General features: G+C 59.9%; 387 protein-coding genes, 12 tRNA genes, 1 pseudogene and 1 riboswitch (1 of these 401 only partly in view). Of the genes and pseudogenes, 129 read left to right on the top strand and 271 right to left on the bottom strand.

What is annotated here, in order from left to right:
• On the bottom strand, nt 1-1,090 hold the 5' portion of the coding sequence (locus JX292_RS01995) for an alpha-glucoside-specific PTS transporter subunit IIBC (protein WP_204860757.1). It extends 551 nt beyond the left edge of the window; only the first 1,090 of its 1,641 coding nucleotides appear in the window; it begins with the start codon at nt 1,088-1,090; its stop codon lies off the left edge, out of view.
• A gap of 422 nt (nt 1,091-1,512) precedes the next feature.
• Here JX292_RS01995 and JX292_RS01990 point away from each other — a divergent pair, with 422 nt between their 5' ends.
• The 3 genes from JX292_RS01990 (at nt 1,513) to JX292_RS01980 (ending at nt 6,205) form a co-directional block, all read left to right on the top strand.
• A complete protein-coding gene (locus JX292_RS01990) occupies nt 1,513-2,391 on the top strand; it encodes an endonuclease/exonuclease/phosphatase family protein (RefSeq protein WP_204860755.1) in 879 nt (292 codons plus the stop codon).
• 78 nt (nt 2,392-2,469) lie between these two features.
• On the top strand, nt 2,470-4,284 hold the full coding sequence (locus tag JX292_RS01985) for a glycoside hydrolase family 13 protein (protein WP_204860753.1): 1,815 nt from the start codon (nt 2,470-2,472) through the stop codon (nt 4,282-4,284).
• A gap of 124 nt (nt 4,285-4,408) precedes the next feature.
• A complete protein-coding gene (locus JX292_RS01980) occupies nt 4,409-6,205 on the top strand; it encodes a glycoside hydrolase family 13 protein (RefSeq protein WP_204860752.1) in 1,797 nt (598 codons plus the stop codon).
• Nucleotides 6,206-6,348: 143 nt separating this feature from the next.
• Here JX292_RS01980 and JX292_RS01975 read toward each other — a convergent pair whose 3' ends face one another.
• Nucleotides 6,349-7,335: an AEC family transporter gene (locus JX292_RS01975; protein WP_204860751.1), complete on the bottom strand. Its 987-nt coding sequence runs from the start codon at nt 7,333-7,335 to the stop codon at nt 6,349-6,351.
• A gap of 307 nt (nt 7,336-7,642) precedes the next feature.
• Between JX292_RS01975 and JX292_RS01970 the strand changes: the two genes are divergently transcribed.
• Nucleotides 7,643-8,128 carry a hypothetical protein gene (locus tag JX292_RS01970; protein ID WP_204860750.1) on the top strand — a complete coding sequence of 162 codons (486 nt, stop codon included), beginning with the start codon at nt 7,643-7,645 and terminating at the stop codon, nt 8,126-8,128.
• A 192-nt stretch (nt 8,129-8,320) separates the two neighbouring features.
• Here JX292_RS01970 and JX292_RS01965 read toward each other — a convergent pair whose 3' ends face one another.
• The 6 genes from JX292_RS01965 to groES all read right to left on the bottom strand — a co-directional run bounded on the left by JX292_RS01965 (nt 8,321) and on the right by groES (nt 15,619).
• The gene (locus JX292_RS01965) at nt 8,321-8,482 is read right to left on the bottom strand and encodes a hypothetical protein (protein ID WP_204860749.1); all 162 of its coding nucleotides are present in this window, start codon (nt 8,480-8,482) and stop codon (nt 8,321-8,323) included.
• Between the two features lie 200 nt (nt 8,483-8,682).
• Complete coding sequence (gene guaA / locus JX292_RS01960; protein ID WP_204860748.1) at nt 8,683-10,275, bottom strand: glutamine-hydrolyzing GMP synthase; 1,593 nt, start codon at nt 10,273-10,275, stop codon at nt 8,683-8,685.
• A 219-nt stretch (nt 10,276-10,494) separates the two neighbouring features.
• Nucleotides 10,495-11,625, bottom strand: coding sequence for a GuaB3 family IMP dehydrogenase-related protein (locus JX292_RS01955; protein WP_204860745.1), 1,131 nt, complete (start codon nt 11,623-11,625; stop codon nt 10,495-10,497).
• Nucleotides 11,626-11,768: 143 nt separating this feature from the next.
• Complete coding sequence (gene guaB / locus JX292_RS01950) at nt 11,769-13,286, bottom strand: IMP dehydrogenase (protein WP_204860743.1); 1,518 nt, start codon at nt 13,284-13,286, stop codon at nt 11,769-11,771.
• Between the two features lie 356 nt (nt 13,287-13,642).
• Entirely contained in the window at nt 13,643-15,229 is a 1,587-nt protein-coding gene (gene groL, locus JX292_RS01945) for a chaperonin GroEL (RefSeq protein ID WP_204860739.1), read from the bottom strand.
• A 102-nt stretch (nt 15,230-15,331) separates the two neighbouring features.
• Nucleotides 15,332-15,619: a co-chaperone GroES gene (gene groES / locus JX292_RS01940; RefSeq protein ID WP_005505066.1), complete on the bottom strand. Its 288-nt coding sequence runs from the start codon at nt 15,617-15,619 to the stop codon at nt 15,332-15,334.
• 245 nt (nt 15,620-15,864) lie between these two features.
• Here groES and JX292_RS01935 point away from each other — a divergent pair, with 245 nt between their 5' ends.
• The gene (locus tag JX292_RS01935; protein ID WP_204860738.1) at nt 15,865-17,373 is read left to right on the top strand and encodes a class I SAM-dependent methyltransferase; all 1,509 of its coding nucleotides are present in this window, start codon (nt 15,865-15,867) and stop codon (nt 17,371-17,373) included.
• Nucleotides 17,374-17,655: 282 nt separating this feature from the next.
• Nucleotides 17,656-18,804, top strand: a complete 1,149-nt coding sequence (locus tag JX292_RS01930) for a glutamate--cysteine ligase (RefSeq protein ID WP_204860735.1) — start codon at nt 17,656-17,658, stop codon at nt 18,802-18,804.
• Between the two features lie 177 nt (nt 18,805-18,981).
• Here the strand turns inward: JX292_RS01930 and tsaD are convergent, their stop codons facing one another.
• From tsaD to alr, 5 genes are all read right to left on the bottom strand, one after another.
• Entirely contained in the window at nt 18,982-20,082 is a 1,101-nt protein-coding gene (tsaD, locus tag JX292_RS01925) for a tRNA (adenosine(37)-N6)-threonylcarbamoyltransferase complex transferase subunit TsaD (RefSeq protein ID WP_204860732.1), read from the bottom strand.
• 103 nt (nt 20,083-20,185) lie between these two features.
• Complete coding sequence (rimI, locus tag JX292_RS01920) at nt 20,186-20,695, bottom strand: ribosomal protein S18-alanine N-acetyltransferase (protein ID WP_204860727.1); 510 nt, start codon at nt 20,693-20,695, stop codon at nt 20,186-20,188.
• Nucleotides 20,696-21,481 (bottom strand): tRNA (adenosine(37)-N6)-threonylcarbamoyltransferase complex dimerization subunit type 1 TsaB, encoded by a 786-nt coding sequence (tsaB, locus tag JX292_RS01915; RefSeq protein WP_204860726.1) that lies wholly within the window; start codon nt 21,479-21,481, stop codon nt 20,696-20,698.
• A 23-nt stretch (nt 21,482-21,504) separates the two neighbouring features.
• Nucleotides 21,505-22,137 carry a tRNA (adenosine(37)-N6)-threonylcarbamoyltransferase complex ATPase subunit type 1 TsaE gene (gene tsaE, locus JX292_RS01910; protein WP_430538696.1) on the bottom strand — a complete coding sequence of 211 codons (633 nt, stop codon included), beginning with the start codon at nt 22,135-22,137 and terminating at the stop codon, nt 21,505-21,507.
• A gap of 3 nt (nt 22,138-22,140) precedes the next feature.
• Complete coding sequence (alr, locus tag JX292_RS01905) at nt 22,141-23,475, bottom strand: alanine racemase (RefSeq protein ID WP_204860950.1); 1,335 nt, start codon at nt 23,473-23,475, stop codon at nt 22,141-22,143.
• A gap of 153 nt (nt 23,476-23,628) precedes the next feature.
• On the opposite strand from alr, the gene JX292_RS01900 reads away from it, so the two are divergent.
• The 3 genes from JX292_RS01900 (at nt 23,629) to JX292_RS01890 (ending at nt 27,794) form a co-directional block, all read left to right on the top strand.
• Nucleotides 23,629-24,891 carry a glycosyltransferase gene (locus tag JX292_RS01900; RefSeq protein ID WP_204860716.1) on the top strand — a complete coding sequence of 421 codons (1,263 nt, stop codon included), beginning with the start codon at nt 23,629-23,631 and terminating at the stop codon, nt 24,889-24,891.
• 29 nt (nt 24,892-24,920) lie between these two features.
• Nucleotides 24,921-25,703, top strand: a complete 783-nt coding sequence (locus tag JX292_RS01895) for a phosphatase (protein WP_204860713.1) — start codon at nt 24,921-24,923, stop codon at nt 25,701-25,703.
• 609 nt (nt 25,704-26,312) lie between these two features.
• Nucleotides 26,313-27,794 carry a sugar transferase gene (locus JX292_RS01890; protein WP_204860949.1) on the top strand — a complete coding sequence of 494 codons (1,482 nt, stop codon included), beginning with the start codon at nt 26,313-26,315 and terminating at the stop codon, nt 27,792-27,794.
• A gap of 230 nt (nt 27,795-28,024) precedes the next feature.
• Here JX292_RS01890 and JX292_RS01885 read toward each other — a convergent pair whose 3' ends face one another.
• The 3 genes from JX292_RS01885 to glmS form a co-directional block, all read right to left on the bottom strand.
• Nucleotides 28,025-29,611: a bifunctional ADP-dependent NAD(P)H-hydrate dehydratase/NAD(P)H-hydrate epimerase gene (locus JX292_RS01885; protein WP_204860710.1), complete on the bottom strand. Its 1,587-nt coding sequence runs from the start codon at nt 29,609-29,611 to the stop codon at nt 28,025-28,027.
• Nucleotides 29,612-29,702: 91 nt separating this feature from the next.
• Nucleotides 29,703-30,143, bottom strand: a complete 441-nt coding sequence (locus tag JX292_RS01880; RefSeq protein ID WP_204860707.1) for a holo-ACP synthase — start codon at nt 30,141-30,143, stop codon at nt 29,703-29,705.
• Nucleotides 30,144-30,392: 249 nt separating this feature from the next.
• Complete coding sequence (gene glmS / locus JX292_RS01875; RefSeq protein WP_204860705.1) at nt 30,393-32,276, bottom strand: glutamine--fructose-6-phosphate transaminase (isomerizing); 1,884 nt, start codon at nt 32,274-32,276, stop codon at nt 30,393-30,395.
• 194 nt (nt 32,277-32,470) lie between these two features.
• Between glmS and coaA the strand changes: the two genes are divergently transcribed.
• The 3 genes from coaA (at nt 32,471) to mscL (ending at nt 34,997) form a co-directional block, all read left to right on the top strand.
• On the top strand, nt 32,471-33,427 hold the full coding sequence (coaA, locus tag JX292_RS01870) for a type I pantothenate kinase (RefSeq protein WP_204860703.1): 957 nt from the start codon (nt 32,471-32,473) through the stop codon (nt 33,425-33,427).
• Nucleotides 33,428-33,819: 392 nt separating this feature from the next.
• Complete coding sequence (locus JX292_RS08985; protein WP_239653574.1) at nt 33,820-34,350, top strand: M15 family metallopeptidase; 531 nt, start codon at nt 33,820-33,822, stop codon at nt 34,348-34,350.
• Nucleotides 34,351-34,622: 272 nt separating this feature from the next.
• Nucleotides 34,623-34,997: a large conductance mechanosensitive channel protein MscL gene (gene mscL / locus JX292_RS01860; protein ID WP_204860698.1), complete on the top strand. Its 375-nt coding sequence runs from the start codon at nt 34,623-34,625 to the stop codon at nt 34,995-34,997.
• Nucleotides 34,998-35,160: 163 nt separating this feature from the next.
• Here mscL and glmM read toward each other — a convergent pair whose 3' ends face one another.
• From glmM to rpsJ, 37 genes are all read right to left on the bottom strand, one after another.
• A complete protein-coding gene (glmM, locus tag JX292_RS01855) occupies nt 35,161-36,519 on the bottom strand; it encodes a phosphoglucosamine mutase (protein WP_204860696.1) in 1,359 nt (452 codons plus the stop codon).
• A 302-nt stretch (nt 36,520-36,821) separates the two neighbouring features.
• The gene (ppk2, locus tag JX292_RS01850; RefSeq protein WP_204860693.1) at nt 36,822-37,883 is read right to left on the bottom strand and encodes a polyphosphate kinase 2; all 1,062 of its coding nucleotides are present in this window, start codon (nt 37,881-37,883) and stop codon (nt 36,822-36,824) included.
• Nucleotides 37,884-38,108: 225 nt separating this feature from the next.
• Nucleotides 38,109-38,600: a 30S ribosomal protein S9 gene (gene rpsI, locus JX292_RS01845; protein ID WP_070634861.1), complete on the bottom strand. Its 492-nt coding sequence runs from the start codon at nt 38,598-38,600 to the stop codon at nt 38,109-38,111.
• Nucleotides 38,601-38,632: 32 nt separating this feature from the next.
• The gene (gene rplM, locus JX292_RS01840) at nt 38,633-39,076 is read right to left on the bottom strand and encodes a 50S ribosomal protein L13 (RefSeq protein WP_005505035.1); all 444 of its coding nucleotides are present in this window, start codon (nt 39,074-39,076) and stop codon (nt 38,633-38,635) included.
• A 347-nt stretch (nt 39,077-39,423) separates the two neighbouring features.
• Nucleotides 39,424-40,392 (bottom strand): tRNA pseudouridine(38-40) synthase TruA, encoded by a 969-nt coding sequence (gene truA / locus JX292_RS01835; RefSeq protein WP_204860948.1) that lies wholly within the window; start codon nt 40,390-40,392, stop codon nt 39,424-39,426.
• A 141-nt stretch (nt 40,393-40,533) separates the two neighbouring features.
• Complete coding sequence (gene rplQ / locus JX292_RS01830) at nt 40,534-41,217, bottom strand: 50S ribosomal protein L17 (RefSeq protein ID WP_204860691.1); 684 nt, start codon at nt 41,215-41,217, stop codon at nt 40,534-40,536.
• Between the two features lie 105 nt (nt 41,218-41,322).
• The gene (locus JX292_RS01825; protein WP_204860689.1) at nt 41,323-42,315 is read right to left on the bottom strand and encodes a DNA-directed RNA polymerase subunit alpha; all 993 of its coding nucleotides are present in this window, start codon (nt 42,313-42,315) and stop codon (nt 41,323-41,325) included.
• Nucleotides 42,316-42,454: 139 nt separating this feature from the next.
• The gene (gene rpsK / locus JX292_RS01820; protein ID WP_005505028.1) at nt 42,455-42,862 is read right to left on the bottom strand and encodes a 30S ribosomal protein S11; all 408 of its coding nucleotides are present in this window, start codon (nt 42,860-42,862) and stop codon (nt 42,455-42,457) included.
• A 68-nt stretch (nt 42,863-42,930) separates the two neighbouring features.
• Nucleotides 42,931-43,299, bottom strand: coding sequence for a 30S ribosomal protein S13 (gene rpsM / locus JX292_RS01815; protein ID WP_005505026.1), 369 nt, complete (start codon nt 43,297-43,299; stop codon nt 42,931-42,933).
• 175 nt (nt 43,300-43,474) lie between these two features.
• Nucleotides 43,475-43,588, bottom strand: coding sequence for a 50S ribosomal protein L36 (gene rpmJ, locus JX292_RS01810; protein WP_004005257.1), 114 nt, complete (start codon nt 43,586-43,588; stop codon nt 43,475-43,477).
• Nucleotides 43,589-43,712: 124 nt separating this feature from the next.
• Nucleotides 43,713-43,934, bottom strand: a complete 222-nt coding sequence (infA, locus tag JX292_RS01805) for a translation initiation factor IF-1 (RefSeq protein ID WP_005505018.1) — start codon at nt 43,932-43,934, stop codon at nt 43,713-43,715.
• Between the two features lie 342 nt (nt 43,935-44,276).
• Nucleotides 44,277-45,494: a 23S rRNA (adenine(2503)-C(2))-methyltransferase RlmN gene (rlmN, locus tag JX292_RS01800; protein WP_204860688.1), complete on the bottom strand. Its 1,218-nt coding sequence runs from the start codon at nt 45,492-45,494 to the stop codon at nt 44,277-44,279.
• A gap of 68 nt (nt 45,495-45,562) precedes the next feature.
• Entirely contained in the window at nt 45,563-46,399 is an 837-nt protein-coding gene (map, locus tag JX292_RS01795; RefSeq protein ID WP_204860687.1) for a type I methionyl aminopeptidase, read from the bottom strand.
• A gap of 121 nt (nt 46,400-46,520) precedes the next feature.
• Complete coding sequence (locus JX292_RS01790) at nt 46,521-47,084, bottom strand: adenylate kinase (RefSeq protein ID WP_204860686.1); 564 nt, start codon at nt 47,082-47,084, stop codon at nt 46,521-46,523.
• Nucleotides 47,081-48,388, bottom strand: coding sequence for a preprotein translocase subunit SecY (gene secY, locus JX292_RS01785; protein ID WP_204860685.1), 1,308 nt, complete (start codon nt 48,386-48,388; stop codon nt 47,081-47,083). The genes JX292_RS01790 and secY overlap by 4 nt, the downstream gene beginning before the upstream one ends.
• 284 nt (nt 48,389-48,672) lie before the next feature.
• On the bottom strand, nt 48,673-49,119 hold the full coding sequence (rplO, locus tag JX292_RS01780; protein ID WP_204860684.1) for a 50S ribosomal protein L15: 447 nt from the start codon (nt 49,117-49,119) through the stop codon (nt 48,673-48,675).
• Nucleotides 49,120-49,121: 2 nt separating this feature from the next.
• Nucleotides 49,122-49,328, bottom strand: a complete 207-nt coding sequence (gene rpmD, locus JX292_RS01775; protein WP_004005265.1) for a 50S ribosomal protein L30 — start codon at nt 49,326-49,328, stop codon at nt 49,122-49,124.
• Between the two features lie 2 nt (nt 49,329-49,330).
• Complete coding sequence (gene rpsE / locus JX292_RS01770; RefSeq protein WP_204860947.1) at nt 49,331-49,975, bottom strand: 30S ribosomal protein S5; 645 nt, start codon at nt 49,973-49,975, stop codon at nt 49,331-49,333.
• 29 nt (nt 49,976-50,004) lie between these two features.
• Nucleotides 50,005-50,364 carry a 50S ribosomal protein L18 gene (gene rplR, locus JX292_RS01765; protein ID WP_005505006.1) on the bottom strand — a complete coding sequence of 120 codons (360 nt, stop codon included), beginning with the start codon at nt 50,362-50,364 and terminating at the stop codon, nt 50,005-50,007.
• Nucleotides 50,365-50,366: 2 nt separating this feature from the next.
• The gene (rplF, locus tag JX292_RS01760) at nt 50,367-50,903 is read right to left on the bottom strand and encodes a 50S ribosomal protein L6 (RefSeq protein WP_204860681.1); all 537 of its coding nucleotides are present in this window, start codon (nt 50,901-50,903) and stop codon (nt 50,367-50,369) included.
• A gap of 27 nt (nt 50,904-50,930) precedes the next feature.
• On the bottom strand, nt 50,931-51,329 hold the full coding sequence (rpsH, locus tag JX292_RS01755; protein WP_049331925.1) for a 30S ribosomal protein S8: 399 nt from the start codon (nt 51,327-51,329) through the stop codon (nt 50,931-50,933).
• A gap of 73 nt (nt 51,330-51,402) precedes the next feature.
• Entirely contained in the window at nt 51,403-51,963 is a 561-nt protein-coding gene (gene rplE / locus JX292_RS01750) for a 50S ribosomal protein L5 (RefSeq protein ID WP_049331923.1), read from the bottom strand.
• Nucleotides 51,963-52,298 carry a 50S ribosomal protein L24 gene (gene rplX, locus JX292_RS01745; RefSeq protein ID WP_005504988.1) on the bottom strand — a complete coding sequence of 112 codons (336 nt, stop codon included), beginning with the start codon at nt 52,296-52,298 and terminating at the stop codon, nt 51,963-51,965. Before rplX ends, rplE begins: the two co-directional genes overlap by 1 nt.
• A gap of 3 nt (nt 52,299-52,301) precedes the next feature.
• Entirely contained in the window at nt 52,302-52,673 is a 372-nt protein-coding gene (gene rplN, locus JX292_RS01740) for a 50S ribosomal protein L14 (RefSeq protein ID WP_005504986.1), read from the bottom strand.
• A gap of 698 nt (nt 52,674-53,371) precedes the next feature.
• Nucleotides 53,372-54,361: a YncE family protein gene (locus JX292_RS01735; protein ID WP_239653572.1), complete on the bottom strand. Its 990-nt coding sequence runs from the start codon at nt 54,359-54,361 to the stop codon at nt 53,372-53,374.
• 932 nt (nt 54,362-55,293) lie between these two features.
• A complete protein-coding gene (locus JX292_RS01730) occupies nt 55,294-57,375 on the bottom strand; it encodes an LPXTG cell wall anchor domain-containing protein (RefSeq protein ID WP_204860677.1) in 2,082 nt (693 codons plus the stop codon).
• A gap of 424 nt (nt 57,376-57,799) precedes the next feature.
• Nucleotides 57,800-58,072 carry a 30S ribosomal protein S17 gene (gene rpsQ / locus JX292_RS01725; RefSeq protein WP_204860674.1) on the bottom strand — a complete coding sequence of 91 codons (273 nt, stop codon included), beginning with the start codon at nt 58,070-58,072 and terminating at the stop codon, nt 57,800-57,802.
• Entirely contained in the window at nt 58,069-58,308 is a 240-nt protein-coding gene (gene rpmC / locus JX292_RS01720) for a 50S ribosomal protein L29 (RefSeq protein ID WP_204860672.1), read from the bottom strand. Before rpmC ends, rpsQ begins: the two co-directional genes overlap by 4 nt.
• 5 nt (nt 58,309-58,313) lie before the next feature.
• Nucleotides 58,314-58,733, bottom strand: a complete 420-nt coding sequence (rplP, locus tag JX292_RS01715) for a 50S ribosomal protein L16 (RefSeq protein WP_204860670.1) — start codon at nt 58,731-58,733, stop codon at nt 58,314-58,316.
• Nucleotides 58,734-59,531, bottom strand: a complete 798-nt coding sequence (gene rpsC, locus JX292_RS01710; RefSeq protein WP_049331911.1) for a 30S ribosomal protein S3 — start codon at nt 59,529-59,531, stop codon at nt 58,734-58,736.
• Nucleotides 59,532-59,897 carry a 50S ribosomal protein L22 gene (gene rplV, locus JX292_RS01705; RefSeq protein WP_005504964.1) on the bottom strand — a complete coding sequence of 122 codons (366 nt, stop codon included), beginning with the start codon at nt 59,895-59,897 and terminating at the stop codon, nt 59,532-59,534.
• A 60-nt stretch (nt 59,898-59,957) separates the two neighbouring features.
• On the bottom strand, nt 59,958-60,239 hold the full coding sequence (gene rpsS / locus JX292_RS01700; protein ID WP_004005282.1) for a 30S ribosomal protein S19: 282 nt from the start codon (nt 60,237-60,239) through the stop codon (nt 59,958-59,960).
• A 12-nt stretch (nt 60,240-60,251) separates the two neighbouring features.
• Nucleotides 60,252-61,088: a 50S ribosomal protein L2 gene (gene rplB / locus JX292_RS01695; protein ID WP_204860667.1), complete on the bottom strand. Its 837-nt coding sequence runs from the start codon at nt 61,086-61,088 to the stop codon at nt 60,252-60,254.
• A 40-nt stretch (nt 61,089-61,128) separates the two neighbouring features.
• Nucleotides 61,129-61,431 carry a 50S ribosomal protein L23 gene (rplW, locus tag JX292_RS01690; protein WP_005504959.1) on the bottom strand — a complete coding sequence of 101 codons (303 nt, stop codon included), beginning with the start codon at nt 61,429-61,431 and terminating at the stop codon, nt 61,129-61,131.
• Nucleotides 61,431-62,048 carry a 50S ribosomal protein L4 gene (gene rplD / locus JX292_RS01685; protein ID WP_049331907.1) on the bottom strand — a complete coding sequence of 206 codons (618 nt, stop codon included), beginning with the start codon at nt 62,046-62,048 and terminating at the stop codon, nt 61,431-61,433. Before rplD ends, rplW begins: the two co-directional genes overlap by 1 nt.
• Before the next feature lie 6 nt (nt 62,049-62,054).
• Nucleotides 62,055-62,711 (bottom strand): 50S ribosomal protein L3, encoded by a 657-nt coding sequence (rplC, locus tag JX292_RS01680; RefSeq protein WP_005504955.1) that lies wholly within the window; start codon nt 62,709-62,711, stop codon nt 62,055-62,057.
• Nucleotides 62,712-62,724: 13 nt separating this feature from the next.
• Nucleotides 62,725-63,033 (bottom strand): 30S ribosomal protein S10, encoded by a 309-nt coding sequence (gene rpsJ / locus JX292_RS01675; RefSeq protein ID WP_004005287.1) that lies wholly within the window; start codon nt 63,031-63,033, stop codon nt 62,725-62,727.
• 652 nt (nt 63,034-63,685) lie between these two features.
• On the opposite strand from rpsJ, the gene JX292_RS01670 reads away from it, so the two are divergent.
• A complete protein-coding gene (locus JX292_RS01670; protein WP_204860666.1) occupies nt 63,686-67,027 on the top strand; it encodes a Fe2+/Zn2+ uptake regulation protein in 3,342 nt (1,113 codons plus the stop codon).
• Nucleotides 67,028-67,517: 490 nt separating this feature from the next.
• Here JX292_RS01670 and tuf read toward each other — a convergent pair whose 3' ends face one another.
• The 22 genes from tuf to modA all read right to left on the bottom strand — a co-directional run bounded on the left by tuf (nt 67,518) and on the right by modA (nt 103,898).
• Entirely contained in the window at nt 67,518-68,708 is a 1,191-nt protein-coding gene (gene tuf, locus JX292_RS01665; RefSeq protein WP_204860665.1) for an elongation factor Tu, read from the bottom strand.
• A 201-nt stretch (nt 68,709-68,909) separates the two neighbouring features.
• Nucleotides 68,910-71,024 (bottom strand): elongation factor G, encoded by a 2,115-nt coding sequence (gene fusA, locus JX292_RS01660; protein ID WP_204860664.1) that lies wholly within the window; start codon nt 71,022-71,024, stop codon nt 68,910-68,912.
• A gap of 72 nt (nt 71,025-71,096) precedes the next feature.
• Nucleotides 71,097-71,567, bottom strand: a complete 471-nt coding sequence (gene rpsG, locus JX292_RS01655; protein ID WP_005504941.1) for a 30S ribosomal protein S7 — start codon at nt 71,565-71,567, stop codon at nt 71,097-71,099.
• Complete coding sequence (gene rpsL, locus JX292_RS01650) at nt 71,567-71,941, bottom strand: 30S ribosomal protein S12 (RefSeq protein WP_005504939.1); 375 nt, start codon at nt 71,939-71,941, stop codon at nt 71,567-71,569. The genes rpsG and rpsL overlap by 1 nt, the downstream gene beginning before the upstream one ends.
• A gap of 597 nt (nt 71,942-72,538) precedes the next feature.
• Nucleotides 72,539-74,494 (bottom strand): neutral/alkaline non-lysosomal ceramidase N-terminal domain-containing protein, encoded by a 1,956-nt coding sequence (locus tag JX292_RS01645; protein ID WP_239653571.1) that lies wholly within the window; start codon nt 74,492-74,494, stop codon nt 72,539-72,541.
• A 694-nt stretch (nt 74,495-75,188) separates the two neighbouring features.
• Nucleotides 75,189-79,100 carry a DNA-directed RNA polymerase subunit beta' gene (locus JX292_RS01640; RefSeq protein WP_204860659.1) on the bottom strand — a complete coding sequence of 1,304 codons (3,912 nt, stop codon included), beginning with the start codon at nt 79,098-79,100 and terminating at the stop codon, nt 75,189-75,191.
• Between the two features lie 110 nt (nt 79,101-79,210).
• Nucleotides 79,211-82,717, bottom strand: coding sequence for a DNA-directed RNA polymerase subunit beta (gene rpoB / locus JX292_RS01635; protein ID WP_204860658.1), 3,507 nt, complete (start codon nt 82,715-82,717; stop codon nt 79,211-79,213).
• Nucleotides 82,718-83,069: 352 nt separating this feature from the next.
• Entirely contained in the window at nt 83,070-84,566 is a 1,497-nt protein-coding gene (locus tag JX292_RS01630) for an L-serine ammonia-lyase (RefSeq protein WP_275586141.1), read from the bottom strand.
• Between the two features lie 310 nt (nt 84,567-84,876).
• The gene (gene gcvT / locus JX292_RS01625; RefSeq protein ID WP_204860657.1) at nt 84,877-85,995 is read right to left on the bottom strand and encodes a glycine cleavage system aminomethyltransferase GcvT; all 1,119 of its coding nucleotides are present in this window, start codon (nt 85,993-85,995) and stop codon (nt 84,877-84,879) included.
• A 163-nt stretch (nt 85,996-86,158) separates the two neighbouring features.
• A complete protein-coding gene (gene gcvP, locus JX292_RS01620; protein ID WP_204860656.1) occupies nt 86,159-88,999 on the bottom strand; it encodes an aminomethyl-transferring glycine dehydrogenase in 2,841 nt (946 codons plus the stop codon).
• 319 nt (nt 89,000-89,318) lie between these two features.
• On the bottom strand, nt 89,319-90,542 hold the full coding sequence (locus tag JX292_RS01615; RefSeq protein WP_204860655.1) for an MFS transporter: 1,224 nt from the start codon (nt 90,540-90,542) through the stop codon (nt 89,319-89,321).
• Between the two features lie 30 nt (nt 90,543-90,572).
• Nucleotides 90,573-91,406 (bottom strand): respiratory nitrate reductase subunit gamma, encoded by an 834-nt coding sequence (narI, locus tag JX292_RS01610; RefSeq protein WP_204860654.1) that lies wholly within the window; start codon nt 91,404-91,406, stop codon nt 90,573-90,575.
• Nucleotides 91,407-91,432: 26 nt separating this feature from the next.
• On the bottom strand, nt 91,433-92,173 hold the full coding sequence (gene narJ / locus JX292_RS01605) for a nitrate reductase molybdenum cofactor assembly chaperone (RefSeq protein ID WP_204860652.1): 741 nt from the start codon (nt 92,171-92,173) through the stop codon (nt 91,433-91,435).
• Nucleotides 92,174-92,177: 4 nt separating this feature from the next.
• Nucleotides 92,178-93,791, bottom strand: coding sequence for a nitrate reductase subunit beta (gene narH, locus JX292_RS01600; protein ID WP_204860651.1), 1,614 nt, complete (start codon nt 93,789-93,791; stop codon nt 92,178-92,180).
• The gene (locus JX292_RS01595) at nt 93,791-97,510 is read right to left on the bottom strand and encodes a nitrate reductase subunit alpha (protein WP_204860650.1); all 3,720 of its coding nucleotides are present in this window, start codon (nt 97,508-97,510) and stop codon (nt 93,791-93,793) included. Before JX292_RS01595 ends, narH begins: the two co-directional genes overlap by 1 nt.
• A 77-nt stretch (nt 97,511-97,587) precedes the next feature.
• Nucleotides 97,588-98,781, bottom strand: coding sequence for a ThiF family adenylyltransferase (locus tag JX292_RS01590; RefSeq protein ID WP_204860649.1), 1,194 nt, complete (start codon nt 98,779-98,781; stop codon nt 97,588-97,590).
• A gap of 120 nt (nt 98,782-98,901) precedes the next feature.
• Nucleotides 98,902-99,426, bottom strand: a complete 525-nt coding sequence (locus JX292_RS01585) for a molybdenum cofactor biosynthesis protein MoaE (RefSeq protein WP_204860644.1) — start codon at nt 99,424-99,426, stop codon at nt 98,902-98,904.
• On the bottom strand, nt 99,416-99,934 hold the full coding sequence (locus JX292_RS01580; RefSeq protein WP_204860642.1) for a MogA/MoaB family molybdenum cofactor biosynthesis protein: 519 nt from the start codon (nt 99,932-99,934) through the stop codon (nt 99,416-99,418). Before JX292_RS01580 ends, JX292_RS01585 begins: the two co-directional genes overlap by 11 nt.
• A gap of 56 nt (nt 99,935-99,990) precedes the next feature.
• Nucleotides 99,991-100,485, bottom strand: a complete 495-nt coding sequence (gene moaC / locus JX292_RS01575) for a cyclic pyranopterin monophosphate synthase MoaC (RefSeq protein ID WP_204860944.1) — start codon at nt 100,483-100,485, stop codon at nt 99,991-99,993.
• 88 nt (nt 100,486-100,573) lie between these two features.
• Complete coding sequence (locus JX292_RS01570) at nt 100,574-101,953, bottom strand: molybdopterin molybdotransferase MoeA (protein ID WP_204860640.1); 1,380 nt, start codon at nt 101,951-101,953, stop codon at nt 100,574-100,576.
• Between the two features lie 99 nt (nt 101,954-102,052).
• The gene (locus JX292_RS01565; protein WP_239653570.1) at nt 102,053-102,733 is read right to left on the bottom strand and encodes a molybdate ABC transporter permease subunit; all 681 of its coding nucleotides are present in this window, start codon (nt 102,731-102,733) and stop codon (nt 102,053-102,055) included.
• 352 nt (nt 102,734-103,085) lie between these two features.
• The gene (gene modA / locus JX292_RS01560; protein WP_204860635.1) at nt 103,086-103,898 is read right to left on the bottom strand and encodes a molybdate ABC transporter substrate-binding protein; all 813 of its coding nucleotides are present in this window, start codon (nt 103,896-103,898) and stop codon (nt 103,086-103,088) included.
• A 236-nt stretch (nt 103,899-104,134) separates the two neighbouring features.
• Between modA and moaA the strand changes: the two genes are divergently transcribed.
• The 5 genes from moaA (at nt 104,135) to JX292_RS01535 (ending at nt 108,979) form a co-directional block, all read left to right on the top strand.
• Nucleotides 104,135-105,346, top strand: coding sequence for a GTP 3',8-cyclase MoaA (gene moaA / locus JX292_RS01555; RefSeq protein WP_204860633.1), 1,212 nt, complete (start codon nt 104,135-104,137; stop codon nt 105,344-105,346).
• 60 nt (nt 105,347-105,406) lie between these two features.
• Nucleotides 105,407-105,676 (top strand): MoaD/ThiS family protein, encoded by a 270-nt coding sequence (locus JX292_RS01550; protein WP_239653569.1) that lies wholly within the window; start codon nt 105,407-105,409, stop codon nt 105,674-105,676.
• A gap of 1 nt (nt 105,677) precedes the next feature.
• Nucleotides 105,678-106,382 (top strand): molybdenum cofactor guanylyltransferase, encoded by a 705-nt coding sequence (gene mobA, locus JX292_RS01545; protein ID WP_239653568.1) that lies wholly within the window; start codon nt 105,678-105,680, stop codon nt 106,380-106,382.
• Between the two features lie 69 nt (nt 106,383-106,451).
• Nucleotides 106,452-107,747 carry a molybdopterin molybdotransferase MoeA gene (locus JX292_RS01540; RefSeq protein ID WP_204860631.1) on the top strand — a complete coding sequence of 432 codons (1,296 nt, stop codon included), beginning with the start codon at nt 106,452-106,454 and terminating at the stop codon, nt 107,745-107,747.
• A 140-nt stretch (nt 107,748-107,887) separates the two neighbouring features.
• On the top strand, nt 107,888-108,979 hold the full coding sequence (locus JX292_RS01535) for a LacI family DNA-binding transcriptional regulator (RefSeq protein WP_204860628.1): 1,092 nt from the start codon (nt 107,888-107,890) through the stop codon (nt 108,977-108,979).
• Between the two features lie 105 nt (nt 108,980-109,084).
• Here the strand turns inward: JX292_RS01535 and JX292_RS01530 are convergent, their stop codons facing one another.
• The 12 genes from JX292_RS01530 to JX292_RS01475 form a co-directional block, all read right to left on the bottom strand.
• Complete coding sequence (locus tag JX292_RS01530) at nt 109,085-109,747, bottom strand: GNAT family N-acetyltransferase (protein ID WP_204860626.1); 663 nt, start codon at nt 109,745-109,747, stop codon at nt 109,085-109,087.
• Nucleotides 109,748-110,017: 270 nt separating this feature from the next.
• On the bottom strand, nt 110,018-112,009 hold the full coding sequence (locus tag JX292_RS01525; protein ID WP_204860623.1) for a PTS beta-glucoside transporter subunit IIBCA: 1,992 nt from the start codon (nt 112,007-112,009) through the stop codon (nt 110,018-110,020).
• A gap of 243 nt (nt 112,010-112,252) precedes the next feature.
• A complete protein-coding gene (locus JX292_RS01520; protein ID WP_204860621.1) occupies nt 112,253-113,794 on the bottom strand; it encodes a glycoside hydrolase family 32 protein in 1,542 nt (513 codons plus the stop codon).
• Between the two features lie 170 nt (nt 113,795-113,964).
• A complete protein-coding gene (gene rplL / locus JX292_RS01515; RefSeq protein WP_049331852.1) occupies nt 113,965-114,339 on the bottom strand; it encodes a 50S ribosomal protein L7/L12 in 375 nt (124 codons plus the stop codon).
• 153 nt (nt 114,340-114,492) lie between these two features.
• Nucleotides 114,493-115,023, bottom strand: a complete 531-nt coding sequence (gene rplJ / locus JX292_RS01510; protein WP_204860619.1) for a 50S ribosomal protein L10 — start codon at nt 115,021-115,023, stop codon at nt 114,493-114,495.
• Between the two features lie 395 nt (nt 115,024-115,418).
• Nucleotides 115,419-116,609, bottom strand: a complete 1,191-nt coding sequence (locus JX292_RS01505) for an ABC transporter ATP-binding protein (protein WP_204860617.1) — start codon at nt 116,607-116,609, stop codon at nt 115,419-115,421.
• 89 nt (nt 116,610-116,698) lie between these two features.
• Complete coding sequence (locus JX292_RS01500; RefSeq protein WP_204860615.1) at nt 116,699-117,673, bottom strand: TDT family transporter; 975 nt, start codon at nt 117,671-117,673, stop codon at nt 116,699-116,701.
• Nucleotides 117,674-117,998: 325 nt separating this feature from the next.
• Nucleotides 117,999-118,694 carry a 50S ribosomal protein L1 gene (gene rplA / locus JX292_RS01495; RefSeq protein ID WP_070643089.1) on the bottom strand — a complete coding sequence of 232 codons (696 nt, stop codon included), beginning with the start codon at nt 118,692-118,694 and terminating at the stop codon, nt 117,999-118,001.
• Nucleotides 118,695-118,830: 136 nt separating this feature from the next.
• Nucleotides 118,831-119,259, bottom strand: a complete 429-nt coding sequence (gene rplK / locus JX292_RS01490) for a 50S ribosomal protein L11 (RefSeq protein WP_049331838.1) — start codon at nt 119,257-119,259, stop codon at nt 118,831-118,833.
• Between the two features lie 301 nt (nt 119,260-119,560).
• Complete coding sequence (gene nusG / locus JX292_RS01485) at nt 119,561-120,286, bottom strand: transcription termination/antitermination protein NusG (RefSeq protein ID WP_204860614.1); 726 nt, start codon at nt 120,284-120,286, stop codon at nt 119,561-119,563.
• A 122-nt stretch (nt 120,287-120,408) separates the two neighbouring features.
• Entirely contained in the window at nt 120,409-120,687 is a 279-nt protein-coding gene (gene secE / locus JX292_RS01480) for a preprotein translocase subunit SecE (protein ID WP_204860611.1), read from the bottom strand.
• Between the two features lie 76 nt (nt 120,688-120,763).
• Nucleotides 120,764-120,836 (bottom strand) — tRNA-Trp (locus tag JX292_RS01475).
• 362 nt (nt 120,837-121,198) lie between these two features.
• Between JX292_RS01475 and JX292_RS01470 the strand changes: the two genes are divergently transcribed.
• Nucleotides 121,199-122,401 carry a pyridoxal phosphate-dependent aminotransferase gene (locus JX292_RS01470; RefSeq protein ID WP_204860609.1) on the top strand — a complete coding sequence of 401 codons (1,203 nt, stop codon included), beginning with the start codon at nt 121,199-121,201 and terminating at the stop codon, nt 122,399-122,401.
• 357 nt (nt 122,402-122,758) lie between these two features.
• Entirely contained in the window at nt 122,759-123,790 is a 1,032-nt protein-coding gene (locus JX292_RS01465) for a 6-phosphofructokinase (protein ID WP_204860607.1), read from the top strand.
• Nucleotides 123,791-123,886: 96 nt separating this feature from the next.
• Here JX292_RS01465 and JX292_RS01460 read toward each other — a convergent pair whose 3' ends face one another.
• Nucleotides 123,887-125,143: a YgfZ/GcvT domain-containing protein gene (locus JX292_RS01460; RefSeq protein ID WP_239653567.1), complete on the bottom strand. Its 1,257-nt coding sequence runs from the start codon at nt 125,141-125,143 to the stop codon at nt 123,887-123,889.
• A 72-nt stretch (nt 125,144-125,215) separates the two neighbouring features.
• A complete protein-coding gene (locus JX292_RS01455) occupies nt 125,216-125,908 on the bottom strand; it encodes an FABP family protein (protein WP_049331824.1) in 693 nt (230 codons plus the stop codon).
• Nucleotides 125,909-126,414: 506 nt separating this feature from the next.
• Here JX292_RS01455 and JX292_RS01450 point away from each other — a divergent pair.
• The 7 genes from JX292_RS01450 (at nt 126,415) to asd (ending at nt 134,912) form a co-directional block, all read left to right on the top strand.
• Nucleotides 126,415-127,092: a winged helix-turn-helix transcriptional regulator gene (locus JX292_RS01450; RefSeq protein ID WP_204860604.1), complete on the top strand. Its 678-nt coding sequence runs from the start codon at nt 126,415-126,417 to the stop codon at nt 127,090-127,092.
• 123 nt (nt 127,093-127,215) lie between these two features.
• Nucleotides 127,216-128,250 carry a mycothiol synthase gene (mshD, locus tag JX292_RS01445; protein ID WP_430538697.1) on the top strand — a complete coding sequence of 345 codons (1,035 nt, stop codon included), beginning with the start codon at nt 127,216-127,218 and terminating at the stop codon, nt 128,248-128,250.
• Between the two features lie 114 nt (nt 128,251-128,364).
• Nucleotides 128,365-130,635, top strand: coding sequence for an RNA degradosome polyphosphate kinase (locus JX292_RS01440; RefSeq protein ID WP_204860602.1), 2,271 nt, complete (start codon nt 128,365-128,367; stop codon nt 130,633-130,635).
• Nucleotides 130,636-130,873: 238 nt separating this feature from the next.
• Entirely contained in the window at nt 130,874-131,884 is a 1,011-nt protein-coding gene (locus JX292_RS01435) for an NUDIX hydrolase (RefSeq protein WP_204860601.1), read from the top strand.
• 133 nt (nt 131,885-132,017) lie between these two features.
• Nucleotides 132,018-132,902 (top strand): thymidylate synthase, encoded by an 885-nt coding sequence (locus JX292_RS01430; protein WP_204860599.1) that lies wholly within the window; start codon nt 132,018-132,020, stop codon nt 132,900-132,902.
• Nucleotides 132,903-132,924: 22 nt separating this feature from the next.
• On the top strand, nt 132,925-133,593 hold the full coding sequence (locus JX292_RS01425; RefSeq protein WP_204860936.1) for a dihydrofolate reductase: 669 nt from the start codon (nt 132,925-132,927) through the stop codon (nt 133,591-133,593).
• Nucleotides 133,594-133,772: 179 nt separating this feature from the next.
• Entirely contained in the window at nt 133,773-134,912 is a 1,140-nt protein-coding gene (gene asd / locus JX292_RS01420; RefSeq protein WP_204860590.1) for an aspartate-semialdehyde dehydrogenase, read from the top strand.
• A gap of 126 nt (nt 134,913-135,038) precedes the next feature.
• Here the strand turns inward: asd and JX292_RS01415 are convergent, their stop codons facing one another.
• Nucleotides 135,039-135,299, bottom strand: a complete 261-nt coding sequence (locus tag JX292_RS01415; protein WP_239653565.1) for a PGPGW domain-containing protein — start codon at nt 135,297-135,299, stop codon at nt 135,039-135,041.
• A 311-nt stretch (nt 135,300-135,610) separates the two neighbouring features.
• Between JX292_RS01415 and JX292_RS01410 the strand changes: the two genes are divergently transcribed.
• Nucleotides 135,611-137,017: an MFS transporter gene (locus tag JX292_RS01410; protein ID WP_204860588.1), complete on the top strand. Its 1,407-nt coding sequence runs from the start codon at nt 135,611-135,613 to the stop codon at nt 137,015-137,017.
• 114 nt (nt 137,018-137,131) lie between these two features.
• Nucleotides 137,132-138,121: a histidine kinase gene (locus JX292_RS01405; RefSeq protein ID WP_204860586.1), complete on the top strand. Its 990-nt coding sequence runs from the start codon at nt 137,132-137,134 to the stop codon at nt 138,119-138,121.
• 129 nt (nt 138,122-138,250) lie between these two features.
• On the opposite strand, the gene JX292_RS01400 is transcribed toward JX292_RS01405, so the two are convergent.
• From JX292_RS01400 to JX292_RS01390, 3 genes are all read right to left on the bottom strand, one after another.
• On the bottom strand, nt 138,251-139,357 hold the full coding sequence (locus tag JX292_RS01400) for a UDP-N-acetylmuramate dehydrogenase (RefSeq protein ID WP_204860584.1): 1,107 nt from the start codon (nt 139,355-139,357) through the stop codon (nt 138,251-138,253).
• A 208-nt stretch (nt 139,358-139,565) separates the two neighbouring features.
• Complete coding sequence (locus JX292_RS01395; protein ID WP_204860582.1) at nt 139,566-140,027, bottom strand: MaoC family dehydratase; 462 nt, start codon at nt 140,025-140,027, stop codon at nt 139,566-139,568.
• Nucleotides 140,027-140,479, bottom strand: a complete 453-nt coding sequence (locus tag JX292_RS01390) for a MaoC family dehydratase N-terminal domain-containing protein (protein WP_204860580.1) — start codon at nt 140,477-140,479, stop codon at nt 140,027-140,029. Before JX292_RS01390 ends, JX292_RS01395 begins: the two co-directional genes overlap by 1 nt.
• A 216-nt stretch (nt 140,480-140,695) precedes the next feature.
• Here JX292_RS01390 and JX292_RS01385 point away from each other — a divergent pair, with 216 nt between their 5' ends.
• Entirely contained in the window at nt 140,696-141,697 is a 1,002-nt protein-coding gene (locus tag JX292_RS01385; RefSeq protein WP_204860578.1) for an LLM class flavin-dependent oxidoreductase, read from the top strand.
• A gap of 200 nt (nt 141,698-141,897) precedes the next feature.
• Here JX292_RS01385 and JX292_RS01380 read toward each other — a convergent pair.
• The 5 genes from JX292_RS01380 to JX292_RS01360 all read right to left on the bottom strand — a co-directional run bounded on the left by JX292_RS01380 (nt 141,898) and on the right by JX292_RS01360 (nt 146,929).
• A tRNA-Thr gene (locus JX292_RS01380) sits at nt 141,898-141,969 on the bottom strand.
• A gap of 1 nt (nt 141,970) precedes the next feature.
• Nucleotides 141,971-142,044, bottom strand: a tRNA-Met gene (locus tag JX292_RS01375).
• A gap of 34 nt (nt 142,045-142,078) precedes the next feature.
• Nucleotides 142,079-142,150 (bottom strand) — tRNA-Thr (locus JX292_RS01370).
• A gap of 260 nt (nt 142,151-142,410) precedes the next feature.
• The gene (locus JX292_RS01365) at nt 142,411-144,510 is read right to left on the bottom strand and encodes a DEAD/DEAH box helicase (protein WP_275586140.1); all 2,100 of its coding nucleotides are present in this window, start codon (nt 144,508-144,510) and stop codon (nt 142,411-142,413) included.
• Nucleotides 144,511-145,141: 631 nt separating this feature from the next.
• Nucleotides 145,142-146,929 carry a DUF2079 domain-containing protein gene (locus tag JX292_RS01360; RefSeq protein WP_204860576.1) on the bottom strand — a complete coding sequence of 596 codons (1,788 nt, stop codon included), beginning with the start codon at nt 146,927-146,929 and terminating at the stop codon, nt 145,142-145,144.
• A 168-nt stretch (nt 146,930-147,097) separates the two neighbouring features.
• On the opposite strand from JX292_RS01360, the gene JX292_RS01355 reads away from it, so the two are divergent.
• A complete protein-coding gene (locus JX292_RS01355; RefSeq protein ID WP_239653564.1) occupies nt 147,098-148,336 on the top strand; it encodes a DNA-3-methyladenine glycosylase family protein in 1,239 nt (412 codons plus the stop codon).
• Between the two features lie 86 nt (nt 148,337-148,422).
• On the opposite strand, the gene JX292_RS01350 is transcribed toward JX292_RS01355, so the two are convergent.
• From JX292_RS01350 to JX292_RS01340, 3 genes are all read right to left on the bottom strand, one after another.
• Nucleotides 148,423-148,800 carry a thioredoxin family protein gene (locus JX292_RS01350; RefSeq protein WP_204860574.1) on the bottom strand — a complete coding sequence of 126 codons (378 nt, stop codon included), beginning with the start codon at nt 148,798-148,800 and terminating at the stop codon, nt 148,423-148,425.
• 324 nt (nt 148,801-149,124) lie between these two features.
• Nucleotides 149,125-149,206: transfer RNA gene (locus JX292_RS01345), tRNA-Tyr, on the bottom strand.
• Nucleotides 149,207-149,391: 185 nt separating this feature from the next.
• Complete coding sequence (locus JX292_RS01340) at nt 149,392-149,778, bottom strand: hypothetical protein (RefSeq protein WP_204860573.1); 387 nt, start codon at nt 149,776-149,778, stop codon at nt 149,392-149,394.
• A gap of 142 nt (nt 149,779-149,920) precedes the next feature.
• Between JX292_RS01340 and JX292_RS01335 the strand changes: the two genes are divergently transcribed.
• Complete coding sequence (locus tag JX292_RS01335; RefSeq protein WP_204860572.1) at nt 149,921-150,412, top strand: YajQ family cyclic di-GMP-binding protein; 492 nt, start codon at nt 149,921-149,923, stop codon at nt 150,410-150,412.
• Between the two features lie 108 nt (nt 150,413-150,520).
• Here the strand turns inward: JX292_RS01335 and JX292_RS01330 are convergent.
• Nucleotides 150,521-151,003: pseudogene (locus JX292_RS01330) on the bottom strand (M48 family metalloprotease); the annotation flags it as partial.
• A 74-nt stretch (nt 151,004-151,077) separates the two neighbouring features.
• Here JX292_RS01330 and JX292_RS01325 point away from each other — a divergent pair.
• The 3 genes from JX292_RS01325 to JX292_RS01315 all read left to right on the top strand — a co-directional run bounded on the left by JX292_RS01325 (nt 151,078) and on the right by JX292_RS01315 (nt 153,996).
• Complete coding sequence (locus JX292_RS01325) at nt 151,078-151,656, top strand: Fur family transcriptional regulator (RefSeq protein ID WP_275586139.1); 579 nt, start codon at nt 151,078-151,080, stop codon at nt 151,654-151,656.
• Nucleotides 151,657-151,772: 116 nt separating this feature from the next.
• Nucleotides 151,773-153,263: a catalase gene (locus JX292_RS01320; RefSeq protein WP_204860570.1), complete on the top strand. Its 1,491-nt coding sequence runs from the start codon at nt 151,773-151,775 to the stop codon at nt 153,261-153,263.
• 241 nt (nt 153,264-153,504) lie between these two features.
• On the top strand, nt 153,505-153,996 hold the full coding sequence (locus JX292_RS01315) for a YajQ family cyclic di-GMP-binding protein (RefSeq protein WP_204860568.1): 492 nt from the start codon (nt 153,505-153,507) through the stop codon (nt 153,994-153,996).
• A 216-nt stretch (nt 153,997-154,212) separates the two neighbouring features.
• Here the strand turns inward: JX292_RS01315 and htpX are convergent, their stop codons facing one another.
• Together htpX and JX292_RS01305 are read right to left on the bottom strand one after the other, a co-directional pair.
• Complete coding sequence (gene htpX / locus JX292_RS01310; RefSeq protein WP_204860567.1) at nt 154,213-155,097, bottom strand: zinc metalloprotease HtpX; 885 nt, start codon at nt 155,095-155,097, stop codon at nt 154,213-154,215.
• Between the two features lie 138 nt (nt 155,098-155,235).
• Nucleotides 155,236-155,550 (bottom strand): hypothetical protein, encoded by a 315-nt coding sequence (locus JX292_RS01305; RefSeq protein ID WP_239653563.1) that lies wholly within the window; start codon nt 155,548-155,550, stop codon nt 155,236-155,238.
• A gap of 185 nt (nt 155,551-155,735) precedes the next feature.
• Here JX292_RS01305 and JX292_RS01300 point away from each other — a divergent pair, with 185 nt between their 5' ends.
• Nucleotides 155,736-156,332, top strand: a complete 597-nt coding sequence (locus tag JX292_RS01300; RefSeq protein WP_204860566.1) for a Fur family transcriptional regulator — start codon at nt 155,736-155,738, stop codon at nt 156,330-156,332.
• Between the two features lie 133 nt (nt 156,333-156,465).
• Here the strand turns inward: JX292_RS01300 and JX292_RS01295 are convergent, their stop codons facing one another.
• On the bottom strand, nt 156,466-157,800 hold the full coding sequence (locus tag JX292_RS01295; protein WP_204860565.1) for an SseB family protein: 1,335 nt from the start codon (nt 157,798-157,800) through the stop codon (nt 156,466-156,468).
• A 345-nt stretch (nt 157,801-158,145) separates the two neighbouring features.
• Here JX292_RS01295 and JX292_RS01290 point away from each other — a divergent pair, with 345 nt between their 5' ends.
• Together JX292_RS01290 and rarD are read left to right on the top strand one after the other, a co-directional pair.
• On the top strand, nt 158,146-159,456 hold the full coding sequence (locus tag JX292_RS01290; RefSeq protein ID WP_204860564.1) for a DUF6882 domain-containing protein: 1,311 nt from the start codon (nt 158,146-158,148) through the stop codon (nt 159,454-159,456).
• Between the two features lie 156 nt (nt 159,457-159,612).
• Complete coding sequence (gene rarD, locus JX292_RS01285) at nt 159,613-160,638, top strand: EamA family transporter RarD (protein WP_204860563.1); 1,026 nt, start codon at nt 159,613-159,615, stop codon at nt 160,636-160,638.
• Nucleotides 160,639-160,740: 102 nt separating this feature from the next.
• Here the strand turns inward: rarD and JX292_RS01280 are convergent, their stop codons facing one another.
• The 4 genes from JX292_RS01280 to JX292_RS01265 form a co-directional block, all read right to left on the bottom strand.
• The gene (locus JX292_RS01280) at nt 160,741-160,884 is read right to left on the bottom strand and encodes a methionine/alanine import family NSS transporter small subunit (RefSeq protein ID WP_204860562.1); all 144 of its coding nucleotides are present in this window, start codon (nt 160,882-160,884) and stop codon (nt 160,741-160,743) included.
• An 8-nt stretch (nt 160,885-160,892) separates the two neighbouring features.
• Nucleotides 160,893-162,476: a sodium-dependent transporter gene (locus tag JX292_RS01275; RefSeq protein WP_204860561.1), complete on the bottom strand. Its 1,584-nt coding sequence runs from the start codon at nt 162,474-162,476 to the stop codon at nt 160,893-160,895.
• A 354-nt stretch (nt 162,477-162,830) separates the two neighbouring features.
• On the bottom strand, nt 162,831-163,892 hold the full coding sequence (locus JX292_RS01270; RefSeq protein WP_204860560.1) for a polyprenyl synthetase family protein: 1,062 nt from the start codon (nt 163,890-163,892) through the stop codon (nt 162,831-162,833).
• Nucleotides 163,893-164,009: 117 nt separating this feature from the next.
• Nucleotides 164,010-164,741 (bottom strand): demethylmenaquinone methyltransferase, encoded by a 732-nt coding sequence (locus tag JX292_RS01265; protein ID WP_204860559.1) that lies wholly within the window; start codon nt 164,739-164,741, stop codon nt 164,010-164,012.
• Between the two features lie 256 nt (nt 164,742-164,997).
• On the opposite strand from JX292_RS01265, the gene JX292_RS01260 reads away from it, so the two are divergent.
• The 3 genes from JX292_RS01260 (at nt 164,998) to JX292_RS01250 (ending at nt 167,586) form a co-directional block, all read left to right on the top strand.
• Nucleotides 164,998-165,837: an ABC transporter substrate-binding protein gene (locus tag JX292_RS01260; RefSeq protein WP_204860558.1), complete on the top strand. Its 840-nt coding sequence runs from the start codon at nt 164,998-165,000 to the stop codon at nt 165,835-165,837.
• A 132-nt stretch (nt 165,838-165,969) separates the two neighbouring features.
• A complete protein-coding gene (locus JX292_RS01255) occupies nt 165,970-166,773 on the top strand; it encodes an amino acid ABC transporter permease (protein ID WP_204860557.1) in 804 nt (267 codons plus the stop codon).
• 33 nt (nt 166,774-166,806) lie between these two features.
• Nucleotides 166,807-167,586 (top strand): amino acid ABC transporter ATP-binding protein, encoded by a 780-nt coding sequence (locus JX292_RS01250; RefSeq protein WP_204860556.1) that lies wholly within the window; start codon nt 166,807-166,809, stop codon nt 167,584-167,586.
• A gap of 101 nt (nt 167,587-167,687) precedes the next feature.
• Here the strand turns inward: JX292_RS01250 and JX292_RS01245 are convergent, their stop codons facing one another.
• The 3 genes from JX292_RS01245 to JX292_RS01235 form a co-directional block, all read right to left on the bottom strand.
• Nucleotides 167,688-168,521 carry an oxidoreductase gene (locus JX292_RS01245; RefSeq protein ID WP_204860555.1) on the bottom strand — a complete coding sequence of 278 codons (834 nt, stop codon included), beginning with the start codon at nt 168,519-168,521 and terminating at the stop codon, nt 167,688-167,690.
• Between the two features lie 204 nt (nt 168,522-168,725).
• Nucleotides 168,726-169,103, bottom strand: coding sequence for a cupin domain-containing protein (locus tag JX292_RS01240; RefSeq protein ID WP_204860554.1), 378 nt, complete (start codon nt 169,101-169,103; stop codon nt 168,726-168,728).
• A 191-nt stretch (nt 169,104-169,294) separates the two neighbouring features.
• A complete protein-coding gene (locus tag JX292_RS01235; RefSeq protein WP_204860553.1) occupies nt 169,295-170,725 on the bottom strand; it encodes a phosphatase PAP2 family protein in 1,431 nt (476 codons plus the stop codon).
• 391 nt (nt 170,726-171,116) lie between these two features.
• On the opposite strand from JX292_RS01235, the gene JX292_RS01230 reads away from it, so the two are divergent.
• From JX292_RS01230 to JX292_RS01220, 3 genes are all read left to right on the top strand, one after another.
• Nucleotides 171,117-172,166, top strand: coding sequence for an o-succinylbenzoate synthase (locus tag JX292_RS01230; RefSeq protein ID WP_204860922.1), 1,050 nt, complete (start codon nt 171,117-171,119; stop codon nt 172,164-172,166).
• 119 nt (nt 172,167-172,285) lie between these two features.
• The gene (menD, locus tag JX292_RS01225; RefSeq protein ID WP_204860551.1) at nt 172,286-174,178 is read left to right on the top strand and encodes a 2-succinyl-5-enolpyruvyl-6-hydroxy-3-cyclohexene-1-carboxylic-acid synthase; all 1,893 of its coding nucleotides are present in this window, start codon (nt 172,286-172,288) and stop codon (nt 174,176-174,178) included.
• 225 nt (nt 174,179-174,403) lie between these two features.
• Nucleotides 174,404-175,423, top strand: a complete 1,020-nt coding sequence (locus JX292_RS01220) for a glycosyltransferase (protein ID WP_204860549.1) — start codon at nt 174,404-174,406, stop codon at nt 175,421-175,423.
• 152 nt (nt 175,424-175,575) lie between these two features.
• Here the strand turns inward: JX292_RS01220 and JX292_RS01215 are convergent, their stop codons facing one another.
• Nucleotides 175,576-176,484 carry an MBL fold metallo-hydrolase gene (locus JX292_RS01215; RefSeq protein ID WP_204860547.1) on the bottom strand — a complete coding sequence of 303 codons (909 nt, stop codon included), beginning with the start codon at nt 176,482-176,484 and terminating at the stop codon, nt 175,576-175,578.
• Between the two features lie 180 nt (nt 176,485-176,664).
• Between JX292_RS01215 and gluQRS the strand changes: the two genes are divergently transcribed.
• The 6 genes from gluQRS to JX292_RS01185 all read left to right on the top strand — a co-directional run bounded on the left by gluQRS (nt 176,665) and on the right by JX292_RS01185 (nt 183,666).
• Nucleotides 176,665-177,675 (top strand): tRNA glutamyl-Q(34) synthetase GluQRS, encoded by a 1,011-nt coding sequence (gene gluQRS / locus JX292_RS01210; protein ID WP_204860546.1) that lies wholly within the window; start codon nt 176,665-176,667, stop codon nt 177,673-177,675.
• A gap of 419 nt (nt 177,676-178,094) precedes the next feature.
• Nucleotides 178,095-179,582: a sodium/proline symporter PutP gene (gene putP, locus JX292_RS01205; RefSeq protein ID WP_204860545.1), complete on the top strand. Its 1,488-nt coding sequence runs from the start codon at nt 178,095-178,097 to the stop codon at nt 179,580-179,582.
• Nucleotides 179,583-179,700: 118 nt separating this feature from the next.
• On the top strand, nt 179,701-180,654 hold the full coding sequence (locus tag JX292_RS01200; RefSeq protein ID WP_204860544.1) for a 1,4-dihydroxy-2-naphthoyl-CoA synthase: 954 nt from the start codon (nt 179,701-179,703) through the stop codon (nt 180,652-180,654).
• Between the two features lie 148 nt (nt 180,655-180,802).
• The gene (locus JX292_RS01195) at nt 180,803-182,113 is read left to right on the top strand and encodes an AMP-binding protein (protein ID WP_204860543.1); all 1,311 of its coding nucleotides are present in this window, start codon (nt 180,803-180,805) and stop codon (nt 182,111-182,113) included.
• 91 nt (nt 182,114-182,204) lie between these two features.
• On the top strand, nt 182,205-183,119 hold the full coding sequence (locus JX292_RS01190; RefSeq protein ID WP_204860542.1) for a 1,4-dihydroxy-2-naphthoate polyprenyltransferase: 915 nt from the start codon (nt 182,205-182,207) through the stop codon (nt 183,117-183,119).
• Nucleotides 183,120-183,243: 124 nt separating this feature from the next.
• On the top strand, nt 183,244-183,666 hold the full coding sequence (locus JX292_RS01185; RefSeq protein WP_204860541.1) for a PLD nuclease N-terminal domain-containing protein: 423 nt from the start codon (nt 183,244-183,246) through the stop codon (nt 183,664-183,666).
• A gap of 96 nt (nt 183,667-183,762) precedes the next feature.
• On the opposite strand, the gene JX292_RS01180 is transcribed toward JX292_RS01185, so the two are convergent.
• The 4 genes from JX292_RS01180 to JX292_RS01165 all read right to left on the bottom strand — a co-directional run bounded on the left by JX292_RS01180 (nt 183,763) and on the right by JX292_RS01165 (nt 188,387).
• The gene (locus JX292_RS01180) at nt 183,763-184,452 is read right to left on the bottom strand and encodes a histidine phosphatase family protein (RefSeq protein ID WP_204860540.1); all 690 of its coding nucleotides are present in this window, start codon (nt 184,450-184,452) and stop codon (nt 183,763-183,765) included.
• A gap of 130 nt (nt 184,453-184,582) precedes the next feature.
• Entirely contained in the window at nt 184,583-184,681 is a 99-nt protein-coding gene (locus tag JX292_RS01175; RefSeq protein ID WP_005504750.1) for a 30S ribosomal protein bS22, read from the bottom strand.
• 251 nt (nt 184,682-184,932) lie between these two features.
• Nucleotides 184,933-187,059 (bottom strand): FadR/GntR family transcriptional regulator, encoded by a 2,127-nt coding sequence (locus tag JX292_RS01170; protein ID WP_204860539.1) that lies wholly within the window; start codon nt 187,057-187,059, stop codon nt 184,933-184,935.
• Between the two features lie 86 nt (nt 187,060-187,145).
• A complete protein-coding gene (locus JX292_RS01165; protein WP_204860538.1) occupies nt 187,146-188,387 on the bottom strand; it encodes a metalloregulator ArsR/SmtB family transcription factor in 1,242 nt (413 codons plus the stop codon).
• 488 nt (nt 188,388-188,875) lie between these two features.
• Between JX292_RS01165 and JX292_RS01160 the strand changes: the two genes are divergently transcribed.
• Both JX292_RS01160 and JX292_RS01155 read left to right on the top strand, forming a co-directional pair.
• On the top strand, nt 188,876-190,516 hold the full coding sequence (locus tag JX292_RS01160; protein WP_204860536.1) for a TrkH family potassium uptake protein: 1,641 nt from the start codon (nt 188,876-188,878) through the stop codon (nt 190,514-190,516).
• On the top strand, nt 190,509-191,171 hold the full coding sequence (locus tag JX292_RS01155) for a potassium channel family protein (RefSeq protein ID WP_049331713.1): 663 nt from the start codon (nt 190,509-190,511) through the stop codon (nt 191,169-191,171). The genes JX292_RS01160 and JX292_RS01155 overlap by 8 nt, the downstream gene beginning before the upstream one ends.
• A 176-nt stretch (nt 191,172-191,347) precedes the next feature.
• Here the strand turns inward: JX292_RS01155 and proC are convergent, their stop codons facing one another.
• The gene (gene proC, locus JX292_RS01150; protein ID WP_204860534.1) at nt 191,348-192,193 is read right to left on the bottom strand and encodes a pyrroline-5-carboxylate reductase; all 846 of its coding nucleotides are present in this window, start codon (nt 192,191-192,193) and stop codon (nt 191,348-191,350) included.
• 379 nt (nt 192,194-192,572) lie between these two features.
• On the opposite strand from proC, the gene JX292_RS01145 reads away from it, so the two are divergent.
• From JX292_RS01145 to JX292_RS01135, 3 genes are all read left to right on the top strand, one after another.
• Nucleotides 192,573-193,967, top strand: a complete 1,395-nt coding sequence (locus tag JX292_RS01145; RefSeq protein ID WP_204860532.1) for a chloride channel protein — start codon at nt 192,573-192,575, stop codon at nt 193,965-193,967.
• A 424-nt stretch (nt 193,968-194,391) separates the two neighbouring features.
• Nucleotides 194,392-195,102 carry a DUF6318 family protein gene (locus tag JX292_RS01140; protein WP_204860524.1) on the top strand — a complete coding sequence of 237 codons (711 nt, stop codon included), beginning with the start codon at nt 194,392-194,394 and terminating at the stop codon, nt 195,100-195,102.
• A 365-nt stretch (nt 195,103-195,467) separates the two neighbouring features.
• On the top strand, nt 195,468-196,271 hold the full coding sequence (locus tag JX292_RS01135; RefSeq protein WP_239653562.1) for a hypothetical protein: 804 nt from the start codon (nt 195,468-195,470) through the stop codon (nt 196,269-196,271).
• A gap of 431 nt (nt 196,272-196,702) precedes the next feature.
• Here JX292_RS01135 and JX292_RS01130 read toward each other — a convergent pair whose 3' ends face one another.
• The 6 genes from JX292_RS01130 to JX292_RS01105 form a co-directional block, all read right to left on the bottom strand.
• Entirely contained in the window at nt 196,703-197,737 is a 1,035-nt protein-coding gene (locus JX292_RS01130) for a hypothetical protein (RefSeq protein WP_204860521.1), read from the bottom strand.
• Nucleotides 197,738-197,818: 81 nt separating this feature from the next.
• A complete protein-coding gene (locus tag JX292_RS08980; RefSeq protein WP_239653561.1) occupies nt 197,819-198,367 on the bottom strand; it encodes a DUF6609 family protein in 549 nt (182 codons plus the stop codon).
• Between the two features lie 570 nt (nt 198,368-198,937).
• A complete protein-coding gene (locus tag JX292_RS01120; RefSeq protein ID WP_204860518.1) occupies nt 198,938-200,470 on the bottom strand; it encodes a hypothetical protein in 1,533 nt (510 codons plus the stop codon).
• A 165-nt stretch (nt 200,471-200,635) separates the two neighbouring features.
• A complete protein-coding gene (locus JX292_RS01115) occupies nt 200,636-201,607 on the bottom strand; it encodes a Ppx/GppA phosphatase family protein (RefSeq protein WP_204860516.1) in 972 nt (323 codons plus the stop codon).
• A gap of 286 nt (nt 201,608-201,893) precedes the next feature.
• Nucleotides 201,894-204,695: a type I DNA topoisomerase gene (gene topA, locus JX292_RS01110; protein ID WP_204860514.1), complete on the bottom strand. Its 2,802-nt coding sequence runs from the start codon at nt 204,693-204,695 to the stop codon at nt 201,894-201,896.
• A gap of 316 nt (nt 204,696-205,011) precedes the next feature.
• Complete coding sequence (locus JX292_RS01105; protein WP_204860513.1) at nt 205,012-205,458, bottom strand: pyridoxamine 5'-phosphate oxidase family protein; 447 nt, start codon at nt 205,456-205,458, stop codon at nt 205,012-205,014.
• A gap of 101 nt (nt 205,459-205,559) precedes the next feature.
• Between JX292_RS01105 and JX292_RS01100 the strand changes: the two genes are divergently transcribed.
• Both JX292_RS01100 and JX292_RS01095 read left to right on the top strand, forming a co-directional pair.
• A complete protein-coding gene (locus tag JX292_RS01100) occupies nt 205,560-207,305 on the top strand; it encodes a DUF7059 domain-containing protein (protein ID WP_239653560.1) in 1,746 nt (581 codons plus the stop codon).
• Nucleotides 207,306-207,307: 2 nt separating this feature from the next.
• Nucleotides 207,308-207,856 (top strand): pyrimidine dimer DNA glycosylase/endonuclease V, encoded by a 549-nt coding sequence (locus JX292_RS01095; RefSeq protein WP_204860512.1) that lies wholly within the window; start codon nt 207,308-207,310, stop codon nt 207,854-207,856.
• 371 nt (nt 207,857-208,227) lie between these two features.
• Here the strand turns inward: JX292_RS01095 and JX292_RS01085 are convergent, their stop codons facing one another.
• From JX292_RS01085 to JX292_RS01065, 5 genes are all read right to left on the bottom strand, one after another.
• The gene (locus JX292_RS01085) at nt 208,228-208,878 is read right to left on the bottom strand and encodes a cation diffusion facilitator family transporter (protein WP_204860511.1); all 651 of its coding nucleotides are present in this window, start codon (nt 208,876-208,878) and stop codon (nt 208,228-208,230) included.
• Nucleotides 208,875-209,234 (bottom strand): Cd(II)/Pb(II)-sensing metalloregulatory transcriptional regulator CmtR, encoded by a 360-nt coding sequence (cmtR, locus tag JX292_RS01080; RefSeq protein ID WP_204860510.1) that lies wholly within the window; start codon nt 209,232-209,234, stop codon nt 208,875-208,877. Before cmtR ends, JX292_RS01085 begins: the two co-directional genes overlap by 4 nt.
• Before the next feature lie 195 nt (nt 209,235-209,429).
• Nucleotides 209,430-210,521 (bottom strand): LLM class flavin-dependent oxidoreductase, encoded by a 1,092-nt coding sequence (locus JX292_RS01075; protein ID WP_204860508.1) that lies wholly within the window; start codon nt 210,519-210,521, stop codon nt 209,430-209,432.
• A 262-nt stretch (nt 210,522-210,783) separates the two neighbouring features.
• Nucleotides 210,784-211,281, bottom strand: a complete 498-nt coding sequence (locus JX292_RS01070; protein WP_204860498.1) for a GyrI-like domain-containing protein — start codon at nt 211,279-211,281, stop codon at nt 210,784-210,786.
• Nucleotides 211,281-212,192, bottom strand: coding sequence for a rhodanese-related sulfurtransferase (locus JX292_RS01065; protein WP_204860496.1), 912 nt, complete (start codon nt 212,190-212,192; stop codon nt 211,281-211,283). The genes JX292_RS01070 and JX292_RS01065 overlap by 1 nt, the downstream gene beginning before the upstream one ends.
• A 167-nt stretch (nt 212,193-212,359) precedes the next feature.
• Here JX292_RS01065 and JX292_RS01060 point away from each other — a divergent pair, with 167 nt between their 5' ends.
• The gene (locus JX292_RS01060) at nt 212,360-215,092 is read left to right on the top strand and encodes a DEAD/DEAH box helicase (protein WP_204860494.1); all 2,733 of its coding nucleotides are present in this window, start codon (nt 212,360-212,362) and stop codon (nt 215,090-215,092) included.
• A gap of 42 nt (nt 215,093-215,134) precedes the next feature.
• Here JX292_RS01060 and JX292_RS01055 read toward each other — a convergent pair whose 3' ends face one another.
• From JX292_RS01055 to JX292_RS01035, 5 genes are all read right to left on the bottom strand, one after another.
• Nucleotides 215,135-215,647 (bottom strand): Rv3654c family TadE-like protein, encoded by a 513-nt coding sequence (locus tag JX292_RS01055; protein ID WP_204860491.1) that lies wholly within the window; start codon nt 215,645-215,647, stop codon nt 215,135-215,137.
• Nucleotides 215,595-216,062 carry a TadE family type IV pilus minor pilin gene (locus JX292_RS01050; protein WP_204860489.1) on the bottom strand — a complete coding sequence of 156 codons (468 nt, stop codon included), beginning with the start codon at nt 216,060-216,062 and terminating at the stop codon, nt 215,595-215,597. The genes JX292_RS01055 and JX292_RS01050 overlap by 53 nt, the downstream gene beginning before the upstream one ends.
• Nucleotides 216,063-216,141: 79 nt before the next feature.
• Nucleotides 216,142-216,855: a DUF4244 domain-containing protein gene (locus tag JX292_RS01045; RefSeq protein ID WP_204860487.1), complete on the bottom strand. Its 714-nt coding sequence runs from the start codon at nt 216,853-216,855 to the stop codon at nt 216,142-216,144.
• Nucleotides 216,856-216,947: 92 nt separating this feature from the next.
• Nucleotides 216,948-218,147 (bottom strand): type II secretion system F family protein, encoded by a 1,200-nt coding sequence (locus tag JX292_RS01040; protein WP_204860485.1) that lies wholly within the window; start codon nt 218,145-218,147, stop codon nt 216,948-216,950.
• A complete protein-coding gene (locus JX292_RS01035; RefSeq protein ID WP_204860484.1) occupies nt 218,144-219,697 on the bottom strand; it encodes a CpaF family protein in 1,554 nt (517 codons plus the stop codon). Before JX292_RS01035 ends, JX292_RS01040 begins: the two co-directional genes overlap by 4 nt.
• Nucleotides 219,698-220,039: 342 nt before the next feature.
• On the opposite strand from JX292_RS01035, the gene JX292_RS01030 reads away from it, so the two are divergent.
• Complete coding sequence (locus tag JX292_RS01030; protein WP_204860483.1) at nt 220,040-222,070, top strand: bifunctional 3'-5' exonuclease/DNA polymerase; 2,031 nt, start codon at nt 220,040-220,042, stop codon at nt 222,068-222,070.
• A gap of 100 nt (nt 222,071-222,170) precedes the next feature.
• On the opposite strand, the gene JX292_RS01025 is transcribed toward JX292_RS01030, so the two are convergent.
• Both JX292_RS01025 and nth read right to left on the bottom strand, forming a co-directional pair.
• Nucleotides 222,171-222,935, bottom strand: a complete 765-nt coding sequence (locus JX292_RS01025) for an NUDIX hydrolase (RefSeq protein WP_204860482.1) — start codon at nt 222,933-222,935, stop codon at nt 222,171-222,173.
• Between the two features lie 92 nt (nt 222,936-223,027).
• Entirely contained in the window at nt 223,028-223,969 is a 942-nt protein-coding gene (nth, locus tag JX292_RS01020) for an endonuclease III (RefSeq protein ID WP_204860479.1), read from the bottom strand.
• A 170-nt stretch (nt 223,970-224,139) separates the two neighbouring features.
• On the opposite strand from nth, the gene aroQ reads away from it, so the two are divergent.
• Complete coding sequence (aroQ, locus tag JX292_RS01015) at nt 224,140-224,580, top strand: type II 3-dehydroquinate dehydratase (protein ID WP_204860476.1); 441 nt, start codon at nt 224,140-224,142, stop codon at nt 224,578-224,580.
• Between the two features lie 139 nt (nt 224,581-224,719).
• Here aroQ and JX292_RS01010 read toward each other — a convergent pair whose 3' ends face one another.
• A complete protein-coding gene (locus tag JX292_RS01010) occupies nt 224,720-225,898 on the bottom strand; it encodes a MarP family serine protease (RefSeq protein WP_204860473.1) in 1,179 nt (392 codons plus the stop codon).
• 327 nt (nt 225,899-226,225) lie between these two features.
• On the opposite strand from JX292_RS01010, the gene JX292_RS01005 reads away from it, so the two are divergent.
• Complete coding sequence (locus JX292_RS01005) at nt 226,226-226,903, top strand: Crp/Fnr family transcriptional regulator (RefSeq protein ID WP_005504653.1); 678 nt, start codon at nt 226,226-226,228, stop codon at nt 226,901-226,903.
• Between the two features lie 154 nt (nt 226,904-227,057).
• Here the strand turns inward: JX292_RS01005 and JX292_RS01000 are convergent, their stop codons facing one another.
• From JX292_RS01000 to JX292_RS00990, 3 genes are all read right to left on the bottom strand, one after another.
• Nucleotides 227,058-228,266: an NUDIX hydrolase gene (locus JX292_RS01000; RefSeq protein WP_204860467.1), complete on the bottom strand. Its 1,209-nt coding sequence runs from the start codon at nt 228,264-228,266 to the stop codon at nt 227,058-227,060.
• A complete protein-coding gene (locus JX292_RS00995; RefSeq protein ID WP_204860466.1) occupies nt 228,259-228,741 on the bottom strand; it encodes a RidA family protein in 483 nt (160 codons plus the stop codon). Before JX292_RS00995 ends, JX292_RS01000 begins: the two co-directional genes overlap by 8 nt.
• Before the next feature lie 246 nt (nt 228,742-228,987).
• Entirely contained in the window at nt 228,988-229,191 is a 204-nt protein-coding gene (locus JX292_RS00990; protein ID WP_049331637.1) for a hypothetical protein, read from the bottom strand.
• A 188-nt stretch (nt 229,192-229,379) separates the two neighbouring features.
• Here JX292_RS00990 and JX292_RS00985 point away from each other — a divergent pair, with 188 nt between their 5' ends.
• The 5 genes from JX292_RS00985 to JX292_RS00965 all read left to right on the top strand — a co-directional run bounded on the left by JX292_RS00985 (nt 229,380) and on the right by JX292_RS00965 (nt 236,660).
• Nucleotides 229,380-231,536: a transglycosylase domain-containing protein gene (locus JX292_RS00985; protein WP_204860463.1), complete on the top strand. Its 2,157-nt coding sequence runs from the start codon at nt 229,380-229,382 to the stop codon at nt 231,534-231,536.
• 26 nt (nt 231,537-231,562) lie between these two features.
• Entirely contained in the window at nt 231,563-232,582 is a 1,020-nt protein-coding gene (locus JX292_RS00980) for a metallophosphoesterase (RefSeq protein WP_204860918.1), read from the top strand.
• On the top strand, nt 232,582-234,609 hold the full coding sequence (locus tag JX292_RS00975) for an ABC transporter ATP-binding protein (protein WP_204860461.1): 2,028 nt from the start codon (nt 232,582-232,584) through the stop codon (nt 234,607-234,609). Before JX292_RS00980 ends, JX292_RS00975 begins: the two co-directional genes overlap by 1 nt.
• A complete protein-coding gene (locus JX292_RS00970) occupies nt 234,609-236,477 on the top strand; it encodes an ABC transporter ATP-binding protein (RefSeq protein ID WP_204860460.1) in 1,869 nt (622 codons plus the stop codon). The genes JX292_RS00975 and JX292_RS00970 overlap by 1 nt, the downstream gene beginning before the upstream one ends.
• Before the next feature lie 109 nt (nt 236,478-236,586).
• A tRNA-Pro gene (locus JX292_RS00965) sits at nt 236,587-236,660 on the top strand.
• Between the two features lie 133 nt (nt 236,661-236,793).
• On the opposite strand, the gene JX292_RS00960 is transcribed toward JX292_RS00965, so the two are convergent.
• Nucleotides 236,794-237,927: a hypothetical protein gene (locus JX292_RS00960; RefSeq protein WP_204860459.1), complete on the bottom strand. Its 1,134-nt coding sequence runs from the start codon at nt 237,925-237,927 to the stop codon at nt 236,794-236,796.
• Nucleotides 237,928-238,216: 289 nt separating this feature from the next.
• Here JX292_RS00960 and JX292_RS00955 point away from each other — a divergent pair, with 289 nt between their 5' ends.
• Nucleotides 238,217-239,719, top strand: a complete 1,503-nt coding sequence (locus JX292_RS00955; protein ID WP_204860458.1) for a cation:proton antiporter — start codon at nt 238,217-238,219, stop codon at nt 239,717-239,719.
• Nucleotides 239,720-240,309: 590 nt separating this feature from the next.
• Nucleotides 240,310-241,869, top strand: a complete 1,560-nt coding sequence (locus JX292_RS00950; RefSeq protein WP_204860457.1) for a molybdopterin-dependent oxidoreductase — start codon at nt 240,310-240,312, stop codon at nt 241,867-241,869.
• 397 nt (nt 241,870-242,266) lie between these two features.
• On the opposite strand, the gene JX292_RS00945 is transcribed toward JX292_RS00950, so the two are convergent.
• The 3 genes from JX292_RS00945 to JX292_RS00935 are packed head-to-tail and all read right to left on the bottom strand — an operon-like array spanning nt 242,267 to nt 245,365.
• Nucleotides 242,267-242,914: a LutC/YkgG family protein gene (locus JX292_RS00945; protein ID WP_204860456.1), complete on the bottom strand. Its 648-nt coding sequence runs from the start codon at nt 242,912-242,914 to the stop codon at nt 242,267-242,269.
• Entirely contained in the window at nt 242,914-244,554 is a 1,641-nt protein-coding gene (locus tag JX292_RS00940) for a lactate utilization protein B (protein ID WP_204860454.1), read from the bottom strand. The genes JX292_RS00945 and JX292_RS00940 overlap by 1 nt, the downstream gene beginning before the upstream one ends.
• 16 nt (nt 244,555-244,570) lie before the next feature.
• Nucleotides 244,571-245,365, bottom strand: coding sequence for a (Fe-S)-binding protein (locus JX292_RS00935; protein WP_204860452.1), 795 nt, complete (start codon nt 245,363-245,365; stop codon nt 244,571-244,573).
• 802 nt (nt 245,366-246,167) lie between these two features.
• Between JX292_RS00935 and JX292_RS00930 the strand changes: the two genes are divergently transcribed.
• Nucleotides 246,168-247,841 (top strand): L-lactate permease, encoded by a 1,674-nt coding sequence (locus tag JX292_RS00930; RefSeq protein ID WP_204860451.1) that lies wholly within the window; start codon nt 246,168-246,170, stop codon nt 247,839-247,841.
• A 233-nt stretch (nt 247,842-248,074) separates the two neighbouring features.
• Nucleotides 248,075-248,962, top strand: coding sequence for a FadR/GntR family transcriptional regulator (locus tag JX292_RS00925; protein WP_204860450.1), 888 nt, complete (start codon nt 248,075-248,077; stop codon nt 248,960-248,962).
• A gap of 109 nt (nt 248,963-249,071) precedes the next feature.
• On the opposite strand, the gene JX292_RS00920 is transcribed toward JX292_RS00925, so the two are convergent.
• The 7 genes from JX292_RS00920 to JX292_RS08975 form a co-directional block, all read right to left on the bottom strand.
• Nucleotides 249,072-250,229, bottom strand: a complete 1,158-nt coding sequence (locus JX292_RS00920; RefSeq protein WP_204860447.1) for an ABC transporter permease — start codon at nt 250,227-250,229, stop codon at nt 249,072-249,074.
• Entirely contained in the window at nt 250,230-251,006 is a 777-nt protein-coding gene (locus JX292_RS00915) for an ABC transporter ATP-binding protein (RefSeq protein WP_204860437.1), read from the bottom strand.
• Nucleotide 251,007: 1 nt separating this feature from the next.
• Nucleotides 251,008-252,222, bottom strand: coding sequence for a peptidoglycan-binding domain-containing protein (locus JX292_RS00910; protein ID WP_204860435.1), 1,215 nt, complete (start codon nt 252,220-252,222; stop codon nt 251,008-251,010).
• Nucleotides 252,223-252,365: 143 nt separating this feature from the next.
• The gene (locus tag JX292_RS00905; protein ID WP_204860433.1) at nt 252,366-253,268 is read right to left on the bottom strand and encodes an adenylate cyclase; all 903 of its coding nucleotides are present in this window, start codon (nt 253,266-253,268) and stop codon (nt 252,366-252,368) included.
• A 319-nt stretch (nt 253,269-253,587) separates the two neighbouring features.
• Nucleotides 253,588-254,514: a phosphoribosylaminoimidazolesuccinocarboxamide synthase gene (locus tag JX292_RS00900; protein WP_204860431.1), complete on the bottom strand. Its 927-nt coding sequence runs from the start codon at nt 254,512-254,514 to the stop codon at nt 253,588-253,590.
• A gap of 162 nt (nt 254,515-254,676) precedes the next feature.
• Nucleotides 254,677-255,960 carry a phosphoribosylamine--glycine ligase gene (gene purD / locus JX292_RS00895; protein ID WP_204860429.1) on the bottom strand — a complete coding sequence of 428 codons (1,284 nt, stop codon included), beginning with the start codon at nt 255,958-255,960 and terminating at the stop codon, nt 254,677-254,679.
• A gap of 154 nt (nt 255,961-256,114) precedes the next feature.
• The gene (locus tag JX292_RS08975) at nt 256,115-256,453 is read right to left on the bottom strand and encodes a hypothetical protein (protein WP_239653559.1); all 339 of its coding nucleotides are present in this window, start codon (nt 256,451-256,453) and stop codon (nt 256,115-256,117) included.
• A 428-nt stretch (nt 256,454-256,881) separates the two neighbouring features.
• Here JX292_RS08975 and JX292_RS00885 point away from each other — a divergent pair, with 428 nt between their 5' ends.
• The 5 genes from JX292_RS00885 (at nt 256,882) to JX292_RS00865 (ending at nt 264,136) form a co-directional block, all read left to right on the top strand.
• Complete coding sequence (locus JX292_RS00885) at nt 256,882-257,994, top strand: asparaginase (RefSeq protein WP_204860427.1); 1,113 nt, start codon at nt 256,882-256,884, stop codon at nt 257,992-257,994.
• Nucleotides 257,995-257,996: 2 nt separating this feature from the next.
• Nucleotides 257,997-258,422 (top strand): sterol carrier family protein, encoded by a 426-nt coding sequence (locus JX292_RS00880; RefSeq protein WP_239653558.1) that lies wholly within the window; start codon nt 257,997-257,999, stop codon nt 258,420-258,422.
• 224 nt (nt 258,423-258,646) lie between these two features.
• Nucleotides 258,647-260,398 (top strand): amidophosphoribosyltransferase, encoded by a 1,752-nt coding sequence (gene purF / locus JX292_RS00875; protein WP_204860425.1) that lies wholly within the window; start codon nt 258,647-258,649, stop codon nt 260,396-260,398.
• Nucleotides 260,398-261,543, top strand: a complete 1,146-nt coding sequence (gene purM, locus JX292_RS00870; RefSeq protein ID WP_204860422.1) for a phosphoribosylformylglycinamidine cyclo-ligase — start codon at nt 260,398-260,400, stop codon at nt 261,541-261,543. Before purF ends, purM begins: the two co-directional genes overlap by 1 nt.
• 625 nt (nt 261,544-262,168) lie before the next feature.
• Nucleotides 262,169-264,136 carry a S8 family serine peptidase gene (locus JX292_RS00865; RefSeq protein ID WP_204860419.1) on the top strand — a complete coding sequence of 656 codons (1,968 nt, stop codon included), beginning with the start codon at nt 262,169-262,171 and terminating at the stop codon, nt 264,134-264,136.
• Nucleotides 264,137-264,241: 105 nt separating this feature from the next.
• On the opposite strand, the gene JX292_RS00860 is transcribed toward JX292_RS00865, so the two are convergent.
• Both JX292_RS00860 and JX292_RS08970 read right to left on the bottom strand, forming a co-directional pair.
• Nucleotides 264,242-265,552 carry a S8 family peptidase gene (locus JX292_RS00860; RefSeq protein ID WP_239653582.1) on the bottom strand — a complete coding sequence of 437 codons (1,311 nt, stop codon included), beginning with the start codon at nt 265,550-265,552 and terminating at the stop codon, nt 264,242-264,244.
• 43 nt (nt 265,553-265,595) lie between these two features.
• Nucleotides 265,596-266,150: a hypothetical protein gene (locus tag JX292_RS08970; RefSeq protein ID WP_239653557.1), complete on the bottom strand. Its 555-nt coding sequence runs from the start codon at nt 266,148-266,150 to the stop codon at nt 265,596-265,598.
• A 701-nt stretch (nt 266,151-266,851) separates the two neighbouring features.
• Between JX292_RS08970 and JX292_RS00855 the strand changes: the two genes are divergently transcribed.
• Nucleotides 266,852-268,564, top strand: a complete 1,713-nt coding sequence (locus tag JX292_RS00855) for a S8 family peptidase (protein WP_204860417.1) — start codon at nt 266,852-266,854, stop codon at nt 268,562-268,564.
• Between the two features lie 247 nt (nt 268,565-268,811).
• Here JX292_RS00855 and JX292_RS00850 read toward each other — a convergent pair whose 3' ends face one another.
• The 10 genes from JX292_RS00850 to clpB all read right to left on the bottom strand — a co-directional run bounded on the left by JX292_RS00850 (nt 268,812) and on the right by clpB (nt 282,494).
• Nucleotides 268,812-270,092 (bottom strand): glycosyltransferase, encoded by a 1,281-nt coding sequence (locus JX292_RS00850; RefSeq protein ID WP_204860415.1) that lies wholly within the window; start codon nt 270,090-270,092, stop codon nt 268,812-268,814.
• Nucleotides 270,089-271,147, bottom strand: coding sequence for a phosphodiester glycosidase family protein (locus JX292_RS00845; protein WP_204860414.1), 1,059 nt, complete (start codon nt 271,145-271,147; stop codon nt 270,089-270,091). Before JX292_RS00845 ends, JX292_RS00850 begins: the two co-directional genes overlap by 4 nt.
• 317 nt (nt 271,148-271,464) lie before the next feature.
• Nucleotides 271,465-271,674: a DUF3073 domain-containing protein gene (locus JX292_RS00840; protein ID WP_049331591.1), complete on the bottom strand. Its 210-nt coding sequence runs from the start codon at nt 271,672-271,674 to the stop codon at nt 271,465-271,467.
• 363 nt (nt 271,675-272,037) lie between these two features.
• The gene (locus tag JX292_RS00835; RefSeq protein WP_204860413.1) at nt 272,038-273,738 is read right to left on the bottom strand and encodes a carbohydrate-binding domain-containing protein; all 1,701 of its coding nucleotides are present in this window, start codon (nt 273,736-273,738) and stop codon (nt 272,038-272,040) included.
• A 211-nt stretch (nt 273,739-273,949) separates the two neighbouring features.
• On the bottom strand, nt 273,950-274,870 hold the full coding sequence (locus JX292_RS00830; RefSeq protein ID WP_204860412.1) for a polyphosphate polymerase domain-containing protein: 921 nt from the start codon (nt 274,868-274,870) through the stop codon (nt 273,950-273,952).
• Between the two features lie 118 nt (nt 274,871-274,988).
• Entirely contained in the window at nt 274,989-275,687 is a 699-nt protein-coding gene (locus JX292_RS00825) for a DUF4956 domain-containing protein (RefSeq protein WP_204860411.1), read from the bottom strand.
• A gap of 321 nt (nt 275,688-276,008) precedes the next feature.
• Nucleotides 276,009-277,049: an excalibur calcium-binding domain-containing protein gene (locus tag JX292_RS00820; RefSeq protein WP_204860410.1), complete on the bottom strand. Its 1,041-nt coding sequence runs from the start codon at nt 277,047-277,049 to the stop codon at nt 276,009-276,011.
• A gap of 338 nt (nt 277,050-277,387) precedes the next feature.
• Nucleotides 277,388-278,635: an excalibur calcium-binding domain-containing protein gene (locus tag JX292_RS00815; RefSeq protein WP_204860408.1), complete on the bottom strand. Its 1,248-nt coding sequence runs from the start codon at nt 278,633-278,635 to the stop codon at nt 277,388-277,390.
• A gap of 112 nt (nt 278,636-278,747) precedes the next feature.
• On the bottom strand, nt 278,748-279,716 hold the full coding sequence (locus JX292_RS00810) for a Sir2 family NAD-dependent protein deacetylase (RefSeq protein WP_204860406.1): 969 nt from the start codon (nt 279,714-279,716) through the stop codon (nt 278,748-278,750).
• A 168-nt stretch (nt 279,717-279,884) separates the two neighbouring features.
• Nucleotides 279,885-282,494, bottom strand: coding sequence for an ATP-dependent chaperone ClpB (gene clpB, locus JX292_RS00805; RefSeq protein ID WP_204860403.1), 2,610 nt, complete (start codon nt 282,492-282,494; stop codon nt 279,885-279,887).
• Nucleotides 282,495-282,766: 272 nt separating this feature from the next.
• Here clpB and JX292_RS00800 point away from each other — a divergent pair, with 272 nt between their 5' ends.
• From JX292_RS00800 to JX292_RS00770, 7 genes are all read left to right on the top strand, one after another.
• Nucleotides 282,767-283,630 (top strand): aldo/keto reductase, encoded by an 864-nt coding sequence (locus tag JX292_RS00800; protein ID WP_204860400.1) that lies wholly within the window; start codon nt 282,767-282,769, stop codon nt 283,628-283,630.
• A gap of 7 nt (nt 283,631-283,637) precedes the next feature.
• Nucleotides 283,638-284,090: a MerR family transcriptional regulator gene (locus tag JX292_RS00795; protein ID WP_204860398.1), complete on the top strand. Its 453-nt coding sequence runs from the start codon at nt 283,638-283,640 to the stop codon at nt 284,088-284,090.
• A gap of 78 nt (nt 284,091-284,168) precedes the next feature.
• A complete protein-coding gene (locus JX292_RS00790) occupies nt 284,169-285,497 on the top strand; it encodes an MFS transporter (protein ID WP_204860396.1) in 1,329 nt (442 codons plus the stop codon).
• A 255-nt stretch (nt 285,498-285,752) separates the two neighbouring features.
• Nucleotides 285,753-286,424, top strand: a complete 672-nt coding sequence (locus tag JX292_RS00785; RefSeq protein ID WP_204860393.1) for an NAD(P)-dependent oxidoreductase — start codon at nt 285,753-285,755, stop codon at nt 286,422-286,424.
• Nucleotides 286,425-286,442: 18 nt separating this feature from the next.
• On the top strand, nt 286,443-287,105 hold the full coding sequence (locus JX292_RS00780) for an HAD family hydrolase (RefSeq protein WP_204860392.1): 663 nt from the start codon (nt 286,443-286,445) through the stop codon (nt 287,103-287,105).
• Nucleotides 287,106-287,294: 189 nt separating this feature from the next.
• Complete coding sequence (locus tag JX292_RS00775) at nt 287,295-287,798, top strand: Dps family protein (RefSeq protein ID WP_070824507.1); 504 nt, start codon at nt 287,295-287,297, stop codon at nt 287,796-287,798.
• Nucleotides 287,799-288,203: 405 nt separating this feature from the next.
• Entirely contained in the window at nt 288,204-289,358 is a 1,155-nt protein-coding gene (locus JX292_RS00770; protein WP_204860391.1) for a VIT1/CCC1 transporter family protein, read from the top strand.
• Nucleotides 289,359-289,587: 229 nt separating this feature from the next.
• Here the strand turns inward: JX292_RS00770 and JX292_RS00765 are convergent, their stop codons facing one another.
• The 5 genes from JX292_RS00765 to JX292_RS00745 all read right to left on the bottom strand — a co-directional run bounded on the left by JX292_RS00765 (nt 289,588) and on the right by JX292_RS00745 (nt 296,468).
• Nucleotides 289,588-290,511 (bottom strand): amino acid oxidase, encoded by a 924-nt coding sequence (locus tag JX292_RS00765; protein WP_204860390.1) that lies wholly within the window; start codon nt 290,509-290,511, stop codon nt 289,588-289,590.
• Nucleotides 290,512-290,789: 278 nt separating this feature from the next.
• Nucleotides 290,790-291,707 (bottom strand): succinate--CoA ligase subunit alpha, encoded by a 918-nt coding sequence (gene sucD, locus JX292_RS00760; protein ID WP_204860389.1) that lies wholly within the window; start codon nt 291,705-291,707, stop codon nt 290,790-290,792.
• Between the two features lie 29 nt (nt 291,708-291,736).
• Nucleotides 291,737-292,903 carry an ADP-forming succinate--CoA ligase subunit beta gene (gene sucC, locus JX292_RS00755; RefSeq protein ID WP_204860387.1) on the bottom strand — a complete coding sequence of 389 codons (1,167 nt, stop codon included), beginning with the start codon at nt 292,901-292,903 and terminating at the stop codon, nt 291,737-291,739.
• A gap of 350 nt (nt 292,904-293,253) precedes the next feature.
• Nucleotides 293,254-296,217 (bottom strand): UvrD-helicase domain-containing protein, encoded by a 2,964-nt coding sequence (locus tag JX292_RS00750; protein ID WP_204860385.1) that lies wholly within the window; start codon nt 296,215-296,217, stop codon nt 293,254-293,256.
• Between the two features lie 178 nt (nt 296,218-296,395).
• Nucleotides 296,396-296,468: transfer RNA gene (locus JX292_RS00745), tRNA-Arg, on the bottom strand.
• A 151-nt stretch (nt 296,469-296,619) separates the two neighbouring features.
• Here JX292_RS00745 and JX292_RS00740 point away from each other — a divergent pair.
• Complete coding sequence (locus tag JX292_RS00740; protein WP_204860383.1) at nt 296,620-297,615, top strand: DUF4031 domain-containing protein; 996 nt, start codon at nt 296,620-296,622, stop codon at nt 297,613-297,615.
• 140 nt (nt 297,616-297,755) lie between these two features.
• Here JX292_RS00740 and JX292_RS00735 read toward each other — a convergent pair whose 3' ends face one another.
• The 3 genes from JX292_RS00735 to JX292_RS00725 all read right to left on the bottom strand — a co-directional run bounded on the left by JX292_RS00735 (nt 297,756) and on the right by JX292_RS00725 (nt 300,828).
• The gene (locus JX292_RS00735; RefSeq protein ID WP_204860382.1) at nt 297,756-298,391 is read right to left on the bottom strand and encodes a C40 family peptidase; all 636 of its coding nucleotides are present in this window, start codon (nt 298,389-298,391) and stop codon (nt 297,756-297,758) included.
• Nucleotides 298,391-298,552, bottom strand: a riboswitch (cyclic di-AMP (ydaO/yuaA leader). Its footprint overlaps the gene before it by 1 nt.
• Before the next feature lie 567 nt (nt 298,553-299,119).
• A complete protein-coding gene (locus tag JX292_RS00730) occupies nt 299,120-299,824 on the bottom strand; it encodes a metal-dependent transcriptional regulator (RefSeq protein ID WP_204860377.1) in 705 nt (234 codons plus the stop codon).
• Nucleotides 299,825-300,000: 176 nt separating this feature from the next.
• Nucleotides 300,001-300,828, bottom strand: coding sequence for a DUF3027 domain-containing protein (locus JX292_RS00725; RefSeq protein WP_204860375.1), 828 nt, complete (start codon nt 300,826-300,828; stop codon nt 300,001-300,003).
• Between the two features lie 154 nt (nt 300,829-300,982).
• On the opposite strand from JX292_RS00725, the gene JX292_RS00720 reads away from it, so the two are divergent.
• The 4 genes from JX292_RS00720 to JX292_RS00705 all read left to right on the top strand — a co-directional run bounded on the left by JX292_RS00720 (nt 300,983) and on the right by JX292_RS00705 (nt 304,206).
• The gene (locus JX292_RS00720; RefSeq protein WP_204860372.1) at nt 300,983-301,255 is read left to right on the top strand and encodes a hypothetical protein; all 273 of its coding nucleotides are present in this window, start codon (nt 300,983-300,985) and stop codon (nt 301,253-301,255) included.
• 77 nt (nt 301,256-301,332) lie between these two features.
• A complete protein-coding gene (locus JX292_RS00715; RefSeq protein WP_070824499.1) occupies nt 301,333-302,037 on the top strand; it encodes a response regulator transcription factor in 705 nt (234 codons plus the stop codon).
• Between the two features lies 1 nt (nt 302,038).
• A complete protein-coding gene (locus JX292_RS00710; protein ID WP_204860370.1) occupies nt 302,039-303,538 on the top strand; it encodes a sensor histidine kinase in 1,500 nt (499 codons plus the stop codon).
• Nucleotides 303,539-303,915: 377 nt separating this feature from the next.
• Nucleotides 303,916-304,206 carry a WXG100 family type VII secretion target gene (locus JX292_RS00705; protein WP_049331538.1) on the top strand — a complete coding sequence of 97 codons (291 nt, stop codon included), beginning with the start codon at nt 303,916-303,918 and terminating at the stop codon, nt 304,204-304,206.
• 216 nt (nt 304,207-304,422) lie between these two features.
• Here the strand turns inward: JX292_RS00705 and JX292_RS09115 are convergent, their stop codons facing one another.
• A complete protein-coding gene (locus JX292_RS09115) occupies nt 304,423-305,850 on the bottom strand; it encodes a ribonuclease HI family protein (protein ID WP_204860368.1) in 1,428 nt (475 codons plus the stop codon).
• A 154-nt stretch (nt 305,851-306,004) separates the two neighbouring features.
• On the opposite strand from JX292_RS09115, the gene JX292_RS00695 reads away from it, so the two are divergent.
• Nucleotides 306,005-307,045 (top strand): 4'-phosphopantetheinyl transferase family protein, encoded by a 1,041-nt coding sequence (locus JX292_RS00695; protein WP_204860365.1) that lies wholly within the window; start codon nt 306,005-306,007, stop codon nt 307,043-307,045.
• Nucleotides 307,046-307,161: 116 nt separating this feature from the next.
• On the opposite strand, the gene JX292_RS00690 is transcribed toward JX292_RS00695, so the two are convergent.
• From JX292_RS00690 to JX292_RS00675, 4 genes are all read right to left on the bottom strand, one after another.
• The gene (locus JX292_RS00690; RefSeq protein WP_204860363.1) at nt 307,162-308,265 is read right to left on the bottom strand and encodes an isochorismate synthase; all 1,104 of its coding nucleotides are present in this window, start codon (nt 308,263-308,265) and stop codon (nt 307,162-307,164) included.
• Between the two features lie 64 nt (nt 308,266-308,329).
• On the bottom strand, nt 308,330-309,097 hold the full coding sequence (locus JX292_RS00685; RefSeq protein ID WP_204860361.1) for an SDR family oxidoreductase: 768 nt from the start codon (nt 309,095-309,097) through the stop codon (nt 308,330-308,332).
• The gene (locus JX292_RS00680; RefSeq protein WP_204860359.1) at nt 309,094-309,795 is read right to left on the bottom strand and encodes an isochorismatase family protein; all 702 of its coding nucleotides are present in this window, start codon (nt 309,793-309,795) and stop codon (nt 309,094-309,096) included. The genes JX292_RS00685 and JX292_RS00680 overlap by 4 nt, the downstream gene beginning before the upstream one ends.
• A 297-nt stretch (nt 309,796-310,092) precedes the next feature.
• The gene (locus JX292_RS00675; protein ID WP_204860356.1) at nt 310,093-311,502 is read right to left on the bottom strand and encodes an FAD-dependent oxidoreductase; all 1,410 of its coding nucleotides are present in this window, start codon (nt 311,500-311,502) and stop codon (nt 310,093-310,095) included.
• 243 nt (nt 311,503-311,745) lie between these two features.
• On the opposite strand from JX292_RS00675, the gene JX292_RS00670 reads away from it, so the two are divergent.
• A complete protein-coding gene (locus tag JX292_RS00670; protein ID WP_204860353.1) occupies nt 311,746-312,252 on the top strand; it encodes a mycothiol transferase in 507 nt (168 codons plus the stop codon).
• Nucleotides 312,253-312,377: 125 nt separating this feature from the next.
• Here JX292_RS00670 and rlmC read toward each other — a convergent pair whose 3' ends face one another.
• The 4 genes from rlmC to JX292_RS00650 all read right to left on the bottom strand — a co-directional run bounded on the left by rlmC (nt 312,378) and on the right by JX292_RS00650 (nt 316,809).
• A complete protein-coding gene (gene rlmC, locus JX292_RS00665; RefSeq protein WP_204860350.1) occupies nt 312,378-313,511 on the bottom strand; it encodes a 23S rRNA (uracil(747)-C(5))-methyltransferase RlmC in 1,134 nt (377 codons plus the stop codon).
• Between the two features lie 208 nt (nt 313,512-313,719).
• Nucleotides 313,720-315,342 (bottom strand): chaperonin GroEL, encoded by a 1,623-nt coding sequence (groL, locus tag JX292_RS00660; RefSeq protein WP_204860348.1) that lies wholly within the window; start codon nt 315,340-315,342, stop codon nt 313,720-313,722.
• 356 nt (nt 315,343-315,698) lie between these two features.
• Nucleotides 315,699-316,289 (bottom strand): LytR C-terminal domain-containing protein, encoded by a 591-nt coding sequence (locus tag JX292_RS00655; RefSeq protein ID WP_204860346.1) that lies wholly within the window; start codon nt 316,287-316,289, stop codon nt 315,699-315,701.
• Between the two features lie 157 nt (nt 316,290-316,446).
• Nucleotides 316,447-316,809, bottom strand: a complete 363-nt coding sequence (locus JX292_RS00650) for a DUF3263 domain-containing protein (protein ID WP_204860343.1) — start codon at nt 316,807-316,809, stop codon at nt 316,447-316,449.
• Between the two features lie 165 nt (nt 316,810-316,974).
• Here JX292_RS00650 and JX292_RS00645 point away from each other — a divergent pair, with 165 nt between their 5' ends.
• Nucleotides 316,975-317,646: a uracil-DNA glycosylase gene (locus JX292_RS00645; protein WP_204860340.1), complete on the top strand. Its 672-nt coding sequence runs from the start codon at nt 316,975-316,977 to the stop codon at nt 317,644-317,646.
• Nucleotides 317,647-317,736: 90 nt separating this feature from the next.
• On the opposite strand, the gene JX292_RS00640 is transcribed toward JX292_RS00645, so the two are convergent.
• The 8 genes from JX292_RS00640 to JX292_RS00605 all read right to left on the bottom strand — a co-directional run bounded on the left by JX292_RS00640 (nt 317,737) and on the right by JX292_RS00605 (nt 328,613).
• Entirely contained in the window at nt 317,737-319,758 is a 2,022-nt protein-coding gene (locus JX292_RS00640; RefSeq protein ID WP_239653556.1) for a threonine/serine ThrE exporter family protein, read from the bottom strand.
• A gap of 487 nt (nt 319,759-320,245) precedes the next feature.
• On the bottom strand, nt 320,246-320,524 hold the full coding sequence (locus JX292_RS00635) for an HPr family phosphocarrier protein (protein ID WP_005504506.1): 279 nt from the start codon (nt 320,522-320,524) through the stop codon (nt 320,246-320,248).
• Between the two features lie 245 nt (nt 320,525-320,769).
• Nucleotides 320,770-322,464, bottom strand: a complete 1,695-nt coding sequence (ptsP, locus tag JX292_RS00630) for a phosphoenolpyruvate--protein phosphotransferase (RefSeq protein ID WP_204860336.1) — start codon at nt 322,462-322,464, stop codon at nt 320,770-320,772.
• A 99-nt stretch (nt 322,465-322,563) separates the two neighbouring features.
• Nucleotides 322,564-324,576: a PTS fructose transporter subunit IIABC gene (locus JX292_RS00625; protein WP_204860334.1), complete on the bottom strand. Its 2,013-nt coding sequence runs from the start codon at nt 324,574-324,576 to the stop codon at nt 322,564-322,566.
• Nucleotides 324,577-324,709: 133 nt separating this feature from the next.
• Nucleotides 324,710-325,660: a 1-phosphofructokinase family hexose kinase gene (locus tag JX292_RS00620; RefSeq protein WP_204860331.1), complete on the bottom strand. Its 951-nt coding sequence runs from the start codon at nt 325,658-325,660 to the stop codon at nt 324,710-324,712.
• Complete coding sequence (locus JX292_RS00615) at nt 325,660-326,451, bottom strand: DeoR/GlpR family DNA-binding transcription regulator (RefSeq protein WP_070649967.1); 792 nt, start codon at nt 326,449-326,451, stop codon at nt 325,660-325,662. The genes JX292_RS00620 and JX292_RS00615 overlap by 1 nt, the downstream gene beginning before the upstream one ends.
• Before the next feature lie 307 nt (nt 326,452-326,758).
• Nucleotides 326,759-327,292 (bottom strand): VanZ family protein, encoded by a 534-nt coding sequence (locus tag JX292_RS00610; RefSeq protein WP_239653555.1) that lies wholly within the window; start codon nt 327,290-327,292, stop codon nt 326,759-326,761.
• A gap of 34 nt (nt 327,293-327,326) precedes the next feature.
• Nucleotides 327,327-328,613: a histidine phosphatase family protein gene (locus JX292_RS00605; protein ID WP_204860329.1), complete on the bottom strand. Its 1,287-nt coding sequence runs from the start codon at nt 328,611-328,613 to the stop codon at nt 327,327-327,329.
• 239 nt (nt 328,614-328,852) lie between these two features.
• Between JX292_RS00605 and JX292_RS00600 the strand changes: the two genes are divergently transcribed.
• The 4 genes from JX292_RS00600 to JX292_RS00590 all read left to right on the top strand — a co-directional run bounded on the left by JX292_RS00600 (nt 328,853) and on the right by JX292_RS00590 (nt 332,175).
• Nucleotides 328,853-329,815 carry an ABC transporter ATP-binding protein gene (locus JX292_RS00600; RefSeq protein WP_204860327.1) on the top strand — a complete coding sequence of 321 codons (963 nt, stop codon included), beginning with the start codon at nt 328,853-328,855 and terminating at the stop codon, nt 329,813-329,815.
• Complete coding sequence (locus JX292_RS00595; RefSeq protein WP_239653554.1) at nt 329,815-330,783, top strand: FtsX-like permease family protein; 969 nt, start codon at nt 329,815-329,817, stop codon at nt 330,781-330,783. The genes JX292_RS00600 and JX292_RS00595 overlap by 1 nt, the downstream gene beginning before the upstream one ends.
• On the top strand, nt 330,725-331,234 hold the full coding sequence (locus JX292_RS08960) for a hypothetical protein (RefSeq protein ID WP_239653553.1): 510 nt from the start codon (nt 330,725-330,727) through the stop codon (nt 331,232-331,234). Before JX292_RS00595 ends, JX292_RS08960 begins: the two co-directional genes overlap by 59 nt.
• Nucleotides 331,235-331,410: 176 nt before the next feature.
• Nucleotides 331,411-332,175 (top strand): HAD family hydrolase, encoded by a 765-nt coding sequence (locus JX292_RS00590; protein WP_204860326.1) that lies wholly within the window; start codon nt 331,411-331,413, stop codon nt 332,173-332,175.
• 103 nt (nt 332,176-332,278) lie between these two features.
• Here the strand turns inward: JX292_RS00590 and JX292_RS00585 are convergent, their stop codons facing one another.
• From JX292_RS00585 to JX292_RS00570, 4 genes are all read right to left on the bottom strand, one after another.
• The gene (locus JX292_RS00585) at nt 332,279-332,974 is read right to left on the bottom strand and encodes a methionine ABC transporter permease (RefSeq protein ID WP_204860325.1); all 696 of its coding nucleotides are present in this window, start codon (nt 332,972-332,974) and stop codon (nt 332,279-332,281) included.
• Nucleotides 332,975-334,033, bottom strand: a complete 1,059-nt coding sequence (locus JX292_RS00580; RefSeq protein ID WP_204860324.1) for a methionine ABC transporter ATP-binding protein — start codon at nt 334,031-334,033, stop codon at nt 332,975-332,977. It abuts the gene before it with no gap.
• Between the two features lie 143 nt (nt 334,034-334,176).
• Nucleotides 334,177-335,058: a MetQ/NlpA family ABC transporter substrate-binding protein gene (locus JX292_RS00575; RefSeq protein ID WP_204860323.1), complete on the bottom strand. Its 882-nt coding sequence runs from the start codon at nt 335,056-335,058 to the stop codon at nt 334,177-334,179.
• Nucleotides 335,059-335,373: 315 nt separating this feature from the next.
• Nucleotides 335,374-337,152, bottom strand: coding sequence for a long-chain-fatty-acid--CoA ligase (locus JX292_RS00570; protein WP_239653552.1), 1,779 nt, complete (start codon nt 337,150-337,152; stop codon nt 335,374-335,376).
• 153 nt (nt 337,153-337,305) lie between these two features.
• Between JX292_RS00570 and JX292_RS00565 the strand changes: the two genes are divergently transcribed.
• The 3 genes from JX292_RS00565 (at nt 337,306) to JX292_RS00555 (ending at nt 339,309) form a co-directional block, all read left to right on the top strand.
• Entirely contained in the window at nt 337,306-337,455 is a 150-nt protein-coding gene (locus tag JX292_RS00565; RefSeq protein WP_204860322.1) for a hypothetical protein, read from the top strand.
• The gene (locus tag JX292_RS00560) at nt 337,455-338,117 is read left to right on the top strand and encodes a sugar O-acetyltransferase (RefSeq protein ID WP_204860320.1); all 663 of its coding nucleotides are present in this window, start codon (nt 337,455-337,457) and stop codon (nt 338,115-338,117) included. Before JX292_RS00565 ends, JX292_RS00560 begins: the two co-directional genes overlap by 1 nt.
• A 76-nt stretch (nt 338,118-338,193) precedes the next feature.
• Nucleotides 338,194-339,309 carry a hypothetical protein gene (locus JX292_RS00555; RefSeq protein WP_204860318.1) on the top strand — a complete coding sequence of 372 codons (1,116 nt, stop codon included), beginning with the start codon at nt 338,194-338,196 and terminating at the stop codon, nt 339,307-339,309.
• A gap of 118 nt (nt 339,310-339,427) precedes the next feature.
• Here JX292_RS00555 and JX292_RS00550 read toward each other — a convergent pair whose 3' ends face one another.
• The 6 genes from JX292_RS00550 to JX292_RS00525 form a co-directional block, all read right to left on the bottom strand.
• On the bottom strand, nt 339,428-340,927 hold the full coding sequence (locus JX292_RS00550; RefSeq protein WP_204860316.1) for a dihydrolipoamide acetyltransferase family protein: 1,500 nt from the start codon (nt 340,925-340,927) through the stop codon (nt 339,428-339,430).
• Nucleotides 340,928-341,072: 145 nt separating this feature from the next.
• Nucleotides 341,073-342,059: an alpha-ketoacid dehydrogenase subunit beta gene (locus tag JX292_RS00545; RefSeq protein WP_204860314.1), complete on the bottom strand. Its 987-nt coding sequence runs from the start codon at nt 342,057-342,059 to the stop codon at nt 341,073-341,075.
• A gap of 2 nt (nt 342,060-342,061) precedes the next feature.
• Nucleotides 342,062-343,228: a thiamine pyrophosphate-dependent enzyme gene (locus tag JX292_RS00540; RefSeq protein ID WP_204860312.1), complete on the bottom strand. Its 1,167-nt coding sequence runs from the start codon at nt 343,226-343,228 to the stop codon at nt 342,062-342,064.
• Nucleotides 343,229-343,601: 373 nt separating this feature from the next.
• Entirely contained in the window at nt 343,602-344,729 is a 1,128-nt protein-coding gene (locus JX292_RS00535; RefSeq protein WP_204860311.1) for a histidinol-phosphate transaminase, read from the bottom strand.
• 118 nt (nt 344,730-344,847) lie between these two features.
• Nucleotides 344,848-347,289: an extensin gene (locus tag JX292_RS00530; protein WP_204860309.1), complete on the bottom strand. Its 2,442-nt coding sequence runs from the start codon at nt 347,287-347,289 to the stop codon at nt 344,848-344,850.
• 39 nt (nt 347,290-347,328) lie between these two features.
• Nucleotides 347,329-347,934, bottom strand: coding sequence for an ABC transporter substrate-binding protein (locus tag JX292_RS00525; RefSeq protein ID WP_204860307.1), 606 nt, complete (start codon nt 347,932-347,934; stop codon nt 347,329-347,331).
• A gap of 406 nt (nt 347,935-348,340) precedes the next feature.
• Between JX292_RS00525 and purB the strand changes: the two genes are divergently transcribed.
• Nucleotides 348,341-349,774, top strand: coding sequence for an adenylosuccinate lyase (gene purB / locus JX292_RS00520; RefSeq protein ID WP_204860306.1), 1,434 nt, complete (start codon nt 348,341-348,343; stop codon nt 349,772-349,774).
• 110 nt (nt 349,775-349,884) lie between these two features.
• Here the strand turns inward: purB and JX292_RS00515 are convergent, their stop codons facing one another.
• Nucleotides 349,885-350,763 (bottom strand): di- and tripeptidase, encoded by an 879-nt coding sequence (locus JX292_RS00515; protein ID WP_204860305.1) that lies wholly within the window; start codon nt 350,761-350,763, stop codon nt 349,885-349,887.
• A 271-nt stretch (nt 350,764-351,034) separates the two neighbouring features.
• On the opposite strand from JX292_RS00515, the gene JX292_RS00510 reads away from it, so the two are divergent.
• Together JX292_RS00510 and JX292_RS00505 are read left to right on the top strand one after the other, a co-directional pair.
• Nucleotides 351,035-352,096, top strand: a complete 1,062-nt coding sequence (locus tag JX292_RS00510; protein ID WP_204860304.1) for an EamA family transporter — start codon at nt 351,035-351,037, stop codon at nt 352,094-352,096.
• 163 nt (nt 352,097-352,259) lie between these two features.
• On the top strand, nt 352,260-353,234 hold the full coding sequence (locus JX292_RS00505) for an EamA family transporter (protein ID WP_204860303.1): 975 nt from the start codon (nt 352,260-352,262) through the stop codon (nt 353,232-353,234).
• Between the two features lie 121 nt (nt 353,235-353,355).
• Here JX292_RS00505 and JX292_RS00500 read toward each other — a convergent pair whose 3' ends face one another.
• Nucleotides 353,356-354,144 carry a spermidine synthase gene (locus JX292_RS00500; protein WP_204860302.1) on the bottom strand — a complete coding sequence of 263 codons (789 nt, stop codon included), beginning with the start codon at nt 354,142-354,144 and terminating at the stop codon, nt 353,356-353,358.
• Nucleotides 354,144-354,914: a DsbA family protein gene (locus JX292_RS00495; RefSeq protein WP_204860301.1), complete on the bottom strand. Its 771-nt coding sequence runs from the start codon at nt 354,912-354,914 to the stop codon at nt 354,144-354,146. The genes JX292_RS00500 and JX292_RS00495 overlap by 1 nt, the downstream gene beginning before the upstream one ends.
• 290 nt (nt 354,915-355,204) lie before the next feature.
• On the opposite strand from JX292_RS00495, the gene JX292_RS00490 reads away from it, so the two are divergent.
• Together JX292_RS00490 and JX292_RS00485 are read left to right on the top strand one after the other, a co-directional pair.
• A tRNA-Thr gene (locus JX292_RS00490) sits at nt 355,205-355,279 on the top strand.
• A 121-nt stretch (nt 355,280-355,400) separates the two neighbouring features.
• Entirely contained in the window at nt 355,401-355,637 is a 237-nt protein-coding gene (locus JX292_RS00485) for a hypothetical protein (protein WP_204860300.1), read from the top strand.
• A 107-nt stretch (nt 355,638-355,744) separates the two neighbouring features.
• Here JX292_RS00485 and JX292_RS00480 read toward each other — a convergent pair whose 3' ends face one another.
• The 3 genes from JX292_RS00480 to JX292_RS00470 form a co-directional block, all read right to left on the bottom strand.
• Complete coding sequence (locus JX292_RS00480) at nt 355,745-356,620, bottom strand: HpcH/HpaI aldolase/citrate lyase family protein (RefSeq protein ID WP_204860299.1); 876 nt, start codon at nt 356,618-356,620, stop codon at nt 355,745-355,747.
• Nucleotides 356,621-356,801: 181 nt separating this feature from the next.
• Nucleotides 356,802-357,341, bottom strand: a complete 540-nt coding sequence (locus JX292_RS00475) for a dehydrogenase (RefSeq protein ID WP_204860297.1) — start codon at nt 357,339-357,341, stop codon at nt 356,802-356,804.
• Nucleotides 357,342-357,558: 217 nt separating this feature from the next.
• The gene (locus JX292_RS00470) at nt 357,559-358,569 is read right to left on the bottom strand and encodes an NAD(P)H-quinone oxidoreductase (protein WP_204860295.1); all 1,011 of its coding nucleotides are present in this window, start codon (nt 358,567-358,569) and stop codon (nt 357,559-357,561) included.
• A 125-nt stretch (nt 358,570-358,694) separates the two neighbouring features.
• On the opposite strand from JX292_RS00470, the gene JX292_RS00465 reads away from it, so the two are divergent.
• Nucleotides 358,695-358,782 (top strand) — tRNA-Ser (locus tag JX292_RS00465).
• Between the two features lie 100 nt (nt 358,783-358,882).
• Here the strand turns inward: JX292_RS00465 and JX292_RS00460 are convergent.
• The 6 genes from JX292_RS00460 to JX292_RS00435 form a co-directional block, all read right to left on the bottom strand.
• Entirely contained in the window at nt 358,883-359,371 is a 489-nt protein-coding gene (locus tag JX292_RS00460; RefSeq protein WP_204860292.1) for a hypothetical protein, read from the bottom strand.
• Between the two features lie 655 nt (nt 359,372-360,026).
• Nucleotides 360,027-360,437, bottom strand: coding sequence for a DUF4190 domain-containing protein (locus JX292_RS00455; protein WP_239653551.1), 411 nt, complete (start codon nt 360,435-360,437; stop codon nt 360,027-360,029).
• 416 nt (nt 360,438-360,853) lie between these two features.
• Complete coding sequence (locus tag JX292_RS00450; RefSeq protein ID WP_204860290.1) at nt 360,854-361,342, bottom strand: hypothetical protein; 489 nt, start codon at nt 361,340-361,342, stop codon at nt 360,854-360,856.
• Nucleotides 361,343-361,686: 344 nt separating this feature from the next.
• A complete protein-coding gene (locus tag JX292_RS00445) occupies nt 361,687-362,187 on the bottom strand; it encodes a DUF4190 domain-containing protein (RefSeq protein ID WP_204860288.1) in 501 nt (166 codons plus the stop codon).
• 206 nt (nt 362,188-362,393) lie between these two features.
• On the bottom strand, nt 362,394-362,723 hold the full coding sequence (locus tag JX292_RS00440; protein WP_204860286.1) for a DUF4190 domain-containing protein: 330 nt from the start codon (nt 362,721-362,723) through the stop codon (nt 362,394-362,396).
• Between the two features lie 272 nt (nt 362,724-362,995).
• A complete protein-coding gene (locus JX292_RS00435; protein WP_204860283.1) occupies nt 362,996-363,385 on the bottom strand; it encodes a hypothetical protein in 390 nt (129 codons plus the stop codon).
• Between the two features lie 257 nt (nt 363,386-363,642).
• Here JX292_RS00435 and JX292_RS00430 point away from each other — a divergent pair.
• Nucleotides 363,643-363,734: transfer RNA gene (locus tag JX292_RS00430), tRNA-Ser, on the top strand.
• A 63-nt stretch (nt 363,735-363,797) separates the two neighbouring features.
• Here the strand turns inward: JX292_RS00430 and JX292_RS00425 are convergent.
• The 9 genes from JX292_RS00425 to JX292_RS00385 all read right to left on the bottom strand — a co-directional run bounded on the left by JX292_RS00425 (nt 363,798) and on the right by JX292_RS00385 (nt 374,145).
• Nucleotides 363,798-364,343: a SixA phosphatase family protein gene (locus JX292_RS00425; protein WP_204860281.1), complete on the bottom strand. Its 546-nt coding sequence runs from the start codon at nt 364,341-364,343 to the stop codon at nt 363,798-363,800.
• A gap of 108 nt (nt 364,344-364,451) precedes the next feature.
• The gene (locus tag JX292_RS00420) at nt 364,452-365,207 is read right to left on the bottom strand and encodes a winged helix-turn-helix domain-containing protein (RefSeq protein ID WP_204860278.1); all 756 of its coding nucleotides are present in this window, start codon (nt 365,205-365,207) and stop codon (nt 364,452-364,454) included.
• Nucleotides 365,208-365,785: 578 nt separating this feature from the next.
• Complete coding sequence (upp, locus tag JX292_RS00415) at nt 365,786-366,424, bottom strand: uracil phosphoribosyltransferase (RefSeq protein WP_204860276.1); 639 nt, start codon at nt 366,422-366,424, stop codon at nt 365,786-365,788.
• Between the two features lie 102 nt (nt 366,425-366,526).
• Nucleotides 366,527-366,613, bottom strand: a tRNA-Ser gene (locus JX292_RS00410).
• Between the two features lie 190 nt (nt 366,614-366,803).
• Entirely contained in the window at nt 366,804-367,424 is a 621-nt protein-coding gene (locus JX292_RS00405; protein WP_204860274.1) for a TetR/AcrR family transcriptional regulator, read from the bottom strand.
• A 79-nt stretch (nt 367,425-367,503) separates the two neighbouring features.
• The gene (locus JX292_RS00400; protein ID WP_204860271.1) at nt 367,504-370,110 is read right to left on the bottom strand and encodes a YhgE/Pip domain-containing protein; all 2,607 of its coding nucleotides are present in this window, start codon (nt 370,108-370,110) and stop codon (nt 367,504-367,506) included.
• 2 nt (nt 370,111-370,112) lie between these two features.
• The gene (locus JX292_RS00395) at nt 370,113-370,976 is read right to left on the bottom strand and encodes a multidrug ABC transporter ATPase (protein WP_204860269.1); all 864 of its coding nucleotides are present in this window, start codon (nt 370,974-370,976) and stop codon (nt 370,113-370,115) included.
• A 452-nt stretch (nt 370,977-371,428) separates the two neighbouring features.
• Entirely contained in the window at nt 371,429-371,956 is a 528-nt protein-coding gene (locus JX292_RS00390) for a nucleoside deaminase (protein ID WP_204860266.1), read from the bottom strand.
• A 35-nt stretch (nt 371,957-371,991) separates the two neighbouring features.
• Entirely contained in the window at nt 371,992-374,145 is a 2,154-nt protein-coding gene (locus tag JX292_RS00385; protein WP_204860264.1) for a RecQ family ATP-dependent DNA helicase, read from the bottom strand.
• A 297-nt stretch (nt 374,146-374,442) separates the two neighbouring features.
• Here JX292_RS00385 and JX292_RS00380 point away from each other — a divergent pair, with 297 nt between their 5' ends.
• Nucleotides 374,443-375,099 (top strand): DedA family protein, encoded by a 657-nt coding sequence (locus JX292_RS00380; protein WP_204860262.1) that lies wholly within the window; start codon nt 374,443-374,445, stop codon nt 375,097-375,099.
• 91 nt (nt 375,100-375,190) lie between these two features.
• On the opposite strand, the gene JX292_RS00375 is transcribed toward JX292_RS00380, so the two are convergent.
• From JX292_RS00375 to JX292_RS00345, 7 genes are all read right to left on the bottom strand, one after another.
• On the bottom strand, nt 375,191-375,709 hold the full coding sequence (locus JX292_RS00375) for a hypothetical protein (RefSeq protein WP_204860259.1): 519 nt from the start codon (nt 375,707-375,709) through the stop codon (nt 375,191-375,193).
• A 90-nt stretch (nt 375,710-375,799) separates the two neighbouring features.
• On the bottom strand, nt 375,800-376,915 hold the full coding sequence (locus JX292_RS00370; protein WP_204860257.1) for a hypothetical protein: 1,116 nt from the start codon (nt 376,913-376,915) through the stop codon (nt 375,800-375,802).
• A gap of 62 nt (nt 376,916-376,977) precedes the next feature.
• Complete coding sequence (locus JX292_RS00365; protein WP_239653550.1) at nt 376,978-377,592, bottom strand: multidrug DMT transporter permease; 615 nt, start codon at nt 377,590-377,592, stop codon at nt 376,978-376,980.
• 159 nt (nt 377,593-377,751) lie between these two features.
• Nucleotides 377,752-378,558 carry an organic solvent tolerance protein OstA gene (locus tag JX292_RS00360; RefSeq protein WP_204860255.1) on the bottom strand — a complete coding sequence of 269 codons (807 nt, stop codon included), beginning with the start codon at nt 378,556-378,558 and terminating at the stop codon, nt 377,752-377,754.
• Between the two features lie 137 nt (nt 378,559-378,695).
• Complete coding sequence (locus JX292_RS00355; RefSeq protein ID WP_204860252.1) at nt 378,696-379,184, bottom strand: peptidase; 489 nt, start codon at nt 379,182-379,184, stop codon at nt 378,696-378,698.
• Between the two features lie 118 nt (nt 379,185-379,302).
• Nucleotides 379,303-379,812 carry an asparaginase domain-containing protein gene (locus JX292_RS00350; RefSeq protein ID WP_204860249.1) on the bottom strand — a complete coding sequence of 170 codons (510 nt, stop codon included), beginning with the start codon at nt 379,810-379,812 and terminating at the stop codon, nt 379,303-379,305.
• Between the two features lie 96 nt (nt 379,813-379,908).
• Nucleotides 379,909-379,981, bottom strand: a tRNA-Lys gene (locus JX292_RS00345).
• A 133-nt stretch (nt 379,982-380,114) separates the two neighbouring features.
• On the opposite strand from JX292_RS00345, the gene JX292_RS00340 reads away from it, so the two are divergent.
• The 6 genes from JX292_RS00340 (at nt 380,115) to JX292_RS00315 (ending at nt 387,761) form a co-directional block, all read left to right on the top strand.
• Nucleotides 380,115-380,843, top strand: coding sequence for a histone acetyltransferase (locus JX292_RS00340; RefSeq protein WP_204860247.1), 729 nt, complete (start codon nt 380,115-380,117; stop codon nt 380,841-380,843).
• Nucleotides 380,844-381,572: 729 nt separating this feature from the next.
• The gene (locus JX292_RS00335) at nt 381,573-382,190 is read left to right on the top strand and encodes a phosphate transport regulator (RefSeq protein ID WP_204860245.1); all 618 of its coding nucleotides are present in this window, start codon (nt 381,573-381,575) and stop codon (nt 382,188-382,190) included.
• The gene (locus JX292_RS00330) at nt 382,190-383,230 is read left to right on the top strand and encodes an inorganic phosphate transporter (RefSeq protein WP_204860242.1); all 1,041 of its coding nucleotides are present in this window, start codon (nt 382,190-382,192) and stop codon (nt 383,228-383,230) included. Before JX292_RS00335 ends, JX292_RS00330 begins: the two co-directional genes overlap by 1 nt.
• Nucleotides 383,231-383,369: 139 nt before the next feature.
• Nucleotides 383,370-384,428 (top strand): glycosyltransferase family 2 protein, encoded by a 1,059-nt coding sequence (locus tag JX292_RS00325; protein WP_204860240.1) that lies wholly within the window; start codon nt 383,370-383,372, stop codon nt 384,426-384,428.
• A 3-nt stretch (nt 384,429-384,431) separates the two neighbouring features.
• Nucleotides 384,432-386,231 carry a polysaccharide pyruvyl transferase family protein gene (locus tag JX292_RS00320; protein WP_204860237.1) on the top strand — a complete coding sequence of 600 codons (1,800 nt, stop codon included), beginning with the start codon at nt 384,432-384,434 and terminating at the stop codon, nt 386,229-386,231.
• Between the two features lie 135 nt (nt 386,232-386,366).
• The gene (locus JX292_RS00315) at nt 386,367-387,761 is read left to right on the top strand and encodes an FUSC family protein (RefSeq protein WP_239653549.1); all 1,395 of its coding nucleotides are present in this window, start codon (nt 386,367-386,369) and stop codon (nt 387,759-387,761) included.
• Nucleotides 387,762-387,867: 106 nt separating this feature from the next.
• Here the strand turns inward: JX292_RS00315 and radA are convergent, their stop codons facing one another.
• On the bottom strand, nt 387,868-389,319 hold the full coding sequence (radA, locus tag JX292_RS00310) for a DNA repair protein RadA (RefSeq protein ID WP_204860235.1): 1,452 nt from the start codon (nt 389,317-389,319) through the stop codon (nt 387,868-387,870).
• 208 nt (nt 389,320-389,527) lie between these two features.
• On the opposite strand from radA, the gene disA reads away from it, so the two are divergent.
• The 4 genes from disA to JX292_RS00290 all read left to right on the top strand — a co-directional run bounded on the left by disA (nt 389,528) and on the right by JX292_RS00290 (nt 391,983).
• Nucleotides 389,528-390,604: a DNA integrity scanning diadenylate cyclase DisA gene (gene disA, locus JX292_RS00305; RefSeq protein WP_204860905.1), complete on the top strand. Its 1,077-nt coding sequence runs from the start codon at nt 389,528-389,530 to the stop codon at nt 390,602-390,604.
• 101 nt (nt 390,605-390,705) lie between these two features.
• Nucleotides 390,706-390,930: a phosphoglycerol transferase gene (locus tag JX292_RS00300; RefSeq protein ID WP_204860233.1), complete on the top strand. Its 225-nt coding sequence runs from the start codon at nt 390,706-390,708 to the stop codon at nt 390,928-390,930.
• 235 nt (nt 390,931-391,165) lie between these two features.
• The gene (locus tag JX292_RS00295; RefSeq protein ID WP_204860231.1) at nt 391,166-391,750 is read left to right on the top strand and encodes a hypothetical protein; all 585 of its coding nucleotides are present in this window, start codon (nt 391,166-391,168) and stop codon (nt 391,748-391,750) included.
• Nucleotides 391,732-391,983, top strand: coding sequence for a phosphoglycerol transferase (locus JX292_RS00290; protein ID WP_204860230.1), 252 nt, complete (start codon nt 391,732-391,734; stop codon nt 391,981-391,983). Before JX292_RS00295 ends, JX292_RS00290 begins: the two co-directional genes overlap by 19 nt.
• A 108-nt stretch (nt 391,984-392,091) precedes the next feature.
• Here the strand turns inward: JX292_RS00290 and JX292_RS00285 are convergent, their stop codons facing one another.
• A complete protein-coding gene (locus JX292_RS00285; RefSeq protein ID WP_204860229.1) occupies nt 392,092-392,868 on the bottom strand; it encodes a hypothetical protein in 777 nt (258 codons plus the stop codon).
• A 179-nt stretch (nt 392,869-393,047) separates the two neighbouring features.
• Between JX292_RS00285 and JX292_RS00280 the strand changes: the two genes are divergently transcribed.
• Nucleotides 393,048-393,983: an A/G-specific adenine glycosylase gene (locus JX292_RS00280; protein WP_204860228.1), complete on the top strand. Its 936-nt coding sequence runs from the start codon at nt 393,048-393,050 to the stop codon at nt 393,981-393,983.
• 121 nt (nt 393,984-394,104) lie between these two features.
• Here JX292_RS00280 and JX292_RS00275 read toward each other — a convergent pair whose 3' ends face one another.
• From JX292_RS00275 to folP, 11 genes are all read right to left on the bottom strand, one after another.
• Nucleotides 394,105-396,675: an ATP-dependent Clp protease ATP-binding subunit gene (locus tag JX292_RS00275; RefSeq protein WP_204860227.1), complete on the bottom strand. Its 2,571-nt coding sequence runs from the start codon at nt 396,673-396,675 to the stop codon at nt 394,105-394,107.
• Nucleotides 396,676-397,561: 886 nt separating this feature from the next.
• A complete protein-coding gene (locus JX292_RS00270; RefSeq protein WP_204860226.1) occupies nt 397,562-397,912 on the bottom strand; it encodes a histone-like nucleoid-structuring protein Lsr2 in 351 nt (116 codons plus the stop codon).
• An 837-nt stretch (nt 397,913-398,749) separates the two neighbouring features.
• Nucleotides 398,750-400,333 (bottom strand): lysine--tRNA ligase, encoded by a 1,584-nt coding sequence (gene lysS / locus JX292_RS00265; protein WP_397545768.1) that lies wholly within the window; start codon nt 400,331-400,333, stop codon nt 398,750-398,752.
• Nucleotides 400,334-400,385: 52 nt separating this feature from the next.
• Nucleotides 400,386-401,333, bottom strand: coding sequence for a pantoate--beta-alanine ligase (gene panC / locus JX292_RS00260; protein WP_204860225.1), 948 nt, complete (start codon nt 401,331-401,333; stop codon nt 400,386-400,388).
• The gene (locus tag JX292_RS00255) at nt 401,330-402,292 is read right to left on the bottom strand and encodes a Rossmann-like and DUF2520 domain-containing protein (RefSeq protein ID WP_204860224.1); all 963 of its coding nucleotides are present in this window, start codon (nt 402,290-402,292) and stop codon (nt 401,330-401,332) included. The genes panC and JX292_RS00255 overlap by 4 nt, the downstream gene beginning before the upstream one ends.
• Nucleotides 402,293-402,455: 163 nt before the next feature.
• Entirely contained in the window at nt 402,456-404,225 is a 1,770-nt protein-coding gene (locus tag JX292_RS00250; protein ID WP_204860222.1) for a PH domain-containing protein, read from the bottom strand.
• On the bottom strand, nt 404,225-404,872 hold the full coding sequence (locus JX292_RS00245; RefSeq protein ID WP_204860220.1) for a PH domain-containing protein: 648 nt from the start codon (nt 404,870-404,872) through the stop codon (nt 404,225-404,227). Before JX292_RS00245 ends, JX292_RS00250 begins: the two co-directional genes overlap by 1 nt.
• The gene (locus JX292_RS00240; RefSeq protein WP_204860217.1) at nt 404,859-405,374 is read right to left on the bottom strand and encodes a DUF3180 domain-containing protein; all 516 of its coding nucleotides are present in this window, start codon (nt 405,372-405,374) and stop codon (nt 404,859-404,861) included. Before JX292_RS00240 ends, JX292_RS00245 begins: the two co-directional genes overlap by 14 nt.
• A gap of 45 nt (nt 405,375-405,419) precedes the next feature.
• A complete protein-coding gene (gene folK, locus JX292_RS00235; protein WP_204860215.1) occupies nt 405,420-406,004 on the bottom strand; it encodes a 2-amino-4-hydroxy-6-hydroxymethyldihydropteridine diphosphokinase in 585 nt (194 codons plus the stop codon).
• A 2-nt stretch (nt 406,005-406,006) separates the two neighbouring features.
• Nucleotides 406,007-406,438, bottom strand: coding sequence for a dihydroneopterin aldolase (gene folB / locus JX292_RS00230; RefSeq protein ID WP_204860214.1), 432 nt, complete (start codon nt 406,436-406,438; stop codon nt 406,007-406,009).
• A gap of 78 nt (nt 406,439-406,516) precedes the next feature.
• Nucleotides 406,517-407,485, bottom strand: a complete 969-nt coding sequence (gene folP, locus JX292_RS00225) for a dihydropteroate synthase (RefSeq protein WP_204860213.1) — start codon at nt 407,483-407,485, stop codon at nt 406,517-406,519.
• 157 nt (nt 407,486-407,642) lie between these two features.
• On the opposite strand from folP, the gene JX292_RS00220 reads away from it, so the two are divergent.
• On the top strand, nt 407,643-407,834 hold the full coding sequence (locus JX292_RS00220; protein ID WP_204860212.1) for a hypothetical protein: 192 nt from the start codon (nt 407,643-407,645) through the stop codon (nt 407,832-407,834).
• 121 nt (nt 407,835-407,955) lie between these two features.
• Here JX292_RS00220 and folE read toward each other — a convergent pair whose 3' ends face one another.
• From folE to JX292_RS00185, 7 genes are all read right to left on the bottom strand, one after another.
• Nucleotides 407,956-408,540, bottom strand: coding sequence for a GTP cyclohydrolase I FolE (gene folE, locus JX292_RS00215; protein WP_049333477.1), 585 nt, complete (start codon nt 408,538-408,540; stop codon nt 407,956-407,958).
• A complete protein-coding gene (ftsH, locus tag JX292_RS00210) occupies nt 408,527-410,740 on the bottom strand; it encodes an ATP-dependent zinc metalloprotease FtsH (protein WP_430538689.1) in 2,214 nt (737 codons plus the stop codon). Before ftsH ends, folE begins: the two co-directional genes overlap by 14 nt.
• 248 nt (nt 410,741-410,988) lie before the next feature.
• Nucleotides 410,989-411,540 carry a hypoxanthine phosphoribosyltransferase gene (gene hpt / locus JX292_RS00205; protein WP_204860211.1) on the bottom strand — a complete coding sequence of 184 codons (552 nt, stop codon included), beginning with the start codon at nt 411,538-411,540 and terminating at the stop codon, nt 410,989-410,991.
• 272 nt (nt 411,541-411,812) lie between these two features.
• On the bottom strand, nt 411,813-412,955 hold the full coding sequence (gene tilS, locus JX292_RS00200; protein WP_204860209.1) for a tRNA lysidine(34) synthetase TilS: 1,143 nt from the start codon (nt 412,953-412,955) through the stop codon (nt 411,813-411,815).
• Between the two features lie 94 nt (nt 412,956-413,049).
• The gene (locus JX292_RS00195; protein WP_204860204.1) at nt 413,050-414,291 is read right to left on the bottom strand and encodes a type II toxin-antitoxin system HipA family toxin; all 1,242 of its coding nucleotides are present in this window, start codon (nt 414,289-414,291) and stop codon (nt 413,050-413,052) included.
• Nucleotides 414,292-414,336: 45 nt separating this feature from the next.
• On the bottom strand, nt 414,337-414,561 hold the full coding sequence (locus JX292_RS00190; protein ID WP_070691310.1) for a helix-turn-helix domain-containing protein: 225 nt from the start codon (nt 414,559-414,561) through the stop codon (nt 414,337-414,339).
• A 267-nt stretch (nt 414,562-414,828) separates the two neighbouring features.
• Complete coding sequence (locus JX292_RS00185; RefSeq protein ID WP_204860203.1) at nt 414,829-415,314, bottom strand: inorganic diphosphatase; 486 nt, start codon at nt 415,312-415,314, stop codon at nt 414,829-414,831.
• A gap of 193 nt (nt 415,315-415,507) precedes the next feature.
• Here JX292_RS00185 and dacB point away from each other — a divergent pair, with 193 nt between their 5' ends.
• From dacB to JX292_RS00160, 5 genes are all read left to right on the top strand, one after another.
• Nucleotides 415,508-417,082 carry a D-alanyl-D-alanine carboxypeptidase/D-alanyl-D-alanine endopeptidase gene (dacB, locus tag JX292_RS00180; protein WP_204860201.1) on the top strand — a complete coding sequence of 525 codons (1,575 nt, stop codon included), beginning with the start codon at nt 415,508-415,510 and terminating at the stop codon, nt 417,080-417,082.
• 208 nt (nt 417,083-417,290) lie between these two features.
• A complete protein-coding gene (locus tag JX292_RS00175) occupies nt 417,291-420,365 on the top strand; it encodes a DEAD/DEAH box helicase (RefSeq protein ID WP_204860199.1) in 3,075 nt (1,024 codons plus the stop codon).
• A 454-nt stretch (nt 420,366-420,819) separates the two neighbouring features.
• Nucleotides 420,820-422,061, top strand: a complete 1,242-nt coding sequence (locus JX292_RS00170; protein ID WP_204860197.1) for an MFS transporter — start codon at nt 420,820-420,822, stop codon at nt 422,059-422,061.
• Nucleotides 422,062-422,302: 241 nt separating this feature from the next.
• Nucleotides 422,303-422,923 carry a recombinase RecJ gene (locus tag JX292_RS00165; protein ID WP_239653548.1) on the top strand — a complete coding sequence of 207 codons (621 nt, stop codon included), beginning with the start codon at nt 422,303-422,305 and terminating at the stop codon, nt 422,921-422,923.
• A gap of 185 nt (nt 422,924-423,108) precedes the next feature.
• Nucleotides 423,109-423,840, top strand: coding sequence for a metal-dependent transcriptional regulator (locus JX292_RS00160; RefSeq protein ID WP_204860192.1), 732 nt, complete (start codon nt 423,109-423,111; stop codon nt 423,838-423,840).
• 128 nt (nt 423,841-423,968) lie between these two features.
• Here JX292_RS00160 and JX292_RS00155 read toward each other — a convergent pair whose 3' ends face one another.
• The 19 genes from JX292_RS00155 to JX292_RS00065 all read right to left on the bottom strand — a co-directional run bounded on the left by JX292_RS00155 (nt 423,969) and on the right by JX292_RS00065 (nt 446,308).
• Nucleotides 423,969-424,868: a metal ABC transporter permease gene (locus JX292_RS00155; protein WP_204860189.1), complete on the bottom strand. Its 900-nt coding sequence runs from the start codon at nt 424,866-424,868 to the stop codon at nt 423,969-423,971.
• Between the two features lie 2 nt (nt 424,869-424,870).
• On the bottom strand, nt 424,871-425,677 hold the full coding sequence (locus tag JX292_RS00150; protein WP_204860186.1) for a metal ABC transporter ATP-binding protein: 807 nt from the start codon (nt 425,675-425,677) through the stop codon (nt 424,871-424,873).
• A gap of 71 nt (nt 425,678-425,748) precedes the next feature.
• Nucleotides 425,749-426,717 (bottom strand): metal ABC transporter substrate-binding protein, encoded by a 969-nt coding sequence (locus JX292_RS00145; protein WP_204860184.1) that lies wholly within the window; start codon nt 426,715-426,717, stop codon nt 425,749-425,751.
• 206 nt (nt 426,718-426,923) lie between these two features.
• Complete coding sequence (locus JX292_RS00140; protein ID WP_204860181.1) at nt 426,924-427,724, bottom strand: exodeoxyribonuclease III; 801 nt, start codon at nt 427,722-427,724, stop codon at nt 426,924-426,926.
• A gap of 196 nt (nt 427,725-427,920) precedes the next feature.
• On the bottom strand, nt 427,921-428,700 hold the full coding sequence (locus JX292_RS00135; RefSeq protein ID WP_204860179.1) for an S-layer homology domain-containing protein: 780 nt from the start codon (nt 428,698-428,700) through the stop codon (nt 427,921-427,923).
• Between the two features lie 304 nt (nt 428,701-429,004).
• On the bottom strand, nt 429,005-430,333 hold the full coding sequence (locus tag JX292_RS00130; protein WP_204860178.1) for a glycosyl hydrolase family 28-related protein: 1,329 nt from the start codon (nt 430,331-430,333) through the stop codon (nt 429,005-429,007).
• A 375-nt stretch (nt 430,334-430,708) separates the two neighbouring features.
• Nucleotides 430,709-431,128, bottom strand: coding sequence for a hypothetical protein (locus JX292_RS00125; protein WP_204860177.1), 420 nt, complete (start codon nt 431,126-431,128; stop codon nt 430,709-430,711).
• A 129-nt stretch (nt 431,129-431,257) separates the two neighbouring features.
• Nucleotides 431,258-431,572, bottom strand: a complete 315-nt coding sequence (locus tag JX292_RS00120) for a hypothetical protein (protein ID WP_070686096.1) — start codon at nt 431,570-431,572, stop codon at nt 431,258-431,260.
• Nucleotides 431,553-432,998, bottom strand: a complete 1,446-nt coding sequence (locus JX292_RS00115) for a hypothetical protein (RefSeq protein WP_204860174.1) — start codon at nt 432,996-432,998, stop codon at nt 431,553-431,555. Before JX292_RS00115 ends, JX292_RS00120 begins: the two co-directional genes overlap by 20 nt.
• Nucleotides 432,995-433,714 (bottom strand): ATP-binding cassette domain-containing protein, encoded by a 720-nt coding sequence (locus tag JX292_RS00110; protein ID WP_204860172.1) that lies wholly within the window; start codon nt 433,712-433,714, stop codon nt 432,995-432,997. Before JX292_RS00110 ends, JX292_RS00115 begins: the two co-directional genes overlap by 4 nt.
• A gap of 137 nt (nt 433,715-433,851) precedes the next feature.
• Entirely contained in the window at nt 433,852-434,133 is a 282-nt protein-coding gene (locus JX292_RS00105) for a hypothetical protein (RefSeq protein WP_204860170.1), read from the bottom strand.
• A gap of 607 nt (nt 434,134-434,740) precedes the next feature.
• Nucleotides 434,741-436,087 carry a glycosyl hydrolase family 28-related protein gene (locus JX292_RS00100; RefSeq protein WP_204860168.1) on the bottom strand — a complete coding sequence of 449 codons (1,347 nt, stop codon included), beginning with the start codon at nt 436,085-436,087 and terminating at the stop codon, nt 434,741-434,743.
• Nucleotides 436,088-436,624: 537 nt separating this feature from the next.
• Entirely contained in the window at nt 436,625-437,620 is a 996-nt protein-coding gene (locus JX292_RS00095) for a bile acid:sodium symporter family protein (protein WP_204860166.1), read from the bottom strand.
• Between the two features lie 120 nt (nt 437,621-437,740).
• Nucleotides 437,741-439,312, bottom strand: coding sequence for a M48 family metallopeptidase (locus JX292_RS00090; RefSeq protein WP_204860165.1), 1,572 nt, complete (start codon nt 439,310-439,312; stop codon nt 437,741-437,743).
• A 232-nt stretch (nt 439,313-439,544) separates the two neighbouring features.
• On the bottom strand, nt 439,545-440,681 hold the full coding sequence (locus JX292_RS00085) for an acetate/propionate family kinase (protein ID WP_204860164.1): 1,137 nt from the start codon (nt 440,679-440,681) through the stop codon (nt 439,545-439,547).
• Nucleotides 440,682-441,019: 338 nt separating this feature from the next.
• Entirely contained in the window at nt 441,020-443,872 is a 2,853-nt protein-coding gene (locus JX292_RS00080) for a hypothetical protein (protein ID WP_239653547.1), read from the bottom strand.
• A gap of 77 nt (nt 443,873-443,949) precedes the next feature.
• Complete coding sequence (locus tag JX292_RS00075) at nt 443,950-444,189, bottom strand: hypothetical protein (RefSeq protein ID WP_204860159.1); 240 nt, start codon at nt 444,187-444,189, stop codon at nt 443,950-443,952.
• Nucleotides 444,190-444,288: 99 nt separating this feature from the next.
• Nucleotides 444,289-444,564: a tetratricopeptide repeat protein gene (locus JX292_RS09120; protein WP_430538688.1), complete on the bottom strand. Its 276-nt coding sequence runs from the start codon at nt 444,562-444,564 to the stop codon at nt 444,289-444,291.
• A 463-nt stretch (nt 444,565-445,027) separates the two neighbouring features.
• Nucleotides 445,028-446,308 carry a Fic family protein gene (locus tag JX292_RS00065; protein ID WP_204860154.1) on the bottom strand — a complete coding sequence of 427 codons (1,281 nt, stop codon included), beginning with the start codon at nt 446,306-446,308 and terminating at the stop codon, nt 445,028-445,030.
• 354 nt (nt 446,309-446,662) lie between these two features.
• Between JX292_RS00065 and JX292_RS00060 the strand changes: the two genes are divergently transcribed.
• Complete coding sequence (locus tag JX292_RS00060; RefSeq protein WP_204860152.1) at nt 446,663-447,481, top strand: hypothetical protein; 819 nt, start codon at nt 446,663-446,665, stop codon at nt 447,479-447,481.
• 144 nt (nt 447,482-447,625) lie between these two features.
• Here the strand turns inward: JX292_RS00060 and JX292_RS00055 are convergent, their stop codons facing one another.
• From JX292_RS00055 to JX292_RS00035, 5 genes are all read right to left on the bottom strand, one after another.
• Complete coding sequence (locus JX292_RS00055; protein WP_204860149.1) at nt 447,626-448,051, bottom strand: hypothetical protein; 426 nt, start codon at nt 448,049-448,051, stop codon at nt 447,626-447,628.
• A gap of 107 nt (nt 448,052-448,158) precedes the next feature.
• A complete protein-coding gene (locus tag JX292_RS00050; RefSeq protein WP_204860147.1) occupies nt 448,159-449,247 on the bottom strand; it encodes a diacylglycerol/lipid kinase family protein in 1,089 nt (362 codons plus the stop codon).
• Nucleotides 449,248-449,323: 76 nt separating this feature from the next.
• Nucleotides 449,324-450,634: a serine--tRNA ligase gene (serS, locus tag JX292_RS00045; protein WP_204860144.1), complete on the bottom strand. Its 1,311-nt coding sequence runs from the start codon at nt 450,632-450,634 to the stop codon at nt 449,324-449,326.
• Nucleotides 450,635-450,718: 84 nt separating this feature from the next.
• Nucleotides 450,719-451,666 (bottom strand): prephenate dehydratase, encoded by a 948-nt coding sequence (gene pheA, locus JX292_RS00040; RefSeq protein WP_204860142.1) that lies wholly within the window; start codon nt 451,664-451,666, stop codon nt 450,719-450,721.
• A 170-nt stretch (nt 451,667-451,836) separates the two neighbouring features.
• A complete protein-coding gene (locus JX292_RS00035) occupies nt 451,837-452,742 on the bottom strand; it encodes a spermidine synthase (RefSeq protein ID WP_239653546.1) in 906 nt (301 codons plus the stop codon).
• 92 nt (nt 452,743-452,834) lie between these two features.
• Here JX292_RS00035 and JX292_RS00030 point away from each other — a divergent pair, with 92 nt between their 5' ends.
• Together JX292_RS00030 and pta are read left to right on the top strand one after the other, a co-directional pair.
• Nucleotides 452,835-453,458 carry a GNAT family N-acetyltransferase gene (locus tag JX292_RS00030; RefSeq protein ID WP_204860137.1) on the top strand — a complete coding sequence of 208 codons (624 nt, stop codon included), beginning with the start codon at nt 452,835-452,837 and terminating at the stop codon, nt 453,456-453,458.
• A gap of 239 nt (nt 453,459-453,697) precedes the next feature.
• Nucleotides 453,698-455,788 (top strand): phosphate acetyltransferase, encoded by a 2,091-nt coding sequence (pta, locus tag JX292_RS00025; RefSeq protein ID WP_204860135.1) that lies wholly within the window; start codon nt 453,698-453,700, stop codon nt 455,786-455,788.
• A gap of 149 nt (nt 455,789-455,937) precedes the next feature.
• Here pta and JX292_RS00020 read toward each other — a convergent pair whose 3' ends face one another.
• Nucleotides 455,938-456,378, bottom strand: coding sequence for a hypothetical protein (locus JX292_RS00020; RefSeq protein WP_204860132.1), 441 nt, complete (start codon nt 456,376-456,378; stop codon nt 455,938-455,940).
• 327 nt (nt 456,379-456,705) lie between these two features.
• Here JX292_RS00020 and JX292_RS00015 point away from each other — a divergent pair, with 327 nt between their 5' ends.
• From JX292_RS00015 to JX292_RS00005, 3 genes are all read left to right on the top strand, one after another.
• Complete coding sequence (locus tag JX292_RS00015) at nt 456,706-459,936, top strand: DEAD/DEAH box helicase (RefSeq protein WP_204860130.1); 3,231 nt, start codon at nt 456,706-456,708, stop codon at nt 459,934-459,936.
• A gap of 355 nt (nt 459,937-460,291) precedes the next feature.
• The gene (locus JX292_RS00010) at nt 460,292-461,017 is read left to right on the top strand and encodes a DUF6318 family protein (protein WP_204860128.1); all 726 of its coding nucleotides are present in this window, start codon (nt 460,292-460,294) and stop codon (nt 461,015-461,017) included.
• 3 nt (nt 461,018-461,020) lie between these two features.
• Nucleotides 461,021-461,373, top strand: a 353-nt coding sequence (locus tag JX292_RS00005) for a hypothetical protein (RefSeq protein ID WP_204860125.1), incomplete at its 3' end; no start/stop codon positions are given.

The following is a 461,373-nucleotide window of genomic DNA, read 5'->3' as shown; positions in this document are numbered from 1 at the left end:
GACCCAGCTGGTACATGATTGCTGCCATGGATGCTGCCAGGAAAGCGTGGACCAGGAACAGCGGGGGTGCCAGGAACAGGAAGGTGAACTCGAGAGGCTCCGTGATACCGATCAGAATCGCGGTGAGGCAGACGGGAATCATCAGAGCGAGAACTTCCTTGCGCTTCTCGGGACGAGCAGTGGTGTAGAACGCTGCTGCAATACCGATGGGTGCGAAGACCTTGGAGTTACCGTGCAGTGCGAAGCCACCACCGGGGAACAGTTCCTTCAGGGGCTTGTTGCTCTTAGCAAACTCGGTCAGGTGAGTCGGCCAGTCCTTAGCAATACCGTTCGGGGTGACAACGTTACCGAAGACGAACGGGGAGTAGATGAAGTGGTGCAGACCGGTCGGAATCAGGAAGCGCTCGAGGAAGGTGTAAACCCACACACCGATAGCGCCGGATGCGATGAAGAAGCCCTGCAGGGAGGAGATGCCGTGCTGAGCGTAGGGCCACAGCCAGGAGAACAGGAATGCCACGGGCATCATCAAGAAGAAGCATGCACCGTACACGAACTGGGAACCCTGGAAAATGCCGAGGAAGTCGGGTAGCTTCTTGTCGAACCAGCGGTTGTGAGCCCACACCACGATTGCGGAGATGATGATGGCACCGAAGATACCGGTGTCCATGGTCTTGATACCGGCAATCATCTTCAGACCGGTACCTGCCGCGCTCTTAGAGATGTCGGTGGTGTAGTCCAGGTCGAAGAAACCGGTGCCGCCCTTGCCCCATACCTTGAGCATGGTGCCAACGAAGTAGTTGAAGGTCAGGTAGACCATGGCAGCTTCCATCACTGCACGTGCGTTAGCGGTCTTTGCCAGTGCAATAGGCAGACCAATTACGAAGAGCAGTTCCATCTGGTTGAAGACGGTCCATGCGCCGGACTCCCAAACAGACCAGAAGTGGTTCCAGGGGCTGTTCTTATCTGCGGCGAGGGGAATCAATTCGCCGTTCTGTGCAATGATCGCAATACCAACCGCGAGGCCAGCAAATGCGAAGAGAAGCACGGGTGCCAGCATGGCAGAGCCGAACCTCTGTACTTTTTCCATCATGAGGCTATATGCCCTTTCGGGTTGTCGAGTGAGCGGGCGCATGGGGCGGGCGGTCTTTGCCCGCCAGGGCTATCGCATCTTTATAAACACCATTGAAAGTGTATGAGATACACACCACACGACTGCGCGCGCTAAATGCCGAATGTGTTTTGGACAGAAATAATAATGCCACTTCACTCCGAGTGGTAGGCACCCGAAGAGCAGTTCTGAAAGAGTTTTTCACAACCTGAAACATATCCCGGCACCGGGTAAAAATACTGGGGAATAATCGGAATTTTCGCCTATCTGCCAAGGCACAGAGTCGATAGCATAAACATACTCGCGCAATCGGAGACCGTCCTCCACCATTCAGAGTATCCACCGAGAGAATCATCCGGCGCGCCCCCGTATCCCTACCCGAAACTCAATCGAAACTTATATATATGCGTTTCCTCACCCTCAACACCCACAGCTGGTGCGAAATCCATCAGATTGACAAGATTCGCACCCTCGCGCAGTTCATCGTTGATCAGCAGGTGGACGTTATCGCCCTGCAGGAAGTCAACCAGCTCACCTCGACCCCCGTGGTGAAGGAGCCCCTCAACTTCCGCGGCGGTGCGGGCATCCCAGTCCGCGAAGATAACTACGCTCTACTCCTCGTACGCGCACTGGAGGCACTCGGCGCCCGCTACGAGTGGACCCTCACCGAAACTCACCTCGGTTGGGAGCGCTACGACGAGTGCGTGGCCATCCTCTCGCGCCTACCGATTCGCGGCATCAGGCCCATCGAGATGTCTCCCGACTACACCTACTTCCAGGTGCAGCGTCGAGCCGCACAGGCCGCCCTCATCGAGACCCCCTCCGGTCCTTTCTGGTGCGCCACCACCCACATGTCCTGGTGGGACTTCGACGGCGAGCCCCTCTTCGCTCAGGAGTTCATCCGACTCTCGCACGCTCTGGCAGAATGCGCCCTCACCGCGCCCGTATTGCTCGGCGGCGACTTCAACTCCGCCGCCCACCTGCCTGACGAGGGCTACGCTTTCGTAACCTCCACCGGCCTGATCGACACCCGCACCATCGCTAAGCACGCCGAAGGCGAGAACACCGTCCACCGCGAAATTGCCGGTTGGGAAGGCTCTTCGGACGCCAAGCGCATCGACTTCGTCTTCGCTGATCGCATGGTCGACGTGGCATCCCACGCGGTTGTCTTCCGAGATAACTCCCCCGAGGCGATCTCCGACCACAGCGGTCTGCTCCTGGAGATTGACCCCGCAAGCTGGGCACCGGAGAGCGTCCTGAAGCCCCTCGACCAGCTGTCTTAAAGACCCCAAGCCTTAACAGCCCTCACCCCAGCAGGGCAAACCACACAACACTCATCTACCCCAAAGGAGGGAACCCCCATGACGACCCAGACCCAGTGGTGGCAGGAACCGGTGGTCTACCAGATTTACCCCCGCTCTTTCAACGACTCCAACGGCGACGGCATCGGTGACCTGCCCGGCATCACCGAGAAGATCCCGTACCTGGCAGACCTCGGCATCGAGGTGCTGTGGCTCTCCCCCATCTACGCCTCCCCGAACGACGACAACGGCTACGACATCTCCGACTACCGCGCCATCATGACGGAGTTCGGCACCATGGAAGACTTCGACGAGCTGCTCGCCACCGCGCACGAGCATGGCATCAAGCTCATGATGGACCTGGTCGTCAACCACAGCTCCGACGAGCACGAATGGTTCAAGCAGGCGCGTTCTTCCAAGGACAACCCCTACCGCGACTACTACATCTGGCGCGACCCCAAAGGTTTCGATGAGGACGGCAACCCGATTCCGCCGAACAACTGGATTTCCTGCTTCAGCCCCTCCGTATGGGAATGGGACGAGGCGACCGGCCAGTTTTACCTGCACTACTTCTCTATCAAGCAGCCCGACTTGAACTGGGAGAACCCGAAGGTCCGCGAAGAGGTCTACGACATCATGCGCTTCTGGCTCGACAAGGGTGTGGACGGCTTCCGCATGGACGTCATCAACCTGATTTCCAAGGACCTTTCTTTCCCCGAGGACCCGGCAGTACTGGCCGGTGGCCTCGACAACTCCCTGGCTGTCGCAGCTAACGGCCCGCGCGTGCACGAATTCCTGCAGGAAATGAACCGCGAGGTCCTCAGCAAGTACCCGGTCATGACCGTGGGTGAAACTCCCTGCGTAACCGTGGACGACGCCGCACTCTACACCGGTTTCGACCGCAACGAGCTGCAGATGGTCTTCCAGTTCGAGCACATGGATGTGGACGCCTCCGAGGGCGGCGTGACCGGCAAGTGGTCCGACCGCCGCTTCAACCTGGTTGACCTCAAGAAGGTCCTCACCCACTGGCAGGAGGGCCTGCACGGCCGCGGCTGGAACTCCCTGTACTGGAACAACCACGACCAGCCGCGCACCGTCTCCCGTTTCGGTAACGACTCCCCCGAGTACCGCACCGTCAGCGCCAAGATGCTGGGCACCGTGCTGCACCTGATGCAGGGCACCCCCTACATCTACCAGGGTGAAGAGCTGGGCATGACCAACGTCTTCTTCGACGATGTGAAGGACTACAACGACCTGGAGATTCACGACTCCTGGCGCAAGTATGTTGAAGAGTCAGGCCGAGTCTCCGCTGAGGACATGCTACGCTACATCAGCGCCTCCGGCCGCGACAACGCACGCACCCCCATGCAGTGGACCGCCGGCGAGAACGCGGGCTTCACCTCCGGCACCCCGTGGCTGAAGCTGAACCCGCGGTACACCGAGATCAACGCAGAGGCAGAGCTGGCAGACCAGGATTCGGTGTTCTACCACTACCGCGACCTGATTAAGCTACGTCATGAGCACCCGATTGTTCTGACCGGCGAGTACCGCCTGCTGGATGAGGAAGATGATCAGGTCTACGCCTACCTGCGCGTGAACTCCGACGAGGATGCTGCCGCATCCGGCGAGCGCGCCCTGCTGGTCGTCGCGAACTTCACCGATGACACCGTTCAGCTGAACTACGCGGGCGGCAACCTGGATTCGGTGGTGCTGACCAACTCGCAGGCGCTCTCCCCGACTGAGCTGAAGGCTATCGAGAACGCTCCGAAGCTGATTAGCTCGAACTACCGCGACGAGAACCGCGAGTTCACTGACGAGGGCACCCTGCTGCGTCCCTACGAAGCGAAGGTCTACCTCTTCGGTAACGCTGAGTAAGCACGCCCCATATCCTGCGCGGAGGGGGACCAGAAACGGACATTCCGGTCCCCCTTCGCCCTATACTTCAATCACAGACACCTTTTTCCTCTTCGGCGTAACCCGCCGGTACAGAAAGGCAATTATGAGCAACTCCGAGGCATACGAGGTTCCCTCCTACGAAGGTCGCCAGTGGTGGAAGGAAGCCGTGGTGTACCAGGTGTACCCCCGCTCCTTCAACGACGCGAACGGCGACGGCATCGGTGACCTGAAGGGCATCACCGAGAAGCTGCCGTACCTGGCTAAGCTGGGCATCAACGTCATCTGGCTCTCCCCCGTGTTCGACTCGCCGAACGTGGACAACGGCTACGACATCTCCGACTACTTCGCCATCATGAGTGACTTCGGCACCATGGAAGACTTCGACGAGATGCTTGAGACCGCTCACAAGCACGGCATCAAAATCCTCATGGACCTGGTCGCAAACCACACCTCCGATGAGCACCCCTGGTTCAAGGAATCCCGCTCCTCTAAGGACAACCCCTACCGCGACTACTACATTTGGAAGGACCCGAAGGGCTTCGACGAGGACGGCAACCCGATTCCTCCGAACAACTGGGCGTCCGAGTTCGGCGGCCCGGCATGGGAGTGGGACGAGGCAACCGGCCAGTTCTACCTGCACATCTTCTTCAAGGAACAGCCCGACCTGAACTGGGAGAACGAGAAGGTTCGCGAGGACCTGTACTCCATGGTCCGCTGGTGGCTGGACAAGGGCGTTGACGGCTTCCGCCTGGACGCTATCAACATCATCTCTAAGCCCGAGGGCTACCCGGATGACCCCTCCACCGACTACGAGAAGCACACTTCCTCGATTCCGTTCGTCATTACGAACGGCACCATGGTGCACCCGTGGATGAAGGAGCTCACCCGCGAGACCTTCAGCCGCTACGACGTGATGACCGTGGGTGAGACCAGCGCAACCAGCCCCGAGGACGCTAAGCTGTGGGCCGGCTACCACACCGGTGAGCTGAACATGATCTTCCACTTCGATCACATGGGCGTGGATAACGACCCGAACGGCAAGCTGGGCGGCAAGTGGTCCTACGCGCCGTACAAGCTGACCGAGCTTAAGCGCATCCTGAACGACTGGCAGACCACCCTGGAGGGTAACGCTTGGGGTTCGCTGTACTGGAACAACCACGACCAGCCGCGCGTGGTTTCCCGTTTCGGTAACGATTCGGATGAGTTCCGAACCCTGTCCGCTAAGCAGCTGGCAACCACCCTGCACTTCATGCAGGGCACTCCGTACATTTACCAGGGTGAAGAGCTGGGCATGACCAACGTGAAGTTCGATTCGATTGAGGATTACCGCGATGGTGACTCGATCCGCTTCTACGAGGACATGCACGTGGACCACAAGCGTCTGAGCCACGAAGAGGCGATGCAGGCTATCTACATTAAGGGCCGCGACAACGCTCGTACCCCGGTTCAGTGGGATGCTTCGGCAAACGCCGGCTTCAGCCCCGAGGGTGTGACCACCTGGATTAACGTGAACCCGAACTACCCCGAAATCAACGCCGAGGCAGTTCTGGCCGATCCCGATTCGGTGTTCTACCACTACCAGCACTTGGTCAACCTGCGCCGCGGCGAGCTGAAGGACCTGATGGTGTACGCGTCCTTCGCTCCGGTGGATTCGGTTCAGGTTCCCCACGATGAGGACGAGGCTGTGTATGCGTACACCCGTACCGGTGGTGCCGACGGTAGCCCCGCGAACGAGTCTCTGCTGGTTGTTTCGAACTTCACCGCCGAGGAGCAGGAGCGTGACTTCGCTGTGCTTGCTGAGGCTGGTGCTCGTGTTGAGCTGGTGAGCTCCAACTACAAGGACGACGCGGGTTCGACCCTGCGCCCCTACGAGGCGAAGGTGTACCACATCGTACGCTAAACGCGGTGTCTGTGGGTGTCTGTGTGGGAGTTGCTTTGAGTGTTCCCGCTCGTCGATAGTGTTATAGACAGCAAGGAGGGTGAGGCGTATGCCCCGCCCTCCTTGCTGTACCCGTGTATTTTTTGGTGCTGTCAGCTCAAAAGTTAGCTGGCGAAGACGAGCTGCAGGATCGGCACGGCGAGCGCTATCATTCCTAGGCTGACGACTGCCCCGGCAGCAATAACCGGGGCGGCAGTACCCTCATGCCGGTAGTGGGTCTCCAGAATCACGATATTGGCGGCTGGCGGCAGAGCCCCTAAAAGAAAGATGACCTGAGGGTGGGCGAGCAGCTGGTCAAAGTGTACGCCCGCCGTATCGTGCGCCCAGCGGGCAAGTGCGAGCACACCAGCGCTGTAGAGGCTCACGAGTACGACGCGCAGGAGTGCCCATCCGGTAGCGCGGGTCAGGTCTGCACGGTGTAGTTTGGCGGCGGCGAGCCACATGCCCAACACGATCAGCCCGATAAAGCTGAACACCCAGGTCAGCACCCGGTAGAAACCGGCCCCGTGCTGGCTCAGGAACGGCCCTGCAGGTAGGCAGAGTAGTCCGAGCACCACGGCGATGACGGGTGGGCTGGTGCGCAGTCCTTGCAGTACTGTGCGGAGGGTTCCGTTGTGGCTTCTAGAGGCTTGAGCATCCGGTGCAGGGTGGTCGCCTGCCCCGGGGGCGCCGTTGGAGCCGCCCTTGGAGTCGCCTCGCAGCAGTGAGGTTCCCAGAATATTGCCCATAATGGAGTTGCCGATATACGCGCCAATGTACACGCGCACGGCTTCCTCACCCCAGAATCCGGCAACCACGGGGATGCCGAAGAGTCCCGCATTTAGGTAGACGAAGGCGAGCTTCTGCACGGGGTCACCGGTGATGCGTCCGGCACCGAGCACGCCAAGGGCCATCAACACCATGGTGGATGCGGCAACGAAGAAAAGCTCAGGGCGACTGGTGGCGACGGTGTAGATGATGACGGTGGGGATAATCCAGCGCGTTATGAGGGTTGATGCGTCTTCTTTGAGGCGGGTTCCCCAGCGTTCGGGTAGCAGTAGCGCGAGTCCAATACCTAGGCTCAAGTAAAGGAGTGGGAGGAGGATTCCCATGCTCGTTCCTTTCGCTATTGCTAGAAGTTCTGCCGCCCATTTCGCGACCGGGTGTTATGTAATAACCCTACCTCGAACTTTTAGGGTAGAATCTATGATTTCTGCTCTATGGATTCCTGGTTTTTGTGTCATATTGCATCATATTCTCTTGTGGCTTCGTTTTTTATACGATTCGCCCCTAATCTTGAGTGTAGGAAGAATATGTTCCCTCATGCTCTTTCGATCTATCGCTGATACTCATTTTTTCGCGTCATAAGATACTCTGCTGTTTCTTCTTTTCGCGAGGTCGTACATCCAGGAGCCCACAATGCAGCAGCCGCATCGTTCCTCTTTGTCTGAGTCTGGTGGGTCTCCCCACCGCTCTGCTAAGTCTTCTGTGAAGGCTCACGGTCAGCACGCTGGTGTGCATGTTCCGTGGCGTTCTTCATTGGAATCTTCGGTGGCAAGTTCTTCACCTATGGTTGCTGAGCCTGCCACAGCTTCTACTGCACTTGTAACGCCGGTGAGTGGCCCTAAGCGGACGTTTATGGTTCCTCACCCGGTGCTCAGTGTTATCTCGTGGGTGATTGCGGCTGCGAGCGCTGCATGGCTGGTGATTCTGGGTGTCTCGTTGGCGTTGAATGTTGCTTCTGGCGTGAGCCATGATTCTGAGCTCATGATGCTGACCTATGGCGTGTACATGGCGTGCGCTTTTGGTTTCTGTTGCTTTGGCACGTTCTTCGCATTGCACTTTGGGTTGGGGTCGAACGCTCATTGGCGTGATTCGATTCGTCACCCGAATCATCCGCACTAACGTGTTGTATTTCTTCGTATAGTGTTTAGGGCGTTTTGGAATATGTTTTCTTGAGATTCTCAACTTATGTGGGTAGTCGATTTTCGTTATATCGACACAAAAATATCTGCCCTGTTTGCCTCTATGACGCTTGTATATAAGGAGCCGCCCGGCGCATCCACGTTCGGATGCACCGGGCGGCTTACTTATAAGCTAAAAGTCCGGGACAGAGCGCTGCGAGGCAGAACGTTCCGCCACGGGGATTTCTTCAGAACAGTTTGCGTCATCTGCAAGGGCAGGAAAACTGACGAAAAACTCATAGATGGAGGATTCATGCTCTTGCTTTTGAATGTGCTCGTTATCAGCTTTTAACATCTTTAGCCCTCCTTATGACATTAGGTTAGTGCTCTGCGCATGTCAGACGAAGCATGCATAAGCACATTATATTTCGTTCATCCCTGGCATCTGCAACGTACATACTCACAAAGAAGCCGCCCGGCGCATCCACGTTCGGATGCACCGGGCGGCTTTCTTTATGGGCTCCCCGCTACAAAGCTAGGTAGCCCAAAGCGGGATTACTCCCACTCAATGGTTCCCGGGGGCTTGGAGGTAACGTCCAGCACCACTCGGTTAATGTCCTTGACCTCGTTGGTAATACGGTTCGAGATCTTAGCCAGCAGGTCGTACGGCAGGCGCGACCAGCCAGCGGTCATTGCGTCTTCCGAAGAGACCGGGCGCAGAACAATCGGGTGGCCGTAAGTACGGCCGTCACCCTGAACGCCCACGGAGCGAACGCCAGCCAGCAGAACCACGGGGCACTGCCAGATGTGCTCGTCCTGACCTGCTGCGGTCAGCTCTTCACGCACGATAGCGTCAGCGGCACGCAGAGTCTCCAGGTTTTCGCGGTTAACCTCGCCGACAATGCGGATGCCCAGGCCGGGGCCGGGGAACGGCTGACGTGCCACAATCTTCTCGGGAACGCCGAGCTCACGACCGATAGCGCGGACCTCGTCCTTGAACAGGGTGCGCAGCGGCTCAACCAGTTCGAAGGTCAGGTCGTCGGGGAGGCCGCCTACGTTGTGGTGGCTCTTAATGTTTGCGGTACCGTCGCCGCCGCCGGACTCGACAACGTCCGGGTACAGGGTGCCCTGGACCAGGAACTTGATGTCTGCACCCTCTTCGCCCGCTTCAGCAATCAGCTTGCGCTGTGCCTCTTCGAAGGAGCGGATGAACTCGCGGCCGATAGCCTTACGCTTCGCCTCGGGCTCGGTGACACCCTCGAGCGCGGAGAGGAAACGCTCCGACTCGTCGATGGTGATGACCTTGATACCCATGGAGGCTGCGTAGTCCTGCTCGACCTGTTCACGCTCGCCTTCACGGAGCAGACCGTGGTCGATGAAGAAGCAGGTGAGCTGGTCGCCCACAGCCTTGTGCACCAGTGCTGCTGCCACGGAGGAGTCAACACCGCCGGAGAGTGCGCAGATGACGCGGTCGCTACCGACCTGCTCGCGAATCTTTGCGACCTGCTCTTCGATAATGTTGTTGGTGGACCAGGTGGGCTTCAGGCCTGCCACATTGTAGAGGAAGTTCTCCAGAGCGGCCTGGCCGTAGTCGGAGTGCTTCACCTCGGGGTGCCACTGCACGCCGCCGAGCTTGCGGGACTCGTCCACGAATGCTGCCACGGATGCGCCGGGGGTCTTTGCCAGTACCTCGAAGCCTTCGGGGGCTTCGGTCACGGAGTCACCGTGAGACATCCACACGTTCTGGGTAGTGGGGGTGCCGGTGAGGAAGGAAGAGTTCTCAGCGCAGACCACAGCGTCGGTTGCGCCGTATTCGCGCAGACCGGTCTGGGCGACGGTGCCGCCGAGGGTCTGGGCCATGACCTGGAAGCCGTAGCAGATACCGAAGATCGGCACGCCAGCTTCGAAAAGGGCCTTGTCGCCCTTGGGTGCGCCATCGGCGTAGACCGAGGAGGGGCCACCGGAGAGCACAATGGCTGCCGGGTTCTTGGCGAGTATCTTCTCGGTGCTCATGGAGTGGGGGACGATTTCGGAGTAGATGCCGGCTTCACGCACGCGACGAGCGATGAGCTGCGCGTACTGTGCACCGTAATCTACCACCAGGACGGGACGCTCTTCGAGCTGGTCCAGGTTCACAGAATTGGTCACGAAAATTACCTCAACGTGTTGGTGCTAATCCGCGCACTTGCGCGGGGTTATATCTATTTTACGCTATCGCGGTGTGAGCTTGAACGCCCGTGGCGCGGGAACTATTCCTCGCTTCGCCGGTCATTCCACCTCATAAAGACAGCCAGTATAAGAAAGCACCGCCCGGCGACCGGCAGACCAAAACCTGCCAACCACCGGGCGGTGATTCATGAAGCTACATTAGCCGCGGTACGAGGGAACCACTGTCAGTTCTGCCTTCTGGAACTTCTTCAGGTCCAGGTAACCGCAGTTAGCCATTGCGCGCTTGAGCGCACCGACAATGTTGCTGGTGCCGTTCACGTGGTGCGAAGGACCGTACAGGACCTCCTCCAGGGAGCCGACAACACCCAGCGGGGTGCGCACGCCGCGCGGGAAGTCCAGCGAGTGCGCCTCGTTACCCCAGTACCAGCCCTGGCCGGGAGCCTCAGATGCGCGAGCCAGCGGAGCGCCCAGCATGACAGCGTCAGCGCCCAGTGCGAGAGCCTTCACCATGTCGCCGGAGCGGCCCAGGGAACCGTCAGCGATCACGTGTACGTAACGGCCGCCAGACTCATCCAGGTAGTCCGAACGTGCCGCTGCCACGTCGGCGATAGCGGTTGCCATCGGTGCGGAGATGCCCAGACCCTGGCGGGTAGTCTGTGCAGAACCGCCGCCGAAGCCCACAAGCACGCCAGCCGCACCGGTACGCATCAGGTGCTTAGCCTGCGAGTAGCCGGCCACACCACCAACGATGACCGGAACGTCGAGCTCGTAGATGAACTTCTTCAGGTTCAGCGGCTCATGCGAGGTCGAAATGTGCTCAGCAGAGACGGAGGCACCACGGATGACGAACAGCTCAACACCCGCCTTCACCACAGTCTCGTAGTGCTCCTGGGTGTTCTGCGGGCTCAGGGAACCAGCAACAACCACGCCGGAGTCACGAATCTCTTCCAGGCGTGCAGTGATCAGTTCCGGCTTAATCGGCTCGGAGTAGATCTGCTGCATGCGGGTGGTTGCGGAGGCGGGGTCCGCCTCGGGCAGCTCAACAATCTCGTCGAGTAGCGGCTGCGGGTCCTCGTAGCGGGTCCACAGGCCCTCGAGGTTCAGCACGCCCAGGCCACCCAGCTTACCCAGTGCAATGGCGGTCGCCGGGGACATGACCGAGTCCATGGGCGCACCAATAATCGGGGTGTCGAACTTGAAGGCGTCAATCTGCCAGGAGGTATCGACGTCGCGGCGGTCACGGGTACGGCGGGTGGGTACCAGCGCCACATCGTCCAGGGAGTAGGTGGGTCGGGCGCTCTTGGAGAGGCCAATCTGAATTTCAGACATGGGGTGAATCCTTTCGAATTCGGTTTGAGGGGTGCCGCCGGGCGTCATTCGCACCGATGCCCGCCCTGCACCCGGGAGGGCACGGGACGGGCTCAACGGCGCACGGTGTACGCCGTGCGGCGAATCATCGTTGGTGATGCGTCTTAGCGGCGGTAGTTCGGCGCCTCAACGGTCATCGTGATGTCGTGCGGGTGCGATTCCTTCAAGCCCGCGGGGGTGATGCGCACGAACTGGCCCTTGTTCTTGAGCTCTTCGATGGTGCGCGAACCAACGTAGAACATGGTCTGACGCAGGCCGCCTTCGAGCTGGTGAATCACGGCGGACAGCGGGCCGCGGAAGGGAACCTGACCCTCGATACCCTCGGGAATCAGCTTCTCCTCGCTGGAAACATCGGCCTGGAAGTAACGGTCCTTCGAGAAGGACTTGTGGCGGCCGCGAGTCTGCATAGCGCCCAGCGAACCCATACCGCGGTACGCCTTGAACTGCTTGCCGTTCACAAGAATCAGATCGCCGGGGGACTCGGTGGTGCCTGCCAGCAGGGAGCCGAGCATCACGGAGTCGGCGCCAGCCACCAAGGCCTTGCCAATCTCACCGGAGTACTGCATACCGCCGTCAGCAATCACCGGGATGCCGGCGGGAATAGCTGCCTTAGCGGCCTCGTTAACCGCGGTCACCTGGGGCACGCCCACACCCGCAATGATGCGGGTGGTGCAGATGGAGCCCGGGCCCACGCCAACCTTCACGGCGTCGGCACCGGCATCGATGATGGCCTGGGCACCCTGGCGGGTTGCGGCCTGGCCACCGATAACGTCCACGTGTGCGGCGGCGGGGTCCTTCTTCAGGCGAGCAATCATGTCCAGCACGCCCTGGGAGTGGCCGTTTGCGGTATCCACGAAGAGGGCGTCCACACCGGCCTCAACCAGGGTCATGGCGCGCTCGTAGCCGTCACCGAAGAAGCCAATAGCGGCACCTGCGCGCAGGCGGCCGTCCTCGTCCTTGGTGGCGCGGGGGTACTGCTCAGTCTTCACGAAGTCCTTGAGGGTGATCAGACCGGCCAGCTTGCCGGCCTCGTCCACGAGGGGCAGACGCTCAATCTTGTTGTGCGAGAGCAGGGCAAAAGCCTCATCCTTGGAAACGCCGGGGCGTGCGGTCACCAGCGGCATGGGAGTCATGATGTCGCGAACGCGAATGTTCTCATAGTCGCCGCGAGACATGTAGCGAATATCGCGGTTGGTGATGATACCTTCCAACACACCCTCTTCGCTGACGACGGGCAGACCGGACACCTTGTAGTAGCCACAAATCTGGTCATATTCAGCGATGGTTGCGTCAGCGCCGATAGTGACGGGGTTAATGATCATGCCGGACTCGGAACGCTTCACACGGTCAACGTGTGCGGCCTGGTCCTCGATGGAAAGGTTACGGTGAATCACGCCGAGGCCGCCCAGGCGCGCCATAGCAATGGCCATAGCGGAATCGGTCACGGTATCCATAGCCGCAGAAATGATGGGAATGTTCAGGTTAATGCGCTTGGACAGGCGAGTGGAGGTGTCAGCCTCGGAAGGAATGACGTCGGTGTTGCCGGGCAGCAGCAGCACATCGTCGTAGGTCAGGCCGGTGAAGCCGAAGGGATCCTCGGACAGAGCGGTGGGGATGGTCATTGTCTACCTTTCGGATGGTGTGCTTCGCCGGTGCGATTTTGCCGTGGGGAAGCGCTTTATACGGTGTCACGGTGTGTACCCCACTCCCCCGGCGCGGGTACCGGGCGGCGGCCCGCACGGGTTCGGCGCGGGACGCATCCGCCGGATGCTCCGGAGGGTGTGGAAACGGACAGTCTACCTTCTATGATAAGCCGCTTAGGGTTTCTTCGCTCGGAAGATACCGAGCCGCCCGAAGATTGGTGACAGGCGCAGGGTTCTTGCACGCGAAGGCCCCGATGCTACGGCATTGAACGGATAGCGAGTGCCCGGTACCACCACCTCACGGAGAGGTCGGTAGCACCGGGCACACTCGTTATTTAGTCTTCTTCAGTTTCTTCGGGCTTCTCAACCACCAGGGTCTCGGTGGTCAGCACCAGAGCCGCGATGGAGGAAGCGTTCTGCAGGGCCGAACGGGTCACCTTCACCGGGTCAATCACACCGGCTTCGATGAGGTCCACGTACTCGCCGGTCTTGGCGTTGAAGCCGTGACCCACGGGCAGCTCGGATACCTTGGAGACGATGACGTAGCCGTCCTCGCCGGCGTTCTCCGCAATCCAGCGTAGCGGCTGAACCAGGGCGCGGCGAACAATCTGCACGCCCACGTTTGCGTCGTGGTTATCCAGCTCCAGGCCGTCCAGCGCCTTCAGGGCGTGGACCAGCGCGGAACCGCCACCGGAAACGATGCCCTCTTCCAGGGCGGCACGGGTGGAGGAGACAGCGTCCTCAATGCGGTGCTTGCGTTCCTTCGCCTCAACCTCGGTTGCGGCACCGACCTTAATGACGCCCACGCCGCCGGCCAGCTTAGCCAGGCGCTCCTTGAGTTTCTCGCGGTCCCATTCGGAGTCCACGCGCTCAATTTCGCGGCGCAGCTGCTGCACGCGGTCCTCGATGGCCTCAGGGTCGCCGCCGCCGTCCACGATGGTGGTGTGGGACTTGGTCACGGTCACGCGGCGTGCCGAGCCCAGGTGCTCCAGGGTGACCTGCGGCAGGTCGATGCCGAGCTCGCCGGTCACGACGGTACCGCCGGTCAGAATCGCAAGGTCCTGCATGATGGCCTTGCGGCGGTCACCGAAACCGGGGGCCTTCAGAGCCACCACGTTGATGGTGCCGCGCAGCTTGTTCACGACCAGTGCGGAGAGCGCCTCACCGTCAACGTCTTCTGCGATGATGGTCAGCGGCTTCTTCGCCTGAACAATCTTCTCAAGCACGGGCATGATCTCTGCGATGGTGGAAATCTTGCCCTGGTAGAGCAGCACGAGGCTGTTCTCCAGCACTGCTTCGCCGCGCTCAGCATCGGTGACGAAGGAGGGCGAGAGGTAGCCCTTGTCGAACTGCATGCCCTCGGTAATCTCCAGCTCAATCTCGGTGGAGGAGCCGTCCTCGATGGTGATGACGCCGTCCTGGCCGACCTTCTCGAAGGCGCGAGCCAGCAGCTCACCAATCTGCTCGGACTGGGCGGAGATAGCGGCAACGTGCGCTACCTCGGGGCCCTGCACGGGGCGTGCGTTCTCAAGCAGGCGTGCGGAGACAGCCTCCACAGCCGCCTCGATGCCGCGCTTGACGTCCGCGGGAGCCGCGCCACTGGTCACGTTGCGCAGGCCCTCGTTCACCAGCGCCTGTGCGAGCACAGTTGCGGTGGTGGTGCCGTCACCGGCAACATCGTTGGTCTTGGTGGCGACTTCCTTCGCCAGCTGGGCGCCCAGGTTCTCGTACGGGTCATCCAGTTCAATTTCGCGGGCAATGGACACGCCGTCGTTGGTGATGACGGGCGCGCCCCACTGCTTGTCGAGCACAACATTGCGCCCGCGCGGGCCAAGGGTTACCTTGACCGCGTTTGCCAGCTTATCGACGCCAGCCTGCAGGGACTTGCGGGCTGCATCGTTGAATTCAAGCTGCTTAGCCATGTGTTCGCTACTCCTAGTGCGTCACAGAAAGGAAATGAGGGGCAGATGATAGCTCATGCGCCGTACCGGATGAGCGGTACGGCGCATGAGCATCTGAAAGTATTAGTCGACGATTGCCAGGACGTCGCGTGCGGAGAGAATCAGGTACTCTTCGCCCTGGTACTTGACCTCGGTGCCACCGTAGCGGGAGAACACGACAACGTCGCCTTCCTTGATGTCTACGGGAATGCGGTTGCCCTTCTCATCCACGCGGCCCGGACCAACGGCGACAACGCGTGCTTCCTGCGGCTTTTCCTTCGCAGTCTCGGGGATGACCAGACCGGATGCGGTGGTCTGCTCAGCCTGTTCGATCTTGATAACGACGCGGTCTTCCAGCGGCTTGATGGCCATAATCGGTTCCTCCGGATTGTGGATTAACGTTTGATGCGAGACGGCGGCGCGGTGATGCGCCCGAAGGCCGTCTCGAGTGCTACCTCAACTCTAGTTTCACCGGTGCTTTCGGTCAAGAAAACCCGCCCTCCTCCGGAGCGTTTCACCGCAAGGCGAACAGGGGCCGGCACCGGGTTTGAACGGCCCGGCGTGCGGGCTCCTGCAGGGGGCATAATTCCCCGGACAAAGGCCCGTAAAATGGGGACATGCCCCACACCCCTAACGCATCCCCCGAAGCTCTTCCGACAGGAGAATCCCCGCTCGGTTTTTCTCCCGCCCCTCCGCTACCCCTCAACGATCGTGCGCTCGCGGCGGCCGACGAACTCTATCCGTTGGGTTCCGATACCCTCGGGGCCGTCACCTCCCTGCGTTCGCACGGATTTAGCCCCGAGGAGTCCTCCGCCATCATCTCCCTCGCGCAGGCTCGCGCCCGTGCACGCGCCAAGTTCGGCGAGCGCGCCCGCACGCTCATGCTCACACAGGAGGCCTCCGAGCAAGCCACCCGCCCGGTGATTGCGCATTACCGCGCCGACCGCCTCGCGCGGGTTCCGGGCCTCGTGGCCGATCTGGGGTGCGGCATCGGCTCTGATACCGCCGTCTACGCCGCGGCCCGCGGTTCCGCCGTGGCGGTGGAGCTCGATCCGCTGACCGCCTCGTTCGCCGCGGCAAACCTGGCGTTCTGCCCGCGGGCACGCGTGTACTCGGGCGATATTACCGCCTATGCCCCCGCCAGCGGTACGGGTGCGGAGGCCCTCCTCACCGATGGTGCGGGCGCCTCCCCCGCCATCCTGTGGCTGGACCCGGCCCGCCGCGAGCTGCGCGGCGCGAAGAAGGCGCAGACGGAGCGACTGTTTGACCCGGAGGCGTTCTCGCCACCGTTTTCGTTCGTGCTGGGCCTGGCGCGCACCGGCGTGCCGATGGGCGTGAAGCTGGGGCCGGGTTTTCCGCACGAGGGCATCCCCTCCCCCGAGGACATTGCCTCGGAGGCGAACCCCACCCCGCGCGTTGAGGCGGAATGGATTCAGTCGGAGAGTTCCCTCGCCGAGCTCGTCCTCTGGTTTAATGCGCTGGCGCAGGAGGGCGTGGCCCGCACCGCGACCTCGGTGCACGAACTGCCCGCTGACCCCGCTGACAAGGTATCGTCCGCAGCCGAGGCAACCGACGAGGTTGCCGACCTGCTACCGTCCTACGAGGCGGTGAGCTTCCGCAGCGCCCTCACAGCTGCCGAGGCCGCGCAGAGCGTGGAGGTTCCCGTGTCCCTGCCGCAGCCGGGCGAGTACCTGCTGGAACCCGCCCCCGCGATCGTGCGCTCGCACCTGGTGGCGGAGTTTGCGCAGAGCATCGGCGCACAGCTGCTGGATGAGCACCTGGCGTACCTGCGTTCCGCCGAGCCGGTGGATCATCCGCTAGTCGCCTGCTACGAGGTGCTGGAGGAGATTCCCCTGCAGGAGAAGCAGCTGAAGCGTTGGGTACGCGAACAGGGTTTTACCGCGCTGACGATTAAGAAGCGTGGCGTGGATATTGTTCCCGAGCAGATGCGTGCGCACCTGCTGGGTTCGGCGGGTTCTAAGCCCTCCAAGAAGAAACAGAAAAAGAACGCTAATTCTTCTACTGGTGCACAGGAGTCCTCATACCACCCGGCAACGCTGGTCTTCACGCGCATCGGTTCAGGCAGGGACTCCCGCCGCGTTGGCTGGCACGTGCAACCCCTCTAGCCTCACCCGGCCTTGGGCACCCGGCCCCGTGATCCCAGCCCTCGAGTCTCCCAGCCTCCGGGCGGCGAGGGTTACACTTCGTGACGATTCGTGACGATTCCCGTTCGGATTCTGCACTCGACAGGGCGTTGAGCACCGTCAGACCGTACACTAGATAGGGTGCCCGACAACGGCGCTCCCCGCCCCCGCCAAGCCGGACCTCACCGGCCGGGCAGAGCTCACCGATATCGCTTCCGCAGTCGGCATTTGCACGACTCTAATTCCAAACGCAGGAAAGGTCCTATGATCGACTTTGCTTCCTCCCCTCAGTCCACCCTCGGCGTGGAATGGGAGATTGCACTCATCGACCGTGAAAGCGGCGAACTGACCCAGCGCGCCGCAGAGGTGCTCGGCATCCTGCGCGAGCGCCGCCCCGAGCTGCTGGAGCCTGCCTCCGACCGGGCGCACGTGACCGGGGAATTCCTGGAGAATACCATCGAGGTCATCACCGGCATCTGCACGACCGTGGCGCAGGCCTGCCGCCAGTTGCAGGAGCTGACCGACACCATTCGCGAGATTACCGATGGGCTGGGCATCGAGTTCTACCCGGCCGGTACCCACCCGTTCTCCCGCTGGGCCGAACAGCCCGTCGTGGCCAAAGAACGCTATCGGCGCGTCGTGGAGCGCGCCCAATATTGGGGCCGCCACATGGTCATTTTCGGTGTACACGTGCACGTCGGCGTGGATTCTCGCGACAAGGTCCTACCGCTTATTGACGCGCTCACGAACTACGGGCCGCACCTGCTGGCGCTCTCCTGCTCCTCCCCGTACTGGGAGAGCATCGACACCGGGTACGCCTCGCACCGCACCCAGCTCTACCAGCAGCTGCCGACCAACGGCTTACCCTTCCACTTCGACACTTGGGAGCAGTACTGCGAATACCTGAACTCGCTCGTGGCGACCGACGTTATTAACGACCCGAGCGAGGACCGCTGGGATGTACGCCCGGTTCCGCGCTACGGCACAGTCGAGATGCGCTACTGCGACGGTATGGCCTCGCTACCGGATATTGCCGCAATCGTGGCCTTCACCCAGTGTCTGGTGGAGTACTTCTCCCGCCGCATCGAGGCTGGCAACAAGCCCGAGGTGCTGGCCCCCTGGCACGCGCAGGAGAATAAGTGGCGCGTGGCTCGCTACGGCCTGGAGGCCAAAATCGTGGTCTCTAACGAGCCGGTACAGCGCACCCTGCGTGAGGACTTCGAGCTGCTGCTACCCGAGCTAGAGCCGGTGGCCCGCGACCTTGACTGCGAGGTGGAGCTGGCGCAGGTGCGCCGCATCCTCGCCGAGGGTACGGGCGCGGATCGTCAGCGTGCGGTCTTTGAGAGAACCAGCTCTCTGCGTGAGGTGGCGCTGGATGTTGCTGCCCAGTCCCGTGCGCGAGCGCTACGTTAGACCCGCTCCCCCGCATCTAAAGCTTGAAACAACTAAAGCTTGAAATACAGAAATGCCTCGGCGCAGTCCTTAGCGAGACTGTGCTGAGGCATTTCTGTAGGTATTTTCGAGGTGAGCCGCATGAACACGCTCGCGCTAATAATCCCTGCGGAAGTAGCTATTTCAGAGGTAGCCCGCTTAGAAACAGACCGTGGTCACCGGAAGAGAAGAATCCGTCGTAAAGTCCACGCCCGAGGGCTTACGGCCAGCGGCCACCAGGCGGGCGCCCAGGGCCGCCACCATCGCGCCGTTATCGGTGCACAGGGTGAACTTCGGAATAATCAGGCGTACCCCCTCGGAGGCGCATCGGGCCGCAAGCAGCTCACGCAGACGCGAATTAGCCGCCACGCCACCGCCAAGCAGCAGGGTCTTCATGCCCTGCTCGCGGCAGGCCAGCATGGCCTTCTTTGTGATGACATCCACGACCGCTTCCTGGAAGGAGGCTGCGATATCGGCAACCGGGACCTCTTCACCGGCCGCTTCAAAACTTTCAATCACGCGCGCCACGGCGGTCTTCAGGCCCGAGAAGGAGAAGTCGTAGCGGTGTTCACCGGGGTTCTCGGCGGTGCCCATGAACTTGCGGTTCGACAGTCCGCGCGGGAACACGAAGGCGTTGCGGTTGCCTTCGGCTGCCGCGCGGTCAATGGCGGGACCGCCCGGGTAGTTGAGGCCGAGCAGGCGGGCCACTTTGTCGTAGGCTTCACCTGCGGCATCGTCGAGGGTTGCACCGAGCAGACGCACATCGGAGGTAATATCTCGCACCTGCAGGATTTCGGTATGACCGCCAGAAACCAGCAGCGCACCCAGACCACCGGAGCCTGCATTCGCCAGCAGGTCGGAGCCGTCTTCGGTGCCGTTATCCTCGAGCAGACCCACGCCAACGTGGGCGACCAGGTGGTTAATGCCGTAGAGGGGCTTGCCGGTGGCAATAGCGAGCGCCTTCGCCGCGGAGACACCAACCATGAGTGCGCCAGCCAGGCCGGGGCCCGCAGTCACGGCGATAGCATCTACCTCGTCGAGGGTAATGTCTGCTTCGGTGAGGGCCGCTTTGAGAGCGGGAATCATGGCGTCCAGGTGGGCGCGGGAGGCAATTTCAGGGATTACTCCACCAAAGCGCACATGCTCCTCCATGGAGGAAGAAATCGTGTTGCTGAGCAACTGTGCACCGCGCACAATGCCGATACCGGTCTCATCGCAGGAGGATTCGATACCCAGAACAAGGGGTTCGCGAGTGCTCATAGCCTATCTTTCTGTTGCGCGGTCCGCGCCTAGTATTGTGTAGATGTTGTGGTGTAGAGGTTACCGGAATACGGCCCACTACTGCCGGAAAATACCGTGATATTTAGAACGCACATTCCATAATGATGGCGTCAGTTCCATCCTCGTAGTAACGGCGGCGCACATGAATCGCACGGTAGCCATTGCGCTCGTAGAGGTGCTGGGCGCGCGGGTTGTCGGCACGCACCTCCAGCAGGATGCGCTCAGCACCCTGCTCGCGGGCACGCTCGTGCATCTGCTCAAGCATGGCACGACCGAAACCGTGGCCCTCATACTCGGGGAGTACGCCGATGGTTTGGACATCGGCGGTGTCGGCAACGACCATGGTTCCGCAGTAGCCGATGGCACGCCAGCCGCCCTCGTCACTTTCCGGGTCCTCCACCGGCAGCTCAAGCATGTAGTAGGTGCGGGTCGGGTGGGTTAGCTCTTCAAGGAACATGTCGATGTTCCAGGCGTCGGCGGGGAATAAGGTGGTCTCCATGCGGTGCATGGCCTGCACGTCAGGTAGTTCGGCAACGCGCAGGCGAGCACCTAGAGCTAAATCATCCCGCACGATATGTTCAGGAGCGCTCATCTAGCTCTCCTTCTGCGCGGCAGCCTGTGCGGTTTGCTTCTGCTGGCGGGCGAGCATCGCCGCGGGGACCTTTGCATCCGAGTCGCGCAGGTACAGGGCGGAGGTGTCCTCGCTCAGGTTCTCTACGCCCAAGCGCGCCGCGGCGGCAACCAGGTATTCGGCGTGCGGGTGAACCTCGCGGGCAGAGCCCACAATAGTCCAGCCGTGCTCTTCGAGGGTCTCGGCGTACAGGCCGGCACCGTAGCCGTACGCATAGGAGGGGCCTTCACCGGGCAGGATCTCGGAGGCGGGGCTCACGGTCGGCCCGTCCACCAGGCTGTAGCCCTCGGCGTTGACGCGGTAGCGTGCGGAGTACACTTCGCGGCGGCGTGCGTCGGAAGCGACCAGCAGCTCAGCGTCTTCTGCCCCGCCGGTTCCCTCGGTTGCCCCGTCCTGAACGGATACCCATTCTCGGTGGGCGCGCTCAGCCAGGGCGGTCAGACTCATCATGCCGTACACGGGCACGGACCAGGCAAAACCCAGGGCGCGCGCGGTAACTATACCGGCGCGCAGGCCGGTAAAGGGGCCGGGCCCGGTACCGGTCAGAATCGCGTCCAGATCCTCGCCGCGCACCCCGGCCTCCTGCAGGGCGGCGCGAGCGAAGGGGGCCATGACTTCGGCATGGGAGCGAGTGTCTTCGCTCTCGAAGCGGGCCAGAATGTCAAAGGACGCACCGGCTTCGGAGCCGTGCACGCGGGCAAGCACCACGGATGCGGTGGCGGATGAATCAAGGGCAAGTACTAGCACCCTATCATTCTAGCGCGCGGGCTCTAGGCGCTCTGCAGGGCCTCTTTCAGAGCGTCGAAAGCATGCTCCCAGCGAGGACCGAAGGCTCGTACGCGCAGCAGGCGAGGCTCGGGCACATCCGCTTCGAGGTCCTCGAGAACCTCACCGGCTGCGCCCTCCTCGGTCGCGCCCTCAGCTTCATCATCCCAGCTGAACTCTTCAGCACCGGAGTAGGCGAAGCGCGCATCCGCACCGGTCAGGCGAGTAAAGTCCAGCTCCAGACGAGAATCGCTCAGGTGCTCAGCCTTGTCACGGCCCCACTCAATGACGGTCACCGATCGCGGCAGGGAAAACTCCAAGTCCAGGTCGTCAAGCTCCTCGGCACTGGAGAGACGGTAGGCGTCCACGTGCACCAGGTCGGGGCCACCGGGGCGGGGGCCCTCCGGCAGGTTCGGATGCACGCGCGAGAGCACAAAAGTCGGGGAGATAACACCCTCGCGCACCCCCAGCCCCTCCCCCAGGGAACGAGTAAACGTGGTCTTGCCCGCGCCAAGCTCACCGGAGAGCAGGAGCACGTCCCCGGCTTTGAGGCAATCGGCCAGGGCGAGCGCCAGGCGGCGGGTATGTTCGGGCCCGGTCACGTCCAGGTCGAGGGCGGCGGAGACATACTCAGACATAATCTAGCCCTCGTGTTCCTCGTTCACAGTTTCGGCGGTCCCGGTGCCCAAGAGCTCGGCCAGGTCGGCCTCTACCCAGGAACCACCCACGTACACGCGCGGCACACGGTACGAAATGCGAGTCACAATCTCGTAGTTAATGGTCTGTGCCGCCTCAGCCCACTCCTCGACAGGAGGGTTCTCGCCGGCGCCGAAGAGGACCACCGGGGCGCCCAGGTACCCGTACTCGGGGTTGCTCAGGCCCGCCTCGCCCAGGTCGACCACCATCTGGTCCATGGCAATACGGCCCACCACTCGGTAGGTCTTACCCTCCGGGCCCTCGGGGATGCGCCCACCCTCCGCGGACTGTGCTCCGGGGTAGATACGCACCGGCGCATTCTCAGCGATACGGGGCACGCCGTCGGCGTAGCCGAGGGGCACCAGAGCCAGGGTCGTGGGCTTCTCGGTGTGGTAACGCAGGCCGTAGGAAACGCCCTGGCCTGCCGGAACTTCCTTCACGTTGGCGATGTAGCTACCCACAGTCATGACGGGCTTCAAACCCAGGTCCTCAGAAGTGACTCCCGGCAGCGGGGAGAGGCCGTAGAGGGCCAGGCCGCAGCGCACGCCGTCGACGAGCAGGCCCTCGTCGGCCTGCCAGCCGTCCAGGGCGGCGGTCAGGGTTGCGGGAGAGTTGGCCAGGTGCACGAGCTCGGGGGTCAGGCCTGCCCCCTTAGCCTGGGCAACGAAGCCTTCCAGAACTTTCAGCTGCTCCGCGGTTTCGGAGCGGAGGGGCTCGTCAGCTACGGCCAGGTGGCTAAAGATTCCCTCCACGCGAACCAGACCTTCTCGTTCCAGCTGGGCGGCACGGGCTACGAGGGCCGGCCACTCTTCAACCGTGGCGCCGTTGCGGCCCAGGCCGGTGTCAGCCTTCAGGTGTACGATAGCGCGCTCGCCGGTACGTTCGGCGGCGGCGGCAACCGCCTCCAGGTCCCAGCCGGAGACACCCAGGCGCACACCCTCACGCAAGGCCGCGTCAAAGTCGGTGGAGGGGGTGTGCAACCAGGCGATTAGGGGTGCGTCGATGCCGTCGGCACGCAGTTCCAGAGCCTCGTTGACGTGCACGAGGCCGAGCATGTCAGCCCCGGCAGCCAGGGCGGAACGAGCCACCGGGTAGGCGCCGTGGCCGTAGGCGTCTGCCTTGACGATGGCGATAAGCACGCGGGGGCCAATCAGCTCCTTGAGGCGGCGCACGTTGTGTTCGATGGCGTCGAGGTCAATGTACGCGGTGCGTTCCTCGTGTTCGGGGGTGCAGGGCGGGCAGTACAGCGGTGCGACATGCTGCTCGGAGGGGTGGGTCATATCCGTCGAGGTCTTTCTCATGGGGGATCTTTCGTGGGCCGCCGAGGGGCGGCTGGTCTGTACTAAATTCTAGACCTCCCGGCGTGCGAAAGTCCTGTCGCGATACACTAGGCGGGTAGGTCTTTGAACTGTGCTATAGAGAGGAAAGCGTCGATGAGTAACCCCGAGGCAATCCGAACGGTTCACGTGTACTCGATGCACACCGACCCCTTCGCGCAACCCGGTAGCGGGGATGCCGGCGGCATGAACGTCTATATTGCTCGTTCGGTGCATGCCATGCTGGAGCTGGATCCTGAGCTGCGGGTTGAGGTTTTCACTCTGGATCGCGGTGAGGCGCTTCCGGCTGACTCGCCCTACCGTCAGCCTCCCAAGCGCGGTACGCGTATTGTTCGCCACAGTATTGACCTTCCCACAGCTCGTGGCCTTTCCAAGAATGAATTGGCTAAGGTTACGGATGAGTTCGCGCAAGCTTGTGTGGAGCAGGCGTTACACGCCCCCGATATTATTCATGCCCATTATTGGTTGTCTGGCCAGGCTGCTGCTCGCGCTTCTGAGCTCTGGTCTGTTCAGGGCATCGGGTTTCCTACTCCTGTTCTCTTTACGCCCCATACGACAGCTGCCGCTAAAGATGCACGCCGCGGCGAAGGCGAGGCACCTGAACCGGAGGAACGCTACCGCGCTGAGCAACTCATGAGTAGCTATGCGAGCCGAGTGGTTGTGAATACTCCCCTGGAGGCTCAGCAGATGGGTGAGTACTACGGTACGGATGCGCAGAAGCTTGCCATTATCCCGCCGGGTGTTGATACGTCAATCTTCCATACAATTCCTGGTGTGCATCCGCTCAATGACACCTCGGAGACTCGCTGCCGCATTGTTTTTGCCGGCCGGCCTCAGCCGCTGAAGGGCCCACATCTGCTGGTAGAGGCGCTCGCGCTACTCCCCGATGATTTGCAGGTGGATGTGGATATTATTGGTCGCTCCGATTCGGATTATGAGCGTCGACTGCTGGCGCGCGCAGTTGAGCTGGGCGTGGGAAATCGGGTGCATTTGAAGGACCCGGTTCCTGCGTCTGAGTTGGCGAATATTTTCCGTGCTGCCGATATTGTGGCGTCCCCATCGTCATCTGAGACCTTTGGTCTGGTCGCTCTGGAGGCGCAGGCGTGCGGTGCCGCAGTGCTCGCTACGGATGCTGATGGCTTGCGCTTTGCGGTAGAGAACCACCGCACGGGCCTGCTGGTGACGCCTCGTACTCCGCAACGTTGGGCGGTGGCTATTGAGCGTCTGGTGCGTGCACCATATCTGCGTCACTCTTTGGGTGCGAATGCCGCGGCGCGTGCTCGCACGATGGGTTGGGATCAGACGGCACGTAAGACCCTTGAAGCTTATGCTGAAGTACATCAGGATATTTCACAGTAATTTTTGTCTTTCATTTGTGAGGAGTTTTAATGTCTTTCTCCATGAGCCGCGATGAATTCGCCGCCTACCTCAATTCCGCGCGTATCACCGGTGAGGTGGCGACCCCGCGCGAAAACAATCTGGACCACATTCAGGGTTTCCTCGATGGCAACGAGCACCTTGAGTTTGGTGTGCAGTGGACCCGCGATTGGGATTACGACTCCGTGTTTGAGGTAATGGTTCGCCGTGCCGGCCTGAACCCCGACCGCTCCCGCACGCACGGCCAGGACACGATTGGGGCCGAGCAATGCATCAGTGCCTTGGAGGAGTACGCCCGCATTTTTGGTGAGGCGGTGCGCGCAGGTTCCCGCATCCTGTTTGCGACCGGTCACCCCGCGGGCCTGTTCCCCATTTATGCGGTGCTGGCCGCAGCGGCTCGTGCCGCGGGTGCTGAGGTCCTTCAGATTGAGGAGGGTGAGCACTTCTTGGACGGCGATGTCCGTCAGATTATGGACGTCGTGATGTTCGAGCAGTACGGCAACCTGCAGCACACGCATTTCCCCGGTCCGATGCGCATCGCCCTAGACCAGTTGCAGGCCCGCGGCGTGGTTCCCGATCTTGTGGTTTCTGATCACGGCATGGCCGGCTACGCTTCGTCGACTCGCAAGCTGCTGACGATTGGTATCGCCGATTGCAACGATCCGGGTCTGTTTGTGGCCGCCGAACAGGGTGATTTGCCGGTGTGCGTGCCGATGGACGATAACGTCCCGCCGCGCCGTTATGAGCCGATGATTGACTTCATCCTGGACCGTGCTGGTCTTGAGCGCCCCTGAGTAGAGCGTCCCTAGTATGTTCTCGCCGCTGTCATCGCGTCCCGCCCCTCCGGTCGGGCTACCGTGTGCGGCTCGATGCCCCGGATCTGCAGGCTTCTGTCTGACGAGGTTCGGGGCATCGTATATCGTCGCTGTTTCTCACGTTTTAAGTGCTACGAGAGGGCTTGTAAGGCGACTTTAAAATTCCTCCGCACAAAGATCAACACGGATGTTATATGTAGCGTCTGCCTTGCGTCGACCTCATATCGAGAAAGCTTATACATCTGCCGCGCTTTGTGATTGATTTCATTACTGTGGGCAACAGATATCGCCTTTGTTCCTAGAGACGGAAGACCCATAAACCCGTAGAATAGTTTACGGAACACGTTGTTGCGCTTTTTGCTCGATACAACGCTCCAATAGGCGCCTCACCAGCGCCTTTACCGTAATCCCTGCCAACATTTACTCAGCACGGTTACTGTTCACTCATTCAACAGACAAAGACAAGAATACGGCTCCTTGCACCGATATTTAGGGGTAAACGTGCCTATTCGCCGCTCTCTGTCCGCAGCACAGGACAAATTTCCGGGGAAGATTACACCGTTGAAAGTACAAGATCGTCTCAAAAAAATGTGGGGCGCAGACTTCGTCGTTCGGCGAAGTTGGCACCCGAAGGTTCAGCGCGCCCTCTACCTGGGTGACCTTGCGTCTATCACCCTAGCGGTTCTCGCTGCCCACCTCATTCGTTTTGGCTTAGAAAACGCAGACCTGCCCTATGTCAACGTCTGGCCCATTAATATTCTGGACGGCCGAGTGCCCGCTCTGGATTACATTTTCCTGGGCGTCGGCATGGTTATCGGCTGGTGGATTATCCTTCAGCTCAATGGCTCTCGTAGCCTGCGCATCATGGGCCTTGGCACTGAGGAATACCGTCTCATTACACGCGGCACCACCTATTTCTTCTGCGGGCTTATTATTCTGGCGTTCTTCCTCAAGATTGACGTCACCCGCATGTACCTGTTGATTGCTTACCCGCTGGGTCTTCTCTTTCTGCTCATTGAGCGTTGGATGATTCGTCAGGGCCTGGTGCGTTCCCGTATCCATGGTCGTGCATTGACTCGCGTCATGATTATTTCTGATGTGACGACCGGCCAGCACCTGTACAAGAATCTGGAGGGTGTGGTTGCTTCCGGCCTCTCCCCCGCCGCGTTCTATCTGCCTGGTTTCACTCCCGGTACTACCGTGGCCGGTGCGCCGATTCCGGTGCTTGGCTACAGCACCTCTCCGACCGACATTATGGATGCCATTCGTGATAACGACATTCACATGGTCGCCGTGACGAACGGTCATCACCTGAGCCCGGATCAGGTGCGTCTGCTGGGTTGGAAGCTCGCGGATGCCCATATCTCGCTGATTATGGCTCCCGCTACGACCGACATTGCTGGCCCCCGTATGCATATGCAGCCGTTGAACGGCCTGCCGCTGGTGCACGTGTCGACCCCGCGTATCACCGGTCTGTCGGCGTTCTTCAAACGTGTCGTGGACGTTGTTGCTTCGGGCCTGGGTCTGATTCTGTTGTCCCCGTTGTTCGTGGTGGTTGCGCTCATGGTTAAGCGTGATGGCGGGCCGGTATTCTTCTTGCAGAGCCGTGTGGGTCTGAACGGTGAGCTTTTCAAGATGGTGAAGTTCCGTTCCATGCGCACCGATGCTGAAGAGGTCAAGAAGCGCCTCATGGAGCAGAACGAAGGTAATGGCGTGCTCTTTAAGATGAAGGATGACCCGCGCATCACCCCCGTCGGCAAGTTCATTCGCAAGTACTCGATTGACGAGCTACCCCAGTTGTGGAATGTGTTCATCGGCGATATGTCACTGGTGGGACCCCGTCCCCCGCTGGTGGAAGAGGTTGAGCAGTACGAGGACATCGCGTACCGTCGTCTGCTGGTGAAGCCCGGTATTACGGGTCTGTGGCAGGTGTCGGGCCGTAGCGATCTCTCGTGGGAGGAGTCGGTTCGCTTGGATCTCTACTACGTTGAGAACTGGTCTCTGACTGGCGACTTCATCATTCTCCTTCGTACCGTCCGTGCGGTCTTTGCGAAGGAAGGCGCATACTAAGATACGCTGTGGGTTTTCTTCCACTGAGTGTATGTCGCTCTAGAGAGGTTGTCCCGGCACAGGCAACTTCGGCATTATGCGCTGAACAATAAAGCATGTTGAAGGGGCGTGAATCCATTGTTAATGGGTTCACGCCCCTTTTGTGCTCATCTGCCACATTCAAACCGGATTTGAGAGCCCAACCTCTTTGGGTGGAGGGCTTCTTGAGAGCTTCTTCTGGGTTGCGAGGGCTAGTCGGCGAGGAGTCGCGCGATTACCTCGGGCAGCATCTGGGCCACGCGGGTAGCGGGTGCGGGCCCATCCAGGGGGCCCGTAGCGTTTCCGGTGACGCTGGCTCGGGCGGCCTGCCCGTGCAGGTAGACGGCCAGGGCGCCTACTGCGGAGTAGGTGCACACTTCGACGGGCTCGTCGCTGGTGTTAAGCACGGCGATGGTCTGGGCCAGCAGAGCGCCGTAGATACCGGTGAGGGTGTCTCCGCTACCGGCGGTGGCCAGCCAGGGGGTTCCACCCGCCACACTGTAGGTGGCACCGTTGGGAGCCGCGATAATCGTGTATCCACCTTTGAGCATGACGGTTGCACCGGAAAGCTCGGAGGCGGCACGCGCCCAGCGGAAGGGCTCGGCGTCGATATCGCGGCGGCTGGGTACGATGGCATCCCCCAGATGTGTAGCCCAATCACCGGGGGCAACCTGATGCACAATACGCAGGAACCGTTCAAGCTCGCCAGCGTGCGGGGTCAGGATCTTGTGCGGGCCGAGGCGCTTGCCGGTGGCCAGGTATTCAGCGGCCAGGTCGCAGGCACCGGCGTCCAGAATAGCGGGCTCCGGTGCGTGTAGCAGGTGGCGGTTCTTATCCAGCGAATCGTGACCGGCCCCGGAGCCACCAGCCCATACGGTCACCCTCTGTACGGCGGGGGTTCCTGAGAAGTAGACCGCTTCGGGGTTGTGGGCAATCATGAGCTGGCGTAGCTCATGGGAGTTCGTGCCAAAACGCACCATGCCCACGCCGCAGTTGAGCGCAGCGCGCACACTCATCAGAGCTGCGCCAGGGTATTCGAGGCTGCCGGTGAGCATACCGAGCACCCCGCGAGTGTACTTATGGGAGTGGGCGTTGGGAACCTCGAGGGTATCGCGGAAGTCCTGCCGTTCCATGACGCGCATAGCGGGCTTGAAGCGATTGAGGGCTTCCGGCACGCCCAGGGTGTAGAGCTTTACGTCGCCGGCGTACTCACTGTGGATGGTTCCGAGCGGTAGCTTACGGCCGATGAAGGTGACGGTGCGGTCAGCGCGCAGGACGGGTTCGTGCACGGTACCTCGGTTATTGTCGATGCCGGAGGGGGTATCGACGGCAAGCACCCGGCCGAGGCGCCCCTTCTTCTGGGTTGCGCACAGGGTACGTAGGAACTCCCCTGCTTCTCCTCGAACGGCCCCGCTCGAGCCGGTTCCGAGGATACCGTCGATGATGAGGTCGTAATCTTTTACATGCTCCAGGGCCTTAGCAGGGTCGAGCACGCACGTTCCTTCACCGCCTTCGCGAGCGATGAGCTCAAGGTTCTTTTCGTTGGATTCAAAGACCACGGCGTCCACCTTGTACCCGCTAGTACTCAGTCGAGCACCCGCGTAAACGGTGTCGGACCCGTTGTTGCCCGGGCCAACGAGCAGTAGCACAGAAGCACCCTGTCGGCCGTCCAACAGGTCGATGGCTTCGGTGGCGACCGCATCGGCGGCACGTTGCATGAGGTAGCCATCGTAGTCGGGCGCCTCGATGTAGGGCTTTTCCGCATCGCGAATCTGGGATGCGGTGTAGATGAGCTTCATTGCTGTCTCCTTAGTGGCGACGGATGGACCAGGGTGCCGCGGGGCGCGGCGAGTGGATTCTGGGATTGACGAGGGTGCAAAGAATCTTCTTCTATGCTTCGTCGGCGGAGGTTTCGGTGATGACGCTGAGCCGGTAGCTTTCGGGGTTGAACTTCCGCAGGTGCTCCAGCTCGGCGTCACTCAGATACTCTGCGGTAGCGATGGCGATAGCCATGGGCTCGTCGTGAGTGAGCGAAAGGTGGATGCGGTTGATTCCGAGCTCTCGGGCGCGGCGGGCGATGGTGCCGCGAATAATGAGGTAGGGCTGCCCGCTTTCGGCGGTGGCGACTTCGCAGTCCTGCCAGTTGAGTCCGGCGGGCGCTCCGAGGACCTTGGCAACGGCTTCCTTAGCGGCGAATCGTACGGCTTGGGAACGCACGTTGCGGCTTCGCTCGTTGGGGGTGAAAATGCGGCGTACGAAGGCCGGTGTTTCGGTAATAATCCGCTCGAAACGCTCAATATTGACGGTATCTACGCCGATTCCCATAATCATGAGGTGCCTCTTCCCTTGGCAGGTACTACGGCCGCGGTCGTTGCGGCTTCTCTTGTTTTAAGTCTAGCGAGCTTCCACGCTTCTGCGCGGCTAAGCGTCAAATATGACGCGTTTCAAGTCTTCTGATGTTCCTGCTCGGTTCCTCCGCGCGTTTCCTGTGCTCATCGTTGGGATAAACGCAAAGGGTGGTGGTTGGGTTCCCGAGGGAACTCAACCACCACCCAAGCGAGCATCGTTCGAACCGTGCGGTTACTCCACGGTCACGGACTTTGCGAGGTTACGCGGCTGGTCAACGTCCAGGCCCTTAGCCTCAGCCAGTGCACAGGCGAAAATCTGCAGGGGCACGGTGGCCAGCAGCGGCTGCAGCAGCGAGGGGCATGCCGGGACGGTGATGAGGCGGTCTGCATAGGGCTTGACTGCTTCGTCGCCTTCCTCGGCGATGACGATGGTGAAGGCGCCGCGAGCGCGCACTTCCTGGATGTTGGAGACGACCTTGCCGTGCAGGGAGTCGCGGCCGGTTGCGGAGGGAACCACAATAATTACGGGCTGACCCTCGTCGATCAGAGCGATCGGGCCGTGCTTGAGCTCGCCTGCGGCGAAGCCCTCTGCGTGGATGTAGGTGATCTCCTTAAGCTTGAGAGCGCCTTCCATTGCGACGGGGAAGCCCACGTGGCGGCCGAGGAAGATAACGGAGGAGGCATCCTTCATCTCGACGCCCAGTTCCTTGACCGGTGCATCGTTGCCGATGACCTTCTGAATCTTCTCAGGCATCTGCTGCAGCTCGGAGAGAATCGAGGCGATTTCATCCTTGTACTTATTACCACGCAGCTGTGCCAGGTATAGGCCGAGCAGGTATGCGGCGGTAATCTGTGCCAGGAATGCCTTGGTCGAAGCCACTGCGATTTCGGGGCCGGCGTGGGTGTACAGCGCGGCGTCGGATTCGCGGGGCAGGGTCGAACCGTGGGTGTTGCAGATGGAAATAACCTTTGCGCCCTGTTCGCGTGCGTGACGCACAGCCATCAGGGTGTCCATGGTTTCGCCGGACTGCGAGAGAGCCACAATCAGGGTCTTCTCGTTCACAATCGGGTCGCGGTAGCGGAACTCGTGGGCGAGCTCAACCTCGGTGGGGATACGGCACCAGTGCTCGATGGCGTAGCGTGCCACCTGGCCCGCGTATGCGGCGGTACCGCAGGCAACCACGATAATCTTGTCGATCGAGCGCAACACCGAGTCGTCGATGTTCAGCTCGTCAAGAGTCAGGTTACCGTTCTCGTCAAGGCGGCCCATGAGGGTCTGTTCAACGGCGGTGGGCTGCTCGTGGATTTCCTTTTCCATGAAGGAGTTGTAGCCGCCCTTTTCAGCTGCGGCGGCGTCCCACTCGATGTGGAAGGGCTTGCCCTCGGCGGGGTTGCCTTCGAAATCGATAATCGAGTAGTCGGTTGCGGTGATGGTCACAATCTGGTCCTGACCCATCTCCACGGCTTCCTTGGTGTAGTCAATGAACGCGGAGACGTCCGAACCGAGGAAGTTCTCATTACGACCCAGACCAATCACCAGCGGGGAGTTGCGGCGGGTTGCCACGACACGGTCCGGGTGGTCGGCGTGGATAGCCAGGATGGTGAAGGCACCCTCGAGGCGGTTGGAGGCAATGCGCATGGCCTCGGTGAGGTCACCGGTACCGAGCTTGTTGTAGATGCTTGCGATAGTTGCAGCAGCTACCTCAGTGTCAGTCTGAGAAGTGAACTCCACGCCTTCGGCGAGCAGCTCGGCGCGCAGTTCTGCAAAGTTTTCGATAATACCGTTGTGGACGACGGCAAGACGGCCGTTATCAACAACGTGGGGGTGAGCGTTGACGTCGGTGGGTCCACCGTGGGTTGCCCAACGGGTGTGACCGATACCAATCTGGGATTCCGGCAGGGGGTGTTCCTTAACCTCGTTCTCGAGGTTCAGGAGCTTACCTGCCTTTTTACGGAATTCGATACCGTCGGGGCACACCAGTGCCACGCCGGCAGAGTCATAGCCGCGGTATTCCTGACGGCGCAGACCTTCGAGGACCACATCGTATGCGTTGTGATCAAACTTGTTACCGTCCGGAGCAGTGTCCAGACCTACATATCCTACGATTCCACACATGCTATAAGTTTATCTCATGCTTCAGGCCATCCGCGCAGGATGAAAATCTGTTATTCATCACGTTGAGACTTATTTTTCCGCACTTCTTTTTATTCTCTTTTATCCTATAGTCGCCTTTTCCTTTGGGGCTTTCTTCCCAGGATTTTAGGCAACTGCATTTTCCAGAAGAGCTCAAAGTTCGTACACTTATATAAATGAGCTCTGCATCGTATTTTTCCGGTGATGATCGTTTCATGTGCCTCGATCGTTCTCGCTGGTCGCACCTAGCCGATGAGATTTCCGTTCCCCTCAGCGCAGAGGAGATTGAATCCCTGCGCGGCCTGGGCGAGACGGTTGATCTCGAAGAGGTTCAGCGTATCTACCTGCCGATTTCACGCCTTCTGAACCTTTACGTCACCGCGGCATCTTCTCTAAACCATATGACGAATGATTTTCTGCATCTGTCGCAGCGTCGGGTGCCATTCATTATCGGCGTAGCAGGCTCGGTCGCGGTCGGAAAATCAACCACGGCACGTATTCTCCAGGCGCTTTTGAGCCGCTGGCCTTCCACCCCGAACGTTCAGTTAGTGACGACAGACGGTTTTCTCTACCCCAAGGCGGAGCTACAGCGACGCGGCATTATGCACCGCAAAGGTTTCCCTGAGTCTTACGACCGCCGGGCCCTACTGGAATTTGTGTCGCGTGTGAAGGCGGGTGCAGAACGCGTCACAGCGCCGAAATACTCGCATCTGTACTATGACATCATCCCCGACGAACGCATTGAGGTGACGACCCCGGACGTCCTCATTCTCGAGGGTTTGAACGTCCTTGCGCCTTCACACGCAGAAGGCCCGGAAACTTCCGATCTGACGCTCAGCGATTTCTTTGATTTTTCCATCTATGTGGATGCGCATACCGAGGATATTGAACGCTGGTATGTCGACCGTTTTCTGGCTCTACGTTCTTCCGCTTTTACGAATCCCGAATCCTATTTCAAGCGGTATGCCGAACTTAGTGATGAGCAGGCAGCAGAAGTGGCAACCGGCATTTGGAAAAGCGTGAACGAGCCAAACCTCGTACAAAACATCTTGCCTACCCGTGCTCGCGCCCACCTTATTCTTCAGAAGGGTCCCAAGCACACGGTGGATCAGGTGCTTCTACGCAAGAATTAGCCCATTCCGCATAGCACGATACGTACGAATAATTGTCTTCAGGAGCCCCCGTGGAATCTCACCCGCATCATCACTATTCTTCGTCTCTTCACAGGGTCATAACTCGCCGTGCAGTTCTGAGCGCGGCAGTGGGTTCTGCCGGTGCGGCTTTACTGGCAGCCTGCGGCGCCCAAGGTGCTAAGGGCCATTCTGCGTCTTCTACGGGCTCATCTCCTACCTCGTCGCCGAGCGTTTCTCCCTTCACCTCACCCTCTGAAAGCCCCGCCACCCAGACCGCGAGCGCGACGCCGACCGGCTCCCCATCGGCATCGAAGGCCGCTTCTGCCTCTCCGGCGGCCGCTCGTCCAAGTGTGGAGTCATCGCCCGAGTCTTTGCAGTGTCTGGTGAATAAGATGCGTCCCTTCGCCCGGAAGGATTGGGCACCGAGTGATCTGGTGGATTTTGAGGGTCAGCAATTGCGAGCCGAAGCAGCGCAGGCCGCACGAACCATGATGGACGCGGCTAAGGCTGAGGGTGTCACCCTCACGGTCTCAAGCGCATACCGATCCTACGCGGTGCAGCAACAGACCTATCAGCACTGGGTCTCGGTCAATGGCCAAAAGGTGGCGGATCAGCTCTCGGCTCGCCCCGGTTATTCGGAGCATCAGACCGGACTTGCCATTGATTTTTCTTCTCCCGAGGGATGCCGTCTGGAGGAGTGCTACGAAGACACTCGGGCTGGACGCTGGCTGGCAAAGAACGCTCAAAACTACGGGTTTATCCTCCGTTTCCCCAAGGGCCAGCAGGCCGTAACGGGGTATCTCTTTGAGCCTTGGCATTATCGCTATTTAGGGAAGGACCTCACCGCCCGGTACGTTGCTTCCGGAGCCAACACCTTGGAGGAGTTCTTGGGAACCGGCGCTGCCCCCGATTATGCTTCATAGGATGTTTTCTATTTTCGGCCCCATGGGAATATTCATTTTTCCGATGAGGGCCAAGGAGGCATCCGGTCTTTTCTCGCTGTTTCTAAGATGCTCTTGAGCTCTTTAAAGGCTCGTTTACTGCCGCGAGTGACTTCTTCTTCCCATTTAGTGTGCCCCAAACCTTAAGTTGAACCTCAACAACCGTATTATGTGAAGAAAAACACATACTTTACGGTGAAAATTTTCCCATAAATTGTTATTTTGAACATTGATTAGCCGCTATTCTATATCTCATGCTTAAGGGTTTTAAAGATTTTCTAATCCGCGGTAACGTCATCGACCTCGCAGTTGGTCTGATTATGGGTACCGCCTTCACCGCTGTGGTGAACGCACTCGTCCAGTCCGTCCTGATGCCCGCCATCTCGATGCTGGTGAAGTCCCCCAACTTCGACGAGTTCCTGGTCTTTGACCAGGTCAAGGTTGGCGTGTTCCTGACCGCTGTTGTTAACTTCATCCTGATCGCAGCTGCTGTGTACTTCGCAGTTGTTGTGCCCGTCCAGAAGCTGACCGAGCTGGCAGCAAAGAACAAGGTCGAGAAAGAGGAAGAAGAGGAAGAGACCGAGCTCGAGCTCCTCAAGGAGATTCGCGACGCTCTGGCTAAGAAGTAGCCTCCACACCACCTCCACTAATTTAGGCCCCCGTATCCATCAGGATGCGGGGGCCTTTTCGTGTCTGCTACACGCAATTTCAGATCTCAGTAGGCAAGGTAAAAGCCCGTGGACCGAAACAGAAAGTCGTTTCAGCCCACGGGCCCAATAAGCTATGTAAGGCTCAGAGCGCCAGTTCCTTAGCCACAACGTCTGCCAGCTGCTGAGCAACCTCATCAGCCTGCTCCTGAGTTGCAGCTTCAACCATCACGCGGACCAGGGGCTCGGTGCCAGATGCACGCAACAGCACGCGACCGCTCTCGCCCAGTACGCCTTCAGCTTCGGTCACAGCGGAAGCAAGCGCCTCATTGGTCTTGACAGCGGCACGGTCCACACCCTTGACGTTGATAAGACGCTGCGGGGTGGGCTGCATACGGGACGCCAGCTCGGAAAGAGTCTGGCCGCTATGGGCCACCTCTGCGGCCAGCTGGACACCGGTCAGCACGCCGTCACCGGTGGTAGCGTAATCGCTCATGATAACGTGGCCGGACTGCTCACCGCCCAGGTTGTAACCGTGCTCGCGCATCGACTCGAGGACGTAACGGTCACCCACCGCAGTACGCTCAAGGTTAATGCCGTGCTCACGCAGGTACAGTTCCAAGCCCAGGCTGCTCATCACGGTTGCGACGAGGGTGTCCTTGGCGAGCTTACCTTCGCGCTTAGCTGCTACGGCGAGGATTGCCATAATCTGGTCGCCATCTACCAGGCTGCCCTTCTCGTCCACCGCCTGGCAACGATCTGAGTCGCCATCGTGGGCAATACCGAGGTTTGCACCGTGCTCAACCACAGCAGCCTGCAGCTTCTCGGGGTGGGTCGATCCCACACCATCGTTGATGTTGGTGCCGTTGGGATCTACGGCCAGAGCAATCACCTCAGCGCCCAGAGCTTCAAAGGCTGCGGGAGAAGCCGCGTATGCCGCACCATTTGCGCAGTCCAGAACAATCTTCATACCGGCCAGAGGCTTATCCTCGGAGAGGGTAGAGACCAGGTGCTTCACGTAAGCTTCGGTGCCATTCTCCAAGGGCTTGACGGCACCCACGGCACCACCAGTCGGGTAACGGAAGGCCTTCTCACGGTAGACGCGCTCGATAGCGTCCTCAACGGAGTCCTCCAGCTTCTGGCCACCACGAGCCAGGAACTTAATACCGTTGTCTGCAGCGGGGTTGTGCGATGCAGAAATCATCACGCCAAAGTCAGCACCGGTGTGTGCCACCAGGTACGCTGCTGCGGGAGTGGGAACAATACCCGCGTCCAGCACGTCAACACCTGCGCTAGCGAAGCCTGCCTTCATTGCCGACACAATAAAGTCAGCCGATGAGCGGGAGTCGTTAGCAATCACGGCTCGGGGACGTACCCCTTCTTCCACCGTATCAAAGCCCAGCACAATGGAGGCCGCCTGCGCGAGCTCCAGGGCCAGGGAGGGAGTAATTACATCGTTTGCCAGACCGCGTACGCCGTCGGTTCCAAAAAGTCGTTCAGTCACCCTTTTATTTTACGATGCGCGTAAGTTTCTCTGCGGGTATACACCGCAATTTTCCGAGATGCGACAGTGATTTTCAGTGCGCTAATAGTTATTCCTCAGGTAGGCGCGAAGTTAGAGGCTTCCCCCACGCCGCTGATGATTGAAGGTTTCTCTCTCCCCCTACATAACAGAATGTCCGTTCCCGACCTACAAGGAACGGAAACGGACATTCTATATGCTGCATGGTGCGAATGGATGCCTCAGGCTCGGCCAAAAGCTCACCCTTCGAAAAGGAAAGTCCCAGCCTTTACGCCGGCCCCCGGTTACTTGACGACGGGGAAACCGTCGGGAGAATCTCCCGACTCATCTTCGAAAACATCCGATGCGGAACGAACAATCAGCGGATCCAAATCGCCCACGACTGCTTCATCCTTGGAGGTGTAGTCGAACTGGGTCAGGACGTAACGCATCGCTTCGAGGCGGGCACGCTTCTTGTCGTTAGACTTGATAACGGTCCAGGGGGCGTCACCGGTGTGGGTGTAGAAGAACATTGCTTCCTTCGCCGCGGTGTAATCGTCCCACTTGTCCAGGGAAGCCAGATCGGTGGGGGAAAGCTTCCACTGGCGCACCGGGTCGGTACGGCGGGAGGTGAAGCGTGCCAGCTGTTCCTCGCGGGTGACGGAGAACCAGAACTTGATGATGCGGATACCGGAGTTCACCAGCATACGCTCCAGGTCGGGAACTTCGCGCATGAATTCGAAATACTGTGCCTGAGTGCAGTAGCCCATGACGCGCTCAACGCCAGCACGGTTGTACCAGGAGCGGTCCATCAGAACGATTTCACCGCCGGAGGGCAGGTGCTTGATGTAACGCTGGAAGTACCACTGGGTCTGCTCGATGTCGGTCGGCTTTTCCAGCGCGACAACGCGGGCACCGCGCGGGTTCAGGTGTTCAGTGAAACGCTTAATGGAGCCGCCCTTACCGGCGGCATCGCGGCCCTCGAAGATAATCAGAATCTTCTGGCCAGTAGACTTAGCCCAGAGCTGCAGCTTCAGCAGCTCAATCTGCAGAGCTCGCTTTTCCTTCTCGTATGCCTTGCGGCTGAGCTTGGTGTCGTAGGGGTAGCCCTTCTTCCATGCCTGCGAAGTTTCGTCGTCCTTCTTATTCAGCGCACGGGTTAGCGAGGCCATCTCGTCCAGTTCTGCTGCATAGTCCTCAACAACCGAAGTGCGACGTGCCTGCGGCTTCAGGGCCTCCTTGATGGCGTGCTTCTTTTCGGCGGTGGTATGAGTGGCGGATGCGCCGTCAGTGTGGTGGGGAGCCTCAACCTGGGGAGCCGACGCAGTCTGCTCTGCGGGCTCGGTGGAGGGATTCAGCTCTGCCATGGGTTCTCTTTTCTTCCTGTCTGCTTTGACGTTTTAACTCTACCGGCAGGCGCACAATGTACCAAACGTAACAGTTAGGAGCACCCTATAGCCCTTATAGATGAAGCCGGACAAGAGCTAGCGGCAAAACACGTCATCATTCAGCCCGCAGATTTTCACTCCAGGTACGCAAAACGCCCCGCTCTCCAGAGAGAGACGGGGCGTACGCTTCGTAAAAACCAGCGATTAACGCTTGGAGAACTGCGAAGCCTTGCGTGCCTTCTTAAGACCAGCCTTCTTACGCTCAATGACGCGTGCGTCACGGGTCAGGTAGCCAGCCTTCTTCAGTGCGGGGCGGTTGTTCTCGCGGTCAATCTCGTTCAGTGCACGAGCAATACCCAGGCGCAGAGCACCTGCCTGGCCGGAGGGGCCACCACCGTTGATGCGTGCGATGACGTCGTATGCACCCTCAAGCTCCAGGAGCTTGAAGGGCTGGTTGACGTCCTGCTGGTGCAGCTTGTTGGGGAAGTAGTCGTCCAGGCTACGGCCGTTGATGGTCCAGTTGCCGGAACCGGGCACAACGCGAACGCGTGCCACTGCTTCCTTGCGGCGACCAACTGCTGCGCCTGCAACAGTCAGGGCCGGGCGTGCTGCCTTAGCCGCTGCGGGGGCAGCGGACTCCGAGGTGTAGCTGGTCAGCTCTTCCTCGACTACGATCTGCTCTTCGTTCTGAGCCACGATTTCTCCTATTGTTTCTTCGTAGGCCCGAATTACTGGGCGACCTGGTTGAATTCGTAGGTCTTGGGCTGCTGTGCCGCGTGCGGGTGCTCGGGGCCAGCGTAGACCTTCAGCTTCTTGAGCTGCTGTGCAGCAAGCTTGTTCTTGGGCAGCATGCCCTTGACAGCCTTCTCAACCGCACGAACGGGGTTGGTCTCAAGCAGCTCTGCGTAGTTCACGGACTTCAGACCGCCGGGGTAACCCGAGTGACGGTACGCACGCTTCTGCTCAAGCTTTGCACCGGTCAGGGCGACCTTCTCAGCGTTCACGATGATCACGAAGTCACCGGTGTCAACGTGGGGAGCAAAAGTCGGCTTGTGCTTACCGCGCAGCAGGATAGCGGTCTGGCTTGCGAGGCGGCCGAGAACAACGTCGGTGGCGTCAATGACGTGCCACTGGCGCTCGACTTCGCCGGGCTTAGGAGTATAAGTGCGCAAAATATTGGCCTTTGTCTCGAAATGTACATACGGCGCTTAGTTGGGTATCGCGCCTTTTACTTACGTGCATGACGAACACCCGGGTGAGGACCGAGCTGCCGCCCGTTCCACCCGTACTCTAGACCGCCTTAACGTCCTGCAACTAGACAGCGGTTAGAGCGCGCTCGGGTAGAACACGCACAACATATCAAGACTATACAGGACACGAAGTGCTTAATCCACCGCCTCCGCCTTAAAAATCAGGGTTTTTAGCTTTAAACACGTTTTAAATCTCACTCGTGTAATTCAGACGGGGATTTTAAGGCCCGACAGCCTCATTAAGGGGTACTCCCCCACGCTACATACCGTCAGCCCAGCTCACTTTCCTCACGTCGAGAGCGAGCCCTCTCAGCCTGCGTTCCGTATAGCTCAGGATGCGGGTAGTAAATCTCAGCCAGAGCCAAAGCGTGCGGAGGCGCCAACGTTAAGGAAGCCTCACGCCCAGGGTTCTCAATCCGCTCACGCAGCCAAACCCCATCGCGTTTGCCCGTACCATACAGAACCAGGGCACCAACGAGGGAACGCACCATATGGTGGCAAAAAGCGTCAGCAACCACTCGCACCTCGATAATCCCGTTGTCGTTGCGAGTAAAGCTCAGCTCCCGTAGCTCACGGATCGTGGTCGCGCCCTCGCGCGGTTTGCAGAAAGAAAGGAAGTCACGCAGACCTAATAGTTGAGTTGCGGCCTCATTAAGCTGCTTACAATCCAACGGCTCTGCAACAGCCCAGGTATAGGTGCGGTGCAGAGGGTTTACGCCGTTGGCGCTCCCGTCAGCAATGCGGTACACGTAGCGGCGACCCGTGGCTGAAAAACGCGCATCAAAGTCAAAAGGCACCTCAGTTACCGAATGCACCTGAACCGCCCCCTGCAAAATACCTGTAAGAGTTTTCGGGAGTCCGAGACGCTCCTCCGCGTCATAAAGACAACGCCGCAGAGCACCCTGCAAGCGACGGACCAGCGCAGGAGCCGGATCATCGTCCCCAGTACGTCCCTTTAATCGATCCCAGTCGACTTCAGTCAAGTCGCAGTGCACAGTCTGGGCCTCGGCGTGAACTCCGGCGTCGGTCCGACCGGCGACCACCACTCGATGCGGGCTACGCAAAATAAGCTCCAATGCACTCTCGAGCACCCCTTGCACAGTAACCAAGTGCGGCTGAGCGGCCCAGCCACTGAAAAGAGAACCGTCGTAGGCACAATCGATGCGTACACGGTGCGCAGCCACTTGAGGCCTTTCGGCAGAGCTGTTTTCGAGTATGCCCTCTGATATGTTGAGCATGGGTGCCTTTCGATGGTCGGTGCGTTCGTGGGAGGAGTTCCAGGATGCGTTGGTCAGGTGCAGATACGCCAATCCGCCGCCCGCAGAAGCGGACGGCGGATCAACAATATTTAGGCTAGGCCTACGTCAGAGGAATCCTGATTACTTGGAAACCTTCTGAGCTGCTGCGCCACCTGCGGGGGCGTAACCTGCAGCCTCTGCCGACTCTGCAGAGTCGAACCAGATCTCAGCCTTGGTGCTGGAGTACCAGCGGGAACCGGGCACGTGGTACTTCATGGAGTCGGAGTTACCCTTAACCTCGAAGCCCTCGGGAGCCTCGCCGGATTCCAGGGGTGCGTGGGAACCGGCGGGCAGACCCTCAGCAACCTCAGCCTTGGGGGCCTCAGCCTTGGGGGCCTCAGCCTTAGGAGCCTCTGCTGCCTTCTCAGCAACCTTGGTTGCCTCAGCAACGGCGCCCTTGGATGCTACGGGCTCCATCACGAGCTCGATAACAGCCATGGGAGCGTTGTCACCCTTGCGGTTACCAATCTTGATGATGCGGGTGTAACCACCGGGGCGCTCTGCCATTGCGGGAGCAATGACGGTGAAGAGCTCATGCACGACGGACTTGTCGGCGATGGAACGCAGCACGCGACGGCGAGCAGCCAGGTCGCCCTTCTTACCGAAGGTGATGAAACGCTCAGCCACCGGACGCAGGCGCTTTGCCTTGGTCAGGGTGGTGGTGATGCGCTTGTGCTGGAACAGCTGCGCCGACAGGTTGTTGAGCATGTGGCGCTCGTGGGTCGGGGAACCGCCGAGGCGGGGACCCTTAGTGGGAGTAGGCATATTTATTTCTCCATAGTTGCGTTCCCTAACGCCCCAACAGCGGAGCCTCTTAGGGAATCAAGTTTGACTGATCCCGGGGGAACCGGGTGAACTATTCGGCCGAAATTATTCGCCGGAACCGTCTTCGTCATCAAGCGGGCGTGCGGCAGGCTCAAAACCGGGAGGGGAATCCTTCAGAGCCAGGCCGAGCTCGATGAGCTTTGCCTTGACTTCATCAATGGACTTAGCACCAAAGTTACGAATGTCCATCAGGTCAGCTTCACTGCGGGTCACGAGCTCACCCACGGTGTGGATACCCTCGCGCTTAAGGCAGTTGTAGGAGCGGACGGACATGTTCAGGTCCTCGATCGGCTGAGCCAGATCAGCGGCCATAGACTCGTCGGCGGGCGACGGGCCAACTTCGATACCCTCAGCAGCAATGTTCAGCTCGCGGGCCAGGCCGAAGAGCTCGACCAGGGTGCTGCCGGCAGAGGCAACAGCGTCACGCGGTGCGATGGCTTCCTTGGTCTCGACGTCCAGGGTCAGGCTGTCGAAGTCGGTGCGCTGCTCAACACGGGTTGCGTTCACGCTGAAGGTAACCTTCAGAACCGGAGAGTAGATGGAGTCAACCGGGATACGGCCAATCTCGCCGTCGCCGACCTTGTTCTGTGCAGCGGTCACGTAACCGCGACCACGCTCAATAACCAGCTCAGCGTTGAAGTTTGCCGAGGCGTTCAGGGTTGCCAGGTGCAGATCCGGGTTGTGAATCTCCACACCGGCGGGAACCTCGATGTCGCCTGCGGTCAGTTCACCTTCGCCCTGCTTGCGCAGGTAGGCTACGACGGGCTCGTCGTTCTCAGAAGAGATGGAGAGCTTCTTGATGTTCAAGATGATCTCGGTGACGTCCTCGGTCACGCCGGGAACAGTGCTGAACTCGTGCAGTACACCATCGATGCGGACGCTGGTAACAGCGGCGCCGGGAATGGAGGACAGCAGAGTACGGCGGAGGGAGTTACCCATGGTGTAGCCGAAACCGGGCTCCAGAGGCTCGATGGTGAAGCGCGAGCGGTTGGGCGCTACGACCTCTTCAGTCAGAGTGGGGCGCTGTGCAATGAGCACTTTGTTTCCTTTCGGTGAGCTCCGCTATATGAGCCCACAGGTTGGGGAAAACATATCTTAGGAAGCAGACGGGTGTCTGTGCTCTCCGGGTGCATCTCCAAACGGAGCACACCCGTCGAGAGATTAGGTCGAAACCTAATTAGACGCGGCGACGCTTCGGAGGACGGCAACCGTTGTGTGCAACGGGGGTAACGTCCTGAATCGAACCGACCTCGAGGCCTGCAGCCTGCAGGGAACGGATTGCGGTTTCGCGGCCGGAACCGGGGCCCTTAACGAAGACGTCGACCTTGCGGACGCCGTGCTCCTTGGCGCGGTTTGCAGCGGCCTCAGCAGCCAGCTGAGCGGCGTAGGGGGTGGACTTACGGGAGCCCTTGAAGCCCATGTCGCCAGCGGAGGACCAGGAAATCACTGCACCGGTGGGATCGGTGATGGAGACGATGGTGTTGTTGAAGGTCGACTTGATGTGAGCCTGACCAGCAACGATGTTCTTGCTAACCTTGCGGCGGTTGGTCTTACGAGCTGCCGCAGCGCGAGTCTTGGGAGGCATTTTTGATTCTCCTACAAAGGTTTACTAATACGTTGGCCGGGTAAGAATACCCAACAAAGCAACGTGTCTTACTTCTTCTTACCTGCGACGGTACGCTTCGGGCCCTTACGGGTACGTGCGTTGGTCTTGGTGCGCTGACCGTGAACCGGCAGGCCGCGGCGGTGACGCAGACCCTGGTAGGAGCCGATTTCGACCTTGCGGCGGATGTCAGCTGCAACCTCGCGGCGAAGATCACCTTCAACCTTGTAGTTGCCTTCGATGAAGTCACGAAGTGCCACGAGCTCCTGGTCGGTCAGGTCCTTGACGCGGGTGTCAGGGTTGACGCCGGTAGCAGCGAGGGTTTCGTGTGCACGGGTCTTACCCACGCCGTAGATGTAAGTGAGAGCAACTTCCACGCGCTTTTCGCGGGGAATATCAACTCCAGCGAGACGTGCCATACTGGCTTCTCCTTGTTGTTTTCCAGAGGTCTATAGCATCACTGCCCGGATTGTTCTAACCCGGTCCCCGGCCTCTGAGTCCGGAGGTATCCGAAGTCACCCATTGAGGTGTCGCTTCGGAGCGGTGCCTATGACAATTCCGCCCGTGGGCGGCTATGAAGTCAGCTACTAGGGATTAGCCCTGGCGCTGCTTGTGGCGCGGGTTTTCGCAGATCACCATGACCACACCGTGACGGCGGATCACCTTGCACTTATCGCAGATCGGCTTAACGCTCGGCTTGACCTTCATCGCATTCCTTTTGATTGCAACTTGATTACTGGCGAGATAAGAGGTTCCCTCACTTACGTTGGGGAACTATTTATCCCTTTGAACACGATTTAAACGCCGCCAGAGGGCGACGTTTATCTCGGGTTTACTTGTAACGGTAGACGATACGACCTCGGGAAAGGTCGTAGGGGCTCAGTTCCACTACCACTCGGTCCTCAGGCAGGATTCGAATATAGTGCTGACGCATCTTGCCCGAGATGTGTGCGAGAACCTTGTGGCCATTATCCAGCTCAACACGGAACATCGCGTTGGGCAGAGCTTCAACCACAGAGCCTTCGATCTCGATGACGCCGTCTTTCTTAGCCATATCCTCCGCTAACGTCGGTGCCCGAAACAGATGCTCCGGACAAATGTATCTTCTGTTTATGAGCTCACCTAGGTGAGATGCAGGCGTTTTAAGACGCACTTCACATCGGCATAAACAACCAACTCTTAACTCTACGGCAAATCATCTTTAAAAACAACCGTGATATTTATGGCATCTAGCACTTAACCCACAGCCCAAAGAAGCCAGGCATCCCGCGCATCACAAATCCATAGAAGACAAAAGGGCGGCGCCCCTCCCCCACTCGGCTTTATCCCGAGTAGTTCTCAGAAAACGCCTTGACACCTTCCAAGGGTGAAGGGTACCGCCCTGTACACACAGCTGCTACTCTTCTTCCTTAGCGGCAAGCTGGCCACAAGCACCATCAATATCAGAGCCACGAGTATCACGAATCGTAGTCGGAATACCATGAGCTCGCAGGCGCTCCACGAAGTTCTGCTCCACACCCTTACGAGAAGCCGTCCACTTCGAACCGGGAGTCGGGTTCAACGGAATCGGGTTCACATGCACCCAACCACGGCCGCGCTGCGCCAGCTTCTTACCCAGCAAATCGGCGCGCCAACCCTGGTCATTAATATCGCGAATCAGCGCGTACTCAATCGAGATACGACGACCGGTCGTGCGGTAGTAGTCGTAGGCGGCATCCAGAGTCTCATCGACCTTCCACCGCTGGTTAATCGGAATCAGTTCGTCGCGCAGTTCATCATCCGGTGCATGCAGGGACAGAGCCAGAGTGATGGGTAGCTTCTCCATCTCGAACTTACGGATACCCGGAACCAGGCCCACGGTCGACATCGTCAAACCGCGCGCCGAGATACCCAACCCCTCCGGAGCCGGATCAATCAGACGGTGGATAGCACCCATCGTCGACTTGTAGTTAGCGAGCGCCTCACCCATACCCATAAACACAATATTGGAAACGCGCAGAGGACGGGTATCTTCGCTACCTCCCTCGGCTTCCTCAAGGCCCTTCATCTGCTTCAGGTAGCGGGCACCGGCCACCACCTGCTCCACAATTTCAGCGGTGGAAAGGTTGCGCGTCAGGCCTTGCTGTCCGGTGGCGCAGAAGGGGCAGTTCATGCCGCATCCTGCCTGTGATGAAATACACATGGTCACGCGGTTGTCGTAACGCATAATGACCGACTCGATCAAAGCGCCGTCAAAGAGGCGGTGCACCACCTTGATGGTATCCCCACCGTCAGCCTCCAGCGTGCGCACCGGAGTCAGCAACCGGGGCATGGCCTGTGCAACCATCTGTTCGCGTTCCTTGGCGGGCAAATCAGTCATCTCTGCGGGGTCGGTCACCAGACGCTCAAAATAGTGCTTCGACAGCTGGGAGGCGCGGAAAGGTTGGTAACCCAGTTCCTTCAGAAACTCGCGGCGACCGGCCATATCGAAATCCGCAATATGCTTCGGCGGCTTCGTACGGCGCGGAGCTTTGAGAGTAATCTGCCCAGGCTTGGGGCGGGTGGTGGAGATTTCTACCGGCACCTTCGTCGAGGTGGACTCGGTCTTCTCGCACCCGGTAAGAGTTTCGCTCATGGAGCTTCTTCCTGTGTGGTTGATGCTTGAGATGCGTCGCGCGGGCTTGCTGCCCGCCGGCGACTATATTAGGCGGGGATAGGCACGGGGGTGATGCCGAAACGAGCCAGCTCGCTTGCGCCACCATCTTCTGCAGTCAGGACCCAGATTCCGTCACTGTGTACGGCCACAGAGTGCTCCCACTGGCAGGCGTCGGAACCGTCCACCGTCACGACCGTCCAGTCGTCCGAGAGAACCTTAGTCTCGATGGACCCGGTGACGAGCATCGGTTCGATAGCAAGGGCCATACCGGGTTTGATTCGGGGCCCCAAGTCACGCACCGCATAGTTCAGAACATCGGGTGCCATGTGCATCTGCGAACCGATGCCGTGGCCCACGTAGTCTTCAATGATGCCGTACTTATCGCCGTACTCCTCGGTGACATACGCCTCGATAGCCAGGCCGATTTCACCGACCTTCTTTGCCGTAGCCAATGCGGCAATACCGTGCCACATAGCTTCACGAGTTACGGCGGACAGCTCAGCGCGGGCTTCGCTCGCATTGCCAATCAGGACGGTACGCGCCGAATCACCATGCCACTGACGGTTGGTGGCGGGGTCAATCACGTACGCACCACCATCAATCGAAAGGATATCGCCGTCCTTCAGAACGTAGTCGCCGGGGATACCATGCACAACCTCGTGGTTGACGGAGGTGCACACAGTAGCCGGGTAATCGTAGTACCCGTAGAAGTTAGAGGTGCCTCCCAGCTCCACCATGGTGCGCTCGAAGGCGGCGTCCACCTCGGCTGTGGTTACGCCGGGGCGTGCGGCGACGACAGCCGCATCAAGAGCGCGGCTGGTGATGACCCCAGCACGGGCCATCTGCTGAAGCTGTGCGTTGGTTTTGATTTCGACTCGTGCCACGATGCGGCTCCTTCTGGGTTGAGGGCTACATGCCCAAGCTTAGAACTCTACAGACAGCACTGTACCCCCGCAAGTCTCTGTGATGCATCAAGCACCACAATCGCGGGGGTACAGCAAAGGGTTACTTCAGTGCGTCGAGGATACGCTCGGTCACCTCGGCGATTTCGCCCAGGCCGTTCACTTCCTTGACGATACCGCGCTCACGGTAAACCGCAATCAGCGGTGCGGTCTCTTCTTCATAGACCTTCAGACGGTGACGAATGACCTCTTCGTTGTCATCGGTGCGGCCCTGCTCAGCGGCGCGGTTGAGCAGACGCTCAACCAGCTCGTCATTGTCGGCAACCAGCAGCAGGACGCGGTCAATCTTCTCGCCTTTGGCTTCCAGGATGGAGTCAAGCTCGTGCACCTGCGCGGTGTTGCGGGGGTAGCCATCCAGCAGGAAGCCGTTGGAGACGTCACCCTCGTCCAGGCGGGCACGCACCATGTTGTTGGTGACGGAGTCGGGGACCAGGTTGCCGGAGTCGATGTACGACTTCGCTTCCTTACCGAGCTCGGTCTCTTCCTTAATATTCTTGCGGAAGATGTCGCCGGTGGAGATGGCGGGAATCTTCAGTGCTTCAGCAATCTTGACGGCCTGGGTACCCTTACCGGCACCGGGAGGGCCAACGATGAGCAGACGGTTCATCGGAGCAATCCTTCGTAGTTTCGTTGTTGGAGCTGGGCGTTAATCTGCTTGAGAGTATCAAGACCAACACCCACCACGATCAGCAGCGACGCGCCACCGAACGGGAAATTCTGGTTTGCGTTGAAGAGAATCAGCGCAACAAGAGGAATCATGGAGATGACACCCAGATAAAGCGCACCGGGCAGGGTGATGCGGTTAAGCACATAGCTGAGGTAACGCTCGGTCGGCTTGCCCGCACGGATACCGGGGATAAAGCCACCGTACTTCTTCATGTTATCTGCGACCTCAACCGGGTCAAAGGTGACCGCCACGTAGAAGTAGGCGAAACCAATAATCATGAAGAAGTAGAGAACGATGTACAGCGGGTGGTCGCCACGCACCAGGTACGCATTAATCCAGTTCACCCAGTCCGGCGGGGTTGAGCCGTTGGTGGGGGTGTTGAACTGGGCCAGCAGTCCGGGCAAGGTCAACAGGGAGGAGGCAAAAATCAGCGGAATCACGCCAGCCATGTTGACCTTCAACGGGATGTACGTGCTGGTTCCGCCGATAGTGCGGCGACCAATCATACGCTTGGCGTACTGCACTGGGATACGGCGGACCGACTGTTCCACGTACACCACGGCAAGCATCACGACGAGGCCGATACCGCAGACGGCTGCAAAGATTCCCCAACCGTGGGTTCGCTGAATGGAACCCAGAGCGTTCGGGAATGAGGAGGCGATAGAGGTGAAAATCAGCAGAGACATACCATTACCCACGCCGTGCTCGGTAATCTGCTCACCCATCCACATGATGACGGTGGTACCAGCACACAGGGTGACGATGATGAGCAGAATGTGCATCACGTCGTCCTGCGGAATGATACCGGGGCAGTTGCCCAGCAGAACGCCGGAGCGCGCCATCGAGACGATGGTGGTAGCGTTCAGCAATGCGAGGGCGATGGTGAGGTAACGGGTGTACTGCGTTAGCTTTGCCTGACCTTGAGCGCCCTCTTCATGTAGCTCCTGGAACCGCGGGATGACCACACGCAGCAACTGAATGATAATGGACGCAGTAATATACGGCATCACGCCGAGGGCAAAGATTGACAGCTGCAGCAGTGCACCACCGCTGAAAAGGTTCACAATATCGTAGACACCGCCACTGGTAGTGTTGGATTCAAGACACTGTTGCACGTTTCCATAGGAAACACCCGGTGCGGGGATAAAGGTACCCAAACGGTACAGCACAATCATTGCCAGGGTAAACAGCAGCTTACGCCGCAAATCGGCAGTCTTAAAGACTCGCCCCACTGCGCTCAGCACATGTCCTCCTGTAAATCTCTGGGCGCCCTTCCCCCTCAAAGAGTTTTAGGGCGCAGTAAACACATCTTCCAGTCTATCGTGTTTAGGCGGGCGAAAGATAACTTCTCACCAGAATATGCACGTTTTATATTCTTCTAGCGTGATTTTTACCTCCTAGGCCCTGTTAAAGCACCCCATCTAACCTATATATACATGCTAAATCAGCTATATATAACTATTGGAATGATTTTTCATGCGAAAGCCCCCGCTCGAAGTATTCGAGCGGGGGCTTTCAGTAGCTAAGACTACTTAACGGTTACAGAACCGCCAGCGGCCTCGATCTTCTCAATAGCGGAAGCCGATGCCTTGTCGACAACAACGTTCACCTTGACGGAGATTTCGCCGCTGCCCAGAACCTTCACGAGCTCGTTCTTACGAACGGCACCCTTAGCAACCAGTGCCTCGACGGTGACGTCGCCACCGTTGGGGAACAGTTCCTGGATGCGGTCCAGGTTAACAACCTGGTACTCGGTGCGGAAGGGGTTCTTGAAGCCGCGCAGCTTCGGCAGGCGCATGTGCAGCGGCAACTGGCCGCCTTCAAAGCCTGCACGAACCTGGTAACGTGCCTTGGTACCCTTGGTACCGCGACCTGCGGTCTTACCCTTGGAGCCTTCACCGCGGCCAACGCGGGTCTTTGCCTTGCGGGCACCCGGTGCCGGGCGCAGATCGTGAATCTTGATAGCTTCTGCCATCTTTACTTGACCTCCTCAACCTTCACCAGGTGAGCAACGGTGTTAACCATGCCAACGGTGACGGGGTCAGCAGTGCGAACAACCTTGTTACCGGGGCGCTTGAGGCCCAGGGAACGCAGGGTGTCGCGCATGTTCTGCTTCTGACCAACATAGGACTTGACCTGGGTGATTTCCAGCTTTGCGTCGCTGGGCTGAATACGCTTGGCCATTACTACGCACCTGCCTTCTCAGACTTGGTGTTGCGCAGGTAGCTGGGGATAACCTCGTCGGTGGGCAGGCCACGGCGGGCTGCCACTGCCAGAGGCTCCTCAAGCTGCTTGAGTGCTGCAACGGTTGCGTGAACGATGTTGATCTGGTTCGAGGAACCGAGCGACTTGGACAGCACGTCGTGAATGCCTGCACACTCGAGTACTGCACGCACGGGGCCACCTGCGATAACACCGGTACCAGCGGTTGCCGGGCGGAGCATCACAACACCTGCAGCTGCCTCACCCTGCACGCGGTGCGGGATGGTGCGACCCTCGATGCGGGGAACGCGGAAGAAGTTCTTCTTTGCTTCCTCGACACCCTTGGAGATTGCTGCGGGAACTTCCTTAGCCTTACCGTAGCCAACGCCGACCAGGCCGTTACCGTCACCAACGACGACCAGTGCGGTGAAGCTGAAGCGACGACCACCCTTGACGACCTTGGAAACGCGGTTGATAGTCACAACGCGCTCGATGTACTTGTCCTTCTCCTCCTCGCGAGCGCGGTTGTTACGGCGCTCACCACGGCCACGACGCTCGCCGCGGTTGTTGCGGCGCTCCTCGCGCTGGTTGGAGGTCTCAGCGGTTTCAGCTACTACTGCTTCGCTCACCTGAGTTTCCTTTACGTTCTGCTCGCTCATTAGAGTGCAAGACCCCCTTCGCGTGCACCGTCAGCAACGGCTGCAACACGGCCGTGGTACTTGTTACCACCGCGGTCGAACACGACTGCCTCAACGCCTGCCGCCTTGGCGCGCTCTGCAACGAGCTCACCAACGCGCTTTGCCTTAGCGGTCTTGTCCAGGTCAGCTGCACGCAGCTCTGCTTCCATGGTGGAAGCGGATGCCAGGGTCACGCCCTTGACATCGTCGATAACCTGAACGAACATGTGACGGGTCGAACGGGTGACGCACAGGCGCGGACGCGCAGCGGTACCCGAAACGTACTTGCGGATGCGAGCGTGACGACGTGCACGCTGCGCTGCCTTCGACTTGATAGCCATGTTTACTTACCAGCCTTTCCGACCTTGCGGCGGATGTGCTCACCTGCGTAGCGGATACCCTTGCCCTTGTAGGGGTCGGGCTTACGCAGACCACGAATGTTTGCTGCAACCTGACCAACGAGCTGCTTGTCGATACCCGACACGGTCAGCTTGTTAGCACCCTCCACTGCAAAGGTAATACCTTCGGGAGCGGTGATGTTGATCGGGTGGGAGTAACCCAGAGCGAACTCCAGGTCGTTGCCCTTCGGGGTCACACGGTAACCGGTACCGACGATTTCCAGCTTCTTCTCGTAGCCGGAGGTCACGCCAATAATCAGGTTCTGAATCAGGGTACGAGTCAGACCGTGCAGCGAGCGAGACAGGCGCTCATCGTTGGGACGAGACACGACGATCTCGTTGTCGTTCAGAGCGACAGTGATGGGGGAAGCAACCTTGTGGGAAAGCTCACCCTTTGCGCCCTTAACGGTGACCAGGTTGCCATCGACCTTAACCTCAACGCCGGCGGGAACCGAGATGGGGAGACGTCCAATACGTGACATTATTCTCTTCCTTTCTCTTCTAACCGACTACCAGATGTAAGCGATGACTTCGCCGCCCACACCCTTCTTCGCAGCCTGCTTGTCAGTCAGCAGACCCGAAGAGGTGGACAGGATTGCGATGCCGAGGCCACCCAGAACCTGGGGCAGGTTGGTGGACTTTGCGTAAGTACGCAGGCCCGGCTTGGAAATACGACGTACGCCAGCGATAGAACGCTCGCGGGACGGACCGTACTTGAGGACGAGGGTCAGGGTCTTGCCGACCTTTGCATCCTCAACCTTAACGTCGGCGATGTAACCCTCAGCCTTCAGAATCTCGGCGATGCGAGACTTCAGCTTGGAGTAGGGCATGGATACGGTGTCGTGGTATGCGGAGTTTGCGTTGCGCAAACGGGTCAGCATATCTGCGACCGGATCAGTCATAGTCATTGTGGGCTTGTGCCCTTCCTCGTTGTGGTTTCCCTACCCCGCGGTAACGGGGTCTGGACCTACAACGTAGTCGTTACTTGGTCTTGAACGGGAAGCCCAGTGCCTTCAGAATGGCACGGCCCTCGTCGTCGGTCTTCGCGGAGGTCACCACGGTGATGTCCATACCACGCACGCGGTCGATCGAGTCCTGATCGATTTCGTGGAACATGGACTGCTCGGTCAGACCAAAGGTGTAGTTACCGTTACCGTCAAACTGGCGGTCCGAGAGGCCGCGGAAGTCGCGGATTCGGGGCAACGCCAGGGTGACGAGGCGGTCCAGGAATTCCCACATGCGGTCGCCACGCAGGGTGACGTGTGCACCGATGGGCATACCCTCGCGCAGCTTGAACTGTGCGATGGACTTCTTAGCGCGGGTAACAATCGGCTTCTGACCGGTGATTGCGGTGAGATCGCGGATAGCACCATCCATGAGCTTTGCGTCGCGAGCTGCCTCGCCAACACCCATGTTTACGACGACCTTAACGATCTTCGGGGTCTGCATGACGTTCTCGTACTTGAACTCTTCCTGCAGAGCGGGAACGACGACCTCAGCGTACTTGGTCTTGAAGCGGGGGGTGATCTTGGTTTCGGTCATTAGATGTCCTTACCCGAACGCTTAGCAACGCGCACGCGAACGGTGCGCTCCTTGCCGTCACGCTCTACAGTCTCGAGGCGGAAACCAACACGGGTCGGCTTCTTGGTCTCGGGGTCAACAATCGCAACGTTAGAAACGTGGATCGGTGCCTCAACCTTCTGAATGCCGCCTGCTGCGCCGGTCAGGGGGTTAGCCTTGGTGTGCTTGGTGACGACCTTAACGCCCTCAACAATCACGCGGTTTTCCTTGGGGAGAACCTTCAGAACCTTGCCCTGCTTGCCCTTATCTGCACCGGAAATAACCTGAACCAGGTCGCCGGACTTGATCTTAGCCATGAATTAGAGCACCTCCGGAGCCAGCGAAACGATCTTCATGAACTTCTTGTCGCGAAGCTCACGACCCACAGGGCCGAAGATACGGGTACCACGGGGATCACCATCAGTGTTCTTCAGGATCACTGCGGAGTTCTCGTCGAACTTGATGTAGGAGCCGTCGGGACGACGGGTTTCCTTCTTGGTGCGGACGACGACTGCCTTGACAACGTCACCCTTCTTTACGGTACCGCCGGGAATTGCATCCTTGACGGTTGCGACAATGATGTCGCCAATGCCTGCGTAGCGACGCGAGGAACCACCGAGAACACGGATGGTCAGGATTTCCTTCGCACCAGTGTTATCGGCGACCTTCAGTCGCGACTCCTGCTGAATCATATTTCTCCTGTCGTCTCGCCGGTTCCGACTCGCTTTAGGCGCGAGCCAGCCTTGCGGAACATTTTTACGGGATTGGTTGACGCCCCGGGCCCCATCTCTGTGGAAGGGGTTAGCGGAAACGCCTGGGGCAAACCCATGCCAGAAGCATTTGGACCCGCGTGAAGCGGGCGTATCCACCCGTAAGTAGCGGCATTATGCACTGGCACGAGAAGCCCGTGGTTGCGCGGCTATTTGGATACAGCCGCACAGTCTTAATACTCTACAGGAACCAGCGATGCATTGCAAGGGTTTTATAAACATGAATAGCATCTCTTTTACCTCTGTCTTGCTGCACCCGACTTGCTGTGCCGTTGCGAGCAAGTCCCGTGGGAACACCAGGCCCAGAAAAGAGAATCTTATTTGACGCTTAAAGCAGGAGGCCCCTTCGTGTAGTTCCTGACGCATAAGAAACTGAAGGGGCCTCGAGAAATCTACCGCTCGATGTGTCAAACAAAGGTGGTAGATACTCATATCTTACTACGTTTTAATGCGTTCCGTGACAGGCTTGCCGAGGATACTTTAAAGACATTGGGCTTTCAGCCCATTTTCTTTGCCCCACGAGCGTGTTTCACACAGGTGCCTCCGTCTCTCCATGGATGCAAAAACGCGGGCCCTCAATCAAATTTTCTTCGGTGGGCCAGAACTTCGAGACATTCTACCTATTCCTCTGCACCACGCACACGAGCCAACCCGTCACGCATGATAGGATTCGGAGCCTCTCCAGGTCGCACTTCGTTCTTCGCCTCGTAATATCGACCACTACGAGCGTCTAGCACGTAGGGTACGGCAGCTGCCGGATAGTCTCCAGCCTTGTCAATAGCAATTACCGAGCCATCTGAGAGTAGAACCTGATGATTGATACGGGTAGGAGCCACCTGAATCGTCTCGACAACTTCGCGAGTCAGAGGAGCAACCACAGTGATGGTGCCGCCCCCAGCGATGGAAGGTTCTCCCTTACCGCCAAAATCCGCAACGTAAAGCAAGTGACGCTTCGAATTGAAGAGGATGTCGGTGGGCATGCGACCAAAGGGTATATATGCCAGCTGCTCACCTTCCAGGCTCAGAATATATAGGCCCGAATTCTTACCTCCAGCTCCCTGCGCCGAAATATAAAGCTCACCGCGAACTGGGTCGATCTCTGCACCGTGCACCATGACGACTGCTTCAGCATCCTGACCACCGTGCACAGGGAAAACGTCGATCCGTTTCCAAGTCTTTAGATCAATCACCCAGATTTCGTCCTTGATGATATTCGGGACATACAGTAGGCCCCGTTCCTCATCAGCGATGGGACCGAGCAGCATTGCGGGACCAAAATCCTGCAGAGGGCTGACGACGCGCTCTCCCCTATCATCAACAGAAATAACCTGGTAACCACCGGCGCCGGTTACGAGCACAGACCCATCGGGAGCCACATATAGCTCACGCGGGGTAAGCATCTCGATGCCTTCGGAGCGTGAATCCCACACGAGCGAGAAGTCGTCCTGCGAATACGCAGTGACTGACTGAGTTCGGGTGCCTCCGGTCCATACGAGGCCACGCGGGTTATCGAGGGCTAACCCGTAGGCGGCCTGAATTTGGTAGAGGCCTTCCTGGCCGGGGTTATGGTCCTCAATCACAGGCAGAAAGGCGGTAAGCTCGGTCTCCAAGGTACAGGCATTCAAGCGTGCAAGAGTGGCGCACAGCGTACCGTGAGTCTTTGTATGGTTGAAGCTACCGGTCACAAAGAGCGTATTCCGCTCAGGGTTATAGGCAATCTGATAATGTCCCGCTAGACCGGGACGTCGTTCCACAGTATGGCGAACGCATGAGGCGCTCTGTTGCGGCTCGTTATTTGGCTGAGACATTTCTCCTCCGGAGGTCTTGCAGGTAGGTCAGGTATCCAAAGACCCGTTGCACCGCGCCTGCATAGTGATGGGTTACGAGTCTTATACCGTTCTATATTGTTCTACATCATACGCTGGAGGGTTGGTGCCCGGGAGATATCCCCCATTATCTAGCTCGTACGTTTTAGAGACATCTGAAAGATACGACCGCGCCGAAAGCCCCGACTATGATGGCGTCGTTGTCCTCCTGCACCGCTACGACAGCAGGAGGAAGGAAGTTTTCCGATAGAGATTTCGTAATATTTCTTCAGATAACGGCTCGCAATACCCCCATTTTCTGCAAAAATCAGCCAAAAAGTTTAGAAATTTGGGGTGATTTTTTTAAAAACCAAGTTTTTTGCCAAAAATCCTCTCTGAAGATGCGAAATTCAGCGAGATGTACCATAATAGAAGAGACGCATGCGTCAAACAAGAGGTTCGGTCCTTATCGGACAGATTTCTTGGGTCCCTTTTTCCTCGCTAATCCGTTTGTCTAGGGACCGAACCTCGCTTTGACCATTAAGCCCGCACCTCGGTGCGGGTTTTCTTTTTTTACCCGGAACATGTCAATCCCTCCGGACATACGTTAGGGGCGGTTCCCTTCACGTAGAAGGGAACCGCCCCTAACGTATTTAGGGCTTACGCACACCAGCAATAGGAGCCTGCACCTCTACTCCGTAAGAAAAGCACCGAGTAGAGAATACCCCCATAGACGTTTATGCTTTGCGACGACGCGCCACCAGAACGCTGGCACCTGCAATCAGAGCCAGAATGCCCAGGCCGGATGCAATCAATACCCCGGAGGCACCGGTGTTAGCTAGCGAAGGCTTAGCAGACTTCGAAGAATCGGAACCGTTTGAAGAAGAGATGTTCTGCGACGAAGAGGTAGCAACCTTCGAGGCGCCATTGTCATTCTTCGGGGTCTCAGGCTTCAGGGAATCTGCAGGAGCCTTGGACTGGTCATTACCGTCCTGGTCTTTAGCCTGGTCCTTCGAATCTGCCGGTGCGGGGGGCTGGGGAACCGAGGGAGTCACAGGAGCGTTCTTAGCTTCTTCCTTCTTCGGCTGGTTCTCAGTCGTGAAGGTGTACTCGACTGCCACGCCGCCACGTGCGTTATCGTTCTCGGTCAGCGAGCCGGAGAGCAGATAAATAGCTACCTTATCGCCGGTCTTGAGCTCTTCCTGCAGGTTGGAGTTGGCAACAGTCGGGCGGTCAATAGTCGCAGTGAAGTTACCGTTCTCATCAGCCTTGATGTAGGCCCATACGCCCGAGCTGTTCGCTTCGGCGCCTTCCAGCTTCGGCTCTGCCTTGGCAGAGATGGTGCCCTTGTTCAGCTTAACTGCGAGTACGGAGCCCTTTGAACCGTCCTGAGTCTTGAAGCCTTCACCACGCAACTTCAGGGTTTCACCGGTGGTCCAGTCCTTCACGGCGTAGAGCTTAGCACCGTCGGCATAGGTCTTCACCAATTCTTCAGAAGAAGTCTGTGCAGCAGGCTTCGCGGTGGTTTCAACGGTGGTGTTGAGCTTTACCATGACACCGGGAGTAATCGGGCTGTCAGCGTTATCCTTGCCCTTGGGTTCGGTGCTGGAGGTTCGGTATTCGCCGGTAGCAGGGTCGATGGTGTAGTTGGTCTCGATCGGGGAGGCAGCCTCGGCGCTTCGAGCCACGGCATAAGCCGACCCATCGGGAGTAACCAACACGTCATTTGCGCCGCTGGTCGCACCGGTAGACACCTGAGAAACAACGGTGCCGGTTCGTGCATCAACAACACCGACGTTGCCGGTGCCGTAATCGGTCACGTACAGCAGGTCACGGGCTTCGTCGGAGGCAAGGGCAAGGGCCTGGCTACCAAAAGGAATGGTCTTCTTGTAGGCACCAGTTTCCAGGTCGTAGACAGTGATAGCGGAGTTAGTGCCCTTACGGTCGCCCTGGGAGCTGACGTAGATTTCCTTCAAGGACTTGTCAATAGTGACGTCCGAGGCATTCAGAGCAGCTTCAGCATTTTCCTTGTGCAGCTGAATGGTCTTCTCGACCTCGTAGCTCTTGGTGTCAATCACCTTCAGGGTGCCGGCACTCAGGGAAGGCACATAGAGTTTGCCGTCGGTGGAGTCCACGTGCATGTTCATTGCGATATCAGATTCGCCCTTGGCGTCGGTGAATTCAATCTTCTTGACCAGGGCGTGCAGGGTGGTGTCGAAGACGCTAATGCCACCGGAGCCAGATACAAAGACCTTGCCGCTGGAGGGGTCGACGCGTACCTCGCGGGGGTGGTTAACGTCACCTTCTGCGCTGCTCCAGATAATCTTATTGGTCGCGGGATCGAAGACAGATACCTTGTTGACGCGGGTCTGGGTCACCCATACGTATCCGGTTGCTTCGTCGTAGGCAATACCGTAGGGAGATTCAATCTGCTTACCGGTCGGTGCGGTAGCGCCACGTGCAATAAAGTCCGTGGTCGGAAACTGGTAGACAGTGGTGAGGGCCGGGGCGGATGCAACGTTCCAGGTGCCGACGCCACCGGTCAATACCGGCGGGCGTCCGGAGGAGAAGGAAGTGTAGAGGGAGGAGGTTGCTGCCGAGTATGCCAGCTGGTACTGGCCGGGCAGGCCCTGGTACTGGGTAGCGCTCACTGCAATGTGGCGGCATTCCTCAGTGGAGTTCTGGGAATTCCCGCCGGGAACGGATACGGAGACGTTTACCGCAAAGGTAGCGGGAACGGTAGCAAAAGAGCCTGCGATGACGGAAAGGGCGCTGGCGACAGCGAGCAGCTTGTGCGAGGGCTTAGGGGAAGAAGTCATGGTAATCCTCAATGATGTGTTGATGATACTTCTCCAAAGGTCGTGCAACCTCCGGATTAGGTGCTCTGTTATCCCTACTATATAAGCAAGGTATAACTAACCACTCATAGAGTCGATGATAAGTATCCTTGCTGAGGCTTTTCAACTTATTTTCAGTTTTATCTAAGCCATCCCTACTATCTGCTACCCACTTACAATCCGCGTTAGAAGGCTTTTCCCGTATTTGCCCAGGTCAAATCGCTATTTAACCACTACATAAACTAGGCTCTGTAAAAGTACAGTTTCTATATATGACGGCGATTCTCCAATTATGACGTCTCATAACCAGCAATGTTTCACCTTCAAAAGGCATAGCAATGGCCCCTCCCCCACAGATGTGGGAGAGGGGCCATCATTGCTCTAGCAGATAATTCTGCAGAAAGGCTTACTTAGCCTTCTCCAGAATCTCCACGATGCGCCAACGCTTGGAAGCGGACAGCGGACGGGTCTCTGCAATCAGAACGAGGTCACCGATGCCTGCAGCGTTCTGCTCATCGTGTGCCTTGATCTTGGAGCTACGGCGAACAACCTTGCCGTACAGAGCGTGCTTCACGTGGTCCTCGACCTCGACGACAACGGTCTTGTCCATCTTGTCGGAGACAACGTAGCCGCGGCGGGTCTTACGGTAGCCGCGCTCTTCGTTCTTTACTTCACTCACTTGGACTCACCTTCAGTTGCGGGACGAATACCGAGCTCGCGCTCACGCAGCACGGTGTAGATACGTGCAATGTCGCGCTTAATAGTGCGACGACGACCTGCATTAGCCTGACCGGTGACTTCCTGGAAGCGGATGTTGAAGAGTTCCTTCTTCGCTTCGCTCAGCTTTGCAACCAGATCCTCGTTAGAGAGTGCTGCGAGCTTCTCGATGCTCAGGTCCTTGGAGCCTACTGCCATCTCGCTTATTCACCACCTTCACGGCGACGCACAATACGTGCCTTCATCGGGAGCTTGTGGATTGCCAGGCGCATTGCCTCGCGAGCCACCTCTTCGGACACACCGGCGAGTTCAAACATGACTCGACCCGGCTTGACATTTGCGACCCACCACTCGGGCGAGCCCTTACCGGAACCCATACGGGTTTCAGCGGGCTTCTTGGTCAGGGGGCGGTCCGGGTAAATGTTAATCCAGACCTTACCGCCACGCTTGATGTAACGGGTCATTGCAATACGTGCAGCCTCAATCTGGCGGTTGGTCACGTATGCGGGGGTCAGGGCCTGGATGCCCCACTCACCGAAGCTAACTTCGGTGCCGCCCTTTGCGAGACCACTACGCTTGGGGTGGTGCTGCTTACGGTACTTTACTCGACGGGGAATAAGCATTTATGCCTCACCGTTCTCTGCAGTCTTGGCCTCGACCTTTGCCGAAGCGTTCTCGTTGCGGCGCTCGCGACGAGGACCACGGTTGCCCTGGCGGCGGCGGTCACCATCGCGGCGGTTGCCACGGCGGTTGTTTGCTGCCTGCTGAGCTGCCAGCTCCTTGTCGGTCAGGTCGCCCTTGTAGATCCAGACCTTCACGCCGATACGGCCGAAGGTGGTCTTGGCCTCGAAGAAGCCGTAGTCGATGTTTGCACGCAGGGTGTGCAGGGGCACACGGCCTTCGCGATAGAACTCGGAACGGGACATTTCAGCACCACCCAGACGGCCGGAGCACTGGATACGAATACCCTTTGCGCCTGCACGCTGTGCGGACTGGATTGCCTTCTTCATTGCACGGCGGAATGCAACACGCGATGCGAGCTGCTCTGCGATGCTCTGTGCAACCAGCTGAGCAGAGAGGTCGGGGTTAGCAACCTCGAGGATGTTCAGCTGAATCTGCTTGCCGGTGAGCTTCTCGAGCTCACCGCGGATGCGGTCCGCTTCTGCGCCACGACGGCCAATCACGATACCGGGACGAGCGGTGTGGATGTCCACACGTACACGGTCACGGGTACGCTCAATCTCGACCTTTGCAACGCCTGCGCGATCCAGGTTCTTTGCCAGCAGCTCGCGGATCTTCACGTCCTCACGGACGAAGTCTGCGTAACGCTCGCCAGGCTTGTTGGAATCAGCGAACCACTTGGAGACGTGGTCCGTGGTGATGCCCAGTCGGAAACCGTTCGGGTGAATTTTCTGACCCATTTAGCGGTCCTCCTCCTTCTCCGGGGTAGCAACTACCACGGTGATGTGGCTGGTGCGCTTGTTGATTCGGTATGCACGACCCTGAGCGCGGGGCTGAATGCGCTTCATGGTCGGGCCTTCGTTCACGAATGCTTCGCTAATGAACAGCTCTTCCTCGCGGAAGGGCAGACCCTGCTGGGTTGCCTTCTGACGAGCGTTAGCTACTGCCGAAGCAACGATCTTGTATACCGGTTCCGAAGCTGCCTGGGGGGCGAACTTCAGAATCGCCAGAGCCTCTTCCGCCTGCTTACCACGGATCAGGTTGACGACACGGCGGGCCTTCATAGGCGTAACGCGAACGAAACGCGCTGATGCCTTGGCTTCCATTGCCTATCTCTCTTTCGTCTATTGCCGAAAGGGAAACGTTAGCTTATCGGTGTGAACCGATTAGCGACGCTTGCCCTTACGGTCGTCCTTCACATGGCTGCGGAAAGTGCGGGTCGGAGCAAACTCGCCGAGCTTGTGACCAACCATCGACTCGGTGATGAACACCGGCACGTGCTTGCGACCGTCGTACACTGCGATGGTGTGACCGAGCATGTCGGGGATAATCATCGAGCGACGCGACCAAGTCTTAATTACGTTCTTGGTGCCCTTCTCGTTCTGAGCTGCAACCTTCAGGTAGAGGTGCTGATCAACGAAAGGGCCCTTCTTCAAACTACGAGGCATGTTTCAGGCTCCTTAGCGCTTCTTGCCAGTACGACGGCGACGAACGATGAGCTTGTCGCTTTCCTTGTTGGGACGACGGGTACGACCCTCGGGCTTACCATTGGGGTTAACCGGGTGACGACCACCGGAGGTCTTACCTTCACCACCACCGTGCGGGTGGTCAACCGGGTTCATGACCACACCACGGACGGTCGGGCGGATGCCCTTCCAGCGGTTACGGCCAGCCTTACCCCAGTTGATGTTGGACTGCTCGGCGTTGCCGACCTCGCCCACGGTTGCGCGGCAGCGAACATCCACGTTGCGGATTTCGCCGGAGGGCAGACGGAGCTGGCCGTACTTGCCTTCCTTAGCAACCAGCTGGACAGAAGCACCAGCGGAACGTGCCAGCTTTGCGCCGCCACCGGGGCGGAGCTCGACGCAGTGAATCACGGTACCAACCGGGATGTTGCGCAGGGGCAGGTTGTTGCCGGGCTTGATGTCGGCTGCGGGACCGGACTCGACGATGTCGCCCTGAGCGAGCTTGTTCGGAGCGATGATGTAACGCTTGGAACCATCGACGTAGTGCAGCAGTGCGATGCGTGCGGTACGGTTAGGATCGTACTCGATGTGTGCAACGCGTGCGTCAACGCCGTCCTTGTCGTGACGACGGAAGTCGATCAGACGGTACTGGCGCTTGTGGCCGCCACCCTTGTGACGGGTGGTGATGCGGCCAGTGTTGTTACGGCCGCCGGTCTTGTGAAGCGGACGAAGCAGGGACTTTTCCGGGGTGGAGCGGGTGATCTCTGCGAAATCAGCAACGCTCGAACCGCGGCGACCCGGGGTCGTCGGCTTGTACTTACGAATACCCATTTAGATATTTCTTCCTTCGTTAAAGTGGTCTCCGCGGGGCTTATGCCTGCGGACCGCCGAAGATGTCGATGGTGCCTTCCTTAAGGGTCACAATCGCACGCTTGGTGTTCTTGCGAGCGCCCCAACCGAAACGGGTGCGCTTGCGCTTGCCCTGACGGTTGATGGTGTTGACGGAAGCAACCTTGACGTCAAAGATCTTCTCGATGGCCTGCTTGATTTCCAGCTTGTTGGAATCGGTAGCGACCTCGAAGGTGTACTTACCTTCGTCGAGCTGACCGTAGCTCTTCTCGGAGACGACGGGAGCAATAATCACGTCGTATACAGACTTGGTGGAAACGCTCATTACTTAGCGCCCTCCTTCTTCTGAGCTGCAGCAACGAACGCGTCGAATGCTGCCTTGGTGAAGACCACGTCGTCCGAAACCAGCACATCGTAGGTGTTGAGCTGGTCAACGTACAGAACGTGGACATTCTCCAGGTTACGTGCGGACAGAGCCACAACGTCCTCTGCACGAGCAATCACAAGAAGGATGTTCTTGCGCTCGGTGATAGCTGCGAATGCAGCCTTTGCAGCCTTAGTCGAGGGGGTCTCACCGGAGATGAAGTTCTCGACAACGTGGACGCGGTCGTGACGAGCGCGGTCAGAGAGAGCACCGCGCAGTGCAGCGGCAATCATCTTCTTGGGGGTGCGCTGTGCGTAGTTACGCGGAGTCGGACCGTGAACAACGCCACCGCCGGTCATGTGCGGTGCACGGATGGAGCCCTGACGTGCGTTACCGGTACCCTTCTGCTTGAAGGGCTTACGGCCTGCACCGGAAACCTCGCCGCGGTTCTTGGCCTTGTGGGTGCCCTGACGTGCTGCTGCGAGCTGTGCAACGACAACCTGGTGCAGCAGGGGCACGGATGCCTGCGCGTCGAAAATCTCTGCGGGCAGGTCTACCTTAAGGGTCTTAACAGCCATGATGTATTAGGCTCCCTTCACAGCGGTACGAACCAGAACAACGCCGCCCTTGGGACCGGGGATTGCGCCCTTGATCAGCAGGACATTGTTCTCTGCGTCCACACCCTGGATAGTCAGGTTCAAGGTAGTGTGACGTGCTGCGCCCATACGGCCAGCCATGCGCATACCCTTGAACACGCGTGCGGGGTAGGATGCGCCACCGATGGAACCGGGCTTACGGTGGTTCTTGTGCTGACCGTGAGATGCGCCAACACCCTTGAAGCCGTGACGCTTCATAACACCTGCGAAGCCCTTACCCTTGGTCTTGCCAACGACGTCGACCTTCTGGCCTGCTTCGAAGAGCTCAACGGTCAGTTCCTGACCGAGGGAATACTCAGAAGCATCTGCGGTACGCAGTTCGACGATGTGGCGTCGGGGGGTAACACCGGCCTTCTCGAAGTGACCAGCCAGGGGCTTGGTGACCTTGCGAGAGTCGATTGCACCGAAACCAATCTGAACAGCCTCGTAGCCGTCAGTCTCCTGGTTACGGATCTGGGTAACAACGTTAGAATCAGCCTTGACGACGGTGACGGGCACAAACTTGCCGTCCTCGTCCCAGACCTGGGTCATACCGAGCTTGGTGCCCAGCAGGCCCTTCACCTGGCGCTCGAATTTGTTAGTCATTAGATGCGATCCTCTACAGCTTGATCTCGATGTTTACGTCTGCCGGCAGGTCGAGACGCATGAGGGCATCAACAGCCTTGGGGGTCGGATCAACAACGTCGATCAGACGCTTGTGCGTACGCATCTCGAAGTGCTCGCGGCTGTCCTTGTACTTGTGGGGAGAACGAATAACACAGTAGACGTTCTTCTCGGTCGGCAGCGGCACGGGGCCAACTACAGTTGCGCCTGCGCCCTTGACCGTTTCGACGATTTTCCGTGCCGAAGAATCGATGACCTCGTGGTCATAGGACTTCAGACGGATGCGGATTTTCTGTCCCGCCATCTGTCGGACTCTCTTTCTTGATGTATTCCCTGTATCGGAGCTTTTGCTCCTTTGTTATAGCGCTTAAGGAACGCGATATATTCATCACGTGCGCCACTCAGAACGGACTGAATCCGGCTTTGCCGGGTTCCTCACCCCGCCCGAGTACCGACCCCCGAACTCGGGCGTGTCGTCTATATTCTAGACAAACTCGTCCCGTCATCCTTCGGACCGGGTCATACGTGGGCCTATCTGATACAGATAGACACTTTGACAACGTCGTCAATTCTCTCAAATATTCAGGGGTTCTCGCAATACCAGCAATCATTAAGTGGTTAAGAACACTTAAAAGATCTGATGGTCCCTACCGGCCATCAGCCCCCATCGTTCATCTATCCTTCACAGGGACCTCTAAACCTATTTTCAGTATTTTCCATGCAGTTTATACCTCGAAATATAACTTTCAGACCCAGTAGTACTCGTATGGTAGAAATACCACTTAGCCTAAGGAGAAATCATGTCTCAGCCGACACAACCTCACCGGGCACCCACTCACACGCACTCCCCCATCGACCAACCCTATAACGGGCAGGCACCATTTCCTCCCTCCCCTGCATCGTTGCAGGTCGCCCGAGGAGAAATATACTCTCAGCAGACATCGCGTCCTCAGCGGATGAGCGAGGATCTCTTCCTCAATATTGTTCTGTATATCGGTTCGCTTCTGCTCATTGGAGCAGCAGCTCTTTTCATCACCTCGGTTACTTCCTCAACCGACGAGACGGCGCTAATTCGCGTCCTCGCATTGGCCTTGGGGGCCGTTGTCTTTTACAGCGCGGGCCTGCTGACCTACCGCTTCGTGAAGCGTCTGCGCATCGCTTCCTATTCCTTTACCGCGACTGGCTTGGCTTTCATCCCCCTCACGGGTATTGCCACATATATCCTCGGTATCTGGGATCAGGGCCGTTTTATCTGGCTTACCACTTCTCTGGTTGGTACCGCCGCAATTATTGGAGCATGTACCCTGATGCGTAACCGCGTCATGGGCTATCTCCTAATTTCTTTCTTTATTTCAGATTCGTTAGCCGCCACGAGGGTGGCTGAGCTCCCCTTCGTCTGGTACTTCGTTGTCCTCACGGTCGTAGCGGCTGTCTTGGGACTTGTGCTTCACTTCGTTCCCGAAGCCGTTCCGCGGGGTATCCGCGAAGGTCTCGTTGATTCATCACGAATTTTTGTTCCGGTCACCGCGGCGTCCATTTTCTTCTTTACCTATGAGATGTCCTCTCTGGACATGGGTATCGCCTTCACGGTGATGTCTGTCCACGCTATCCTCTTCCTGTGCATGGAGGGGAAGATTGACTACTTTGTTCAGGCACGAATCTACCCGCTTATTGCTGTCCTGGCATTTGCTGATGAGCTGAACCAAATCGTCTGGACTCCCTCAATCTTTGCAATTACCGTACTCGTCATCAGCCTTATTTCTGTGTACGTCTTTGTCCCCCGCGTGCGTACTATGGCTAATGCACAACGCATCATCCAGCCTCAGGAGACTATGGTATCCAGAATTCCCTGGAGCTCTTCTGCCGATCAGCTACCCCGCGAGAAGTTCGGGTGGCTTCCCACCTACGATGCAGGCTTCAGCCTCTTCTTCCTTTTCTGTGCATTCGTAGCCGCCCTCGCCACAGCTTCCCCCTATGTTGAAAGCGGCTGGGCCGAGCTTCTACCGTACGTTCAGACCCGTCACACGATCTTCCCCGCCTCCTGGGTTATCGGTATCCTCTATCTGATTAGCTGCCTCACCTACCGTAAGGCTCTGCAACCGATGGCACTGCTAATCCTCTCAGCTCTTCTCCCCTGCATCGCCCTCTTGGTTAATATCGCGGACGGGAACACTCAGGGCGATTTCTACCTCTTCTTTGGTGCATCTACCATCATCTATATTTTGAGCCGCGGCGACGTCAAGCTACGCTTCGCGGGATCCATGATGAGTACCCTAGGATATGCGCTAGGTTTCTTCCTGCTTGCGACGACTCTCTTCCCGGACATGCAGCCCATTGAGATGCGTCTGGTCTTCGCACTTGTATTTGCGCTTGCGGGTCTACTCATCTTCGCTCTTCCCTCCGCCGAGAGTCGGGGAGTCCCGAGTCTACGGAGGACCCCTGAGGGACTGGCTTACCTGTTCCTGGGTTCTCTATCGTTGCTTGCCTCGATGTTCGTAGATATTACCGTCAAGATGATTGCCCAGCACTTCTGGGCCTACTTCGGTATGTTCTCCGTAGCGATTCTTCTGCTCAGCCTTTTGGCTATTCTGCTCTTGGGACGTATCTTCGGCATTTCGGACCGAACCGATATGCGCTACACCCTGTTGGTTCTGACTCGTATTGGCCTCTACGGGCTTCTTTTGATTGGCTTGGCTGGGACCCTGTACTACCGCGGTGCCCTTGCCACTGTCATAACGGGTGCCTTGGATATTGCCGGGTATATGCTGTGGGTCGCTGTTCTCCCGACCTTGGTTACGGTGCTATACGCGGTGCTCGGTCTTACGGTGCTTCCTCATTCGGCAATCCGCACCGAAATCCTGACTATTTCCCGTCTGCCTATCTGCTGGTCGCTACTGCTTCTGTCCATGAACAACGATGTGAAGACGACAGTTGTCCATTTCTTCTTTGTTGCTCTAATGGCTGCGCAAACCCTCTACAGCATTCTCCTTTATGCCCGCTCTCACCGTATTGCCGAACTATACATCGCAACTGGAGTCTTTACGGTGGCAGCCGGCTACAGCGCTTTCATCGGCGGTCTGCTGTATCTTGAGGATCCTCTTCTCTCTGTCGGTGCTCCGGCTCTGCTAATTGCTGTTTGGGGTGTTGGCGTTACCTTGAAGGTTCCGTACCTGCAACTTGGTACTTCTCTGAACGTATGCACATTCTGTATTACTGCTCTCTGGAATGTCTCCGGGGTCCCGGCGCCCTCGGACCGCGCTGTGTTCTTCGGCTACTCCGCACTTCTGGCTGTCGTTATTCTGTGGATGTTGAAGATTCTCCTCCCCCGAGAGATTTTCGCCCTACACTCTAACGTACGTCCTTCCATAGTTGTCCAGGTGGGCTCTAGGAACGTTGTTCTTCCGATGCACGGGCCCCTGCCTTCACCCTCCCCGCAGTTTGCACCTCGGCTCCCCCTGGCTCAGGGTATTTTTGGTCCGAGCAACTATCTGCTGATGGTTCCCGCACTGGTCGTACTCTACTTTGCCACGCTAATGGGTCTGCTGAGCCCGACTCATCCGGAACTCAACGCCCTCCTATGGGGCCTAAGCACGCTGGGCCTGATTTCCGTATGCCGAGTACAGCAGGTACCCACTATCGCAACGACGGCCTTCTGCCTCTCCATCTCCCGTCTGATGCTGCATTATTCTGATGCACCTCGCGTCGTCCTAGTGCTGGAGATTGCCCTCCTGATTGTTCTCGCTATCGCTGCGGTGGGCGTTTTCAAGAACCTGGCGGCGCGTCGTCCCGCCAATGAACAGGTATCGTCTACGCTCCTGTACTGTGCTCTGGGTCTTCAGGCACTCCTGACACTGGTGCTTTGGAGAATTCCAACTGGGGGCCCCGACGTTATCCTCCTCGTACTGGGTATCGGGCTGACTCTCCTAGCCGGTCTTGTACTCCCCAAGGCGTGGGCATATGTATCGGCAGTACTGGTGACGGTGGATCTTGCCATTTCGCTCAACGGCCTCAACCCGCTCTTCCTGCTCATCATCTCGGTGATTCTTATCGCCGGTGTCATTTGGAGGCTCCTGGCCCGTCAAGGTGGCCGTGAGGATGACAGCGGCATCCCGCCGGCTCCAGTGCAACAGGCTCCGGTTTCTCAGGCTACTGCTTTTCCCCTGACTGAGGGACATGTTGGGCAGTCTCCCAGTGGACAGGTACCGCGATTGGTGAATAACCAGTCCATGCCATCGGCGCAGACCCCACCTCCCGGTGGCGGTTACTCCGCTCCTGAAGGGAACGGGCGCTCGGCGTAGAGACGTCGCCTGACTAACACCCTGAGAAGTACACGGTAAGCCGTGCTCTCCGGGGCGGCCTGGCCTTCCAGCGGTCCTCAGCTTCATACGGCTGAGGACCGCTTTTTTCGCCCCCCTCTTCCAATGCTTCTCGTTCTTGAAGAGACTAAACCGGTAGGGTCTGCAGTCCCAGCGTAGATTCGCCTCCTAAGCCCGCATATATCCGTGATTTGCCCCAGCCTGGTTATGCACCTTCTAGCTTTTCCTCCCCCGGTATTTTTCTGCGCGATTTCTCTAAGTGCTCAGGCCGCATCGAGGGACTGCTAGTCCCAATCGTGCTTCTTGACCGACTGCAATTTCATCTAATGCTACGACAGAGCTACTACGAAGCTGGTTTTGGGCATAACGAAAGGACCCCCGCAAAACTGCGGAGGTCCTTAAGTATCGCTACCTGGTGGAGGAGAAAACCCTCCGACAGGTCATCAGCGAATTGTCGTAAAACTTACGGCAATTACTTGATGATCTTGGTAACTCGACCCGAACCAACGGTACGGCCACCCTCACGGATAGCGAAGCCGAGGCCCTCTTCCATTGCGATGGGCTGAATCAGGTCAACGGTCATCTCGGTGTTGTCACCGGGCATAACCATCTCGGTACCCTCGGGGAGGGTGATAACGCCGGTCACGTCAGTGGTACGGAAGTAGAACTGAGGACGGTAGTTGGAGTAGAAGGGGTTGTGACGGCCACCCTCATCCTTGGAGAGGATGTAGACGTTTGCCTCGAACTCGGTGTGGGGGGTGATGGAGCCCGGCTCCACGACAACCTGGCCACGCTCAACGTCGTCACGCTTCAGACCACGCAGCAGCAGACCACAGTTCTCGCCTGCCCATGCCTCGTCGAGCTGCTTGTGGAACATTTCGATACCGGTAACGGTGGTCTTCTGAATCGGGCGGATACCGACAATCTCGACCTCGGAGTTCACCTTCAGGGTACCGCGCTCTGCACGGCCGGTCACCACAGTACCACGACCGGTGATGGTGAAGACGTCCTCGATGGGCATGAGGAAGGGCTTGTCCTTCTCACGCACGGGGTCCGGAATGTAGGTGTCGACTGCGTCCATGAGCTCCTCGATCTTAGCAACCCACTCGGGATCGCCTTCGAGAGCCTTCAGAGCGGAAACACGGATAACGGGAGCGTTGTCGCCGTCGAACTCCTGCGAGGAGAGGAGGTCACGGACCTCCATCTCGACGAGGTCGAGGAGCTCTTCGTCGTCAACCATGTCTGCCTTGTTCAGTGCAACCAGCAGGGTGGGGACGCCAACCTGGCGAGCGAGCAGAACGTGCTCGCGGGTCTGTGCCATGGGGCCGTCGGTAGCAGCAACCACGAGGATTGCGCCGTCCATCTGAGCCGCACCGGTAATCATGTTCTTGACGTAGTCAGCGTGGCCGGGAGCGTCAACGTGTGCGTAGTGGCGCTTCTCGGTCTGGTACTCGATGTGAGCAATGTTAATGGTAATACCGCGCTGGCGCTCCTCGGGAGCGGAGTCGATCATACCGAAGTCGCGCTTCTCGTTCAGGTCCGGGTACTTGTCAGCCAGAACCTTGGAGATTGCTGCGGTCAGGGTGGTCTTACCGTGGTCAACGTGACCAATGGTACCGACGTTAACGTGAGGCTTGGAGCGCTCGAACTTAGCCTTAGCCAAGAGTGTTCCTCCTAGAACGATTGAAAACATGCACGCGGATCTTCGCTCCGGCGCATCCCGTTATAAAACGGTCTAGCGTCTACAATAGCGGATTACACCGCAGAGATGAAACTGTCCATGCTCTCAATGATGGATTTAATGGAAAAATTTTGGTGTGGGCCACGGGTTTTTACCCCGTGGCCCACGGGTGAGTTGCGAAAATTACTCGCCGCGGCTCTTCTGAATGATCTCGTCAGCGACGTTCTTGGGAACCTCGCCGTAGCTGTCGAATGCCATCGAGAACACTGCACGACCCTGGGTCTTACCACGCAGGTCGCCAATGTAACCGAACATCTCGGTCAGCGGTACGAGAGCCTTAATGATCTTCACGCCGGAAGCGTCCTCCATGGAACGAACCTGGCCACGGCGGGAGTTCAGGTCACCGATCACGTCGCCCATGTACTCCTCGGGGGTACGAACCTCAACGTCCATCAGCGGCTCGAGCAGGACCGGGTTAGCGCGCTTAGCGCCTTCCTTGAAGACCATCGAACCGGCAATCTTGAACGCCATTTCGGAGGAGTCGACGTCGTGGTAAGCACCGTCGAGCAGGGTTGCCTTCACGCCCACCATCGGGTAGCCAGCGAGGACACCGAACTTCATGGCGTCCTGGATACCAGCATCCACCGAGGGGATGTACTCGCGAGGCACACGGCCACCGGTGACCTTGTCCTCGAACTCGTACAGAACCTCGCCGTCCAGGGGCAGAGGCTCGAAGGAAACCTGCACCTTTGCGAACTGACCGGAACCACCAGTCTGCTTCTTGTGGGTGTAGTCGACCTTCTCGACTGCCTTCTTGATGGTCTCACGGTATGCAACCTGAGGCTTACCAACGTTAGCCTCAACCTTGAACTCACGCTTCATACGGTCAACGATAATGTCCAGGTGCAACTCACCCATACCACCGATTTCGGTCTGACCGGTTTCTTCGTTCAGCGAAACGGTGAAGGTGGGGTCCTCAGCGGAGAGCTTCTGGATAGCGGTGGACATCTTCTCCTGGTCACCCTTGGTCTTGGGCTCAATAGCCACGAAGATCACGGGGTCGGGGAAGGTCATCGACTCGAGAACAATCGGGTGTGCAGGGTCGCACAGAGTGTCACCGGTGGTGGTGTCCTTCAGACCGATTGCTGCGTAAATGTGACCTGCGGTAATCTCCTCAACAGGGTTCTCCTTGTTGGAGTGCATCTGGAAGAGCTTACCGATACGCTCCTTCTTACCCTTGGTGGAGTTCAGAACCTGCTGGCCCTGAGCTGCAACACCGGAGTACACGCGGGTGTAGGTCAGCTGACCGTAGAACGGGTGAGCCGCAACCTTGAAGGCCAATGCTGCGAAAGGCTCGTCAGCGGATGCCTTACGGGTCAGCTTCTCTTCCTCGTTGGAGGGGTTGGAGCCAACGACGTCCGGAACGTCCAGCGGGGAGGGCAGGTACTCAATCACAGCGTCCAGCATGGGCTGAACACCGCGGTTCTTGAATGCAGAACCACAGAGAACGGGGAATGCCTCGCCTGCGATCACGAGCTGGCGAATACCAGCCTTAATCTCGGAGATGGTCAGCTCGCCCTCTTCAAGGTACTTCTCCATGAGCTCTTCGCTCGACTCGGCAACAGCCTCAACCAGCTCAGCACGGTACTGCTCAGCCTTCTCGACCAGGTCAGCAGGAATCTCCTGAACCTCGTAAGAAGCACCCATGCTCACGTCACCCTTGGCGTCGCCAGGCCAGACGTATGCCTTCATCTCGAGCAGGTCCACAACGCCGAGGAAGTCGCTCTCAGCACCAATGGGAAGCTGGACAACCAGCGGGCGAGCACCCAGGCGGTCGATGATGGTCTGAACGGTGAAGTAGAAGTCCGCACCCATCTTGTCCATCTTGTTGACGAAGCAGATACGGGGGACGTCGTACTTGTCAGCCTGACGCCACACGGTCTCAGACTGAGGCTCAACACCTTCCTTGCCGTCGAACACAGCAACTGCGCCGTCAAGGACGCGCAGGGAGCGCTCAACCTCAACGGTGAAGTCGACGTGACCGGGGGTGTCGATAATGTTGATCTGGTTACCCTTCCAGAAGCAGGTGGTTGCTGCGGAGGTAATAGTAATACCTCGCTCCTGCTCCTGAGCCATCCAGTCCATGGTCGATGCGCCATCGTGGGTCTCACCGATCTTGTGGTTAATACCGGTGTAGAACAGGATGCGTTCGGTAGTGGTGGTCTTACCGGCGTCAATATGCGCCATAATACCGATGTTGCGGACCTTGTTAAGGTCGGTGAACACGTCAAGTGCCACGTTATTCTCCCTAAATGAGATACTCCGAAAGCCTGCCGACTCGATTCGACTCGGCAGGCTCTAAACGGAGAATTACCAGCGGTAGTGTGCGAAGGCCTTGTTGGACTCGGCCATCTTGTGGGTGTCTTCGCGACGCTTCACAGCGGCACCGAGACCGTTAGATGCATCCAGGATCTCGTTCATCAGACGCTCAGTCATGGTCTTCTCGCGGCGCTGCTTGGAGAAGCCAACGAGCCAGCGGAGAGCCAGAGCGGTGGAACGGCCGGGGCGAACCTCAACCGGAACCTGGTAGGTTGCACCGCCAACGCGGCGGGAACGGACCTCGAGCGAAGGCTTGATGTTGTCCATAGCCTTCTTCAGAGTTGCAACCGGATCGGAACCGGTCTTCTTCTCGACACCCTCGAGGGCACCGTAGACAATGCGCTCTGCAACGGACTTCTTACCGTCCAGCAGAACCTTGTTGATCAGCTGAGTGACCAGAGCAGAACCGTAAACAGGATCGTTTACGAGGGGACGCTTGGGAGCGGGACCCTTACGAGGCATTACTTCTTCTCCTTCTTAGCGCCGTAGCGGGAGCGAGCCTGGCCGCGACCCTTAACACCCTGGGTATCCAGAGCGCCACGAACGATCTTGTAACGAACACCGGGGAGGTCCTTCACACGACCACCGCGAACGAGCACAATCGAGTGCTCCTGCAGGTTGTGACCCTCACCGGGAATGTATGCGGTAACCTCGACGCCGCCGTTGAGCTTGACACGAGCGACCTTACGCAGTGCCGAGTTCGGCTTCTTCGGGGTGGTGGTGTACACACGGGTGCACACGCCACGCTTCATGGGGTTGCCCTTCAGTGCGGGCGCCTTGGTCTTAACGACCTTGGGAGTCCGGCCCTTACGGACCAGCTGCTGAATAGTAGGCACGTTTTCTCCGTTGCTTGATCAGGTTTCTCGTTAGAGAAACCCGTATAAACTTACTGGCCCCCATCACGATGGATGGGTGCTCTCGGTTATCAGAAACGCTCGGGTGCGCTAGGCACTCCGGTTGGTTTCTATAGGTTCCTCAACTCTCGGCGAGTTCTGTCTCCTTTTCATCCGAAGACGAAAAAGTTTTTGGGCACACGTAAAAATGGCATTTAGGCGTCAGCAAAAAAGCAACGCCAAAGGACGGTATCCATACTGCCATTGATTCGTTTGCCCGCATCCTCGGAAAGTCCCGAGGGAACCCACCGAGGGTGGATCCAGTACACCGAGCTCAAGTACTTCGCATAAGACTATACAGGTTAAACCCAGCTTAATCTAGCGAGACTACGCAGATTTTCCGCTTTTAAGCCGATATTGAAGGCAGCTCCTATTGATTTACACCACTTAAATTACATGCTTGCAATTCTTACACATATACCAGCTCCCCCAGCTAGCCCGGCATGCAAGAAGTCGCCAAGAACCATAAATCAGATTCTTAGCGACTTCTTACATACAGCACAAGGTGTAAATACTACCCAATCCCAAAGCAGTCAGTGCTTAGACAACCTGGAACTGGCGAGTCTGGCCTTCAAAGTTAGACTTCACACCCGAAATCTTCTTCGCAGTACCGAAATAACGGATACGGTACTGACCCTTTGGGGTATTCGCAGGTACCTTCCAGCGAACCGTTACCTGAGAAGCAGAAATACCCATACGCTTCCACTCAAAGAAAGTATCGGGGTTGTTATCGCCCGTGTAGTACTTCCACGTGTTACCCACGCGACGCTCAATCACGAAGTAGCTACCATCGTGATGGATATTGTTATTCGGGTGAGCACCCACAAAACGAGCCGAAACCTCCTCGCGGCCAGCTATAGCATCCTGAGGTTGCTGGGTCACCTGGCCATAACGCGTACCAAACATGGGGGAATCGTAGACGACCTTGCCCTGCAGACTAGAGACCGGACGGCGATCATTCGGACGATCACCAATCCCCAGAGAAGAACCATTCTTCAGCGAAGTTCCAACTACATTAATCGTCTGGCGGAACGCGCTGGAGGTATAGCGACCAAAAAGGGTAGCACCACCCTCATACTGCTGCGAGTCATATTCCTCAGGGGTCGTTACATAGTGGTCATAAGCATTGGTGTAGCCCTGCAAGATAATATGCGACTCAGGCACACCAAAGAGCTTTGCAGCATCCTGACGATACTGCACACCCACCGCACCGGTAAACTCACCCGGTATGCCCAGTAGGTAGTAGTCACCGAAGCGCATAATCTGAACGGGGAACTTCTCCTGAATAATCGTTCCATTCTTAGCAGCGAAGAGAATACCCTTCGGCTGCTGGCATCGCGCCTGCGCAACGCTCGGAGTGAAAACCAGAGTGCCCAAGATGGAAGGACGGCTCGAGCCTTCCTTATATACATCCCAGCCACCACCGCCATCCTCGGTAGATCCTGCACCAAACGGAGTACCCAGGAAGCCCTGGCAGGTACGCTCAGCCCGGCCGGTTCCAGTGTACTTAGCATCAACATTCATGCCGGAGAAATTGAAGTAGGAGATACGCGAATCCAAACCGGTACCCACCGAGTTACCTGCGTTCTTGAGCTGGGTACGGACGGCATCCGCCTGCTTCTGCCCTTGAATCTTCAGGTTCTGGTGGTCATCCTTGGTAGGTCCCTGACCTGGCTTAAGCCAAGTATTCGGGGTAACATCACCGGCGTTGGCGTTTGCAAAAGCAGCAATGAAACCGTCACCGCTACCGGGAACGTTACGGTCGACACCGTGATCCTGATTCTCCAACAGGTACTCGGCATACCCCTTATTATCGCTAGAAATCAGAGTATTCTTCGACGTCAACGAGGTCGAATGCAAAGCGTACCAGTTCAGCACCGCGCGGGTCTTACCATTACGCTCCAGACGCAAGGTCATATTGGTCGGATCGGTACCGTTCGGAAGCTTAGACCGCAACTCCTGCGAATCGCGGTTAAAGGCCTCGCGAGAACGGTTAACGCCCACACCCGTGAGCTTCGAAGTAGAGACCGTCAAGTTACCGGGGGCCAGGTCCTTCGTTGCCTGGCGCACAGCCTTCAGAGTGCCCTCCACCTGGGCGTTAAAGGTGTCCTGATGGAATCCCAGGGTCGTGATGTTGTACAGGCTCTGATGGGTGATACCACCCGGGGTGGCATGGGTGTGAGTCGCAGTAATCATAATGTTCGACTCCGAGTACTGGGATCCGAACTCGGCACGAATACGCTTAACCAACTCATCACGCAGAGACTGCCAACTCGTCAAAGTGTCCAGAACGACAATGAGGTTACGCTTGCCGGAGGCCCGATCCACAGCAATAAAAGCACGAGCATACTGACGAGTATGCACGCCGCTCCCCTTCTGCGAAGAGTCACCGTAACCCATGAAACCTACCTCACCAGGCTCACCGGTGATATCAGCTGCACCGGCACCCACCAGGTAGGGCGTGGATTGAGATGCCTGGGCCGCAGGTGCGGCCATGGCCATCTGCCCCGAGGGCAAGATTGTGGAGGCAGCAATGAGGCAGGCGGCACCAACACGTGCCAGTGACCGTTTAGGCGTTACAAGTCGTGAAATTATAGAGTTCTTGGTCTTTGGCGCCGGATTGAATCCGAACACCTGTTGAAATGAGGGACATGGAGCAATGCCGGAAGTATGCAGGGTGAAGCTGTTTCTCCCCGATCCGGAAGTGACTGGAGTGATTTGCATGCCTTCAAGAGTAAATCCAAGTCAGAGCGTTTTCCAATTGCCCAAACACTCAAATTTTAAAGAATATTTATTCTTTTAAGACAATCAACAAAAACGAATAGGCTGTCTATATATAGACGCTTACTCCAGTAAACTCAGCAAACCAAGCCTCCTACCATATCCCTCAAAACTTACAACCAAAAGAATTTTTCTCTCCGGGCAGATTCTTTTTCAACAGAATTCCCAAAATATTTTGAATAAAAAGGTCTCAAGACACACTCATAACAAATCTAAATACAAGATTCATAAAGATTTTCACCGTTACCACAACCATAACCATTCCATCGTGAATCAAGAAAATGAATTACCTCCCTCTCCCCAACCATCTACACGTGGGGTATACAAAAGCGCGGATACCCGAGAGAAATCTCGAGTATCCGCGCTTTTACGGATGCTTAGGCTTCAGACCTAGCAAGCAGCAGGAAGCTTAGAGCTCCAAGCCACGACCGTACTCATCCAGCGAAACAGCGCGGAAACCACCGTTATTGCCGTAGGAGTACACCTCGCTATCAATCTGGAAAGCACTCGGGTAACCGCCGCCGAAGGTGTCCAGAGACTGCAAACGCTCAGCGGTAGCCTGAGCGCTCGGCTCAACCTCAATATCGTTGTAACGCGCCAAACCGGTACCGGCAGGAACCAGCTTACCGATAATCACGTTCTCCTTCAGGCCCAGCAGCGGGTCGGTCTTCGCCTCCATAGCTGCCTGAGTCAGGACGCGGGTGGTCTCCTGGAAGGAGGCCGCCGACAGCCAGGACTCGGTAGCCAGCGAAGCCTTGGTAATACCCATCATCTCGGGACGACCAGCAGCAGGCTTCTTGCCCTCGAGCAGAGCCTTACGGTTTGCGGTCTGGAAGACGATGTTATCAACCAGCTCACCCGGCAGAAGGTCGGTGTCACCGGACTCAATCACGGTCACGCGACGCAGCATCTGGCGGACGATTACCTCGACGTGCTTGTCGTGGATTTCCACACCCTGTGACTTGTACACGCCCTGGACCTCGCTCACCAGATGCTTCTGAGCCTCACGAGGACCGCGGATTCGCAGGACCTCCTTCGGGTCAACAGAACCGGTAGCCAGCTGATCGCCAACGTGGACGTAATCGCCATTCTGCAACTTGGAAGCTGCACGGCGCAGAACGGTGTAGGACTGGGGCTCAGAACCGTCGTCCGGGGTCACCACAATCTTGTAGGACTTCTCGGTATCCTCAATGGTCACGCGACCGGACACCTCAGAAATCGGAGCGACGCCCTTGGGGGTACGAGCCTCGAACAACTCCTGAATACGGGGCAGACCCTGAGTAATATCGTCTGCCGACGCCACACCACCGGTGTGGAAGGTACGCATGGTCAGCTGGGTACCGGGCTCACCAATCGATTGAGCCGCAATGATACCAACAGCCTCACCGATATCAACCAGAACGTTCGAAGCCATCGAACGGCCGTAGCACAGAGCACACACACCGATAGCAGACTCACAGGTCAGAACCGAGCGAACGCGTACTTCCTTCACACCAGCCTTGAACAGCTTCTCGATGAGCTCATCGGAAACATCAGCACCGGCTTCAGCCAGAACGTTACCGGCCTCGTCCTTCACGTCCACCGCGAGGGTACGACCGTGAATCGAAGTCTCAACGTCCGGGTGCAGGTTACCGTCGGCGTCAACCAACGGGAGCATCAGGCCGCGGCGAGTGCCACAGTCGTGCTCGCGAACGATAACGTCCTGCGACACGTCCACCAGACGACGGGTCAGATAACCCGAGTTAGCGGTACGCAGTGCGGTATCAGCCAGGCCCTTACGTGCACCGTGGGTTGCGATGAAGTACTCCAGAACCGACAGGCCCTCACGGTAGGAAGACTTAATCGGGCGGGGCATAATCTCGCCCTTCGGGTTCGACACCAGACCACGGATACCCGCAATCTGACGGACCTGCATCCAGTTACCACGTGCACCAGAGGTCACCATACGGTAAATAGTGTTCAGACCACCGTGAGAGCTCAGGTTCTCACGCATAGCCTCTGCCACCACGTCGGTAGCTTCGGTCCAAACCTTAATCAGCTCCTGACGACGCTCTTCATCGTCAATAGTACCGATCTCGAAGTCATCCTGAATTGCGGCAGCCTGCTTCTCATAGCGCTCCATAATCGCCGGCTTCTCAGAGGGAGTAGCAATATCGGAGACAGCCACCGTCACACCCGAACGGGATGCCCAGTAGAAACCTGCGTTCTTCAGGTTATCCAGAGCACGCGCCACAACGTCCATCGGGTAACGCTCAGCCAGGTCGTTAATCAGGCTACCCAGGCCCTTCTTATCTGCCACACCGGTGAACCAGGGGTAGTCCTTCGGCAGAGCCTGGTTGAACAGAATCTGGCCAACGGTGCAGTCCAGCAGTACGGGGTCGCCGGGCTTGTAACCCTCAGGAGCTTCCCAACCCTCAGGAGCAACAAACTGATCGCCATCCATCAGAATCTTCACCTTGGTGTACAGCTCAATCTCGTGGCGATCCATCGCCATCAGGGCCTCAGAAACCGAGGAGAAAGCGTGACCCTCGTTCTTCTGGCCATCGCGAGGAGTAGTCAGGTGGTACAGACCGATAATCATATCCTGCGAAGGAACGGCCACGGGACGGCCATCCGACGGCTTCAGGATGTTGTTCGAGGACAGCATGAGGATGCGAGCCTCAGCCTGAGCCTCGGGAGACAGCGGCAGGTGAACTGCCATCTGGTCACCATCGAAGTCAGCGTTGAACGCAGAACAGACCAGCGGGTGTAGCTGAATAGCCTTACCCTCAACCAGCTTCGGCTCAAACGCCTGAATACCGAGACGGTGCAGGGTAGGTGCACGGTTCAGCAGCACGGGGTGCTCGGCGATAACCTCTTCCAGAACATCCCAAACCTGCGGACGGAAACGCTCGACCATACGCTTAGCGCTCTTAATGTTCTGAGCGTGGCTCAGTTCCACCAGACGCTTCATGACGAAAGGCTTGAAGAGCTCCAGCGCCATCTGCTTAGGCAGACCACACTGGTGCATCTGCAGTTGCGGACCAACCACAATCACGGAACGACCGGAGTAGTCCACACGCTTACCCAGCAGGTTCTGACGGAAACGACCCTGCTTACCCTTGAGCATATCCGACAGGGACTTCAGGGGACGGTTACCGGGACCGGTCACCGGACGGCCACGACGGCCGTTATCGAAGAGCGAGTCCACAGCTTCCTGTAGCATACGCTTCTCGTTGTTCACGATGATCTCGGGAGCACCCAGCTCCAGCAGACGCTTCAGACGGTTGTTACGGTTAATCACGCGACGGTACAGGTCGTTCAGGTCGGAGGTCGCAAAGCGGCCACCATCCAGCTGAACCATCGGGCGCAGCTCCGGCGGGATGACCGGAACAACGTCCAGAACCATACCCAGCGGGGAGTTGTTGGTGGTCAGGAAGGCGTTAACAACCTTCAGACGCTTCAAAGCACGGGTCTTCTTCTGACCCTTACCGGTCTGAATAATCTCCTTAAGAGCCTCAGCCTCAGCTTCCAGGTCGAAAGACTCCAGACGCTTCTTGATAGCCTCGGCACCCATGGCGCCCTCAAAGTACATGCCGTACTTATCCACCATGGAACGGTACAGAGCCTCATTACCCTCGAGGTCAGCAACCTTCAAGGACTTGAAACGCTCCCACACGCTCTCCAGGTGAGCCGCCTCGCGCTCGTAGCGCTTACGGACAGAAGCAAGCTGACGCTCAGCGTTATCGCGCAGCTTGCGCTTCTCAGGGTTCCTACCACCCTCTGCCTCAATACGAGCCAGCTCAGCCTCAACCTCGCGGCTAATAGCGTTCACATCAGCGTTCAGAGCGGCCTCAAGCTCCTGCTTCTCACGGTCGTGAGCTGCCTGCAGCATGGGCAGGTCCTCGTGACGAGCCTCCTCGTCAACGCTGGTAATCATGTACGCAGCGAAGTAGATGACCTTCTCCAGGTCCTTCGGAGCCAAATCCAGCAGGTAGCCCAGACGGGAGGGAACACCCTTGAAGTACCAAATGTGGGTCACAGGAGCGGCCAGCTCAATGTGGCCCATGCGCTCGCGACGAACCTTGGAACGGGTCACCTCAACGCCACAGCGCTCACACACAATACCCTTGAAGCGCACGCGCTTGTACTTACCGCAGTAGCACTCCCAGTCCTTAGTGGGGCCGAAGATACGCTCGTCGAAGAGACCGTCCTTCTCGGGCTTCAGGGTACGGTAGTTGATGGTCTCGGGCTTCTTAACCTCACCGAAGGACCAACGACGGATGTCGTCGGCGGTGGCAAGGCCAATTCGCATCAAACCAAGCGAAGATTCGTTGGACATATCGGTCCTAATCTCTTTCTGTAAGTTTCTGAAGACTTGGGTTAGCGGGCGGGAACCTCACAACGCACGCGAGCACATGCGAGGTTCCCCACCCTAGAAGGAGGCGGTGCTTATGCCTCGTCGACCGAGCTGGGCTCGTCGTGGGTCAGGCTCACGCCCATATCTTCTGCTGCCCGGAAGCCTTCTTCCTCCGAGTCGCTCATCTCAATAATCTTGCCGTCGGTGGAGAGCACCTCAACGTTCAGGCACAGGGACTGCATTTCCTTGATAAGAACCTTGAAGGATTCGGGGATACCCGGCTCAGGGATGTTCTCGCCCTTCACGATAGCCTCGTAAACCTTCACACGGCCCGCCACGTCATCGGACTTGACGGTCAGGATTTCCTGCAGGGTGTATGCGGCGCCGTATGCTTCCAGCGCCCACACTTCCATCTCCCCGAAGCGCTGACCACCAAACTGAGCCTTACCACCCAGGGGCTGCTGGGTAATCATCGAGTAAGGACCGGTAGAACGAGCGTGAATCTTATCGTCCACCAGGTGGTGCAGCTTCAGGATGTACTGGTAACCCACCGAAATCGGATCCGGGAACGGCTCACCGGAACGGCCGTCAATCAGACGTGCCTTACCGGAGCGGTTAATCAGACGATCGCCGTCGCGGTTCGGGTTCGAGTGGTCCATGAGGTCGAACAGTTCGTCCTCGTGGGCGCCGTCGAACACCGGGGTTGCCAGGCGAGTCGGGCCGGATTCCTTCGGGAAGTTCGGCATGTGCTTGAGCCACTCGGGCTCGCCCTCAATCTTCCAACCCTGCTTAGCCAGCCAACCGGTGTGGACTTCCAGAACCTGACCAATGTTCATACGACCGGGCACGCCCAGGGGGTTCAGGATGACGTCCACGGGGGTACCGTCTTCCAGGAAGGGCATATCCTCAATCGGCAGAATCTTGGAAATAACACCCTTGTTACCGTGGCGGCCCGCGAGCTTGTCGCCGTCGGTAATCTTACGCTTCTGAGCCACGTACACGCGGACCAGCTGGTTCACGCCCGGGGGCAGATCGTCCTCGTCGTTGTTCTCGCGGTCGAAGATGCGGATACCGATGACGGTACCGGACTCGCCGTGAGGAACCTTCAGAGAGGTGTCGCGAACCTCGCGAGACTTCTCACCGAAGATTGCGCGCAACAGGCGCTCCTCGGGGGTCAGCTCGGTCTCGCCCTTGGGGGTGACCTTACCGACGAGGATGTCGCCAGCCTCAACCTCAGCACCGATGTGGATGATGCCGCGCTCGTCCAGAGCCGAGAGAACGTCCTCGGACACGTTCGGGATGTCGCGGGTAATCTCCTCGGGGCCCAGCTTGGTGTCGCGGGCGTCAATCTCGTGCTCCTCGATGTGGATCGAGGTCAGCACGTCCTCAGAAACCATGCGCTGGGAGAGGATGATCGCATCCTCGTAGTTCAGGCCTTCCCACGGCATGTATGCCACGAGCAGGTTCTTACCCAGTGCCAACTCGCCGCCGTCGGTGGAGGGGCCGTCAGCAATAACGTCGCGGTATTCGACGCGCTGGCCTTCCTTCACCACAACGCGCTGGTTGTAGCAGTTACCCGGGTTCGAACGGGAGAACTTCATGATCGGGTAGGTGGAGACAGAGCCGTCGTCGTTACGGACAATAACGGTCTTAGCGTCCACGGAAGAAACCACACCGGGCTTCTTCGCGAGCACGGAGTCACCGGAGTCCAGTGCTGCGTACTTCTCCATACCGGTACCCACCACGGGAGCCTCAGACTCCAGCAGAGGCACAGCCTGACGCTGCATGTTGGCACCCATCAGTGCTCGGTTAGCGTCGTCGTGCTCCAGGTAAGGAATCAGGGCGGTAGCCACAGACACCATCTGACGCGGGGAGACGTCCATGAACTGAACGGCACCGGGAGCAGCCAGAACAGCCTCACCAGAACCATCGCCTGCACGGCAGAGAACCTCGTTCTCAGCGAAGGTGCGGTCCGGATTCAGCGGTGCGTTTGCCTGCGCGATAACAACGGACTTCTCGTCGTCCGCGGTCAGGTAGCGGACCTCATCGCTCACGCGGCCATCGGTCACCACGCGGTAGGGGGTCTCAATGAAACCGAAGGAGTTGATGCGACCGTAGGTTGCCAGCGAACCAATCAGACCAATGTTCGGGCCTTCAGGGGTTTCAATGGGGCACATACGACCGTAGTGCGAGGGGTGCACGTCTCGCACTTCCATACCTGCACGGTCACGGGACAGACCGCCCGGGCCCAGCGCAGACAGACGACGCTTGTGGGTCAGACCCGCCAGCGGGTTGTTCTGGTCCATGAACTGGGACAGCTGAGAAGTACCGAAGAACTCCTTGATAGCTGCCACGACGGGGCGAATGTTCACCAGGGACTGCGGGGTGATAGCTTCAACGTCCTGAGTGGTCATACGCTCGCGAACCACACGCTCCATACGGGACAGACCAGTACGGATCTGGTTTTCAATCAGCTCACCCACAGTGCGGATACGACGGTTACCGAAGTGGTCGATATCGTCGATGTCGACCTTCAGGGAGATTTCCTCGCCATCGCGCACACCCGGGATGCTGGTCTCGCCAGCGTGCAGAGCGCAGAGGTAACGAATCATCTGAGCGATGTCGTCCTGGCTGAGCACGGAAGCCTCGGGGGAATCCAGGGGAACGTCCACGCCCAGCTTACGGTTCAGCTTGTAACGGCCAACCTTCGCCAGGTCGTAGCGGCGCGGGGTGAAGTACATGTTGTCCAGCAGAGCCTGGGCAGCTTCAACCGTCGGGGGCTCACCCGGGCGCAGCTTGCGGTAAATGTCCAGCAGGGCCTCGTCGCGGTCCTTGACGGAGTCCTTCTCGAGGGTTGCACGGATGGAGTCGTACTGACCGAACTCGGCCAGAATCTTGGACTCGGTCCAACCCAGAGCCTTGAGCAGAACGGTCACGGACTGCTTACGCTTGCGGTCCAGACGCACGCCCACCTGGTCGCGCTTATCAATCTCAAGCTCGAACCATGCACCGCGGGAGGGAATCACGCGGGCCGAGTAAATGTCCTTATCGGAAGTACGGTCCGGAGCCTTCTCGAAGTAGGCGCCGGGGGAACGCACCAGCTGGGAGACGACCACACGCTCAGTACCGTTAATCACGAAGGTACCGGCCTCGGTCATTAGGGGGAAGTCGCCCATGAACAGGGTCTGCTGCTTGACCTCACCGGTGGTGAGGTTCATGAATTCAGCCTTGATATACAGCGGTGCCGAGTAGGTTGCATCGCGATCCTTGCACTCCTCAACGGAGTACTTGGGGTCGGCGAACTCGGGCTCGGAGAAGGAGAGCTGCATGGTCTCCTGGAAGTCGCGAATCGGGGAAATCTCTTCAAAGATCTCAGCCAGACCGGACTGTGCGGGAACAGAGGTGTCACCAGCAGCCTGCGCGGATTCCAGACGCTCCGCCCAGCGCTCGTTACCCACGAGGCGGTCGAAGCTATCGGTCTGGATAGCAAGCAGGTTGGGAACCTTCAGCGGTTCATTAATCTTCGCGAATGAAATTCGGCGCGAGACGTTCTCTGCGCCGTTAGCGGCGTCATGGTTAGAGGTGCTCGAAGCGACCAAAATGGGGATCCTTCCACAGACATGTCTGTTAGCAATCAGCCTCCCGGCGACTTTACCGGCGACATGACAACCTCGGCCCCCGCATAAACGGTGCTCGAAGCTACAGATGTCGGACGGAAAACGTCACCTTCAGCCCGTGCCCACCGCTATATGAAGGCACAAAGGTTAGGGAAAGCGTAAATACTAACGATACAGGAAGAAATCTATTTTGTCTACCACACCCGAAGGGCGAGTGCAAACCTGACACCGAAATGCACTTTCTACCCCTCCAAAGAGGAACCCTATGCGGGTGGTCGCCGGCTGCTTCTCAACGGTTTACCCTCCTGAGAACCCGCCAACTACCACGAGGAACCTAGCACTCCACCACGTTAACGGCCAGGCCGCCCATCGAAGTTTCCTTATAGCGGTGCGACATATCCAAGCCGGTCTGGCGCATCGTCTCAATCACCTGATCCAGCGACACGCGGTGCGTGCCATCTCCGCGAAGTGCCATACGGGCGGCCGTCACAGCATTCGACGCAGCCATCGCATTACGCTCAATACACGGAATCTGCACCAACCCGCCAACGGGATCACAGGTCAGGCCAAGATTATGTTCCATAGCAATCTCGGCCGCGTTCTCCACCTGCTCGGGGGTACCACCCAGCACCTGTGCCAAGCCGGCCGCAGCCATCGAGCTGGCGCTACCCACCTCGCCCTGGCACCCAACCTCAGCACCAGAAATCGAGGCGCGCTTCTTATACAGCACACCCACGGCGGCCGAAGCCAGGAAGAAATCCACAATTGCCTGCTCACGAGCAGCCTGACCGCAATGACGAATACCCGGGGTGTAGTTCATCGCATAGTGCAAAACCGCCGGAATAATACCGGATGCACCGTTTGTCGGGGCCGTCACCACACGGCCACCAAACGCGTTCTCCTCATTCACCGCCAAGGCAATCAGGTTTACCCAGTCAATCGCAAATTCCGGAGACTTGCCGGGATCCTCCACCATCAAGTCACGATGCCACGCACCCGCACGGCAACGCACCTTCAGCGGACCAGGCAAATATCCCACACGAGCCAGAGAGGAGCCAATGCACTCCTTCATGACGCGATAAATATGCAGGATGCCTGCGCGCACCTCCTGCTCCGTACGTAGCGAACACTCGTTCGCCATCTTCAGCTGCGCAATCGACATACTTGCCTCGTTCGCCATCTCAATGAGCTCGGCGCCCGAGCCGAAGGGGTAGGGCGGGTTCGTGAGCGAGGCGCCACCGGTCGCTTCCTCATCCCCCTCAACAATAAAGCCGCCGCCAATCGAGTAATAGGTACGCTCCAGCAGTAGCTCCTCCCCCGCAAACGCGGCAATCTTCATGCCGTTCGTGTGGCGCGGAAGAACAGTCAGAGGGCGCAAGGTCATGTCAATCTCACGGTAGTGCACCACCGGACCGTACACCTTGTTCTCCTCGCCGCCGGGAGCGTTCACGCCGTACGAGGAAGAAGGATAGCCAGCCAGAGGCAGGGTGCCGTCAACGCTATTGCGCTCAATCATAGCCTCCGCAGCTGCAATATCAATCGTCTCAGGAACGAAGCCGCACAGACCCTTCAGCGCGGCACTCATCGTGCCGTGACCAGCACCGGTTGCGGCCAACGAACCGTACAAATCGATGTGCACGCCAGTCACGCGGTCCAGCAGGCCTTCATCAATCAGCTCAGCCACAAAACGATTCGACGCACGCATGGGACCTACGGTGTGGGAGCTGGATGGGCCAACGCCAATACTGAACAGCTCAAAAACACTGATGTCGTAGGGAAGGGCCTCCGCCTTCTTCTGGGCGCTACTGGGAGTGCTCTGATTGATCGCCACGTTCTGTCCTTCGAAGTTATTGCACCCTGCAGGGCGCAGTCTCACGGAACACCGGTCACCGAAAACTACCAGGCTCGGTATTCCACCTAATTCATATGAGGTAGTGATAACGGACAGTCCTCCTTGACTAACCGCTCTAATCCTAACGCACTTCTGAGGATGCAGAAACTAAGGTGAGGGTACGCCCTCATACCCCCACTCCCCCAGCTGCTTCGGCCCAACTACCGTCCCAACACACGGAAGGCGCCGCGTCCTCTCGAAAACACGGCGCCTTTCGCTCTGCGGAAGTTACCTCACGCAGTATATTTCGTTACTTTTCACGCTTGTAGAAGGGCAAAGCCACAACGTCGAAGGGGGCGCGCTTACCGCGAATATCCACGTCAATGGTGGACCCGAGCTCCGAGAACTCACGGTTCACCAGAGCCATCGCAACCGGGTAGCCCAGGGTCGGGGAAGGAATACCGGAGGTAACCTCACCAACCTCGTTACCTTCAGCATCCACCAACTTGGAACCGGCACGTGCAGGGCGCTTCGCCTGAGCCTTCAGACCCACCAGGATGCGAGGGGAATCTTCCTTCGCCAACTCGGACAGAGCCTGACGGCCCACGAAATCGGCGGCCTTCTTCTCCAGCGCAATCTCAACCAGACGACCCAGGCCGGACTCGAAGGGGGTGATGTCCAGGCCAAGCTCATGGCCGTACAGGGGCATACCTGCCTCGAGACGCAGGGAATCGCGGGATGCCAGACCCGCGGGAGTCAGACCGAAGGGCTCACCGGCGGCAACCAGCTTGTCCCACAGCTCAACAGCGTGCTCGTTCGGCACGAACAGCTCGAAGCCGTCCTCACCGGTGTAACCGGTGCGAGCCAGAAGCACATCGACACCAGCGATGGTCAGCGGTACCGAAGCGTAGTACTTCAGCTCGCGCACGGCACCCTCGTCAGAGGCACCGGCTGCCAGCAGAATTTCCTCCGCGCGAGGGCCCTGAACAGCAATCAAAGAGGTCTGATCCGACTCATTGACGAACTCAACGTTGAAGTCGCCCATGCGCTCGCTCATGGCAGCGTAATCAGTGTCGATGTTGGCCGCGTTAGGAACAACCATGAACTCATCGTCGCCCAGACGGTAGGTGATTAGATCGTCGATAACACCGCCCTTGTCATTGACCAGGATGGAGTACTTAGCCTTGCCGACCTTCAGGACGGACATGTTCGAGACCAGAGCGTAGTCAAGGAATGCTGCGGCATCCGGACCGGTCACACGGAACTCACCCATGTGAGAGAGGTCAAAAATACCGGCGCGGGTACGAACGGCTTCGTGCTCGGCGACGTCGTTCGAGTACTTCAGGGGCATATCCCAGCCGCCGAAATCGGTGAAGGATGCGCCCAGCTTCTCGTGAACCGGGTACAGGGAGGTCTTCTTGGGGGACATTAGATTCTCCTCACGCACAGCTTTGTGCTGTCATTGCAATCATTGTGTTTCAAGCCCCCTCTCCAGCAGGAGACCAGAGAGGGAGCCAATCCCGCCCATCTCTCAAAGGAGACGGACGGGGCGGGGTGAGCCGAGTGGCCACCCCTAGAGCGTCAAACGCTCCTTATGCTTCCAGGTCGAAAGCCTCCATCGGAGGGCATTCGCACACGAAGTTACGGTCACCACCGGCACCGTCAATACGACCCACCGGAGTGAAGTACTTATTAACGCGCAGGCTCGGAACCGGGAAGGCAGCCTGGGTGCGAGTGTACGCACGATCCCACTCGTCTGCGCTGACCACGTCAACGGTGTGCGGTGCATTGCGCAGGACGGAATCCTCAACGGCTACCTTACCCTCGGCAACCTCGATAATCTCGTCGTAGATGGTCTCCATCGCCTCGATAAAGCGGTCAAGCTCTTCCTTCGACTCGGACTCAGTCGGCTCCACCATCAGGGTGCCCGGAACCGGGAACGCCAGAGTCGGTGCGTGGAAGCCGTAGTCCATCAGACGCTTGCAGACGTCCTCAGCGGTCACGTGAGACTTATCGGTCAGGTGACGCAGGTCCAGGATGCACTCGTGAGCGACCAGGCTGCCGGGGCCGGTGTACAGCACGGGGTACTTATCATTGAGCTTCTTCGCAATGTAGTTTGCGTTCAGCACGGAGTACTGAGCCGAATCCTTCAGACCCGGAGCGCCGGACATTGCGATATACATCCAGCTGATGGGCAGGACGCCCGCCGATCCGTAGAAAGACTGGGCAATCGGCAGAGCCGCATCGTTCGGCAGCTTACCCTCAGAGTCAGCGCGGTAAGCATCGCCGGGCAGGAACTTTGCCAGGTGCTCACGCACAGCCAGAGGGCCAACACCGGGGCCACCACCACCGTGCGGGATAGAGAAGGTCTTGTGCAGGTTCAGGTGCGAAACGTCGCCGCCGAACTTACCGGGCTGCGAGAAGCCCATCTGCGGGTTCATGTTTGCGCCGTCCAGGTACACCTGGCCGCCCGCCTCGTGAACCAGCTGGCAGACCTCCACAACCTGTTCCTCAAACACGCCGTGGGTGGAGGGATAGGTAATCATGATGCCGGCGACCTTGGGGCCATACTTCTCAATCTTGACCTTCAGATCATCAACATCGATGGAGCCGTCCTCTGCGGTGGCGACACCGGCAACCTTCAGGCCAGCCAGGGCAGCAGACGCCGCATTGGTACCGTGAGCAGACAGCGGAATCAGAATGGTATCGCGTTCGTGGTCACCGTTGGCCTCGTGGAAGGAGCGGATAGCGCGCAGGCCGGCATACTCACCGGTAGCACCCGAGTTCGGCTGCAACGAAATCTGGTCGTAACCAGTAACAGCGAGCAACCAATCCGACAGGTCCTTGATCAGGTCGTGCCAGCCCTCGGCCTGGTCCTCGGGAACCAGCGGGTGGATGTTAGCGAATCCGGGCCAGGAGATGGGTTCCATCTCGGCTGCGGCATTCAGCTTCATGGTGCACGAGCCCAACGGGATCATGGCGCGATCCAGGGCCAGGTCCTTGTCTGCCAGGTGACGCAGGTAGCGCATCATCTCGGTCTCGGAACGGTACTTGTGGAAAACCGGGTGCTGCATGTAGTCGTCGGTACGCAGCAGGTCGGAGGGCAGGTCGTACTTCGGATCTGCCTCGCCGAGGGTGCCGCCCAGAGCAGAGACCAGGGACTTCAGCAGCTCCTCACCATGAGATTCACCCACAGAAATACCTACGCGGTCCTCATCAAAGCGACGGATGTTCACGCCAGCTTCCAGAGCCTTCGCGACCAGCTCATCAGCACGGCCGGGAGCTTCCACCACGATGGTGTCGAAGAAGGTGTCATGAGCAATGCTGTAGCCTGCTGCCTCCAGAGCGGTTGCCACACGTGCAACGCTCGTGTGCAGGCGGTTCGCGATAGCGCGCAGACCTTCGGGGCCGTGGTACATCGCGTAAGCACCCGCAACAATGGCCAGCAACGCCTGAGCGGTACAGATATTAGAGGTAGCCTTCTCACGGCGAATGTGCTGCTCGCGAGTCTGCAGGGCCAGGCGGTAAGCGGGCTTACCGGTCGGGTCCTTCGAGACACCCACCAGACGACCCGGCATGGTACGCTCCATACCCTTGTGAACGGCCATGTAACCGGCATGCGGACCACCGAAGAAGAAGGGCAAGCCAAAGCGCTGAGTGTTACCAACAGCAATATCTGCACCCAACTCGCCGGGAGACTTCAGCAGGGTCAAAGCCAGCAAATCAGCATCCACCGTCACCAGGGCGTTGCGCTCCTTAGCGGCCTTGATAATCGGTTCAATATCACGGATTTCACCATCCTGTGCAGGGTAAGCCAGGATAATGCCGTACAAATCGCCCTCAGGCAGGCCCTCGGAGAAATCGGTGATAACAAAGGGAATGCCCAGCATCTCCGCACGGCCACGAGTCACCGAAATAACCTGAGGCAGGCAACGAGAGTCAATTGCGAAGAAACCGTTCTTCACCTTGCGGTTTGCACGGTGCATCATAACAGCCGCTTCAGCGACAGCAGAAGCCTCATCCAGCAGCGAAGAGTTAGCAATCTCCAGACCGGTCAGCTCCATCACAGTGTTCTGGAAGTTCAGCAGAGCTTCCAGACGACCCTGAGAAATCTCAGCCTGGTAAGGAGTGTAAGAGGTGTAGAAACCAGGGTTCTCCAGAATATTGCGACGCAGGACAGCGGGAGTCACAGCATCGTAGTAACCGGCACCAATCATCTGGGCCAGGACCTTATTCTTAGCAGAGTAGCCAGCAATCTTCGAAAGGGCCTCATGCTCCGACAGCGGAGCGGGAAGCTGAAGCTCACCGTCAAGGCGAATCTGCGAGGGGACAACTGCGTCCATCAGCGCGTCCAGGGAAGAATATCCCAAGGTTTCGAGCATCTGCTCTGCGTCTGCGGAACGGGGGCCGAGATGACGATCAATAAAGGACATAGGGTTCTCCTATTGGTCGGCGCAAACCGTAGAGGGGGCACGTCGCGCTATTGCGACGAGTCGAACGCTTTAAGTGTCCCACATCTCCGCGTATTTTTCTCATCATTATCATGATTCGACATACCCGAACACGATAAGTCTTCCCCCCTCTCCCCCTGGCACCCCCATAAGATTCTCCCGCCCCCGATACCGGATAGAAGCTACCGGGTAGAGCAAAGCCCCGGTCCCTCCTCCCATGACCGGGAGGACGAACCGGGGCCCCTATGAAAACAAGCTCAGATATACCTCTTACGAGGAATATCTAAATATCTTCAATGGATTACTTCTTAGCGTGATCCGGCTTGCCACCGTGCGGCACGAGGAATACCGACAGGAAGGCGAGGAACGCGGTCACGGCCAGCAGCATCAGACCGATGAAGTAGTTGTTGTGCTCCTGGTTGTAGGTTGCACCCATCACCAGCGGCGGGAAGAAGCCACCCAGCGCGCCAGTAGCAGCAATCACACCGGACACCGCACCAACGTTCTTCGGGTCAGCAACGCGACCCAACCAGCCGAAGACCGAGCCGTGGCCCAGACCCAGCAGAGCACCCATCAGGATGAAGACAGCACCGTACACGTGCTCAGCATTAGGCTGGAATGCGGTAATAACTGCCAGAATCACCACACCGCCCAGGGAGATGAGGGAGATAATCTTCGGACCGAACTTATCAGCCAGAACACCACCGAAGGGACGAGCCACCACAGCGGCAGCGGTAAAGCCAGCCGCACGCAGACCAGCGTCATTAGCGTCGAAGTGGTAGATGTTGCTCAGGTAAGTGGGCAGGTAGTTCGAGAATGCCACGAAGGCACCGAACACAACTGCGTAGAGGAAGCAGAGCTGCCAAGTGGTCTTCACCTTGAATGCGCGAATAATCTTCGGCATCAGCGGGGTGACCTCACGGCCAATGGTTGCCGGGGAATCCTTCAGGAACACGAAAGAAATCACGGCGGTTACTGCACAAATCACAGCAATCAGGATGTGAGTCGGGAAGTAACCGATACCCTGCACCAGGCGGGGGGTAGCGAATGCGGAAACCGCAGTACCCACCATGCCCGCACCGAACACACCGGTTGCGAAGCCCTTCTTCGATACGTCATACCATGCCGAGCTGAAGGGAATACCCACAGCGAACACGGTACCAGCAATACCCAGGAAGAAGGAGACAATCAGCAGCATGGGCAGCGAGTTCATCTGACCAGCCACGCCCACCAGCAGAACCAGCGGTGCGCTGACAGCTAGAACAATGGTGAACATAATACGACCACCGTAACGGTCAGTCAGACCGCCGATGGGAATACGGCCGATAGCACCGATAAAAATCGGCATGGCGACCAGAACACTGGTCATACCAGCGTCCAGGTGCATCTGCTTGGCATACATTTTTGCAAGCGGGCCGACGATGGTCCATGCCCAGAAACCAATGGTCGAGGCGAAGGTTGCCAGCAGAACGTTAAAGAGCTGACCCTTCTTCAGGTCGTAGCTCGGTGCAACAGGGGTGCTCATATTTCCTCTTTTGCAATATGGATATGTGTATTAGCGGTCGGCACGCTCACGCGGGAGAGTACCCACCGGATCCCAGCCTCGACGTGCGCCAACGCGCTGACCGCCACGGGTGCGGTACACGGTGTAGGGGCGGAATACGTAGTGCAGAGGCACAGTCAGTGCGTGCACCAGGCGGGTGAAGGGCCAAATAATGAACAGAACCATAGCTACGACGATGTGAATCTTGAAAGCCACGGGGATGTTCACCATCAGGGCCACCTCGGGGTGGAAGTAGAACAGCGAACGGAACCACACGGCAATGGTCTCACGGTAGTTGAAGTGAACATGGTGACCATTGACCGGGGGCAGACCGCCCGACGGGTCCACTGCCGAAATCAGGGTAGCCGCGGTACCGGCGAGAATCACCAGAACCAGGACGATATACATGAAAACGTCATTGCGGGTGGTAGCCGCACGAACCTCAGAGTTCGTAGCGCGGCGACCCAGCAAGATAAACATACCGACAATGGTGGCAACAGCTGCGGCAGAACCCGCGATTAGCGCCACAATGTGGTAAGTCTCATCCGAAACGACGAAGTCAGTCAGGAACTTGGGGACCACCAGACCACCAACGTGGCCCATAAAGACGGCGGCCAGGCCATAGTGGAACAGCGGCGAACCGATGCGAAGCCACTTGCCTTCGTAAATCTGCGACGAGCGGGTCGTCCAGCCATACTGGTCGGTACGGTAACGCCAAATGGTGCCACCAATCAGAACGACCAGCGCAACATAGGGCAGAACGCCCCACAGCAGGATGTCTACGACGCCCGGATCGGCTACAGCGTGTGCAGCGTGTTCTGCGTTCTCAGAAGCAAGTACGTACACGTGTTGTCTCCTCACGAGGGATAAAACTAGTTAGAACGAGCCTGCGCCTGCTGGAGCAGCTGATGATCAGCGTAACCGTTCAGGCCAACAGTCTCGACGGGCGGGCCGTAGCCAGCCATCCGCTGGACCTCTTCCTGAGTCTCGGGAGAGATGCCGGGAAGAGTCGCGCAGATGCTCTGCAACAACCCGTAGTGGGGTAGGCTTCCGTCCTTCATCGCAAGACGGAGAAGCTCAAGGGAGGGGCGATATGCCTGCAGGGCCGAACGACCCTTACGACGATCAACCAGCGCACAAAACTCGAGAACCAACGGCAGATAATCCGGAAGCTCACCGTTCAGAACGGTCAGCATACCGGACTCGCGGTACATCTGCTTGAAACGCAGAAGAGTCTCACCGCGACGACGCGTATCACCATCGGTCCAGTACGACAGGTGCAGGGAATGACGACGCGAAAGGTCGTATTCCTGCACATACTCGGACTGCACGTCTTCCAGGTCCTTGGAGGTAAGCCACTTCTGCATCGCATCAACAGCTGCGATAAAAGCTTCATCCTCGGTGGCCGCCGTGATAGCGACCAGTTCAGGAAGCACCTCCAGCATCTGCTCATCGGGATAGCCCAAGAGCATAGCGCTGACCTGGTAAATTACCGAGTCCTTGTCCTCACCGGGACCGTAATCGATATCGAACGGATTCACCGGCTGAGCCGGCTCCGAGGCCTGAGCCTCGGAACCGGCCTTACCCATGAGCTTGGAAAAGAATCCAGCCACTTAATTACTTCTTTCCGGTGGTATTCGGGAAGAGGCCGTCGGGGCGGGAAGAACCGTCCCAGCTAAACAAGCTGACCTTGTTGTTAGCCTCGTATACACCGGTGGACACGGGGGTCGGGCGACCCTCCATGTCGTTGAACGCATCGCCGTACATACCGGGTCCGCCATCCACGCTCAGAGAGCAACCCATTTCCTCGAGGTTGTGGGCATCCTCCATGTGAGCCTTCGGAATGACGTAGCGTTCGTTGTACTTCGCGATAGCCATCAGACGGTACATTTCGTAAATCTGCTGACCGGTCATGCCAACCGCCTGCGCAATTTCCTCGTTGCCTTCGCCACCAAGGTTGATGTCACGCATGTACGAACGCATCGCAGCCAGGCGACGCAGAACGTTCGTCACAACCTCGGTGTCACCCGCGGTGAACAGCTCAGCCAGGTACTCCACCGGAATACGCAGAGCCTCAATAGCGCCGAAGAGGTTGTTGCTGTTCTCAGCGTCGTGGCCCTGCTCCTTGAGCAGGTCAACAATCGGGGACAGCGGCGGCACGTACCAAACCATCGGCATGGTGCGGTACTCGGGGTGCAGGGGCAAAGCCACCTTCCACTCCTTGGCCAGCTTGTACACGGGTGACTTCTGAGCCGCAGTAATCCACGCATCGGGGATGTCGTTCTTACGTGCCTGCTCAATCACGGCCGGGTCAGAAGGATCGAGCATCAGCGACAGCTGAGCCTCGTAGAGGTCCTTCTCGTCCGGAACCGAAGCAGCCTCGGTCACGCGGTCTGCGTCGTACAGGAAGACACCGATGTAGCGCATACGGCCCACACAGGTCTCAGCACACACGGTCGGGATACCGGCCTCAATACGGGGGTAGCAGAAGGTACACTTCTCAGCCTTACCCGTCTTGTGGTTGAAGTACACCTTCTTGTAGGGGCAACCGGTGATGCACTGACGCCAACCACGGCAACGGTCCTGGTCCACCAGCACGATACCGTCCTCGGCACGCTTGTAGATAGCGCCAGAGGGGCAGGAAGCCATGCAGGAGGGGTTCAGGCAGTGCTCACAAATACGGGGCAGGTAGAACATGAAGGTCTGCTCGAACTCGAACTTAATCTTGTCTTCAGCCTTCTTACGAACCTTCTCAACCAGCGGGTCCAGGTGACCGTACTCGGTCGCACCAGCCAGGTTGTCGTCCCAGTTCATACCCCACTGAACCTTTGCGTCCTCACCGGTGATGAGGGAGACCGGCTTTGCGGCCGGGAAGTCATCACCGAGGGGAGCAGTGGTCAGGTTCTGGTAATCGTAAGTCCAGGGCTCGTAGTAGTCGCTGAGCTCAGGCTGAATCGGGGAAGCGAAAATCGAGAAGAGCTTCTGGAAGCGGTTACCGCTCTTAAGCTCCAGACGACCGCGCTTGTTCAGCACCCAGCCGCCCTTCCACTTTTCCTGGTCCTCGTAACGGCGGGGGTAACCCTGACCGGGACGAGTCTCCACATTGTTGAACCAGACGTACTCGGTACCGGCTCGGTTCGTCCATGCCTGCTTACAGGTCACGGAGCAGGTGTGGCAGCCGATGCACTTATCGAGTGCCATCACCATAGCAACTTGTGCCATAACGCGCATTAGAAAGTTACCTCCTGGGACTTACGGCGGCGGATGTACGAAACGATGTCTCGCTGGTTACCGGTCGGTCCAAGATAGTTGAAGGAGAACGCCAGGTGAGCGTAGCCACCAATCATGTGGGTGGGCTTCAGCAGAATACGAGTCACCGAGTTGTGAATACCACCGCGCTTGCCGGTGACTTCAGACTTCGGGCTAACCATACGCTCCTGAGCGTGGTAAACGAAGGAGATACCTTCGGGGATACGGTGCGAAACAACCGCACGACCCACAAAGACACCGTTAGTGTTCACACACTCAACCCATTCGCCATCCTTGACACCAATCTTCTCGGCATCCTGGGGGCTCATCCATGCCGCCGGACCACCACGGAACATGCTCAGCATGTACTGGTTGTCGAAGTACTGCGAGTGGATAGCCCACTTGTTGTGCGGGGTCAAGTAGCGAACAGCAACCGAAACGCCATCGGTCGTACCGAGCTCAGGCTCGTTGTACAGGCCGGTCATATCCAGCGGCGGACGGTAAATCGGCAGAGCCTCGCCCATCTCGTGCATCCAGTCGTGGTCGAGGAAGAAGTGCATACGGCCGGTCAAGGTGTGGAACGGCTTCTTCTTCTCGATGTTGACGGTGAACGGAGCGTAACGGCGACCACCGGTCTCCGAACCGGACCACTCGGGAGAGGTCATCACCGGCTGCGGAGCGGCCTGAGTCATGGGGAAGGTAATACGACGTTCCTCGTTACCCTCTGCCAGGTCCATCAGGTGCAGACCGGTCTGCTTCTCGAGCTCCTTGAAGCCCTTAACAGCGACCTCACCATTCGAAGTACCCGAAATCATCATGATGGCTTCGGCAATCTTCACGTCGGTATCCAGTGCGGGACGACCTGCACCCTTACCGGAGTCCATCACGCCGAATTCCTTGGCCATCTTGGCAACTTCGTGCTTCAGATCGTAAGTGACGTACTTGGTGGTTGCGCCAAGCTTGTCGAACAGCGGGCCAACGGTGGTGTACATGTCGTACAGTGCGCCGTAGTCACGCTCAACGGTGACGAAGTTCGGCATGTTCTTACCGGGAACGCCCACCATACCGGGAGTGTTCTTCCAGTCAGGTGCGTGGCCACCGGGCTGAGCAATCTGGCCCGGGGTATCGTGCAGCAGCGGGACCGAGACGATGTCCTTACGGACGCCCAGGTGCTTCTTCGCCATACGAGAGAACTCGAATGCGAGAGCCTTGAAGGTCTCGTGGTCGGTCTTTGCCTCCCACGGCGGGTCAATTGCCGGGGAGAACGCGTGCAGGAACGGGTGCATATCGGTCGAGGAGATATCGTGCTTCTCGTACCAGGTAGCGGTCGGCAGAACGATGTCAGACAGCAGGGTGCTGGAGGTCATGCGGAAGTCCGAAGTGACCAGCAAATCCAGCTTGCCCTGGGGAGCATCATCAACCCACTTAACTTCCTTCGGGTGGGTCTCTGCGTCCTCGCCCTGGACGTTGTCCATGCTACCGACGAGGTGCTTCAGGAAATAGCTCTCACCCTTTGCAGAGGAACCGAAGAGGTTCGAACGCCACAGGGTCAAAGTACGAGGCCAGTTGACGGGGTTGTCGACGTCCTCGACAGAGAACTCAAGGTCACCGGAGTTCAGACGCTGAGCAATGTAGTCCGCGTTCGAGGATGCCTCGCCGCGTGCCACTGCCTGCTCTGCCTTGTCAGCCAAATCCATCGAGTTCTCGGGGAACTGCGGGTAGAACGGCATCCAGCCCATGCGGGTGGAGCGTGCCACGACGTCAGCGGTGTGAACGTTGCGCAACTCGCCCTTAGCCAGCGGGGACTGCAGGTAGTCGGTGGAGTATGCATCCTGACGGAACTGGTCAGTGTGCATATACCAGAAACCGGTACCAATCATGTGACGCGGCGGACGGCTCCAGTCCAGTGCGTTTGCGATGTTAGTCAGACCGGTTAGCGGGCGTGCCTTCTCCTGGCCCACGTAGTGAGCCCAGCCGCCGCCGTTACGGCCCTGGCAGCCGGTCAGGTTCAGCAGGGCTAGGATAGCGCGGTAGGTGGTGTCAGCGTGGTACCACTGGCAGATACCCGCACCGAAAATCACCATGGAACGGCCACCAGAATCCAGGGCGCTCTTGGCAAACTCGCGGGCAATACGGATAACGGCCTCGGCGGGAACAGAAGTAATCGGCTCCTGCCATGCCGGGGTGTTCTGAACGCTCCAGTCGTCGTAGTCCTTAGCCCAGGTACCAGGCAGACCCTCACGACCAACACCGTACTGTGCCAGCATGATGTCGAAGACAGTGGTGACCTCGTGGCCCTCAACGTAGGCAACAGGCACACCACGGGTGATGACGTCGCCGTGACCCTTCGGGTCGTCGAAGGTCGGCATCTTAATCTCGACGGCAGCGGACTCGCCCTGGGGCAGGTCGCGGATTGACAGAATCGGCTTGCGGCCCTGCAGGTCCAGGTTCCACTTGCCCTGGTCCTCGGCTGCGTAGCGGTGACCCATGGTGCCGTTAGGAACGAAGACCTCACCGGTCTCGCGGTCCATCATGACAGGCTTGAAGTCGGAGTTAGCCTGCTCAGCCTCGCCAGCGAGCTTAGCAGCGGTCAGGAACTTAGAGGGAACCTTCACGCCATCTTCGCGGGTTTCCAGGGTGACCAGGAAGGGAAGGTCGGTGTAGGTCAGGGAGAAGTCCTCGAAGAACTCGACACGCTGGTCAACGTAGTTCTCCTTGAGGATGACGTGGCCCATAGCCATTGCCAGTGCGGCATCGGTGCCTGCCTGTGCGGGCAGCCACTCGTCAGCGAACTTGGTGTTGTCCGCGTAGTCAGGGCTCACGGTGACAACCTTGGTACCGCGGTAACGGACCTCAGAGACCCAGTGGGCATCCGGGGTGCGGGTCAGCGGAACGTTCGCACCCCACATGATGAGGTACGCAGCGTCCCACCAGTCACCGGACTCGGGCACGTCAGTCTGGTCACCGAAGACCTGCGGGGAGGCCACGGGGAGGTCGGCGTACCAGTCGTAGAAGCTGGTCATCACGCCGCCCATCAGCTGGATGTAGCGAACACCCGCGCTGAAGGAGACCATGGACATTGCCGGAATCGGGGTGAAGCCGGTGTTGCGGTCAGGACCATAGTACTTAATGGTGTGCACGTGGGCAGCAGCCATCAGCTCGAGAGCCTCAGCCCAAGTCGAGCGCACCAAACCACCCTTACCGCGAGCATTCACGTAGCGGGAACGCTTAGCGGGGTCAGACACGATGGAGTGGAAGGCATCCACGGGGTCGCTGTGGATAGCCTTTGCCTCGCGGTACATCTCCAGCAAGGGACCGCGAATGTAGGGGTACTTCACTCGGGTGGGCGAGTAGGTGTACCAAGAGAAGGACGCACCGCGGGGGCAACCACGGGGCTCATACTCGGGACGATCGGGGCCGACCGAGGGGTAGTCAGTTTCCTGCGCCTCCCAGGTGATGATGCCGTCCTTGACATACACCTTCCAGGAGCAGGAGCCGGTGCAGTTCACGCCGTGGGTAGAGCGAACTTCCTTATCGTGGCTCCAACGGTCGCGGTAGAAGGCGTCACCTTCGCGGCCGCCTTCACGGAAGACGGCGCGGCCGTCGTCAGTCTCGTCCCAGCGGGAGAAGAACTTACCGAACTTAATCAGCTGATCGGTAAGGGGGCCGTCCGGGCCCTTAATCTGTGATGCTTGTTCCATACTGCCCAATATAACGGAAACTCAGCATGGAAAATACAGAATAAAAACCTAATCTAATTAAGAATTCAAAAGGTTCCTTAGACCGTAAGCCAGGCCGAAATTCCGCCTTCAAGCATACGTACCGGACGGTCTTCCAGAGGTGCTATCTCACGCGCTGCTTCAACCGTTCTCGTATATCCGGTGCAGTAGATAACGATTTCTCGCGCATTTGGAGGGATTTTACGCCCAATTAGCGCCTTTAAATCACCCCTTCGGGACGATTCCATAATCTCTGTCAAGGGAAGATTGATTGCTCCCTCTATCGAAAAAGCAGCAAATTCGACTCGTTCCCGGACATCCAAAAGGGCAATCTTTTCGCTCTCCGGCATCGATTTCAGCTCTTGAGCGCTCACCCTAGAGGGGGAAGAAGGCGAAGAAGAGCCAGATAAATCATTTGGAATATTACGAATTATTACGTAATTTTCGGGCTTCTCGCTCGTTTTCCGAGGTAATTTAGGGGTTTTCTTAGGCTCAGCTTGCGCACTAGCTACAAGGGGTATATATTCCCACTTCCCACCTAATGCAGAATATAGGCCTACCTCACCTATAAGGGGGCGTCCCACCCCCGTCAAAAGCTTCACCGCTTCCATAGCCATCGCAGCCCCCACGACACCGGCCATGGCCCCCACAACCCCCGCAGTACTACACGAGGGCACACTTCCCTCCGCCGGAGCGTGCGGATAAAGATCTTCGTACACCGGACCATGACCAGCCCAGAAAACACTAAGCTGAGCGTCAAAACCAAGAATGGCAGCCCACACGTGAGGAATACCAGCTCGAGCCGCCGCATCCGACACCAGGTAGCGCGACTCAAAGTTATCGCTACCATCAAGCACAAGATCCGCGCCAGACAGCAAATCATCAGCGTTCTCAGCAGTCAGGCGCGCGCACACAGCATCAACCCGAATATGAGGATTCAGGGCACGAAGTGACTCTGCCGCCGACTCAGCCTTAGAATTTCCCACGCGGGCATAGGTATGAATCACTTGGCGATGCAGGTTGGAAGTATCCACCCGGTCGTCATCAATCACAACGATATGCCCCACACCTGCACCCGCCAGATACAGCAGAGAGGGGGCGCCCAGGCCACCAGCCCCCAGCACCACCACGCGCGCACCCTTGAGAGCCAGCTGAGCTTCGTACCCCATCTCGGGCAGAATCAGCTGACGAGAGTAAAACGCACGCTCAGCATTGGAGAGTTCTTCGATGCCGCGCGAAGAGACATGGGACATTGCTGCATCCTTTCTGAGGGGCATTCAGCGAAGCAATACATTGAGAAAAAGAAAGCCTGCCACAGAGGATACCTCTCTGGCAGGCTTATATGAAAACATAAGAATATGTAGAGTTGCGGATTAGCAGGATGAGGTGTCCACACCAACCCACTCGATGCTTCCATCGAGCAACTCCTGCTCCTTCCAGATGGGCACACGAGCCTTCACCCGATCCGCCACCAGCTCGCAGGCATCGAAAGCGCGGCCGCGGTGAGCGGCTGCAGCCATCACGGTCAAAGCAGACTCACCGATGGCAATAGGACCAACGCGGTGTACCGCCCACAGACGCACACCGTCCAGTTCAGCCGCCACCTCAGCAGCCACCTCAGCAATGTACTCGCGGGCCTGCGGATGCGCGCTGTACGATAGCCCGCGCACCGCGCTACCGTGATCGTGGTTTCGCACAATACCGTCGAAAATCACGAGGGCGCCCATAGCCTCGGTCATCACCTCAGTCTTCGCGGCGGTGTACAGAGGCTCCAGTGGGGCTTCGGTAATATCGGTGAAGATGACGGTCGAGCCGCTGGGTTCAGCCCCCTGATCACCAGAATGATCCAGCTGAGCCTCAGCAGGAGCCACTGAATCAGCATTAGGCTTAGTGGTCATGGTAGTCCTCCATCTGGCGGCAAATGTGCTCAACCAGCGGGTCCAGGGTGGTCACGCCATCCTTCACACCGCCGCGCGAGCCCGGCAAGGTCATCACAAAGGTGCGGTCAATCACACCGGCCACACCGCGAGAGAGAACAGCTGAAGAGACATTCTTCAGCCCGTTCATCCAGAAAGCATGCATGATACCGGGGATTTCCTTATCCAGATGCGGGCGCACGGCCTCCACGGTCTGGTCATCGGTGTTCAGGCCGGTGCCGCCGCTGGTCAAGATAAAAGTCGGCAAATTACCGTTCTTCTTCCCCTCAGCCACCAGGTTGTTGAAGTAATCGATAATCTCGCGGTCCTCAATCACCACGGGGTCCGGAGTCTCGAAACCACGCGAGCGCAGCCACTCCACCGCGATGGGGCCGGACTTATCCTCGTAAATGCCGCGAGCCGCACGCGTCGAGGCAACAATCACCAGGCCGGTCAGGTTCTCGGGCATCGTGAAATCGTCGGTGCTCATTGAATACTTTCCTCCTTTGGGACGGCGCACCACTACGCCAGCCCCGTTTCTTCATTCTACGAGTCTGCACGCACGGACCAGTCGCCGGACTTACCGCCGCTCTTCTCCAGAACCCGAATATCGGTAATCACGGCGTGCTTGTCAACGGCCTTAATCATGTCAAAGACGGTCAGCGCAGCCGAAGAGACCGCGGTCAACGCCTCCATCTCAACGCCGGTCACACCGCGAGTCTTGACGGACGCCTCAATACGCACGAAATCGGGCCCACGCTCAAAATCCACCGTAATCTTGCCCAAAGGTAGCGGGTGGCAGAGCGGAATAATCTCGGGAGTGCGCTTAGCACCCATGATTCCCGCAACGCGTGCTACGGGCAGGGCATCGCCCTTGGGCAGGTCGGCATCAAAAATCTTCTCGATGACGTCCGCACGGGTGTGGACGGTCGCCTCAGCCACCGCGGTGCGAGTGGTTACGGACTTTTCCGTCACATCCACCATATGTGCCGAGCCGTCGGCGCGCACATGGGTGAGGTCCTGTTCGGGGGTAGAGGTCATCATGTCTCCTGGAATCTACGCATCGACGTATCGTATTCGTCGATGAAGCACCGGGCAGGTCACCCCGGTACATCTCAAAGGGTATCTATTAAGCGTCGGTAAGGCGGATGCGGTGGTAAGGTACGGCCTCTCCCCCGGTGTACGTCACGCCCGGGGAAAGCTCAATGAGCACGTCGGCCTGGGCGGCGCGATGCAACAGGTGCGAACCGGAGAGAACATCCGGATACAGCTCCACGCGGTAGGTACCCGGCTCGGTTTCCACCATGGCGAGCGTTCCGCGCAGGAACTGGCGCTTAGCCGGCGGCGCAGTAAGCGGAGTGTCGGTCACCAGCACGCCGCGGGGCGCGTTATCAAGGGTGGCCTGCTCGGAAGCTACCGCGTGGGGTACACCGTAAGGGCCGCCGGCGCGCAGGTAGGGGCGCAGAATCAGCGCATAGGAGATAAGGGTACTCACGGGGTTGCCGGGGAAGGAAATCATGGGAACGCGGTGCCCCTTGAAATCCAGCACATTCACGCCCTGAGGGCCACCGGGCTGCTGGCTCACATGACCAAACCAGGAGATGGGTACCAGAATGTCTGCCTCGTGCGCCTTAGCGATGGCGTTACGCACAACCTCGTACTTACCGTGGCTAATACCGCCGGACGTAATAATGATGTCCGGCTTAAAGGACTCGTACTCGGCAGTCAGACGGTATAGCAGTTCAACGGGATCATCGCCGATTCCAATGCGGCGAACCGTCGCGCCGTCCTCACGCAACATGGCGCTGAGCATCGGACCGTTGGCGTCAAAAATCTGTCCCTGTGCGAGGTCGTCCGGGGAGGCGTTATCCTCACCGGCCGTACCGGAGCGAATCTCATCACCACCGGTGCATACCAACACGCGGGGTCCCGCCGCAACAGTCAACCGTGCGTAGCCCTGGGAGGCGAGTGCCCCCAGCAGGGCGGGGGTGACACGCTCGCCGGCTCGGGCGAGCACCTGGCCGGTCACCACATCCTCACCGCGGCGGCGCACGAACTGACCAACACGACCGGCAGCCAGCCTAATCTTCTCGCTAGGGCGGCCGAAAGACTCGGGAAGGTCGGGGTACTCAATACGTTCCGACTGTTCCACGGGAATCACCGCATCATACCCTTTGGGAATGGGAGCGCCGGTCATAATCGGGTAGGTCAGGTCATCGGATGCGCGGGAACGCTGCAGGGGTCGACCCGCAGGAATCTCGCGGCCGACAGTAAAGATGCGGTCCTTACGGTCGACAGCAGCCGCGGTGAGCGCGTAGCCATCCATCTGAGAGTTGTCGAAGCTGGGCACGTCCATACGCGCGGTAACGTCCTGCGCAAGGATTCGGCCTGCCGCATAATCAAGAGGAACGGTTTCCGCCGTGCCGATGAAGACCTCTCGCAGGAGAAGGGCCAGGTAGGCGCGGTATTCCTCGGTGCTGGGAGTTCCGTTGAACTCGGGAGCGATCATTGCGGTTCCTATCGTGCGACATACGGATATAAACAGTGTACGGTGCACGCGGGGGCGGGTAAATACAGTTCCACCTAAGGGGCCGCCCCCGTAACATAGCTAGCCGAGGCGCTCGCGTAGTTTCTTAAGTGTGCGAGCCAGGCCCAGCACGCCGAAGATTCCCAGGTAGAGGCTGATAAGGATGAGGGCACTACCCAGGGCACTCGGGAGATCGCTACTGTTGATGGCCAGGTCAATCGCGAGGGGAATGGTCTGGGTTTTACCCTGCACGTTGCCAGCGAAGGTAACGGTTGCGCCGTACTCACCCAACGCACGAGCAAAGGAGAGCAGGAAAGCGGTGGCAAGGCCGGGCGCTGCTAGGGGTAGGAGCACCTTAAAAGTCACCTCGGCCGGGCCGGCCCCCTCGACCAGTGCGATTTCCTCGTACTCGCGAGGAATAGCTTGCAACGTAGTGACCGCGGTGGCCACAAAGAAGGGAAGAGCCACAAAGGTCTGCGCAATAATCACCGCGTTCGAGGTGAAGGGGATCGAAATACCGGCCTGGTAGAGATACGAGCCAATCAGGCCTTTACGGCCCCAGAAGAAGAGCAGTCCCAGACCAGAAACCACCGGGGAGAGAATCACCGGAGTGTAGATGATGGCGTAGAGGACCGCACCGAAACGGTGCAGGCGTGAACGATTCAGCACCTTGGAAAGGAGCAGAGAGATGGGAGCGCCCAGAAGGCCGCAAATCAGGGTGGAGAGGGCAGCCGTCGAAAGCGAAAGGTTAGCAGCGCCCATCACTTGCGGAGTAAATACAGTCCCGAGTTGGCTCCACGGCACGTTAAGGAACAGCCCCAGGAGCGGGCCGGCAATTACTAGAAGACCGATGAACGCCGGAATGGTAAAGGAACGAGGAACCGATACAAAAAGATGGGCCGAAGATCGCGGCGCACGATGCGCAGGAGAAGGAACAGACATGGGTTCGTGAGAGGTTGGGCTGCAGAGGCGGTGAATGGGAGCGGGGCATCCCGCGGGTTAGAAGAATAAAAGACGTGACGGGATGCGGCGGCACACTTCTATAAGGTACCGCCGCATCCCGGATTTTTGCGCAAGCCACTCACCGCTGAGTGAGTGGGTGAGCGTTTACAGACTACTTAGTGGTGGTGTTGAAGCCGTAGTCGGAGAGGATCTTCTTGGCCTCAGCGGAGGTCTTCAGCCACTCGTTGAACTTCTTAGCGACGGCAGAAGATGCACCGGTCTTGCTCAGGGCTACGGGGTACTCGTTGGGCTCAACGTCGGGCAGCTCGACAGAACCGAGGTTTGTGCCCTTCTTCTTGGCTGCTGCGAGGTCGGTTGTGTAGATGAAGCCTGCATCGGCGTTACCGGTGGACACCTTGGTGGCCACGTCGGTGACCTTACCCTCGGTGGTTGCGTTCTTGAGGGTGATGTCGTGCTTCTTCAGTTCCTGGTGTGCCAGGGTGCCGCAGGGAACGTCTTCCTTGCAGACTGCAACAACGCCGTTGGTGTTCTTCAGGTCATCAAGGCTGTTGATCTTGCCGGGGTTACCTTCAGCGGTGACCAGAACCAGCTTGTTGGTGACCAGAACGGTGGAATCGGAGCCGGAGAACTCGCCCAGCTTCTTAGCCTTGTCCATGTTCTTGGTGTCTGCAGTGATAAGCATGTCGGGGGTTGCACCCTGCTCGATCTGGGTGACGAGCTTTGCGGAGCCCTCGTAGACGAAGGTGATGTCGACACCGGGGTTAGCTGCTTCGTAGGCCTTCTCCAGGTCAGCACCCGCGTTGTTCAGGGATGCTGCGGCGAAGACCTGAATCTTGCCAGAGGATGCCTGAGAAGCTGCGGATACCGAAGCGGTCGAAGAGGAAGAGGCCTGGGAAGAACCACAACCGGTCAGAGCCAGGGTTGCAGCAGCCAGCGCGCTGAGAGCGGCGAGAGGAGACTTCATGAAAGTATTTTTTCCTTGGACTAGTCGTGTTAGTTGCATGAAGGTGAGGTGGTCCACGCGAGGCTTTTGTGACAATTTGTGTACGCCCCTAGCTTGCGTACACGATGGCACGTTATCGCGGCTTCTTTAGGTCACCGCGAGTGTAACTTACCCTTCACACACTATGTAACGGGCCCTCGAACGTGGAATAATCATATTGTTACCCGAAATATACTAATTTTCCACATAGGTTTTCCATGGCGTACACGGCAGATTCCGCCCGCTCTCAGCTGATTGCGGGCCCTTTGTTAAGCACCTTATCTTCTGTAGATAACAACGGTGCTGCTTTTGTGACGCCTCAAAAATCTGAGACCTCCCTAAAGTCGCGGAGGAAGCTCCCAAATATTACAAACAGCGGTCCGCTCCTCGACCGATGGGGACGCATCGCAACTGACCTTCGCATCTCATTAACCGATAAATGTAATCTTCGTTGCATTTATTGCATGCCGGCCGATGGATTGCAGTGGCTCCCCAAGGAAAACTTACTTTCGGCCGAGGAGATTGCACGCCTTGCAGATATCGCTGTCTCTCGACTGGGTGTCGAAGAGATTCGCTTCACAGGCGGTGAACCCCTCGTTCGCGCAGATTTGGTCGACATTATCTCCCGCATCCATCAGAAGCACCCCGAGGTGCCTCTGTCCATTACGACTAACGGCATCGGCCTGGACAAGCGCGCCGCTACCCTCGCCGAGGCAGGTCTAGCCCGCATCAACGTCTCGCTGGACACCATCTGCCGCGAAACCTTTGCCGAACTCACCCGCCGCGACAAGCTGGAGGCTGTGCTCAAGGGTATCGACGGCGCTGCCGAAGCCGGTCTGTGGCCCATCAAGATTAATGCCGTGCTGATGCCCGGACTCAACGATGGGCAGGCACCGGAGCTCCTGGAGTGGGCTCTCAAGGGTGGCTACCAGCTACGCTTCATCGAGCAGATGCCTCTGGACGCAGATAACCGCTGGACCCGTGAGGGCACCATCACCGCCGCCGAGATTCGCGAGAAGCTTTCGGCCACCTACGTGCTCGGTTCAGTACGCGAAGCACGCGGCGATTCTCCTGCCCGACTGTGGGAGGTCTACCCGCTCGGCACTGCCCTGGATGAGTCCGGGTTCCCCGTCGACAGCACCGAATCCCTGGGCCGCGTGGGCATCATCGCTTCGGTGACCGAGTCCTTCTGTGGCGCCTGCACCCGCACCCGCCTGACGGCCGACGGCAAGATTCGTTCCTGCCTCTTCTCCGACACTGAGACCGACCTCATGCAGCTCTTGCGCTCCGGCGCCACGGACGATGAACTGGCCTTGCGCTGGCGTGAAGGTATGTGGTTCAAGCCCCGCGCTCACGGCAAGGAAGACGCAGATTTCGATATTGAGGAATTTGCCAAGGCAAGCCGCTCCATGAGTGCCATCGGAGGCTAGCCCCTCCCCCGACGCGGGCTTCCTCTTGTTTTTCGCACCCTCTCGTATAGCATTAGGAGCATGATGCAGGTTCATTTCTTTGCTGCCGCACGCGCGGCGGCGGGTACCGCTGAGCTGTCGGTAGCCCCGAATGAAATTGACTCGCCGACTCTAGGCTCGCTCATCGCGCACCTGGGCCGGGAGCTGACAGGAACCACCCCCTCCGGCCTGACCCTGGCGCAGGTTATGGAGCAGTGTTCCTTTCTGATCAATGGCACCCGTTCTGATGCCGACGCGCCGCTGACCGATGGCGATCGAGTTGACGTCCTTCCTCCCTTCGCGGGCGGTTAGAATGAGCGATTCTTATATGCCCTCGGATGCGGTCCCACCGATTCTTCCCGAGTATCCCGCGTTCTCCTGCGCCGCGGTTATCGTGGCCGGTGGACAGTCCAGCCGTCTGGGGCACGTGCCCAAGGCCTCGCTCTCGGACGGCACGAGCACGCTCCTTGACTGCGCCCTGCAGGCCGTGAGGCAAGCCTCGCCGCGAGTTGTGGTCGGACCCGATACTCTGCCCGTCCCCTCCGACGTTCTACTCACCCGAGAAGACCCACCCTTCTCCGGCCCGGCCGCGGCTATTCACGCCGGCCTAGAACGTGTGGCGGCCCAGTGCGAGGATTCCAGCACCCCCGCACCGAAGTGGTGCCTCATTCTGGGCGTTGATACCCCGCGCATCGCTCCCGCGGTACAGCTACTTATGCGTACCGCCGCGGTCAGTGACGCAACTACCCAGCCTCCGCTCCCCGAAGAGAACTCCTCCGCGTCTGAGGGCTTCTGGGGGATTTCGGAGGGCATCTACCAGCCGCTGGTGGGTATTTACCGTTACAAGAGCATCCGTTCGGTATTCTCTGAGGGCACCACCGATGCCTCCGTCCGTTCCTTCCTGCGCCGTCTCAACCCGATCAGCGTTGAGCTCTCCGCCCAGCACACCGCCGATGTCGATACCTGGGAGCAAGCGGAGCAGCTGGGGTACACCACTTCCCTGTGGTCTAGCTACTAGATTCATCCCGCTACCACGGGCATATACTTTCGCGGCCGCATTGGGCCGCTTCAGCACACACGAGGTACCATGTCCCACCATATTCCCGCCGTCTCATGGGATCAGGCGCGCGAGCTACTGCACGCCGCTGGCACACAGGCCGCCCCGGACACCAAGACCGAGGTTCTTCCCCTCTTGGCGACGATTGACCATTACCTGTCCGAAGACGTTCACGCTATGATGCCGGTGCCGCACTACAGCTCCTCCGCGATGGACGGCTACGCTGTGGCGGGCAATCCGCCCTGGCGTCTGGTGCAGCCTTCCTATCCGGAGGATTCTCGAGCCAATATTCACCGCCTGACCGTGCCGATTAGTCCGGGCGAGGCCACCCCGATTCTGACCGGCGGTCTCATTCCCGAAGGCACCGAGGCTATCGTGCGCGAGGAGCACACCAGCAACTACGAGGGAGCCGATTCCCTAGCCTCCGCGGATACCCGCGCCAGCATCCACTACCTGGAGATGGCCGAAGGGTTCGAACCGCCTGCTGCAGGAACTGATATTCGTTTCGCTGGCGTAGAGTTGCAGCATGGTGATTACCTGGCTCGCCACGGCGAGCGCATCTCCTCCCGAATGGCCGCGTTCCTGGGCACGAACGGTTTTGACGAGTTGCCCGTCTATGCACCCATCCCGGTGCGTTGCGCGTTCACCGGCAATGAGGTGATTACTTTTGGCTTACCCGACCCGGGTCAGGTGCGCGACGCTTTCGGCGGTTTCGTGGAGCATGCCATCGCCGCGGCCGGATGCGAGGTTCGCCCTTCGGCCCGTCTGGCAGATGTCGAGTCCGAGTTCTCGACCTTTCTGACGACCTCTACCGCGCGCATCCTGGTGTTTACGGGTGGTTCGAGCACCTCGGGCGTGGATATGGTGCGTAAGGCTCTCAACGATTTGGGGGCGACCTATATCTTTGAGTCTGTAGATGTGCGTCCGGGCCACCCGGCCCTGGCCGCGAGCCTGCCGGTGCACGAAACCGGACCGAATGCCGGTCGTCAGCGTTTCGTACTGGGCCTTCCGGGTAACCCACTGGCCGCCTACACAGCTCTTTATTCTTATCTGCCGCCTCTGCTGGCCGGCCTGCGTTCCATGCCCCTGCCTGCGGCGGATACGGCCGTTCTTGCCGAGGATGTTCCCACGCTGCGCAAGGCTGTGACGACTCGTCTGGTGCCCGTCCGGGTGACCGAGGGCGTTGCTTACCCTCTACCGAAGTCGGCTTCGCACATGCTGTCTTCCCTGGCCGCCGCCACGCACTTTGCGGTGCTTGATGACTCCACGGTGACTGGCGGTGCGCATCCGGCGGGTTCCCGTGCGCGCATTATTCCGGTTTTCTAAACCTGTTGCTGGGGGCTTCGTGGTGGAGGGGAGAGCTGATTCGGCGGTCGGCGTTGTCAGAGGGCTACCCTTCAGGGGGTATAGTTAGTAGAGATATGTCAATCGTTTAGCATATCTTGATTCATCCATTAAGGAGCCCCGTGGCGAAGCCTAAACTCAGTGACGTTGCCGCGTTGGCGGGCGTCTCCCCCACTACCGTATCCCGCGTGCTCAACAACCGTGGCTACCTGAGCGAAGCCACCCGCACCAAGGTGCACGAGGCCGTCCAACAACTCGGCTACCGCCCCAACGCCATCGCCCGAAGCTTGCAGGGTCAACGCTCGCAGACGGTAGGTCTTATCTTCCCCACCGTAGCCAACCCCTTCTACGGGGAGATGGTGTACCAGCTCGAGAACCACCTGGCCGAGGCCGGGTACAGAGTCATTCTCTGCAATAGTGAAGACCACCCTGAGCAGGAGAAACGCTATCTCGATATGCTCTTCGCCAACCAGGTGGACGGCATCATTAGCGGCGCCCATTCAGACGCGCTCGTGAACGTACCTCACGCTCAGGCTCCCCTGGTGACGATAGACCGTCGCGAGACCGGTTTTTACCCCAACATCCGCTCCGATAACTACGGCGGCGCACGCGCAGCCACGGAGCACCTTATCGCCACGGGCGCCCGGACAATTGTGCACGTAACCTCCACCCTGAGCCAGCATAATGAGCGCCAACGCGGTTACCGCGAAGCCATGCTTGAAGCGGGCCTGGCCCCTGAGTTCGCAGAGCTTGGCTTTCACTCATCCCTCGACTATAAACGCAAGACGCTATATCGCTACCTGGATGAACGGACTGACAGCATCAACCCCGTGGAGGCGGTCTTTGCCTCCAACGACAACTACGCCGCATTAGCCCTGGGGTGGGCACACACGCACAACATCCGCGTTCCCGAAGATTTCCAGGTAATTGGTTACGACGGGACGCAGAGCGTTCGGCTACTCCTGCCGGAACTTGCAACCGTCATTCAGCCCATCGAGGAAATCGCTCGACGGGCCACTCAACGCCTACTGGGACTCATCGAGAGGCAGGATGCCCCGGTTACCTCCGGGATGCCAAATAGCGCGGTCCCCGGGGATTCCGCGTATCTTCCCGGGGATATACTCCCCGTCACACTGTATTTGGGGAGCACCGTACGAGCCATTCCCAATCTCTCATCCAAAGAGCCGAACGGCTTGAGGCCCGACGAGCCGTGATAGCCTTTCCGCGTTTTGCAAAGCCGTGCCCCGCCGCTCCATGTGCATGGAGCGGCGGGGCACGGCTTTGCTGTTGAATACCCGGGTCAGACCCAGAATGTTACGTTAAGCCTGAGCGGCGGCGCGAGCGACGACCTCTGCGGGGCCGGTTGCGGGGTACACCATGCCCACTGCATGGGCCTTCGAGAAGACGCCTTGGAGCGGTCCGAGGGAGAGGAATCCACGGCGCTCATAGAGACGAGCACTGTCATAGGTCGATGCTTCGAGGTAGGCTGGGTACCCCTCAAGACGAGCAATGCCATAGTCGAGGAGTTTGGTGCCAATACCGCGGCCGCGCAGCCCCTCCAACACGCCAATATTGAAGAGATACCAGTGCTTGTACGAGGGGCGGTACTTGAGCAGATGTAGCTCCATCATGATGGCCCGGACCAGGGTAATCGGCCCCAGCCCACGGTAGTAGGCGCTAACCTGCTTGATTTCGTTAAGGAATGACCCTTCCTGGGACTCCGGGTTATTCCAGAGGCAGACACCAACGATCTTGCCCGAGGAATCATCCAGAGCGACGTCAATCCGTCCGCGATCCTTGAAGTTACCGTAAACCTGCAGGGTCATAATTGCGCGGAGCTTTTTCATCTCCTTTCGGCGGTTTTTGCCACCGATGATGGCCATCATGGCAGGGTCGCCATCGAAGGCCGAGATGAGCACCTCCACTACCTCCGAGTACTCGTGAGGTTCGGCGGTACGGACGGTATAGGATTCGGAGGACATATTCACCCTTTACAAAAGCTTGAAGTCTACATAAATATTAGCTGTATTCCGTCCTCCTGGCTAACGAATCATACCTAATCAAGACATTTTACATACGTATGCATGGATCGCCGTCAGTAAATATTGCACCATTATGCATAATTTATACGAATACTTATTCATTTCTTATATTCGAATTTTCCATAAAGAAATGAACACCCCGCATCATTCCAAGGGAAAGATACAGGGTGTTCAAAAGCAGAGAGTTTATCTACTCACTCAATGTACAGACTATGCGTTAGCCTTTGCCTTCAGTGCAACCTTCAGAAGCGAATCCGCATTAGTCACAGAAGCGCCCGAAACCTGAGCATCTTCAACCGAGGTAGCCACCTTCTTAGAGTTGGTAATCACCATGGGGGTTACCAGCAGATAGCCGGCATCCTTAATAGCGGGAATATCAAACTCAGCAATAACGTCGCCACGCTTGACGGTGTCGCCCTTAGCAACCTTCGGGGTGAAGCACTGACCGTCCAGCTCCACGGTGTCCATACCAATGTGCATCAGCAGGTCCAGGCCGTCCTCGGTACGCAAACCATAAGCGTGACCGGTCGGGAATGCGACGGTAATCTTGCCGTCAGCCGGCGCGTAGAGCTTACCCTCGGTAGGCTCGACCGCGATGCCCGCGCCCAGCGCGCCGGAGGAGAAGGTGGGGTCCTTGACGTCTACGAGAGGCACCACAGTACCCACCAGGTGAGCGCCCAGCTCAACGCCTTCGCCGGAGGTCTCAGCAGAAGCTGCCGAAGGAGCCTCGGTGGAAGCTTCGGTAGCTACAGGAGCGGCAGGAGCCTCGGCTTCCTCGGTGTTGCCAGCCTCGACCTTCTTACCCCAGATGAAGGAGGCAACGAAAGCGATGACGGTGGTCAGGACGAGGCAGCCCAAGAAGCCCGGGATACCTGCACCGACGGTTGCTTCAATCGAGGGGAAGCCAAGGTAACCAGCAGCACCCAGCTTGCCCGCCTTAATTCCAAGAATAGAGGTAACCATCGAACCAATACCCGCGGAAACAATTGCAATGTAGAAGGGCCAGCGCAGAGCCAGGTTCACACCGAACATTGCGGGCTCGGTAATGCCCAGGAACGCGGAGGGTGCGGCTGCCGAAGCAATACCCTTAATCTTCTTGTTCTTGGTGGTCAGCGCGACACCGGCTGCGGCACCACCCTGTGCAACGTTAGACATGGAGGCGACCACGAAGATGAAGGAACCGCCGGTAGCCCACAGGCTCATCTCGATGGGCGGGAATGCCTGGTGCATACCGGTCATCACGATGAATGCGTAAGCAGTACCGAAGATCAGACCGCCGAGCGGGCCGGCAACAGTGTAGAGCCAGTTGATACCTTCACCCAGCCAGGTGCCCAGCTGGAACATCGGGGGACCGACGAGCAGGAAGGTCAGGAAGCCGGTGATGAGGATGGTGAGGGTCGGGGTGAAGATGAAGTCGATGGTGCCCTTGAGAATCTTGTGGAAGAACTTCTCAATGTGGGAGAGGATAAAGGCAACCAGCATAATGGGCAACACAGTGCCCTGGTAGCCCGCCTGCTGAACCTGCAGGCCGAAGAGGTTCCAGTACTGCATGGGGTCAGCGCCCTCAGCACCCGCCAGGGATGCTGCGACCTTGTAGCCGTTCATCAGGGCCGGGGATACCATTGCGGCACCCATGGTCAGACCCAGGTAGGGGTTACCGCCAAAGACCTTGGTGGCGGAGAAGCCGACCAACACGGGCAGGAAGGCGAAAGGAGCTGCGGAGAGCAGGTTGACGATATCCGCGAAGTCAGCCCACTCAGGGAAAAGTTCAATAACTGCCTGAGGACCAAAAATACCCTTAGAGGTCAGGAGGCTATTGAGCGCCATCAGCATACCGCCACCGACCAGCACCGGGATGAGCGGAACAAAGATGTCGGCAATGGTCTTGATGAAGCGGGAGACAATGTTACCCTGCTTCGCGGCGATGCTCTTGAGGTCGTCCTTGGACGCCTCGGGTGCACCAGCGGCGATCAGGTACTTGTGCACCTCGTTGACGTCGCCTGGGCCGACGATGATCTGGAACTGGCCAGCATTGAGGAAGCTACCCTTGAGGTCTTCGTCGTTGTCGATTGCTGCCTGGTCGACCTTATCCTGGTTCTTCAGGACGAGGCGAAGGCGGGTTGCGCAGTGCGCGGCTGCAACGATATTGCCGGCGCCACCGACGTCCTTCAGCACGCGCTGTGCCACTGACTTGTGGTCCACGCTCGCTCTCCTTTGTTTGGAGCACCACCGGATGATGCTTTGTGAATGAGTTGGGGCGATATGTCTGTGTGTGCATGTCACGTATATGTCATACGTTTGACATATCAGGTGTAAAACATGGTATCACGCGGAATAATGCAAAGCGAGGGCCCACCCTCTCATGAGAGTGAGCCCTCCGGCACATTTATTTACTTTCCGCTCGGCTCTCACGAACATCAGCCCATGGAAGAGCCAGGGTAAGGCCTAGAGACGGCCGTACTCCAGAGACAGCACCTCGCCACCGGTCAGACGAACACGACGCTTATCACCCTTGAAGAAGGTGCGAGCCGTCATAACCTCTGTCCCCATGGAGGCGGCCAGCTTACCGCCCACGTACAGCTCGGTAGCCGAACCGTCTACCAGCAGGTCAAACTCGCGAATCTTCGAACGCTTCAGGGTGCGGCGGCGCAGGCTACCACCCTCGGTGTAGCGAGTACCGCCACGGTCCATCTGCACAAAGTCCTTATCCAGAACAATACTCAGTGCCACGCCGTGGGTGTCCTTAATCTTCAGCTTCACGCGCTCATCAGCCACATTTACACGGCCGCGCAGACGGAAGGTCAAGGCATTCTTCAGCTCCACGAGCTTACCCTTCTCCTCCTCGCGGTACAGCGGCTTCATCTCCATCGCGTCATTCAGCTGCGGAACCGGACGCTGGAAAATCTTGCCGTTGCGTAGGTGCAGCTCACGCGGGTAGGTGAACATATGCACCCAACGGTGGCTCCACGAGGGCAGGTCATCCTGATCCGCGTTGCCGAGCCAGGCGATCATCACCGGGGCATCGCCGCTTGCGGTGTGCGGCGCCTCCGGGTCAGCGCTCAGGCCGGTACCCGAAATGGTCTGCGGGGCGTAGAACTCGAAGCCTGCATCCAGCTCGGTGAAGGGGGTCTCCACCTTAAACTTGAGGGTCTTGTTATCCAGCGAGCCCACGATGTAACCGCTCTGGAAGATGTTGTTGTACTTCTCCCCCAGCGGCTCTAGGCCCTGCGGACTAAAAATCAGCACGTCACGCAGTTCACCGGTCAGCTCATCACGCAGAGTCAGCAACGAGGGACACTCGAACATATAACTACCCTTGAGGGTCTTGTCCTTAATGCCAATCTCCCCGCGGAAGGTCCACTCGCGGCGATCCTCAGAGGTGTACACCACCACGGCACCGGTCAAATCCTCGCGCTGCGCGCCAATGACCATCCACCAGCGGCCGTCACGCTGGAACACATGCGGATCACGATAGTGGGCGGTGTAGCCCTTCTCGGGTCCAGAAATCAGCGGGGGCAACTGGCGAGTCGGCTTAGCGTCCTCACCCGCGGTGGCAAGAATCTGGTACGTCTCGCGGTTACCCTTGGAATCCTTGACGTTACCGGTGTAGAAGAACTCAAAACCACCGGGAACCTTAATCCCAGAACCCGAGTAGCAACCATGCGAGTCATAACGACTGTCCGGGACCAGAGCGGTACCCTCATCGGTCCAGTGAGTCAGATCCTCGCTCACGGCGTGACGCCAGTACACCATACGTTCGGGGTGCAGAGGCGAGTACTGATAGAAAGCATGGTAGCGCTTGCCATCAAAGACAAGGCCGTTCGGGTCGTTCAGGCGGCCTACCGGAGGAGCCAGGTGCAGTGCGGGGTAGTCACGATCTTCGCGAACCCCGGCACCAAAAGCCTCCAGAATCTGCTGAGCCTCCGCCGCCAGGTCACGGGCGGGGCGGGGCGAGGACTTCTGATTCTTTTTCTTCTGCTCGCTCATGTCTTATCCGTTTTCGTCAGGGAGAATGTCTGGGTTATCTCATCCCATCATACGGCACCCCGAGCCTCCCTACCGGGCCGAGGAGAGAGGCACCACAGAGGCCGTTAAATGCCGCAGGGCGGCACATCCCTAAGGATGTACCGCCCGCGTAAGAATCGAGAAGAAGTCGATTACTTGAGGGTGACGGATGCGCCGGCAGCCTCGAGCTGCTCCTTAGCCTTCTCAGCGTCTTCCTTGGAAACGCCCTCGAGCAGGGTCTTGGGAGCGCCGTCAACCAGGTCCTTTGCTTCCTTCAGGCCGAGGGAGGTCAGGGCACGAACTTCCTTGATCACTGCGATCTTCTTGTCGCCAGCGGACTCCAGGACAACGTCGAACTCGGACTTCTCTTCAGCAGCCTCGCCTGCTGCGCCGCCTGCGACAACTGCAACGGGAGCAGCTGCGGTGACGTCGAACTCTTCCTCGAATGCCTTAACGAACTCGGAAACCTCAACCAGGGACAGTTCCTTGAATGCTGCAATGAGTTCTTCGATGGACAGCTTAGCCATTGTTTGGCTCCTTCACTATCTGGTGCGGACTGACGTCCGCGGTGTAAATCTTCAGTACCTACCCGAAGGTCGGTCAAATTTAGGGTGCGTTACACGATATTCGCGTTCACGCTGCTGAGTATCTCAGCGCTGGTGCAGTAGCACGAAAGGGGCTTATGCCTCTTCCGATGCCTCCTCGGCAGCAGCGGGAGCTGCGCCTTCCTGCTCCTCCAGCTTGACGCGCAGTGCGTCCACAACCTGTGCGATGCGTGCGATGGCAGCCTTTGCGCCACCTGCAACCTTGGACAGCAGAACCTCGCGGGATTCCAGGTCAGCGTAACGCTTGACGTCGTCCTCGGAAAGAGCGGCACCTTCGTAGTAACCGTTCTTCACAATCAGCTGGGGGTTAGCCTTGGCGAAGTCACGCAGGCCCTTAGCAGCATCAATCAGGTCGCCCTTGATGAATGCCAGTGCGGAGGGACCGTGGAGGTGGCCTTCGAATGCGTCGATGCCAGCTTCCTTAGCTGCGATAGCAGCCAGCGTGTTCTTCACCACGGCGTATTCGGTCTCTGCACCGAGTGCGCGACGCAGCTCCTTGAGCTGTGCAACAGTGAGACCGCGGTATTCGGTCAGGATGACTGCGTTCGAAGCTTCGAAGAGTTCCTTCAGCTCGGATACTGCAGCGATCTTTTCCTGAGTCGCCATGGTAGTTCCTTCTTCCGATTCTTGTAAGGTCGCCGGTAGAGCCTCGAAGCACTATTGCAAGCAATAAAAAATGCCTCGACGCGTAGGCGTACGAGGCACGATAGACGGAACCCTCGAGGGGTTATCGGCTATTCACTTCGAGTTCACCTACGCGGGCGGCGATTTCTTGAGGGAAATCAGCTCTTATCAGAACCCTGTCCTCGACCTCCACCGGGATGGGGATAAAGGACATAGTTCTAGACCGGCGGTCTTTGGTTCGTTTATCATCTCAGGTTCTCGAACAGGTCGCAAGTTAAAACAAGAAAATCCCGCCATTAAGCGGGGTTAATCACTTAAAAAGCTCATAACCCCCGCCAACAGCGGGATCTATCGGCCTCAGCACAACGCCAATCAGCCTATTCGCCCAGGTAGAAGCGCTTACCCTCGGAGAAGAGGAAGCACCGCTGCGGGGCGACGGCCAGACGTACCGTACTACCGGTTACGTGGGAGATTCCTTCAGCATCAGAAACGAAGAATTCCAGCTCCTGACCGGCCGGCACCCGCACCGAGTATTCAGCCTCTTCAACATTCGAGGGCTCCACGGGGTGACCATCCTCCCCCAGCTGCTCCGAAGCCACCGGCAAAGTTGCAGTCTCACTCAGAGCCGCACGGTAGAGCATGCCACCCACCAGGTGGCGCTGCCCCAGAACCTGCGCCGACAGGACGCCGTGCGATTGTTCGGCATCTCCCTCACCCAGTTCATAGAAGGAAGAAGCACGAATCGCCAGGCGGCAATCAGCAGGCAGAGAAGCTTCGGGTTCAATATCCAGCAGATTCAGAGCAGGAGCCGAAAGCAGCTTCGCCACCTGCAAAGTGTGAGGATAATCCAACAGGCGGCCCGGAGTATCCACCTGCACCAGGTAGCCGGAATCCATCACCGCCACGCGATGACCCAGCATGAGCGCCTCGTTCTGATCGTGAGTCACATACAGACCCGTGAAACCGTAACGCTCGTGCAGACGCACAATGTCGGCCCGGATACTCGCACTCATCTCCTCATCAACACTGGCCAGGGGCTCGTCAAAAAGAACCACAGGGGCACGACGAATGAGAGCACGCGCAATACCCACACGCTGCGCCTGACCACCCGACAGCTGCGAAGGCTTACGGTTCTCCAGCTCCTCAAGCTTCAGAGCGGCCAGCAACTCGCGGTAATAGTCCATATTGGCCTCACCCGAAAAAGCACGCAAACGCGTAGGGAAGAGAATATTATCCTTCACGCTCAGGTGCGGGTACAGAATCGGGCGCTGAAACACCACACCCACCGAGCCGCGCTCCAGAGGCTGACCGCCGTAGGTTACCCGACCCGTCGTGGGATCCTCCAGCCCAGCAATAATACGCAACAGCGTCGACTTACCGGTGCCCGAAGAACCCACCAGCGAAATCATCTCGCCGGGCCGAACATCCAGGTCAATCTCACGCAGAACCGTAGTATTAGCCCCAAAAGTTTTAGAAATACCCCGGATGCGCAGCCCGTCAAAGGACTCCTCAGATGCGATAGCTCCGGGAGCAGCAGAAGAAGAGCGATGAGGAGGTACAGAAGTCATTCCCTCATTATGGATGATTCGTTCCTCCGCTCGACCCCACGCAAGATAAGAAACGTCATAAAACGGCAGGTTTCGCACAGGCAAGCGGCCTAGCTCGGGCGCACCAGCAGGCGCCCCTTGACAGCCAAGTACAGCGTGCCCAGCCACAGGAAAACAAGAAAAGCTGTACCGATTACCGTCAACGCCGGGGCCACCGGCCCCAGCGAGCCCACAGAAACCAGCCGAATACCGCTCGCAGCCATAGAAGCCATACCGAAGGAGAAACCCCACATGCTCATTGAGAAGCCTCCCTCAAGAGCCCAGGGGAGCAACCGCATCAGGAAAATTAGCTGCAAAATGCCGTAGCCGGTCAGCACCAGGAAGAACCAATCCACCGTGCCACCGTTAGCCGCAAGGTAGGCGTTACCACCCACAAAAGGCGGGGCCATCTGAATACCGATGACACCACGCTCCCCCCGAGGTAAAGGAGTCAGGGTGCGCAGACGACTCAGGATCACGGCCTCAATGCTGAACCACGAAATCAAACCCGCACCAAAGAAAAGCATGGCCATATCATGCCAACCCACGAACCCCATGGCTGTAGCCGTCGCAAAATTCGTGGCCACAGTCGGCAGATACAGCACCGGAGAAGCAGCCTCGGGAGCATACCCACCACGCCAGGTTCCAGCAATGCGGTGAGTCGCAAAATACAGCTGACCTACCGCCCCCAGCGTTACCAAGGTAAGAGCTGGCGCCTCGGCGTAAGGATAGAGAGAAGCCCCCACCTGCGCCGTCGTCGCCGGAACCAGCGAAAAGAAGCAGGTACGCGCCGGATGTTCCCAAAAACCACGCACCCACGCACGGTACTTCACCACCGAGTGAACCAGAAAACCCACAAGGAGCAGCCACACCACGGCGTTAAAAGCCAGGATGCTCTCGCCCACCCAATCAGGCGCCATCCCCTTCGAGGCGCCAGTACGCCAGGCAGCACCCAACGCGCCGGTACCCAGCGCCACCGCAAAATAATTAACCGGTACGCTAAGGCCCCGACGGGCACTCTGCTCGCTCTGAAGGGAAGAAGGCATTAGGTTTTACCTCTCATAGTTGTAGGGCAGGATGAGGGCACGCAGCCCTAATATGTGTTTCGACGGTGCCGGGGCATGGGCAACGCCATAGGAACCAGGGACCAGAAAATCATTCTATGTTTTAAGCCTATATAAGCTGGAAATCCGTGACGTACTTTAACCGATTCCGGTCACGCAATGTCTTGAATCTTCACGCAATGTCTTGAATCTTCACGCTGTGTTTTGAATCTTCACACAGACAAAATCATGCACAAAAAAAATCGCCCCCGACGGCTAAACGTCGGGGGCGATCACTAGCGAATGCTAGACGCTACAGGTGCATACCTTAGGCAGCAACGGCAGCCGGATCAACGGGGATACCGGGGCCGAAGGTGGTAGCAACAGTTGCCTTGGAGATGTAACGGCCCTTAGCCGAAGAGGGCTTCAGACGGTTGACCTCTTCCAGGGCTGCCTGGAAGTTCTCCTCGAGCTGCTCAGCGGTGAAGGAAGCCTTACCGATGATGAAGTGCAGGTTGGAGTTACGGTCAACGCGGAAGTCAATCTTGCCGCCCTTGATGTCTGCAACAGCCTTTGCAACATCCATGGTCACGGTACCGGTCTTGGGGTTCGGCATCAGGTTACGGGGACCCAGAATCTTACCCAGGCGACCAACCTTACCCATCATGTCGGGGGTTGCAACCGCTGCGTCGAAGTCGGTCCAGCCGCCAGCAATCTTTGCGATCAGCTCGTCGGAACCAACGAAGTCAGCGCCAGCTGCCTCAGCCTCAGCAGCCTTGGGGCCTGCTGCGATAACGACCACGCGAGCGGTCTTACCGGTGCCGTGGGGCAGGTTCACGGTACCGCGAACCATCTGGTCTGCCTTACGGGGGTCAACGGACAGACGCATTGCAACCTCAACGGTTGCGTCGGTCTTGGTGGAAGAGGTCTCCTTCGCCAGGGCAACTGCCTCAGCGGGGGTGTAGAGCTTACCCTCTTCAATCTTGGCTACAGCTGCCTTGTACGCCTTGCTGCGCTTTGCCATCTGCTTTTCTCCTTATGCAGTTGTGGTCTCGTGAGCCGCGCTCGGCTCTGCCACATCCCGTCACTCGACGGGCATTTACAAGTTCTGTGTAGAAAATCTACGGTGCCGATTACTCGGCTCTTCGGACTAGCCGAAATTACTCGACGGTGATACCCATGGAACGAGCGGTACCCGCGATGATCTTGGATGCAGCATCCAGGTCATTTGCGTTCAGGTCGGGCATCTTGGTCTCTGCGATCTCGCGCACCTGAGCCTCGGTCAGCGAACCAACCTTGGTGGTGTGAGGAACAGCGGAACCCTTAGCAACGCCAGCAGCCTTCTTGATCAGCTGAGCAGCCGGAGGGGTCTTGGTGATGAAGGTGAAGGAGCGATCCTCGTAGACGGTAATCTCAACGGGGATGATGTTACCGCGCTGCGACTCGGTTGCAGCGTTGTATGCCTTGCAGAACTCCATGATGTTCACACCGTGCGAACCCAGTGCGGGGCCGACGGGGGGAGCCGGGTTAGCGGCGCCTGCCTGGATCTGCAGCTTAATGAGGCCAGTGACCTTCTTCTTGGGAGCCAATGTAGGGTCCTTTTCTTAGCTGGGAACCGACGCACAGGAGCGTACGCCGGCAGGGTGATGACCGTGGCGCGGTCATCGGTGTGCACGCACGAAAGCGTAACGTGCGCATACACAAACTAAGATTCTAGCGTTAATCCACCACTTAATCCAGTGCTCACCGGTATTCGCTAACATCGGAGGCGCGCGCTGGAGTGAACGACTGGCGACGGGGCCGCAAAAAGGGGTGGGTTAACGCAGAGCGAGCCCGGCCCCTCTTGGGTACCGGGCTCGCTCATCGCTCACGTTGAACTCTACAACCTCGTTAGATTTTCTCGATCTCAGTGAAGCTCAGGGTCACAGGGGTGTCTCGCCCGAAGACGGAAATCATCACGACAATCTGCTGAGCCTCAGCCTTAATCTCAGACACGGTGGCGTCCATGCCCTCGAATGCGCCGGACTTCACGCGGACGTTCTCACCCACAGTGTAGTCGGACTCAACGACAGGCTTGGAGACAGGCAGACCCTGGCTCTGCTGCTGCTCCTCGAAGACGGGCAGGAGCATCTCGAAGACTTCCTCCATACGTAGCGGAACCGGGTTGTATGCATCCTGGCCCACAAAGCCGGTCACGCCCGGGGTGTGGCGCACAACGCCCCACGAGTGGTCGGTCAGTTCCATACGGACCAGCACGTAGCCGGGAACGCGCACGCGACGAATGGTCTTCTTCACGGTGTTCTTGAACTCGACCACGGTCTCCATGGGAACCTGGACCTCGAAGATCTCGTCCTCGGCCTCAAGGTTCTGGATACGGGTCTCGATACCGGTCTTCACCTTGTTCTCGTAACCCGAGTAGGTGTGCACCACGTACCAGTCGCCCACCTGACGGCGTAGCTTCGACTTGAATTCCTCCAGAGCGTCGACTTCCTCAGCTGCTTCAACAACCTCGGTAGCCTCCTCGGCCAGCTGCTCAGCAGCCTCGACCTCTTCGGCAGCCTCAGCAGCGGCTACCTCGACCTCTTCAATCTCGGATACCAGTTCCTGCTCGGACACGTCGCTCCTACTTTCTATCGTTTACGATCTGGCTGCACTGCATACACAGCACCAATCAATAATCCGGAAAAAATTATGACACTCGGCACAACACCCCGCCGGGGGCGGCCAATGTCGATGACCTAATTACGCTGAATCGTTCCGTTACCAAAAATCCAGAATGCTCCCTGGCCAAACAAATAATCCAGCCCAGAAATCAGCAGGAGCATCACCACAACGAACAGCAGAACCGCAAGGAAGTAACCAAGTAGCTCGCGTCCGGTGGGGGTGGTAACCTTCTTCAACTCCGCGATAACTTCGCGGAGGAATGCAAAAATACGGCCGAAGAAACCGCGCTTCTGATCGCTCTTCGAGGATGCGCCAGACTCAGCAGCCTGAGCGGCAGTAGCAGACGATGCCATTTCTTCTGCCCCTTTCTGTATCTAAAAAAGTACGCCCGGAGTGCGGGCGTACAATCATCTATTGAGGCAATTTGAGCAGGGCGGACAGGACTCGAACCTGCAACCTGCGGTTTTGGAGACCGCTGCTCTACCAATTGAGCCACCACCCTTTGAAGCCTGAGCTTCGGTGTGAGAGTTGCTTCTCACTCGTTCGCTCCTCCATTGCCTCCTAAGCCAGTGGGCTTTAGAGGGGCAAACAATTACACCCTTGCGGGTGCAGAACTAACTCTAAACCATGCCGATACGCTCGTGCAACTCCAGAACGCAATATTTTTCAGAAAAAGGCTGTCCATTCCTTCTTCCAGAGGCCCCCTATCCCAGCCGGCGCCCGTATCCTATAAAAGAGAACGCATCTTAACACACAAGGAACGCACGAGGTGATGCACCCGTGCGCCCTCCGACGGGCCCGCCGGTTACGACTACACCGGCATTTTGCCCGGCAACGCACACAATAAGAAAGAAGAGAGCCCCCATGGCGCGCATTTCCAGCCGTATCGGTGCCATCGCACCCTCCGCAACCCTTGCCGTTGATGCAAAGGCCAAAGCACTCAAGGCCCAAGGACGCCCCGTTATCGGCTTCGGCGCTGGCGAACCCAACTTTGCTACCCCCGCACACATCGTGGATGCTGCCCACGAAGCGCTGAAGGACCCCAAGAACTTCCGTTACTCCCCCGCTTCCGGTCTGCCCGAGCTGAAGAAGGCCATCGCGGAAAAGACCCTGCGCGACTCCGGTGTTGAGGTCGACCCCTCCCAGGTCATCGTGACCAACGGCGGCAAGCAGGCCGTATACCAGGCTTTTGCTACGGTCATCGACGAGGGTGACGACGTACTCCTGCCGGCTCCCTACTGGACCACTTACCCCGAGTGCATCCGCCTGGCCGGCGGTAACCCCATCGAGGTTTTTGCCGGTAGTGACCAGCACTACAAGGTCACCGTCGAGCAGCTCGAAGAAGCCTACACCCCCGCTACCAAGGCACTCATCTTCGTCTCCCCCTCCAACCCGACCGGTGCCGTGTACACCGAAGAGGAAACCCGCGCTATTGGCGAGTGGGCGCTGAGCAAAGGCATCTTCGTTCTTACCGATGAGATTTACGAGCACCTCACCTACGATGGCACCGACTCGGTCTCAATCCTGAAGGCCGTGCCCGAGCTGGCCGATCACTGCGTCATCCTCAACGGCGTGGCCAAGACCTACGCCATGACCGGCTGGCGCGTGGGTTGGATGATCGGCCCGCGCGACGTGATTGCCGCGGCTTCTAACCTGCAGTCGCACATGACCTCCAACGTCAATAACATCGCCCAGCGTGCCGCTCTGGCCGCCCTGACCGGCCCGCAGGACGACGTGAAGGTCATGCATGCAGCCTTCGATCGCCGCCGCCGCGCCATCGTCGAAGGCCTCAACGCCATCGAAGGTGTGCACTGCCCCGTGCCTACCGGCGCGTTCTACGCCTACCCTGACGTTCGCGAACTGCTGGGCAAGGAGATTGACGGCGTACGCCCCCAGACCAGCGCCGAGCTCGCCGAGCTCATCCTCGAGAAGGCCGAAGTCGCCGTCGTTCCCGGTGAGGCCTTCGGCCCCAGCGGCTACCTGCGACTCTCCTACGCTCTGGGAGATGACGACCTAGCCGAGGGCGTAGCCCGTCTGCAGAATCTGCTGGGTCGCGCACGCGATTAGTCGCCTCTTACGAATACGTTTCACGAATCGTTAAATATTTTTTGAGCGCCCGGGGCCCGTCCCCACCGCAGTGGTGGAGGCAGACCCCGGGCGCCTCTTCGTTGCCAGGGCGCGGATACGACAAGCACCCGCTCAAAATATGCCGACTGAGGGTGTAAAGTACCTGAACTTTTATACCGGGATGAGGCCACTCCCACCCCAATCCACCACTACCCACACGCCCCAAACCCCGCTAAAATAGAGACTAAGAGAATGACCTCCCGAGCGGCACTCACACGTGCATGCCGATTCGTGGAGGCCATAGTTATATACGCGCGCAACACACCCCCGACGCGCAGACATTCACAAGGAGCCAACATGAAGATCGGTCTGCTTACTTCCGGCGGCGACTGCCCCGGCCTGAACGCTGTTATTCGAGGTGCCGTGCTTAACGGTGTCAAGAAGTACGGTTACGAATTCGTCGGCTTCCGTGACGGTTGGCGCGGCGTCGTCGAGGGCGATTACATAGATCTGCCCCGTCAGAAGGTCCGCGGCCTGGCATCCCAGGGCGGCACCATCATCGGCACCTCCCGCACCAACCCCTTCGACGGCCCCAACGGTGGCCCCGAAAACATCGAAATCATGATGGAGCGTCACGGTATCGACGCCATCGTCGCTATCGGTGGTGAAGGTACCCTCGCAGGTGCGAAGCGCCTGGCAGACGCAGGCCTGCCCGTCATCGGTGTTCCCAAGACCATCGACAACGACCTGCGTGCAACCGACTACACCTTCGGTTTCGACACCGCAGTCTCCATCGCAACCGAAGCCATGGACCGCATCCGCACCACCGGTGAATCGCACCACCGTTGCATGGTCGCAGAGGTTATGGGCCGCCACGTCGGTTGGATTGCACTGCACTCCGGTATGGCTGCAGGCGCACACGCCATCCTGATTCCCGAAGTGACCGTCTCCATGGAGCAGGTTGCAGAATGGGTCAAGGAAGTACACGACCGTGGCCGTTCTCCCCTAGTCGTTGTCGCTGAAGGTTTCATCCCCGAAGGCTTCGATGACGTCATGGCTAACAAGGGTACCGAAAAGGACGGCCGCCCCCGCCTCGGTGGTATCGGTGAGTACATCACCCACGAGATCGAGGCCATGACCGGCATCGAAACCCGTAACACCATCCTCGGCCACATCCAGCGCGGTGGCGCACCCACCGGCTACGACCGTGTGCTCGCAACCCGCTTGGGCATGGGCGCAGTGGATATGGTTGCACAGAAGCTGTGGGGCAAGATGGTCTCCGTTCAGGGCACCGAAATCAAGTACGTACCCCTCGAAGAGGCATTGGCTGGTCTGAAGTCCGTGCCGCAGGAACGCTGGGACGAGGCCTCCGTGCTCTTCGGCCGCTAAGCCGCACCCTCTACATAAAACCGCCGAGGCGGGCACTCACCACGAGTGCCCGCCTCGGCGGTTTCTACGCTTCTAGAAAGAACCGAGGAACGGTTCCTAGCGCTTCAAGAATTCCTGGCCGGAGAGAGACCGGCGCGCCACCTCACCCGACTCGGGTGAAACCACGGTCGTCTGGGCCACCGCATACTCCGTGGCCGGGGCCGGGGAACCGTCGGGAAGGAAGTCCCCACCGTCCACCGCGCGCAGGGGCGCCTTCGGATTGACACCGCGTTTGATAACGGCCAGGGCGATAGGCCCAGCCTCGTGATGCAGCGCCACCGAAGTGATGCGGCCGACCGGACGGGCCTTGCCCTCCACGAAAAGCTCACTGCCAACGGCAGGTAGGGTGTGCTCCGAACCGTCGATGTCCAGGAATACCAGACGGCGCGGCGGGCGGCCCAGGTTGTGCACGCGTGCCACAGTCTCCTGCCCCTTGTAGCATCCCTTGTCGAAGTGCACGGCGGTGCGGGAGTAATCCAGTTCCTGCGGAATGCTCTTATCATCCACTTCGGTAGCGTAGCGAGGGCGCCAGGCCTCGATGCGCAGGGCCTCGGCAGCCCACACGCCCGCGAGGCGCACGTCCTCGCGGTTCTCCGCCAGAACGTTCAGTACCCCACGGGGAACGATCGTCCAGAAGCGCACGTAGTCAGCGCCCGGGTGTGCGTCCCCGGCCTCGTCATAGCGGTAGCCTCCCGGGGCGGGAGTGTTCCAGGGGTCTTCCCACACCGGCAGGCCTTCGACGGAGGCGCCGGCAAGCGCGGCAGCCAGGGCAGGATGCACGCTTTCGGCGCCGCGGGGATCGCGGCTCGTCTCAAGCACGGCGTACTCGTCGCTGAGATTCTGAATCTCGACGCGCAGCATGAACTTCATGCGGTTCAGGTAATCAGTGAGCGGCTGGGCCTGGTAGCCCTCCACAATGAGCCAAAGCGCCTCGCCGTCTTCAATCGCAGCCGGGGCGTACTCGATGCGTCCTTGCGGGGTCAGCAGCAGAAACTCGCGGCTGTCACCGGCCTTCATATCGCTCAGAATCTGCGAAGCGATGGAGGTCAACCAGGTCAGGCGGTCCGGGCCTGACACACGCACGACACCGAGGGATGAGCGGTCCACCACTACCAGGGGTTCGTCCGCCCCGGCGGAACGGTCCCGGCTCAGGGCTCGCTGTTCGTGGATGGGGTCGCCGTAGTGGGCCGCTACACCCTCGTCGGGGCCGCCGGCGGCGAAAGCGCCCCTCACCGAAAGCAGGGGGCTCGTGAGGTGTGCGGTCCGGCTCTGCTCGGTCTCATGCCGGGTCGGACCTGTCAAAGATTCAGTCACGAAGAATATACCTTTCACGCAAAAGAACCCACCCCGCCGTGGAGCGGGGCAGGCTCTGATGATTGACACGAACTATTCGGCGGCGGGCTTATCGGAAGGCTCGCCGGTGGGCTCTTCGCCATCCAGGGAACCGAACATCGAGGTTCCCAGGGAGTCGCCGGTCATCGAGGAGGTCTTACGTAGCTCAGCGGAAGCGTGCTTGTGCAATTTACCCTCAGCATCCGCAATTTCCCAGTCCCACATGAGGTTGCCGTTGACCAGGCCCCACAGACGCACTGAACCGGCGTACTCGTGGGAAATTTCGTCGCGGAGCAGGTTGCCGGTCTGCATGCGCACGACCGGGCCCTTGACCATGCCCACGTAATTCTCGCTGATACCGCCGGGGTGGGCGATAGTTGCGAGCAGGGAGAAGCCGTCATCCTCGTTACGCAGGGTCTCAACGCTCTCAGCGTCAGCGAAGGCGGGAACAACGTCCTTGGGAACGATGCCGAAGCCGCCGTCAGCATCGGTGAGGGGGCGGTCAATCTGCCAGAAACCGGTCTCTACGGTGATGGGGCGGAGCTTCTTACCCTCGTCATCGAGGAGGAAGGATTCGGCGCGGTACTCGATGAAGGGCAGGCCATCCTGCTCGAAGGTAATAATCTGGCCGAAGGGGGTGTTTTCCTGACCCTCGTACCACATGGTTCCGGTGCCTTCCCAGGTGCCGAGGAGCCATGCGAAGGGGACAAGTTCAGGGGTTAGGTTGGAAGGGATTTCAATAGCCATACCCCTATTTTACCGGCCGGAGTAGACAGCGAGTAGAGATATTGCCGGGAGTTCGCCAGCGGCCCAGAGACGTGCCGCCCGTAGAGGACCAGGGGAACGAACAGAGGAAACCCCCGCCCAGATAAACCGGTGCGGGGGTTTACGCCGTCATTGGCGCGGGTGGCTCGCGAACCACCCAATGCCCTAAGTCAGGCTTGTGCTTCTGCCCTTATTGGAAGACTACTTCTGGCCGCTGAAGAGGCCGCGCAACACCGCGAAAGCACCGATTGCGATGCACACGGAGATGATAGCCATCAGTACCATGAAGAAAGCTTCGAGAGCCATAAGATTGTTATCCATGCCTTAAAGCTACCACACGCCCCCGCGTAAAAGAGCCTAAGAGGGGCCAGCAACGGAACGTCTCCTTCGCCGGAGGCAAGCACCGATCCCGGCGGTGAAGGCCCGGACGGGTACACTAGAAGAGACTGTATTAAAGCTACCGCGTGACACAGGAAGGGAGAGAGGACGTGTACCGTATTGCACTTCTCAGCGATACCACCACCCAGGACGTCGTTCCCTCCCTAAGCCTCCTCAGCCACAGGGTACAGCTCTTCCCCCTTGACACGGCCCATAAGGTTATCGAGGATCAGGGGTTCGACCTAATCATCTTGGATGCCCGTACCGCGCTCGTTCAGGCCCGCCATAGCGCCCAGTTGCTCCGCGCATCCGGCCTGCAGCTACCTCTCATCGCGCTTCTTAACGAGGGCGGAATGGCGGCAGTCGCCTCCTCCTGGCAGGTGGACGATATCGTTTCGGACCAAGCTTCCCCCTCCGAGATGGACGCCCGGTTGCGTCTGGCCATCGTGAGCGAAGCTGAGCCGCAGGACGAGTCGACCCAGGAACGCATCATCCGGGCCGGCAACCTAGTGATTGACACGCAGGCCTACTCGGCGCACCTTTCTGGCGCCGCGCTCAACCTGACTTTCAAGGAGTTTGAGCTCCTCAAATTCATGGCTATGCACCCGGGCCGCGTCTTTTCTCGCGCGCAGCTGCTCTCGGAGGTCTGGGGCTACGATTCCTACTACGGCGGCACCCGCACGGTTGATGTGCACGTGCGTCGACTGCGGTCGAAGCTGGGTACCGAGTACGAGCAGATGATTTCGACTGTCCGTAACGTGGGATACTCCTTCAACTCGGCCCGTTAACCGGCCCATAACGGGCTGGAACGCTGTTGGCTCCCGTCATATTCGTTCGTAACCTAGACCAAACTCTTCAAAGAGCAATATTCCCCGGTAGAGTTAAGGAGAAGGCTACGAAAGAAGGCAATGATGGCCCCCAGTCAGACGCTCCCTCCCTCACCCGACCTCGTCTACACCGAACCCGTGCTCACCGCCGAGTTGCTGGACCGTTTCGATGCTTTTGCCCGCGAGGTCGCGTCCTACGACGGCGTCTCGGCGTTCTCCGAGCAGACCCGCATCGAGCTCACCAAGGCCCTGCGCGAGCGCACCCTCACCCCACCCCACCTCTTCCTGGCCGAAGATGACGGCATCGTCGTAGCAGCCTTCGTAGCCCTCACCCCTGCCTCAGACGAAGACGGCGGCGTCATCGAAGCGGCTGTGGCGCCTACCTACCGCGGTCGAGGTGCCGGTAGCGCGTTCTTCGAGTATGCCGTCCGCCAGCTCGGTGAGGAGGCCGTGCGATACCGCCTCTGGGTGCACGGAAGCGCCAACGACACCGGAATCGAAACCCCCGCGCACGCCTTCGCAACCCTGCACGGGTTCAGCCCGGTACGCGTTCTCTACAAAATGGTTCTGCCGCTGGACGGGGCCACCCGCAAGGACCTCGTGGCGCGCTCCGACGCGCGCGCCCTCCCCGAGAACCTGCGGATGCGCACCTACACGAATGCCGACGAATTCCCCTGGTTGCGGGTCAACGCCGCCGCCTTCGCACACCACCCCGAGCAGGGCAAGCTCACCCTGGCCGATTTGCGCGAGCGCACCGGCTCCGATTGGTTCCGGCCCGAGGGCTTCTTCATCGCCTCCGAGAAGGGGGACGATGCTTCGATTGCGGCGTTTACCTGGACCAAGATTCCGACCGGACAGGTGAGCGGCGAGCTCTCTCCCGCCGGTGAAATCTACGTTGTGGGTGTAAACCCAGGCTCTCAAGGAGGCGGCCTGGGCCGCTCCCTAACCCTGCGAGCGCTGGCCTACCTGGCCTCAGCTACTGATGAGTCGGGCGAGCCTCTGCACGCCATCGAGCTCTACGTGGATGCCGACAACACCGCGGCCTACTCGCTGTATACCTCGCTGGGGTTCAGCGTGGCCACGGTGGACCGCATGTACGCACCCGGTCAGCCCGCCTAGTTCTCCCACAGGCGAGGCCAATCAGGTCTCGCCCCCTACCGACCCTACTCCGGCGCACCGTTGCAGACGCACTCACCGGTTTAGCTCACTACCACACAGGAAAGGAAGTACAGTATGGTACCCGTCCCTAACAGTATGAATAAGACGCCCAAACCTAAGCCCGCCGAACCGGCGCCCGTGACCGGCGTTATCCACATCGGTAACGACATCTCCAAGATTGAGCGTGCGGATTCCCGCGGCGACCGCATCGAGAAGGGCGAGAAGCGATCCTACTTCAGCCTGGAGGAAGAGTTCGGGCCCGAGCGTTTCTTCGACCGCGAGAGTAGCTGGCTCGACTTCAACACCCGCGTGCTGGAGCTGGCGGAGGACCCGAACCTGTACCTGTTGGAGCGGCTGAACTTCTTGTCCATCGTCGCTTCCAACCTCGACGAGTTCTTCATGGTGCGTGTGGCCGGTCTGAAGCGCCGCATCGCCACCGGTTTGGCTGTGCCCTCCGCCGCAGGCCTGAGCCCTGAAGAGCAGATGGAAGAAATTGCCGAGCGCGCCCACAAGCTGCAGAAACGCCACGCCGAGGTGTTCCACGACCAGGTGCTACCCGCTCTGGAGGAGCAGAATATTCGCATCGTAGGCTGGGACGATTTGGACATGGACGCTAAGGTGCGTCTGCGTCAGGAGTTCATGCGCGATATCTTCCCGATTTTGACCCCGCTGGCCGTTGACCCGGCGCACCCCTTCCCTTACATCTCGGGTCTCTCACTCAACCTTGCGGTGTTGGTACGCAACCCGCAGACCGGCAAGGAGCTTTTCGCCCGCGTTAAGGTGCCCGATCAGCTGGACCGTATGGTCTCTGTGGACGGCTCCCGCGCAGCCAACACGGCCGGCCGTGAAAGCCGCTACATTCCGCTCGAAGACATCATCGCTGAGCACCTCGACACGCTCTTCCCCGGCATGGAGGTCGTGGAGCACCACGTCTTCCGCGTGACCCGTAACGAGGACCTCGAGGTGGAAGAGGACGATGCCGAGAACCTGCTGAAGGCCCTGGAGAAGGAGCTTCTGCGCCGCCGCTTCGGCCCGCCGGTACGTTTGGAGGTTGAGAACACTATTAATCCCACCATCCTCGACCTGCTGATTTCGGAACTGAACATCGACGAGTCCGAGGTGTACCGTCTGCCGGCCCCGCTGGATTTGCGTGGCTTGGGCGCCATCGTGCGCGCTAACCGCCCGGCGCTGCACTACCCCAAGCACATTGCTCACACTTCCCGCTGGCTCAATGCCGCAGAGACCGCTAAGGCAGCGGATGTCTTCGCCGCCGCCCGCGATCACGACGTGCTGCTACACCACCCCTACGATTCCTTCGCCACCAGCGTGCAGGCTTTCCTGGCGCAGGCCGCCGCTGACCCGCGAGTACAGGCCATCAAGCAGACCCTGTACCGCACCAGTGGCGACTCCCCCATCGTGGACGCCCTGATTGAAGCCGCGGAGGCTGGCAAGCAGGTCGTGGCGCTGGTTGAGATTAAAGCCCGCTTCGACGAAGAGGCCAACATCTCGTGGGCTCGCAAGCTTGAGCGCGCCGGCGTGCACGTGGTGTACGGCATCGTGGGGCTGAAGACGCACTGCAAGCTCTCCCTGGTGGTGCGCCGCGAAGGTGACCACCTGCGTCGTTACGCCCACATCGGTACCGGTAACTACCACCCCTCCACGGCCCGTTTCTACGAGGACCTGGGCATCATCACCTGCGACGAGCAGATTTGCGAGGACGTCTCACGCCTGTTCAATCAGCTCTCCGGCTACGCCCCGAAGACCAGCTACAAGTCGCTGCTGGTCGCGCCCCGTTCCCTGCGTAGCGGCCTGATTGAGCGCATCGACCATGAAATCGAGAATCACCAGGCGGGTAAGCCGGCCAAGATTCAGATTAAGTGCAACTCGATGGTGGACGAGGCCGTCATCGACTCGCTCTACCGTGCTTCCCAGGCGGGCGTGCCGGTGGATGTGGTCGTGCGCGGTATCTGTGCCCTGCGTCCCGGCGTTCCCGGTCTGAGCGAGAACATTCGCGTGCGCTCAATCCTGGGCCGATTCCTGGAGCACTCGCGCGTATTCGCCTTTGAAAACGCGGGGGAACCTGTCGTGTACATCGGCTCGGCTGACATGATGCACCGCAACCTGGACCGTCGCATCGAGGCGCTTGTGCAGATTAAGGATCCGCGCCACATTAAGTACCTGCTCGACATGTTCACTACCTACATGAGTGATTCCTCGCGTACCTGGCACCTGGCCGCGGATGGCACCTGGACCCGCCACAACACCGATAGCGAGGGCAAGCCCCTGCAGGACGTGCAGTCCTACTACCTGCGTTCGCGTTCGCGTAAGAACGTGGATAAGGTCTAGGCCGGTCTCGGTATCGTGCTTTCTGTGAGGAGCCCCGCTTCCCACCCCGTACGGTGGGGAGCGGGGCTCCTCGCTACCCTGCGGGTCTTTTCCCTTCCCGTACCCGCTTCTAAGAGGCAAAGGTGAACAGAAGGTTACGTCGAGGTGACAGATTGTGGTTTTTCTCCCGTACAATAAGACGCGGAACCCGGCGCTTCCACTGCGCCGTGCAGACCCAACCACCAAGGACTAGAGAGACATGGCCCCGCAGGATTCCTCCTCCATCTACTACTCGGCCCGACGCTTCGACGCGGTGAACAGCGTCGATCGTTCCCCCGCCAATACCGCAGAAATCGTTGCCGCCGGCGCACTAATCTGGCGCGTGCGCGACGATATCTTCGAGGTGCTCATCATCCACCGCCCCAACTATGACGACTGGTCCTGGCCCAAGGGCAAGCAGGACCCGGGCGAATCCCTCGCCGAGACCGCGATCCGCGAGATTCGTGAGGAAGTGGGCCTGCAGGTGACCCTGGGTGTACCGCTGGCCGTCACCTCCTACCCCGTGGGCGGCCGTCCCAAGGATGTCTTCTACTGGTCCGCTCAGCTTCCCGAGGGCGCTCGTGCCCTCGCCGATGAGGGCGAAGTGGACGAGCTGCGTTGGGTGACTCCCGAGGTGGCCCGTGCCCTGCTAACCAATCGGGATGACCTGGGCCCGTTGGATTCCCTCGAGGCTCTGCGTGAGGCGGATGCGCTACGCACCCGCCCCGTCATCATTGCCCGCCACGCGAAGGCTAAGCCGCGTTCGCACTGGGCTGCTGCCGAGGATGACCGTCCGCTAGCGGGCACCGGCAAGCGCCAGGCTCTTGCCTCCAGCGGTCTTTATGCCGCCTGGGCGCCCAGCCGAATTCTCTCCTCACCGTGGCTGCGTTGCCTGCAGACGGTGACCCCCTACGCTGTGGAGCACGGCGTGGCGATTAAGGAGAAGAAGTCTCTTTCAGAGGCTGGCGCTCAGCGCCACCCGGCGCGCACGACCCGCGCTGTGACTTCGCTCTTCGAGAAGGATGCGCCCTCGTTGCTGTGTACGCACCGCCCCGTGCTACCGGTCGTCATGGAGGTTCTAAGCGAGTATCTGTGGGAGGGGTCGCCCGCCGATATCCTGCCGGATGCTAATCCTTACCTGGAGCCCGGTGACGCCCTGGTGTTGCAGGTGACCGAGGGTGAGAACCCGCGTATCGTTTCGGTGGAGCGGGTGCGCCCGGCCCTGGATTAGTCCTCCGCTTTTAACGTCTGACTGCGAACGCGCCGATTCTTATGCTTCGGCGCGTTCGCGCTTCTACAATGGATAGACGGCCCGGCACGAGCCGTGCCAGGCCCTCCCGCACGAACTACCACGAAGGTTCATCATGAGCGACGCACCCATCCCCACCCCGTACGAAGATCTTCTGCGCGACATCCTCGAGGAGAACAAGGACGCTATTGCGGCGGATGCCCAGCGTTCTGACCGCACCGGCACCGGCACTTTCGGCGTGTTTGGCCGTCAGATGCGTTTTGATCTGCGTGAGTCGTTCCCGCTGATTACCACCAAGCGTGTGCATTTTAAGTCGGTGGCTATTGAGCTGCTGTGGTTCCTGCGCGGTTCCTCGAACGTTCGCTGGTTGCAAGAGCGCGGTGTGACCATCTGGGATGAGTGGGCTGACGAAAACGGTGATTTGGGCCCGGTGTACGGCGTGCAGTGGCGTTCCTGGCCGACCCCCGACGGCGGCACGATTGACCAGATTGCCAAGGTCATCGACTCGCTGAAGAATAACCCGAGCTCGCGCCGCCATATTGTTTCGGCCTGGAACCCTGCCGAGGTGGACAACATGGCGTTGCCGCCCTGCCACGCACTCTTCCAGTTCTACGTGCACGAACGCGCGGACGGTGTGAAGGAACTGTCCTGCCAGCTGTACCAGCGTAGCGCGGACATGTTCCTGGGCGTGCCCTTCAACATCGCCTCCTACGCGCTGTTGACCTACCTAATCGCCGAAGAGGTGGGCATGGTTCCGGGCGATTTCATCTGGACCGGCGGCGACTGCCACATCTACTCGAACCACCTGGAGCAGGTGAAGAAGCAGCTGGGCTACGGCACCGACCCGGAGGGTAACCCCTACCCGCCGCGCGAGCCGTACCCGTACCCGAAGCTGGTTATTAAGACGAAGAAGCCTTCTATTTTCGATTACGAGTACGAAGACTTTGAGCTGGTGGATTATAAGCACCACCCCGGTATTGCCGCCCCGGTTGCGGTCTAGTTGCAGGTAGCAAGGAGGCATGATGTATCGTCTGGGCGCTATTTGGACTCAAACTGACGCCGGCGTCATTGGTCGTGACGGGGATATGCCCTGGTACGCTCCGGAGGATTTGGCGCACTTCAAGAAGGTGACGCTGGGCGCTCCGGTGATTATGGGTCGCCGCACGTGGGAGTCTCTCCCGCCCCGTTTCCGTCCCCTGCCGGGCCGTACGAATATTGTGATTAGCCGTTCGGTTTCTGAAGCTGAAGAGCGTGATGGCGCCCTGTGGGTTCCCTCGCTGGATGCTGCACTGTACGCGGCTCGTGACGCCGCGGGTGCACCGGTTGAGGATGCTCCCGCAGATGCTGATACCGCAGATACTGCCGCGGTTGATGCCTGGATTATTGGCGGCGGTTCCGTGTACGCGGAGGCGCTCTCCCGCACCGACCTACCCGCCTTCGGCCGGGTGGAAACGGTCGAGCGCACGCTCTTCTACTGCCAGGAAGGCAACGAGATGACCGGTGACACGCGAGCACCCGAACTGCAGCTTGCTGACTCTCACGGAAGTTGCGCGGCAGGCTCCCCGAACGGGTGCTGGCGGGTAACTTCCGAGAGTGCCTGGGAGAATAGCGAGAAGGGCTACCTGCTCGATGAGTCGGGTACGAAGAACCCCATGTACTTCTCGTTCCAGAGGCTCACACGCCTCCCCTAAACATGCAGCTCAAGCCCGCGGATACTCCACCCGAAGTGCCGCGGGTTTGAGCGTTTAACCCGCCCCGGGATAAGCTCCGAAATAAGCTCCGCGCCTTCCGCAACGTGGTCTGTTCCGAATACCAGATTTTTTGTACGGTGTTATCCCGGAACATTCATCCTGAGAGTACACTGGGAACCATGAACTTTAATCCCGGTGACTCTGTAGGTTTTGTTGGCTGGCGCGGCATGGTGGGCTCCGTCCTCATGAAGCGCATGGTTGAGGAAGGCGACTTCGAGGGCATTACCCCCGTCTTCTTCACCACCTCTAATGTTGGTGGCGCTGCGCCCACCTTCGACGGTGTTCTTGAGCCGTCCGAACTGAAGGACGCATACGACATCGACGAGTTGCGTAAGCACTCGATTATTGTGACCGCTCAGGGCGGTGGCTACACCGAGGCTGTGCACCCGAAGTTGCGCGCAGCCGGCTGGGACGGCCTGTGGATTGACGCCGCCTCCACCTTGCGCATGAACGATGACTCCATCATCGTGCTGGACCCCATTAACCGCGACGTCATCGACCGCGGTCTGGCTTCCGGCATTAAGGACTACATTGGCGGCAACTGCACCGTCTCCTGCCTGCTGATGGGCTTGGGCGGCCTCTTCAAGAACGACCTGGTCGAGTGGGCAACCTCCATGACCTACCAGGCTGCTTCCGGCGGCGGCGCCCGCCACATGCGCGAAGTGCTCGCACAGTTCCGGGACCTGGGCAATGAGGTGTCCGCCGAGCTGGACGACCCTGCATCCGCAATCTTGGACATTGACCGCAAGGTTCTGGCCAAGCAGCGCTCCGGTGAGCTGGATTCTACCCAGTTCGGTGTGCCGCTCTCCGGCTCCCTGATTCCCTGGATTGATTCTGACCTGGGTAACGGCCAGTCTCGTGAGGAGTGGAAGGCCGAGGTTGAGACCAATAAGATTTTGGGCCGTTCCGCCGACGATAAGGTAACCATGGACGGCCTGTGCGTCCGTATCGCCGCGATGCGCTCGCACTCTCAGGCACTGACCATCAAGCTCAAGAAGGACCTGCCGCTGGAGGAGATTGAGCGCATCATCGCAGAGGATAACCCCTGGGTTCGCTTCGTGCCGAACGAGCGTGAGGCTTCGATGGAGCAGCTGACCCCGGTGGCTGCGTCCGGCTCCCTGGAGATCCCGGTTGGCCGCGTGCGTAAGCTCGCGATGGGCCCTGAGTACATTAGCGCGTTCACCGTGGGTGACCAGCTGCTGTGGGGTGCTGCCGAGCCGATTCGCCGTATGCTGCAGATTGCCGTGGGCAAGCTCTAAAGCTCGCTGACTAGAACATACGAAAGCCCTCGCTTTCCATCCCGTGTGGATGGGAGCGAGGGCTTTTGCCATGTACATCAGGCCGGCGAGTGGGAGCCGGTATTAGCGCTATTGAGTTTGAGCCGCCTAGCGTGCGGCTTTGCGTTCCTTACGTTGCTGGCGCCAGGCGCGGTAGCGATACCAGGCGGTGAGCACCACGTGCTTCATGAATCGGTTGGCGCGGCGGGCCCAGGTAAATTCGGTGCCCCAGATGCCCAGGCCGATGAAGATGAAGAGCCAGCCGGGGCCGGGGGTGACGAGCATAATCAGGCCGGCAATAAAGCAGAAGGCACCCACACCAATCACGAGGGGCTTGTAGAGGTGCCGCAGGACCGGATGTGCGTTCATGCGTTCCTTGCGGGCTTCGAGCCAGCGGTGAAAGCGGCTGGTTTCGCTTTCCTTGACTTCGTCTTCGAGGGTTTTCAGGGGTGGTCCTTCCAAACGGGTTGGGCGGTGAGTATCGCCAAGCGGCGGGCTGGTTAGAGAATATCATCTGTCGCTGGGTGGGGGCTGTGAAGGATTTCTTAACCTTTGAGATTTTTTGTTATCTTCAATTTTTTTCGTTTCTATAGTGTTAAAGTCGAAAATACCTTTATACACTGTAAAGGAAACAATTCACCCGGCATTACGCCTAAACACTAAGGAAGCGACCCACCACCGTGTCCTCCTCCCGCCCCGAATCAACGGACTCGCCCCGCACCCGCGCCGCTGCGTCCAACCCGGAACACAACACCGCCCCCACCCTCAACGAACGCCTCGAAAATCTTCCTTTCACCCGCGCCCACGGCAAGCTCCTGGGCATCTCGGGGCTCGGCTGGGCCCTAGACGCCATGGACGTTGGCCTCATCTCCTTCGTCATGGCCGCACTCATCAAAGAATGGCACCTCAGCCCCGCCGAAGCATCCTGGCTTGGTTCCGTCGGTTTTGTGGGCATGGCGCTCGGCGCAACCTTCGGCGGCCTGCTCGCCGATAAGCTCGGCCGCCGCTACATTTTCTCCCTCACCCTGCTGATTTACGGTCTGGCGACCGGCGCCTCCGCGCTGTCCACCTCACTGGGACTGCTACTGGTCTTCCGTTTCCTGGTTGGCCTGGGTCTGGGCGCCGAGCTGCCCGTGGCATCCACACTCATCTCCGAGTTCTCACCTCGTTCCATCCGCGGCCGCGTCGTGGTCGCTCTTGAAGCATTCTGGGCCGTCGGCTGGATTCTGGCCGCAGTTATCGGCACGTTCGTCGTTCCCCAAGCCAATGGTTGGCGCTGGGCCCTGGCCATCGGCCTGATTCCCGCCATCTATTCGCTGGTGATCCGCATCGGAGCCCCCGAGTCCGTACGATTCCTGGAGTCCGTCGGCAAGCATGATCAGGCACGCGGCATCGTCGAGCGCTTTGAGGCATCCCCCGCCTTCTTCTCTCAATCCAAGAATCAGCCGGTGAAGGCTGAGGACGCCACCGCGCACGGCGCAGAGGAGAGCACCGGCTCCGCTAAGGTCCACTCGATTTGGGCAACGGGTCAGCGTCGCAAGACCATCTCCCTGTGCATCATCTGGTTCTGCATTAACCTCTCCTACTACGGCGCCTTTATCTGGATTCCGGCGCTGCTGAGCGCCCAGGGCTTCAGCCTGGTCAAGTCCTTCGCGTTCACGCTCATCATGACCCTCGCGCAGCTACCCGGTTACGCTGCAGCCGCCTACCTGATTGAGAAGTGGGGCCGCCGCGCCACCCTGGCTGCCTTCCTGATTGGATCCGCACTGGCTGCCGCAGGATACGGTCTAGCACACTCCGACGTATTCATCATCATCGCCGGTTGCCTGCTCTCCTTCTTCAACCTAGGTGCCTGGGGTGCACTCTACGCCCTGAGCCCGGAAGTCTTCCCGACTCACCTGCGCGGCACCGGCACCGGTGCGGCCGCCGGCATTGGACGCCTAGCTTCCATCGCGGCACCGCTCATCGTGCCCCCGCTCGTGGCCTTTGGCGGCACCCCGTTGCTGTTCACGCTCTTCGCGCTAGCCTTCCTGACCGCCGCAACCACGGTGTTCTTCCTGCCTGAACGCCGCGGCCAGTCGCTCTAACGCGATTCGCCGTAAACCCGCACGCCGTGCCCTCCCGCAACTTGCCAGGAGGGCACGGCGTTCTTGTGGGCCATAATGGTTGAAGACCTAGAATACGTCTGTGAGGGGTCCGCCATGCTTGATTCTTTTGTACCCACCGCCTACCGGACAGAGTTCACGCCCTGGCCCGTGAGCGAGCGCTACGCAGCCACCCGCCACGCGGGAACGCCCGAGGCCCAGCTGCTCCCCGGCGAGCTCACTGTGCATCGCGGCGACGGGGCTGCCATGAGCTACTACCTGAACTGGCCCGAAAACTTCGGGCCCGCCGATAAGCCGATTGCGTTGAGGCCCCGGTACAAGAACTCCTACCCGCAGGACTTCGTGCTCACCGTACAGGTGCGCGATGCGCAACTTCTCTTCAGCGTATCGTCGCGTAGCTTCTGGGAGCAGCGCGACGGTCGCGCCGTGGAGCGCGGGTTGATTGCCCGCGGCTACCTGCCGCTGGATGCGCCCGGAACGCCTCGGCGTGAGGAGGCCCGGCCCGAAGAGGGGGATCCTTCCCCCGCGATTTCTTCCGCTCCCCCTCTGCTCGGCTGGGACATCGCAGACACCTACCCAGCCCGCATGGCGCTCATTCGTGCCCTCTGCGAAGGCCTCTGCGCATCTCTCACGGTGCAGGCAACGGCCCTGGCCCCCGGCGAGGCCCGCGCGGACAAACGCGAGGACAGGCTGCAGGCTGTACATCTGAACGCCTCCGCACGCCCGGACGGGGCCGAGACGGGCTGGGAGACTCCCGCCGGCATGGTGCGCGCGCTCATCATTGAGCAGGACGAATCCGCGGGCGGCGAGGCCCGCGCCTACTACGCCAACGTGCTCTCGCCCGCACCGAATGAGTTCGGCAACATCGTCTGGTCCACCCGCAAGGACGCCGAATACTTCCCCTACCGTCCCGTGCGGCACAAGCCAATCTTCCACGCCCCCTGCCCCCGCGAGCTAGTGCCCTCTGCCGTGCAGGCACTCGTGCGGCACCTGCCCGAAGCTCCCGCCGCTACCGACCACGAAGCCCCTCCGCGGAGCCAGAGCCTACCGACCCCCGGCGAGTCTCCCTCGGCCGACCCTCACTAGATTGCATCCGGCACGGTCGCTTCCGGCCGAGCCCGCTCCGGGCGCCATGAACGTTCCCCCGTAAACGCACGATGCCCCGGTTCCGCTTCACACGAAGCGGAGCCGGGGCATCGCCAATATAATATGGCTCTAGATTTCGCCGTTGACCACGACGGGCTCGGGCACCAGGGTCACGCCAAAACGCTCACGCACGCCGTCACGCACAGCGCGAGCAATCGCGAAGATGTCCTCGGCGGAGGCGCCGCCACGGTTCGTAATTGCCAGGGTGTGCTTGGTCGACAGGCTTGCGCGGCCCTGAGCAATCTCGCGGGACTCGCCCTCCAGACCGAAGCCCTTGTCGAAGCCCGCATGCTGAATCAGCCAGGCCGCCGAGAGCTTCACGCGGTCCGAATCCTCAGTGCCGGGGCCGAAGGGGTTGACCTTAGTCATGACCGGGAAGTTCGGGGCGCCTTCGGGCAGAGATTCCAGGGTCGAGCGGGGCACAATCGGGTTGGTGAAGAACGAACCGGTCGAGAAGGTGTCACGGTCCTCAGGGTTGAGCACCATGCCCTTGGAGCCACGCAATTCCAGGACCTTCTGGCGCACCAGCGCGGAGTCGGCGCGTTGACCGGGCTCCACGCCCAGGCTCTTAGCCAGCTCGGCATACTTAATCGGGGAGGAGAGGCTACCCAGAGTGAACTGGAAATCGACGGTCAGCACCACGTAACGGGGCGAGCCGTTGACGGTTGCGCGCTTGAGCACCGAGTCGCGATAGCCGAAGCGCAGGTCTGCGCTCGCGAAGGTCTTCCGAGTGTTCTTTTCGCGGTCCCAGGTGCGTACGGAGGCGATAAACTCGCCCACCTCCACGCCGTATGCTCCGACATTCTGCACGGGGGTTGCGCCCACGGTGCCGGGAATGCCGGAGAGAGCCGCGGGGCCAACCCATTCATTCTCGATGCTGAGCTTCACGAAGTCGTCCCAGATGGTGCCAGCCTGCACGCGCACGTTCGCACCGCCACAGGCGGGGATGGGCAGAACCTCTACGCCTTCGGAGGCGATGTGCACAACGGTTCCGTTGAAGCCTTCATCGGAAACCAGCAGGTTGGAGCCTCCGCCGACAATCAGGACGGGGTCGCCGGCGGCGTCTGCGGCAGAGACTGCTTCGATAATTTCTGCCTCGGAGGTGGCACGGACGTAGGTCTTGGCGGGGCCGCCTACCTGGGCGGTGGTCAGTTCGCTCAACAGCTTTTCAGTCATAGGTTAAGGATAGCGGGCATTGTGCGGGCTCAAGACCCGCCACACGTTAAAGTCACATAAACCTTATGGTGATTTTGCCTTCATTTCTGCCGCATCTCCCCATGCAAGGCGACTCCGCGCCCCAGCCGCCGAGCGTGCAAAGACCCCGACACCACCGCATCGGGTAGCGCCGGGGCCTTCAGGGAAACTATTGCGAGCGCGAATAGCCCTATGCCGAGAGACGAACCACAGCCTGGCTCTTCATCAGCACCTTCTGCTCCTTGCCTTCCTCATCACGAGCGGTGACGGTCAGGTCAATGCGGGCGGTGCGCTCCTCCTCGTTCAAGGCACCCACCTTACCGCTAATAGTCAGGGTGTTCGTGGGGGTGTTAGGGTTTTCGCCGCCGGGAGCATCCGCCACGGGAACAGGCTTGGTAAAGCGAGTCTGGTAGTCCACAATCGCACCGGGGTCGCCCACCCAGTCGCTCACGAGCTGCACGGCGGTGCCCATGGTCAGCATGCCGTGAGCAATCACGCCGGACAGCCCCACCGACTGGGCAAAACGCTCATTCCAGTGAATCGGGTTGAAGTCACCGGAGGCGCCAGCGTAACGCACCAGCGACGCACGGGAGAGCTCCACGGTACGCGAACCGATCTCCTGGCCCTTTTCAAGATTTTCGAAACGCACCATTAGTTCTCCTCCTCGGCACGGACCAGCAGGGACGAGATGCAGGTGGCCACGGGCTCACCCGCGGCGTCCGTAATCTCCTCGCGGGTGGTCAGCATCGCTCCGGCGCCCATGACGCGCAGGGAGTCGACGTGAACCTCGGTGTGCAGCTCGTCACCGGCCACGATGGGGCGGTGATGGGTGAAGCGCTGGTCGGCGTGCACGACACGCGAGAAATCGATACCGGCGGACTCGTCGTTGATGAGCGCCGCGTCGGCAGCCTGCGCCAGGATGATGGCGAAAGTCGGCGGGGCGATGACGTCTGCGTAGCCGGCCGCGCGGGCGGACTCGACATCGTAGTGGAAGGGGTGCTTAGCGTGAACTGCTCGGGCAAACTCGCGGATCTTCTCTCGACCGACAGCGTAGGTGCCCTCGGCGGAATAGACCCTGCCCACAATCTCAGGGTTAATGCTCATGCTTTCAGTCTACCGGCCCCATGCACAGCGTTCAGCCCGGGCACGCAGAGTGGACGCACAGAATGAATCTGGGCGGCACACACGCGCAGAAAGTACGCGCGCAGTATTTCTTAGCATTGTTTACCTTCTAGCGAAGGGGTGCGGCGAACCCATGCACCTCCAGCCCCGGCAGGCGTAGGCTAAACAGGTCCCATACTTTACACAGAAAGAAGAACCATGGCGTCCAGCGTAAAAATTTCAGTCCTCGACCTGATGCCGCACCGCTCCGACCAAAGCCAGCACCAGACGATGCTCAACACCATCGATGCGGCGCGCGCGGCCGAATCCTTCGGGTACGAGCGTTTCTGGGTGGCCGAGCACCACAACGCCGGCTCCTTACTCTCCTCCGCAACCGTCGTGGTCATGGCCGAGGTTGCCGCCGCGACCGAGCGCATCCGCGTGGGCTCGGGCGGCATCATGCTACCCAACCACGCCCCCTACGTGGTGGCCGAACAGTTTGGCACCCTCAATGCCTTCCACCCGGGCCGCATCGACCTGGGTCTAGGCCGCGCGCCGGGCACCGACCCCATGACCGCAGCCGCGCTGCGCCGCGACGACTCAGCCGCGATGAGCTTCCCCGCCGAGGTCCAGCAGCTGCAGCGTTTCCTGGGTGAGCCCTCCCCCATGCACCGCGTGCACGCTATCCCGGGGCAGGGTTCGAAAGTCCCCATGTACATCCTGGGTTCCTCTCTCTTCGGTGCGCAGCTTGCCGCGCAGCTGGGTCTGCCCTACGCCTTCGCCTCGCACTTCGCTCCCACCATGCTGCAGGAGGCCGTCGATACCTACCGCGCGAACTTCAAGCCCTCCGAGCATCTGGCCGAGCCCTATGTCATGGTTGGTGTGACCGCGATGCTCGCCGATACCGACGAGCGAGCCCGCTACCTGTACACGACCCAGCAACAGCACTTCCTGGGTGTGGTGCGCGGCCGCACGTCTTTCGCACCCCCGGTAGAGGACATGGACGCTATCTGGACCGAGATGGAGAAGATGCACATCGACCGCATGACCGCCGAGGCAATCGTCGGTTCCCCCGCGACCGCGCAGGCACGCATCGAGGGCCTGGTGGCGCGCACCGGCGCCGATGAGCTCATCATCATGACCGAGGCCTGGGAGCATAAGGACCGCCTGCGCTCCTACGAGCTGTTCTCCCAGCTGCCGGTGGTGCGTCGCGCCTCCTAGAAGGGCCAAACAAACATAGGTGCGTCCAAGAACGCATCGAACCGATAACGGTGAAGCCCCCGAGAAGGGTATTTCTCGAGGGCTTCACCGTCTCTAGATTCCAACGGCCTGCTGAAGCTGAATACCCTCAAGCAATTTTGGGTAATCAGCCGGTTTTGGGCAAACAAAAAAGCCTGCCTCCGAAGAGACAGGCTTATCTGAGCCCCGACCGGGAATCGATCCCGGGACCTCCATCTTACCAAGATGGCGCTCTACCACTGAGCTATCGGGGCGTAGCGGTGGACGGGCTCGATCCGTCGACCTCACGATTATGAGTCGTGCGCTCTAACCAGCTGAGCTACACCGCCACATCATTAACGCCGCATAACGGGCTAATGACAGAGCCCCGACCGGGAATCGATCCCGGGACCTCCATCTTACCAAGATGGCGCTCTACCACTGAGCTATCGGGGCAACAGGTAAAACTATACATGGCTTTAGGAGTGCCCGCAAGCGTGAATAGTATGGCTTATGCCACATTTTAATTCTCATGTGCCCGCTCCCCCTACGGGCCCTATCGCACCACCGCAGGCAGACACTCAAGACACGCAAAAGACCGGTGGGGAAGCGAATAACTCGCTCCCCCACCGGTCGGATGCCTCGGGATGATCCCCGCGCTACGCGACGCTCCGGCCGCGCGGCGCGGGATACGGTTCCCGGGCTACAACGCCTGTCTAGTAGCGCTTGCCGCGGCCGCCGCGGTAGCCATCGCGACGGTTATCGTCGCGACGGTTATTGCGGCCGCCGAACTCGCGATTGCCGTACTCGCGGCCACCGCGGTCATCACGGCGAGCACCGCGATCGTCACGACGCTTGAAGTCACGGTCACCACCGAAGTCACGGCCGCCGTCACGGTTACCGCGATAGCCATCGCGACGGTTGTTGCGGCCGCCCTCGCGACGATCGAAGTCACGGTAACCGCCCTCGCGGCGACCACCGCCGAAGCCGCGTCCACCACCCTTAGGACCGTTGTCCTTACGAATGTTGATGAACTCGCCGGCAATCTTGGTGTCGCGCAGACGATCGAAGAAGTCGCGGGGCAGGTCAGCCTGCGGCAGACCCACAATGGTGAAGTGCTGACGGATATCAATCGAGCCAATCTGGGAGCCCTTAATACCACCCTCATTAGCCAGCGCACCCACAATAGCGCCTGCGGTCACGCGGGAGGAACGACCAACGTTCAGCTTGTAGTTGACCATGCCCTCGTCGTTGTGTGCACGCTTACCCTTACGGCCGCCGCGGTCCGAATCATCATCGGAGAAGGGGCGAGAGTTACGGGCAATGTCCTCTTCCTCATCCAAGAAGAAGGGGCGACCCTGCTGGGCGATAACAGCCAGTGCAGCTGCAATATCCTCAGCGGTGGTGTCGTGCTCGCTCTCATAGTCCTCAATAATCTGGCGGAAGAAGCTCAGGTCCTCAGACTCGATGGTCTCAGTAATCTGCTGAGCAAAACGCTGCTTACGGGTCTCGTTCACTGCCTCTGCGGTGGGCATGTGCATCGGCTCGACCTTCTGGCGGGTTGCCTTCTCAATCTGACGCAGCATGTACTTCTCACGCGGGGTAACAAACAGGATTGCGGCACCTTCGCGACCCGCACGGCCGGTACGACCAATACGGTGAACGTAAGACTCGGTGTCGTGAGGGATGTCGTAGTTGACGACGAGGGAGATACGCTCAACGTCCAGGCCACGTGCCGCCACGTCGGTTGCCACAAGGATGTCGATGCGGCCGTCACGCAGGGCGTCGACGGTGCGCTCACGCAGCTGCTGGGGGATGTCACCGTTAATCGCTGCTGCCGCAAAACCGCGTGCCTTCAGCTTGTCGGCAACTTCCTCGGTTTCCTTCTTGGTGCGCACGAAGACGATGATGCCGTCGTAGTTCTCAACCTCGAGCACGCGAGTCATGGCGTCCAGCTTGTGGGAGTGCATGACCTGCATGTAGCGCTGAGAGATGTTAGAGCTGGTGGTGGTCTTAGCCTTCACTCGAATCTCGACCGGATCGGTCAGGTACTGCTGAGCGATCTTGCGAATCGAGTTGGGCATGGTGGCGGAGAACAGAGCCACCTGCTTGCTGTCAGGGGTACCTTCGAGGATCTTCTCCACGTCTTCGGCGAAGCCCATGCGAAGCATTTCGTCGGCCTCGTCCAGCACCAGGTACTGCAGGTTGGACAAATCCAGGGAGCCCTTCTCCAGGTGGTCAATCACGCGGCCGGGGGTGCCGACGACAACCTGGGCACCGCGGCGCAGGCCGGCCAGCTGCGGGCCGTACGGGGAGCCACCGTAAATCGGTAGCACGGTGAAGTCCTCCATGTGGGTTGCATAGGAGGAGAAGGCCTCAGCAACCTGCAGGGCCAGCTCGCGGGTGGGGGCCAAGACCAGCACCTGGGTGTCGCGGGAGACGCCGTTGATGTCGGCGAGCTCAGCCATGCGGGAGAGGGCGGGCAGCGCGAAGGCCGCAGTCTTACCGGTACCGGTCTGCGCCAGACCGACCACGTCGCGGCCCTCGAGCAACAGCGGGATGGTCTGCTCCTGAATGGGGGACGGCTTCTCGTAGCCGACCTCTTCCAGAGCTGCCAGAACGCGGGCGTCCAGGCCCAGGTCGGTAAAGCGCACGCCCTCTTCCTCGGCCTTTTCGGCGGGGGCGTCTGCGGTGGTTTCTACGGTAGTCTCCGCCGGGGTTTCTTCTGCGGCGGTGGTCTCAACGGTATTCTCAGCGGTCACAACGGTCTCTGCCTCGGCGTTCAACTCAGCCGGGGTAGCGGTATTCTCAGTCAATTTTTCCTCTATACGGTAGGGGTGGATAGCGCACGCTCTTCGGCGCTTACCGGGTGTCCCCTTCACGGCCCAGCCACATGCATCCGGCGTGTATGTTCAGCCGACGGTTTCACCGCACACGCCCGGCCGCCCCCTCGCACAGGGCGCAGAGGGCACAGTGAGGGCGTGAGGGTTACTGCTGGGAGCGGTCTTGAATTTCTCGCTACACAATTGGGGACTCGTACGTTACCGCGCCGAAAACGCGCACCGGGGCGCGCGGCATCGGAGAGGGGTACGGTCAATTGTGCTCACATAAGGCGTCACGTATTCCTGGCATGGGGCCTCACCCGCATGGCGTATCAGTCTGTAACAGCAGACGCGTCAGGAGGCTTTGACCAGAGATCGTTCAGAGAAGCCCGCGCGCGGCGAGGCCGCAATAAGCGGGGCGTATCAATCGGTGATGGTGAGTACGGCGCACTTTTCGAAGCGGCACCACCTGGGGTGCTCGGTGCGCACAAGACCTTCATCGGGGGTTCCCGTGTCTATACAGTGTACCGCAGGGCAGCACAGAACACCCCAAAAGGTGCTGAACACCTCATGCAGAGGACAACGCGAAGCAGGGCGGAACGTGCCGACGCTAACCACAACACCGCTAGTCGACGCGGCGTACGATATCGATGCTTCCCACGCTCGCGTGCTTGGCGTAGGAGTGGCCGTATCGGTCAGCGGCGTACTGAGCCACATTTGCCGGAGGATTACCACCCCAAGAGTTATTGCGACGGTCAATCACCACATACTCGGGGGCCGGCTCGCCGGTGTGACCAATCCAGTAGACGGTGCGGCCCGGAATCAGTTGCGTCAAGATAGACAAATCTGAAGCCACGGTAACACCCTCGGGTACCTGCTGCACGGCCTTAAGCTTCATCTGGTCGCTGGAGGTCAACGACGAGTCGGTAAACTGCGAGTTCGCCAGGGAAGCGAGCGGCTGCGTAGAACCCGCCACAAAAATCGGGGACACAGCCAAGAACAGCGCCACGGTCGGCAGAACCCACACGGGCAGATTGCGGACCTGGATGCGGCGGCGCCCAGAAGGCTCCACGGGAGCTTCGGAGGCCTCGGAGAGCTCAGCGGGTTTGCGGGCCGGAACCGTACCGTAACGCATCCGCAGCACGGTATCCAGCAGGGCACAGAAGACGACCGGCATCAGTACCAGAGAGTAATGCCAAGTGCTGGCCCAATAGGACTCCATCGTGGAGAGCAGACGCCACGCGATGGTCGGTAAGGCCACCATCGCAAGAGGCGAGCTGACCCACAGCACCGCACCCGTGATGAGCAACAGGCCCAAAGTCGCCATCTTCGTGTTGTTATTCATCATCTGAATCAGGGAGCCGAAAGGGTCCCCAACGGCGGCGGTAACGTTCACCTTGTCGGCGTAGTCAAAGGTTCCACCGCTGTTGAAATAGGGCAGAATCACGACAATTGAGACCACCGACCAGAAGATGCCCCACACAACCACCATGCTCGACTCGGCTACCGCGCGAGTGCGGGCCCAGGAGTGGTATAGGGAACGCAGGCGAACGCGGAACGAATCCGGTTCCCCCTCAGTGAGGCGGGGTAGCAGAATATCGTACGCAACGCCCAGCCAGCCGCTACGAATCAGAATCACAAACCCGATGACGGCCGCGGTCACGCCCATATCCTCCTTGACGAAGGCGATGGGCAGGGCCCACCAGCAGGCGCGAACGAGGTATCGGTTTCGTTCACCATCACTCACGCGCGAGGCCAACACCAGGTATCCCAGGCTCACGGTCAGCAGGGGCACAGCGAAGGCCACCTCGTGGAACTGCGCGGCGACGGCCTGCTGCACGCCAAAGCTCAAGGCAAAGGCGGCACCGAGCAGAAGACCCGTTAGCGTCGGCACGAACCGTTGGAGCCGGGACGGTTCAGATCCCTCACCGGTTCGGGAGGCACGGGCCAGGGCAAAGGCACGCTGAGTCAAGAAAACAATGGCGCTCGTGGCGGCCGCAATCAGGGCGTTCTGCACAACGAGCAGGGTCGTAGGCGAAGGAAACATCCCGTAAATCGGCCCCAGTAGCACCAGGATGGGGTGGAAGTGATCGCCCCAGAGGTTAAAACCCGGCCCCTTAATCGGCACGATTGGCGCGGAGAAGTGCGAGTACGCCTGGGCCATCTGCGTGAAGATTGCAAGGTCCCACGAGGGGGTCACCCAGTGCTTAATCTGCTGCAGCGAATAGTAGGTGTACAGCGCCATGACGGCCACGCCCAGCACCAACCCGGGGAGCAAATCAATCAAACGAATGCGCTTGAGGCGCTCGCGAAGGCCCGCGAGGATGCCCCATCGGGAGGCCGAGCTACCGGTGGCTCGAGGCTTCGTTGGGGCCGCGTTCTGCGCGGCTACTTCCGTCTCTTCCGATGCCATGAGCGTCCTTCCCTCGGACGTGCACCCATCAGGTATCGGGTTCTACCGCCCGGCCCGTGATGCACTGTACACATTCCTTATCACTCTAGGGTATCGCATGACTCCGGGACGCTCCATCGCCGAGCCCACCCGCTCGAAGCCCCAGAGCTGGCCGCGTAGACTGGTGCTGTGAGCACGCAACCCTCCTCGATTACCCGGCCGCTACCTCCAGCGCCAGGCGCAAACCTGCACCCGCTGGCCGCGGCGCACCTACCCTACGCCCCAGGACCGTTGCGCGCTGAACCGCGCGTGACGATTCGCGCGCTCTCCCCCGCGAACACACGTGCCCTACCGGGCACTCTCATGCCAGAGTCCTGCGAGGTCATCCTCGAGCCGCAGGTTCCCGTGCACCTGGCGCAGACACTAGGCGTTCTGGGCCGAGGCGCGGGCGATCCTGCCTACCGCGCACTCAGCCGAGAGGCTGGAGCCGAGCGCATCTGGATAACGGCCCGCACGCCAAAGCATAACTTTCCTGCGGTGCTCTTCGTGGACCGCCTGCCCGAAAGCTCGACGGGCTCTCCCGATTCCGTGGTAGCCGCTCTTCCGTCCTTACACCGGCTGCTGATGCACCCCGTCCGCATTCGCATCTGGACTTCCTACGATGCTGCCGACCGGCAGCTGGCAGCGCGCCACGACGTACAAGCCCTGGCCGATGAGATGACCTACTGGCTGGGACTGCACGACCACCTCGAGGACTTCGCCTCCCTTCCCACATTCGGGGAGCTCCCCGAGCGCATCCGTACCGCCTGGCGAGCTAACCCCGGACTGCGGCTGAGCGCCTCGGGCCAGCTGGACCGGCACGTACTCAACGCCATCGTGGAGCAACGTATCACACAGACCGAAGCTTTCAGGGCTCTGCGGTGGATTCTGTACCGGCACGGTGAACCTGCTCCGGTGAGTGGCTTACCCCATCAGCCCGAGGGCCTGCGTGTCTACCCCACGGCCCGCACCCTGGCGGCTGTCCCTACCTGGGATTGGCACCGGGCGGGCGTGGATAAGAGCCGCTACGATGCGGTACGCGCCTACGCTCGCTCCGCCCCCGCTATCGCCCGGGTCGCCGGCACCGGCGACGTCACAGCCCTGGCCCGGGCGCTCAACACGCTACGCGGGGTGGGCCCGTGGAGCATCGCTGAAACTCTCCAGCGCGTGTATGGGCACCCGGATGCCATCAGCGTGGGCGATTACCACCTGGCGCACTCGGTTGGCGAACTGCTCAGCGGCCGCCGCACCGATGACGCGGGGATGATTAGCTTACTCGCCCCGTACAGCCCGCACCGGCAACGCGTGGTGCGTTATATGTATGCTTCGGGCTTCTGGAAGCAGCGCTTCGGCGCACGCATGAGCATTGAGGATCACCGCGAGCGCTGAATGCTCGCTGAGGCACAAACAACGGGGCGTACCCTCCGGTTATTCCGGTGGGTACGCCCCGTTCAAGCTCTTATGCGTGGTTGAGCTTACTTCTGTTCTGCAGAACCTTCAGCCGCTGCAATCTCTGCACGGACCTTGTCCATGTCGAGCTCGCGAATCGAGCTGATCACGGTCTCGAGCTGGTCCTCGCGCAGTGCGCCGGCCTGCTGGTACACCAGGATACCGCCACGGAAGCCCATAATGGTGGGAATGGAGGTAATGCCCGCAGCCTGGGCGAGCTGACCCTGGGCTTCGGTGTCAACCTTGCCGAAAACGATGTCGCTGTGCTTCTCCGAAGCCGCCTCATAGACGGGGGAGAACTGCTTGCAGGGACCGCACCAATCTGCCCAGAAATCCAGGAAGACGATGTCGTTGCTCTCGACGGTTGCAGTCAGGTTCTGCTGAGTAATTTCAATAGTAGCCATGAGATAAAACTACACCCTCGAGACCCCAATCGCGAATTGTTCGCCCTGGGATTCAAACATTGTGAAAGATATGACAAGTAGCCGTCATAGTTGGCTCTTTACGCGGTAGTTTCTATCGAGTTTTAGGCGTGTCGCGGGAACTCCGGTGAAGGTTACTGGAGCCAATTGTGGAGGCGCGCTACCCGGCAAGCGAAAGCCGTACAGGAGCTTCGATAAGGAGCACTGCGCACATGCGCCTCGCTACACCTCGCTACCGAGCTCTTAGTTTTAGGTACCGATTCTAGATACACAAAAGCCCGGCTACTTTCGTAACCGGGCTATTAGTGGCAGGTGAGGGATTCGAACCCCCGTAGGCAGTGCCAGCTGATTTACAGTCAGCCCCCTTTGGCCGCTCGGGTAACCTGCCGCCTAGCTAGGTGCTAGTTGCTCGCTCACGCGAACAGAGACTACTCTACAGTAGTTTGCGAGCCGTGTACACTTCAGAGCCAGATTTGTGACGAAGGTTATACTTTGCACTGAGTCTAGGGTTGAACCCCACACACATCGCAAACGCCACAACCCGCAGCTCAGGAGGTCTTCAGCCTAGAAAGCCTAGAAGGAACGGGAGGGAATATCGCCATCCTGCTCAAGCAACAGCACAATCTCGAGGTGCTCCAGGTAGCGGCGCGCCTGCTCAACCGTGCACATGCCACCGGAAATCTCGCGCTCCAGATCGCGACGAACGCCGCGGAATCGAGCCACGAGCGAAGGCTCCGTCAGGGTAATACCAATACCCTCAAAGTCAGAGGGCTCAGCATCTTCCTCATGCAAGTCGAGATGAATATCGTGATGCTCAGATTCATCGAGACGCTCCGCCTCAGGAATACCCTCGGGCTCAGCACCCAACGAAGTATGCAAATCGATGAAAAGAAGAGTTTGCAGGTCGCGAGCTTCCTCGCTCGTACGCGGGTCCGTCGCAGACAGATTGTGAGTGGTCATGTCTCTATTGTCCTCTTTTAAAGTTAGCAACACCTGTAAAACAGGCCCGTATTTCTGATAGTTAGCTGTGAACAAGAGCCACCAACCCGGTAGGCTAGTACTAACCGGTGCCTGTAGCACCTCATTCACGAAAGGAAAGCCCATGGCTAGCGAATCCTCGTTCGACGTTGTCTCCAAGGTCGACAAGCAGGAAGTATCCAACGCCCTGCACCAGGCACAGAAGGAAATCTCCCAGCGCTACGACTTCCGCGGCGTCGGCGCCGAAATCGACTACTCCGGCGACAAGATCCTCATCAAAGCCAACGCCGAAGAGCGCGCCCTGGCCGTACTGGACGTCTTCCAGTCCAAGCTGGTCAAGCGCGGCATCTCCCTAAAGTCCCTGGATTCCGGTAAGCCCTACGCATCCGGCAAGGAAACCCGTATCGAGTGCTCCATCAAAGAAGGTATCGCTCAGGACCAGGCCAAGAAAATCTCCAAGATGATCCGCGAGGAGGGCCCCAAGGGCGTGAAGGCAACCATCCAGGGCGATGAACTGCGCGTTTCCTCCAAGTCTCGCGACGATCTGCAGAGCGTGATTTCACTGCTTAAAGGCGCAGATCTTGACGTTGATCTGCAGTTCGTGAATTATCGCTAGATACCTCTGCTGTGCACGCGGCATCAGTGCACTATTAAGGCGGGGCGGTTACCAGTTTTTTGGTAACCGCCCCGCCTTCCATCTATAAGACAAACACGTACGCAGGTTTTATAGCTGACCGTTATCGCGCGTCATCTGCTGCAGGCGGGCGATGCGCTTGTCCATCGGTGGGTGAGTAGACATGAGGTTCTTCAGGCCACCGAAGGGGTTCGCAATCATAGAGGCCGAGGTATTCACAACCTGCTGATTCTTGGGATCCATTGGGTAGAGCGAGACACCCTTCTCCAACTTATTCAGGGCGGAGGCAAGCGCAATCGGATCGCCCGTGAGCTTTGCACCGTCTTCATCGGCATCGTATTCGCGGGTGCGGCTGATAGCCATCTGAATAACCGCCGTAGCAATGGGAGTCAGAAGCGACATCAGGATTATGCTCAAAAAGTTTCCGCCGCCGCGCTCACGGTTCCCGCCCATCATGGAGCCAAAACCAACAATCTGTGCCGCCGCCGTAATCAGGGTTGCGATACCGGCTGCCACCGAGCTTGTAAGAATATCGCGGTTGTAGACGTGCATGAGGTCATGGTGAAAGTACCCCAAACACGGCTCTTATTATGAATTTATCGTAATTGTAATTGTGAAAAAGTCAGATTAACGGTAGAGTATCGTTCATGACCGAACCCCTAGATACGAACGCACACCCGGAACCCGAGCACCCTCTTCACGGATGCTCCCACACCGGCGTGCTACCGTTGGCAGCAGAATCCGCGACCGGACTTCTCACGGAATCTTGGTCGCAAAACTTGCGCGCTAAGGGGCGCAGGGTCACGAAACAGCGGCTTGCTGTTCTACGTGCGGTTCAGGCTCATCCCCATGCCAATACCGAGGAAATAGTTACCGTTGTGCGGCAAGAGATTCCTACCATTACCGTGCAGTCGGTGTATATGATCCTCACGGATCTGACGAATATCGACATGCTGCGTAAGTTTGAGCCCCCGGGAACCCCGAGGCTCTACGAGACACGCACGGGCGATAACCATCACCACGCATTCTGCATTCGCTGCGGAAAAGTTCAGGATGTAGACTGCGCTGTCGGCTCAGCGCCCTGCCTAACTCCCAACGACTTCCACGGCATGGCGATTATCAGCGCAGATGTACTGTATCGAGGCGTCTGCGCAGACTGTCAAACTGAGGCAGAAGCAGAACTGGCGAACAGCCAGGTGCAAGCCGCAGCGAGCGTTCAGCACTAACGAACCTTACTCCGGGCGTGAAACAGCGCCTTGGTGTTCGTTAGTTGCACCCTAAAACAGGAAGAATGCTCGTCGAAAACCACATAGCATCACCAAAAACACAAGGAGAAGCAAATATGTATCAGACCCCGCAGAACCCCATTCATCCCGGTTCTTACACCACCACGAGCACTGGCACGCCGGTAGCTTCAGATGATCATTCGCTCACCGTGGGCGCCGATGGTCCCATCGTTCTGCACGATGCTTACGCTGTTGAAAAGCTCGCTCAGTTCAACCGTGAGCGTGTGCCCGAGCGTGTGGTGCACGCAAAGGGAACCGGCGCATACGGCTACTTTGAAACCACCGAAGATGTTTCGCAGTACACCCGTGCGGCGCTCTTTCAGCCGGGCGTTAAAACCGAGCTACTGGTTCGTTTCTCGACCGTGGCTGGCGAATCCGGTTCCCCCGATACTTGGCGTGACCCCCGCGGTTTCGCGGTGAAATTTTACACCACCGAAGGCAACTACGACTTGGTAGGTAATAACACTCCTATCTTCTTCATTCGCGATGCCATCAAGTTCCCCGACTTTATCCACTCGCAGAAGCGTATGCCCGGTTCGGGTCTGCGCGATAACGACATGCAGTGGGATTTCTGGAGCCTCAATCCGGCATCGGCGCATCAGGTAACCTGGCTGATGGGCGACCGCGGCCTGCCCCGAACCCTGCGCCATATGGATGGCTTCGGCTCGCACACCTACCAGTGGATTAACTCCGAAGGCGAGCGCTTCTGGGTTAAATACCACTTCAAGACCGAGCAGGGCAACGAGTTCTTCACCCAGGCTCAGGCCGATGAAATGGCGGGCAAGGATGCTGACTTCCACCGCCGCGACTTGCGCGAGGCTATCGAGCGTGGCGACTACCCCGCCTGGACGCTCTACATGCAGATTATGCCCTACGAGGACGCGAAGACCTACCGTATTAACCCCTTCGATCTGACGAAGATTTGGCCGCACTCGGATTACCCGCTGATCAAGGTGGGCCGCATGGTGCTGGATCGCAACCCGCAGAACTTCTTCGCCGAGATCGAGCAGGCGGCCTTCTCCCCCTCGAACTTTGTGCCCGGTATCGCGGCTTCACCCGATAAGATGCTGCTCGGTCGTATCTTCTCCTACCCGGATGCGCATCGCTACCGCATCGGCACCAACTTCGCGCAGCTGCCGGTGAACGCACCCCACGCGGCGCCGGTGAACAACTATTCACATGACGGTTCGATGCGCTACAACTTCAACGACCCCTCCGTTCCCACTTACGCACCAAACAGCCTGGGCGGTCCGCATGCGGATGCGGAGCGCGCTGGCGAAGGCAGCTGGGAGTCTGATGGCGAGTTGGTACGCACCGCCTACACCCTGCGTCCGGATGACGATGATTTCTCGCAGGCACGCACCCTCTACGAGGTAACCATGAACGACGAAGAACGTGAACGCCTGATCAGCAACATCTCCGGTCACGTAGGTGCTGTTCGTTCCGACGAGATTCGTGAACGCGCGTTCCAATACTGGGATAGCGTTCACCCTGAGCTCGGTTCTCGCGTTCGCGAGGCCGTGGCAGCCGCCGCATCTGGTTCGTAAGATTACGGCAGCGTCTGTTCCCCTGTAGATTCGAGAACATGACGCACGGCTGCAGCATGGGGCCGGTGACTTTCAGTAAGGTGGAGTCACCGACCCCATATTTTTAACCCGTTTGCAGGATTACAACCCTCTCCAAAAAGCAGGCCCGTATTTCTGATAGTTAGCTGTGAACAAGAGCCACCAACCCGGTAGGCTAGTACTAACCGGTGCCTGTAGCACCTCATTCACGAAAGGAAAGCCCATGGCTAGCGAATCCTCGTTCGACGTTGTCTCCAAGGTCGACAAGCAGGAAGTATCCAACGCCCTGCACCAGGCACAGAAGGAAATCTCCCAGCGCTACGACTTCCGCGGCGTCGGCGCCGAAATCGACTACTCCGGCGACAAGATCCTCATCAAAGCCAACGCCGAAGAGCGCGCCCTGGCCGTACTGGACGTCTTCCAGTCCAAGCTGGTCAAGCGCGGCATCTCCCTAAAGTCCCTGGACTCCGGCAAGCCCTACGCATCCGGCAAGGAAACCCGCATCGAGTGCTCCATCAAAGAAGGTATCGCACAGGACCAGGCCAAGAAAATCTCCAAGATGATCCGCGAAGAGGGCCCCAAGGGCGTAAAGGCAACCATCCAGGGCGATGAGCTGCGCGTTTCCTCCAAGTCTCGCGACGATCTGCAGGACGTCATCGCCATGCTCAAGTCCGCCGACCTCGACGTCGACCTCCAGTTCGTCAACTACCGCTAAGCTCATACACTCCCCCGTCCGCTGGGGGTGAGGGGAGGGGCTAGAAGCCGAAATGCAAAAATCCTCGGGGTGGCTACTTTCACAGTAGTCACCCCGAGGATTTTTTGTCTGCCGACCCATCATCGCGGGTCACAATCGTCACGCCAAGTCATCTTCCGGCTCAGCGGGTTTATTGGAAAGACCAGGCGGGCCGAACGGTCCAGTACTGGGAACGGTCTAATACTGACCCATTTCACGAGCCATCTGCTGCAGACGCGCAATGCGCTGATCCATCGGAGGATGGGTCGACATCACATTCTGCAGGGAACCGAAGGGGTTCGCAATCATCATGGCGCTTGCAGCCTGGGTGCTACGATCGTCGGGATTCATCGGGTATAGAGAGACGCCGCGCTCAAGCTTATTCAGAGCGGAGGCCAGGGCGATGGGGTCGCGAGTCAGGCGTGCGCCATCCTCGTCCGCGTCATACTCGCGGGTGCGACTAATCGCCATCTGAATCACCTGGGTGGCAATCGGGGCCAGCATGGCAATCACAAACGCCGCGAGGGGGTTGGCTCGGTTATCGTCGCGGTTCGAGCCGCCGAACATCGCGCCAAAAGAAAGCACCTGGGCAATCATGCCAATAATGGAGGCAATGCCCGCGGCCACAGAGGACGTGAGGATATCGCGGTTGTACACGTGCATGAGCTCGTGGCCGAGCACGCCGCGCATCTCGCGCTCATCCAGCAGCTGCAAAATACCCTCGGTGCAGCACACGGCCGCATTCTGCGGATTACGGCCGGTTGCAAAAGCATTCGGAGTCATCGTGGGGGCCACGTAGAGGCGGGGCATCGGCTGGCCAGCAGTACGCGAGAGCTCCTCCACAATGTCATAAAGCACCGGCACCTCATCACGAGTGACCGGGTAAGCATTCATCGAACGCAAAGCCAGCTTATCGGAGTTCCAATAGGTGTACGCGATGCCGCCCAGGCTCAGCAGGCCCATAATCCAGATGAAAGCCGAGGATTTAAAGGCTGCCGACAGCAGACCGCCGATGAGCAGCATAAGGCCCACCATAGACCCCATAAGCAGGGTGGTCTTAAGGCCATTGTGGTGACGATGCATGAGGAACCTCCTGAGCTCCAAAGTGCGGATAGACAGCGCGGTAGACCGCGCTTGACTCTTCAGAATACGGAAGCGGCCCGCCGGGCGCATCCCCAAAAGCGGCAGATTCACCCAGAGCGTCAGAACGGGGCAGGACGGCTAGGGAATAGCCCCGGGGATAGTCACGAGCGGCACCTGCTCCAGAACCTGCGCGGTTGCGGTAGGAAAGATACCCAGTATGAGGATGGTGCCGTAGGCTCCCAGAAAGATAATGAAGAGCAACCCCAGCATAATTTGCCCCTCCAGGTCGAATCCTGACCTGACGCTACGGTAGTGGGCGTAGAGAACGGGAGTTACAAGGGGCGCACCAAAGAGCAGAACCATCAGCAGGATATAGATGGGGTTCGTGAAGTTGTAGACCACGTTCGTACCCTCCCCGGTGGTTCCTTGACGGTTTATCGGTCGCGCCTTCATTGCGCGGTCCTTCGTTCCCGATTGTACGGCATCGGTCGTCGCAGGAACGGGAGATACCACCAGTTCCTCGAGGACTGGAAAGAGGACCGAAAATGGTGAGCCGCTGCTGAGTCCCCCTAAGGATTTATTATGAATTCATAATAATATAATGATGAATTCCTCATAATAACGTGTAGAATGGGACCATGACCGACGTACACAACACCACAGACGTTAAGACAACCTCCATCCCAAAACAACAAACAACCGGCCCCGGATGCGCCCACCTCACCGGACTGCCAGTCCCCTCCCCCATGAGCGACGAACAGCTCGAGGAAGCCTGGACCACCGGCCTACGCGCCCGAGGACGCCGCGTCACCAAGCAACGACTCGCCGTACTCCACGCAGTGCAGGACCACCCGCACTCCACCACAGAAACCATTGTGCAAGCCGTACGCGAGCGCATCCCCGCCATTACAGTCCAGTCCGTTTACGTCATTCTCGCGGACCTGACCGACATCGACCTGCTCCGCAAGTTCGAACCGCCCGGAACCCCCGCCCTGTACGAAACCCGCACCGGCGACAACCACCACCACGCCTTCTGCGTACGTTGCGGCAAGGTTGAGGACGTCGACTGCGCCGTGGGCTCAGCCCCCTGCCTGACCCCCAGCGATTTCCACGGTATGGCCCTCTTCAGCGCCGACGTTCTCTACCAGGGCGTCTGCACCGACTGCCAGACCGAAGAAGAAGCCAAACTCGCTCGTGCCCAGCGCGAGGCAGCAGCCCACCTGCTGGGTAGCTAACCGTTACATGCAGCGAAGCCCCGCATCCTGCACGTCGGACGGATTCAGGGCACACCCGTCTATTAACACAGCTGACCGCTAGAAACGGCCATCAGGTCGCCGCTAGCGGTCAGCTGTTTTAACAATGCCGAAGCTACATGCCGGGACGAGGCTGGGAACCCACAATCTCCAGCAACTCGCGAATCTGCTGAGCGCTCAACACAGTCGAAGGGTTAATAGCGTTCACCTTCACACCCGGGGCACCAATCTCTAGGGCATAGTGCAGAATCTCCAGGGCGTTCGCCGAACGCACCTCAATATGCGGGTCCAGCGCCGCAATCTCAATCGGCGAGGTGAAGACCAGCAAATTCTGCGGGTTGCCGTTCTCATCGGGATCGAACACAAACGAGGAACCCGAAGGGTCGTTCGGGTCCACGCCCACCAGCAACACCGAGGCAGGAGATACCAGCGAACCCAGCAACATCTGCATGTTGTCCTGGGTCAGCGCCATCTTCGCGCCATCATTACGGGGAGAAGTCACAATCCACTGCACCTGCGCACGCTCAATGTAGCACTCATGATCGGTTCCGGGATCAACCACGATTAGGTCAAGCGCCTCATTCGCGAGGAAATCCATGAACACCTTCATCGCGGGCTCGCGCAGAATCAGCTCTTCGCCCTCGGACTCCTGGCGCACATAGCTCTTGCCCACATGCTCCGAGGATGAGAAGACGCACAAAGCCTGCATACCGGTCTCCGGCATACGAATCACCTGGTGGGTCAGCACGGATTCGGGTCCCATCGGGTCAGTCTCCGAAGGAATCAGCAACGAACCGGTTGCATCCAGCAGGACGTCGCCGCCAAGCATCGTGCGCACCACGTTAATGAGGGTGCGCTCCTGCACATCGTTGCGGAAGGTCTGCAGAGCAGACACCAGATAAGGGTTCGGAATCTCGTGCTCACTCAAACCCAGAGCAGCTGCAGCCGAGTGGCGGGCACGGCCCTCCATGCGTTCGCGGGCCCACTCGGGCACACGGGAGGCGTCACGCGGGTACTCAGCCAGATGCTCACGCACGTCCGTGGCGGTCAGGGTTCCCTCGTTCTTCCAGTTATCCGGTTCGTCGTCACGGTTGTACGATGCCCCCACACTGAACTGCGGGTTAGGCCAGCCGGTAGCCGCCACCACGATAGATGCGGTGAACCAGGTGCCGCGATTACCGTCATATGCGGCACGCTGCAACTTGCGCACCTCAGCGATAATGGGCGAGCCCTCTTTGAGAGGACCAACCGTACCGATATACTCCTCGCCGTCACGGAATTCGCGTACTCGCACAAAAATCTGCCCCGCGAGAGGCTTCACGTCGAGTACCATTTCGCTCCAGCCGGGATCGGCGTTCACAACGTCGAGTAGCCAGCTACCAATGTTATTGAGCGCATCCTGGATGCGCGCAGCGCGGCTACTCGTCTCGGTGAGGCGGGGTTCAGTCATGTGTTTATACATCCTTGAGTGTTGAATTACGGCGCGGCGGAGTGCATCCGTGATTGCATGTGAAAAATCTATAGGCTTGCAGTGGTGCCGGAAAAAGCCGCTCCCTTCGATTCTAACGAACGTGCCAGCTCCACGGTGATAATTTACGCCGAAAGATGTATGTGCACTCTCTCCTCAGCACTCCACAAAGGCCGGGATTGGGCCCGCTGCTGACCTCGAAAAGAGTTCGTACCAAGGTCTGCGGCCATCCCCGGGAAGCACAGTGCATCCTCAGTCCCCGGAAAGAGCGCCCGAAACGGGGGATACACGGCAGATACACCCTCAAAAGGTTGATAATCTTAAATCATGACGAATTCTCTGCAGGACCTTATCGACGCATCGATTTTTATCTCCACCGAGTACCAGGCTCGCCTCGCCGAGCTCGTGGGTACCTCCGAGTGGAACGTGGACTTCACTTCTCAGTCCCTGGACTTTGAGACCACTCCCCCGATTTCGCTCAAGCCGCACCTGCTGGGCACCGAATCCGAAAACCGCGGCACCTGGATTTGGTCCTGGCAGCAGCTGGGCTACTTCCCCGACTCCGTGGTTTCCGCAGCCATTCAGGCACGCGAAGCCGGCGAACGCAACAGCCTGGTCGAGCTGACCACCGACGAGCTTCCCCTCTCGGAGTCCCTGGCCCGCCGACTCACCCTGGCCACCAAGACCCTGAGCGGCCTCTACGCCCACTACCCGCTACCCGCCGGTGCCGGCGTACGCGCGTGGACCCTGCTGGAGGGCCACGAGCTGACCCTCCAGGCCCCCACGTACAAGGGCATCGGCCGCGTTATTGCAAAGACCCTGCAGAGCGAAGAGATTCACAACCAGGTTCTGGCGGTGGACTCCTACGCCCAGCAGCGCGGCTTCCACATCGCCTGGGATACCGAAGCCACCGCCGTGCTGACCGCAACCGATGGCGCCCTGCGCCTGTGGTTCGACGACGGCCGTATTAGCGGTATTGAGCAGGCAGATCCCCAGGTCGGCCCTGAGGTTCTGGAGCAGTGCGCCGCCGCCGCTGCCCAGCGCCGCGAGTCGCTCGCAGCTGCCCGCACCGAGATTGAGCGCATCGCCGCCGCTGAGGCTGCCGCCCAGAGCGCCCAGCGTGAGCAGGAGGCCGCCGAACGCGCCGCCGCCCGTGCTGAGGCCGAGGCTGAGCGCGCCGTCCAGATTGCGGAGCACGCACCGGTTGCAGACACCGATGAGACCCCCGCCGCTGAGGTTTACGAGGCACCCATCGCCGAGGCTCAGCCCGCCCCGGCAGAACAGCCCATCGAGGAACACGAGCCCGAGCAGGCCCGCGTCTACACCGACGCCTCGATTGGCGCCGAGGACGAGCAGTACCCCGAGGTTCACGAGGCATCCGCAGAGCAGGCACCTGCCGAGCAGCCTATTGAAGAACCCGCAGCTCACGAGGCACAGGGCGAGTACACCGAAGAAGAAATCGCCGAGTATGTGGAGCCAATCCACAACGCCGGCGATGCTCCCGATCTGGCTGCCGAGCACGAAGAAGCCGCTCACGAGGAGTACGAGCGTCAGCACTTCGAGGAGCGCCGCGAGGAAGAGCAGCAGAAGCCCGAGCCCAAGAAGAAGGGCTTCTTCTCTCGCTTCTTCGGCCTCTAAACCGAATACGCAACACCCCGTCAGGCGCGGTATCCTCGTGGTACCGCGCCTGTGGCGTCAGTAGCGGAGTTCAAGCCGCTACCTAAGCAGGTGGCGCTCATCAACGAATAAATATCAGAAGAACGTAACCGAAGAATGAGGTCAGGCAGAGAAACTATGTCAGAGACGCAGAAACACGCCACCCGTAACGGGTTTATCACCATCGTCGGCACCTACCTCATCTGGGGCCTCCTCCCACTCTATTTCGTAGTCATGGCTCCGGCCGGGCCGATTGAAATTGTTGTGGCCCGAGTGGTCTTCTCCCTCGTCTTCTGCGCGCTGCTACTACCGCTAGTGCGGGCAACTGCTGACTTCCGTCAAGCCCTGCGGAACCGCCGTGTCATGCTGGTGCTGACAGCGGCATCGTTCCTCATCTGCGCGAACTGGCTCATCTACGTGGTGGCGACGACGACCGGCCATACGATTGACGTGTCCCTGGGCTATTTCATTAACCCGCTGGTCTCCGTGGTATTGGGCGTTATTTTCCTGCAGGAGCGCCTGCGCGCCGCACAGTGGGTATCCGTCGCGATTTCCTGCATTGCAGTGCTCATGATGAGCCTCGTCTACGGACAGGTGCCGTGGACCGGCCTGGGTGTGGCTTTCTCCTTCGGTATTTACGGTCTGCTCAAGGCGCGTGTCGCTCACGAGGTGAGCCCCATTGTTTCGCTCTCTCTTGAGACTCTGATTCTGGCCCCCTTCGGCGTTGCTGCGCTCTTCGTTCTCAACGCTCAGGGGCAGATGACCCTCTTCAGCAAGGGTGCCGGTCACTTCTGGCTTCTGGCTTCCACCGGTGTAGTCACCGTTGTGCCACTCATGCTCTTCGCGGCCGCAACCAAGGCCCTGCCGCTCTCGGTTATCGGCATGGTGCAGTATCTGGGCCCGACCATCCAATTCGTTCTGGCTATCACCGTATTGCAGGAGCAGATGAGCCCCGATAAAGTGCTCGGCCTGAGCCTCATTTGGGTTGCGCTCATCGTCTTTACGGTGGATGCGCTACGCGCCTCCCGCTCCTACCGTGCCTCCGCGCTGTCGAACCCGGAAACCGGCATGATTCCGCTGGTCCAGGCTGAAAATGTACAGGCTGAGGACGTGCAGATTCTTCTAGAGGAGCAGGATCAAACCCCGCGCCCGAAGAACAAGTAGGGCTCTCGAGTTAGCTCGTTCAGCTCGCCTCACATCCGCATAGAACGCAGTGATGCCCCACCAGCTATCAGCTAGCGGGGCATCACTATATATTGCTACGTTCTAGAGCTCGGAGCTCAGCGCTTCAGCCGATTCATCCAATGCGTCCAGATCCGGATGACGGTGCAGGTTCAGCATCGCCAGACCCAGGCCACCCCAGATGATCAGGATGGCCACAATCAGCATCACAATTGCAGAGATAGACATGAGGGCTCCTAACGGGTAATGGTCGAATCGACGTGGCCGTGCTCCACCTGACCGCCAATCACCGGCGGTGCCGGAGGCTCCTCAGCGGCACGGGACTTCTTCGACCAGGGCAAAAGAGAAACGATGATTGCGCCAACCAGCAGGAGCCCGCTCATACCCCAACCAAAGATTGCCAACATATCTGCCGGGTAGCCCTCATACGGAGTCTGAATCAGCTTAATAACGCTCTGAATCAGGGAGTAGCCCAGAACCAGCGGGGTCACGACGGCCAGCAGGACCATCCAGATCTTACCGACCTTGATGGAGGAGTAGCGGTTCAGGTGCTCTGCCAGGGCGGGCAGTGCACGCACCAGGTACGCCACAACGATAATGGCGCACAGGCCAGCAGCCAGAATACCGAAGAGGTTCACGAAGTTATCGAGAATATCCAGCACGTACAGGCCGGTCGTGGTCGGCATCAGCAGCAGCGAGATAATTGCCATCGGCACAACCACCAGGACGGTGGAGAACAGGCGAGAGGTCGCGAACTTGTCCTGAATACCGGCAATAATCACCTCAAGAATCGAAATGAGGGAGGTGAAACCCGCAAAGAGCAGGGAACCAAAGAAGAGAATACCAATCAGCACACCGCCCGGAGCCTGCGAAATAATGGTCGGGAAGGCGATGAATGCCAGACCAATACCGCTAGTTGCCACGTCGCTGACCTGGGTGCCTGCAGCATGTGCCATAAAGCCCAGAGCAGAGAACACACCAATGCCTGCCAGAAGCTCGAAACCTGAGTTCGCAAAACCAACCACAGCACCGGAACCGGTCAGGTCAGTCTTAGGCTTCAGGTACGAGGAGTAGGTAATCATAATGCCGAAGCCAATGGACAGGGAGTAGAAGATCTGGCCGTAGGCAGCAACCCATACCTCAGGGTTAGCCAGGGAGGCCCAGCTGGGGGTAAACAGCGCGTTCAAACCGTCAGCAGCACCGGGCAGGGTCAGAGAATAAATCACCAAACCGACAAACATAATCACCAGTAGCGGGATAAAGATAATGTTTGCCGCACCCACACCCTTCTGCACGCCCAGAGCCATCACAGCCAGCAGGACGCCCCAGACGATGACCATGGGAATCAGGACATTCATGTTGAAGTCCAGGGAGACACCGGGGGTGTCTGCAACCTTCAGGAACTCACCCTGGAAGAATGCCTTCGGGTTATTGCCCCACGCGTTGGTGAAGGAGAAAACCATGTAACGCAGCGACCATGCCACAATAGCGGCATAGTAGATAGCGATGACGAAGTTAATGCCCATGTGCCACCAGCCGATGAACTCGGTCTTACGGTTCAGGCGACGGAAAGCCAGCGGGGACGATGCACGCGCACGGTGACCAATCGCGTAGTCAAAGAACAGGAAGGTCAGGCCGGCGGTCAGCAAGGCGACAATATAGGGAATCATGAAGGCGCCGCCGCCGTTGTCGAATGCGATGTAGGGGAAACGCCAAATATTGCCCAGACCAACGGCAGAACCGATGGCTGCGAAGATGAAGACACGGCGGCTGGAGAAGCCTTCGCGCTTCACAGGCGCCTTAGGGGTAGATGCTCCCATTGTTGTAAACCTCGAATGTGTGGGGACGCGGATGGTTGGTGCGAGGGGAACCGCGGGTTGGCGGGACTTGCTCGCGTCCAAAAAAGCGACGGCCCGTCCAACGCGGGGTGGGAGGGAGAGCCGTCGGAGCCCAAAACATGGTGGCACGCTTTAGACATGACTCTCAGGTTTACCTTAAAGAATGAGAACCGGTCAAGAAATTCCCACACAACCCCACCATACGAAATATCGGAACCCTGTTCAAAAAATTTATGGGCCACATTTCTGCCCGCAGACACGGCGTGAGGCCTCGCCCGTCCGCTAGGACGGGCGAGGCCTCACGCTCAAGAATCAGAAGGCAAACCTTCGAAGCAATTAGCCCTCGCGGTGAACCACGGCGTGGGCGAAGGACTCCAACGCCGCCTTCGCAGTGGACTCGGGCAACGGAGCAATCGCGGCAATAGCACGATCAGCCCAGTCGTATGCAATCTGCCAGGCTTCCTGGGTAACCGGGTGGGCAGAGAGGGCCTCAACCGCCGCCTCCAAGGCCTCGTCAGAGCTGAGATCTGCATCCAGCAGGGCGCGTACCTCGCGGGCAGACTCGTCACCGGCCGCCACCGCACGGTCCAACAGAATGGTCGGCAGGGTCGGAACGCCCTCTCGCAGGTCGGTGCCGCGGGTCTTACCGCTGGTCTTGCCGTCGCTCACGATATCAATCACGTCATCAGCCAGCTGGAAGGCCACACCGACCAGCTCACCGTAGGTCTTGACCATCGAGATGACCTCCTCGGAAGCCCCCGAAAGCAGGGAACCATACTCACCGGCGGCAGCAATCAGGGAGCCGGTCTTGCCCTCAATGACGGCGATGTAGTGGTCAAGCAGGTCCTGACCCTCGCGCGGGCCGGTGGTTTCAAAGAGCTGGCCGAGTACCAGGCGCTCGAAGGTCTGGGACTGAATCTTCATCGGGCGGGTACCCAGCTCAGAGACCAACAGGGAGGCGCGGGAGAAGATCAAGTCACCGGTCAGAATCGCCACCGAGTTACCCCAAATCATCTGGGCGCTGTCCACGCCGCGGCGTTTGGGGGCGTCGTCCATGACGTCGTCGTGGTAGAGGGTTGCCAGGTGGGTCAGTTCCACCACCACGGCGGCCTCAATGACCTCGTCGTTAATCTCGCCGTCCACGGCGGCCGAGAGCAGGGCCAGCAGCGGACGCACACGCTTGCCCCCGGCCAGAAGCAGGTGGCGGGAGGCGACATCGGCCAGGTGGTCGGTCTGGGCGATGGCCTCGCCCAGGCGTTCCTCAATACGTGCAAGGGAGGAGAGAATCTGCGGACCCAGCTTGGGATCTGCGGCAATCAGTTCAAAGCCCGCGGGAAGCTTCAAATCGAGGTCTCCCAGCAGGTCGGTGGCGGCGATGGGCTGCTCTGCGTTGGTCACGGTGTCTTCTATCTTCTTGGTGTTTTCTGGCGTGCCGCCCCTCGGTAGGTCCTATCGGAATGTTCTATCGGGGCGACGCGAAAACGGTGCGGTGGGTATGTCGGGGTGGTGTGAACGTTATGCGTTGGGTCCTGCGGGCTTGAAACCGCGGTGAATGGCGACGATACCGCCAGTCAGGTTGCGGTACTGCACCGAGGTGAATCCCGCCTCCTTGAACTTTTCGGCCAGCGCCTGCTGATTGGGCCAGGCGATAATCGATTCGGCGAGGTACTCATAGGACTCAGGGTTAGAGGAGATTGCGCGCGCGATCGGCGGGATTGCCTTCATGATGTAGTTCTTGTACACCGCGCCGAAGGGGGCGAAGGTCGGAGCCGAGAACTCAAGAATCACGATGCGCCCGCCGGGCTTGAGCACGCGATAAATCTCGCTCAGTGCCTTGGGGTAGTCTGCGACGTTGCGCAGGCCGTAGGACATGGTGACCGCGTCGAAGGTGTCGTCTTCGAAGGGCAGGGCGGTGACATCGGCCTGTACGAAGGTCATATCGGGACGACGGCGACGACCAACGTCCAGCATGCCCTCGGAGAGGTCGGCGGCGATGACATCTACGCCGGCATCCGCGAAGGGTTCGGAGGAGACGCCGGTGCCTGCCGCTACGTCCAGTACTTTCTGGCCGGGGTGTGCATCGACGGCGGCAACGGCCTGCTTACGCCAGTAGATGTGCTGGCCAAGGGAAAGGATGCCGTTCATCAGATCGTATCGTTCGGCGACGGTATCGAACATTGCGGCGATGTCGCTGGTCTTCTTATCCAGGGTAGCGCGGGTGGCGCGGGTATTCTTCTCTGCGTTCACGCTCTCAATTGTGGCATGGAGGCTAGGAGATTCGATAGTTGGGTGAACCGTAGTTGCATCATGTGAAGGGCTTGTTGGGGTGTTCGAACGGTTTTTAGCCCACCGATAGGGGGTTTTATTCATTCTTTGAGGGTGAATTTATGCATATTCAGCAAAATATTATGAATATTTATGTGAATGCTTGCATTTTTTAACATGGGGGCGCACAATAGACCGTATAGATTTCATCGAACACACCGCACATAGGAGCTTCCCAATGAACACCGCAATCCTCAAGAAGGTATCCCTCAAGCCGCTAACCCTGCTGGCAGTCCTACCCCTGGCACTGACCGGTTGCGTATCCACCGCCACCGACAGCTCCAGCAGCAATAGCGAGGTTAAGCTGGTCAAGCCTGGCACCCTCAGCGTCTGCACCAACACCCCCTACAAGCCCTTCGAATACGAAGACAACGGCACCATCGTCGGCCTGGACGCAGACATCGCCAACGCTATCGCCTCCGACCTGGGTGTGAAGGCTCAGCTGACCTCCATCAGCTTCGAGGGCTTGGACTCCGGCACCGGCCTATCCACCGGTCAGTGTGATATCGCCCTGGCAGGTATCGGCGTGACCGACGCACGTAAGAGCAAGATGGAGTTCACCACCGTCTACTTCGACGACAACCTGGCAATCCTAGTTCCCAAGGGTTCCTCCATCACCTCCGCAGCCGACCTGAAGGGTGTGGCCGTCGGTGCCCAGCAGGCCACCAGCGGTGAAACCTACGCCAAGGCCAACGGCGCACAGGTCATCCAGTACGAAGACACCTCACTCATGTTCTCCGCCCTGAAGACCGGCCAGGTCAAGGCAGTTGCCGCAAACCTCTCCGTGGTTTCCGAGGCGCTGACCAACGACCCGAACTCCTTCAAAATTGCCTACCAGGATTCCAAGAACACCGAGGAAATCGCCGCAGCAGTCTCCTCCAACAACAAGGCGCTGCTGGCCAAGGCTAACGCAACCATCGACAAGCTCAAGAAGAACGGCGAGCTCGACAAGATGAAGGCCAAGTGGGTGGGCACCACCTCCTCGACCTCCGCGAGCGCCTCTTCCTCCGCTTCCTAAGCGTCTAGCCGGTTAGCCCCTCCCCCAATTCAAGAGCACCCTTATGACTTTTGGGTTGGGGGATTCTCCGGCCTCTACCCTTGTGAGCGTATAAAACGCTCTTGACCGAACAGCACACGGATAAGAAAGCGCATGTCCTCCAAACTCTCACCCCGCCAGAAGCAGAAGCTCTTCCGCTACGCCCAGTACGCCCTTCTTGCTATTATCGCTCTGGTAGCCATCATTCTGGCTGACTGGAAAACCCTCAGCGAGCAGGTGTTCAACCTCAATGTTGCGGCACAGCAGTTCCCCGACATCATCACCGTAGCGCTGAAGAACACCCTGCTGTACACCATCTTGGGCTTCGTCGTCGGCCTCTCCGGTGGCCTGCTGCTGGCGCTCATGCGTCTTTCTTCTGTTGCTCCCTACCGTTGGCTTGCAACTCTATATGTGGAGCTTTTCCGCGGTATCCCGGCCCTGCTGGTCTTCTTCACTTTTGGTTACGGTATCCCCTTGGCGTTCAAGATTCGCTTCGTGGATAACCTGATTCCCGTGACCCTGTCCCTGGGCATGGTCTCCGCCGCATACATTAGTGAGGTTCTGCGTGCGGGTCTGCTGGCTATCCCGAAGGGCCAGATGGAGGCGGCACGTTCCCTGGGTATGTCCCATGCTCGTGCCATGGTTTCCATCATCATTCCTCAGGCCTTCCGCGTGGTTCTGCCCCCGCTGACCAACGAGATTATCCTACTAACCAAGGACTCCTCGCTGGCGTACCTGCTGGGTGTGGCGGTCTCTCAGTACGAGCTGGCTAAGTTCGGCCGTGAGCACCTAACCGCAGCTAACGCGGGCCTCACCCCCCTAGTGGTCGCAGGCCTGTGCTACCTGATTATTACTGTTCCGCTGGGTCAGCTCTCCGCATACTTTGAGCGCCGCACTCAGCTTGCAGGCCGCAAGTAAGCGCAACGACAGATACGGATTACGGAAGATACTATGACTGCTTCAACTTCATCCATGGCCGCCTCCTCGGTGCGCATTTCCAACCTGCACAAGTCCTACGGCAAGGTTCAGGTGCTCAAGGGTATCGACATGCAGGTCGAACCGGGCGAGGTCGTGTGCCTTATCGGCCCTTCGGGTTCCGGTAAGTCCACCCTGCTACGTTGCGTGAACCTGCTGGAGGAGCCGAACGACGGCACCATCATGGTGGGCGATACCGAGGTCACCGACCCGGACGTAGACATTAACCGCGTGCGTACCCACATGGGTATGGTATTCCAGCAGTTCAACCTGTTCGGCCACCTGAACATTCTGGATAACTGCACCATCGCTCAGATTAAGGTTCTGGGCCGTTCCAAGGCGGAGGCGGAGGCGATTGCCCGCGAGCAGCTCGCCAAGGTTGGCTTGGAGGGCAAGGAAGACCGCTTCCCCGCTCAGCTGTCCGGTGGTCAGCAGCAGCGTGTGGCTATTGCGCGTGCGCTGTCCATGCACCCGGACCTGATGCTCTTCGATGAGCCGACCAGTGCGCTCGACCCGGAGATGGTGGGCGAGGTTCTGAGCATTATGCGTAACCTGGCTGATGATGGTATGACCATGATTGTTGTGACTCATGAGATGTCTTTTGCTCGTGAGGTTGCTGATAAAGTCGTGTTCATGGCTGATGGTGTGGTCGTGGAAGAGGGCCACGCAGATCAGGTGATTGGTAACCCCCAGCACGAACGTACTCAGGCGTTCCTGGCGCGCGTGCTTGACCCGACCCACACCGTAGTAGACTAGTATTAGCTCTTGAAAAACGTAGCGGGCGGTGCTACACGAAACATTCTGTTTCGCGCAGCACCGCCCGCTTTTTAATGCTCTAGTTCTCGACTGTTCCGGTTCTAGAAGATACGGCGCGCAACCTTGTCAAAGAGACGATCGGGCAACACCGTATGCAGGAACACGGAGGGCTTAGCTCCGAAACCCACGAGGTAGCGGATCTTGGGACGGCGCGCCTCCAGAGCCCGCAGAATAGTGTGAGAGATAACCTTGGGCTCTGAGAGGTTGGAGGACGGCGAGTAGAGCTTACGCATATTTGCCGCGACCCGCTGCGCCTGAGCCGCGTAAACACCGTTTCGGGAGGATTCCTGCAGGTGGTCTGCCGCGATGAGTCCCCAGGGGGTTTTGATGCCGCCGGGCTCGATAATGACCACGTCAATACCGAACTCTTCAACTTCCATGCGCAGTGCATCGCTGAACGCTTCGAGGGCATACTTGGTGGCGTGGTACCAGGCACCCAGGGGCGAGGTAATACGGCCCGCCATCGAGGAGATATTCAGGATGCGTCCACTACCCTGCGCGCGCATATGCGGCAACACAAGCTGGGTGAGGCGCGCGAGGCCAAAGAGGTTCACCTCAAACTGGTGGCGTGCCTCGTCGATGGAGACGTCTTCAATAGCTCCGTAGGAGCCGTAGCCCGCGTTGTTGATAAGCACGTCAATGCGGCCTTCAGTGTCAATAATCTGCTGCACAGCGGTTTCCATGGAGACCTCATCGGTAACGTCCATGCTGAGTGCCTTCACGCCTTCGGAGGCAAGCTCTTCAATCTTCTCAACGCGGCGGGCGGCACCGTAGACGGTGTAGCCGTACCGCGCCAATAGCGGCGCCACATCGTAGCCAATACCGGAGCTGGCGCCGGTGAGAAGAACGACGGGGCGTTGCAGGGACTTGGGCATTGCGTATCCTTTCGGGTTGCTCCCTGCAGTATTAGCGGGAGTGTACTTCTCAGGGTACGCTCACGCACGGTGTATGAGCGTGCTGAAATCTCAAAGCGTAGCTCTGCAAGAAGCCCCGAGCAGCGATGAACCGCCTCTAAGCGGGCGGCAGACAGAAACTCGCCGCGGCATCCTGTGCAGATGCGGCGGCGAGTTCATGAGCTTTTAGACCTCTTCCACCTCAACGGTGAGCTTGGGCTCGGGGTGCGACTCACCGGTCAGCATGGTCACCAACAGGGTCGAATCCTTGACGGCGCGCAGGGAGTGCAGAAGCTTGGCGGTCACGTGAATCGGCTTGCCCGGGACCAGGGTAATGTCGCGGTCCTTCACGTGGAAGATGACCTCACCCTTGAGAACCTGCACGAAAATGGGGTGCACGCTGTGGTGCTCGTGCCAAGACTGACCGGCTGCCAACTCCATGAGGGTTAGATTACCGCCGTCGGCATCCACAATCTTGCGGGCCTGAGGCTTGTCTGCGAAGGGCTTCAGCTCTTCGGTGAGCTGGGGGAAAACGATGACGCGGCCTTCATGGGTACCTGCCATGGTACGCACCTTTCTACTTGAGCCGGGCGGAGCATGCGGCCCGGAAGCTAATCACCAATACTGTTATTTGGTATTAAAAATACCAATTATCTCCATTGTATTCTGCACCTCCTCACGAGGCAACGCCCCACACATCAATGCAGATGCAAAACGCGTGCCCCGCTGTATATGACGCGAGGCACGCGTTAAAATCACGACGAGTGTTTGCCATTGCGAGCGCGCAACAGATTCACCATCAGCGCTGTCGTACCGAAACTCACCGCCACAATCATGCAGGTCGCTGCGGTAAACGCACCTCCCGGAATAGGCGAGAAAATCGCAATCAGGTACAGAATCACAGAGCAGAAGGAAAGGAAAAGTGTCGCAATCGTCAGTAGCGGCACCAGCACCAGGCCGCCACGCGCGGCAATCGTAAAGTCACCGCGGCGTACGTAACGCAACAGGGCCATACCCAGCACCGCCCACATGGCGGTTACGAGAATTGCGGTCACAATATCCACAGGGCGGTGCCAACCGTTAATAATCGTGGAAGCCCCCGTCAGGCAGGTCGCCACCGCCGCCAGCAGGGCCACGGTCGGGCGCATCAGCCGCGGAACCGCGAGGAAGAGAGCCGCACCGGCCGCCGCCGCGAACGTCGTGTGGCCGCTGGGTGCCGAATTACTCACTGCCTCCTGAATACCCCAGTCGGGCTTCACGATGACGTAGTTCTTCAACACGTAGGTCGTGATGCAGGCTCCCACACCGCAGAGCACACCCACCAGTGCCGGAAGGAACCGGTGCTTCCACACCAGCACCGCAATCAGGCCAAGCACCGCTACCACGCCAACGATTACCGGTAGCGAGTCCAGGGCCGTCAGAGTGGGGCCGCGATAGTTATGGAACTGGCTCGAGTACTCGGTATAGGCCTGCTCATCCACCTGCTGACCGGGGTGCGTGTAGATAAAGAAACGGAAAGCCCCGAAAAGCGATGCCCCCAAGAAAAGCAGAGCAAAAAGATGCCGCATCAGCAGGCCGGTGCTCGGGAAACTCTTCGGATCACCCTCGCCCGGGCGCATGGGGCGGCCCACGGAGCTTATCGAGGTCACTCCAACCGGGGAATAGACATCACCCGGTTGAGAGGCGGGAGGGAAAGCCTCGTTGGGGTAAGGAACGCCGGAGTACGGTGCTCCCCCGTAGGAAACGTTGGGGACCGCTGCGCGAGGCGGAACCGGTGTAGCGGGTACAACCGGAGTCGCGGGCTCAACCCTGGGGGCCGCATAGGGCGAGCGAGAAGCCTGGATACTCGGTTCCTCAAGCGTCTGGGTGATCTGCATGAGACGGGTAGAGCTATCAGCCTTCGACAGCATGCGGCTATCGAAGCTTCGAGTAGGGAGGGTCTCGGTGGGGTCCTGCACATCGTGCGCGTACGCACGCGCAGACGCAGAAGACACAGAACGGAACGCAGAAATCGGTTGGGTCTCGGGTAGCTCAGCCGAGCGGTCCGCGACGACCTCGGCAGAGAAAGGCAGGGTGGGCGCGTTATCGGCGACCTGGAGTGGGTCGGTCTGGAGTGGACGGGTTGCCTCAGAATCGCTACCTGCACCGCCCGTAGCGGTTTCGTGCGTATTCCGTCGATAGCTCATAAGCCCCTCCACACTCCGTTTCGTACCTTCTCCCTCACGGCGTTACCCCACGACGACCCACCCAACGGCGAAGACCCCCAAGCCTTCGCGTGAGTTGGATACAATCACCGCGCTGATAGAGTAACTACCTCACTATCCCAGGTTAAGCTATGAAAAGGTAAAGTTTTTGGGTCGCTAAGCTGAGAATTTCCACAAAATGCGAAGGCCCAATGCGGGAGGGCCCATAATCACCCCCGAATCCCCACCAAAATCCCTGGTCAGTGGCGTGTCAACCGCTCATCAAATCGCGCCAGGTCGCACCCCGCCGCTGAGGGGTTTGAACCGCTAAAAAATTTTTACCTGGGAAAGGACAACACTAAGCGTGCATAACGAATCATCACCAGCAGGTTCCATCCCGAACGGTGTGCCGCCCCTAGGGTACGGTTTCCGTCTCGCGGGGCTTCCGCTTCCCCCTCTCGAAGAGGTACTCGAACAGCTGGCCGTCGTTGATATTCCCATGAACGTCACCTTCCGCGGAGTCAACCACCGCCAGAGCGCGCTCATCCGCGGCCCCCGAGGCTGGGGCGAATTCGCTCCCTTCCTCGAATACGGCGACGAAGAGGCGGCCGCCTGGCTCGCCTGCGCGCTCGAAGCCGCCTGGCTCCCCACCCTCGAGCCGGTGCGCGAGAGTATTCCACTCAACGCAACCCTGCCGGCCGTACCCGCCGAACGCGTGCCCGAGGTACTCGCCCGGTACAACGGCACAATCCGGGAACTCAAAATCAAGGTCGCGGAGAAGGGCCAGAGCCTCGCCGATGACGTGGCCCGCGTAGCTGCCGCACGCGAAGCGCTCCCCGAGGCGCGCCTCAAAATCGACGCAAATATGGGTTACACCCTCTCTGGCGCCCTCGAGGCACTCCGCAAACTCTGCGAATACGGCCTCATCTACGCCGAGCAACCGGTCGCCACCATCGAAGACATGGCGACACTCCGTTACGCCGTGGCCAAAGAGGGGCTACCGGTCCGCATCGCCGCCGACGAGTCCATTCGCAAGGCCGAAGACCCGCTACGCGTGGCCCGAGCCAACGCCGCCGACCTCATCATCATCAAAGCCGCACCCCTGGGTGGGGTTCGTCGTGCCCTAGCCATCGTTGGACAGGCGCAGCTTCCGGCCGTCGTCTCTTCGGCCCTGGAAACCTCGGTGGGCATCGCAACCGGTGCTGCCCTGGCCGCCTCCCTACCAACCTTGAAGTACGGTTGCGGTCTGGGAACCGTCTCGCTCATGACCGAGGATGTCACCGAGGACTCCATGATTGCTCACGACGGAATCATGCGGGTGCGAGCCGTCGAACCCGACCCGCAGCGCCTCGAGCGCCTAGCCGCCGACGAGCCGACCCGCCGGTGGTGGGTTGAACGGGTAAGCCGCTGCTACCGCGTGCTGGAATGCATTCACCGCAGCTAGAGCGCAGGGAGCGCCGGAGTTCAAGCGAACCGCCCACCGTCACGAACCCGTATGCCACGAACCCATGCGCAAAGGTAACCCATACCGACCCAATCAAGGCGCGGCATTAGAATGGTACGGTGACTAAACACCGCTCCATCCCCGCCATGCTGACCGCAATTTCTGTACTCGACTCACTGATTCGCGCAGGAATGCGGCATATTGTCGTGTCCCCCGGTTCGCGCAGCGCGCCCCTGGCCTACGCCATCGCCGCAGCCGCCGAAGCCGGAGCACTCATCGCCCACGTGCGAGTGGACGAGCGGACCGCCGCCTTCACGGCTCTCGGCATCGCCAAAGCCTCAGGCCGCCCGGTAGGTCTTGTATGCACCTCCGGTACCGCCTTAGGCGAGTACATGCCCGCCGTCATGGAGGCCTACCACGCCGGCGTACCCCTCGCAATCATGAGTGCAGACCGCCCCGAACGTCTGCGGGGAAGCGGCGTCAACCAGACCACCCACCAGGCCGGATTCTTCTCCCCCTTTGTGCGCGCCGAAGCCGACCTAACCGCGTATCCTGAACATGAAGAAGGCGAGCAGACCCTCGCCTTCGCCACTTGCCTTAACGCACTGACCGGCCGAGCCGCCGAAAACTGGACCCGCCCCTCAACCGAGCCAATCGGCCCGGTTCACCTGAACCTCTGCTTCGACACGCCGCTCACCCCTTCGGGACAGTTCGCACACGCCCTACCGCAATGGGCCCAAAGCCTGCTCGAGGACTACGACTCGCAGGAGGAAGCTCGTCTACGCGCTGACCGCGCCGAAGGATCGGGACTTTCTGCCGCGGAAAGGGAATGGCTCCTGAGCTCGCTCAGCCGCGAATCCCAAACCATTGAAGCGGAGGCCCCCACACCTTCCACCACCGTGCGAACCGTCGTGATGGCCGCCGACGGGGCCGGAGAATTTGCAGCCGAGTTCGCGCGCGTGCTGAACCTGCCGCTGTTGGCCGAGCCTTCCTCCGAGGCACGCCACGGCGCAACCGCTATTCCTCACTACCCGCAGCTACTCTCCGCGGAGGATTTCGAGCCTGCCGCACGCATTGAACGTGTGGTGCTCTTCGGCCACCCGACCCTTTCACGCCCTGTAACCGCCCTACTGGCCGATGAGAGCATACCCTGTGCCTACTATGCGCCGCGCCGCGCCAGCTGGTACGAGCCCAGAGCGCGTTCCTTCATCGAGATCTCCGCCCCGCAACAACTCGCCGAGTTCGCACGCGGTGTCGAAGACGCCCCGACCGAAGGCGCCGAATCCACCGAAGAAGAAACCGGCGAAACCGCTGACTCCTGGGTGCAACAGTGGATGCGCGCCGGCCAACAATTGCAACAGGCCGCCCTACGCGAAATTGAGGCCTACGAGCACCGCGCGGACGGCGCTTCGGGCAATAGCCCAGAGGATGAAAAACGCTACCACGACTACCGCAACCGCACCGCCGGACGCTCCTACGCCCGCCGCGTCTGGCGGGAGGCCGTGGAGCAGAAGCGACTCCTCGTGCTGGGTTCGTCAAACCTGGTCCGTGACCTGGATGCGGCAGCCCCTGCCCTGGGCGAACCCGCCCCCGCGCGCGTCTTCGCCAATCGCGGTCTGGCCGGAATCGACGGCACTACGGCAACCGCCATCGGTGTTTCCCTCTCCGGCTACTACCCTGCCGGAACGGACTCCGAGAGCCGCCCCGTCGTCGGCGGCTCCGCCCTGCCGGTGACTCTGCTCTGCGGCGACCTGACTTTCCAACACGACATTGCATCGCTCAACCTCCCGAGCACCGAATTGTTGCCCGACCTGCGCATCGAGGTCTTCGATGACGCCGGCGGCGGCATCTTCACGACCCTGGAGCACGGGGAGCTGGCCCGCGACGAGCAATTCGCCGCCGCCGTGAACCGTTTCTTCACGGTCGCGGCCGCCCCGAACATCAACCTGGCACGTATGGCCGCCGGGTTCGGCACCGAATCGGGTATCGAGGTGCGTATTCACACACCCTAGCGAGCGAGGTTAAGCCTCGGAGAAGTACGGGCTGCGGATATACTGAAAGCTGCATGCGCCCCGCTCCGGGTTCACTCAGCAGACACCCGGCTTCGGGGCCTCCGTAAGGGGTTTTCCCGCTTAGATATCTATCATCCGTCCGTTCCGGGGGCGTCCCGCCCGTATCACCATTTGTGACGAGCGTTGCGCACATTTTCCCCGGCCGGATTTCTCTCAAGGAATTTCATGAGCTCACTCGATATTATTGTTGCCGTTCCCTCCGGCGCCGGCTGGGTGCCAGTGCACGCCATGGCGGAGCTACTGGCCCGCTACACCGGCGGCACCGTCCACACCGTCGACGTGGGGGCTTCTCTGTCCAAAGAAACGAAGCTTCTAGCTCGCCTACCGCGTCTCAAGGGCGGTTCTCGCCGCTGCGTGGTCATCGCTTCTGACCCCGGCCAGCTCTACGCTATCGCACAACGTTCCTTTGCGTTCCACCGCTACGGTGCCATCTACGGCTGGGTCATTGACAGCTTCTGGGACGACCGTATTCCCGCCATTGCGAAGTCCTCGGCCTACGACCGCATCTTCGTGGCCGATGCCGACGACGTTCAGCCGTGGACCGCGGCCGGTGTCAAGACCCCCGGTGTGCTTCCCTGGGGTGCGGACGTGTGGAGCTCCTTCTCGGAGCGTCTGGCGGCTCTGCCGTCTAAGAACACCGATTTATTGCGTGTGGGCCGACAGCCCGCCGCCTACGAGGATGATGAGGCGACCGCTCGCCTGGCCGAGGAGCTGGGTCTGAGCTTCGAGGGTCGCCCGCCCTTTGGCGCTACCGACCGCGAGTCGGCCCAGCACCTGCAGGATTCGCTGAACCGCGCGAAGTTCCTGCTGGCCTTCTCCACCTCGGTGAGCCCCGCCCCCTACACCCACCCCACGAAGGAGTACATCACCGGCCGCTGGACCGATGCTCTGGCCTCCGGCGTCACCGTGGTGGGCAAGGTTCCGAACACGACCACCGTACGTGAGATTCTCTGGGATGGTGCGACCATCGACATCGATTACGCGGATGCTCGCGCGGGCCTCACGCAGGTTGCCGGGGCCGTCTCACGCTGGACCCCCGAGCAGGGTGAGCGTCAGATTCGTCATGCCCTGCAACACCTGGATTGGCGCCACCGCTTCGTGGAGCTCTGCGGCGCAATGGGCGAAGTTCCCGCTGCGCTGAAGACCGACTGCGAGGCCATGCGCGCGGAGTATGCAACAGCGTAGACACCCCCTAGCGCACGGCTGATATATAACGCAGGTGCGGGCCGGTTTCTTCTTAGAAACTGGCCCGCACCTGTATTTATGCTGTATTGACTATATTGAATATGACGAGGATTGTGGCGCTCAGCATCCCTGCGCATTGTTGGATACAGAGCTTAGAACATAGCCTTACCCAGCGTAATCGGGCCGGTAAAGCCGCTCGTGTCCGGGTGTTCAGCGTCGAAGCTCTCAGAGTCGGGGGCGTGCTCGAGCTGAGCCAATCGATCCAGCAGGAAGCGGGTAGCACCCGGCGCATAGGGCAGATGGTACATTGCGGCGGTGGTCGCCTCGTCCTCACGGTCCAGAGTCGAGTCACGAATGGATTTGATGGCACTAATCATGGTGTTGCGTTCGCGCTCCACGAAGGTGCGGTCCACGGGTTCACCGTTACCGGGCACGAACACACGGTATCGGTCAAACTCCAGCACGGCGCTCAGGGTATCAATCCAGCGGTCGGGGAAGGAATCCTCAAAGTAGGGGTCAGTGCCCTCTTCAATAAGGCCTCCCATGAAAAGCACGTCCTCAACGCCGACCATGATGTCGCCGTCCGTATGACCCGGCCCCATGTACATGAGGGTTGCGCTACGCTCACCCAGGTCAATGGGGGTGAAGGTGATGCCATCACCGCTATTAGCAACCAGTCGGTTGGGCACGACGATATCGGTGGCTGCACCCTGGTGGTGCGCCATCTCGGGTTCGAGAGTCTCAACGTAGGCTCGCTGCGCCCCGCCGTACTTGCGAATGGCACGAGCGGCACGGGGATGAGCCCAGAAGTCTTCGACCCCCATAGCCGCAAAGACGTCGTTACCAAAGAAACGTTCGTAGTGGGCGTGGGTGTTCACTACGGTAATCGGAAGTCGGGTGAGGCGGCGAACCTCATCATAAATTTCGGTGGCCTGACGGGGACCGGCGCCGGTGTCTACGACCAGTGCCCGTTCCAGTCCAAGAACCAGTCCGGTATTGAGTCGGTAGTTATCCGTTGCGATGCGATACACACCGTCGGCAAGTTCAATTGTACGAGCCATAGATATAACCCTACTGGAATTTTTGAACGATGATGTGCTATTACCACTCCAAGAGAGTAAGAATTCCCTTTTTTGGAAAAGGAGATTGGGCACATTTTGAGCGGTTTGCGGGTGCTGAAGCCCGGGCTACCCGTTCCCATTCGGCCTTCAGCCGCGATGCTTTCCGCGTAGGATGGAACCATGATTTCTCCAGCACACAGCCCCTCGAATACCGTTCCCGGTACGGTCTTTCCCAGCGGCACGGGACGTTATGCTCCTTCTCCCTCGGGTGACCTGCATCTGGGTAATTTGCGCACCGCAATTCTGGCGTGGGCGATGGCTCGCCGCGGCGGCAAGCCCTTCTATATGCGCGTTGAGGATTTGGATCGTGTGCGGCCCGGGGCCGCGGAACGTCAGCTGGCTGATCTGCGAGCCATAGGTCTGGATTGGGACCCCAGCCCTGGCAGTAAGGCAGCGCATGATGAGAATAAGGAGGCGGGCGTCCTCTACCAGAGCACCCGCCTTGCGGCCTACGAGCGGGCGGTTCAACATCTGCGCGAGGCGGGCCTCGTCTACGAGTGTTACTGCACCCGCCGTGAGATTCAGGAGGCCTCGAGCGCACCACACGGCGCACCGGGTGCCTACCCGGGCACCTGCCGTAACCTGAGCAAGGCGCAGCGCGAGGAACGCCGCGCTCAGCGTCCGCCGGCTCTGCGTCTGCGGGCTGAACGTACGAGCTACACGGTGCTGGATGATTTCTACGGCCCTTACACCGGGCTGGTGGACGACTTTGTACTGGTGCGCAACGACGGCACCTACGCCTACAACCTGACCTCTGTGGTGGACGATGCCTTCGTGGGGGTCGAGCAGATTGTGCGCGGCGATGATCTGTTGCCTTCCGCACCTCGCCAGGCGTATCTGGCAAACCTGTTGGGCCTGCAGCAGACACGCTACGCGCACGTTCCCCTGGCGCTCAACGAGGAGGGTAAGCGTCTGGCCAAGCGTGACGGTGCGGTGACCCTGCCGCAGCTTCAGGAGGCGGGAGTAACCATCCCCGAGGTGCTCGGTTGGATTGCTGCCTCTATTCCGGTGTTGGATGGGCAGGGCCGCCCGCACGATGCGCAGGCTCCGGTGCCGGATGCCTTGGCGATTCTGGAGCGCTTTGATCCGGCTCTTATGTCGCGTGAGCCCTGGGTCGTACGTCATCTTTGAGCCTTCAGGACACGTAACGCGAGCTTTTCTGCTCCGCAACCCACTCTACGGGCGACGCGTTAGACGACACACCGTCAAGGTTTTTAAACTTTTCGTTTTCTTCGTTTGTCTCGAATATGCCGATGCGTGTTTGCGTTGCCTTTGTGCAGGTAAGTTCATGACACGATGCCCGAAAACCCCTCATTACCCGGGTTCTCGGGCATTTTTTCACACAGAATCCCACCGCCTCCCATGCATTCGATACTCCGCATTATTCTATACGTGTATATTTATTCGTTTACCGCATAACTAAATTTTGGAATAACGGTTTTATTTTCCGCCCCAAAGATTCTAGAATGTATCCCAGACCACTTATAAAGTTATGGGGTAGCGTATAAATACACACAGACGCTCACTATCACCAGGAGAGAAGGAAGATTATGGCCGCGAGTACCTACCAAATCATCGCGCTGGCGATATATTTTGTCGCTATGATTGCGATCGGCCTATGGGCCAATAGCAAGAACAACAGCCTCGACGACTACGTGCTGGGTGGGCGACAGCTCTCCCCCACCGTCGCCGCTCTCTCGGCTGGCGCCTCCGACATGTCCGGCTGGCTCCTCATGGGCCTGCCCGGTGCCGTCTACCTCAGCGGCCTCTCCCAGGCATGGCTTGCCGTTGGCCTGACCATCGGCGCGTGGTGCAACTGGAAGTTCGTGGCACCGCGACTGCGTAGCTACACCGAGGTTTCCGGTGACTCCGTGACCGTTCCGGTCTTCCTCAGCAACCGCCTGAAGGACACCAAGCGCGTGCTGCGTATCGTCTCGGGTATCGTGATTCTGGTCTTCTTCACCTTCTACGTCTCCTCGGGTATGGTTTCGGGCGGCCGCTTCTTCGAGTCCTCCTTCGGTCAGGAGTACCACACCGGTATGCTCCTGCTGGCGGGTATCACCGTGTTCTACACGCTCTTCGGCGGCTTCATGGGCGCCTCCTACACCGACATGGTGCAGGGCCTGCTCATGCTCGCAGCGCTCATTGCCGTTCCGGTTATCACCATCATTGATCTGGGCGGTATCGGCCCGGTCGTTGAGTCCATCAGCCAGGTACGCCCCGAGGCCCTGAGCATCTTTGCGGGCACCACCTTCGCCGGCATTATCTCCTCGCTCGCCTGGGGCCTGGGCTACTTCGGCCAGCCGCACATCATCGTGCGTTTCATGGCGATGCGCACCCCCGCCGACGCTAAGTCCGGCCGCCGCATCGGCATCAGCTGGATGGTTCTGACCGTGGTCGGCGCGCTGAGCGGCGCATTCATGGGTATCGCGTACTTTGCACGCCACCCCAACACCTCCCTCACCAACCCCGAGACTGCAGAGTCCGTGTTCTTGGACCTCTCGCAGATTCTCTTCCACCCCTTCATCGCCGGTCTGATTCTGGCGGCGGTGCTGGCGGCTATTATGTCCACCCTTTCCTCGCAGCTGGTCGTGTGCTCCTCGGCTCTCGTGGAGGACCTCTACGGCGTGTTCTCCTCCAAGAAGCTCAGCGCCGCTAAGTCCCTGTGGCTCGGCCGCTTCGGCGTGGCCATCGTGGCGCTTATTGCTGGTGCTCTCGCGTGGAATCCCAACAGCTCGATTCTGCAGCTGGTTGCCTTCGCATGGGCTGGTTTCGGTTCGGCCTTCGGCCCGACCGTTCTGCTCTCGCTCTACTGGCGTAAGCTGACCACGCAGGGCGCGCTGGCCTCCATGATTACCGGTGCTGTAGTCGCCTTCGCGTGGGGTCAGAGCCCCATGAAGTCCGTACTCTACGAAATGGTTCCGGGCTTCTTCTCGGCACTGCTCGTCGCCATCCTGGTTTCGCTTGTGACCTACAAGCAGAACGACGCTATTGACGAAGAGTTCGACCGCGCAGTGGAGCTCGTCAAGACCAAGTAAGAGTTCCTCTCCCATCCTCAAAGGCCCGGGCCGTACACACGCGGTCCGGGCCTTCATCTATGCCCGGCAAATCCGTTCCACACCCTCGACCATGCCCAAGCGCCGTAAAATAGGGTCTATGACTGCACAACTTCCCGAAAAGGTCTCGGACATCTTCAACCCCGCCGACTGGCGCGTCGTTGAGGGCTTCGAGGACTTCACCGACATCACCTACCACCGCCAGGTTGAGCGCGACGAAAACGGTGAGATCGTACGCGATCTGCCCACCGTGCGCATCGCCTTCGACCGCCCCGAGGTCCGCAACGCATTCCGCCCGCACACCGTGGACGAACTCTACCGCGCCCTCGACCACGCCCGTATGACCTCCAACGTAGGCACCGTGCTACTCACCGGCAACGGCCCCTCCCCCAAGGACGGCGGCTGGGCCTTCTGCTCCGGCGGCGACCAGCGCATCCGCGGCCGCGACGGCTACCACTACGCCAGCGGCGAGACCGCCGAAAGCATCGACCCGGCTCGCGCGGGCCGACTGCACATCCTGGAGGTGCAGCGCCTCATCCGCACCATGCCCAAGGTCGTTATCGCCCTCGTCTCCGGCTGGGCAGCGGGCGGTGGCCACTCCCTGCATGTGGTGGCCGACCTGACCATCGCCTCCGAAGAGTACGGCAAGTTCAAGCAGACCGATGCGACCGTCGGCTCCTTCGACGCGGGCTATGGTTCGGCGCTGCTCGCCCGCCAGGTGGGTCAGAAGTTCGCCCGCGAAATCTTCTTCCTGGCAAAGGAATACGACGCCCAGCGCATGTACGAAATGGGCGCGGTCAACGACGTGGTTCCCCACGCCGAGCTGGAGAACAAGGGCCTGGAGTACGCGGCGCACATCGCCCGCCAGTCCCCGCAGGCAATCCGCATGCTCAAGTACGCCTTCAACCTGCCCGACGACGGCATGCTCGGCCAGCAGGTCTTCGCCGGCGAGGCAACCCGCATGGCCTACATGACCGACGAGGCCGTGGAGGGCCGTGATGCATTCTTGCAGAAGCGTGACCCCGACTGGTCCAACTACCCCTACTACTTCTAAGTAGTTTCAGAAACACAGGCCCGGAGCCGGATTCAACCCTGAGAACCTCAGCCAAGAATCCGGCTCCGACGCGTTGTTGCTACTCAGGCGCATAATGCCTCCCCTCCCCCGATACACAGCCGCTCACAACAGCCGCTAAGGACTTTCCATGATTTACACCCCCGTACCCGGGCTCATCCCCCTATCCGCCCCCGGGGAGGACGCTCTGCACCCTCACGCGGTGCGCTTGCGGGCCGATCGCCCCGCCGACCCGCGGGCCCTCCTGGACTCCTTCGGGCGAATCTTCACGGGGAACGATCAGGATTCCATCGCCCTGCTCGTGGGTACCTCCGGCTCCACCGGAACCCCCAAGCACACCGCGTTGACCGCGCGAGCTCTTGCCGCCAGTGCGGCAGCCACCGAGCGCTTCTTCGACTCAAACTCCGATGCGGCCTCGCAGTGGCTCCTGGCTCTACCCGCGCATTACGTTGCGGGCGCCCAGGTTCTGGCCCGCTCTGTGCTCACCGGGACTGTGCCGGTCATCGCGCGTTCCGTGACCGAGCCGGTGCATTTCACCCCCGAGGTCTTCCTGCAGGCGGTCGAGCAGCTGAGTTCCGCCCGTCGCTTTGTTTCGCTCGTACCCACCCAGCTGCATAAGCTTCTCGAGACGGCGCGGAACGAGCCGCGCACGGGCAAAGAAATTCACGCCGCGCTCCGTTCATTTACCGGGATTCTGCTCGGAGGTGCCCCCGCCAGCGCCGATCTGCTCGCCGCCGCCCGAAAGCTGGGCCTCAACGTTGTGACCACCTACGGTAGCGCCGAGACCGCCGGCGGGTGCGTCTACTCCGGCTCCGTGCTACCCGGCGTGCGGGTGGAACTCGTCCCGGAAGAGGGCATGCCGAGCGTGCCGGATATTGAGGAGAAGCCTGCACAGGTTGGTCGCATCTGGATTAGCGGCGCGCACCTGGCGCAGGGTTACCTGGACGACCCCGGCCGCACCGCCGAGCACTTCTTCACCGCCGCCGATGGCACCCGCTGGTACCGCACCGACGACTACGGGCTACTTAGCGCTCATGCCCCCGGCGAGCCGTGCCTCCTGCGTGTGCTGGGGCGTAGCGACGACATCATCATCACCGGCGGCGTCAAAATTTCGGCTCGCGCGGTAGCCGAGGTTCTTGAGAGCCACCCCGCCGTACGTGAGGCCCTCGTGTGCGGTCTGCCGGATGCGCGCTGGGGCTCCACCGTGGCGGCCGCCCTCACGCTCGTGCCCCCGGCTACCGGTGCGGCTGGGGCCCCCGCCGAGAACGTAGAGCTGCGCGAGGCCCTGCGGGGTCTCTGCGTCGAACGCCTGGGCGCGGCGGCGGCGCCCAAACTGTTGAGCATCCTGCCCGACTTCCCGCTCACCAGCACCGGCAAGCCGGACCGCCGCGAAATATACAGTATCCTGGACAGGGACTATCGGGAGGCCCCACGCGGCTAGTATTCGCGCCGCGGCTCTGCCTCACGGCACCGTCCCGCACCTCCCGCTGTCCCGCTCACCGCAAACGCATCAAACCCTGGAAGGAACCCCCGTGGCCACTGCCGCTCAATGGATTGAAGGCGCGCGCCTGCGCACCCTGCCGCTTGCCGTCGCCCCCATTATTGCCGGCTCGGCTGCTGCCTACGAGATTGGCGAATTCAAGCCGCTTTACGCCTTTCTGGCCTTCCTAGTTGCGTTTTTCCTGCAGGTGGGCGTGAACTACGCCAACGACTACTCCGACGGCATTAAGGGCACCGACGAAGACCGCGTGGGGCCCCTGCGCCTGGTCGGTTCCGGTGTGGCGAGCCCCCGTTCGGTCAAGTACGCCGCCTTCACCTGCTTCGGCCTCGCAATGCTTGCAGGCCTTGGGTTGATAGCTCTAGCGAACCAGTGGTGGTTCCTAGCGATTGGCGCCTCGAGCGTCTTTGCAGCCTGGGGTTACACGGGCGGTAAGCACCCCTACGGCTACATGGGCCTGGGCGACGTGTTCGTCTTCGTCTACTTTGGTCTGGTTGCCACCCTGGGTACCCTCTACACGCAGGCCCACACACTGACCCTGCTGGGCTGGGTGGGCGCTATCGGCGTTGGCCTCATTTCCTGCGCGCTGCTCATGGCGAATAACGTGCGCGATATCCCCACCGATATTGAGGCCGGCAAGCTGACCCTCGCGGTGCGCCTGGGCGAGCGCTGGTCGCGCGTTGCCTACATCGCGGAGATGGCCCTTGCGCTGCTCCTGACCGTCCTGCTGCTCGATCAGAATCCCTGGTTCATGCTGGTCTTCGTGCTCGTGGGCCCGACCGTTCACTCCTGCATGACCGTGTGGATGCGTGGCGGCCGCGAGCTGATTCCCGTGCTGAAGCAGGCGGGCATCGTGGCGCTCGTGTACTCGGTGCTCCTGGCGTTGGCCGTGTGGCTGGGTTCGCTGGACATCATCAGCCACGAGATTCAGGTGTTTACCGGCTACTAAGCCACCAAAACTCATCCGAGGTTTTGCCGCGTAGTTTTGCCGTTTCGGTACCACACGGCGGCGGTGAATCAGTCCTGAGCTAACCCGCTTTTGGCGGCGGCACGCGATATGTCATAGTGGTTCTATGATTCGAGCCATGCTGATTATTGGCGGCGGCGCCCTCATCGTGGGGCTGACCCTCTACACCCTCTTGGACGCCGTCCGCACCCCCACACACGAGGCGCGCACCCTGCCCAAGTGGCTGTGGGTTCTCGTCACCCTGTTCTTCCCCGTGATCGGTCCCGTGCTGTGGTTGCTACTAGGCCGCCCCAAGCGAGAGCGCGGCACTCGGGGCTCAATTTCCCGACCCGGTACGGCTCGGCGAGGCAACACCCCCTCGATGGCTTCCCCCGACGACGACGAGGCCTACCTGCGCTGGCTCAAGGCGAAGGCCGAACGCGAACGTGCCAGCCGCGATGCGGAACGCAGGTCTCGAGAAGCCGGCGCCGACGGGCACGAAGCCCCCGCCTCCGAAGACGAACGGCCCGAAGACGGCCCGAGCCGATAAGCCCGGTGTCCTTAATCTTTAACGCAGGCTGCGGGGCGCATCCCTCAACGGATGCGCCCCGCAGCCTGAACTATACCCGCGAAAAACGCGCGCGACTTAGCTTCCGGGAAGCTGAATAACGCCGCCGTACAGCGGTGCGGCAGGCTCAGCGTAGCCCACGAAGCGCGGCATCTCGTGCTCGAAGTCCACGGTGCTGAACGCGAGGGTCGTAATCGAGGCAAGGTTACACTCGCGGGAACGCGGGTCGTGCTGCAACAGGCGGCCCTCCACGCCCAGGCGGGTAATCCAGATCGGCAGCTGGTGCGAGACGATGATCGCCTCCGCACCCTCGCCGCCGGTTTTGTAGGCGCGACGAGCGGCGTCCTGAACGGCCGCGGCCATGCGGCGTACCTGCTCCAGGTAGGACTCACCCCAGGAGGGACGAGCCGGGTTGTAGAGCTTCGTCCAGTGGCGCGGGTTGCGCAGAAGCTCCTGCGCGTTCACGTGCAGGCCCTCAAAGTAGTTATCGGCCTCGATGACGCGTTCGTCGGGCTGGGCGGTCAGCCCCAGCAGCTCCTCGACGGGTGCGGCCGACTCGCGGGTGCGCTGCAGGGGTGAGCAGACCAGGTGCACGAAGCGGGCGCCGTCTTCGGCGCGTGCCGCGAACTCCTCGGCGCTCAGACGCACCATCTGCCGGCCCTTCTCGGACAGGCGGTAACCGGGAAGGCGGCCGTACACGATGCGTTCAGGGTTGTGCACCTCACCGTGGCGCATGAGATGAACTTTAACGGTGTGAGTTTCAGTCATGGTTCCAGTCTCTCAGATAGCGGCCCCCGCCCCAAACATGGAGAACGCGAAAACCCTATAGAAAAATAAAAACTGCAGGAACGCGAAAGCCCCGCTCCTCTCGCAAGAGGGCGGGGCTGAAGAAGTCTATTTACTTCTTGTTGCGGCGCTGGTGGCGGGTCTTACGAAGCAGCTTGCGGTGCTTCTTCTTGGACATACGCTTGCGGCGCTTCTTGATAACGGAACCCATAGGATTTCCTCACTTTACTCGTACCCGGCCGAGCCATTCGACTCGGTAGCTACCCGGGAATATGTATACCGGTATAACCGATCCGGAACGCATTTTAGGCACAGAAATACCCTGCGTTTCGGAGCGCTACCTACCTAGAGTACTAGGTTTGCACCCATTTTCACCATTCGAGCGCCGGTTTTGAGGAGTTTTTCCCCGTTTTTCCGAATCTTCCGGAGCCGAGCACGGGCTAAAACGGTGTTTTTGAGAACCTAGCGGCGCTTCTTCTTGGACTTCTTCGAGCCCTTAGACCGGTTCTTGGACAGGGCGGAACCCGAGGCGTGAGCCGAAGAAGCGGATTCAGCGTTTGCGGGCGCAAAGGTTTCGGCAGAATCAGAGGTTTCCATGGGCTCGACGGAGTCGACCGAACCTGCCTTGGCGCTCTTCGCCGCGGGCTCGGGCTCTTCAGCTACAGAGTCCTCGGATGCGGCGGCGTGGAACGCCTTGAGACGCTCAGCGCGCTCAGCCTCGGCGCGGGCCAGGGCATCGGTATCCGGTGTGGTTGCCTTCTCCTCGGAGTCCTTCTCATCAGCCGGCTCGGGGGCCTGCTCCGCCTCCCCGTCACCGCGCGAGGCAGGCTCGTACACATCCACGCCAAAGAACCGCTTCATCTTAGACAGCAGACCGCGGCGCTCAGACTCCTGATCCTGCTCATGCGGGAGCATCTCGTAGGTATCGTGAAGCGTTGCGGCGGCCTCCAGACGATTCGAAGGCTCAGCTGAGGGTACCTCACGTACCTGCGGGGCAACGGACCGGGCGGGTTCAGGGGCAACACCTCCCTGAGCGTGCACCTCGACACTTTCGCGCGAAGGAGCGCGCAACACACCGTCACTGGAGGAAGCAACGGGCTCGGCAGAACGGGAAGCAAGCACGCTCGGGGCAACCAGGGTGCGGCTGCGGTCCACAGGCTTGATGATAGTAGCGCGCACCGGGGAAACAATCTGACCGCTACGGCGACGGGGCACACCGGATGCTGCGCGCAGAACCTTTGCGGGTTCCACCGGCTCCTCAACAGGGGCAGGCTGCAGAGTGCGCTGAGCCGCATGCACATCGGCCCGAGCAGATTCAGAGGAGTTCGATGCAGGCAGGCTCCGCGCAGATTCACCCTGCCACGGGGCACCAACGCTCGGCACAGGCGCAGGCTGTTGGGACGGGAGCTGGGTTGTCTGAGCCTGGGTTACCCGCGTCTCGGGAGCAGGGGTCACCGTGCGGGGATGCGGGGTGCCGAAGCTCAGGGGCACATCCGGGCTTACAGAGTGCGCCGGACGAGCGGCGGGAGCCTTGGTACGCGGGGGCTCAGTCTTCCGGGGATTGTTCTTCGGGCGGGCAGACTGCGGCTGAACTCGTTGAACGGGCTCCGGTACCTTCACCTCGGCAGGTGCGGGGGCCGAACCCTCCTCAAGCGCGACGGACTCGCTCCGGGGCTCCTCCGCAGAAGGCTCCACCACAGGATGCGCATCGTCGGAAACCGCATTGCTGGACACCTCAACATCGGTGGCCACAACGTCAGCCTCCGAGAACGAGGGGTCATCGGCAACGGCCTCGTCGAAATCCTCAACCAGGTCGTCGGCCTCAAAATCCTCCAGCTCTACCGGGGCGAAGGCGGCCGCCTCCGGCTCACCGGGCAGACCGTTCGCGGAGGTTGCTTCCTGCTCCAGGTCAATACCCGCCTCGGAATACATGCCGCGCAGCTGGCCAATCACCAGGGCACGCGCCGTCGCAGCATCGCCAGCCTTCAGGGCCTCAGCAATAGCACGGCTCTCGGCACGCAAACGCTCCACGGCGCTACTCCACAGGGGCATGCGGCCCACCAGGGAGAGCATCGACTCGAAGCTCGGCTGGCGTACAGAAGCCAAAAGACCGACCAGTAGCTCATTGCCGGCGCAACGCATCAGCTGGTGGTGGAACGTCAGCAGTAGCTCCAGGAAATCGCGGATAGACAGGTCGAAATCTTCCATCTGCGCCAGGACCTCGTCCATCTCAGCGAAGGACGCAGTCTTCGGATCAATGCGCGCAATCGCCCAACTCTCCAACAGAATGCGGGTCTGCACCAGGTCACGCGTAGGGTAGCGCGAGCTCGACATGTGCAGGCGCAGGGCTGCACTCGCGGCAGCAGCGGGCTCATCACTCAGGTGAACCAGCATCTCCTTGCCACGACCGCTGTAGAGCTGCACCAGGTCCATGTCTTCGAGGGTTCGCAGAGCGTCGCGGGTGCGGGAGCGTCCCACGCCAATGGCGCGCGCAATCTCGCTATCCGTGGGCAGGTCCTGGCCCAGCTGAATATTACCTTCGAACAATTCGTTCTCGAGCCAGCGCAGAATTTTACGATGAATAGCCACGTGTATGCTGTCTTTCGCTTAAAGAGGTGAGTGAGAGTGGGTGTTTGAGGACAGGGAATAGCGCACAGGGCGCCGGGATGCGTGGGCTAACGGCGGCGGCCACGCAGGAAGCCGAAGAGGCCACCGCGGTGTTCCTTCTCCTTGGGCTCCTGGACGGGGGCGTACGCCGAGCTGTAGGCGGGCATCGTCTGGTATTCGGGTTCCCTCTGCACGGGCTCGACAGGTACGGACTCGGATTCCTCGGGGGTTTCTTCAGAGCCTTCGACCTGTTCCGGTGCCTCTTCTGTCGCCTCACGATTCTCTGCAGAATCTTCTGCGGGCTCAACGGCAGGAGCCGCTACGGTAGCTTCTTCAGAGCGCTCGGAGGAGCCTTCCTCAGCGGTGTTTTCTTCAGCTACGTTTTCTTCAACGATGGGCTGAACCGATCCGCCCACCACGGTAGCGGGGTCGATACCGTAGGCGGATGCAGAATCGAAGCCGTAACCGGAGGACACGGTAACCGCGGGGCTTTCCGCCTTATCGACGGGCTTTTCCTCGGCCTTGGCAGGTTCCGCAGAGGCAGGCGGTACAGCCTGCGCTTCGGGACGGGCGGTGCGGCCCACATCGTAACCGTAGGAGGCCGGGGTGAAGGGGCGCATCGGGGTGCTATCCACTGCATCCTCGTGGGCAGCGATGGCGAGCACAGCGGAGTCCTGAACAGATTCGGTGCGAGATTCAGCATCCCGAGTGGCTGCATTTGCGACTGCGGGGGATGATGCATCGGCGGAGACCGGATGCGCCGGGCGGGCGATGATGCGCGCGGTCGGGGTAATGTACTGGGCGCGGGCGCGACGGATTCGTTCCTGTTCCAGCTCCTCTGCAGTGGGCTGAGCCTCAGCAACGGACTGCTCTGCGGGCTTTTCCTCGGGGGTTTCAGCCGTCTGAGACTCGGCGACCTTCTCGGGAGCCTTCTCGACCCCAGGCTCGGTGACGCTGGTAGGGGCGACCTCGGCCTTTTCATCGGGGGCGCGCTCACTGGACAGGGTGGCGCCTCCGGGTAGAGCCACGGGTGCTTCGCTGGCACGGAGTGCAATCTGTACCGTCTCATTGATCCATTCGGTGACGGTCGCAAATACCTCGGGGTTGAGCGAATAGAGGCGACGCTGCCCCTCCACCGTCACGGAGACGACGTCTGCATCGCGAAGGACCTTGAGGTGCTTTGAGATGGTCGGCTGGCTCATGCCCAGCTTTTCGACAACAGCACCCACCGTGTGGGTTTGTTCGGCGAGGATACGCACGATTCGACGACGGGTAGGGTCTGCGATGACAGAAAAAACATCAGAATGCATATAGCGATTATGACATATAAAAGAGGCATCTCAAGCTAAGAGTGAGGGTGATGCGATGAATCCCCTTAAATTTTTTATGCTTTGCACCTTATAAGAGCTTCTTGCATACAAACCCGACAAAGACTATACGCATACCATTCTTACTATTCCTACAATGTTGTCGAACATTGAAAACTAGGTATATGCAATCATCGCGACAATTTTAAAGCATAATATTCTCATATTAGAATATATTGCCTCCTCAGATCTCCTCATCCGGTTTTAAGATTCGCTAGGCCTTGCACGGTTAAGCACAGTTAAGCAGGGCGGGGAACATTTTCGTAAAAGCCCCCCGGCCCACACCAACACCCACCGCATGTCTCATACACGCCCATCACCTCGGTTCTGCACGTTGAGCGCGATACACTAGGAAGGCGTCGTTTTGTGCTGTTCTCTCACCTTCGCACGTTGCGTCACGCACCCCACCACGAGTTCTTTGAAGGAGGCGCATGGGACACCTATTCCCTCACCCCCGGCGCCATCCTCGGCGCCACCCTCGGGGCCGCAGCGGCTCGCAGAATCTCCTCAACCCCCGCTGGAGCTCCTTCAGCGGTGTTCAGCATAGGCCTCGCACCGGTAGTTACCGTGAGCGCGTTGAAGAGCTTGAAGGCTTGAGCGTCCTTGCCAGCATCCCGGGTCTTAAACTGGACAGGTTACCCGCGCTACGCGACCATCATGAGCATTCCAGCACCCACCGTCATCAGCCGAAGGGGCCCCTCGGGTTCAACCGATACACCCTGGAACGTTTCCGTGATTTCATTGACGCAACCGTTCTGTCCTCGCCCTCGCGTACCGCAATTGGTGCGTTCCTGTTGGTCATCATCTTCTTCACGCTCACTCTGCTACTACCTATCTCCTCCAATGACGGGCAGCCAGCTCCCTTCCACCACGCATTTTTCACTTCCACCAGCGCGGTGACCGTTACGGGTCTGACCACCGTCTCCACAGCCCAGCAGTGGTCGACCTTCGGGCAGGCCATGATTCTGGCGGCTTGTCAGGTGGGCGGCTTGGGTACTCTGACCATCACCTCGCTGCTGGCGCTAGCCATCGGCCGCAAGATGGGTCTGCGCACTAAACTCATCGCGCAGGAGGACCTGAATATCAGCCGACTCGGTGAAGTTGGTGGCATCGTGAAAAGCGTCTCCTACGCTTCCTTTTCTATTGAAGCAATCATTGCGCTTGTTCTCATTCCGCGCTTCCTCGCTCTGGGCGAAGGTCCTTTCCTAGCTATCTGGCACAGCATTTTCTACTCTGTCTCTGCTTTCAACAATGCGGGCTTCACGCCCCACTCCGACGGTATCGTGCCCTACGGTCACGACCTTTTCCTGCTTGTTCCCATCTGCATTGCCGTGTTCCTGGGTTCCCTCGGGTTCCCTGTTTTTATCGCGATTCAGCGTAACCCTTTCCGCCCTCAACACTGGTCACTCACGGCCAAGCTGACCTCCGTCACGACTCTGTTCTTTTTCGTCTTCGGTGCTTTCTTCTGGGGTCTTTTCGAGTGGAATAACCCCGCTACCATCGGCGGCTACTCCCCCGGAGAGAAGATTCTTAACGCGGTGTTTGCCTCCATCATGATGCGTTCGGGCGGCTTCAATCTGGTCGATATGAGTAGCATTACCCCAGTCTCCACGCTCCTGACGGATATGCTCATGTTTATTGGCGGTGGTTCCGGCTCCACCGCGGGCGGCGTCAAGGTCACCACCATCGCCGTGATTGCCCTGTCGATCCTGGCCGAGGCCCGCGGTGACAGCAAGGTCGTCGCGTTCAACCGCGCAATTCCCGAAAGCTCGCTGCGCATCGCTATCTCCGTGATTGTGATGGGTGCTACCGTGGTGGGTATCGGCTCGGCTTTGATACTTATTATTAGCGGCGCAGATTTGAAGGAAGTGATCTTCGAGGTCATCTCGGCCTTCGCAACCTGTGGCCTCTCGGACGGCCTTTCGGCGTCCCTGCCGCCGGCGGGCATCTACGTTCTCAGCGTGCTGATGCTCATCGGCCGTGTGGGTACAACAACCGCCGCGACCGGCCTGGCGCTACGTTCACGCCGCCGCCTCTACAAGTTCCCCGAAGAAAGGCCCACCATTGGCTAGTGCACATAACGATCCCGTCCTCGTGATTGGCCTGGGCCGCTTCGGTTCCGCGGTGGCCGCTCAGCTGCGCGTGCAGAATAAGGAGGTCCTCGCGATTGAGAAGGACCCTGAGCTTGTGCAGAAGTGGTCGGGTGTGCTGACCCACGTGGTCTCTGCAGACGCGACCGATATCGACACCCTGCACCAGTTGGGTGCAGATGATTTCGGGTCCGCCGTGGTGGGTGTGGGCACCTCGATTGAGGCGTCCGTGCTCATTACTGCAAACCTCGTGGACCTGGGCGTGGAACGCATCTGGGCGAAGGCCATCACCCCCGCGCACGGCAAGATTCTGGAGCGCATCGGCGCGCACCACGTGGTCTACCCGGAGGCTGACGCCGGCCGCCGCGCCGCGCACCTGGTCTCAGGTCGCCTGCTGGACTACATCGAGTTCGACGACGACTTCGCCATTGCGAAGATGCGCCCGCCGAAGGAGACCCACGGCTTTACGCTGGCGGAGTCGGATATTCGCGCTAAGTACGGCGTGTCCGTGGTCGGTATCAAGTCCCCCGGTGAGGATTTCACCTACGCGGACGCCACTACTCGTATTCACTCGCGCGACATTCTGATCGTCTCGGGCCAGGTGGACCTGATTGAGCGTTTTGCGGCGCGTCCCTAAAAGCGCGTTTCCTCATTGCCTTGAGGAGCCCGCAAATATACGTAGAAAAACAGCCTCTTCCCGGGGTGTCCGGGAGGAGGCTGTTTTTCTGTAGGTTTACCCAGTTTTCTGTCGTTTTACCTAGTCCGGGCGACGCTACCGAGCAGTATTAGCTCATGCTGATTAGTCCCCGCCGGTTAGTCTTCGTCAGCAGTGTACAGCTGGCTCATTTCCGCCGAGCGGGCGGCGCAGGCGCGCATCGCCTGTTCGGTCAGCTGGAAGAGGCCACCATCCACGAAGGTGTTCAGCGCGCGCTCGGTGGTGCCGTTCGGGCTGGTCACCGCGCGGCGCAGAGCGGGCGCATCCGGGTTGGTGTCGAGCAGGTAGCCCGCACCCGCAACGGTTGCGCTGGCCAGCTTGAGGGCGGTGTCTGCGTCCAGGCCGAGCTTCTCGCCGGCGGCGGCCATCGCCTCCGCAAGCAGGAACGCGTAGGCCGGGCCGGAGCCGGAGACGGCGGTGACCGCATCCATCTGGTCCTCGCGGACCTCAACGACCGTGCCGACGGTGCCCAGGACCTCTTCGACGAGCTTCTTCTGTTCGTCCTTCACGCTGTCGGTGGTGGAGATAGCGAGCACACCCTTGCCCACGGAGGAGGGGGTGTTCGGCATGCAGCGCACGATGGGCTGACCAGCAGGAAGGCACTCGGCGAGGGTTTCGAGGGTTACGCCTGCGGCCACGGACACGACAACGGCGTTCGGGGCGAGGGCGGGTGCGATGTCGCGGGCAAGCTCCACGATGCCGTAGGGCTTCACGCCGAGCAGCACGACGTCCGCGTGGGCGGTTGCCTTGTGGTTGCCGTCGGCTTCGCCGCCGGTGGTGATGATTTCTACCTTGTCACCGAGGCGCTGGGCGAGGGCGGCGCGGGATTCTTCGGTGCGCACAGTGGCGCGGATGCGGGCGGGGTCGTGGCCGGCTGCGAGCAGGCCCGCGGCGATGGAGCCGTTCATGGAGCCGGTGCCGAGAAAAGCAATAGTTGCGGTCATCGTTGATCCTTCCGTATGTGGTGCCTGCGCCCGGCGGCCGAAACACTCGGCGCGTGCGGCGGGCGCGTGGAGGCGTACCCCTCCAGCTTAGCGGGTGCGGGTGGTTTGGGGCACGCCGAACCAACGCGTGAAAGCCGAGAGTTGATATGCTGGACTCGGGGGCGAGGCTCGTGTTGCCATCTGAAACCGGGTTTTCGTGTTGCCTCCGTTGCCCTGCTACTGAGGCTTAAAAGCGTAGGCGTAAAATTAAGCTGGCTTCGTTCGCCCCGATTTTCATTCGGCCTTTGCCCGGCGGTCACTATGGCTTTCGCCGCGGTTTACGCAGGTTATGAAGCCTCAACCCAACACACAGCACGCAACACACAAAACCCCTTTTTCTATGTCTTCTCATACTGGTTCTTCTTCGAATGGCCCGTGGAATCCTGCGGGTTCCCGTTCTTTTCCGTTTCGCCTCCTGCTCGGGTTGACTCTTGCCGCGCTGGTCACGGGTGTGCTCAGCGGTTTGGGTGCGATTGCTCTGCACTATGTGCTGGATTTTATGCAGGAGCTCGCGTTCGGCCATTCTGAGGGCCACCATCCAATGGTGACTGACGGTGCCGACCCGGCGCGCCGTGCGCTGGTACTGGCGGCTCTGGGCCCGTTTGTGGCGCTGGTTTGGTATTACCTGCAGTCGGGCGGTCGACGCATCGTGAGCGTGAAGGGGCAGATTGCGGGCGCAACCGAGGAGGACCTTAAGCCTTCGCTGTGGCGGCAGATTTCCCATTCGGTGATTCAGATTGTTGCGGTGGGTGCAGGTTCCCCCGTGGGTAAGGAGGTCGCGCCACGTGAGCTGGGCGCCCTGGCCGCGGGCCGGTGCGCACGCCTGCTGGAACGTATTGGCGGCACTCGCCCGGATGGTTCGCCGCTACTGGGTGATCGTGAACGTCGCCTACTGGTGGCGGCGGGTGCGGCGTCCGGCCTGGCGGCTGTGTATCAGGTGCCGATTGGCGGCCTGGTGTACCTCGTGGAGGCGATGGCTGCGGGTCTGAGCCTGTGGTCGCTGTATGTGGGCGCGGTGACGGTGTGGACGGCTACGGTCACGGCGAATCTGGTGATTTCGAATGCGCCGACGTACCCGGTGCCGCAGCTTCCGCTGGATGCGACGACGCTGACAGTTGCGGCGCTGACGGGTGTGGTGTTGGCTCCGTTGGCGTTGGGTTTTAGGGCGCTGTCGCAGCGTGCGGAGAAGATTAAGGCGAAGGATCGTTCTCTTCTGTGGCGTATTCCGGTGGCGTTTGTGCTGGTTGCGGGGGTTTCACTGTGGCTTCCGGAGATTCTGGGTAATGGTCGTCTGCTGACTCAGCACACGTTTAATGTGTCGTTGGATGCGGCGGGCGGCTTGTCTGCGGCGGCGGCCTGGTATGTGGTGGCTCTGTGCGTGGCGAAGGCTACCGTGGTGTTGTTGAGCCTGCGTTCGGGTTCGTATGGCGGTACGTTGACGCCGGGTTTGGCGTTGGGTGCGGCGGCTGCGTTTTGTGTGGCGGCGCTGGTGCTGTGGGCGTTCCCTGCTTTGGGTGGGGTGCCGGGTGGTGCGTCGATGGTGTTGTATGCGGCGGCGTTGACGGGTACGGCGGCGTTTTTGGGTATTTCGATGAATGCACCGTTGTCTGCGTTGACATTGTTGATTGGTTTTACGGGTCAGGGTGCGAGTGCGTGGCTGCCGATGGCGGTCGCGGTGGGTACGGCGGTACTGACCCGCTGGGCGTGGACGCGAGCGTTCGGCTCTAAGAAGTAGGTTCTGGCAGGTGGCGGGCGGCCCCGGATGCGTGTGTGCGTCCGGGGCCGTCCTTGTTTTACCATACCGCGCTGAAAGTTGTGCCATAGGTAGCGTCTTTGGTCGTAGTTAAAAGCCATGGTCGAAGACGCTAAACCATGGCACAAATTCTGCAGGCGTGGGGCCTCCGCGTGCGCAAAGATATTTGATACATAAAGCAATGAAATGTCCGAATAGTGATGGTTCATCACCACAACAACCAAAAGAATGCAAACGATGGTAAACATGCGGTATGGTGGACATCGTAGTGTTCTATAGCGCATTGATGCGCCTATTAGACACACTACAGGGCTGTTTACCTTCCGGTACTCAGTTTGACCTGTGAAAACCAGCCCGACAGGCACATATACAACACACCATCACCGACGATAGGAGCACACCTTCTATGGACTCGACTATTCTCAATCGCCGTACCCTGCTGGGCAGCGGCGCGCTTGTGGGCATGGGGGCCCTGCTTGCGGCCTGCGGCCAGCAGGCTTCTAATGAGGCGGCAGCCACCGCAACCGCGGCGCCGAGCGAATCGGCGTCGGCATCTGCGGCAACTTCTGAGTCACCTTCGGCAAGCGCAACCCCGTCTACTGTTCGAGGCTACTCCGGCGGTTCCAAGGCACCCGATGGTGAATACCGCCCGGCGGATAAGTATGGTAACGCCCAGAATGTTCCGAAACCCAATGCCCCTGAAGATGGCTACCGCGAGAAGTCTTTGGAAGGTATTCGCAAAACAATGGATGCGTGGATTAAATGGGGTAATTATGGTGTGCAGACTGGTGACTATTCAATGGCTCGTCAGTTCATTTCACCGACTTTTGAAGTTGAACTAAAAGAATACGATGATATTGAAAATCTCTACCGACGCGGAGGTTGGGTAATTGACGGAATAGAAAACCTGCGTGCTGATGGTGCGCCGTGGTCCGAAGATGGAGAGACTTATTTCTGGAAGGCATACCGAGAGTGGAATCGCGAGATATATGTTGAATATGATGGTAGCTGGCGTGGATGGAATAACGACGATAAGACCAATGACACTTTCAAATACAAATTGAAGCATAACGGAAAAAAGTGGGAAATTATGGGCTATGAAGGAGTTGATGACTAGTAATGTCTCAATTTCGAAAATACCTCGCAGTCTCTATCGCAGGTCTTCAGATTCTATATTCAACGTCGACTTACGCATTTGCAGATTCAAACACTGTAGAATGTTCATCAGGAAATAAAGCCGCAATATGTCAAAATAAAACTTCTAGGCAGAAAATCAGAGATAAAAGTAGTGAAACATCTGGAAATAATAATGAAAATATTAATTCTGAAAACGAGAATGCCACCCAATCAAGTCAACCACAATATACCTATATCACAGTAAATCAAGGAAACGGCATAAAAGTTACCTACGCCGATGAAAATCCCAATATTATGTCATGCACAACCAAAGACGGAAGAACAGGAACGTTCAAGTTCACAAATATGTCGCTTGAATCTGGCATTCCTGTAGACCGCGGAACTCTCAGAAGTCCTTCCTCAGCATCCTGCATCCCCGACAATGCTCGCACCCTCACCGGTACCAACAACCCCGGCCCCACCGGCCCCACCTACGAAGAAGTCATGGAGGAAATCCGCCATGCTGCAGAGTCCCTAGAACCCGGCAAGCCCACCCTCCACCAGTCCTACAACAACCCCGCAGGAACCGGCCGGCCAGAAGGCGACCCCAACGTCTACAAAGGCGACAACATCAACTTCTACATCGACGACGGAGGCCCCTACCGCCTCGAAGCAGACATGCTCGCCGGACACGTCGAAATTGAACTCATGCCCTCCTCCTACATCATCGAGTACGGCAACGGCGATACAGACACCAACTACACCGCAGGCAAACCGGTCACCACCTACCCTCGTGAGCGTCCGCGCCAAACAGCTACCAGTTACGCCTACCAGCGTTCGGGCAACTTCCACGCGTACGCGACCGTGCACTACACGGCTCGTTTCCGTGTGGATGGTGGCCCGTGGCAGATGATGAAGGTGACCCCGCAGGCAACCAGTGACCCGCTACTGGTGCGTGTGTGGTGGGTTGATGTGGGCCGCGTAGCCGGTGACTGCAGCTACGACGACACCAGGTGGGGTTGCAAGAACGACCCGACCATGGGCAAGCCGGATAACCCAAACCCCAGGTTGCGCAAGGCCGATATTCGTACCGGTCAGCGTTGGCACCTGAACGATAATGGCGACGGAGACACAGAGTATTCGTTGCACCGCGACTGGCCCGACATGTAAACCAGTTCTACCCAATATATAGATAACCGCAGCAGGCGGCCCCGAATGTTTGAACATTCAGGGCCGCTTGTTTCAGATGGACTACTCAGTGCCGGCGAAAATTCGGTAATGACTTAGTAATTTCAGTCATGACTTACCGTCTTTAGCGAGGGGGTAGAACCCCAGTCCAAAGTCACTAACCCGCCACCAAAAACCTAAACCATATCCGGCTCCCACCCATCTACCTGGTGTGGAGGAGGATTCGGTCATGGGTTACGGATTTGTGCCATAGGTTAGTGTCTTCAGTCGTAGTTAAAAACCATGGTCGAAGACGCTAAACCATGGCACAAATTCTGCACGATTTAAAGACACTCCCGCAGCCCCCCCCCGATAAGGAAACTATCTTGATAACCTTATTTTCTCTTCGATACTAAAAACAGTTTTAAAACTTCTTATATAGCCCCCTGTTTCAAATCATCCTTCTCATCAACCCCAAATATCTCTGGCTTATATTTCCCGTAATAACCCCATTCTCCATGAATAAATTTAGAAAATAAACACAACACCCAATACGGAGAAGCAGCTATCAACGACTTTATCAATAATGAGACATATTTAATATTCCAATAATCAGGGAGGCATACATATTCACTATAATCTCTATCCCATATTGAAACTCTCACTCTTCCAGCATTTCTACCATAGGTATTTACCATCGTTAAAAGGTTTTTAAGCTCCTTCTTGGACAGATAACCCTGGAGAACCTTAAGATACGAATACTCAGCAAGATTCTCAGAGCAAACATAATTTCGAAGCGAGCTGGGGATATAGACCAATAAACCAATTAAAAACAAAGCCAATATAACTTTAATAATGGTCAATAGATTAAAACTTCCAGATACATAACTAGAATTCACATCGCGATATACGGGCATAAAAACACTAGACAAGAGCTGAAGGAAAAATATTCCCTGTAGAATGAGCTCCACTACCACACCGCGCGCTGATTGAAATTTAGGGAAATATCCGGGGAGACTCAGATACTCGCCAACAATAAACCGCTCAGGAAGATTAAGTATCTTTTTCTGGGCATTTGTATCCGAACAGACGCTAAGAACTTTTCGCTCCCACACAGCTCGTTCAAGAGCAGCTTTTCGAGATGCTTCAATCTCCCTATATTCTTCAGAAGCTACAGAAAGCGCATCTACATTTCCAAACTTGACAAGCTCTTTATAACTCTCTGATACTTCGAGCCAGGCCTTATAACGAGTTAACTCAGGTGGCATCCCTTGTTTAGAGAGTTCCATCTGCTTAGTCTCCCTGCGGGCACTCAGTATAAGACTTAAAGCAGCAATGATTGCCGTTGCAATCGGTGCAATTGCAGAAATCAGCACCTTGCCGAGATCCTGGTCATGAGTCCAATGCCAGAGATAATCCCAACTGAATCCCTCAGCTAGCACCTGCGCTAACAGTAGTTGGTTCATCATCGGTGATTGTTCCTTTCCTAGCAGGCGGCCCCGGATACGGAAGTGTTCGGGGCCGCTTTTAGCATATCGAAAAACTGCGCCTTATATTTGCTTTGATGGCTTTGAAAGAAATAGTAGATAAATTCCAAACATGAGCTTAATTGCCGCGTCAATATATGCAATTACCTCTAGTGGAATATCGGCATAAACATATCCTACGAAAACGTTAATGGCACAGATAAGACCCAGGTATATCATTGACTTTCCATGCACAAAGTAATAAGGGAAGAAGTGCAGTGCGGTTGCCATTAGCGCCCCTAGCCAAATCAGTCTCCAATTTTCAGTTGCAAAGAATGGGCCACCCAGCAAAACCATTAAGACAAATAGTAAAATAACAGCATACGAGGATATTTTCTTTTGAAATTCGCTCGAAGGGCCGTCGGACAGTCTATTCAGCACCTTCTTGTTCATGTTGATTGAGAAAAAGCTAATAACGTAGCCAATGCTGAATACTTGCATATTTATTATTTGGTTTCCTCCGACCAAGGTAGCTATTGCTATAACTGCTGCCACCACAATTAGCCACAGGCCGCATGCCCTCTTATAGTTAAATTCTAACTTTTCATCTTTGTTATAGTTTAGAAAATTCATCGATACCTCCAATAGCCTCTCGTGAAGTCATTTCTCTTGTTGCGTCACTAAATTTTAATATGAAAAGATTCTGCAATAAATCAATATAATCTAATCCATCTCTCTGTTAATTATACCCCTGTGATTATATCAAAATAGCAATAGATATCTCCACCAAAAATGAAATGACGTAGCCCCGGACATGTATGCGCCCGAGGCTGCTTTTGTTTTGCAGTGCCGAAAATTGTGCCATAGGTTAGTGTCTTTGGTCGTAGTTAAAAACCAAGGCCGAAGACGCTAAACCATGGCACAAATTCTGCGGGGGGGGGTACGGCGGTGCTGACCCACTGGGCATGGACGCGAGTGTTCGCCAACAAGCAGAGCATAGTTTGAGAGATGTCACCGGATATAACCTCGAATTGATAGATGCGTGTTTCCCTGGAGTGAAAATCAAGGGAAACACGCATCTATCAAAAACCAATCCCGGTGAGCCGTTCTATACTCAAGACTCATAATTTTACATGAAATCTCCATAATCATAAGAATAACCAGAATTTTTATATATAGGATTTAAGAATATATCGGCAAACGCTATCCCCTATTACCCATCTTAGACTTGTAATTAGAGTACACTTTTTCAATATCCAGCATCATGTAATAAAAATACGGAATAAGTAAGTAATTTGGCTCCTTTGAAAATTCCCCCTTAGAGCCATTAATAAAATCAATAAATTCCTTCTTTACATATTTTCTACTTCCATCTTCAATGAGCAACCTAAGAATATGCTTGATTTTACAAACAACATAATATACCAAAACCACAGACAGCAAATCAAGCAATCCAACCACAAGAGCTTCAGTCTTTTTAGAGGACCAATCACCGCCTGAAGTAAACACCTGAAATATTAGATACCCAGAAAATAAAGCTACCGGGATTGCCATTAGGATTCGCATAATCAACCCAATAAAAATATTTTCTCCATTGTAGCTAAAATATTCATGCGTCTTCTCGCGCAACGACATACTTTTCTTCCTAGAAGTATATATCTCCTTATACAAGTAATTAATATTCGAAAAAAGAAGCGTCACCTCACCAACTAAGACAAAGGCAATTGGAATCCAATTTATTCCAATCGGATATCCTTCACCCCAAAAAATTAAGCCAATAAAATCGGTTGAGACAACCAGAAAGAGTAGCGTATAGACAAGTTTAATGATAGAAATATTCCATAAAATATCACTCATCTTCAGGTTGAATTTAAATCCAGAGTAAATGTACCGTGAGGAGAGAAGTGATGAACTCCTCTGAGAATTCCCGATAAAAACGTTTTTTAACCCCTTCTTAAAGGGGTCACTTTCAGGAGATTCAAAAGATCTCTTGGCCAAATAATATGAAAATAAGATACTTTCATCCTCTAAATTTGAAATTCGATTATACTTACGAATCTTTGAAACATTTCGAACCAAAATATCTTCCTCATTATAGGTCAACATCAACGCTGATGATATAGTAAACCAAGCAAAAAATATAAGTATCCATAGAGGCATCTCGCCATACCGAGATAAATCCATACTTTCAGGGACAATATTTCTGCCCCAGTCAGGAGATTCTACTAGTGCCCTAAACGGAATTGACACAGATAGCCCACCTTGAAAATATCCCGCGAGTAAACCATGCCAAAAATTAACGACAAACACCGAGAAAATAATATAGCCAACAAACTTTGCAAATTTTCTATACGCAGCTCGGCGTGCCGTTACAAATATCTCCCTAGATTCGTCAGCATATTTTCCAACACTTACATACAAACTTAAAAGGATACTAGCAATAGACATAATAACACTAACGCGTAGGTCAAAAAAATAGTAAGGGGCATTAAATACGGATGACACAATTTCCCAAGGTACTTTCCGAGCCTCACCCGGCGAAAACAAAGCTGGCGTCATAAAAATAAAAAAAGGCGACAGATAGATAATTGACACAATCAAAATCAACAAAAGAGGATTCACAAGAATGTTATCTGCTAATATCTTTTTCCGCTTTTCTTCATGCTCTTCGCCCCATTCACGATTTATATTATCAATAATTTTCTGAATCTTCCTAGATTCCTCTTCGGTGCCCATAAGCACTCCCTTTCCGACAACTTTGTTGGTTGACAAATTTCCTAGACAGCCGCGTTTTACATCGCTGTACAGCCGTCAACGTTCACAGATTATCACGAAATAATAAAGTACAACTTGAACCCCGCAGGCCGGTGCTTACCAGCCTGCGGGGTTCATCATCATGTTCTACTCACCCAGGAGGGTTTTCGGGTTGACCGGAGTACCCGTACCCTCCGCCAGGTGCTCAATACGCTTCAGGATCAGGCCCTCACGCAGCGCCCACGGGCACACGCGCATCGTCTCAATGCCGAACGCCTCCATCGCCGCCTCCGCCGCAATAGCACCCGCCAGCACCTGCTCAGCACGCATCTTCGAAACACCCGGCAAATCGCTACGCTCAGACACCGTCATCGCCTCCATGCGACGAGTCCACAGACGCAAATCCTGCAGGTGCATCTCACGCTTCACATGCGGGCCCGCCGAATACGGCGCCGCACCACAAATACGCGCCAACGAACGGAACGTCTTCGACGTACCCACCGTCATATCCGGCGCACCATAACGCAACAGATTCTCCGCCACCGGGGCGATCTGCTCACGCACATACTTGCGCAGACGCTTCACCTGCTTCGGCTTCGGCGGCTGCTCATCAAAAAACTCACGCGTCAAACGGCCCGCACCCAACGGCACACTCATAGCCGCATCCGGCAACGCATTCGTACCCGTCGAAAACTCAAACGAGCCGCCACCAATATCAAAATCAAGGATGCGGCCCGCACCCCAGCCCTGCCAGCGGCGCACCGCAAAATACGTAATGGCCGCCTCCTGATCGCCCGAAATACCGTTCAGGCTCACGCCGGTCTGCTCACGCACCTGCTGCAGCACCGCCGCACCATTACCCGCCTCGCGGATAGCGCTCGTGGAGAACGCCAGCAGGTCCTCCGCCTCATTCTCGATAGCGAAGTCGCGGGCGCTGGTCACGAAGCGGGTCAGCGCGTCCGCGCCCTCCTGTGAGATATTGCCCTCGGTGTCGAGGTACTGCACGAGCTGCAACGGAATCTTGTGCGACGCGTACGGCTCGGGGCGCGCTCCAGGGCTAGCGTCAATCAGCAGCAGGTGGACCGTATTCGACCCGACATCCAGAACTCCCAGACGCACGATGCGCTCCCCTCCCCCGCCCCGCGGCGGGATACTATCTGTGTGCGGTACCGCAGGTGCGGCGCCTCTTCCAGTCTGTCAGAGGCGCGGCTCACTCCGCAAACAATCCGGGCGGATGCCCAACATCAGCACAGCGCAAGCCTAAAAAACGCAGTGCGGACACAAAATCGTGCCGAACGCGCCGAACATCCCGAGTACAAACGTTCCCCGGGCACGCAAAAGGCGCAGGAGGCGCCCCACCCCACTAAGGGGTTCGGGACGCATCCTGCGCCTTCAAGCAGAAGCGTTACTCGGCGGTCTTACGAGTGGTCGTCTTCTTCGCGGTAGTAGACTTAGCGGTCGTCTTCTTAGCGGTCGTCTTCTTAGCCGTGGTGGTCTTCTTCGCCGCGGTCTTACGCTTGACCGGGCCCTTCGCGCGCTTGTCAGCAAGCAACTGCACCGCGCGCTCATGGGTCAGCGACTCAATCGACTCCGCACGCGGAACCGTAATGTTCGTAATACCGTCGGTGATGTACGGGCCAAAGCGGCCGTCCTTCACCACGATCTTCTTCTCACTGACCGGGTCCACGCCCAGCTCAGCCAGCGGAGGCTTAGCCGCCGCACGACCGCGCTGCTTCGGCTGGGAGTAAATCTCCAGGGCCTGCTCCAACGTAATCGTGAAGATCTCGTCCTCGCTGCCAATCGAGCGGGAGTCCGTGCCCTTCTTCAGGTACGGGCCGAAACGGCCGTTCTGCACGGTAATCTCCACACCCTCAGCGTCGGTGCCGAGCACGCGCGGCAGGCTCAGCAGCTGCAGCGCCTGCTCCAGGGTCACGGTCGCCAGATCCATGGACTTGAACAGGGACGCGGTGCGCGGCTTCTCGGGCTTCGGCTTCTTCTTCGGCTTGGGCTTGCCGTTCTTGTAGTATTCGGTCGGCTGGGCGTCCAGGTACGCCTGGATCTGCTCCTCAGTCATCTCCTCGATGACCTCGGTGACGTACGGTCCGAAGCGGCCGTCGCGAGCCACAATCTGGCGGCCGGTGGCGGGGTCCACGCCGAGCACACGGCCGTCGGACTTGCCCTGCTCGAGCAGTTCGCGGGCCTTCGCCTCGGTCAGCTCGTCCGGTGCCAGGTCGGCGGGCACGTTCGCGCGGACCGGTTCGGTCAGCTCGCCGGTCTCGGTATCGAGGGTGCCTTCGGCCTCCAGGTAGGGGCCGAACTTGCCCACGCGCAGCACAATGCCGTCAGCAATCGGGATGGAGTTGATGCCGCGGGCGTCAATCTCGCCCAGGTTATCGACGATTGCCTTCAGACCGCGCTTAGAATCACCGCCGAAGTAGAACTCGTCCAGCCACTCGACGCGAGACTCTTCGCCGCGCGCGATGCGGTCGAGGTCCTCTTCCATCTGTGCGGTGAACTCATAGTTCACGTAGGGGCCGAAGCTGGATTCGAGCAGGCGCACCACGGAGAACGCGGTCCAGGAGGGAATCAGCGAACCAGAACGAACGTTCACGTATCCGCGGTCCATGATGGTCGAAATGACAGCCGCGTAGGTGGACGGGCGGCCAATGCCCAGCTCGTCCAGGGTCTTCACGAGGGACGCCTCGGTGTAGCGCGGAGGCGGCAGGGTCTCGTGGCCGGCGGGTTCAATCGCCTCGGCGGTCAGTACTTCGCCGGTGGTCAGGTTCGGCAGGCGCTTCTCAGCGTCCTTCGCCTCACGCTCAGCCACCCGGGATGCGTCAACGCCTTCCTCGTAGGCGGCGAGGAAGCCGCGGAAGGTGATGACGGTACCGGATGCTGCGAACTCGGCGTCCTGGCCGTTAGATGCCACGGCGCCCAGGCGCACGGATGCGGTGGAACCGGTCGCATCGGCCATCTGGGAGGCGACGGTACGCTTCCAGATCAGCTCGTAGAGGCGGAACTCGTCGTTGGACAGCGAGCCGCGCACGGCGTCCGGGGTGCGGAAGGTGTCACCGGCGGGGCGGATTGCTTCGTGGGCTTCCTGTGCGTTCTTGCTCTTGGAGGTGTACACGCGCGGTGCGGAGGGCACGAATTCTGCGCCGTACAGCTCAGAGGCCTGGCGGCGTGCGGCCTTGACGGCCTGATCGCTCAGCGCGACCGAGTCGGTACGCATGTAGGTGATGTAACCGTTCTCGTACAGGCGCTGCGCCACCTGCATGGTCACGCGGGAGGAGAAACGCAGCTTACGTGCGGCTTCCTGCTGCAGGGTGGAGGTCGTGAACGGCGCTGCCGGGCGGCGCTTATACGGCTTGGTCTCGACCGAACGCACCGAGAACGCGGCGGACTGCAGGGCTGCGGCGAGCGCACGGGCCGCCTCCTCGTTCAGGTGGGTGACCTTGGAGGAGTTGAGGGTGCCGTTGTCGGCGAAGTCCTTGCCGGTGGCGATGCGGTTGCCGTCTACGGCGACCAGCTTCGCGTCGAAGCCTTCGGAGGCTGCGGTCAGGAAGCGTCCGGACAAATCCCAGTAGTTAGCGGCAACGAATGCCATGCGCTCACGTTCGCGCTCGACCACGAGGCGGGTCGCGACGGACTGCACACGACCTGCGGAGAGGCCGCGGCCGACCTTGCGCCAGAGCACGGGGGAAATTTCATAACCGTAGATGCGGTCGAGGATGCGGCGGGTCTCCTGCGCGTCGACCAGGTGCAGGTCGATGTCGCGCAGTTCGCCGAAGGCACGCTGAATGGCTTCCCGAGTGATTTCGGGGAAGGTCATGCGGTAGATAGGAACCTTGGGCTTGAGGACTTCCTTCAGGTGCCACGCGATGGCCTCACCCTCGCGGTCACCATCGGTTGCCAGGTAGAGCGCGTCCACTTCTTTAAGCTTGCGCTTGAGCTCGGCAACCTTCTTCTTTTTGTCGGGGTTGACAACATAATAGGGTTCAAAGCCGTCTTCAACGTCGACGGCGAACTTGCCGTAAGGGCCCTTCTTCAGGTTTTCGGGCAGCTCAGAGGGCTGTGGAAGGTCACGGATATGACCCATGGACGAGTCGACCAGGTAGTCCTCGCCGAGGTAGCCGCTAATGGTCTTGACCTTGGAGGGGGACTCCACGATTAGCAGGGCTTTTCCATTCTTGGCCTGAGCGGGCACGGCACTCCTCTATCTATGTGATGTCGCTACGTATTCAACCATAACCCACGCGAACGTCTGGTCCAGGCGGTCGGGGCGGTTCCATACGATGGGTGAGGTGTTCATTGAGCGATTAGTGTGGGGGACTCCCAGCGTGGGGGTCGAAGTTGCACCCCGCGTCGTGCAATCTGTCGTGCTGTGTGTTGAGACGCGGTGCGCGCAGGGTACTCGCTCCATCATACGGTACCGGTGGACGGATTGGCGCACGGGGCGCCCGTTGACGCGCGCACCGGGGATTCTGTGGGGCTTGCGTTTCCCGAGGTGTGGACGCTAAACGCTACCTCGTGAGGGTGTCGGAGTCCGGCTGGGTGCCGTCCAGGTAGGCAGGCAGTAGCGGGTACTCGCGGCCGTACACGCTTCGCGGTACGATGCGCACCCACTGCATTTCGTGCGTGTCGGAGTCCGGCAGGTCGAAGGTGCGCACGATCTGCGGGGTCATCTCGGGCGGGAGCCAGTGGGCGACGCCGACCACGATGACCGAGCGGATGCCGTCCTCGAGGGTTTCGTCGATTTCGAAGGCGACGCGGCGGCTAACCACCACGGACGAGAACTTGTTGCCGCGGGTGGTGCGAATGTAAATTTCCTGGTTGGCCACGGCGTAGAGCACGGGGAGCACGTCGACGTGCTGCCCGTCGGTCATGACGAGTCGGCCGAGGGTGTTTGCGTGCAGGCGCTCCCAGCATTTCTCGGCGCTGATGCTTTCATCGGGGTAGAGATTGCTCATGCTCTACAGTGTATGCGATGTTGGGCCCGCGGCAGGGTACCGGCGGGTCGCTGTGGATAAACGGAGGCCGGCGTGTGGGGCCGATGCGTAGAATGGTGTGCATGAGTATTTCTGCCCCCGACTTCGCCCCCGAATACGCGCGCGTTACGGATACGCCCCGCAGCGATGATTACGCCCGCCTTGTGCGCCTGCGCGAGCGCCTCACCGTCCTGAACTACACGTACGACGCGGTTCAGGAGCTGCTGGGTGCGAACGCCGCGGATGCGATGGCCCGCGACCAGGTGGTCCCCGGAATCTGGCGTGTCGAGCAGATTCTGCGCGGCGAGTACAGCGCGGAGCAGAAGAACCTGGCGCGCCTGCTGGCGTTTTTCTTGCTGGCCCGCCCGCTGACCGAGGCGGAGGCGACCGAGGTCTTCGGCGAGACCCTGCAGGACTTCGCGGAGGCCTCCCTGATTGAGCGCGACACGGCAGGTCGCTGGACCGCGAGCGTTGACCTGCGCCCGCACGCCGCCGATGACGGCACCGAGATTTATGTGGCCGCAGACCTGGGCGCGCATCAGCGCCCCGGCGTGCTCCGTAAGGATCACGTGCTCGGCATCGGTCACGCGTCCCTGACCCTGGCGCAGATTACCGAGCGCACCCCCGTCGAGCGGGCCCTGGATGTGGGTACCGGCTGCGGTATTCAGACCTTCCACCTGCTCGCCCACGCCGAGCACGTGACCGCCACCGATATTTCGGAGCGTGCCCTGGCCTTCACCCGTTTTAACCTGCTGCTGAACGCGCAGGCACTCAATATTGACCCGCAGAACCCGCAGGCGCGCGTGAGCCTGCGTGAGGGTTCCCTGCTGGACCCGGTGGCCGGTGAACGCTTCGACCTGGTGGTGTCGAACCCGCCGTTCGTGATTACCCCGCGCGTGGCCGGTGAGAGCGCCGAGGAGCAGTTCACCTACCGCGACGGCGGCCTGCCCGGTGACGAAATTGTGAGCACGATGGTGCGCCAGCTGCCGTCGGTGCTGGTGCCCGGCGGCCGCGCGCAGATGCTGGGCAACTGGGAGATTATTCGCGATTCCGAGGACCCCTCACAGCCGCGTTCCTGGGACGAGCGCGTGCGCGCCTGGGTTGCCGACGGTGGCGCGGAGGCGTGGTTTATTCAGCGTGAGGCGCTGAGCCCCGAGTCCTACGCCGAGACCTGGCTGAAGGATGCGAGCGAGAACCGCGACCGCAAGCACTACGAACAGACCTACTTGGCCTACCTGAACGACTTCGAATCCCGGAACGTTCATTCTATTGGTTTCGGCATGATTTGGCTGCGTCGCCCCAGCGAAGACACCGCCGCCGGCGTAACTGCACCTCTACAGCGTTTCGAGGAGATCACCTACCCGATCCAGCAGCCCATCGCCCGCGCTCTCACCGAGTCCGTGCGCCGCTACGACCGCCTCGCCGCCATGGACGATGAGGCGCTCCTCGCCGCACACCTGGAGGTCGCCGAGGACGTCACCGAGGAACGCCACGGCCGCCCCGGCGCCGAGCACCCCAGCGTCATTCTGCTACGTGCCGGATCGGGTCTGTGCCGCACCCAGTTGCTCTCCACCGAGACCGCAGGCTTTGCGTCGGCGAGCGATGGCGAGCTCGCCGTGGGCCAGATTGTGGCGGCCCTAGCGATGCTGCTGTCCTGGCCCGAATACGACGAGGCGGTAGCCGCCGCACGTGGTACGCAACAGCAACATCCTCGCGATACCCTGCTACACGCGGTGCGCGAACTAGTACTCAAGAGCTTCCTGCACTTTAGCGATGAGAATGCGGGCGCAGAATCAGCTGGCGAAAATACTGCAGAAGAGCAGGGCTAAGCGTGCGTATTTGGTCCCTGCACCCCTCCCTGCTTGATCGGCGCGCCCTGGTCGCATGCTGGCGTGAAACTCTGTTGGCGCAGAAGGTTCTGCGGGGTCTGACTCGCGGATACACGAACCATCCGCAGCTGATGCGGTTTCGCGCGCATCCGCAACCGTTGGAGGCGGTTGCCGCCTACCTGTGGGGGCTGGCGGATGAGGCAGATGCCCGCGGCTACTCTTTCAACCGTGCGCTGATTGGTGCGGGCGAAGAAGGTGCCAGCGAAAATACTGCAGACAAAAACAACACTGGCGAAAATAGCGCAGGCAAAAACAGCACCGACAAGGCGGAAAACCCGTACGCTTCGGTTGTGCGTATTCCTGTTCCTCTCGGTCAGCTGGAGTACGAGCTTGCTTTTCTGCGGCACAAGGTGGCCGGGCGCGACCCTGAGTGGGAGCACCAGCTACGCGAGCGCCTGGCGGCGCGCGGCGAGCTGGCGGTATGTGCGCATCCGCTTTTTGAGGTGATTCCGGGCGCTATTGAGCCCTGGGAAAAGACGAAGGATTTTTAGACAGAAGAACTTCTAAAAACCTGAGCATAGTAATGCCCCGGCGGAACCCTTGCGGGTACCTGCCGGGGCATTGCTGTATGCATGGCTCAAGCTGTATGGGAACAAGAATCTCAGTGCGTTACAGAGCGCCGAAAACAGCTTGGCACAGGGTCTTTATCTCGGGGCTTTTATCTCAGTGCCGTTACTTGGTGGTCAGCGCGGGCTTAATCTCCTTCACGATTGCGTCAAGCATCTTCAGGTTGAAGTCCGCACCCAGCTGCAGTCGACCCGCCGCAATGAGATCAGACATGGCGGCAGTTCAGCCATGTAGAGCGGGTTTTCGTAGCGCATGTCTGGGTTGCAGCACTGGCTCTTCATCGTCGGGTGACGGGTCAGTCGTCCTCGTCTTCGAGGTCCTCTAGCACTTCGAACGGCGACTCGACGTCGCCGCGCCAGGCCTCCAGGCCCTCGCGCACTGCGAGCACCGCCACGACCAGCGCCGCAACCGAGTCAGCCCACCACCAGCCGAACAGGCTGTCGAGGACGAGGCCGATGAACACTGCACCGGAGAGGTAGATACACAGGATGAGCTGCTTGGCGTCGGCCATCACGCTCTTGGAGCCCAGCTCCCGCCCGGTGCGGACCTCAATCCACGCCAGCAGAGGCATGACGACCATGCTCAGTGCGGTGATGCCGAGACCCAGCGGGCTGTGGTCGGGGCCCTCCTGGCCGACCAGGGCCAGCACCGCGTCGATCGAGACGTAGGCCGCCAGCGCGAAGAACGCGATGCCGATGGCCTTGACGGTGACCGCTTCCCACCGCTCAGGGTCCTTGCGGGTGAACTGCCAGGTGATGGCCACGGCCGAGAGTACCTCGACAACCGAGTCGAGCCCGAAGCCGATGAGCGCCGCGGACGAGGCGAGGACGCCCGCCAAGACTGCGACGATCGCCTCGATTACGTTGTACGTGATCGTGAAGCCGACGATGAAGCGGACGCGCCGGTGCAGCGTCGCGCGGCGTGCGGTGGTCAGGGTCTCGCTCATGCTCCCACCGCCGTTCCACAGCAGCCCGGCACCGAGCATGCCGGGTCGATGCACGGCGCGGCCTCGTCCACCGCGAGCGTGACGTCGATCAGGGACGTCAGTGCCGCGGCGAGGTGCGGGTCGGCAATCTCGTAGCGCGTCTGGCGGCCCTCGGGCTCGGCGACGACGATTCCGCAATCGCGCAGGCAGGTCAGGTGGTTGGACACGTTCGAGCGGGTCAGCTCCAGCTCGCGCGAGAGCACGGCTGGGTAGCTCGGGCCGCCGAGGAGGGTCATCAGAATCCGGGAACGCGTCGGGTCGGCCATGGCGCGGCCGAGCCGGTTCATGACGTCGAGGCGTGAAGCAATAGTCAGCATACGATGACTATACAGTGATAACTGACCAATTGTCCACTTGTGCGGGCTGCCGCACGTGCTCCGCGCCCTTGCCCTCGGGAAGCGGCAGAGTTCGCGCTCATCAGCGACCACCGCCCATCACGGAAGCGACGGCGGCACGCTGGCGCGAAACCCTGCTAGCGCAGAAGGTTCTGCGGAGTCTTCACCTCAAGGGCTTTACTTAGTGGTCAGCACGGGCTTAATCTCCTTGACGATAGCATCCAGCATCTTCAGATTGAAGTCCACGCCCAGCTGGTTCGGGATAGTCAGCAGCACGGTGTCCGCCGCCTGAACCGCCTCATCACGAGCGAGCTCTTCAGCAATATCCGCCGGATCACCAATGTAGCTACGACCAAAGCGAGAGAAGGTGTTATCGATAATGCCGGTGTAATCCTGCGAGTCCTCCGCGGCGCGGCGGCCAAAGTAGCGTGCCGAGGTTTCATCAATAACGGGCAGCACCGAACGGGACACCGAAACACGCGGAACACCCGAATTACCCGCCTTCACCCACTCGGAGCGGAAGAGGCGAATCTGCTGCGCCTGCTGCTGATCGAAGGGAATGCCCTTATCTTCCAGCATCAGGGTTGAAGACATCAGGTTCAGGCCCTTCTGCGCGGTCCACACGGCGGTGCTATCGGTGCCCGCACCCCACCAGATGCGGTCGCGCAGACCCTGCGACTGCGGCTGAATGGGGGCATACTTGCCCGCCATGCGAGCGCTGGGCGCCATGCCCTCACCCTCAATTGCCTTGAGGAAAATGTCGAGGTGACGGCGCGCCATATCGCCCTCGTCTTCGCCTTCTGCCGGGTAGTAGCCGAAGCTCTCAAAGCCGCGAATAACGGACTCGGGCGAACCGCGGGAGACACCCAACTGCAGTCGACCCGCCGCGATGAGATCTGCCATGGCGGCAAGTTCAGCCATGTAGAGCGGGTTTTCGTAGCGCATGTCAATCACGCCGGTGCCGAGCTCGATGCGTTCGGTCTTAGCGGCGATCGCGGAGAGCAGCGGGTAGGGGGTCGCCTGCTGCTGGTCGAAGTGGTGCACGCGGAAGAACGCGCCGTCCAGTCCGATATCTTCGGCGCCTACAGCAAGGTCGATTGCCTGGTGCAGCGATTCTGCGGCGGAGGGTACGCGGGAGCCGGGGACCTCAGCCCAGTGGCCGAAGGAGAGGAAGCCGAGCTTCTTCTCGTCGCCGCGCATGGGCTCGAGGTGGCTGATGCGGATGGATTCGTCGATCTGCGGGGTGCCAGGGTTAGTGGGGGTGCTCATGGTTTTTTCCTTAGCGAGTTGCGCTCGGGTTCGTGTAGTGCCGGGCTGGTGGTTTAAATCTAAACCCGAATACTTTACAAGTCAAGTATTTATTTCGGAGTATGACGCAGGAGAACCCCTCCCCCCGCTTTCGCTGCACGTACCACCCACACCAAACCCACAAAAGGGCACAGAAAAGCCCGGCGGCACGAACACATCGCACCACCGGGCCCTTCTATTTGACAGCTAAAACTTGCAACTAAAACGACAGAAACAAACTGCCCTAGGAACGCTTCGCCAGCGGAATCCACAGCTCCATACGGTAATCAGCCGCCTGCATATCGCCGCGACCGTACACCTCAAGACCACCCACCGGGCGGTACTGCGGATTCTTCGCGAAGAACGCCTCCTCAAAGCTCGCAAAGCCAGCCGGAATGGACTCCGAAATCGGGCCCGTCACCTCAACCACCGCATAGGGGCTCGCAGGCAACTCCAGCACGCCCAGACCAAGCTTCGCCGCGCTCGCCGACTCCGACACCAGGAAGCCCGCCGTGTAGCGGACCTGACCCTTCGGGTTCGGCTGAGTGCACACACCCAGATACTGGGTTACGTTCAGAACATCCAGCATCGCAGGGGATGCCTTCTGATTCAGCTCATCCCACAGCGGGGAGAAGTCATCATCCAGCGAAAACACCTGCGAAACACCGGCGACAACCATCGCCGGGTGCTCCTCAATGCGAGGTTCGGAAATCTGAACCGCACCGCCCTTAGCGGCTACCATTAGGCGTTCGCCTCAGCTACTTCGCGGTCCACCGAGCACTCGGGCACGCAGTGGCGCTTCGCGTCATCAGCTGCGCACTCGGGGCAGAGCAGAACCAGCTCACGGCAGTTCTCGTTGGAGCAGTTCTCGAACTTGTTCGAGGGCGCGCCGCACTGTTCGCACTTGCCGATAGTGACAGTATCCGGGGTGAATTCCATGTGCATGCGCTTGTCGAAGACGTAGAGCGAGCCTTCCCAGAGTTCCTTGTCGCCGTACTTCTCGCCGTAACGCACGATGCCGCCGTCGATCTGATAGATCTCCTTGAAACCGCGGTTCTTCATGAGTGCGGAGAGAATCTCACAGCGAATACCGCCGGTGCAGTAGGTGACGACCGGCTTGTCCTTAATGTCGTCATACTTGCCGGACTCAATCTCGCGGATAAAGTCGTGGGTGGTGCGCACATCGGGAACGATAGCGTTCTTGAATTTGCCGATCTTCGCCTCGAATGCGTTACGGCCGTCGAAGAAGACCACTTCGTCGCCGCGCTCTTCAACAAGCTTGTTGACCTCCTCAGGCTTCAGGTGCACGCCGCCGCCAACGACGCCGTTCTCGTCCACCTGCAGCTCGTCGGGAGCACCGAAAGCCACAATCTCGTCGCGTACCTTCACGGACAGGCGGGGGAAGTCCTCCGCGCCACCCTCGGACCACTTGAACTCCATGTTCTTGAAACCGGGGTATTTGCGGGTTTCCTTGGTGTACGCCTTAACTGCCTTAATTTCACCACCGAGGGTGCCGTTAATGCCGTGCTTGGAAATGAGGATGCGCCCACGCAGGCCGAGCTTCTCACAGAGGGCACGCTGCCAGAGCATGACCGCCTGCGGGTCGGCGATGGGGGCGAACTGGTAATACAGAATAATCTTATTTTGAGCCACGGAACCATTTTAACGTGCGATACCCCCAAAGACATGCAGAATCCTTGATGCGTGCGAACCATCGGAGCAGAAATACGCCCAATCTTCCCGGGCGCACCCTCCAAGGAGGGGCCGGCCCGTAACAAACGGGGGAGCTCACGCGCGAGCCGAGACCTACAATTGAAGCCATGCCCCAGCACGCAGCTCACCACCCCGCAGACCCCCAAGCCTCGAATGTAGACCAGTCGAGCTCACCGGCGGCACCCGGCGCACCCCGCCGCCTCGGCGACCTTCCGAGCACCACCCAGCATGCCCTGAGTGCGCTCCTTCCCGAGCTGTCGCCCGCCTCCGCCCTGCCCGAGCAGATCACCCACGTGCACACCATCCCCGCCCGCGAGGCGGAGCATGCCCCCTGGCCCAAGTGGATGCATCCGCGTGTGGTGGAGGCCTTCGAATCGCTCGGCATTGCGGAGCCCTACGCCCACCAGGTGCAGGCGGCAGACGCCGCCCATGCGGGTCTTGATGCGGCGCTGGCGGCGAGTGCGGCGCGCTACGGCTGGAGGAGCGGGCACCCCGCGGCTACGCCCGATGGTCAGCCGTCCGCGCTGGGTCGCGCACACGCGGAGAGGACCGGTAACGGCGGGCACGTGATTGTGGCGACTGGCACCGCCTCGGGCAAGACCCTGAGCTATCTGATGCCCACGCTGGATGCCGTTTACCGAGCTTCGTGCGGTGAACCGGTGAGCTCTACATCCGCTTATTCCGGGACTGAAAACCTCAATAATAGAGCGAACGTTCTCTACATTTCACCGGCGAAGGCGCTCTCCGCCGACCAGCTCACCGCCCTCACCTCCTACAATCTTCCCGGGCTTTACCCGGCCAGCTACGACGGGGACACCCCCGCCGGAGAACGCCGCTGGATTCGCGAGCACGCCAACTTCATCCTCACCACCCCAGACATGCTCAACTACTCCATTCTGAGCAACCACCGGCAGTGGGCCTCCTTCCTGCGCGGACTGCGCTACGTGGTGCTCGACGAGGCACACAGCTACCGCGGCGTTTTCGGCGCGCACATCGCCAACCTGATGCGCCGTCTGCGCCGCGTCTGCGCACTCTACCGCACCGTGCCCGTGTTCTACGGCGCCTCCGCGACAAGTTCCAACCCAGTCGAGTCTTTCTCCAAGCTCATTGGCGTGCCGCAGCGAGCGGTCACCGCCATTACCGAATCCACGGCAGCCCGCGGCGAAACCGCCGTCGCGCTCTGGGAACCCGAATTCATGCCGCCCAAGGTGCACGATCAGCTCGCCAAGGGTGCCCGCAGCACCCAGCAGCAGGCGGTCCAGTCGAAGGCAGAGCAGGAGGCGCCGCGCCGCGTCTCCCCCGTGGAGCAGGGCGCGCAAATGCTCACCGACCTCGTGCTTTCCCGAACCCGCTCCCTGGTTTTTGCCGGGTCGCGTCGCACCGTGGAGGTCCTCTCGCAGAAGACCCAACGCTACCTCGACGAGGTCGAGCCCGGTCTCGCTCACCGCGTCGCCGCATACCGGGCCGGATACACCCCCGAAGAGCGCCGCGAGCTCGAACGCAGGCTCCGCAACGGCGAGCTGCTGGGCTTGGCCAGCACCTCTGCCCTGGAGCTGGGCATTGACATCTCCGGGCTGGATGCGGTTATCGTGGCCGGTTGGCCGGGCACCCGCGCGTCCTTTACCCAGCGCATCGGTAGGGCCGGGCGCGGTGGCCAGGATGCACTCGCCGTGCTCATCGCCGACGACAACCCGCTCGATACCTACCTGGTGCATCACCCGGAGGCGATTTTTGGGCAGGACGTCGAAGCCACCGTTTTCGACCCAACCAACCCTTATGTACTCTCCCCTCAGCTCTGCGCGGCCGCCCAAGAGGCGCCCCTGCGCACCGAAGAGCTGAACCTTTTCGGCCCGCACACCGAGGCGCTCCTGGACCGCCTGGTGCAGCAGGGATACCTGCGCCGCCGCCCGGACGGCTGGTACTGGACACACGCCGAATCCGCCGCCGACCTGGTTGATATCCGCGGCACCGGTGGCGGACCCTACCAGCTCATCGACGCCGAAGACGGCACCCTGGTTGGCACCATGGATGCCGCGCACGCCATGAGCCAGGGGCACCCCGGGGCGGTATATATTCACCAGAACGTGCTTTACGTGGTCGATTCCCTCAGCGAGGACGAACGCGTGATTCTGCTCAACCGCGCTACCCCCGACTTCTACACGCGGGCTATCGAAACCACCGAGGTGCGAGTGCTCGCCGAACGGGCGCGCGTACGCTTCGAGGATGCCCGCGGCGCGAGCCCCGACGGAAGTTCCGACACCGTTCTCACGATGCACCGCGGCCAGGTTCAGGTCACCAATCAGGTGACCGGCTACAAACGTTTCTCGGTCTACGGCGGCGAGCACCTGGGCAACGAGCCGATGCCCATGCCCCCGGAGGTGCTCATCACCGAAGCCGTCTGGTTTACATTCGAGCCCAGCTACCTCTTCGGGGCCGGAGTAACCGAAGAGGACGGCCCAGGCACCCTGCACGCCGCCGAGCACGCCGCCATCGGGCTACTGCCGCTCATCGCGACCAGCGACCGTTGGGATTTGGGCGGGCTCTCCACGCTGCTTCACGTCGATACCGGTCAGCCCACAATCTTCGTGTACGATGCCACGCCGGGCGGTGCGGGTATTAGCGAGCGCGGCTTCAACACGGTTCAGCGATGGCTGAGCGCCACCCTCGAGGCCATTGAGAGCTGCGGATGCGACAACGGGTGCCCTTCCTGCGTACACTCGCCCAAGTGCGGCAACCGCAACGAGCCCCTCAGCAAGGCTGGCGCAATGGCCCTACTGAGGGCCATGCTGAAGAGCATCGACGGAAGCGCCGATACGGACGGAGGGGCGGGTTCGGAATAACCGTCGAGGTCTAGAAGCCGTCGGAGGCTATACCTCCGAAGCTCAATCCGCCGGAGGCGCTTCCTCCACCGGTATCTCCTCGGGAGGGTCTTCGGCCTCGGGGACTTCCGGAGCGTGCTCCCCCAGCGGATGCGCGGCCCCGGCCCGGGCTCGCACTCTCGCCGGACCCAGCGCGCTCATCGGGCCACTGACTGGCACGGCGACCGTCACCTCCACAGTCTCGGGTCGATTCGGGAAGGTGCAGGCCTCCAGCCGGGCACCATTCCTGACGGCCCATTCTTCGGCCACCTTGCAGGGGTCCCCGGGGGCAAGGCCTCGGTAGGCGTCCGCCGCGGCCAGCGCGCTGAGGTCGGCCGCGGAGGAGGCTCGCCGGTTGGCGGAAACCACCCCGATGAGTCCGGCCACCGTCACCGTCATGAGCAGCAGAATGGCCACGATGCCCAGCGCGAGAACGGTACCGCTGCCCTCCTCCCGGGACCCCGCGGATACTGGATTACCCACCCTAGCCGGGTCCACCAGAATCGGCCCGATGCGCTCCCAGTTCTTCCGTTTCATCGACGCCTCCTTCCTGTCGGGCGTGAGCCTCAGCTCTAAGGGTCCATCCCGTCGTGGAGCCGATAACACCGGGAGCGGGGCGGGTTACCACGACCTGCACCTGCGGTCCCTCAGCTGACTCCCCGTTTGTAGCGTTCACTTGCACGCTCTGCACCGGGTCTATACGTTTGACGACCGCACGAATCTCGGCCTCCGAGTCACCCCGGGCGGCTGCACGGGCCGCCGCCCGGGCCGATTCTTCCAGCTTCACCTGTGCGACGCCGGTGGAGGCCGCACCCAGGCAGAGGGCGAGCACCGCGGTCACGGCGGGCAGGGCCACCGCAAACTCGGCGGTTACGGCCCCCAGCTCCTCGGGCTGAAGATTGGAGCGTCGAGACCCACCCACAACGGCACCTAAAATGACACGAATGGTCATTCTTTATTCATCCTCTCTGGGTTGAATTTCCACGGGTTCCCACAAAGCAGAACCGGATTCATCTCAACCTTTAGCCGCCCTAGAGCAAGCCCGTATTTCCCGCAATCGAGAGGGCGTTACGCACGATATCAACAAGCATGGAACGCACCTCATCCGATTTGAGGATGACCACCAGCAGACCCGCAAAGCCGACCGCCGCGAGCATAACGATTCCATACTCTGCGGTGGACGCGCCCTCCTCCGCATCACCGGCAGGGGCGTAGCACTCAGCTTCATGCGCATCGCTTTCCGATGCCCCGGAATCAGCGAATGACTCAATCGGTTCGTCCCCGCGCTGGAGCCCGTTGCAGGCGGTCAAATCGGCGGCCACAGCCCCATCTCCCGTAGCGAACGCGCCGCCCTCTTCTTCCTCCTCATTCAGCGCACACCCCAGCGCGCAGCAGGTGGGGCCGCAAGTGTCCAATGTGCATCCTTCGGCCAGGGCACGAGCAATACTCAAGGCACGCTCTTCACTCTGAGCCAGCTCCCTCGGGAGCCCCATCGGAGCCTCACCCGAGGCGTCGGGCAGAGTAAACTTGGGCGCCTTTGCATCGGGCAATTCCTCTCCGTCGAAGAGATCCGCACATTCCTCGCGCAATTGTTTGAGGGTCGTGGCAATGGCAACCGAGAGCGGCACGGGCCCGAGAATGGTCTGGGCTGCCTCCGCTTCGTAGCGGTTTGCTTCATCCTCCCCACGGCCTTCGGAGAAGATGGGGGCGGGGGTGGAGCAGGTGGGGGTCAGGATATTCGTCATTGGTCTTCCTTTCTCACAATGTTTTATTGGGGTACACGCCGAGCGGTTCGTTCAGCGTCGGGCGTGAGGGTACGGGGTTGTTCCCGCGATGCCTACCCGGTGAGGGTCGGCAGGAGCGAAATGAGGATGGGCACAATGCCCAGACAGATGAATGCCGGTAGGGAGCAGAGCCCGAGGGGCACCACCAGGGCTACCGAGAGCTTGCCCGCAGCCCGCTCAGCGGCGCGACGCTCACTCAGGCGTTGCGCATCGGCGAGGGCTCGGAGCAGAGGTGCACTCGGGCTACCGGCGGTGTAGGCCGGGGCAAGTGCATCCCTCAGCTGGCCCCAACTCCCCGAGGCGGTTCCGGCCCAGGCTACTTCCCAGGTGGCTCCCACCTGTAGGCGGCGGCATATCTGCCGCAGGTGCCCGCTGTTCAGGGCCTCAGCGAGAGCCATCAGGGCCGCGAGGGGCGAGAGCCCGGCCCGCAGCTGTGCGGCAAGCAGTTCCAGCATGAGAGCCGTGTCCGCTCCGGGCGGGGCGCAGGCTTCCGCACGTTTCACGGATCTGGAGCCACGGCGCCGAGCCCTGGGCCCGGTCGGTTCCCGTGCAAGGTGCCCACCGAGTCGGACGGGTTGACCAGTCGGGAAACCTCTACCCTCGCTTTCTTCCTCAGCCCGCCGCACCAGCCGAGCCGTCCATCTTCGCCCCATCAAGGCCAGGGCGAGTCCGAGCAAGCCCGCGAGGGCACCGGCCACCGAGCCGGTGAGCACGCCCAGCGGGTCGCTACCCATCAACATTCCCAGCCCCAGTCCGATGAGCGGTAGCCACGAGAGGATTCGGCCGGTAGCGCTGGGAGCTGCCAGCGCGCTCTGCCGCCCCAGGAACGCATCAATACGTTCCTCGGCGTGCTCGGCGGCCCGCTCCAGGCTGGTGGCTAGAGGCGCTCCGGCATTTTCGCTCATGCGCAGGCTGAGGGACAGGTCACGCATGCGTTCCCGACTATGGGGTTGCAGGCGGTGTTCCCCTTCATCAAGAGCCTGTTGGCAGGCTAAATGCGGTGATAATCCCCAGGCCGCGGTGGTCTCCAGAGCCCGCATAAACCGGCGGATGTCCTCGCTGGTCCGTTCGTATTCCTCGGGGTATGAGAGCGATTGCACCGCCTCATTCAGGCTCATTCCGGATTGCAGGTTTAAGGCCAGGGAACGCAACACGAGCGGCCAGACGCGCATCTCGTCGGCATCCGCCGCGCCGGAACGGCGATTCTCCCAACGCTCCCGCAGGTTCAGCACGGGGGTTCGTGCAGCTCTCATACCTTCCCCCTATCCCAGGTTCCTCTGTTTTCGGCGAGCGGGGAGAGGGTTGCCCCTCGATCGGGTGCCGAGTTGATGGGAACCCTCCGCACCCGCAGCTGCTCTTCGGTCCCCTCGACGTGCAGGCTATACACGCCCTCGATGCGGCGGCGACCGCCCTTCTGCTCGAGATGGATAATGCGTTCAAAAGCCGTCACCGTATGCAGAGCGACCGTTCTATAATCCAGGCCCGCGAGCGCACCCAGAGCAATCAGTCGGCGAGGTACCGCCTCGGCGCTATTGGCGTGCAGTGTGGTTCCCGCACCGCGGTGGCCGGTGTTCATGGCGGTCAGCAGATGCACCACCTCCGCCCCGCGGCACTCCCCCACCACCAGGCGATCCGGACCCATGCGCAGGGCCTGCACAATGAGTTCGCCCAAGCCAATAGCACCCGCACCTTCTGAGTTAGCAGCTCGGGTTCTGAGAGCCACGACCTGCTCGTGTTCGGGGGCGAGCTCCGGGGTGTCCTCCAGAATGACGACGCGCTCGGCCGGTTCGCACAGCCCCAGCAGGGCGTTGAGGAGGGTTGTCTTGCCGGTTCCCGTACCGCCGCTGATAACGAATCCGCGGCGTTCAGCCACCATGTGGCGCAGATAGTCGGCGGTTGCCGAATCACACAATCCAGCGCTGACGAGGTGATTTAGGCTGGGGCGCTCCTTTGCCGGCAATCGGATGGACAGGCGGGTGCGCTCGCTCAGGGGCGGAATGATGGCATGGATGCGCCGACCCAGCTCGTCGCTGACATCGGTCGCCGGATGCGCGGTGTCCAGCTGCCCACCGCGGCGGCGAATGAGGCGCTCGGCCAGGGCACGCACCCGTTGCTCGTTGCCGAGGCTCAGGGCGACAGGGCGAACCTCACCGCCGATACCCACCCAAATATCGCAGGGCGAGTTCACGTAGATATCGGTGATGGCGGCACCGTGGTTTTCTCCGGCTTCGAGGAGCAGGTCGAGTGCGCCGAATCCGTAGAGCTCAGAGCCCAGGTAGCGCAGGGCGAGCTCCCGGTCGACGGGTACGTGTTCGACGCTGGGGTAGCTCCACGGGGCAGCACCCCGTTCGGCGGCACGCAGACCAGAGGGATGTGCTGTGAGAGTACCCGGTAGCTTCCCCGGCGTTCTCCGCAGAGAGAGGGGACGTGAGAGAGCCCGGGGCATGAAGCGGGACAGGATTCCCGGAATTCCCCGGGGCGCGCTCGTGAATGTGCCGGGCGGCGGGGCTCCGTCTACCTCAGTGATAACCTCCTCCACGACTTCCTCGAGGAAGGGCCGCAACGGCGACTCAGAGAAGGGTTGTATGAAGGAGCGCCTGTCAAAAGTTGCGGCCCCATCGAGCGCGAGGGCGCTTAATTTCGGAGAACGCAGGATGCGTTCCCTTGCCTGCACGGCGACGGCGCGGGCGCGATAGTCTTCGGGAATAATCAGCGCGGGGACAGAGGAACTCGCCCCGGGAGATACCGCTATAGGCGGCGTAAGGATAGCCTGGGGGTTCTGCGGCTGGTTGGTGGTCTTCATGGCCTCATCACATCATGTGAGGAGAGCCCCAAAATATAGAACAATCATTCTGTGGATAACTTCGGCATAAACCCACAAAATCCGTTATCCACAGGGCGTTTTTATCTCTTTTCAGCCGCTCAGCCCCCGTTCCAGCAGTTTTATGACGAAACATAAAAACCGGCAACGACCCAAGACTCACCCGCTTCAAGACCTGCCCAGCCCCGCCCAGCACCTCCGTCTCGCCCAGCACCTCCGTCTCGCCCAGCACCTCCGTCTCGCACGAGCCCCCAGCCACTCCTACTATCCACAGGCTCAACGCCCCATCACGGCCCGCACCCGGTCGTCACTGATAATGGAACTATGTACATCCTCCTCAGTCCCGCCACCGGCACGGACATCACAGCCCGCACCGGCACCGCGCATCAACCCGTCACCGCCCGCATCGCGGCGAGCGCACCCGCGCGCGGCCGGACGGAGAACCCGGTGACGTCCTGGGGAGCTTTCCACTACGAAGACCCCACCGCCGAGCAGCTGGCCGATCCCTCCTTCATTCCGCAGATTCTGCGCGCAGACCGGGTTAGCGACGCGAACCTGGCGGCCTACGTGCGCGAGGTGGAACGGAAGGCCGAGCAATCTTCGAATCGCCGACCGCCACGTTGGATCTGGGCCGATACCCGCCACATCGCACCCCTGCTCTTGCGGCGCGGAGTGCGCGTACACCAGTGCTACGATCTGCGGCTCGTGCAGCGTATTCTGCGGACTGCGGCCACGCATCCCAGCCACTTCGTCAGCTATGAACCCGAGCTGGACCTCTCGGAACTCACCGAGGCGCTCGAACCCCAGAGGTACCTGCCGGTGGCCCGCCAAATTCAGGGGCAGGAGGAACTATTCGGCGTGGATTTCCTGAGCGGTACCGCTCAGAAGAGCACGAATTCAGCCGGTACGCCCGCCAAGAATCCCACACAGGCCTCGGGAACCCCCGATTTTCTGGAGCCGGCACCCCACGAGCCCTTCGAGGCGCAGCTTTCGGCTGGCCCCGTCCGTCTTCTGCCGGAGCACCCCGTCGTGCGCACCCTCATGAGCGAATGGCTGGCCCAAGCGCGGGCCGTCAGCTCCTCGAAGCATCCCGAACGCCTACGGCTACTGACGGCGGCCGAATCGGCGGGTGCTCTCGTCGCGGCCGAAATCGGGTACTACGGCATCCCCTTTAACGTGAGGGCCCACCACGAACACCTGCAAGAACTGCTGGGGCCCCGGCCCGAGCCCGGCCAACGCCCGCAAAAGATGCAGGAGCTGGCCGAAGAGATCCAGCGCATGCTGTTCATGCCCGCGCTTAACCCCGACTCGCCGCAGGAGCTTCTGCACGCCCTGCAGTCGGCGGGCGTCTCGGTGACCTCGACCCGCTCCTGGGAGCTCAAGAGCTGGGCGAAGGCCGTGCCCTCGCAACGGCAGAAACGGCAGGCCCTCATCGAACCGATTCTGCGCTATAAGAAGCTGTACCGAATCTGGACCGCCAACGGCTGGACCTGGTCCAACACCTGGGTTTCTGAGGGCGCATTCCGCCCGCACCTCGAAGTGGGCGGGGCCGCCACCGGACGCTGGGGCGCTTCGGGCGGCGGTGCTCTGCAGCTTCCCGCCGAGATTCGGCAGGCGATTCAGGCCCCCGAGGGGCAGATTCTGACGGTGACGGACGGCTCGCAGATTGAGCCGCGTATCCTGGCGGCCCTCAGCCGGGATGAAGCGCTCGCCTCGGCCGGACGCGGCGCCGACCTGTACGCCGGCATCGCGGAGTTAGCACGTCTTAAGGGTGTGGGGTTGACGGAGCGCGCCCACGCCAAGGTCGGCATGCTCGCCATCATGTACGGCGGCCGTAGCGGTGAGATTGGAGCACTATTGCCGCATGTGGCGGCGCTTTTTCCGCAGGCGATGGAGTTCACGGAGCGGGCGGCACGCATCGGGGAGGCGGGCGGCCAGGTGACGACTTTTCTGGGGCGCACCTCGCCGCCGGTGAGCGATCGTTTTCGCGAGGTTGTGGCGGATCGTTCCTCGCCGGCGGCCGAATCGCGTGCGGTGTCGACCGCGCGTGCTCACGGCCGCATGACCCGCAACTTTATTGTTCAGGGAACCGCCGCGGAGTGGGCGCTGTGCTGGATGGGTTCGGTGCGCACCCGCCTGCTGACGGAGACGATTTTCGGCATGCCCATGCGCACCCGCATCGTTTATTTTCTGCATGATGAGCTGTTGCTGTGCGGCCCGGAGCTAGAAGCCGAGCGCGTGGCCCGCATCGTGCGCGAATGTGCGGCGGAGGCGGCGCGCCTGCTTTTCGGCAGGGTTCCGGTGGATTTTCCCGTGTCGGTGCACCACGTGCACGATTACTCCGAAGGTAAATAACCCGCGGCGAACCGTTCGGGTCGCCGCGGGCCTATAGCACGTTCATTCGAGCGAGGGTACGCCAAATCCGGCCGACCGAGGGCCAACTACCCGGCGGGTTCTAGGGCTCGTACCCGGGTGCCGGGCGTAAATCCTTGCGGTTCCAGGGCACGGTCCAGCCGAGCGAGTCGAAGATGCGGTCCAGCAGAATCGCGGTAAACCCCCACACCGTGAACTCCTCGCCGCCGGGCATGCGCACCTCGAAGGCCGGGGTGCGGTGCGAGGTGCGGCCGCGTTTGACGTAGGCGGTGTGCCGGTTGGCTGGGTTCAGCAGATCGCGCACCGGAACCCGCGCGATGAGGGCCGATTCGTTGCGGTCGACCACACTGACGGGCACGGGGCTGTTCCACCAGCCGATGACGGGGGTGACCATGAAGTCGCTGATGGGTAGCGGCAGAGTGCGTAGCTGCCCGAGCACCTGCACGCCGGCGGGGTCGAGTCCGGTTTCTTCGACCGCCTCGCGCAGCGCGGCGATGTGCGCGACCGGTTCGCCCGTGGATTCGGCGAGCGCGTAGTCTTCGGGGTCGATTTTTCCGCCGGGGAATGCGGGCTGCCCGGCGTGCGCGCGCAGTGTTGCGGCGCGCACGAGCAGAAGCACGTCCAGGTCGGCGCCCACGTTCTCGGGGCAGCCGTCAAATTCGCCGATGGAGGGCGAGTTATCGAGCACGCCGAAGAGAATCAGCACGGCGGCCTCCTTGCTGAGGGGGCTGGCGGGGGCGCTGCGCAGCAGGGCTTGGATGTCGAATTCCACGCCGCCTTCTGCCAACGATGTTAGGGCCTGCTGGGCGGGATGCTCCACATTCTGCTGGGGCGTGTTCTTGTTCATCTGTGTACCTCTCTTCTGCAGGGCTTGGCCTCGTGCACCCGCTCAGTGTGTTCAGTCCGGGGCGGCTATTTCTCGGCTCATTTTAGGTGTCGTTAGGCACTGAGCGGGTACCCCTCGGCCTGCAGCTGGCGGCGGGTTGCGCCCTGCAGAAAGCGAAGGTGCAGGTCCTCGCGGCCGGGGGCCATTTCGTACTTCATGAGCTTGCGCGCCTTCTGCTCGTTGGTCTCGCCGATGCCGTAGGAGGGGCAGAGATCGGCGACCGGGCATACACCGCAGGCGGGCTTTTTGGCGTGGCAGATGCGACGGCCGTGGTAGACCATGCGGTGCGAGAAGATGGTCCAGTCTTTGCGTTCGATGAGCTCGGCGACGTCCTTTTCAACGGCTTCGGGGGCGTCTGCGGCGGTGAATCCCATGCGGCGGGCGAGGCGGCCAAAGTGGGTGTCGACGGTCAGTCCGGGCACGTCAAAGGCGTTTCCGAGCACGACGTTTGCGGTCTTGCGGCCGACTCCGGCGAGCTTGACGAGCTCTTCGAGGGTTGAGGGAACCTGCCCACCGTGCTCCTCGACCAGCTGGCGCGAGAGGTTCACGATGGAGCGTGCCTTGGCGCGGTAGAAGCCGAGGGACTGAATATACGGTTCGACCTCTTCGTAGCGTGCGGAGGCGAGCATCGCGGCGTCAGGGTAGCGGGCAAAGAGCGCACCGGTCACGGAGTTGACGCGCACGTCGGTGGTTTGTGCCGAGAGCACGGTCGCGATGAGCAGTTCGAAGGGGTTGTCGAAGTCCAGCTCGGCAACGGCGTAGGGGTAGGTTTCGCCGAGGATGCGGTTAATCTTGCGGGCGCGGCGCACTGTGGCGAGGTGGCTTTCGGGTGCGCGAGCTTTGAGTCGGCGTGCGGCGGCCGCGGCTTTGAATTCGGGCACGAATCGAATTTGCAGGAGCGTTTCGGTGTTCTCTGCCGCGGTGTCTTCTGCCGCAGTGTTTTGGGCGGGGGCATTCTGCGCGTCTGCGGCGGGCTGGGTGGCGTTCTCGGTCATAGCGCGAGGGTACCGGGCTTTGGGGTGTGGGCGGTAGCGAGGGTCACCGTAGTTAATGCCTCCCCCTCCCCCGTTATTTTCTATATCCGTCAGTTTATATAACCCGTCATTTTCTGGGCAGTTCGCGTTGGCTCGCGCTCAGCGGGCGCCTGCTGTGCCACACTGGTTTTATGTCAGATACGATTTTTGTGCTTAACGGCCCGAACTTGAACCTGCTCGGGCAGCGTCGCCCCGAGGTGTACGGTTACACGACCCTGCATGATATTGAGCGTATGGTGCGTGAGCGTGCGGCGGCTCATGGTTTTGATGTTGAATTTATGCAGTCAAACCACGAGGGTGTTCTGGTGGACGAGATTCAGCGGGCCCGTACGCGCGGTGCCGCCATCATTATCAATCCGGCGGCGTACACGCATACGTCTGTGGCGTTGCACGATGCTCTGGAGGCGGCTGAGCTTCCAGTAGTTGAGGTGCATCTGTCGAACGTTCACCGTCGCGAGGAGTTCCGTCACCGTTCCTTTGTGTCCCCGCAGGCTACCGCGGTGATTGCCGGTGCTGGCGCTTACGGTTACGTCATGGCGGTTGATTTCCTGGCGCAGCATCTTTCGGATTAGTCCCCGTCTGCTACTCGCCAAATACGGCTGAGGCGCCCGTCCCTTCGCGTGAAAGGGTGGGCGCCTCAGCCGTATTTGAGTCTGAAGGCCGGTCGGCCGCATCCCTGCTCGGGGTGGTCAAGTCACCGCGTCCAGGCGGTTACTGCTTACGACAGGATCCCGTGGAGACCGCTACGGTATTGTTACCGCCCTCGGCTAGGGCCTGTTTAAGGGTACTTGCGGTGATGGCGTAGCCGGTTTGTCCACTGGTGGCCTTGCCGAAAATTACGCCGACCACGGTACCGTTTTCGTCAAGGACGGGGCCGCCGGAGTTGCCGTGTTGCACGTCGGCAGCCAGCTGGTAGACCTGGCGCATGGCGTTGGCGCGGCCGGTTTCAGCGTCGATGGTCTGGGTGTTGCCGATGCCCTGCACGGTGGCCGGTAGCGCCTTGAACGGGCCGCCCTTGGGGTAGCCCATGAAGGTCACGAGGCTACCTGCTGAGGCGTTCTTGCCGATGGTGAGTGGTTTCAGGGGAAGCGTCGGCACGCTGATGAACGCGAGGTCCTGTTCGCTGTCCATGTAGACCACGGTGCCGGGCCAGGTGCGGCCGCGGATATCCTGCACGACGGGGGCGGTCACGCCGGCAACCACGTGGGCGTTGGTGACGACCAGGCCGGTGTCGGCTATGAAGCCGGAGCCGGTGGAGGTGTACCCGCACTGCTCAGCAGCTCCCAGGATCTCCACGACGGAGGCGCTGGCGGCGTCAAGTGCATCAGACTCAACTCCCTCGGTCGGGGCGGAGGTTTCGGGGGCGATGAGCTGGCTGACTTCCGGAATAGACGTGGACGCGAGCACATTGTTGCGGACCGAGTCAATTTGGTCCTTGAGGGCCTCGGGGGTGCTGGTGACCATCCAGGTCAGGACTTTGGACTGACTGAGTGCGGCGTTCAGCTGTGGGATGGGTACGGTGCGCATCGAGATGGTCAACACGACCAGTACGAGAGCGCAGGCGAGGAGATTGAGCACGCCGCCGAAGAAGCGTTCAATGCTTTTAAGCGGGGTGATGTCGGTGACCCGCCGAATAGCGCGCCCGGCGACGATGCCCAGCCACTGTCCGATGGTCAGGCAGAGGATGAGTACACCGACCGCGGTGATGAGGCTCCACTGGCTTCCGACGGAGGCGACGGCCAGGGGTACGAGCCAGGCGGCGGCGCAGACTCCCAGGCCGAGGCCGAGGAAGGTACCGAGGGTTGTGAAGAAACCGCTACGAATTCCGGCGAGGAAGTAGAGCAGAAGAAGAATGGGGATGACGATATCAAGGGGGTTAATGTCAGTCATCTTGACGGGACCTCCTTGGTGGTGGGTAGAAATGGTCGGGGATGCACCCCCGCTATGCGGCCCGTCGGTGGGCACACCCAATGGCCCGATAGTAGGCTCATAAGCTGTGCTAAACCTTAGAATTTGCCGGGAATGAAAAACTTTTGTTGTAAAGCTCCGGGTTCTGAGTGCTTAAACCAAGATTTTAGGGTACGCTCTTATCAGTTGAATATGTCACACCCGCTTGAGCCGTCTCACACTGCAATCGTGAGATACTTAACATAGGTTCAGGCTCACTCACTGAACATTACGGGCTTCGGCTCTTCACCTCATATCTAGGAGAACTTCATGGATCTCGAGATCCTCCGTCGCACCCCTCTTTTTGCGAACCTTGACGACGCAGCGTTTGCCCTGCTGACCGATGACATCCAGGAGATTGACCTCTCCCGTAACGCCGTCCTCTTCTACGAGGGTGACCAGGATGACCAGCTCTTTGCTGTGCTCTCCGGCAAGGTGAAGCTTGGTCGCACCGCCGCCGACGGCCGCGAAAACATGGTCGCGATTATGGGCCCCGGTGATGTGTTCGGCGAGATGGCTCTCTTCGATCCTTCGCCCCGTTCCACCAACGCTGTGGCTGTTTCCGAGACCCGCCTGGCAGCTATTAAGCACGAATCCTTCAAACGCGCTCAGCAGCTTGACCCCTCGATTTCCGACCAGGTCATCAAGACCCTGGCTCGCCGCCTGCGCCACGCTAATGAGGCGCTGGCCGACCTGGTCTTCTCCGACGTCCCCGGCCGCCTCGCTAAGGCCCTGCTGGATCTGGCTGACCGCTTCGGCCGCCCCGCAACCGACGGCGTACTCGTGGCCCACGAGCTGACTCAGGAAGAGCTGGCACAGCTGGTTGGCGCATCCCGTGAGACCGTGAACAAGGCTCTGGCTGAGTTTGTTTCCCGCGGCTGGATTCGCTTGGAAGCACGCGCCGTGGTCATCCTTGACCTGCCCCGTCTGCGCCAGCGTTCCCGCTAGGCTATAGCGGCGCGTCCGCTTTCGTTCTTCGGCTTTGCGGTGTTTCGTTCCGGCCCTGCCAGGCAGGATAAGCACCGCAACGTCACGCTTTTGAATACGGCAGGAGCTGCCTCCTTTGCATGGGGAGGCGGCTCCTGCCGTTATTTATACGTGTTTAGCCACATGGCGGGGCGGGGTGCCCGTCCTGCTCGCTTCCAGTTTGAGGCACAACGCCCAGGCCTCCGGTGAAGACCGCCCCGGTCGGAGCGGGAGGATCCACCTCGGTGAAGGAGAGCATGCAGGCGCCGTTATGGCTTACGAGCACGGCTTTGCGCACCTCGATGCGACGGCGCTTCGAAAGCCACGCCACCGAGGTTTGAGCCCTCGCGAGGGACTCCAGCATGCACATGACGCCCGGGGTGATAAGCTCCTCCAGGCGACGACCGACGGTGTTGGGCTGACCGATGCGATCACCCAGCTCACTCGTATCGCGTGCTTCCAGAAGCTCACGCACGTTCAGCCAGTCGCCCCACACGCCTTTGCCGAGCAGTAGCTTCGGGTCCTGGCCCACCGGCAGAGCGGTGGTGAAGTAGGCGATATCGTAGCGTTTGAGGAAGAAGTCCGGAGACTGCCAACGCGCCACGGGGCGCAACAGGTCAGCGCGAATACTGAGCCCGCTTGAGCACAGGAAGTGCGCGAAGCTCTTATCCTGATCGGCCACGGCCTCGCGCCAGGTCATCAATTCGGGGGTGCTGGAGCGTTCCACGACGTCCTGCTCGTCTTTGCCGGCCAGCAGAATGCCCGTTTCTTCGAAGGATTCGCGGACAGCCGCCATGACGCTACGACGCGCTTTCGTCACGTCGGAGTAGTGAAATTGCTTCTGCCAGTATTCGGCGCCGGGGCCCACCCAGGAGGCAGATTCGTCGTCACCGGGGAGCGCGGTTCCGCCGGGGAAAGCCACTATGCCCAGGGGGGATGCGCCCGGGCGGTAGGTCAGAATGGTCTCCAAGCCGTTGTCGCCATCGCGCACAAAGATGACGGAGGCTGCCTGGCGCATCGTACATCCGCGGGTGCCTTCGTTGCCTTCTTCGCGCCAGCTTTCTGCGGCGGTTCGCATGAACTCTGGAATCACGTAGAGACGCTGGATGGCCTCGGTTCGGGGCGCAGGCGAGGAGTTGCGGCCCGTGAACATGCGGGGACGGTCAGGTTCAGCGGGTACCTCTGCTGTACCGAATCGGCGTTCCTGCACGGGCAGGGGTAGCGTCTTCACGTCGTGGGCTCCGCCAGGAGTCTCAACCTGGCTACCTTCTTGGGAGGCGCGCTGTGCCTGAGCTGCACGGATAGCTGACAGCGGCAGTGCGCCGGTGTACAGCTGGTTAGACATACTCAACGATAATCTCAACCTCGACGGGCGAATCCAGGGGCAGCACGGGCACGCCCACGGCGGAGCGGGCGTGCTGACCGGCCTCACCGAAAATCTCGCCGAGTAGCTCGGAGGCACCGTTAATCACTGCGGGCTGGGCGGTAAAGTTCACTTCGGAGGCCACAAAGCCGACGACCTTCACGACGCGCTGCACGCGATCCAGGTCGCCAACCACGGACTTAACGGCGGCCAGGGCGTTCAGCACGCTGATGCCCGCATATTTCTTCGCATCCTCGGGGTTCACGAAGCCCTCTTCATCGGAGGCGGATACCTTACCGGTGGCGGGCAGAATGCCATCGACGAAGGGCAGCTGGCCGGAGGTGTATACATAGGGGCCGGAGGTCACCGCGGGAACGTAAGCGGCGACGGGGGCAGGGGCGACGGGCAGCTCGTAGCCGAGTTCGCGGATGCGGGCTTCGATGCGAGATTCAGTCATGATTACTCCAGAAGGATTGCGGGTGTTCCCACCCGGACGGTGATGAGATGTATGTGTTGTGCGCCGTTTAGCGGTACCACTCAATTCTCTCCGCGCAAACCGCGCGGGGCGCTTCTCCGCATTCCGGCGGGCGCTTTTCGATGGGTTAAACGGCTAACCGGCGGCCCACACCAGCTATTTCCGGTTGTCGCCACGTTTTCGTTGCGAAGCGAAGATAGCTGAGGAGAGCCGCCGGAAGGGCGACGTCTAGTCAGCCTTCTCGCGCTTAAAGTAGGCGATGGGGTTGCCCTGAGTGGGCGCGACCATGTTCGATGCGGGGGCCGCGCCGGCGGGTGCAGAAGCACCGGGGAGCACGGTGACGAGCTCCCAGCCGTCCTCGCCCCAGTTATCGAGGATTGCCTTGGTCGTGTGAATCATCAGCGGTACAGTTGCGTATTCCCATTTCTTCATACCCTCTAGCCTAGCTTTCGGGGCCCTCGTTGTAAAAGGGGTTGTCACATTGTGTTTTTCACGTGCTGTACCCTCTTTTCCGTATTCTCGACAGCCTTCTAGCGGCCAGAAAACCCATGTGAGCGCCTCAACCGGTGTTCTCTTCGGCGGGGACTTCCTCTCACAGCTTCATGGGTTAAACTGAATGAATGGCTTCATCTAAGAAAACCCGTGCGCGTCGCCGCCCGGGAGATTTTTTGCAGTTCCTCGCGTTCAGCGTGATTGCCGGTTTCCTCGCGGCAATTATTGTCGTACCCCCTGCCGTGAGCTTGGGTATGGTCACGAACGCGTCGATGTCATGGTTCCAGGACCTTCCTAACGACATTGCCGATGGCATCTCCTCCCGTCCTTCTACTATTTACGCTGCTGACGGCAAGACCGAAATCGCGACCTTCTTCGATGAGAACCGCGATCCGGTTAAGCTGGACCAGATTTCGCAGCATATGAAGGACGCCATCATTTCGGTTGAGGACCGCGACTTCTACAAGCACGGTGCGGTCTCCGCAATCGGTATTGGCCGTGCGTTCCTCAACAACATCGTTAACTCCAACAATGGCCGCCGCCAGGGTGCTTCCACCCTGACTCAGCAGTACGTCAACAACCTGATTGTGGATGCCGCGGTGTCCCGCGGTGAGGATGCGACCGCAACCCTCAACGGTAACAAGACGTATGCTGCAAAGATTCGTGAGATGAAGCTTGCGATCTCGATGGAGCAGAATAAGTCCAAGGACCAGATTCTTGAGGGCTACCTGAACATCGTGAACCTGGGTGGATCCAACTACGGTGTCGAGGCTGCCGCACAGTACTACTGGGGTATCTCTGCTAAGGACCTGAACGTGGCCCAGTCCGCGCTGATTGCGGGTCTGGTGCAGGCACCGAACGTGTACGATCCGACTGTGAACCCTGAGCTGGCCCGCGAGCGCCGCGACGTGGTGCTCGGCACCATGCTGCGTGACGGTAAGATTTCCGATAAGGAATACAGTGAAGCCATCGCCAGCGATATTAAGCTCAACGTCAAGCCTAAGTCTCAGGGTTGCTCTCTGAGCGGCGACAAGGCCTTCTTCTGCCGCTACGTGGTGAACTACCTGCTTCAGGACGAAAGCCTGGGCGCTACCGCTGAGTTGCGTAACACCGCTATTAAGCGTGGCGGTCTGAAGATTGTGACCACCTTGAACCCTGAGGCTCAGGCCGTGGCTAAGCAGGCTGTGGACGCTACCCAGCCGGCAGCAACCAACTGGAACGACGTGAACTCCGCACTGACCAGTGTTGAGCCCGGCACCGGCCGCGTCATCGCGATGGCACAGAACACCGAGCTCGGTAGCCCCGCAGACGCGAACGACCACTCCAAGACCGAGTACAACTACAACGTTGATAGCGCCTACGGTGGTACCCGCGGCTTCCAGCCCGGTTCGACGTTCAAACCGATTATTCTGGCACAGTGGCTCATCAGCGGCCGCGGCGCTAACGCTACCGTGAACGGTACCCAGCTGTTCTGGCCCACCAGCTTCGGTTGGAACGCCAAGTGCTACGAGGGCGGTAAGTACTACTACACCGCTCAGCCGAAGGGCTGGTCCTACAAGAACGCAGTCAACGGCGGCCTAGGCTACAACACCGCGGCGTACGGTATTCGCCAGTCGTTTAACTCGTACCTGTTCGGCATGCTCTCCCAGATTGACCTGTGCGATGTGCACGACCTGTCCATCAAGATGCACGCCCTGGACGGTACCGGCGAACCGCTACACAGCATCCCCAACCTGGGTACCAACATTGGTGGTACCAAGTACGGTATCTCCCCGCTGACCAACGCATCCATGTACGCTATCTTCGCTTCCGAGGGTAAGTACTGCACCCCGCGCCCCATCGAGAAGATCACCAAGACTGACGGCGAGACTCTCAAGGAATACCAGAACCAGTGTGAGCAGGTTCTGGATCCGGACATCGCGAACGGTGTCAGCTGGGTTCTGAAGGGTGTTATCCAGCCCGGCGGTTCCGCTTCTCAGCGCGGTATTGGTCTGCCGAACGGTTCGGCTGCGAAGACCGGTACAAACGATAACTCCTCCCAGACCTGGCAGGTTGGCTACACTCGTGGCCTGTCCACCGCGTCTTGGGTTGGTTCTAACAACCTCGGCTTCCGTTCCCTGAACGGTTTGAGCGTTAACGGTCGCGTGCTGGACTACGTGGATGGTGCAAACTACGCTGGTGCCCAGTGGCAGACCTTTATGAAGGCCATCGCCCCGAAGTACGACACGAAGGACTTCACGACCCCTAGCGATAAGGTTCTGTCTTATAACTCCAACCCCAGCTAAGGCTGAGGTTTGAAAGGCGATTGATGATGTGTGAAAACGCAGTCAACGCCCGCGTCCCCGTGGCGGTCCCCGGCGCACGCGGCTCCTCCCCGCTCCTGAAGAAGGTTGCGGGGGCGGTAGCCGCCACTGCAGCCTTGGGGGCCGCCACGGCGGCATACGGGCACTTTATTGAGCTGAACAATTTTCAGCTCCGCACCGAGTCCCTGCCGGTGCTGCCCGCCGGTAGCCCCGACTTTAGGATTCTGCATATTTCGGATATGCACATGATTCCGGGCCAGCAGAAGAAGATTGACTTCATGCACTCGCTGGCTGCCCTGGAGCCGGATTTGGTGATGAACACGGGTGATAACCTCTCCCACGTGGACGGTATGGGCCCACTGCTGGAGGCGCTCGACCCGCTCATGGACTTCCCCGGCGTGTTTGTGCCCGGCTCGAATTGCTATTTCGCGCCGGTTTTCAAGAACCCGGCACGTTACCTGTGGCAGCCGCGTACCCCGCAGATGATTGAGGAGGGCTCGCGTGTGGCTCTGCCCATCGAGCAGATGCACGAGGCTTTCGAATCGCGCGGCTGGACCGGCCTGGTCAACCGCTACGACACGCTGACGCTGAACGGTCTGCGTCTGGAGTTCTCGGGCGTGGACGATCCGCACCTGCGCTACGATAAGCACCCCGGGTTTGCCCCCGGTGCCTTCGATGAGGGCGATGAGCCGAGCGTGCGCATCGGTGTGGCCCACGCCCCCTATATGCGTACCCTGTACCGCTTTGTGCAGGACGGTGCGCAGGCTATCTTTGCCGGTCATACGCACGGCGGTCAGGTCTGCCTGCCCGGCGGCCACGCCCTGGTGAGCAACTGCGATCTGCCGCCTTCACGTGCGAAGGGTGTCAGTGAGCAGTCCGGTGTTCCGGTCCAGGTTTCTGCCGGTTTGGGTACATCCCGTTTCGCTCCGGTGCGTCTGTTCTGCCCGCCGGAGGCGGTCCTGGTGACCCTCACGGCTCGCGATAAGGATCAGGCTACCACCGGTGCTTCGGCGGGTGGTCACCGCTAATGTCTGATGTTGCTACAGAACATACGAAAAAGCGCCGCCGTAACCCGTTCCTAGAAACTGCGAGCGAGCCGACCCCCGACCCGATCGACTACGCAAACGGTCAGCGTGCCCCGCGCACTCTCGCCGCGTATGCGCGTCCGATTCGTGTGCGCTGGGGTGTGGGTCTGCTCGTGGCGTTCGGTGCCGGTGCCCTTGAGATTTCCATCCCGCAGGTACTGCAGATTATTGTGGATCATCTCTCGCAGAGCACCACCGAGAGCGCTATCTGGATTGCCGGTGGCCTGGTGCTTCTGCTGGGTATTGCGCACGCCTCCTTCACGTATTGGAGGCGCTGGCTGATTGTGGACCCGACCTCCACGATTGAGCTGTCCATGCGTATGAACTTCTTTGATCGCCTGCTCAGCGCCCCGCTTTCTTTGTTGGATCGTTGGCCCTCCGGTCAGTTGCTGACCCGTTCCATGAGCGATTTGGGTACGATTCGCCGTTGGTTGTCTTTCGGTATTGTTCAGATGCTGACTGTTGTAGTGATGTTCCTGGTCGGTGGCTTCTTCATGCTGCGTTCTTCGCCGTCGCTGGCGCTGGTGTTCGTGGTGACAGTGCCTATTCTGGTGCTGTCGCTGGTGAACTTCACCCGCAAGTACTACCGCGCTTCACATGAGATTCAGCAGCTGACCGGTGACCTTTCGACCCGCATCGAGGAGTCGGTGCGCGGCATCCGCGTGATTAAGGCGCTGGGCCGCTCCCCCGAGCAGATTCAGGAATATTCCGAGTCGGTGGACGCCCTGCAGGTACGTGAGTACGGCAGGTCGATGCTGGTGGCTCGTGTTGCTCTGTATCAGGGCCTGATTATGGGTGTCTCCACGGCGGTGGCGCTGGCTGTGGGTGCTTCGCAGGTTGCAGCGGGTACCCTGAGCCTGGGCGCGATGACCGCCTACTTTGCGGTGCAGACGACCGTGCTGAGTCACGTGATTCGCTCGACCTCGCTCATGTCCGCGTACCTGAGCTATAAGGTGGCGTTGGAACGCCACAACGAGGTTATGGACGAGCCCGGCTTTGAGGCGGTGCCGCTGGTTCGTGGCTCCGTGGCTATGTCTGGGCCCGAGCATCCGCAGGGTGCTTCTGATTCGTCAACAGTCGCTGGAGTACCCGTTCAGGGTGGCTCCGGGAAGGAAACTATGCAGTACCCCAGCGGTGGCGCAGTATCTGTCACTTTCGATCACGTTCAGTTCAGCTACGACGCAGCCGAAGCACCTGCCGAGCCTGCTGTTGAGGCAAACTCTGCGGTTAAGGCACCCGAGGTTTCCGTACTGAAGAACATAAACTTCAAGGTCTTCCCGGGCGAGATTCTGGCCCTGGTTGGCGCAACCGGTAGCGGCAAATCCACTGTGCTGTCGCTGGTTCCGCGTTTCTACGAGCCGACCTCCGGTTCCCTGCGTTTTGGCACCCGAGATACCACCGACATGTCCATTGAGGAGGTACGCGCCCAGACCGCGTTCGTCTTTGAGGAGGCGGTGCTCTTCTCCGGCACGGTCCGCGAGAACGTGCTGATGGGTGTTGCTGAGCAGTACGAGCGCGGCACGGAGGATGAGGACTACCCGGCCGCAGAAGAGCTGGAGGCGACCCTTCAGACGGCGCTGCAGTTGGCTGCGTGCGATTTTGTGGCGGATCTTCCGCAGGGTCTGGATACCGTCATTGGTGAGGAGGGTCTGAGCCTGTCCGGTGGTCAGCGTCAGCGTCTGTCGTTGGCGCGTGCTTTGGCGAAGCGCCCCTCCGTGTTGTTGTTGGATGATCCGTTCTCGGCGCTGGACGTGAATACTGAGGAGCGTATTATTACCGGCCTGCGTGAGGGTCTGGAAGGTCTGGGCGGCGCTACGACCCTGTTGACGGCGCATCGCCCCTCGACGGTGGCCCTGGCGGACCGCGTGCTGCTGATGGTTGACGGCACGATTGCGGCTGAGGGCACCCACGCCGAGCTGATGGAGTCTTCTGAGCAGTACCGCCAGCTGATGACGATGGAGGAAGGCTAATGGCCCATCATCGTCCGGCAGAGCCCCGGGAGGAGTTGAGCCCGCAGGAGCGCGCGCAGACTCGTGAACGTTCGATGGCTCTGCTACACCAGATGTTGCGCCCGCATCGTGGGGCGTTGGCGTTGTCGATTATTTCGGTGCTTTTGGTGTCGGGTTCCTCGGCGATTGCGCCGATTCTGATTGCCCGCGTTTTGGATAGTTCCATTGAGCCGTTCAAGCAGGGCGATGCTTCTCCCCTGCTGACTTTGTTGGTGCTGTTTGTGGTGGTTACGGCGGTGACCGCTATTTTCTCGTGGGTCAATGTGGCGTACACGGTGCGCGTGTCGCTGGGTGTGGTGGTGTATCTGCGTAAGCGGGTGTTCCGTCATGCGCAGTCGTTGAGCGTGTCGTTCCATGAGCGGTACACCTCGGGCAAGGTCATTTCGCGTTTGACCAGCGATATTGATACGGTCCGCAGCTTCTTGGACAGCGGCATCAGCCAGTTGGCGATTACGTTACTGTCGATGCTGATTTCTGCGGTCGCTATTTTCCTGCTGGATTGGCGTATTGGTCTGCTCATGTTGGTCATGGGCGTGCCGATTTACTTTTTGACGCGCTGGTTCCAGCGGACGGCTGTGCCGGTTTTCCGCGCGATGCGTACCGAGTCTGCGCACTTGACGAGCCGTTTTGTGGAGACGTTTACGGGTATGCGCGCGGTGAAGGCCTTTGGTGCGGAGGCTCAGATGCGCGTCGAATACGCTCAGGCGTCGGAGCGTTACCGCCTGGCGGTGATGGATTCGATTAAGATTTTCGGCATATACTCGCCTGTACTGATGCTTTTGGGCAATGTGTTTATTGCCGGTGCGCTGGTACTGGGTGGTTATGCGGTGCTGGGCGGCACCATGCAGATTGGTACCCTGCTGGCGTTGGTGATTTACGCGAACCGTGTGTTTGAGCCGGTCATGCAGCTCTCTGAGTTCTATAACATGTTCCAGTCGGCGATGTCTGCGTTGGAGAAGCTGTCATCGTTCTTGGCTGAGGAGCCGGAGGTTGCTGAGCCTCAGCATCCGCATGAGCGCGCTGTAGAGTCTGCAGCTGGTTCTTCCACTGCTGAGGGTGTAACCGACAAGGTTCGGGGCGCCCTGGTCGAGCTGGATTCGGCGGTCTTTGGGTACACGTCGAATCGTCACGCGCTGAATGAGACGAGCCTGCGCATTGAGCCGGGGACGGCTGTGGCGCTGGTGGGTGCTACGGGTGCCGGTAAGTCGACTATCGCTAAGCTGGTGGCTCGTTTCTACGATGTTTCGTCCGGTCAGGTGCGTATTGACGGCGTGGATATTCGCCAGCTGGCGGATGTGCAGTTGCGCCGTGAGGTGCTCATGCTGACTCAGGAAGTGTTCCTGTTCTCTACGAGTGTTCTGGAGAATATCCGTATGGGTAACCCCCAGGCGTCTGATGAGCAGGTGAAGGCTGCCGCGAAGGCGGTGGGCGCTGACGCGTTCATTGAGCGTCTGCGTGATGGCTACGAGTCGCGTCTGGGTCGTGGCGGTATTACCCTGTCGGCGGGTCAGCGTCAGCTGGTGTCGTTTGCTCGCGTGTTCTTGGCGAACCCGCGGGTGCTGATTCTGGATGAGGCGACGGCTTCGCTGGACATTCCGAGTGAGCGTGCGGTGCAGGCGGCGCTGCATACCGTGTTGGCGGGCCGTACGGCTCTGGTGATTGCGCATCGTCTCTCGACGGTTTTGGGTGCTGATCGTGTGCTGGTAATTCATGAGGGTTCCGTAGTGGAGGATGGTTCCCCGCAGCAGCTGATTGCTTCCGACGGTCGTTTTGCGGCGATGTACGCCTCCTGGGATGAGCTGAATCAGGTTCAGGAGGCTGACGCCTAGAAACTTTATCTGCCCCTCCCCGAGTGGTGGCATGCTGCGGTGTTGCGTTCTGAATTTTTTTGGGTTATCCTGGGTGAGTTGCCTACGGTATTTGCTGATAGGTCAACATCGGGATGTGGCGCAGCTTGGTAGCGCGCGTCGTTCGGGACGACGAGGTCGCAGGTTCAAATCCTGTCATCCCGACAGATAGCCCCGGTCCACTGGACCGGGGCTTTGTCGTATCTGAAGTATTCTCCTCGCACAGACTCTACACGTATACGCAGGCGGCCCCCTACCCGCGGTATGCCGGTAGGGGCCGTCGTTCACGCTGCGTTCTTTAGCCGCGCCCAGAGATGAGGGCGAGGATCGCCTCCAAGGGGCCGCGTCCGGCAAGGGAGCGCGCCATGCGGGCCCAGAGGGCGCAGAAGCCCACCGCAATGACGATGCCTAGGATCAAGAAGGCGGTCCAGTACACGGCGGCGCCCCAGCCTCCCGTGGCAACGTAGTGCTCTCCCACGGTGAGGGCCTTGAGCGCGGGGCCGGCATAGATGGTGAGTGCGCTCAGCACGATGGAGGCACTCAGCGACATCTGCCCGAGGCGAGCAACGGGGGTGAGGGCCCCGGCCTGCGCGGAAAGTAGTCGTGCACATTCGGCCCAGAAGTAGAGCGTTGCAGCCAGGCTGAGGGTCAGTTGCACGTGGGGTGCATCCAGCACGCCGAGTTCGGTGTAGGGGTTGAAGACGCGGTAGACGGCGAGCACCAGTACGGCGAGTACGACGGGCACCGCAATCTTGGCGCCCAGGCTCGTGTAGAGGCGCACCAGCAGAATACCCAGGCACATGACCCAGAGCAACTGGGCACTGGCGGTGAGGTTCAGTCCGTTAGCTTTGAGGAGGGAGAACGCCCCGGCGCTCCATGCATTGGCCCGTCCGGCGGCTTCGAGGAGGACGTTGTGGGTCCAGGAGAGATACGGGCTCGTAACAATGGTCAGCACGGCAAGGGCCCAGAGCGGCAGGTGAACGACGGCTAGGGTTAGCAGGGTCAGGATTGCCAGGTGGATGAGCACATCGAAGGGCAGGGAGTACGCGAATCCTTGGGAGGGTGTGGTCACGCCGGGTAGCGGAACGTATGCCGCGCCCTGCACGACAGCAACGCCTAGTACAAGCAGGGCGAGGAAACGCACGATGGTTCCGGCGAAGAGCTGTGGGAAGCTTGCAGTGCGCGCGTAGTGCCAGGCGGCGGCGCCGAGGATGGCAGCGAAGAGCGGCTCGGCGGGGGTGACCAGTTGCGGCACCCAGAACGTCCACGAGACGGGGATGAGCTGTAGCCAGTATCCGAAGGCGATGAGCAGGGTGATGACGGCGTAGGCGCGGGCCAGGTCGAGGCCGAGGTCGCGCCGCGTTCCACCTAGGGAGGCGGCACGCAGGGCTGGGCCGCCGGAGGTGGTGGGCGCTGTGGTTCGTGCTGCCATATATCGCTCTTTCAGGTGGTTCGGTGTGGTGAGTGTGGGCCGGGTGGCGATGCCTCCGGCACAGGTGTTAAGTGTAGCGTCGATTGCTGTGCGGGCAGGGCCGCGACCGACGGAGCCATCGTCACGTTGCCCGACGGTCTTGCGTTCCGAGTCTGCTGGCAATTTGTGGGGCGGTGGGTGAGAGGCTTCTGAGTAGGAACGATGGCGTGAGGTATGTAGTATAGGTAGGTTCTTTAGTAGCGTGCTTAGCCGTTGCCCGCTATATTCTTTATTCTGCATATGAGGTTCTATGTTTTCCACTCTACCGCCCCTTTCATCTGTGACTCTGGAGGTGCCTAGCGCCATACTCGCTTCGGGTACGACTCTGAGCGATGCGGCGCCCGTGACAAGTAACACCCAGTTTGTTTCTATTTTTTGGATTACGCTGGTCGCGTTAATTTCTCCTGTGCTTTCGCGGCTGACGGGCAAACGCATCCCCGATGTGGTGTTCCTGCTCATTTTTGGCATGCTCATTGGCCCGAACGTGTTGCATCTGGCCGGCACCGAGGGTGGCATCCCCCTGCTGAAGGAGCTGGGTCTGGGTATGCTTTTCCTTATTGCGGGCTTTGAGATTAATGTATCCTCTCTGCGCAGCCGCCAGGGCTCTGCCGCGCTAGTGACCTGGGGTGTGTGTTTCGGCTTGGGCATGTTGGGGGCGGCGCTGATGACCGGTTTCTCCCGTGAGGCGAATACCTACGTGGCGATGGGTGTGGCGCTGAGCTCCACGGCACTCGGCACCCTCCTACCGATGTTGAAGTCGCACGGTGCGGCTGGCACGGCGGTGGGCAATGCGGTGTTTGTGCACGGAGCGGTGGGCGAGCTTCTGCCGATTTTTGCTATTTCTCTGTTGCTTTCTTCGCGGTCGCCGGGCATGGCGTTCGTGGTGCTGCTGGCTTTTATGGTTGTGGCTTTGGTGACGGCGCTGATTCCGCATCGTCTGTTTGCACATCTGCCGGGTCTGCGCCGAATTATTGCGGCTGAGGCTAATACGACCGGCCAGACGATTCTGCGTCTTGCGATGTTCCTGCTCGCAACTCTTATCATGTGCACCGCTCTCTTTGATTTGGATGCGGTGCTGGGCGCCTTCGCTGCGGGCATTATCCTGCGTTCGCTGACTCCCCCGGCGGCTCTGCACCTGATTACGCGCCGTCTTGAGACGGTGGGTTTTGCCTTCACTATTCCGCTCTTCTTTGTGGTGAGCGGTATGGGTATTAGTGTTTCTGCGGTGACTTCAAACCCTTTGGGTCTGCTTGCAGTGGTACTGGGCATTCTGCTCTGCCGCGGTGTTCCGGTGTTCTTGGCTGATGTGCTGGTGGATACCCGTTCGGGTCTGACTTCGAAGAATCAGAAGGCCCAGATGGCGCTTTACTCGGCGGCTGGTTTGCCTATTATCGTGGCGGTGACTGAGGTTGCGGTTTCTTCGGATTTGTTGGAGGAGTCCACGGCTTCTTTGTTGGTGGCCGGTGGCGCTCTGACGGTTCTGCTTTTTCCGCTGTTTGCGCTGTCCGTTCGTCATGCTTTTGGTGCTTCGGATTCGGCTCTGGAGCAGCCGAGCCGCAGGGAGCAGATGAACGCGAAGAAGGCTCAGCGTAATGCGCAGGTGAAGCTGACGACTGGGCTCATCCCGACGGTTCGTGCTGAGGCTAAGGCGCAGAGCCGTGAAGGGAATGATGCGTCCACGCGTGTTACCGCGAAGAAGCGTGTGGCTCCTCGCTCGTCGTCTCCGGGTTCTTCGCGTAATCTTTCGGAGTAGGTTTCTGTCGGCTGCGTAGGGTGGGTGTCTTCTTTCTCGGTGTATATCGCGTCGAGCAAAAAGGTTACATCCACTCTATGTGGCTTTTATCTCGAAAACCCAAACATTCACTATTCCTTACGCCACACCTTTACTCTTTCAAGTTTTTACGGGCGATACATTGAACCACATTTTTTGGGACGTTCCTCAGCAGATGGACACCTCGAAAAACCCTGTTTATTCTTGCCCTCAGGACGTTTTCTCGTTAAATTCGGATTTTTCACGCAAATATTACGAGACATGACGTGTCTTAGCTTTTGCGGGTGACACCCTGTCCTATAAAATTGAAAGTACACAGGGGTCGTCCCCTAAACACACATAAAACAACTACATACGCAGAACCGTTTCCGCTCCGGTGGAAGCTGGAGCGCGCCCCATGCACACGGGTCACGCTCCGCAGGGAACATAACTGGTTTAGGTTCCTCGTGGTTCTTCAAACACAAGGAGGAATATATGAGCGAGAGAGTTTACTCTCCTTAGATATCCCCTCTAGGCCTCGCACTGAATCCTAAAGATTGTCTGCACACACAGTCACTTCCGAAGGAAACATCATGCACCATCTACTCCTTACCGCGAGTACCGGTGGCGTGGAGCTGGACTTCCCTGCCTGGCTCCGAATTACCCACTTTATTAACTTCATTATGATGGGCTTCCTGATTCGTTCAGGTTGGGAGGTTCTTGCTTCTCACCCCCGTCTGTACTGGAACAACCACTGCACCCCGGGTTCCGAGTGGCTGAAGTTCACTAAGGATAAGGTTTCGACTGTTCCTGGTGAGTTCACCGCCCGTGACGATCAGCGCCGCCTGTCGCCGCTCATCTCCCTGCCCGGTAAGGGCCAGATTGGTCTGGGCCGCGCATGGCACGCACTGGTCACCTTCATCTGGATTGCTAACGGCCTGATTTACGTGGGCCTGCTGTTCCTGACCGGTCAGTGGCGTCGTATTGTGCCCACCAGCTGGGACATCTTCCCCAAGGCGTGGGAGTCCATCCAGATTTATGCTGGCCTGCAGATTCCCTCGATTGAGCACTTCCAGCCCTACGACGCTCTGCAGCAGATTATGTACTTCACCGTGGTGTTCATTGTTGCGCCGCTGATGATTGCAACCGGCCCGATTATGAGCCCGGCCTTCTGCGGTCGTTTCCCCGGCTACGTGCGTCTGTTCCGTAACCGCCAGACTGCTCGTTCCATCCACTTCTTGGGTATGGCTTTCTACTGCGTGTTCAGCGTGATTCACGTTGCTCTCGTCTTCGTGGTTCACCCGCAGTACAACATCGCCCACATGATGCTGAACAAGCCGTACAACGAGGTTGACGCTGCTCAGTTCGCACAGGCAGTGACCATGCTGATTGGTGGCGTCGTCTTCGCTGTGGCTCTGTGGCTCCTGGCTTCCTACTGGTCCCTGCGCGACCTGCGATTCACCCAGACCTTCATTTGGGGTCTGACCCAGCCGATTCGTAACGTCCTGCTGGACCGCATCTCTTCGCGTCAGGTTCAGAAGAAGACCTTCACCGATGCTGATATCTCCCCCTTCCACTGGGTTAACACTCGTCCCCCGACAGAGCGTGAGAGCACCGAGTGGAACCGTCTGAAGGAGCAGGAGTTCGTTGACTACCGCCTCGAGATTGGCGGTCTGGTGAAGGAGCCGAAGTCCCTGAGCATCGACGATTTGAAGAAGCTCGGCAAGGAAGTCAACATCACCATGCACACCTGTATGCAGGGTTGGACCGGTATCGCTAAGTGGGAGGGCGTGCGCCTGCGCGATGTTCTCGCGCTGGTAGAGAAGACCGACGAAGCCCGCTACGTCATGGTCACCTCCTTCGGCCACGTGGGCCACACCTACGACGGCCGCCCGACCGAACCCTACTACGAGTGCCTGGACGTCTCCATGGCAATGGAAGACGAAACCATCCTGGCATGGGGCATGAACGACAAGCCGCTGCCCGACGTGTACGGTGGCCCGCTCCGTCTACGTGCTGACTCCATGCACGGTTACAAGATGGTGAAGTGGGTCCGGAAGATCGAGTGGATTAACGATTACCGCGACGTTGGCGACGGCCAGGGCGGTAGCCGTGAGGACTCCGGTCTGCAGCACTTCGACGCACGTGCCTAATTCGTAGCGCGTCCTCTCAGACCATTCGGTCCGTGTGTATCTGGCGGACCCGGCTCTGGGGAGCACACACCTTGGGCGGGGGAAGAGCAATCTTCCCCCGCCCTTGTTTTGTGCCGCTGTACTCTATACGTACCCTATTGGCCAGGCCCTGCAGAGCCCAAAGGCACCCGATGGGGCTCTACACCGGATTTTAGTGCAAGGGTATATTTCTAGGCCGGGGCTAAGGGCCCCAAGCCTCGTAGCGCGGACGATGATTGCTCATAAAAACACCGTAGCTTCTCCGCTGACAGCCTGAGCTTGCCGTGTGACAAGGAGAAAAGCGCACCTTAAACGTAAAGAACCGCCTAGCGGGCTCTGAAGGCCTGCTAGGCGGTTCTTTATTGAGGGGGTTCCGTTTTTACTTGGCGTCGTAGATGATGACGTCCAGGGTACGGGGGCCGTGCACACCCTCCACACGGATCAGCTCGATATCGCTGGTTGCCGACGGACCAGAAATCATGGTCACGGGGCGGGTGTAGGTGATACGCTCAATCGACTCGGGCACCAGTTCCACCACGGTGGAACGCGGGACCACGCAGATGTGGTGGTCGGGCACCAGGGTGATGGCGCGGCGGCCTTCCTCCGGGTTGGTGTTCAAGAAGATGGTGCCGGTCTCTGCGCAAGAGACGGTCGAACCGGTCACTACAGCGTCCACGGCGTCCAGTTCCTTCAGGCTCAGGCAACCGGGCTTGAGGGTGCTACCGGAGTCGGTGACGTGCTTGCGCTCGGCGGTGTCGGCGGGCAGCCACTTCTTGTCCAGGCCCTCGGGTACCACGTAGGTGGACTTCTCACCCAGGCGCTCCGCGATAACCTCGGAGATGTTCTCCGGGTTGGCGAAGAAGACGTTGGCCTTGTAGTCAATCAGACGGTCGACGAGCATGTCGATGGTCTGCTCTTCGGTCAGCTCGCTGACGCGACGGTAGTTACGTACGGGCTCGGGGGCGACGGGTGCGTCGGCCAGGGACGAGCGGATACGTGCGAGGATATCTTCCTTAGCAGAGGACATTATGCGTTGTTCTCCTTAGCTTCACGGCCTGCCTGGGCGTCCATAGCGGCCTTGGCGTTTGCTGCCGCCTCAGCGACCTTACCCTTGTTTGCCTCAATAAGGGCCTGAATGTCAACGCGCTCAGCGTTATCGCGTGCCGGAGCCTTGCCCTTCTCCTTCTTCCACCAGTTGCGGAAGGATTCCTTGGGGGGCTCGGGGATGTCGCGGTAAGCGGTCCAACCACCGACGATACCGGGAACAGCGGTGATCTTGTGCTTGCGGCCGCTGATGAGGCGGGACATGGGCAGACCACGCTCTGCAATGGACATCATCTTGCCGGAGGTGAAGAGCTTCTTCGCGCCGAGCATCATGCCGTCCATCTGCGAGAAGGGAGCCTTCTTGTTGCCCTCGAACTCACGGACAGCGTGCTTGGACTCAACGTCCTTAGCGCGCAGGTGCACGAGGACCTCGGGGAAGTTAATCTTCACGGGGCACACCTCGTAGCACGCACCACAGAGGGAGGATGCGTACGGCAGAGAGTTGTTGTGCGCAGCCTCGATACCGGAGAGCTGCGGGGACAGAATCGCACCAATGGGGCCCGGGTAGGTGGAGCCGTAGGCGTGACCGCCTGCACGCTCGTACACGGGGCACACGTTCATGCATGCGGAGCAACGGATGCAACGCAGTGCCTGGCGACCGAGCTCATCGGACAGAACGGCGGTACGGCCGTTATCGATGAGGATGACGTGCATGTTCTGCGGGCCGTCACCGGGGGTCACACCGGTCCACATGGAGGTGTAGGGGTTCATGCGCTCACCGGTGGAGGAACGGGGCAGCAGCTGCAGGAAGGCCTCGTAGTCCTGGAAGGTAGGCAGAATCTTCTCGATACCCATGAAGGTAATCAGGGTGTCGGGCAGGGTGAGGCACATACGGCCGTTACCCTCGGACTCCACGATGGTCAGAGTACCGGTCTCAGCAATACCGAAGTTGGTACCGGAAACTGCCACGGTGGTGTTCAGGAACTTGTTGCGCAGACGGTTACGGGATGCCTCTGCCAGTTCTGCCGGCTCATCGGTGATGTCCGGGTTAATACCCTCAATTTCGCGCAGGAAGATGTCGCGGATTTCGCGGCGGTTGCGGTGAATTGCAGGCACCAGAATGTGGGAGGGACGGTCGTGGCCGAGCTGCACGATTTCTTCCGCGAGGTCGGTCTCGATAGCGTTGATGCCGTTTTCTTCGAGGAACTCGTTCAGGCCGGTCTCTGCGGTTGCCATGGACTTAATCTTGATGATTTCGTCCACGCCCTGCTCACGGATCAGGTCCAGAGCAATCTGGTTTGCCTCGGAGGCGTTGCGTGCCCAGTGCACGTGGCCGCCTGCGGCGGTGAAGTTACGCTCGAACTGCTCGAGCAGCTCGGGGAGGTTGGCCAGAACATAGTTCTTGACGGATTCACCGGTGTTACGCAGGTCCTGCCAGTCGGGCACCTCTGCGGTGACGCGTGCGCGCTTGTTACGAATTGCGTGGGTCACGAAACGCAGGTTGGCGCGCAACTGCTTGTTCTTGAGTTCTTCCTTCGCGTACTTAGGGAAGGGGGTTTCTTCGAAAATGTTGCCCTCGCCGTAGTGGACGACCTTGGGCATACCAAGCTGAATAGCGGTCATGAGGTCTTATCTTTCCTTAGCCGATCGAGAGCTCAACACGCTCGGAGTTGATCTTGAGCGGGTTTTCCTTGGTGGATGCGAGAATCTCAGCGAAGTGGATGGTCCGAACGTTCGAGCCACGACGCATCAGCGCGCCGCCGATGTTCATCAGGCAGGAGCAGTCACCACCGCTGCAGACGGAAGCGCCGGTTGCCTCAACGTTGTCAGCCTTGTCGTTGACCATTGCGCCGGAGACGTCAGCGTTCTTGAAGGAGAAGGTACCGCCGAAGCCGCAGCACTGATCCATGCCCTCAAGCTGGGTGTACTTAATACCCTCAACAGTGCGGAGCAGGTCCTGCTGGCGGGTGCCCAGGCCAAGCATGCGCATACCGTGGCAGGAGCTGTGGTAAGTGACGTGCTCGGGGAAGTAGGAGCCAAGCTGCTCGGCAGCGTTGGTGATGCCCAGAATGTCAATCAGCAGCTGGGAGAGCTCGAAAGTGCGGGATGCAATCTGCTCAGCCTTCAGGGCGAGCGCTTCGTCGCCACGACTACGTGCAACCATTGCCTGCTGGTGGCGCAGGGAGGCAACGCAGGAACCCGAGGGGGCTACGGCTACGTCCCAGTCCCAAGAGTCAAAGGCCTCGACGTGGTTCTTAACGATTTCATAACCGTCGTCGAAGTAACCCGAGTTGACGTGCATCTGGGAGCAGCAGGTCTGGTTCGGGGGGAAGACAACCTCGTGGCCCAGGCGCTCAAGAATTTCGACGGTGGCGCGAGCTACGCGGGGGTACATGCCGTCAACAATGCACGTGGAGAAGAGTGCAATACGCATGACTTTTCCGTCCTTTCCTCTGTGTTCAGAGTTTCTCGGTCTCACCGCCTGCGTCTGGGGCAGGCGGAGCATTGTTGTACGCAGCAGGGTCGTTGGTGGGATGCCCTAACAGTGCGGACAGACGGTGCACGCCCCAAGTGGAGGTGGGATGCGGTGGGATCAGAAACCGTAGTGATGTCTTATCTCGTCCTTGCTATTTAACACTGTTGCGTTTCTTTTCTCTACTCGAAATAGGGCATACTTTCCTTGTTAAATAAAGAGTTAGGTCATCCTGACATAAAGGTGCCTTTTCCTGTCTTTCGGTATATGCAAACTCATCTCTTCCGTGCTGAGAATTCGGAGCACGCCACCCAAAGGCATTTGAACGCTCCTCAAACGCAGATGGACAATGTGCGAATATGCAGGAAATAGACTCATACGTTCCTTTTTTCACCGTTTAAGGGACATTATTTTTCATAAACTCAACAATTGGTGTGCATTTTTACCTGCTATGCCTAATGCCCACCCCCATACAAAGATGCACACTCCCGGGTCGGGTTCGAAGACCAGGTGTCAGAACCTGGAATTAACTGTCACCACCGCAACATGGCGGCAAATTCACAGAAAAATTTCGAATCTACCGCATCCGAAGGCCTACAGCGGAGCTGAGCGTTTTGGTGAAACAGCAACACGTCAGGTATGGTTCTATACATGCGATGAATGGTCTGACCACATCCCCGCGAGGGAACAAAGATCCGTTCGCTCACGCACCATGAAATGGTCAGACCATATACAAGACACACCCTGAACCAAAGGAGTTCCAGTGGAAACTTACACCGCTGTAACCAATGCAGTTGGAGGTAGCCTCGGGCTGAGCGCGCTCGTCGCCACGATCCCCCTCCTCACCTTCTTCATCATGCTCCTGGGCATCAAGGCACGCGCCCACTGGTCCGCAATCGTGGCCCTGGTAGCATCCATCCTCGTGGCAGTCCTCGGCTTCCACATGCCCGCGGACCTCGGCGGTCTGAGCGCCGTCCGCGGCGCCATCTACGGCCTGGTCATCTGCTGGGTGATTCTGGGCGCTATCTGGTTCTACCAGATCACCGTTCTCTCCGGCCGCTTTGAGGACCTGCGCCGCGTCTTCGACCGCCTCGGTGGCGGCGACCTGCGTATCCAGGCAATCCTCATCGCATTCTGCTTCGGTGGCCTGCTTGAGGCGCTAGCCGGCTTCGGCGCTCCCGTCGCAATTACCGCAACTATGATTCTGGCCCTGGGCGTCAAGCCCCTCAAGGCCGCTATCACCGTGCTGCTGGCTAACACCGCTCCTGTGGCCTTCGGCGCCGTCGCTGTTCCGATTACCACCGCGGGTGACGTTGGTGGCAAGGACGCCCACATGATTGCGACCATCGTTGGTCACCAGGCTCCGTTCCTGGCAATGCTCGTTCCGCTCATCCTGCTGGTCATCCTGGACGGCATGAAGGGCCTGAAGGACGCTTGGCTGCCTGCACTAGTCATCGGTGTCTCCTTCGCTATCGCACAGTGGATTACCGCCGCAACCCCCGCGTACAACCTGACCGACGTGGTCGCCTGCATCGTTTCCATGGGTGTTGCTGTGCTCTTCCTGCAGTTCTGGAAGCCCCGCGGTGTCGAGGGTGTTCGCGAACGCTACGGCCTGCCCGCACAGAGCGCAGAGAAGGAAGCTCTGCCCGCCGTTCGCGTGTGGATGGCACTGCTGCCCTACCTGATCGTGGTCATCATCTTCGGTATTGCTAACCTGCACGCCGGCCTGAAGGCATGGCTGAAGAGCTTCGTGCTCAAGGTCGATATTCACGCCCTGAGCTCCCGCCTGGTCACCGCCAATGGCAAGCCCGTCAAGGACGCTGTCTACAACTTCGCATGGATGGCTAACCCCGGCACCCTGCTCGTCATCTCCGGCCTGATTGTTGCCGTTGTCTACTTCATCTTCAACGAGAAGGGCCGCTACGCCTTCAAGTTCCCGGCAATCTTCACCGAGTTCGGTTCCGTTGTCTACCGCATGCGCTGGTCCATCCTGACCATTGCTTCGGTTCTGGCACTGGCCTACGTCATGAACTTCTCCGGTCAGACCATTGCTATGGGTACCTTCTTGGCAGGCCTGGGCACCGTCTACGCGTTCCTCGCACCGGCTCTGGGCTGGATTGGTACCGCTGTGACCGGTTCGGACACCAGCGCAAACGCACTGTTCTCCAAGCTGCAGGTGTCTGCTGCTGAGAACCTGCAGCACGCAGGTATCCACGGCGCAACCCCCGAGCTCATGCTGGCTGCTAACACCACCGGTGGTGTGGTCGGTAAGATGATCTCCCCGCAGTCGCTGGCTATTGCTGCTACCTCCGTGGACATGGAAGGCAAGGAATCCGACATCCTCAAGGCTGTTGTTCCCTGGTCCTTCGCAATGCTCGTGGTCGTCTGCATCCTGGTCTTCTTGCAGACCAACGTTCTGTCCTTCCTGATTCCCTAATCTTGGTTTTTGACTGAGACCAGGTCAGGACGAGGTGCGGAGTTTCCGCCTCGCACCACTGGACAGGCCACCATATTATTCGCCCCGGTTTGACCGGAGGCCACAGCGGGGCGGCGTACCTTTCCGGTATCGCCGCCTCGCTTTCTTTGTCTCTCAGCCACCCTTTACCTCGCTTCAGCCGCTACCGGGAGCTTTCCGCTCTTCCACGCTCCCCATCATTGTTAGGAGATTCCATGCCGCAGACTTCTCATGATGACCTTCAGCCCGGTACCTCCCCATCTGACACGGCCGCATCGGGGCCTGCTCAGCCTGCGCGCCTCCAAGCTCACGAACCCATTCTGAAGGATCGTAGCTACAGCATCATCCTGGAGACCTTTGAGCGGCGCCTGCGCCTGGGTGAGTTACGTGTGGGCGATAAGCTCCCCTCCGAACGTGAGCTGGCGGCACGGCACGGCATTTCCCGCCCCTCGGTCCGTGAGGGGTTGAGGGTTCTAAACGCGCTGGGTCTGATTCGTTCCAGTACCGGATCGGGACCGAAGTCGGGCGCAATTATCATTTCGGAGCCGTCGGATGCGCTCAGCTGGGCGTTGCGCATGCACATTGCGACCCGTAGCCTGCCGGTGAAGGACGTTGTCTCAACCCGCCTGCTGTTGGAGGGCCCTGCGGCGCGTGCGGCGGCTGCTGCACCGGACACCCCGGAACGTGAGGCGGCGCTGGAGCGGGCGCGCGCGCATCTGGCGGAGATGGATGAGCAAATCAGTAATGAGCGTTTCCACTTCTGCGATACGCGTTTTCACTATGAGCTGTCGAAGCTTGGCGGCAATATTGTGCTTGATACGGTGATTGACTCTCTGCACATGGCGACGATGAGTTATGTGCAGGAGGCGGTTCCTTTCCTAAAGGATTGGGAGGCGGTCAAGCGCACGTTGCAGGAGCAGCATTACGGCATTATTGAGGCGATTGCTTCTCACGATGAGCAGGCAGCCTATGAGCGGGTGTGTGAGCACATTACGTGGTTTTATTCGCTGTCTGACCGGGCTGCGGAGGAGCGGGCGCGGCAGCATCCGGCGCGGGATCTTCTGCACGAGGATTTGTGCCACGAGAATGTACATGACAGCTAGGCTTCGCCCCTCAACCTCATAAACCCACATAGATAAAGGGCGGTGCCCCGGAAGAATGACCTTCCGGGGCACCGCCCTTATGCGCCGAGCAATTATTTCAGCGGGGCAGTTATTGCAGCAGCTCAAGCGGCTGAACCTTCGTTGCCGCGTAGGCGGGCAACGCACCCGCAACGATGCCCACAACCAAGCCGAGGAAAGGAATCCCTAGGATAAGGGGTGGTAGAGATAGTGCCCATCCGTTGAGAAGGCACACAACCCAGGAACCGAGAATACCGAGGATGAAGCCTCCAAGAGCGCCTAGAGCCCCGAGGAGAGCCGCCTCCGCCAGGAAGCTGACCGCCACATCTCGCCGTCCCAACCCTAATGCACGGTTAATGCCGATTTCCCGGCGGCGTTCCCAGACCGAAATCTGCATGGTCATCACGATGCCGAAGCTTGTCGAGACGATAAGAACCACCAGGATGATGCTCGTAAGAGCTCGGCTATCCTTCGTCAAGGAAGCACGAAGAGTCACCGGTGAAGGTGGAATCTCAATGTTTGTATCAACGGGGGTGCGTTGCGGATCGAGTACCTGCTTGAGCTGTTCCGCGACCGTATCTGCACTTCCTGGATTCACGATGACGTCCATACCGCGTTGTAGGGTGTGGGCTTGCGGCAAGAATGTGGAGGTGGTCGGCAGAATAAGAGCGCTACTGAGAGCAACGTTTTTGCCGCCATCACGGATAATGCCGAGCACGTAGGCTCGCATTCCGTTGACCTCAATCATGTTCCGCCCGGGCTCAGTACTGACCCCTAGCTCCTTCGCGAGGGCAACGCCCAGATAGACGGTAGGCTCACCGGGGCGTTCGCGGGCAGGCTCCGAAAAGTGCCCTTCGACAATGTGCGCACCTCGTGCTTTCAAACCTGCTTCTGAAACGATTGCGAGGGGTGTTTGTTGGCCCTCCTGCCCCGGCCTGTTGACCTGCGGACGCGTTGTCTGCGTATCAATGGTGACTGTACCGGCAGCTTTGACCTCTGGAACTTGGTTAACGCGCCAAAGCAGTTCATCCTCCGGTATATCCCAGGTCTGCGGCTGGAGGCGCACACCGAGCCGGGTGGAATCGTAGCTGGCCAGCTGCGAGCTCGTGTTGAGTGCTGACGACTCGCTGACGCCCACCAGCATGATGATGGTGGTTGTTCCCGCAAGCATCGCCAATACTGTGAGCAGGTTGCGGCGCCAACGGCGAACAACTGCAAGGAGAGCGTAGTGAAGGTTATTCCTTAGCATCTATCCTCCCCTGACGGCAGGTTCTTTGAGCGATTGGTGGGCCAGTTCTTCGGGACGAGTGAGTTCCGGGCTAACGAGCATCCCATCGACCATATGTAGCTGCCGGTCGCAGCGAGCCGCGATATCGGGCTCATGGGTGATGATGACCAGGCTTTGCTTCTCTGCACGGCCGGCGAGGAGCAGATCCAACACCTTGTGAGAGTTTTCAGTGTCGAGGTTTCCTGTAGGCTCATCGCACAGTAGGATACGCGGGGCGCAGGCTAACGCGCGCGCAACCGCGACTCGTTGCTGTTCACCACCGGACATATTGCGTGGAAGAACCTCCAGGCGGTGCCCCAAACCCACCTGTTCGAGTGCCTGCAACGCACGCTGATGTGCCTGACGGCCCGGTACGCCGCGCATCCGGAGGGTATGGGTAATGTTCTCGGTGGCGTTCAGATGAGCAATGAGGTGGTACGCCTGAAAGACGAAGGCAATATGCTCACGGCGCGCTACAGTTCGCTCGGCGTCGCTGGCGGTGCCCATGTTGTGGCCCAATATTTTCAGCTCACCTTCGGAGGGCTGATCGAGTAGCCCGATGATAGAGAGAAGCGTAGATTTTCCGCTTCCGGAGGCGCCGGTAATAGCCACCGACTCGCCTTCATGAATGCTGAGAGTTGCGTTTTTTAGCGCCCAGGTGGAGGGCGGGAAGAAACGCGCAATATTGTGGCACTCGATATTAGGTTTTGTAGCGGTAGCGCTCGCTGGGAGGGCACGTTCTGTCTCGTGATGAGGCATTTTAGCGCTCCTTCAGCTTCACGACGGTACCTGCCTTGAGTTCTGCAGCGGGGTTGACGAGCTCGCAGATTCCGGCGGAGCACACACCGAGGGTGACGGGAACGCTCTGACCGTTGTCCAGGGTGATGGAGTGCGTTCCATTTTCTTCAGTTTTGACGGCGGCTTCGAGCACCGCGAGGGCGTTTTCAGCGCCTCGGTTGAGAGTGACGGTTGCTTGAAAACGTGTTGATGCCGTCGTGTTTTCCGGCAAGTCGATTGTGATGGGGTAACGTTTCCGTGCGGTAGCTCCCTGTGCGGAGGTATCGCTATTAGGTCGCGCGCTGTTCTGCGCACCGTTGGAGGCACCTGCGTTAGCGCCGCCGTCAGCGTTAGTTGAGCCTTCGGGTGTGAGGGCCGCGCCCAGGGTACCTTCGAGCGGACTTCCGTTATCGGTAAGAATCTGGACTTTCTGTCCCTCGGCGAGCTCATTGCTGAGAGCGCTACCGTCCGCGGAGAGTACCAGACGGTATCCACCCGCGGATAGGGTGCACAGCGCCGGAGTTGAGGTTTGGCCTTTGGCGCCGCAGCTGTTGTCTACGGTGTATTCATTGCCGTCAGCGAAGAGGTATTCAGAGAGCGGCAGTGCGGTGCCGTAGCGTCCTTCTTCGGTTCGGTCAGTATCCCCGGGAGGGTAGTAGCCACGATCCAGGTAGAAACGGTAGACAGCGTTAGCGGTTGCTTCGCCGTAGTTTCCTTCCTCATCCCAGATACTGTAGCCGAGCGATTCTAGAGCTTCTTGGAGCTGTTTAACGTCATCGCCGCGAGCGCCTACGGCAAGGTCGCGGTAGGCGGGAATGCTACCTTTGAACGCAATGATGGGACGCTCGTTGATAGTGGTGATAATTGAGCCGTTACTCAGCTGGGTACCCGCTTTGGCGCCGTCCCTGGTCACCACTCCTTGAGGGGTTCCCACGGTGTAGCTTCGGGCGGGTGACACGCTAACTTCTCCCGAATAGGTGCGGGTAACAGTCTGCGTACTGATTCGGGTTGTTAGTTGCGCGGCTCGGGACGGCTGCGCATTGGATTCAACATTGGTGCGTAGCCCCGTATTAAGGGCGTAGATGGAGAACCCGCCGGTGATGACGAGCAGAATGACGAGCACCGGAACCAGGTAGGCGCGTATGGTTGCCGTCGTGGCGGCGCGGCGGGGGTTTTCTGAACTCTGCTGCGTGTTCATGGGTTCACCTTTCTGCGGTGAAATATGGGGCAGGGGAATAAAGGGCTGTATCCTCTGCTCTCATCCGCGGGTGAAAGCGGTTGAGCGCAGAGGACCGGTAGAAAATTCTCGCTAGAAAATGTCCAACGAGGAATCAGCGTTTACTATTTGCCGTTGACTAGAGCTGCGGCGCGCTCCTGTGCCTGATGCTCGATATCGCGTACTTCAAGGATGAGCGGCTCATGCTCATTGAGCCAGGTCGCCGCCTTTTCGTAGTAGATATTCTGCGCTTTAGTCAGGATTTCAGTGGACTTTTGGCAGTTGTAGTCGGCGTGAGCTAGGGATTGCTCTTCCCCGTTGGCGGCTGCATTGGCTGCCTTATACTTACCCCAGGTTTTCTCTGCGTAGCTGGGAGCATCTCCGAAGTGCTGTATATCGGTGTATCCGCTTTCTTTCATGCATGCACCGTAGGTGGTGTCATCGCGGTAGTATTTCCCCATTTCTTCTACCGCGTTATTTTTGGATCCGCCCGTGATGAGCTCGTTAATGAAGTTGGTGTATTTGAGGTAGTTTTCTGCTGAGCCGAAGACAGCCTCTGCCGCACGTCCGAGGCATGAATCTGTCGCCATGCCGACCTTGGCACCGTTACTCATCGTGATGGTGACAGTTTTGCTGTCTGCGGCTTGGGGGTCGCCTTGAAACGCTTTCCGGTATGCCGGGTTTTCCATCGCGGGTGCGTTGCTGGAGCTAGCATTGTCCTGCCGGGTGGACGAGTATCCTTGGGTGGCCGCTTCTTCGTTGGGGAGGTGAGCGCCACTCATCGCAAGTTCATGAACGGAGGAGCCGTCAATAATGTTCTGGCTACCGGAGTAGGTGAAGGACTTCTCGCTCATGCACTTTTTGACTTCGTTGACGAGGGCCACGTTAATATCCGGGGAGGGATTCTCGTAGCTTGCCAGGACATTACGAATGTCTTGCTTAACCTCAACGGTGGTGGAGCAACTCGATACACCTAAGCAACAGGCAATACCGATAAGGGCGAGGGATGCGAAGGGCTTCTTTGCCATGGACTGCACCTTTCTCAAGCATCATTGATGGGCGAGAACCGGCAGTGATACGAGCGTATCGTGAGGGCTATCTACAGACCGGCTATATGGTGTGAACCTGCGTTTTGCGGAGTAGAAGCATCATGAGCCGATTACTAAGTATGATAGAGGATACCCCCCCCCGTACAATAGACACACAAGGTGTATTTATGACGTATAACACCTATAAGAATGCATGTAAAAGGGTTTATGAGTTAAAGGGCGGTGCCACGGAAGAATAACCTTCCGGGGCACCGCCCTTTAGCTATCGCAAAGACTTATTCAGCCCGAAATATTGAGTTTAGAACTTCGTGCCGGTCAGACGCTCATACGCCTCAACGTAACGGGCACGAGTCTTCTCCACAACCTCCTCAGGCAGGTGCGGCACGTTATCCGAACCGTCCCAACCTGACTCCGGCGAACGCAACCAGTCACGCACATACTGCTTATCGAAGCTCGGCTGAGCGTGACCCGGCTCGTACTGCTGAGCATCCCAGAAACGCGAAGAGTCAGGAGTCAAAACCTCATCACCCAGGGTAATCTCACCGCGGTACGAATCAGTACCGAACTCCATCTTGGTATCCGCCAGAATAATGCCCTGCTCACGAGCAATCTTCTCCGCAGTCGAGTACAGGCTCAGGCTCAGCTCCTCCAGGCGCTCGCCCACCGGCTGACCAACCTCAGCGTACAGCTCCTCACGGGTCACCAGCTCATCATGCTCACCCACCTCAGCCTTACCGGTCGGAGTGAAAATCGGGGTGTCCAGGCGGGAACCATCCACCAGACCCGCCGGCAACTGCACACCAGCAATCTCACCGGTCTCGTTATACGCCGCCAGACCCGAACCAGTCAGGTAACCGCGCACAATGCACTCCACCGGGAACATGTTCAGGGAGCGGCAAATCATTGCTCGACCAGCCACAACATCCGGAACGTCCGTGGACAGCACGTGATTCGGAACCTCCTTGAGCTGCTCAAACCACCACAGGGACATCTGAGTCAGAATCTTGCCCTTGTCCGGAATAACAGTAGGCAGAATACGGTCGAACGCACTAATACGGTCCGAAGCAACAACCATGACGGAGCCGGCGCGCAGCTCTGCGTCATCACTCACGGTGAGGCCGGTGGCGTCGAAGCGCTCCTCATTCGGAACGTACAGGTCGCGCACCTTGCCGGAATAGATGTGGGTCCAGCCCGGGATTTCCAGGGGGTTAGAACGAGAAGTCATAAGAATCTCTCCTGATGAGGTGGTGTGATGTGGATGCAAAAAGTCTGTGTAATTACAATACCCGACAAGCCCGGTTACCCGCCTGTGATAGCGGGGTCGGAGACGTCTCGGGTACGAAGAGACCGGCGCCCCCACCCTCAAGCGGGGAAGCCGGTCAACGTCTTAGTCTCGCGGAGCGGGAATGTGGATGCGGTTCTCCACAGCCTTCAACGCAATATCGTTACGGTACTGTGCGCCAGCCCACGAGATAGCGCGAACACCCTCGTAGGCGGCATCGCGGGCAGCACCCAGGCTCTCACCGAGCGCCACGACAGCCAGCACACGGCCGCCGGCGGTGTGGATTTCCTCGCCGGAAACCACGGTGCCCGCGTGAATCACGTGCACGCCCTCCAGCGCATTCGCCTCGTCCAGACCGGTGATGACGTCGCCCTTGCGGGGAGTACCCGGGTAGTTCTCAGCAGCCATGACTACGTCTACCGCGGTGCGGGGATCCCAATCCAGCTCGGTGCCCTCAGAAATCTCACCGCGAGCAGCCGCACGCAACAGCTGACCCAGCGGGGTGCGCAGACGCGCCAGAACCGCCTGAGTTTCCGGGTCGCCAAAGCGGGCGTTGAACTCGATAACACGCACGCCACGGCTGGTCACAGCCAGACCACAGAAGAGCACACCCACGAACGGGGTGCCGCGCTCAGCCATACGAGCCACGGTCGGGCGGGCAACCTTCTCCACGACCTCCTGCACGAAGCCCTCGGGCAGCCAAGGAAGCGGAGTGTACGCGCCCATACCACCGGTGTTCGGGCCCTCATCGTTGTCGAAAATGCGCTTGAAGTCCTGAGCCGGGGACAGCGGCAGAACGTTCTTACCGTCAGAGATGACGAAGAGGGACACTTCAGGGCCGTCCAGGAACTCTTCGATGACCACGGTGCCGCCAGCGTTGAAGCAAGCCTGAGCGTGCTCCAGTGCTGCGGCGCGGTCCTCGGTCACCACAACGCCCTTACCGGCGGCCAGGCCGTCGTCCTTCACCACGTAGGGTGCACCGAACTCGTCCAGGGCAGCCTGCGCCTCAGCGGCATTCGTTGCCACGTAGGCGCGGGCGGTCGGCACGGAAGCTTCTTCCATGATCTGCTTAGCGAAAGCCTTAGAACCTTCCAGCTGGGCGGCAGCTGCGGAGGGGCCGAAAACGTCAAAACCCGCCTCACGCAGTGCATCCGAAACGCCCGCAACAAGCGGGGCCTCCGGGCCAATAACGACCAGGTCGGCGTTCAGCTCGCGTGCCAAGGCGGTTGCCTGAGCGGGGTCATTCGCATCAATTGCGTGGACGGGAACATCCTGAGCAATACCGGCGTTGCCGGGGGCGCTGTGCACCTCGGTCACCTCAGGATCGCGCAGAAGCGCACGGATAATTGCGTGTTCACGGCCACCGGGGCCCAGTACCAAAACCTTCATGCTATTCAGGGTACCCTTTATCACACTAAAAATGTGAGCTGAGCGCACTAAAAATGCGGCTCTTCTCATCTAACGGCACATTCGAAAGAATGCCTATCAGAGAAGAACCGCAACAGGTGAGCATTTACTGCAGGACAGCTAGCATTGAATCGGGTTAGACCAACGCCGTCACAGCCGCAAAACCACCAAAAACAATGCCGGGGGCATTAGCGATGACGATTGGCATGTCCTTCTTGGGGCGCCACAGGCCGTAGAGCAACCATAGGGTGCAGTTCATGGCGGCTACCAGGGGCTGAATCCAGTCGCCCTTGTGACCGTTCAGATTACCGATAATCTGCGGGAAATAAAAGACGTACATGAGCACGGCAGCAATCGAAGCGGCTCGTGCAAGAACGGGGAAAAACTTGGCGTGAAATTCAGATTCAGCGCTCGTACCACTTTTTTCTGCGGTGCTCTCGGGCGCGGTGGAAGAAGAGTAGTTCTGCTCTGCCATAAAGTGATATGTTCCTGAAGACCTAATGTGTGTACTATCTGGGCGGCTGTTGTTCTCGCGAACGATGGAGATATAGAGGATGGAAGCAGCTGTTCTGAGTGGTGCCAGGACGAGTGATGCCAGGATGGCACCGCCCCCCTATGAATCCCTAGAGATATGTGCAGGCCTCCCCGAGTATACTCCGCGAATATTCTATTCTCCCTTTCCCCAGATACAACCCCCATCACGAATTAACATGAGGGATATCACACATATAGCTCACTGCCAGCCCAAAAATATCACGTGAACACACAAAATAAGGATGAATCCAGTCACCCTTACAGGCGGCGTTCTGTACGGAAATATTTGCGGAGATACCGTTCTACACTGCCCAATACACCTAAAACCGCGCACATAGGGCAGAACAATGCACCCTTTAAACTAGAAGAATGACCAACAGCACCACCACACAGACCACTCCCTCCACCGCACACCAGAACTGTTGCCCCTTCGACGTAGAACTCGCGCAACTCACCCGTAACGGCCTAACCGAAGCCACCTACCGTGGACGCCTCGTCATCCTCTCCCCCGAGGGAGAAGTCGCCCTGAGTCTCGGCGACACCCACGAGCCTTTCTTCTTGCGCTCGGCGCTCAAGCCCCTGCAGGCCATCGGTTCCCTGAAGGCCGGTGCACCCCTGCGCGGTTCCCAGGTCGCCATCGCCTGCGGTTCGCACAGCGGCACCTTCGAACAGATGCGTGCCGTCCAAGACATCCTTGCGCAGGGTAGCACCGAAACACGCCCGCTCACCGCGGCAAGCCTGGCGCTCAAGCCTTCCTACCCCTCCGATTCTCAGGCGCGCAAGGCCATGATTCAGGCCAACCTGGCGCGCACTCCCCTGGCGCACCCCTGCTCCGGTAAGCACGCCGCATTCCTGTGGGCCTGCACCGCCAAGCTGGAACGTGGTGAGCTTGAGGCGGGTTCCCAGAATTGGACCCTACACAACTACCTCGATCCCGCCCACCCGCTACAGCAGGTCATTACCGAGGAAATTGAGGCCTTCGCGGGTGAGCCCGTAGCCGCCATCGGCGTTGATGGATGCGGCGCGCCGGTTCACGCGCTCTCACTGTTGGGTGCCGCACGCGCCTACTCGGCCCTGGGTTCGGCGATTCGCAACCTCGGAGCGGATGCGCGCGCCTCCACGGTCGCCACCGCCATGGTGGACTACCCTGAGCTGATTCAGGCCCCGGGTTCCCCCGATTCGGTCCTGACCGAACAGCTGGACGCCGTGGTCAAGTGCGGCGCGGAGGGCGTGCTCTGCATCGGCCTGCGTTCGGGCGCCTCGGTGGTGGTCAAGATGAGCGACGGCACTCACCGCGCGCTCTATGCCGTGGCCCTGCAAGCGCTGGCCGCCTGCGGATACCTGAACATCGAGGAGTGCGAGCGCCTGTTGCCGCTCGTGGTACGCCCGGTGACCGGCGGCTACGTGGACGGCCGACCGGTTGAGGTCGGCGAGATTCGCGTGCACGAGGAACTCTTCACCGAAGCCCCGGAGGGAAAGTAGCCGTGGCCATTCGACGTAAGACCAGTGAAGAGGCGGGCATGGCAGCGGTGCGTGAGGTGCGCGCGCTCTTCGCTTCCTTTGGCTCCGAGCCTTCCGAAGCTATCCCCGTACCCGCTGAAATAGAACGGGCGTTCGCCGCGCTCCCCCGTTCGGTGCGTGCGACCTTCGTGCGCTTCACCCTTGAAGAGCTTGCGACCCTCGCCCCCGGCAATAGCGTGGAGGTGCGCGTACCCCCGCTGGGCGTTACCCAGTGCGTAGCCGGCCCCCGCCACACGCGAGGTACCCCACCCTCGGTCGTGGAGACCTCTCCCGCGGTCTGGGCGGCGCTGGTGCTGGGTACCTGTTCGTGGGAGCGCGCCGTGGCGGCCGGGGTACTCGACGCCTCCGGCGAACGTAGCAACCTCTCCGGCTTGCTACCGCTCTTCTAGATTCGCGCTCGTTCCCGCTAATCCACGCAATTTCCGTGGCCTGCATTGAGATGTCCATACCGGGGTATTTAGCGTATCCTTCACCACATCTACGCCGAAACCCGGTACACTTTAAGGGTCTGGTGTATGCCATTGCACACACAGGCAGGTACGAGCACAGAAACACACATCCGTCTCGCACCCGCGCAGACGCATCCGCAGTCCCAACGTCGAAAAGAAGTGACTTGATTCGCCCCGACGGAAAACTCACTCACGACCTCGATCCGATTGACCACGGACCCAAGGACGCCTGCGGCGTCTTCGGCGTCTGGGCACCCGGCGAGGACGTGGCAAAGCTAACCTACTACGGCCTGTACGCGCTTCAGCACCGCGGCCAGGAATCCGCAGGTATCGCAACCAGTAACGGCAAGCGCATCCACGTATACAAGGACATGGGCCTCGTCTCCCAGGTCTTTGACGAAGCAACGCTCAGCTCCATGCCCGGTGACCACGCAATCGGCCACGCCCGATACTCCACCACCGGTGCATCCCATTGGGCTAACGCGCAGCCGACCCTCGGCACCACCCCGCACGGCACGCTCTGCCTGGCCCACAACGGTAACCTCACCAACTCGGCGGACCTCTACGAGCGTGTGCTCGAAAAGAACGGCGGCAAGCCGCCCAAGCACGGCGAGCTGGCACAGGGTAACACCACCGACACCGCACTCATCACCGCCCTGCTAGCGGAGCACGACTTCGACTCCCTTGAAGAGGCAGCCCTCGACCTGTTGCCTACCCTGCGCGGCGCTTTCTGCCTCACTTTCATGGATGAGCACACCCTCTACGCTGCACGCGACCCTCAGGGTGTTCGCCCGCTCGTGCTCGGTCGCTTGGAACGCGGCTGGGTTGTTGCCTCCGAGACCGCAGCTCTCGACATCGTTGGCGCATCCTTCGTGCGTGAGGTTGAGCCCGGCGAGTTCATCACCATCGATGAGAACGGCCTGCGTTCCCAGCGCTTCGCTGAAGCAAAGCCTGCCGGCTGCGTCTTTGAGTACGTTTATCTAGCCCGCCCGGACACCACCATCGCCGGTCGTAGCGTCTACGAATCTCGCGTAGAGATGGGCCGTCAGCTCGCCCGCGAGCACGCGGTGGAGGCTGACCTGGTCATGCCCACCCCCGAATCCGGTGTCCCCGCCGCTATTGGTTACGCCGAAGAGTCCGGCATCCCCTACGGTAACGGCCTGGTCAAGAACGCTTACGTGGGCCGAACCTTCATTCAGCCCTCGCAGACCATCCGTCAGCTCGGTATCCGTCTGAAGCTCAACCCGCTCAAGTCCGTGGTTGCCGGCAAGCGCCTCGTCGTCATCGACGACTCCATCGTTCGCGGTAACACCCAGCGTGCCCTCGTGCGGATGCTCCGCGAAGCCGGCGCGAAGGAAGTGCACGTGCGCATCTCCTCACCGCCCGTGAAGTGGCCTTGCTTCTACGGCATCGACTTCGCCTCCCGCGCCGAGCTGATTGCGAACGGCCTGTCGGTGGACGAGATTGCTTCTTCCCTCGGCGCCGATTCGCTCGGCTTCATTTCTGAGGAAGGCATGATGGCCGCCACCGAGCAGCCCGCCGAGAACATGTGTACCGCATGCTTCACCGGCAAGTACCCCATCGAATTGCCTAGCGAAGAGCGCCGCGGCAAGTCCCTCTTCGATTCCGAGAAGAAGGGTAAGGGCGGCCCGCTATCCGGCAAGGCCGCCGAAGTGACCGTCGAGCGTGCTGTCCCGGCTAAGCCCGAACATGCCGAGGCCGTTTCGATTGACACCCGAGAAGGCACCGAGACCCTCGAGACGAAGTTCGCCCCCTCCACCGTCAAGGTCTCCGACGACGACGCCGGCATGGGCATGTGCAACCCCGGCCCCGGCGCCGACCTCGAGGGCCTGCTGACCGAGGCGGATCGCACTCCCGCCAACTCCTCCGCCACCACTACCCCGAAGGAATCTTAATGAGCGAGAACCCCACCACCGTAACCTACGCAAGCGCAGGCGTTGACGTTGAGGCCGGCGATCGCGCCGTCGAGCTGATGAAGGACGCTATCAAGGCGACCCACAACTCCTCCGTTGTTGGCGGCGTGGGCGGCTTCGCGGGCCTGTACGACGTCTCCGAGCTCGTCAAGTACCGCAAGCCCTACCTGGCTACCTCCACCGACGGTGTGGGCACCAAGGTCGCTATTGCACAGGCACTGGATATTCACGACACCATCGGTTACGACCTGGTCGGCATGGTCGTGGACGACATCGTCGTGTGCGGTGCTAAGCCCCTGTTCATGACCGACTACATTGCCACCGGCAAGGTCGTTCCCGAACGTATCGCTGACATTGTGCGCGGTATTGCTGGCGCATGTGCGCAGGCTGGTACCGCCCTGGTTGGCGGCGAAACCGCTGAGCACCCCGGCCTGCTCGCAGAAGACGAGTATGACGTCGCTGGCGCAGCAACCGGCCTGGTCGAAGCGGACGAGCTGCTCGGCCCCGACCGCGTGCGCGAAGGCGACGTGCTGATTGCAATGGCATCCTCCGGTATTCACTCCAACGGCTACTCCCTGGTCCGTAAGGTCCTGAACGTTGCCGGTTGGGGTCTGGAACGTCAGGTGGACGAGCTGGGCCGTACCATCGGTGAGGAGCTGCTCGAGCCCACCCGCGTGTACACGGCAGACTGCCTGGATTTGGCAGCAGCGTTCCCCGTCAACGGCGAAGACGGCACCACCGGTAGCGGCGTGCGCGGCTTCTCGCACGTGACCGGCGGCGGTCTGGCTGCTAACCTGGCACGCGTTCTTCCGCAGGGCCTTGAGGGTCGCGTGGACCGCTCCACCTGGCAGATTCCCGCCATCTTCTCCCTGATTGGTTCGCTGGGTAACGTGCCGCTGGCTGACCTGGAGCGCACCCTGAACCTGGGTGTGGGCATGATTGCTATCGTTGACCCCTCCGTGGCTGAGGCTGCTACCAAGCGCTTGAACGACCGCGGTATCCCCTCCTGGATTATGGGTGACGTTGTGGCTGCCGGTGATCCCGAGCCCAATAGCGCCGACTACATTCAGGGCGCTAAGGGCGTGGACGGCGGCGCGGTTCGCCTGCTGGGCTCCTACGCCTCCTAACGTATCTGGGCGGTCTTGAGATCGCGTCAAAGGGCCGGGGCGGTTCCCATGTTGCATGGGGCCGCCCCGGCCCTTTGAAGTATCGGAGACACCGATGCTCTGGTCGGTGTTCTGACGTTCCGGTATGTTCCCTGAGCGCTTCTTACTTTCACAGCATCATTACTTTTAATTCATGTTCTTTCATCTTTATTTATTTTAATAGCAGAAACATTTTTACTGCATTAAAGTGTTTACACTATAGTGCCAATAAATACTCGGGGTCGAACCTCAAATATATACCCCCTTATCAAGGACTTAACTTTCAACTTTAACTTCAGAATTCCCTCAATCACGGGCAACCTAATCCATCCCACAAGGAAAAATCCAAATTTTTAATATAAAAAATATAGTTGAGATATACCTCAAGCTCTCCCTGAGGTGATAGCTTAATGAAGTACCTTTATACGCCGTCTAAAAGATATGCACGGTCCCAAACTTCTTAGCGTATCGAGTAGAAAATCTTATCCCCGTGTTTCTTGGTTTGCGCCACATAACGGCACCTATCAGTCATCGAAAAACACAGGCCCCGACGGCTCAGGTACACACCACACAGTCCATATACTCTCAACTCACTAGGAGATTTCACATGAAGCTCCACTGGCCCACACCACCATCTGGCCACCCCGTAGCGTCACCCAGGCCCACCCACCGCACTACGCTGAAGCCCCTCCACGCGGGCCTCGCCCTGCTGGCCACCGGCTCACTCATCTTTGGCGGCAACCTGCCCGCGGCCCTCGCGCAGGCTCCCCAAGAAGACGCCGCTCAGACAGACCAGGCCGAAGCCCCCTCGCCCACCTCTCCCTTCAGCGTTCCCACCAACGCGGGTGCGCCTCAGGGAACTCCCCGAAGCGCCGCCCCCGGAGCTCTGCCTCAGCAGAAGTTTGACCAGTTCATCGTCACCTACACCGACGAGGCGAAACAGCGCACCGAGGAGCGTAGCGGTGACTCTGCACTGGCAGAAGGAGCAACCCCCGGCGATCTAGACGGTGGTATTCAGCAGACCATCGATTCCTCCGCAGCTTCCCTCGAAACCAGCGGTGGAGTCATCCGCACCACCACATCCAACGATGCGATTGTCCACACCTCCAAGAAGCTGGACAAGCGACAGGCTCAGGAGTTCATGAACCGCCTGACCTCCAACCCTAACGTTGCCTCCGTGGAACCCGACTACATCAACTACCCGGCGCTTGAAAGCACCTTCGTCTTCAACGATCCCGAGTACTCCAAGCAGTGGAACCTCACGAACCCCACCGTCGGCATCGGCAACACCGGCAACGCCCGCCTGTACCGCGGCCTGAAGACGACCGTTGCGGTAATCGATACCGGCTACACCAACCACCCCGAGCTCGTCTCTTCCCTCGTGCCCGGTTACGACTTCATCAGCGATCCGGTGAGCGGCCGCGACGGCAACGGCCGCGACCCCGACCCCCTCGACGAGGGCGACCAGGCTCCCTTCAACCTCTGCGGTGATCTGCAGGACGCACAGCTTTCAAGCTGGCACGGCACTCACGTGGCTGGCATTATCGCCGCACGTGGCCAGAACCACCAGGGTATTGTGGGTGTCTCCGACCTAGCCTTCATCCAGCCGGTTCGTGTACTCGGTCGATGCGGTGGACGAACCTCTGACGTCGCCGATGCCATCACGTGGGCGGCTGGCGGTCACGTCAATGGTGTCCCCGACAACAAGCAGCCCGCACAGGTGATCAACCTGTCCCTGGGCGGTGTACTGGCCTGCCCCAGCACCTACCAGAAGGCCATCAATTTCGCGCTTTCCAAGGGCGTGGCCGTGGTTGTAGCTGCCGGCAACGGTGAGATGGACGCCTCGAAGTTCGCTCCGGCCAACTGTAAGGGCGTCATTGCGGTGGGTAACAGCACGAAGAATGGCACCCGCGAGTCGAGCTCGAACTACGGCAAGACGGTTACCGTCTCTGCCCCGGGTACCGATATCCTCTCCCTGGGTGTCAACAGCATCACCCGACCCAACGGCAAGTACATCTACACCTACATGACCGGCACCTCCATGGCGGCGCCTCACGTGTCCGGTATCCTGGCCCAGCAGCTGGTGAACGGCGCAAACGTCAGCCGCCAGAAGGTCTACAACTCTGCTTTCCACGCCGCAGTTAACCCGATTAAGTGCGACAAGAACTACTGCGGACGCGGCATCATCAACAGCCGTAAAACCGCCCAGTACGTAGGCAATTTGGATGCGCAGGGTAAGATGTCCTTCAGCCGCCCACGTAGTATCTACACTCGCAGGGTCATTACCTCGACTCGCCGCACGGCCGTGACCGACCTTGATCCGCAGGATACTCCCACTGAGATTCAGGGTGGGCAGGCCTCGAATCAGGCCGAGAAGCCGATGGTGATGACCAACGATAACGCTGACCCCATCAACCCCGACGCCGTCTCGGATGATTCAGCTTCTTCTGAGGAATCCGACACCCAGGTACAGAAGGCGAATGACCTGAGCGACGACGAGAACTCCCAGCAGGACGGGGACTACACGGTCATCTCCCCCGTGCAGAAGCCTCGTGAGGTACATGAGCTGTACTAGGCTGTCCGTCACGGCCACCGCGCCGAACCCAGGCAACAGCGCATAGCGAAAAGCCCCCGATGAGAGACATCATCGGGGGCTTTTCAGCCTTAAACCGGGCCTCGACTAGCGGTGGTTACCAGAAGCGAAGCTCAAGTAGCCGCTGCTCGGGTAGGTGTTCGCGGATGCACCGTACCAGGAACGGTGACGGGAGGTGTGACCGTGACGAGGACGCGACGGGTACGAGGGGCGGGTCACCGGGCGGGAGGGGCGAGTCACCGGGCGGTTAGTCTTCGGTGCCGGAGTCACCTTTGGGGCGGGGGCCTGGTGACGCTTGGCGTCTTCTTCAGCCTTCTTGCGCGCTGCCTCTTCAGCCGCCTTCTTACGTGCGGCTTCCTCCTCCGCCTTCTTGCGTGCCGCCTCAGCCGCAGCTGCTTCCGTAGCCTCACGGTCGGAGCGAACCTGCTGAACCGCGCGCGCCGCATTCACGATGCCGGAACCGCACGCCGACTGATCGCACTCAACACTCTGAGAGGTGGACTGCAGAACCTTCTTCGCCTGCGCGTAAGTCAGTTTCGGGTCAACTGCCTTCATGAGCGCCACAATACCGGCAACATGCGGTGCCGCCATGGACGTGCCCTGGTACTCGGCGTAGTCAGCCTTACCGGGAGCAGTCTTGCCAGCGTTCAGGGTGGAGAGAATACCGCCACCCCAGTAGCGGCGGTCGCCACCGGGGGCGCTCACGTCTACGCGGGAGCCGTAGTTGGAGAAGTAGGAGCGCTTACCGTTCTTATCGGTTGCACCCACGGTAATGACGTCTTCGCAGTTGCCGGGGCTGGACTTCGAGGCATCAAAGTTGTTATTGCCCGCTGCGACAACCACGATGGAGCCGCGCTTATTCGCCTGAGCAATCGCCTGGCGGTACGGGGTGGTGCAGGTGCCCTCACTACCAATGGACATGTTAATGACCTGGGCGGGGTGCTGGTTCGCGGGAACACCACGCACGCTACCACCGGCAGCCCAAATAATGCCATCGGTGATGTCTGAGTCGAAGCCACCGCAGGCACCCAGAACACGCACGGGCACGATCTTCGCCTCGGGTGCCACACCAGCAATGCCCTCGTTGTTGTTGGCGATAGCGGCAATAGTGCCCGCCACGTGGGTGCCGTGCCAGTCGGAGGGGGTTGCCTTCGAACCGGTGAAGCACTGGTTATCCACGGTCCAGTTACCGGCGTCGGTCGGGTCGGAGTCACGGCCATTACCGTCGTTGGAGAAGGCAGATTCGGCAATGAAGTCGTAGCCGGGCAGCACGTTAGCGTCCAGGTCCGGATGGGCGGTGATACCGGAGTCCAGCACCGCCACGGTCACACCCTGGCCGCGGGTGGTGCCCCACGCCTCCAGGGCAGAGATACCCTTCTCGCCGGTGAGGGACCACATACGGTTCATCTTCGGGTCGTTGATCTTGACGGGCGCCGAGGTGTTATCCACGGTGGCGTAGCGGCGCATATCGGGCGACACGGATGCAACCTTGGAGTTCGCGCTCAGGGCGTTCATGTACTGCTGCGCCTGGGCAGGGGTGAGGGCCGCGGAGGTGGTGACCACACTGGCATCCAGGGCGGTGGAGCGAACGTAGCTGGTCCTTAATATTCAGCAGCTCGTCGATGCTCTGCACGTCGGAGGTGATGCCGGCGTAGAGCGCGTCGGTCCAGGTTGCCTGCTGGGTGCCGGCGGCTGCGGACCAGTCGATCTGGTCTGCGGTGGCGTCGGTGGAGGCGGCGTTCTTCGCTTCGTCGGTGTAGGTGATGATGAAGCGGTTGTAGGTTGCGGGCGCGGACTGGGTGGCCTGCACCGTGTTAGAAATCTGGGTGGTGTTAGAAGCCTGGGCGGCCTGAGATGCCTTGGCCTGGTTAGCCTGCGCGGTGGGTACCGCTACGGCGGGGATAACGCTTGCTGAGAGCAGGCAGGTTGCGGTGACGAAGCTCAACAGGGAACGCTGGGAGGCGCGTGCCTGTGAGGGGCGAGCGATGCGAAGCATGAACGTCCTTGAGATGAGTGGTACCGGGCACGCATAGTCCGATGTGGCATGACCGGTCAGGCATAGCCAGCATGTGCGTTATGTGTGTGCGGTACGAGTGAATACGGAAGAGTAGGGTGTTGGGGCTACGCGGTGTTTTTGCCGCACGGTATCTGTGAGGAGATGCGTTGTACGGCTGGTCGCGCGTGGCGGTGTGGGTGTGGTGCATACTGTGGGTTGCGCATTGGATTCGCAATGTGCTTGCACAGGTACGCGCCGTGGGATACTGTAGCACTCTTTTTTAGTTACTTTATGATTAAAATATAGAGTGTGATGCAACTCATTTTATATAAAGATGAGCAAAACTTAAATCGCTACTTTAAAGCCTAAGGATACCTTGACTAGGTATTTCTTTATCTGCATTTATGTGAAGAAAAAATATCATTATCTACGCCACATTATTGATCCCAGACCGCTTCACGCCTAGGAAAAAGTGCTAGGATAGCAATACCTCACCGCATAAACTACTTCCGCAATAAACTCCTCCAGGGGTTTAGAAAACATTGCGCATTAATGCAGTAATGCGCATTTTTCTTTCCGTTGCCACACTGCCAACGCAGTACACGCAGAGAGATATAAATGTTTTCCCAAAAGTGCATTTATGTGAGTGAGTCATCCTCACCAACTGCCGCTTCCGGCACTCACATTTGCAAAGGACCCCGATGTCTTTTACCACTCATCCCTCCTCGCGCCGCGTCGCACGCGCCGCACTGAGCACGGGAACCGCCGCAGCACTCGTGGCTTCCCTGGGCGCACCCGCAACCTTCGCGGCCCCCACCCAAACCAGCAACGCAGCTCGCGCCGCAGCACACACAACCATCTCCTCCCTCAGCCCCGAACAGCAGAAGGCAGGATTCAACCGCTTCGTCATCACCTACACCGATAACGCGCTGAACGCCGGCGGCATCAACTGGGCCAGCCCCGCAGGCACCCAGGTTGCCACCTGGAACGATGCCCTCTACCAGGGCCTCACCTCCGAGGTGAAGGGCGTCGACGACCTCTTCAAAATCAAAACCAACTACGTGCGCACCACCTCCCAGAAGGCAACCGTGGTGACCACCTCCTCCAAGCTCACCGCAGAGCAGGCAGAGAAGTACATGGCGACCTTGAGCTCCAACGCCTCCGTCGCTTCCGTCGAGCCCGACCTGCTACGCCACTCCAGCACGCGCGCCCGTGGTGCCGCCACCTCCAAGGTCGCCCAGGTAGCCCAGGCCGCGCAGGCTTCAAACCAGGCCATCACCCCGAACGACACCCTATACCCGCAGCAGTGGAACCTGCACGACGCTAAGGGTATATCCGCCCCTGAGGCCTGGAAAACCACCCAGGGTGCCGGCGTGACCGTGGCCGTCATCGACTCCGGTATCGTCAAGCACCCCGATCTGGACGCTAACGTCCTGCCCGGCTACGACTTCATCACCGAGCCCTCCATCGCCCGCGACGGCAACGGCCGCGACGCCGACCCCACCGACCAGGGCAACTGGGAAGAGGCCGGCGTCTGCGACAGCGGATCTGAAGCGAGCGACTCCAACTGGCACGGCACCCACGTGGCCGGTTCTATCGCCGCAATTATGAACAACAAGCGCGGCATTGTCGGCGTGGCCCCCTCATCCAAGATTCTGCCCGTACGTGCTCTGGGCATGTGTGGCGGCTACGACTCCGACATTGCGGACGCAATGGTCTGGGCAGCCGGCGGAACCGTTGAGGGCGTACCCGCAAACTCCCACCCCGCCAAGATTATTAACCTCTCCCTCGGCGGCGAAGGCACCTGCCCCGCAACCTACTCCAAGGCTATTGCCGAGGTGAACAAGCGCGGCGCAATCCTCGTCGTGGCAGCCGGTAACGACGGCCAGGATGCCTCCAAGGTTGCTCCTGCCAACTGCGGCGGATCCATCGTGGTGGGTTCTACCGATCAGAAGGGCAAGCGTAGTGACTTCTCCAACTACGGCAAGATTGTGGATGTGAGCGCCCCCGGTAACACCATCATGTCTACCGTGGACCTGGGTACTACCGTTTCCACCGGCGCCGGCTACACCGAGTACGACGGCACCTCCATGGCTGCGCCTCAGGTGGCTGGCATTATCGCCCTCATGAAGTCCGTGGACCCCTCACTGACCGCTGATCGCGCAAAGCAGGTTCTCAAGCAGAGCTCCAAGCCGCTGACCTGCGACGTCAACGCGTGCGGTGCAGGCATTGTGAACGCCGCGAGCGCACTGGCTCAGCTGCAGGGTAAGCAGGAGCCGATTGTTAAGCCCTGGCCGAAGCGTGCGCCCAAGCACCCGACCCGTGCTGCACGTGTTGGCTACGTGACCAACCCGGCTGTTAACCACAACCCGCCCTTCCTGATTACTGCTCAGGGCCTGATTCCCGGTCAGTAATTCGGTGAGCTCCCACCCCTCAGCCTTCCGGCGGTGTTAGCCGCGGGAAACCTCAAAGAATGACAATCACAAAGCCCCCGCCGGGCATGTTCCGGTGGGGGCTTTGCGTGAACAGAACGCCGCGCGTCAAGTGCGGCTTGGTTTCTCCCGCCCGTCCTCACGACTAACAGACGGGAGAGGCTGAGGGGCCGACCGGTCATCTTCCCAGCATCGGTTGGCTATCGGCTGGTGGGCCGAACTCACCAATCTAGGAGGACCGGGGGTGTGAGCCGCGCAGGCCTGCAGCTTCCAGACGAGCCGACTCGTAGCTGAGGGCGCGCAGCCCCGCGGGGGACACTCCGCTGGAGCTAAGAACCACAGGTGCATGCTCCCGGACCGAGCCGCGGTACGAGCCGCCATGTAACTGGTGCTGTACCTGGCCCGCGGGTAGCCGCATGGGCTCGGCCTTCCTCGTGCTGGATTCGTGCGAGGGCTTAGCCGCGAACACCCAACGGCGCTGAACCGCAAAGCTCACCGGAATCAGGATGAGCTCGGTCAGGATCTTGGCCACCAGCAGGGATGCACCCAGCCCCGCCAGGGCTTCCATGAGGGCCGCATTGGCGGCGAGGATGCCCACTGCCAACGTTGCGTAGCGCGCCAGCGAGGAGGAGGCCGAGGGCTGCGAGCCCCCATCATGCATAATTATGCGATTGACGGTGAAGTTCGTCAGCGCCGAGATGACGCGTGCCCCCACCACGGCACCCAGGAGCGGAGCACCCAGCGCCACGAGTGCGAAGAGCGCGAGCGCATCCACCAGGAACCCCGTCACAAAGGAAGAGGCAAGGAAGAGTAGCAGCGGCGCGTAGATACGGGCCGAGTCCTGCAGGGGCCTAAAGTGGCTGGTCGGGTTGCCTGGCTCGTACACCTTGACGATGGGTACCTGCACCAGCTCCACCTCGGCGCGTGTGGCGCGCAGTAGCATGGAGAACTCATACTCGTACTTATCGCCCGGAATCTGCAGAAGCCAGTCCAGAATCTGCGGGGTAAAGGCACGCAATCCGGTCTGCGTATCGGCCACGTGCTTTCCAGTGGCTAGGGCGAAGAACCCGACGGTCGCGCTATTGCCAACCCTTGAGCGCAGCGGCACTTTAGTACCTTCCTCACCCGCATCCGGGTCGGGCAGGGTGCGCACGCCCAGGACGATGGCCCGCTGCCCGGAGGCGGCTAGGCTCTCGGCACGCACGCCCACCCGGAAGATATCTTGGGGTAGGTGCTGGCCATCCGCGTCGGCGGTGACGATGACCTCGCCGGGGCGGTTTACTTTCACCCAGGCGATGCCGGTACGCAGAGCCGCACCCTTGCCACGGTTAACGGGATGGGTATGCACGGTGGCTCCATCCAAGCGCAGTTCGGTAAAGATGGGTGCGTAAGTGCTACCGGAACCGTCATCGATCACGAGGATCTCTGCACCCGGATCCTGCGTCTTTAGAGCGTGCGCAAGACGGAGAAGAGACTGGTCAGGCTTATATGCGGGAATTAGAATAATCACGATGCACTCCCGGCAATGTAGAGAATATCACTGGTTCCACGCTCCTTCGTGCCGCCCTGGGGACGATTGACCAGCTGGTTGTTGAAGACCATGGCGGAGGAGCCGCCACCGTCCAGGTTGTAGGCACTTACGCAGCCCAGATCCTTGAACATCTGCGCGAACTCGGTCATGGTTACGCCGCGCGAGTAGTTGGTGGAACGGCCATCGACCACGATGAAGACCAGGTGGTTGGTGCCGAGCACACCCACACCGGTTCGGGGCTGGTTGCCCTGAATCGAGTGGTTACCGAAGTTGGTGTCCACCTCAACGCTGTCGATGCCATCGACGATGGCGGAGTCCTTCACCAGGGCCGGGCCGAAGGAGAGGGTGTTCCACACGCCCTCATTGACGAGAGTTTGGGCATTGGTCGCGGTTTCGTCGTAGAGCTTGACCGAGCCGTCACGGTAGAAGGCGAGGCCTTCACGGGCACCGGAGTCGCGGTACACCACGCCGTTTCGAATCACGATGCCGGTGGTACGGAAGCCGTAGTAGTCACCGTTAATGGCCCAGATGCCGTTGTGTTCCGAGGCGATATTCGAGGGGGTGTCGATAATGTTCTGGCCGAACTTGTTGTTCGCGAAGGCACTGCGCAGCAGGGTCGCATTGTCGAGCTTGATGTCTGCTACGAAGGAGACGACCGCATCCGAGCCGCTACCGGTGGTGGTAGAAGTGATAGTGATTGAGCCTTCGTTAGCGGTAAGGCTCTGACCGTTGACCTTCACGCCGGTCAGTTCGCTGGGGCTCGCCGTGGCGGAGCCGGAGGCGCTTGCATTCGCCTGCGCCGCAGCCGCCTCGTAGGCGGTGGTGTCTTCAATCTCGGTGTGCTCGGCCAGGTAGCGGTTGTAGGCCCAGCCTGCACCGCCTCCGACTACGGCGAGTGCACCGAGGCCGCCTCCGATAAAGATACGGCGGGTGAGCTTCTTCTTGGCGAGCTTCTGTTCTACGGCGGCCTGCTGCTCTGCGGCGGCCTGGGTGGTCTGGTTGCTGTTCCGAGTCATGTTCTGTTCGTTGTTCATGACTCTAGATTGCCGGTGTACTCTCAGTGCCAGGCATGACTAAGCTGTACCTCAGCTATGTATGCTTATTCAGCTAAAATTATTTTATGCAGAGCGGCCCGATCTTCCCGATGTCCCCGATGGGCCGGCCTATGTCGTCCGTTTCCCCGTCCGCTTCCCCATTGCTTGTCTCAGTCCTCGCTATTTCCGAGACCCGTTCCTCGGTTGCAATATAAGGGCACGAAAAAACCGGCTGAGCACCCCGTGCGGGGCCTCAAGCCGGCTCATCATCTGTAGAATACGCTCGGTCGGTACCTACCGAATCATTCTGCGTATTCCTATGCTTCGTCCTCGTAGGAAGCGTACTTTTCAGCGTATGCCGAGTAGTCGTCCTCGTCGTCATAGCGGCGACGGGACGAATCGGAGGACTTGGTGTTCTTCGCACTGCTGAGCTCACGCTCGAGAGCGCTGTAGTCGGTCTCGGGGCTGAAGTACTTCATCTCCCGAGCCTGCCTTGTTGCTTTAGCCTTCTGACGGCCGCGCCCCATGGCGTGACCCCCTCTTTCATCCTGTCCGAAGCTACGGGCGCGCGGGGCGTGCCCTCCCTCGGATCGTTCTACGGTCTTTACTACACTATAGAGTACCCTGTTTTGACGTTCAATGTCGCGCCCTGCAACACGTATTTTACGGAGCGGAGCGCCCCTACTCACCAGAACATCCGTTTTATTTTTCTTACTCTAACGTCTCCACACACGGAACACGCACGGAACCCCGCATCGAAGGCATACTCAGCTTCGATGCGGGGCTTGCGCCTCTCGACCGGTTCACTCACAAGACCGGTATCGAGAGAATCGCCGCGCCGGTCACGACCTCCGGTGCGGGGTCTATGAGAGTCCGAAGAGTCGGGGACTCTAGTTTGCGGTGAAGCTACCCAGCGAGGTGGCGTTCGAGGCCACGGAGGTACTCGATGTGTTTACACTATCGGTGGTGGTGTACACCGTGTAGCTCTCGCCCTTGGTGATCTTGGAGCTAGAGACCAGAATCAGGCTGGTGTTCGAGTTGACGACCTTGTAGTTGGCCACCACCGTACCCGAGGAGTCAGCCACCTGAATAGTCGTACCGTTACTGACATTCGACAGGTTCGTCAGCTTCACGTAGCCGCTGGTGGAGGAGGTTGCGGGCGCCTCAAACATGTCGCCGGAGTTACCTGCAACCACGGTCGTGCCGTTGAGCAGCAGGTCGCCGTTGGTGTCCAGCGAGGTGTTACCGCCCGTGAACGGACCGTTCACGATTAGGGTGCCACCCGAGAGGGTTGCGGTACCGTTGGAGTCGATGCCGTCGCCGTTCGCGTTCACAGTGACGGTGCCGCCGGCGATGTTGATGGTTGCGTCGACCACCTCGAAGGTGCCACCGCCGCCCATGCCACCGCCGCCCATGCCACCGCCGCCCATGCCACCGCCAGCCGGGGGCTGACCCATGGTACCGGAGTGAGACTGACCGCCACCCGCGGGTGTCTGGCCGCCCTGTGCCGCATTACCCTGTGCTGCCTGGTTGCTCTGGGCGGTGGAGGTCGAAGTCGACTCAGTGCTGGTCGAGTCGGTGGTAGTCGTAGTGCTGTACGAGGCGTTGATGCCGTCATCCGAGCTGGTCACGTTCACGGTGCCGTCCAGGATATTGATGTACTGCGCCTCAAGGCCCTCATTCGACTGGGTGACGTTCAGGGTACCGCCGGAGATTTCAAGCACGCGCTCAGCCTTGAAACCGTCATCACCTGCGGAGATGTTCACGGTACCGCCGCTCAGGCGTACCCAGCCGCGGTTGCCGTCGGTGTCGTTGGTTGCCTTGATGCCGTCCTTGGTTGCGGTCACGCTGGTAGTGCCGTCCAGAATATCAACGTAGTCCTTACCCTTGATGCCGGTGTTCGCAGCGGTCACCTCCAGGGTGCCGGATGCAATAACCAGGCCGTCCGTGGTATGAATACCCTCTTCGTACTTACCCTCAACCTTCAGGGTGCCTTCGCCCGCCAGGGTCAGATCACTCTTGGAGTAGATAGCTGCGTCGGGGCTACCGCTGGCGGTATCGGAGTAGGAGGAGCCGTCAGAGACGGTGTTCGTGCTACCCGAGGCGGTGTAGATAACGGCCTCGTCCGCCTTGACCACGTTGATGGCCGCACCGGTGGAGTTGGTGATGGTCGCGTTATCCAGAATCAGGCGGACCATGTCGCTATCGGCCGTCTCAACCTTGATCTGGCCCGCGTAGGTGCCGCTCAAGCGGTAGTTACCCGCCTTGGTGATGGTAATGACGCCGTCACTGACGGTCACGCCATCGGTCGCGGTCGGGTTCGAAAGATCGATAGTGACTTCGCTGGAGGAATCCCAGGTCAGATCCTTGGCGGAATAGTGGGTGTCCTCGGCGAGCTTCGCGCCGTTCTTCACATCGGTGGAGAATGAATCGGCGGTCTTCGACTTGGTGCCGGAGCTACTCGAAGCGGAGGTGCTGATGGCGCTCGCCGCGCTGGTGTTCGAGGTGGAGGTTGCCGAGCAGCCGGTCAACGCCAGGGCCGCCAGAAGGGTAATGGAGGTTGCACTCTTGATCATATTGCTCTTTTTCACGGGTTTTCCTTCTTCGTGGTTCACAAGCACTATGTAGTGCCACTGCTTTTTTCGGGTAAGTCTTTGGGAGTCAGGCATAGTCTTGGCGAATCCTGCTGGTGCCTGCGTCTGAACAGGGTTATACCTGGTCAGGGCCTGATTTTATGTCTGCGCGAGTAGGATTTGTGGCCCCACCCGCGCATCCCAGATTGCCTTTAGACGGGTTGCCGTTTTAGGCGGCTGCGTAGTGTTCGGTCAGGAGCTTGCGGTAGTCTTCCTCGGTCAGTGCACCCACGTTCAGGCGGGTGCCGTTGACCGGTTCCAGGTGCATCCAGTTCTCCAGGGTTTCTTTCCACTTGTTGCTTGCCAGCTGCGGGTTCAGCGCCGCCATACCGGTTGCAAACTTGGAAATCTTCGAGGGGGTAATACCCGCATCCCAGAGGTGCCGGTCCGCCACAGAGGGCTCCACACCGGACTTGGTTTCGATGATGACCGCATTCGACAGGCCGTAGACGGTGCCAACCAGGTTGCCGTGGAAGTTGCGGTAGTTCACGCCCGCCATGAGGATGTTCTCGGACAAAGGAGTCCAGGTCAGGTTGGTATCCACCGTCATGCGGGAGGCAGCCGGGTTCTTCTCGCTCTGCGGTAGGAAGACCGTGGTACGGCGGTAGCCGGTGGTCAGGACCGCCTCCAGCTTGTGCACGGGACCCGCGAGGATGTCGCCGAGTGCCGCGGTGATGTACTCTCGACCTCCCGCGGTGAGCGTATCGCGGTTCTCGAAGGTGTACGGGGTACGCTTCTTGACGGTCATGTCCTGCTCACCGTCGGTCTTGACCTCCAGGAAGGTCAGCTCCGAGTCCAGGTAGCTGCGGGTACGAATCTTGAAGGTATCGTCGCGGCTGTAGGCTGCCGAGTGGTAGCTCTGCATCTGCGGGGTGTCGAAGTAGACCGAGTCGTAGGCGAAGTCGCGCTGGCCGTTGATGTCCATGACGGAGGCATCTGCGTCGAGCGCGGAGAGCACCTTGGCGGCGGTTTCTGCATCGACGATGTACTTGCGGTCCACGCGGGTCTGCATGGCTGCCTTCTCGTTCATGGCTTCGAGGCTGATGCTCTTCCACTCTGCGGGGATGATATTTGCGGCTGCGTTCGTCATGGGTCTTCGTCCTTCTGGGGTGCCGTCCCTGCGTGCTGTGCGCTGGGGGCGGCGTGTCGTGGGTATCGGAGATGTTTGTGCAGTTGGAGTGAATCGGAGGCTTTTATACCGGCTGCTCTTACTTACCTACCAGGGTGCGCTGTAGCGGCATCATCCGGGTGTCCAAGGTGGTGTGCGCCTCGGCGGTGGGTGCCACCGCTCGATGCGACGCGGCCACGGGCTGAGTCGCAGAAATCTGGGATACCGCTGCGGGGGCGTTGCCTTCGGCAATGTCCTTGGGCTGGTAGGTGATGGTGGCGCGGGTCAGGGCGTTCACCAGGTCCAGCTCGGTCACCTTGACCGCGGTGATGGTGTAGCCCAGGCGAGCGCCCAGGTAGGCCTTGAGCTCTTCTTCATCACTAATCGCGCGGTCGGCGGTAACGTCCTGAGTCTTTTCAGTAGAGATCGGGGCGCCGCGCGAGTCGAGGACCGCGATCAGGGCGATCAGGGTAGCCATGAGGCCGAAGGCGATGTACGCCGGGCTAATGTTCACACCCGCGATCATGCCGACTGAGAGGGCTACGAAGTAGTAGCCAACCTCCCGCTGGCTCAGCGCGGTGGAGCGCAGTCGAATAATCGACAGGACACCGAAGAGGCCCATGCCCATGGCCGAGGCGTTCGAGCCCGCCGAGACCAGGGCGACCGAAACGGTGAAGATACCGGCGTTGATGACCGCGTAAGAAATCATCAATTCGCGGTTGCGGTGACGCACCAGGTAAAGGGTGCATAGGCTTGCGATCGCGAGGGCGTCTGCAATCGCCATGGTCAGGATTGTCATGGGATGCTCCAGGTCGTCGGGTAGGTTCCTGATCTTCCGGCCCGTCCGTTCTCAGCTCCGGTTGGGTACCTACGTTTTCTGCTTGGTTTCTAGAATCCCGTCCGAAGCTGTGTCACGCCTGTGCTCTCTGTAATTCTCACTTATGTCTTCGCGAACACCGATTAAATGACTGGTCAGAGCGTTTTACCTTTAAGGTTTTTTCAATTACCGGGGCGCAGTGAGGCGGTCAGCCGCGCCCGGATACAACAAATGGGGCCCCCTCTACATCAGAGGGAGCCCCACTCGGGTTTCTAGGGAGTAACCCTAGAATTCAGTATGTACTTATGCCTTCTTACGCATGCGGGTTGCCACCACGACAGCACCGCCGGCACCCAGAGCAATCAGACCCAGGCCAGCAGCGGTCATCGCACCGGATGCACCGGTCTTAGCCAGGGATGCGGAGCTCTTGGAGGATGCGTTGGAGGAACCGGAGCCGGAATCCAAGTTGTCGTTGGAGGAGCTGGAGCCCAGGTTGTCGTTGTCAGACGTGGAGTTCTCGTAGTTCGGCTGCTCTTCGCAACCCACATTGTTGTTGTTGGCATCGAACTTATCACGGAAGTCCGGGTCACCCTTGTAAATGGGGCCACCGCGGTCTGCCCATACGTCAGCGCAGTTCTGGTACTTGTAGGCCTTCTCGTCCTTTGCGGAGGAGTCGGAAGCCTCGTCAGACTTCTGGTCCTCGGCAGGCTTGGTTTCCTTAGCGTCCTCAACGGCCGGAGCGGAAGGCTCCTCGGAGGCGCTAGCAGAGGGAGAAGCCTCCGACGGTGCAGGAGTAGGCTCAGCAGACTTGCTCGGCTCAGGGGTGGGCTCGGTAGAAGCGCTCGGTGCGGGAGTCGGCTCGGTAGAAGCGCTCGGTGCGGGAGCGGGCAACGAGTCCTTGACAGCCTGAATGGTCACGGTCGCAGCCTTACCGCCGCGAGGAACGTCGCCATCCTTCATGGAGCCGGACAGCAGGTAGAGGTCAACAGAGACCTGGCCCTTCAGCTCGCTCTGCCAAGGAACGGTGACAGTGAAGTTGCCGGACTCATCAGCGTGAATCTCCATGTAATCCTGGCCGTCAATCTTCACGGCACCCTTGTTCAGCTTCAGAGCCAGCACGGAACCGGAAGTGCCGTCAGCAGTCTTGAAGCCCTCACCCGCGATAATCAGACCCTGACCCTCAACCCAGGTGTCGGGAGTGATGAGGCGGGCGGAATCCGCGTAAGTGTGAGAGATTTCCTGCGCAGCTTCGTCAGCGAAGGTAGCGGGGACAGTAGTAGCAACCAGGCCACAGCTAATCAGGGCGGTGGCGCCGATGCGTGCGATGTTGTTTCGAATGCTCATGCCCCCCATTCTAACGAGCAAAGCTTGGGATGCCGGCCCTTAAACCATGAAAATAATATGACCTAACTTACAAAATAGGGTTTTCTTGAAGGTTCTTTAAAGCCAGAGTTGAACTATAGGGCAAGCAATATTACCCCCTTCTAGCCACATAATTCAGCACCCACATGCAAAAACTTATGTGAAATAGCACCCAAACGAGCGAACCTACACGCACCTTCACCCCGCTAAAGCACCAACCCGACCCATCACACACAAAAAATCCCCTCTACCGGGATGTCCACGATTGAACAGCCCGGCAGAGGGGACCCTCGCATACCGCATCACGCGGTAACACTAACTTAAGAATTCTTACGACGCAGCACAGCAGTCACACCCGCCACGCCCAGACCCAGAGCTACCAAGCCCAGACCGGACACGGTAAACACGTTCGAAGCACCGGTGTTAGCCAGCGAGGAACGCTGCGCACGGCTCGAAAGAGAGGCGTTCGACGAAGAAGAATCAAGACGATCCTGGGTACCCGATGCGCCCGAGTCAAGACCATCCTGCGAAGAAGAGCCACCGTTCGAGGAGGAGCTTCCATCCGAAGAGGAACCGTTGTCAACAACCTCGCAACCGAGGCCGTTATTATCAGCGTCAAACTTCTTACGGAAGTCCGGGTGGCTCGACGGAATAGGAGCCAAGCCGGCGGCGGCAACCTCGGTGCAGTTCGCGAAGCGAGTGCTCTCAGCCGAAGGCTGCTCGGTTGCCGAAGCCTGAACGTTCGAAGAACCGCCCAACTGATCCTGCGCAACGGGAGCCTGCTGGGAACCGTTCTTCTGGTCACCAACCTTCTTCTCGTTTTCCTTCTTCGCCTCAGTGGAAGCAGCAGAAGAAGAAACAAGGGTAGAAGCCGAAGCCGATGCGGTAGCCGAAGGGCTCACCGAAGCCGAGGCGGAGGCCTTCTCATCGGCGCGGTTCTTCACCTGGGCGTCCACCGAAGCGACAGTCTCGTCAGCTGCGGTAGCCGAAGCCGAGGGGCTAGCCGAAGCGTCGGCCTTAGGCTCCTCGGCAGAGTCCTTCTTCAGCTCAGCGGTAGCGCTAGCAGAAGCGGATACAGAAGGCTCAGCGCTCGCCGAGGCACTGGGGCTCTCGGGGGCAACGGAACGAGCCTCAATCTTCACAGTCGCAGCCTTACCGCCACGGGAAGTATCGTTATCCTTCAAAGAACCAGAGAGCAGGTACACGTCAACGGAGACGCGATCCTCCAAATCATTCTGCCAAGGAATCGAGACGGTAAATTCGCCCTTATCGTTAGCAGTAACCTCAAGGTAATCCTTGCCGTCAATCTTGACAGCGCCCTTGTTCAGCTTAATCGCGATAGTCGAGCCAGAGGCACGGTCCTGAGTCAGGAAACCCTCACCGGAAATCTTAAGGGTTTCGCCCTTATACCAGACCTCGGAAATGTGGGAGGCGGCACGGTCCTGATATTCGTGAGTAACGGTTTCCTCACCGTTCTGCGCAAAAGTGGCGGGAATGGCAGTAACAACCAAACCGCAACCAATGAGGGCCGTGGCACCGAAGCGAGTGATAGTGTTTCGAATGTCCATTCCCCCATTTTAGCCCCGGTTTCCAAGGTATCTTCACCAGTCCAGCACGTATTTGCAATGACATGCAACACAACCGTAGGCCGGTAATCACCACAGACAAGCCATCAAGAGCCTAGCCATCAACCTCATCAATCATGAGCTCCAAAGCCTCCCCCACCCCGGTACGCCACAGGTAGGTGGCCTTCACATCCGCACGGCCCGGGCCGCCGTTGATCACGGCAACCGGCTTACCGGCACGCAGAGCCTCCAGCACAATCTTGTAGCTACTCATCACCGCCACCGACGAGCCCACCACCAGCAGCGCCGAGCACTCGGCGAGCATGGCATCCTTACGGGCCTTACGTTCGGCGGGCACGGACTCGCCAAAGTACACCACGTCCGGCTTGAGCTTGGTCGAACCGCAGGCGAGGCAGGGCACCATCTGAAAGTCTTGGATGTACCGTTGATCCAGCTCCACGTCACCATCGGGGTTCACGCGCAAATCCCGACCTTCCAAGCGGTCCAGGTAACCCGGGTTCGCGGCATCCAGGCGCGCGTCCAGGCTCTCGCGGCCCTCATCCTGACCGCAGTCCAGGCAGACGATGCGCGAAAGGTCGCCGTGCAGTGCCAGCAGATTGCGGCTTCCGGCGCGGGCATGCAACCCATCCACATTCTGCGTAATCACGCCGCTAATAGCACCCAACTGCTCCAGCTCGGCGAGCGCATAGTGGGCGCGGTTCGGCTGGGCGCGGCGCATGCGGCGCCAACCCACATAGGAGCGCGCCCAGTAACGCTGACGGGCGGCGTCATCGTAGCGGAATTCCTGGTAGGTCATGGGGCGGTGGTCGTGCAGAGAGCCGCCGGGGCCGCGGTAGTCGGGGATGCCGGATTCGGTGCTTACACCGGCGCCGGTCAGCACAAGAACCTTACCCGCCCCGAGCAGGCGCGCAATGCCCTCGGCGGCGTACCCCTCATCGTGAGGTTCGGCGGTATCCGCCACAACGCGCTGAATAGAGCGAATCGCAGCCCTGTGCACGGAGGCGATTTCTTCACGCTGTTCACCGGCGGCGACAAAGTTCTGGTGGTCAGTCCAGCGGTCCATTTTTCTCCTATGCTCTGCGCTCTAGTGCTGTTCTAGTGCGTTAAACGGCTGTGGGGCACCCTTTTCGAGGGTACCCCACAGCCTATTTCTGATGGTTTCGAATGTGCAAACTCAGCCACAGGCTAAGCCCACCCAGCTAATCGAATTCACCCGGCTAACCGGTTGAGCTTACTTCTCAGCCTTCTGCTCACGCTCGGAGGTCACAACCAGGCCGTCGCTAGCAACGTCCGGGTTCACATCCACGGTCACGGTGTCACCGTCATGGATTGCGCCGGAGAGGATGCCGCGAGCCAGGCGGTCGCCAATCTCGCGCTGAACCAGGCGGCGCAGCGGGCGGGCACCGAATGCCGGGTCGTAGCCGGTCTTACCCAGCCACTCCAGGGCTGCCTCGGTCACGTTCAGGCTCAGGCGGCGGCCTTCCAGACGCTTAGCCATGCTCTTGACCTGCAGACCCACAATCTGTCCCAGGTTCTCAGCCGACAGGGGCTGGAACATGATGATGTCGTCCAGTCGGTTCAGGAACTCGGGGCGGAATGCCTGGTGCACAACCTCCATAGCCTTCTCAGAACGCTCGCCGAAGGGCAGGTCCTGGTTGACCAGGTACTGCGAACCGAGGTTCGAGGTCAGAATCAGGATGACGTTACGGAAGTCCACGGTGCGGCCCTGGCCGTCGGTCAGGCGGCCGTCATCGAGCACCTGCAGCAGGATGTCGAAGACCTCGGGGTGCGCCTTCTCGACCTCGTCGAGCAGGACCACCGAGTAGGGGCGACGGCGTACAGCCTCGGTCAGCTGACCGCCCTCTTCGTGGCCGACGTAGCCGGGAGGGGCACCGACCAGGCGGGAAACGGTGTGCTTCTCGGAGTACTCGCTCATGTCGATACGCACCAGGGCACGCTCGTCATCAAACTGGAACTCAGCCAGTGCCTTAGCCAGCTCGGTCTTACCAACACCGGTCGGGCCCAGGAACAGGAAGGAACCAATCGGGCGGTTCGGGTCGGAAATACCGGCGCGGGCACGACGCACAGCGTCAGAGACAGCCACCACGGCGGCTTCCTGACCAATCAGGCGGGCACCGATGCGCTTCTCCATTTCGAGTAGCTTCTCGGACTCACCCTGCATCATGCGGCCTGCGGGAATGCCGGTCCAGGAGGAAATCACCTCGGCGATATCGTCTGCGGTGACCTCTTCAGAGACCATGGACTCGTGCTTAGCGCGGTCCTCGGCGCGCTGTGCTTCCTCCAGTTCGGCCTGCTTTGCAGGAATCTCGCCGTACAGCAGGCGGGATGCCTCGGCGAGGTTACCCTCGCGCTGTGCAACCTCTGCGCGGGAACGCAGCTCGTCAATCTGGGTCTTGATGTCACCCACGCGGTTCAGGCTGGCCTTCTCAGCCTCCCAACGGGCGTTGAGGGCATCGAGCTCTTCCTTCTTGTCGGCCATGTCCTGGCGCAGGGCTTCCAGACGCTCAACCGAGGCGGGGTCGGTCTCGTCAGCCAGGGCCAGCTCCTCCATGGTGAGGCGGTCCACGGCACGGCGCAGTTCGTCAATCTCTTCCGGAGCGGAGTCAATTTCCATGCGCAGGCGGGATGCTGCCTCATCAATCAGGTCAATTGCCTTGTCCGGCAGCTGACGGGAGGGGATGTAACGGTTAGACAGGGTTGCTGCGGCAACCAGTGCAGAGTCAGCAATCTGTACCTTGTGGTGTGCCTCGTAGCGTTCCTTCAGACCACGCAGAATACCGATGGTGTCCTCGACGCTGGGCTCGCCCACGTACACCTGCTGGAAGCGGCGCTCCAGGGCGGGGTCCTTCTCGATGTTCTCGCGGTACTCGTCCAGGGTGGTGGCACCGATGAGGCGCAACTCGCCTCGAGCCAGCATGGGCTTGAGCATGTTGCCAGCGTCCATGGAACCTTCGGATGCACCAGCACCGACGACGGTGTGAATCTCGTCGATGAAGGTCACAATCTGGCCTTCGGACTTCTTGATTTCTTCGAGGACTGCCTTCAGGCGCTCCTCAAACTCACCACGGTACTTAGCACCGGCGACCATGGAGCCCAGGTCCAGGCTGATGAGCCTCTTGCCACGCAGGGATTCGGGCACATCGCCGGAAACCATACGCTGTGCCAGGCCCTCGACCACGGCGGTCTTACCGACGCCGGGCTCACCAATCAGCACGGGGTTGTTCTTGGTACGGCGGGAGAGGACCTGCACGACGCGGCGGATTTCGGAGTCACGACCGATGACGGGGTCGAGCTTACCGGCACGGGCGATGGCGGTCAGGTCGGTGCCGTACTTTTCGAGGGCTTGGAAGGTGCCTTCGGGGTCGGGGTTGTCCACGGTGCGGTCTCCTCGGACGTTGGGGATGGTCTGTGCAATGAGGTCTGCGGTAGCGCCAAGGTTGTGCATGGCGGTCGCGGTGCTATCGGTTCCGCTGGCGATACCGAGCAGAATCATTTCGGTGGAGACGTAGGTGTCTCCGAAGCCCTGTGCGCGGGTCTGTGCGGCCTGCAGGGCGGAGAGTGCGGAACGGCTGAAGGAGGCGTTCTGCACGGAGGCGCCGGATGCCTTGGGCAGCTTCTTGATTTCTGCAGAAGCCGCCTCGGAGATGGCGTCTACATTCAGGCCTGCTGCCTTAAGCACGGAGACTGCGATGCCTTCGCGCTGGTCCATCAGGGCCTTGAGGATGTGGGAAGTCTCAATAGTGGGGTTACCGGCCGTTTGTGCATTGGTATTAGCGGCGGAGATAACGTCTTGACTCTTAGTCGTGAACTTGATGTCCATAATGTCCTTTCGTGTTGTGCCTTCTGGGGCCTATCCTATGTCCCCTCGCATTACATAACTTGAGTCTACTCAACTCAACTATGTTTCGCAAGCCCCCTGCAAAAAAATTTTCGTATTTTTCACCCCACCTCACACCCCCCTGACCCCCAAACAAAAGCCCCAGTCAAAACTGCATTGTTATGCGGAGCAGACTCTCGCTGGATTTGCTTGGGAGTCGCTCCCAAGTTGTTAGATGATTATGTTCCATTCATTGACTGAAGAAGGAGAGTGTCATGCTTGACGCGTTGACCATGTCTGACGGTCGTTCCATCCCCACTCAGGGTTTCGGAGTTTTCCAGATTCCAGCCGAGCAGACTGCTGACGCGGTGGCTCAGGCTATTGAAGTCGGCTACCGCCATATCGATACCGCACAGGCTTACTTCAACGAGGAGGCCGTAGGTGAGGGTATCCGTCACAGCGGGATCAACCGCAGCGAACTGTTCCTCACCACGAAGGTCTGGTTGGACAACTACGGTGAGGATGCCACCTATGCCAGCGTGAAGGCTTCTCTGGAGAAGCTGGGGCTTGAATATGTGGATTTGATGCTGTTGCATCAGCCGTTCAATGATGTTTACGGTTCCTGGCGGGCACTGGAGCAAGCCCAGGCGGATGGGCTGATTCACTCCATCGGGGTCGCTAACTTCACTCCAGCTCGCCTGCACGATCTGGGTTCGTTCAACGCCGTCTATCCGGTGGTTAACCAGATTGAGATTAACCCCTTCCATCAGCAGGTGGAGCGGATTGCTGAGCTGCAAAAGCTCGGAGTTACCGTTGAAGCGTGGGCGCCCTTTGGTGAAGGCCGCTCAGGCTTGTTCGACAATCCAGTGTTGGCTGGTATTGGCCAGCAGTACGGTAAGTCAGTGGCGCAAGTGGTGTTGCGCTGGCTGTATCAGCGTGGGATTGTAGCACTGTCCAAGTCAGTACACCCGGAGCGGATGCAGCAGAACTTCGCGATTGATGATTTCGCTCTGACTGAGGCGGATATGGCCACTATCGCAAGTTTGGACGCCGGGGCGTCATTGTTCTTTGATCACGATGCAACCGGCACGGTAGATTTCTTCACCAATCTGATTGCTCAGCGACGTAACAACAGCTAAGGCACTCATGAACAGGTTGTATTCAACGAAGGAAGCAGCTGAGGCCAGTGGTATCGCGGTTGAAACCGTGCGCTACTACTGCAAAATCGGTTTAGTCCCCCGAGTAGTGCGAGATGAGAACAACTACCGTGTCTTTGACGACCACGACATCGCCTGGCTCAAGGGCCTGCACTGCCTGCGCGAATGCGGCATGGGTATCGAGCAAATGCGCCATTACATGGAACTTTGTCTCCAGGGAGAAGAGAGCATCCCGGAGCGCGAAGTCATGCTGATTGCGCAACGCCAGGTTGTTGAGGACAAAATCGCACTACTTAAGGAGAAGCTGGAGTTTATTGATTCGAAGATGGAGTTCTATGCCGGAGTGCGTTCCGGCGAGATTGAATACCAATCGAATCTGTCGGCCCCAGTGTCATCTAAGATTGCCTGGATTAGCCTTCTTCAGAACACTAACCGCAGGTAGGCAGGACGATTCCCAGCCTACCTGGATTTCGTGCGCCCAAAAACGACCCCACATTCTACTCAAAGGAAGAACGTTCTTTTGTCAATAAACGACAGTGTCCGGTTCACGCCCCAGGAAAAGCCGGTCCTCATTCTGATTCTATTAACGTATTTCATGATCCTACTGGATTCTTCCATAGTCTTTACTTCCATACCGGTGATGAAGGCAGATCTTGGTCTTAGTGCTGCCGAAATGTCCTGGGTGCAAGATGCTTACACTCTGGCCTTTGGCGGGGCACTCTTACTGGGCGCACAATTGGGTGAAGTGTGGGGCCGTACCCGTGTTTTCTTGGGCGGTCTGATCGTCTTCGCGGTGGCTTCCCTGATCGTGGGAATGGCCTCAACCGCTCATATCCTAATCGCTGCACGTGCCCTGCAGGGCCTTGGCGCTGCTGTAGTTGCGCCCACGTCCCTGACGCTCATTACGGCCGTCTTTCATGACACGGTCAAACGGACCCGAGCCACAGCTGCCTACGGCACAATGGCCGGTCTGGGATCCTCTGGCGGCATGCTGATCGGCGGGTTGATCACTACTTTCTTATCTTGGCGGTTCGGGTTCTGGATTAATGTCCCCATCGCGGTGGTAGTACTCGTGCTTGCCGTGCGGTTTTTACCTGCTTTACCTCCACGGCCGGGCCGGTTCGACGTGCTGGGTGCGGTCCTGCTGACCGGTTCCATGTTTCTGATCACCCTAGCCCTAGTGGAACGCAGTGTTCTGCCAGGAATAATTGGGGCAATCGTTCTTGTCATGGCAGTCGCATGGGAGCGTAAAGCTTCTGTGCCAATTCTTCCCGAGCACCTGTGGCGTCACCGGGTTCGTGGCCTGACACTAATTGCCCGACTCCTGTTTGCCGCGTCCCTTTTCGGCATGCTCTTCATGACCGCCCAATACTTTGAGCTCACCCTGGGATACTCTGCCCTGACCGCCGGTTTGCTCATGCTCGTCAATTGCGTCCCGCATGGTGCCACCGGGATTATGGTCAGTTCCCTTGTCACTCGTTTCGGGCTCCGGCGCCTGCTCCTAACTGGACTTGCGAGCACTGCCGCGGGGCTCGGCTTGATCGCCTGGGGCATGCACGGCTCCCTCCCAATTCTCCTACTTGGCATGGTCCTCGCTGGACTTGGGCAGGGTGCGTCCTTTGGCCCAATCACCTCGGTGGGAATCTGGCAAAGCAGCCCCAGCGAGGCGGGAGCTGCTTCCGGCATCGTCAACACCGGCCACCAAATGGGTGCTACTACGGGAGTTGCCGGACTTACCAGTCTTCTCGCGTTTAGTCCGCACTATTCGACGCCATTGACTGTTTCGGCCATCCTCATGGTCGTAGCACTGCTCGTCATGCTCGCCGCAACACGCAAGCTCGAGAACTAATATGGCTTGCTTCGTAAGATGTGACGCCGCATTCACCTAGGTTGAACACTCAAGGTATTCACCCACTGGTTAACAGTTTGGCTTGTTTCGGGGGTTACTTCAGGTTCGGCCGCATTCGGGTCGATTGCTACATCTTCGCCACGCACCGCAAGCCCCTGCCTCCCGAACAAAAGCCCCAGTCAAAACTGCATTGTTATACTGACCGCATTGGATGCCTACAGGCTCCCACAAGCGCAACTCAGAATGGGGACCCACATGAAAATACTGGTTCTAGGCGCAACCGGCCGCACCGGTCGCCATTTCACCCGCAAAGCACTAGACGTCACCGCCTATGTGCGCAACCCCCATAAGGCGCGAACGCTACTGGGAACCCACCCGAACCTCACGATTATTCCCGGCACTCTAGATGATGCCGAGCGACTCGCCGCAGCTTCTTCCGGGCAGGATGTCATGGTGGGCACCCTGGGCCAGAAAGCCACGGTACGGGAGTTTCTGCATACCACCTTCATGCAGGAACGCCTGCCGCTCATTATGGAAGCGGTCACAGGCGCAGGCATGAAGCACTGCGTTCTGATGAGCGCCTACGGCGTGGGCGATACGGTGCGGACCGCGTCCCTGCCCATGCGCCTGGTCTGCAAGGTCATCATGCGCGGCATTTTCACCGACAAGATTAAGGCGGACGCCTTGGTCGCCGAATATCAGTCGTATATTTCACGTGCGCATCCGGGCAGGCTGACCGACAAGCCCGGCAAGGGCGGGGTGAAGTTGTTTGGTATGGCGAGTGTCGAGCGAACTGCGGGCATCCCAACCATTGCCCGCGAGGACGTTGCCGACGCCCTGCTCACCATTGCAGAAGACCCCCGGAACGCGGGCACAGATTTTTTGGTCACAACCGACAATGTCGCCCTACGAGCACCTCAGAAATAAACCGGTAGGCTTAAAAGCATGACGACTACAAACACCTTTCCCGCCGCCATCCTCTTCGACCACGACGGAACCCTGGTCGACACCGAACCCGTCTGGGCAGCTGCCAAACAGGAACTCGCCGCAGACTTCGGCGGCACCTGGACCGAACAAGACACTCTCGACTGCCTGGGCCTATCCATGCAGTTCACCCTGGACCGCCTGCGTGAGCGCGGCGTAAACCTGCCCGACGAGCAGATTAACGATTTGCTCGTGGGCAAGGTACGTGAGGCCCTCTCGCATTGCGAGGTTGAATTTCTGCACGGCATCGAACCTTTCCTGCGCGAGGTCCGCGACGCGCACATCCCCGCAGCCATCGTTACAAATGCAACCACTTCCATTGCACGCCGCACTGCCGACGCCGCCCCCGAGGGTACCTTCTCGGTGATTATTGGCAACGACGAGACCACCCACCCCAAGCCCAACCCGCAGCCCTATCTGCTGGCCGCGGAGCGTCTGGGTGTTGATCCGACTCAGTGCGTGGCGATTGAGGACTCCCCCTCGGGTGTGCGCAGTGCAACCGCGGCGGGTATGCGCGTGATTGTGGTGCCGGGTGAGCTGGAGGTCCCGGCGGAGCTGGGTACCGTGCGCATGAACCACGAGGAGCTGAATCTGGATGCGGTTCGCGCCCTGGCGGACCGTTAGACAGTTTGCAACCGACCCACCCCATGACGATTTATTACGAATTACTCATAATAGTGATTGACATTGGGTCCACCAAGTGATTAACTCGATAGTGACGATTCGACCCGGGCAGCAGTGACCACCAAAGCAACCCACCACGGGCCGAAACGAACCGCAACAGCACAACGCAACACCCCAAAGGAGAACACTATGGCATTCGCAAAGTACACCGCTCCCGGCCTGACCCTCGAGACCGGTAAGGAACTCTCCAACGTCCTCCAGGCTCGCCTGCACGACCTGAACGACCTGCACCTGATTCTGAAGCACGCTCACTGGAACGTGACCGGCCCCGGCTTCATCGCAGTTCACGAAATGATTGACCCCCAGGTCGACACCGTTCGCGAGTTCGTCGATGCCATCGCAGAGCGTATGGCCACCCTGGGTGCAACCCCCAACGGCCTGGCTGGTGCCCTGGTCGCACAGCGCACCGTTGAGGACTACCCCGTTAATCGTGCACGCGTTGCCGACCACCTGCATGCCCTGAACGACGTGTACACCCGCGTGATTGAGGCTCACCGCAAGGCACGGGCCTTCGCTGGCGAGACCGACCCCATCACCGAGGACCTGCTGATTGGCCAGATCGCCGAGCTGGAGAAGTTCCAGTGGTTCATCCGCGCATTCCTTGAGAACAGCGCAGGCGAGATTTCCGAGTAAATCCGAACCAATTCAAGCCAATCGGCCGGTCATCGCCAGATTTATCCCGGCCGCTACCGGCTGATTGGGCGCCCCGGCCCGCTATCCGGGGTGTAGGTGCTTACCTTCGGGCGGGCGTCCCCACGCACCATGTGGGGACACCCGCCCGTTTGCGTACCCGTGCCACTGCCCCCTCTCCCTCGAAGTCTCTCAAGGTGCTGCTCCGGCGCCTCGACTTGGGCAGATTCCTTGATGCAGGGGCACCTAAAAGTACGTTACGGCGAAGTTCAACACCCGGTGGAGCCGTCCTAGATTTCCGATTCCAAGTGCTTTACAGTGGTTCACTGGTCAACACAGATTTGAACGCATTATCAACGTATGCGGGGCCAGATACCCCGCACGCACCGCATCATGCGGAAGGGATTTATGAGTACGCACGCACCCTATGAGCACGGCACTGAAGCCGAGATGCTCCAGAACGAGCCGGCACGCCATCGGGCGGTCAACGACCCCTCCCCCGCCCAGATTAAGCGATGGCGCCGCTACCTGGCCGATGAAGAGTCGGAGGCGCGCATCTACCGTTACCTGGCGCGCCGTGCTGAGGGCACCGACCGCGAAATCTTGTTGCAGGTTGCCGAGGCTGAGAAGCGCCACCAGCAGCATTGGCGTGACATGCTCGGTGAACACGCGGATGTTCACGTGCGCCCGTCCATGCAGTCCCTACTCCTGCAGTTCTTGGCGAAGAACTTCGGTTCGGTGTTTATTCTGGCGATGGCGCAGCGTGCGGAGTCCCGCTCCCCTTACGCTGAGGATCCGGACGCTACCGAGGAGATGGCCGCTGACGAGGCAATTCACGAGGAAATTATTCGCGCACTGGCGACTAGCGGCCGCGAGAAACTCTCGGGTAATTTCCGTGCGGCGGTCTTTGGCGCCAATGACGGTTTGGTCTCGAACCTCGCGCTAACTATGGGTATTACCGCCTCGGGCACATCCAGCTCGATGGTTCTGCTCTCGGGTGTTGCCGGCCTGCTGGCGGGTGCGCTGTCAATGGCGGCGGGCGAGTTCGTCTCGGTGCGTTCTCAGCGTGAGCTGCTGGACGCCTCCCTACCGACCCAGGTGACCTTGCGCGTGGCGGGCGACCTGGACCTGGATGCGAACGAGCTGGAGCTTATCTACCGTGCCCGTGGCATGGATCCGGAGGCTGCGCATCACCGCGCGATGGAGCGTTTCGGCTATCTGGATTGCGATTGTGATCCGTCACTGTCGCACCGTGACGATGATGAGCATGAAGAGAACGTGGCTCTGGGCACCGATATTGGTGCCGCCGCGGCGTCCTTTGCGTTCTTTGCCTCGGGCGCACTGATTCCGATTCTGCCCTATATCTTCGGTATGTCGGGTCTGGGTGCGATGGTGCTTTCTCTGCTGTTTGTGGGTGCGGCGCTGGGCTTCACCGGCGGCGTGGTGGGCCTGCTCTCGGGTGCGTCCCCGCTCAAGCGCGGTATTCGCCAGATTCTAATTGGCTACGGTGCGGCGTTCGTGACCTACCTACTGGGTCTGGCATTTGGTACGACGGCTGGCTAATCTGACTCCCTTATAAGCTTTCGACAAGTGTATATAGCCGCTCAAGTATGCCCTGCACTCCCCCGTGGGCGCTTCATTCTGAGCAGACGGAAACCCCCGGCAAATGAGTTGAACTCACTCACCGGGGGTTCATCACTCTCTACTACACCTTCACCGCTCAGCACGATACAGGCAGCTGCGAGGGTTCAACCTCACAGGGCATTAAGCTGAGGCCCCAAGAAAAATCAGATTAGGGATTAATCTGGGAGGTGGTTGCTTCGCCAGACAGCACAAGGGTGTCGCTGTATCCGTTACCAGTGTAGCTAATAGTAGCGTTCTGGATGCTGGAGGTCTGCTTGTAGGAGATCCATCCCAGCGCCGGAGAAAAGCTAACCTGTGCGGGCATAATAACAACCTGTCCATAGTACTTGCTACCAGATTGCTTCAGGGTATACGCCTTAGTGGTGGTAAAGGTGATACGGCCCTTGAAGGTGTAGGTACCATCGGAGTTCTTGGTGACAGTGGGCACCCCTGCAGACCAGTTACCTGCGGTCTGTGCAATGGACAGGTACTTTGACTGGCCTGCCGATGCAATTAGCTCAACGTTGATACCAGTCAATGCGGAACGGTTGTTCGGACCCCATACCTTACCGTTAATCTTGCCGGTCTTAGCAGAGTTTACCGCCCCAGCAGGCACAGTGAACTCAACCTCGGTCACGAAGGTTGCCCCTTTAGACAAGGTTGCAGTGGAGTTAGCGATGTATGCACTACCGCTTGCTTCCTTAGTGGTCGGCACCGACCACCAGAAACCGCTGGCAGCCACATAGGAACCAGGAGAAGCAGTCTGGGAGTTATTGACCGGGGTAAATTTGCCTTCACCGTTAACGTACAAATCAGGGTTGGTGGGCTTGGATGCGTTGTCGTCCCAGTTCAGGTCAGATTCATAGTTAGATGCGAAGTAGGCATCAGGGCTGGTCGGGTGGACGGGGCCGGTGCTGGTGGACGAAGTATAACCAATAAAGCCACCACCGTACTGAGCGCTAACGAACAAGCCGTGCTGGATGGTAACTTCCTTGGATGCGGCGTAGGCGGGCACTGCTGCGGAAGCTGCGACAACAGGCGCAGACCAGATGCCGGCCTTAGCTACGGCACGGCGAGAAATGGGCTGTGTCATGAGTGAATATTCTCCTTTTATACGATGAGTTTTATTGAAGACTAATCAAATACACTTCTGATTAGCTTCAATGCCCTCAAGTATATAAGAATTAAACACTCATTAATGCATATTTTTATATATTGTGCATAAAATTTCTTTCTAATGCACGATATATATCCCAAACACAGATGCCAGATAGGCGGCTCATGCGAGCAGGAATCCACGTCTGTTTTCGATTAAAGCACAGATGCCGATAGTCTCGACGACTACCGGCATCTGCCGCAATACTATGTTGTTTACTTCGCTGCGAAGATTTCGCGCATCAGGTTTGCAGCCTCGGAGGGGGTCTTACCGACCTTCACACCTACTGCTTCCAGAGCTTCCTTCTTCGCCTGAGCGGTACCGGAGGAACCGGAGACAATAGCGCCTGCGTGGCCCATGGTCTTACCCTCGGGAGCGGTGAAGCCTGCAATGTAACCGACGACAGGCTTGGTCACGTTTGCCTTGATGTACTCAGCGGCACGCTCCTCAGCGTCACCACCAATCTCACCAATCATGACGATTGCCTCGGTCTCGGGGTCAGCCTCGAAGGCTTCCAGAGCGTCGATGTGGGTGGTGCCGATAATGGGGTCGCCACCGATACCGATAGCGGTGGTGAAACCAATGTCAGCCAGCTCGTACATCAGCTGGTAGGTCAGGGTACCGGACTTGGAAACCAGGCCGATCTTGCCCTTGCCGGTGATGTTCGCCGGGATAATACCGACCAGGCACTCCTCGGGGGAGATGATGCCGGGGCAGTTGGGGCCGATGATACGGGTAATCTGCTTGCCGTTCTCGTCCACGGATGCCTTAGCAGCTGCCCAGAACTCTGCGGAATCCTGAACCGGAACACCCTCGGTGATAACGACGACGAGGCCGATCTTAGCCTCGATAGCCTCGAGAACTGCCGCCTTGGTGAAGGCCGGGGGAACGAACACGATGGAGACGTTTGCGCCGGTCTTCTCCATGGCCTCGGCCACGGTACCGAACACGGTCAGCTCAACATCGGAGCCGTCCTTTGCCTTGTGGGTGACGGTGGTGCCGGCCTTGCGGGCGTTCACGCCACCCACAATGTTGGTGCCAGCTGCGAGCATGCGTGCGGTGTGCTTGGTACCCTCGCCACCGGTGATACCCTGAACGATGACCTTGGAGTCCTTGTTCACAAAGATAGACATATTACTTCCTTGAAATCCTTTGCTGGCGATTACGCCTTGTGAGCGAGCTCTGCTGCCTTGTCAGCGCCGGAGTCCATGGTCTCAGCCAGAACAACCAGCGGGTGGTTCGCCTCGGAGAGGATGCGGCGGCCCTCAGCAACGTTGTTGCCGTCCAGGCGCACAACCAGGGGCTTGGTTGCTGCGTCGCCCAGGATCTCCAGAGCCTTCACAATGCCGTCTGCCACTGCGTCACATGCGGTGATGCCGCCGAAGACGTTCACGAAAACGCTCTTGACCTGCTCGTCGCCCAGAATGATTTCCAGGCCAGCAGCCATAACCTCTGCGGATGCGCCGCCACCAATATCAAGGAAGTTAGCGGGCTTGACGTTGCCGTGGTTCTCACCAGCGTAAGCAACGACGTCCAGGGTAGACATCACCAGACCAGCACCGTTACCAACGATGCCAACCTCGCCGTCCAGCTTCACGTAGTTCAGGTCGAACTGCTTTGCCTTAGCTTCCAGCGGGTTCTCTGCGGACTTGTCCACGAGAGCCTCGTGCTCGGGCTGGCGGAATTCTGCGTTGTCGTCCAGGGAGACCTTGCCGTCCAGGGCCAGGATGGTGCCCTCGGGGGTCAGCACGAGGGGGTTAACCTCAACCAGGGTTGCGTCTTCCTTGCTGAAGACCTCGCCCAGCTTGACGAGGACAGGAACAACCTTCTCCTGCAGTTCTGCAGAGAAACCTGCCGCCTTTGCGATTTCCTTAGCCTTTGCCTGGTCCAGACCGACCAGCGGGTCAACCTCAACCTTAGCCAGTGCCTCGGGACGCTCAGCTGCCAGCTGCTCAATCTCCATACCGCCTTCAACCGAGCACATTGCCAGGTAGGAGCGGTTTGCGCGGTCCAGCAGCAGGGAGAAGTAGTACTCCTCGGCGATATCTGCGCCGTCAGCAACCAGCACGCGGTGGACGGTGTGGCCCTTAATGTCCATGCCAAGAATTGCCTTAGCGTGCTCGTAAGCCTCTTCGGGGGACTTGGCGAGCTTCACGCCGCCAGCCTTACCGCGGCCGCCGGTCTTAACCTGAGCCTTGATGACGGTCAGGCCGCCGATTTCCTCAGCTGCTGCCTTTGCTTCTTCAGGGGTGGTCGCAACAATGCCCTTGAGCACGGGAACGCCGTGCTTAGCGAAGAGCTCGCGCGCCTGGTATTCGAAAAGGTCCACAGGTGTCCTTCTTCTTCGAAGTGGTGCCGAGTACTAGTGCACACGGCCTGGTCATTAGAGGAGGTTCCCCAGTGTACCCGCTACGGTGCGATAGGGGTCTCTCGCACCCAGCGCACGCGCACCATTGACGCGGGGAATTTCTCTTATTTCTACTCTATCGGATTCGGCGTGAGCTCGCACTCACGGAGCCCAAAATATGGGATTTTAGCGACTTAGGTCACAAATACTGCGGGGTGGAAATAACCACGTATCGCATGCCGGGAAACACGCAGAACAACACAGGTGGAACGCGCGCTTTGGAGGGACGGGTGCTCTCAGGCACCCGCCCCTGCACGTATACATCCGCAACCCTAGGAAACCTTCTCCAGCGGCGCGTAACGCAACAGCAGGCGCTTCTCCTCGGAGCCGAAGCGGACCTTCGCCACAGTCTTATCACCGCTGCCCTCAACGGCCAGCACACGGCCCTCGCCAAACTTGGTGTGGCGCACCGTATCGCCAACCGCCAGGGTCGGAATTTCCTTGCTCTGATGCACGCGGGAACGGTTCGACACCTTTGAGGAGGCGGTAGCCGCCGCCAGCCCGTAGCTCGCCGAACCGTTGATATCCGCGGTGGACGGCTCAGAACGGCGCGAGGAGCGAGACTCGTAAGGGTCAGAATAGGAGCCACGCGAGCTACCGGAGCTGTATCCGGAGCGCGAACCGCCCGAGTAGCCGCCGCCGTAGGAACGACCGTACGAACCGCCGCCATAAGAGCTGCCGCCGCGAGCGCCATACGCACCCATACCGGAAGCGCCGAAGCCCGAGAAGCCCGCGGTGCGCTTCCACTCGATCAGCTCCTCCGGAATCTCCTCCAGGAAGGGCGAGGGCGGATTGAACTGGCTCTTACCCCACATCGTGCGGGTCTCCGAGCGGGTCAGGTACAGGCGCTCCATGGCGCGGGTCAGACCCACGTACGCCAGGCGGCGCTCCTCGCTCATCTCCTTCTCGTCGGTCAGAGCGCGCTGGTGCGGGAACAGGCCGTGCTCCATACCGGTCAGGAACACCACGGGGAACTCCAGACCCTTGGCGGTGTGCAGAGTCATGAGGGTGACCATACCCTGCGCCTTCGCCTCAGCCGCCTCGGCGGCAATCTGCGCTGCGGAGGCGTTCTCACCCTCCGCGCTGGCGGGGCGGTTCGGGATTGAATCGGCATCGGCCACCAGGGCCACGTGCTCCAAAAACTGCTCGAGGTCAGCGCCGGGGTTCTCAGTCTCGAACTCGACCATGGCGTCGAGCAACTCGGAGAGGTTCTCCACGCGTGACTCGTCCTGAATGTCCTTGGAGGCGCGTAGAGCCGCCAGGTAGCCGGTCTGCTCCAGGACCGCCTCCAGGCAGGTTGCGGCCGGTTCGGTGCGGGCAATCTGCGCCAAATCGTCCATGAGGCGCACGAACTCGCCGTACTTCTTCACCGCAGCGGCACCCAGACCCGGAATGTCGGCAGCCTGGCGGGCGGCGGCAAAGAACGAGATGCTGTGGGCCGTTGCGTAATCAGCCACCACAGACTCGGACTTGGCACCGATACCACGCTTGGGCTCGTTCAGAATGCGGCGCACGTTCACATCGTCATCGGGGTTGCTCAGGGCGCGCAAGTAGGCGAGCGCATCCTTGATTTCCTTGCGCTCGTAGAAGCGAGTGCCACCGACCACGCGGTACGGCAAGCCGGCACGCATGAGCATGTCCTCGAGGGTTCGGGACTGCGCGTTGGTACGGTAGAAAATCGCAACGTCACCGGGCTGCACGCCGTACTCGTCCGCCAGGCGGTCAATTTCGCGGGTGATGTAGCGTGCCTCGGCGTGCTCAGATTCGGCAACGTAACCGATAATCTTCGCGCCCGCGCCAGAGGCGGTCCACAGCTTCTTGGGGCGACGGTCAGGGTTGCGTTCAATGACCGCGTTCGCCGCCGAAAGGATGTTCTGCGTGGAGCGGTAGTTCTGCTCCAGCAGGATTGTGTGGGCGTTCGGGTAGTCCTTCTCGAAGTCCGTAATATTGCGGATATCCGCGCCACGGAAGGCATAAATGGACTGGTCGGAGTCACCCACCACGGTCAGCTCAGCAGGGGGTACGGCGTCCGGGTAGGGGCCGCGGTCCGCCGGTGCCTTCGCGTGGGCGCCGACCAGTTCACGCACCAGCTGGTACTGGGCGTGGTTGGTGTCCTGGTATTCGTCCACGAGGATGTGGCGGAACTTGCGGCGGTAGTAGTTTGCGATTTCGGGGAACTTCTTCAGCAGGAAGACGGTGCGGCCAATCAGGTCGTCAAAGTCGAGGGAGTTGGCGGCGCGCAGACGCTGTGTGTAGACGGTGTAAATCTGCGCGACGGTCTTCTCGTACGGGTTATCGCTTGCCACGCGGGAGGCGAACGCCTCGGCACTAACCAGCTCGTTCTTCAGCCCGGAAATGCGGTTACCCACGGCCTTGGCGGTGAACTTCTTAGGGTCCAGGTTGAGCTCTTTAATAATCAGGCTCAGCAGGCGCTGCGAGTCGGTGGAGTCATATATCGTGAAGGTGGACTTCAGGCCCAGCGCGGCGGCCTCACGGCGCAACACGCGCACGCAGAAGCTGTGGAAGGTCGAGATCCACATGTGCTTGGCGCGCGGGCCGACCAGCGCCTCGATACGTTCGCGCATCTCGGCAGCTGCCTTATTTGTGAAGGTGATGGCGAGAATCTGGCCGGGGGTCGCACGGTGCGTGGCGAGCAGGTAGGCGATGCGGTGGGTCAGCACGCGGGTCTTACCGGATCCCGCACCCGCGACGATGAGCAGGGGCGAGCCGGAGTGCAGTACCGCTTCTTCCTGGCGGTCGTTGAGCCCGGCAGTGAGGGATGCGGGGTCCACGGCGTTGAGGCTGTGGGTGCGTTCGCCGTAGGGGTCGGAGGGGTCGAAGTCCTCGCCGTAACCGCCGACGCGGTAGGCGGGCGGCATGAAGTCGCCGAGCGGGTCTGCGGCGGTGAAGGCTACGGGTGCGCCGGGTTCAGGAACGGGCGCGCTGGTGGCAGGGGTACCGTAGGCGGGCATGCCGGTGGGCAGGGCGGTAGACAGGGCGGCGGGTACGTCCTGTGCGGGCGCCTCCATCATCGGGGCGTCCATCACTGCGGCGTCCGTGGGAGGGGCGTAGTAGTCGTCCTCGGCAGGGGGTACGTCGTAGTAGGGGTCGAAGGGCGGCTCGTCAGCCAGTGCAAGGTCAGCCGGTGCGGGTTCTGCGGGGGTGACGAGTTCGGCGGCGAAGAGGCCTTCCTGCTCGGTGAAGGGTTGCTTCTGCTGTTCGGGCTTATCACTCATCGTCTACCTCGCTGCCTAGAATACACGTTCGATATTCCATGCTACCGCATTTGTTCCGCCGCTCCCACCCGTTCGGTCACCCGGTCGCCCCTCAGCTCATTCGGGAACGAGAAACCGCCCGCGCCTGCTAACGCAAGCAACGGGCGGTTTCTCGTACCGGCACGCTGTCGGTTCTATGTGCCCCCGAGACGATTCGAACGTCCGACACCTTCTTTAGGAGAGAAGTGCTCTATCCCCTGAGCTACGAGGGCGTACCTATCCAGTATAAAGCACCGCACGCCACGGGCCGACACAGTGTTCAGAAATCTCCGCCATCCATACAGTTGCCGGCCTGCATGTGACCCGCGTTCACCGCCCGAAGACACCCGTTCCTTGCGGCAGAACCGCTCCTACAATGTACGAATGAGCATCTACATTGACCCACCCACCTGGCCCGCACACGGCACCGTCTTCTCGCACCTCATCTCGGATGTATCCCTGGCGGAACTGCACAAGTTTGCCGCCTCAGCGGGCATCAGCGAGCGCGCCTTTGATCGCGACCACTACGATGTGCCGGCGCACCGCTACGAGGAGCTGGTTCAGGCAGGCGCGGTTGAGCTCAGCGGCGCGGAGCTGACCCGCACGCTCATTGCAAGCGGTCTGCGCATTCCTCTGAAGGAGCGTCCCGAGAAGATTCGCCCGCGCCTGCTGCGTGCCTGGGAGGCGACGTTTGCGCCCCGCCTCGAGAAGGCTCCTGCCGCGATCCAGGTTCAACTCACGGAACAGGTGGCGGAACTGGGTGAGAGCCTGCTGCAGGCGTGGGAACAGCTGCACCGCGCCTACCACCACAGCGCACACCTTTCGCAGATACTCGCCGATCTGGACCGACTATATTCGGGCCGCACACCCCTCGTTTCGACCTTGGCGGCATGGTTCCACGACGCAGTGTACGAGGACGCACCGGGCGAGGACGAGCGCCGCAGCGAGCTGCTGGCAACCGTCTCCCTGGAGCCACTGGTCGCCGCGGGCCTGCTGAGCGGTGACGAGCTGCAGATGGTGTGCCTTCTGGTGAGCGCCACGGCTACCCACGAGTTGCACGAACCTACCAACCTGCCGACAGGCTACGAAGCGGCTGATATTGAGCTCTTCCTCGATGCCGACATGGCTATCCTGGCGGCCAAACCGGCGCGCTACCGTCGCTACCTGCGCGGGGTGCGTAACGAGTACTCCCACTTCGACGATAAGGCGTTCCGCACCGGCCGCACGAGCTTCCTGCGTTCCATCCTGGAGCGCGAGCACATCTTCCTCTCTCATCAGGCTCGCCAGCTTTGGGAGGAGCCCGCACGGACCAATCTGCGTGCGGAGCTCACCGAGTGGGAGCGCAACCCGCAGAAGCTCCTGCGGGCTCTCGCCTCCTAAAAAAATACCGCCGAGAATGCATGCGCACTCTCGGCAGTATTTTGTGTATCTATCGGGTACACAAAAGGCGCCCACCCCGTGCGGGGTAGGCGCCTTTGCGAGGTTATTGGGCTAGGGAGCCAGCTCTTATGCGCTAAGGCTTAGAGAGCGGTGTAGTAGCCGTCAACGGACATCCAGGAGGTGGGGTGCACCAGGGTGCCGTTGGTGGGGTTCAGAGCGGAGATCATCTTGCCGTCGCCCAGGTAGATACCAACGTGGCTGTAGCCGTTCTGGAAGACGATGTCGCCGGGCTGGGGGTTAGAGGTGGGGCGCAGCTCGTCCTTCATTGCGTAGGTGTAAGCGGTCAGCTTGATGCCGTGCTGAGCGAAAACCCACGAGGTGAAGCCGGAGCAGTCCCATGCACGGTAGCTCTTGCCACCCCAAACGTAGGAGCCGCCGAGACCGCTCATTGCGGTTGCGACGATTGCATCGCGAGAAGCGTTACCGGAGGAAGCGGCGGGCGCTGCCTGCTCCTGGGTTGCTACGGGAGCAACGGGAGCCTGCTGAGTCTCAGCCTGGGGTGCAGTGTAGGCCTGCTGGGTCTCAGCCTGGGGTGCAACGTAGGTGGTTGCGGGGGTGGTGTAGCTGGTGTAGTCGAACTCGTAGTTGGTGTAGTCGTAGGACAGATCAGCTGCGGCGGGGATCTGTGCGAATGCGTTTGCCGGAACGGTCGAACCGAGCAGAACAGCACCTGCTGCGATGGCTGCACCTGCGGTACGTACAATCTTCTTAGCCATTGGTTTCCTCCATTGCCTGACGAGGTGAGCTGTCGGGCTCGAGCATGGATTCGCTCGGCCACCGAAGTGACTTAGCCCCAAGGCTTCTCGAGTGAGAAGCCGTATCCCAGCTTGGGGATTGGGTCCCCCGCTTCTGCCATTCCGGGTAGACGTTCATCGAAGCGTTGGCAGAACTCAGCGGAACCGCTTCGACGGTGCCCTCTTACGTTGAGGATTTGGACACAAGACGAGAATACACAGAAAACTCCCAGTTGTCATCTCTCTCTGGTTTAAATTTTGGCGTTTCACCCCTGGGCGAATACTTGACAATGCAAGCATCTAAACCTTAGCCAACAGAGGCCCCATCACCCTTTTAACGCCTCCGACTAGGTGTTTCATAAGGATGCACATTCCTTTTACGGGAACTTCCCTCCCTTAAGAACAGGATTCAAAACTCTTAAAAATGAGCCTTATCTCTTAAGCAAACATCCCAGAAGACGGCATCCTGTGCCCCCAGAGGCCCCCGCACATTCAAAAAACACGAAAAAATACACTCCTCTGCAGTTGCCAACACCTTAGGCGGAGGAGTATAAGCACCCGCACAATTCTGTGTGCGACACAGACCCATGACCCAGGCCTGTAGCGCAGACGCGTAACATAGCGCACCGCATAGGCGATAAACGGCGGAGGCGGCACCTCCCCCACCCGGGGAAGGCACCGCCTCCGCAACTATCTAGCGTTATATACGTCTACAGAGCGCTGGCGCGCTTCACAACGATTGCATTTGCCACGTCCATATCCAGGGACAGAGTATCGTCCTCGCCGTCGGCGTGAACGATCACGTCATCATTCTGGCCCGCCACAACCGACACCGAGGCACCGTAGACGATGCCCGCATCCGCCAGAAGCTTCAGCAGCTCAACGTCAGTCTGGATGGATTCAGGGAAACGGGAAATCGTAAAACGATCCTCGGGGCCCGAATCGCGAGCAGCCAGAGACATCGGCACAGTGCGCTCGTCGTTCTTCTCGCTTGCGATACCCAGCTCTTCCAGGCCGGGAATGGCGTTACCATACGGGGAGAACTTCGGTTCCTTGAGCATTTCCAGGATGCGCTTCTCGACCTTATCGCTCATAACGTGCTCCCAGCGACATGCCTCTTCGTGCACGTACTCGAGGTCCAGGCCGATAATATCGGAGAGCAGACGCTCGGCCAGACGGTGCTTACGCATCACCTCGACGGCCTTCTGGCGACCCTCGTCGGTCAGCTCCAGGTGGCGGTCGGGCTCAACGGTGAGCAGTCCGTGCTTCTCCATGCGAGCCACCGTCTGGGAAACGGTCGGGCCGGAGTGCTCCAGACGCTCGGCGATGCGCGCACGCATGGGGACGATGCCCTCTTCCTCCAGTTCGAGAATAGTGCGCAAGTACATCTCTGTGGTGTCGATAAGGTCAGTCATTATCTCTCCAGCCATCAGCACGACAGTGCGTAGGTAGCCCTGCCTAAGTCGTTAGTTTACTCAATAGACCATTATGTACCCTTTGGACGGTTTTTGCCACGAGACAGCCCCGCGAGTTGCCCAGCGCGAACAGCCGAGCACCCCGCGGGGCTCCTTAATTCTCTATGGTGGTGACTCTACTCGGCGGCGAGGGCCTCAGAAACCTCGGATTCCTCGGAGACCTCAGTAGCCTCAGCGGATTCCACACCGTTCTCTGCGGTGTTCTCCTCAGAGGCTTCAGCGGAGGCTTCTGGCTCCTCGGTCTTCTCTTCTACCTTCTCCTCGGCATTCGCTTCCGAAGAATCGGCGGAGGATTCCTGTTCAAGGTCCTCGGGACGCACGCGGTCAGCCCACGGCACCCAATCCGGGGCAATGAGCGCATCATCACCGGGCAGCAGGCCCACCTCACAAATCGTGGCAACCTTCGAACGCGGGGCGCGGGAAAGGGTCGCAAACCAAAACCAGCCGCGGTACCCGGGCATCGTGCACTCGAAGAGATGGGTGCTCAGGCGCTCTTCCTCGGGGCGCACGTGGTGCACCAGGCCAATGTTATGGTCGGGGGTAATCTCGCGAACACCCTGCAGGGCCACGTCCTTGGCCGCCTCCAGAATCTCATCCACCTTGGAGGTGCGGCGGGCCTTGTGTGGAACACCCAGGGAAGGTTCACCCGGCTCCTCAGCCGGCGCGGAGAAAGGGTCGGTAGAAGTATCAGCGGGAGTCCGAGAAGATTCGGCTTCTTCAGCGGCTTCGGTGAGGGCTGCCTCCACGGTGGCCTCGACAACCTTTTCGGTCTTCTCCTCAGCGGCTTCATCCGCAATCTTCTGGGCGGTCTCTACTTTCTCAGGTACAGCACTATCCACCGACGTAGCGACCTCCTCCGAGGCGGCAGAGGGCACGGCGCCATCTGCGGAGGCATCGGGGGCGGGCATGATTTCGGGGAGCAGTTCATTTACCTGTTCAGACATACCCCTATTAAAGCATCTCGATTAAAGCATCCCGCGTACACGAACGCTCCGGGGGCCTCCTAAGCTTCACAAACGCTGTGAATTTGGGGCTCAAACCCCCTATTCTGGGGCTTTGCTAACAGAGAGCTGGGTACAAGCTGATACGGTTAATTTTATGAGTAACACCTCCGTAGAGACCCAGCGCAGCAGTTCAGACCGGGCGTCCGCACCTCTGCCCTACACCCGTGCCATTCGTTGGCTAGGCGTAGGCGGCGGTATCCTCGCCCTCCTCTGCCTGTTCAGCGGAATCGTCATGCTCATTATGAAGTGGGCTGGGGTCACCCCACCCGCCGTCATGAGCCAGATTCCGCTCGTGCTACTGCCCGTCGCATTCATCGCACTGATGATTGCACTCGGACTAGCAGTTCTGCGGCGCTCCCAGGCCTAACCACACACTGTCGCACACGCTGCATTTCTCTACTCACCGACAAATCACCTTCCTGCCCTTCACGAAAGATAAAGAGTATGTCTGCTGAAGCCAAGCTCCTCGTCGTCGATGACGAATTCAACATTCTTGAGCTACTCGCCACCTCCCTGCGCTTCGCCGGTTTCGAGGTCGTCACCGCCGGCAACGGCCGCGACGCCCTCGAGAAGGCCAACACCGAGTCCCCCGATCTGATTGTCCTCGACGTCATGATGCCCGGCATGGACGGCTTCGAAGTCACCCGCCGTCTGCGTGAGCTCGGAAGCACCGTTCCCGTTCTCTTCCTCACCGCGAAGGACGCCACCGAAGACAAGGTCACCGGTCTGGGTGCTGGCGGTGATGACTACGTCACCAAGCCCTTCTCCCTCGACGAGGTGATCGCTCGCATCCGCGCCATCCTGCGCCGCAGCCGCTCCGTCCAGGACGAAGACGACGCGGTACTGCGCGTCGACGACCTGAGCCTGAATGTGGATACCCACGAAGTATTCCTCGGCGAGGAAGAGATTGACCTCTCCCCCACCGAGTTCAACCTGCTACACTACCTGATGCTCAACGCCAACCGTGTGCTGTCCAAGGCGCAGATTCTCGACCACGTGTGGGAGTACGACTTCAACGGCGACTCCTCCATCGTCGAGTCCTACATCTCGTACCTGCGCCGCAAGATTGACAACAACCGCGAAAACCACGAGCCGCTCATCCACACCAAGCGCGGTGTGGGCTACATGATTCGCGGTTCTCGAGGCTAACGTGGCGCTCAAACCCCTCGATCGCATCCCCCTCTCGCTTTCCCTACGCACGCAGCTGGTGCTGGTGACCTCCATGCTCATCGCCCTGGCGATTGCCGTCACCAGCCTCGTGGCCATCTCAGCCCTGCGTGCCCAAATGGTGCACCAGCTGGATGAAGAGATGAAAACCAGCGCACCGGCCCTGGTGCAGCTGGCCACCGTGCGACCCTCCGGCAAGCAGGAGGGGTCGCTCAGCACCTACCGTGTCTACCTGCTCGATAAAGACGGCAAGGTGCTGTACTCGCTCAGCTCCGAGCACGATGAGCAGGCCGGCGAACCCACCCTGAGCGGTTGGACCGCCGAGAAGGTGCGCAAGCAGAACGAGGACGGCGTGACCGTTGGTTCCTCCAGCGGCTCCGCCGATTGGCGTCTACTCGCCGTGCCGATTGAGGTGAACGACTCCTCGGGATTGACCGAGGCGAGCTCCCTCATCATCGCGATGCCGCTCAAACAGACCAACCAGGTGGTCGCCCTGGTCGGCGTGCTCACCTTCGCGTTTGGACTCGCCACCCTAGCCGCGGCTATCGCCATGACGTGGGTGATTGTGACGCGTACCTTCGAGCCGCTCGCGCGCGTTGAACAGACCGCCGCCAAGATTGCCGCCGGCGACCTTTCCCAGCGCATCGAGGACTACAACCCGAACAACGAGATTGGTAACCTCGCCATCTCGCTGAACACCATGCTCGCTCAGATTGAGGCGCTCTTTAAAGCCCGTGAGAAGAGCGAGGCGAAGATGCGGCGCTTCGTAGGCGACGCCTCGCACGAGTTGCGTACCCCGCTGGTGAGTATCCGCGGTTACTCGGAGCTCTACCGTCAGGGCGCGCTCCCTACCGAGGAAGCGGTCGGCACCGCCATGAGCCGCATCGAGTCGGAGTCCAAACGCATGGGCCAGCTGGTCGAGGACCTGCTGACCCTGGCTCGCATCGACGAGCGTCGGGAGTCCAAGCTGGCACCCTTCGACCTGTTCAACCTGGCGGTGGATGCCAGCAACGACGCCTACGCTACGGCCCCCGACCGTGAGGTTTCGCTTGTGGGCCTCAGCGACGATGTTGCCCCCACCTCCGCGCCGGTGCTCGGTGATGAATCCCGTATGCGTCAGGTTGTGGCGAACCTACTAACCAACGCAATGCGCTACACCCCCGACGGCACGCCCCTAGAGATTGCGGTGGGCGTGCGCGAGGAAGTAGCGGGATTCCCGCTGGCCACTCTTGAGGTGCGCGACCACGGCCCCGGTATTCACGGCGAGGACCGCGAGCGCGTATTCGAGCGCTTCTACCGCACCGACACCTCGCGTTCCCGCGAGACCGGCGGTACCGGCCTGGGCCTGTCCATCGTGGCCGCCATTATCGAACAGCACGACGGGCGAATCCACATTGAGGAGACCCCCGGCGGAGGCGCAACCTTTGTCATCTCGCTGCCCTACTACCCGCCGCCCATCTCGGATGAGCAGCTACCGAATTAGCGAGCTACGCACCCGGTAGAGGCCAATGTTCCGAAGCCCCAACGAAAGCCCCCGAGCCTCACGGTTCGGGGGCTTCGGCGTATTTGGAAATTCAATCGGTTGACTCCGGTTGCCCCCGTGGGGAGGGTATACGATGTACCGCCGCGGGAAGGGCGCGACGCAATATTCTGCCGAATTCTAGAGGAGCCGTTCGAAATTTTCGATGCGACCGGAATAATGAGAGGGATTTATCCACAGATTCCCCCAATAAGGTTATTTTAGGTAATTTAATACATTTTGAGAGCATATAGTGGTGTCATGCACTCGGGATAGTTCAGAACCCGAGGCAAACCATCCCCGCGGCAACCCGCCGCCCACCACTCTCAAAGGAGAAACCCATGGCACAGTTCAACGTCGACTCCGAAGTCATCGCAGCTAAGAGCGCCCAGGCCAAGTCCTACGTCGCATCCATCACCGCGGACGTCAACGGCATGACCGCCTCCCTGCACGACCTGCAGAGCTCCTGGACGGGCTCGGCCTCGGCCAACTTCCAGGGCGTACTGGATCACTGGCACGCCACCCAGCGCCAGGTCGAAGAATCCATTACCCAGATCAACGAGGCCCTCTCCCGCGCCGGTGTGAACTACGCCGACACCGAGCAGGCCAACGCCTCGATGTTCGTGGGCTAGACGTGGGCTAAACAGCCCGCACCCGGTACGCCCCGCCACCAATGGATGGGCCCCGTACGCGTGACGTACCAACAATAAACCCGCCGCACCTCACTGGTTGAGGGGCGGCGGGTTTCACACGTTTTCTTCCCCGGTTCTTCCCAGAGATTTTTCCCAGTGGTTCTTCTCGGGCCGCGGGCGGCGAACCCACCGGGAGCTACCGGGAGCGCATGGGCGCTACGAGGCGGGGGTCTCCTGACGGAAACGCAGACGCCACAGGCCGCGCTCGGCATCGTAATGCCAAATGCTCGAACGGCTCACGCGGCCGCGCGCGGTGGCAATCGCCGCCATGACCAGAACACTCGAGGCGTCAATCTGCTGAACTCCCTGCTTGGCCGGTGCACCCTGCTGAGTGAAGGCGCGCTCGCGATACTGCAACACCGAGGAACGCGAAACAGACTTGCCGGTGGCGGTCACCCACACCAGGCGCTCGTGGAGCAGGGTGTCCAGCTGAGCCGGGTCCATGACGGCGCCTCGGCTTTCCAGCAGCTGTTCAGCGGCGGCGGCATCCTCGGGACGCAGCGACGCGGAAGCCTGCCGCACGGAAGGCACAGAAGACACGGAGGGCTCAGCAGGTGCGGGAATAGCGGGCTTGGCAACAGTCGGCTTGATAACAGTGGGTGCGGCGGCCTGCGATGCGACCCGCGCGGCGGCGAGGGTTTCCGCAGGCGCAGGGGCTTCTGCGGGCTCCGGGAGCTCTGCGCCCTCACCCAGCAGTTCGGCGGGATCCACATCGTTCGGGTCGAGCCCGGCAAACTCTTCCAGACCGGCCAGGTCGTCCTCCTCCTCAGCCTGCGCGGCAGCAACCTGGCCGGCGGTCTCCTGCTGGCGAGCCAGGGCCTGCGCATCACGCTCGGCGGCACGCTCGGCGGCGAGTGCCAGTTGCTCCTTGCGGGTGCGGACCGCCTCCGGGTCGGGGGCGTTCACCGCGGAGGCGGGGCGCAGCAGACCGGACAGCCGCAGGCTCTTCACACCACGCTGGGCGTTCTCAATCTCGGCGGCGGTGAAATCCTCCACGGGCAGGTGGGCATCAGCGGAGGAGGCGGGCTCGCCCTCAGGAGCCGGGGTTGCGGGAGCCTCAGAGGCCGCCTCGCCCTGGGCAGGGGCGCCTTCACGGGCAGCGGCAGACGCACCGAAGCCGGGGCCACCATCGGGTGTGCGGCCCTCCTGGTAGGTGCGCGCCGCGCCGTTCGCCAGGGAGTCCGCCTTCTCGTTGAGCTCGTGACCCGCGTGGCCCTTAACCCAGATGAACTCGTAGTCGCGGCCGGTCAGGGCGTTATCCAGCGCCTCTAGCAGGTCGCGGTTGAGCACGGGCTTACCATCGGATTTCTTCCAACCCTTCTTCTTCCAGCCGGGCATCCACTTGGTCAACGAGTTAATAACGTACTGGCTATCGCAGTACACGCGTAGCTTCGCCTCCGGGCGCGAAGCGGTGGCCTCAAAGAGGTCAAGCACCGCCTTGAGCTCGCCCATGTTGTTGGTGCCGTGTTCCCAGCCGCCGCAGGCCCAATGGTCGTCGTCGATATACCATGCCCAGCCGGCCGGTCCGGGGTTGCCCAGCGCCGATCCATCCGCCGCGGCGATGATTTCCTGCGTGCTGTTCACGATTCCTTCTTTCTGCGCCGCCCGGTGCGCGGGGCCGTTCTATCGTTTCGTCTGTGATGACTTTACCGCACCGGCGAGGTGCGCACGTAGCGCGCGGTTGCGACTGTGGATAACTGAGCGGGGTACGACGGTACGGGGCGGGTACACTGGTTCCATGAGCTACTCCGCCCCCGAAACCGCCGGTAACCGGTACCCCCGCACGGCCCGCCCTGACGCCTCGCGGGGCGAGCGCGTGCAGATTTTTGCTCTGCCAACCCGCACCATGTACGGTCCCCTGCGTTTCAGCTGGCTCAGCTACCTGGGCCTCGCCGAGCAGCAACACGCGGCGCAGCTACCGACCCCCGCAGCGGCGGTTAGCTACCTGAGCACGCAGGCGCTCATGCGCGCCATGGCGGCGGCACGCCTGGATGTGCCCTCAAGCGCCGCTTCTGAGATTGAGGTGGACCGCTCCTGCACCCTGTGCACCAGCGGCAAGAAGCACGGCAAGCCGCGCATCGCGGGCGTGAATTTCAATATGTCGCAGGTGAACCCGCTGGTCGTGGGCGCTTTTAGCCGTAACCCCTCGGCGGTGCTCGGTGTGGACGTCGAGACCATGGATGCGCGCCTGTTCTCGGGTTTTGCGCGCTTGGCACTCTCCGATGAAGAACGCGCGTTCTACGAACGTGTGGCTCAGGAGCGCCCCGCCTCCGCCCTGCGCCTGCTGTCGCTGGCCCTGTGGACCGCGAAGGAGGCTGTGCTGAAGGCGACCGGCCACGGCCTGAGCGTGGTGCCCTCCCTGGTCCGGGTGCAATTTAGCGAACAGCTGCTGGACGCCCTCGAGGCTACCCTCGGTGCCGAAACCTCCGAGGACCCCGCCCATGGCCCCGAGGACTCGGGAACAGAGGCGTCGGAAAACACCGGCTCGAACGAAGAGCTCCTAAAGAACCTCACCGGCGAGACGCTACGGGCAAGCGCCGTCTTCCGCGCACCCGGTGACGATACCGAGGATAATCCCGAACGCACTTTCGCCCTGCGCTGGGTTCCCGTGGCGCTCCCCGACGCGGAGAACCCCGAAGGCGCGCAGAAGATGCTCATCGCCCTGGCGGTTGAGAACCCCGCCCATAGTGAGCCAACCCAGGGTGAGCCCGTGCAGGTTGAGGTTGAGCTCCTGCCCGTGGCCACTCCCCTGGAGCTCAAGCGCCTGCTGACCGACTAGCCGCGCCGCAACGAATAACGAGTGTCGCAAACGCCCTATACAACTGAACGCGCCCGCCATGACAGCGAGCGCGTTCCGTCTTTTCTACCCAGCACGGAGCGGTTCGAAAAATAGTTTTAGGGGGTATCCTCACCCAGGGTTTCAACACCCAGGGCACGGCCGAAACTGCCGAGCTTCGTACCGGTCTCAGTGTGCTCCAGTTCCGGGTCGGATTCGGCCACAATGCCCGCGCCGGCGTACAGCACCGCCTCGTCCGGGCTCACCTGGGCGCAACGCAGCACCAGCGCCCACTCGCCGTTACCCTCGGCGTCCATGTAGCCGACCAGGCCACCAAAATAGCGGCGCTCAAAGGACTCCAGCTCACGAATCATCTCCAGCGCCTTCTCGGTGGGTGCGCCACAGATTGCGGGGGTCGGGTGAATCGCGCGGGCACCGTCCAGGCAGGTCAGCCCCTCCTTCAGCACGCCGTCGATGGGGGTCGCCAGGTGCCAGAGCTGCGGGGTCTTGAGCAGCGAGGGCACCTGCGGCACGTTCAGCTCCTCGGCGATGGGCGCCAGGCGCTCAGCAATGTCGTTGATGACGTAGGCGTGCTCGTGGCGGTCCTTCGGCGAGGCGAACAGGCGGTCGCGAATCGCCTCGTCCTCGGCGCTACCGGGCTCTGCGATGCGCGGGGCGCTACCGGCCAGCGGGTGGGTCTTGAAGGTGCGGCCCTCGGTGCGGAACACCAGCTCGGGGGAGGCGCCCATCAGGTAGCTTCCGCTCATGCCGCGCTCGCCCTCGGGCAGGCGCACCGCAAAGTTGAATGCGGTACGCTGCTGGGCGCGCAGGTTGTTGTACAGCGCGTCCAGGTTGAGGGCGCCGGGTGCGTAGCGGGCGGTGAGCACGCGTGAGAGCACGATTTTGCTCAGCTCGCCCGCTTTCATGCGATCCACGGCGGTCGCCACGGCAGCACGGAACCGGTTGTTCTGGCGGCCGGTCACCGATACCGGTTCGGCCAGCTTCGCGGTGCGCTCGGGGACCGGCACCTCCTCTTCCTCGAAACGTTCGGGTACGAAGAGGTAGGCGGGAGCCTCCGGGTCGAAGGGGATGAGGCCCACGACGGCGCTACCGGCACGTTTTGCCTCGTCCAGGGCATTATCGAAAGTTACGGGGGTCATGGTCCCGGCGGCGCGGAGGACGCGGGTTCCGGTGGCAAAGATAAAGTCGGGAAGGTTCGTCATTGTACTTCTGTCAGTGGTGTAGGCTCGCACCCGGCGCACAGAGGCAAGGGGGGCGAGCTGCAGTTTAGAGGGTGGCGCCGCCGTCGGCGACAATCTCCTGCATCGTGATGTGGCGGGCAGCCTCAGAAATGAGGAAAGCGTTGACCGCCGCAATATCTGCCGGGTCGGCGATGCGGCCCAGCGGAATGCCCAGGCGGAAGGTCCGCGGGTTACCGGCAACCGGCAGGGCGGAGCGGTCCTCCCCCTCCCAGGCGTCGGTCACCATGGGGGTTCGGGTGGTGCCGGGGCAGACCGAGTTCACGCGAATACCGTGCGCGGCCAGCTGCAGGCCGAAGCTGGAGGTCACGCGCGCCGCCGACGCCTTGGACGCGCCGTAGGCACCGAACTCGGCACGGGGCACGCGAGCCGCGTTGGAGGCGACCGTCACCAGCGAGCGGCTGTTGGTCGGGTCGCTCTCCTGCTGGTCAATCATGAGGCGGGCGAACTCGCGCAGGCACAGGAACACGCCGTCGGAGTTGACCGCGTGCAGGCGCTTCCAGGTGTCAAAGCTGGTTTCCAGAAGGGGTTGGCTGTGGGCGATACCCGCGGCGAGTACAGCGCCGGTGACGGGTTCGTCGAGTGCGGCCACGGCGTTGGCGAGGGCAATGACGGACTCTTCGCTGGTGACGTCTACGGGACGGTAACGGAAGAGCGCATCGCCGTAGGTGGTGAAGGAGGCGACGGGCGCATCGCCCAGATCGGCCGCAAATACCGAATAACCGTTCTTAATTAGCTGGTGGACCGTAGCCTCACCAATACCACCGTTAGCACCGGTCACAATAACCCAGCTCATGCGCGAGCCTCCTCTGCTTCCTCGGTCTTTTCTGCCTTTTCTGTGGCCTTCAACTCGGCGAGCACATCCGCGGTGTTCAGCACGCGGGCGCAGCGGCCCGAAGCGTACTCGCAGGCCATGCGGTGCTCCTCCTCAGAGAAGTCAGCGAGTGCGTCCGCCACCATGAACGGCTGAATGTCACGCATGAACGCCTCCAGCGCGGTGGTTAGGCAGCCGATGTGCGCATACACGCCGCCAATGATGAGCTGGTCGCGGCCGGATTCCTTGAGCAGATCCTCAAAGGGGCTGCGCACGAACGCGGAGTAGCGCCACTTGGTCAGCACGGTATCGCGGTCGGTGGGTGCGATTTCGTCGAGGATGCGGGCGGATTCGTCATTCTGCAGGCCGTCACCCCAGAAGTCGATAAGCAGGCGGCGGTCTTCGGGGTTTTGGCGCGGCGGCTGTGCGGTGTAGTAGACCGGGATTCCGGCAGCGTGGGCGGCGTCAATGAGGCGGCGCAGGTTCTGAATGGCGATGTTGATTTGGGCGTCCGGGTTGGCGTTGCCCTCACCCAGGTCAGCTCCTTCGAAGGCCTGCACGAAGTGTACCTGCATGTCGTGGACGAGTAGTACAGCGCGGCTGGGGTCTACGGGCCAGCTGACGCGGTTGCTGTGTTCACGGTCAACGTAGGTGTAGGGCTTGATTTTGGGCAGTGCCATGATTCTCCCGGGTCGTGCCTATGGTTTTCGGTTGTGTGCGCGGCGCAGGCGGTGCACTGTTGCGGGTGTAGTAGCGAGTGGGCGTTCTCTTCCGAGCCCTCTCACACTGGCTACCTAATCAGTGAGCTTGCGCTTATCTCATAACCATCTTAGGGCATGCTTAACTACTAGGTATATATGAGCCTTAACAAAAATGCTTCCCCACCCGCGCCCCCGTTGACAGCACAACGGGTGGAACGGGCAGGGAAGCACTCCGACAAGCAAAAATACTGCTTAGGGCGCGATTTCAGTCGCGAACTAGTTCACCGGTGCGGCGACAGCCAGCACCTCATTCAGACCCTCAGTGATTGAGGGGTGAGTGTAAATCTCATCGCGCAGCTGCGAAGCAGTAATACCGTGACGCATCGCCAGAGCCACCAGGTTAATAACCTCCATGGACTCCACCACGAGTAGCTGGGCACCCAGAATCTGGTCGGTCTGCGCGTCAATCACGAACTTCATGATGCCACGCGGGTTCTCCATAGTCTTAGCACGCGGCATCGCAGCAATTGCGGCAACCGGCTTCGAAGCAACCTTCACCTTGTGGCCAGCCTCGATGGCCTCACGCTCGGTCAGACCAACCGAGGACAGCGGCGGGTTCATGTAAATGGTCGAAGCCACTGCCTTACGGTCCTTAGTGGAGCGGGAACCGTCGCCGACCAGCTGGGAAAGCACCACACGGTAGTCATCCAGGGAGATGTAGGTGAACTGCGGGCCGCCGTTCACGTCACCGAGCGCAAAAATGTTCGGCACGGTGCTGCGCAGGTGCTCATCCACAACAATTGCGCCGCGGTCAGTGGTTTCGATGCTGGTGTTCTCCAGGCCCAGACCCTCGGTGGCGGGCTTGCGGCCGGTGGCGACCATGACGTAGTCCACCTCCAACTGCTGGGTGGCGCCCTCGGAGTCGAGGTAGGTCACGGTCACAGAGTCAGCGCCATCCTGAATGGACTGGATACGAACTCCGGCACGCGTAGCAATATCCTGGTCAGCGATGATTTCGCGGGCCACCTGGGCGACGTCCGCATCGTAGCGGCCAAAGAATGCCGGTACACCATCTAGCAGGGTCACCTCAGTGCCGTAGGAAGCAAAAATACCGGCAAACTCAACACCGATGGGGCCACCACCGATAATACCCAGGCGCTTGGGGCGCGGGGTGAGCTTCTGCAGCTCGGTGGAGGTGAGTACACGCTCAGACTCGCGGATACCCTCAATCGGCGGGATGGACGGCACAGCACCGGTGTTGATGATGAAGTAGTCGGCGGTGACGCGTAGGGTGTCTTCGCCTGCGGTGACCTCTACCTCGGTGTCGGAGATGAAGCGTGCGTGACCGTCAATGAGCTTGGCGGTCTCGTTGGATAGCAGGATTTCGCGGTTCTTGGCGCGCATCATGCCGGTCAGCTTGTCACGGAAGACCACAGCGGATTCGTAGGCAGCATTTGCTTCTTCAAGGCTGTGCTCACCGCGGGCGCGGAACTCGTCGGCGCGGTGTACGAGTGCCTTGGTGGGTACGCAACCGATGTTGATGCAGGTGCCGCCGTACATGCTGGTGGACTGTTCGATGAGGGCAACGTTCTTGCCGGTCTTGGCGTAGGCGCCGGCGAGGGTCTTGCCGCCCTTGCCGAAGCCGATGACGACCATGTCAAAGTGTAGCTGAGCGGGGGTGGTCATAATATTCTCCTGTGAAACATAGATGATGATGTCTTCGCAGAGTTCAACGGGAAGAAATGAGTATTATTCCCGCGCGCCATATTTTTTCTTGACCCCAATTCACGCCCCCACCGTTAGGAAGTGAGCGAAGCCCCTATCCCCTCTTCCATAGCCACCCCTCAGCCCGCGCGGGCGTAGACTGAAACTACCCGGCTCCCTACAAGAAGCCAGCCTACGAGAAGCCAGCACAATCAGGAGGATTCCGTGAAAACCCACGATATTCTGCGTGACGCCGCCAGCCGCCCCGGCACCGAAGCCGCCGTAGCCGTCAAGGGACTATCAGCTGAGGCGCTCAACGCCCACCCGGGCGGGCACCCGAACTCTATCGCCTGGCTGCTCTGGCACGCCGGGCGACAAATGGACATGCAGCTCTCCGCCCTCAACGGTCAGCCGCAGGTCTGGGAGGCTCAGGGTTTCAGGGAGCGTTTCAACTTGGGCGAGCTGGGCGACACCATGGGCTACGGCCACACCGCTGAGCAGGCACGCTCCATCGTGGTTGAAGATTCTGCGCTGCTGGTGGAGTACCTTGTGGCGACCGGCGAGGCGCTCGCGGCCTATGCGGAGACGCTGAGCGAGGCTGATTTGAGTGAGATTATTGATCGTTCGTGGACTCCGCCGGTGACTCGCGGTGTGCGTCTGGTCAGTCTGATTGACGACGCGGCGCAGCACGTGGGTCAGGCAGCGTATGCGGCGGGTATTCTCGCCGCATAGAATTTCGCGGCGCAGGATTTCACAGCGCTGGGTTAGAATTTCACGCCCGCTAGAGGGGCACAAAAAAGCGGTGGCGCCTCGGACACAACCGTCCGAGAGGCCACCGCCTACACGCATAAAAACCGCTACTGCCTCTGCAGTAGCACCATGACCTCATAGTGATCCGTATGCGGGAACATGTCCAGCACGCGGCCCTGCACCGGCGCATACGAGGGCATGCGCTCCAAATCCTTCGCCAAAGTCACCGCATTACAGCTCGAATACACCACACGGTCAATACCCGAACCCTCAATCCACGCGCACAAGCTCTCACCAATACCGCGGCGCGGCGGGTTCACCACCAGCATCTGCGGCACCGTGCCCGAAGATACCGCGAACTCCGGCGCGTCCTGAGCCGAAAAGTTCACGCCCTCAAGCCCATACTCAGCGACCGTGCGCTGCGCCGAAGCGACCGCCTCCGCACTAATCTCAATGCCCGTCACCGAGCCACCGCCCATCACCGAAGCGGCATGCAGAGCAAAACCACCCACGCCACAGTACAGGTCCCACAGCGAGCGCGGAGCCACCTCACGCACCCACTCGCGGCCCTGCGCGTACATCACCTCAGCGACCTTCGTATTCGTCTGGAAGAAGCTCTGCGGACGCAGGTGCAGGGTCAGGTCATTCACCTGCATCGGCAGAGTCTGACGCTCCGAAAGGATAATCTCCTCATCACCCTCCACACGCGCCACCGGTTCACGCAGCAGGTTCACCGACAGCACCGCCAGATTCGGCAACCGCTCCTGCAGCCAGCCCATCTGACGGCGAATCGGCACCAGCAGCTTCTTCGAACGCAACACGAAACGCACCATCAGCTCACCCGCCGCCGAAGCAGTCACCAGAATATTCTTCAGCTCACCGCGACGATTCGGAATGTCATAAGGGGTCAAGTCCGCGCGCTGAATCAGCTCACGCAGCACCGGAATAGCCGCCTGAATCGGCTCCATATAGAGCGGGCATTCGCCAAGATCCGTGGAGGCGCCCGTCCGGTAATCCACGATGCCGAGGGTCGGGTTCTTCGCCGAACCACCCACCACGAGCTTCGCCTTATTGCGGAAGCCCGCCTCCGCACTGGTTACCGGGTCCAGCCACTGCAGCTGCGGGTAGTTAGCGAGCAGGGCGCGGGCGTGCTCCTGCTTCGCCTGCACCTGCGCGGTGTAGGCGGTCTCAATGCTGGGGCAGGAGGAGCAGAGGTCATCACGAAAATAGGCACATTCCATAGGGGAACCATTTTACCGCCTCCACCGCCGGGACAGGATGCATGGGCACACAAAAGCAGGGGCGGCCACCCTTCATGGGTAGCCGCCCCCGCCTCATACGGATGCGTGGACCTGCGCCAGCTAAAGTACCAGCGTTAGGTCACCACCGTGTTACGCTTCGCGCGCCACGGATTCCATAACTTTTTGCCCCATCAGGGACAAAAAGTTATCACATCATGCCGCCCATTGCGTCCGCACCGGGAGCAGCCGCACCAGCGGGCTCCGGCTTGTTCGCAACAACAGCCTCGGTGGTCAGGAACAGACCAGCAATCGACGCAGCGTTCTGCAGAGCCGAACGGGTCACCTTCACCGGGTCAGCAATACCAGCAGCCATCAGGTCCTCGTACTCGCCGGTCGCAGCGTTCAGACCGGTACCGGCAGGCAGGGAACGAACGCGGTCAACCACAACGCCCGGCTCCAGGCCAGCGTTAGCGGCAATCTGCTTCAGCGGTGCGTCAATAGCCACGCGCACAATGTTCGCGCCGGTCGCCTCGTCACCGGTCAGTTCCAGCTTGTCGAAGACCTTCACACCAGCCTGAATCAGAGCAACGCCACCACCGGGGACGATACCCTCCTCAACAGCAGCCTTAGCGTTACGAACAGCATCCTCGATGCGGTGCTTGCGCTCCTTCAGCTCAACCTCGGTTGCGGCACCAGCCTTCAGCACGGCCACACCACCGGCGAGCTTAGCCAGGCGCTCCTGCAGCTTCTCGCGGTCGTAGTCGGAGTCAGAGTTAGCGATCTCTGCGCGAATCTGAGCCACGCGACCCTCGATAGCTGCTGCGTCGCCTGCACCCTCGATGATGGTGGTCTCGTCCTTAGTCACAACGACCTTGCGGGCAGTACCCAGCATATCCAGGGTTGCGGCATCCAGGGACAGGCCAACCTCTTCGGTGATGACCTGGCCACCGGTCAGGATGGCAATATCAGCCATCTGAGCCTTACGGCGGTCACCGAAGCCCGGAGCCTTCACGGCCACGGACTTGATGGAGCCGCGCATCTTGTTCAGCACCAGCAGAGCCAGAGCCTCACCCTCAACGTCCTCAGCGATAATCAGCAGCGGCTTGCCGGACTGCATGACCTTCTCCAGAACGGGGACGAGGTCCTTCACGTTTGAAATCTTCTGGTTCACAACCAGGATGTAGGGGTCCTCCAGGACTGCTTCCTGACGCTCCGGGTCGGTCACGAAGTAACCGGACAGGAAGCCCTTGTCGAAGCGCATACCCTCGGTCAGCTCCAGGTTCAGGCCGAAAGTGTTGGAGTCCTCAACGGTGATGACGCCTTCCTTGCCGACCTTCTCCATAGCCTCAGCAATGAGCTTGCCGATCTCAGCGTCGCCAGCGGAAATCGAAGCGGTTGCAGCGATCTCTTCCTCGGTCTCAACTTCCTTCGCAGAGGAGAGCAGAGCCTCGGTCACAGCCTCAACAGCCTTCTCGATGCCGCGCTTGAGGCTCAGCGGGTCAGCGCCAGCAGCCACGTTGCGCAGGCCCTCGCGGACCAGTGCCTGAGCCAGAACGGTAGCGGTGGTGGTACCGTCACCGGCGATGTCGTCAGTCTTCTTGGCAACTTCCTTGACGAGCTCCGCACCAATCTTCTCGTACGGATCCTCCAGCTCGATTTCCTTCGCGATCGAGACACCGTCGTTGGTGATGGTGGGGGCGCCCCACGCCTTCTCCAGCACGACGTTACGGCCGCGGGGGCCGAGGGTCACCTTCACTGCATCAGCGAGGGTGTTCAAACCGCGCTCAAGGCCGCGGCGCGCCTCTTCGTCAAAAGCAATGAGCTTTGCCATAAGTGTCCTCCTGGACGATCGGATTTTTCCTGCACCCCACCGGGATGCAGTACGTCTAAAACTGGGGCCCGGACCCTGGCGCGTGTACCTCACGCGCACGTCATACAGGGCGCCCAAATGCTACATCAATTGTGGCACCCGCACCGGCAGGGGGCAAACGTTTAAGCCCAAGGTTGAAGGGTTAATCGCCCAGTGCTTAATCTGCACTCATTAGGCCCACCAAAAGGGGCGTTAATGGTGTACCCGCCGGAGGTGCGTGAGGGGCGTTAAAAGCATCAACCCCACCCGGCGCACGATTGGGGCTGCACGAGTGGGGTTGAGGAAAGTTTGCATGGCAAAGCGGCGTACGCGGGGGCCTAGCCGGTGTAATCGGAGGCCAAAACCACAATTACCTCGTGGTTGCCCATCGGCACGGCGGACGTCGCCTGACGCACCTGGGAAATGTCCAAGGCCGAGGCGATACTCTGCGCCTGCGCCTGGTAGCCCTCCGCATAGTAGACCACGCTGGTCGCCGGGGCTGCACCGGTATAGTTAGCCGTCTCATTAACCGTGTAATTATGCAGCTGAGCCGCAGCATTCGACGCGCTACCGGCCGGCGCCGAAGCGTTAAACACACCCACCGAAATACTATCCACCAAACCCGTCTTCGAAGGATTAGCCGAAGCAGAGGCAGATGCCGAAGTAGCCGCAGGAGCGGAAGAAGCAGATGCCGAAGAACGGGCCGAAGCCGAACTCGACGCGTAACTCTGCGCCGAATAACCCGGCGAAGCCGTACGCGGGGCGTAAATGTACATGGTGGCACCCACCAGCAGACCGACCACTCCGGCCGCCACCAGCGGGATAGCACCCTTCACGCTCTTTGCAGGATCGGCATCGACCGCGCGGTAGGTTCCGCGGCGCGCAGTCTGCTCGTCCACCTCGTCAAACTCGTCGCGGGGATAGCTCATGGTCTCCTCAATTCACGGGTACTTCATCGCGGTAATCCGCGCGGTGCTTCTTCAAGGTCGCGCGGCGGATGACTCGGCGCTCCCTGTACCTAGAGTACCGTCTCAGGCAGAGGGAACCAACGCGAGTACGCGCCACAAACAGTCACACCAAAGTTACCTAGTCGGCGTCACGACGGGCGCGCAGCGCATCCACAAGCTGCGGAGCTGCCTCACGTACACGGTCGTCGTCCAGCATGACGTTCAGCATCTGATAGTAGGCTATCGGAGTGAATCCTAGGGCTTTAATGGCCTTCTCCTTGGAACCCTGGTGCTTGAATCCACGGCGTTCCAAAGCCAGGATGCGCCGCTCAAGCGAGTTCAGCCCGTCGTTCAACCCGTCAGTCTGGACCTCGTCACGGACGAGGGCCTCGGGCCTCTCCCCCGGCATTTCGGCTGAGGTCTCAGCCGAGTCTTCGGTTTCGCCCAGAACTTTGTTCTCCGGGGTTTCAGACTGCACGGCGGTGTGTTCCTGCTCCGGCATATTCCCTCCTCAATCTGTCTGCAGCGTACCCTCACGGTCAGCCACCGCCTACCGCAAGTATTCATCTTCCCTTAGTCTAGAGGAGAGCCTCAGCCTAGAGGAGAAGCAATCATCGCGTGCCCGGCGCTGAAGACCAGCCGAGCCGCACCAGCCCAAGGAGTACGCTTGAACCAGCCCCTGAACACCATCATGAGCGAGGACTGGGCCGCCGCCCTCGCCCCGGTCGAAGAGCAGATTCACGCCATGGGGGATTTCCTGCGCGCCGAGCACGCCGCCGGCTACCGAACCTTCCCGCCCTCCGGTGATATCTTCAACGCTTTCCGCCGCCCGATGAGCAAGGTGAAGGTTCTTATCATTGGGCAGGACCCCTACCCCACCCCCGGCAACGCTATGGGCCTGTCCTTTTCGGTGCATCGCGGTATGCCCGTGCCCCGTTCCCTCGTCAACATCTACCAAGAGCTGCAGGACGATTTGGGCATCGCCCCTGCCGAGCACGGCGACCTGTCCTGCTGGGCCGACGAGGGCGTCATGCTCATGAACAGGGTGCTGACCGTACGCGAGTCCGATGCCGGATCGCACCGCGGCAAAGGTTGGGAAGAGATCACCGAATGCGCAATCCGCGCCCTAGTGGCCCGCAATCAGCCGCTGGTAGGCCTGCTCTGGGGCGCCGATGCACGCAAGTGCGCGCCGATGCTACTGCCCTACCCGAGCGTGGAGTCGGCGCATCCCTCACCTCTCTCGGCACGACGCGGTTTCTTCGGTTCCCGACCGTTCTCCACGGTGAATTCCCTGCTCGTGCAGCAGGGAGCCGAGCTAGTGGACTGGACCGTGCGTTAGAGACTTCAAAGATAGGGTGGCGGCCCGTGAGCTAAGGTTCACAGACCGCCACCTTTATTCCATATTGGCTATATAAACCTGTCAGATACGTTAAATATCTGCTGTTTCGGGGGTCGCAGCATCCACGGGCTCAACGTTACGCGGCTTCGTGAAACGCTGCAGCGCATACTGCATCGTGTAATTACCCAACGCAACACCCGAAGCCATCGCCACCACAATCGAAACCGCCGTAATCATATTGTGCATACCCAGAATCACATCCGTCTCAACCGTCAACAAATACATGCCGCGGAAGAACGACAGACCCGGCAGCAAGAACGTAATCGCCGGAATCGAGAAAATTGCCTGAGGCACATGCAGACGGTACGCAAAATACGTGCTCAACGCACCAATCACAACCGCCGCACACGCCGTCGGGCCACGACCCGTACTCGGACCAGCCAGCAACTCATAACTGTAATACGCCGCCAAACCGCAAGCAGTAATGAACATCAGCCAGCCGACCTTCACCAGCTTCGTCTGCAAGGTAATTGCGAAGGTCGCAGTCGCAATCAGAAAGAAGAACGACGCCACCAACGGAGTCGTCGAATCAAAACGCAACTGTTCAATATCCAAAGTCGGACCATTGAAAATACCAATCGCGCTCACGGCGGCTGCAATACCAACCACAAGACCCAAGAAGCTCATACCGGTCGACACGAAACGGCCTGCCGCCGTCACCGGAAAACCATTAATCGCATCCTGTACAGCACCCACCAGACGCGGAGTTGGCAAGAACATAATCATGCCGGCAGCCACCACCAGAGGCGCTGAAATCTGCTCACCCGGACGCTGAAGAATCGAACCTTCACTACCCAGCCAAATCGCCAAAAAGGTCATCAGACCCGCACTAGCAGCCATGCGGAAGAACGCCGGAATACCAATGGAGCTCAGCCATTGAATCAGCAAATACACCGGGATAAAAATAATGGCCGCGCTCAACGCCGTCACAAAACTCGCACCCAACGCCGCCGTCAACGTGGAGGCACAGGCAAGGTTAGCCAGCCACACCACCAGAGGCGGGAACGGCTTGGGGCGGTGCGTAATCTGGTTCAGTTGCAAATCAGCCATTTCCAGAGTCATACCGCCGCGAGTGATCTTGTAGATCAGGCCGTACACCTCAGAAAGCGCCTCATAGTTCTCTGTGGAGGAACGCACCACACGCACCAGGGTGTGCGTAAAGCGCTCATCAGCGTTCACATTACGCTTAGCGATGCGGGACTCCATATAAATATCCGGGTCCGACGTGTAGTTGATGGTCACCGACTGGTTTGTAATATCCACTTCAACCGAGTCCAGACCATACGCCGAAGAGACCGCAATAATCGCCGAGTCCACGTCCATTGCGTCCGCGCCGTAGTGGAACATCGCCTCCGCCAGGCGCAGGGTAAAGTTCAGTGTGTCACGGGCATACTCCTTCTCCCGGCGGAACGCCTCGCGACGCTCATGCTCTTCGGTGCGAATAGTCGGCACGAACTGACGCTGAGCAATACGCTGAGCACCACGCGGGGCGGCGGGTGCCGCCTCCTCAGTACGCACAAAGGAGCGGAGGCGGCGCGAACCCCAGCGACCGCCCGTACCGCGGCCTCGTAGTCCTCGCACGTTCCGGCCCACGAGCGGCACGGCGGTCGTCGCCACCGAGACAGGGCCGGTCTTAGCCGCTGTTGTGGAGGCCGCATCAAGGCCATAACGCTGCGCGGCGTGGGAATTCGGAACCTGAGGAATCATACCGGTCATGGGAACCGGCTGGGAAGGGCGCGTCAGAGCCGCCTCGGTCACCACATTGCTGGACGTCACGGGGTTCGTTTCATCACGGTAGGCGTCCAGCTCATCATCGGGCGTGAGGGACGGGTCGATAACAGTGCGGGCAGCGTGGTCAAGCTCGGAGGCTTCCTCCTGCTGAGCAGGCACCTCAGCCGGACCAGCAGTGGCGATACCAACCTGAGCGGCTACATCGTGCAGAACATCGCTCACAGTGCGCGCCTTCACGGTCTTATCGCGCGCCTCTTCGGACGTTTTCTGCTGCGCCAGAATGCGGCGCAGACGCTCGTCAGCCACCTGGTCGAGAGACACTAGAGGAAACCCGCCCTTCCCGGTGGCGTAACCGGCCGTCACCGTAGGGACAGCCTCCTCCGAGGTGCAAACCGGCACCCCGCTCTCAGTGCTGTTCCGCGTGTTATTCCGGGTGTTCTTCGGCTCTCCCGGGTGAGCCTGCGCCTCGCCTGCATGCGACGCGTTCCGCGCTCCAGATTGTGCCTCCGAAGGCGCGGGAGTGTTCCTCGATTCTGCCAATGTCCCCTCCCATTTAGACAGTGCCTCTATAGTCTAACAAGGGAGCGATGCGAGAGGTACGCCTCCGTGACTAGGTTCCTCATCAAATTCCCCATCCCCTTCACGCAACCCGTTTCTCCCCGCTCTTGGTGGCCGGCCCCCCTCAGTGAAGAAACACAGGCAACAAAATATCCCGCCACCTCAGTGACGGGATATCTACGTATTGTGTGCTCGTTCCCGCACCCGTAGGTGACGGAATACGGCGGCCCGGCCCGAAGACCGAGATTACTTACTCAGCGTCGTGGTCGGTCTCGAGGATCTTAACCAGCGAGTCCAGAGCCTCTTCAGCGCCCTCACCCTCAGCGCGCAGAACGACAACATCGCCGTGCTTTGCGCCCAGGGACATCAGGGACAGAATGGATGCTGCATCCATAGCCTCATCGGCGGGCTCGCCCTTAGCTGCGATGGTGACCTCGACGGGAAGGTCGCCAGCTGCCTCAGCGAAAATTGCTGCCGGACGTGCGTGCAGGCCGACACGGCTTGCGATAGTGGCTTCGCGCTCTGCCATTATGTTTCTCCTTTGATCAAGGAACCGAAATATATCAGTCCCTATTCTAAATGAACGGGGCGCTTCAGGACCCGCCCTTACCCTATAAATTGTACCGTTTAGCCCCGCGCCAACAAACATAAAAATGCCGGGTGTAGAAATAATCACTACACCCGGCATCGTGAATATTCCGGCCCACCAGCCGGCCAGCTCAGCAGCCCTCCCTACCCGACGCAGGGGAAGCCTGAACCTCAGTAGCTCTCAGATTAGAGGCCCAGCTCGTCCAGAATCGGCAGAGCCGCACGTGCAGTGTCCTTCGCCTCAGCAGAAGAAATCTGCTGCAGAGCAATAGCAGCAATCTGCTGTGCCTTTTCCTTAGTGACAGACTTCAGCACGGCAGCCACAGCGGGAATAGCACCAGCGTTCATGGACAGGGTGTCGACACCCAAACCAATCAGCACAACAGCCAGAGCGGGATCAGCAGCAGCCTCACCACAGACGCTCACGTACTTCTTCTTACCCGCGGTGACCGATGCACGCTGAGCACCCTCAACGGTCATCTTAATCATCTTCAGCACAGCAGGCTGCCAGGGGTTGTTCAGGTGAGCCAAATCGCCCAGCAGACGGTCAGCCGCCATGGTGTACTGGGTCAGGTCGTTGGTACCGATGGACACGAAGTCGACCTCGCCCAGGATAGCCTCAGCGTTCATCACAGCTGCGGGGGTTTCAACCATCACACCGTGAACGGGCAGGCCAATCTCCTTGAGCATGTTCGCGAAGTTGCGTGCCTCGGAGGTGGTCGAAATCATCGGAGCCATCACCCAAATGTCAGCGTCAGAATCCTCCGACGCAACCTTGATAGCCTCCAACTGGCGGGTCAGAACGCCCGGAACGGTCCAGTCGGTACGGAAGCCACGAACACCCAGTGCAGGGTTCTCTTCGGGGTTCACGTTCAGGAACGGCAGGGGCTTATCAGCACCAGCATCCAGGGTACGAACCACGATGTGCTTGCCGGGGAATGCGTCAAACACGGACTTGTAGGTCTTAGCCTGAGTCTCGATAGAAGGCTCAGAGTCGTGGCCCAGGAAGCCGAACTCGGTGCGCAGCAGGCCAACACCCTCAGCCTTCAGGCTTGCAGCCTTCTCAGCGGACTTGCCGTCACCAACGTTTGCATACAGCTCAACGCGGGTACCGTCAGCCAGCACGCCCACACCATCAAACTCAGCGATAGGCTTGCGGTTCGCGTACTTAATCGCTGCCTCACGGTCAGCGTCGGTCGGCTCGGTATCAACGATGCCCTCGTTGGAGTCCACGTAGACGATGGTGCCGTCAGCAATCTCGGTCACGCCCTTAGCCGCCACAATAGCGGGCAGACCCAGGCCGCGAGCCAGAATAGCGGTGTGTGCCTGGGGGCCACCGTCAGAGGTAATCAGAGCGATAACCTTCTCGGGGTCCAAGGTCGCGGTGTCAGCCGGTGCCAGGTCGATAGCAGCTAGGATGAACGGCTCATCCGAAACGGGGATGCCGGGGGCCTGCTGGCCGGTCAGCTCAGCAACAATGCGGGCACGCACGTCGTGGATATCAGTCACACGCTCAGCCATGTAGCCGCCCAGGGCAGCCATCTGGTCAGCGAAGGAGGTTGCAGCCTCCCAAATAGCACGCTCAGGAGCCATCTCCTGAGTCTCAACCAGCTTAACAGCGCTCTTGATAAGAGCACGGTCAGTAGCCATCTGAGAGGTAGACTTCAGCACAGCCTTGCCGTCACGGCTAGCGTGCTCTGCACGAGCGAGCAGGTCTTCCTTCACGCGGACCGAAGCGTCCTTGATGCGCTGTGCGGCTGCCTCGGCGGTCTCACCGCTCAGACGCAGGCCATCCTTAGGCTCTTCAATAGGCTTGGGCATCTGAAGAACCGGGCCAATCACGCGACCGGCGTAGACGCCGACGCCCTTGTAGGTAGTCATGGAATTCATATCCTATCTGTGGGTTCTCTACAGTGTAACGCGTTCTACCCGCGCTGTCCCCTGTAGATTATGAGTCAATCAGAAGATGAGGTCTACGGTTTAGGCGGATGCCTTAGAGCGGGCACCCACGGACTTCAGCACAACGTACACCAGAGCCGACACCACAGTACCGGCCAGCACGGCAACGAAGAACATCAGCGGGTTCTGCGCCAGGCCAATAATCCAGATGCCGCCGTGCGGTGCCGGAGAGGCCACGTGAGCGCTCATCGAGATGGCACCGGCGAGGGCACCACCCACAATGGTCGAGGGAATGACTCGGGCAGGATCAGCCGAGGCGAAGGGAATAGCACCCTCAGAAATGAAGGATGCCCCCAGCAACCAAGCGGCCTTACCGTTCTCACGCTCGTTCTCGTTGAACAGCTTGGGACGCAGGGTGGTTGCCAGAGCCATAGCCAGTGGCGGAACCATACCGGAAATAATGACGGCAGCCATAATCTCCTGGTTCACGGCCGCACCCGAAGACAAGCCAGCGGTTGCAAAAAGATAAGCAGCCTTGTTGATGGGGCCGCCCAGGTCGGAGGCCATCATGGCGCCCAGAATCAGGCCGAGCACCAGGGCGGAGCCACCCGACATCGAGGTCAGCCAATCCTGCAGGGTGGTCATCACCCAAGCCAGGGGCGCACCGAGCAACAGGTACATGACCAGGCCGGTCACCAGAGAAGTCACCAGCGGAGTAACAACCACGGGCATCATAGAACCCAGCCAGCGGGGCAACTTCAGGGTGCCCAGAGCGTACGCAATCAGACCGGCAAGAATACCGCCCACAATACCGCCCAGGAAGCCCGCGTTCACCGCAAGAGCCACCGAACCGGCGATGAAGCCCGGAGCAATACCGGGACGCTGAGCCAAACCGTACGCAATGTACGCGGCCAGGGCCGGAACCATCAGGCTCAGGCCAAAGCCACCGATGGTCTGCAGAACAGCGCCCAGGTACAGGGTCCAGTGCACGTCACCCAGATTGAACAGGGTTGCGGAGCCAAGAATCGCCTTGGTGTCCACATCGCCCAGGTTCGGCATGGTGATGGCCTCAAAAACAAAGCCGAGAGCCACCAGAATACCGCCGGCGGCAACAAACGGAATCATGTAGGAGATACCGGTCATCACGGCCTTGTAGATGCGTGATCCCCAGGCACCCTCAGAGGCGCCGGCGCTGTCATCAGAGGTGGATGCGGCGGCAGCCACACGGGCGCCGTTCGGGTTCTCGGCCTCGGCCAGGGCCTCAGCAATCATTTCCTTCGGCTCGTCGATACCGCGCTTGACGGGGGACTCCACGAAGGGCTTACCGGCGAAGCGGTTGCGGTCACGCACATTCACGGACACCGCGAAAATCACGGCGTCGGCGGCATCAATATCGGCCTGGCTCAGGGTTTCATTACCCGAGGATCCCTGAGTCTCAACCTTCAGGTCGTAGCCGAGCTCCTCGGCAGCGTACTTGAGGGCATCCGCGGCCATGTAGGTGTGAGCAATGCCGGTGGGGCACGCGGTCACAGCAACAAGCTTCTTCATGGCCGGGGCACCCTCAGACGCCTTCGGGGCTTCCTGCTCAGCAGTAGCCGGGGTAGCAACGGCCTCAGCAGGCATCGCCTCCGCCTTCTTCTCACCCACGCCCAGCGCACCGTTGACCAGCTCAACAACCTCTTCAGCCGAGGAGGCTTCGCGCAGGGACGCGGTGAAGCTCTTCTTCATAAGAGAACGGGCCAGGGCCGACAGTAGCTTCAGGTGAGCCTGGTCAGCACCGTCGGGGGCCGCGATGAAGAAAATCAGGTCGGCGGGGCCGTCCTTAGCGCCGAACGATACGGCGGGGTTGGGGCGAGCCATGGCCAGGGTCGGCTCGGTGACAGCGGCACTGCGGCAGTGCGGGATAGCAATACCGCCGGGAATACCGGTGTCGGTCTTGGACTCGCGAGCCTCAGCAGCCGCGTAGAGCTGCTCAAAGTCGGCCGCGCGGCCAGCCTTGACGACGGCTTCGGCGAGCTTAGCGATGACGTCGAACCGGGTGTCGCCGAGATTCTCATCCAGCAGGACAAGATCTGCGGTGATCAAATCGGACATGTTATTTCCTCGAGTTGGAGTGGAGGTGAGGTGCTCTGGCAGGAACGTCCTCTCCCATGCTTTAAGTGTGTGTAGAACCCAAGTTAAATATTCTCAAATTAGAATATTTATGTCAGTGATGCTTCGCTCCTTATCAGAGCCGAATCGAGCGAATAGTAACCTTCTCAGGGGTAGTCTGATTCAGCGAAGGCATACGGGTACCCGGCAAAGCCGCCGCCGCAGAACCATGAGCCACCGCCTGCACCAAACAACCGGATGCATCCGCACCGCGAGTGTGCGCAATCAAGAAACCGGACAGTGACGAATCACCGGCACCCACCGTGCTACGCACCTGAACCGGCTCATGCACAGCGTGCCAGATACCCTGCTCGGTCACGAGCACCGCACCTGCGCCACCCAGGGTGGCCAGCACATACTCAATACCGCCACCCAGCAGCTTCTGAGCGGTGCGGGCCGTCAGCTCCGGGCTGGCCTCCAGCTCCTCCCAGTTATCGCTACCAGTCAGCTGGGCCAGCTCCTCGGAATTGGGCTTAATCAGCGTGGGCTTGTGCTTACCCGCAACAGTCGCAATCAGCGGCGCCTCGGAGGTATCAATCGCAATATTGCCCGCATAACCCGAGGCGCGTAGGGCCGCCACCAGCTCGGAATAGTAGGTGGGCTCCAGACCCGGAGGCAGAGAGCCAGCCAGGACCACCCATTCAGCGCCCTTGGAGCACTCAATCACCAGGGCGTCCAGTCTCTCACGCAGCTGCGCATCAAAGTGGGTGCCGGGAGCGTTCAGCTTGGTGGTGGTACCGTCGGGGTCCACCACGGTGATGTTCGAGCGAATCGGCTCACCGGTGGGCAGGTGGGCAAACTCAACCTCCGCCGCAGACAGGGCGGTCAGTACCAGGTCGGTAGCCTCACCGGGCACAATCGCCAGGGTCGGGACACCGGAAACCTGCAGAGCACGCGAAATGTTCACGCCCTTACCCCCGGGATCCTGCACGGCGCCGATGGCACGCTGCACGGCACCGTGGGCCAAAGGCGCGCCGAGCTCAATCGTGCGGTCCAGGCTGGGGTTTGCGGTCAGGGTAATAATCACTAGGCGATCACAATTTCAACATTGGCGGCCTCGAGCGCCTGGCGAAGGGCACCTTCGGGTTCGCGATCGGTAATGAGGGTGTCAATATCCTCAAATCCAGCGAAGCGGACCAGGGACTCCTGACCGAACTTCGCGGAGTCGCATAGCAGGACCACACGACGGGCAGACTTGCAAATCGCGGTCTTGACAATGGCTTCGTTCATGCCGGGGGTGGAGATGCCGAAGTGTGCTTCGATGCCGTTGGCACCGATGAACGCGATGTCGGGGCGCATCGTGCCGAAGTGCTCAGCCGCACGAGCACCGACGGCGGCCCAGGTCATCTTGCGTAGCTGGCCACCCACCAGCTCGAGGGTCACACCCTCGGCCTCAGCAAGCTTAACAGCGATGTGCAGCGCATGGGTGATAATGATGCGGTCATTGCCGGTTTTGAGGCTGAAGTTCTCGGCACCAATGTGGTCTGCGAGGATCTCGATGGTGGAACCCGCGTCCAGGACAATGGAGCCCGACTCAGAATCGCGGAGCATCTGGTAGGCCTTGGTGGCGATGCGGCGCTTCTCCGGGGTGTTCATGCCCTGACGGGATGAGATGGATGATTCCAGAGAGGTGGACTGCTCGATGGTTACTGCGCCGCCGTGGACGCGACGAAGCTTACCGGCTTCTTCCAAAGCAGCAAGGTCACGGCGCACGGTCTCCATGGTCACATCGTATCGGCGGGCCAGATCTGCGCCGTTCACGCGGCGTGCGGAGGCAACGAGCTTTGCAATTTCGGCACGGCGTTCTTCTGCGAACATAAATTCGTGTTCTTTCGGTAGTGGATAGGAAATCTGTGCGTATCTATGGTGTGTTCTTATCGCGGGTGCATTCTTCGCGGAATGCGAGTTCAATGCACCCGCAGAACCTCCAATATCATACTTGATTTTATGTGGGTTTTTGTGGGCGGGTCAATATAAAACGCCTCTTTTAGGGGAATATCACCCTTTGTTCCCTACAGAAACCACATCATTTGCCATCTAATATGAACGATTATGTCTGTTTGACTCGATGAGACGTTGGGTTTTGTTTTGTGGGCCACACGGGTCGGCCGCAGACACACACCGGTCAAGCGACCGATGCGCCAGACTCCCTACCTTGACGTTCCCTACGTTTGCGAAGTACCCGGTGCACCCAGAAAGCGCAGGCCGCACCCACTAGGGCACCCGTACCGTTCATGAGCACATCCACCAAATCCCCCGTGCGGTTGGGCATGAAACACTGAATTATCTCGATGCACGCGCTCACCACGAAGCCAGCGTACAGCACGTGGCGGCGCGCGGCGCGGCCCAGCAGCAGCGCGAAGAGGAAGCCGCCGGGCATGAACATGATGACGTTTGAGAGCTGCTCAATGGTGGAGTAGGTCACGAACTGTGGCAACCAGCCCTCGGCGTGGCCCGCGTCCAGCCAGGTTACGAGAGCGCCGCCCATTTCGTTGTCGTCCACGTGAACGGGGGCGAATACAATACTCGCCACAACCAGGCAGTACAGTGCAGTAAGAATCCAAAGGGCGCCGCGGAGTACACGCATCCCCTTCGAGAGGGGACGAGCTGAGGTGGGTGATTCCGCTACCGTCTCGGGGGCGGCGGATACCTCATGCATCCAGCGGTTAGACGCTCCGCTTTCGGGGTGCGCTTTACCAGACAATGCGCCCTGCCTCATCGGTGTATCGCGAGGAGTCCCACGCGAAGAGGCCGGGAACGTCTAGCACCAGCGGTTCGGCGTTCGGCACGGTTACCGTCCATTCCTCACCGGCGGCCGCGGAGAGAGCGCGACGAATCAGGCTGCCGTGGCTGACGGCAATAATCTTCTGTTCTTCGCCTCGATTTGCGTAGTCCCGCACAATTTGGCGTAGCACGCGCACCGTGCGGATGTACAGGTCACGCTCAGATTCCACGTTCGGGTAGTAGCGTTCGGGGGCGCGACGTTCGGGGGCGGGAATATCCAGGCCTTCGCCGTCACCGTAGGTGCGCTCAACCAGCTCGGGGTAGGTCTTGTCCACCTGCAGGTCGAAGTGCTCACCGACCAGCTGTGCGGTTTCGAAGGCGCGCGATAGCGGGGAGGAGACCAGCACGGTAAAGTTCAGGCCCATATCTGCCAGCTTCTGGCCGGTGGCGCGTGCCTGTTCGCGGCCGGTGTCGTTGAGCGGAATGTCGGTGACGCCCTGCATGAGGTTCGTCTTGTTCCAGTCGGTCTGTCCGTGGCGAATCAGGGTGAGGGTGGTGTTCTCAGCGCCGGCGGGTAGGGGTTCGGGCCCCAAGTCGGGTTCGTTCTGACGTACGAGCAGGCGGTCGATGGTGCTGTCCAGGTATTGCAGGGGCACTTCGGTCAGGGAGGCGTTGACAGGAATCGGGTAGAACCCTTCCTCGGTGAGGCAGTCGGGGCGCTCCCCCAGCAGGGCGTTCATCATCAGCGCGATGAACATGCCGTGGGTTGCCACCAGCACGGTCTGGCCGTTGTACTCGCGGCGCACACGGTTCAGGGCCGCTAGGCCACGGGCGATGAATTCTTCCGTGGGTTCCACGCCGTATTCCTCACCGGATTCGCGGGAGGCGAGGACTAGCTCGCGGGTGGCGATCTGCCCCTCCAGCTCGCCGAAGGAGCGTTCTTGGAAGCCGTCAACGGCACCTCGGTAGGGTATGTTCAGGCCTTCGGCCACGATTTCGGCGCTTTCGGCTGCGCGGCTTAGGGGCGAGGAAAGCACCAGGTCAACGACGGTGCCTTCGTTGCGGGCTTGTTTGAGCGCGCCGATGGCGGTGCGCACCTGGTCGCGGCCGGTGTCGTTGAGGGGAATGTCGGTGCCGCCCTGGAAACGGTGGTCGATGTTCCAGTCGGTCTGTCCGTGGCGCATGAGGATGATGCGGGTTCCGTGCGGTTCGGGCGCGACGGGAGTAATGATAGGAGTGTTCTGTGTGTCGGTCATCTTTCTAGTATCGCACTCACCCTCGCGAGTTCAAGGGCTTGGGGTCATACTACCGGTGCACCGTCTAGGGCGCCGGTGTCATACCGGAGGATGAAGTGAAAGGCTGCATCCCGCGCCGCTTCGGCCCTTTTTCTCAGCGTATTCCCATATTTTTCAGCCCTCAGGGGGAGGGTTGAGCCGCCAATAAGCTGAGATGATAGAGGGGTACTTCCGTTAGTTCATATCCGATGAAGGTTGCTATGACGCAGAATCCTCAATCTCAGAACCCGCAGTTCCAGGCTCAGAACCCGTACTCAATGACCCCTCCGCAGACGGCGCAGCCTGCCGGTCAGTATTCCGGTCAGCCCGGTCAGCCCGTTCGGCCGAACCAGGCGGGTTATTACCAGAGCCAGCCCCAGCAGGGCTACCCGGCACAGGCACCTCAGCAGATGCAGCAGGCACCCTTCGCACGCGGCGCGATTATTTCTGCCCGTAACCTGCACAAGTCCTACGGCAATAACCCGGTACTACGTAACGTGAGCCTCGATATTTTCCCCGGCGAATCCGTGGCAATTATGGGTCCTTCCGGTTCGGGTAAGACCACCCTGTTGCACGCGCTGTCGGGCATTATTAAGCTCGATGCCGGTTCTGTGCTGTTCAACTCCCCTACCGGCCAGGTGGCGGTGGAGTCCCTCAGTGAGCGCGAGCGCACCTCCCTGCGCGCTAACTCGTTTGGTTTCGTGTTCCAGCAGGGTCTGCTGGTTCCCGAGCTGACTGCGGAGGAGAACGTTTCTCTCGCCGCGATGATTGCCGGTGTTCCCCGCCAGCAGGCACGCGCCATTTCCGCTGACCTGTTGAATCGCCTGGGCCTGGGCCAGATGCTGGACCGCCGTATGGGTGAGATGTCCGGCGGTCAGGCTCAGCGTGTGGCGATTGCCCGTTCGCAGGTGAACGGCGCGCCCGTGACCTTTGCGGATGAGCCGACCGGCGCGCTGGATTCGAAGACTGCACGCGAGGTGATGGCGCTACTGCTGACCATGATTCCGCAGCAGGGTAAGACTCTGCTGGTGGTCACTCACGACCCGAACGTGGCGGCGGCGTGCTCCCGCGTGGTGTATCTGCAGGACGGTCAGATTGTGAGCGATCAGCGCAATAGCCAGGGCGGCGTACCCGCGCAGAACAGCTTCCTGAACCCCGGTGTTCAGCCTCAGGCAGGTGCATAATGCAAATCTATGCTCTGCTCGCCAAGCGAACCCTATGGAGTTCGCAGGCGATTCTTCCTGTGTTGGCTTTTGCGGCCTCCTCGGCACTGTTTTTGACGGTTGCCGGTGGTGTTCAGGCGCTGAGCACTTGGCTTGAGCACGCCAATGTTGACCATGAGCTCATCGATACGATGGGTATTCAGAAGCTCTACATGGGTTTGGCGTGGGTTGCCGCCCTAGTCCTGGTTGTTCCGCTCTTTACCCTGGGTGCTTCAGCGGCTCGTTTGAGTGCCCGCCGCCGTGACGAGCGCCTGGCGTCCCTGCGCCTGATTGGTGCCTCCACGACCCTGATTGTGGGTCTGTCGGTGGCGGACGCTCTAGTGTACTCCTTCGTGGGTTTCATCATTGGTCTGCTGCTCTACCTGGTGCTGATTTTCCCCTTCGGTGCCCTGCACTTCATGAACGTCCCGCTGGGGGCTGAGAATATGCTCCTGCCGGTAAGCATGATTTTCTACTGTTTCCTGGGCTGTATGGTTCTGGCGGCTCTGAGCTCCCTCTTCGGTCTGGCGAAGGTCAGCATCAGCCCGCTGGGTGTGCGTACCCGTGCGAAGGCTGGATCCGCCGGTTACATTGCCCTGGGTATCGGTGTTGTTCTGATTATTGCCGTGATGATTCTGGCGTCAACCTCTACGGGCTTCAGCATGTTCTCGCCCTTCCAGAACGGCGGTGCCGATAGCGCTATTAAGAACCTGGCGATTTTCATTGCGTTGCCGGGTGTGCTGATGATGGTTGCCATCGACCTGATCGGTACCTTCCTGGTGTGGGCGTACGCGAAGATTCGTGTGCGTATGGCCCAGAAGGCGTCGGTTCTGCTGGGTTACCGTGCGGTGCTAGAGTCCCCACGTGGTGCGTGGCGCCAGGTTTTCGGGTGTGGCACTGTCGACCTTCTTGGTGACCTTCTTCGGCCCCATCCTGATTCTGGCGGGTGAGATGAACAAGACGGCGAAGGAAGCCGGTCCCGCCGCCGGCCCCTTCATGACCATCATGGCGGACATGTTCCAGGGCATGCTGCTGATGCTGTTCTTCTCGTACCTGCTGGTCACCCTCTCCGCGGTGTTGAACCAGAGCGCCGCCATTTATGAGCGCGGTTCGCTGTACTCTTCGCTGAACATGATGGGTACCCCCACGAAGCTACTGCAGGCTTCGCGCCTGACCGTGGTCTTCGGTCCGCTGGTGCTCATCAGCGTGATTTCTGCACTGCTGGGTCTGCCGCTGACGGCGTTGATTGCGGCGCAGGGTCTTCCCGGTGGGGTGCTGGCGAAGATGTTCGGTCTGACCTTCGGCGCTATTGCGCTGGGTCTGGTGCTGGTCTATGTGGGTCTGCTGGCGACCATTCCGTTTATGCGTCAGGTGACTCATAAGCCGGTCTCCGCTCTCTAAGCTGTTTGAGCTTCTACCCTCCCGTTGCGTTCTCTTTTGGACGCGGCGGGAGGGTTTTTGTGTGAGCTTCCGTCCCGCCCGGTCTTTCGTTCCGTGGGCGAGGCACGGCTCCGCATGTTTCCTCAGGCACCGGGCTGGTGCTTCCTTCCCCGATGCCCCTGTGAGAGACTGGCATTATGTTTGAACACACCGTACCCTCCGCTTGGTTCCCCCGCTGCGCCATCTTCGACTGCGACGGCATTCTGCTCGACTCCGAGACCGTGTGGAATGACGTACAGCGTGAACTTTTCGCCCGCTGGTCTATTCCCTTCACCGAAGAGGTGGAGGAGCGCCTCACCGGCCTGGCGGCAGCTGACGTAGCCCGGGAGCTTGCTGTGCTCTCCTACGAGGCGCAGACCGGTCAGAAGCCGGACACCGCCTCCGCAGAGTACGCCGAGCACCACGCGCACATCACCCAGGATTTGCTGGCCACCGAGCGCCAGATTATCTCCGCAGGTGTGGAACTCATCGACGGTGCACAGGAGTTCCTGGGCTTTTTGAGCGAGCACATGCCCGTGGCCGTAGCCTCCAATTCCACCTCGGGTATCCTCACCGTCAAGATGGAAAATTACGGCTACGCTCCTCTGGTGCGTACTTGGGTCAGCAGCGAGGACGTTACCGCGGGCAAGCCGGCACCGGACATGTACCTGGAGGCGGCACGCCGCCTCGGCTTTGAAGGCCACGAGGCGCTGGCATTCGAGGACTCCCCCGCGGGTGCTCAGGCCGCCCGTGACGCCGGCACGAAGGTCATGATTTACGTTCCAGAAGGTACCGACCTGCAGAAGGCTCCGACCGGTTTTGGGCGCTTCGATTCGTTCAAGGACCCGCACCTGTGGGAGGCGGCCCGCACCTGGGTTGCCAAGCTTGAGGCGGCGCAACAGTCTGAAGCGGCGCAGGGCTAAACAGCACCCCGCCACCTCGTCTCATAGACAACATAAAGAAAGACCCCCGGCCCGCTCCTGAAGAGCAGACCGGGGGTCTTCTGACGCCTATAACAGCGTTAGCCTATCGGCGCATAACCTTCTTAGCCAGTGCGTTACCGATGAACTGAACCAGCTGAACCAGGACGATAATAATCGCCACAACAGCCCAGGTGATCTCGTCGTTGAAGCGCTGGTAGCCGTCCACAATCGCAATCTTACCCAGACCGCCAGCACCCACGTAACCGGCCATTGCGGACATGTCCACCACGCCGATGACGAGGAAGGTGTAACCCAGGATCAGCGGGCCAAGCGCCTCCGGAATCATCACGGTGAACAGGATGGTCATCTTCGAAGCGCCCATCGCGCGGGCCGCCTCAATCACACCAGGGTCAATGGAGACCATGTTCTGCTCCACAATACGGGCAATAGCGAAAGCCGCGCCGAAGCTCATTGCGAAGACCGCGGCGTTCACGCCCAGGCGGGTGCCCACCACTGCACTAGTCAGCGGGCCCAGAGCCGCAATCAAAATAATGAACGGAATCGGGCGAATCACGTTCACCAGAATGTTCAGAATCGTGTAGACGAAGCGGTTCTGGAAGATATTACCTGCACGGGTGGTGTACAGCAGAGCACCCACCACCAGGCCGACCAGGCCGGCGCACAACATGGTGATAGACACCATGTAGAAGGTGTCACCGATAGCCGGAACAAGCTTCTCAGGTAGGAACTCACTCCAGTCGGTCTTCGAAGCGGCCAGCGGAAGAGTAGTAGCAAACATTTAGCGCACCTCCTGCACGCGGGCAACAGTCTTCAGTTCGGCAACGGCAGCATCAATGCTGGTGATTTCGCCAAGCAACTCCAGGGTGAGGGTACCGTAGGCTTTACCCTGCAGGGTCTCAATACCGCCGCCCACAATGTTGAAGCGGACGTTACGGGCACCCAGGTAGGACAGCACCTTACCGAGCTCCTGGTTACCTTCCACAATCTCAACGTTGACGAGGTAACCCCTGTGGTTTGCGCGCAGCTCAGCTGCTTCCTTGCCAGTGGGGGCCAGCTTCACGGTGGTTGCTACGAAGAGCTTTGCCACATCGGTCTGCGGGTTGGAGAAGACATCGTACACGTTGCCCTCTTCCACCACGCGACCGGACTCCATGACCGCCACGCGGTCAGCGATAGTGGAGACCACATCCATCTCGTGGGTAATGACCACGACGGTCACGCCCAGATCACGGTTGACCTTCTTCAACAGCGCGAGCACTTCATGGGTGGTCTCGGGGTCCAGCGCGCTGGTCGACTCATCAGCCAACAGCAGAGCCGGATTAGTTGCGAGCGCACGAGCAATGCCCACACGCTGCTTCTGACCACCGGAGAGCTGGTTCGGGTAGTGACCTGCACGGTCTGCCAAGCCCACGAACTCAAGCATCTCCAAGGCGCGAGCACGGCGGTTCTTCTTCGACCAGCCAGCAATCTTCAGCGGGAACTCAACGTTACCGAGCACGGTGCGGGAGTTCATGAGGTTGAACTGCTGGAAAATCATGCCGATGTTCGTGCGGGCTTTACGTAGCTCAGAGTCGCGCTTACCGGAGATTTCGAAATCGTCCACAATCAGCGTGCCGCTGGTAGTGGTTTCGAGACCATTGATGAGGCGGACGAGGGTGGACTTACCGGCACCGGAGTAGCCGATAATGGCGAAGATTTCACCGCGGTTAATGGTGAGGGAGACGTTATCCACGGCGGTTACTGCCTTAGGGCCGTTGCCGAAGACCTTAGACACGCCGTCCAGAATCACCATGGGCTGGGGGAGGCCTTCTACGACCTCTTCTAGCTGTTCACTCATAGTTTTGTATCCGTTAAATGTCGTGGTTGGGGCGCCAGGGGACTCGGCGCCGGTACGCAAAGGACGGTAAGCCCTTCTGACCCGCATCGGGTACCCGGGCTTACCGCCTTGCGTGTGCCTACGAGAGGCGTATTGTCAGAAGATTACTTCTTGGCGCGCAGCTTGGCCTCTTCGTTGGCCAGGGACTGACGCAGCTCGTCGGTGCTCACGTTGACCTCAACGGCGGTGCCGCGGGTCTCTTCCTGAACAGCATCCATGACGGGCTTGGTGTGGAAGATTTCAACAATCTTCTTGTAGGTCTCGTCGTCAGCCTTGTCCTTCTGAGCGACGAACAGGTTCACGTACTTGATGGCCGAGGGGTCGCTCTTGGGGTCGTCCTGAGCCAGTGCGTCTGCGGGCTTCAGGCCTGCGTCCTTGAGGAAGTCGTTGTTCACAACAGCGCCGTCAGCGGACTCCATGCCGACCACAGTCTGGGTTGCGTCGACGGGGGTGACCTTCACCTTAGAAGCGGAGGTGTCAATATCGTCAATGGTGGGCGAGTCCACGTCTGCCTTCTTGAAGGTGACCAGACCGTTGGTCTTCAGCAGCTTCAGTGCACGTGCCTCGTTCACGGTGTCGTTCGGGATGACGATTTCGCCGCCCTGGGGGATGTCAGCCAGCTTGGTGTGCTTCTTAGAGAACAGGGCCATCGGGTAGATCACGGTCGGGCCGACAATCTGCAGGTCCTTATTAGCGCTGACGTTGTAGTTCGACAGGTACGCGATGTGCTGGAAGCGGTTCATGTCAATGTCACCGGCGTCCAGGGCGGGGTTCGGCTCGGTGTATGCGCTGAACTCCTTGTACTCAATGTCGATGCCCTGCTTCTTAGCTTCTTCCTTCAGGGTCTTGTTGAACTTCTCGGAGCCGACCACACCGATGGTGACCTTCTTCGAGGAGGAGGAAGAAGAGGAGTTCGAGGTGGAACCGCAAGCGGCCAGGCCAAAGACCATGGGGACAACTGCGAGAGCAGCAGCAAACTTCTTCACGGCTATGAATCTTTCTGTTGAATGATGATGTGCTTCACCGGATACGGGGCATAGAGCGCCGACAAGCCGATGCGAATGACGATGGGACAATTACAGCACGCACAGGGGCGACGGTGGAAGTTGAGGGGCAATCATGAGACACAGAACGTCAAGCTCGTCATATTTCGTCATATTTCGTCACACTGTGATTATTCGAAAAGCCTGCACCCCGCCACCCGTCCATCCGCGCAAACAAAAGCGTCGGCCCGGGCCTAAAACCCGGGCCGACGCTCCCATCTACCCACACGTTACGGGCGGGCAGCACATCAGCCAGTACTACTGCTCAAACTCGCCCGAAGCAATCAGCTGCTCCCGCACCTTACGGCGTAGCACCTTGCCCAGCATCGAACGCGGCAAATCATCCACAACCACGATGCGGCGCGGCACCTTATAGCGAGTCACCTTCGAATAACAATGCTCACGCAGGGTGTGCTCCTCCACCACACGCCCGGGGGCGGGCACCACCGCGGCCACGACCATTTCGCCACCGCCGGGTAGCGGAATACCGACCACCGCCGCATCCGCAACCGTATCGTGTTGCTTGAGGGCGACCTCCACCTCGCTCGGAGAGACGTTGAAACCGCCGGTGATAATAACCTCCTTGATGCGGTCCACGATCTGAATGAAGAAATCCTCATCCAGGCGCACAATATCGCCGGTACGCAACCAGCCGTCGGGGGTGATAGTCTTCGCGGTCTCGTCCTCACGCTTCCAATAACCCATGAAACGCTGAGGACCGTTCACCCACAGCTCGCCCTCCTCGCCAAGGGGCACATCCGCACTCGTCTCCGGATCCACCACACGAATATCGGTAGACGGGAACGGCACACCAATCGAGCCGGCACGGCGCGTATCATTCAACGGATTACACGAAACCAGCGGGGCACACTCGGTCAGGCCGTAACCCTCCACCATGAAACCACCGGAAGCTTCCTCCCACTCGGCAACCAGTTCGGGCGGCAGGTTCATCGCACCCGACACCGCGTAACGGATACCTTCCAGGGACACGCCGCGCTTCTTCGCCTCATCCATCAGGCGACGATACACCGGCGGAACCGCAGGCAGAATTGTCGGACGAGTCTTCTTCATCGCCTTCAAAATCAGGTCCATGTCCACGGTCGGGAATAGCACCAGACGGGCACGGCACAGCGACGCAATCGTCACGCCCAGGGTCATGCCGTACGCGTGGAACAACGGCAGAACCGAGTAAATCACCTCATCATCACCGGGGTTAATCCACGCCTCACCCATACGGCCGTTCGACTCCAGGTTGCGGTGCGTGAGCATCACGCCCTTCGGCAGGCCGGTCGTGCCCGAGGTGTACTGCAACAGCGCAATATCGTGCGCCGTCGGGCGGCGATGCGACGGGTCAATACGCTCACTCTTAAGCAGCTGAGCCCACGAAATAGTCCCCGGAGCGGAACCAGTCAGCTTCTCACGCGAAGCACGCGTACTCTTCAAAGGCAACTTCAACGCGGTACGCATCAGCGCAGGCATCGCCGAAATCATGTTCACCGAATAAATATGGTTCGGGCGGATATCTGCCGGAAGACCCGTAATATGCGAGGCAATCTTGTCCCACACAATCGCGACCTTCGCACCATGATCCTCGAACATGTGACGCAACTCAGCGCCCGTATACAGCGGATTATGCTCCACCACAATCGCGCCCAGACGCAAAATCGCATAAAACGCCGCAATATGCTGAGGACAATTCGGCAAAATCAGCGCCACACGGTCACCGGCCTGCACACCAGCCACGCGCAGGCCCTCCGCCGCACGCTCAATCTGGTCACCCAACTCGGCGTACGTCGTGGTCGCGCCAAAAAACTCCAACGCCACCTTATGCGGTACGGTGCGAACCGCCTCGTCAATGAGGTGGCTCAACGACGTCTCGGGCAGCTCAATATCGCGTACAGTCCACGGAGTATAGTTCTTCAACCAGGGGCGATGCGCCAGAGGGTTCTCGCCGGAATCGGCAGTGGACACGCCGAACACCGCGGCGCTCCCGGGGGTAGTATCCCCCGCATTTATGTTCTTCTGAGCCTCAGTCATGCCTTCGATTGTGCCCGCCGACAGCCCCTCAGCTCAACTTCCAGCACCTTTCCACGCCATCTTCACGGCAGGCTCCCAGCTAACAAAGCCCGCACAGCCTATATCACGCCTCTCCCCCAGGTGCCTTCGACACAACTCTGGGATACTTAAAGCATGAGTAAACGACAGCAGGACATAACCGACGAGCAGTTCAAGCAGCTTCTCCGCGAAATTTCCAAACGATTTGCAATCGCCGGAGGAGTCGTCATTCTCTTTGGACTAGCAATCATCGCCCTGGTCTACCTTATGGGAGGAGCCCACTAATGCACACCCCGCAGCACCCCACCGGCGACGTCTTCAACCGCATGATCTCCGGTGCCGCCTACATGCCCGACGCCGAATGCGCCGCACAGACTAAGCGCATCCACGCCGCCACCGTCCTCGCAGAAGAACACTACGCCCGAGGCGAGCAGGCCCAAGCCATGCACGTCTACCGCGAAAACCTCGGCCACCTGGGCGAGCACTCCCACATCCGCCCCGGCGCACGCTTCGACTACGGCGTGAACACCTACATCGGCGACGGCTCCTTCTTCAACTTCGACTGCGTATTCCTGGACGTCTGCCCGATCCGTATCGGCTCCACCGTGCTCGTCGGCAACAACGTGCAGTTCCTGACCCCCACCCACCCGCTCAACCCCGTCGACCGCGCAGCGTACTGGGAGGGCGGCGAACCCATCACGGTTGAAGACAACGTCTGGATCGGCGGAGGCGCCATCATCCTGGGCGGCGTGACCATCGGCAAGAACTCCGTGATTGGTGCAGGTACCGTCGTCACCAAGGACGTCCCCGCAAACTCCGTCGTCGTAGGCAACCCCGGCCGCGTGGTTCGCACCCTCGACGAGAACGAACGCCCCGCACACCCCCACCCCTACTCCGCCGAATCCATCGAAGAGGCCCGGGCCTTCCAAACCGAACACAGCGAGTAGGCTAAGAGCCGCCCGACCCGCGGGCCACCCACACCGGGTCACCCAACAATCCCAGAGAACCCCGTTAACGGAAACCATGAATACACAACACAACCAGCTGGCAAAGGGCAACAGCAACTCCGCGCCCAGCGACCAGGACCTGTGGGACGCAGCCTTCGCCTCCGACGACCCCACGGTCGTACTGACCGCCGAGGACCTGCAGCAGGCCGCCTCACGCCGCGCCGAATCGCGAACCGCCGACGCCGACGGGGAGGCGACCCGCGCCTTCCCCAGCCCCATCCCGGCCCCCAGCCCGCAGGATGACGGGAACGCCTCGGAGGAGGGGGAAAGCGCCTTCAGCTGGCTCAACACCCCCGGCTCGGATAGTGGTATATCCGCGGGTTCCGCCTCCGCACCGAACGCCGCGGCGAGCACCGCATCTGCCCCGAACGTACCCGAACACCGCGGCACGCAGAACCCCAACAGCCACGGAACGGCACCCGGCGTTACCCCGCAGGGAACACCGCAGAACACCGCACCGCGCGCTCCGGAACAGCCCGCTCAGCGTGGTCGCTTCGCCATCCCCTCCCCCGCAGGTCAGCCCGCACAGCCGCCCGTTATCCAGCCCAGCGAGCCCGTGCTCACCGCCGCCACCGCCCTGCAAATGCAGAAGGAACGGTACTCCCGCATGCACGTGCTCCCGGGCCTACTCGGCTGGCTCGTGGCCATCACCCTTATAGACGGCGGCCGCTGGGGTATCGGCGCCTGGCTCACCGTCACCGGGCAGGAACAATCCCTTGAGTACCACAGCGTCATCGGACGGCTACTCTCCGGAGAATCCTCCGTCATCCCCACGGCAGCCGCCTTGAGCATCCTCATCTTCGGGGCCTACCTCATCGGCGGATACGCCGCCGGACGCATGACGCGATTCGCCGGAACCAAACAGGGCATCGCGGTATGGCTATGGCACATCATGGGCCTCATCGTGGCTTCGCTAGCCACCTACCTGGTGCCGCAAATCTTCCCGAACGGTACCGCCGCATTCTCCATGCAGCGGCTCATGGACGGGGACGCATCTAACGGCCTGCTCGCCATCCTGCTCATCCTGGCGCTCAGCTTCCTGGGAGCCCTCATTGGCGGCGCCTGCGGGCAAATCTACCACCGCCGCGTGGACAAGCACCCACACACCCAGCTGGAGCGCGAGGACGGCTAACCTCCGAAGCACCGGGCACCGCACCGACGCCGGTATAAAACACGAAGACCTCCGACGCACGCTACGTGCGCCGGAGGTCTTCACATTTCACGACTCCTCGGGGCCGCTGAAATTATGCCTAGTGATCCAGCAGCAGGGCCGGTTCCTCCAGGATGGCCGCCACATCAGCCATGAAGCGAGCCGAGAGGTCGCCATCCACCACGCGGTGATCGAACGAGCCACCCAGGGTCGTCACCCAGCGAGGAATCACTTCGCCATCAACCACCCACGGCTTCTGCTTGATCGTACCGAAGGCAACAATCGCAACCTCACCCGGGTTAATAATCGGGGTACCGGTATCAATACCCAGCGAACCAATGTTCGTAATGGTCAGGGTGCCGTTCGCCATCTCAGCGGGCTGAGTCTTACCCTCACGGGCGCGAGTAGTCAGGTTGTTCAGCGCAACCGCCAGCTCACGCAGGGACAGCTCCTGGGCGTCCTTAATGTTCGGAACCATCAGGCCGCGCGGGGTAGCGGCCGCGATACCCAGGTTCATGAAGTGCTTAATCTGAATTTCGCTATCGGTCCAGGTCGCGTTCACCTGCGGGTTACGTTCAGCAGCCCAAATCACCGCGGCGGCCAGAACCAACAACGGAGTGACCTTCACGCCCTCAAAGTGGCGGGACTTCTTCAGGCGCTTGACGAACTCCATGGTGCGGGATGCATCTACGTCCACGAAAATCGACACGTGCGGGGCGCTGAAGGCCGAGGCGACCATAGCCTTCGCGGTGGCCTTACGCACGCCACGCACCGGGATGCGCTCAATGCGGTCGCCCGGGGTGCTTGCATCCTGCCAGAAGGGCTGGCGGGCACCGCTGTGCTGCACGTCCTTCAGGTGGGCAACGTAGTTCATGAGGTCCTGCTTGGTCACCTGGCCGCGGGCGCCGGTAGCGGTCACCTGAGCCAGGTCGACACCGAGTTCCTTAGCGGCCAAACGCACCGGAGGAGCCGCCAGGGTCGGGCGGTACGGAACCTGTTCGGGCGGTAGGGCCGTGGCGGGAGCCGAAGCCTGGGCGGCAACGGGCTCGTGTGCCAGACGCTGAACCACCGAGTTCAGGGGGCTGTTCTCCACAAAGCGAGAGGCACGCTCAGCCAGCTCGCTCAGCAGACCCTGGTTGCGGTTCACCGGAGCGGAGGGGGTGTGCGCCACCGGTGCCTGAGCTGCTTGAGTTGCCGGTGCCGCAGGTGCTACGGAGGCGGCAGGTGCGGGCTGAGTTGCGGAGGCAGGACGCTTGCGCGCGCGACGCTTGACGGCGTCCGCCTTGGGGCCGGACCCAACCAGCGCGGTACCGGATTCGGTCTCCTGCTGGGGGGCTACGGGGGCGGCCGGGGCCGTGCCATCACCACCGGAGATTCGGATGATGGGGGTACCCACCTCGACGGTCTCACCCTCGGCGACCATCAGTTCTTCGACGGTGCCGGCGTAGGGTGAGGGCAGCTCGACAACGCTCTTGGCGGTCTCAATCTCAACCAGCACATCGTTGATAGCTACCTCGGTGCCGGTTGCGACCTTCCAGCTGAGGATTTCAGCCTCGGTCAGGCCTTCGCCCACGTCGGGAAGCGAAAAAATCTGGGACATATCTACCTCTCACTAGGGCATATACCCTATATGGAATATTATGGGCGGTCCTACCCGCCGCGGCGCGCCACCAACCAAAGGCCGACAACACACCTCAGAACGAAGCATCAAGAGGGGGCACACATACCAACCCCGAAAGCCGCGCCTAGTAATCGAAAGCGCGATCAACCGCCTCCAGGATGCGGTCAATATCCGGTACGTACTCCTCCTCCACGCGGGAAACCGGGTACGGCATGTAGTAACCGCCCACGCGAATCACCGGGGCCTGCAGACTGTAGAAGCAACGCTCCGTAATCGCAGCCGACAGCTCACCACCCACACCACCGAACGTGGGAGCCTCATGAGCAATAATCAGTCGGCCAGTCTTCGCCACCGAGGCGGCAACGGTCGGCACATCCAGCGGAGAAATCGAGCGCAGGTCAATTACCTCGATCGAGCGACCGTCTTCCACTGCGGCCTCCGCGGCAGCCAGAGCCACCGGCACCAGCGGACCGTACGCGACAATCGTGGCATCGGTACCCTCACGCACGACCTTGGCGCTAAACGGGTCGAAGGACGTGTCGTTCAGGTCCACGTCTCCCTTGAGCCAGTAGCGGCGCTTCGGCTCAAAGATAATGACCGGATCCGGGCACTCAATCGCCTTGCGAGTCATCCAGTAGGCATCATGCGGGTTCGAAGGGGTCACAATGCGCAGGCCGGCAGTGTGAGCAAACAGCGCCTCGGGTGACTCGGAGTGGTGCTCTACCGAACCAATCACGCCACCGTAGGGAATACGAATCGTCACCGGCACAATGTACTGCTTATCGGTGCGGTTGTGGATCTTCGCAAGCTGGCTCGTAATCTGATTGAACGCAGGGAAGACGAAGCCATCAAACTGAATCTCCGGAACGGGGCGGTAGCCGCGCAGCGCCATGCCGATGGAGCTACCGATAATGCCGGACTCCCCCAGAGGAGTATCCATGACGCGGCGGTTACCGAAGCGGGCCTGCAAGCCCTCGGTCACGCGATACACGCCACCGAGCTTACCAATATCCTCACCGAGTAGAACCACGGTGCGGTCAGCCTCCAGGGCATCCTCCAGGCCGCGGGTAATGGCCTTGGCGAGGGTCAAACGCTCAATGTTTTCGCTCATCTTTACTCCTCTTCAAAGCCTGCATTGTAGGTACGGTAGAATTTACGGTCGTCCTCAACCTGCTGATGCTCCTGGGCGTAGACACGGTCGAAGAAATGCTCAAAATCAGCCACCTCACAAGAAAGCACGGCATCACGCACCCCGGAGGCAACCTTCTGGGCAGACTCAGCCACCTCCTCGAAGAAGGCATCGTCGGCGTAGCCCTGCTCGCGCAGGTACTTCTCAAGACGAATCATGGGGTCGCGATGCAGCGGCCCCTCAAGGTCAGCCTCGGTGCGGTACTTCGTGGGGTCGTCAGCAGTGGTGTGCGGGCCCAGACGGTAGGTTTCAGCCTCGATGAGCACGGGGCCCTTACCAGCACGAATCTTCTCCATAGCGTAACGGGTCACCGCGAGCACGCCCAGGATATCGTTGCCATCCACGCGCAGACCCTCGAAACCGTAACCGACGGCTCGAGTCGAAATCGGCACGCGCGACTGCACCTCGAAGGGAACCGAGATGGCCCAGCGGTTGTTCTGCACGAAGAAAAGCACCGGAGCATCATAGGATGCCGCGAAGACCATGGATTCGTGAACGTCGCCCTCACTGGAGGAACCGTCACCAAAGTAGACCGCGACGGCAGGCTTCTGAGCATCAGTTGCGGGATCGGTGGCCTGACCCTGGCCGGTGGGACGCTTACCGGTTTCAGCTTCGATGTCGGCGTCGAAGTTTAGGCCCATGGCGTAGCCGACGGCGTGCAGAGTCTGGGCGGCCAGCACCTTGGTGTAGGTGTGGAAGTTATGGGCCTTCATATCCCAACCATGGGTGGTGGCGCCACGGAAGATGGTAATCAAATCACGGAAATCCACCCCGCGCACCAGGGCAACGGCATGCTCACGATAGGAGGGGAAGATGTAGTCGTTGGGGGCGTAGGCCAGTGCGGAGCCGACCTGTGCAGCCTCCTGACCTCGGCTAGGAACCCACAGGGCGAGCTGACCCTGACGCTGCAGGGCGGTCGCCTCGTCGTCGAAGCGGCGGGTGGTGTACATGAGGCGGTAGGCCTCGCGCAGGGTATCACCATCGACGTCTTTGACGTATCGGCTGAAGGTGGGGTGTTCGTGGACGGTGCCGTTCTCATCCATGAGCTGGATGCGCTCGGGCACTCCCGGGTACTTGTCGTTCTCGTGCATCTAACCTCCACACGTGACGATGGCTTCGCCTGCGGGCTACCGGGGCCAAGCCTCATTCTCCACGAAAGGTGGAGGGTTGAGAGGCTGATTTACGGCCGGTGCACCATCAGGACTGGGCATATATACCTACCAGTTTACTATTTCGGGCTCTCGGCAATAACGTGCACGCTCAGAACACGCTTGAAAGACCACGTATCGCACGCTACTATTCAGCATTTGAGCGGGTCGAAATCAGTGCCATCGCCCGCCGTTTTTAAGAGCTGAAGGAACCCTCCTATATATTCTGATTATCGAATATATAGGAGGGTTCCTTCACCTTCACGTGCCCAGAACTTCCGCGCAATACCGGCTCGTCCAGCGATGTCGAGCGAGATTAGCCCTTTTGCGCAAAGAGCTCGCACAGGGACAGGAAACGGTCGTTTGCCTCAACCTCGCCAATGCTCACGCGCACGCCCTCGGACCCGAAAGCACGCACGGAAAGAGCATTGCGGTTCATGAGGTCAACGAACTCACCGGTCCGCTCCCCCAGGGGCAGCCACACAAAGTTGGCGTAGGTGCTCGGGAATTCGTAGCCCAGTTCACGCAAGCGGGCCGTGACGCGCTCACGCTCGGCCACGATGTGCTTAACCCGCTCCATGACGGCGTCCTGGTGTTCGATGGAAGCGACGGCGGCCCGCTCGGCCAGGGCAGACACGGCAAAGGGGGTCGCGGCAACCCGCAGGTGGCGGGTAATCTGCGGGTGCGAAATCGAGTAGCCCACACGCAAACCTGCCAGACCCTGCGCCTTGGAGAAAGTGCGCAGGATGATGACGTTCGGGTAGTCGCGGTAGATGTCCAGGCCGTTCAGCGGGGGCTCTTCTCCCTCCGGGATGGAGGAGACCGCACAGAACTCGAAGTAGGCCTCGTCAATCACCACGGGCACGGTAGCCGGCACCTTCGCGAGGAAGGCACGAATCTGGCTCTCGGTCACGGCGGGACCGGTCGGGTTGTTGGGGGTGCACACGAGAATCAGGCGGGTGCGGTCGGTGACGGCTGCGGCCATGGCGTCCAGGTCGTGCGCGCCGTTAGGTAGGTTGGGAACCTGCACGCTACGGGCGCCCATGATGCCGACGAGAATGGGGTAGGCCTCGAAGGAACGCCACGCGTAGATGACCTCATTCTGCCCACCATCGGCCTCAACGCCCGCGAAGGTTTTAATAATCTGGTTGAGCGCACCGAGGCTGCCGGCACCGGTCACGATATCCTCGGCGTCCACGCCCAGCTGCTCGGCGAGGGCGGTGCGCAGGGCGGTCGAGAGAGGGTCGGGGTAGCGGTGCACCGCATCGAATTCGGCCAGCACACGCGCCACCGCGGGCACGGGACCCAGCGGGTTCTCGTTGGAGGAAAGCTTATACCGGGTCAGGCCCTCGACGGGAGCGGGCGGTTTGCCCGCGGCGTAGCTAGGCAGGGTGTCGAAGACGGGGCGGACCGGGATGTTGGCGTGTTCAGCTGACTGGCTCATAGTTCCAGTATGTGCCCGCGAGCGCCGAGGAGCCAGCTCCACCGGGGCGAAGACCAGCATGGGGACAGTAGGTGTATCCCTATACCGGTCTCCGCCACCTCATCTGCTACACTCTCCGCTAGGCGAATGCCGGTTCCCTCTCAGCTGCGATTACATGCCGAGGCTCCGGTGCGGGGTGCACCAGCTCCGGATCAATCGCCTCGGGAGGAATTGGCGTGCGGAACCCCGGATCGATGTCATCGGCCGGTGTCATCGGCATGGGCGCAGGCTTCAAATCCGGCAGGGCAGGAATGAGTGACTCGCCTCCGTCGTAGTCTCCGCCTTGCTTATTAGCACCAACCATATGCGGTGTGGCCGTTATGAGGTCACCAATTCGGGGTAGCGATTCAACCGCGGCTGGGAGGCCATGAATGAGGCGGGGTGCGACGTTCCCAAGGGTGGGTTGTGCTTCTGGGCGCACAATAAATCCGGGGTCGATGTCCTCGGCCGGTGCCATGGGCATGCGGCTGACGGGCTGAGTGTCCTGCGGTGCGTTGACGATGAATCCACGGTTGGCAGAAGCCTCGGTATTGGAGCCCAGCAGCTTTGTGCTTGCGGCTGACAGCACGGGCTGTGCAGGTGCAAGGTTGGGCGCGGGCAAGGAACCTAAATTCGACATCTGCGGCACAGAGGTTTCGGGCCATGCAGGTTGCGGGTTCTGAGGCTCCTGCGGCGGATTCGGATCGGGATGAGAGATGGTCTTCTCAACAGCCTCGATAACGGCAGGGATTTGCTCAACAATCGCCTGTGCGGTTTCTCCGGCTTCTCGTTGAAGACCCTCGACCTTCTGCTTGGCAATCTCCATGCCCCATTGGACGTCTGCCACGGTATTTTCGATTTTCTGCTGTGTATTTTCGATACCGTCTCGCACTGCGCTATCTACTCGGTGCAGTGCTCCATCTGTTAGTTGGTCTGGGACCTCGTATACAATTCGAGGATCAAGTTGCACCCCGGCTTCAAAAGCCTGTTTAGCGTACCTGTCTCCACGCAATCCATACTCGTTCAGACGTTCTTCAGGCTTGTAACCATCTGGCATAGCGGAGCCCGAGGTAACCTTTTGTTCCCCTTGCACGTAACCTTTATTGCCCATGGCTGCCCTGAGAGCGCCCAGAGTCTGGTTTCCATATCCTTCACGTTGCAGGGTTTCCCTATACGCCCCGCCGTCATGTTTGAAATTTGAGACCGTAATTGCGGTATCACGTTCATCGGGACGCCAGCCTCCCTCAGTCCTCAACGCAGAGTCAGGAACCCAGTCTCCATCTCCTTCCACGTAATCCACGGCAAAGTCACGACGTTTAGCCGGTAGACCTCGTAGCGGGGAGGCTTGTGCGTAGACACCCACAATGTTGATTTCTTTAGCGACTTCAGTGCTATTCGCCATGTTGTAGGCAATCATGCCTCCCTGACTGAAGCCCTCCATGTACACACGAGCACCCTGAGGTGCTCCGGCATCACGTAGAGCCTGTAAAACCATCTGATAGGCGGGGTTCTCTAGAGTATCGTTACCCAGTGCTTCGCGAAGAGCCCCAGGGATATCCATTGGAGACCCACCAAGGGAAGAGAAGTTAGTACCCGGAATACTCACGATGTACAGGGCATAGGCAGGGTCGCCTTCGTGTCCTGCTTCGTACATGACGGTGACGAGCACGGCACCGCGTTCGCCCTTAGTCGGGTCCTGTTGGGAACGTTCAAACTCCTGGTCCTGCGCCTTAGCAGCCGCTTGCAGACGTTCAGCGCTAGCATCCACCGTGAGACGGTCCTTCTCGCCGGAATGTGCGCTGACCCCGTAATCGTCGGCTGAGGCAGTGCGCATGTTATGCGCTTTCTTATCAGAATCCGGATCACGGAGGGGTCCAACGATTCCAACTCCGCCTACGGCCAAGACTTTTTCAATGATTCCCTGGGGTATTTTTGTTACAGCGGAGAGTCGCCCAGCAATACGCTGACGAGCAATTTCGGGATTCCATTTGGCATCCATGTAGGCAGTGAAGCCGAAGATAATGGCTGCTACTACAGGTGAATGAGGCAATACCCAATAGGCTGAGAAGTACCCAAGCTCGGGTAACGTCAGCCGGATAAGGTACAGGCTCTCACCGGGGTCGCCAGCGAGGGCGCCGCGAATGTGGGTTCGCGTCGCCACCCCGTCAGGAAGCGTGCCGTCCTTTGCAATGCCCATGGAATCAAACCAGCCTGCGACGGTATTCTCGACCTGCAGGTAGGCACTGTGGGCGTAGCGCACGGCCGTTGCTGTAGCCACCAGCTCAGCGGCGCTTTCACCCATCCCGCCGGCCAGCGCGGCACACTGGCCACTGGCCTGCCGGGCGCGCGCGTTGACCCCGAGAAAGAGCATCGTCTCTGCACCGATACTCGAGATGGGCACCGGGCGTTCAGCACAGCTTTGGCTGGCGTGGGTGAGGGAATCGGCGATGAGGGGCATCTCTTCCAGTGTGACGGTGATGGTTGCCCCGGTGAAGGCTGAGCCGCTCCCCTCGACGGGAAGGGCGTACGTTGCGTTGGTCATGGGTTCTCCTAGCGGCAATTCACGGTGAGGTGCGGTGGCCTAATGGCCAGTTTGGCGGTTAACAAGCGCATTGAGCCCTTCGGGGAGACTGACGTGCATGAGGGCGTCAAGCTCGTGTTGTGCAGACCCCGCGTGGCGGGCCACGAGGTCTTCCAGTTTTCCGGGGTCGAGGATATCGGCGGCGGTATCTGCAAGGGATCCGAGGAGATTGTCGAGGGCTGCGGCTGCGGCGGTAATGCCCTGGGCTTTGGCGGTGAGTTCGGTAGCGAGTTCTTCAGCGGCAGCAGCGATATCGGCTGCCGTGTTCTCAGCAATCTGCGCCCTGTCTCGAATACTGTCGCGGTGCCTTTCGAGCTGTTTGCGGAAGGCGCGGCCCGCCTCGGAAGCCCAGTGTTCGGTTCCAAGCTCACCGGTGCGTGTGTAGACCCCCTGTATTTCGTGGGCCTCGGCGCGCATGCGTGCGGACAGTTCGGCGCCTTTGGCACGGGCGAAGGCGGCGGCAGCGAGGAGCGATGCGGCAAACGCACGCCCGGCCGCTGAGCCGATGCCCATGTGGCCGGCGGTACGCAGAATATCCGCGGTGCTGGGCGGGTTGGGGGTTCCCGGAGGCGGGGAGGGCGGTGTGGGGTCGATGAAGGTGGGCACGGCGCGTCCTTTCGGAGGGGCCGGTTGTGGGTACCGGCTTAGCGGGTGTGGTTTTGGTTCCAGCCTATGGTTGGGCCGGTAGTTCGCCTTCCGATTTTTGGCTACCTGTGGATATCAGCCCCATAAAACGAAAAATCCGTACAGATTCGGGGTCAATACCCCCGTAAAGTGTTTTATCCACAGCCTCCATCGCCGTCATATTTCCGCACAAAGATTGCCCAAAGTTTCCCCGGGAGTCGAGAACACGCATACCCGTTGAGTTGGGGGTCCCGTATCTGCGCCGCTCAAGCCGTTACCCAAGTCGCTGCCCGAGTCGCCGCCAAAATCACCACTCTGGCCGCCGCCCGGTCACCCACCGTCCTACACCCCGCCCGCATTTTCCGGCAATCCATGCGAAAATGGAGTTATGTCTCACACCAATAACACCATCCTGCCTTCTGGCCGTATCGATTTGGGTACCGGCGAACTCGCTCTGGGCCCCCTGGACGGACGCTACGCATCCGTCACCGCACCCCTGACGAACTACCTCTCCGAGGCCGCTCTGAACCGCGACCGCATCCACGTTGAGGTCGAGTGGTTCATCTACCTGTGCGAGCACGAAGTGTTGCCGGGTCTGTCCCCGCTGAGCGAGGAGCAGAAGAAGGGCCTGCGCGCCATCGTGACCGATTTCAACGCCGAATCTGTGGCCGAGCTGGCCGAGATCGAGGCCGTGACCGTTCACGACGTGAAGGCCGTCGAGTACTACATCGGTCGCCGTCTGAAGGGCCTGGGCCTGGACCGTCTGGTGCCGCTGGTTCACTTCGGCTGCACCTCTGAAGACATCAACAACCTCTCCTACGCTCTGGGCATCAAGGATGCCGTGCAGAACGTGTGGATTCCCGCCGCCGAGGAGCTGATTGAGGTTCTGCTGAACCTGGCCGAGGAGGGCCGCGAGGTTCCCATGCTCTCGCGCACCCACGGTCAGCCCGCAACCCCGACCACCCTGGGCAAGGAGATGGGCGTGCTCGCCTACCGTCTGAAGCGCCAGGTCAAGCACGTGAAGGCTACCGAGTTCCTCGGCAAGATTAACGGTGCGACCGGCACCTACGCCGCGCACTACGCCTCGGTTCCCACCGCCGATTGGCAGAAGATTTCTCGCGGTTTCGTTGAGCACCTGGGCCTGACCTGGAACCCGCTGACCACCCAGATTGAGTCGCACGACTGGCAGGCCGAGCTGTACTCGGATATCGCGCACTTCAACCGCGTGCTACACAACCTCTGCACCGATGTGTGGAGCTACATTTCGATTGGTTTCTTCCGCCAGATTCCGGTGGCTGGTGCGACCGGTTCGTCCACCATGCCGCACAAGGTGAACCCGATTCGTTTCGAGAATGCGGAGGCTAACCTGGAGCTCTCTAACGCTCTGCTGGATTCGCTGGGCTCTACCCTGGTGACCTCCCGCTGGCAGCGCGATCTGACCGATTCTTCGGCTCAGCGCAACATCGGCGTGGCCTTCGGTCACTCGGTTCTGGCTATCTCGAATGTGGTGAAGGGCCTGAAGCGCCTGGACATCGCGGCCGACGTGATTTCCGCCGATTTGGACTCCAACTGGGAGGTTCTGGCCGAGGCAATCCAGATGGTGATGCGCGCGGAGGCTATCGCGGGTGTTCCCGGCATGGAGAACCCCTACGAGCGTCTGAAGGAGCTGACTCGCGGTCACCGCGTGGATGCGGCTCGCCTGAAGGAGTTTGTGGCTACTCTGGGTCTTTCCCCCGAGGCTGAGGAGCGCCTGTCGGCTCTGACTCCGCACACCTACAACGGCATTGCGGCTCAGCTGCTCGATCACGCGAAGAACGCCTAGTCCGTAGCGCCCTCTAACGGCATAAATACTAAAGACCCCGGGTTCCTGTGTTCAGGGATCCGGGGTCTTTTGTGTGGTTGGTCTTTGCTATGTTCTGCTAGCCAGCGGGTTTAGCGGTCGAGCATGCGGCGGTGGCCGGTTTCAGCGTCGTGGCCCTTGCCGCGGCTGAAGACTTTACCGGCTGCCTTTCCGGCGTCCTTGACTCCCTTGAGGAGAGAGCCAGCCACACCGGTTGAGGTGCCTTCGGAGCTGTCCTGCACGCGGGGTGCGCGCGGGGTAATCATGAGCTCTGAGGGGAAGTACGCGGGTGCATCGCCGAAAGCACGGTGGGTATTGCGCACGACGTCCTTGCCGAGTGCCAGGTTTGCACCGCCGCCGACGACAGCACCTACGCCGAAGGGTAGGGCACGGCCGAGTAGTGCGCCGGTCTGGCGGGAAAGGAAACGGCGGATGAACAGGTTGCGGATGGTGCGCTCGACGCTGAACATCTTGCCGCCGGAGGAGTTGCCCAGCAGCATGCCCCACTTGCTGGAGACACCGCTTGCTTTGCCGGTTTGCAGGAGCACAGTGTTCATGAGCTGCGAGCCTTCTTCGCCGAGCATGATGGCCATGACCATGGAGCGGGCGGTTTCAGCGTCGTGTACCTGCACGCCGTGTAGCTCGGCAACAGCTTGGGCGTAGAGGGCGGTGCGTTCCATATAGCCGCCGACGGCGAGCGCGGAGAGGCTCATGGAGGTGACGGTACCGATACCGGGAACGAATGCGGATGCGCCGGTGACGCCGCCGATGGCGGTGATGTCGCGTAGGTAGTTGCGGTCGAGGCGTTTGTGGATTTGGGCGGGAGTTTCGTTGGGGTGTGCTTCGCGTAGCTTCTTGACGATGGACAGCGCGAGCGGTCGTTGCATGCGTAGGACGTTGTCAAGGGTGGTGGTCAGTGCGGGACGGGGGTTGCCGTCTTCATCGAATAGAGACTTCTTCGGGTCAAGCATGCTCTCAGTAAATCACGGCTGGGTGAATATTTCCTGGATATGGGTGGTTATGGTGGAGTAGGAGGGGTAAATTTCACTGAGGGCGTGTGGGTTGCGGTGGCTTGTTAGGGTGTTTTGGTCGGTATTTGCGCCCAATTTTAAAGTACGTAAAATTGTCGTAGATTACACACTATTCATTGTTTGCATAGTGCGTGACCCGTTTCACGACGATTCGGGGTTGCGCCTGATAACAGATAGCGGCTAATGCCTCTTCTGGACTATAAGGATGATTATGACTTCTTCCACCCCTACGCCCAATGCTGCGCGTTCCCCCGTGATGACTCAAGGGCTGGGTGTTGCTTACGCGACCGGTGCGATTATTTCGGCACAGTTCGGTGCGGCTCTTGCCAAGCAGCTGATGGGCGATTTGGGGCCCTGGGGCGTGGTGACCCTGCGCCTTATGGTTTCCACTATGCTGCTGTGGGTATTTTTTCGCCCTCAAATCCGTTCGTGGAACCGCCAACAATGGCTAACCGTTATCGTCTTAGGCGTCGCTCTGAGCGGTGCAAACGCATTCTTCTACGTGGCTATTGAGCAGGTTCCTCTGGCGATTGCGGTGGCTATTGAGTTCATGGGCCCGTTGGTGCTGGCGACGGCTCTTTCACGCCGCAAACTGGACTTGGTGTGGATTGCACTGTCCTTCACAGGTATGGCGATTCTGACGGCTGAATCGCAGGCTAAGCCTGAAGATTTCGCGCTGATGGGTGTGATTTTCTCGGTCCTCACCGCTGTCTCGCGTGCTGCTTACATTCTGGCCACAGAGAAGGTGGGTGCGCTCATCCCGGGTATGGGTGGCATGGTCATGGGTAACGCGGTTTCGATGCTGTTAGTTCTGCCGTTCCCGTTCCTGATTAGCGGTAATAACCTGCTGAAGGTCACCCAGGATATTCATCTACTCGCTATTGGTTGCCTGATGGGCCTGGTTGCTTCTGCTCTTCCGGCGCTAGGTGAAGTGTCTTCGTTGCGCCTGTTGCCCGCGCATATTTACAGTGTGGTGCTGTCTTTAGAGCCGGCGATTGCCGCGGCGGTGGGTATTGTGATGCTGTCTGAGCCGACGGGCCTGATCCGTTGGGTTGCTATTGCCCTGCTTGTAGCCGCCAGCATAGGTATTTCGATTTCTCACGCTCGTGCACAGAAGAAGGCGCAGGAAGAAGGCACCCTGGAGGAGGGTGAGCGTTTCTTACCGGGTGCTGTGGATACACACGCAGTGGATATTGCGCAGATGGCGACCAGTTCCATTACGCTCCCCTCAACTAGCCAAATTGAGGCTGACCGTGAGGCGAAGGGCCTCTAATCGGCTGAGCTTAAAGCGTGTCACCGGTTTCTTACGCCCCCGGACACCACGTAGGATAGTATCTCGTGTTGTCCGGGGGATACTTTTATCCTTCTACCCCCTAGCACAACCGGCACGCACGTCGAAAAGCACCGCCTCCTCATGAGGCGCAGAGAGGAAAACCTTGTCGCATACCGCGCATCAACGCCCCGCGCTGGGCATTATGTTTGTCCTGATGTCCTGCTCTTCCTTGCAGTTCGGTGCGGCCTTCGCGGTGACTCTTTTCCCGCTGTTTGGTGCGCTCGCTATTAGCGTGAGCCGCCTGGCTGTTGCTTCTCTCGTGGTGGGTAGTGCCGTGTGGTTGGCTGCTCGCTGGCGTGCCCGTCGTGGCGGAACGATGCCGCCGGGTGCGTTGTCGTGGTCGAAGGAGCAGTGGCGTGCCGTCATCACTTTCGGTATGGCCTTCGGTCTGATGAATGGTTTCTTCTACTGCGCGATTGACCGTATCCCTATTGGTTTGGCGGTGGCGGTGGAGTTCTTGGGGCCGCTGGCTTTGGCATCCATGCTGACGCGCAGGCTCCGCGACGGTGTATGGGTTCTCTGCGCCCTGGCAGGCATGCTGGTACTCGGTTATGAGGCAGCAGCTGGTAAAGATACCGACTACCTAGGCTTAGCCTTCGCTCTGATTGCTGGCGTTTTCTGGGCGCTGTACATTCGCTCCAGTGCGAAGGTGGGCGCTCTCGTTCCGGGGGCAAGCGGCTTGGCGGTGGCGATGCTCATTGGTGCCGCCTTTATCACTCCGGTGGCGGCAATGGTGCCGGCTCCTCAGCCGTTGTGGAATGCAGTGCAGGATCCCAAGCTGATTCTCCTGATTTTTGGTACCGCCATGTTTGCTTCGGTGATTCCCTACAGCGCGGAGCTGATGGCTCTGCGCCATCTACCGGAGCGAGTGTTTAGTGTGCTGATGAGTGTGGAGCCCGCTATTGCGGCGATTGCCGGCTGGGCGCTGCTGAACCAGGAGACCGGCCCGATGCGCTGGGTGGCAATCTGCCTGCTCATGACGGCGAGTGTGGGTATTACGCTGACCACTACAAAGGGCGGTTCCCCCAAGCAGGAGGATGAGGACGAAGACCCCGTTCCCGTGCCGCTACCCGAGTAAAGCCAAAGTCCCGAGTAAAACCAAAATTCCGCCGGAGCGCAGCATAGAGAAAACCCATAAATAAAACCGTTGAGGCGGGTACCTAGTTAGTACCCGCCTCAACGGTTTTATGTTTCAAGTTTTAGTTCTCAGCCAGCTCGTCCAGCAGGTCACGCAACTCTTCGGTGGTGAGCACTTCCGCCGGATGCGGGCCCAGGGCGTACAGCCAGTCCTGGGTGTCCTCATCCAGCTCGCGGGCGGTGCCAATGAGCACGAGGTTGCCTTCGTTCTGCCCGCTGAGCATCGAGCTTTCGCACAGGCACCACACGTGCTCAAAGATTTCCAGCATGGCGGTTGCCTGCAACTGGAAGAAGGGCAGACCCTCGTCGTCACCCACGTTGATAGCGACCACGCCGCGCTCGCTTAGGGCGTCCTTGAGTTCGCGGTAGAAGTCGCGGTTTGCCAGGTGGGCGGGCGCGTCCATGCCGGTGAAGATGTCGAGGATGATTGCATCGAAGCCGGGCACGCCCAGCAGTTCCGGCAGGTTCGCTAACTGCTCGCGGGCATCCCCCACCACCAGCTGGCAGTCAGTTCCGGCGGGTAGCGGCAGACGGTCCGTCACGAAGCCCATCAGCTCGGGTTCAATATCCACGGCAACCTGGCGGGAGCCGGGGCGGGTCGCCTGAATATAGCGCACGAGGGTGAGGGCGCCAGCCCCCAGGTGTGCGGCGGTGATGGGTTCGCCGGCGGGTGCGAGCGCATCCACCGTGTTTGCGATGCGTCGCAGGTATTCATAGAACACGTAGGAGGGGTCCGCAATATCCACGTGGGACTGCTCAGCGCCACCGATTTCGAGGACGTAGCCGTGGTCACTGAACCCGTCGGGGTGAATCTCGGCGCGCTGGCCACCGGAGAGCTGAATGTGCGCCACTACTTCACGCCAGCTTCACGTTTGAAGGTGCTGACCAGGTCATCTACCGAGGAGGAGGAGTCCAGGCCCTCAACGACCTTGTCGTTCACGGCGAAGGTGGGGGTGCCCTTCGCACCAATCTTGACGGCGTGCTCGTAGTCGCGCTGAATGGGCTTGACGGTCTCAGAGGCAACCAGGACCTTGTTGAACTCTTCGGTGTTCAGGCCTAGTTCCTTGGCGTAGTTGTTGAAGAGGGTGCGCAGCTTATCGCGTTCGCTGATGCCCTTCCAGTCGTTCTGGGTGGCGAAGAGCTTATCAGCCATTTCAAGGTGCTTGCCCTGCGCCTCAGCAGCTTGTACGGCGAGCGCGGCGGGTACGGCGTTGGCATGCATGTTCAGCGGCATGTTACGCACGGTCACGTTCATGATGCCGTCGAGCTTCTTGGCGGCCTCTTCGAACTTGGGTTCTGCCTTGGCGCAGTAGGGGCACTGGTAGTCGGTGTACAGAGTTGCGGTGCCTGCGCCGGGTACTTCGCGGTTGAGACGGAAGCCGACGTAGCCGTCATCAGCGGCTGCCGAAGCAGTAGCCGAAGGGTTAGTGGATGCCGAAGCACTCGCAGATGCACTTGCCGATGCTGCGGCAGTGCTTGCCGAACCACCTGCTGAGGCGCTCGCAGATGCCGACGCCGCCGAAGAAGACTGGGAGGAGCTGGAACTGCATGCGCTCAGTCCCAGGGCGGCGGCGGGTACTACGCCCAGTAGCAGGGTGCGACGGTTGAGGGGTGAAGTCATGGTGGTTCCTCTCTATCAGTGGATGGCAGCCGACCTGTGGTTGGGGCGTGTCAAAACGCTGTCAGCCGCCGTGGGTATAGGGTTTATTGTATGCCTCTGCCCTGAACATTCCCTGTCTTCGGACGGGTGTGCGGGGTGAATGCAGTGCATACCATAGGCTCTCTGCCGCCTGCTCCCAGCTACGGGGCCGGTGTTGAAAGTAATTCGCCTCTCCCCTGCCTTTTTGGTACTATTGCGGGGTATGCACTGTTCCGTGGAAAGCCCGTCTTAACGCGGCAGGTAGCGTATGTGCCTCTATAGCTCAGGGGTAGAGCATTTCCCTCGTAAAGAAAAGGTCGTGGGTTCGAATCCCACTGGGGGCTCCACATCCGCCGTAACAAGGCCGGTTTCCGGTGTGTTGCGGCGGTTTTTAGTATCGTCTTCGGCACACGAGGCTCCGGCCTCGTTCCGAGGCATCCGACAGCTCGCTCTATTCCGGGAGGCCTCATGTCTTCGTCCCGTACCTCTGCCCGCAAGGGCTCCTCGCAGCGCGCACCGTTCACCCCTACCGTGCGTTTCGCCATTGTCTACGTGCTGGCGCTCGTTATTTCGCTGGCGGTCTGGTTCTTCTACCGCGCCGTCTATGAGGACGACACCTCGTTCCTGGTCCCCATCGTGATTTCTCTGGTGACGTCCTACGTTGCCGCGCATGCTCTCACGGGTGGACGTTCCCCGCGTAACTAGCCGCCGAGCACATCCTCTGGTTGCCGACCCGCGCGTTAAACCAAAGGCCGCGCATCCGAATCCCTTTGAGGAATCGGATGCGCGGCCTCCGTTATAGGGTCGGCGCGTTACTTGGATGCGCGCTGCAAGTCGCTGTCGGTCTTGCCCCACAGGCCGTAGACCTTGGCGAGTTCCTTGACCTTCTTGGCGCGTAGGTAGCGCGGCAGGTAGGAGCCGTCGCGGGGGCCGTCGAGGGGCACGTCGAGCATCTGGTGGGCTTCTTCGATTTCGACCTCGCTGGGCGAGAAGGCCGCATTGATGGTCTCTGCCTGGCGGATGTCCAGGGTGATCTTGCCGGTCATACCGTGGTCGCTCGCGAAGCCGCATGCTTTGGAGAGGTCCCCGCCGTAGGCGCCGAGAGTCGGGCCGTCGATGGGGCCGGGCAGACCACCCAGAGTGGAGGCAATCACCAGCTGTGAACGCACGTAGGCGAGCGCCATGGGGGTTGCGGAGGAACCGGTGTCACGGCGGTAGTCGCCCGCACCGAAGGCCAGGCGGAAAGTGCCGATGGCGCGAGCAATTTCGACCGAGTGGTGCACGCCCAGGGCCGATTCAATGAGCGCGATGATGGGGGTACCGGCGGGCAGTTCGGCGGCGGTGCGGTCGATGTCGGTGGCGTGCTCTGCGGTGGCGAGCATGACGCCTCGCAGGCCCTTGACGTTCTTGAGGGCCTTGACGTCCTTCCACCAGTGTTCGGTGGTGATGGCGTTGATTCGCACCCATGCGACCACGCCAGAGTTCAGCATGCGGACGACCTGTTCGCGGGCGGCGTCCTTCTCTTCGGCGGGGCAACCGTCTTCCAGGTCGATAATGATGGAGTCGGCCTCGGATTCGAAGGCCTCTTCAAAGACTTCTTCGGAGGAGTTGGCGCGCACAAGGAGCCAGGAGCGGGAGAGGCTGGGGCGCAGCTGGCGGGCGCGCTCGTTTCGATGGAATTCAAACATGGTGTGTGACTTCTTCCGTCAATCGTTGATGCATTGGTTGTGCCGTAGAGGGCCTGGACCGAGCTGCGATTCTCGATTTCGTACCATCGTCACTTCCATTGTGACCGAACCGCCTGCGGGGTGTCATGCACCTCTTTTTAAGCGTATCGTGTGCCCGATGGAGCACCAAACTGACGCACCATTAGGCTTTGATGAGCTCGGTTCGTCCCACGGGGATTCCGTCGTCGAAGGTCAGCTCGCCGACGGCTTCCTTCTGGGCGCGACGAATTAGACGTTCGGCTTCCTGAATATGCTGCACCACGGTCTCCACGCGGCGGTGCACGCTCACCTGGCGGTCGCATCCGGTGGCGCACTCGCCGAAGCAGCGGGCCATGGCCAGGGCCTCAGCGCAGAGGGCTACAGCGTTGCCGGCCTTGGAGAGGGCGCGGTTGAGGTCGGAGTAGGTGCCGAATGGGGAGGCGGGAATATCGCCGTCGCTGGGAGCGAGGCGGTGGGCTTCCATGGCGACGGCACGCACTCGGGGGATGAGGTCGGCGAGCTCGTTGGCGTCCGGCACGATGAGCTCAATCATGGAGGCGGAGGACTCGGTGCTCGCCAGACGCTCAAGCACCTGGTGGAATCGGTCGATACCGCGGATAAAGCGGTCGTGGGAGCGACGCCAGATGCCCTTGCCGAGCTCTGCGTCGTCTCGGCGCGATTGCAGGTAGCTTTTGAGTCCCATGTGTCCTCCTCTGCGTTGGGTGTGTGCCGTGAACGGTTATCGGGTGGGAGCCGCTCGCGGTCGGTACATGCGGCGGCGGGCCGCTAACCCACCCATACTTAGGTTACCCTAAATTTTCTTTTGGTGACGGGTTGTCAGGGAAATATGAGTATTTGTGTCACGTTTTGCGGAGCGCGACGACAAGGTTTTCTCCGCACCCCGCGACACTACTCACTCCCTAATCGACCCGAAGCACCACCTTGCCGCGGTGCTGATCAGAATCAAAGTACTCGTGTGCCTCAGCCGCGGCTTCCAGGGGGAACACCCGGTCCAGGCCCACGCCGATACGACCCGACTCAACCAACGGGAGGATCTGCTCGCGCACACCGCGCAAAATCTCGGCCTTCTGAGCCTCGGAGCGGCTGCGCAGGTTCGTGGCGTGCACCGAGAGCCGGTGCGTGAGCGCGTATGCGAGGTCCACCTCGGCCTTCCGCCCGCCCTGCAGCCCAATGATGCACAGGTGCCCGCCGTCGGCGAGGGTGTGCAGGTTGTCCTCAAAGTACCGCCCACCCACGACGTCCAGGATGTAGTCTGCGCCGCGGCCACCGGTCTCCGACAGCACAATATCCCGGAATGATTGTTCTCGATATACGATGGGTTCGGCACCCAACGAGCGCACGTACTCCGCTTTCTCCTCGGTTCCAACCGTGGCGAATACGCGGGTTCCCGCGGCCAGGGCCACCTGAATCGCGTGTACGCCGATACCCCCGGTGCCGCCGTGTATCAGCACCGTGGCGCTCTGCCCGTCCTCGCGCAGGTTCTCGGCGGGGTCCATGCTCATACCGCAGGTCAGCACCAGGTTGGAGTAGACCGTGGCGGCCACCTCGGGCAGTGCCGCGGCCTCTTCAAAGCTTAGGTTCTCGGGCTTCGGCAGCAGCAGGTCCACCGGAGCCGTCACGTAGTCGGCGTACCCTCCACCGGGGAGCAGGGCCATCACGGGGCGACCGCAGTTCTCGACGGATGCTCCCTCGCCGACGGCCTCAATTTCTCCGGCCACTTCCAGGCCGTAGATGGAGCTCGATTCGGGAGGGGGCGGGTAGAATCCGCGGCGTTGCAGGGCATCCGCACGGTTGATTCCGGCGGCGCGAACACGGATGAGCACCTCGCGCGAATGGGGAACGGGGGCGGGAATTTCGCTGACTCGCAGCACCTCAGGGCCGCCGTGGTTTTCCTCAATAATTGCTCGCATGAGCCCTCCTCCTGAGCGGATGTGCCTTCATCGGCACTCGATTTACAGAAAGCATACATCATGAGATAATCTCGTAGTGCCCTGCGGCACGGCGTTGAGATAAAATGCCGGTCTCTGGAGCGCATGGATGGTTGTCCGAGCGGCCGAAGGAGCTGGTCTTGAAAACCAGTAGGCGGTAACCCCGTCTCAAGGGTTCAAATCCCTTACCATCCGCATTCATGCATCTCCCCCGCCTCACAGGCGGAGGGTAAAAGCCCCGTTCCCAACATGAGGAACGGGGCTTTTTCGTATTGAAGATTTTAAGTTCTCGAGGCTAGTTCCAGTACAGCATAAGAGCGTTCAGGCTCCTCGACGGGCCTGCATCATTTAACCCAGACAAAGCGCTCAGAATCATGATAATCAGGGCGACAATACCAATAAAAATGCATAGCTCCAGCCCATTAAGAAGCAGACCACCGATGGCGCGCTTACCGTATCGTCGTGCCACGAACGCCTGCCAGATACCCAAGACGTTCAGCAATGGGGCAGCGAGAGCCAGGGCTGAACCGATTGCATAACCATAGGCAGCCCATCGAAACCCTAGAACGAAAGACAGCGGGCCGAGAACGCCAAAAAGCAGGGAGAGGTTCGCTGCCTTTTTACCGTCTGGTGCCCCTTGCACGTCGAGAGGTAGCTCGCTCGCAGGTTGTTGCCATTCGTCCGTGTCGTCAGCGTCGGACGGCAGGCTGTCATTTGCCTGGTAGAGCTTGGCGTACTCGGGGTTGTAATCGAAGGCTTCGTTGTTTTGGGGTAGCTGCGACATCGCATCCACAACCTTTCAATACCGGGTGTTAAGTGCCTATCGGGTTGAGAGAGCATTTAGGCTCGACATCGAGCCGCTGTGATTAGTGGATGCCCGACAAAGCGTTCAGAATCAATATGATGAGGGCAACGAGAAGAAGGACAACGACTATACCCACCGCGCTGAGAATCATACCCGCGGTAGCGCGCGCACCGTGCCGTCGTGCCACTCGCGCCTGCCAGATACCTAAAACACTCAGTATCAGTGAGAAAGGGATGGCGTACAGCGTCCATCGAATACCCGGGATGCACACTAAACTGAGGATACCGAAGAGTAAGGAGAGGTTCTCGGCGCTCCGCCCAGTTTTCTGACTCGGGAACCCACTCGCGGGTTGCAGTGGGCCCCCTGCGGACCCAACGATGGGTTGCCCGTTACCATTTTGCCGGTAAAGCTTGGCGTATTCGGGGTTGTAATCGAAAGCTTCGTTGTTTTGGGGCAGCTGCGACATCGCATCCACAACCTTTCAATACCGGGTGTTAACTTCACCCTAGACCTTCCCATCAGAGGGAACAAGCGTGTCCGGCCCAATACGCAAAATATACGGCATATGTACAGCAAAGCCCCGCTCCTCATTGTGAGGAGCGGGGCTCTTACCTCTTCGAGAAGGGCAAAGTTTTTAGAGAAGTGCCAGTATCTGCGCGGCATCAACCAACTCTGAATTAGCGGCAGAATCCGAAAGAGCCAGCATGAGCGCCAGCAGAAAAGCTCCGCCGAAAAGCACTAGGAATATGCCACCAGCGGCTACGTTAATCCAGTTCAGGATGCGGCCTGCCGAAGCAGCGGCGCCGCAGCGTTCCGCCTCATTCGCTTTAAGAACACCGATAACACCCAGAACCAGGGAGGGCAGACCGAGCAGCCACCAGTTGAGAGTCGCGATACAGATCAAGCCGATAACGCCAAGCACAGTGGAGGTCTGGGCAGCCTTCTCACCAAAAAACTGCTCGGGGGTCTTCTGCAGAAAGCCGGCTGGGGCCATCATGGGCTGGTCATACTGGTAACCGTACGGGTCGTACTGATTCTGATCCATATAGGTCTTGGCCGTACGGGTCATAGGGATACTGATCGTAAGAGCTCTGCCCGTATTGGCCGTACGAACCCTGCCCATACTGGCCATACTGGCTGTTCTGATCGTACTGCTCGTTCAGGTGGTTGTAGTCCGGGTTGTAATCGTAGGAGTCAGAACCCCACGGATTCCGAGACATGGCGTTTCACTTTCGTGCGGCAGGTGTGTGTTAAACAATATTCACCCTAGCCCATCAATGGAACGGGGGCAACTACACCCGTCATTCTGAGCCGCGTAAGACACCTCGAGCGTTAGTTCGGGATTCCGCGAATATGCGGAAGCCCCGCGCCTCAATTCGAGAAACGGGACTTCTACATGTTGCAGACAAAAGATGGTGGGCTCGGTTCCAGAAGTCTCGGCCAGCCGAACCGCTAACTCGGCTATCCCTTCAGGGTGAACAGGAGTGCCAGGAGGGTAATAATCGCAAAGACCGTCAGGGCGATGGGCAGGACCACGCCAATCCAGCTGAGGATGCGCCCCGCCTTTGCCGGCACACCGTGGCGTTCCGCGTCTCGCGCGGCCGAAATTCCCAGGGCGCCCAGAATAATTGATCCGAGGGTGGAGTAGGGAATCCAATACATGAGGAGAATGAGCACTACGCTGATGATGCCAAACGTCAACGAACGCTGTGCCGCTTTCTGGCCCTCCTCCAGAAAGCCAGGGGGTGTGACATTATTCCCCGGGACGTTCCCCGGATAGGTAGAAGCAGCAGGAGGCGGGGTGTACGCCCCGGCAGGTTGGTAGGTGGCTGGGACATTCCGCGGCTCGCCGCCCGCGCCCTGGCCGGCATCGCGGCCCTCGTAGAGCTGATTGTAGGCGGGGTTATAGTCGAACGGTTCGGGTTCTTGAGGCTGAGGATTCTGAGACATAATAACCACGATCTTTCAGTATTTATATATGCGACAGGTATTTCAGGGGATGCACCAGCACCCGTGCCCCGCTTGCGGCGGCAAGGATTAGAACACGGACGCATGGGCGGGCCAGAGTACGGGTCAAGAAACGGGCTCTGTGGCATCACAGGCACCTTTCGAACGTATACTTCGGCGAGCCTTCACCTGATGCCTCGCCCCTCACTCACACCGTACCCCTGCGGTCAGAAGGAGCCAAACACCTCGGGCCCAATCCCCAAAATATACGGGATATACACAGTAAAGGCCCCGTTCCTCGTGCTGAGGAACGGGGCCTTAAGAGTGCCCGCTCGGGGCCAAGCCTCCTAGAAGAGGGTCAAAGCGCTGACCAGTCCGGAGAAGTGGCTGGAGGAAGAAGCAGCACCTGCAATACCGATAAGACCCAGCAGCACAAAACCGCCAAGGAACAGCAGGTACAGGCCACCAATAACTGCGTTAATCCAGCTCATGATGCGACCTGCCGAAGCAGCCGCGCCGTAACGCTCCGCCTCGTTCGCCTTGAAGATACCAATAACGCCCAGGATCAGGGAGGGCAGACCGAACGACCACCAGCTGACGATGAAGTTGCAGACCAGACCGATAATGCCCAGCACCATGGAGGTCTGAGCAGCCTTCTCGCCCGCGAGCTGCTCGGGGGTCTTCTGAATAATACCGACGGGAACCATCATGGGCTGGCCATACTGACCAGGCTGCTGGTACTGCTGCTGACCATACTGGCTGGGCTGACCCTGAACATTCTGCTCGTTCAGGTTGTTGTAATCAGGGTTGTAGTCGTAGGAGTTCGAATCCTGCGGATTCTGAGACATATGGTCCCTCTTTCGTGAATGGCGTGTTTCAAACCTTACTCACACTAACTCATCGTCCAGGCATGCACAACTGAACTCGTCATTCTTGAGCCACAACGCATCATAATGCGTCGGCAGGAAGGCTGAGCGGGCGCGCAAAGGCCCGCGTGCACACGAGGTGTACGCGGGCCTTTCACAAACTACGAAACCGCTTTGAACAGCCAGTTCTACTGCTTTACAAGAATCCTCAAAACAATCATCAAAACAATACCGACAATACCCAGAACAGTACCGGCAATAGCCATACCACGGGACTTCAGCTCGGGGTTATTCATAGCCAGACGACCAGTCACAATTGCTACAATACCGAGGATGTAACCGAAGATAAACAGACCCACAATACCGCTCACCAGAGAGACAATCGACAGGGTCTTTGCCTTCTTCGCCTGAGCCTGCTGCTCAGGAGTCGGAACCGGCTGACCGTACTGGGGCGCCTGCTGGCTGAACTGGGGGTCCTGATTGAACTGGGGCTGGGGGTTGTTGGGGTTTTCAGACATGATTTCTCATTTCGTTGAGTAAATAAGACAACTCTGGCAACGCTATACGGAAAAATCACACGCCAGAGGTGCCCTCTATTTATCGGTCGGACAGTAGCAGTCTATCGAACATGCTTATGAACCTCAAAGCCCCTAGCCCATAGTCCACGACGAAAAACCCGCGTCAGGTGACCATAAAAACTGCTACAGCTAAGCAGGCGGAGACGCAAAAGCCCGCGGGCACACGGGGCGCACGCGGGCTTTCTCCGACCAGTAGCTATGAAAGATATTGTCTAAACATGCATCATAACCAGAACCAATAGCAACATCTCAATGGGCTGAGTCAGGACACCGAGCAGCATATTCACAATTCCCAACGCGATACCAGCCGCGCCCATATTACCGCGGTAGCGTGAAACAATCGCTAGAATCAAACCGGCAAGACCCAGAACGAAGGGACCACCTCCATTCGTCTGAAACATCAGAACAAAACCACTAATCAGTCCAAGAACACCGATGATGACCGAGAACAGTGCAATAGCCCATTTCACAGAGTACGAATTCTTCTGTTTAGGAAGAACATACACCGGCTGCACAAACTGCTGATTATTGAAAGCAGGGGTGTTTACCGAGGAGGAAGCGCTCTGAGAAACCTGGGGTACCTGGGGAACGGTAGTAGTCATGGGAGGAGCCTTTCTATCTGGGCCGCAATGTTATCTCTAACCTCAAAACTACATCACCTAAATGACTCAAAAACCTAAATCCAGGGTATTTAAAGGTTAAACAGCCATGTTCACACGTTTCTCGCAGGTAAAGAAATCACAGCTACAAAGAAACTGATATCGCCCTACCCATATGTATCTCTCCTGCCTCACAGGTCGAATTGACCAAGCGCAAAACAGCCTATATTCTTATAGGGATGCGCTCACGGGCGCACCGTGGAGACGTGCCAGAGCGGCCGAATGGACTTCACTGCTAATGAAGGGTCGGGGTTAAACTCGACCGGGGGTTCAAATCCCCCCGTCTCCGCCACTAAAAGCCCCGTACCGGTTGGTACGGGGCTTTTGCTTTACCCATTTCATTCGGGCACAAAGTCTAGAAGCTCCTGAAATCCACAAGGCGCGCATCCGCACCATCAAGCAGAGCCCACTCCCCCGGCACCTCAAACACCGCAATGGAAGAGGGCGGGAAGCCATAGTACACATCCATGGACGCATTCGGGTCAGAATCAGGGCTCATCAGACGTTGCGCGGCATCCTGCACACCGGGCAGGTGCGACACCACCATCAGCGAATGAACATTCTCTGTAACGCCGTTAATGCGTGCAATGATGCGAGCGGCCGAAACCTCATACAGACCCTCATCCAGATGCGCTGTCGGGGCCTTAGCACCCAAACCATCCGAAACCCAGGTGGTCGTCTGACGCGTGCGCAACGCCGACGAAGACATAATCTGCTCGGGAATATAGCCTCGCGAAGCCAACCAGGCCCCCGCGGCGGCGGCCTGCTCGTGACCGCGCTTGGTCAGGGGGCGATCAAAATCGTTCAGGCCCCAATCGGCCTCCGCATGGCGCATAATAATCAGGCGCTTAGCTCCGCGACGATGCGAACCGGATGCAGTGTTGGAAGAATTCTCAGCCATATACCCATTCTATCCAGAGACACACCACCCCCGCGCACCCGCCACCCGGCATGAGTAAACCCCGGCACACCGGCACCGGGCCGGCGCACCGGGGTGCACCCTAAAAAGCTAAATCGAGTATTCCGGAGCAGCCCAGACAACAACCTCGGGGTGCTCAAAGAAGCGGTAACCCTGACCGCGCACCGTACGCACGGTACCCGACAAGCGGCCCAGCTTCGAACGCAGGCGACGAATATGCACGTCAATCGTACGCTCGTGCGGATGCTCGTCACCCGAGCTCCACAGGGCCTTCAGCAACTCCTCACGGCCAACCGTGCGGGAGCTGTTCTCCACCAGGTGGGCCAATAGCTCAAACTCCTTGAAGGTCAGCATCAGCGGCTCACCATCCAGGAACACCTCACGGCGCGCCAAATCAATCAGCACACCCGAAGAGTGGCCATTCATGCCATCCGCCTCGCGGGCGGCGTTCGCCTCCGGGTAAGTGTATACAGCGGTCGGGTCACCCAGCGCGTTGCGGACCACCTCAAGATCGCTACCCTCGGCATTCACAGGAGCCAGCGCCACGGCAGCATACGACTCCGATTCAGGAGCCAGGTGGTGAGCATACGTGCGCAAATCCTGAACGATACGCACCAGAGAAGTACCGTTTGCGGCGGCCAGCTCCTCATTCAGACCCACATAAAGCACGAAGCCGCGCGCCTCATTCTCCTGAGCACTCTTATGAACGGAGGAATCCCCCGCCGTGAATGTCATCGGACGCAACGTTGCGGCGGGCGCGGCGGGACGATGAGGCTGGACAGCCTGACGCTTAGCGGCACGGCCTCGCTGGGAGATGTGGACGTATCCAGGTACAGCACCTGACATGGTTCAACCTTCTCTCAAAGTCTATGTAGGAATTCCCTTGCCTACATGGTGGTGGGGGTGCGCCGGAAGTGACGCGTAGCCCAACAGTCCCCAATACCTGTTCGAGCATCAATCCTTTCTCTTAATATTTCTCCTATTTGACGGATAAATCAAGCGGATTCGGCATCGTGAATTCTTCCTACACTCAAAGAGGAGTACAATACACCCTCCACTCACCCGGGTCGGATCCACCCTACGTTCAGCCCCACCGCACACCCAGCACATAAATATTCATTCAAAGCGGCGAGATGGCGCGGCACGCTGTATTTTCATGCTTCTAGTAAAAGCCTCAACGTCTCTCAAAACACCCCACGAACCCAACAACATCCACATAAAGTGTTTCTCGTCACATACAGATTTTGAGATTCCCCCACTCACACCAAGAGACCAACAACGCCACATACTCCACGCCCTAGGCCTCACACCCTAGGCACACCCCACAACACAAAACCGTCCCCGCGCAGACTATCGAATAGCCAGCGCGGGGACGGTACACAAATTCGGTCTAGCCGAACCGTCTCACGAAACCGAATCAAAAATTATTCAGCCAAACCGTACAGGCGATCGCCTGCGTCCCCCAGACCGGGAACAATGTAAGCCTTCTCGTTCAGACGCTCATCACGGGCAGCCAAGAACAGATCCACGTTCTCCATGCCCTCGACACCCTTCTCCAGAGCAGCAATACCCTCAGGAGCAGCAATCAGGCACACGCAAGTCACCGACTCAGCACCACGCTTACGCAAAAACTTAATAGCCTCAATCAGAGTGCCACCGGTAGCCAGCATCGGGTCCAGCAGATACACCTGACGGCCCGTCAAATCCTCCGGCAGACGCTCAGCGTAGGTCACGATATCCAGGGTCTCCTCATTACGAGCCATACCCAAGAAACCCACTTCAGCAGTCGGTACCATACGAGTCATGCCCTCCAGCATGCCCAAACCAGCACGCAGAATCGGCACCACCAGCGGCTTCGGAGAGGCAATACGCACACCGGTAGTGGTCGCCACCGGAGTCACAACCTCAACCTCTTCCACGCGAATCTCGCGAGTCGCCTCGTAAGCCAGAAGGGTCACCAGCTCATCAACCAGCTGACGGAAAATCGGAGAAGGAGTGTTCTTATCGCGCAGAACACTAATCTTATGGGCGACCAACGGGTGGTCAAGAATCTTAATACGCATAGCATAAATTTTACTCGCACTCGCATATACATTCACAGGCGAGCCGCACAACCCCACAAACAGAAAACCCGCCGAGCTCAGCTCGACGGGCTTTCACCAGTGCGGTGGTGGAGGGATTTGAACCCCCGTTGGCTTTTACACCAAACATCATTTCGAGTGATGCACCTTCGGCCGCTCGGACACACCACCAACAGTGGAAAATCATAGCACGCCCCAACAGAAAGGGCAAGAAGGCACAGGGCCACACCATATATTCTCCCACCAAGACACACAACATGCGCGGCAGCCGGGTGTCGCCCCTTTCACGGCCCTTTTACCGCACCCTTTTCGACACCCGACACCGAAGTCCCGGCACCATCAACGAACTCTGCAGATTCGTCTAATGACGGATATACCCGTCTATAACCAGCATGACAGCACGCGTTGCGTCCTCAGCGTTACGGTCAACCTGATGAACCTCACGATCCATGGCAAGCATATAAATCGCACCGAACATAGAGATCGCAATCGCACGAGGATTCTGAGCAGTATCAACCGTATAGCGGCGAGCCACAGCCTCCGTCATCTCCTCCAGATACTCCAGAAGATCCTGGCGGTTATCGCTCATCGCCTCCGTCCAACCCTCCGCACCCTTCCACGCCTCAGCAAGCCACATCCGAGTAAAACCCGGACGGTCCTCAAGATACTGGAACGCGGCACGAACGGCACTCCGCAACGCCTCACGCGGATCAGAATGAACCGACGCCGCGCGGCGCGCATCGCTCAGCAGCAACTGCGTGCCGTACTGAACCAGCTGATCCACCATAGTCTTCTTAGAACCGAAATTGTAATATACGGTTCCCTTAGAAACGCCCGCCCGAGCCGCCACCTCTTCAACAGTGGCGTACTCAAGCCCCTTCTGGGTCATGATCTCCATAGCAGCGTTGAACAACTTCAACTGAGTCTTACCAGTACGACCGGGACGACGACTTGCAGCTTCAGCGACTGGGCGCTGCAACATCAGAAGTCCTCCCTCCCTTTTTGCAGGTATGCCTCTATTTTATTAGACAGTGTTCCACTATGCGAGCTAACAAGGCGCCTTACACCGTAATCTCCGGGGCGAGCTTCTTCAACGACCACGTGCGGTCACGCCGCGTGCCCAGATAACCCAACAACAAGCCCGCCAGACCCCACAAGGCCAAAACCAGCATGATGCCCCACAAGCTCGACTCATTCACACCGTACGACAGACGACGCATACCCGTCACCGCATAACCCATCGGGAAGAAATCATGCATCCAACGAATCGGCTCAGGCAAAGTCTCATACGGCATCGTGCCGCCACCGGTCACCAACTGCAGAATCAGAACCACCAAAGCCATCAACTTGCCGGGCGCACTCAAAAACACCGTCAAACCATGAATGAAACCAGTGAAAACCAGCGCCACAAAGCACAGGAACAACCACACCAGCCACGGATGAGCCATCTCAAAGCCCAAGCCAAACTTAATCACCACAAACATGAGCGTTGCCTGAGCCACACCCACCAGGCCAAACGGCATCCAACTACCGAGCATCACACGAATCGACGGAGCATGCGAAGCCAACGCACGGTTATTCATCACGCGCAACGTCTGAACCAGCATCAAACCACCAATCCACAGCGCCAGACACATGAAGAACGGACCCATGCCCTCACCATAGTTACGGCCCGAAGCCAAAGAATTGTGCGAAAGCGTCACCGGATTCGACATCGTGTCAGCAACCTTCGTCTGATCCGATTCCGAAAGATTCGGAACCTGCTTCGTACCAGAAGCCAGGCCACTCTGCAGAGAGGAAGTGCCCTCCTTCAGCTCCGAAGCGCCGCTGTGCAGCTGATCCGTGCCATTAGCCAGCTTCCCCGTACCATCGCTCAGCTGGGATGCACCATCCTTCAGGTTCGACGCGCCATCAGCCACCTTCTGCTGGCCCTCAACAGCCGCCTGCTCCTTCTCCGCCAAAGTACCCGAACCATCCTTCAAAGTCGCAGCACCACTCTTAAGCGAATCAGTACCCGACTTCAAATTCTCAGTACCCTCAGCCAAGGTCGCAGAACCCGACGCAAGAGAAGACGCACCCGAAGCAATCTTGGAATTACCATCAGCCAACGCCGCAGAACCCGACGCAAGAGAAGACGCACCATCATCAACACGGGCCGCACCATCAGCCAAAGAAGAGGCGCCCTTCGCCACCGAGGTGGAAGCCGCATCCAGTGCATCCACACCCGACACCAGGGTCTGAATCTTAGCCGCCGAAGACGACGAACCATCCGCAACACAGTGGCTCGACTTCAGGGCCTGCAGCTTCGACATAACATCCGCAGCAACCGCATCACGCGAAACCAACTGAGACTCCAAAGCCTTCTGGTTCAGCGTCGCCACCTCACCCTTAAACTCATCAGAATCCACCGAAGACACCAGCTCGTCAGCCTGCTGCTGGGTCATGGTGCCAGCAGCCACCAGCGGAGCCAAACGCTCACGAAGCCGCTGCGCACTCGCCGACACCACAGTATTCGACAAATCCCGACCAAAATCACCACTCGGAGCAGAAGTATCCGTCTGCTGCAGATGCTGACACATCGCGTTCAGCTGGCCCGGCAGCTCACGAATACCCGACTGGTCCAGACCCTGACGCAACTTATGAGTACCCTCAGCCAGGCTGTTCGCACCCCGAGCCAGCGTAGCCGAACCATCCTTCAACGAAGACGTACCCTCAGCCAGCGTAGCCGAACCATCCTTCAACTTCGACGCACCATCAGAAGCCGAAGCCGCAGCAGAAGCCAAAGTCGAAGTGCCATTCTTCAAGGTCGTCGAACCGTCCACCAGCTTCTCAGCACCCGAATCCAGCTTCTCAGCACCCGAGTCCAGCTTCTCAGCACCACTCGCCAACTTCTCCGCGCCCTCAGCCAACTGCTTCTGCGCATCCACCAACTGAGTCGTACCATCAGAAAGGGTGACCGTACCATCCTTCAGCTTGAGGGCACCATCATTCACCGTGGCAGAGCCATCCTTAAGCTGAACAATCGCATCAGCCAGCTTGACCGTACCGTTATTAACCTTCGACGCACCATCAGCAGCCTCACCCATCTTCGAGTGAATCGTCGTGAAGCTCGCCAACAACGCATTCGCGGTAGCATTACCCACCTTCGAGGCCACCGAATCACGCACCGACGTGCCCGCCTTCGTCACAATATTCGTCAACACATAGTTATTCGCGTCATTCGTGACAATCTCAATACCGGCCGACTGAGGATCAATCGTGCCCGTCTTACCATCGGCATCCGGCTTAAACGCGGCGGCACTCTGCAGATTACGCGAGAAATTCTTCGGAATCACCAACGCAAAATCGTAGGTACCCTTCTCCACCCCGTCGACAGCCTCTTCACGGGTCGGAACCTGACGCCAATCAAACGTACCGGCATCCAGGAGATTCTTCTTCACATCAGCACCGGTATTCACCTGCTGACCGGAAGAATCCGTAGCGCCCTCATCCTCAACCACGAGGGCACCCACAATGCCATTCACATGACCGTAGGCATCCCAGTTACCGTACAAGTACAGCGCACCATACAGCAGGGGGATGCAGGACATCGCAATAAGCACCAGGACCGGCAAAACACCGCTAGTCAGGCGCTTAAGCTCAACAAGAGCAACACGCAGAACAGTCATTCTTACTCCTTCTCAGCGGTCTTCTGGGCGTTAGGTTTCTGGTCAACGGTCCGAACGGCCTCGGTCACGCCGGACGCCGCGGGGATGAGAGGAATCGAAGAAGTCGAGGGGATTTCCTCCACCTCACGCACCTCAACCACATCGATTGTGGGCTCAGCCTGGGTCAGCTCTTCCGTCTCAGTCAGCTCTTCTGCAGGCTCCTCAGCCGGCTCAAACTCGCCGTCCTGATCCATGTGGACACTACCCACCACAGCACGAGCGCCATGCCAATCCCCCGAAATATGAGGCACAATCGCCACCACAGTGCGCGGGCGGTCCTCGTCATTAGCCAGCTCCTCCAGGAAAGGAAGCCACATGCGCGTGTGATTCAAATGGCGCGACGGAGTATCAAAGACCAGCAGATCCGAAGGGCTACTCTGCGCCAAAGCCGCCATCAGCTCAATATTCATCTCGCCATCCAGCTCATCCATCCACAGACCATCCAGATCCTCGAGGCCGTGCTCCTTCAACCAACGGCCTGCACGGGAACGACCAAAAACCGGCAGATTATAGGAGAGCATCTCAGAGACATAGTCGTACACGCGCATATGCTGTTCGGGAGCGGTCACATCGGGGGAATCAACGATATCGCTGATGCGGCGCAACTTCTTCATGGAAATCGGCTGCGGCTCCTCATCGCCAGCACTCCAGCAAATCTCGCCGCCCGACAGAGGCAAACGACCCGTAAGAGCCAGGCCCAGGGAAGTGCGCTCCATCTGGCTGTCAGCCTGAACGATAATGACTTCGCCCCCACCCACCGAGAAAGTGGTACGACCAAAAAGGGCGTGGTGACGCCCCTTAGCCCAGATGTTGTCAACGCGAAGCACAGCGGTCCCTTCAGTCGGTACGACGGGTAGAACGGGTAAAAGTACGAGCCCGAGGACCGCGTTCCGCGTCACCTACTTCAGGACGCGGAGGGATTCTCAGGCTCCGATGCTTATATATCGTAGACCCGGTTATGTGTGGTTTTGTGAGGATTTTCGGGTGAAAAAGCGTCTATTTTTGAAATTTCCGGAGTATTTTTCAAAGAATTGGGGTATTTCGTTCAAATAAGCCACGAAACCATGACCGGTTTCACCAGGCCCCATACCACGACAAGCCCCAGGACGGACCCGGGGCTCAACCGGGCAAAACGGGGTGAAGAAGCAGACCCGGGATGATAAGGCAGGGCGGCAGAACCCGCCCGCCGAAATGCTCGGAGCAGAATACCGACGACAGGGCTCACTGAGGGGTGCATCGTCGAGAAGCGCACCACCGAGATCCAGGGTCAGGAATACACTCAGGAGCGTCGCTCCCTAAAAAAATTCAGCATGAGCCGCGCGCACTCCTCAGCGCGCACCCCCGCATACACCTCCGGAGCCGGCGCCACACGCCCGTCCCGCAGCACATCGTAACGGCTACCGGAGGCGCCCGTCTTCTCCTCCCAGGCACCAAAAACCACCGTCGAGACGCGGGAGGCCAGAATCGTACCAGCGCACATCAGGCAGGGTTCAACGGTCACCACGAGGGTGCATCCCTCTAGCCGCCACTGCCCCAGCCGCGCCGCCGCCTGACGAATCGCGTTCACCTCCGCGTGGGCGCTGGGATCGTGTTCCCGCTCTCGAGTGTTGCCGGCGGAAGCAAGGACGGTCCCGTGCTCGTCCACGACGACAGCACCGATGGGAATCTCGCCACGCTCCCCCGCGGCAGCGCCCTCAGTCAGGGCAAGGCCCATCCACTCATCGTGATCGGCGCGAGCGGGGATGTCACTGAGCACGGTGGAAGAACCATCAGAAACCATCAAATTTAAATATTCCGAATATAACATATTACCTCGTCAGAGAGTAAAAACATGAAACGCGACTAGTGAGTGGCGGCCAAAGAAAAAGGATACACCGCGGCGGCCCCGGCCGCCCTCAACGCGTGAGCCACCACCGTATTCGCCCAGCGGGAATCCACCACATCCGACACCAACAGAACCGCACAGCGATTCTCGCGCACATAATCCAGCACCTCACTCGGAACCAGGTACGAACGTAGAACATCCGTACAGCGGAAAGCGCTATTACCGCCAAAGAAACGGGGCTCCTCCACCAAAGACACCTGCCCCAAATCCATCAAGCGACCCACCGAAGCCAATCCCCGGCCCAAGGACTGCGCCAAGCGAGGACGTACCGGCGACGGCAACGTCAACACCGCGGCCGGTCGCCCCGCGGCACCCCACTGCCACGCCGCCAACACCTTCACGCAAGCGCGGCCCAAATCTGCCGGCACCTCAGAGTCAACGGGCTCACCCAGCTCATTCGTGGCGAAGAGCTCACGCAGGCGCGTTCCATACCCCATATCGCTCAAGCGCGCCAACGCGTAACCGGGCTCGGCCTGCTCGTCCTTCGATAGGCGACCGCGCGGAGCGGAGGCACCCATCAGCTGGTCCAGACCGGTGGGCCACATGCGGCGCGGCTCCACCGGAACCCCCACGGTGGCGAAGCTCTGACGCGCCGCCTGCTGCGCCTCCTCGGGAACCTGCGTCGAGTACCAGGGCCCGGCGCACCGATCGCATCGGCCGCAAGGCTGGGCGGAGGTATCATCCAGCTGTCGGGCAAGGAACACCATGCGGCACCCCTCCGTCCGCTCGTACTCCAGCATGGATTCCTGCTCGCGCACGCGCGCACGCGCAACCCCCGCGTAGCGTTCACGGTCGTAGCTCCAGGCAGCGGAGGTGCGGCACCAGCGGCTTCCCTCCTTCACAACGGCGCCTTCGACGTCCAGGACCTTGAGTAGCAGCTCCAGGGTTGAGCGGCGCAACTGCACACGCGCCTCCAGCGCGGCGAGGCTCAGACCCTCGGGGGTCTGCTCCAGGGCAACCAGCACCTGCAGGGCCTGCTCTTCATCCGGCATCGAGGAGGTCGCGAAATACTCCCAGATGGCGCGGTCACCGCGCCCGGGCAGAAGCAGAACGTCTGCATTGACGGCCCCGCGGCCCGCACGGCCAATCTGCTGGTAGTAGCTCACCGCAGACGACGGCGCACCCAGGTGCACCACAAACCCCAGGTCGGGCTTATCGAAGCCCATGCCGAGGGCGCTGGTCGCCACGAGGGCCTTAACACGGTTCTCCTTAAGGGCCTGCTCGGCGGCCATGCGTTCGTCCGGGTCGGTCTTGCCGGTGTAAGCGAGCACGTCGTAGCCGCGGGCGCGCAGGGCGGATGCGGTATCCTCCGCCGCCGAAACGGTCAGCGCGTAGATGATACCCGAGCCGGGTAGCTCGTGTAGGTGCACCATGAGCCAGCCCAGGCGCTGGCTTTCGTCGGGCAGTGCGAGCACGCCCAGTCGCAGGGAGGTGCGGGAGAGCGGGCCGCGGATGACATGCACGGGAGCAGTGGCGGCCGCACTGAGCTGCTCGGCGATATCACGGGTCACGCGGTCGTTTGCGGTGGCGGTTGTAGCGAGCACGGGCACGCCGGCGGGCAGAGAAGAAATCAGCGCGCCGATACGGCGGTAGTCCGGGCGGAAGTCGTGGCCCCAGTCCGAGATGCAGTGCGCCTCGTCAATCACGAGCAGGCCCAGGCGTGGCGTGAGAAACGGTAGCCACTGCTCGCGGAACGCCGGGTTATTGAGCCGCTCGGGGCCGACCAGGAGCACGTCAAGCTCGTCGGCCTCGACCTGTTCGCGGATGCGGTCCCACTCGGTGACGTTCGCCGAGTTCACCATGGCGGCGCGCACCCCCGCGCGGGAGGCGGCGGCCACCTGGTCGCGCATGAGCGACAGCAGCGGGGAGATGATGAGTGCCGGCCCGGTGCCTCGGGCGCGCAGGAGTAGTGAGGAGATGAAGTAGACCGCGGATTTACCCCAGCCGGTGCGCTGCACCACCAGGGTACGGGCGCGGTCGGCTACGAGGGCGTGAATCGCTTCGTACTGGCCGTCGTGGAAGTCGGCTTCGGGAGCGCCGGTGAGGCGGCGTAGCAGTTCGCGGGCTTCGTCGCGCAGGGAGGCGGTGGTGTCCGGCTGCTGGGGGTTCATGGTTTTCTCCGACGGTGGGTGGTTTGCGGGCGAGCGTGCCGACGCGTTGTCTTCCCATCATGTCACACCCGGCGCTCCCCGGCTTCGGAGCCGGTTACTGCGCGCCGTTTCGTTCTCGGGCCCGGAGATTTACGCCTCGCTCACCCGCGCGTCCGGGCTAAACCCCGGTAGAATTGTCTCTGTGCTACACAGCCTCCGCATAGTTTTGCACTATGTTCACCATAGGCACGTTCTCTATGCTGGTGTTACCCCGCCGCCGATCCGTGCGCGCGGTCCACTCACAGTTCAGGATTTTTCATGACTTTTCTTGCCGCCGCCCTCGCGCAGCTTCCGGTTGCGTTGCTGGGTCTTAACCTTGAACAGTTCCTGCTCGACACCGGCCCCTGGGTTCTGGTTGTTTCGGCGATCATTGTTTTCATTGAGTCGGGTGTACTGTTCCCGGTTCTTCCGGGTGACTCCCTGGTTTTTGCGCTGGGCATGCTGCACCAGCAGATGGGTCTGTCGCTGTGGGTTGCGTTCCCCGTGCTGGTGATTGTGGCGATGGCTGGCGCTGAGGTGGGTTATCAGATTGGTGCCCGCTACGGCCGCAACATCTTCAAGGATGACGCGAAGATTCTGAGCACGAAGAACCTGCACACCACGGAGAAGTTCTTCCGTGAGCGCGGTAGCTTGGCTCTGGTTCTGGGTCGTTTCGTGCCGATTGTGCGTACCTTCGTTTCGCTGGCGGCCGGTATTTCTTCGTACGACCGTAAGAGGTTCCACCTGTGGAACGCTGTCGGCGCTATTGCGTGGATTGGTGTGATTGGTGTGGCCGGTGTGTTGCTGGGCGGTATTCCGTTCGTGCACAACAACATCGAGTACATTGCCGTGATTATTGTGGTGGTTTCTGTGGTGCCGGTCTTTATCGAGTACCTGCGCGGCCGTTCGAAGGCTAAGCGCGAATCCGCTGAGTAACCGTTTAAGGGATACCCCGCACGATACGGGGATCCGCCGGTACGCTCTGAGGGGTGGGGAGGTCGTTCTGACATCCCCACCCCTCAGATTTTTAGTACATTTCGTTGGCGTATGTACGCCGCAACAGGCTGGGCGTAAACAGTAGCACCGTCATAACGAGGTAGCAGACGGTGGGTGCGTTTGCCAGCGCAACGATGAACACGAGCTTCAGATACTCAGCGGCGCCCATCGCCCCAATATTGGCAGAGTTGTAGTACTCGGCGGCACCCATGAAGATGAAGATGCCGTAAAGCAAACCCACGATACCTATGAGAATGGCAAAGCCGTGCGCCCAGCGGCGCCTCTGCCAGAGTTTCCAGAGGACAATAAGGTTTAGCGCATCCATGAGGGCTCCCTGCAACAGAGCGGGGACAGCAACATCCGATATAGCTTCATAGCTCAGGGAAGTGTGATTGTTCTCGAGAGCGCCCATGGTAACCTTCGCGGCATTGAACACAATCACCATTACGATGCACACCGTCACCCCAATGAGGGCGACGGGGCGATTGCTGTGTCGTTTGCGCTTCTCCTGGTAACGAGGGGCCTGCCCCGGGGGCGCGTATTCTGACATCGTGTGTGTTTGTCCTTTCTATGTCCTCCATCCCGCTGACAGAGAACCGAATAGTCTGTTTGGAGGATTGTTTAGGAGCGAGACGCACCACTAGTTGAGGCGGTAGCCTTCCTCGGTATACACGGAGGTGTCCTTATAGCCGCGCTGTTCTTTGCGAGGCTTCTTTCGTGCAGCCTTACGGCGGGTCGTCTTGTACTGCTGGGCGACGGCCTCTTCAGCCCGTCGGTCGGCATCCTGCTCTTTCCGATGTGCCTGCGCCTCTTCCAGGCGAGCACGTGTTTCTGTATCTGCATTCTGATGGCTGAGGACGTTCTCCTCATCGACCGGCTCGTCATCGAACAGCTCGCCGTCGACCGGTTCGTCACCGTCGAGCTCACCGTCGTAAGGTTCTAGACCGGCGCGCTCGGCGCGGAGCGTCAGCAGAATCTCGCCCTCCAGACGTTGCTTCTCCAGGGGGTTTTCCGTCACCGCCATCTTCGCGCGAAGGTCGAGGATTCGCTGCTCGGCGGGAGTGCGAGTTACCCGTTCCTCCTCGTCAATCAGCCGGAGCATTTCCAGGTAATGGGCGGCTTGCCTCTCCTCGATGGTCATGCCCGTCTCTTCGTCGGCCCCAGCCACGTTTTCCATGCTCTCCGCCGCGGATGCCGGAGGCTCCTCAGACAGGACGCCCTCCTCATCCCGGGTAGAGACAAGGCCCAGCAGAAAAATGAAAAGTGCGGCCCCAACACCCACGATGATGACCAGCACCTTCGTCACAGTCAGGGAGGCGGTAGCCGGGCTCGTCGCGGGGTTCAGCGCGGTGAAAGCCGGAAAGAAAAAGCCGGCCAGGTCGAAAGAGCCCGCGGTGATGAGCATACCGCTCAGGCAGCAGACGGCCGCGTAGAGCATCAGCGTCTGACGTGCGCCTCTGCTACCCGTGCACATGACCGCCAGGAAGCACAGGATGATCAGTTCCACCCAGATGGTTCCGCTCAGGAGGCGAGGCACGGCAATGGTGAAAATTGACACGATATCCCAGCCGTGTCCGGCAGAGGCGAGGGCCTGGTGCGCATCCAAACCCGCGTACACGAGCATGAGCCCCACGCCCAGGCAGAAGGAAATATTGATGAGCACCGAAGTCTTCTGCACCGGCTCAATCTGTTCTTCGCCGTCATCGGGGTCGGTGCGGGTTTGTGACTCGTGTGCAGGGTCGGAAGTAGGGTACACGGGGTCATCCTTATCGGTGGTTGTGAATAAATTATCGATGAACCGCAAGCCCGCGGCCGGGGTTAGAGCAGGTAATCCTTGCGGCGACTCAAGCGCCACGAGCTACGGGCCGCCATATAGGCACGCGACTGGCGCGACCACACCAACCCCAACGCAATAACACACACCACCAAGTACACCCCGGCAATATACACGGGCGCATACAAGGGCGATGAGTTACTCAGCAGGAACTCAACCTCCTGGCTGGGCGCACCGTTCAGCGTGGCAAGCATAGCGCCCACGCTCAACATAATCAGCATCGCCGAGATAATACCCATCACCAAAGACACCGAAAGCACCACCGCGGCCCAACGGTAGCCGCGAATGAACGCCACCGTACAGAAACTGTGTAGCACCACATTTCCGAGGGTGCACAACATCAGGAAGAGCACCGGGTAGTAGGCCTGCGCCTCCACAAGGGTGGAAGAATGCCAAGTGGACAGGCGCGGAAGATGGGTCGTCGTCAGCGACACGGTGGTGTACACCAGTAGCGCCACCCAGCCCGCAGAAATAGCCAGGAGCACCCAACCGGCAACCGACACAAGGTTCGGGGTCGGCGGTTTGGATCGTGAGGATTTCGCGGATGCCTCGGGAGAAGCTACAGCCGCGGGAAGCGGTACGGATTCGGGGGTAGACATGGTTGGATCTTTCGAGGGTCTGCGCGCCACGATACACGAAGGCTGATGAGCCGGGCGGGTGCGAACAGAGTACGTATGATGTGGTGAAATGCGGTGTGTTCGGTGAGCTGATGTGCATCGGCCGGGGTGTTCCGGCGGAATCCTCATCGGAAGGGTTAGCTAGTCGGAAGGGTTGGGCTCCTCACCCGCACCTGAATCTTCAGATACGTCAGATTCATCAACCTTACCCTGCGCGGCGGGATGCGTGAGCGCGGTCCTCAACTCGTTGAAACGATAAATCGTCAGTAGGGACAGGCCAATCTCGCTCACCCACACCAGGCCCAGGCAACAGAGCACCACCATCGGGTCAAAGCCCATGGAGACGCCCGCCCAGTCCAGCATGAGGAGCAGGAACGTGATGGGCGAAAGCACCAGCCCCACGCAGATATACCCAATCAGGGAGCAAATCGCCCAAATACTGTACACAGAGGTGTCGGCGACGTCGTTCGGCGGGCGCAAAAGCGGCCAGGCCTGAACGATGATATACAGGGCCGCAATCAGCCAGAAGCAAATCGCCAGCGGTTGCGTGTACTGGGCGATGATGAGGCCCTCCGTCAGGCCCAGAACACTCAGAATAGCGATGCGCACCAGCAGGTTCTTCCGTAGCTGACTCTGGCGTTTCTTGAGCTCTTCATGGGAGTAGGTGCGAAGGAACGCCGGAAGCACGGCCGGAGCCACCACCGGGTTGAGGGAAGTAGCCGGAGCCTGCACGACGTGCGAGGCAGGCCGGGGCACATCCTCCGCGGGGGTAATCTGCACGGCATTCACGGGAACAGCGCGGTGCATCGCGGTGGAGGGGGCGCTCACCTCCGGGGAGGCGGGCCGCAGGTTACGGATGGGCGCCTGATACCGGGTTCGCACGGCGGTGCTATCCGGAGTTCCGACGGACGGTGCGGAACCATCTGTGGTCCGGTCCGGGGTACCCATAAATCTCCTCCTGACGGCGTGGACGACGGTTTACGCCTCTACCGTATCATGCGTAGTTGAAGGCTTCCCGGCCGTGAAAAAGGGTGACGGACGGTGTCCGCAGAGACGCACACAACGCGCCGATGGGTGGCGTCCTCTTAATCGCCGATATTCCCAGAGAGCGGGGTGTTCTCTGCGAGCGACCCGCGGCGGAAAACCTCATCACGGCTAATGACTCGGCGCAGAACCACCACGTAGAACAGCGAGAAGAGAAACTCCAGCACGAACGAACCCATGACCGTCAATAGCGCTCCCGCGTAGAACACCCCGAAGTGCCTAAAAAGCGCATCCGGTCCGTGCAGGGCGAATAGCAGGTACCCGAAGAAGACACTCATCGCCGCGGCCAGGAGCGCCGAGACGGCGTTGCCCCAGTAAATCAGCATGACGGAGCGGTCGGCGCGGTAGATGGTCGCCAACCAACCGTGTACAACCAGGTACACGAGCGGAACGGCGCCCACGGGGAAGAGGGCCACCCGCATGAAGAAGTACACCATGCCGAGCGCAGGGGCGATAAGCAGTACGATGCGCACCGCGTAGAGCGCCTTGACCGGCAGGGGTTTGCTAGTGCCAAGATCCCAGAGCTCCACAGCGGGGGCCTCCACAGGCTCGAAAAGTTCCGGACCGCGGGGCCCCCGCATGACGGAGCGTCGTCTGCGTTCCTCCGGCAACTGTGCCGGTCCAGACGACGATGCCGGCTCGGGCGTACTAGCCTTCAAAAATGCCTCGGGAACGGTCCTTGCGCACACTCTTAGCCGGGAAGATACGGCCGCTCATGCTGATGTACACGCCCGGGTCCAGCAGGTTCAGGGCGGCGATTGCAGCACCCAGGTTGAAACCGGCATCGGAGTGCCCCATGACGGCCGGCTGCATCGCGCCGGTCAGCACCACGACCTTCTCACCCAGCTGCGCATGCTCGAGCAGGTAGCGGGCGGTTTCGGGCATGGTGTCGGTGCCGTGGGTGATGAGCACCTGGGTGTTGGTGACGGCGTCCAGGGCCTCGGTCAGCTCGGCGCGGTCCTCGTCAGTCATGTCTAGGCTGTCCTTGCCAATGAGCGGACGGATGTCGAAACGCACATCGGTAATGACGCGATCGAGCAGATTCTTAGCGGCAGGTTCGCCGATATCCATCGTGCCGGCAACGGAGTAGAACTTATCGATTGTGCCGCCGGTGGCCAGAATCGTGATTTCTTCAGGGTTCTTAATGGTGACGCTCACGGGGTCTCCTCATCTCTTGATCTCTTGAGCAGCAGAACCAATAACGACGCAAAAACCCGCCGACCCCCGCTAAGCGGGAGGCGACGGGTCGTTCGGTGCGCCCTGTGGGGCTCGAACCCACGACCTGCGGATTAAAAGTCCGTAGCTCTACCGACTGAGCTAAAGGCGCTCTTTCCGCATAGCTATACAGCATGCAGATAAAAACTACTATACACTACAGCACTCACCTCCGAAACGGGGCAGGACGCGGCACGGCGGGCGAAAATACGCGGAGCCGCCGCAGGGGTACACTGGGTAATCCTATGTCTACATCCGCATCTTCCACCGGCGGGCACCGCCGCCGCACGCATCACCGGCCCGTCCTCTTTACCACCGAGAAGTTTGAACGGCACGAGGGCGGCATGGACCCCGCCGCCCGCGAGGAGGCGGCCCACGCCTCGGCCCGCATTCTACTGATGCGCGGGCGCGGGCAGGATCCGCAGCTGACCGAGCGGCTCGTCAGCTTCACCGACGACTACGGCATCGAAATGCTCGCCGAACTGTGGTCGCACGCGAGCGCACATTCCCTGCCGGGAGCGCTCTGGCGCATGTATCAGCTGCGGGATACAGTGCATCGCTCCCCGCGCGGGGTGAGCCGCGCTTTTGAGCTGGGCATGGCGGAGGATTACCGCTCGCACGTGGTGGCGGGTGTGCCAGATCCGCCGGGTGCCGAGGAGGTTGTGCACACGATTGACGAGATCCTGGCCGGCCTGTATACGGGCGATTGGGATATGGCGATGGAGCGGTGCGCGGCCTTCGCGCGCGTTGTGGCCCTGGGGATTCAAGTGGATTTTGCGCGGTACTCGCGTAATCCGGCGCCGACAGTCCCGGTGGCAACAAGCCACGAGATTAAGCGTGAGGCGGTTGAGCGTCACCTACGCATGCCGCGGCAGGCGGCGCAGCTGGAGCAACACGCGCAGGATCTGGAGGCGGTGGCCGCCCAGTGGCGTGCCGCGGGAGCTTCCCAGTGGGATTTGGAGGGAATAGCATAGAGGCTGGTGCCTCGCTCTGCCGGGGTTTCTCCTCTGCTGGGGTTTCTCGCTCTGCTGGCCACCGGTGTTCGCACCGCGCTCATACCCTGCCGATAGGGGCCCGATAAGGCGCTTTGTTGGAACGCTCAATGCCCTTGTCAGAGTCTAGGGTTAAGGGCGGGGTGAGGCCGTCATCTTGAGGTTAGTTTCACGAGTTGGCACAGGTTCCGCTTTGCGTGCGAAAGGGCGCGCGGCGGGCATTTTCGATTGACTCTCACGGGGGCTCGGGTAGATAATGATTACAAGATGTCGGGTTGCTAATAGGTAGCCCCGGGCTCCAAATCTTTAGCCGCTTCGAGCGGCCTTCCGCCGAGAGGCGCTCCCAACCCGACATCCCTAAACGTTCCGGTGGAGGTCGAGAAATCGACCCCCACCGTTTTATGTTGTCGGCCTGCATTCTATAGGTCTGCATCTCGGCCCGGATCAGCCCATGATAGCCTAGGTCGGTCCGGGTTGGTTCGGGTTTTCGGCCCGCAGTTCCAGCGCTCGGTTCTGGTGTGTTTCTTCACGCCGCACCGCAAACCCTTTATATGCATAGCTGGGAATACATGATTGCAGCTGGGTTCCGGACACAGGCTCTGGGCGTGAGTTCTGGGCTTGAGTTCTGGGCATGGGCTCCAGGCATGAGTTCTAGGCGTGAGTCGCGTCCAAAATACTCCTCAACCCCGACCACTCGCTAGACTGGGAACTATGCTGCACCGCCTCTTCCCCCACGCGAACGAATCCCTCGCTTCCCTCGCCGAAATCTCGGCCCAGGTCGGCGAGGCCGCGGCGCTCCTCTCCGAAATGGTGGGCTCCCCCGTCGCCGAATACCCCGCCCTCTTCGAGCGCATGCTCGCGCACGAGGCCGACTCCACCGACCTGCTCTACCGCACCCTCACCGAAGTGCGAAGCTCCTTCTCCCCACCGATTCCGCGCGAGGACCTCTACACCCTGGCACGTAAGCTCACCACCGCCGTTGAAAAACTCACGAGTGCCGCACACGTACTGTCCCTGCACAGCATCGACGGCTTCGCCACACACATCACCTCAATCCTGGACATCATTCAGCGGCAGGCCGTGCTCACCGCGGCCGTCATCCCCAAGCTTGCCGACATCCGCGGCCTCGACAACTACTGGATGGACATGCTCCGCATCTCGCGACAGGCCCTGCGCACCGCCGAAGAGTACGAAGCCTACATCTCCACCCGCTACACCCACGAACGCTACCGCCGCTACGTGACCTTCCTAGCCCAGCTAACCGCCGCCTCCAACGCAATGCGCGATGTCTCCACCGAGATTGGCCGCATCATCGTGCAGGAGTCCTAATGCTCCTGATCCCCTTCGCCCTCTGTGCGTTCGGAACGGCAGTCTACGTGACCGGCATGCACGACGCCTCCAACACGGTCGCCGTGCCCGTGCGCACCCGCGCCCTCGGCGAACGCTCAGCCCTCTACCTGGCGGCCCTCTTCAATGTTCTCGGTGTCGTGAGCGCCTTCCTGCTACTGGGCGAGTACTCGGCCACCTGGGTGAGCGCCCCCGAGGGAGAAACCGGTCTGAGCGGCATCCTCGCCGCGCTGCTCGTCTGCTCCATCTGGGGTATGCTGACCTGGGTGTTCCGCCTGCCCTCTTCCTCAACCCACGCGCTCATCGGCGCGCTGGCCGGGGTCAGCTGGTGGGCCCGATTCAGCACACAGGGTAGCCAGGAACTGCACCTCAGCTCGTTTCTACCGCGCATCTTCGAGGCGACCCTCTGGCCGCTGCTCTACCTGCCCCCACTGATTTTTATGCTCTCCTGGGTCATGGTGATTCCTTTCTACCGGTTCGTGGTGGGGCACAACCCGCGCATGGTCAACCAGCATTCCCGCGAGGCGCTTGCCGTGTCCTCCTCCGCGATTTCGCTCTTGCACGGGGTGCAGACAGGCTACCTGTACCTGCTCCTGTGGTCGCTCATGGTTCCCCTGCTCGGTGCCCATCCGAGCTCCGGCGGCACGCATCCCCTGGACACCGCAGGCATGCTCCTCGGCACGCTTTTCATCGCTGTGGCTCTGGGCCTCGGAACGCTCAGCGGCGGGCGGCGCATCGGTTACACCTTCGCGTACAAGATGGTGCGCATCGACCCCCTTCGCGGTGCTGTCGCGCAGGGAACTACCGCCGCCGTGCAGGTTCTTGGGTACTTTTTGTTGCAGGTTCCCTTCTCTTCGTCGCATCTGGCGACTGCATCAATCCTGGGTGCGGGAGTTAACCAGCGTTTCAACGCGTTGAAGCCCCGCATTGTGCTTCAGATCCTGCTGGTGTGGATTGTGACCATTCCAGCGTGTTTTATGGTCGGTGTGGTCATCATGATGGCGATTCAGGCGCTTCTCTGAGGCTTCATGTGCCGCCACCGGCCCCATCTGATTCCCCTTCTCATCTACGGTCGGCGCGGGTTGAGCGCGGGAGCTAACGCCTTCATAATGGTGTGAGTTCGCGAGCCTTCACACGCCCTCCCCCAACCGATAAGTGACTATGTCTTCCCCCACCGTAGCTGTTCTGGTCCGTACGAAGGACCGCCCCCGTTTCCTGCGCCGTGCCCTGGCCAATATCGCCGAGCAGACTTTTACTGACTACACGGTTTGCGTCATCAACGACGGCGGGGACGAGTCTACCACCCGCGCCATTCTGCAGGCTTCACCCCTCGCGCATCTGCTGGAGGGCGACACACCGCGGCTCATGCTGCTCACCACCGGCGGCGGGAACATGGAGGCCGCCTCGAATGCCGGTTTGGCGGCCACCGACAGCGAGTTCGTGGCCATCCACGACGATGACGACCTGTGGGCCCCCGAGTTCCTGGAACGCACCGTCAAGGCTCTACGCGCAAGCGAAGCGCTCATCTGCTCGACCCGCGTGGTAGAACGCTACGAACGCGAAACCCCCGAGGGCGAGTTCGAGGTGTACGAGGAGCGCATCTTCCACGACGGCTTGCCCGGTTTCGGACTGCAGTTCCTCTACCGCACCAACCGCGCCGTACCCATCGGCATCCTGTACCGCCGCCGCCTGCACGAGCTGGTCGGCCCCTACGACGAGTCCCTGCCCGTGGTCGGCGATTGGGAATTCAACCTGCGTGCCGCGGCAGTGACGGAGATATTGCTCGTGGACGTACCCCTCGCCTACTGGTCGCTACGCCCGCAGGCTGACGGCGCGGAAGCCAATAGCGTGCAACGCCAAGCCGAGCACGCCCGATTCGACGCGAGCGTGCGCGCCCGCGCAATTCGCGACGACCTGCAATCCGGCGGGCGGCCGGGCCCGTACCTCTACCAGGCGCACCTGATGGCCGACCTGGAACGCCGCGTGATTGACGGGCACGATCTGACCCGCGAATCCCTGGATCTTCTGCGCTCCCTCGGGGAGCGTCTGGAGCGCATCGAGGCTCGTCAGGCCGTTATGGATGCGCGCCAGCGCGAGCTGGAGGCCAGGCTCACCGCCGACCGGTCGCGGGGACGCGGTGCCCTGCGCGCCCTGCGTTCTGCGGTTCGTTCCCTCGCGCCCCGCGCACGGTCTGCATCCCCGCGCGGGGAGGGACGCTAACCCATGACGGAGAACGCCCATTCTACTTATTCCCGCACGCCGCGCGTACTCGTAGTCGGCGATATCGGCCAGCACGCCTACCACGTGGGCGATGAGGCGATGACCATGGCTGCTGCCCGTTTCCTGCACGAAGGCGGGTGCTCCGTAACCCTTATGACCCGCGACGAGCGGCACTCGGCGCGATACCTCAACGCACCCCGCAACACAGACGGCGGAGGCTACTCCTACCTGCCGTTTTTTCTCTTCCCCTGGTCCCCGGCCGAGCGTGAACTCACGCTGGAGGCCATCGAGCGCATCCTGCGGGAACTCTACCCGGCCAACGAGGGCGGTGCCGCACCTCGCGAGACCGACCCGACCGACCTGCTGGAGCGCCTCCTCAATACGCCCGAGGTACGCGCCCTGCCCGAGCCCCTGCATCCCGCGGAGGACACCGTGCGCACCATCATCGACTGGGCGCGCGCTGTGGCGACCGCGGATGCGGTGCTCATCTCCGGCGGCGGCAACCTCAATTCCCGATTCGGCTGGCTGCTCTACGAGCGTGCCGCGGTGGCCCTCGTCGCCGAGTACACCGGTGTTCCCCTGTTCGTGACCGGCCAGTCGCTGGGCCCCACCCTCACCGAGAGGGATGCGCAGACCCTCGAACGCATGCTCCGCTCGGCCCGTTCGGTCTCGGTGCGCGAGGAGAACTCCCTGACATGGTGCCGCGAGCGCGGTATTGATGCGCGCCTGTGCGTGGACGACGCGACGGACGCGGCGCCCGAGCATCCCTCCCGCGCGCTCGACTACACCGCAGACGCCGACGAGGCAGATGAGGCAGGCACCGCGCACGCCGTGACCCTCGACCCCTCCGAACTGCTGGGTGCCCTCCCCGAACGTTACGTCTGCGTCACCGTTAACGCATGCACGCAGGAGCAGGCCGAGCGGCTGGCGGGCCTGCTCAACCAGGTATATTGCGAGCACGGGTACGCCCCTGTTTTCCTCAGCCACTTTGGCGACCCGCTCCAGGCGAATCAGCCCGGGCGGCGCGGGGATGCGGACACCCATGAGCGCATCGCGGGCCTGCTCTCCCCCGCCGCGCGCGAGGCGGCAATCGTTCTGCCGATTCTGCATACGGATCAGAGCCTGCTCGTGCACCGGGCGGCGGCGCTGACGATTACGAGCCGGTACCATCCGGCGGTCTTCTCGGCTGCGGCCGGTATTCCGGTGCTTGCGCTGATTCCCGACGCCTTCACGCAGGTGCGCGTGGGCGGCGCACTGAGTCTATATGGTTGGGGTGAGTTCACTCTGCCCCTGGGCATGCTGGCCGGTGGGGTTCCCGAGCTCATGGTCGCGGCGGCCCTGCGGTATGCAGCTGTTGCCACGGATGCGCGCCGCACCGAACTGTTGGAGGCGTTGCGGGCCGATCGCGCCTACCTGCTGGCGCAGATTCTTGCACACGGTGAAGAAAAGTCGGACGAAAGCACGCCCCCGGCCCCCTTCCCCGCCGCGACGCAGGTTCCGGCGCTTCCTGAGCCGTTGGGTGCAACTGTCCGTGCCGCCCGTGAGCTTTTCACCGTTACTTCCCTAACCGCGGGGTTTGAATGGGCGATGTCTGATCGGGCGCATTCCTGGGATGCTGAGCATCGCCTGCAGTTAGAGCGCGCGCGTATGAGTGGCGGCGTGCAGGGTATTCACGGGGCACACGGTGCGGAAGAACCGCGCCCTGTTGCTGTTGAGCCCAAGTCGTCTTCTGACGCATCGGCTGAGGGGCCTGCCACTCATCCGAGTCTGCTGGCGCGGGTGGTGCGTCGCCTCCGCGGCTAGCTTCCGCGGTTATGGGCCATGTGAGGCATACGGCCTCAGCCTGGGTAGGAGCGTGAAACGCGGGGTCTCTCACACTTCAACCCAACACTCCCTAAGTGTCTTGTGCACCCTATGAGCGCCGGTATGATGGTGCTCATGGCACGCTTCACAGAGATTCTACGCACTACTGAACAGAACACCCGGCAGTTCATTCGTGAGGGTATTCATCGAGTCCGAGCAGACTTCTTTCAGTCTGTGCAGATTGTTGCGGCGTCTATGGGCGCTTGGCTTTTCTCTGAGCGCGTCCTGGGCCACCACGAGCCCATTTTCGCGCCGGTCGCTGCCCTCGTATCCCTGGGCTATGTAAGCGGCGCTAAGCATTCCCGCCGAATCCTTGAGGTCTCCTTCGGCGTGACCCTCGGCATTCTCATTGGCGACCTTCTGCTGATTCTGCTCGGTCACGGTACCTGGCAGGCGGCAGTGGTGCTTTTCTTGACCGTGATTATTGCCCGATTTATTGATAAGGGCATTATTTTTACGATTCAGCTGAGCTTCCAGGCCTGTTTTACACTCCTGCTGCCCGTGCCTGACGATGCGTTCACCCGCAGTTTTGACGGTCTAGTTGGCGGCGCTTTCGCATTCCTCGCCATGTACCTGATGCCACGCGACCCGCGTAAGAACCCGCGTGAACGCGCAACAGCCCTCATGGATGCGTTCGCGAAGGTTTTCACGCTCTCCTCCGAAGCAATTCGCTATTACGACTACAACAAGGCATACCAGAGCCTGCTCGATGCCCGCGCCCTGCAACCGCTGTATGATGCGGGCCGAGGCGACCTGATTACCGCGCAGGGTATGAATGAGCTGTCCTGGAATAGCCGCAAGAGCAAAGGCGAGTTGGAGCGCATGTCGAAGACTCTTGCCGCGATAGATTTGGCGATTCGTAACGACCGCGTCCTCAACCGCCGCATGGCCTCCACCATTCACCACGTACAGCTACGTGCGGCCGCACAGGTTTCACTGAGTAAGGCCCTGGATGAGCTGTCACTGGCCTCCCAGAGTATCGGCCTGGGCATGTCTTCGCCGAAGAAGGAAGAGCGCGAGTACTACATGAAGAAGGCGCAGGACCGTATGGTACATCTGGCTGGAACTCTCGAGCCGCGCTACATGGGTGTGGCTTCCTTCGAGGGCGAGTCGCTGGTGCTGATGCTACGCCTAATCGTGGTCGACTTCCTGGAGGCCACCGGCATGAGCCACAAGGACGCCCTGGACAAGCTGATGCCCCTGGGCGAGGCCATGACGGAGCACGCCCCGAGCACCTCCGTGCTACCGGTGGTCGACCTGCATGTGAGCCCCGAAGAGATGGAGGCGCGCGCCGCCGAAATGGGCGCCGCCACCGTGGCCGGTTCCGTGCCGGAGAACGCTTCGGAGAGCATTCACCGTCAGTCCGATCGGTTGCATACCCGTTCACTCAATATCATCCTGCACGAGAACGAGGAGGAGAACGTCACGCAGCCGCGTACCGACCGCCCCTCACAGGTTCGCAAGGACTAGCGGGGTCGGCAACCAGTCACAAAGCATAGAGGAGGGGGCTCCCGGCGGCATGCATGCCAACCGGGAGCCCCCTCCTTAACTCTCTATGTGCTGATGTAGCGGGCGGCTACTTTTGCGGGAAGAGCAGGGCCAGCGCCTCACCCAGGGTGGTTACCTCACGCACGGTCACACCTTCGGGTACATCCCCCACGCCCGCCGGGGAGGCGGGCACCAGCACGTGCGTGAAGCCCAGGCGGCCCACCTCCGCAATGCGCTGACGGATGCCCGGCACGGCGCGCACCTCACCGGCCAGACCGACTTCGCCGAAGACCGCAAGCTTGCGCGGTAGCGGCTTATTCTGCGCTGCCGAGGCTAACGCCATGACGCAGGCCAGGTCGGCGGCCGGTTCGGCAATTTTTGCGCCGCCGACCGTGGAGACGTAGCAGTCGAGCTTGCCCACGTTTAGCCCGGCGCGACGCTGCAACACCGCCAGGAGCATCTGGATGCGCGCCGAGTCCAGGCCCGAAACGGTACGGCGCGGGGCCGGGGCCACGGCCTGATCCAGCAGGGCCTGTACCTCCGCGAGCAGGGGGCGGCGACCCTCCATCGTGACGGTCACGCAGGTGCCGGCCACCGGGTGCGGGGTGCTAGAAACGAACATGCCGGAGGGATCCAGCACGGGGGCGATGCCATCCTCGTGCATGTCGAAGCAGCCCACCTCGTCGGTGGGTCCGAAGCGGTTCTTAATCGCGCGTAGCATGCGGATATTCGAGTGCTTATCACCCTCGAACTGGCAGACCACATCCACCAGGTGCTCGAGCAGGCGCGGGCCCGCGATGGTGCCTTCCTTGGTCACGTGGCCGACGAGCAGGGTGCACATATTGCGTTCCTTCGCGGCGGCAATGACGGAGGCGGCCACCTCACGCACCTGGGTGACGCCGCCGGCGCTTCCCTCAACTTCTGCGGAGGCGAGGGTCTGCACGGAGTCGATGACCAGCAGCACCGGGTCAATCTGCTCGATATGCGCCAGGGCGGTGCCGAGGTCGGTTTCGCTGGTCAGGTACAGGGTCTCGGCGATGGCACCGATACGGTCGGCGCGGAGCTTGACCTGCGCGGCGGATTCCTCGCCGGTGATGTATAGGACCGGGCGCGGCGGCTGGGTGTTCTGCGCGGGGGTATTTGTACGGTTCTGCGCGCCCCTCTGCCCCGCAATCCCGGCGGTGCCGCGCGCAAAGGTGGCGGCTACATCCAGCAGCAGGGTGGATTTGCCCACGCCGGGTTCGCCCGCCATGAGGATGACCGCGCCGGGTACAAGTCCGCCGCCGAGCACGCGGTCAAATTCTGGGTTTCCGGTGCTCATGTAGGCGGCTACGCGCGAGTCGACTTCTGCGATGGGCTGAGCGGGTTTCTGCACGCTGGATGCGGCTCGAGTGCGTGCTCGGGTGCCTCCGGAGGCTTCTTCGACGGTGCCCCAGGTCTGGCATTCGCCGCAGCGGCCCACCCATTTGGCGGTGGTCCAGCCGCATTCGGTGCAGCGGTAGGCGGGGGCGGTTTTGGTGTTTTTTGTGCGCGCGGTCATGGGTCTATTTTAGGGGTTTGTTCTGCTGGGCACGCGGTGTTTGGTCACGGCGAAAGGGAGTACCCCCGGACACATTTTTACTATTAAACGCGAGGAGATCACGCTGAAGTATCTTTGCATAAATATCGAGAACATCTATTCGTTTTTAAGGCACTTTAGCCCGCCGTTTCGCCCCTGACGTCACTCTTTAGGTGCGATTATGGGTACAATGGTCATCGTGCAGATGAATTATAGTGACCTTTTACTGAAAACTATCGCCCGAATCGCCCCCGGCACCGAGCTCCGCGAAGGCCTGGAACGCATCATGCGCGGCCGTACGGGCGCACTCATCGTACTCGGATCCGACCGCACCGTTTCTTCCATGTCGTCGGGTGGTTTCAGCATCGACACTGAATTCTCAGCAACCCGCCTGCGTGAGTTGGCAAAGATGGATGGCGCCATCATCTGCGACCGCGACGCCACCCGCCTGCTACACGCCGCCGTGCAGCTCATGCCGGACGCATCCATCGAGACGAACGAGTCCGGCACCCGCCATCGCACGGCCGAGCGCACCGCGATTCAGACCGGCTTCCCGGTGATTTCGGTAAGTGCCTCAATGTCCGTGATTTCGGTGTACGTAGACGGCACCCGCTATATGGTCGAGGACAGTCAGTACCTGATGGCCCGCGCGAATCAGGCGATTCAGACCCTTGAAAGCTATAAGAAGCGTTTGCGTTCAGTGCTCTCCAGCCTGTCCGCCTTGGAGATTGAATCCAACGTATCTCTAGCGGATGTGGCGATGACCCTTCAGCGCATGGAGATGGTGAACCGCATCATCCGCGAGGTCAGCCACTACGTGCTGGAGCTCGGTGTGCACGGCCGCCTGATTGCCCTGCAGCTGGAGGAACTACGCTCCCCCGAGATGACCGCCAGCGACCTGATTCTGCGCGATTACCTACCCGAGGTGAACGACGCGCTGATTGCCGCCGGTGTTGAGGCGCTCCAGAACCTGAACGATATGGATATCGTGGATTTGCGCGCGATTGCCCGCACTGTCGGCTTTGGTGAGAACCCCGACCTGGAGCTTCCCCTGCAGCCGCGTGGTTTCCGTTTGCTGGCTGGTATTCCGAGCATTCCGAATGCGATTGCCGAACGCATGGTGGAGCGCTTCGGAAGCCTGCAGGCTCTCATGGCGGCATCCCTTGAGGATTTGCGTGCCGTGGACGGTGTGGGTGAGGCTCGTGCCCGCACGGTGCGTGAGCAGCTGACCCGCATGGCGGAGAGTAGCCTGGAGCGATACCTCTAATCACCCGGGCACACCTCTAGCACTTGAGAACGGTTCCGGGTATGATGGGTTGACAGGGGTTTCCCCTCGTCCAGGCCATACCACGTCACGAGGAGGTCACAATGTCGTACTCACAAACTAAACGCCCCGTCCCGTTCTTCGTGTGGGCGTCCCCCATTCTGTTCCTGATTTACCTGCCGTTGCTGTGGTTCAAGGTCATCCCCAATTCTTTTGAGGTGACTGACCTGTCCACTCTGCTGTTGGCGGCACTGCAGTGGACCGCTTTCGGCAGCCTGCTCGGGTACCTGGGCGAGCGCCGTTTCGCCAAGCCTCGCGCCTCCAAATAGTGACCAGATAAAAGCTAAAGCCCCCGCGCCGGAGAATATCCAGCACGGGGGCTTCAACATTAATGTCCAAAAACTGCATAACAAGTGACATTAATTGTGATATAAATTACAAAAAATCCTATTGAATATAGATTGCACTCAAGTGTAATATTGTCTCAATCAATCTAGTCGAGATGTTTTCTCATCTAGTTGATTACTTACTCACTTAGAGTTATAGCTAGACAAGGATGTTAACATGCATACCTCACGCATCAAGAAGCCTCTTTTCCTCGCCACGGCAGGCATTCTGGCATCGCTCATGATGGGGAGCGCAGTTGCCCCGGCATCTGCCCTCCAGACCGCACCTGTTTCTGCAGGACACTCCGCCTACACTGCAGAAAATATTACCGAGCAGCAGCTTGCACATGATCTCGAAGTTCTTTTCACTCGTTATGTTCCCCAGCATAATGGTCACTATTTTGTGAACTACGAAAACTTGAAGGCTGACGGGCTTATCCTTCAGGCACCCAATTTTGAACGTCTTGCACTGGCCTTCAATGGGGCTGCTGGTTCCACGAATGAAGATTATGATTCATTCGATGATGAATCGACTCAAGACGCAGATTCATTTGCACGGTGCATGATTGAAAATGTGCTGGGATTCAGCATTCCTGGACTTGTGCAGGCTACTAAAGTAGCTATTTCTGCATGGAATTGGGGCTTGGCAGCCCGTACCATCATCCGTATTGCTGGACCAGTAGCTCTCAGGAGCTTCGGCGGCCCTGCAACCATTGCATTGAGCCTTAGTTGGGGTGTATGGCAATGTCGTGGAAGCTGGTAAGTCAGAAGACAGGCGACAGGTATACTAAGCGCCCCGTCCCGTTCTTCGTGTGGGCATCCCCCATTCTCTTTCTGATTTACCTGCCGCTGCTATGGTTCAAGGTCATCCCCAATTCTTTTGAGGTGACTGACCTGTCCACTCTGCTGTTGGCGGCACTGCAGTGGACCGCTTTCGGCAGCCTGCTCGGGTACCTGGGCGAGCGCCGTTTCGCCAAGCCTCGCGCCTCCAAATAGCGCCGCACAATAACCCCATACAAGAAGCCCCCGTACCGGAAGAAATATCCAGCACGGGGGCTTTTGCATGCCCATTTACGGGCAAAAACTACGGGGACCCAGAAGCGACTACTGAATCACGAAGTTCACCTGAGTCGAGGTCACACCGTTCACCGTTGCGGTCGCCCAGTAGGAGCCCTTCTGCGCGGTCGAAGCGGCGGAGCATCCCAGAACGTTGATCTTACGGTCCCAAGGCACATCCGCGGCGCCCTCAGCGCCCGCGGCAACCTCAGCCTTCGGCAGGGCGGTCGCGGCGCACAGGCTACGGGTGTACACCTTTGCCGAGCCCGAGGTGATGCTCAGGTCCACACCGGTATTTGCGCCCTCGCCGCCCACAGCGCAGGGGGTCTTCGAAGAGTTCGAGTAGGTCACATGGAACGAGACCTGCTCACCCGCGGCAAACACCTGCTTAGCCGGGGTGACGGTCACCTTCAGGTCGTTCGCGGAGCAGGCAGCCACCACGCCCGCCGCACTAGCACTCGGGGTGGCAGAGGGGGTAGCCTGCGCGGTCTTCGTCTCGCTCGGCTTTGCCTCGGCACTCATGGTTTCAGTAGCCTTGGGGGAGGCGCTCATGGTCACCGTCTCACTCGGGGAGGCAGAAGGGCTTGCCGAAGCGGAGGCGCTAGCCGAAGCCGTTTCGGAGGGGCGCGCACTGAAGCTCTGGAAGGGCGCACCGGAGGCCGTCGCGGTGGAGGCGACGGTGGAGTCCTTCTTGTTATTAATCATGCCAACGATGCTCGTCACGCCTGCAACCAGCAGAAGAATGACGGCGAGCAGGGCAACAACCGCCACGATGCGACGGCGGCGATAAACTTCAGGAGGCAGAACGGGACCATTTTCAGACATACTCTAAGGATACCGGGTTTCAACCTTAGATTCACCATGAATCCATCCCATGCCATTTTGGGAATATATAGCCTGTGACGTAGGCTTCTCTGGTGATTCAAGAAGTAGCAGACCCCGCAAATCGCCTCCCACAAGGCACCACGCCACACCTTCTACACGAACGCATTAACGGCTGGTTCATGCAGAACGCACGCGACCTACCTTGGCGCCGCAACGAGTGTTCGCCCTGGGGTGTGATGGTTAGCGAATTCATGCTGCAGCAGACCCCCGTCAAGCGCGTCCTGCCCGTCTGGGAGGAGTGGATGCGCCGCTGGCCCACCCCCGCGGACCTGGCCGCCGAGCCCACCTCGGAGGCGGTGCGCGCCTGGGGTCGCCTGGGCTACCCCCGCCGTGCGCAACGCCTGCACGGGGCGGCCGTGGCGATTGTGGAGCGTCACGGCGGTGAGGTTCCCGCCGACCATGAGGCGCTGCTGGCTCTACCGGGCGTAGGCTCCTACACGGCGGCCGCCATCAGCGTGTTCGCCTTCGGCCTGCGAGAGACGGTCATCGACACGAACATTCGCCGCGTACACGCCCGCGCCGTCAGCGGTAAGGCGCTACCTTCCCGCTCGTTGACGGCGGCTGAGACTCGCCTGGCGGAGGCGCTCATGCCCGCCGATACCCCCACCTCCTGCGTGTGGAATGCGGCGACTATGGAGCTGGGCGCGCTCGTGTGCACCGCAAAGTCCCCGACCTGTCAGCTGTGCCCGGTGGAGGATCTGTGCGCCTGGGTTGCGGCCGGCCGTCCTGAGGCCGAGTACACGCCAAAGGGCCAGGCCTGGCACGGCACGGACCGCCAGGTGCGCGGTGCCGTCATGGCGGTTCTTCGTGCGGCGCATGAGCCCGTGGACCGCAGCATCATCCTGGATGCGGGCGCCGCCTCGACCACAGGCGCAGCTGTTTCGCCCGACCTGGCGTTCCCCGCAGACATTCCGGTCGAGGTGCACCGCCCGCTGAAGACGCTGTACGCCCTCTCCCCTGCAGCCGAGCAGCTGCAGCGCTGCTACGCGGGGCTTCTGGCGGACTCTCTGGCCCGCGAAGTCACGCAGGGCGATGCAGTACTCGTCTCGCTCTAGCACCCCGCCACAGGAGGGCCCCTAGAGGCTCACACAAGCATAGAAACGCCTGAGGGGCGGTACCGAATAATCGGTACCACCCCTCAGGCGTTTATTGCGCTATAGCTTAGCAGCCTAGAACCTAGTCGTTACCCTGACCCTCACGAACCTCAAAAGCGGGAGCCTCAGAAGACTCACCCTCCTTCGCAGGCTCCTTCACGGAATCCAGAGCCAGCTCCTTCATCGGCTGCGAGGAGAAGACGAACTTCGCGGAGTCGCCCTCGCCCTCAACGTCCACAGTAATCTTCTCGCCAGGCTTGATGTCGCCGAAGAGAATCTTCTCGGACAGGGCATCCTCGATGTTGCGCTGCATCTCGCGGCGCAGCGGACGGGCACCCATAGCCGGGTCGTAACCCTTGGCCGCCATGAGGACCTTCGCAGCGTTGGTCAGCTCGATGGACATATCCTGCTCCGCCAGGCGCTTGGCCAGGCGGCCCACGAACAGGTCCACGATCTGCAGAATCTCGGACTCCGAGAGCTGCGGGAAGACGATAATGTCATCCACACGGTTCAGGAACTCGGGACGGAAGTGCTCCTTGAGGCTTTCCATCACGCGAGCCTGCATGCGCTCGTAATCGGCAGCGGAATCGTCCATGGCCTGGAAACCGACCGGGATGCGGCGGTTCACGTCACGGGAACCCAGGTTGGTGGTCATGATGATCACGGTGTTCTTGAAGTCCACCACGCGACCCTGCGAATCGGTCAGGCGACCGTCCTCAAGAATCTGCAGCAGCGAGTTGAACAGGTCGGAGTGAGCCTTCTCCACCTCGTCGAACAGGACCACGGAGAAGGGCTTGCGGCGCACCTTCTCGGTCAGCTGACCGCCCTCTTCGTAGCCCACGTAACCGGGAGGGGCACCGAACAGACGGGAAACGGTGTGCTTCTCCTGGTACTCGGACATATCCAAGGTGATGAGGGCGTCCTCGTCACCGAAGAGGAACTCGGCCAGAGCCTTAGCGAGCTCGGTCTTACCCACACCGGTCGGGCCGGCGAAGATGAACGAGCCACCGGGACGGTGCGGATCCTTCAAGCCCGCACGGGTACGGCGAATCGCGCGGGACAGGGCCGCAATAGCGTGCTCCTGGCCGATAACGCGCTTGTGGAGCTCCTGCTCCATGGTCAGCAGGCGACTGGACTCTTCCTCGGTGATCTTGTAGACGGGCACGCCGGTGGAGGCGGCCAGAACCTCAGCAATCACCTCGGGGGTCACGACGCCGTAGGCGTCTCCGCCGCCCTCGCGCCATTCCTTCTCAGCTTCTTCCTTCTCGGCCAGGACCTTCTGCTCCTGGTCACGCAGGCCGGCTGCCTTCTCGTAATCCTGCGAGTTGATGGCCTCTTCCTTCTGCTGGCGCAGCGTGGCGGCCTTCTCGTCCAGAATCTTAATTTCCGGGGGTGCGGTCATGCGCTTGATGCGCAGGCGCGCACCGGCCTCGTCAATCAGGTCGACAGCCTTATCCGGCAGGAAGCGGTCAGAGATGTAGCGTGCCGCAAGGTTCACAGCGGTCTCAATTGCCTCATCGGTGATGGTGACGCGGTGGTGAGCCTCGTACTTATCGCGCACACCCTTCAGAATCTGCACGGCGAGCTCCTGGGAGGGCTCCTCCACCAGAATCGGCTGGAAGCGGCGCTCCAGGGCGGCATCCTTCTCGATGTGCTTGCGGTACTCGTCCAGGGTGGTTGCACCGATGGTCTGCAGCTCGCCTCGCGCCAGCATGGGCTTGAGGATGGAGGCAGCGTCAATCGCGCCTTCGGCGGCACCGGCACCCACCAGGGTATGGATCTCGTCGATGAACAGAATGATGTCGCCGCGGGAGCGAATCTCCTTCAGGACCTTCTTCAGGCGTTCCTCGAAGTCACCGCGGTAGCGCGAACCTGCGACCAGGGAGCCGAGATCCAGGGTGTACAGGTGCTTGTCCTTGAGGGTCTCGGGGACGTCACCGTGCACGATGGCCTGGGCCAGGCCCTCCACGGCGGCGGTCTTACCGACGCCGGGCTCACCAATCAGCACGGGGTTGTTCTTGGTGCGGCGAGAGAGAACCTGCATGACGCGTTCCATCTCGTGGTGACGGCCAATCACCGGGTCCAGCTCGCCCTCACGCGCTGCGGCGGTGAGGTTGCGGCCGAACTGATCCAGAATCGTGGAACCCGCGGGAGTGCCTTCGCGAGAGTTACCTGCACCCACGCCGGCAGTTTCCTTCTCGCCGGAGTTGTTGCCGGGGTAGCCGGAAATCAGGTCCATGACGGCCTGGCGCACGGCGGCAGGCTCAGCGCCCAGCTTGACGAGCACCTGGTTTGCCACGCCCTCGTTCGCACGCACCATACCGAGCAGAATGTGCTCGGTACCGATGTAGCCGTGGTTGAGCTGAATAGCCTCGCGCATGGACAGCTCGAGAACCTTCTTAGCACGGGGGGTAAAGGGAATGTGGCCGTTGGGGGCCTGGGGGCCGGGGCCGACGATGTCCTGAACCTGCTCGCGAACCGCGTTCAGGGTAACGCCCAACGATTCCAGGGCGCGAGCACCGATGCCCTCGCCCTCGTGAATCAGGCCGAGCAGCAGGTGTTCAGTACCGATGTAGTTGTGGTTAAGCATGCGTGCTTCCTCTTGGGCAAGCACCACAACGCGCCGAGCTCGGTCGGTAAAGCGTTCAAACATTGCGCACTCCTTGCATTTTCCTATTGATACAAGAGTACGTTGAGCGCCGGGTTTCTGCCCGGCGCTTGGGTATCTGTTCGCCATCAAGAGAACGAAAGAGGCGCGAGCGGAAGATACGCGGAACGGTCGGGTTCCTCCGCCGAGGTCCGAACCGGGTTTTGAGTCAAGTTTTAAGTCGGGTTTCAAGCCGAGTCGTCTGTGCCACCTTTCGAGTCGCCCAGAGTCCTTTGAGAATCACCTCCCGACACCCAGATACACATAGAGCCGAACATAAACACAGAAAAATCCGCGTACCCGACTACGCTGGGTGCAATTTATCTGCAGAGAATCCGAAATATTGCAGAATACCCACTGTTTTTCAAAGTATATGCACGCCAATCACCCGACAGGCAGACCGCAGTTCACGGCGGCGCGCGAGAATCGCCCTAAATGCTTCACGACTTCCCCGTTATTCCCTAAAGCACGCGAAAAGACATAAAGATACACACACTGCAGACGGGAGAATAATCCGGGGAATAATGGCACACCCGCCCATCGCTCATGATTTATTCACGCGCAGAGAATCATGTGAGACCACACCCCCTGTAGGTACAGATGCAATGATATTGACATTCTGTCTATATATTCCGACACGTGCAAGAATTTGCGCCCTCCACCGCCGATAATATATTTACGAGTAAATTAAATATGTTGATGCGTCAGCACGACCCAACACCACACACATTTCCTCACACCTCAGCAAGCCCTACAATTCAACTCATCATGCCACCGACTCAGATATTTACCATCACATAAAAACACTCACGGCGGATAGTGATAATCACTATCCGCCGTGAGAGCACGCAATACATCTACCCCACACGGAGCAGACCCGGAAGGATAGAAATTAATCCTGTTCCTTCATAGCTGCGTAGTATGCATCCTGAATGTCCTGGTGAATGCGGCCGCGGTCAGAAACCTTGTGACCGTTAGCCTTAGCCCATTCGCGAATCGCAGCGGTCTCAGGGTTACGCTTAATCGGAGCAGCGGTACCGCGAGGCGCGCGGGTGCGCTGAGCCGAACCCTGCACGCGGCGAGACTTCGCTACGAAGGGGCGGATAGCATCGCGCAAGCGAGCAGCGTTTGCGGAGGACAGGTCAATCTCGTAGTGAGCACCGTCCAGGCCAAAGCGGATGGTCTCGTCGGCGGGACCACCGTCCAGATCGTCTTCAAGGATGATGCGAACCTTCTGTGCCATGAATGGCACCTCCCTCATCTGTTGCATATATCCTATGGGCGCAAAACCCTAAAGTCTCTATCTAAAATTGATAGAAGAAAAAGTGTGCCGGATATACATACGTACCAATTTCTTATACATCGTAACAGAAATATCGAAGGTATTCATTACCCAAAGCGGTAAAGTAGACGGGAAAATAACCCTCGAGAATAACATCGAGGAATATTCCGCCGGAATATCGGCTCTGAATCGTCAGGCAATGCCGACCCTGTTCTCTAAGCGCATATTGCCGCCACCACCCCGTTAAATAACCCGCTGAACAATCCCACAGCACATCGACATCTCAAAGGCCGAAGGCTAGAGATACACCACGCACATTTGAACAGCACCTATCGGAAAATCAGCAGGAATAATCCCCGACAATAATCCTTCACCACACACGGAACGGCAGAAATCATCTCAACAGTATATTCCTCCCTCGCGCGCACTGAATCATGACGAATCAATACTCTTTATCGCAAAATACTTTTCACCCAGCGCCCGAATATGCTGCTGACTAGCCAAAAGACTGGCCAAAACTACGCTATAACTGGATGCCCACAAGCCAATAAAAGACGCCAAAAACCCCACAAAGCATCCCTAAGAATGTGTAGCAAGCCTGAACACAAAACACCCTCGCATCCACTCCGCATCCGCTCAAGGCCCTATCCAGCTGGCACCGAACCATCCGGGCACAACACACAACGGCGGGGGCCGCGAGCGCATACACACCCGCGGCCCCCGCCGCATTCAGGTTCAGACCCGGAACACTCTGTGCAAACGCACACAGAACGAGCTCAGGCCCTCACAGATATGGAATTATGCTTCCGGCTTCATGAGCGGGAACAGAATCGTCTCACGAATACCGGGCTGACGCACCACAGTACCCGGACGCTCCGGGTCCTGCTCGCCGGCCAGCAGCATAATCAAACGGTCAATACCCAGGCCGATACCACCCATCGGGGGTGCACCGTGCTCCAGGGCACGCAGGAAGTCCTCATCCAGCTCCATCGCCTCGTCGTCACCGGCGGCAGCCAGCAGCGACTGGGCGGTCAGGCGCTCACGCTGAATCACCGGGTCAATCAGCTCAGAGAACGCGGTACCGCGCTCCATACCACCAATAATCAGATCCCACGCCTCAATCAGCGGCGCACCAGAACGGTGCGGACGAGCCAGCGGCTGGGCGCTCGGCGGGTAATCGTACACGAAGGTCGGGTTCACCAGGGTCGGCTCGACAATCTCGCCGAAGAGCTCAATAACGAGCTTCTCGGCATCCCACTTCGGGTCGATGTCCACCTCGTGCTTCTCGGCAATCTCACGCAGAACAGATGCGTCGGTCTCCGGGGTAATCTCAACACCCACAGCCTCGGACAGGCCCGGATACACGCTAACCCACTTCCACTCACCAAACAGGTCAATGGTGCCGCGCTCGGTCTCGATGCGCTCGGTGCCGACAGCCTTCGCGCAGCTCTGGATAATCTCCTTCATGCGCTCAGCCATCACGAACTGATCGGCGTACGCCTCATAGCACTCCAGAGTGGTGAACTCGGGGCTGTGGGTCGAATCGACGCCCTCATTACGGAACACGCGACCAATCTCGTACACACGCTCAATACCGCCCACCACGGCGCGCTTGAGCGGCAGCTCGGTCGCGATGCGCATGGTCATCGGCTGGTCGAAAGCATTCAGGTGGGTGCGGAACGGACGAGCCGTCGCGCCACCGTGAATCAGCTGCAGAATCGGGGTCTCCACCTCAACGTAGCCGTGCTCATCCAACACGCGGCGCACGGTACGGGTAATCAGGGCGCGCTTCTTCACCAGCTCGCGAGCCTCCTCGCGAACCATCAGGTCCAGGTAGCGCTGGCGAACACGGGTTTCCTCGTTCAGGTCCTTGTGCAGAACCGGCATGGGGCGAATAGCCTTCGAAGCCATCTTCCAGTCGGTCACCATAATCGACAGCTCGCCGCGGCGCGACACAATCACACGGCCGGTCACGAACACGTGGTCGCCCAGGTCAACCAGGGACTTCCACTCGGCCAGGGACTCCTCGCCCACCTCAGCCAGCGACAGCATCGCCTGGATGCGCTTACCCTCGGTGCCACCCTGCAGGGTCGCGAAGCACAGCTTACCGGTGTTACGGACGAACACCACGCGGCCGCCCACGTGCACCACACGGTCGGTCTCGTCGCCTGCCTTCAGCTCGCCGGACTCCAGCTTCGGGTCGTACTCGGCGCGCAAATCCTCAATGTGGTTGGGCTCCACGCGGTTACCCTCGGAATCCAGCAGACCCACCGGGTATGCCTCACGACCCGACTCAATCAGCTTCGCGCGCTTCTCCAGGCGAATCTGCATCTGCTCGGACATATCAGCAATCGCCGGCGCGGCGGTGTGCTCTGTACTCACGGTGATACCTATCTGTGTAGTGTGTTGGGGACTCTTCTAAACGAGCGAACGTTTAGCGCAGGTCCATGTTGTCAATCAGGCGGGTCGGGCCCACATACGCGGCGACCAGGGCCAGCACGCGCTCCGAATCCTCAGTCGGCTCGCCGAAGGTCATCGGGTCGACCAGTTCCAGGTAGTCAAGGCGCACACCCGGGGTGGAATTGATGCGCTCACGGGCGCCCTCCAGGTCAATCTCGTGGAAGCCGCGGTTCAGCGAGTTCTCGCGCAGCATCGCCAGGGTGTGAGAGAGCACCAGGGCAGACTCACGCTCCTCATCCGAGAGGTAGCCGTTACGCGAGGAGAGGGCCAGGCCGTTATCGTCACGCACAATCGCCACCGGACGCATGGTCACATCGTGGTTGAAATCGCGCACCATGCGCTGAATCAGGATGTACTGCTGGGCGTCCTTCTGACCGAAGTACGCGTACACCGGGTGCGAACCGGCGGCAGGGCGAATAATGTTGAAGAACTTATTCACCACGGTCAGCACACCGTCAAAGTGTCCGGGGCGGGTTGCGCCCTCGAACTTGGTGCCCAGCTCACCGCTCGAGATGCGAATCAGCGGGTCACCGTCGGGGTACATCTCCTCCACCGAGGGCGCGAAAATAACGTTCACACCGGCGGCGCCTGCCAGCTCGGCATCAGCCTCAAGGGTACGAGGGTACGCCTCATAGTCCTCACCGGGGCCGAACTGCAACGGGTTCACGAAAATGGAGGCAACAACAACGTCATTCTGCTCGGAAGCGCGACGTAGCAGGGTGGCGTGACCATCGTGGAGAGCACCCATAGTGGGCACATAACCCAGGGTGGCGGTACGGTACTGAACGTCAGTGCCGTTCTGCTCCGCCTCGAGGCGGGCGGCACGGTCCAGAGCATCCTGCGCGGTGGCCAAAGCCTGCGCAATAGCGGTACGGAACTCCGCGATAGTGGTCACGACGCGGGGCATTGAAGTCTCAGTCATGACGAGAACTCCTTGTTTTCGGGGGCTGAATCGTCGGTGTCGCCGGTGTACTCCACGTTCGCAGAAGGTACCACCAGGCTTTCGATCCGTCCCAGTTGTTCATCGTTTAACAAACCTCTATTATGCGCCCTTTTTGCGGTCGCATGTGCCAGAGCGGCATAAGAGTCTGTAATATCACCTGTTTTTTCTCCCTGTGCATACTCGCCGAGCGCCCTCATATGGGCAACTACAGTACCCGCATCGCCGCGCGCAACGGGACCGGTCAGGGCCCCTTCACCGCTTGCGAGCGCGTTATCCACGGCTGCACGGACCAGCGGACCCATGTAGTGAGCCGGGTCCTCAATGCCGATGGATGCGAGCATCTGCTGGGACTGGCCCAGAATCGTCACTAGGTGATTCGAGGCGTGTGCCAGGGCGGCGTGGTACAGGGCTCGATCGGCTTCAGCCACGTGGACGGGCTCGCCGCCCATCTCAACCACCAGAGCCTGCGCAATAGGCAGGAACGGGGCGGGGCCGGTCACCGCAAAGCTCGTGCCGTTCAACCGCTGCAGGTCCATAGACAGGCCCGTGAAGGTCATGGCCGGGTGAATGGCCAAGCCGATGGCGCCCAGGGCCGTTGCAGGGGCGAGAACCTCAGTGCCGTGACGGCCGGAGGTGTGCACCAGCAGCTGACCGGCGGTGATGCTCCCGGAGGAGGCCAGGTAGGTGATGAGGCCCGGCAGCTCGTCGTCGGGGACAGCCAGAATCAGCAGCTCGCTCCGTTCGGCAATCTGTTCCACCGGAAGCAACGGCACATCGGGAAGCAACATCGCGGCGCGTTCCTGAGAAGCCTCAGACACCGCGTGCACACCCACAATAGTGTGTTCGCAGGCGCGCAACGCCGCGCCGAGGACGGCGCCGACCTTCCCGGCTGAAATGATTCCGATGCCCAAACGGGCGGGTTTTGAATGGTGTACCACGGTTCTTAAGTATATTCGCCCGCACCGGGTGGCGCCTCAGCCGGGTTTACTGCTGTGGATAACCACAGCGCGCATCACCCGGCGGCGAGCCGTTCAGGCTACGCAGACAACGCAAGGCCCACCCGAACAAGAAGTACGGGCGGACCTTGCTGAAGTTCCGGCACTAGAGCGCCTCGGGCACGCGATAGTAAGCACAGGTACCCTCCAGGCGCTCCGTGAGGGTCGAGGCGATAATCAGGCTCGTGCGCGGCGGCAGATGCTTCATGGAGGTACGCACCGGGCCCTTCGCCACATCGAAGCGTAGGGTGGCGCATCCACACGCACGCTCAAACGGACCCTGGGTCCAACGCACGCCCAGCACGCGCCGCACCGGCAACACCGATAGCCTGCGCACCAAGAAACCGTTACGAATCAGCAACAGATCGCCACGGGCGTGCTCCTCGATGTTCGCATCAGGGCGCGAGGAGGCGGGGCCCCGTGCCCCCTGCGCGTCGGCGTTAATACTGGTCAAGCCCTTTACATGCAAGGTGAGCGGGTCGAGCCAGCGGGCCGTAGACGGCACCTGAAGCATCTGCGGGGCGCCGGGTACCTGATGCTTCTGGGAGCTTCGCGCCGCGGCCATAAGCCCCTGCGCCTGCTGCTCATCCAGCTCCGGCAAAAGCAGACGTAGAACCGTCATGGTCTCGCGCTCATTTCCCACCGGCAGGGCAACGTTGCGGGTCAGCCCGCCCTGATTCGACCTGTCAACACCCACACCCGCGATGGTCATCGTCACACGATACCAACCAAACATCTTCCAGAGAATCGACTGCTCAACCTGAACCGCCTGCACACGCTCCGGCAGCACATTCTGCGTATGGGTTCCGGTGAAGCCGTAGCGCAGGGTAAGAGCACCCCTGTCACCACGATAAATCCTGAACCGCGCGGAGTTATCGAAGCGAGCCCACAGCGCGCCCGCATAGCCAATAAGCGGCGCACCGAGGCTCGGCAGGGCCACCATCGGAATATACAGCGGGCTGAGCCCACTGAAAACTGCCGTGATGATCGCGCTCACACCCATAACGATGACCAGAGGGACCACCCACACAAGATTCTCCAACAGAATCGACATGATGAGGCGACCAGTCGAGAGACGGAAAGCCACCACGCCCTCGGGGCTGCCGGACTCAGGGAAATTTCCGGCCGGAACGGGCAAAGCGGCGGGACGCGGGTACGCCGCGGTTTCCGGGACCGAGCCGGACTGGGACATACCGGGCTGAGCCGACGAGACAGGGTACGCCGCACCCGAGGGGAGCGGCGCATCCGGCCGGTAACCGGCACCAACCCCGGTTCCACGGGCACCACCCTGAGCCCGCAGAATCGAAATGCTCTGCAAAGCCGCGCGACGCAACCGGGTTGCTTTCACCCGCGACACATACTTGATGTGCAGGGCCTCGCCGGAACCGTCCGCAACCTCAAACCGCAACTCCGAAATACCCAACAGACGCGCCACCAGCGGGCGAGAAATATCCACGCTCTGCACGCTCTCCAGACGAATCGTGCGCTCCTTCTTGAAGAAGATGCCGCTACGGCGATGCACCGACAGCTCATCCAGGTGATAGCGGGTGAACCACCAGCTGAGCGTACCCAAAATCAGGCCGATAAAACTCACCACAAAGATGAACAGGTTCGAGAAAAGCACCTCCATGTGCCCCTCACCCATCTCAGCGCTAATGAGCGTGACCCACTCCCCCGGCGGTGTCAATAACATCTGGTAGATAGTGCTCTGCAGGCTATACAGCACCACCGCAATAAGAACCCACAGGTTCATCACAAACGTGCGGATGTCGGCACGCCACCACACCTGCTCCCGCGGACCGCCGGGACCACCCACGTCCTGGCCACCCGGCACACCACCGCTCGGGACGTTATTGTTCGAAACGGGCACGCTCATTACAGGGCCGCCATTCGCTCATCGGCGCGGCGCACCAGCTCGGTGCGGATCGCATCCACAATATCGTTCGGGACGCCGTACACCACGACCGTGCCGGCGGCCTCACCGGCGGTGCGCACCGTCAGACGCGACACTCCGTTGAGACGCTCAAGCGGCCCCGAATCAACGTCAACATACTGGATGCGCCCGTACGGAATCGACGTGATGCTACGGAAAACCAGGCCACAACGAGTCATGAGGTGGTTGCTCTCCAACGCGTAGGCCAGGGCTCGGGTGCGGCGCGGGGTAGTCAGCAGCCACCAGCCACCCCAGAACACCGCCACGAGCACCACCAGCACGCCCAGGATGCGCATCCACAGGGGGCCGCCGGTCAGAACCGCGAGCGCATCCAGGCCCAACCCCACCAACAGCACCGGCACGAATGCGGCCAGGGTGTGGATGAAGCGAACCTTTAGGTAGCCGGGGGCCGCGGGTTGCCACTGCGGGTCGGGTGCGGCCTGCCGAGGTACGGGCCTACCCAGGCCGGGCAGGCCCAGGGGAACTCCGGCGGGTCGCGCTGTCGGCGCGCTCTGCGCGGGGTTCTGTCCCGGGCCGCCGCCCTGCGGCATAGGGTTCTGAGAATAATTGTTCGATTTAGGAGCCGGCATAGGTTCCTCCCTCTCGCGACTTCACAGCACCGGCAGAAGAATTATCGTCGTCCTCTCCCGGCGGAATACGACAACAATGCTGCGCCCACAGGCCAGCCGCCAGCAGGACAACACTACAGACCAGATTCACCACAACCTGCCAGAAAAGCACCGACAGACCGCGGGCAGGCGCCACCGCCAGGTGAAAACCGAAAATTGCGGCGCACACGCCCGTTAACAAGGAACCCGTCAGAATCGAACCCTGCGCATAAGCCAAGGTACGTGCCGCCAGAATCGGACCCATACGAGGCGCCTTCTCACGCGTCTTGACGCGGCGATACCGCGCCACCTGAACCCCCAGCCACACCGCACCGGCAGCCACAAGCAGGCACACCAGCCCGAGCATCCACGAGAAATGCAACTCGCTATAGCCGGCGTTCACCAACACCGTGTTCACCAGCGCGGTCAGTGCCGCAGCGCCTATCGCCGTCCAGAGTACCGCCGAATACCGGAGAGGTTTCATGGTGTTTCCTTTCGGTCGATTCCTCTACCCTTCAGGGTGCCACACTTAGAGAGCACCGGGGAGGTTCATTTCACGCATATAACGAATTGCGTCCTCGCCGGCGTCCTCATGCGTCAGGTTGAGGTCGCGGGAAAGCTCCGCAACACTCACCGGCACGTAGTTTACGGCGCCCGAGCTCTCATCGCTACGGGCCACCAGCAGGTGCGCCTCCGGGTCCATACGCGCCCACGGCGTCAGCACGAAGGAACGCTCATGCGCGCGCGGGTGAGGCAGGGTCAGCACCGGGTCGTCAGAGACGACGCCCTCGTAGTCAATCACGTCGATATCGAGGGTGCGCGGGCCCCAACGTACCAGACGCTCACGGTGATGCGCCGCCTCCACGGCGTTGCACAGCTTCAGCAACTCGTAGGGGCGCAGACTGGTCGACACCTCAATCACAGCGTTCACGTAATCCGGCTGCCCCGCCGGCCCGCCCACCGGGGCGGTACGGTACAGCGGCGAGACCCGCAGGATGCGCATGCCCGCCTCCCGAAGGTCGACGACGGCCCGTTCAATGGTGCTCTCACTCTCGCCCAGATTTGAGCCCAGCGCCAGCACGGCGCGATGATCGGACAACGGCCTGAGCGGCATCGCTAGCACCTCCCTTCAGTGCCGGGCATGGCGGCTTGCAGGGACTCGGGAATACGCTCGCGGAACACGCTCACCGCCACATTCTCGAAGGGAACGGTGATGGGAGCCTGCGGTTTGGAGACCTTCACCTCCACAGCGTCGATGCGCACGAAGTCTGAGAGAATCCCCTCGGCAATCCGCACGGCGAGCGTCTCAATCAGGTCAAGCGAGCCGAAGACGATTTTTTGGTGGATCAGCTCGGCCACCTGCGCGTAGTTCGTGGTCTTTTCCAGGTCGTCCCCCGCGGCCGCATCCGCGAAGTCGGTGTAGAGCGTCGCGTCGACGGTGAAGGGCTGACCGTCGCGCTTCTCAAAGTCGAGAACGCCGTGGAATCCCACGGCGGTGATGCCGCTGAGCGTGATGCGGTCGTGGTGGGCGTAGGCCGAATTCAGCATGGAGTCTCCTCAGTGGTTGGTTGTATCGGGCCGCCCGGCCGTGAGCCGAGCCCCGTGAGGTGCATAGGGGGCGGGTACCTACAGAACGGCGCGTAGTGCGGAGGCGATGGTCACCGCATCCACGCTGGCGGGCACGTCGTGCACGCGCACCGCCCACACGCCGCGGGCGGCCACCAGGGCGGTCACCGCCGCAGAAGCGGCCGCGCGATGCTGCGCCGGGCGTGGCTCCGTCAGCGAGTGCCACAGCTCACGTTCCGCCTGGCCCGCTTCGGTCGCGGTGAAGCCGGTCGCGTTCAGGCGCTCGGCCAGCGCTATATCCGCCGCGGTCAGGGCGTTGGCGATAAAACGCTTTCGAGAACCGGCAATGAGCAGGCGGTGCCCCAGGGACTGCAACTCATCGATGGCGGCGAGCAGCTCCCAGTCCTGCACGCCGCCCTTGGCGAAGCCCAGGCCCGGGTCAAGAATCAGGTTCTGCGGCAGCACACCGGCGGCGAGGAAACGCTCCCGCAGGCCGGTCAGCTCCTCCACAACCTCGGTGACAACGCCGCGCGGGTACTCCGCCAGGCTGTCCATAGTCTGGGAGGTGCCGCGGGCGTGCATCAGGATGTACGGCACCTGCAGCTCGGCAGCGGTCTCAATCATTTCATCGCTGACGTTCAGGCCGGACACGTCATTAATGATGTGCGCACCGGCGGCGATGGCGGCGCGGGCGGTCTGCGGGTTCATGGTGTCCACGCTGATAGTGGTACCCATCTGCGCGACGGCCTCGATAACGGGCAGGATGCGGCGCTGCTCCTCCTCCACGCTGATGCGCACCGCACCGGGGCGGGCGGATTCGCCGCCAATGTCGATAATGGAGGCGCCCTCAGCAATCATGCGGGCGGCGTGGGCGATGGCGTCGGTGGCGGCGTAGTGCTGGCCGCCGTCGCTGAAGGAGTCGGGGGTGACGTTGAGAATGCCCATGACGAGGGTGCGTTCGGCGGCGAGCGCATCGCAGGGCAGGGGTGCGGCGGAAACGGCAGGGTGGGGGGCGGTATCTTCGGTCATGGTTTTAATCCTACCGAATCTGCCGAATGACACAGCACCCCATATTTGCATATGACATGCTGATTTAGGGGTATCCTGGGAGGGTATGCTCTGCCTGCGTCACAGCGGTGTGGGTTGGGCACCTCATACACATACATACTCTAGGAAGTGACTCATCGTGAATTTGAAGACCGGCGCGTGGATTTTGTCCCTGATCGCGATTGCTTCGCTGTTCGTTATTGTTCTGGCCGAGAACGCTCCCGCGGTCCGCTGGATTGCTTTCGGTACTGCAACCGGCTGCGGCTTCATTGCCCTGGGCCTGATTGTGACTCTCGCACTGGGTTGGGATAACAAGAACGAGGCCCGCTAAGGGGCTGTCTCAAGTCTTAACGGCGCTGGGCGTCGAGCGGCTCCGAAGGCCACAACCGCACAGCAAGGGGGGCGGAGGTGAAAACCTCCGCCCCCCTTAGCGTTCCTATTAGCGTACTTGCTTAGCGCTGCGAGAAGATCAGGCTCATCGCCTCCGCACGGGTTGCGGTGTTCATCAGCGCACCGCGCACCGCGCTGGTCACGGTCTTCGCGCCCGGCTTACGCACACCGCGCATCGACATGCACATGTGCTCAGCCTCAATCACCACAATCGCGCCGCGCGGGTTCAAGTGCTCCTCCAGAGCCTCCACCACCTGGGTGGTCAGACGCTCCTGCACCTGCGGACGGCGAGCGTACATCTCCACCACGCGGGCGAGCTTGCTCAGGCCGGTGACCTTGCCGTCCGGGCCCGGGATGTAACCCACATGCGCCACGCCGTGGAAGGGCACCAGGTGGTGCTCACAGGTCGAGTAGAACGGGATGTCCTTCACGAGCACCATCTCAGAGTGGGCGATGTCGAAGGTCGTACCCAGAATTTCGCCGGCGTCCTGGTGCAGGCCCGAGAAGAACTCCGCGTAGGCGCGCGCCACGCGGGCCGGGGTCTGCTGCAGACCGTCGCGGTCAGGATCCTCACCGATTGCGAGCAGAATCTCGCGCACAGCCGCCTCAATACGCGGCTGGTCGACGGCAGTCTTAGCCTCGCTCATTCTCTGCTCCATTCTGGTTCGGGGTGCCATTCTCCGGGCGTTGCACCGGAGGCACGGGGTAGTTTGGGTACTGCTGCGGCGGCATTGCGACCGTCGGGTCGGCGTCCGGGTTCGTGACAGGCGCCTGAGGCGGCAGAGGCTGGGTAGGTGCCACCGGTGCCTGTTGAACGGGCTGAGTCGGTGCCTGCTGAGCAGGTGCTACGGGGGCAGGCGCCGCCGAAGTTGCAGCCTTCTGCGCCTCCTGAGCCAACTCGCTCGGAGCCTTCACCGGCGGAATGTCGGTGCGCTCACGGGTCGGCTTGGAGTACCAGTACTCGCGCTCGGGGCGCTTACGCACATCCTTGAAAATCTCGGCAATCTCGTGCTCGAGCAGGGTTTCCTTCTCCAGCAGGGCGAAGGCCAGGCGGTCCAGCACGTCGCGGTTCTCCAGCAGAATTGCGAACGCCTCATCGTGTGCCTGATCCAGTAGGGCGCGAATCTCAGCGTCCACCTTCGCCGCAGTCTCGTCCGAGTAGTTGCGGGCCGAAGCGCCGCCGCCACCGAGGAACGGCTCGGTGTCCTCGCCGCCAAGCTTCACAGAACCAATCACGGAGCTCATGCCGTAGTCGGTGACCATCTTGCGGGCGGTGTCGGTTGCCTTCTGAATATCGTTGGAGGCGCCGGTCGAGGGGTCGTGGAAAACAATCTCCTCCGCCGCACGGCCACCCATCGCGTAGGCCATCTGGTCGAGCAGCTCGTGGCGGGTCGTGGAGTACTTGTCGTCCTGCGGCATGACCATGGTGTAGCCCAGTGCGCGGCCGCGCGGAAGAATCGTAATCTTCGTGACGGGCGCGGAGTTACGCAGTGCCGCCGCGACCAGGGCGTGACCGCCCTCGTGGTATGCGGTGACCTTACGCTCGTGCTCGTTCATGATGCGCGAGGAACGCTGCGGGCCAGCCATCACGCGGTCAATCGCCTCGTCAATGGCGCGGTCGTCAATCACGTTGCCGTTATCGCGGGCGGTCAGCAGGGCCGCCTCGTTCATGACGTTCGCCAGGTCGGCACCGGTGAAACCGGGGGTGCGCTTCGCAACCAGGGCCAGGTCCACGGTGTTGGCAATCGGCTTGCCCGCGGCGTGCACGCGCAGAATCTGCTCGCGACCCTTCATGTCGGGGGCATCCACACCAATCTGGCGGTCGAAACGACCGGGACGCAGCAACGCCGGGTCGAGCACATCGGGGCGGTTCGTTGCCGCAATGACGATGACGTTCGAGTTGCCGTCGAAGCCGTCCATCTCAACCAGCAGCTGGTTCAGAGTCTGCTCGCGCTCATCGTTACCGCCACCCATGCCGACGCCACGGCGGCGGCCAACGGCGTCGATCTCGTCGACGAAGACGATGGCGGCGGGGTCGCTCTTCGCTTCCTTGAACAGGTCGCGCACGCGGGACGCACCCACACCCACGAACATTTCAACGAAGTCAGAGCCAGAAATCGAGTAGAAAGGCACGCCAGCCTCGCCCGCCACAGCCTTGGCGAGCAGGGTCTTACCGGTGCCGGGAGGGCCGTACAGCAGAACGCCCTTAGGAATCTTTGCACCCAGGCGGGTGAACTTTTCGGGTTCAGCCAGGAACTCGCGGACCTCTTCCAGCTCGGCGAGCGCCTCGTCCACGCCAGCAACGTCGCTGAAGCGCACATCCGGTTTGTCCTTGGTGAACTTCTTCGCGCGGGACTTGGAGAAACTCATCACGGAGGAGCCGCCTCCGACGCGTCCCATCAGGAACCAGAACAGCACACCAAAGAGCAGAATCGGCAACAACAAGGACACCAGCGAGCTCAAGAAGCTGTGCTCAACCGGCTGGTCCGTGTAGCTTTCCAGCTGGGCGGAGTCCATGGCCTTAACCACGTCCTCGGAGCGGGGCTGCACGTAGTAGAAGCTCACCGACTTACCGTAGTTGTCGTTGCCCTTCTTGTAGTCCTCCTTGAGCTGCAGCTCCACGCGCTGATCACCGTCGTAAATCTTCGCGCTCTTGACCTGGTGGTCGTTGAGCAACTGAAGACCCACGTTCGTGTCCACCTGACGCGAGGTCTGACCGAAGAGGGAGCTCATGAAGAACGCCAGCATGACCACGGCGATTGCGCCCGGCCAGAACCAGGGGCCGTTGATGAGCTTTTTCAGAAAGCTATCCGTGCCCTTCTGCGGAGTATTGGAGTTTTGCGCCAATGCTTTGTCCTTACGTTGCGGCTGTAACCCGTCGGGGTTGCGGCATTTTCGTGCCGGAACACCCAACGATGCAACCTTAAATGTACCCTACCGCGGCCGGGGGCCAGGTACCCTTCTTCTCTATTTCACCTGCGGGCTAAAGCATAGGTAGCCCTCCCCACCCGCGTGCGAGTACGGGAACGCCCCGCCTCCGCGCGAACGGCGAGAAGCGGGGCGTGTATCGGCGTTTCGGGTGCCGACGATGAAGTTTAGGAGTACACGTGCGGGTGCAGGGTGGCGACGCAGTCCAGGTTGCGGTACTTCTCAGCGAAGTCCAGACCGTAACCGACCACGAACTCGGGCTCGATGTCCCAGCCAACGTACTTGACATTGACGTCAGCCTTGACGACCTTGGGCTTGCGTAGGAGGGCGCAAATTTCAACGGTTGCGGCGCCGCGAGAAATCAGGTTCTGCTGCAACCAGGCCAGGGTCAGACCGGAGTCGATGATGTCCTCAACAATCAGCACGTCACGGCCGACCAGGTCGGTGTCCAGGTCCTTCAGGATGCGGACCACACCGGAGGACTTGGTGCCGGAGCCGTAGGAGGAGACAGCCATCCAGTCCATGGTGTAGTGACCCTTCAGCGCGCGGGAGAGGTCAGCCATCACCATGACGGCGCCCTTCAGCACGCCTACGAGCAACACGTCCTTACCGGCGTAGTCTTCGTCGATGCGAGCCGCCAGCTCGGCGATCTTCGCATTGATCTCTTCCTTGGTGAAGAGTACGTTCTTAATATCGTCCTTCACGTCGATAGCCTGCACGATAATTCCTTCGTATATTGGACGCTACTGCGCCTCCGGGAGGGCGCAGACCGCTCGCTGGCGGGCACCCCGCACCGGATAATGTGGATGGTGTTCGCTTTAAGTATGACTTAAAAACGTGCTTCGGCGCACCTCACCACGCCCTCACACCCCCGCAGGTCCCCCAGCACGAGACCGGAACAATACCCAAAGTGACATGCGGGGACGCTATCGGCGGTCCGGGAGGCAGGTTTGCGACAGGCGGCACCGAAGCCTCAGCGGCAGAGCGGCGGCTACCCGCGGGTGGGCACGAGGACCAGCGCATCCACGCGCTCACCGGCCACCGGGTGCGCAACCTTGCGGCGACGGTAGGCGCTCACGTGACCGGGCATCTGAACCGGGCCCGCTACCGCGTATTCTGCGGCGAAGGCGTCCAGCGCCTGCAGGCGCTCAAAGCCGGGGTTCTCTCCCCCGGCGGCCTTGCAGGCGGCGGCGAGCACGCGCAGGCGCAACGCCGGATGTAGCGCCGCCACCTGCGTACGGTCCAGCAGTACGGCATCCTCACGTTCGATGCCGCGCACGGCGGTTCCGGCGGGTAGCAGCACCCGTTCGAAAGCCTCGCGAGCCTGTTCATCGAGGTAGTCGGCGTCGGGGCCGGCCACGGCGGCGGTACGCGCCAGGGAGCGGGCGACGTCCCCGCCGAGGTACTCCTCAAGGTAGGGCAGCACGCTGTGGCGGATGCGGGCGCGCATCAGCGTTTCATCGGCGTTGGTCGGGTCAATCCAGGGGGTGAGGGTTTCGGCGTCGCAAATATCGAGCATGTCGGTGCGGCGCAGGCCGAGGAAGGGACGCAGGTAGGTAACGCCCTCTTCGATGCGCACGGGAGGCATGCCCGCCAGGGAGCGGGTGCCGGAGCCGCGGCTCAGGCCGAGCAGTACGGTTTCTGCCTGGTCGTCGAGGGTGTGGCCGAGGAGCACGGCGCGGGCGCCGGTGGCTTCAACGGCTTTCGTGAAGGCGGTGTAGCGGGCGGTGCGCGCCGCCATTTCGGGGCCCATGTTCCCGACGGGAACCTGCACTTTTTCAGTGATGACGGGGTGAAGCCCCAGGTCGGTGAGGGTCTGCGCGGTCTGCGCGGCGACCGCGGCGGAGTCTTCTTGTAGGTCGTGGTCAACGATGATGGCGCCTACGCGCACGTCGCCGCGGCGGGCGAAGTGCGCGGCAATGGCTGCCAGCGCGAGGGAGTCGGGGCCGCCGCTGCAGGCGACCAGGAGCAGGGGCAGGGCGGCGGCGTCCGGCTCGGGGGCGGTGCGGCTGGTGCGGGAGCGCCCGGTAGCTTTAATGCTTCCGGCGCCCAGGAGCTTTTCGAGGGCGGCGGCGAGGTGGCGGCGGGCAGTGCCGACGGCGGGGTGCAGGCGTCCTGCGCGTCCATTCTGCATGGTGGTTCCTTTATAGAAATTGCGAAGTGTCTATGTAGATAGATACTTCACGAGGAGAGTTTAGAAATAACGAAGGCTCAAGAAGTCAGAAGCCTTAGGAGCGCGTATGAAGGTACTCTTCAAACTCGTCCTGGCGGCGTTCCAACTCTTTCTGCATGGCCTTAAACGGTGAGGCATTCGAGTTGAAAACATATCCCGGGGCGGCGCGGTCTGTGGGCCAGCGAACTGCTCGAGCCGCTTTGAGCGCACGAGTTAGAGCGTCTTTCTGCACCTTAGGCGGAAGACCGATAGTCTCTGCGAGAGCAAGCCAATCGTCAACAGTAATCTTCCAATCTTCGGGCGGCGAACCGTCACCGGGATTCGAATTATCTTTTCCGTTGACGCTAAGCGCCATGGATAAAGATTTAATGTGCACGAGCGAACAGGGGATGTCGTAGATAGGAGCTACTTCCCATCCACGGCGTCCCTTGAGGAGCGAGATATTTTTTGCGTGCAGGTCCCCATTACCGGTCAGCCAAGCGTAGAGAAAATGCATGTAAAGATTCCTGCGGGCAATAGCAGGGGAAGCAGCAAGCTTCACCATTGCTTGAATGACACTTTCTGTTGTCACAGCAGGATTATCTTCCGTGTATTTCTCACCCGAAGGAACACCCAAAATCTGTGCGCCATCCTCCATAGCGATGCGTCCCCCGGAGGGTGTTCTGTCGAATCGAGAAACCATCAAACCTGATACGCCGTCTCGATCATAGACAAGCTCATGCTGAGCTACAGGAATCCCCATGAGTGCGGCCGCCGTAAGGTGGGCAGCTTCGTTTTCCACGAGCCCGGGCATGCGTTGCGGGCTGATTTTCAGAAGCGCATCGTAGCCGGCACCCGTCCAATGCACGGGCAGGGTTTTCATGACGGCACTCAACTTTTCTTGAACGCCAGGCAGTCCTCGGCGGTCAACCGTGCCCATAAGTTCTGCAAAGGAAACAACCTCAGGGTTGTTCACCAATGCGGCAGGAGCGGTGTACAGTTCCCGTCCATGCTCAATAATTTGTACGTCACCTGGAACGTCAGAACCAATGACCAGCAATAAGCCCAGGGTGTTGTTTTTGCTGATTTTTTTCTCGGAACTAACGACGTCGAGCCTATAGCCTTCGGGCAAAAGATTCTGAAAGAAAGGAGGAATTGATTCTGCAGTATATTCCGTGCCCAAAGGCAGGCTCGTAGCAACCGCCGGACCATCATATTCTGCTCGGTAGGTGAAATGAATCAGCCCGTTGGCGTCTCGCCTCAAATATGCGGCGAGAACACCATCTTTATAGACATCTGCCATAAGTTCATCTGTCATGGCTTTTCTCCAGGTTCTGTTTTCTATCGCAGTGTGCGGGAGGGGTTAGGTGAGGGGGTTGGTGATGGCCAGCTCGATGCCGAGCTCTTGGGCGACTTTGAGGACCGCGCCAATTGACGGGCCGGGTAGCCCACGCTCAATATCGCGGATTGTTTTATCGCTGAGCCCGACCATCCACGCCAACTCCATTTGGGTGATTTTTTCGTACTTGCGGACGGCGCGAACCTGGGCACCAAATTCCTGCGCGAACCTAGTTGCGTCGAATGCCATAGGGGCTTCCTCCTCACCGCTGCAGAACCTCAGGTTATACGAACTATTCTTCGCAATACGCCTATATTAGCACCCCAAGAGGCTCTCTGAAGCTATTTTCCGAAGAATAGTTCGGCTACACACCCTTCCGCGGAACCTCCGAACACAGCCAAGGAACACAGCAAAAGGGGGCGTGCCCGCCGCCTCCAGCACGCACGAAAACTCGCACGAACCAGACGCAGGGAACACGCCCCCTCCAAAACCTGATGCACCTAACGGTGCGGCAGCTTAGTGACCCTCAGCTGCGAAACGGTCGATAGCCTCCTGGACCATCTTCTCAGCAGCAGCCAGGTCATCCCAGCCCTCGCCCTTAACCCACTTGCCGGGCTCCAAGTCCTTGTAACGCTCGAAGAAGTGCTGAATCTCAGCCTTCAGCTGCTCGGAGACATCAGCCAGGGACTTGATGTGGTCGTAACGCTTGTCGGTGGGAACGCACAGAACCTTAGCGTCGCCGCCAGCCTCGTCGGTCATGTTGAACACTGCAACCGGGCGAGCCTCAACCAGCACGCCGGGAACCACGTCAACGTCCAGGATCAGCATGGCGTCCAGCGGGTCGCCATCCTCACCCAGGGTGTTCTCGAAGTAGCCGTAAGCGGTGGGGTACTGCATGGAGGTGAACAGCACACGGTCCAGGCGCAGGCGGCCGGTCTCGTGGTCCACTTCGTACTTCACGCGGGAGCCGCGGGGAATTTCAATAGTGACGTCGAGTTCCATCGGAACCTTCTTTCTCGTGAGTTAGAGTCACTTTCGCGGCGACTTCGGCGCACGGGTGCGAAAGCTAGGTGTTGAACTCACCCATTGTAACCCGTTCGCACGTGCCGAAACCGCGTATTACGGGGGCAAAACAAGGCGGTGTAGGCAACGCCCCAATTCGATACCCGCCACACCCTGCCGCTATGCTCAAAGGATGCCCTCCATCAATCCTCACGCACAGACCCCCGGCCTCCCTCACGCCGGCCGAACCCTCACCCGCCGCGCCGCCCTCACTCTCGGCGGCATGTTCCTGCTGACCGCCTGCGGATCGGCTGCCGTGGAGCAGAAGCGCCCCCAAGGCTCTGTAAGCCCCTCGGGAAGCGCATCCAGCAGCCCCACCGGCACCGCCGAGGCGACCGCCTCCGCAAGCGCTACCCCGAGCCTCGCACCCGCGCTGAACGCAGAGGAGGCCGAGCGCCTACGTGCCAGCCTCGACAAGCTATTTTCCGACGGCACCTACCCGCAGTACAGCATCCTCGTGACCGGCCTGGACGGCAACCTGCCCAGCATCAAGGCGGCCACTGCGCCCGCCGACCTGTACGCCGCCAACGCCGATACCGCGCGCGTGCCCGCCTCCACCTTCAAGATCCTGACCTTCTTCACCCTGAGCCGCCACGCCAACCTGCAGGCCCGCCTGACCACCCGCGCGGTGCGCCAGGGCGATGCGCTGTACCTCGTGGCCGGAGGCGACTCCCTGCTGGGTGCGGGGGCCTCCGACCCGAATCAGGTCGTGGGCCGGGCCGGCCTGGCCACCCTTGCCGAGCAGACGGTCAAGGCCATTGCCGCGGGAGAGAAGCCGGCCGGCGCCATGCCCATCTATCTGGACACCGCGCTGTTCACCGGCCCGAGCGTCAACCCCGGTTGGGAGGAGGGCGACGTGTCCAGCGGGCAGATTACCGCTATTCATCCGATGGCCCTCGAATCGCACACTGTGCCGGGCAAGTCGACCGCAAGCGGCCCCGTGCGCCCGGAGGATGCCGCCGTGGCCGCCCAGCAGGCGTTCATGGATGCGCTCAACACCGCCGGCAAGGATTCGGGCCTGAGCTTTACCCTGGCCGAGCGCGCGACCGCCCCCACCGGGGCGACCGAGGTGGGGGCGGTGGAGTCGGCCACTCTGTTCGAGCAAGCGCGGCACATGATGCTCGAATCCGATAACGCCCTGGCCGAGGTGCTGGGACGCTACGCCGCCATCGCCGCGGGCATGGAGGGCAGCGCCGAGGCCGCCCAGCAGACGGTGCGCCAGACGCTCGTGGATGCCGGCGTGACCGTAGACAACCTGGTGCAGGCCGACGTGTGCGGCCTGTCTCTAACGGACCGCGTGACCGCCCGGACTCTGGTGCAGACCGTGGCTCTGCTGAATGCTGATGAACGCGCCGAACAGCTCATGCTGGCCTTCCCGGTCGCGGGCGTGAGCGGCACCCTGTCCGATCGTTTTGCGGCGGCAAATTCGGTGCACGCGCGCGGCTTTGTACGCGCCAAGACGGGCACCCTCTACACGGTGTCCTCGCTGTGCGGCGTGGCGACCCGGCCCGACGGCACCCGCCTGATTTTCGCGATTATTCTGAATGACCTGGGTGGGGCGGAGGCCCTGCCCGCGGCGAAGGAGCGCGCGGATGCTGCAGCAGCCGCGGTTGCGAACCGTTCGAACGCGCCGAGTGCTTCTGCGAGTGCTTCGGAGGCGCCCGCGGCGGCAGTTTCTACCGCGGCTGCGGCAGGTGCAGCCTCCTAGCGTGTGTGCTCGGATAGCCCCGAAAGCTCTCTAAATCATCCTATATAGGTTGATTTTCTGTAGTGTTTCACGTGAAACCTGAAAATCAACCTCTATGGGCGAGGGGCGACTCGGGATGCTCATAAGCCTCTCAATCGGGGTTCGTACCCATTCCCCGGCAGGGTTTCACGCCCGCCCTATTTCTCTCTCCTCCAGCAGAAAAGTCACCATGGACCTTACCTTCACCCTCGCCGATCTGACCGCTACCTCCGCCTGCGAGCTGGGGCTCTACACCGGGCTCCGGGAGCGTGCACAGAACCAGTCTGCACGCCCCACCCCCGAGAAGTCCGAGCGCGCCCGCGAAGCGTACCGCGAGTGCCTGCGAGCGCTGACCGCCGGTGGAACGGTCGGCAGTGGAGTGGTCAGCGGTGAGCACGCGGGCGGCACAGCGCGCCCGGTGCCCCTGGTGGCGACCTCCGCGGCGGGGCTGACCTACACGGTGGAGCTCGACCGCCTCGACTGCCCGGCTACGGACAGCACCGCCAAGAGCAATACCGCCCGGATCGTCTGCACCCCGCACCTGGGTGAGGCGACGCATCGGGCGCTGTTGCGCGGTGCCCTGGCGGCGCACCTGCTGACCGCTAGTGCAACCGAGAGCGCCGAGAATACGAGGCGCCTCGACCTTCACCTGGAGCACGGCGCGGATGAGTACAGCGCGGAGTCCGCGTCGGAGTCCGCCGAGCACCACTCCCCCGGTCCTCAACCTCACCGGGTTGATTCGGCGCGTATTCTGCCGCTGATTCGCCTGCAGGAGCAGCGCCTCCTGCTGCTCACCCAGGCGCTGAACGAGGGTGTAGAACCGGCGGAACTTGCCGAGCGCATCCCGTATTTTCTGACCTGCGGCGAGTGCCCGGCGTGCCTGAACGCGGCGGCATCTCTTGCCCTCGCGACCGATGCCCCGAAGCTCGTCACCGAAGACACTGCCGAAGACCCCGAAACTGAGGAACACCCGGTCATGTACAGGGTGCCCGCCGCGGTCGAGAACGACAGCGAACAGTACCGCCTGCAGTGCCTGCTGGATGCCCAGCTCGCCTCCCTGGAGGAGCACACAGCGGAGCACGGCTGGGGTGCCGGTAAGTTTGAGGCGGCGATGCTGCTGTCCATGACGAATTATCACCGCCGAGAGCGTGCCCCATTCTGGCGTGAGCACATTCGCCGCCTGGAGGACGGCCCGACGGCGTGGGTGGCGAGCCGCGATTACGCGTATCTTGACCGGGTGCAGATGCTTTCGGTGGAGCAAGCACAGGCGCTTCTGAGCACCCCCGCCGAGGAGGAGGCGTTCGCTGCCGCCATGAAGGAGCCCGCCGAGGTTGAGGGCGCCCCCGGCTGGTATCGTGTGCGCGGCGCGCAGGTGCGCCTGTTGCGTGCGCGTATTGAGGCTGACCCGAGCCTGGTGATTGCGCCCTCTGACCGTGCGGTTTTTTGTGCGTATGAGGCGGGGCTGAGCCCGCAGATTGCGCTGGACCGCATGGAGTCGCAGCTGAATTATTTCCGTGCGTCGAATCCGGGTGAGCGTGTGCCCGCCGAGTTGGCGGCGACGGGTTTCTTTGGCATGCGTGTGCTGGCGGTGGCGCAGGGCGGTTTCGGTGCCGGATCCGAGAATTCCGCCAATTCCGAAGCAGCTGAAGAGTCGACCGGCGAGTTCTTGGAGGTGCTTCTGCAGGAGCGCATCCGTGTGAAGGATGAGCCGCACGGCGCACTGCCCTCGGGTATCGGTCCGGGTGACCCGGTGTCTACGGCGACGATTGAGGCGGCTCTGCAGGCTGATGTGCACGGGCTGCTTTTCGACGGCGCGCTCATGCCCAACGACCCCGCGCTTAATGACCCCGTGCCCGGCGAAGATTCCGAAGCTTCCAGCGAGTCCGCCGAGACCCCTGACCCGCCCCGTGCCCTGCCGAGCGTGCTCGATGCGGCGGCTTCGCTGACGGGGGTGAAGAGCGCCTCCGCGGATTTGCTGTTCCGCCGCGCGCCGCGCCTGAAGAAGGGCGCCTCGAACGCCAAAAATGCAGAAAATCTACCTTGTGAGGTTGATTTTTCCAGCTCTGACCTGCCCACGGTGGATGCCGTGCACGCGGCGGTTCGCGCTCTCGACCGCTCCTATGTGGCGGTTCAGGGCCCTCCGGGTGCGGGTAAGACCTTCCTCGCCTCGCATGTGATTGCGCGCCTGGTGGCTGAGGGCGCGAAGGTTGGCGTGGTGGCTCAGTCTCATGCGGTGATTGAGAACCTCATGGTGGCGTGCTGTGCCCGTGATGGTTTTGACGCCTCCCGTGCGGTGCGTCTGCGCGGTAAGTCGGTGACTCCGGACGCTCCATGGTCTGAGGTGTCTGATTCTGAGCTGGTGGAGCTGATTTCTGGTGCGGGCGGCCTGCTGTTTGGCGGCACGGTATGGGATTACGTGAGTGAGCGTCGCGTGCCTTCCGGGTCGCTGGATGTGCTGGTGGTTGATGAGGCGGGCCAGTTCTCTCTGACGAATACGGTGGCGGCGGCTCGTGCGGCGCGTTCGGTGCTGCTACTGGGGGACCCGCAGCAGTTGCCGCAGGTGTCGACGGGTGTGCACCCGTACCCAGTGGATGTTTCGGCGCTGGGCTGGTTGTCTGACGGTGCGGCGGCGCTGGACCCGCGCTTCGGCTATTTCTTGGGTGAGTCGTGGCGTATGGATTCGGCGCTGTGCGAGCGGGTTTCGTGGCTGTCGTATGATGGCGCGTTGGCGAGCGCGGCGGCTACGGCTGGTCGTGCTCTGCAGGGTGTTGCGCCGGGTGTGGTGTCGTATCCGGTGGAGCATTCGGGCTGTTCGGTGCGTTCTGTGCAGGAGGCGCAGGCGGTGGTGGATTGCGTGCGCGAGTTGTTGGGCCGCGAGTGGGTTTCGGCGGCCGGTGCTGAGCCGCGCCCGTTGGCGGCTGAGGATTGCATTGTGGTGGCGGCGTATAACGCGCAGGTTGATTGTGTGCGTGAGGCGCTGATTGCGGCTGGTTTGGCGGATTCTTCGGGTGCTGGCGTGCGTGTGGGTACGGTGGATAAGTTCCAGGGTCAGGAGGCTGCGGTGGTGTTGGTGTCATTGGCGTCGTCGCGGGTTGATTCTGGGCGCGGTGCCGGGTTTGTGCTGTCGCCGAATCGTTTGAACGTAGCGGTATCGCGCGGTCAGTGGCGGGCGGTGTTGGTGCATTCGCCGTGGGTGGCGCGTTCGGTGCCGCAGGATGTTGAGGAGGTGCTGGCTCTGTCGGGCTTTGCGGGCCTGGTGGAGTAGCGCCCCGCTGCGTAGTTCCCCGCTACGTTGCGGGGGGGTCTTTGGCGTGCCCGGAATCGGGTTCAGCCGAGTTCAGCCGGGTTTATTCAGGGTTCGGTTGGGCGGAAGCACCAAGACTGAATTATAGTCATCCTAACCCTAATGTCAATATTCAAAATGAGGAAACTTTTTCGACGTGAGTTCATGTATATGACCCGCATCTCTCATAGAATCTAAAGTATCGCGCGACACACTTTTTGTGCGGGGGGGGTGGCTCCCGATGAGCCGCCCCGTGCATCCTCAACCACCCCGTGATAACCGGCGGGCACAAGCGAAAACAGGCGAATACAGACGGACACAGCCGACCGCCGGGATATTCACCCGTACGATTGCGCGCTATGAATTGCGCATAACGAGCCGCACATAGCGGATTGCACACCGCGCGACACCATAAACCCCATCGTGGAGGTCCCCCATGAGTGTCAACACCGAGCTACTCAAGAATAGAGATTTTCGAAATACTCTCTTCGCCATTGGAGCCAACCAGCTCTCTGACTCGATGAGCTATATAACCACGCCCATCATTATTTTGGCGCTGACCGGCTCCCCCGAAGCTGCGAGTATCACCCTCTTCGTCGCGGGTGTTCTCGCCACCTGCGCCGGAGCGGTATCTGGAACGTGGGTCGATCGAATCGGCCCCTCAAAGTGTCTGGCACTGTCCTGCATTGGCCAGTCGCTGTCCTGGGTGGCGATTCTTCTCTACCTCGTTTTCAACGTCACCAATATTTACGTTTTGGTGATCACGATTTCTCTCGCCGCCATTATTTCCACCTTCGACTACCCGAGCGAGCAGTCCATCATCACCCGCGTAGTGCCCAAGGAACACCTGGGATACGCCTCCGGTATGGGTGAGACGCGCGAGTCCACCGCTAACCTGCTGGGCGGTCCGGTCGCAGGCATCATTATCGGCTTCTCGACCGTGCTCATGACCGCCGTTCACGCGGCCGTTAACCTGCTGGCGTTCATCGTCGCGCCCAAAACCTACGGCGCTAGTCGACAGCCCGCAGAAGAGGAAGAAGGCGAGAAAACCAGCTTCTGGCAGGACACAAAAGCCGGTTTCGAGTACATCCTGAAGAACAAGGTGCTGATGTCCATCGCGTTCGTCTCAACGCTTGCGAACTTTGGAACGGTCGGTATTCCGCTCACCTTCATCTACTACTACACCCTGGAGGGCGCGCACCCGCTCTTCATCGGCATCTTTGCGAGCGCCTTCGGTGTGGGCGTGCTGCTCGGCTCGTTCCTGGTCGGCCCGCTGACCGAGAAGTTTGCGCTCGGCCCGCTGGGTGTTACCTCCCTGGCCATCATGTCGGCGTGCTACCTGCTGCTGCCGGTGGTTCATTCGATGCTGTGGGCGGTGTGCCTGCTGATTGTGCTGGCGGGCGTTGTGCTCCCCTCCTTCAATTCGAGCATTATCGCGTACATTAACGCATCCACCCCGGAGCACATGATTGGTCGCGTGCATTCGGTGCAGGGTATCCCGAATATGGCACTGACCCCGCTGGCTGTTCTGCTGGCTGGTTTCCTCATTGTTGATTGGGGTATTACGTACACGGCGTTGTTCTACGCGGTGTTCATTTTCCTGTCGCTGGTGGTGATGGTGTTCCAGAAGCCGCTGCGTCAGCTGCCCCATATCTCGCAGGTGCCGAACGCGCAATAGCTCCGCGTTAGCCCCGTCCACCGGTCCATCTCAGCACCCCCGAAGGGGAATAATTCAACATGCACTTGCATAAAAATTATTTTCCTTTCGGGGGTGTTCTACGTCCCTTCGACAATTTTTGCGCACAGTGCACCGTATCATTAATTCCCCTTATCAATGCGTATTTTAGGGGTTTTAAGTGTTGCCGGTATTACGCCTAACCTTACGCTGGTTGTTGAAGGTTTTACGGCATAATAGGAGGGTGTTCGTTCTTACTTTCATCCAACGTTCCGCACAGCACTCACTCACTGCACTGTCGGACGAACTCGCCAAGCTCAACCCGCGTGTTGCCTTCGCACAGACCTACCCTGACGAAATTCAGGGCGCCTTTGACCGGGCCAGCGATGCACTGCACGCGGCGCTCATTGCCGCCCGTGATAACGGCTTCTGGGTCGGTATCGGAATTGGCGAGCTCAACATCCCCCGCTTCGCTGGGGCGCTCGGCGCCGTCAGCACCACCGACTGCACCGGTGACGCCCTCGAATTCTCGCGCCTAGCTGTTGAGGAGGCGCAGGGAGGCGCCCCCGTCCGCTGCATCAGCATCAGCGCAGACAACCACCACCTCGCCGAGCTGGCCGCCGGTTCCGCACGCCTGCTCTACCGCGTCTGCGCCGACCGCACCGACGCCGAATGGCGCGTCGTAAACCTGCTCGTACCCGGCGTGCGCGGCCAACAGAAGGCCGCCGCAACCGCCCTGGGCATCACCACCCAAGCGGTCAGCCGCACCCTCGTCCGCTCCCTCTGGCATGAGGAGCAGGCCGCCCGCGGCGCGCTCATCGAGCTGATGAACCGCATCGAGCGCACGCACCGCCGCACCGCCTAAACCTCGGGGTGCCGACCCGCCCGAACACACGGTGCCGGCGCCCCCGAGCATCCCGCGTATCCCGCCCCGCCGTGATGGTTCACGGCCGGGCGGGTTTTGTATTTTCGGGTTGTTTTCGGGCTATTCTTCGGGCCCGGCGGACCGCCCCCAACGGGTCAAACCAGAGAAAAGGTAAACTTATCTTTATGCCTCTTTCAGAACTTTCCGTCAGCACCCAGAACTACCTCAAGGAAATCTGGGGCCTCGAAGAATGGACCAAAACCCCTGCCACCGCATCCGCCCTGGCAGAGCGCATGGGCCTGCGCATTTCTTCGGTATCTGACGGCCTCAAGCGCCTCGCCGCCGCCGACCTGATCGAGCATCAACCCTACGGCGCTATTGAGCTCACTGAAACCGGCCGCTCCTACGCGCTGGCAATGATTCGCCGCCACCGCCTCATTGAGACGTTCCTCGTGGAGAGCCTCGGCTACACATGGGACCGTGTGCACGACGAGGCGGAAGTTCTGGAGCACGCAGTATCCGACTTCATGGTGGAGCGCATCGATACCCTGCTGGGGCACCCGACCCGCGACCCGCACGGCGACCCGATTCCGGACGCGTCGGGGCATATTAGTTTTCCGCAGACCGTGCCGCTGAGCCAGTGCAAACCCGGCGAAACAGTCGTACTCGAACGCATTAACGATGACGACCCGCACCTGCTGCGTTACCTGCGGGGCCACGGTTTTGTGCCCGGCGTGCGCCTGCACATTGAGGAAGGTGCGCCCTTCTCGGAGGCGGTGAACGTGAGCGTGGTCGGTGCCGGTTCCGGTAACCTGCACGAGACGGATGCGGCCGGTGCGGTAAAGCCCGGCGGCACCATTATTCCGTTGGGTGCGGAGGCGACCGCCTTCCTGTTCGTCTCTCGCACGGTGCGCTAGATACAGGGCGTTAGAGGCGCCCCTAACCTTCAGAAGATAGCAATAGGCGGAAAGCCCCACTGTGGGACTTTCCGCCTATTGCTGTATGTGGTGAGTGTATTCAGTGAGCTTTCATAGAGTGAGCTTTCTTAGGAAGCTGACGGCTCGGTTACCGGGGTTTCAGCTTCCTCCGCAGTCACGCTCAGTCGACGGGCGCGCATCCGACCCAGCACACCGTAACGCGGGGCAAACACATACGCCAGGGCGAACAGCAGACCCTGCGTGACGACCACGGCACCACCGGGGGATATATCCGCATGGTAGCTGACGTACAGGCCAGTCAGCGTACCCACCAGGGACACACCTACGCTCACCAGCAGCATAGGCACGAACCGGTCCGTAATGAGGCGCGCGGTAGAGCCGGGGATGACGAGCATCGCCACGACCAACACCACACCCACAATCTGCAGCGCCACCACGGAGGTCAGCGCCAGCATCACGAGCAACAGCGCGCCGAGAAGACGCGGACGCAACCCCACCGCCTGTGCGAAGCCCGGGTCGAAGGCGTACAGCACGAAGTCACGGCGCTTGACCAGTAGCACAGCGGCAACAATCACCGCGAGGATGGCAACCTGCCAGACATCCAACCAGGACACACCCAACACGTTACCGAAAAGAATATGGTTCAGATCGGTATTCGACGGCGTGACCGAAATCAGCACCAGACCGAACGCGAAGAGGGTCGTGAACACGATGCCAATCGCGGCGTCTTCGCGCACGCGACCGCTACGCCGCACCCCGCCGATAAGAGTTACCGCCACGAGGGCGGCAACCACCGCACCCACCGCGAAGGGCGCACCAAAAATATAGGCGAGCACCACACCGGGTAGCACCGCGTGCGAAATGGCATCCCCCATAAGTGACCAGCCGAGCAGCACGAGCCAGCAGGAGAGCAGAGCGCAGACGGCGGCGGCAATCACGGTGACCACGAATGCGCGGAGCATGAAGGGCAGGGTCAGCGGCTCCACCAGAAAATCTAGAATGTTCATTCTTATTCTTTCTCCTCCAGGGCAGCGCCCTCAGTCGTAGCAACAACCGGCGCGCCAGCATCTACCTCCATACCGAAGGCACGTACCAGGTTTTCGGGGGCAAGCACTTTTTCGGGAATATCGTGCATGAGGATACGCCGACGCAACAACAGTGCTTCATCAGCGAACTGGCGCAGGGTCGCCAGGTCGTGCGTCGAGACCAGCACAGTCGCGCCCTCATCACGCAGCTGTTTGATAACCTGAATGAGCATCGCCTCGCTGCGCTTATCCACACCGGCGAAAGGCTCATCCAGCAGTAGCAACTGGGCGCCCTGGGCGATAGCGCGTGCCACGAAGGCGCGCTTACGTTGACCGCCCGAGAGCGCCCCAATCTGACGGTCGGCAAGGTCGGTCAGTTCCACGCGGGCGAGTGCCTCATCCACAGCGGCACGGTCTGCGGCACGCAGGTGGCGGGTGATGCCGAGGTTGCGGTAGCGCCCCATGTTGACCACCTCACGTACGGAGATGGGGAAGGTCCAGTCGATTTCTTCGCTCTGCGGCACGTAGCTGACGAGTCCGGCGCGGTGGCGGTGTGCGTTCTTACTGCGGCTACCGGTGCGGTTGCCGCCGACAGGCTGCCCGTCGAGGGTGATGCTACCGGCGTGCATGGGCACGACCCCCATGATGGCTTTGAAGAGGGTTGATTTGCCGGAGCCGTTCATACCGATCAGGCCGCAGATACGTCCGGTGCCCAGGGTGAAGGAGGCGCCGGTGAGGGCACGGACGGGCCCGTAGTTCACGTGTACGTTATCGCAAGTGAGAAGTGACATTCGGTGGTTCTTTCGAGGTTTCTTCTTTCGAAGTTTCTTGGGGGTGCGGTGAAGCTGATGAGCCCGGCCGGTTACTTTTTCTGCTCGCCTTTCAGGCCCGCCACGATGGTGCGGGCGTCGTAGCGAATCATGTCTAGGTAGGTGGGCACGGGGCCGTTCGCTTCGGAGAGGGAGTCCACGTAGAGCACGCCGCCGAATCGTGCGCCGGTGGCGTCTGCTACCTGGCGCATCGGGTTGTCAGAGACGGTGGATTCGCAGAACACGGCGGGCACCTGGTTCTGGCGCACGTAGTCGATGACGGAGGAAATCTGCGAGGGGGTTGCCTGCTGTTCGGAGTTGACCGCCCAGATGTACTTTTCTTTCAGGCCCGCGTCGGCTGCCAGGTAGGAGAACGCGCCTTCGCAGGTGACGAGTGCGCGCTGGTTTTCGGGCAGGGTGGAGATTTCCTTGACGAGCTCGTCACGCACGCCCTGCAACTGCTTCTTGTAGGCTTCACCGCGGTTTTTGTAGTCGGCGGCGTGGGTGGGGTCGAGGGTGCTAAATTCGCGAATCATCACGTCCACGTACTTTTGCACGTTGCTGGGGCTCATCCAGGCGTGGGGGTTGGGCTTGCCCGCGTAGGCATCCTCGGTAATGGAGATGGGCGTGACTCCCTCGGAGACGGTCACGTGCTTAGCGTTGGAGTCCTTGACAAACTTGGTGAACCAGGATTCGAGGTTGAGGCCGTTGTCCAGTACCAGGTCGGCGGCGTGCGCTTTCTTCAGGTCGGAGGGGGTGGGCTCGTACTCGTGGATTTCGGCGCCGGGTTTGGTGAGGGATTCAACGTTCAGGTCGTCACCGGCGACGTTGCGGGCGATGTCGGCGAGCACGGTGAAGGTGGTGAGCACGGTCTTCTTGCCGTTGCTGCTCTTAGCGCCGTCGGCGGTGCTGGCGGTGCTACCGCAACCGGTGAGTACGAGTAGCAGGGTGAGTGCGAGGGCGGCGCAGAGCGCCTGGATGAGGCGGCGGGCGGTGCTACCGGCCAGGGTGAAAGTGTTCATGAGGCGTCCTTCGTTGGAAGTCACGGTTTGGGAGTGTAGGGCCTGCCATGCTTTGGCGGAATTTAACAATAGTTCGGCTAGACGAACTTTTCAACTAAGCCACACAGAAAACCCTGAAAATACAGTAAAAAGACACAGATACACCAAGGAGGCGAGAGCCTCACTCTCGCCTCCTCACACTCCTGCAACAGGTATATGACGACTATCTAGTCAGCAATCTCCACAACCACCGGCGTGTGGTCGCTCGCACCCTCGCCGGCGCGCTCCACCTTATCAATCCAGGCGTTCTGCACGCGCGCCGCAAGCGCCGGCGAGAACAGCTGAAAGTCAATGCGCATGCCCTCGTCCTTGGCGAAGCGGCCCGCCTGGTAGTCCCAGTAGGTGTACTCGCCAGGGGTGTACGGGCGCACCGCCTCCACCATGCCCTCCTCAAGCAGGGCGGCGAAGGCGCGACGCTCGGGCTCGGAGACGTGCGTCAGCTCGTTGCTGCGGAAGTAGTCGATATCCCACACGTCGGCGTCCTCGGGGGCGACATTCCAGTCGCCCACCAGGGCCAGCTGCGACTGCGGGTTGGCGGCCAGCTCATTGTGCACGTTCTGGCGTAGCGCCTCCATCCAGCGGAGCTTATAGTCCATATGCGGGTCGGTCAGGCCGCGACCATTGGGCACGTATAGGCTCCAGACGCGCACGCCGCCGCAGGTCGCGCCGATAGCGCGCGCCTCCAGCACCTCAGGCTCGCCGGGCTTGCCGAAGTGCGGCTGGTTATCGAAGCCGCGCTGCACATCCTCAAGGCCCACGCGGGAGGCGATCGCCACGCCATTCCACTGGTTCAGCCCAAAATGCGCTACCTCGTACCCCATGAATTCGAAGAGGTCGAAGGGAAAGGTCTCGTCCTTGGTTTTGGTCTCCTGCAGGGCGAGCACGTCGACCTCGTGTTCGTCGAGCCAGTCTTCAACGCGGTTTTCGCGGGCGCGGATTGAGTTGATGTTCCAGGTGGCAATCTTCATGCCTTCTAGCTTAGCGGGTGCAGCGCAGACGCTTTTCATTGCACGGAGGCGATTGCGCGGCGGCACGGGCGCTCGCAACCTACCAGAACAGCACACCGCCCACCTGCGCAACCCATTGGGTCGCACCGGCGGGCGGTGAACATATGCACTAGTCAGCGCTGATTTTAGCTCATGTCAGTCGCGGTTACCGTCAACCTCAGTGACCGGCGGGTGAGCCCACAACCTTCAAGCCCTTATCACCGTATGCCTTGAGCATGTAGAGTGCATCCGAGAAGTACAGCGGATCACCGGGCTTCACCTTATCCGTCACGCCGTCACCGTTGCGGTCAACCTCAGGGTATGTGCCCAGGGTGCGGGCGAGCCAGCGGCTCTCGGTAGCGAAGGGGCCCTTACGCGCATCACGCTCAACCAGCTTCGGGCGGCGGATGACCGCGGCTCCCTCCGGGCTACCCGCCGCACGGTAGAGGAACGCGGCGAGAGTGTAGCGGCTGGCACGGTCGCCGGGGTGGAAGAGACCGTCGTCCCAACCGGCGGTGATGCCCGCATCCGCGGCCCAGATGATGGCGGCATAGTTCGGGTCGCTGACAGGCACATCAGCGTAGGGGGAGACAGCCGGAAGGTCCTTCACCGCGGGCGAGCCAGCCATGCGGTAGAGTAGGCGCACCAGCTCAGCGCGGGTGATGGTCGCATCGTGGCGACGACGCGCAACGTATTCATCCTCATCGAGGTAGCCGCGGCAGACAGCCCACACGCCGGGCGTGGGGGTAGCATCGCCCACGAGGCGTTCAACGCAGGTAGTGTACTCGGTGTCGGCATTGTTTCGGGGCGGCTGAACGGCGGCCACCGCAGCCTGAGGGTAAGGCGCCACCGCAGATACACCCACCGGCAGGGCGCCCAGGGCGAGGGCGACGGTCAGGGTAAGCGCGCGGCGCAGGGGTCGTGCAGGTGCAAGGGAGCGTGAGAAAGCCGAAAGCATGATGCGGTCCTCTACAGTGTGGTTGGAAACCGGCCGGAAGGAACCGGTTGAGTCGGTGCGATACGGGAGGAGGTGCCAAACCGCCTGCACCACGCAGGTGGTTCCAGACAGGTAGCGGCTTAAACCTTTCCCTTTAATAAAGTTAAAGTAATTCTCTAAAATTTATTCAAGACACGATTGAATTCTTAGTGTGTGGTCCCCCTAGCATACAGCCCCTCAGTGCACGACGCGGGGCCTGCAAGACCTTCCACAGGCCAGTGCAGACCCCGCGATACAGCATCAAACGCGTCGGGCGAAAGGGGCCCTAACCGCGCATCACGTTATACGCCTCCACGCGAAGCTGCGCGGGCGTAAAGGTGGTGTGGCGCAGATTCTCCACCTCAATCACCACGTTCGCGCCCATTGCACCGGTCACGTACACGCGGCGGCCCAGCATATTACCGTCACCGATACGCTCATCCTGCGCAACACCGTCGGTAATGCGCAGGTCGTAAATCTTATTTTCGATGTAGTAGCCGTACAGCGAGGCGGCCTGCCCGGGCGGGTTGTAGGAGACGGGGGCGACCATGCGGGTGCCGCGGGCATTGCGGCTGATGTACCAGTTTGCGGCCTCGTCAGCGCGTGCGGCACCGCTGACGGTTCCGGCCCAGCTGGACGCCTCACCCGCGCATCCGACGAATATGTTATTGGCCCACTCGACGAGCCAGCCGTGGCCCGCATTGGAGCGGGCGATGCACCCGACGAACATGTTGCGCTCGCCCTGCACGATCCAGCCGGCACCGACGCGGCGGGTGCTGGGTTCGTAGAGGGCGTTCTTGCCGAGGGTGCGGTGGTTGCTGCTGCTGGAGCAGTTCTCGAACTTGGACTGGGCCGCGTACACTTCGATGCCGGCGTAGGAGCCGCCGCTGAGGTTGGCTTCGGCCACGTCAATGCCGCGCAGCTTATTGTCGGCCGCGCCGGAGTTCTGGCCTTCGGTGCTACGGCGACGGTGGCCGACGGGCTTGCCGAGTAGCAGGCCCTGGTTGAGGGTGCGGCGCACGGTCACGTCGTCAATTTTCATGCCTTGGTCATCCAGGCCGAGCACGGCCACGCCGATGGCGGTGTCCCAGACTTCCACGCCGGCGATGACGGGCACGACGTCCGGCTCGTTGAGCTGGTCACCCGTGAAGTGCGTGTGCATAATGACCCCGGCGACGTGGTCGAGCGGGGCGGTATGAGCATCCAGCCGGTAGCTGGCGATGGGCGTGTTAGCCGCGTTGGTGCGGATGTGCAGGTTGCGCACGCCCATGCGCATGGGCTTGTTCGCGTTGTAGGCGCCGTAGACGGGGGTCGTGTAGCTGCCCACGTGGAACACGCCGGTGTATTCGACGTACCCGCCGCTGGTGGTGGGGATGGCCCGGTCGGAGTGGGCGATGACGACGGTTGCGGGGCCCTGCCCGATGATCTCGACGCGGTGCTTGATTTCGATGAAAGGGTAGGAGACCCGGTAAATGCCGCGGGGTAGCTCGACGGATCCGCCACCGTGTGAGGCAACATCGTTGACGGCTCGTTGGATGGCGGCGGTGGAATCCTTGGTACCGGTGGGGTCTGCGCCGTAGTTGACGGCGTTAATGCTCATGGGAGTATCAGGCACGTGAGGCTCAATTCTTTCCGAAGAAGATGTGCTACGGCCGGTGTATAGGCCGCAGTGGGGCGGTTGAATTGAGTGAATAGGGTGTGCGGGCGGTGCGCTGTGCTGAGTGAGTTGAGCGGGGCGGCTCATCGTGAGCTACCCGGTTACGGTTCGGGCCTTTTCGCGTGGAGCGAGAGTGGTTCCTGCTCAAGAGTACCGCATTGCGCGGGTGGAGGCGATGACCGGGCACTGTGATGCCCGCTCCCCCGCCGCTTCTCCCCCGCCAGGGGCGGCGGGCCGCGCACGGGCGGGACGATTAAACACCGCGAGGGCGAGGATTTCTCCTCGCCCCCGCGGCCCTTAAACCTAGCCACCTTTAGTTGTGGACTCTCGCAGTCAGCTCTCCCCTACATGGCTAGCTTTAGTACCAAGTAGCAGGCCTCGCATCAATGCGTGGCCGTCCCCGAAAATGGGGAGAAGGAAAATGACGTGGATAAGATACCACCAATGAAGCCCGTAATTAACAGGTAACACCCACAGGATTGCCCCTGCCACAATACAGGCACCCGGTCCAGCAACTGCAACAGCTGCTACCTGTCGGCCCGTCATGTAACCGTGCGGATGCAGGCTCACCCGTAAAGGCGTAATTTCAAGAGAAACTATTCCAACATTCGGAGCCAAAACCCGCAAAGCAATCAGATGCGCTAATTCATGAATCATGAATCCCAACGTCAATCCGCCAAGCGCATGAACCAGAATCCATATCAGCGGCTCTGCAAGTCCTGGCGCACCTGCACTGGTAGCCCAGAGAATCATGCCTGCAGTACATCCGCACCATATCGCGAGGAACCACCGTAGCGACCGCAATATAGCAACCGCTAGGTGCCTCGATTGATGCAACAGGGATGTCTCCTGTGAAAGTTCAAGAGTTCGCCGGCTCATTCCTTAGGATTTCTCTGCAATGAGCTGAGCACGGTAGGCGGAAAGTCGCTTATACGCCACAATCACAGCAAAGATGAAAATCGTCAAGAGAATGAGCGTCACCACCACGGGCGCAGGATTTACCATACTCATTTGCATGCGAACTCCCCCACCCGGAAGTGCACCTGACTCCAAGAGTACTGCCCCAAAGAAAGCTTCTCCCTTAGAGACGTTTTCATTCAGGCTAAAGAGCGTATAGATGGTGCTTCCAATAACTACCGCTACAGTGGCTACTGCAGCAGTAGCAAGCGAAGAAATACTATAGATGAACCATTTCATGGCGCACTCCTTTTTCATTACGGGAAATTCCCAAGACACTAAAGAACACGGCGAATCCAAGAAGCACCGCGATAATGGTCACGTTAACCTCCGTTGGGAGCCCAAACATATTCAGGCCCAACGCAAAAGTTGCAACGACCGATAGCAGAAGAATCACACCAATAACCACAGAGAATGGATTTCCCTTTTCTGGCGGGAAGATAATACCCACGAGATTAGTCATGACGATGGATACCAGCCCAAACCCAAAAACGGTCAGGATATCTGATAGCTGACCCCCCTGCGCTAGATAAACCGTCCCAAGAACTGCACCTAGCGCAAGCATGATAGTTGCCTGCGAACCAATCAGCTGAAGGTAAAACACACCTGCCGACTGGCGGAACGGAGTAAGGCGACGCAGGGGTTCAGAGGAAGCGTACGCGTATATTCCCAAGAAAGCAGGAAGAAGAATGTACGCCGGAGGCGCATTCCAACTCTTCCAAGGAATTGCGAAAGCTGCCACCACAGCAGATACCAGCACAAACTGGTTCTCGAAGCTACGGAACTGCATCAGCACCAAAGTGCCAAATCGAGTGCTCGCAAGACTTCCAGGCAGAGTAAGGAAATAGCTCCTGAGCGGGGTGTAGTCCTTCGGAGCAATTGCTATAGCTAGAGCTAGTAGCAGCCCGCATACTCCTAGCAAGGCGAGTACAGCACCCGCTGCTCCTAGCACCCCTCCGATAGCTTCCTCAATACGGAGAAATGCCAGCTGGGGCATCCATGGGGCCGTATCTTCGAGCAAACGAATCCGCATGTATTCGATGCTCTGGTCGCGCATCAGGCTAAATGCAATAGCCATAAGACCCGCAAGAAGAGCAGGAATCACAAGACCGCGCAGACGTGCCATTCCCACGAGGGCAAGGAGTCGCTCTACTCCCAGGTGGATTACTAGCAGAATCAGGTAAGTAACAAGAGCCGGTGACACGACACAGAGCAAGAAAAGCCTTGCTGCATCCCACCCCACGACAATGCTACAAGCAATAGCCAGCGCACTTGAAAGAGCAATAGTAGCTGTTCCGACGAGAATCATCTCGAATACAACACTCGCAATCAAGCGTTCCTTATTCGTCGCAGGAAGAGTGTACGTAAGTTCTGTTAGCTCATCTGCTTTCAGGAATAGAATTCGCACAATTGTGTAAAACGCAGCGACCCAGAATATAGATGAAATACCCATGCCTTCTAGCAACGGCGCTACCATTTCCGGGTTATTAAATGTTTGCCTAACAACACTGATACTCAGCAGAACATATCCTGCGTATAGCGCCAAGACACCAAAAAATACGGCGTAACGAATTGGTCGATTTGCCAGAACTCCCTTTCCTAAAACGCGGCGGCGCAGGAAAAGGAAATAGAAGTGAACGAGCTGATAAACCGCGCTGAACCTCATAGGTCCCCCTCGATTTCATCCACAGTTTTTCGGACCATCGCATCGAGAGTGCCAAAGCGTTCTAGCAGAGCATCGGTAGCGTCATCCTCGAGCACTACGCCGCGGTGGAGGAAGGTAACACGGTCTGCGCACCTTTCTAGGAGCGTGAAGTCGTGGCTACATAGCAGGATTCCGCATCCTTCATTGCGTAATGTACGCATATCTCGTTCAAAGGTGTAAATTGCATCGATGTCGATTCCGTTAAGCGTCTCATCAATGAGAGTGAGCGGTCGACGCAATAGCAACGCTGCAATGAGCTGAGTTTTCTTGCGCATGCCGTGGGAGTAGTCTTCCATCAGGTCGTGCTGTCGACCTGTCATCTGGTAACGCTTAAAGTATTCCGCTACAGCATTCTCATCCACTTTCTCCTTGTACAGAGAGTGGATAAAACGCAGATATTCCAGACCGGTCAGGAATTCCGGTAGATAGTCGTTGCTTGCCAGGTACATCAAGGAGGTGCGAGCAGCAAGGCTCTGATGCTCATGACCACTAATCTGAATATCGCCCTTCTTGGAGTGTAGAAGGTTACTTATCAGCTTCATGAGCGTGGATTTTCCAGAGCCGTTAGGTCCAATTAGTCCATGAATTTCTCCGGAAGAAACTTGGAGCTGAACGTCGGTGAGGGCGGGTTTCCCAGCCCCGTACGCGTAGGTAATATCGTGCGCGTTGAGAAGCATATATGTCACACCCTTCGTTGTGTGTTGACCAGAAATTATTCGGTGATTGGAAGTTGTTACGAAAGGGGCGGGCGGTCTCTTTTGGAGTCCCACCCCTTCCGTAGTTCTCAAATTCAGGGCATGGTCACCCTAAGTCGTTAGCCGCATTCTACGAAAACACGGTTATAGCCCGCGCCCCATTCCCAGTTGCCAGTGAACCGGAACCTACCCTGCTGAAAGCACCAAATGGTCATAGCAGCAAAGAAAACAACCGACAGAACCAGCAGTACTGCCAGAAGGACAAGGAACCACCCGTCATAACGGATGATGAGCTTATTAGCCTCATTCTTGAGGCGGGCGGACGCACTCAGTGCGCCTACGGCCATGCGATCAACCATGCTCGCATGGGGCGGAACGTGAACAGTAGATACTGCCGACATTTTTACTCCTTCAGACTATGTTGTCTTCTAACACCAGTCTGGATACAAATAAGTCCAGTCTGGTTTTATTTACACCAGGCTGGAGCTTACACCGCGCCAGACTGGGGCTTTGCACTCAAGTGTAATATGTTTACGCGTGCAACACTACACTATTTGAGGAAATTCTTGAAAATTTTTCTCATTAATATTTATTGGGCAGATTCCTGAACGATCAAGCTCAGATTATCTACTAAAAACACATCCACAAGCGGATTCATCAAGAGATTGATGACAGCATAATGAGCAAATACGGCAGAGAGTGATTCTGGTACGGCAAGTTGAGCATGTTGCGGCAAATATATTGGTACGCGCTGAACCAAGCACCAGGGGGTCAGCTTTTGCTCAAGAGTACCGCAATGTACAGGCCTAATCGACGATATAGACACTGCACCACTTACTACCAACGCCCAGAACAGGGCGTTAAATGCTTGAGGGGCGAGGATTTCTCCTCGCCCCCGCGGCGACTGGTGTCGGTTCCAGGCCGCTGCATCAGCCCGGAACTAGTGGTCCGGAAACACCAGAGCGAGCCCATACCCCTCAGGGGCGGTCTCGCACGTCGAGGCCGTCACTAGCCCATAAACACGCCGTTACCGCGCTTCTCCAGCTGCTTCGGCGCAAAGGTTGCGTGACGGATGTGATCCACCTCGATGAGCACGTTATCGCCCATCGCGCCGGTCACGTGCACGCGACGGCCCATCATATTGTTCTCGCCCAGGCGGTCATCCTTAGCGGAACCGTTCGTAATGTGCATATCGCGAATGTTGTTCTCAATGTAGAAGCCGTACAGCGAAGCCTTCGCCCAGCTGTAAGGGTTGTGCGCACGAGGTGCCACGAAGCGGCTACCGCGTGCGTTACGGCCAATGTACCAGTTGGCCGCCTCATCACCTCGAGCAGCACCGGTCACGGCATCCTGGAAGCTAGAAGACTCACCCAAGCAGCCAATGAACTGGTTATTACCCCACTCCACGAGCCAGCCGTGGCCGGCGTTCTCCTGGGCGGTGCAGCCGATGAACATGTTGCGGGTGCCCTGAATGAACCAGCCGGCACCCACGTGGCGGGTCTTCACCTCGTACAGGGCGTTCTTACCCTGGTTGCGCTTATTGAACCAGCTGGTCGACAGCTCAAACTTCGACTGGGAAGTGTAAATCTCGATACCCGCGTAGGTGCCGAAGCTCATGTTGGCGTCAGAGACATCAATCATGGAGAACTTGTTATCTGCCGCGCCGGGGGTGTCACCCTCACGTGCACGTAGCGGGTGGCCGACAGGCTTGCCGACCAGCAGGCCCTGGCGCAGGGTCTGACGGATGCGCAGCTTGTCAACCTTCATACCCTGGTCGTCCAGGCCCAGGATCGCAACGCCAATGGCGGTGTCCCAGATTTCGATGTTGGACAGGGTGGGCACTGCGTCCGGCTCACCGGGGTTAGCGTCCGCAATGCGGGTGTGGAAAATGACGCCTGCAACGTTATCGACAGGCTGGGTGTGCTTCTCTAAGAAAATCTGGTTGTTCTTAGAGTTCAGCGGTAGGTTGTACTTATTGGTGCGGATGAACAGGTCGCGCACACCCATGCGCATCGGCTTGTTCTGGTTGGTCCCACCGCTCATGGGGGTGGTGTAGCTACCGGTGTGGAACACGCCGGTGCATTCATAGCTACCGTTCTTGGACGAGGGGATGCTCTTGTCGGTGAAAGCGACGATGCGGGTTGCCTGACCGTGGCCGAAAATTTCGACGCGGTGCTTCATCTCAATGAACGGGTAGGAGACTCGGTAGATACCGCCGGGAATCTCGACGGAACCGCCGCCCTGTGCGGCGACGTCATCAACGGCCTTCTGGATAGCGCTGGTGGAGTCTCGTACACCGGTGGGATCAGCGTTGTACTTGGAATCGCATACGTTCACGCTCATGATGGTAGCCATGATAATGTGTCCTCGTTTCTGGGATGGATACACTACAACGACGTGCACGCAGGGTAGCCGAAGCTACAGGTGCGCGTGATGAAGCTGGGTTATCCAGTTGTGTCTGAGTGAATGTTTGGGAGCGTCCGCCGGTGCGAGGGAGTGAGTCTCTTCCGGCAATCGCGCGGACGGGGAGTGAATCCGCCGCAGCGAGGGCTCCGGGCTGGTTGAGGGAGTGAATCTCTACCGTGCCCACGTGACGTAGCGTCAGTAAATATCCGCAGATAAAACCCGGTTTCACTGAAGCTACAGTGAAACATTCTAGAGCACCGCGTGGCTAATGCGAACCTCCAATGCCGGATAGTGTTCAGGGTCTCCGAGGGGAATTTCGGGGTAAATAACGCTCGAAGCCCACAGAAAATCAACTGACCAGCACAAACACCACACACCGTACGAGCACGGGTTAGTCAGCGATTTTTAAAAAAATTCATCATGTTCTCTTCGTGGACACCCCAAACACCTCCCGTAGGGTAACGGGCAACCACACGAGAGAGGCAACTACTGTTTCGACGCCTCCAGGGCCGCCGCCGCACCCACCACATCCAGGCGCGCATAGCGACCCGCAAGCCAGGTGCAAATCATCAGCTGAACCTGGTGGAAAATCATGATCGGTAGCATCATCAGGCCCAGCGAGCCGGCACCAAAAATGATGATGGCCATGGGCAGGCCGGCCGCCAACGACTTCTTCGAACCGCAGAACTGAATCGTGATGCGGTCGGCACGGTTGAACCCCAGGCGCTTAGCCAGCTGATCGGTCAGCCACAGCATGAACACCACGATGAGCGCCATCAGCACGATAAGTGCCACAATCTGCCACCAGGCCACGCGCGTCCACACGCCCTGCACCACGGAGGCCGAAAATGCCGAGTACACAATCATCATGACCGAGAACTTATCCAGCCACTTGGTGGTCGGCTTCTTCGCAAAGCCACCCACCCAGCGGCGCGTCAGCTGGCCGAGCACGAACGGCAGGAACAGCTGAATCGCGATATCGAGGAAAACGGTACCCGAGAACTCAATATGGTCCGTGTGCATCAGCAGCATGGCCAGCAACGGGGTCGCCACCACGCCCACAATTGAAGAGAGGGATGCGCTCACAATTGCCGCCGCCACGTTACCGCCCGCAATCGATGTGAAAGCGATGGATGCCTGCACGGTCGAGGGAACAAAAGTCATGTAGAGGATACCCAGATACAGCCCGTCACCAACCACGAAACGCAGCGGTGAAAGGGCCAGGCCCAGCAGCGGGAAAATGACGAAGGTGCAGCTCAGAATCATCAGGTGCAGACGCCAGTGGGTGAGGCCACGAATGGCCTCAGCGGTGGAAAGGCGCGCGCCGTACAGGTAAAACAGCAGGGCGACCGCGAACTTTGTTCCGTTGCTGAACCACGCGGCGAAGTCACCGCGAGCCGGCACGATAATGGCCAGAATAACGGCGGTGACGAGCATAGTCAGTAACGGGTCAAGCTTGATAGAGCGCAGTGATGAGAGCATAGCCCCTATTCTATGACCCTCGATTAAAGAGCTGAACCCGCCGAGGGCACCTCTCACGATGAGGTACCCTCGGCGGGTTCTTGAGCCTTTAGCGCCCACGGGCGCGTTCACGGCGTAGGGTTACTTATTGCCGGGGTCGAAGCCGTAACCGCCCTCGCCGGAGGGGCCAGCATCGGGTCGGTTGGGGCCAGGCTGCTGGCCGAACTGTCCAGGGGCCGAACCGAACGGGCCGGGCTGACCCGAGGTTCCAGGCTGCTGACCGGGCTGAGATCCAGGCTGACCGAAGCCGGGGGCCGCCTGCTGGGCGGGCTGACCGAAACCGGGCGCACCCGCGGCGGGGGCACCGCTGGCGGCCGCATACGCATCCCAACGCTGGGCGTGGAACGCGCGAGCCTGCTCGGTCTGCCAGCCGCTGAACAGGGCCGTGTTCTCGGGGTATGCGAGGTCCTTCTCGGGCTTCTGGACCACGTCCACGGTCTCAAGGTTGTAGGACTCCCAGGTCTTCTGGTTTTCCTGCATGAACTCGGTGGACTGAATCGGGTCGGGCCACATGCCAACCGGCTCCGAAGCGGGAATCAGCACGGGCACGCGCGGCGTGCCGTTGTCCGCGGGGTTCTCGGTCGGGCGCCAGAAGATACGGCCCGGCTGGGTGCGGTCACGTAGCGCGTGCGCACGCCAGGTAATCACGGGGTGGCTCATCAGCAGGTTCACGTACCATACGGCCAGGCCGCGGTCGGTGACGGCGCGGTCGGCCAGCTCGTCGAAGTTGACCTGCTTGTTCAGGTACTTACCGGCGGCCAACACCTTGATAGCGCCCTTAGCGCCTTCGGGGCAGAAGCGGTAACCGAAGTTATCGGCGGTGTATTCCTGAGCGCGAGACAGTGCGCTAGACAGTATGGGGATGCGGCTGAAAAGCGTGGTGAAAATCAGACGGAAGTAGCTGACGTGACCGGCCGCGATGTGGCCCACCTCGTGGCCGATGATGAAGCGCAGGGCCTGCGGGTCACGGGACTTACCGCCGATTTCGAACAGGTCGGAGTAGATGCAGATAAAGCGGCGGAAGCCGTGACCCGATGCGAAGGCGTTGATGGTGCCGTTACCGCTGATGACGTACGCGTCGGGTACGCGGCGCAGGCCGGCGGCCTCGGCAGCCTCGGCGAGCATCTGGTACGCCTCGGGGAACTGGGTCGGGGTGATGCGCACGCCATTCACACGCTGCTGGGCGTAGAAGAGCGCACGACCGATGAAGAGCACGAGGGGGCCCAGGACCAGCATGGACACGGCCTGCATGATGATGTCCTGCACGCTGCTTGCCACGCGGCTGCTCGTGCCGCCGGTGTACTCGCCCGAACCGGACGAGAAGAGCCACTGGCCCATGGTGCTGAACAGCTTAATGATTGACATGAACAGCACGACGTAGCCGGCTGCGGTGACCGCGTAGGCGGCGACCAGCCACGGGATTTCGGCGGGGTGACGCAGCGCGTGCAGCACCTTCGTCGGCAGTATGGACTGGTAGGCGAAGAACCTGGGTTCCGGAAGGGGGCTCACCGGCTTCTGACGCTTATCTTCGGGTAGCCAACCAGCGGAGAGGTCCTGCGGAAGGGGCGTGCCCTGCGGGGCGGGGCGCCCCTGGGGGCCGGGCTGGACGTTGAACTGCCCGCCGGGCTGGTGGTTTTCAGGAGGTTGAGTCATATCTCATCCACTTCGTATCGAGTGTTGTCTGTCTCCACTCTATCGGGTTTGAGTACGTTTGGGTGAATACGAGAATGGTTTTTCTCATGAACCATACGTATTTGGGCGGCCGGGTACGCAGAAGCCCGCCGCGGCGTCCGTTGGTAACGGATACTGCGGCGGGCTGACGCTTGACGCGCCACACGCAGGATGCATCATGCACCCGCGCGGGGAGCGCGCGAGATTCTGGCGTTTAGAGGCTCTTGACGAGTTCCTCGGTAGCCTCAGCGATAGCCTTCTCCTCGTTGGTGGGGATGACCAGCACCTTGATAGCGGAATCCTCGGTGGAAATCACGCGCGGCTCGGGGGAACGCTTAGCGTTCTCTTCCTCGTTGTACTTGACACCCAGTGCGCCGAGGCGGTCCAGGACCAGCTTGCGGAAGTCACCGGAGTTCTCACCGATACCAGCGGTGAAAATCAGTGCCTGCGCGCCGCCAACAACCAGGTTGTAGCCGCCAATGTACTTCACCAGGCGGTATGCGGTCATGTTCAGTGCGAGCTGTGCACGCTCATCGCCAGACTCTGCAAACTCAAAGACCTTACGCATGTCGTTGGAGCCAGCCAGTGCGAGCAGGCCGGACTCCTTGTTCAGGATGGTGTCCAGGCGTTCACCGTCGATGCCCTCACGAATCAGGATGGTGGTCAGTGCCGAGGGGTCAATGTCGCCGGAACGGGTACCCATGATCAGGCCGGCCAGCGGGGTGTAGCCCATGGAGGTGTCCACGGACTTGCCGCCCTTCACAGCGGTCACGGACGCGCCGTTACCGAGGTGTGCCACAATGCCGTTGAACTCATCGCGTGCAATGCCAAGCATGTCAGCAGCGACGTGGGAGACGTACTCGTGGCTGGTGCCGTGGAAGCCGTAGCGGCGGATGCTGTACTTGTCAGCCAGGTCGTAGGGGATTGCGTAGCGCCATGCTTCTTCAGGCATGGTGGAGTGGAACGCGGTGTCGAAGATAGCAACCTGCGGCAGGGAGGGCCACTTGTGCATTGCTGCGCGCATGCCCTGAACGTGTGCGGGGTTGTGCAGCGGTGCCAGCGGGGAGAGGTCGTCGATCTGCTGGACAACTTCCTCAGTCAGCAGGGTGGGGTGGGTGAACTTCTCTGCACCCTGCACCACGCGGTGGCCGACTGCCTGCAGCTCACGGCCTGCCAGGACGGGCTCAAGCTTCTCAGACATGATGTCGAATGCTACTTCGTGGTTGGGCACGTCGGTGCCGATGTTTTCGACGAGGCCGGAGGTCAGCATCTGCTCTGCCTCGGGCAGGGAGGTGTCACGCACCTGGTACTTCAGGGAGGAAGAACCAGCGTTCACAACGAGAATAAGCATGAAAGTATCTCTTTCGTAGTTTTCTTTTCTGCTCCATTCTCGCACTTTTCGAGCCTGCGTGCGAGACGGCCCAGACCGTGTTTTTAACGGGGGGTTTAGCGGAGGCTTTTACTGGGGGCAGCATCGGGGGCAGGAGGCGCGGGTTTGGTGGGGTCTTTTCTTTCCCATCCGCCTCGGGTAAGTCCAGCGGTGTCGCCTCGCGGTCAGGTGTGCACAGTGTGGCGCCGTACTCGTTCAGAAGTGCCACCGACGAATCGGTCCAGGCTATAGGTTTGGCCCTATAGATTCGCATTTCGTCCTCGATAGTTCTTGGAGAAAAACGTAGTACTTGGGTCAGCTCACTCATCTAAATTCACCACTTCTTTGAAACAATCAAGGTTAGAGCGCGAGTGAAGGACAATCACAACCTGCTTGTCACTGCCCTCGATAGCGCACGCCATCGATTCGAGCTCAGTGCGCTCCTCTGACGGAGTGAGACTCTTCAAGGTCTCATCAAGCAACACAAGCCGGGCAGCGCCTTCACGTAACACGGAACGCGCAAGCATGAGCCCGCTCGAATTCGATGCTTCAGATGCGAACGGATCGATATCTGGTACGATTACCACTTCGCCTTGGGGATACCGGCGGTATAGAGCATCAAGCATGACGGACTTCCCCGCGCCAGTTGGTCCAATCAAGGCAACCATAGAACACCCAGAGTCAAGAACGCTCTCAAGCAGAGCCAGGTCAGCAGACCGCACGGGCGGATAAGAACGGTCGGCCCGGTACTCTTCAAGCATCCGAACACGCTCCGCAGTCAAGCTGACTACACCAACCTGTTGCAGCGTCTCCACCGTAGATTGGATGCCAGATGACAGAGTTACTGCAAAATATATTACGACCGCGGGAGCAACCACTGAGTTCGATCCTTCGACCATCAGTGCCAATACCACCGCAGAAACATTCAGTGACAACACAAGCGACTGAATCAGTCCCGTACGCAGTGCGTAGGCGTTCGCCAACTGAATCGAGCTGCTGACGTATGCAGCCTCCGAATGAGCGTAGGCTTCTTCTCCAGCCCGACGCAGCCCTGCACTGACGGGCGCAGCGTGTAAGCCAGCCTGGGCACCAGCCACCCCGATGAAGTCACCTCGGCGATTGGCAGCCGTCGTCGAGGCAGGGAGAATCCACTTTGAGCCCTGACGCATAGCAAGCATCGCTAGGGGTGCTACCGCCAACACAGCGATTATGAACAGCGGGGCGCCGGCCACTGCGCCTCCGATGAGCATAAAGGTCTGTAGAATGACCATAAATACCGAACCCAGGGCGCTAGGCACCGACATCTGAAGGTCGGAGAAGTCTTCACCCATCCGCCCCATGACCGCACCGCTTGTTCTAGGACTAGCGAATCGATCGAGCCTGCGTATAACCCGGTCGTGCAAATCGCTCAGCCTAGCGATGGGAGCCCAGTAGAGCGGGCCAAAGAACATGACGGACCCAACAATTGCTGCCAGTGCGCAAGCAGCTGACACTCCAGCAACCTGAGCAGACAGCCCATCACTGTGAGCAATCGTCAATGCAAAAGCAACTTCGGATCCGCTCAAGAGTAGGGCGCCACACGTAATCCACACCAAATGCGGTCCAAACAACAACAGGGCCGATCGTCGGAATGTGGCACGCTTCGGCTCAGGGTCAGGAAGGTCCTGTCCCTCGCTCACCTCCATCGAACCAGCATCTACCCCCTTAGCTGCCCCGGGGCTATGAGCCTGCAACTCAAGAGGGTCTACCCTCGCATCATTGCCGGAGGTGAAGGCACTCGGTACGTACTCCTCCGAGCTTGCCAGAAGTGTGCACGTTGGCACGCACTCTAAGATCCTCTCGGCAACCACTTCTCGTGCTACAGGATCAAGCGCTGCGAACGTATCGTCCAAAATTAGCCAGTCTGGTTTGTCTGCCAAAACGATTGCGACAGCAGCACGGTGTCTCTCTCCTGACGACAAGGTTGTTGCGTCTTGCCAGAACCGCCCGATTACATCCTCAGTGAGCCCCATACCTAAAGCGAGGCTAGTGAACCGGGATACCTGATGTGGCGAAGCAGAAGCTCGCCACGCTGACAACACCGAATGGGACATTTCCGGGTTGCGTGGTACGAAAGCGGAATCGGGGGTGGTCACGGATGTGCGCAATGCTTCAGCGCGCTCAGACGTAGCTGCAAGCACCTCTCTAGAATTTGAAGGCTGCCCCACCCAGTCCTGCTGTTTAACCGTGCAATTTGGAGACGACTCGAGCTTGTCGAGCTCACGCATCATTGGCACAGCGAGCCGAATAACCCGATAGTTTACGATGTTGTTCTGCACCGCTGCGTACAGGTAGCGGGCTGCCAAAATAATTCCAATACCGAAATGAGCGGATGGCCAGAGCCACGCGCCGAGAACCGCAACCACAGCGAGCACCGCAGTTAGTGCTCCCCGTTCAAGGAATCCATTCAGGATCTGCAACGGGACTCGTCTGTGCAGAAGCTGCTCTTCGGTGTTTCGGATGCTAGCGACCTTGTCCAGGGCGGTACCCCAGCTGGGGATGCTTTGCCCTCGAGGCAGCGCGTTTGCTACACGCTGGATCCACTGCCGACGCTCTCCCTCTAGAGCGACGTACTGTTCCCATAGTCGGCCCACCAAGTTGATGAGACGGACGCTGACGAATACCAATCCAGTGATGAGCAACGCAGCGATGGCGCCGCTTGCACCATATAGCGCGAGCGAAACCGCGAGAAAGGCAATAATCTGAACGGTTGAAACGGCGAAATCAACAACGAAGGCAAACTGGCTGATCTGTCCTGGGTATGTGAGAACATGCCCGTGAGCTTCCGGCGGATGGGATGACCTACTAAAGATGTCCCGGAAACGGCGGTATGTAAGCTGTCGAACCGCGATCGTGAGAATAAGCTCTTGGCGTTCCTTCACCCAGTACCCTAGGCTTTCAGCCAGGAAAGCGAAGATGAGTAACCAAATAGCACTGCCTGGGATCCTCTCACCTGACGTTACCTGGCCGATACCTGCCGTAATCATCAGAGCCCCTGCAACATTCAGTAGGCCAGCGGTGAAGACGGTGAAACTCGTGCTCGTTGGCGCGAATACCAAAGCAAGCCAGCGGATCCGTCTCGGCAGGTTCCGCGCTATCCTTTGATAGCGCACATACAAGTGCTCGATGGGCATGTCTCTCAGATGCAGGCTACGAGCAGCGCTCTGTGTTTCGCCCCGTCGCTTGTGATTGATCACCATTATGTTTCCAGTCATTCGGTATTCGAGTTCAGGTGTACGGCCTCGTTAATAAGTTCGTCGTTCGGAAAACGGGCTTGGAGGTCGTTGAGAGCTACCTGGACATCTATGCTCGGATCGAGAGCAGTCCGAGCCTGCATGAGCAAAAGCTCTACCTCAGCCTTCGACTTCGCATCGAGTTGCGCCTGCGCGGCGCGGGATCTGGCTTGCACAGTCCATTCGGGCGTTTCCGCCTCATATGATGCGCGTAGCATGTCCAGGACAGCCTCATCATCCCCAAGATTTGCTGCTTTCGCGTACTCGTCTCTTGCGCGACGAGGGGCCCCTAATTGCATAAGGATGAACCCGAGAAGTCAGTGCGCTTCAGGCATGCTTGGGTCAAGCTCAACCGTGCGTCCTGCCTCTACCGCTGCTTCCTCAAAACGGCCCATATCGCTCAAGAACGACGCGAAATCCTGGTGGTATTCGGCGAACTCTGGATCCATCGCGATGGCCTCTCTGAACAGTCGCTCCGCCTCTTGAAGATTCCCCATTGACTTCACAACTCGAGCCAAATTCGATGTAAGCACTATGTGATGCAGTCTATAATGAACAGCCAACGTCGGCTGAGATGCTGCCTTCTCGGGCATGCACCGAAATTGGGTACGGGACAAATATACAACAATTTGACCAAATCCAAGATATAAGCGTGTCTGTCGGGCTCATCCCCGCACACATCCCCGCATACGCGGGGAAAATTTCCTCCGGGGCCGCCGGTAAGAGTATAAATAAGGCTCATCCCCGCGCATACGGGAAAACCTGGAGATGTGCGCTGGGACGCTAAGTATGCTGGGCTCATCCCCGCGCATGACTGAAACGGTTGCGGGGCAGAAGTAACCTCCGTATAGTGGGGGTTGTCAGGATAAAACGATAGTTACCGCCCTCCGGGGCCCAGGGATGAAGGCGCCAAGATATGAAAGCTGGAGGACTCCGGCCGTTCTTGGCGATTCTGACACATAAGGCACCCTTACGGGTGCCTTTTCTGTTTAACTACAGCTCAGGGGAGGGGACGCACTCTGGTGCGGCCCCTCCCCTGTTTCTTATGCTCGCGGGTTATTCTTCGTCGTCATCAACGGCGGGCAAGCCCAGCAGGGCGGTTCCCGCCTCGGTGAGGGACCAGCGCATCGTGCGACCAGCCTTCACGCCCTCAACAAACCCAAGCCCCTGCAGCAGTTTGAGTCTATCGCGCAGAGTCGGCGCCGTAACCCCCAGCGCCTCCTGCAACTCGGTCGAGGTAGGCGCGACCGGCGCACGGAAAATATTGGCTTGCCCCAACAGATGCAGAAGGTCAAGCAGGGAACCCACCTTCTTCTGATTTTTTGCTGTTTTGCCCCTCAGCCACTCATGGTTCTGATTCAACTCAGCAGTACGCCTATTCAGCGATGCCAACGCCTCATAGCGGGTCGCCAGCTCCTTTTCTAGGTATTCCTGTGCCTTCTCAATCAGTTCAAGGAAGGCATGCAAAAAAGTAGTTACTTCACCGTAGTTGAGCAGCTCCTCAGCATCAGAAAACGCCTTGTAATAACGTTCTTTATGGAGGTTAAGTGTGCTCGGCAGAGTAAGCGCCGTCAGGTGGCTGAGTACCCGCACCATATGGGAAGCGAGAAGGTACCTGCCAAATCGTCCGTTGCCGTCGTAGAAAGGGTGCGTGTACTCCACCATGAAATGTGCGGCAATCGCGGAAAATAGCACCGGCACGTTCGGGTCGAGAGCGTGGTCGAGCGCCGCCTGAATGTTAGCGGTGATAGCTTCCTCGCCCATCGGGGGTTCATGCACAACCTTAGTGCCACTAGTGATGCGAACAGGACCGGCACGAAAAAGCGCTCCGTCTAGACGATTTTCATCGTCCAGATGCCCCTCAAGCAGGGTGTCATAAAGATTGCGTACTTCCTCGACCGTATCAGGCGGCCGACGTTCTCCTAATGTGTTCAATAGATTCATAAATTCCACAGCACGTTTAGCGCGGGGGTCTTCACTGTCGCCGGAGGTGAGCGCCTCAGAAATCAGCCGGCGAGTTGTATGCACACCTTCAATGCTGTCAGTGGCCACGATGCTGCGTACTGCCAGGTCAGAGAGGTAGCTCCTCATCGCGACACCAGGTAAGCGAGAACTCAGCTGTTCGATATTCCGCTCCCGCACCATAATACGGTCGTAATGGGCAAGTACGGTGCGGTCTGCCAGGTAGAACATAGGGTGCCCACGTACTTTGAATTCATCGAGAAGGTAAGTGCAGTAACTATGGCGGCGTGACTGCAGTTCTGCCTGTACGGCCGCTTCGTTGCGTTCATGAAAAATACTTTTAAGAGTTCGGTATCCGTGACCGGTAGCACTCATCTAATCCTCCTTAATAGTGAAAAAAACCGCGATTTTTTTCATTATTCCTAAAATTTTTGGGAAATAGTGAAAAAATCGGCAGTTTTTTTCATAATCCAGGTCACATGGTGATAGTTTGCGGGCAAGCACCTGCGGGATATTTGCATGCATGGTAGGGTTACTTCTAACACCGATAACCACGTGCCGCCGTGTTTTGCGTCTTGCAGTCCTCGACGTTGCGCTCTGGCTCAGAGGCGTTCTGCGGTACCGTATACTCTCATCACTCATTCAATCTCTCTCTCTCCCCCCCCCCGCCCGGGGGTGGGGTTATCTGACGCACCCCAGATGCGGGGTCTACGTATTTTGGAGATTGTTATGGAAAACAAGGGCGGAGTAACTATCCCCCGCTGGGCGCTCGCTGCCGCTGTAGTTGCCCTACTGGTCTTACTGGTCATAGTTCTTATCCCTGGCGGTAAAGACTCAAACCCCGTAGCAGCAGGCTCCTCCAACAATACGGAGCAGTCACAACCCGCCTCCTCTAGCACTGCCGAGCCCTCCATCTCGGCTCTAGCGGCAAGCAGCTCAGCGAGCACCAACCACCGTGCAGTATGCGATGTGAAGGTTCCGACGGGTAAAGAATTTTCTGCGGATATTCCTTCTGACTACACCTGGGAGCAGATGACCGACAGCGTCCATTATCCGGTATCTAAAACTTATGGTCCGACCGTGCGTCAGGGTCGTCTGGGTCAGTGTTTCGCGCACAACCCGACAGGTGCAGCTATGTCCGCCATTAATGCAATGGTTGTAATTGGTAATGACGAAATACCAGCTGACGCCCGTCGTGCTATCTTCTCTAGCCGCTACAATGGCAAGCCCGATCCTTGGGAAGATGGAGAGTCCAGTGATTCGGATGATGACATGTCTAACTATGTGTCGGCTATTTATGCCTACAGCATCCAGGGATACTCAACGGAGCGTGCCACGGTGAAAGTCTACATGATGGCACAGAAGCAGGGCGGATCAATCAGCATCGGCTGGGTGCCCATCCGCATGGTCTGGGAGGACGGCGATTGGCGTTTTGACTCAGAAAAGTCAGAGACTAAAACGAACATACTGATGGATGAATCTGATGATCCCTCACAGCGATTCACTATCGGCAAGAGCAAGCTGATTGAGTGGGGTTTCAAGCTGTAACCCCCAAACGGTAGGCTGGTAACCCAGTTATCTCGTTTTATAAATTAATGCGCGGTGGGGCGGGACAGATTTGATTCTGTCCCGCCCCACCGCATTCATATGTTTAAGCCCTATCTATGAGCTATCCGCCAGACCCCGCCTCCGTTAGAAGAAGTCAATGTCAGGGAGGCCCGCAAAAATATCGGCAAAGAACTCGTACGTACCCCGAACGAAGCGCTCGCCACCATCCTCCACCTCACTATCAGCCCGCGAATACGTGAAAAGGCCACCAATAACCTTCACACCAAAGAAATACAGCCCAACAGCCCCAAGGGCCAGAGCAACGAAAGGCATCACCAGCATGACCACAAAGTGAAGAATCACGTTATCAATCGAGCCGCCAAGCAACACCAGGCCAACAATGACGACCCCCATCACCACCAGGCACACGGGCACGCTCACAACGTACATGCCCCAGGCGATAATACGCAGAACAGTCTTCCAGAAGCCGCGGCGCGGCTTCTCCTGCAGACCATCTGCGGGATGCGGAAGATACGGTGCAGTGTGTTGAAGTGCTGACTGGTTGTTCATAGGTGGTTGTCTCCTGACGTACTCGGTGTATACATCAACTCCCCTGAGAATACGTCACCCACCTGGGCGATTCCTCAAAGCGGGTGCGAGCAAGCAAACCACGCCCGCTAAAGCACCTCGGGGTGGACCGCCACCTCCACGGCGGCAGGCAACACGCGCGCACTAATGCGGTACGCCGACGGCGCCGGGTCACCGTCCACCTCAACCGGCTGCACACCATCCGGGAACTCCAACACCACCTCAGACCCCACCAGGTGGCGGATCACCGGCAGCTCAATGCGCGGCGAACCCAAAATCGTGCGTCGCGTAACCTTCGCCATCAGCAGCCCCCACTCCACCAGGTCACGCGGGGACGCCACAATCACCTCAAGATTACCGTCGTGCACATCCGTCATATCCGCCAGGCGAATACCGCCCTGCAGGCGGCCACAATTCGCGATCAGCACCGAACGCATCGGCAAAGTACGGAACGGCGCACCATCCACGCTAATACGCACCGGGTGCGACCTGCCCAGCATATGCTTCATGCCGGACTGCACATACGCCACCCAGCCGAACTTCGCCTTAATATCCTCGTTCGTATCATTCATGACAAGCGCATCAAAGCCGGCACCACTCATCACAAAGAACGTGTGTTCTGTTTCTTCGCCGGTGGTGCCCGTCGTCGTCATCTCAATCGCGTCAACGGTCTGACCCGCGCCGTTGAGCGCAATATCAACGCACGCCGCCACGTCACTGACCGGGATGTACAGGTTGCGCGCCAGCAGGTTACCGGTGCCCATCGGCAGAATACCCAGGCGCGGCTTCGGCCCCTCATGATGCGCCAGCACCGCCGCCACGGCGCGCACCGTACCGTCACCACCGGCGGCAATCAGCAGGTCAACGCCCTCGGCAATCAGCTCGCGGGCAGCCTCCGAGCCGGGCTCGTCCACGCGGGTGGTGCGCACCAGCGCCTGCGGGTGGCCGTTCGCCGCGAGGGTACGTTCCAGAATCTCGATAGCCGCCGCAACGCCGGGCTTACTCGGGTTGTACACCACGCCCACGCGCTGCGCCTGCCCGGTAGGCAGGGTCGGCAGAACGCCGAAGGGCGCACCCAGTTCGATAGCGCGTCGGCGCGCTTCACGGCGGGCACGAGTGACGGAGGCGGTCAGAGCCGCCGCCGCAGAAACACCAAGGAGTTTACGGAGTAAAGGCATGATTTTAGACTACCCGCCCACACAAAAACCCGCTCACCGTTTACGCGGTGAGCGGGTTTTTCAGCTGGTTGTGAGATTACTCAGCGGCTACTGCGGGGATGACCTCGGCACCACCCATGTAGGGGCGAAGTGCCTCGGGGATACGCACGGAGCCGTCAGCCTGCTGGTGAGTCTCCAGGATGGCAACCACCCAGCGAGTCGTCGCCAGGGTGCCGTTCAGGGTTGCCACGGAGCGGGTGCGGCCCTTACGCACGTTGCCTGCCTCGTCCACGGTGTCCGGGGTGCGCTCGCGGATGTTCAGGCGGCGCGCCTGGTAGGTGGTGCAGTTCGAGGTGGAGGTCAGCTCACGGTAGGTGCCCTGGGTGGGGACCCATGCCTCGCAGTCGAACTTGCGGGCTGCGGAGGTTCCCAGGTCGCCTGCGGCGGTGTCAATCACACGGTATGCGAGGCCGCAGCGCTGCAGCATTTCCTCTTCGAGGGACAGTAGCTTTGCGTGCATCTCTTCTGCCTGCTCGACGGGGCAGTAGACGAACATTTCAGCCTTGTTGAACTGGTGCACGCGAATGATACCGCGGGTGTCCTTACCTGCGGAGCCTGCCTCGCGGCGGTAGCAGGAGGACCAGCCCAGGTACTTCTTGGGGCCCTTCTCGAAGTCGAGAATTTCGTCGGTGTGGTAGCCGGCGAGCGCCACCTCGGAGGTACCAACCAGGTACAGGTCGTCGTGTTCGAGGCGGTAGATTTCGTCATCGTGCTTGACGTTAAAGCCGGTGCCGTTCATGATTTCGGGGCGTACCAGGGTGGGGGTGGTCATCATGGTGAAGCCGTGCTCGGTTGCGAGGTCGAGCGCCATCCACATGAGTGCCTGCTCCAGGCGGGCCACCTGGCCCTTGAGGAAGTAGAAGCGTGCGCCGGAGACCTTCGCGCCGCGTGCCATGTCGATGCCGTCGACGAGTTCGCCGATTTCGAGGTGGTCGCGCGGTTCGAAGCCGTCAGCGGTGAAGTCGCGGGGGGTGCCGACCTTCTTGACGACTACGTAGTCGTCTTCACCACCGGTGGGTACGCCGTCGATGATGAGGTTTTCGATGCTGCTGACCAGTTCCTCATATTCGGCGGTTTTCGCTTCGGAGGCTGCCTTTGCTTCGTTGACGCGGGCTGCCAGTTCCTTCGCCTGTGCGACGAGGGCGGGCTTTTCTTCCTTGGGTGCCTTTGCGACGGTCTTGCCGAAGGCGTTCTGTTCGGCGCGCAGGGTCTCGTATTCGCCGATGAGTGCGCGGCGGGCGGTGTCGGCTTCGAGGATGCGGTCGACGTGGGTTTCGTCCTTGCCGCGTGCTCGCTGGGAGGCGCGGAAGACGTCGGGGTTTTCGCGGAGGAGGTTAATATCAATCACTGTTTTATCCTACCTAATCTTGCGGTGGGGTGCGTGCGGGGTTTGTGCTGGTGAGCAGCTAGCGGCGGCCGGTTAGCGGCGCCTCTAGCGGCGCTGCAGGTGTGTGGGGCGGCCATTCGGGAAGAGCGATTCCAGCCACTCGTGCGCGGAGTCGAAGGAGGCGTCGGAGTGGATGCTGTCGACCTCGGTGTTTTCGTGGTCGGCGCGCGGGTAGGAGCCGAGGAACTTCAGCGTCGGGGAGACGCGGTGCAGGCCGCGCAGTGCATCGCGCATGCGTGCCTCATAAATGTGGCCGTCGGCGTCGATGCTGAACGAGTAGGAGCCCATACCTTCGCCGGTGGGGCGCGACTCGATGCGGGAGAGGTTCACGCCGCGCACCGAGAACTGTTCGAGCAGTTCGAGCAGGGCGCCGGCACGGTTGGCGGGCAGCGGCACAGTCAGGGTGGTTTTGTCGGAGCCGGTCGGCTCAGGGATGTCGGCGATGCGGGAGAGCAACACGAAGCGGGTCACGGCGTTCTTGTTGTCGCCAATATTGTCCTGCAGTACGTGCAGTTCCGGGTGGTAGTTCAGCAGCGCCGGGGAGCAGATTGCCGCATCGTAGGTGCAGCCCTCTTCGAGCAGGCCGACGGCCGCCGCCGCGGTGGAGGAGCCGGGCAGGTAGGCGGCGGTGGGCACGTTATCCTGCGCCCAGCCGCGCACCTGCGCCCAAGCATGCGAGTGGGTGGAGATGGTCTTAACGTCGTCAATGCTGATGGGCTTCGCGGCAACCAGCACGAAGCGGATCGGTACGAGCACCTCGCGGATAATGCGTACACCCTCGCTGGCTGCGATAGCGTCCAGGGTGGCACTCACGCCGCCCTCCACGGAGTTTTCGATGGGCACCATGGCGGCGTCCACCTCGCCCGCGTTCAGGCGTGCGAGCGCGTCGGGCACGCTGGTGGCGGGGATGCGTTCGGCGTCGGATGCGCCGGGGACGCTCAGCAGGGCAGATTCAGTGAAGGTGCCGGAGGGGCCAAGGTAGGTGTATCGCATGGTCACCATGGTATCGGGTTGGGGTCGGTATCGGTGGGGTTTCGCCTGTGCTGTATGCATCTCGGAATGGCTTCGGTCATGGGTTGGCGATTTTAGGGGTGGGTTAGTGGCGTTGGGGGTGGTTAAGACCCACCCCCAACGTCACTAACCTATGACTGAAGCCTAACCCCCTAACCCGCGAACTGGCGCACCCGCGCGGTGTCCCAGTACTGGGCGGGCACGCCTCCACCCATGAGCTCACGGGCGATAGCGGCAGCCTGCACGGAACCAGCCTCCGGCAGGGGCGCGTGCGAACCGGCAATAATGACGTTGCCGCGGCGGCGACCCTTCAACATTGCCGAATCCGCCACAATGCACACGTACTCGAACACTTCAAGCAGGGCGGACGCCTCCGCGCGGGCGCCGGTCAGTGCCGGCCCGTCACCGCAATTGAGGATGTACAGGCCACCGGGTGCCAGCGACTCGGCGACGGTGCGGGTGAACTCGACGGTGGTGAGCGCCTCGGGGGTGGTGTCCCCGGCGAACACGTCACGAATCAGCACGTCGCGGGATGCCGGGGCAAACGTGGAGGTGACGGCACCCGCCTCGCCCACACGAATTTTCACGCGCGGCGCCTTAGGGATGTCGAACCAGGCGCGCACATACTCGGCGAGCTTGGCATCCAGCTCAACAACCGTGTTGCGGCTGGTGGGGTACAGGTCAGCGAAATAGCGCGCCATGGAGCACGCGCCGCCGCCCAGGTGGGTGATGCGCAGCTTCGCAGCATCCAGGTGCTCCTCCACGTGCGAGGAAACGACCGCCGCAATCCAGCGCATGTACTCAAAATCCATCTGGCGGGGCTCACCCACAATCACATGGGAAGACTGCACACCATTAATGAGTAGCAGCCAGCCGTCGGCATGGTAGCCGTCGGGGACCAGCTCCGCCTCACCCGTAGAAATCGGGTACACGCCAGCGGCGGCACCCTGCACGGGGGTGTTCTCGGCCTCGCCAGCCCGGTTCTTCTGGTTCTTCTGCGCCTTCTGGGTTTTCTGGTTTTTGGGGGAGTTCTTCGGTGCCCTGCTCTTTTTCGCCATACCCTCTAGCCTAGCCGACAGCCCACACGCCCCTAGCGTACGCACCCGCGGCAAACCGCCTCCACAGGGGCCGGCTGAGTAGACTGGAACCCATGGGATTTGTATGTCAGGGCCGCTACGTGCTCGCACCGATTGAACCGACCGACGCCGAAAAATACGTGAACCTGCAGCTGGACTGCATGGAGCAAACCTACGATCCGCTGTACTTCGACGCTCTCGGGGAAAGCTTCACCGCCCGCCACCGCATCGAACGTGGTGACTACCTCGAAGACTTCCACCGCCACCTTTCCTCCCCCACCGTGCGAGGCTTCTTCGCCTACGATGTACCCGGCTGGACCCCCGACGGCGGGCTCTCCTGCTCCATCGGCGCACACATCGACTGGGATAAGCCGGTCGGCCTGGCGCTCTCACTCTGCGAGTTCTCCGACTGGGAACTCGAACGCGCCGACAACCTCCCCGAACTGCCCGCGGGTATCCGTAAGCTCACGCACCTGTACACGCTCAACCACACGCACGGCACCGGGCTCGGTCAGGCACTCTACGAGTCCGTCATCTACCCGGACGAAAACTCCTACCTGTGGGTCATGGCTGAAAACGAACGAGCAATCTCCTTCTACGAGTGTCTCGGCTACCAGCGCAACAGCATCGAATTCGCGGCACGCGGCATCTGGGCGCCCGGCCACAGCGTGCGGTACGCGCGCATCCTCAACCCGTAAAACCCATAAACGGGCGGGCCAGACGGCTAGTCCAGCAGCTGCGGGCACCGCGAGGCACGCGGCGGCCCCGCCCGGGACGCCGTGCGACACATCGCACCCTGAACGCTGTTAGGCGCCACACCCGCAAAGTCTTAACATAGAAAGTGACCTACGCTCGACGCACACCGCACAGACACAGGGAACCCCTGCGCACGCGCGGTACCGGCGCCGAACGCCACCCCACCGAAGGAAAGTAGAATATGACCACCGGTCTTTACCTCTCCGCTACGTCCCCGAACTCGGGCAAGTCCCTGATTGCCCTGGGCCTGGCAGACTCCCTGATTAAGCGCGCGGACCGCGTCGGCTTCTTCCGCCCCGTCTTCGACGGCGCAACCATCGCTGACGACCCCGTAGCACGCCTGATTCGCGAGCACTTCAACCTCTCCGAGGAGCAGGTCGGCGGCGCCGTCTCCATGAACGACGCACTCGCACTCATCGCTGAGGGCGACACCGAAGAGATTTCCTCCCGCGCGGTATCCGCCTACGAGAAGGTCGCAGCCAACAGCGACGTCGTGATTGTTGACGGCGTCTACCTGCCCGCCAACGCACTCGCAGTCGAATTCGACCTGAACGTCCAGATTGCACGCGACCTGGGCCTGCCCGTCGTCGCTATCGTCGGTGCGCAGGAAGCCACCGTCGAAGAGGCAGTCACTGCCGTTGACGTGGCCCGCACCGAGCTGACCGCATCCAAGGCTGACCTGCTCGCCGTCATCGTCAACCGTGCAGAGCCCACCCTGCGCGAGGACATCGAGAAGTCCGTCAAGCGCGGCGAGGCAAACCTGCCCGTCTACGTGCTGCCCGAGATTTCCGAGCTGACCGCTCCGACCGTCGGTGAGGTGGCCGAGGCCCTCAAGCTCGACACCGCCGGCGTGAAGGCTGGGGACCTCAGCCGCGATATTCACGGCATCAAGGTCGCCGCCATGACCGTCTCCAACTTCCTGGGCCAGTTCGTCGACGGCGACTTCGTGATTGTCCCCGGCGACCGTGCAGACATCGTGGCCGCAACCCTGGCCTCCGCACTGGCACCGTCCTTCCCCGCTCCCTCGGGCGTGCTGCTCACCGGCGGCCTGGACGACGTATCCGGCCAGCACACCGCCGTGGGCGAGCTCATCAAGAACGCACCCTTCCCGGTGCTGTCCACCGAGCACGACACCTTCAAGTCCGCACGCGCCGTCTCCCGCGTGCACGGCTCCCTCGAGAGCGGTCACCAGCGCAAGCTGGCCGCCGCCCTGGGTGGCTGGGACGAACACGTCAACAAGGACGAGCTGCTGTCCCGCCTGTCCATCGAGCGCCCGGCTTCCATGACCCCGCTGCGCTTCCTGCACAACCTCATCGAGACCGCACGCGCAAACCGCCGCTCCGTGGTTCTGCCCGAGGGTTACGACGTGCGTATTCTGCGTGCCGCCGAGATTATTGCTCGCCGCGACTTCTGCGACCTGATTCTGCTCGGTAACCCCGCCAAGATTGCAGAGATTTGCCAGGCTGAGGGTATTGAGCTGCCCAGCTCGATCCGCATCATCGACATCGAGAACAACGAGTACTCCGAGGACTTCGCAGCAACCTACGCTGAGCTGCGTGCACACAAGGGCGTCACCATTGAGGCTGCTCGCGAGCGCATGACCGACCCCTCGTACTTCGGCACCATGCTGGTTTACAAGGGCATCGCCGACGGCATGGTTTCCGGTGCTGTGAACACCACCGCGAACACCATCCGCCCCTCGCTCGAGTTCATCAAGACCCGCCCCGGCACCAAGATCGTCTCCTCCGTCTTCCTGATGCTGATGGAAGACCGCGTTCTGGTCTACGGCGACTGCGCAGTGAACCCGAACCCGAACGCAGAGCAGCTGGCCGACATTGCGAAGGCATCCGCGGAGACTGCACGCCAGTTCGGTGTGGAGCCGAAGGTTGCTATGCTGTCCTACTCGACCGGCACCTCCGGCGCTGGCGCAGACGTGGACGTTGTGCGTGAGGCAACCGAGATCGTGCGCGCTTCGAACCCCGACTTCGCGGTCGAGGGCCCGATCCAGTACGACGCTGCTTCGAACATGTCCATTGCGTCGACCAAGCTGCCCGGCAGCGAGGTTGCTGGTCAGGCTACCGTGTTCGTCTTCCCCGACCTGAACACCGGTAACAACACCTACAAGGCTGTTCAGCAGTCTTCGGGTGCTGCCGCTGTGGGCCCGGTTCTGCAGGGTCTGCGTAAGCCCGTGAACGACCTGTCCCGCGGTACCACCGTTGAGGACATCATCAACACCGTTGCGATTACCGCAATTCAGGCGCAGAGCCTGTAAGGTGCACGCGGCGCTGTAGCGTGAAGGCTGCGGCGTTCCGTTGACATAGAAATCTCCCGCACTGGGCGGGGCATGCCTTGGAGGTGTGCTCCACCCGGTGCGGGAGATTTTTTGTAATTACAGGGATTTCTTTTGGTGCAACTCCCCGGTTAGACCTTGCGGGTACGGCGGTCGAGGCGCACATAGTTAATCACGCCAAGAACAGCCATGCCCACGGCGGTCAGAACCGGGCCGAGGGCGGGCGGGAAGAGCCAGGTGAGCCCCGCCTCCACGGTGTAAGCGATGAGGCGGCAGACAAGGTAGGCACACGCCGCCACGAAGAGCGCGTAGGCGACGATGATACCGACCGGGCGGGGCTCGTAGCCTTCTCGCCGGGCGCGCAGAGCGGCACTTAGCGCGTTACCCAGGTACAGGGCGAGAGCGCCGAGAACGACCGCGGCGGTGAGGGCACCGTCGAGGAGCGTGCGCGGGGTCAGCGGTGCGGTGCCTGCCTCAGCGAAGAGGTTGAGGATGCGCACCACGGCGTAGGCGTAGCAGAAGATGACTGCCGCACGGATGGTGAGGGGGAGGTTGGTCCAGAAGGTTTTCATGCGGCCCCTTTCGAGGTGGAGGGCGGGCTTCTGTCTGAGTGTTGCCCCCAAGGACACCTAAGAACGCCGGCGTGTGATGCGAATCAATAGCATTTGGGCTGGTGTGTTGTGTGCGCGGGGCGGGGTGCTTGGTGCACTGTTTTTATGCGCCGAGAAGCCACATGTGTTTCGAAAAGCAACATGTTACGTGGCTTCTCGAAACACATGTGGCTTCTCGCGGAGAAGACGGGCAGAGAATTTTTGTAATTACAGACTTTCACCGCCTTCACCCCTGAGCCGGTGACCACCCAAGCAGCGGCAAACCGCCCGGGCTGCTAGGCTGCTGCTATGACCACGACTGACGAAACTCTCCCTCTGGGACTGTACGAGCACCTCAAAAGCGCATCGCTCATGGGCCGCGCTATCCCCGAAGGCGCGCAATGGCAGGAAGAAATTCTCAAAAAGGACGACTACAACATCCCCGAACTGCTCACCCAGTTCTTCGCCACCCAACTAGCCCCCGCCCTCGAAAGCCTCAAAACCCCTGCCGACCAGGTGAAACTCATCAACCGCATGATGGAGCTCCTACCGCAGGAGGCCGAAGAGCAGAATGATTCGTTGCTGACCGATGACGACAGCAACGTAATTCAGATGCGCGAACTCGCCCTCACGAATACAAAGACTACGCGCCCCGATATTCCTCTGAGCGATGTTGCTCTGATGACGAATACTTCTAAAGACCTAAATCTCAACACTGAAATTCAGAAAGAATTAGAAAGTGCAGACCGTGTAGATTTGCTCTGCTCTTTTCTTAAAATGTCCGGCGTTAATAGTTTGAGTGAGCAGCTTAAAGCTATTAAAAATCGCGGTATTCCTTTCCGCATTATTACCACCACCTACATGGGCGCGACCGACCGTAAGGCTATTGACCGCCTCGTCGAAGAGTACGGCGCGGAGGTGAAAATCAGTTACCAGGGTGACAGCACCCGCCTACATGCGAAGGCCTGGCTGTTCCACCGCAATACTGGCATGTCCACCGGTTATGTGGGCAGCTCAAACCTCTCCAGCGCCGCGCTCACTGACGGCTTGGAGTGGAATGTGCGTATCTCCAGCCCGATTACTCCCGGCCTGATCCGCCAGTTTGAAGGCCTGTTCGAGAGCTATTGGAAGAGCGGTGATTTTACCCTCTATACCGCCACTGACCAGGAGAAACAGGAGCTCGATACTGCCCTGGCCAAGGCGGATATTACCGGCCGCAAGAGCAAGGGTCTGGAGTACGATATCGACTCGTCCCTGCTGGATGTGCACCCGTTCCCGCATCAGGCGCGCATGCTCGAAGAGATGCAGAACGCTCGTTCTAAGGGCCGCCACCGTAACCTCGCCGTGGCCGCAACCGGCACCGGCAAAACCGTGTTCTCCGCCCTCGACTACAGGCGCCTCTGCGAGCAGTCCGGCAAAAAGCTGAAGCTGCTTTTCATTGCGCACCGAAAAGAAATCCTCGACCAGGCGCGCCGCACTTTCGGCGACGTCATGCTTAAAGGTAATTTCGGTGAACTTCTGACCGGAGGCAAAAAGCCCGAATATAACGAGGCTGTTTTTGCGACCATTCAAACTTTGTCAGGTGCTACCCTTGAGAATTATGCGCCGGACTATTTCGACGTCATCATCATGGATGAATGTCACCACATTGAGGCCGCTAGCTGGGACAAAGTTTTTAACTACTTTGCACCCCGCGAATTTATCGGCCTGACCGCAACACCCGAGCGAGAAGACGGAGTGAACATCGCCGACAAGTACTTCGGCGGCTACGTGGCGACCTCAATCCGCCTGTGGGATGCACTCGAAGACAACCTCCTCGTACCCTTCCAGTACTTCGGTATTACCGACGGCACCGACCTGCGTCGCGTCAACGTTCGGGGTGGCCGGTACGACGAAACCGACCTGGAAAAGCGGTACACCGACCATAAGGATGCTGAACGCCGCCTGCGCATCATTGTGGAGGAGCTACGCAAGAAGGTCGACAACCCCCTGCGCATGAAAGCGCTCGGATTCTGCGTGAGCGTGAAACACGCCGAATACATGGCTCAGAAGTTCAACGAAATAGGAATCCCGGCAGCCTGCTTGGTGGGTACGGATTCCGCCGAGCGTCGTGCCGAGGTTATGGGGAATCTTGCGGATGACAACCACGAGCTGACGACCATCTTCACCGTGGACCTGTTCAACGAGGGCGTCGATATTCCGAACATCGACACGCTCCTGATGTTGCGCCCCACCCAGTCGCTCACCCTCTTCCTGCAACAGCTGGGCCGCGGCCTGCGCCGTGCGCCGTTGAAGTCTGTTCTGACGGTCCTCGACTTTGTGGGACATCAGAACAAGAACTTCATGATTCACAGCAAGTACCGCGCCTTTGCGCGGCAGGGCGCCCTGACCGAACAGGACATTGAGAGCCCCGAACTACCGGCTGGCTGTCACTTCCATCTAGACGAGATGACTCAGGAGCAGGTCATCCAGAAGATTCGCGAGTCCCTGCGTATGAATAAGAACGCCCTCATCAGCACCGTCAAGGGCTACCTGGAAAATATGCGGCAAGATTCTGCGGAACCCAATATTCGTCCCACCGTCATTGACTTCATCAACCACTACGGACTGGGATTGCCGCAGATTTACGGCCGTAGCAGCAAGGTGCCCCTGCCCGGTGTCACTAAGCCTGTCGCAACGACCTGGACCAGCCTCCAGGCTGCAACTGGGCTGTACCCCGACCTGGTAGTTCCTTTCCAGAACAATATTTCTCTCGAAGTGAATAGGCGCGTCAAGGCGCTCAGACACGTGAACGACAGCTTCCGTATCAATGCCTACCTGGAGCTACTGAACACGGACATCCTGGAGCAGGATATGAGCGACGAGCAGCGCCGCTACGCATGGATGCTTCTGTTCTCCATCTGGCCGAATGCTGAGTGGGTAGGCTCAGCCGAAAGGTTCAGCCTCGACGAAGGTCTGGCAACCCTGCGTAAGAACCGCGGAATACTGCAAGAGCTGGAGAGCATCTGGCAACGCAACGCCATGCTGGACGCCAACTCCACCCTGCCACTTTTTGAGGGCGAAGATATTCCCCTGCGCACTCACGCCTACTACTCTCGTGAGGAGTTGTTTGCCGGGTTGGCGGGTCAAGAGGAGAACTTCAAGGTACCCGGCGGCGTGGTCAACGGTGTTGTACCCTTCGACCCGACGAATACCACCGCGCTACTGGTGACCCTGGACAAATCAGAAACACACTTCTCCCCGTCTACCATGTACAAGGACTATGCCATCAGCAGGTCTGAATTCGCATGGGACTCGGATAACAAGACCTCTGCTAATACTGATATAGGACAGGTCCTCCAACACCATGAAGAGCTGGGGCGCCGCATCGTTCTTTTCGTTCGCCATGTTAAGAATGACAGCCTAGGTACCAGCCCCTACATGTGCCTGGGCACCGTGAAATACATTTCTCACGAGGGCTCCAAGCCGATGCATATTCGCTGGGCGCTGGACCGTCCGATGCCGGCGTCCATGTTCCAGATCGCGAAGATTGCCTCGTAGGCTCTATATAACCGCAGCAGGCGGCCCCGGATGTTTGAACATTCGGGGCCGCCTGCTTTTTAGATGAAGACACTATCCTGTCGGCTAGCTTGGCGCAAAAACCCCACAAAGATATTTGATGCATAAAGCAATTAAATATCCGAATAGTAATGATTCATCACCACAACAACCAAAAGAATGCAAACGATGGCAAATATACGGTATGGTGGACATCGTAGTGTTCTATAGCGCATTGATGCGCCTATTAGACACACGACAGGGCTGTTTACCTTCCGGTACTCAGTTTGACCTGTGAAAACCAGCCCGACAGGCACATATACAACACACCATCACCGACGATAGGAGCGTATCTTCTATGGATTCGACCATCTTTAATCGCCGTACCCTGCTGGGCAGCGGCGCGCTTGTGGGCCTGGGGGCCCTGCTTACCGCCTGCGGCCAGCAGGCAAATAACGAGGCGGCAGCCACCGCAACCGCGGCGCCGAGCGAGACAGCGGCGGCTTCTGCCGCGGCATCTGAGTCGCCTTCAGCGAGTGCTACTCCGAGCCCGGTCATTACCCGCGGCTACTCTGGCGGTTCCAAAGCCCCCGACGGCGAGTACCGTAAGGCTGACGCGTATGGCCCTGCACAGAATGTCCCCAAACCTCGTAACGAACCCGCCCAGTACCCCGAGACCGAAGAAGGCCTCAGCCGCATGATGGAAGACTGGCTGAATGCCCATAACTACGCTATTCAAACGGGAAATTGTGCGCCAGTCATCCAGTATGTTGAAAAAACTTCTAAAGAATATCCATTTTATGAATATATTGAAGATCTCTACAAGCGTGGTGGTTGGGTTGTGGACGGTCTGGATTCCTACCAAGTTGAGGGCGACCTAATTTATGACGAAAAACAGAAAATCTACCGCATGAAGTTCCGCCGATTCTGGAGCACCGTTATGTATATCGACTCCGATGGAGAAATTACCAAGCGAGCAAATACAGATAAAAATGATGATCTCTTCAACTACTTTTTTAAATATACCGAAGGATATTGGAAAATTATCGGAAGCGGAACAGAAAATAATTTTAAGGATGCATAAACCATGATTAACTCTAAGTGCATGCGCATATTATTTGCATCCATTCTGTCAATATCCCTTCTAAGTATCCAAAATGCATACAGTGAAGAATGTACAAATTCAAATTCTAATGGGCACTGTTATAAGACATCTCAAACCCATAAAAATAAGCCAGCAGAACGCGATGGCGATTCAGCCATTACAAATAAAGAGGATAATTCCAAGGTCCCCAGTGATAGTTCGAACAATCCCCAGGCCCTTTCAAACGACTACCAAAACTGGGTCAATTGGTTTAATAACAACTACCAATCAATAACCGATGAAATCGGTGCTACAATGCACGCCCGCAAGACCCAAAACCGCCACCCCGGTGAACC

It is taken from the genome of Rothia mucilaginosa (genome assembly GCF_901875305.1).
GTDB lineage: Bacteria > Actinomycetota > Actinomycetes > Actinomycetales > Micrococcaceae > Rothia.
The sequence above is the reverse complement of the archived record's forward strand: the minus strand, read 5'-3'. Positions and strand labels throughout refer to the sequence as shown.

Coding starts and splice junctions, on each gene's coding strand:
- JX292_RS01985 (WP_204860753.1), top strand. CDS start 2,470: ATGACGACCCAGACCCAGTGGTGGCAGGAACCGGTGGTCTACCAGATT.
- JX292_RS00365 (WP_239653550.1), bottom strand. CDS start 377,592: ATGTCTACCCCCGAATCCGTACCGCTTCCCGCGGCTGTAGCTTCTCCC.
- JX292_RS01280 (WP_204860562.1), bottom strand. CDS start 160,884: ATGTCTATCTCTGCAATTGTGATGCTGATTGTGGCCATCCTGATCATC.
- JX292_RS01200 (WP_204860544.1), top strand. CDS start 179,701: ATGACTGCACAACTTCCCGAAAAGGTCTCGGACATCTTCAACCCCGCC.
- JX292_RS00715 (WP_070824499.1), top strand. CDS start 301,333: ATGTCTGCTGAAGCCAAGCTCCTCGTCGTCGATGACGAATTCAACATT.
- JX292_RS01395 (WP_204860582.1), bottom strand. CDS start 140,027: ATGGTGCGTTTCGAAAATCTTGAAAAGGGCCAGGAGATCGGTTCGCGT.
- JX292_RS00475 (WP_204860297.1), bottom strand. CDS start 357,341: ATGGGACTCAAAAGCTACCTGCAATCGCGCCGAGACGACGCAGAGCTC.
- JX292_RS00860 (WP_239653582.1), bottom strand. CDS start 265,552: ATGTGGTCCCTCACCGGCGAGAAGGGTATCTCTGCCCTGGAGGCGTGG.
- JX292_RS00970 (WP_204860460.1), top strand. CDS start 234,609: ATGGCCCATCATCGTCCGGCAGAGCCCCGGGAGGAGTTGAGCCCGCAG.
- JX292_RS01590 (WP_204860649.1), bottom strand. CDS start 98,781: ATGTCCCATGTCTCTTCGCGCGGCATCGAAGAACTCTCCAATGCTGAG.
- JX292_RS00725 (WP_204860375.1), bottom strand. CDS start 300,828: ATGTCTGAACAGGTAAATGAACTGCTCCCCGAAATCATGCCCGCCCCC.
- JX292_RS01500 (WP_204860615.1), bottom strand. CDS start 117,673: ATGCCTTCTTCCCTTCAGAGCGAGCAGAGTGCCCGTCGGGGCCTTAGC.
- mshD (WP_430538697.1), top strand. CDS start 127,216: ATGGCCCCCAGTCAGACGCTCCCTCCCTCACCCGACCTCGTCTACACC.
- JX292_RS00245 (WP_204860220.1), bottom strand. CDS start 404,872: ATGCCGGCTCCTAAATCGAACAATTATTCTCAGAACCCTATGCCGCAG.
- proC (WP_204860534.1), bottom strand. CDS start 192,193: ATGACCGCAACTATTGCTTTTCTCGGCACCGGCTCCATGAACGGCTCC.
- glmS (WP_204860705.1), bottom strand. CDS start 32,276: ATGTGTGGAATCGTAGGATATGTAGGTCTGGACACTGCTCCGGACGGT.
- JX292_RS00110 (WP_204860172.1), bottom strand. CDS start 433,714: ATGCTTCTCAACGCGCACGATATTACCTACGCGTACGGGGCTGGGAAA.
- rplN (WP_005504986.1), bottom strand. CDS start 52,673: ATGATTCAGCAGGAGTCGCGACTGAAGGTCGCCGATAACACTGGTGCG.
- JX292_RS00540 (WP_204860312.1), bottom strand. CDS start 343,228: ATGCACGAGAACGACAAGTACCCGGGAGTGCCCGAGCGCATCCAGCTC.
- JX292_RS00065 (WP_204860154.1), bottom strand. CDS start 446,308: ATGAGTGCTACCGGTCACGGATACCGAACTCTTAAAAGTATTTTTCAT.
- rpsC (WP_049331911.1), bottom strand. CDS start 59,531: ATGGGTCAGAAAATTCACCCGAACGGTTTCCGACTGGGCATCACCACG.
- JX292_RS00300 (WP_204860233.1), top strand. CDS start 390,706: ATGTCGTACTCACAAACTAAACGCCCCGTCCCGTTCTTCGTGTGGGCG.
- rpsM (WP_005505026.1), bottom strand. CDS start 43,299: ATGGCACGTCTCGCTGGAGTTGATATTCCCCGCGAAAAGCGCGTGGAA.
- JX292_RS00905 (WP_204860433.1), bottom strand. CDS start 253,268: ATGGCAAAGAAGCCCTTCGCATCCCTCGCCCTTATCGGTATTGCCTGT.
- rarD (WP_204860563.1), top strand. CDS start 159,613: ATGTCAGAGACGCAGAAACACGCCACCCGTAACGGGTTTATCACCATC.
- JX292_RS00705 (WP_049331538.1), top strand. CDS start 303,916: ATGGCACAGTTCAACGTCGACTCCGAAGTCATCGCAGCTAAGAGCGCC.
- JX292_RS01040 (WP_204860485.1), bottom strand. CDS start 218,147: ATGAGAGCTGCACGAACCCCCGTGCTGAACCTGCGGGAGCGTTGGGAG.
- putP (WP_204860545.1), top strand. CDS start 178,095: ATGGCCGCGAGTACCTACCAAATCATCGCGCTGGCGATATATTTTGTC.
- JX292_RS00595 (WP_239653554.1), top strand. CDS start 329,815: ATGCAAATCTATGCTCTGCTCGCCAAGCGAACCCTATGGAGTTCGCAG.
- rpsS (WP_004005282.1), bottom strand. CDS start 60,239: ATGCCTCGTAGTTTGAAGAAGGGCCCTTTCGTTGATCAGCACCTCTAC.
- JX292_RS00060 (WP_204860152.1), top strand. CDS start 446,663: ATGGAAAACAAGGGCGGAGTAACTATCCCCCGCTGGGCGCTCGCTGCC.
- JX292_RS00720 (WP_204860372.1), top strand. CDS start 300,983: ATGAGTAACACCTCCGTAGAGACCCAGCGCAGCAGTTCAGACCGGGCG.
- JX292_RS00765 (WP_204860390.1), bottom strand. CDS start 290,511: ATGACACAGCCCATTTCTCGCCGTGCCGTAGCTAAGGCCGGCATCTGG.
- JX292_RS00340 (WP_204860247.1), top strand. CDS start 380,115: ATGTCTACATCCGCATCTTCCACCGGCGGGCACCGCCGCCGCACGCAT.
- JX292_RS00935 (WP_204860452.1), bottom strand. CDS start 245,365: ATGCGTATTGCACTCTTCTCCACGTGCATTGTTGACGGCATGTACCCC.
- JX292_RS01400 (WP_204860584.1), bottom strand. CDS start 139,357: ATGACTGAAAAGCTGTTGAGCGAACTGACCACCGCCCAGGTAGGCGGC.
- sucD (WP_204860389.1), bottom strand. CDS start 291,707: ATGTCTATCTTTGTGAACAAGGACTCCAAGGTCATCGTTCAGGGTATC.
- tsaD (WP_204860732.1), bottom strand. CDS start 20,082: ATGAGCACTCGCGAACCCCTTGTTCTGGGTATCGAATCCTCCTGCGAT.
- JX292_RS08970 (WP_239653557.1), bottom strand. CDS start 266,150: ATGCTTCGCATCGCTCGCCCCTCACAGGCACGCGCCTCCCAGCGTTCC.
- JX292_RS00535 (WP_204860311.1), bottom strand. CDS start 344,729: ATGAGCCAGTCAGCTGAACACGCCAACATCCCGGTCCGCCCCGTCTTC.
- JX292_RS01185 (WP_204860541.1), top strand. CDS start 183,244: ATGATTCGAGCCATGCTGATTATTGGCGGCGGCGCCCTCATCGTGGGG.
- JX292_RS01615 (WP_204860655.1), bottom strand. CDS start 90,542: ATGAGCACCCCTGTTGCACCGAGCTACGACCTGAAGAAGGGTCAGCTC.
- JX292_RS01930 (WP_204860735.1), top strand. CDS start 17,656: ATGATCGACTTTGCTTCCTCCCCTCAGTCCACCCTCGGCGTGGAATGG.
- JX292_RS00885 (WP_204860427.1), top strand. CDS start 256,882: ATGACCAACAGCACCACCACACAGACCACTCCCTCCACCGCACACCAG.
- upp (WP_204860276.1), bottom strand. CDS start 366,424: ATGCGTATTAAGATTCTTGACCACCCGTTGGTCGCCCATAAGATTAGT.
- JX292_RS01025 (WP_204860482.1), bottom strand. CDS start 222,935: ATGAACAAGAACACGCCCCAGCAGAATGTGGAGCATCCCGCCCAGCAG.
- infA (WP_005505018.1), bottom strand. CDS start 43,934: ATGGCTAAGAAAGACGGCGTCATCGAGATCGAAGGCTCTGTGGTTGAA.
- JX292_RS00650 (WP_204860343.1), bottom strand. CDS start 316,809: ATGCCGGAGCAGGAACACACCGCCGTGCAGTCTGAAACCCCGGAGAAC.
- purB (WP_204860306.1), top strand. CDS start 348,341: ATGTCTCACACCAATAACACCATCCTGCCTTCTGGCCGTATCGATTTG.
- JX292_RS01900 (WP_204860716.1), top strand. CDS start 23,629: ATGAGTAACCCCGAGGCAATCCGAACGGTTCACGTGTACTCGATGCAC.
- JX292_RS00380 (WP_204860262.1), top strand. CDS start 374,443: ATGACTTTTCTTGCCGCCGCCCTCGCGCAGCTTCCGGTTGCGTTGCTG.
- JX292_RS00910 (WP_204860435.1), bottom strand. CDS start 252,222: ATGAACACGCAGCAGAGTTCAGAAAACCCCCGCCGCGCCGCCACGACG.
- guaB (WP_204860743.1), bottom strand. CDS start 13,286: ATGACCATCCCCACCGCTCTGTCCGAGGATCCCTTCGGCTTCACCGGC.
- JX292_RS01055 (WP_204860491.1), bottom strand. CDS start 215,647: ATGAAACGGAAGAACTGGGAGCGCATCGGGCCGATTCTGGTGGACCCG.
- JX292_RS00990 (WP_049331637.1), bottom strand. CDS start 229,191: ATGAAGAAATGGGAATACGCAACTGTACCGCTGATGATTCACACGACC.
- JX292_RS00600 (WP_204860327.1), top strand. CDS start 328,853: ATGACGCAGAATCCTCAATCTCAGAACCCGCAGTTCCAGGCTCAGAAC.
- JX292_RS01325 (WP_275586139.1), top strand. CDS start 151,078: ATGACCGAACCCCTAGATACGAACGCACACCCGGAACCCGAGCACCCT.
- gluQRS (WP_204860546.1), top strand. CDS start 176,665: ATGATTTCTCCAGCACACAGCCCCTCGAATACCGTTCCCGGTACGGTC.
- JX292_RS00455 (WP_239653551.1), bottom strand. CDS start 360,437: ATGGATCAGAATCAGTACGACCCGTACGGTTACCAGTATGACCAGCCC.
- JX292_RS01005 (WP_005504653.1), top strand. CDS start 226,226: ATGGATCTCGAGATCCTCCGTCGCACCCCTCTTTTTGCGAACCTTGAC.
- JX292_RS00605 (WP_204860329.1), bottom strand. CDS start 328,613: ATGACCGACACACAGAACACTCCTATCATTACTCCCGTCGCGCCCGAA.
- JX292_RS00160 (WP_204860192.1), top strand. CDS start 423,109: ATGCCTCTTTCAGAACTTTCCGTCAGCACCCAGAACTACCTCAAGGAA.
- JX292_RS00285 (WP_204860229.1), bottom strand. CDS start 392,868: ATGTCTGAAAATGGTCCCGTTCTGCCTCCTGAAGTTTATCGCCGCCGT.
- JX292_RS00195 (WP_204860204.1), bottom strand. CDS start 414,291: ATGACAGATGAACTTATGGCAGATGTCTATAAAGATGGTGTTCTCGCC.
- JX292_RS01105 (WP_204860513.1), bottom strand. CDS start 205,458: ATGAGCAATCTCTACCCCGATGAAAGCATCAGCGCCGAGAAATGCTGG.
- JX292_RS00135 (WP_204860179.1), bottom strand. CDS start 428,700: ATGCTTTCGGCTTTCTCACGCTCCCTTGCACCTGCACGACCCCTGCGC.
- JX292_RS01250 (WP_204860556.1), top strand. CDS start 166,807: ATGACTGCTTCAACTTCATCCATGGCCGCCTCCTCGGTGCGCATTTCC.
- JX292_RS01130 (WP_204860521.1), bottom strand. CDS start 197,737: ATGATGAACCAACTACTGTTAGCGCAGGTGCTAGCTGAGGGATTCAGT.
- JX292_RS01340 (WP_204860573.1), bottom strand. CDS start 149,778: ATGACCACTCACAATCTGTCTGCGACGGACCCGCGTACGAGCGAGGAA.
- tsaE (WP_430538696.1), bottom strand. CDS start 22,137: ATGTCTGAGTATGTCTCCGCCGCCCTCGACCTGGACGTGACCGGGCCC.
- JX292_RS00775 (WP_070824507.1), top strand. CDS start 287,295: ATGGCATTCGCAAAGTACACCGCTCCCGGCCTGACCCTCGAGACCGGT.
- JX292_RS00615 (WP_070649967.1), bottom strand. CDS start 326,451: ATGTTCGCAGAAGAACGCCGTGCCGAAATTGCAAAGCTCGTTGCCTCC.
- rplJ (WP_204860619.1), bottom strand. CDS start 115,023: ATGGCGACTCAGGAAAAGATCGCTGCAGTATCCGAGCTGAAGGAACTC.
- rplO (WP_204860684.1), bottom strand. CDS start 49,119: ATGGCAGAAGCTATCAAGATTCACGATCTGCGCCCGGCACCGGGTGCC.
- JX292_RS01550 (WP_239653569.1), top strand. CDS start 105,407: ATGATGCAGGTTCATTTCTTTGCTGCCGCACGCGCGGCGGCGGGTACC.
- JX292_RS00390 (WP_204860266.1), bottom strand. CDS start 371,956: ATGTTATATTCGGAATATTTAAATTTGATGGTTTCTGATGGTTCTTCC.
- JX292_RS08980 (WP_239653561.1), bottom strand. CDS start 198,367: ATGAATTTTCTAAACTATAACAAAGATGAAAAGTTAGAATTTAACTAT.
- JX292_RS00830 (WP_204860412.1), bottom strand. CDS start 274,870: ATGACGAACGCAGCCGCAAATATCATCCCCGCAGAGTGGAAGAGCATC.
- JX292_RS01890 (WP_204860949.1), top strand. CDS start 26,313: ATGTGGGGCGCAGACTTCGTCGTTCGGCGAAGTTGGCACCCGAAGGTT.
- JX292_RS00795 (WP_204860398.1), top strand. CDS start 283,638: ATGAACAGGTTGTATTCAACGAAGGAAGCAGCTGAGGCCAGTGGTATC.
- JX292_RS00055 (WP_204860149.1), bottom strand. CDS start 448,051: ATGAACAACCAGTCAGCACTTCAACACACTGCACCGTATCTTCCGCAT.
- JX292_RS00635 (WP_005504506.1), bottom strand. CDS start 320,524: ATGGCAGAGCGCGAAGCCACTATCGCAAGCCGTGTCGGCCTGCACGCA.
- JX292_RS00480 (WP_204860299.1), bottom strand. CDS start 356,620: ATGTTTGAATTCCATCGAAACGAGCGCGCCCGCCAGCTGCGCCCCAGC.
- rplW (WP_005504959.1), bottom strand. CDS start 61,431: ATGAGCGTTTCCACCAAGTCTGTATACGACGTGATTATTGCTCCCGTC.
- JX292_RS00140 (WP_204860181.1), bottom strand. CDS start 427,724: ATGAAGATTGCCACCTGGAACATCAACTCAATCCGCGCCCGCGAAAAC.
- JX292_RS00825 (WP_204860411.1), bottom strand. CDS start 275,687: ATGACAATCCTGACCATGGCGATTGCAGACGCCCTCGCGATCGCAAGC.
- JX292_RS00610 (WP_239653555.1), bottom strand. CDS start 327,292: ATGCATGAGGTATCCGCCGCCCCCGAGACGGTAGCGGAATCACCCACC.
- JX292_RS01260 (WP_204860558.1), top strand. CDS start 164,998: ATGAACACCGCAATCCTCAAGAAGGTATCCCTCAAGCCGCTAACCCTG.
- JX292_RS00250 (WP_204860222.1), bottom strand. CDS start 404,225: ATGAGCGTGCCCGTTTCGAACAATAACGTCCCGAGCGGTGGTGTGCCG.
- JX292_RS00050 (WP_204860147.1), bottom strand. CDS start 449,247: ATGCCTTTACTCCGTAAACTCCTTGGTGTTTCTGCGGCGGCGGCTCTG.
- JX292_RS00545 (WP_204860314.1), bottom strand. CDS start 342,059: ATGAGCGAAAACATTGAGCGTTTGACCCTCGCCAAGGCCATTACCCGC.
- JX292_RS00085 (WP_204860164.1), bottom strand. CDS start 440,681: ATGCTTATTCTCGTTGTGAACGCTGGTTCTTCCTCCCTGAAGTACCAG.
- clpB (WP_204860403.1), bottom strand. CDS start 282,494: ATGGACATCAAGTTCACGACTAAGAGTCAAGACGTTATCTCCGCCGCT.
- JX292_RS00530 (WP_204860309.1), bottom strand. CDS start 347,289: ATGACCAACGCAACGTACGCCCTTCCCGTCGAGGGGAGCGGCTCAGCC.
- JX292_RS00150 (WP_204860186.1), bottom strand. CDS start 425,677: ATGTCACTTCTCACTTGCGATAACGTACACGTGAACTACGGGCCCGTC.
- JX292_RS01730 (WP_204860677.1), bottom strand. CDS start 57,375: ATGACTTCTTCCCCTAAGCCCTCGCACAAGCTGCTCGCTGTCGCCAGC.
- JX292_RS00845 (WP_204860414.1), bottom strand. CDS start 271,147: ATGAACAACGAACAGAACATGACTCGGAACAGCAACCAGACCACCCAG.
- JX292_RS00580 (WP_204860324.1), bottom strand. CDS start 334,033: ATGAGTGAACAGCTAGAAGAGGTCGTAGAAGGCCTCCCCCAGCCCATG.
- JX292_RS00470 (WP_204860295.1), bottom strand. CDS start 358,569: ATGCGAGCAATTATTGAGGAAAACCACGGCGGCCCTGAGGTGCTGCGA.
- htpX (WP_204860567.1), bottom strand. CDS start 155,097: ATGCATCGTCACCACAATGGCCTTAAGACCACCCTGCTTATGGGGTCT.
- JX292_RS00010 (WP_204860128.1), top strand. CDS start 460,292: ATGGATTCGACCATCTTTAATCGCCGTACCCTGCTGGGCAGCGGCGCG.
- JX292_RS01070 (WP_204860498.1), bottom strand. CDS start 211,281: ATGGTAGCCGCTAAGGGCGGTGCGGTTCAGATTTCCGAACCTCGCATT.
- JX292_RS01240 (WP_204860554.1), bottom strand. CDS start 169,103: ATGGCAGGTACCCATGAAGGCCGCGTCATCGTTTTCCCCCAGCTCACC.
- JX292_RS00985 (WP_204860463.1), top strand. CDS start 229,380: ATGGCTTCATCTAAGAAAACCCGTGCGCGTCGCCGCCCGGGAGATTTT.
- JX292_RS01140 (WP_204860524.1), top strand. CDS start 194,392: ATGGACTCGACTATTCTCAATCGCCGTACCCTGCTGGGCAGCGGCGCG.
- pta (WP_204860135.1), top strand. CDS start 453,698: ATGACCACCGGTCTTTACCTCTCCGCTACGTCCCCGAACTCGGGCAAG.
- truA (WP_204860948.1), bottom strand. CDS start 40,392: ATGCTCAACATATCAGAGGGCATACTCGAAAACAGCTCTGCCGAAAGG.
- JX292_RS01215 (WP_204860547.1), bottom strand. CDS start 176,484: ATGGCTCGTACAATTGAACTTGCCGACGGTGTGTATCGCATCGCAACG.
- JX292_RS00400 (WP_204860271.1), bottom strand. CDS start 370,110: ATGACTGTTCTGCGTGTTGCTCTTGTTGAGCTTAAGCGCCTGACTAGC.
- JX292_RS01790 (WP_204860686.1), bottom strand. CDS start 47,084: ATGAACCGTCTGCTCATCGTTGGCCCTCCCGGTGCCGGTAAGGGTACC.
- JX292_RS01235 (WP_204860553.1), bottom strand. CDS start 170,725: ATGAGCTATCGACGGAATACGCACGAAACCGCTACGGGCGGTGCAGGT.
- JX292_RS00080 (WP_239653547.1), bottom strand. CDS start 443,872: ATGCCCATCGAGCACTTGTATGTGCGCTATCAAAGGATAGCGCGGAAC.
- JX292_RS00815 (WP_204860408.1), bottom strand. CDS start 278,635: ATGGACATTCGAAACACTATCACTCGCTTCGGTGCCACGGCCCTCATT.
- rplX (WP_005504988.1), bottom strand. CDS start 52,298: ATGGCTAAGATCAAGTCCGGCGACCTGGTTCAGGTTATTTCCGGTGCA.
- JX292_RS00420 (WP_204860278.1), bottom strand. CDS start 365,207: ATGTCAGGTGCTGTACCTGGATACGTCCACATCTCCCAGCGAGGCCGT.
- JX292_RS00185 (WP_204860203.1), bottom strand. CDS start 415,314: ATGGAACTCGACGTCACTATTGAAATTCCCCGCGGCTCCCGCGTGAAG.
- JX292_RS00125 (WP_204860177.1), bottom strand. CDS start 431,128: ATGATTCTCTGGGCTACCAGTGCAGGTGCGCCAGGACTTGCAGAGCCG.
- JX292_RS00840 (WP_049331591.1), bottom strand. CDS start 271,674: ATGGGGCGCGGCCGTCAGAAGGCTAAAGCAACAAGGCAGGCTCGGGAG.
- JX292_RS00735 (WP_204860382.1), bottom strand. CDS start 298,391: ATGGCTAAGAAGATTGTACGTACCGCAGGTGCAGCCATCGCAGCAGGT.
- JX292_RS01520 (WP_204860621.1), bottom strand. CDS start 113,794: ATGAGCGAGCAGAAGAAAAAGAATCAGAAGTCCTCGCCCCGCCCCGCC.
- JX292_RS00015 (WP_204860130.1), top strand. CDS start 456,706: ATGACCACGACTGACGAAACTCTCCCTCTGGGACTGTACGAGCACCTC.
- JX292_RS01255 (WP_204860557.1), top strand. CDS start 165,970: ATGTCCTCCAAACTCTCACCCCGCCAGAAGCAGAAGCTCTTCCGCTAC.
- rplQ (WP_204860691.1), bottom strand. CDS start 41,217: ATGCCTACTCCCACTAAGGGTCCCCGCCTCGGCGGTTCCCCGACCCAC.
- JX292_RS00240 (WP_204860217.1), bottom strand. CDS start 405,374: ATGAAACCTCTCCGGTATTCGGCGGTACTCTGGACGGCGATAGGCGCT.
- JX292_RS01100 (WP_239653560.1), top strand. CDS start 205,560: ATGAGTATTTCTGCCCCCGACTTCGCCCCCGAATACGCGCGCGTTACG.
- JX292_RS00295 (WP_204860231.1), top strand. CDS start 391,166: ATGCATACCTCACGCATCAAGAAGCCTCTTTTCCTCGCCACGGCAGGC.
- JX292_RS00330 (WP_204860242.1), top strand. CDS start 382,190: ATGCTCCTGATCCCCTTCGCCCTCTGTGCGTTCGGAACGGCAGTCTAC.
- JX292_RS00950 (WP_204860457.1), top strand. CDS start 240,310: ATGCACCATCTACTCCTTACCGCGAGTACCGGTGGCGTGGAGCTGGAC.
- JX292_RS01085 (WP_204860511.1), bottom strand. CDS start 208,878: ATGAGCGAGACCCTGACCACCGCACGCCGCGCGACGCTGCACCGGCGC.
- JX292_RS00785 (WP_204860393.1), top strand. CDS start 285,753: ATGAAAATACTGGTTCTAGGCGCAACCGGCCGCACCGGTCGCCATTTC.
- rplP (WP_204860670.1), bottom strand. CDS start 58,733: ATGCTTATTCCCCGTCGAGTAAAGTACCGTAAGCAGCACCACCCCAAG.
- rplE (WP_049331923.1), bottom strand. CDS start 51,963: ATGACCGAAACCAAGATCACCCCCCGCTTCAAGACCAAGTACGCTGAG.
- JX292_RS01275 (WP_204860561.1), bottom strand. CDS start 162,476: ATGGGAGCATCTACCCCTAAGGCGCCTGTGAAGCGCGAAGGCTTCTCC.
- JX292_RS00155 (WP_204860189.1), bottom strand. CDS start 424,868: ATGAACATTCTAGATTTTCTGGTGGAGCCGCTGACCCTGCCCTTCATG.
- JX292_RS01465 (WP_204860607.1), top strand. CDS start 122,759: ATGAAGATCGGTCTGCTTACTTCCGGCGGCGACTGCCCCGGCCTGAAC.
- JX292_RS01980 (WP_204860752.1), top strand. CDS start 4,409: ATGAGCAACTCCGAGGCATACGAGGTTCCCTCCTACGAAGGTCGCCAG.
- JX292_RS00190 (WP_070691310.1), bottom strand. CDS start 414,561: ATGGCATTCGACGCAACTAGGTTCGCGCAGGAATTTGGTGCCCAGGTT.
- JX292_RS01645 (WP_239653571.1), bottom strand. CDS start 74,494: ATGGCCGCACCTGCGGCCCAGGCATCTCAATCCACGCCCTACCTGGTG.
- JX292_RS01195 (WP_204860543.1), top strand. CDS start 180,803: ATGATTTACACCCCCGTACCCGGGCTCATCCCCCTATCCGCCCCCGGG.
- JX292_RS00385 (WP_204860264.1), bottom strand. CDS start 374,145: ATGAACCCCCAGCAGCCGGACACCACCGCCTCCCTGCGCGACGAAGCC.
- JX292_RS00405 (WP_204860274.1), bottom strand. CDS start 367,424: ATGTTGCAGCGCCCAGTCGCTGAAGCTGCAAGTCGTCGTCCCGGTCGT.
- JX292_RS00320 (WP_204860237.1), top strand. CDS start 384,432: ATGACGGAGAACGCCCATTCTACTTATTCCCGCACGCCGCGCGTACTC.
- modA (WP_204860635.1), bottom strand. CDS start 103,898: ATGAAGTCTCCTCTCGCCGCTCTCAGCGCGCTGGCTGCTGCAACCCTG.
- JX292_RS00995 (WP_204860466.1), bottom strand. CDS start 228,741: ATGACTGAATCTCGCATCGAAGCCCGCATCCGCGAACTCGGCTACGAG.
- JX292_RS01320 (WP_204860570.1), top strand. CDS start 151,773: ATGTATCAGACCCCGCAGAACCCCATTCATCCCGGTTCTTACACCACC.
- cmtR (WP_204860510.1), bottom strand. CDS start 209,234: ATGCTGACTATTGCTTCACGCCTCGACGTCATGAACCGGCTCGGCCGC.
- JX292_RS00485 (WP_204860300.1), top strand. CDS start 355,401: ATGTCTTCGTCCCGTACCTCTGCCCGCAAGGGCTCCTCGCAGCGCGCA.
- JX292_RS00450 (WP_204860290.1), bottom strand. CDS start 361,342: ATGTCTCAGAATCCTCAGCCTCAAGAACCCGAACCGTTCGACTATAAC.
- JX292_RS01290 (WP_204860564.1), top strand. CDS start 158,146: ATGACGAATTCTCTGCAGGACCTTATCGACGCATCGATTTTTATCTCC.
- JX292_RS01180 (WP_204860540.1), bottom strand. CDS start 184,452: ATGACTGAAACTCACACCGTTAAAGTTCATCTCATGCGCCACGGTGAG.
- JX292_RS09120 (WP_430538688.1), bottom strand. CDS start 444,564: ATGCCCGAGAAGGCAGCATCTCAGCCGACGTTGGCTGTTCATTATAGA.
- JX292_RS00170 (WP_204860197.1), top strand. CDS start 420,820: ATGAGTGTCAACACCGAGCTACTCAAGAATAGAGATTTTCGAAATACT.
- JX292_RS00690 (WP_204860363.1), bottom strand. CDS start 308,265: ATGACGAACCTTCCCGACTTTATCTTTGCCACCGGAACCCGCGTCCTC.
- moaA (WP_204860633.1), top strand. CDS start 104,135: ATGGCGTACACGGCAGATTCCGCCCGCTCTCAGCTGATTGCGGGCCCT.
- coaA (WP_204860703.1), top strand. CDS start 32,471: ATGAGCTCTGCATCGTATTTTTCCGGTGATGATCGTTTCATGTGCCTC.
- JX292_RS01295 (WP_204860565.1), bottom strand. CDS start 157,800: ATGACTGAACCCCGCCTCACCGAGACGAGTAGCCGCGCTGCGCGCATC.
- rpmJ (WP_004005257.1), bottom strand. CDS start 43,588: ATGAAGGTCAAGCCGAGCGTTAAGCCGATCTGCGATAAGTGCAAGGTG.
- JX292_RS00445 (WP_204860288.1), bottom strand. CDS start 362,187: ATGTCTCAGAATCCGCAGGATTCGAACTCCTACGACTACAACCCTGAT.
- JX292_RS00685 (WP_204860361.1), bottom strand. CDS start 309,097: ATGAGCTGGGTTATTGTGACCGGTGCTAACGGTGGTATTGGTGAGGCT.
- rpmD (WP_004005265.1), bottom strand. CDS start 49,328: ATGGCCAAGCGTATTCAGCCCAGCGACGCAAAGCTGGAAATCACCCAG.
- JX292_RS00865 (WP_204860419.1), top strand. CDS start 262,169: ATGAAGCTCCACTGGCCCACACCACCATCTGGCCACCCCGTAGCGTCA.
- JX292_RS00100 (WP_204860168.1), bottom strand. CDS start 436,087: ATGGCTACCATCATGAGCGTGAACGTATGCGATTCCAAGTACAACGCT.
- JX292_RS01165 (WP_204860538.1), bottom strand. CDS start 188,387: ATGCATTCTGATGTTTTTTCTGTCATCGCAGACCCTACCCGTCGTCGA.
- JX292_RS00900 (WP_204860431.1), bottom strand. CDS start 254,514: ATGACTTCTCGTTCTAACCCCCTGGAAATCCCGGGCTGGACCCACATC.
- JX292_RS08975 (WP_239653559.1), bottom strand. CDS start 256,453: ATGGCAGAGCAGAACTACTCTTCTTCCACCGCGCCCGAGAGCACCGCA.
- JX292_RS00955 (WP_204860458.1), top strand. CDS start 238,217: ATGTTTTCCACTCTACCGCCCCTTTCATCTGTGACTCTGGAGGTGCCT.
- JX292_RS00770 (WP_204860391.1), top strand. CDS start 288,204: ATGAGTACGCACGCACCCTATGAGCACGGCACTGAAGCCGAGATGCTC.
- JX292_RS00740 (WP_204860383.1), top strand. CDS start 296,620: ATGAGCATCTACATTGACCCACCCACCTGGCCCGCACACGGCACCGTC.
- rplA (WP_070643089.1), bottom strand. CDS start 118,694: ATGGCAAAGCGCAGCAAGGCGTACAAGGCAGCTGTAGCCAAGATTGAA.
- ptsP (WP_204860336.1), bottom strand. CDS start 322,464: ATGACTACCTACAAGGGCGTCGGCGTCTACGCCGGTCGCGTGATTGGC.
- JX292_RS00590 (WP_204860326.1), top strand. CDS start 331,411: ATGTTTGAACACACCGTACCCTCCGCTTGGTTCCCCCGCTGCGCCATC.
- JX292_RS01540 (WP_204860631.1), top strand. CDS start 106,452: ATGTCCCACCATATTCCCGCCGTCTCATGGGATCAGGCGCGCGAGCTA.
- JX292_RS00570 (WP_239653552.1), bottom strand. CDS start 337,152: ATGACTGAGGCTCAGAAGAACATAAATGCGGGGGATACTACCCCCGGG.
- rplV (WP_005504964.1), bottom strand. CDS start 59,897: ATGGAAGCCAAGGCATCAGCGCGTTTCGTTCGCGTTACGCCTATGAAG.
- alr (WP_204860950.1), bottom strand. CDS start 23,475: ATGACCCACCCCTCCGAGCAGCATGTCGCACCGCTGTACTGCCCGCCC.
- JX292_RS00175 (WP_204860199.1), top strand. CDS start 417,291: ATGGACCTTACCTTCACCCTCGCCGATCTGACCGCTACCTCCGCCTGC.
- JX292_RS00565 (WP_204860322.1), top strand. CDS start 337,306: ATGAGTAAACGACAGCAGGACATAACCGACGAGCAGTTCAAGCAGCTT.
- JX292_RS01035 (WP_204860484.1), bottom strand. CDS start 219,697: ATGAAGACCACCAACCAGCCGCAGAACCCCCAGGCTATCCTTACGCCG.
- aroQ (WP_204860476.1), top strand. CDS start 224,140: ATGTCAGATACGATTTTTGTGCTTAACGGCCCGAACTTGAACCTGCTC.
- JX292_RS01440 (WP_204860602.1), top strand. CDS start 128,365: ATGGTACCCGTCCCTAACAGTATGAATAAGACGCCCAAACCTAAGCCC.
- JX292_RS00020 (WP_204860132.1), bottom strand. CDS start 456,378: ATGAAAACCTTCTGGACCAACCTCCCCCTCACCATCCGTGCGGCAGTC.
- rpsG (WP_005504941.1), bottom strand. CDS start 71,567: ATGCCTCGTAAGGGTCCCGCTCCCAAGCGTCCCCTCGTAAACGATCCT.
- JX292_RS00800 (WP_204860400.1), top strand. CDS start 282,767: ATGCTTGACGCGTTGACCATGTCTGACGGTCGTTCCATCCCCACTCAG.
- JX292_RS00435 (WP_204860283.1), bottom strand. CDS start 363,385: ATGACTACTACCGTTCCCCAGGTACCCCAGGTTTCTCAGAGCGCTTCC.
- JX292_RS01435 (WP_204860601.1), top strand. CDS start 130,874: ATGGCCCCGCAGGATTCCTCCTCCATCTACTACTCGGCCCGACGCTTC.
- JX292_RS00090 (WP_204860165.1), bottom strand. CDS start 439,312: ATGACTCAACCTCCTGAAAACCACCAGCCCGGCGGGCAGTTCAACGTC.
- rplR (WP_005505006.1), bottom strand. CDS start 50,364: ATGGCTATCAAGTCGAAGGCAGCGCAGCGTGCACGTCGTCACGCTCGC.
- JX292_RS01570 (WP_204860640.1), bottom strand. CDS start 101,953: ATGATCGCTCCCGAGTTCAACGGAACTCCCAGCACCGAGGAATACCGC.
- panC (WP_204860225.1), bottom strand. CDS start 401,333: ATGACTGAGACTTCAATGCCCCGCGTCGTGACCACTATCGCGGAGTTC.
- JX292_RS00920 (WP_204860447.1), bottom strand. CDS start 250,229: ATGCTAAGGAATAACCTTCACTACGCTCTCCTTGCAGTTGTTCGCCGT.
- JX292_RS00360 (WP_204860255.1), bottom strand. CDS start 378,558: ATGGGTACCCCGGACCGGACCACAGATGGTTCCGCACCGTCCGTCGGA.
- rplL (WP_049331852.1), bottom strand. CDS start 114,339: ATGGCTAAGCTGTCCATCGAAGAACTCATTGCAGCATTCAAGGAACTG.
- JX292_RS01120 (WP_204860518.1), bottom strand. CDS start 200,470: ATGGGCACCGAAGAGGAATCTAGGAAGATTCAGAAAATTATTGATAAT.
- JX292_RS01505 (WP_204860617.1), bottom strand. CDS start 116,609: ATGACTTCTGTACCTCCTCATCGCTCTTCTTCTGCTGCTCCCGGAGCT.
- JX292_RS01300 (WP_204860566.1), top strand. CDS start 155,736: ATGACCGACGTACACAACACCACAGACGTTAAGACAACCTCCATCCCA.
- JX292_RS01470 (WP_204860609.1), top strand. CDS start 121,199: ATGGCGCGCATTTCCAGCCGTATCGGTGCCATCGCACCCTCCGCAACC.
- JX292_RS00555 (WP_204860318.1), top strand. CDS start 338,194: ATGAATACACAACACAACCAGCTGGCAAAGGGCAACAGCAACTCCGCG.
- JX292_RS00915 (WP_204860437.1), bottom strand. CDS start 251,006: ATGCCTCATCACGAGACAGAACGTGCCCTCCCAGCGAGCGCTACCGCT.
- JX292_RS01145 (WP_204860532.1), top strand. CDS start 192,573: ATGTCTTCTCATACTGGTTCTTCTTCGAATGGCCCGTGGAATCCTGCG.
- JX292_RS01955 (WP_204860745.1), bottom strand. CDS start 11,625: ATGTCTGAAATTCAGATTGGCCTCTCCAAGAGCGCCCGACCCACCTAC.
- JX292_RS01935 (WP_204860738.1), top strand. CDS start 15,865: ATGCCCCACACCCCTAACGCATCCCCCGAAGCTCTTCCGACAGGAGAA.
- JX292_RS01430 (WP_204860599.1), top strand. CDS start 132,018: ATGAGCGACGCACCCATCCCCACCCCGTACGAAGATCTTCTGCGCGAC.
- JX292_RS00115 (WP_204860174.1), bottom strand. CDS start 432,998: ATGAGGTTCAGCGCGGTTTATCAGCTCGTTCACTTCTATTTCCTTTTC.
- JX292_RS01075 (WP_204860508.1), bottom strand. CDS start 210,521: ATGAGCACCCCCACTAACCCTGGCACCCCGCAGATCGACGAATCCATC.
- JX292_RS01335 (WP_204860572.1), top strand. CDS start 149,921: ATGGCTAGCGAATCCTCGTTCGACGTTGTCTCCAAGGTCGACAAGCAG.
- JX292_RS00375 (WP_204860259.1), bottom strand. CDS start 375,709: ATGTCAGAATACGCGCCCCCGGGGCAGGCCCCTCGTTACCAGGAGAAG.
- JX292_RS00820 (WP_204860410.1), bottom strand. CDS start 277,049: ATGAGCATTCGAAACAACATCGCACGCATCGGCGCCACCGCCCTGATT.
- folK (WP_204860215.1), bottom strand. CDS start 406,004: ATGCCGCTCAGGCCGTTGTCCGATCATCGCGCCGTGCTGGCGCTGGGC.
- JX292_RS00075 (WP_204860159.1), bottom strand. CDS start 444,189: ATGCTACGCGCATCATATGAGGCGGAAACGCCCGAATGGACTGTGCAA.
- JX292_RS01050 (WP_204860489.1), bottom strand. CDS start 216,062: ATGACCATTCGTGTCATTTTAGGTGCCGTTGTGGGTGGGTCTCGACGC.
- JX292_RS01000 (WP_204860467.1), bottom strand. CDS start 228,266: ATGTCTAACCAGCTGTACACCGGCGCACTGCCGCTGTCAGCTATCCGT.
- JX292_RS00655 (WP_204860346.1), bottom strand. CDS start 316,289: ATGAGCTATCCCCGCGACGAGTTTGACGAGGTGGACGAGCAGACTGCG.
- JX292_RS01580 (WP_204860642.1), bottom strand. CDS start 99,934: ATGAGCACCGACGATTTCACGATGCCCGAGAACCTGACCGGCCTGGTG.
- rpsK (WP_005505028.1), bottom strand. CDS start 42,862: ATGCCTCCCAAGACTCGCGCTGCGGCAGCTCGTAAGACCAACCGCCGC.
- JX292_RS01405 (WP_204860586.1), top strand. CDS start 137,132: ATGCTTGATTCTTTTGTACCCACCGCCTACCGGACAGAGTTCACGCCC.
- JX292_RS01175 (WP_005504750.1), bottom strand. CDS start 184,681: ATGGGTTCCGTTATCAAGAAGCGCCGCAAGCGTATGTCCAAGAAGAAG.
- JX292_RS00105 (WP_204860170.1), bottom strand. CDS start 434,133: ATGTCGGCAGTATCTACTGTTCACGTTCCGCCCCATGCGAGCATGGTT.
- JX292_RS01975 (WP_204860751.1), bottom strand. CDS start 7,335: ATGGGAATCCTCCTCCCACTCCTTTACTTGAGCCTAGGTATTGGACTC.
- JX292_RS00960 (WP_204860459.1), bottom strand. CDS start 237,927: ATGGCAGCACGAACCACAGCGCCCACCACCTCCGGCGGCCCAGCCCTG.
- JX292_RS01595 (WP_204860650.1), bottom strand. CDS start 97,510: ATGGAACAAGCATCACAGATTAAGGGCCCGGACGGCCCCCTTACCGAT.
- JX292_RS01965 (WP_204860749.1), bottom strand. CDS start 8,482: ATGTTAAAAGCTGATAACGAGCACATTCAAAAGCAAGAGCATGAATCC.
- JX292_RS00730 (WP_204860377.1), bottom strand. CDS start 299,824: ATGACTGACCTTATCGACACCACAGAGATGTACTTGCGCACTATTCTC.
- moaC (WP_204860944.1), bottom strand. CDS start 100,485: ATGACCTCTACCCCCGAACAGGACCTCACCCATGTGCGCGCCGACGGC.
- JX292_RS01220 (WP_204860549.1), top strand. CDS start 174,404: ATGAGCTCACTCGATATTATTGTTGCCGTTCCCTCCGGCGCCGGCTGG.
- JX292_RS00315 (WP_239653549.1), top strand. CDS start 386,367: ATGGCACGCTTCACAGAGATTCTACGCACTACTGAACAGAACACCCGG.
- JX292_RS01385 (WP_204860578.1), top strand. CDS start 140,696: ATGGCGTCCAGCGTAAAAATTTCAGTCCTCGACCTGATGCCGCACCGC.
- JX292_RS00095 (WP_204860166.1), bottom strand. CDS start 437,620: ATGCTCTCATCACTGCGCTCTATCAAGCTTGACCCGTTACTGACTATG.
- rplC (WP_005504955.1), bottom strand. CDS start 62,711: ATGACTAACAAATTCGAGCGCCAGGTGAAGGGCCTGCTGGGCACCAAG.
- dacB (WP_204860201.1), top strand. CDS start 415,508: ATGCCCTCCATCAATCCTCACGCACAGACCCCCGGCCTCCCTCACGCC.
- rlmC (WP_204860350.1), bottom strand. CDS start 313,511: ATGGAATGTGCCTATTTTCGTGATGACCTCTGCTCCTCCTGCCCCAGC.
- JX292_RS00680 (WP_204860359.1), bottom strand. CDS start 309,795: ATGGCACTGCCCAAAATCAAGCCCTACACCTACGTTGACCGTGAACAC.
- tilS (WP_204860209.1), bottom strand. CDS start 412,955: ATGCAGAATGGACGCGCAGGACGCCTGCACCCCGCCGTCGGCACTGCC.
- gcvP (WP_204860656.1), bottom strand. CDS start 88,999: ATGTCCTTTATTGATCGTCATCTCGGCCCCCGTTCCGCAGACGCAGAG.
- JX292_RS00290 (WP_204860230.1), top strand. CDS start 391,732: ATGTCGTGGAAGCTGGTAAGTCAGAAGACAGGCGACAGGTATACTAAG.
- JX292_RS01670 (WP_204860666.1), top strand. CDS start 63,686: ATGAGCGAGGATCTCTTCCTCAATATTGTTCTGTATATCGGTTCGCTT.
- JX292_RS00940 (WP_204860454.1), bottom strand. CDS start 244,554: ATGACCGCTATTCAGCTTGGTATGCCCAAGGTCGTCCACTACGGCGAG.
- JX292_RS00270 (WP_204860226.1), bottom strand. CDS start 397,912: ATGGCACAGAAGGTTCGCATCATCCTTGAAGACGATCTGGACGGTGGT.
- folE (WP_049333477.1), bottom strand. CDS start 408,540: ATGAGCGAGGCTAAGACTGCCGTCGACCAGCCGCGTATTGAGGCGGCT.
- JX292_RS00440 (WP_204860286.1), bottom strand. CDS start 362,723: ATGTCTGAAAACCCCAACAACCCCCAGCCCCAGTTCAATCAGGACCCC.
- JX292_RS01425 (WP_204860936.1), top strand. CDS start 132,925: ATGTATCGTCTGGGCGCTATTTGGACTCAAACTGACGCCGGCGTCATT.
- radA (WP_204860235.1), bottom strand. CDS start 389,319: ATGACCGCGCGCACAAAAAACACCAAAACCGCCCCCGCCTACCGCTGC.
- JX292_RS01565 (WP_239653570.1), bottom strand. CDS start 102,733: ATGGGCGCTGCTAACCTTTCGCTTTCGACGGCTGCCCTCTCCACCCTG.
- JX292_RS01315 (WP_204860568.1), top strand. CDS start 153,505: ATGGCTAGCGAATCCTCGTTCGACGTTGTCTCCAAGGTCGACAAGCAG.
- JX292_RS00120 (WP_070686096.1), bottom strand. CDS start 431,572: ATGAAATGGTTCATCTATAGTATTTCTTCGCTTGCTACTGCTGCAGTA.
- JX292_RS01305 (WP_239653563.1), bottom strand. CDS start 155,550: ATGAAGGCGCGACCGATAAACCGTCAAGGAACCACCGGGGAGGGTACG.
- rlmN (WP_204860688.1), bottom strand. CDS start 45,494: ATGAGCGAAACTCTTACCGGGTGCGAGAAGACCGAGTCCACCTCGACG.
- folP (WP_204860213.1), bottom strand. CDS start 407,485: ATGACCGAAGATACCGCCCCCCACCCTGCCGTTTCCGCCGCACCCCTG.
- JX292_RS01990 (WP_204860755.1), top strand. CDS start 1,513: ATGCGTTTCCTCACCCTCAACACCCACAGCTGGTGCGAAATCCATCAG.
- JX292_RS01885 (WP_204860710.1), bottom strand. CDS start 29,611: ATGAAGCTCATCTACACCGCATCCCAGATTCGCGATGCGGAAAAGCCC.
- JX292_RS01970 (WP_204860750.1), top strand. CDS start 7,643: ATGCAGCAGCCGCATCGTTCCTCTTTGTCTGAGTCTGGTGGGTCTCCC.
- gcvT (WP_204860657.1), bottom strand. CDS start 85,995: ATGTCCCCCAAGAAGACCTCCCTGTACCCGGTTCACGAGAAGCTGGGC.
- JX292_RS00510 (WP_204860304.1), top strand. CDS start 351,035: ATGACTTCTTCCACCCCTACGCCCAATGCTGCGCGTTCCCCCGTGATG.
- disA (WP_204860905.1), top strand. CDS start 389,528: ATGGTCATCGTGCAGATGAATTATAGTGACCTTTTACTGAAAACTATC.
- rpmC (WP_204860672.1), bottom strand. CDS start 58,308: ATGGCAGTAGGCTCCAAGGACCTGAGCATCGAGAAGCTCGCAGCACTC.
- JX292_RS00975 (WP_204860461.1), top strand. CDS start 232,582: ATGTCTGATGTTGCTACAGAACATACGAAAAAGCGCCGCCGTAACCCG.
- JX292_RS00280 (WP_204860228.1), top strand. CDS start 393,048: ATGCAGAACGCACGCGACCTACCTTGGCGCCGCAACGAGTGTTCGCCC.
- rpsH (WP_049331925.1), bottom strand. CDS start 51,329: ATGACTATGACTGATCCGGTCGCAGATATGCTGACCCGTTTGCGCAAC.
- JX292_RS00560 (WP_204860320.1), top strand. CDS start 337,455: ATGCACACCCCGCAGCACCCCACCGGCGACGTCTTCAACCGCATGATC.
- purD (WP_204860429.1), bottom strand. CDS start 255,960: ATGAAGGTTTTGGTACTGGGCCCCGGTGGCCGTGAACACGCAATTATC.
- JX292_RS00515 (WP_204860305.1), bottom strand. CDS start 350,763: ATGCTTGACCCGAAGAAGTCTCTATTCGATGAAGACGGCAACCCCCGT.
- pheA (WP_204860142.1), bottom strand. CDS start 451,666: ATGCGATACACCTACCTTGGCCCCTCCGGCACCTTCACTGAATCTGCC.
- JX292_RS01060 (WP_204860494.1), top strand. CDS start 212,360: ATGCCCCAGCACGCAGCTCACCACCCCGCAGACCCCCAAGCCTCGAAT.
- narH (WP_204860651.1), bottom strand. CDS start 93,791: ATGCGCGTTATGGCACAAGTTGCTATGGTGATGGCACTCGATAAGTGC.
- JX292_RS01135 (WP_239653562.1), top strand. CDS start 195,468: ATGTCGCTTGAATCTGGCATTCCTGTAGACCGCGGAACTCTCAGAAGT.
- rplD (WP_049331907.1), bottom strand. CDS start 62,048: ATGGCTGTTAAGACCCTTAAGGTAGACCTGCCCGCAGAGATTTTCGAC.
- JX292_RS01585 (WP_204860644.1), bottom strand. CDS start 99,426: ATGACCACTAAGCCTAATGCTGATTCAGTGGCTCCTGCTGAGGCTCAG.
- JX292_RS00810 (WP_204860406.1), bottom strand. CDS start 279,716: ATGGACCGCTGGACTGACCACCAGAACTTTGTCGCCGCCGGTGAACAG.
- JX292_RS01880 (WP_204860707.1), bottom strand. CDS start 30,143: ATGATTATGGGAATCGGCGTAGATACCGTCAATATTGAGCGTTTCGAG.
- JX292_RS01895 (WP_204860713.1), top strand. CDS start 24,921: ATGTCTTTCTCCATGAGCCGCGATGAATTCGCCGCCTACCTCAATTCC.
- groES (WP_005505066.1), bottom strand. CDS start 15,619: ATGGCCATCAAGCCGCTGGAAGACCGCGTCGTTATCAAGATCGAACAG.
- JX292_RS00625 (WP_204860334.1), bottom strand. CDS start 324,576: ATGTCCGATTTGATCACCGCAGATCTTGTCCTGCTGGATGAGAATCTC.
- folB (WP_204860214.1), bottom strand. CDS start 406,438: ATGCTGAATTCGGCCTACGCCCACCACGACCGCATCACGCTCAGCGGC.
- JX292_RS00035 (WP_239653546.1), bottom strand. CDS start 452,742: ATGGCGAAAAAGAGCAGGGCACCGAAGAACTCCCCCAAAAACCAGAAA.
- JX292_RS01455 (WP_049331824.1), bottom strand. CDS start 125,908: ATGGCTATTGAAATCCCTTCCAACCTAACCCCTGAACTTGTCCCCTTC.
- JX292_RS00585 (WP_204860325.1), bottom strand. CDS start 332,974: ATGTTTGCTACTACTCTTCCGCTGGCCGCTTCGAAGACCGACTGGAGT.
- JX292_RS01415 (WP_239653565.1), bottom strand. CDS start 135,299: ATGAACGCACATCCGGTCCTGCGGCACCTCTACAAGCCCCTCGTGATT.
- JX292_RS00495 (WP_204860301.1), bottom strand. CDS start 354,914: ATGACTTCACCCCTCAACCGTCGCACCCTGCTACTGGGCGTAGTACCC.
- JX292_RS08985 (WP_239653574.1), top strand. CDS start 33,820: ATGCGTCCCTTCGCCCGGAAGGATTGGGCACCGAGTGATCTGGTGGAT.
- rimI (WP_204860727.1), bottom strand. CDS start 20,695: ATGAGCGCTCCTGAACATATCGTGCGGGATGATTTAGCTCTAGGTGCT.
- JX292_RS00030 (WP_204860137.1), top strand. CDS start 452,835: ATGGGATTTGTATGTCAGGGCCGCTACGTGCTCGCACCGATTGAACCG.
- JX292_RS00925 (WP_204860450.1), top strand. CDS start 248,075: ATGCCGCAGACTTCTCATGATGACCTTCAGCCCGGTACCTCCCCATCT.
- rplF (WP_204860681.1), bottom strand. CDS start 50,903: ATGTCACGTATTGGACGTCTCCCCATCTCGGTTCCCGCCGGCGTTGAG.
- ppk2 (WP_204860693.1), bottom strand. CDS start 37,883: ATGGCAGAGCTGAATCCCTCCACCGAGCCCGCAGAGCAGACTGCGTCG.
- asd (WP_204860590.1), top strand. CDS start 133,773: ATGAACTTTAATCCCGGTGACTCTGTAGGTTTTGTTGGCTGGCGCGGC.
- JX292_RS00325 (WP_204860240.1), top strand. CDS start 383,370: ATGTCTTCCCCCACCGTAGCTGTTCTGGTCCGTACGAAGGACCGCCCC.
- JX292_RS00460 (WP_204860292.1), bottom strand. CDS start 359,371: ATGTCGCAGCTACCCCAAAACAACGAAGCCTTCGATTACAACCCCGAG.
- mscL (WP_204860698.1), top strand. CDS start 34,623: ATGCTTAAGGGTTTTAAAGATTTTCTAATCCGCGGTAACGTCATCGAC.
- mobA (WP_239653568.1), top strand. CDS start 105,678: ATGAGCGATTCTTATATGCCCTCGGATGCGGTCCCACCGATTCTTCCC.
- purM (WP_204860422.1), top strand. CDS start 260,398: ATGAGCGAGAACCCCACCACCGTAACCTACGCAAGCGCAGGCGTTGAC.
- JX292_RS01030 (WP_204860483.1), top strand. CDS start 220,040: ATGTACATCCTCCTCAGTCCCGCCACCGGCACGGACATCACAGCCCGC.
- JX292_RS01010 (WP_204860473.1), bottom strand. CDS start 225,898: ATGACTGACATTAACCCCCTTGATATCGTCATCCCCATTCTTCTTCTG.
- JX292_RS00780 (WP_204860392.1), top strand. CDS start 286,443: ATGACGACTACAAACACCTTTCCCGCCGCCATCCTCTTCGACCACGAC.
- groL (WP_204860739.1), bottom strand. CDS start 15,229: ATGGCTAAGCAGCTTGAATTCAACGATGCAGCCCGCAAGTCCCTGCAG.
- JX292_RS00750 (WP_204860385.1), bottom strand. CDS start 296,217: ATGAGTGATAAGCCCGAACAGCAGAAGCAACCCTTCACCGAGCAGGAA.
- JX292_RS00275 (WP_204860227.1), bottom strand. CDS start 396,675: ATGTTTGAACGCTTTACCGACCGAGCTCGGCGCGTTGTGGTGCTTGCC.
- nth (WP_204860479.1), bottom strand. CDS start 223,969: ATGACCGAGAACGCCACCCAGCCCGCCGCAGACGCGCAGAATGCCCCC.
- rpsJ (WP_004005287.1), bottom strand. CDS start 63,033: ATGGCGGGACAGAAAATCCGCATCCGTCTGAAGTCCTATGACCACGAG.
- JX292_RS01390 (WP_204860580.1), bottom strand. CDS start 140,479: ATGAGCATTAACCCTGAGATTGTGGGCAGGGTCTATTCCGCCGAGGGC.
- JX292_RS00550 (WP_204860316.1), bottom strand. CDS start 340,927: ATGTCCCAGATTTTTTCGCTTCCCGACGTGGGCGAAGGCCTGACCGAG.
- JX292_RS01640 (WP_204860659.1), bottom strand. CDS start 79,100: ATGTCCAACGAATCTTCGCTTGGTTTGATGCGAATTGGCCTTGCCACC.
- groL (WP_204860348.1), bottom strand. CDS start 315,342: ATGGCAAAGCTCATTGCTTTTGACGAAGAGGCGCGCCGCGGCCTTGAG.
- JX292_RS00335 (WP_204860245.1), top strand. CDS start 381,573: ATGCTGCACCGCCTCTTCCCCCACGCGAACGAATCCCTCGCTTCCCTC.
- JX292_RS00945 (WP_204860456.1), bottom strand. CDS start 242,914: ATGTCCTCTGCTAAGGAAGATATCCTCGCACGTATCCGCTCGTCCCTG.
- JX292_RS00145 (WP_204860184.1), bottom strand. CDS start 426,717: ATGAACACTTTCACCCTGGCCGGTAGCACCGCCCGCCGCCTCATCCAG.
- rplB (WP_204860667.1), bottom strand. CDS start 61,088: ATGGGTATTCGTAAGTACAAGCCGACGACCCCGGGTCGCCGCGGTTCG.
- JX292_RS00980 (WP_204860918.1), top strand. CDS start 231,563: ATGTGTGAAAACGCAGTCAACGCCCGCGTCCCCGTGGCGGTCCCCGGC.
- JX292_RS01530 (WP_204860626.1), bottom strand. CDS start 109,747: ATGTCCTCCGAATCCTATACCGTCCGTACCGCCGAACCTCACGAGTAC.
- JX292_RS00855 (WP_204860417.1), top strand. CDS start 266,852: ATGTCTTTTACCACTCATCCCTCCTCGCGCCGCGTCGCACGCGCCGCA.
- JX292_RS01160 (WP_204860536.1), top strand. CDS start 188,876: ATGGGACACCTATTCCCTCACCCCCGGCGCCATCCTCGGCGCCACCCT.
- JX292_RS00675 (WP_204860356.1), bottom strand. CDS start 311,502: ATGACCACCCCCGCTCAGCTACACTTTGACATGGTCGTCATCGGCTTC.
- JX292_RS01245 (WP_204860555.1), bottom strand. CDS start 168,521: ATGCCCAAGTCCCTGCAACGCCCCGTCGTTCTTCTCACCGGCGCCAGC.
- JX292_RS01360 (WP_204860576.1), bottom strand. CDS start 146,929: ATGGCATCGGAAGAGACGGAAGTAGCCGCGCAGAACGCGGCCCCAACG.
- JX292_RS01350 (WP_204860574.1), bottom strand. CDS start 148,800: ATGGCTACTATTGAAATTACTCAGCAGAACCTGACTGCAACCGTCGAG.
- secE (WP_204860611.1), bottom strand. CDS start 120,687: ATGGCATCGTCTGCTACTGCCGCTCAGGCTGCTGAGTCTGGCGCATCC.
- JX292_RS01045 (WP_204860487.1), bottom strand. CDS start 216,855: ATGACGAATATCCTGACCCCCACCTGCTCCACCCCCGCCCCCATCTTC.
- JX292_RS00695 (WP_204860365.1), top strand. CDS start 306,005: ATGAGCTACTCCGCCCCCGAAACCGCCGGTAACCGGTACCCCCGCACG.
- JX292_RS00425 (WP_204860281.1), bottom strand. CDS start 364,343: ATGGCTGAGAATTCTTCCAACACTGCATCCGGTTCGCATCGTCGCGGA.